Here is a 385,177-nt window from a genome sequence, read left to right as displayed (position 1 = left end):
AGGGGTTCAATCTATATAAGCTCACTGGCTTACATCGGCACACTGTTGAGTTCTCAAAGAACACACGCACACCATCCGCAGAAACCCGGTTTCTCGAGCTCCCCGTCCGGGGCTTTTTCATTTTGTTCTGTTCGAAGCTTATCCGAACCGTGTTTCCGGTGTCAAATCCGCCAATTTCCGGGGATCTGGCCGGTTCCGATTCGGTTTTAGCTGGTGGAACCTTATCCGGGTCGCTTTCCCGGTGTCAAATCGGGGCCTCAGCCTCGCTTTTCCACAGAAAAGACAATTCCGGACATGGCAGACCCACATCGGAACATATTCACTTCAGTACAGGTTGGGAGCACACGCCAGCGACGCACCGCGTTGAAGCGGGTTTAGTCAGGAGTGTGTTGTTCCCGAGGGTCGTACGCTATCTGATCAACGGAGCCGTCTTGAAGTGACCCCCTCAACAGAGGGCCAGCCTGTCAGCTGCGAATCAGAAGCACCGCAGTAACTTACCCGGTTCGTATCGCGGTGTCAACCCGCTCGACCCGGAGTGTCCAGCCGTCCTGCCCGGGTTCTCGCGATCCCGGCCCGTTCGGCTTCCTGTGCGGCGGAGAGAAAGTTACGCAGCGCCGCACGGGAAGTCAAATCGGCTGGTCAGAGGCTTGGAGGCCGATCTTGGGTGATCGCGTTCAGCGACCGCGCGGGCGGAGCCAGAGGCTCAGCGTGTCCGGCGTGCGCCCCGTCTCCGGGTCAGGCACGAGCAGGTCGGCGGGGTCCTTCGGATCGGTGGCGCCGATCGGCACCAGGTCGTAGCCCCACGTTCCGAACTCGCGCAGCACCGCGGCCGGGTCGTCGCCCAGCGCCACGGTCTGCCGTAGTGACAGCGAGCACACCACGTGCGGACGGTCCCGGCGCAGCAACCGGACGAGACCACCGAGCGCACGGTGACTTCCACCCGGTGCGTCGACCTTCACCACGGACAGGCGCATTCCGTTCGCGGCGGGCAACGCGTCGAGTTCGGCCTCCAGGCGGACAGCGCGCACGGTCGGTGCCGGCTGCTCCCCTTCCGCAGGTTCCCCGGCGGGGTGAACCGAGACGCCGCCAGTGAGTGCGGGCCGCATCGCGAGCTCCGTCGACGAGTCCCAGGCCGCAGCGTCCACAACGGACAGTCGCTCGGCCACGGCGGGTGCGACGTTCACTCCAACGTTGTGCCGCAGTAGCGCGCTCGCCTGCGCGTCGGGCTCGACCGCCACCACTGCCCCGCTCGTTCCGAGCATGTTGAGTACCCGGATCGAGTGGTAGCCGACGTGGGCTCCGATGTCGACGAAGACCCCGTCTGGCTCAACGAGGGAATCGATGAGCGCGGACAGCTCGGGCTCCCACACACCGTTGGTGGAGAGCACGGGCAGCATCAGCGAGTCTTCTGAGGGCAGTCGCAGGAGACCCGCGTCAGTCAGGACCACTGAGGTCGCCGTGCCCTCTAAGGAGGGGTCGGAATCACCCGCGCGGTCGTGCTCGCGGACGACGATCCGGCGGAGCGAGTCGGCGGTGCGCAGCGCGTCGTTGGCAGCGCGGACCCCGGTCTCCAGGCGAGCGTCGCGGTCGCGCAGCGTGGCGACCACGCTCGACTCCAGCGAGTCGATGCGGTCGAGCGTGCGGTTGAGCGCGGAGGTCAGCTTGTCGATGCGCTCGGCGAGCGTGTCGATCTGCTTGTCCCGCGCGGCGTCGCGCTCGGCGAGCGAGTCCTCGATGGCCTGGAGACGGCGCCCCTGGCTCGCCATGTCGGCTCGGGCGCGGACAACGCCGTCGTCGACCCCGATGAGCTGGTCGTCGAGTTGGGTCTGCCGTTCGGCGAGCTGGATCACGTCCGCGCGGAGGTCGGCGTCGACGCGGCCGCCGGAGGCTCCGGTGTCTTCGTTCTGCCTGCGGGCCAGTTCGCCCGCGGTGCGCTCGACACCGTCCACCACCGCGGTGAGGACTTCGCGGAGGTGGTTGTCGTAGTGGCTGAGCACGCGGAGGACCGCCTTGCGCAGCGCCGGAGCGCCCGGGGTGCGGCTCTCGGTCTCCACGTTCGGCTTGCGCAGCAGCGCGTGCCTGGCGACGAGGAGCGGGCGAAGCGGGTCCTCGGCCGGGCCGGGCGGCGGGGCGGCGTGTTGCGCGCGCCAGCCTCGATAGGCGTGTTCGACGCGATCGCGGAGCTGTTTCGCGGTCCCGTCGAGCGTGCGCGCGTGGGTCAGGTGCTCGCGGGCGGCCTGGCCGAGGCGGATCGTCGCTTCGGGGTCCTCGGCGACGGAGCGCATCAGCTCGACGGCTGCCTGGACGTCCGGCTCGGTGCCGACACCGTGGCACGGCACCAGCATCGCGACCTCGGGCGTGAACATCTCCGCGACGGCGCCGTGGTGCGAGGCGAGGATCGGGAGGGACATGCTCGCCGCGCGGGCCAGCAACAGCGACGTGCGGTCCGCGCCGTTGCCTTCCGCGCGGTGGAGTGACACCACGCAGTCGGCCATCGCGAGGAGGTCGTCGGTCAGCTCGATGTCGGTGACCCGGCCATCGGAGCTGCGCTCGACGAGCAGGATGCGGTGGTCGGAGGCAGTGGCGAGGCGCAGGCGCTCCGCGGCTTCGGGGTTGCGCGCCGCGCCGCTGACCGCGAGGACCAAGCGGGCGTCCTGGCGGTCGGGGAAGGCGCTGAGGAACGCCGACACCAGGCCGAGCGCGTTGCCCCTGCGCTCCACGGTGTGGTCGACGGCGGAGACGAACACGATGCCGTCGTCGAGGCCGAAGCGCGCGCGGGCGGCCTTGCGCGCCGGGCGGTCCACCTCGCCGCGATCGGGCACGGGCAGGGCGAGCACGCGGACCGGCACGGCGGTGTTCTGCATCGCCTGCCTGGTCGCGTCGGAGAGCACCCACACTTCGTCCACTTCGGACGGTGCGGCGGTGAGGACGCCATCGGGGCTGACCGAGATCACGTAGCGGTCGCCGGGGACCGGGTGCGCACCGGCGCAGCGCAGCACCACCGGGTAGACGGGCTCGTCGGCGGTGGGCAGGCCGGACGCGCGCACGGTCGCGCGCAGCAGGTCGGCTTCGGCGCCGGTGCCGACGACGCTCACGCCGAGTTGGTCGACGAGGGCGAGGCTCGCGCTCGGGTCGAGACGCGGGACGGCGTCCGGGTGAACGCGGCCGGTGGCCACTCCGGTCGTCGCGCACCAGGTGCGGAACTCCTTGGCCTGCGCGCCGAACGGGTCGGGGTACTGCCTGCGCAGCTCGGGGTCGTCCTGCCAGAGCGCCGAGCCCCAGCGGGAACCACCGGACGCGTGCTGGTTCTCGTCAGCGGGCTCGCAGGCCCACCGGAGGAAGTCCGCGACATCGGAGGCCGGGCCGACCGCGGGCTTGGCGGGCGGGACGCCATTGCGCTGCTCGGTGACGCGCCGGTACTCGCGACGCAGCGCGTCAGGGATCGGGGTGCCGTCCGGCAACGCCGCGAAGGCGTAGGGCTCGCGCTCCCGGTTGTGTCCGACCCTTACAAGCTCGTTGCGGTAGATCGCGCACAGCTGTGCCATCGGCGGGTGCTCGGAGAGCAGGACGCGTGGCCGGTCAGCGATGTTGGCGGACAGCAGCCACGGGCGCTGCGGGTCGAAGCCCGACAGGTGCACGGTGCGCAGCGGCTTGTCGCCGACCAACAAACGGCCCTTGGCGTCGCGCCACGGAGGACGCTGGTCGATGTTCCAGATCGAGACGCCGATGCCCGGGTCGCGCAGCACCTCGTGCTCGACGAGCGCGGGAGCGCCGTCCAGGAACGCGCCCGCGGCGTCGGGGGCCTGGCGGACCTGCTCGGCCCACATGTTGAGGAACGGTGCGGAGCCGGGCGCCACCGCGATGAAGCCTGGGTCGAACATGCCCGCGGTCAGCAGCTCCTCCGGTGCGGGGCGCATGCCGTCGCGCGGCAGCGGCTCCAGCACGCGTGGCAGCAGCACCACGGGGCTGCGCGAGATCGCCTTGAGCACCTCGTCGACGACCGAGTCCAGCACCAGGACGTTCGAGTCGAGGTAGAGCACCGGACCGACCTCGGCGAGCAGCCGCATCATCAGGCGCGGTTGCAGGACCGCGCGCAGCTCCTCGGGCGTGCACGCCGTGGCCAGCCAGGACAGCTCGGCCGCGTCGACGCCGATGTCGGCGGGGGTGAGCAGCCCCGGCCCGACCGCCTCCGGCTCGGCGTCCACCAGCAGCGCCAGGAAGCGGCCGCCGGGGTGCTTGGCCAGGAAGGCGCCGCTGAGCAGCCGGACGGCGGGCAGATCCGCTCTCGTGGCCACTGTGCACGCGTTGAGCACGGCCTTCGGCTGCGGCTGCGGTTCGGTCGTCTGCTCGGACATCGCTGGTGCCTCGGTCACGACGCAGAACCTATCCCGCACGGACGGTGTTCGGGGTCGGTCAACCGGAGCACAAGCGCCTCCAAGATCGGTTCGAGCTGGGTCAACGCGGCAGCGTCGGCAGGTAGCGCGGGGTCAGCCGCGCTGGTTGGAGCTTGTCGAGGTCAGCGGCGTAAGCGAGCAGGCGCGCGTCGGTGTCGCGTCCGGCGAACAGCGACACGCCGATGGGCAACGGCCCCGCCGCACCTGCGGGAACGGTGATGTTGGGATAGCCGGCCATCGCCGCCGGGCCGCCCGAGCCCAGGACGAACGCGTCGCCCTGGCCGTACTCCGTCTTCCAGGCCGGGCTGTTGGTGGGCGCGAGGATCGCGTCCAGCCGGTGCTTCGCCACGGTCTCGTCGATCGAGCGCCGGGAGAGATCCGTCACGAGCGCGCGCTTGCGCCGGTATTCGGGGTCCGTTGTCGGCGGAGCGGCAAGGGTCTGGGTGAACAGCTCCTGACCGAACTTCGACAGTTCGACGGGGTCCTTCGTGTTGAAGCGAATGAGTTCTTCAAGCGTCTTCGGGCCACCGACGCGCGTCGCGAGGTATGCGGGGAGATCGTGCTTGAACTCGCTGAGCAGCACGTCGAGTGAGTGCTTCCCCGTCTGGTCCAGGTACGGCAGTTCGACGTCGACGACCGTGACTCCGTTGGCGCGCAAGCGGTCCACGGTGGCGTTGACCACGCGGTCGGTGTCCTTGTCCAGACCTGCTTTGCGCCACACGCCGATTCGGGCGCCTTTAAGAGTCGCCTTCTCCGCTGCGGCGGGCTTGATGCGCAACGCATTCAGCGTGAGCGCCGCATCGACGACGTGGCGCGCCATCGGTCCTGCGGTGTCCTGCTCGTGGGAAATCGGGGCGACGCCTTCACCGCTGACAGTGCCAAGGGTGGGCTTGAGGCCGACAATGCCGTTCGCGCCAGCCGGGCAGACGATGGAGCCGTTGGTTTCCGTGCCGATCGCGACCTGGGCCAATGATGCGGCGACGGCGGCCCCTGATCCAGAAGAAGAACCGCATGGATTGCGGTCGAGCACATGCGGGTTCGCCGTTTGGCCACCTACCCCGGACCAACCGGATGTGGCGTTTGTAGAGCGGAAGTTGGCCCACTCGGAAAGATTCGTCTTCCCCAGGATCACCGCGCCCGCGGCCCTGAGCTTCCGAACGAGCTCGGCGTCCTTTGCGGGGCGGCTGCTCAACAGGGCACGCGAGCCGACAGTGGTGACTCCCGCGTCGATGTTGTCCTTTAAGAGGACGGGAATGCCGTCGAGTGGGCCGCGCAGCGCGTTGGCCTTTCTGCGCGCGTCACTGGCCGCGGCCTGCGCGAGCGCGTCCGGCTCGACGCGGAGGACCGCGCGCACCTTGTGGTCGACAGTGCGAATGCGGTGCAGATAAGCGTTGGTGAGGCGCACGGCGTTGAGCTGGCCTGCCGCCATCCGTTGTTGCAGCGCGGGGATCGTCGCGCTGTCCAGGTTCTCGCTGGCGTTGGCGGCCGGGGTGAACGCGGCGATGGTGACTGCTGCGAGCAAGACCGTGCTGAGGCGGCGGCGCATGGCCCCCACCCCAGCGGCGATCCGGGTCCGGGTCAACCCCCCGTTCAGAGCTTCGGGGTCACAGCCTTTCGGGCTTCAGAGCATCGGGAGGTACGTGCCCAGTTCGTACGGCGTCACCTGGCGGCGGTAGTCGTCCCATTCGGAGCGCTTGTTGCGGAGGAAGTAGTCGAAGACCGCCTCGCCGAGGGTCTCCGCGACCAGCTCCGAGCTCTCCATGACCGCCAGCGCTTCGGCGAGGTTGTACGGCAGCGCGTCGTAGCCCGCTGCACGGCGCTCGGCCTCGGTCAGCGACCACACGTTGTCCTCGGTGGGTGGCGGGAGCTCGTAGCCCTCCTGCACGCCCTTGAGCCCCGCGGCGAGGATCACCGCGTAGGCGAGGTACGGGTTGCACGAGGAGTCAGGGCTACGGATCTCGACGCGACGCGAGGACGCCTTGCCGGGCGAGTACATCGGCACGCGCACGAGCGCGGATCGGTTCGCGTGGCCCCAGCACACCGTCGTAGGAGCTTCACCGCCGACGATGAGGCGCTTATAGGAGTTGACCCACTGGTTGGTGACCGCGCTGATCTCACGGGCGTGCTTGAGAAGGCCCGCCACGAACGCCTTGCCGGTCTGCGACAGCTCGTAGGGGTCCTCGCTGTCGTAGAAGGCGTTGCGGTCGCCCTCGAAGAGGCTGAAGTGGGTGTGCATGCCGGAGCCCGCGTGCTGCGAGAACGGCTTCGGCATGAAGGACGCGCGCACGCCCTGGGTGATCGCGACCTCCTTGACCACGTAGCGGAAGGTCATCACGTTGTCGGCCATGGTGAGCGCGTCGGCGTAGCGCAGGTCGATCTCCTGCTGGCCGGGCGAGGCCTCGTGGTGGCTGAACTCCACCGAGATGCCCATCGCCTCCAGCGTCTCGATCGCGTGGCGGCGGAAGTGCGGCGCGGCGTTGTGGCTGGCCTGGTCGAAGTAGCCGCCGCGGTCGGCGGGCTCGGGCGAGGTGCCGTCGCCGGGCAGGTCGCGGAGCAGGTAGAACTCGATCTCCGGGTGCACGTAGCAGGTGAAGCCCGCCTCGCTGGCCCTGGCCAGGGTGCGCCGCAGCACGTGCCGCGGGTCCGACCAGCACGGGGAGCCGTCCGGCATGGAGATGTCGCAGAACATCCGCGCCGAGTAGTGGCTGCCGTCCCCGGTCTCCCACGGCAGCACCTGGAAGGTGGCCGGGTCGGGCTTGGCGACCATGTCGGACTCGTAGACCCGGGCGAAGCCCTCGATCGCGGAGCCGTCGAAGCCGATGCCCTCGGCGAAGGCCCCTTCGAGCTCGGCGGGCGCGACGGCGACCGACTTCAGGAACCCGAGGACGTCGGTGAACCACAGCCGGACGAACCGGATGTCGCGCTCTTCCAGGGTGCGGAGCACGAACTCCTGCTGGCGATCCATGTGGTCACCCTAGATGTCCGGGGCCGCGCGCGATCAACCCGCGCAGCGCGCACCCTCCGCGGGCACCTTCAGATCCACCAGGTAGGCGACGCCGGAGCTGTCCACGCACGGGTTGCCGGACAGGAAGCCGGTGTGCCGCGTGGCGTCCTGGGTGAGCAGGCGCGCGCGGAGCACCCTGGCGAGCTTGATGCCCGCCTCGTGCGGGGTCGCCGGGTCACCGGTGGTGGACACGACGAGCAGCTGCGGCAGACCGGGCAGGTCCGCGCGGAGCGGCTGCGCGGAGACCGGCGCGGGCCAGAAGGCGCACGCGTCGAGATAGCCGACCACGGGAGATCCGTCGTCCAGGAACGGCGCGGCCTGGCGGTAGCGCCGTTCGACATCTGCGCGGACGGCGCGGTCGTTCGTCCTGTTGTCGTCCACACAGCGCACCGCCGCGAACGCGTCGTTGATGTTGGAGTAGCGCCCGTCGCCCCCGCGGCCGTTGTAGTTGTCCGCCAACGACATCAGCACCTCCCCCGCGCCCTTGCTGAGCTGGTTGAGCCCGCTGTTCAGGCTCTCCCACAGGGTCTCGGCGTAGAGGGTCTGGATGACCGCGGTGACCGAGTCGCCGTAGGAGAGCTTGCGGCCGTCCTTCAAGGCGATCGGGTTCTCCGCCAGTGGACGGACGAGGCGTTGGAAGACCTTCGCGGTCTGCGTCGCGTCCGTGCCGAGCGCGCAGTCGGAACGCTGTGCGCACCAGCGGCTGAACGCGTCGAACGCCTTCTGGAACCCGGCGCCCTGTGCGATGAGCTCGTCGTTCGGGTTCTGGTCGGGGTCCACGGCGCCGTCGAGCACCATGGCGCGCACGTTGCCCGGATACGCCTCCGCGTAGACCGTGCCGAGGCGCGTGCCGTAGGAGTACCCGACGTAGGTCAGCTTCTCGTCGCCGAGGGCTGAGCGCATGACGTCGAGGTCCTTGGCGACCTCGCGGCTGCCGATGTTGGCGAGGACGTCGGCGCCGGTCCGCTCCGCGCACTTGGTGGCGTAGTCCTTCTCCTCAGCCTCGGACTTGGCGACGCCTTCCGGCGAGTAGTCCAGGTCGGTGTCCAGGCGCAGCTCGTCGCGCTCGGCGTCGGTGAGGCAGCGCACCTCCGGCTGGCTGGCCCCGATCCCGCGCGGGTCGAAGCCGACCAGGTCGAAGCGCTTGCCCAGCTCGTTGTCCCGGACCTGGCCGACCATCCCGGCCGCCGCGGCCATGCCGGAGGCCCCGGGCCCGCCGGGGTTGATGATCATGGAGCCGAGGCGTCGGCCCTGCTCGCTGGCCGGACGGCGGAGCAGGCCGAGGGTGATGTCGCGGGAGCCGGGCTTGGCGTAGTCCAGCGGCACGGTCAACCGGGCGCACTCGACGGTGCGGCGCTGGAACGCCTCGCGCTGCTCGGAACTGGTCGCGTAGCCGTCGCAGGACTCCCACGTGAGCTTCTGCGCGTAGTAGCGCTCCAGCCCCGCGGGCACCGGCCCGGCCGGGCCGCGCTGCTCCACGCGGGGTTGCTGGGGCTGCGGCGCCGGGGTCGCGGTGCAGCCGGCGAGCAGCACGGCGGACAGCGCCAGCAGGGCGGTCCAGCGTCGTTCCACAACGGACATGCCGTGATCCTGCCAGGAGCTGTGTTGTGCCAGATGCGGCGAAGTTACCCAGGGGGTCTCAAAGTGCGCGAAAATACCCGCTATGGCACAGCTCCGCCTCGCACTCGCCCAGGTCAACGCATGTGTCGGCGATCTCGTCGGCAATTCCAAACTGATCGTGGAATGGACTCGCAAGGCCGTTGACGAGGGCGCGGCGCTGGTTGCGTTCCCGGAGATGGCGCTCACCGGTTACCCCGTGGAGGACCTCGCGCTGCGGAAGTCCTTCGCGGCCGCGTCCCGGGCCGCGCTCGACGAGGTCGCCGGACAGCTCGCCGCGGCGGGCTGCGGGGACGCGCTCGTCGTGGTCGGTTACCTGGACCACGACGAGAAGGGGCCGCGCAACGCCGCGGCGTTCATCCACAACGGCGCGGTGATCGGCAGGCTCGCCAAGCACCACCTGCCCAACTACGGCGTCTTCGACGAGGCGCGGTACTTCGTGCCCGGGACGACGCTGCCCATCGTGCGGCTGCACGGCCTCGACGTGGGCGTGGTGATCTGCGAGGACATCTGGCAGGACGGTGGCCCGGTCGCCGCGCTCGCCGAGGCCGGGGTCGACCTGGTGGTGTGCATCAACGGCTCGCCTTATGAGCGCAACAAGGACGACTCGCGCGGTCCGCTCGTCGGTCGCCGTGCCGCGGAGGCCGGTGCGCCGATGGCCTACGTGAACCTGGTCGGCGGGCAGGACGAGCTGGTCTTCGACGGCGACTCGCTCGTCGCGGCGCCGAACGGGGAGATCCTGGCGCGGGCGCCGCAGTTCGTGGAGCACCTGCTCGTGCACGACTTCGACCTGACGCCGGGCGGTCACGATCGGACGGGCTCGGTCGGCGGTTTCGAGGTCAGCCGGACGGTGGTCAGCTCGGCCCCGGTCGTGCCCTACGAGGCGGTGCCGGGCACGGTCGCCGTACCGCTCAGCGAACTGGCCGAGGTGTGGAACGCGCTGGTCGTGGGCCTGCGCGACTACGTGCGCAAGAACAACTTCCGGTCGGTGGTGTTCGGTTTCTCCGGCGGCATCGACTCCGCCGTGGTGGCCGCGCTGGCCGCGGACGCGCTCGGCGGCGACGCGGTGCACGGCGTCGGCATGCCGTCCGACTACTCCTCCGAGCACTCCCGCACCGACGCCGCCGAGCTGGCGAGACGGATCGGCGCGCACTTCCAGGAGGTGCCGATCGGCAAGCAGGTGGGGGTGTTCGTCTCGCAGCTGGGCCTCACCGGGCTCGCCGAGGAGAACATCCAGGCCCGATGCCGCGGCATGGCGCTGATGGGGCTGTCCAACCAGTACGGGCACCTGGTGCTGGCCACGGGCAACAAGACCGAGCTGGCGGTCGGCTACTCCACCATCTACGGCGACGCGGTCGGCGGGTTCGCGCCGATCAAGGACGTGCCGAAGACCCTGGTGTGGCGGCTGGCGAAGTGGCGCAACGCCGAGGCGGAGCGCAACGGCGAGGTGCCGCCGATCCCGGAGAACTCGATCACCAAGCCGCCGTCGGCCGAGCTGCGCCCCGGTCAGCAGGACAGCGACAGCCTGCCGGACTACGCGCTGCTGGACGCTGTGCTCGACGACTACATCGAGGGCGACAGCGGCTTCGGTGATCTGGTCGCGGCCGGATTCGCGCCGGAGCTGATCGAGCGGGTCCTGCAGATGGTGGACCGCGCCGAGTACAAGCGGCGGCAGTACCCACCGGGCACGAAAATCACCTTCAAGGCTTTCGGCCGCGATCGGCGTCTGCCCATTACGAACGCTTGGCGCGAGCACCGCGTCTGATTCTTTGGGCCTATCCGAAGCGAACTGGCGCTTTGGTGACGATTCACTACATTTGCCGCTATGTCGTTTTCTGTTCTTGCCACCGCCGCTTCGTTCGCGCTTGCCTCCCTCGCGGGTGGCCCGACCGCGGTCGAGACCCAGCACAAGGTCTCGACCGCCACCGCCCATTTCTCCGGCAGCGCCGTCGCGTTCTCCGAGGGCTCGGAGCTGAAGTACCGGGTGACCGGCAAGCTCAAGCTGGTGTGCGAGACCGGCGACACCAAGGCCACCGCCCGGTTCGAGCACGGTTCACCGTTCGCGCACACCGCCGAGGTGAGCTGTGCGGCGGGCAAGGACGTCCTGGACGTCGACGTGACCGGCAAGCTGCTGGCCAACCGCAAGCTCGCCGTGCGACTGGGCGTGTGGAACTTCAAGACCAGCTGGGGCGGCGACAAGACCTACGTCCTCGGCATGTGAAGCCCGTCGCAGAGGTTCGCGGGAGCGCACGGCGCGTGTCACCCTGATTCGGACATCATCCGCACACCCAGGGACCAGCCTTTCCGGCGGCCTTGAGGGAGGACGGTCAACGATGACCAGCCCGGTTGAGGAAAGCGCCCCGTACGGCGCCGGAAGTACCGCGAAGCCCGCGCGACGGGTTCGTGTCCACCACCTTCGTGAACTCAAGCAGCGCGGTGAGCCGTGGCCGATGCTCACCGCCTACGACATGTTCAGCGCCAAGATCTTCGACGACGCCGGGATTCCGGTGCTGCTCGTCGGGGACTCCGCGGCGAACACGGTGTTCGGCTACTCCAGTTCGCTGCCGGTCAGCGTCGAGGAGCTGATGCCGCTCGTGCGGGCGGTGACCCGGTCGGTGCGCAAGGCGCTCGTGGTCGCCGACCTGCCGTTCGGCTCGTACCAGATCTCGCCGGAACAGGCGCTCACCACGGCCGTGCGGTTCATGAAGGACGGCCAGGCGCACGCGGTGAAACTGGAGGGCGGCAGGCGGTTCGCCCCGCACGTCGAAGCGATCACCGCCGCCGGCGTCCCGGTCATGGGCCACATCGGTTTCACCCCGCAGAGCGAGCACAACCTCGGCGGCTACCGGGTGCAGGGCCGGGGCGACGCCGGTGACGACCTCGTCGCCGACGCGCTCGCGCTGCAGGAGGCCGGGGCCTTCGCGGTGGTGCTGGAGATGGTGCCCGCGGAGGTCGCCAAGCGGATCACCGCCGAGCTCGCCATCCCGACCGTGGGCATCGGCGCCGGATCGGACTGCGACGCGCAGGTGCTGGTGTGGCAGGACATGGCCGGGATGAACCAGGGCAAGGCACCGCGCTTCGTCAAGCGCTACGCCGACCTCGCCGGGGCGCTGTCCCAGGCGGCGGGCCAGTTCGCGGCCGAGGTGCGCGGCGGCGAGTTCCCCGGCCCGGAGCACGCCTTCCACTGACACCCTTCATCACTGACGCGAGGCACTACCTCGGCGGCGTCCCCGCTCCGAAGGGGCTGCCGCCGAGGGCTTCCCTGCCGTGCGGCTCGTACCAGGCTCCGCGGTCCGGGCCCTTGGGCACGATGAGGCTCGGGTTCAGCTGGTGGTGGGTGGCGTAGTAGTGCCGCTTGATGTGGTCGAAGTCGACCGTCTCGCCGAACCCGGGCGTGGTGAACAGGTCCCGCGCGTAGGCCCACAGCACCGGCATCTCGGTGAGCTTGTGCCGATTGGTCTTGAAGTGCCCGTGGTAGACCGCGTCGAAGCGGACGAGCGTGGTGAACAGCCGGATGTCGGCCTCGGTGATCGTGTCGCCGACGAGGTAGCGCTGGTCGGACAGGCGGGCGCTGAGCGCGTCCAGCCGCGCGAACAACGCGGTGTAGGCCAGGTCGTACGCCTGCTGCGAGGTCGCGAACCCGCAGCGGTACACGCCGTTGTTCACGTCGCGGTAGACCTCCGCGTTGATCGCGTCGATCTCCTCGCGCAGCGTCTCCGGGTACAGGTTCGGTGCGCCGTCGCGGTGAAAAGCCCTCCACTGCAAGGAAAAGTCGATGGTGATCTGCGGGTAGTCGTTGGTCACGACCGTGCCGCTCGGCACGTCGACGATGCTCGGCACGGTGAAGCGACCCGCGAACCCGGGATCGGTCGCCAGGTACGCCTCGGACAGGAAACCTATGCCCAGCACGGGATCGCGGTCGTTCTCGTCGAGGGTGAACCGCCAGCCCTTCTCGTCGCGGATCGGATCGACGACGCCGAGGGAGAGGGCGTCTTCAAGACCGAGCAACCGGCGGACGATCACCGCGCGGTGCGCCCACGGACAGGCCAGCGAGACCACCAGCCGGTAGCGACCCGCTTCCGTGGGCCACTCCGGGGAGCCGATGCGGTCGGTGAAGCGGTTCGCCTGGCGAACCCACTCACCGCGTTGGGTCTCAGAACCGAACTGCGCTGTCGCCATGAATTCGACGATAGGTCGGTTCAGGCTTGATCGGTGGGACGCGGACTCAGTGCGGCGGCGAGTTCGGCGTGCGCGGCCACCAACGACGGGCCGTACCAGGTCAGGAACCTGCCGTTGACCAGCACGGATCTGGTTCCGGGAAAGGCTTCCGGGCCATCGTCGGCGGTGAACTCGTACGGCTCGTCGGGCAGCACGACCAGATCCGCGTCCACCGCTTGGAGCTCGTCGAGCTTGGGGCGCGGATAGCGCTCCTCGTGCTCGGCGTAGGCGTTGGCGACGCCGAGCCTGCGGAGCACATCGCCCGCGAACGTGTCCCGGCCGACCACGATCCACGGCTTGCGCCACACCGGCACGACCGCGGTCGCGGTGACGGGCGGCAGCTCGCGGTTCCACAGGCGCTCCGCCTCGCGCAGCCACTCCGGCTCGGCGAGGTCGAACGCCTCCCCCAGCAACCTGCGGATCGAGGCGAGCGCCGCGGGCACGGTCGCGGGGGCCTCAGTCACCCACACCGGCACTCCGGCCTCGCGCAGCGCCGCGACCTCTTCGGGACGGTTCTCCTCGGAGTTCGCCACCACGAGATCCGGGCTCACCGCCAGGACCTCGCTGACCTTCGGGTACTTCGAGCCGCCGATCCTGGGCAGGTCCAGGTCAGCGGGATGCGTGCAGTAGTCCGTGACGCCGACGAGCGCGTCACGGGTGTCCGCGGCCAGCACCTCGGTCAGCGAGGGCACCAGCGACACGACCCGCCGAGGCCGCTCACGCAGCTCGACGAGCGCCCCCAGATCGTCTTTCAACGCAGCCGTCTTTTCGCTGGCATGTCAGACGTCGGTGATCCGGATGCCCGCGTGCGCCTTGTAGCGCTTGTTGATCGCGATCAGGTTCGCGGTGAGCGCCTCGACCTGACCGGCGTTGCGCAGGCGGCCACCGAAGACCCCGCGCATGCCGGGGACCAGGTCGGCGAGGGCCCGGACGGTGCCAGTGGCCTCGCGGTCGTCACCGAGCACCAGCACGTCGATGTCGACCTCCGCCACCTCCGGGTCGGCCAGCAGCACCGCGGAGACGTGGTGGAACGCGGCGGTGACCCTGGACTCCGGCAGCAACGCCGCGGCCTGCTGCGCCGCGCTGCCCTCCTCGACCGCCAGGGCGTAGGGGCCCTGCTTGTCGAAGCCCAGCGGGTTGACGCAGTCGATGACGATCTTCCCGGCCAGCGCCTCGCGGAGCGGCTCCAGGGTCTTCGCGTGGGCGTCCCACGGCACGGCGACCAGCACGATGTCCGCGGTCTCCGCGCAGGAGGCGTTGTCGGCGCCGGTGACGTCGCCGCCGGTGGACCCGGCCAGCTCCGCCGCGGCCGTTTCGGCGCGGGCGGCGTCGCGGGAGCCGATGACGACCTTCACCCCCGCCTTGGCCCAGCGGTAGGCAAGGCCTCTGCCCTGCGCTCCGGTGCCGCCGAACACCCCGACGGTCAGCGAACGCACATCGGCTTCAGTCACTTCGTTGTCCTTCCGAGAAAACTAGGCGGCTTCGAAGACCACCCGGCGGGTGGCCGGGTCGACCTCCAGCAGCCTCGCCATGATCCGCTGGCCCTCGACCAGCCCGTCGCCCCGGCACTTGCCGAGCACGGGCGGGTCGAGCAGGAACACGGTTCCACCGCTGTCCCCATTGGTGCGCAACACCACGGCCGGGAAAAGTCTTCCGACCTGACCGGCCAGCGTCCACGTCTCGGCCTGGTCGATGCAGGCCCGCTCCACCTGGGCGGCCAACCGGTCGGAGCTCTCCATGGCCGCGGGCAGCTCCGGCAGCGCCTCGCGGACCCAGTCCGGGACCTCCCGGCCCGCGGTCACCGCGAGGCAGACCTCCGTGGCGAAGCGGTCGACCAACCGCCGCAGCGGCGCCGTGACGTGCGAGTACGGCGCCCCGATGCCCGCGTGGCCGCGCACGTGCGGGGGTGCTCCGTCGAAGGCGGTGTAGCCCGCCCCGCGCAGCAGCCGGGTGGCGTCGTCGAGCAGCGCCATCGTGGCGGGGCTGGCCGGGTCGAGGCCGATCAGCAGGCTCGCGGCATCGGCGTCCTCGGCCCAGTCGATGCCCAGCGCGGCGGCGGAGCGGCGCAGCTCCACCACGGCCTGCTCCGGCGCGTCCGGCAGCGTCCGCAGCACGCCGATGTTCGCCTCGGTCATGATCTGCGCCGCGCACATTCCGGTGAGCAGCGAGATCTCCGCGTTCCAGGTCTCGACGTCCAGTCTGGGCCGGACCACCACGCGCCAGCCGCCGTTGCCGTCCGAAGCGACCTGCTGCTCGGGCAGTTCGAGTTCGATCGCGCCACGGGCAGCGGCCGCCTTGCGGCGGAGTTTGCCCAGCTCAGGAAGGGCAGCGATGGAAGGGTGCGGGGTTCCCGCCGCGATCGCGGCCTGCACACCCGCGTAGTCGAGCCTGGCCACCGAGCGCACCAGCGCCCTGCGCAGCTCCACGCGGATCGGCTCGGCGTCGGAGTCCAGGTCGATGGTCCAGAGCACCGCCGCCCGCACTTCGGCTGGCAGCAGGCTGGACGCGCCCTCGGAGAGCACTCGCGGGTGCAGCGGGATGGCGCCGTCCGGCAGGTAGAACGTTTGCCCGCGCCTGCGGACCTCCGCGTCCAGCGCGCCGCCGGGACGCACGGTCACGCCCAGGTCGGCGATGGCGTAGTGAACCCGGAACCCGGAGCCGAGGCGCTCGATCAGCACCGCCTGGTCCAGGTCGCGGCTGCCGACCGGGTCGACCGTCACCAGTGGCAGGTCCGTGGCGTCCACGCGGTCGACGCCGTCCGGCACCCCCGCGGCCCGTTCGGCCTCGGCCAGGGCGGCGGCGGGGAAGGGACCGGGCAACGGGAACTCGGCGCGGATGACGGCGAAGGCCGACTCCGGGTGGTCGCCGCTCGCCGCACTCAGCACAGGCAGAGCCTAACCGCGCCCGGCGCGGGTCGGTTGGTCCTAGTCCTCGTCATCGGCCCACGCCCGGTCCTGGTCGTCGGCCCGCTCCGTGCGCTGCCGGGCGATCTCCAGCGCGCGCTCCGCCGTCGCCCTGTCCGGGTACGGTCCCATCCGGTTGGCACCGCGACAGGTCTTGCCCTGCTCGGCCGTGTGGTGCTTCAGGCAGAAGTACCAGGCGTGCTCCGCGTCCACCATGGACCGAGCCTGACATGCGTGATCGGACATGTCACGCGTCCGGCAAGGTGATCAGCGGCCTGCGCTCCACGGGGGCATCGGCTGACCGTGCGGTGGGGTGCCCGGCGGCTGCTGCTGGCTGTTGGGGGGCTGGGCGTGCCGCGGCGGCTGCTGCACCGGGTGCGGACCCGTGTGCATGCCGCCGTTCTGCGGCACCGGCGGCAGCGGGTTCGGCGCGGGTGGCACGTGCCCCGCCTGCTGCCGGGGAATCGGGTCGAGGCAGGAGACCAGCACCCGCTTGTTCTCCGGGTCGGCGATCCGCTCGCCTGTGCGCTCGCGGTACACCAGGTCCCCGGTGACGTCGATCTCCGCGAACACCCCGACCTCGGCGAGCTGTTCCTCGTCCAGGTCGACCAGCCGCTCGTACCGAGAGGGCACCACCTTGTAGACCGGCCAGCGCAGGTGGCCGAACGCCTGGTGGAACTCGGCCATCAGGTGCGCCATCTGCTGTTGCCAGGGCAACGGCATGGACTCGGCGAGCGAACGCGGCAGCACGGCGTAGCCGGAGTCCACCCCGTGCCTGGCGCCGTTGAGGTAGTCCCGCAACGGCGTCGAGGACGCCGGTGGTCCCGCGGGCCGCGGAATCGGCTCGTTGTTGTACATCCCTGCCCCTCCCAAGTCCCCGCGCGCGTCAGGCCGTCGGCCGGACCACGTAGTCCAGCAGTCCCGGATACCGGTCGACGGTGACCCTGCGGACATCCTTGCCGCTGTACGGCGCCTCCACCATCTCACCGTTACCCAGGTACATGGCCACGTGATGGATCGTCGCGGGGTTGCGCGTGTCGTAGGCCCAGAACAACAGATCACCCGGCTGGGCTTGGGACCGGGGGATGTAGGCGCCCGCCTTCCACTGGTCGCGGGACACCCGGGGCAGGTTCACCCCGGCCTTGCGGTAGGCGATCAGCATCAGGCCCGAGCAGTCGTAGGAACCCGGGCCGGTCGCCCCCCACACGTACGGCTTGCCGATCTCGCCGAGCGCGAAGGCGATCGCCGCCTGGGCCACCGTGGACGGCGCGGGCAGCGTCTCGCAGCTGGCGGGCTCGACGTCGCCGGCGAGCTGGCTGATCAGGAAGATCGCCATCGACTCCCAGCGGTGGTAGCGCAGCGGGAACGCCGAGCGCTCGACCCGCTGCGCGGCATCGCCGGGCCGCATGTCCTCCCAGTTCGGGATGCGTTCGAGCGTGTCGTAGAACCAGGTGATCTGCCACGGGATGCTCATCCGGTCCGACAGCGGCCCGTGCATCCCGCGGATCTGGAAGATGCCGACGGAGTCCCGGTCGCCGTAGTTCAGGTTGCGCAGCCCGGACTCCGTGCGGCCCGCCTGGATGGCGATCTGCCACGCCTTGGCCGGCAGGTTCCGCTGCTTGCCCATGGAGATGATCATCGCGACGATCTGCCGCGACTCGTCGCCGAGCTTGGCGGCGTCGGACTCGCCCTGCGCCGCGCCGGAGGCCGACCAGTTGCCGCCGAACTCCGTCGGCGCGCAGTAGGACAGCCCGCTCTGCTGTTTGCCCGCGCCGCCGAGCAGCGCGGAGACCACGGCGATCGCCATGATCGTGCCGATGGCCGTGATCGCCAGAAACACGGGGACGACACGCCTCATGGCTACTCCACCGGTGTGTAGTAGGACACCCGCCAGCCCTGCTCGGGCACGCGGATGACGTAGAGCTTGATCGCGCCCTTGTCGGTCGGCACCGTCACCTCCACCGAGCTCGTCGTCGAGTTCCCCGCAGTCGGCTTACCGGTCACAGCGGTCGCGGGCACGTTGGCGGGATCGACCGTGCCGAGCACGGCCATCTGCTCCTCCGTGCTGTGCGGGCGCAACGCGGCGAGCCACTGCTGCGCCGTGATGCCGTCGGGATGGGTCACGAACGCCTTCGTCCACGCCTCCGCCACCGTCAGCGCCTCCGCGGCGGGCGCGGCGGGCACCGGGGCGGCCAGCGGGTTGGTGGTGATCCTCGGCGCGGTCGACGACGACCCCGGCGTCGATCCACCGCCGTTCGACGGGCGCGAGGTGCTCGTCTGCGCCTGCGGCAGGTCCTGCTCGGGGGGCGGGTCCGGTAACAGCAGACCGACCCCGGTCGCGGCCGCCACCACGATGACGAGGGAGATGACGAAGTGCGTCGGCGAACGCAGGGGCCAGCCCCACAGCCGGCGGTAGACCGCGGTGCGGCCCCGGTTGGTGCGGATCGGCATCGGCGACTACCTCCTCTCAGCTCTCGGGCTCGTTGTTCTCATCGGGACTCACCGTCGCGGAGCTCCAGCCCCCGCGACGGCCGGTAAACCACCCATACCGGACGTCCGGCGACGGTTTCCATGTCGGAGCGGCGTGAACTCGACATCGATCCGGTCGACATCGCGCTGGGCGAGGCGTCCAACCGCGAGGGCACCACCACGGCGTCCTCCCCGGTCCGGTCCCAGCTCCGGTCGAACACCGAGGCCGTGTCCACGATCCGGCTCCGCGCCGCGGGCAGGGCCGCCCGGTTCGCGCCCAGCGCACCGCCCCCCGCCTCGTGCAGCCGCTGCGCCACCGCGGGCAGCACCCGCCCGTCGGCTCCGACGACCGTGCCCTGCACCGTGGCCGCCAATGAACCCCGCGCCCCGCGCCCACCCGCGTAGGCCGCCTCCGGCCGGTCCCGGTACCCCTTGCGGCGCCCCTCGACGTTCTGGTCCGGGTCCATGCCGCGGACCTCGTCCCAGAAGTCGTCCTGCGGCGTCCGCTGCCCGGCGCGCCTGCCCCGGAACCGGGAGAGGAAGCCGGGCGGGGAGGCGGGCAGCGTGCTGCCGACCGCCCCGACGGAGAGCTCCACCATCTGCCACATCCGCCGCAGCGGTTTGCCCACCAGGAACAGCACCAGCGTGACCAAGCCCGCCAGTGCGATCTGGGCCAGCATGGAAAGTCCGCGGCCCGGGTTGAAGATCCAAACCAGGACCATCGTGTGCAGGCCGGCCAGCGCGGCGATGACAATGACGTTGAGCAGGGTCGCGCCCACGGCGCGCCCGATGTTGCGCAGGATGTTGTGGTTGATCATCGCGATCAGGCCGATGAGCGGCCCGGCGAGGATCGCGACGCGCAACAGCACCTGCCCCATCAAGATCGCCAGCTTGGCGAGGAGCTGAAAGAGCGAGAAACAGATCGCCTGGAGCAGCGACAGGAAGCCCGCACCCATCCGGCTGCCGTCAACGCCCTGGAAATATCCGTAGGCGCTGCCGAGCTTCGTCGCAATCTCCTTGAAGGCAGCTTTCTTCGGGTCTGGAGAGCCGCGGTCGAGACCGGCGATCCTGTCCTGCTTGGTCCATGACTGAGCGGCGAGAAGCGGTCGGGCGTACTGCTCTGCCTCGGGTGCGTCGGCAGCGCCGAACTCGCCCCGCTTCCAGTTCTGGAAGACGACCTGGTCGTGCAGGACCGTGGGTACGGCGTTGTTGGCGCCGATACCCACCTCGCGCAGGAAGCCCGCCTGCACCTGCGTCGTGCCCGCGATCAGGATGCCGTCCAACGCCTCCGTGTAGATCAGCGGCGTCAGATAGGTCGCGGCGGCCAACCACACGCCGGCGAGCGCCCACAGTCCGCGCTTTCCGATCGCCGCCAGGTCACCTTTCCAGATGTAGCGGAACAAGAAGACCGCGAGCAGCAGCGCCAGCAAACCGAACAGCGGCGTGTACACGGAGTCGTACAACGCCACCGTGCCGTTCTTGACCAACTCGTCCAGCGGCCACATCGACTCGCCCTTGACGAGCAGGTTGTGCAACCCGTTGGTGGCGGCGACGATGTTCTTGCTGACGTTGAAGAGCTGGTTGCCGACCCAGGTGTCGATCGTGGCGTTGGGGCTGGTGATCCCTTCCGGGCCACAACCCAGGTCATAGGTGTGCCACACGAGGCCGGCGTAACCGAACTCGTCATAAACGGAGCCCGGTTGCCCTGTTCCCGGCAACGCCGGGTCGAGGACGCCGACCATGCCCGCGCCGGGGCGTTCCGGGTTGGGGGCCTGGGCGCAGCTGGAGGTCTGGGCCATCGCCGGGGCGCCGAAGACGGCCTGCATGCCGACGATGGCGAAGACGACCAGCAGCGCCCGCCTGCGCGCGGCCGGGCGCGGGGCGGAGTCGAGCCGCCGGCGTCGGGCACGCCGCCGCGCCACGATGAGCGCGACGGCGAGCGCCAGCACCACCAGGGTGCTCATGCGGCGCTGTCCCGCCCGACACGGCTCCTGCCGCCCCTGTCGTCAGTCCCGTCCGGTCGTGGGTCGAAGTCGTCGGAGTCCAGGCCGACCTCGTCGAGGGCGGCCTCCAGTTCGGCGTCCAAGTAGTCCTCCCCGGCCAGGTCCGGAACGGCCGCGTCGATCCGCGCCTGGGCCGCGTCCTGGGCCCGCACGGCCGCCGCGGACTTCACCGCGTCGCCGCGGACCGCGTCCGGCGTGGTGTCCATCGCCCCGCGCAGGTGCGCGAGGTGCGGGCCGCCGAAGTCGATCCGGATGCGCTCGACCCCGCCCGCGCCGTCGCCGAAGATGAACTGGCGCGGGGACTGGTCGCGTTCGGTGGCGCTGCGCACTCCGCCCGGCCTGCGCCCGAGGCTGGCCACGACCTGCTCGTAGCCCGCGCCGACGGGCACCTTGAGCAGTCGCAACGCGTCGGCCTGGGCGTTCTCGTCGTCGAGGCGGCCGACGAAGACGGAGTCCAGCAGCGAGACGAAACCCTGGATCTTCAGGAAGTCGGCGGGGATCTGGGAGGACAGCAGCACCCGGACGTTCCACTTGCGGGAGTCGCGGGCGAAGCGGTTCATCAGCACCCGGCCTGTCGGCACCTCGGAGAGGAAGAACGCCTCGTCGATCCAGACGCCCTTGCGCATGTCCTTGGGCCGCTCGTAGATCGAGCGCTGGGTGAGCCACGCGGCGAGGTTGAGCATCTCCACGCCGAGGGACTCCGCGTCGGTCCAGTGCTCGCGGCCGACCGCCTCCTTCGGCAGGGTCAGCCCGGCCATGGTGAGCACGGTGAACCGGTCGTCGCGGGTCTCGGAGTAGGGGTCGGCGTCGTGCTCGGGGATGAGCAGCGACATCCGTTCCCGCATCTCGTCGAGGAAGTCCGCGACCACGGTGGCGTGCTCGTGGTGCTCGGAGGCGTCGCGGCGCAGCGCGTCGAAGACCATGCTCGGGTTGGCGTTGGGCCGGCCGCCGACGGTGCGGACCGCGCGCAGCAGCACGATCCTGGTCTGCGGCATCCGCGAGACCTCGTAGGGCAGCAGGCCGGTCAGCACGTCCAGCACGAGGCGGCGGCGGGTGGCGGCGGCGAGCGCCTTCTCCCGGCGCCACGAGCGCTCGGGGTCCTCCTCGTCGAGGAAGTGGTCCAGCTGCGGCTCGGCCACCACCCGGTACGGGTTGAGGATGCCGGGCTGGGCGTTGAGCAGGTTGATCGGCCGCGCGTAGGGCCGCAGCTCCGGCATGTCGCACAGCTTCGCCAGCGGGCCGGAGGGGTCCAGCACCGTCCAGTACGCCCCGGCGCGCAGCGTCTTGTAGACGATGCCGCCGCCGAGGAAGGACTTGCCGCCACCGAGCCCGGCGACCATCGCGGTCAGGCCCGAGGCGTCGCGGATCTCCTGGGCCATCCACGGGTCCCACGCCACCGGGCGGCGGGTCGCGGTGCAGGTCTCGCCGAGCAGGATGCCGCGCCGGTCACCGACCTCCGCGGTCGCGGTGGGCACGGCGGAGGCGGCCCAGATCACCGAGCCCCTGCGCAGGTAGGCGGCCGAGGCCAGCGGTTCGCCCGGGATGAACTCCCTGGCCATCGCGTACTGGGCCTCGGGGTGCTCCACGGCGATCTTCGGCTTGTACAGCTCGACCAGCTGCTGGGCCAGCCGCAGCGCGTCGCGCTCGGTGTTGCCGGACACCGCCAGCCGCCACCACGAGCGGACCCGGGTGGCCAGCGCGGTGAAGCCGGAGGTCATCTCGTCGTCGATCTCCAGCACCCGCGCGGCCTGCCGGGCCAACGACTGCGGCGGCTCCAGCTCGTGCTCGTCGGTGTAGTGCCGGACCTGCGAGCGGACCTTGTTCATCTGCCGTTGCAGCTCGCCAGTGACGTCCTCGGGTTTGCGCACGTAGATGCGGGCCGACCACTCCACGGACGCGGGCAGCCGATCCGAGCGCTGCACCCACGGGTCGTCGATCTCCGGGATCTGCAGGCCGTGCATCATCCCGACGGTGAGCACCACGACGTTCTTCGTGGTGCCCGCGTTGGAGCCGGTGCGGCCGCGCACGGTGACCGTGGGCGCGTAGGGCTCCTGGTGGAAGTCGGCGGCGTCGGTGAAGGAGGCCAGGTCCTCCGGCTCCCACTCGGCGGCGGGCACGGCGGGCAGGTTGCGCGGCGCGGGCAGGCCCAGCGAGCACGAGCGGTGCATCAGCCAGGACATCTCCTCGGCCGTGACCGGGCGGCCCTCCAGGCCCGCGGAGCCGATCACCTGGTCCAGGTGCTCGACCTCGCTGTCCAGCGCGACCAGCTCGGCGTCGACGGCCTCCGGGAAGATCTTGCGCAGCACCGGGGCGGCCCGCTCGACGGCGCGGTCCATCACGTTGCGGGTCTGCACCTGGACGCCGAGGTAGACCTCCTTCTCCGCCATGGAGCGGCCCATCAGCTGCTGCTGCTCGCCGACCATGTAGTCGTCGAAGGACAGCGCGCCCGCCGTGTCCGGCAGCCTGCCGACCGCGTTGTGCACGTGCGCCTCGGCCCACATCCGGATCGGGTACGGCCGGTTGGTCACCCGCAGGTGCAGCCACCGGCCCTGGAGCTCGGCGTACTGCCCGGCGATCGCGTGGATCAGGTCCTGGCGCTGCGAGTCGGAGCGGAACGACCAGCGCTGCGGCGAGAGCCGGTACCAGGCGTAGACGTCCTGGCTGGTGCGCAGCAGGTGGCCGTCGATGCTGCGCGCCGAGATGGACGGCGTGTAGGTCGGCACCGACTGCTCACCGGGCAGTCTGCGACCTCTCTTGCTGTGCGCCCGCTGGTCGGCTTTGCCGCGCGCGCCCTGGCGGTGGTGACGGGTCGACCCGTCCATGCCGGAGCTGCGGTCATGGTTACGCCGGCGACGAAACACCGGGTACCTCCTTGCTGCGGGTTCGGCGCGGCCTCCTGCGGCCCCCCGAGTTCTGCGCTGCCTGTGCTTGCTGTGCCTGCTGCGGGCCCGCGGCGCGGGCCGAGGACCGGGAACCGGCCGACTGGCGCCGGGCGGTGCCGTTCCTGGCGGCAGCCTTCTTGGACTTCTTGGCGGCCTTCTTCGCCGCCCGTTTGCTCTTCGGGCGCGGCCGCTCCGAGCGCACCCGGATCCTCGCGGCGCTGGACGCCCCGCCCCGCCCGGAACCGGTCTGCCGGGGCGCGGTGAGCTCGCGCACCCACATGGCGGCGACCGCGCCGAGCGGCCGCTCCTGGTTGATCCGGGAACAGATCATCCTGGTGAGCAGGATGGTGATCACCACGGCCCACGCGGTGGAGAAGAAGCTGAACCCGAAGCCGATCCGCCGTTCGATGACGGTGACCAGCAAGAACATGCTGATGCCGACGCCCCAGGCCACGTACCGGGCCCGCCACGGGAAGGTGGCGCGCGGCGGCCCGAGCCACACGGCGTCGATGCGGTAGACCTCGTCGTCGGTGCGGATGCGCACTCCCGATCACCCGGTGAACAGCTGGGCGATCCACTTGCCGATGTTCACACCGGCGCCGCTGACCGCAAGACCGACGATGGCCAGCGCCACGATCACGCCGCCGAGGCGGCGCATCACACCCGCGTTGTCCCCCCGGCCACCGCCGAGCCAGAGCAGCAGGATGGCGACGACGAGCAGGAGCAGAGGGAGGAGGTTGCTCTGGATCCAGCCCTGGATCCCGGAGGTCTGGATCTGCTGCGCGCCCTGGGCCAGCAGTTCCATGGTCGTTGTGGTGTTCATTGTCCCTACTCCCGAGTACGAGGAGCTCTGCTCGATCACGAGTCCGGGCCTGGTTCGCGGTCCCGGCGAGTCCTACGAGTACAACATGCCGCCATCACGAGGTGTACTGGCTAGAGTGCCGTGCGTCGAGCACGAAGAGGTTGAAGAGCCCGAAATACGTCCAATCCGACCACACACATCATCGTGTGGAGGCTCCCGGCGGTGAACAACCGACGCGGCTTTGTCCCGCTTGCCGCAACGTTTCACCCGGCTGCGAACACAACGGTGACGGATCGTGCGCGGACCGGACGGGGTAAGGATTTGCTTGCGCACACTTCACGGTGTGCGGAAGTCTGTGGAACGCGTACCCGCAAGCCTGTCCTCGGGGTTGAAGCCCATGGGGCGTCGATCTGGCGTAACCCGGCGCGGAGACCAGCAAGCGAACTCGAAGGAGTCCGCCGATGACCCAGTCCACCGAGCCCTCGGCCGGCGTTGCCGAGCAGGACATCGCTGAGCGCGAAGCCGACCGCGGCGCCACCGGACGTGGTGACGATCAGGTTACCGGCACTGTCCAGGCGGGCCCGCGCAGGGTTCAGCGCACCGTCAACTTCGAACGGACCGTGCTGGAGCGCGCCCGGGCGGCCGCGACCTACCTGGCCGCCTACGAACCGCAGGCCGGTGTGCGCAGCCTGGCCGACATCGTCAACCCCGCGGTCGAGGCGCGGGTGGCGGAGTTAGAAGCGGAGTTCAACGACGGCAAGCCCTTCCGCCCGGTCTACCGGATGCCCGCGGGACGCCCCGCCCGCAACGTCCCCCGTCCGGAGCAACGCGAGCACGACTAGCCCGGCACCGCCGAAAGCCGGATTCCCCCGAACGGCCGTGAGCCACTTCACTGTCGGTGATTGTCCGCCTGGTCCCGCATCCGGCCGATGAGCACCGCGAGGAGCCAGCCGAGCCCGGCGAACAGGGCCGCCGCCACCAGCTGCCCCGGCTGCCCGAACGCGGCGGCGAACTCGTCGACCAGCAGCAGGCCCGCGCCGATGGCCAGCGCGATCGGCAGGAACTGCGCCCTCGGCATCGCCTTGACCAGCGGAAGCAGGAAGGCGATGGTGATCAGCGCCTGCCCGAGCAGGGTCAGCACCCAGTCCACGCCAGCGCCCTTTCATTTTCCTGTTCCCGGTTCACCGGGACGAGGGATGAGTCGGCCTGTAAGCCGGATCCTGTTCCGGGACGCCTCGCGGCGTTCCCTTCGGCGGCCATCCATCTAGGCCCGCCGTCGCCGACGGGCTCGTGCGGCCTACCCGCGAGCTCGGGCGGGCAGCCCTCAAGCACTCGCGCAGACCCCTCGCGGGGTCTTCTTGGCCTTGCTCCAGGTGGGGTTTACCGAGCCATCCCGGTCACCCGGGATGCTGGTGGTCTCTTACACCACCGTTTCACCCTTACCCGGTCCGCTCGCGCGTCCGGGCGGTCTGTTCTCTGTGGCACTGTCCCGTGGGTCGCCCCAGGTTGCCGTTGACAACCACCCTGCCCTGCGGAGTCCGGACTTTCCTCGGCGGCGGGGTCGCCCCCGCCGACGCGGCCGCCCGGCCGACTCATCCGCGCACCAGCCTACGCACCCGCCCTGATCACCCCAGGTGCGAGGTGTCGTTGACCAGCCGCACCGAGGCGTGCCCGTCGGGGTAGAACTCCGCGACCGAGACCGACGCCAGGTCCAGGTGCAGCCGGAACAGCAGCGACGGGCCCACGTCCAGCGCCATCCGCAGCAGCGCCTTGATCGGGGTGACGTGGCTGACCACCACGATCGTCGAGCCGCCGTACCGGGCGATCAGGTCGTCCCGGCAGCGGCGCACGCGGCGGTGCACCGCGTCGAAGCTCTCCCCGCCGCCCGGCGGGGCGATCGAGGTGTCGGCCAGCCAGGAGCGGTGCAGGTCGGGGTCGCGCTCGGCGGCCTCGGCGAAGGTCAGCCCCTCCCAGGAGCCGAAATCGGTCTCGATCAGCCCGTCGAGCGCGACCGGCTCGACGCCGAGGGCGTCCGCGACGCCGCGCGCCGTGTGCGCGGCCCTGGACAGCGGGGAGCTGACCACGGCGGCGACATCGGTGAGCTTGCCCAGCCGTTGCGCGGCCGCGGCGGCTTGGCGCTGGCCCTCCTCGGTCAGCTGGGCGTCACCGCGCCCGGAGTAGCGGCGCTCCACCGACAGCGGGGTCTGGCCGTGCCGGAGCAGGATCAGCCTGGTCGGGACGCCGGTCGCGCCGGTCCACGACGGCGGCGCGGCGGGCTTCTCCCGCGCGGCGGGCTTCTCCTGCGGGGCGGCCTTGCCCGCCTGGGCGTCCATGGCGACGTTGGCCAGTCGGTCGGCGCGCTTGTTCCGCTCGCGCGGGATCCAGGTCCACTGGACCCGGTCGAAGCTCGTGACCAGCTGTTTCGCCTCGGCGGCCAGCGGCTGCATCGACGGGTGCTTGACCTTCCAGCGCCCGGCCATCTGCTCGATGACCAGCTTGGAGTCCATCCGGACCTCGACGGCCTCGGCACCGAGGTCGACCGCGGCGGTGAGCCCGGCGATCAGGCCCTGGTACTCGGCGACGTTGTTGGTGGCGACGCCGATGCCCGCGGAGCGCTCCGCCAGCACCTCGCCCGTCGCGGCGTCGAGGACGACGGCGCCGTAACCGGCGGGGCCGGGATTGCCCCGGGAACCGCCGTCGGCTTCGACGATGACGCGGGTGGTCACAGACCGGACTCCGGGGTCCTGACCAGGATCGCGCCGCACTCCTCGCACCGGGCGATCTCGTCGGCGGCGGCCGTGCGCAGGTCGCTGATCGCGGTCCGGTCGAGTTCGAGGCGGCAGGCCCCGCACCGGCGAGCGCGCAGCAGGGCGGCGCCGGTGCCCTTGTTGGCGCGGATGCGCTCGTAGAGGGTGACGAGTTCGGTCGGCAGCTCGGTGAGCACGGTCTTGCGACGGTCACCGGAGCGCGCCTCGGTGGTCTCCAGGTCGGCGAACGCCTGGTCGCGGCGGCTCTGCGCGTCCGAGAGCTTCTCCTCGGCGGTGGCCAGCTCGCCCTTGGCGAAGATCACGTCCTGCTCGACGGCCTCGCGCCGCTCCATCAGCTCCAGCGACTCGTCCTCCAGCACGCCCTGGCGCCGCTTGAGCGTCTCCAGCTCGTGGTTGAGGTTCTCCGCCTGCTTGGTGGGCACGCCGTCGTCGAGGAGCTTGCGGTCGCGGTCGCTGCGCGCGCGGACCTGGTCGATCTCGGTCTCCAGGCGCTTCACGTCCCGGTTCAGGTCGCCCAGGGTGGTCTCGGCGGCGACCACCGCGTCGCGCTTGGCCCGCAGCACCTGCTCCGCCTCGGCGATCTCGGCGAGCTCCGGCAGGTTCCGCCTGCGGTGGGCGACGCGGTCGAGCTCGGTGTCGACCTCGGCGAGGTCGAGGAGGCGGCGCTGGACGGCGGGTGCTGCTTTCACGAGGTGCTCCCCCAAATGGAGTTGTCAGGACGCTGAGAGGGTCCAGGGATCAGTGCGGCGCGTGGAGACGTGGACTTGGACGTTACCGCCGAAGGCATCGCGGATAACACGCGCCGCCTGCTCGCACCACGGCCACTCGCTCGCCCAGTGCGAGACGTCGACCAGCGCGGGCAGATCCGCGCCCTTTTCCAGGTGTTCACCGGCCGGGTGGTGACGGAGGTCCGCGGTGACATAGGCATCCGCCCCAGACCGCGTCGCCACGCCGAGCATCGAGTCGCCAGCGCCACCGCAGACCGCCACGCGCTTGATCATCCGCTCGGGGTCGCCCGCGGCGCGGACTCCCCACGCGGTGGCGGGCAGCGCCTTGGCAACGCGGCGGACGAACTCCGCGAAGGGCGCCGCCTCGGGCAGCTCGCCGACGCGGCCGAGGCCCGTCGTGGGCGCGTCCGGCTTGGGTTCGAGGGGGATCGTGCCGACCAGGCCGAGCGCGTCGGCCAGCGCGTCGGAGACCCCTGGGTCGGCGGAGTCGGCGTTGGTGTGGGCGCAGTACAGCGCCGAGCCCGCGCGGATCAGGCGGTGGATCAGCTTGCCCTTGGGGTCGTCGGCGGGCACCCCGTGCACCCCGCGCAGCAGCAGGGGGTGGTGGGCCAGCACCAGGTCGGCGCCCAGCTCCAGCGCTTCGTCCACAGTGGACTCGACGGGGTCCACGCAGACGAGCACGGACCGCACCGGCTCGGTCCGGTCGCCGCAGACGAGCCCGACGGCGTCCCAGGATTCGGCGAGCGCGGGCGGGTAGGCCCGCTCCAGGGCGGTGATCACCTCGGCGAGGGTGGCGCTCAAGGGGTGGTCTCCTCTAGTAGTTCGCGCAGCGCGGCGAGCAGTGGGGCGGACTGGTCCGGGGCGCGCACGGCGACGCGCAGGTGGTCCGGGGTGAGACCGGGGAAGGTATCGGCGCGGCGCACCGCGAAACCCTTGGTGCGCAACCGTTCCCGCAGCACGGAAGCTCCGGGGACGTGCAGCAGCAGGAACGGTGCGCGGGCGGGCTCGGCCACGGTCACACCGGGCAGTTCGCCGAGCGCCTTGGCGAACCGGGCCCGGTGCTCTTCAAGTGCGCGCGCAACGGCTTCCGCCTCGGCAACGGCGCCCGGCTCGCAACACGCGCGGACGGCTTCGAGCACGAGCGCGTTGACCGGCCACTGTGGACGGCGCAGGCCCAGCCGCGCGAGCAGTTCCGGTGCGCCGAGGGCGTATCCGGCGCGCAGGCCGGGCAGGGACCACGTCTTGGTCAGGCTGCGCAGGACGAGCAGACCGGGCGTGGTGTCCCCGGCCAGCGATTCGGGCTCGCCGGGGATGGTGTCGGCGAACGCCTCGTCCACCACGAGCACGCGTCCAGGGCGTGCGAGCGCGCGCACCGCGTCGGCTGGGTGCAGCACGGACGTCGGGTTGGTCGGGTTGCCGATCACGACGAGATCGGCTTCGTCGGGAACCTCCGCGGACGCCAGCGTGTGATCGTCCAGCAGCACCCGCACGACCGGCACGTCCGCGTCGGTCAGGGCGACCTCGGGCTCCGTGAAGGACGGGTGGATCACCGCGGCCAGACGAGGCTTCAGCGCGGGGAGCAACGCGAATCCCTCAGCGGCCCCGTTGAGCACCATGACCTCGTCGGGGCGGCGGCTGTGGCGCGCGGCGGCACTGGCCCTCGCGTCGGCGTCGTCCTGAGCGCTCGGGTAGCGGCCGAGCTTGTCAAGAGCGGCGACGAGACGATCGCGGAGCCACCGCGGCGGCCGATCGGCGCGCACGTTGACGGCGAAGTCGGCCAGCCCCGGCTGGGCCTCGACATCGCCGTGGTGGCGCAGCGCCGCCCGGTCCACATCCATGCTCGATCCCGCAAGCGGATCTTCGGTGTTCCCGCTCATCAGCGCGGAAGTCTATGCATCCACCCCGGCGCGGCACGGAGACTGGGCGGTGTGGACTTGCGGGGGACGGTGCGCGAACTCGTCACGCTGGACTGCGCGCACGGGGCGGCCGGGATCGCCGACCTCGCGCTGCGCCGCTTCGCCGAGGCTCGGCGGGCTGTGACATGGGAGCTGCGCGAGGCGACGGCGGAGCTCGGTGAGCTGTGCGGCTGGCTGCTCTTCGATTCGGAGCGGCACCGCGAGGCACGACGGGTCAACCGCGCCGCGTTGGAGTTCGCCGACCTGCCGATGCGGTGGTTCATCCTGTCCAACCAGGCGCAGGCTTCCGTCCACATTGGACTGGATCGCGAAGGGTTGCGGATCGCCGAGGGCATGCTCGCCACCGACCTGCCGCCGCGGGTCGCCGCGCTGTTCCGGGTGCGGCGGGCGAGGGCGCTGGCGGCGCTCGGCGCGCCGGGTGAGGCGGAGCGGGAGTTCGCCCGCGCCCGGAGCGCGTTCCTCGACGGGATCGGCGCGCGCGATCCGTCCTGGACGTGGTGGATCACCGAGCGCGAGCTTTCCTGGCACGAGGGCATGATGCGCGCCGAATGGGGCCGGGGAATCGAGGAGCTGGCCGATTCCTACGAGTCCGGCGACAGCAACCCCCGATCCCGATTCGTGTACGGCGCGCACTTGGCGGAGGCATTGGCGCGCGTTCGGTCACGGGAAGCCGAGCGGATCGCGGGCGAGGTCGTTCCGTTCGTGGGCGTGGTCGGCTCCGTCCGCGCGGAACGAGCACTTGAGCGGTCCGGGTGGTGGAAATGACTTCTCCCCGTCAGGGTCGCGCCCGCTGAATATCCGGGACTTCCCGGATCATGCGGGAGCGCGGCTGCCCGAAGCTGGAAGTCGCCGAAGCCGCCCCCAATTCAAAGGCGAATTCCTCTTCATGTCTCGCGCTTTCACCATCCTCGTCTACGTCGCCGGACTCGCCATGGCGGTCAGGACCATCTCGGGCTTCGCCATCGACCTCGGCGTCTACCGCGCGGGCGGGCAGGCCGTGCTCGACGGCGCGCCGATGTACGAGAACGAGCTGTTCGCGGGACTGCTGTTCACCTACACCCCGTTCGCCGCCCTGATCTTCGTGCCACTCGCGCTGCTGCCGATGATCGCTGCGCAGTCGCTGGTGGCACTGGGGAACTACGCGCTGCTGACGTACTCGCTGACGCGGTCGTGGCAGGCTCTCGACAAGCGGAAGGCCCTCGCGCTCGCGCTGCTGATGGCCGCACCCCTGCTGCTCACCGAAGCGGTGCGGGTGACCCATTCGATCGGCCAGGTGAACCTGGCGCTGCTCGCGCTCGTGCTGTGGGACCTGCTCCGCGACGATTCGCGGCGCACCAAGGGAATCGGGGTCGGCATCGCGGCGGGCATCAAGCTCACGCCGCTGTTCTTCGTCGCCTACCTCGTCATCACCCGGCGATTCCGCGCGGCCGCCACCGCGATGGCCGGATTCGTCGGCACCATCGCGGTCGGATTCCTGTTGCTGCCCAAGGATTCGACGCGGTTCTGGTTCGGCGGGACCTTCGCCGACGCCGCCCGCGTTTTCCCGGACGTCGCGGCCGTGCACAACCAGTCGCTGCGCGGAATGGTGCTGCGTGCTTTCGGTGGCCTCTCGCCCGAGACCCAGGATTTGTGGATCGTGCTGGCGGCCGTGGTCACGATCGGCACGCTCGCCCTGGCCGCGTGGGCCAGCCAGCGCGGTGAAGAACTGCTCGCGGTGACCCTGTGCGGCTTGTGCGCCGCGACCGTGTCGCCGTGGTCGTGGGGGCACCACTGGGTGTGGATCGTCCCGCTCGCCGCGATCGTGGTGCGGAAGTCGTGGTGGGTGCTGGCGCCGCTGCTCGCGCTGACGTTCCCGAAGCTGCACGCGCTCGCCGCGCCCAACCCCGGCGTCACCGAACCGCCCGTGCTCCAGGGCAACCCGCTCGCGTTCCTCCTCGGCAACATCTACGTGATCATCTTTGCCGCGACCGTGGTCGCCGCGATCGTGCACCTGCTACGACGGGACGACATCGGGTCGTCGAGTCGCCCGGAGGGGATGGACGTCGTCCCGTGGAAGGCTCTGGAACCCTCGGTCTGACCGACGGCGTCGTTCTTGAGGTCAGGCGGGCTGCCAGTCGATGCAGGTCGGCCGCCGCGCGGTCCGGTGGTACTCCAGCAGCGCCTGACGCAGCTGAGCCAAGGCGATTTCCGAGTCCGCGGGGAAATCCAGATCGGCGTAGTACACCTCGGTGTCGCCGTCGCGGGCGGGAGCGCCTCGGCTGAACCAGGCTCCGCCCTCGTCCGTGTAATAGATCGCGCCCCGATCCTGCCCGGTCCGCATGCCGAAAATGATCTCCGAGGACAGCGGCGCGCCGGGGGTCGGCTGGTCCTGGATCGTCGCGCCGTACTCGGCCAGCCGCTGCTCCAGCAGTCGATCGACGACCTCGGCGGTGACCGGCTCCCACCGCTCCTCCAGCTCCCCGTCGACCAGCGTGCGGTAGGAGACCTCGACGCTCATTCCTCAGTGACCCCCGTGTACTCGAAGCGGCGCCCGCCTTGCGTGATCACGGTCAATGTTGCACCGGGTGGCAGAAACTCCACCAGCTTCTCCTGAGGGCGCTTCACCCCGCACGGCAACCGGTCGATCACGATCGTCTCGTTGCTCAGGCCGTGCGCGCGCATGCGCATCGCGAACTGGATTTCCACGTGGTGGGTCAGGCCCAGCGTGGCCCGGCCCGGGGCCATTCCCCGGGCAAGGGTGAACTCCTTGGCAGCGGCTGCCCAAGCGGTGTTCCGCCCGCTCTTGAGGGGGTAGGCGATCCCCACCTCGTCCACCCACCATCCCAGGGGCGCCGCGCCTGGCTCCCCGGGAGCCAGGCGTTGCCGATGGTGCTCCAGCAGCCGGGCCCGCTCGGCGACCGACACTTTCACCGGCGGCGCCGCTGACGTTCTATCCGCATCCCCGCCAAGACCCGCGACCCAGGACTCCACCCGCACCGGGAGCTGGCCCAGAACAAGTCGAACGGCGCTCAGATCGTCCTTGGCACTCTCCAGCAACACATGGACTTCCTCGCAGGCGGCATCCCGGCTGCCCGCGGTGGTGTGGTGCCAGACGGTCGCAACCTCGTCGATGGCGTCCTCCGCAGCGTCAACGAGGTTGTCGGGCAGCATCGCGACCGCGGCACGCGCCGCGGCAATCACCCGCTCCCGAATCGATGACACGGCTTCGACCCTGCCGAGATCCGGGCAATCGAGGGCTGGTTCGGCAGCGCTACACCTGATGGGAGGAGAGAGCCACGACAGGTGTAGCGCCGCCCGGTGTGCTCGATGACGTGCAGCACCGCGCGCGGCGGGAGAAACGCAGGCAGACGATCCACCATGATCGTTCCTCGCGCATTCCGCGCTCCCGCATCCGGATGGCGAACTTCACCTGGGCCGCTCCCAGAGCGTGGTCTCCGACGTCGAATCGATGAGCACCGACCCAAGGCTTTCCACGCTGCGGCGCTACGCCATCGCGGTCGGAGCCTCGGTGGAGCACCTCGTGCGGGACACGGTCCGTTCGGTGAACGTCCCAGTGACCGTGGAGCAGGTGCCGTCCGGGAAGGCGCGCGTCAGGAAGCTGCCGATCAAGGAGTGGCCGGTGCGCGGACATCACGGCGCGCTATTGGGAGCACAAGGTGACTAAACCGAAAGCGTGGCCCGAACATGTGCGATGCGTGTCTTTCCAGGCGACCGTAGAACCTTTGGACGCGCCAAAGCCGAAGGATTCCTTCCAGCTGAACTTCCAGTATCGGGTCGACGGCGAAGCAGGGCTGTTCCGCGTCCTTTCCGAGGTTTACGACGATGACCTCCTCGTCCTCATGACGCACATCGCGCGCTTCCCCATCGCTCCGCTGCCGGACGACGCGAACGACCGCGTTGTCGGCAGGTTCATCGACGAGTCGGTCATGCCCGCGGTCTTCCCCTACATCCAGGAAGGCGCCGCGTCCGCAGCTGCGCGTGTACGGCCGAAGCGGCCCCTTCTGATCACCTGGAACTACAACGAGGCACTGGAGTTGGGAAACTGAACGCGTGAGCACTGACGAGACGCGTCTGCACATCTGCTTCGTCTGCACGGGGAACATCTGCCGGTCGCCCATGGCCGCGCTGGTGTTCGCCGAGCACCTGCGGCGGGAGGGGCTCGACGACCGGGTGCGGGTGAGCAGTTCGGGCACGGGGTCCTGGCACGTGGGCGAGAAGATCGACTCGCGGGCGGGGGCGACGTTGCGGGAGCACGGCTACCCGACGAAGCACACGGCGGCGCAGGTCGGCGAAGCGCACCTGGACGCGGACCTGCTGGTGGCGCTGGACGCGGGGCACGCGCGGGATCTGCGGCGGCTGGTGGACGATCCGGAGCGCGTCCGGCTGCTGAGGTCGTTCGCGCCGGAGGGCACGGACCTGGATGTGCCGGACCCGTACTACGGCGGACGCGGCGGGTTCACGGACGTGCTGACGATGATCGAAGCGGCGTCACCGGGGCTGATGCGGTGGGTGAGGGAGCGGCTGTGATCCCGATCGGTTCCGGGGCGAGCGGAACGGTCTACCGGGCAGAGCGCGACGGGCGCACGGTGGCGATCAAGGAACGAAGCACGCCGGAGCGCAACGGGACGTGGGCGGAAGCTGCCTCGCTCACCTGGCTGGGGATAGCAGTGCCGGAGGTCTTCGAGTGGGACGAAGACCGGATCGTCATGCAGTACATCGAGCCCGGCGAGCCCACACGAGAATCCGCCGAAGAGCTGGGCCGGGCGTTGGCGGAGATCCACGCGCAGGGCGCGGCGAAGTACGGGTCTCCGCCGGACGAAGGGCCGCGTGACGCCTGGATCGGGCCGGTGCCGATGCGGAACGAGGAGTGCGACACCTGGGCGGAGTTCTACGAGCGGTTCCGGGTTGAGCCCTACGTGCGCATGGCGGTGGATCGCGGCCACCTGACCGCGAAAGAGGCCGAGGTCTTCGATCGCGATTGGGAGGCGCCGGACGAGCCGCCCGCGCGGGTGCACGGCGACCTGTGGAACGGGAACGTGCACTGGGGCCGCGAGCGGGCCTGGCTGATCGATCCGGCGGCGCACGGAGGGCATCGGGAGAGCGACCTCGCCATGCTTGAGCTGTTCGGTTGCCCACACCTGGAGCGGGTGCGCGGGGCGTACCTGGAGGTGGCCCCGTTCGCCGACGGCTGGCGGGATCGCGTTGGGCTGCACCAGGTGTTTCCGCTGCTCGTGCACGCGGCGGCGTTCGGGCGGTCCTACGTGGAGCGAGCCCTGGCGGCGGCTCGTAGCTGAACTACGCATACCGTGGTGTCCGTGCGTTGGAAGTTTCTGCTGCGGCCGGGTTGGCTGGCGTTGATCGCCGGAGTGCTGATGTTCTCCGCGGCGTGCTTCCTGCTGCTCGGGCCGTGGCAGTTCCGGCAGCACGAACGCAAGCAGCTGCTGATCACCAACGTGAGCAGCTCGGAGACGGCCCCGGTCATCGCCTACGAGCGCCCGGCCTCGAACAACGAGTGGCGCCAGGTGCGGCTCACGGGCACGTACCTGCCCGAGGCGGAGACGGTCGCGCGCCTGCGCACGGTCCTCGGCGAAGCCGCGTTCGAGGTGCTGACGCCGATGCGGCTGAACGACGGCAGAACGGTGCTGATCAACCGCGGCTTCGAGCGGCCGATCAACGGCACGCAGATCCCCGACTACGACGCCCCGCCCACGGGCGAGGTCACGGTCGTCGGTCGGCTGCGGGTCGACGGGGGCGGCGGGGAAACCCGCGAGATGGTCAACGTCGGCAAGCACAAGCAGGTGTACTCGGTGAGCACGGCGGCGGTGACGGCCGCGACCGGAGTCCAGCTGGAGCCGGGCTTCGTGCAGCTCAACCCGAACCAGCCGGGCGTGCGCGGGCCGCTGCCGCTGCCGAACCTGGACGCCGGTCCGCACTTCTCCTACGCGTTGCAGTGGTACGGATTCGGCGTGATGGCACTGCTCGGACTGTGCTACTTCGCTTACCGGGAAGCCAATCCCGATCAGCCGCGCAAGCTGACCGTGCAGGAAATGCTCGCGCAGGAAGAATCAGCGGCGCCGACGAAGCCAGCTGACCGCTACGGAAGCCACCGCTGACACCGCCGCGGTCGCCGTTCCGATCACCCGCGACAGCTCGACGCTGCGCGTGACGTCGCCGGAGTCCGGTGTGCGGCCCTCGCCGAGCACCGGACGCTCCTCCGCGCCGTAGCCGTAGACCGTCCGCCCGCCCAGCCGCACACCGAGCGCACCCGCGAAGGCCGACTCGATCTGCCCGGCGTTGGGACTGGGGTGCGCCGACGCGTCCTGCCGCCAGGTCCGCCACGCCCCGCGAGCCGAGCCGCCGACGACCGGCGCGCACAGCGAGGTCAGCATCGCCGCGACCCGAGCCGGGACCAGGTTGGCCGCGTCGTCGATCCGCGCCGACGCCCAGCCGAAGTTGGTGTAGCGCGGCGAGCGGTGGCCGACCATCGCGTCCAGGGTGTTGATCGCTCGGTAGCCCAGCAGGCCGGGCACTCCGGCGACCGCGCCCCACAGCAGGGGGGCCACGACCGCGTCGGAGGTGTTCTCCGCGACGGACTCCACGGTCGCGCGCGAGAGGCCCTGGTTGTCGAGCAGCCGGGGTTCGCGCCCGCACAGGTTGGGCAGCCGGTCACGGGCCTCGTCGAGCCGTCCGCCGTCGAGGGACTGGGCCATCGCCGTGCCCTCCGCGCCGAGCGAGGTCCCGCCGAGCACCGCCCACGTCGCCGCGGCCGTGCCGAGCGCCTGCACGAGGGGCCGACCCCGGCCGAGCCGCTCCACGCCGACGCCGAGCGCGACGACGCCTCCGGTCAGCACGGCGTTGTAGAGGACACCGGCGCCCCGGCTGTCGCGGTAGACCACGCGCTCCAGGGACTGCGCGGCCCGGCCGAACGCGGCGACGGGGTGCCCCCGGCGGGGATCGCCGAACGCGGCGTCCGCGGCGACTCCGAGCAACAGACCGATCGCGCGAGCCGCGCTCAACTGAGCCTCCCGGTGATGCACTGCTTGGCGAGTGCCGAGCACGTTAGCGCTCGCGCGGGCGCCGCGCGGGATCGGGTTAAGGTGGCGCGGAAGTGAGTGCCGGGCACGAGGGGCAAACGATCGACACCGAGACCAGCTTGCCGGACCGGGCGGGTGAGGCGGCCGGGGCGGACCAGGAGGCCGAGCCCCGCCTCGCCCTGTACGCCTACCTGACGGCCGAGCATCGCCGCAGCTACCTGGCCATCATGCGGCTGTTCACGGCCACCCTGCTGCCGGACCTCTCGCCCAACGAGGTCGCCGCCGCGCTGGCTCCGCTGGAGCGCGAGGGCGCGATCGACCCGGGCGAGTCCGACCCCGAGGTGGTGGCGGACCGGCTCAAGCGGCTCCACGACTGGGGGAATCTGGTCAAAGGGCGGCGGGAGACGATCGCGTCGAGCATCGCCGAGTTCGTCCGGGGCGCGTTCCGCTATCAGGTGAACAAGCTCGCCGTGCGCGTGCAGCGCGACGTGGACGAGCTGCTGCGGGTGCCGGAGGGCGCGCGCGAGGTCTCCCGGGAGCTGCTGCCCGCCATCGAGCGCGGCCTGGTCCAGCTCGGGGGCACGCTGTCCAGGGCGATCACCGCCGAGGGCCAGGGCGGATCGGTGGCCAAGCGGGCCCGCGAGGAGCTGGCCGAGCAGGTCACCACCCTGTTCCTGCAGCACTCCGAGCTGGCCGTGACGGTCCGCGACTTCTACGCCTACCTGGGCCAGGTCGTGACCAGGCACAACCTGGAGCCGGACGAGATCTCCGGCTTCCGCAACCTGCTCGTCGAGTACATCCAGATGGTCGTCGAGGACGTGCTGCGGCACACGCCGACCATCGCGGACGCGTTGAAGGGCCTGGCCAGGGGCCGTATCGAGCTGTTGCGGCTGCTCGGCCCGAACGACCAGCTGGGCACCGCCGTGGAGCGGGCGCGGGGCCGGTCGCGGACGGACTGGCAGGAGCTGACGGACTGGTTCGTGGACCGCCCGGGGCGGCCGAGCCAGGTCACGGCGCTGCGCGAGGCCACGGCGCGCGCGATCGGCTCGCTGCTGGCCAGCGTGAAGCGCGCGACGGCGGGCGGCGGACTGCTCCCCGGCAGGCGCTCGGAGCTGCTGGACCTGGCCACATGGTTCGACAAGGCCGAGCCCGCCGAGGCGCATTCGATCTACGCGGCGGCTTTCGGGCTGTACTCGTCGCGGCACCTGCTGCCCGCGCCGGAGCACGACGGCGACGACGAGCACACGCCCTGGCGCGACGGCCCGGTGGTGGACGTGACGGTCAGCGTCCGCAGTCGCGGTGACCGTGGTGCGCGTGGGCGCGCGTCGCGCATCCTGGACGATCCGTTCACCCAGGAAACCCTTCTGGCAGAAGCGAGAAAGGCCGATCAGCGGCGGGCTGCGGCGGTGTTCGAACTCGCGGCCGCGGCGCCGAAGCTGGAGGAGACGGAGCTGTCCTCCGACGCGCTCGGGGTCTTCTGCGAGCTGCTGACGCTGGCGATGGCGCAGCGGGAGCGCGATACCGACCAGGGCTCGGCCGCCGATCCCGTGCGCGGGCTGCGTCTGACCGTCCGGCCGACCGAGGAAGGGCCGACCCGGATCAAGACGATCGGCGGAGTCCTCACGCTGCACGGCGCGCGGGTCGCCCTGACCACCGAACAGCCCGAGGTGCGCACGTCATGACCACTGCAACCAGACAGCGGGGCGCCGCGGCGGCTGTCGCCGTGCTCGACGGGCTGTCGGACATCGACGCTGCGAACGTGGTGCGCTGCGCGCGAACCCTGCTGCGCCGCCCACTGTTGCGAGTGGACAGTCACGACGGTGATCTCCTGCCGCTGGTGTTCCGGCACCGCGTCGCTTTGCAGGAGCTGTTCTCCTCACTGCTGGGCTATCGCCTTGTGGTGCAACGGAAATTCGCCCGGCTCTACAAGTCCGGGCCCGGCCCGCAGGTCACCCGCGGCGAGCAGTCGCTGACCCCGCGCGGCTATGCCTACCTCGCGTTGAGCATGGCGGCGCTGATCGGCGTCGGCCGCCAGGTGCTGCTGTCGCGGCTGGTCGCCGAAGTCCGTGCGGCAGCGGTGGAAGCGGGGATCGAGGTCTCCGACGGGCTGCCCGACCGGCGCGCGCTGACCGCCGCGCTGCGCCACCTCGTCGCGCTCGGCGTGATCACCGAGACCGAGGGCTCGGTGGCGCCGTGGACGGGCGAGGCGCCGAGCGAGGCGCTGATCACCGTGGACACCGATCTGCTCGGGCACCTGCTCGCCGGGCCGATCGGCGAGGTCGAGACGCCGGAGGAGCTGATCACGGCCTCCGCGTGCACCGGCATGGTCGGCGGGGAACGAGGCATCGAGCACGCGGTGCGGCGCAGGCTCGTCGAAGATCCCGTTGTGCTGCACGCGGATCTGCCGGATGCACAGCGAGTCTGGTTGCAGCGCAACCACAAACGCGAGTCGCTGCTGCTGGAGCGCTGCTTCGGGCTGGTCGCCGAGGTCCGCCTTGAGGGCGTAGCGGTGACCGATCCCGAGGAGTACCTGACCGACCTCGGATTCCCCGGCATGGGCACGGTCGCCAGGGTCGCGCTGCTTTCCCTGCCTGAGTTGCTGGAGCAGGACGAGGAGCCTCGCGCAGACGGCCGCATCGAGGTGAGCAGGTTGCGCGTGCGCGAGGTCTGCGTGAACCTCGTCGAGTCCTATCCCTCCGCGTGGTCCAAGCAGGCCACCGAGGACGTGGACGAACTGGTCGACGGTGTCCTGGAGCTGCTGGCGGCGCTCAGCCTGGCCGTGCAGCGGGACGAGGGCACCTGGTTGATCAGCCCGGCCGCGCACCGCTGGGTACCCGATCCGGACGCTTCCCCCGGCCGTGACAGCGCCGACGAGACCCCGGAACCCGTTGTCCAGACGCCAAGCTGGTCGCTTTTTGATGAGGAGAGCAAGTGAACCGCTGGCGACTCAACCGTGGCGGCATCGTCAACATCTGGCAGTACGCCGAGCAGGAGTTCGACTTCTCCGGCGGCCGGGTGATCTTCCAGGGCACCAACGGTTCCGGCAAGTCGCGGACGCTGGAGCTGCTGCTGCCGCTGTGCCTGGACGGCGAGCTGCGGCAGATGGGCTCGAAGGGCTTCGACACGGTCAGCATCCGGCGCCTGATGCTCGACGACTACACCGGCGGCCCGAACCGGATCGGCTACGCGTGGGTGGAGCTGGAGCGCGGGGAGGGCGAGTACCTCACGTGCGGCATCGGCGTGAAGGCGTCGAAGACCTCGCAGCAGGTGACCGACTCCTGGCGGTTCATCACCAAGGCCCGCGTCGGCCGCAACCTGCAACTCGTTGGGGCGGAACGGGTTCCGCTGGGTCCGGCGCAGCTGCGCGAGGTGATCGGCGCGGACTGCGTGCTGGAGGAGGCGTCCTTCCGCGCGAAGATCGCCGAGACCGTGTACGGCGTGCCCGCCGACCGCTACGCCGACCTGCTGCACCTCCAGCGGACGCTGCGCAACCCCGACGTCGGCCTGAAGGTGTTGGAGGGGCAGCTCGAACAGATCCTCTCCGACGCGTTGCCGCCGTTGGAGACCGCGTTGATCGAGCGGCTGGCCACCTCCTTCGACGACCTGGAGTCGATCAGGGAGAACATCGTCCGGCTCAGCACCGCCGACTCCGCGCTCGGCACGTTCCTCAGCTCCTACTCCGGCTACGCGCTGACCGAGGTGCGCAAGGCCGCCGAGCAGGCCGAGGCGGCGCAGCGCAGGCTCACGTCGCTGCTGTCGGAGCTGAACCGGTTGGAGCGCAGGAAGATCTCCTCAGCCGAGGACCGCGCCGATGCCGAGGCGAAGGTCACCGAACTGGAGGAGACCGAGAGCGAGCTGGAAGTCCGCATCGAGGCGCTGAAGGCGTTGCCCGCCTACCAGGGCCTGCGCGACCTCCAGGACCGCGAGCGCCTGGTCGCGACGTCCCGCAAGGGCGCGGAGAGCGCGCTTGAGGTGGCGAATCGTCAACGCGCGCAAGAGGATCGCGCGGTCGACGCCGTGCTGGGCAGCCTGGAGCGGCTGGAGCGGGACACCGCGGCGGCCGGTGGACTTGCCGAACAGGCAAGCCAGCTGCTGGCCTCGGCCGGCCTGGAGCGGACGCTGTCCGTGCAGGCCCCCGCCGCGCCACCGGCGACCGTCGAGGTGGTCACCGCGCGCGTGCGGGCGAAGCCGGACCCCGACGCCGAGGCGCTGCCGATCGAGCGCAGGGAACTGCCGCCGCTGAGCCCGGACACGTTGCTGACCGGGCTGCGCGAAGCGGGCGAGCGCGCCGAGGAGGCCGCGGGCGTTGTGCGGCAACGAAGTGCGCTCACCCTGACGCTGCACCAGCGGGCCATGGAGTCCGACCGCGCGCGGGACCGGGTCGAACAACTGCACCGCACGGCGCGCGACGCGATGATCGCGGCGACGGAGTCCGCCGGGCGGCGCAACGAGGCCGGGCAGCGCGTCGAGGTGGCCGCGCAGGACTGGTCCGAGGCCGCCCAGCGCTGGGCCCAGGACGGCCCTCTGTCCACTTTGGACATCACCGAGCTGCCGCACCTGCCGCGCCCGGAACTGCTCGTCGCGGAGAGCGCGGCGGGCCGCCGGGCGGCGCAGGAGATCCGCAAGTGGGCGGGGCCGCACCTGCACACGGCGAGCCAGCAGGTGCTCAACGCGGAGCAGCGGCTGACCGAGCTGCGCGCGTCGATCTCCGAGCGCGACACCGAACTGCGCGGCCTGCGCCAGGGCCAGGAGCCGGTGCCACCGCGAAGCACGCTGACCGAGCGCGATCCCGGTGCGGGCGCGGAGTTCTACCGCCTGGTCGACTTCCGCCAGGTCCTCTCCGCCGAAGAGCGCGCGGGCCTCGAAGCCGCTTTGCAGTCCAGCGGACTGCTCGCCGCGTGGGTGCACTCCGATGGCAGCATCGCGACCGCGGGTGAGGCGGATGTCATTGCCAGCCCTGGTGAACAGCTTCCCGGGCGAACCCTCGCCGAGGTACTGAGCCCCGCCCCGGAACCGGGCTGCCCGGTGCCCACGGACATGATCGAACGCCTGCTGGAGTCAGTGTCGATCGAGCCCTCGGACAACTCCCCCACCGCCGTCTCCATGGACGGCACGTGGCGTGCGGGATCGCTGTCCGGCTCCTGGCAGAAGGACGCGGCGGAGTACCTGGGCGCCGGTGCCCGCAAGGCCGCGCAGGAGCGGCGGATCGCGGAGCTGGAAGAGGAGCTCGACCAGCTCCGGGGCCTGCGGGCCGAGGCGCAGCAGACCGTGGAAACCGCGCGTCAGCACGTGAAGGCGTGGGAGCGGCACCTCGCCGCGTTCCCCGACGACGGCGACCTGATCACCGCGCACGCGCGGCTGGCCAGCGCGCAGGAGGCCTCCGCCGAGGCCGAGCAGCGCGCGCGGACGCTGCGCGAGCAGCACCAGGAAGCCGATTTGCGTTGGCAGGCAACGAGAACCGAGCTGACGCAGGCCGCGACCGAGGCGGGGCTCTCCGATGAGACCGCCGCGCTGGAGCAGGCGTACCGGGCGGCCGAGCAGGCACGCGGAACGGTTGAGCAGCTTCGGGAATCGCTGGTCGAGCGGTGCGCGGGCACGGTGAACCAGCTGGCCGACGCGCTGCACAACCACCACGCCGCGCTGAGCGACCGCGAGGAGGCCGAGGCCGAGGCGGAGCTGCGCTGCACCGAGTACGGCGAGCAGGCCAGGGCGCTGGAGGAGCTGACCAGCTCGATCGGCGGGGAGGCGCAGCAGATCGCCGCGCAGCTCGCCGAGGTGGAGCGGGAGCACCGCCAGGCCCGCAAGGACCTGCCCGCCGCGCGCGAGCGGGTGATCGCGGTGCGCGAGGAGGCCACGAAGGTCGAGACGCTGCTGGAGACCAAGCAGCAGCAGCGGGGCGGCACCGAGGCCGAGCGCGAGCGCGCCAACGAGGCGTTCCGCGCGCTGCTCACCGCGCCCGGCGTGTGGTCGGCCGCGCTGCCGGAGGCCGAGGAGCCGCCGCTGGACGACCTGACCGCCGCGATCGAGGCGCTGCGCGACGCCCCGGAGAAGCGGCCGGTCAGCGAAGGCACCGTGATCGGCAAGCTCCAGGCGCTCCAGTCGTCCTTGGCGGGCAGCCACAACATCACCGCCGAGACCGTGGCGGGCGTGCTCACCGTGACGGTGACCTCCGAGGAAGGCCCGCGGCCGGTCGCCGAGGCGGCGGCGCGCGTGGCGTCGAAGCTCGGTGAGCAGCGCGGATACCTCGGCGAGCGCTACCAGGACATCTTCTCCGACTACCTGATGCGCGACCTCGCGGAGCGGCTGCGCACGCAGATCGGGGTCGCCGAGGACCTGTGCAAGCGGATGAACGAGGTGCTCGACCAGGCGCGGTCCAGCCAGGGCGTGCACGTGCAGCTCGAATGGCGTCCGTCCGCGGCGCTGGACCCGGACACCAAGGACGCGCTGGAGCTGGTCCGCACCCCGTTCGCCGACCGCGACGAGGAGCAGGACGCGTTGCTGCGCCGGGCTTTCACCGAGCGCATCGAATCCGAACGGGACGCGCATTCCAGTGGCTACGCGGAGATCCTGGCTCGGGCGCTGGACTACCGGACCTGGTACTCCTTCACCGTCCGGGTCCGCGACAACGGTCCGGACAGCAAGCCGCGCGTGCGGCGGCTGCGCCAGCTGTCCTCGGGCGAAACGCGCCTTGTGTCCTATGTGACCCTTTTCGCCGCCGCCGCTTCGTTCTACGACGCCGTCGGCACGGAGCCCGGTGAGGACACGCTGGCACCGCTGCGTCTGGTGCTGCTGGACGAGGCGTTCGAGCGGCTGGACGATCCGACGATCGCCAGGATGCTCGGGCTGCTGGTGGACCTGGACATGGACTGGATCATCACCTGGCCCAGCGGCTGGGGCGTGTCGCCGAAGATCCCTCGGATGCACATCTTCGACGTGCTGCGGCCGAAGAACGGCGGCGGCGTCGCGTGCACGCACACCACCTGGGACGGCAGCTCGCTCGACCGCGAGGACGGGTGACTCACAAAAACCGTGAAACAGAGGGTTCTTTCGGAGGGTTAGCGGCGGACGCCGTTCGGCTTAACGTCGATAAACGCTGCACACCCTGCGGAAGGACAGAGCATGTCCCGTGTCCCGATCCTGGGCATAGCCGTCGCACTCGCCGTCTCCGGCGCGCTGCTGGCGCAGAACACCGGAACCGTGCCGGTCGCCCAGACCGACACCCCGGTCGCCCAACAGTCTCAGGAACAGTACGTCTACCGCGTGAAGCAGGCGGTGAAGAACTCCGAGCGGCTGCTCGACCTCGGTTCGGACGTCCTTGAGGAGCGCGACGGGGACGACCTGTTCGTCCTCGGCGACAAGACCGAGGGCGACCGCATCCGCGCGGCGGGTTTCGCCACGACGATCGAGTCGGTCATGCCCGCCCCGAAGTGGGCGCCGCCGAAGGCCCAGCGCGACGCGGGCCCGATCACGCGCGCGGACATCAACGAGACCTACTACGGCGGCTACCGCACCGTGCGTGCGCAGCACGCGCACCTGGACAAGGTCGCGGCGGACTTCCCCGCGCTGAGCAGCCTGGTGACCTACGGCCAGTCGTGGCGCAAGTCCACCGGCAAGGGCGGCTACGACCTCCGCGCGGTCTGCCTGACCAAGAAGAACGCGGGCGACTGCGAGCAGAAGCCGAACTCGGCCAAGCCGCGCTTCTTCCTGATGGCGCAGATCCACGCCCGCGAGATCTCCACCGGCGACATGGCGTGGCGCTGGATCGACCACCTGACCACGAACTACGGCAAGGACGCCGAAGTCACCAGGCTGATGGACTCCACCGAGATGTGGGTCGTGCCGATCACGAACCCGGACGGCGTGGAGATCGTGCAGCAGGGCGGCAACTCGCCGAAGCTGCACCGCAAGAACGCCAACGACAGCAACGGCGCCTCGTGCGGGTTCGGGCAGATCGGCATCGACCTGAACCGCAACTCCAACACCCACTACGGCCAGAGCGGCACCTCGACCGACCCGTGCAGTGAGATCTACCGCGGTCCGGGCGCGTCCTCCGAGGTGGAGACGAAGGCGCTGGAGGGTCTGCTCGGCAAGATCTTCCCGGACACCCGCGGCGAAGGTGACAACACGCCCGCGTCCGCGGACACCAAGGGCATGATGATCACGATGCACAGCTACACCAACGGCATCATCTTCCCGTGGAGCCACAAGTCGGGCGCGACGACCGGCAACGACGCCAAGATCCGCGCGATGGCCAAGGACATGGCGGGCATCACCGGCTACACCTACGGCACCGCGCCCGAGGTGGTCGGGTACGCGGCCTCCGGTGGCACCGACGACTGGGTGTACGACAAGCTCGGCGTCCCCGGCTACACCTTCGAGATCGGCGCGCGTTTCGGCGCGTGCAGCGGCTTCCTGCCGCAGTACTCCTGCCAGGACAGCACGCACTGGCCGAAGATGAAGCCCGCTCTGATGTACGCGGCGGGCAAGGCAGCGGCCCCGTACAAGTAGTAAGTCCACTGTGGACTGATTTCTGGTTTACTGTCGGCGCGTCGGGTCCTCCCGGCGCGCCGACGTGTTTTCGCGCTGCGAGAGGACGAGCATGCCCCGGCTCCTGGGAATGATCACCGCCCTGACAGCGTCCGGCGTGCTGCTGGCGCAGAGCACCGGTGTCGCCGCGAACGCGTACGAGACCTACTACGGCGGCTACCACACCGTGAAGGCGCACTACGCACACTTGGACGACGTCACGGCGGCTTATCCCTCGCTGGCGTACCCGGTGATCTACGGGAAGTCCTGGCGCAAGACCGACCTCCGCGCGATCTGCCTCACCAAGAAGAACGCGGGTGACTGCAAGCAGAAGCCGAACTCCGCCAAGCCGCGCTTCCTCCTGATGGCCCAGGTCCACGCGCGCGAGATCACCACGGGCGACATGGCGTGGCGCTGGATCGACCACCTCACCGCGAACTACGGCAAGGACACCGAAGTCACCAAGCTCATGGACTCCACCGAGATGTGGGTCATCCCGATCGCCAACCCCGACGGCGTCGAGATCGTGCAGTCGGGCGGCGCAACGCCGAAGTACCAGCGCAAGAACGCCAACGACAGCAACGGCACCTGCACCCCGAACGGTCAGATCGGCATCGACCTCAACCGAAACTTCAACACCCACCACGGCGTCCCCGGTGCCTCGACGGACCCGTGCGACGAGACCTACCGCGGGCCCAGCGCCGCGTCGGAGCCGGAGACCAAGGCGCTGCAAGGCTTGATGGGCAAGCTCTTCCCGGACACCAGGGGCGAGGGCGACTCCACGCCCGCCTCGGCCGACACGCGCGGCATGATGATCACGCTGCACAGCGCGGGCGACATGATCCTGTTCCCGTGGAACTTCCAGAAGGGCGCCAAGGCGGGCAACGACGCGAGCCTGCGCGCGATGGCCAAGGACATGGGCGCGATCACCGGCTACGTCCACGGCACCGTGCCCGAGGTGCTCGGCATCTCCGCGGGCGGCAGCACCGAGGACTGGATCTACGACCAGCTCGGCGTCCCCGGCTACACCTTCGAGGTCGGCGCGCGCTCCGGCGAGTGCAGCGCGTTCTTCCCGCCGTACTCCTGCCAGGAGGGCACCCACTGGCCGAAGATCAGGCCCGCGCTCATGTACGCGGCCGCCAAGGCCGCTGCCCCGTACCGGCCCTCCTGAAATGATCTTCTGGTAACACCTACACCGGGGGAACCGGCACAGGGAGGCCACGGTGCTCGCGAACCGCGTGCGTCAGTTCGTCGCGCGCCACCCACTCGCGCTGGATCTGCTGGCGCCCGTCCTGCTCACGGCGATCGGCGCGGCGATGATGCCCGCGAAGTACGGCGCGGACGCGCTGCCGTGGATCTTCCAGTTCGTCCTCGTGCTGCCGCTGCTGTGGTGGCGCCGCGCCCCGGTGACGGTCTTCGCGATCACCACCGCGCTGGTCGGCACGCAGTGGGCGCTGGGCTTCAGCGTCGTCGGCGAACTGGCCGTGTACTTCGCCTACTACAGCGTCATGCTGCGCCGCCCCTCCCGAGAGGCGTCCATCGCCACGGCGGTGGTCGTCGTCGGCATCCTCGTGCAGTCGCTGTTCGGCATCGTCGTCCCGCGCTTCCTCGGCATCCCGCCGGTCGGCATGGCCACGATGGCGGGTCTGATCGGCCTGACGCTGCGCAACCAGCGCGCTTACCGGGCCTCCATGCGGGAACGCGAGGCCCGGCAGGCCGAACTGGCCGTGGCGGCGGAGCGGACCCGCATCGCCAGGGAGATCCACGACATCGTCGCGCACAGCCTCGGCGTGATGATCTCCCTCGCTGACGGGGCGACCACCGTGGCGCGCGCGGACCCGCAGAAAGCGCTCGGGGCGATGGAGGCGGTGTCCAGCACGGGCCGCGGCGCGCTCGGCGAACTCCGCCGGGTCCTCGGCGTGCTGCGCGCCGAGCACCAGCAGGACGACCAGTTCCCCCAGCCCGGGATCTCGGCGCTGGGCGAACTGGTGGAGAAGACGCGGGCGGCAGGCCTGCCGGTGACCTACGCGCTGGAGGGCCACCCGGACAACATGCCCGCCAGCGCCCAGGTCGCGGTCTACCGCATCGTCCAGGAGGCGCTGACCAACACGATGAAGCACGCCGACGGCTGCGCGGCGGTGCGCGTGGAGGTCCGGCTCAGCGACTCCGGCGCCGAGATCGTCGTGTCCGACACCGGCGGCGTGGACCTCGCGCCGCGACAGGCGGGCAGCGGGCACGGCCTGGTCGGGATGCGCGAGCGGGTCGCGGTGTTCGGCGGCTCCTTCTCGGCGGGGCCACGCGAGGGCGGCGGCTGGCTCATGAGCGCCCGAGTCCCGGTCTCTCCGGCCTAGACCGCGTCCTGCAAGCGCCCCCCAACGACCGTCCGCCCACCCCTTCGTCCCCTCCCCCACAACATCACCAGCGCAGCCCAAACTCCCGTTTCGTACTCTTGTCGGGTTTTTGGAGCGCTCTTTTTCCCGTTATGAGTACGAAACGGGGTTCTCTAGACGGCGCCCGCGGGGGATGGGGTGGACGGGCGCGTGTGGGGCATGGGACAGAGTTTACTTGGTGTGCGGAGTGCGGGGGCTTGCAGGCGCCAGGGCTCGCTTTTCCCCGTTACAGGAAGCTGGGTGCGATGTTCACCTGGACGCCGTCGAGTTCCCGGATGAAGTCGGCGCCGAACGCGGACGACGGTGTGTGCGCCCCGGGTCGCACGATCCCGGACTCCAGCCGGTGCACCGCGCGCACGACCGCGTCGGCCGTCATCGGGTAGGGGCCAGGCCCGGTCAAGGTGGCCGAGATCGTCTCGCCGTCGACACCGGTGATCCGGCCCCACAGCTCGGAACGACTGCGCTGCAACGTCTTCTCCGAAGGCCCCGGCACGAACCGCTCCACTAGCACCGTCGCGATCTGTTGCGCCGCAGGGAGTTTCAAGAGCGCAGTGCCCAGATCCTGTGCCAGCGAAGGCATCCTGGGCACGCGCAGGTACGTCCCGATCTCCTCGATCCCGGTGGAGCGGTGCGCGGTCACCAGGTCGCCCCACGGGATCGGCATCGCCGACGCGGTCCCGGACGGGAACGGCACCTCGACGTGGTGCCCCGACCGGATCCGCCGCAGCCCCTCGGTGGTGCGCACGAACGTGCCCCGCCCGGCGGAGGCGATCACCGACTTGAGCGTGCCGGGACTGGCCCCGCCGGTGATCGACAGCGCCAGTTCCAACCGCCGCGCTCCGGGGAGCTCCGCGGCCAGCAACGCCGCGAGGCAGTCGGTCGGCACGACGTCGAAGCCGCTGCCCGGCAACAGCACGATCCCCGCCTCGACCGCGTCCTCGTGGTAGGCGAAGACGTCCTCGAAGACCGCGATCTCGCCCGTGACGTCGAGGTAGTTCGTACGCGCGTCCACGCATGCCTCCACCATCGGCACGGCGGTTGCGGAGAACGGGCCCGCGCAGTGCGCCACGGTGTCCACCTGGCTCAACGCGGCGCGCGTCGCTTCTCCGTCGGCGAGGTCGAAGATCCGGTACGGCAGGTCCAGCTCCGCGGCCAACGGCGCGACGCGCTCCCGCGAACGACCCGCCAGCGTCGGTTGTTCACCGCGCTCCACGGCCAGCTTCGCAACGAGACGACCCGTGTAACCGTTGGCGCCGTACAGCATCCACGTCATGACCCCAGAATGCCGCCCGGCCCCGCCAATCGCCAAGAATCCCGATCACGCTCCCGAAGTACGACGGTCTTCAAGTCCCCCCAACCCCTCTCCAGAACGTCGCAAACCGCCCCCAACCCGAGCTACGAGTCCGATCGCGTAGCGCGTCGCAACCGAGCCTTCGCCGGATCGCTGGGCTGCTTCGCCGAGCGGTGCGCCTTGCCCGGCAACACCCCCGCGGGCTCCGCGTGCCGGACGAACAGCGTCACCGTCACCCGATCGCTGAAACCGTTGCGCTGCATGAGGGTCGCCGACGCGACGTTGCTCGCCTCCACGTCCGTGACGATGCGCGTCGCCCCCTCCGCGAACAACGCGCCGCAGCACGCGTCGAGCAACTTCCCCGCCAGGCCCCGCCCCTGGTGCGCCGGGTCGACGGCGATCCACTCCAGGTAGCCCCAGTCCTCGCGCTCGTCGTAGGAAGGACATCGAACCGAGCACGAACCCGACCACCTCGCCGTCGCTCTCCGCGACCCAGCAGGCCGACGGCTGCGCGTCGAGGTGAACGGCCACGCTCGACAGCGACCACGAGGTGTACGGCATCGCCGTGACATCGAAAGCCCGATTGCCCAGGGCCAGGACTCCGGCCAGGTGGTCAAGGCGCATCAGCTCCAGGCCGACCACGTTCTCACTTCCCCTGCCTCAGGTGACACCGGAAAACCTACCCGGCGGCCCTAGACGGCGCAGGTCGCAATTCGACCAACAAAGCATCTCGACATCGCTCCGTCCACCGAAAAGGTGGTCACGGCGAAAACCGGAAACACACGTGGACGCTCCGACGAAGAGGTCAGTAATTCAACGATTCTCCAAGGGGTCACAATGAACAGGTCACCCAAAATCGGCGGAGGCGTGCTCGCCGGACTGCTGCTGATCGGCATGGGATCGGCCATCGGCAAACAGGACCAGGAGCCGGTCGCGGCACCGGTCACCTCGGTCACGACCTACACGCAGACGCAGACCCAGTACGTCACCGTCACCCCGACGACCACGCAGACCCCGGCGCCCGCAACGGAAGAACCGGCACCGCAGAAGACATGGAGTCCGGGCACCTACAAGGTCGGCGAGGACATCGACCCCGGCACCTACGTCTCCGACGGCGGAAGCACGATGTGCTATTGGGCACGGATGCGCAACGATTCCGAAGAACTCGGCTCGATCATCGCGAACGACATCAGCCAGGGGAAATCCCGTTTCACCACCAAAAAGGGCGAGTACGTGAAGATCTCCGGCTGCACGTTCGCCAAACAGTGACCCACCCGGAAAGCGGGCGATGTCAGACCCCTCGGGCACACTGCGGCGCATGCACCAGCACCATGCGATCGACTACATCGAGTTCACCGTCACCGACCTCGCCGAAGCAAAAAGGTTCTACGGCGAGGCCTTCGACTGGCAGTTCACCGACTACGGGCCGGGGTACGCCGGTATCCGGAGCTCACGCGCCGGGTCGCCGCCCGAGGTGGGCGGACTCCGGCAGGACGAACGGGTGCGGGCGGGCGGGCCGCTGGTCCTGCTCTTCTCCGCCGACCTGGAGCGATCGGTGGAGGCCGTGACCAAGGCGGGCGGCACCGTGACCGCGGGCCCGTACGACTTCCCGGGCGGGCGCCGGTTCCACTTCACCGACCCGAGCGGCAACGAGCTGGGAGTCTGGGCCGAGGCCTAGCCGCCGCTGAGACGATCTTCATGTCCAGTACGCTCCGGCATCCGACATGAAGATCATCTCAGCGCCGGGACGGTCCGCCATCACCGAGACAAGAGATCCCAACTGGGTTCCCGACGAAGTCGACATCAACAAGCCGAGCGTGGCCCGGATCTACGACTACTTCCTCGGCGGAGGCCACAGCTTCGCGGTGGACCGGGAGTTCGCCGAGAAGGCCCTCCTGGTGCACCCCCACGCGCCGGAGATGGCGCGGTTGAACCGGGCGTTCCTGCGCCGCGCCGTGGTGTTCATGGTCCACCGCGGAATCCGGCAGTTCCTCGACCTCGGCTCGGGCATCCCCACCGTGGGCAACGTGCACGAGATCGCGCAGAGCAGGGCGCGAGCCAGCCGCGTGGTCTACGTCGACAAGGAGGACGTCGCCGTCGCCCACACGCGGCTCATGCTGGAACACAACTGGCGGGCGACCATGGTCCACTCGGACGCGACGCGGGTCGACGACGTCCTCAACGCTCCGGAGACCAGGCAACTGCTGGACTTCGACCGGCCGATCGGCCTGCTCGCGCTGACCCTGTTCCACTACGTGCCGGACGACCCGTTCGCCGTGGCGGAGCGCTACCGCGACGCTCTCGCCCCGGGCAGCTGCCTGGCGATCAGCCACCTGTGCAGCGACCTCATGAGTGATGCCGAGAACGATCGTCTCGTCGGGTTGGTCGGCAAGACCCGGGACTCCCTCTACCCCCGTGGCAGCGCCGACGTGGCGCGACTGTTCGGCGACTTCGACCTGGTCGCGCCGGGCCTGGTCACCGCGTCGCGGTGGCGGCCCGATCCGGGGTCCGGCCACAGCGAGGTGCTGGAAGGGGATCGGCTGCTCGTCGGGGTCGCCCGCAAACCCGTTGACTAGGGCGGAATCGGTGGGCGCAGTAGGTTTCGAACCTACGACCACTCGCGTGTAAGGCGAGTGCTCTACCACTGAGCTATGCGCCCCGACTCGCGGTGACCGGACCGGCCACCGCGAGCGAGAGTACTAGGCGGTGACAACCGCCTTGACGGCCTGCTTCCAGCCGGACTGGTCGCGCGCCTCGCCGGGCGCGTTGACCTCGGCGAAGCGGACGACGCCCTGCTTGTCGACGAGGAACGTGCCGCGCAGAGCGAACCCGGCGCCGTCGTTGAACACGCCGTAGGCCTTGGCGACCTCACCGTGCGGCCAGAAGTCCGACAGCAGCGGGAAGGCGTAGCCCTCCTGCGCCGCCCAGGCCTTCAGCGAGAACGGGGTGTCCACGGACACGCCGATGACCTGCACGTCGTCGTTCTGGTAGTCCGCGAGCTCGTCGCGCACCTGGCACAGCTCGCCGGTGCAGATCCCGCTGAACGCGAACGGGTAGAAGACGAGCAGGACGTTCTTCTCACCGCGGAACGAGGACAGGGTGACCTGCTCCTTGTTCACGTCGGGGAGCGTGAAGTCCGGGGCCTCGTTACCGACCTCAAGCGACATCTCGGGCACTCTCCTGGGTCTAGGCTGCGCGCTCTCGTGCTGCGTGCAGCCTAGCCCGTCGGGAGATCGGGTCTCAGCGCTTGGACTTGGCCGAGCGCGAGGTGACCAGGCGGGTGCCCAGCCAGTCCTCGGCCGCGCTGATGTTCGAGGTCTGGGAGAGCCCCGCCGTCTGCGCCGCCTCCGCGATGTCGGCCGGCTCCACGTGCCCGCTCCGGCCCTGCTTCGGTGTGAGCAGCCAGATCACACCCTCGTCGGCCAGCGGGGTCATCGCGTCGACCAGATCGTCGGTGAGATCGCCGTCGTCCTCTCGCCACCACATCAGCACGACGTCGACCACCTCCTGCGCGTCCTCGTCGAGCAGCTCGCTCCCGCAACGCTCCTCGACCTCGGCACGGAGGTCGTCGTCGACGTCCTCGTCCCAGCCGAGTTCCTGGACGACAGTGCTCGGTTCGATCCCGAGCTTCTCGGCGACGCCGACCTTGCCGGCGTCTTCCGCGGCGACCACGGCTTCTCACTCCTCCAACTACGCTGAGGCGGCGACCCCTGGTGGACCGCCGCTCCTCGATGTGAATTCAATCGCGGTTAGCGAACACCGGACATGCCCGGTTCCGCAACCGCCCACACCGGGACACGCCGTAACGGTTCCGTTCAGGCATGCCTCGATCGGTTGATTGACAGTTACCGGCGAGTAGCACTCCCACGCGTGCGCGCACACGCGAGCGTGGGGGAGGATAGACGGGTAACCACCAGGATCGAGTGAACACCACGAGCAGCAGGCGAGGAGAACCCTTGGCCCCGCACAACACCGGCTCTTCCGGCGTGGGCGCCCCCGAGCGGGTGCGCGTCATCCGCGACGGACTGGCCGCGCACCTCCCGGACATCGACCCGGAGGAGACCGCCGAATGGCTTGAGTCCTTCGACTCAGTCCTCGAAGGCGCTGGTCAGCAGCGTGCGCGGTACCTGATGCTGCGTCTGCTGGAGCGGGCGCGGGAGAACCACGTCGGCATCCCGTCGCTCACCAGCACCGACTACGTCAACACCATCCCGACCGAGCGCGAGCCGTGGTTCCCCGGCGACGAGGAGACCGAGCGCCGCTACCGGGCGTGGATCCGCTGGAACGCCGCGATCATGGTGCACCGCGCGCAGCGCCCCGGCGTCGGCGTCGGCGGGCACATCTCCACCTACGGCTCCTCGGCCGCGCTCTACGAGGTCGGCTTCAACTGGTTCTTCCGTGGCAAGGATCACCCCGGCGGCGGCGACCAGGTCTTCATCCAGGGCCACGCCTCCCCCGGCATCTACGCCAGGGCGTTCCTGGAGGGCAGGCTCTCCGCCGAGCAGCTCGACGGCTTCCGGCAGGAGTTCTCGCACGGCGGGGCGGGCCACGGGCTGCCGTCCTACCCGCACCCCCGGCTGATGCAGGACTTCTGGGAGTTCCCGACGGTGTCCATGGGCCTCGGCCCGATGAACGCCATCTACCAGGCGCGCTTCAACCGCTACCTGCACAACCGCGGTATCAAGGACACCTCGCAGCAGCGGGTGTGGGCCTTCCTCGGCGACGGCGAGATGGACGAGCCGGAGTCGCGCGGCCTGGTGCACGTGGCCGCGGCCGAGGGCCTGGACAACCTGACCTTCGTGATCAACTGCAACCTGCAGCGGCTCGACGGCCCGGTGCGCGGCAACGGCAAGATCATCCAGGAGCTGGAGTCGTTCTTCCGCGGCGCGGGCTGGAACGTCATCAAGGTGATCTGGGGCCGCGAGTGGGACTCGCTGCTGCACGCCGACAAGCAGGGCGCGCTGGTCAACCTGATGAACAGCACGCCGGACGGCGACTACCAGACGTACAAGGCCAATGACGGCGCCTACGTGCGCGAGCACTTCTTCGGCCGCGACCCGCGCACCAAGGAGCTGGTGCAGCCGCTGACCGACGAGGAGATCTGGAACCTCAAGCGCGGCGGGCACGACTACCGCAAGGTCTACGCGGCGTACAAGGCGGCCACCGAGGGCAACGGCCAGCCCACGGTGATCCTGGCGAAGACGATCAAGGGCTACGGGCTCGGCCCGCAGTTCGAGGCGCGCAACGCCACGCACCAGATGAAGAAGCTCAACGACCTCAAGCTGTTCCGCGACCTCCAGCGCATCCCGATCACCGACGAGGAGCTGGAGCGCGACCCGTACCTGCCGCCGTACTACCACCCCGGCAACGACGCGCCGGAGATCCAGTACCTGCTGGAGCGGCGCCGCCAGCTCGGCGGGTTCTCGCCGGAGCGGCGGGTCAAGGGCACGCCGCTGGTGCTGCCCGGTGACAAGGTCTACGACGTGCTCAAGCGCGGGTCGGGCAAGCAGGAGGTCGCCACCACGATGGCGTTCGTCCGGCTGCTCAAGGACCTGGCCAAGGACCCGGAGATCGGCTCGCGGCTGGTGCCGATCATCCCGGACGAGGCGCGGACCTTCGGCGTGGACTCGATGTTCCCCACGCAGAAGATCTACAACCCGAACGGCCAGCTCTACACCTCGGTCGACGCCAAGCTGATGCTGTCCTACAAGGAGAGCGAGCAGGGCCAGATCCTGCACGAGGGCATCAACGAGGCCGGTTCGGTCGCGTCGTTCACGGCGGCGGGCACCTCCTACGCCACGCACGGCGAGCCGATGATCCCGGTCTACATCTTCTACTCGATGTTCGGGTTCCAGCGGACGGGCGACGCGTTCTGGGCCGCCGCCGACCAGATGGCGCGCGGCTTCGTGCTGGGCGCCACCGCGGGTCGCACCACGCTGACCGGTGAGGGCCTGCAGCACAACGACGGCCACTCGATCCTGTTGGCGCACACCAACCCCGCGGTCATCGCCTACGACCCGGCGTGGTCGTTCGAAGTGGCGCACATCGTCAAGGACGGTCTCCGCCGGATGTACGGCGAGAACGCCGAGTCGGTCATGTACTACCTGACGATCTACAACGACCCCTACGTGCAGCCGGCCGAGCCGGAGAACCTGGACGTGGACGGCCTGCTGAAGGGCCTCTACAAGTTCCGGTCCGCTCCGGAGGGCTCCGGCCCCAAGGCGCAGGTCCTCACCTCCGGTGTGGCGATGCCGTGGGCGCTCAAGGCGCAGGAGCTGCTCGCCGAGGAGTGGGGGGTGCAGGCCGACGTCTGGTCGGCGACCTCCTGGTCGGAGCTGCGCCGCGAGGCCGTGGAGATCGACAAGCAGAACCTGCTGCAGCCCGACGTGCCGCCGCGCGTGCCGTACGTGAGCCGCGTGCTCGCGGACGCGCCCGGCCCCGTGGTGGCGGTGTCGGACTGGATGCGCGCGGTCCCGGACCTGATCCGGCCGTACGTGCCCGGCGAGATGGTCACCCTCGGCACCGACGGTTTCGGGTTCTCCGACACCCGCCCGGCGGCTCGTCGCCACTTCCTGGTGGACGCCGAGTCGATCGTGGTCGCCACGCTGGCCGCGCTGGCGAGGCGCGGAGAGGTCGAGCAGTCCAAGGTCGTCGAGGCGGCGCGCAAGTACCGCATCGACGACGTCCAGGCCGCGGGCCCGCAGACCTCGGACTCCGGCGTCGCCTAGCTCTCCGCCCTACTCGAAGGCGCCCCACCAACCGGTGGGGCGCCTTCGTGCGCTTGCGTACCCAATGTGGCATTTGTTTCGTCAGACGTAACCAATGCCACATTGGGTACGCAACCGGGCTGGGTCAGGGGATGAGGGACTGGGCCGGGATGGTGAGGAAGTCGGCGAAGTCGGAGTCGAGGACCAGGCGGGCGAAGAGTTCTTCGGCCTCGGCGTAGCGCTGCGAGACATATGCCTGGTCGCCCAGTTCGGCGCGCAGGGACGCCCGCTGCTCCGACAGGAACGAGTGGATCAGCTCGGGTGTCACGTGGCGGCCGTCGGTGAGGCGCACGGAGTAGCGCAACCACTGCCACAGCTGCGATCGGGAGATCTCCGCCGTCGCCGCGTCCTCCATCAGGTTGTCGATCGCCGCCGCACCCGTTCCGCGCAGCCAGGAAGCGACGTAGCGCACTCCGACGCTGAGGTTGGTGCGAACGCCCGCCTCGGTGATCTGACCCGGCGTCGCCGCCACGTCCAGCAGCCGCGCGGCGTCGGCGCGCAGCCGGGGGCGCTTCGCGAGCTGGTTGGGCTCCTCGTCGAGCACCGGGTCGAACACCTCGCGGCACACGGGCACGAGGTCGGGGTGCGCGACCCACGAACCGTCGTAGCCCAGGGCGGCCTCGCGCTGCTTGTCCTCGCGGACCTTGGCCAGCGCCCGCGACGTGACCTCGGAGTCCCTGCGGTTCGGGATGAACGCCGCCATGCCGCCGATCGCGTGCGCGCCCCTGCGGTGGCACGTTGCGACCAGCAGTTCGGCGTAGGCGCTCATGAACGGGGCGGTCATGCCGACCGAAGCGCGGTCGGGCAGCACGAACTCCTCCCCCGCGTCGCGGAAGTTCTTGATCACGCTGAACAGGTAGTCCCACCGGCCCGCGTTCAGCCCGGACGCGTGCTCGCGCAGCTCGTAGAGGATCTCCTCCATCTCGAACGCCGCGGTGATCGTCTCGATGAGCACGGTCGCCCGGATGGTCCCGTGCGCGATGCCGAGCGACTCCTGCGCGTGCGCGAAGACCTGGTTCCACAGCCGGGCCTCGTAGTGGTTCTCCATCTTCGGCAGGTAGAAGTACGGCCCGCTGTCCCGCCGCAGCAGCTCGTGCGCGTTGTGGAAGAAGTACAGGCCGAAGTCCACCAGCGCGCCGACCGCGGGCTGCCCGTCGACCAGGACGTGCGGCTCGTCGAGGTGCCAGCCGCGCGGGCGGACCACGATCGCGGGCAGCGGGACGCGGTCGTTGCGCAGCCGGTACTCCTTGCCGCCCGGCGCGGTGTAGCTGATCTTCCTCCGCACCGCGTCGGCCAGGTTGACCTGCCCGGAGACCACGTTCTCCCAGTGCGGGGTGTTCGCGTCCTCCAGGTCGGCCAGCCACACCCGCGCGCCGGAGTTCAGCGCGTTGATGGTCATCTTGCGCTCGGTCGGCCCGGTGATCTCGACCCGGCGGTCGACCAGGTCGGCGGGCGCGGGGGCGACCTTCCACGCCGCGGCGCGCAGGGAGGCCGTCTCGGCCGGGAAGTCGAGCCTGCCGGTCCGGCCGATCTCCGCGCGCCGCTCGGCCCTTTGGGCGAGCAGGCGGTCGCGAATCGGCCGGAACCGGCGGTTCAGGTCCGCGACGAAGGCCAGTGCCCGCGGGGTGAGGATCTCCGCCCCCCGCTCGACCGAAGCGCCTAAAACCTGAGTGTCTGCCATGTCCCCATGATGCCCGCATCCACCGCACCCAGAAACACGGTGCGATGACCGTTGCGGCACAGGAACATCAGCAAGTACCCACGCGCTCCGCGGTGGTGATCCTGTACTGGCCTTTCGCGTCAAGCAGCAAGGGAATGAGCCCGCGCGCCTGTTGCGCCAGTGGCACGAACGGCGCGTCGCCCACCGACCAGCTGTGCACGTCGTGCAGTTCCAGCGTCTGCCGCACCTGCTGGAACTGCGGCGCGGTGAGCCGGTAACCGCACGGCGGCGTGCTCAGCACCTCTTCCGGCTTCGCGGGCTGGTTGTCCGCGCCACCGAAGTAGATCGGCTTGCGCTTGAAGGGTTCCAGGTTGCGGCTGAGCGTGGTGGCCAGCTCGATCTGCGCGCGGCGCTCGCGCGCCATCTTCAGCGTGCCGTTGACGGAGACGAGGTGCGAGTGCACTCGCCGACGCGCGTTGAGCACCGGATCTGCCTTCTCTGCGTCGTTCTTGGGATCAACGGCCGATTCGAGCAGCATGCCCACCGCGTGCTTGAGCCCGGAAGTGTTGCGCAGAATGCGTTCCTGCCCGTCACCGGCGGTCTGCTTGATCGGCTCACCGGTGTTCGGGTCGGTCCAGATGCCGTAGACACCGCTCGTGTGCCCGGCGCTCTCCACCGCGACCTTGGCGTAGTCCCGCGACAGCTTCTCCGACTCGTCGTGCACGCGGTCGGCGACGTTGAGGTTGCGCGGCCACAACCACGTCACATCCTTGTTGTAGTACGGCGGAGTCGTGCCGTACTCGTGCAGATCGTGGACGACGTCGGGTTTGTAGTCCTTGAAGACCTTCGCCATCGCGCGCGCTTCCGGAGTCGCCAGGGCGATGTGGTCGCGGTTGATGTCGACACCGTCGGCGTTGCCCCTGGTGTCCGCCACGCGCCCGTCGGGATTGGCGGTCGGCAGGAAGAGCACCGTGGTACTGCGCAGCATCCGGACGATCTCCGCGTCGCGGGAGAACGCCAGGTCACGGATGCGGCTGAGGCAGCCTTCGCGCCCGGCGGGCTCGTCGCCGTGCTGCGAGCAGATGAACAGCACGACCGAACCAGCGGCAACGGCGGGCGCGGGGCGTGGCCCCGGCTCGGCGATCTGCACGAGCTGGAGCGGGCGGCCCTGCACGGTCGAGCCGATCTGGTCGATCTTGACGCGACGCGAGCCCGCGGCGACCTTCCCGAGGAAGGCGGCTTCTTCGGGCAAGGTCGTCCACGCCTTGCCGTTGGACGCCTCGAACGGCGTCTTCAAGGGTGGCGCACTCGCGGCGGCGGGCACGGCTAGCGAAGCGCCCAGGCCGACGACGAGCGCGGCCAGGACGGTCATCCGGCGAGAAGTCACGAACTGGACTCTCACTCGCCGCTTAGAGCAGGTCAAGAACCGTTCAGCGCAGTGTCGTTTACTCGCTGGCGGTCAGCCGTTCGCACCCAGTCGAGCAGACCGCGCACCACCAGAACCGCGAAGACCACGTAGACCGCTGCCGAGAAGTAGAGCCCAGAAGCGATCTGCAACGGCACTCCGACTGCGTCGACGGCCAGCCACACCACCCAGAACTCCACCAGCCCCCGGCCCTGCGCGGCGAACGCGACCACCGTGCCGACGAAGATCCACGCGTCCGGCCACGGCGCCCACGACGCGTTCAACGCGTCCAGGGTGAGCGCGAACGCCACGGTGCCCAGCACCATCGCGCCGACCAGTGCCAGGCGTTCAATCCCGGTCCCCCTGCGCACCACGACCCCGAACACCGGGTCCTGCCTGCGCGTCCACGCCCACCAGCCGTAGAGCGAGATCGCGAAGATGACCACCTGGCGGGTCGCCAGGCCACCGAGGTTCGCGGAGACGTAGACGGCGTACAGCAGCACGGTCGCGCCGACCTGCACCGGCCAGGTCCAGAGCGTGCGGCGCTGGGCCAGGAAGACCACCGCGAGCGCGCACAGCTGACCAATCAGCTCGGCGTAGGAGACCTTCTGCCCGAACAACGTGAGGCTCTGTGTGACCAGCACGTCCACCGCGTTCTCCTCTCCCCTGCGTTCCCGGGGCGGCACAACGCGGCGGACGGCATGCGGGCAGCGCACACCGTCAACACGCGCGTGCGCTGCCTACCATCCGGACTTTCACCGTCGGCCCTGGACTCTCACCAGGTCAACCGCCAGCTGGCTACTGGCGGGTCGCGGGCTTCGGGGTCTCCCCCGTCACCGCCGGTTCGGACTTCCACCGACCCCGGTAGCGCACGACTTCTTCGTGACTGGTCCAACAGTCTCGCGCACCGGGGCTATTCCTCGGACGTGACTTCCGACGCCCTTATCCGTTTTTCTGCGGCGGCTGCTCGTCGCCGTACGGGGGCGGGGTACCGGGCGGCATCGTGCCACCGCCCGCCGCGCCGGGCATCGGCGTTCCCGCGGCCGGGGTGGGCATGTCCTGCACGGCCGCACTGGTCCGCGGCGTGCTCGCCTCGGTCTGGAGCCGGTCCAGCCAGCCCTCCCACCGCTGCTGCATCGGCCGGACCAGCCCGCCGCCGACGCCGACCACCAGGATTCCGCCGACGGTGGCCAGGATCGTGATCAGCACGGGCAGCGTCACCGTGGTCGCGATGCCCAGCTGGTTGAGCGCCGCGATCACGCCGAGCGCCACCACGAACACGTAGGCGAGCGTGGTCAGCGGGCGGGTGAACGGGCGCGGCCCGAGCGCGGTGGCGAGCAGGTCGCGCAGCACCCTGGCGATCGCCGCGGCCACCAGCACGAGCACGATCGCGACCACGATCCGCGGCAGGTAGGCGATCACGTCGTTGAGCAGCAGGCTCACCGAGTTGCCCGGCCCGAACGCGCCGAAAGCCAGCTGCAGCGCGATCAACAGCACGAAGTAGTAGACCAGTTTGACGATCAGGTCACCGACGTCCAGCCGCGAGCGGGCGAGCAGGTGGCCGAGCCCGGCCTTCTCCACCAGCCTGCCGAACCCGGCCCGGCCGAGCACCAGTCCGACCACTTTGGACAGTCCTTTGGCGATCAGCCAGCCGACCAGCAGCACCAGCAGGAAACCCAGCAGCTTGGGCAGGAAGGTGGCGATCATCGACCACGCGTCGGCGAGACCTTGGCGCAGTTCGGCTCCCATGGTTCCTCCAGGGATCGTTGCGGTTGTCCCCCCGTTCTGGTGGACCCGCGATCGCCCCCGGCAAACCGGCGGCGGCGACATTAGCCCGATCGGGTCAGTGCACTGGCCCCCGCGTCCCGCTCCGTCCAGAGTGGACATACCGGTGGGGACCGGGGACCCCGAGACCGCCTGGCGCACGCGCCGGGCGGTTTCGGCGTTCCCGGGCTCTGTCGGCTCTCCCGGCGACGACGTGCGATTGTGTAAGCCATGACCGCATCCGCCGAGGACGACGTGCCGCAGCACGGGATGTCCGCAGCCACTCTGCGCACCCTCGAACGCGCGTCCGGCGGACTGGCCTCCTCCAGCATCGGCGAGATGGACCAGCTGCTGCCCTGGTTCCGCAGGCTGCCGGCGGACCAGCGGGCCAGCGTGCTGCTGGTGATCCAGACCGGCGCGGCCAACTTCGTGGAGTGGCTGCGCGACCCGACGCAGGCGATCCGGCTCACCGCCGAGGCTTTCCGGGCCGCTCCCAAGGACTTCTCCCGCTGGGTGAGCCTGCGCCAGACCGTGGAACTGGTGCGGATAGCGATCAACATCCTGGAGCGGGAGCTGCCCGCGCTGGCCGCCGACGACGCGGAGCGGGCGGTGCTGACCGAGGCGGTGCTGCGCTACGGCAGGGAGATCGCCTTCGCCGCGGCCACCTCCTACGCCGCCGCGGCCGAGGCGCGGGGCGCGTGGGACGCCCGGCTGGAGGCGCTGATGGTCGACGGCATCGTCCGTGGCGACGCCGAGGAGTCGCTGCTGTCCAGGGCCGCCGCGCTGGGCTGGGACCCGGCCGCCGAGGCCACCGTGCTGGTCGGCGCCTCCCCCTCCGACGACCCGCCCGCCGTGGTCTACGAGGTGCGCAGCCGCGCGGCGCGCATAGGGCGTCCGGTGCTGTTGAGCGTGCAGGGCTCCCGCCTGGTCGTGGTGCTGGCCGGACCGGTGGACAGCCCGGCCGGGCAGGAGGTGCTGACCAGGATGGCCGACGCCTTCGACAAGGGACCGGTCGTCGCGGGCCCCACCGTGGTCGCGCTGGCCGACGCCTACCGCAGCGCCGCGGACGCGCTCTCCGGCCTGCGCGCCGTGGTGGCGTGGCCGGACGCGCCGCGCCCGGTGCGCTCCACCGACCTGCTGCCGGAGCGGGCGCTGGCCGGGGACCCCGAGGCGGAGCGGCAGATGATCGAGAAGGTGGTCCGGCCGCTGGTGGACGTCGGCGGCTCGCTGCTGGAGACGGTCGAGGCCTACCTGGAGGTCGGCGGCGTGCTGGAGAGCTGCGCGAAGCGGCTGTTCGTGCACCCCAACACCGTGCGGTACCGGCTGCGCCGGGTCACCGAGCTGACCGGCTACACCGCCTCCGACCCGCGCGACGGACTGGTGCTGAGGATGTCTCTGGCGGTCGGCAGGCTCGCGCGTGCGCGGGGTCACTGGTGAGAGCACTTTCGTGTGCATTCAACAAAGGACTGTGACGTAGCTAGCACAACCCTTAGGGGTAACCCTGAGGTGGGCACTCCCGCTTCCTGGGCCCCGTGGTGTGGGTAAACCCGGATCTCACACGGGCCTTTGTAGACACCCCACAGAATCGGCTGCGGTACTTCGTCAGCGGCGGCATCCCGGCCGGGGAGGGTGACCGTGTTCAGTGAGCACGTGATCGCGCTGCTTGCCCCAGGACAGGGTTCCCAGTCGCCCGGCATGCTCACTCCCTGGCTGGAGTTGGACGGTGCCCGGGAGCGGCTGGCGCGGTGGTCGGAGACGACCGGCCTGGACCTGCTCCGGCTGGGCACCACCGCGAGCGCGGACGAGATCAAGGACACCTCGGTGACGCAGCCCCTCGTGGTGGCGCTGTCGCTGCTGGTGTTCGAGGAGTTGGCCCGCCGGGTCGAGGTTCCCACCGACGTTCCGGTCGCGGGCCACTCGGTCGGTGAGCTCGCCGCCGCCGCGGTGAGCGGCGTGCTCACCGCCGACGAGGCCGTCGAACTGGCCGCGGTGCGCGGTGCGGAGATGGCCGCCGCCTGCGCGTTGGAGCCCACCGGCATGAGCGCGGTGCTCGGCGGGGACGAGGGCGAAGTGCTGTCGCGGCTGGCGGAGCTGGGCCTGGCCCCGGCCAACCGCAACGCCAAGGGCCAGGTCGTGGCCGCGGGGTCGGTGGCCATGCTGGAGAAGCTGACCGCCGAGCCGCCCACGGACGCCCGCGTCCGGTCACTGGCCGTCGCGGGCGCGTTCCACACCCACTTCATGGCGCCCGCCGAGGAGGCCCTCGGCAAGCGCGTCACCACGATCACCCCGGCGACGCCGGTGCGCCCGCTGCTGTCCAACGCCGAGGGCGCGGTCGTCTCCGACGGCGACGACGCCCTGCGCAGGCTGGTCGCCCAGGTGACCCTGCCGGTGCGCTGGGACTCCTGCATGGCCACCCTCGCCGACCGCGGGGTCACCGCCGTGATCGAGCTGCCCCCGGCGGGCACGCTGGTCAACCTGGTCAAGCGCGAGCTGCCGCACGTGGACCGCCTCCCCCTCAAGAGCCCCGCGGACCTGGACAAGGCCGCCGAACTGATCGTTGGTGCCGTGTGACCGAGTCCCGACCGCTGATCCAGCTGCCCGCCGGCCCCGGCGGCAGCAGGCTGCTGGGCTTCGGCTCCGCGCAGGGCGACCGCGTGGTGACCAACGACGACATGGCCAAGATCGTCGACACCTCCGACGAGTGGATCCGCTCCCGGGTCGGCATCGCCGAGCGCAGGCTGGCGACCGAGGAGCAGTCGCTGCACGTGCTGGCCACCGAGGCGGGCCGGGCGGCACTGGCCGACTCCGGCATCGCACCCTCCGATGTGGACACCGTGATCGTGGCGACCTGCACCATGTCGGTGCCGATCCCCAACGTCGCCGCCCGGGTCGCCGACGCGCTGGGCATCTCCGGCGCCGGCGCCTTCGACCTCAACGCCGCCTGCGCGGGCTTCTGCTACGCGCTGGGCAACGCCTCGGACCTGATCCGCTCCGGCACCGCGCGGTACGTGCTGGTGATCGGCGCGGAGCGGTTCTCCAACTGGGTGGACTGGCAGGACCGGTCGACCTCGATCATCTTCGCCGACGGCGCCGGTGCCGCCGTGGTCGGTCCCTCCGCCGAGCCCGCGATCGGGCCGGTGTCCTGGACCAGCCGCGGTGACCTGTCCGGCACCATCGGCGTGACCGAGCGGAACTTCCTGTTCCAGGAGGGCCAGTCGGTCTTCCGCTGGGCGACCACCGAGGTGTGGCCGACCGCGGAGCGGGCGGTGGAGCGGGCCGGGCTCAAGCTCTCCGACGTCGACGCGCTCATCCCGCACCAGGCCAACCTGCGCATCGTCGAGACGATCGCGCGCAGCCTGCGCGGGCGCGGCGCGCGCGAGGACATGGTGGTGGCGCGGGACATCGTCAACAGCGGCAACACCTCGGCCGCCTCCATCCCGATCGCCATCGACCACATGCGCAGGGCGGGGGAGCTGTCCTCCGGTGCCGTGCTGCTGCTGGTCGGCTTCGGCGCCGGGCTGGTGTCGGCGGGGCAGGTCGTGATCTGTCCCTGAGCGGGAACAAGAACTCCGGGAGCGCGGATCCGCCCTCCCGGTCGGTGGGAAGTCAAGAGAGGAACACCAACGTGGCGAGCAACGAAGAGATCCTGAAGGGCCTTGCCGAGATCGTCGAAGAGGTCGCGGGTGTCGACCAGGAAGACGTCAAGAGCGAGAAGTCCTTCGTGGACGACCTGGACATCGACTCGCTGTCCATGGTCGAGGTCGCGGTCCAGGCCGAGGACAAGTTCGGCGTGAAGATCCCGGACGACGAGCTGGTCAACCTGAAGACCGTCGGCGACGCGGTGACCTACATCGCCTCGAACGCATGAGTTCACCTGACGTGGTCGTCACCGGCATCGGGGCGACGACCCCGCTGGGCGGTGACGCGAAGTCCACATGGGACGGACTGGTCGCCGGCCGCAGCGGCGTGTCCAAGATGCAGGGCGACTGGGCCGAGCGGTTCGAGCTCGACGTGCGCATCGCCGCGCACCTCGCGGTCGAGCCGACCGAGGTCCTGCCCCGCGTCGAGGCACGGCGTCTTGACCGCTGTGAGCAGGTGGCGCTGGTCGCCGCCCGCGAGGCCTGGGCCGACGCCGGTCGTCCCGAGGTCGATCCCGAACGGCTCGCCGTCGTGGTGGGCACCGGGATCGGCGGAGCGCTGACCATCCTGCACCAGGACGACCTCCTGGAGGAGCACGGCAAGCGCAAGGTCTCACCGCTCACGGTGCCGATGCTGATGCCCAACGGCCCGGCCGCCTGGGTCGGTCTCGACCTGGGCTCCCGCGGCGGTGTGCACGCGCCGGTCTCGGCGTGCGCCTCCGGCGCGGAGGCCATGGCCTGGGCGTGGCGCATGCTGCGCTCCGGCGAGGTCGACGTGGTCGTCGCCGGTGGCGCGGAGGCGTGCATCACCAGCCTCCCGGTCGCCGGGTTCAGCCAGATGCGGGCCATGAGCACCCGCAACGACGAGCCCGAGCGCGCGTCCCGGCCCTTCGACGCGCAGCGCGACGGCTTCGTCCTCGGTGAGGGCGCCGGTCTGCTGGTGCTGGAGCGCGAGGACCACGCCAAGGCTCGCGGCGCCCGCGTCTACGCGAAGCTCGCCGGTGTCGGCACCAGTGCCGACGCGCACCACATCACCGCGCCGGACCCCGAGGGCAAGGGCGCGGCCCGGGCGATCACCAAGGCGCTGGCCACGGGTGGGCTCTCCCCCGCCGACATCGGTCACGTCAACGCGCACGCCACGTCCACCCCGGTCGGGGACGTCGCCGAGGCGATCGCCATCCAGAGCTCGGTCGGGTCGCACCCGGTCATCACCGCTCCGAAGTCCGCCCTGGGGCACCTGCTCGGCGGTTCGGGCGCGGTGGAGTCCATGTCGACCGTGCTGTCGCTCTACCACGGCGTGGTCCCGCCCACCCTGAACCTGGAGAACATCGACCCCCGCGTCCAGCTCGACGTCGTGACGGGCGAGGCCCGCGACGTCAAGCTCGAAGCCGCGGTCAACGACTCCTTCGGGTTCGGCGGGCACAACGTCGCCCTGGCGTTCACCAGGGTGTAGCACCGCAGCGCGCGGCCCGGCTGGTTCCTTCACGAACCCGCCGGGCCGTTCTGCTGCACCTCGAAGACGACGGGCAGGGGGTCCGAGGCCCGCTGGAAGATCTGGGAACCCGGGGACCGTTTCGCACTGGGTCAGGTCGATCTCGCCGCCAGGGCCTTCACCTGCGCGAGCCACATCACGCCGGGGGGTTGGGGGTGGTTTGAGACCGGTGGGGTGGGGGTCGGGGGTACTTGAAGACCGGCGAACTCCGGCTAGCAGCGGGCGGTGCGGGCGCTGTTGTAGAGGCCGTGGTTGATCTTCCAGTTGCCGTTCTCCGGCACCAGCGGGTAGACCACGCGCCAGCGGATGCAGTTCAGGCGCATCTCCGGCGGGGCCTTGCTCGGGTCCTGCACGCTCACCAGGGACAGCATCACGCGCAGCGCTCCGCCCGAGGTCGGGTCCACCCGGTGCACGTAGATGCTCCCGTCCTGTGTGGACTCGTACTCGGCCCGCCACTTCGACTGCGGCATCTCCTGCACGCGCGCCTGGACCACCGTGGTCTTCCAGACCTCGTAGTCGCCCCGGTTGATCGCGCTGAAGTGGCGTTGCAGCAGCTCGCGGATCTCCTCGGCGTGCGGGTGGCTCGCGGCGTCCTGGGTGAGCTGGACGGTGTCCGGACCTGGCTGGTTCACCGCCGGGTTGCGCGAGGTGGTCTCCGGCAGCACCACGGCGGGGACCACGGGGGGCTCCACCCGCGCGGACAGCTCACGGACTCCGAGCCCGACACCCACCGCGAACACGGCTGCCACCAACACCACCGGAAGCAACCAGCGTTGCCCGGCGCGCTTCGACGTCCTCACCGGCACCACCGCACCAGCGTGCCACAAGCGCCGGAAAAGCCTGGCTCAGCCCACCCGGTGCAGCCAGGTGACCGGAGCACCGTCGCCCGCCCTGCGGAACGGCTCCAGCGCGTCGTCCCACGCGGAGCCGACCAACTCGGAGACGCGGTGCGCGATCGCCTCCACACCGCGGTTGCCGACGAGGGAGCGCAACTGGTCCTCGTTGACCACGATGTCGCCGTTGGCGCTGGTGCGGGCCCGCCACAGGCCGAGCCCGGGTGCGAAGCAGAAGCGCTCGCCGTCCACTCCGGGACTGGGTTCCTCGGTGACCTCGAAGCGCAGCATCGGCCACGCGCGCAGCGCGGCGGAGAGTTTGCCGCCCGTGCCCGCGTCGCCCGTCCAGGCGCACTCGGCCCGGAGCTGCCCCGGCGCCGCGGGCTGTGCTGTCCATTTGAGGTCAGCGCGGACGCCCAGGGTGCCCGAAATCGCCCACTCGACGTGCGGACAGACCGCGGACGGCGAGGAGTGGACGTACACGACTCCACTGGTGATGCCCCGGTTGCTCACTGCTGACCTCCGCTGCTGACGAGGGACGTCTTCCCCTACGCCCTGTCAGTGCTCCAGCAGGTGACCGCCCGGCGATCACATGGCGTCATTTTGCCCTTAACCGCCGCTGTGCGCCATAAGAACCAATGCGGCGACATCCACCCGAGACCTTTGCTGCGGACGGACTATCGACCGAACGACACTGCGCGCGACGACCGGCCGCCCGACCGCGCACCGTGATCGGATGGCCGCGGTCACCGGTCGGGGTGACCGAGGCTACCGTGTGTGCCGCAAACAGTCTCCCCGAAGTTCGTCGTGGGTAGGAGGTGGGCCGTGCGGCTGGTTCGGCTCGGTGGTGAGCCGACCAAGGTCGGTGCCGACGTTCGCGCCGCCTTGGCCGCATGGGGTGACGGCACCTCGGTGCTCGGCGGGATCGCCCTCCTCGGCGTGACCCCTCCGGGCTGCACCCGGCCGCTGGACGCGCTGATCGTCCTCCCGCGCGTCGTGCTCGTCGTGGTCGGCGTCGACCTGCCGAGCCCGGCGCTGCGCCTGGAAGCCCCGTTGCAGGGCCAGTGGAAGGTCGACGGCTGGCCGCTGACCCGCCATGACGGCGCGAACAGCCCGGCCGAGGAAGCGCTGGCGGCGACGCGCGCGGTCACCGCGCGGCTCCAGGAAGTCCGGGCCGAGCCGCTGCCGGTGTGCACGGTGATCGCGGTGGGCCCGTACGTGGAGCGGGTCATCCAGCCCACTTCGGACATTCACCGCGGCGTGCGCGTGCTGCACCCGAAGCCCTCCTCCTTGCTCAGCGCCGTCCGCGAGCTCGCGATCAGCGACCGCCCGTGCACCGCGGAGCAGGCGTGCCGACTGCTCGCGGGGCTGCACGAAGAGGCGGGCGAACTGCACTCGGGGGAACTGATCTCCGAGGGCTTCCCGGACGCCGTCACCGCGGACCTCGCCAGCGCGCGCACCGCGTTGATCCCCCGCTACCGCGACGTGGCCGCTCCGGAACAACCCGTGCCGCCCAAGCGGAAAGGTCCGCGCTTCGTCCTCGCCGGGCTCGCGCTGCTGGCCGTGGTACTGCTGATCGTGATCGTCAGCTCCGGCGGCGGGGGCGAGCAGCCCGTCGCGCAGAACCCGGCACCGACCAGCACGCGGTCCACTGTGGATGATCTGGACTTCACGCCGAGGGGCAACGAGAAGGCGACCAACTGCGCACGCGAGTCCTACGGGGACGTCCAGACGTGGTTCGACGCGCACCCGTGCGCCGGGTTGATCCGGACCCTGTTCGAGGTCTCCGAGCCGCGCCGGGCGGCCGTCTCCATCGCGGTGGTCAGCTTCTCCGACCCGGCGGACGCGGAGGAGTTCCAGAAGCTCGCCGACACCCCGGGCACCGGAGCGGTCAGCGATCTGGTGGCTTCCGGGAAGGGCTGGACGAACGGGCCGACCTCCTTCGAGGGCGCCGCGTTCGCGTCTTCCCGCGACACCAAGCGGGTCCGCGTCGTCCAGGTCGTGTGGATCGGCGCACCGTCCACTCCGGACGATGTGTCGCTGCGCGGGATCGCGGCGCGGGCGTTGCGGTTGCCGCTACCGGGCTGACCGGCGGCGACGCACCGCGAACACCACGGCGAGGAGCACCGCGGCCGCTCCGATCACCGCGAGGTCCGGCACGGACTCGGCGAGCCCGCGGACCCACAGTTCGATCGAGAACTCCGTGTCCACGTCGATGAGCCCGCTCAGGCCCGCGGTTCCCTCGGTGAAGACGAACAGCAGGCCGATCCCGATGAAGAGCAGGCCGGAGACCAGGGTCGTGCTGTGCACTCGCAGCGGGCCGAGCGTCACCTCGCGCCCGCGCAGCCACGCGCGCTGGCCCAGTTTCAGCCGCTCCCACAGCAATGCCAGCGCGAACAGCGGCAGCACCATGCCGAGCCCGTAGACCGCGAGCAGCACTCCGCCGTACGCCGGATCACCACCCGCCGCGGCGACGGTCAGCACCGCGCCGAGGATCGGGCCGGAACAGAAACCCGCCAGGCCGTACACGGCGCCGAGCGCGAACACCGACGCCGCCGAGCCCACCGTGATGCGGGCGGCGGCTTCCTGTGCTCGCCGTGAACCGAAGCCCTTGCCCAGGATTTGAGCCACACCAAGGACGATCAGCACGATGCCGGAGATCAGCGTGACCGTGGCCCGGTGTTCGGTGAACAGCGCTCCGAGCGCCGCCGAGGCCACGCCGAGCGGGACGAGCGTGGTGATCAGTCCACAGTAGAACACCGCGGTGCGGGCCAGCAGGCGCTTCGGGTTCTCGAAGGCGTACGCGAAGAACGCGGGCAGCAGCAACGCCGAACACGGGCTCGCCAGCGCCAGGACCCCGCCGAGCAGCGCACCGAGGTAGCCGACCTCGACCGTCATCTGCCGGTGTTCTTGAGGCGCTCGATCATCGCGACGAAATCCTCCAGCGGGCGGGCGCCGACCATCGGCCGTCCATTGAGGACGAACGCGGGCGTCCCGCTCACGCCGATCCTGCGGCCGTCCATCATGTCGGCCTTGATCTCCTCGGCGAGCGCCGGATCGGCAAGGTCGGCCTCGAAGCGCTTCAGGTCGGCGACACCGACGCGCTTGGCGATCTCGACGAGGCGTTCGCGCGGGAAGGACGCCCGGCCCTTGCGCGGGGCCTCCTCGAAGGCGAGCTCGTGGTACGGCCAGAACTTGCCCTGGCGCCCGGCGGCGCGGGCGGCGAGCGCGGCGTTCTCCGACTCCTCGCCGAACATCGGGTAGTCGCGCCACTCGATGCGCAGCGTGCCGTTGTCCACGTAGCGGCGGATCAGCTCGGGCTTGGTGTCCGTGGCGAACTTCACGCAGTACGGGCAGCGGTAGTCGGCGAACTCGACGAGCACGACCGGCGCGTCGACCCGGCCCATCGCGTAGGGGTCACCCGCCTTGCGGCGCCCGACCGACTCGTCGATCCGGCCCGTCGTGCCGTCGTCGGCGGGGGTGGTCTGCTGCGCTGTCGACTGCATTGTGGACTTCGGTGCCGCGGCGGGCGTGTCCTCGTTCTCGCCACCCCGGCCGGTGGAGACGTAGACCAGCGCCACGAGCGCGACCACCACCAGTGCCGGAACCAACCAGCGGCTCACCGGAACGCGCTGGTCGGGCTTGGAAGCGGTGAAGTCCTGCTGCTCGTCGCTCTGCGTGCTCACGTGTCCTCATCCGTGCGGGGTCCGACCCGCTCACCGTACCCACGTGCCGCAGGGGGTATGGCAGGCCCCACCCCGGTCGTGGTGCTGGCCGCCGCCCAGGTCGGAGGCTCGCCAGATCTTTTTTCACCTGCCCCGTCGTCAGTCTGGGTGAGAGGGCGATCTCAAGGGGAGAACATGAAGGAACGCAACCCGGTGATCGACGCCGTGCGCGTCGGTTCGGTGGGACTGGTCGTGTTCGCCCACTGGTTCGGCGCTTACGTCGGCGTGGACAACGGCGTGGTGCGGGTGGGGATCGGGGTCAGCGGGCCGGTCATGTGGGCGCTGACCTGGCTGCTCCAGGTGATGCCGTTGGTGTTCTTCGCCGGTGGCTACGCGAACGCGGCCGGGGTCGACGCGGCGCGGGCACGCGGGGAGTCGTTCCTGGCGAAGCGGGCGATGGCCCTGATGATCCCGGCGATCCCCTTGGTGATGCTCTTCACCGCGGCGAGCACGGTGGGCGGCGCGCTCGGCCTCCAGCCAGTCGCGACCGTGGGCCAGCAGGTCATGAAACCCCTGTGGTTCCTGGCGATCTACCTGGTCGTCGTGTGCGTGGCGCCGCTGATGGTGCGGCTGCACGACCGCTTCGGCATGGCCGTCCCGCTCGCCATGACCGCCGTTGTGTCCATTGTGGACTTCGTGCGGTTCTCCACCGTCGGCCTGGTCGCGGACATCGGCGTCGGCGGCGACATCAACTTCCTGCTCGTCTGGCTGACCGCGCACCAGTTCGGAATCGCATACGCCCGAGGCGCTTTCGCCCGCTACACCCGACCGGCGCTGTACGCGCTCATCGTTGTGGCCGTTGCCGCGATGGCGACGATGGTGTTCGCCGGGCCGTATCCACCGAGCATGCTCGGACTGCCGGGCGTTCTCGTCTCCAACCTGTCCCCGCCGACGCTGGCGATGATCATGCTCTCGTTCGCGCAGGTGTGCGTGTTCCTGTTGGTCGCCCCGTGGGCCGAACGCAAGCTCTCCGGCGACCGGGCGCAGAGATTCCTCAAGCGCGCCAACCCTTCCGTGATGCCGGTGTACCTGTGGCACCTGCCCGCCGGGGCGATGCTGCTCGGCATCGCGTTGCTGGCGCCCCAGATCCTGTTGCCGTCGCCCGGTCTCGGATGGTGGCTCTCCCGGCCGTTGTGGCTCGCGGTCAGCACTCTCGCATTGCTCGGCGTGCTGCGCGTCGTGCGCCGAGTGCACCTCGCTTTGCCCACAGTGGACTCACGGTGGCCGCTGGTCGGTTTGTTGATCTGTGCCTATGGCGTGCGCGAGGGCACACGCCACGGCCTCGATCTGACCAACCCTCAAGCGTCGCACGCCGTCCTCGCGATGACGGTCGGCGTCGCGGTGCTACTGGTGGAGTCTCAGGGCAAGCGCCTCGGTGCGGCGTGGGAACGCAGCGCCGGTGCGACCGGACGCCCGTCGAGCAGCCCCTCCACACTCCCCGCGTCCAGCGCCTTGCGGTAGACCTCCAGGGCCGCGCGGACCGCGGTGACCGTGTGCTCGACATCGGCGTCGGTGTGCGCGGCGGAGATCACGAAGGACTGGCCGAGCACGCCGTGCCGCAACAACTCCTGGAGGAACAGCGTGCGGAACGCCTGGGACGGCTTGCCATCAGCGTCAGCGGTGGTGAACACCAGGCACGACGGTCTGCCGATGACGGAGACCGCGGGGAAAGTGCCCAGTTCCTTGGACAGGTCGTTGACGGCGTCGGCGAGCACTACGCCCTGCCGCTCCATCACGCCGACCGGGTCGGTTTCGCGGTAAGCCCTGACCACGGCGCGGAAAGCCGCCAGTGAAGCCGATTCGGGGCCGTGCGTGGTGGAGAGCAGGAAGACCCGCGCCGCGTCCGTGCGCAGCCCGCCCAGCTCCATCAGCTCGCGCTTGCCCGCCAGCGCCGCGATCGGGAACCCGTTGCCCATTGCCTTGCCCCAGCAGGACAAGTCCGGACGCACGCCGTAGACCTGTTGCGCGCCACCGGCCGCCCAGCGGAACCCGGTGATCATCTCGTCGAAGACCAGCACGGCGCCCTCGCGGTCGCAGATCTCGCGCACGCCTTCGAGGAAACCGGGCTCGGGCTCGCGCAGCGCGGTCGCCGCCTCCAGGAAAACCGCGGCGATCTGTCCACTGTGGACTGCGAACAGCTCGCGCAGCGAAGCCAGGTCGTTGTAGCGGAAGGAGACCGTGAGCTCCCGGGTGGACTCCGGGATGCCCGCGTTCATCCCCGCGGTGCCGATGAACCAGTCGTCAACGGAGAAGAACGGCTGGTCGGCGCAGATCGCCACCTTGTCCCGGCCAGTGACGGCGCGGGCCAGCCGGAGCGCGGCGGTGGTGGCGTCGGAGCCGTTCTTGGCGAACTTCACCATGTCCGCCCCGGGCACCCCGGCGAGGAAGTCCTCCGCCGCGGCGAGTTCGAGCGTGGTCGGCCGGGAGAAGTTGATCCCGTTCGCCATGGCTTCGCGGACCGCGGCGAGCACCGGCTCGTACCCGTGTCCGAGGGTCACCGAGCGCAGCCCCATGCCGTACTCGACGAAGCGGTTCCCGTCGGCGTCCCAGACGTGCGCGCCGCTGCCCCGCTCCAGGATCGGCGTCATGTGCTCGGGGTACTGGTCGGAGGCGCGGGCGTAGGTGTGCGCCCCACCGGGGACGAGTTCGTGCAGGCGCGCCTGCATGCTCGCCGAACGGGTGAAATCGTCGTTCACAGCCAGTCCACATCCTCGGGCAGAAGCGACCAGAGCTGGTGATCCCGCAGCTCTCCTCCGACGTCCATGTGCCTGCGTAACAGGCCCTCCTTGCGGAAGCCGTTGCGCGCCAGCACGAACGCCGCGGGACGGTTGCCGACCCCGACCGGGGCGACGATCCGCCGCAGCCCCACCGGGCCGAAGGCGTGCCGCACCATCATCCGCAGGGCCTGCGCGGCCACCCCGCTGCCCCGGTGCTCGGAGGCCACCCAGGCGCCCAGCTCCGCGGTGCCGTGCGAGTGGTCCACCCGGTGCAGGATCATCTCGCCGCCGAAGCGGCCGTCCACCTCGATCACCAGCGGCAGCACCGTGCCCCTGCGGGCGTTGCGGCGCAGGGACCAGCCCTGTTCCCGCCAGCACGCCTCGGTGGTGCGCTCGGCCCACGAGCGGTCGCTGGTCTGCCACCAGGGCTCCAGCTCGGCCTGGTCTGCGCGGACGATCCTGGACCAGTCCGCGGCGTCCTCGGGCAGCGGCGGGCGCAGCCGCAGCCGCCTGCCCTGGTCCAGCTCCGGGCCGAGGACGGCGGGCCAGCCGGGGTGCTCCGGGCGGATCCTGCGGACGACGGCGCCCGCGAGCGAGCGTGCCCTCACCGTGGTCGACCAACTGTGCACATAGGACACCCTCAGACCGGGAACTCATTGCAGTACAACGCGATCGCATACCCCATCGGCGGGGACGGCAAGATAGTTACATGCGAACGGACATCCCGACCGTGCCGATCCTCGGTGTGCGCGTCGCCAAACTGACCGAACAAGCCGCGCTCGACGAAGTCAAGCGGCTGTTCGAGGGACCCTCGGCAGCGGTCGTGGTCTACGCCAATGCCCACTCGATGAACGTGGCCTGCGCGAACACCGCGTACCGGCGGGTTCTGGAGGACGCCGCGCTGGTGCTCAACGACGGTTCGGGTCTGGCGATCGCGGCCCGGCTACAGGGAGATGTCTTTCCGGCCAACCTCAACGGAACCGACTTCACCCCGAAGATCCTGCGCGAGGCGGCCGACCGCGGCGCGGCGGTGTACCTGCTCGGCGGGGAGCCCGGCATCGGCGAGACCGCGGCGGAGAAGCTCACCGCCGCGATCCCGGGGCTGAAGATCGCGGGCACGCAGCACGGCTTCTCACCGGACGTGGAGGCGGTGGTCGGCCGGATTCGGGCCAGTGGCGCGGAAGTGCTGATCGTGGCCATGGGCAACCCGGCGCAGGAACTGTGGCTGGACCGCTACCTCACCGCGACGGGCGCCCGGTTGGGTGTTGCTGTGGGCGCGTTCCTGGACTTCACGGCGGGCAAGGTCGAGCGCGCGCCCACGTGGATGCGCCGCGCGGGCGTCGAGTGGCTGTACCGCCTCGCCCAGGAACCGCGGCGGCTCTTCCAGCGCTACGTCGTCGGGAATCCCTTGTTCCTGGGCAGGGTGCTCGCGGAGCGGTTCGGTTTGCGGAGGAAAGCGTGAAGATCTGTTTCGTCACCACCTACCCGCTCGGCAGGCGCGAGCTGGGCGGCAGCGGTTGGGTGGATCGCCGCCTGCTCGCGATGCTGAGCCGCTCGCACGACGTCGACGTGGTGTGCGTGACCGGCGACGAAGGCAACTGGTCCGACGAGGGCCTGCCGTGCCATTCCGCGGGCTCGGTGCCTCTTGAGGTGCGCGGCGACCGCGCCCGGCTGCTGCGCGTCGCCGCGGGCATGCTCACCAGTCCCGAGCCGTATCTGGCCAGGAAGTTCACCGTGTTCCCGGGCTGGCGTCGCGCCGCGGCCCTGCTCCGGGAGCGCGCGGCCGGTCGCGAGGTGATCACCAGCGGTTGGCCCGGCCTGCTGCTCGCCGAGGCGGCCGGGGTTCCGGTGGCGTCGCACGTCGCGCACAACGTGGAGTCGACGATCGCGGTGGAGCACTCCCCGCGCCCCCTGCGGCTGCTGGGCGAGACGTGGCGCCTGCCCCGCGCGGAGCGCAGGCTGCTCGCACTGCCGGACAAGGTGTTCACGTTGTCCCGCACAGACGCGTATGTGTTGCGCGGCTGGGGAATCGGCGCCGAGCACCTGCCGCTGCCGTTGATCCCGCAGCCCGTCTCCTCGTCGACGGAGGCCCTCGGCTTCATCGGCAAGGCGAGCTGGCCGCCGAACGAGCGCGCCCTCGCGGCCCTGGTCGGCCCCGTGCGCGCGGAGCTGGACCGGCTCGGCCAGGACGTGCCTTATGTGTTGGCGGGCAACGGAACCGAGTCCTACGCGGGTCACCGGGCCGTCACCGCGCTAGGCCGGGTCAAGGAGGAGGCTGACTTCTACCGCAAGGTCGGCCTCGTCGTGGTGCCGCGCTTCGGTGCCTCAACGGGAATCAGCGTGAAGATGCTGGAGGCCGCCGAATACGGCCTCCCTTCCGTCGTGCCCCCTCAGCTAGCCGCCGCCGTGGACCCCCGCGGCCCTTGGCTGATCGCCGACGGCCCCGCCGCCACCGCCTCGGCCATCGCGTCCTGGCGCTCCGGAGAGTCCACAGTGGACGTCGCGTCCTGGCTCGCCCGCCACAACGTCACCACCACGCCAACCCCCCTTCTCCCTCAGTCGTCGTAGGCCTCGATCTGCTTGCGCTTGGGGTGCTTCGTGACGATCTCGATACCGCCCATGAGCGCGTAGCCGTTGATGCGGATCGTCGGCGAGTCCGCGGTCACCGAGTCCTCGTCGACGTTGACGTCCTTGCCGCCCATGAAACTGAAACCGGCCACTTCGACGCGCACGCCGGGCGGGACGGTGATCTGGATCCCACCCATGATGGCCACGGCGGTGATCGTGGTGACCTTGGACGTGAGCACCGCCGTGCGGAAGTCCAGCTCGACGCCGCCCATCAGGGCGAACGCGCTGACGTCCGACTCGACCCGCCAGCGGCCGTTGCGCACGGCACCGCTCATCACCGCGACCGCCCACTGGCGCTTGCCGGTGCCGCCCTCGTCGGTGACGGGCAGGGGCGCCGCGGAGGGGCGGGCCACCGGGAGGTCCGCGACGACCAGGTCCAACTCGCCCCTGGTGCGGGCGGCGTAGGCGAGGCCGACGCGCTCGTTGTACTCGGTCAGGGTCAGGCGGCCCTCGCCGACGGCCTGGTTGAGCAGCTGCGCGATCTGTTCGCGCTCGAGGTCGCCGACCCGCAGCTCGGGCTGGTCATTCATGCCGCCGAGGCTAGCGAATCCGCAGGCCCGCCGGGCACGTTGTTACCGATCAGTCGCCGTTGATGAGCCGCATGGCCAGCTCCGGGTAGAAGGCCCCCGACGAGGTGCCCGCGCCGACCCCGCAGTCGCCGTCCGACTCCCCCGGGCGCTTCACCCACAGCAGCGCGTCCGCCCCGCCCGGCCCGCCGACCTGGGGCGGAGCCCCGAGCGATCGCCCACCGGGGTTGCACCAGCTGCCGTCGGAGCCGTTGCCGTTGCGGCTGATGTCGATCACGAAGCCCGCTTCGATGCCGTAGCGGGTGGACAGCACGCGCTTGAGGTCGTTGCCGTACCGCGCCGCGTCCTCGGTGCTGTTGAAGTTGGAGACGTTGACCGCGAAGCCCCGCGCGCCGGTGCCGAGACCGGACTCGGCGAGGCCGGTGGCGACGCGGTCGGCCGGGTTGTGCGCGCCGTCGCCACCGTCGAGGTAGACCCAGGTGGAGGTGGCGAAGCGGTTCAGCGTCGCCACCGCGGCGGTGAGGATTCGCTTGCGCTCCTGGCGTCCCGCCTCGTCGAGGCACTCGAAGTGGATCACCGCGTCCGGCTCCAGGACGATCAGGGCGGGCCGGTCCCCGATCGCCCGCGCGACGACGTCGACCCACCGCAGGTACTCGTCGGCGGACCGGGCCCCGCCCGCGGAATGGTTGCCGCAGTCGCGGTTGGGGATGTTGTAGCCCACCAGCACCGGCAGCTGACCGAGGGCGTAGGCGGCGTTGACGAAGCCGGAGACGCGGCGGTGGGTGTTGTCGCCGGGGCCGATCCACCGGGCGGTGGCCTGCCGGGCGATGCGTTCCTCGATCACCCCCGCGCGGCCGTCACCCCGGTTGCCGTTGAGCCACGAGACGACGTTGGCCTCGGGGTCGACGTAGAAGAACCGGCTGTCCTGGAAGGGACTGGGGATCGGCGTTCGCGGAGACCCGCGCTCGGACCGGTCGGGCGGGGACGGCGGCTCGGAGCCGGACGTGCACGCGGCCAGGACGAGCAGGACGGCCGCCAGCGCGGCCAGTAACCGAACCTTGGCTCCCCGCATTCCGCCCACCACCTCTCACCAGGGAAAATCGTAAGTCCGGAATGGAGTTCTCACCCGGCGACCGCCAGAGCCTCGTCCAAGGTGTGGCGGTATCGAAACCACCCGATGGCGACGACGGCCGCGGTGAGCGTCCCACCGACCGCGACGCTCAGTAGCGGGGAGGGCGAGAAGGCCCGGACCAGGATCAGCCCACCGCCGGTGACGGCTGCGGACAGCAACGACGGAACCATCCCCCGAACTAGGGAAGAAACGTGCACCCCGGCCCGCCGCAGGCCCCACACGTGCACCGGGACGGCGACGAACAGCGACACCGCCGCCTGGGCCCAGCCGATCCCGGGCAGGCCCCACACCTGGGCCGCGACGATGGTCGCGGGCACGAGCGCGGCCAGCCACGAGAGCTGGATCAGCGCCGAGGACAGCGGCACCCCGACCGCGAGCAGCAGGTGCATCGCCAGGTCCACGAACACCCTGCCGATCGCCGCGACCGCGAGGCCGACGAGCACCGCCGCGGCCGGCTCCCACCTCGCGCCGTAGACCACCTCGACGATCGGGTGCGCCAGCAACGCGAGCGCGATCCCGCCCGGCAGCACGGCGACCCCGACGAGGCCGATCACCCCGCCCGCGGCGCGATCCAGGTCGGCGCCGTGGTCGCGGGAACGGGAGAACATGGCCAGCGCGACCCGCTCCATGGTCCCGGAGACGATCGACACCGGCCAGTTCGCCACGTTGTTGGCCAGGTAGAAGAAACCCAGCGCGGTCACGCCGAGCGCGCTCGCCGTGACCATCTGCGGAACGCTCTGCGCGAGCATCAGCAGCAGCGAGGACGCGATCACCGACAGGCCGTACGCGCCGACTTCGAGGAAGTGCTCCTTCACGAAGCCGAACCGCGGCCACTGCTTGCTGAGCACGAGCAGCAGCACCACGACGAGCGCGGTCCCGCTGACGTGACCGATCACCAACGCCCACGCGCCATAGCCGAGGAACGCCAGCGTCGCGGTGAGCGCCAGGTTGAGCACGCTGCCGGAGAGGTCCGCGACGAGCCTGCGCGCCTGCGCCAGTTCGCGGGTCAGCATTCCCGCTGGCACCGCGGCAAAACCGTCCAGCAGCACGTTGATCGCGAGGAACCGCACGATGTCCGTCGCGTGCGGGCTGCCCAACGCCGAAGCCAGCCACGGCGCGCTCACCGCGCACACGAGGAACGCGATGGTGCTGCCGACCACCGAAACGGTCCACGCCGTCGGCAGCATCGCGCGCACGTCCCCGGGCCGCCGCACCACCGCCGTCGCCGCGCCGAGGTCGCTGAAGGTGAACAGCAGCGTCAGCACGACGAGCGCGGTGGCGTAGAGGCCGAACTCCTCGGGAACGAGCAGCCGGGCGAGGACGATGCCCAGCACGAACGTGCCGAGCCTGGACAGCAACGTGTTGAGCAGGCTCAGCCAGAGGCCGCGTTTGAAGCGTCCGGCGAGCGCCGTCGTCTCGCTCATCAACCCCGCCCGGGATTGGTGGGCTTGCCCGAGAGCAGCGCGCGCCGTCCGGACAACAACGCCCGCAACGCCGCGAGGTGGGTCCCGCGCCGCAGCGGCAGCCGGATGAGCTGAGCCAAAACCAGTGCCCCCCAAACAATTCGCGCGCCGATCGCGCCGTTCCACTTCGCCGCGTGCACGACGCGATTGGTCACCAGCTGCGCCCACAGCTTCGGCGACGTGGCGACCTCACCGCCCTTGTGGACGGCACGAGCGCCCCGCACCTGCTTGGTCGACCAGCCCGCTTCCTGGACTCGGAGGCAGTAGTCGACCTCTTCGGAGTACAGGAAAAGCTCCGCGCGCCAGTCCCCCACGTGCGGCCACACCGCGGGCGCGATGAGCAGTGCGGCGCCGTTCGCCCAGTCCGGCTTCTCGGTGCTACCAGTCGGGATTTCCTCGCTCAGCAAGGGGAATCGCACCGCGCGGCGGCCGAGCAGCGAGTCGCCGATCACCCGCAGCGGGGTCGGTCTGCGCCGCAGAGTCGGCTCGGGCTCACCATTGGGCCGCGTCACCTCCGGCACCGCGATGCCGACTCCGCGATCGTCGAACACCCCCAGCAGGCGCGCCACCGATCCGGGCGCCAACCGCACGTCCGCGTTGAGCACGAAGAGCGCTTCCCCGTCCTTCGCCCGCGCCATGCAGGCGTTCACCCCGGCCGCGTACCCGAGGTTGCCCCCGGTCTCCACGACATCGGCGGACGGCAGCAGTTCCCTTGCCAGGTCGGCACTTCCGTCGCTGGATGCGTTGTCCGCGACCACCACGCGCCACTCCGGGACGCCCTCCAGCGCGTCGGGCAGACCCTCGAACAGCTCCGGCAGCTCGTGCGCGGAGTTGTACGTGACGACGGCGATGACAACCGGTGTGCTCATGCTCGCTCCCACGCTGCGACGGCGCCCGCGCACCCGATCAACAGGAATGTCATGCCCTGGAACTGCGGAAAGGCCAGTGCGTCGAACGTGGCGAAGCACATGATGGCGACCGCGAGCGCGCAGCCCAGCGCCCACGCGGCGTCCCGCAGCTCCGGATCTCCGTTGCGCCCCACGCGAATCCACGCCGCGCGCATCGACACCGCGGGAACCACCAGCAGTGCGACCAGCACGAGCAGGCCCGGCACTCCGGACTCCACGGCGGTCAGCAGGTACTGGTTGTCCAGGAACGGTTGCGGCGGCGCGAGGTACGTGCCGAAGCCCTGCCCGCTGAACGGCCGCTCCGCCAGGCGTTCCCCGACGTACTCGTAGTCGGCGAGGCGGCTCCAGACGCTGTAGTCGTTGGTGGAGCCCGCGACCGTCTGGCTCAGCACGGTGAAGACCTTGGGCGCGGCCACCAGTCCGAGCGACCCGAACACCGCGACCACCGTGCCCCCGAGCAACCACCGCACGATTCCCATACGGGGCAACAGCAAAACCGCGATCATCGCGAGGCCGACCAGCCCGGTGCGCGAGATGCTGACCACGATCCCCGCGATGAGCACGATCACGCACGTCCACCACAGGACGCGATAGCGCGCGAACCTGGTGAGGTACAGGGCGAGCGGCACCGCGCAGGCGCACAGCGCGGCGAGCTCGATCGGGTGGTTGGCGAAGCCCAGAGCGCGCTCAAGACCACCACGCCCGAGGTCCATCGTCGCGAGCCCCTGGGCTTCCATGCCCGGCAGGAGCGTCAACGGCCGCAGGTCGATCTTCGCCGTGAAGTGCGCGCAGGCCGCGAACGCGGAAGCGCTGGCGGCCAGCACCATCGCGCCGAGGAGCGCCCGCATCGCGCCGAGTCCGCTCAACCCGTCGCACGCGAGCAGGGCCGCTCCGACGCACAACGCGTAGAGCATCCAGGCTCGGTCCGCCCCGCCCAGGATCTCGTCCGGCGCACCGAGCCCCAACGCCAACGCGTGCGCGCCCAACAACACCAGCGACCCGATGAGCAACGTGGCGCGCACCGGGTTCAACCCGGTTCGCATCCCCATGCCGCCCGCGACGCGCGCCACGACCCACCAGATCAGGCAGACCGCGGCGGCCAGCCTCCCTGGTGTCAGCGAGCCGCCGACGCCCGCGATCACGTTCGTCTGCGGCAAGGCCAACAGCAGGGCGACCGCGACGAGCAGGTAGTGCGCGGGAATCGTCCGGAAGAGCTCCCCCAGCTTCCGCCTCGGCGGCCGCTGGGGTCTCGGCTGGCGAGCCTCGTGCACCGCGGCGAGCCGCTGCGCCACCCCCGCGATCACACCCCACCCCCGTTATACCCTGAACGAGTCATTGGGGGCGTTGAACTCCCCCAATGACTCATTCGGTGCGTTGAGCGTGCTGAATGAGTCATTGAGGTGCCTGAACGGAACGAACGAGTCATTGAGCCACTTCGCCGCCCCCAACGCCCCGTTGAGCACGTCGAAGGCCCCGAACGACCCGTTCGGGGCGTTGAAGTCCCTGAACGACCCGTTCGGGGCGTTGAGTGCCCTGAACGGGTCGTTGAGGGCGTTGAGTGCCCTGAACGAGTCATTGGGGTACTTGAGGGACCTGAACGAGTCATTGGGGTACTTGGACTCCCCCAATGACTCATTCGGGGCACAACGGGCTCCGGGCGGAAGCCGAGGCGAAGGAGGCGGACGCGCGGGTCATCGGCTGGCCTTGTCGTGGTCGTCCACGCGCGCGGCCTGGTAACGCACGTTGAGGACATCGGTGGGCCGATCGAGCGCGGGACGGGATGCCTGCTTCACCCGCTCCACGGCGGACCGCGCGGCGTGCGCCAGCTCAGCGGCCTGTTGCACGGAAGGCGCGGGGTCGACGGGCTCCGGCTCGGAAGAATCCTTGCGCGCCAAGGCGAACGGTACTTCGGTCCGCCGTTGCTGCGCCCGGTCCACCATCACGACGACGCACAGCAGCAGCGCCAGCCCGACGCCGCCGCCGATCGCCAGGGCGCGCAGCTGGGCGGAGCGGGTCGTGGTGACGGTGTCGGCGGGAACGATGTCGCTCAGCGTCAGGTGGCCTTCCTGCGGCACACCGAGCTGGTCCTGTTTGCGCTTCAGCTCAAAGCGCAGCTCTCGCATCGCGACCTGCGCGGTGGTGCGCGCGGAGTCGGCCGTGGCACCAGTGGCGATGACCGTGATGAACGGGCTGTCGGCCGCCACGCTCCCGGCGCTCTCATTGGTGATCTCCAGCTCGGCGGTCGCGCCCTGCTGGGCCATCCGTTGCTGGACGGCGGGCGTGCCTACGACGCGCAGCAGCATCATCGCCGCCTGGCCCTGCGACGGGTCGACCGCGGCGTAGGGGTTGCGGTCGGCTCCGCCGTAGGCGCGCAGCACGAGCATGCTGGCGTTGACGCGGTACTGCTGCGGCACCATGAAGGCGAGGCTGGTCAGCAGTGCGGCCAGGCCGATCGCGAGCACCATGGCCAGGGCCCACCGCCTGCGCAGCGTCCGCAGCAAGTCCAGAGCGTCCACGTTCTTCTCTCCGATAACTGGTTGTCAGGAGCGGGGGGTCAGCCGCGCGAGCTGGAGGGCCGCCTTCGCCACGTTGCGCGCCATTGGCACGGCGTTCGCGCGCAGCCACGGCGAGAGCGCGAGCATCGCACGCCCGCGGTCGGCCAGTGTCAGCGGTGAGCGGGCGACGGTGCGGAAGTACCACCCCGCCTCCTCCACGTTGGGCAGGATGATGGACTGGCGGCCGAACTCCGTGCGGTACCACTCGCTCTGCGAGGTCCGCTTGGACAGCTGCTCCTCGTGCTTGCGGTGCAGCAACAGGTCTTCGGCGATCTCGACGAACGGCCCGTGCAGCGCCAGTTCGGCGATCAGCACGCGGTCGGAGTTCTTGATCGGCGGCAGCAACCGCGTCTGGCACAGCACATCGCGCCGGATCAGGCCGTACATCAGCGGTGCGGTGTCGTAGAAAGCGCGTCCCTCGATGCACAGCAGGTTGCGCAGCCGCACGGACGGGTCGGGGTCGTCGGTTCGGCGCGGCTTCACCCAGTGCCCGATCCGCTCGCCGGAGCCGTTGATGTGCGCGGTGGTGTTGAACGCCAGCACGGCGTCCGGGCGGTCCTGCAACGCCGTGTAGAGCTTGCTCAGCCGGTCCGGCGCGTAAGCGTCATCGGCCGCGAACCACGTGAAGTACGGGCTGTTGACCTCGTTGACGAGCATGTTGTGGTTCGCGGTCACGCCGACGTTGCGCGACCGCCGGTGGTAGACCACGCGCGGGTCGCGCTGGGCGAGGTCGCGGCACAGCTCCTCGGTGCCGTCGGTCGAGCAGTTGTCGGCGATGTGCACCTCGAAGTCGACGCCGGTCTGGCCGAGCAGCGACTCCAGTGCCACGTGGATGTACGGCTCGCCGTTGTACACCGGCAGGGCGACGGCGACGGGAGCCGCGGCGCGTCCGGTCAGCGAGGCCGCTTGGCGCTGAGAAACCTTGTGTTCCATGGCTTATCCCTGACTCAGGCGACGGACAACGGGGCGAGCGGGTCGGGGCGCGGTTCGGCGATCACCCACCGGCCGCCGCCCGCTTCGATCTGCGGCAGCGCGGTCCTGGCCTCGGTGGCCAGGTCGGGCAGGAAGAGCAGGACCTCGTCGGGTTGGGCCGCGACCAGTTCCGCCGGCGAGATCACCGGGACGCCGCTGCCGGGCATGCGCCGCTTCTGCTTCGCGGGCGCGGCGTCGGCGATGGCGGGCAGCAGCACGCTGTCGATCCCGGCCCGGCACAGCAGGGCCACCGCGCGCGAGGCCGCGCCGTAGCCGTACACGCGCCGACCGGCCTGCCGCTGTTCGGTGAGGTAGCGCCGCAGGGCGTCGGCCGTCGCGGCGGCCTCGTCCTGGAGCGCCCGCAGTCGGTCCGGCTCGGTGATCCGCATGGCCGTCTCCTCGGCGAGCAGCGCGCGGACGATGTCGTCCGGCTCCGCCGTCCTGGAGGCGGCGAGCAGCACCGTGCCGCCGTAGAGGTCGAACGTCCACGCGGTGCGCGCGGTCAGCCCGGCCGCCGACAGCATGGTGATCAGCGCGGTCGTCGAGTAGTACGCGTAGTGCCCGTGCCGCAACGCGTTCCACTGTCCACATCGGATGATCGTGGCCAGCGAGTGGTACTGGACCAGCAGCACGCCGTCCTCGCTGAGCCGCGCGGCCCGTTCGGCGAGCGCGGTCCGCTGGTCGGGGCAGTGCATCATCCCGAAGCAGTCCAGGACGACGTCCGCCTCGCCCTCCTCCACCGGCCGCAGCCCGCGCTCGCGCAGCATGCCGAGCCAGCTCCCACCGTGCGGGCTGCCGTACTCCGCGACCCGCGCGGACTCCGGCAGCAGCCCCGCCCTGGACACCCGGTGCACCGCGTCGCGGGCCTGGGCGACCAGCGCGGCGGGTTCGGCGCCCTTGGGCTCCTCCGGCACGGTCGGGTCGGTGAGCAGCTGCGCCAGTCCGCAGTCGGCGCACAGCCACATCTGCAACGGGTGCCGTGCGTCCGGACCCGGCTCCACCAGGCGGGGAAAATGGTCCGACGCGGGCTGGCGGCCCAGATCGAGCACGATCTGCCCGTTCCGGCCCCTGCACGCGCGACACACCGGCTCGCTCATCACATCGGCCCCATCGCGCAGGTCAGCGGTTTCGCTACAGCTGTGCTGAACCGGGTGAAAGCCGTAACGAAACCGGTAGCGGCGAAGATGTGCGCGTGTTGGTTGAGACGACGTCGCTGCCCGGGGTCCTGGTGTTCACGCCGACCCCGCACCACGACGACCGCGGACTGTTCACCCGGACCTTCGACACCGAGATCGCCCGAGCGCACGGGCTGGACCCGGACGCCTTCACGCAGGACTCGCAGTCGCGGTCCCGGCGGGGCGTGCTGCGCGGCATGCACGGGCGCTCCGGGCGCGGCGAGGCGAAGCTCGTCCGCTGTGCCCGGGGCGCCGTGCACGACGTGCTCGTCGACGCCCGCCCGGATTCCCCGGCCTTCGGCAGGCACGAGGCGTTCCTGTTGGACGACAACGCTTTCCGGCACCTGTACGTGCCGCCGGGACTGCTGCACGGCTTCCAGGTGCTCAGCGACTGGGCCGATGTCTGCTACCGCATCGACCGGCCGCACGACCCCGCTGAGGACGTCGCCGTGCGCTATGACGACCCCGAGCTGGCCATCTCCTGGCCCGCCGAGGTGAGTCTGATCAGCGCACGGGACGGCGCCGCCGGTTCGTGGGCGGCGCTCCGGGGCTAGTGGCTCGTTCACGGAACCGGTGCACCCACCGGTCGCATGTCCTGCGCGAGGCTGCCCGCCGCCTGCCGGTCGGCCAGCCTCGCCAGGCGGGTGAACCGCTTGGTGAAGCCGTGCTCGGTCAACCCGTGCTCGACATAGGCCGCGTGCAGCTCGACCGCGCCCGCCGCCACCGTCCACTGTGGAGAGAACGCGGGCAGGTACTTGGTGATGCGGGCGAAGTCCACCCGGTAGGAGCGCGGATCGGCGCCCGCCTCCCCGGTGATCACCAGCTTCGAGCCGGGAACCGCTTCCACCACGGCCTCGGCGATCTGCGCGACGGTGAGGTTATTCGCCGCCATGCCCACGTTGAAGGCGCGGCAGTGGATGGACTCGCGCGGAGCCACGAGCGCGGCCAGGAACGCGTCGGCGATGTCGGCGGCGTGCACCAGCGGCCGCCACGGCGTGCCATCGGAGAGCACCCGCACCTCGCCGCTGAGCACCGCGTGGCCCACCAGGTTGTTCAGCACGATGTCCGCGCGCAGCCGCGGCGAGAAGCCGAAAGCCGTTGCGTTGCGCAGGAAAACCGGGCTGAAGTCGTCGTCGGCGAGCAGCACGAGGTCGTCCTCGACCCGCACCTTGCTCTCCGCGTACGGCGTCACCGGGCGCAGCGGGGCGTCCTCGCCGACCAGGTCCTCACCCGCCGCGCCGTACACCGAACACGTTGAGGCGTAGAGGAAACGACGCACTCCGGCCGCGCGCGAGAGCTTGGCCAGCCTGGTCGAGGCGAAGTGGTTGATGTCGTAGGTCAGCGACGGCGCGAGGGAACCCAGCGGGTCGTTGGACAACGCGGCGAGGTGGATGACGGCGTCGAAGCCCGCCAACTGCTCGGCGGTGACATCGCGCAGGTCCACCGCGATCGTCGGCGGGTCGTCGGGCGCGGGCCCGAGCACGCAGTCGGCGAACAGCCCCGAGTCCAGCCCGACGACGTCGTGCCCGGCCTCGGCCAGGCGCACCGCCATCACACTGCCCAGGTACCCCTGGTGTCCGGTCAGCAGGACACGCATTCTCATCCCTCTCCCAAGCCGAGCACTACCTTGTCCACGAAGAAAGCCTCGGCGTAGCGGGCGCGGCACTGCACCCCGCGCATCCGGGCCAGGCCGAGGAAGGTCTCGGCGTCGAACCAGTCCCGCCCGCGCTGCGACGGGTAGTGCGCGTCCAGCAGCTCGGCCTTGCGCAGCGCCACGCTCGCCGCCAGCGGCACGAAGGCGACCGGCTGCACCATGTCGCTGTCCCACTTGATGATCTCGTACCCGAGCACCAGCTGGTCCCGGAACGCGGTGGTCACCAGCTGCGCGAGCGTCCGGTGGTCCTGGTGCGCGTCGTGCTTGGCCGGGCCGATCACCACGTCCGGGGAAACCTTGCGCGCCAAGGACTCCAGGGCTTCCTTCGCTTGGCCCCAGTGCGCGGGCAGCCGCCCGTCGGGCAGGTCCAGCACCTCCACGTCCAGGTTCGCACCCGGGCAGAACGCGGCCAGCGCGGCGCGCTCCTCCTCCTCGCGCTTGGTGCCGCCGCCGCTGAGCACGAGCGCGGTGACGCGCAGTCCGGGCGACGCGGCGCAGGCGGCCAGCAACGTGCCACCCGCGCCGATCGCGATGTCGTCGCAGTGCGCGCCGAGCACGACCACGCTGCCGAGTTGGTCAGGCGCGAGGGAGATCACTAGCGCACCCCGCTCAGCCGGAGCACGTCGTCCTGCGCGGGCTCGTCCTCCCACAGCATCCACGGCCGGTCACCCGACGCGTAGCCGCGCTCCAACGCCGCGCGCTCCTTCACCGTGTCCGCGGGCTGCCAGAAACCCTTGTACTGGTAAGCGATCAGCTTGCCCTGCTTCGCCAGCGCGCCGCAGCCGTCCTCGACCAGGTCGCCGTTGCGCGGCAGGTGCTCGAAGACCTCTGGGCGCAGCACGAAGTAGCCGCCGTTCTCCCACAGCGGCAGGCTGCTGACCGCGGTGATGCCCGAGACCTTGCCCTCGTCGCCGACCTCCACGCAGTGGAAGGACTGCTGCGGCGGGACCACCATCATCGAGGCCGCCGCACCGGTCGACCGCACCCGTTCCACCATGTCGTCCAGCGGCGCGTCGGTGAGCACGTCGGCGTAGTTGGCCAGGAACATCTCCTCGTCCTCGACGAGGTGGCGCACCCGGCGCAGCCGCTCACCGATCGGCGAGTCCTGCCCGGTGTTGACGAAGGTGATCGTCCAGTCGCTGATGTCAGAGGACAGCAGTTCCACCTTGCCGTCGCGGAGCACGAAGTCGTTCGACGCCGCTTCGGAGTAGTTCAGGAAGTAGTCCTTGATGTACTGCGCCCCGTAGCCCAGGCACAGCACGAAGTCGGTGTGGCCGAAGTGCGCGTAGTAGCGCATCACGTGCCAGAGCAGCGGGCGCGGGCCCACCGGGTGCATCGGCTTGGGCAGGTCGTCCGCGGAGCCAGTGCGCATCCGCATCCCGTACCCGCCGCAGAACAGAACGACCTTCATCGGCCAACCTCGACGATCTCCAGAGTCGGAACGGGGAAGACGAGCTGTCCGCCCCAGTCACCCACGTAGCTCAGCTGCGCGGTCAGTTCCTCGCGCAGGTTCCACGGCAGGACCAGCACGTAGTCGGGCCGGTCCTCGGCGATCTGCTCGACCGGCAGGACCGGTATCCGGGTGCCCGGCGTGAAGCGGCCGTGCTTGTACGGGTTGCGGTCCACCGTGTAGCGCAACAGGTCCGGCCGGATGCCGCAGTAGTTCAGCAGCGTGTTGCCCTTGCCCGGCGCGCCGTAGCCGACCACGGTCTTGCCCTGCTCGGCCGCCTCGATCAGGAAGCCGAGCAGTTCCCACCGCGACCGCTGCACGGCCTGGCTGAACCGGGCGTAGCCGCTGACGTCGTGCAGCCCGGCCGCGCGCTCCTCCGCCAGCGCCTCCGCGACCGCGGCGGTCGGCGTCGAGCCCGTGCCGAAGGGCCGCGCCCACAACCGGATCGAGCCGCCGTGCGTGGGCACCAGCTCCACGTCGACCAGTTCGAGACCGCCCGCCGCGAGCGCCCGCTGCGCCGAAGCGACGGTGTAGTACTGGAAGTGCTCGTGGTAGATCGTGTCGTACTGGGTGCGCTGGATCAGCGTCAGCAGGTGGTGCACCTCGATCGACACCCAGCCGTCGTCGGCGACCAGCTCGCGCAGCCCCTGGGTGAAGCCGAGCACGTCCGGGATGTGCGCGTAGACGTTGTTCGCCACCACGAGGTTCGCCGCCCCGTGCTGCGCGCGGACACGGCTCGCGGTGTCCGGGCCGAGGAACTCGGTGACGGTCGGGACGCCCTTCTCCCGCGCCGCGTCCCCGACGTTGACCGACGGCTCGATGCCCAGGCAGCGGATGCCCGCCGCGACCACGTGCTGCAACAGGTAGCCGTCGTTGCTGGCCACCTCCACGACGAAGGAGTCGGGGCCGAGCCCGAGCCGGTGCGTCGCGGACTCGACGAACCGGCGCGCGTGCTCCACCCACGAGGTGGAGAAGGAGGAGAAGTAGGCGTACTCGGTGAAGGTCTCCTCGGGCTTGATCAGCGGCGGCAGCTGCGCGAGCAGGCACTGCGCGCAGACCCGCAGGTGCAGCGGGTAGGTCGGTTCCGGCTCGTCGAGCTGGGCCTCGGTGAGGAACAGCTCGCACGGCGGGCTCGCGCCCAGGTCCAGCACGCTGTGCAGCTCCCGCGCCCCGCACAGGCGGCACGACAGGCCGCCACTGACCGGGCTCACCCGGTCGACGGCGCTGGTCAGGCTTGTCGTGCTCATGCTCAGTACGCTCCCTTGCCGCCGACGACCGCCGACACCGTCTTCCACAAGATCACCAGGTCCATCGACAACGACCAGCTCTCCACGTAGCGCAGGTCGATCCGGACCGACTCCTCCCACGAGAGGTCACTGCGGCCGCTCACCTGCCACAGCCCCGTCATGCCCGGCTTCACCAGGAGCTTGCGCCGCGCGTCCTGCCCGTAGCTGGCGACCTCCTCGGCCAGCGGCGGCCGCGGCCCCACCAGCGACATCGAGCCGAACAGCACGTTGAGCACCTGCGGCAGCTCGTCGAGGGAGTAGCGGCGCAGCACCGCGCCGACCCGGGTCACCCTGGGGTCGCGGCGCATCTTGAACAGCGGGCCGGAGCCCTGGTTCACCGCGGCCAGCGAGGCCCGCAGACCGTGCGCGTCGACCACCATCGAGCGGAACTTCAGCATCGGGAACGCCTGCCCGCCCCGGCCGACGCGGTACTGCCGGTAGAACACCGGGCCGCCGTCGTCGAGCTTGATCGCCGCCGCGATCAGCAGCAGCACCGGCGCCGCCAGCATCGTCAGCACCAGCGCGCCCACCCGGTCCATCACCGCCTTGATCAACCGCGGGATGCCGCTGAACGTGGGGGCGCTGACCCACAGCATGGTCAGGCCGAACACCGGGGCGACGTGCAGCCGCGGTCCCGCGACCTCCATCAGCGTCGGCGTGACCACCAGTTCGGCGGTGCCGCCCTCCAGGTCCCAGGCCAGCCGCTGCACCCGATCGGGTGTCCATTCCGGGGCCGGCGCCACGGCCACCACGCGGTAGCCACCCAATCGGGTGCGTTCGACCAGTTCGTCCAGGTCGCCCACCACCGGGACCCCGGCGATCTCCGCGACGCGCCCGACGCCCAGCCCGGTGGGCGTGCACACCGCCTCCACGCGCCAGCCGATGTGCGAGTCGGCCCTGGTCCGCCGGATCAGGTCGTGCACCGCCTCGACGGTGCCCGCGGCGAGCACCGGCAGCAGGCAGCTGCCGTCCCTGCGGCGGGCGTGCAGCACCTTCCGCAGCAGGTAGCGCTGGGTCACCGCGACAACGGCGAGCGTGGGCATGCCCACGAACACCCACGGCCGCAGGTCGTCCAGCCGCAGCGCCAGCGCCACCACGGACAGCGCGAGCATCGCGATCACGGCCGCCCGGCCGACCCTGCGGAACTCCTCGGGGCCCTGGCCGAGCACCCGGACGTCCCACGCCCGGCACAGCGACAGCGTCACAGCGGCGACCACACCGGCTCCCCCGGCGAGCACAGCCGTCCAGCGCGGCGAGTACGCGGCGCTACCGCTGACGATCACGCCTACGGCCACCAGAGTGGTCGTGGCCACGATCGCGCAGAAGTCGCTGACGATCACCGACCGCTGGTAGCGCTGTTCCCAACCGAGCGTATTTTTCGGAAGTTGTAACGCGGGGTTGTCATGAAACGATGTATTCGATTTTGACGTCCCAGACAGAACGGATGTCACTTTTTCACCTCAGTGGTCCACGCCACACACCTTGGGCGCAATGAGGTGTAACTCCCTTAAAAAGCCCAGGTCAGGCTCCTTAAAAGTGCACAGCACAACGCCGTTGGGAAATTACCGGCAAGTCGACCCCGCTTCGACTTTCCCTCCACACCAGCATCGCGCCGGGCATCAATTACACCCCGTCGCCGAGCAAACGTAATCAATTCAAGAAAGTATCTGCCATCGTCCGTTCGGGCGAAGCCAGAAGGACTTAGCGTGACGGTTGACCGTTCTCGCAGGTAGGCGCATCGGGGACGGGTCCGCCGGGATGCTTACGTGCCATGATCGTTGTCACTCGGTCATCGGAGCACGTCCATGACCGTGACGCGGCGGAGATCCGACCGTTGTCTGCCGCCCGCGTCCCTCCTTTCGGGGAGGCGGGATGACACGCGAAGCGGGGACGCCGCGCCGGCTCGGATCGGGCCGCGCGGGCCGCGTCAGGTACGGCCGCAGCAACCGGGTCAGCGCGAGCCCCGGCGCCAGCAGCGGCACCAGCAGGGACAGCGCCGCGGCGACCGCGCCCGCACGCAGGACGTCCTTGGGCAACAACCCGATCCGGCGCACGATCATCCGGCCACGATTGGGTATCGAGATCAGGGTCAGCAGGGTGACGAACCCGGTGAACGCGGCCGCCGCCCGGGTGAACGCGGGCACGTAGCCCAGGCCCTCGCCCGCCACCATCAGCACCAGCCACCCGCCGAGCGCCGGAACCTGCGCCCGCGTGCTCGTCGCCGCCCAGAGCAGTCCCGCGGCCACCGCCAGCCAGCCCACCAGCCCCTGGTGGACCGGGTCCCGCGACCACGTCGTGACCGCGCCGAGCCAACCGGGCTCCGGTGCGCCGAACCGCCCGGTGACCGATCGGAGGACATCCAGCGGCGACCATCGCGCGCCGCCCTCGACGAACTGCCCGCCGACCCACGCCAGCGCCCACAGCGAGACCGGCACCGCCAGGACCAGCTGCGCCTTCGGCCGGTCGACCAGCGCCGTCCACACCTCGCCGAGGCCCCGAACCTTCGCCGCCACCGCATCTCCCCCACCGCCACTCGTGTCCTGATCGTGGTGGCGGCGAAACCGGCGGGCAACCCGGCGAACCCGGCCGCGGCGGGCGGATACCGGCACTACCCGCCGGTATCACCCTTCTGCCCCGCCGGAGCCGGAGAACGGTGTGAAGACAGGGAAACACCGCGCATGGCACCATCGGTGGAGGAAGCGGTCGGTGCGTACGAGTCCCCCGGGCCTCACCCCTTCGGCCGTCGTGGAATACCGGTAGCGCTGGAGCCACGCCGAGCCATTCGCCGAGAGGCGACCTACGCGCCGACCCTTCCTCCTTCTCCGTCGTTGAGATCATCTCAACGTCATACCCGGCGCCCCGCGGGCGATAACGCGACCTTCAGCCCTTGACAGCCCCGCCCAGCTGATTCCGGATGAAATGGCGCTGTGCCACCAGGAAGACCACCGCGACCGGGATGGTCGAGACGAGCGCGATGGTCAGTTTCAGCGGCAGCTGCTGGCCTTCCCCGAGCGCGCCGCTGACCAGTCGGGCCAGCCCGAGCGTCAGCGTCTCGTACTGACTGTCCGAAGTGGACACGAGGAAGTGCGCGAACTCGTTCCAGGAGTTCTGGAACGCCAGCACCGCCAGCGTGGCCAGTGCGGGCCGGACCATCGGCAGGACCACGTTCCACCAGGTGCGCACCACCCCGGCCCCGTCGATCCGCGCCGCCTCCTCGACCTCGCGGGGGATCTGCTCGAACGCCTGCTTGAGCAGGAAGATCCCGATCGCGTCGGTGATCAGCGGCAGGATCATGCCCAGGTAGGAGTTGTACATCGAGAACTGGCGCAGCAGCAGGAACTTCGGGATCAGCAGCACCACCGCGGGAACCGCGGCCAGCGCCAGCACCCCGGAGAACACGAGCTTGCGGCCCGGCCAGCGCAGCCGCGCGAGCGCGTAGCCCGCCATGGCGTCCACCAGCAGCCTGCCGAAGGTCACGCAGAGCGTCACCAGCACCGAGTTGGCCAGCCAGCGCGGCACCTCCACCGCGGGATCGGTGGCGACCCGCTCGTAGGAGGCGGTCGTCGCCGGGTCCGGCACCAGGGACAGCGGGTTGGCCACCGCGTCCGCGTCGGTCTTGAAGGTGGTGACCAGCTGGATCACGAACGGGCCCAGGTAGCAGACCGCGCCGAGCAGCAGAACCGCGTAACCGAACGCGCGCTTCATGACGTCCTCCCGTCGCGCAGCAGGCGCCGCTGCGCCCAGGTCAGCACGACGATGATCGCGAAGAGCAGGAAGGCGATCGCCGCGCCGAGGCCGTAGGAGCCCTCCGCGAAGGACCGTTGGTAGGACAGGAAGGCCGGGGTCAGCGTGGTCTTCGCCGGATTGCCCTGGCCCATCACGTAGATCTGGTCGAAGACCTGCCAGCTGCCGATCAGCCCCATGGTCAGCACCAGGAAGACGGTCGGCATCAGCATCGGCACGGTGACCTTGGTGAAGCGCTGCCAGCGCGTGGTGCCGTCCACGTCCGCCGCCTCCAGCACGTCCTCCGGCAGGTTCTGCAGGGCGGCCAGGAAGATCAACATGAAGTTCCCCGAGGTCGTCCAGATCATCAGCAGCGTCACCGCCGCCATCGCCACGGACGGCCCGGACAGCCACTCCCACAGCGTCAGGCCCCACAACCTGGTGCCGCTCAACCACTCCGGCGGTGCGGCGGGATCGACCAGGCCCAGCGCGCCGAACAGCTCGTGCAGCACCCCGCGCGGATCGGCGAACCACGTCGGCCCGTCGATGCCGAAGAAGCCGAGCACCGCGTTGATCGCGCCGGAACCGGAGAACAGGAACAGGAAGACCACCGAGATGGCCACGGCGCTGGTGACCGACGGGAAGTAGAACGCGGCGCGGAAGAAGCCCCGCCCGCGCAGGGTCCGGTTGTGCACCACCATGGCCAGCCCGAGCGCGAGCAGCGTCTGCACCGGCACGGAGATCGCGACGAAGTAGAAGGTGTTGCGCACGCTCAACGCGAAGTCACGCCGTGCCAACCCGTCCTCGGTCAGCAAGGCCGCGTAGTTGTCCAGCCCCACCACGGGAGCCTTGCCGGACAACGGGCTGTACGTGCCGTCCCAGTCCAGCACGCTGACCCACAGCGCCAACAACATCGGCAGCAACACGAAGGTCGCCAGCAACGCGATCCCCGGCGCCGCGAACATCCACCCGGCAACGGCTTCCCGCCGCTTCGCGCTCAACCCGCTCCCGCCACCCCCACGCCCCCACCCCCACCACCGCGGTTGCGTACCCAATGTGGCATTTGTTTCGTCAGACGTAACCAATGCCACATTGGTTACGTCTTTGCCCGCGGTCACCGGCCGAGCACCTGTTCGGCGTTGCGCTGCGTGGACGCCAGGATCGCCTTCGGGTCGGCGCCGTTGGTGAGGCCGAGCAACTGCGCGTCGAAGTCCTTCAGCACCGACTCGAGGCCCTTCGCGGTCGGCTCGCCCTGCGCGTAGTCCGCCCCGGCCAGGAAAGCCTGCTGCTCCGGGTGCGAGCGCGCGAACAGGGTCGCGGCGAGCCTCCGCGAGGGGATCACGCCGAAGCCCTCGCCGAGCGCGTTCTGCTGCGAGACATCGGTGAGGTGGGCGACCAGGCTCTCCGCCGCCTGCCGGTTCTTGCTGACCGTGGGGATGCCCCAGCAGTTGGTGAACGCCAGCGTGCCCTTGCCCGCCGGGCCCGCGGGCAGTTCCACCGCGCGCCACTTGCGCTGCGGGTAGTCCTTGGCCAGCGCGCCGATCACCCAGTTGCCCTCGATGACCATGGCCGCGCTGCCCTTGCCGAGCGCCTCACCGCTCCACCCTGAGTCGATCTGCTTGGCGAACGCCGTGGTCCCCGACCGCAGCAGCCGCTGAACGTAGTGCAGCGCTTGAAGGTTCTGCGGACTGTCCACAGTGGCCTTTTTGCCGCTCGGGTCGACCAGCCAGCCTCCGGCCTGCCTGAAGAACGCGCCGATGCGGTCCACGTCGTCCATCAGGACCAAGCCCTTGCGCTTCGGCGTCGTCAGCCGCTTCGCCACCGCCTCCAGCTGCGCCCAGTCCTTCGGCAGGTCGGCGTCGGTGAGCCCGACCGCCGCCCACGCCTCGGTGTCGATCACCAGCGCGAGGGTGGAGAAGTCCTTGGGAGCGCAGACGAACTTGCCCTCGTGGGTGAAGATCGACCGCAGGCTGGGGTAGATGTCGTCGGCCCCGGGCAGCCGGTCGGCGTAGGCGTGCAGCGCGCCGGGCTGGGCGTAGCGGGTGAACGCGCCCGGCTCCAGCACGAACAGGTCCGGCGGGGTGCCGCCGGCGAAGCCCTGCCCGAGCTGCTGGGGCAGATCGGCCGACGCGACCACGTTCACCCTGTTGCCGGAGCGCTGCGCCCAGGTCTGCATGATCGCCCTGGTGGCCTCCAGCTCGACGCTGGTCGCCGAGCCGAGCAGCACCTGGAGGGTGGCCGACCCCGTGGCCTGCTGCCGGGGCGAGTCGTCGAAGCCCTCACCGCATCCCGCCAGTACCAGGGCAGCCGCCAGCGCCGCGCCGATGCGACGCCGTCGTCCGTTCATCTCATCTCCTCCCGCTGCTCGCTCGCACCACCAGTTCGGGGCGCAGCAGCGATTCGTTCGTGGATTGGTGGTCCAGCAAGGACAGGACCTGTTCGGCGATCCGCTCGACCGGCTGCCGCACGCTCGTCAGCCCCGGCAGGGTCGCCGCGGCGAGCGGGCTGTCGTCGAAGCCGGTGACCGCGACGCCGGTCCCCGCGGGGATGCCGCGCTCCGCGAGCAGCGCCAGCGCGCCCAGCGCGACCGCGTCGCTCACCGCGACCAGGGCGGTCGGCGGGTCCGCGGAGTCCAGCAGCGCCGCCGCCCCGCTCCGCCCCGCGTCTATCGTGTTGCCTCCCCTGACGACCAGACTGTCCTCTGTGGACAGTGCGAAGCCCTCGGCGGCGATCCGCCAGCCGCGCAACCGGTCGTCGCCGACCCCGTCGCCCTCCCGCCAGCCGAGGAACCCGATCCGCCGGTGCCCGAGGGAGTACAGGTGCTCCACCACCTGGGCCATGCCGTGCGCGCCGTCGACGTCCACCCACGGCCCGGCCTCGCCCCGGCCCCAGGTGCGCCCGAAGGCGGCGAAGGGCACTCCCCGCTCGGCCAGCCAGCCGGGCCGGGGATCACCCACCAGCGTCTCCGCCAGCACGAACGCGTCGACCGCGCGCTGGGCGAGCAGGTCGGCGTACACGCCCAGCCCTTCTTCCCCGGGCGGCGCCGTGAACAGCAGGACGTGCCGGTCCCGCGCCTCGGCCGCCGCGCACAGGGCGTGCAGGAAGTCGTCCATGAGGGGCGTGAGGACTCCCCGGTTGCGCGGGGTCATCCGGTAACCGATCAACCCGCTGCTCCGCGTCCGCAGGCCACGCGCGTTGCGGTTGGGCCGGTAACCCAGCTCGTCGATCGCCGCCAGCGCGCGCTCCAGCGTCTCCGGGTGCAACCGGTGCGGGGCGTTGAGCGCGTTCGAGACGGTCTGCCGCGACACCCCGATGTGCGCGGCCACCTGCTCCAAGGTCGCCCCTGCCCGATTCCCGGTCATTCGACCCTCCCAAGTTCGCCGATGAGGTGTCAGACTGTGTCGCACCGGCCATATGAACGTTCAAATAGCCCCTGCGGAGACGATTTGAACGTTCATATGGCGCGGAAGAGTGAACGCCATCACACGATTTGTCAAGAGGAGCTGCCCAGTGGCTGACCGGGTCTACCTGCAACCGACGCTGCACGAGCTCGTCACGGTGCTGCGCGCCCCGTCCGCGGTCCTCGGCGGGAGCGACGGGCAACTGCGCGCAGATGGCGCGCAGGGCTTCTACCGCGACGACCGCCGGGTGCTGTCCCGGCTGGAGATCGACGTGGACGGGGTCGCCCCGACCCGGGTCGCGCACCGGACCGAGGAGGCCGAGCGAGCACGCTTCCTCGGCGTGCTGCGCGGGCTCGGCGAGCCGTCCGCCGACCCGAAGCTGCATCTCCGCCGCGAGCGGCAGCTCACCGACCACGCGCTGGTCGAGCGGTTCGAGCTGACCAACTCCGGCGCCACCGCCGTGACCGCCACCGTGGGGCTCACCGCCGCGACCGATCTCGCCGCGATCACCGCGGTCAAGTCCGGCGCCGTGCCGCTACCGCTCACCCCCACCGTCTCGAATTGCTTGGCGCAGTGGGAAAGCGACGGCTGCCGCGTGGACCTGCGGCTCGACGGCGACCCGTTCCTGGAGTCCACAGTGGACTCCGTGGTCGTCACGTGGGAGGTGCACATCGCGCCGGGGGCGACCTGGCGGACCGAACTCGTGGTGACCCCGTCGGAGGAGGGCGCGGACGGGTTCCTGCCACGCAGGCCCGCGAACCCGCCGCGGCTCGCCGAGTTCCCCAGTACCGACATTCGCGCCGCACGACTGGCCGAGCGCGGCCTGGCCGATCTCGACGGCCTGCTGCTGGCCGACCCGCAGCAGCCGGGGGCCGCGTTCCTGGCCGCCGGAAGCCCGTGGTTCTTCACCCTGTTCGGCCGGGATTCCCTGTGGGCCGCAAGGCTCTTGCTGCCGAACAACACCGATCTCGCGCTGGGCACGCTGTGGGCGCTCGCCGCGCGCCAGGGCAGGCGCAACGACGCCGTCACCGAGGAACAGCCCGGCAAGATCCTGCACGAGGTGCGCCGCGGTGAGCTCAAGCTGCCCGGACTGACCCTGCCGCCGCTGTACTACGGCAGCGTCGACTCGACGGCGCTGTGGGTCTGCCTGCTGCACGACGTGTGGCGCGCCGAGCGGGACGTCGAACGCATCCGGCCGTTGCTGCCGCACCTGGTCGCCGCGTTGGAGTGGATCGCCGGTCCCGGTGACGCGGACGGCGACGGCTTCTGCGAGTACGCGGGCTCGGACGGCGCGGGCCTGGCCAACCAGGGCTGGAAGGACTCCTCCGACGGCGTCCGCTGGGGCGACGGGCGGATCGCGAGCCGACCGCTCGCGCTGTGCGAGGTCCAGGGCTACGCGCACGCGGCCGCGCTCGGGGGCGCAGAACTGCTCGACGCGCTCGGCGAGCCCGGCGGGCAGCGGTGGCGGGACTGGGCGGCGGCCCTGCGCGAACGGTTCCGCGCGGCGTTCTGGGTATCCGACAAGTTCGGCAGGTACCCGGCGATCGCGCTGGACGGCGAGAAGCGCGCGGTCTGCGGGCCCTCGTCCAACATGGGTCACCTGCTCGGCACCGGCATCCTCTCCCCGGCGGAGGCGGAGCTGGTCGCGGAGATCCTGGTGCGCGAGGACATGAGCTCCGGCTACGGGCTGCGCACGCTCTCCGCCGACACCGCCGGGTACAACCCGCTGAGCTACCACTGCGGCAGCGTCTGGCCGCACGACACGGCGATCGCGGTGTTCGGCCTGCTCGCCGAGGGCCACGAGGAGCGGGCGCGGGTGCTCGCCCGAGGGCTCCTCGCGGCCGGGGAGGCGTTCGAGTACCGCCTGCCCGAGCTCTACGGCGGCGACAGCGCGGCCGAGGGCGACCCGGTCACGGCGTACCCCGCGGCGTGCCGCCCACAAGCGTGGTCTGCCGCTGCCGGGGTCGCGGTGGCCGGTTTCCTTGCCGGGCAACCACATCCGATGGCGCAGCCGTGGGCGCGGAGCGTGCTCGCCTGAGCTTGCCCCAGGGCTTGTAGTAGGAGAGCACGGTCGCGAAGACCAGCAACGTGGTCACCACGATCGCGTTCGCCAGGAGGGAGTACTGGATCGACCCCACCGCCGAGGCGTCGAGCGTCTCGATCCGCGCGCCCAGCACGCGCTGGCCCGCGTCGCGCATGAGCCCGGCGATCGCGAGGTTGCCGCCGAGCAGGGTGGCCAGGTTGATCGCGAGCTTGGCCACCACCCAGTAGTGCCTGACCAGCCCCCAATGGGTGCCCAGCGACAGCACGACGCCGCTGACCAGCGTGAAGAAGCTGAACGGGAAGTACAGCGCGGGCCCGAACTCGCCGAGCACCACGTAGGCGGCGTGCAGCACGCGCGGGTCCTCCGTGGTGACGCCCGCGAGTGCGAGCAGCATCACCACGACTTCGAAGCCGATCCACGCGACGCCGAACAGCACGTGCACGAGCAGCGCGAGCTTGCGCGTCCTGGGCTTGAACTGGCGTTTCACGGTGTCGTCCCTTCGTCCTCCCTGCGACTTCCACTACGAAACCATTCAGGAGCTGAATGATTTCTCAGCGGTAGTGTCGTGGGCATGGACAAACCGAAGGGCGTGGCGTTCCTGCTCTCCCAGCTGGGGGCGTACGGGGCGCAGCGGTTCGCCGAGCGGCTGCGGCCGCTGGACATCGAGCCGAGGCACGTCGGCCTGCTGCGGATGATCTCGGTGAGCGAGGGCGCGTCGCAGCAGGAGCTCGGGGAGCGGATGGGCGTCGTGCCCAGCCGCATGGTGTCCTTTGTGGACGATCTGGAGGACAGGGGGCTGGTCGAGCGCGGCCGCAACCCCAAGGACCGCCGCGCCTACGCCCTCCACCTCACCGAGAAGGGCACGAAGATGCTGCGCCAGGCGATGCTGGTGTCGGTGGAGCACAACGAGGAGATCTGCGCCCCCCTCTCCCAGGACGAACGCGACGTCCTGGCCCAGCTCCTGGACCGCCTAGCGGGCGCCCACAACCTCATCCCCGGCGTCCACCCCGGCTACCGCCACCTCCGCTGACCCGATCCCCCCACGTCTTCAAGACCCCCTAACCCCCCCACTCACCCATCTCCAACCACCCCCAACCTCCACGGCCAACGCCGCATTTGGGGCGTTGGGTTCCCTGAACGGGTCGTTCGGGGCGTTAGATTCCCCGAACGACCCGTTCAGGGCATAAACGCGGGGTCAGCAGGTGTAGAGGGTGCTGGTGTGGACCTTCTCGCAGTAGCGGATGTGCAGGTGGTTGGCGTGGTTGACCAGTGGCGCGGTCAGGCCCTCGTTGATCAGCACCGGGTCGTTGAACCAGATCACCTTCACGTGGCCCGGCGCCGCCGCGCGGATCGCCTTGACCAGCTGGCGGGTCGCGGCGCGGTCGTAGGTCGGGGACTCCCAGGTGATCCGGCCCGCGGTGCACTGGGCGCTGTCGGTGCGGATCGGCCAGATGTCGACGTCCATGCCGACGCGGTGGCTGGAGTGGCCGTTGATCGCGCCGCCGTGCTCGAAGCTGACGTCCCCGAGCGGGATCTTGCCCTGGCCCGTGGCGGCGAAGGTCCGCGCGGCCGCCTCGAACTGGCCGATGGCGGCGCCGGTGCCCCAGTTCGCGGTGCCGTTGTTGTCCGGGTCCTTGTCGCACAGCCCGGCGCCCATGTCCGGGTAGTCGTAGTGCCACAACAGGTTCTCCCAGGTGACCGGGCCCGCGACGCCGTCGGCTCCGATGCCCGCGTGGGACTGGAAGCTGCTCACGGCCTGCTTGGTCGCGGCGTCGAAGGTGCCGGTGACCTTCAGCGAGAGCCTGCGCTTGGCGTTGAGCTGCGCCTGCAACGCGGAGACGGCCTCACCCTTGTCGCCCTCGCGCACCTGCACGACCAGCGCGCTCCACGTCCTCGGCCCGGCGATGCCGTCCGCCGGGAGCGATTTGGCTTGCTGGAACGCTTTGACGGCGGCCGTGGTGCCCGCGCTGAAGATCCCGTCGACCGCGGTGGCGTGCCCGTGCTGGCGCAGCAGGTGCTGCAGCGCGGTGACGTCGGAACCGCGGTTGCCGACGCTCTGGGTGGGGTGGAAGGCCCCGGGGAACGCCGCCGCGGAGGGTGCCGCCAGGCCCAGCGCCAGCACCGCCGCCGCAGCGGTGGCCAGGCCCCTGACCAGGGTTGATGTGCACTTCAACATGAACGGCCTCCGTACCCCGGGAATTTGGTAGGACTTTTTCCCATAGGGCTCCGAGTGCGGCAATCCTCCACCTGGACCACTCGGTGGAGTGAACGGATTCGAGTCCGGGCGGGCCGCGGTGATTACATGGCGGCGCGGTTCGGGGAGCTACACGCGGCGGTGTGCCGCGCCTTGGTTTGGAGTCCCCGGTGCAACAGTCACGAGCGCAGGAAACCCCCGCCCAGAACGCGGAAGCGCCGGAGCGGCGGCGGTCCCGCCTGCCGTTCCCCGTCTGGTCCCTGGCCCTGGCCACCTCGGCCGCCGTCGCGGTCGTCGCCGGTGTCGTGCTGACCGACCGGCTCGCCACCACCGGCGTCCCCGGTCGCGACGGCGGGGCGCTGCACCCCGGCGAAGGCGGGGCGGAGCAGCGGTTCGAGACCGACCCGGACGGCAAGCCGATGGAGTACCAGCCCGGCCGCACGTCGGTGACCCTGGTCCCGACCACCACGGTGATCAACGGGAGCACCGTGGTCACGCCCAGCCCCTCGCCGATCGAGCTGCCCTCCATCGTCGTACCGGACGTCGTGCTGCCCGTGCCGAGCCCGCCCGCTCCGACGACCACCACCACGACCGCGCGGCCCGGCACCACGACCGCGACGACCACGGCCAAGCCGACGAGCACCACCGCGACCAGCCGCTGAACGAGCCGCCACCCACTACTTGCACAAGGGCAACAGTCGCTCGCTAGAATTCTTGCCCTAGGGCAAACATCTTCTGGAGGCTGGCGGCATGTCGAGGCTTCACGGCTCTGGGCACAGCACGGCGCCAGCCGATCCCGGCACGGCGCTAGCCGGTCTCCCCGCTGCGCAGCCCGGACCGCACCGCGGCCACCCGGAACGCGTCCAGCCCGGCCAGCAGCGCCTCCCTGGCCTGCGGGTTCATCGCCCCCAGCACGCTGGCCAGCTCCTCCCGCCTGGTCAGCCGCAGCTCCTCAAGCAGGCGCTGGCCGTCCTTGGTCAGCCGCAGCGACACCTCACGGCGGTCGGTGGACCCCGCGGTGCGCGCGAGCAGACCGGCGGCCTGCAGCCGGTCGCAGAGCCTGCTCGCCGAGGAGGGGATCGCGCCCAGCTCCTCCGCGAGCCCGCCGAGGGTGAGCGCGCCGCTGTGCTCCACCACGAGCAGCGCGCGCAGCTGGGACGGCGAGACCTTGGGGTGCAGGCGCTCCGAACTCCGGCCCCAGACGATCACCAGGGCCTCTGCGGCAGCCTCCACTGCGGCCGCGATATCGGCCGATTGGTGGTTGGGGTGCCGCACCAGCGTCATACTCCGCTCTGACGAGAAGCGTCGACATCACTGCCCCCGTATCGGGGCATCCACTGGAACAACGTCCCCGGGCAGGGCCGTTCGTTCCGCGCCCGGCGCCCCAGGAGGACCTGTTGCACCCGACCCAGCGGCTGACCGATGTCGAGCGTGCCATGCTGCGCACGCCCGCGCACAGCCTCGGCGACGCCTTGGGGGACATTCTCCACACCCACTACGGGGTGGCGGAAGCCGAGGTGTTCCTCGCCGACTACCGGACGGCCTCCCTGGAACCGGTGCTGAACCCCGGCTCGGGCGGGCAACCGATTTCCTCCTCCCCGGCCGGGGCCGCCTACGCCCAGCAGAAACCCGTGGTCGACGGGGAGTTCCGGCACCTGCCGATCAGCGTCCGCGGTGACCGGCTCGGCGTCCTCCGGCTGCGCTGGCCGGGGCCGCCGCCCGAGGACCTCTCGGAGCTGGCCGAACTCGCCGAGCGCGCCGGGCAGGCGCTGATCGCCGCCGAGGTGGTCACCGACCGCTTCCGCAGGGCCCGCCGCACCGAACGCCTCACCCTGGCCGCCGAGATGCAGTGGGACCTGCTGCCCGGCCGCTGCCTCGACCAGGCCGAGTTCAGCCTCGCCGGCCAGCTGGAGCCCGCGTACGCGGTGCGCGGGGACAACTTCGACTGGAGCGCCGACGAGGAGCACCTGACCGTCGCCGTCACCAACGGCATGGGCGAGAGCGTCGACGCGGCGCTGCTGACCAGCCTGGCCATCCACGCGCTGCGCAACGCCCGCCGCGCCGGGGTCGACCTCGCCGACCAGGCGGCACTGGCCGACCAGGCGATCTGGGCGCAGTACGGCGGCAAACAGCACGTGGCCACGCTGCTGCTCCAGGTCGAACTGGCCACCGGGAGGCTCGCGGTGATCGACGCGGGCTCCCCGCAGATCTGGCGGCTGCGCGGGGACGAGGTGCTGGACGTGCGGCTGGAGCCGCAGCTGCCGCTGGGCATGTTCGACAGCACCCACTACCTGGAGCAGCGCTTCGAGCTGCGGCCCGGCGACCGGCTGGTGATCATCAGCGACGGCGTCTACGAGGCGCGGGCCGAGGGGCTCAGCTACGGCGAGGAACTGCTGTCCCGGCTGCTCGCCGCCACCCGAGGGCTCTCGGCGGCGGAGGCGGTCCGGGCGCTCATGGCCGACCTGAGCCGGTTCAGCGGGCACATCGACCTCGACGACGACGCGGTCGCGGTCTGCCTCGACTGGCGGGGCCGCACCGCCTGAGAACGAGCCTCAGGCGCTCATCGTCGCCCAGACGACCTTGCCGTCCGCGCGGTGCTCGGTCCCCCAGCCGGTGCTCAGCGCGCCGACGATCACCAGCCCGCGGTGCCGCTCGTCCCTCGGCCCGGTGCTGCGCAGCCGCGGCAGATCGGCGCCGTTGTCCCCGGTCTCCATCCGGATTCCGGTCCCGGTCCGGCTCAGCCCGAACCACACCGGGCCCGCGCCGTGCTCGACCGCGTTCGCCACCAGCTCGTTCGCCACCAGCACCGCGTCGCGGACCAGGTCCTCCGGCATGCCCCAGCGCCCGAGCACGTTCGTCACCAGCGCTCGGACCGCGGCGCAGGACCCCGGATCGCGCTGCAACGCGACGACGGTCCGCATGGTCTCCGAACTCGCTGCCTCTGGCACGCACTCACTCCGCATCAGGGTTCTCGGGCGCCACTCGCTCGCACAGGAGAAGACACATGTCGTCCTCGTGCCGACTGTCTGTCAACAGATCGGCGAGCATCGCCCGGACCAACGGCTCCCCCTGGATATCGGGGTCGGCAGCAAACGCGTCGACCAAACGTCTCAAACCGGTATCTATGTCGTAATGCCGCCGTTCCACCAGACCGTCGGTGTAGAGCAGCAGTCCGCCACCGGGCTCGATCACGGTCGAGTGCTCCGGTACCTCCAGGGTGGCCAGGGGCAGCCCGAGCAGCGGCGCCTGCCGCTCGGTGAGCAGTTCCGCCGTGCCGTCCGGGGCGCGCAGGGCCATCGGCAGGTGCCCGGCCCCCGCCCAGCGCAGCGCCCCGCTGCCCGGATCGAGCTCGGCGAGCACCGCGGTCGCGAGGAGATCGGTCTCCTGCGTCCGCATCAGCTGGTGCACCAGGCGCAGCGTGGTCCCGGGGCCGTGCCCCTCGATCGCGTAGGCGCGCAACGCCTTCTGCAACTGGCCCATCATCAGCGCGGCGTCGATGCCGTGGCCGGTCACGTCGCCGACCGTGAGCACGAGGCGCCCGTCCGGCCGGATGAACGCGTCGTACCAGTCTCCGCCGACGTTGATGCCGCGCGTGGCCGGGCGGTAGCGCGCGCAGACCCGGATCGCGGGCGACCGCGGCAGCGCGGGCAGCATCGCGCGTTGCAGCGTCTCGGCGAGATCCCGTTCCCGCTCGTACTCGCGGGCGTTGCGCAACGCGATGGCCGCCCGGCCCGCCACGTGGTTGCCGAGCTCGCGCTCGTCCTCGTCGTAGTCCGGCTGTTCCCGCCCCAGTTCGAGCACGCCGAGGCACTGGGTGCCGACCAGGAAGGGCAGCACCAGCAGGCCGCTGCCGGTCTGCGCGCGGTGGGCCCGCGCCGCGGCGACGACCTCCGGGCAGGGCATGCGCGGGATCTCGTCCTCGGTGGTCGCCGTGCAGGACAGCGCCTCCTCGACCGGCACCCAGGCGGTGGCCGTCTCGGCGAAGCCGGCGCGCACCAGGTGCTGCACCAGCCGTTGCAGCACCTCGTCCTCGGCGAGCGAGGTGACCAGCATCCGGCTGATCTCGTCGAGGAAGGTCAGCCTGCGCCGCTGCTGCTCCAGTTCCGCGTGCAGCGCGAGCAACCCCGCGTTGGTCTGCTGGAGCTCCGTCTGGTGCCAGCTGAGCGCCTTGCGCTGCTCGGCGATCACCGCGAGCAGCGGGCCGAGAACCGCGTCATCGCCCACCCGCCCCGGCTCCGTCCCGAGCACCGGCAGCGAGGTCCCCTCCGGCAGGTCCTCCACCACGATCCGCACCGTGCCGCCACCGGCGTCGAGGAGATCGCGCAGCTCACGGGATGCCGCGACGAGCAGTTCGGCGCCGTGCACGTCGTCGACCGGCAGCTGGGCGAGCACCCGCAGCAGCTGTTCCCGCAGCCGCGCCGCCTCGGCCTCGGTGTCGACCCGCTGCTCGACCAGCTCGGTCCTGCGTGGGTTCATCGACCACCGCCCTCACCGGCGAGCACGAGCACCCCGGCGTCGTCCCGCAACCGGTTGGCCTGCCACAGGACCAGCGCGCTGAGCAGCAACGGGTCGGCCGCGCGCACTCCGGGCCAGTCGTCGAGCGACCACCGCTGGCTGATCCCGTCGGTGTTCATGATCACCATGGTCTCCGTCGTCCACTGCCGCGACGTCTCCACCGGGCGATGGCGTTGTGCCCGGTGGCCGACGATGCCCGGGGAGGACACGAGCTGAACGCTGTGCTCCGCCCCGGGTTCGTGCACCCGCACCACGATATTGCCCATCCCGGCGAACCGGAGCAGCCCGGCCCCACGATCGATCCGCACGAGCGCGACGGCGGCCCCCCTGGTCCGCGCGATGCGTTCGCGCATCAGCTCCAGCAGGTCCAGCGGCGGCAGCAACGGGGACTCGTCGACGACCCGCAGGGCGCTCGCCGCGGCGGCCTCCGCGGCCTCGCCGTGCCCGGAACCGTCCACGAGCGCGGCGGTCAGGGTCCGCCCGTCGTCGCGCACCCGCCAGCCGTCCCCGCAGGCCGACTCGCCCGGCGCGGGCAGCACCAGACCGGCGGGCCCCGGCTCGGCGTCCCCTTCGAGCCACCGCGCGAGCACGGCGGTTCCCTTGCCGCGCAACGAATACAGGTCGAAGAAGTCGGCCGCCCGGCGCACCGCGCCCATCCCGGTCCCCATGCTCCCCGCGGTGGAGAACCCGTCGACCAGGCAGCGCTTCGGGTCCCGCATGCCCGGCCCCCGGTCCACGGTGACCAGGTCCAGCCTGCCCGGCGCGTGCCGGGTCAGCAGCATCCCGTCGGCGGCGTGCTTGACCAGGTTCCCCGCGAGCTCACTGGCCGCGAGCGCCACCCGGCCGACCGCGTCCTCGCTGAGCCCGGCGCGCTTGGCCGCCTCGACCGCGAGCGCCCGCGCCCGTCCCACGTGGCTGGGCTCGTGCACCCGCATGTCCAGTCTGCGTTCGCTCACCCGCGGACCCTCGTGTGGAAGCGGACGGTCACCGTCGTGCCCTCGCCGGGCACCGAGTCGATCTCGAACTCGCCTGCCAGCCTGCGCGTGCCGCCGAGGCCGAGCCCCAGCCCGCCCGCGGTGGTGTAGCCGTCGGTCAGCGCCAGCTCCACATCCTCGATACCGGGGCCGGAGTCGATGAAGCTCAGCCGGATGGTCCGCCGCCGGTCCTCCTCGACGGACTCCACCTCCACCTTGCCGCCCCCGCCGTGCAACAGGGTGTTGCGGGCCAGCTCGCTCGCCGCGGTGACCAGCTTGGTCTGCTCCACCAGCGAGAGCTCCGCGGCAGCACCGTGCTGCCGGACCAGTTGCCGGACGCCGACGATGTCGCCCTCGGACCTGATCGGCATGGTGTCAGCCGCCAGGACTCGGCTCATCGAGCCTCCCCGGACACGTCGAGCCTGCGGATGCCGAGCTGACGCAGACCGGCCTCGACGTTGAGCGCGGTGCGCAGCCCGTGCAACGAGAGCCCCAGCTCAACCAGGGTGATCGCGACGGCGGGCCGCATGCCGACCACCACGGTGCGCGCGGCCAGCACGGAGGTGGTCGCCGCGATGTCGTGCAGCACGCGGCCGAGGAAGGAGTCGACGATCTCCAGCGCGGAGATGTCGATGATCACCCCGCGGATGTGCTCGTCGGCGACCTTCTCGGCCAGCTCCCGCTGGAACCGCAGCGCGAGCTCGTCGTGCAGCTCCGTCTGGATGCTGACCAGCAGGACGTCGCCGATCCGCAGCAGTGGCAGCGCGTTCATCGGCCGATCGCCCCGGTGGGCGCGGTGACCTGGTACCCGATCTTGGTCAACGCGAAGGCCAGCGCGTCCGCGAGACCGGCGCGCGTGGTGACCTCCTCCAGGTCGATGCCCAGCTGCACCATGGTCTGCGCGATCTGCGGGCGGATTCCGCTGATGATGCACTCCGCGCCCATCATCCTGGCCGCCATCACCGTCTTGAGCAGGTGCTGGGCCACCATGGTGTCGACCATGGAGACGCCGGTGATGTCCAGGATCGCCACCTCGGCGCGCTGGTCGACGATCGCCTGCAGCAGGCTCTCCATCGCGATCTGGCTGCGCGCGCTGTCCAGGGTGCCGATCAGCGGCACGGCCAGGATGCCCCGCCACAGGCTGATCACCGGCGTGGACAGCTCCAGCAGCTGTTCCTGCTGCTGCTGGATGAGCTCGGCGCTGGTGGACACGGCGATCTCCATGACCGCCACCCGCAGCGTGCCGAGGGCGTCGACCAGCAGCGCGGTCTGCTCGACGCCGCGGTGCCCGCCCGCGGACTTCCACAGCCGCACGACCGGGCCCTTCAGCCTGCCCGCCTCCACCGCGACCTCGCTGGCGGAGTCGCCGAACCGGGTGCGCCTGCCCGCCAGCTCCATGAACAGCCCGCGCAGCGAGTTGAACGGGGCTGCGGCAGGATCGTCCTCGTCCCCGGTGCGCACCGCCTCCGCGAGCGCGCGCACCACGGCGCCGCAGTCCCGCTCGACCTGGGCCTGGTCGCCGTCCCCGGAGTCGAAGAAGGGCAACCGCCGCCACGAGTCGATGATCTCGGCCTCGCGCTCCAGCAGGAAGGAAGCGACCTCGGCTCCGGAATGGCGCTGCTGTTCACCCATGGACTGCCTACCTCACTGCGGACGACGGTATGTTTGCCCCTCGACAAACATATGGGGAATGACTCATCAGGGTTCAACTCGACCCCGGCGGGACACATCTGTAGAAAGCGAACCGGGCATCCTCCCGGGACGCGGCACGGCCGACCGACGACCTCAGCGGGAGTTCAGGATGACGAGCAACAACCCCATGCCGCCGGCGACCGAAGCGGGCGAGGCCGGCCTCGGCAGCTCGGTGCACGGTGAGGTCGAGGGCACCGCGGGCCGGATCAAGCTGGTCGGCGAGATCGACTACGCGGGCGCCCCGCAGCTCGACGCCGAGGTCGCGCGCCTGCTCGGAGCCGGGGCCAAGCAGCTCACCGTGGACTTCTCCGGTGTCTCCTTCTTCGACTCCGCCTGCCTCAGCGCCCTGGTGCGGGCGCGCGAGTCCGCCCAGGAGGCGGGCGGTGAGCTGGTGCTGACCCATCTGAGCAAGTACGCGTTGCGCATCCTGGAGATCGCGGGCGTGACCACGCTGTTCACCGTGACCGACAGCCCCGCCTGAGATCGCCTTCACGGGTCGCGGTTTTCCCCGGCGACGGGTGGTTCCAAACCGCCTGTCGCCGCCCGGGCATACTCCTTGCCGGCGCTGTCGGGGGCGCCAAGCGGGAAGTGTGCGGGGATGTCATGCGGATTCTGGTCACGGGCGCGAGCGGGTACCTGGGTCGCGTCGCGGTGCGGCTGCTCGACGCCGAGGGCCACGAGGTGGTCGGGCTCGTGCACCGGAACCAGCCACGCGGCTTCAGCCGGGTGGAGTGGCGGCGCGGTGACCTGCTGGACTTCCACTCGCTGGTGCTGGCCACCTCCGACGTCGACGCCGTCGTGCACCTGGCCGGGCTGACCAGGGTCCGCGAGGCGTTCGCGCACCCGACCAGGTACTACCGGGTCAACGTGGCGGGCACGCTGAACCTGATGGAGGCGCTGGCGATCTCCGGCGGGGACGCCCCACCGGCGCGGCTGGTCTTCGCCTCGACCGGAAGCGTCTACGGCGTGCCCAAGCGGCAGCCGATCGACGAGGACGTCGCGCCCGACCCGCGCAACCCCTACGCCGCCTCGAAGCTGGCCGCCGAACAGGCCATCGCGTGGCAGTGCGCGACCGGCCAGCTCGGCGCGGTCAGCCTGCGGATCTTCAACATCGCCGGCGCGGTCGGCGAGACCGGCGACCCGGACGGCTCGCGGATCATCCCGAAGGTCGCCGCGGTGGCCGCCGGCAGGGCCCGGCGGGTCGACGTCTACGGCGACGGCTCCGCGATCCGGGACTTCGTGCACGTCAACGACGTGGCGCGGGCGGTGCTGCTGGCGCTGGAGGAGTGCGAGACGGGCACCAACAAGGTGTTCAACGTCGGTGCCACCCCGGCCAGCGTGTCCTCGATCCTGGAGACCGCGCGCAAGCTCACCGGCCGCAAGCTGCCGGTTGCCCACCACCCCGCGCACCCGGGCGAGGCGCCCAAGCTGATGGCCGACAACGGGCGGCTGCGCGGCAAGCTCGGCTGGCAGCCGAGGAGCTCCTCGCTGGAGCAGCTGATCGCGGACCAATGCCGCACCGAGCTGAGATCGGTCTGACCCGCCCTTGCGCGGGTGGCCCGAGTTCGCCACCATCCCTCCTTCGGGTGATCGACTGCGGAGGGCGGAGAGCATGACGGCACCTGCGATCGCGGGTTATCGCAGCGGGTTCTGGTCGATCGACCAGGAGCACTCCAGCGTCCTGTTCACCGCGCGGCACATGGCGGTCGGCAAGGTGCACGGCCGGTTCCGCCGGTTCGTCGGCAAGGTCTTCACCGGTGAGACGGTCGAACAGTGCGCGGTGCGCGCGATCATCGACGCGACCTCGTTGGACACCGGCAGCGCCAAGCGGGACAGGAGCCTGGCCTCCGCGGAGTTCCTGGAGTCCGAGACCTATCCGACGATGGAGTTCCGGTCCTCGGCGGTCCACCCCTACGACACCGACTTCCTGGTCGACGGGGAGCTGGCGATGCACGGCCAGACCCGGCCGGTGCGGCTGAAGCTGACCTTCAACGGGATCATCGACGACCCCTACACCGGCGTCACCCGGGCCGGGTTCAGCGCGCACACCACCATCCGGCGGCGCGAGTTCGGGCTGACCTTCGACGCCCGGCTGCCCGGCGGAGGACAGCTGGTCAGCGACCAGATCACGATCACCCTGGACATCGAGGCCACGCTCGACACGCCCGAGCCCGACTGAAGTTACCCAGACAAATAGTCACCATCCGCTCACGTCACGTCACGGATCGGACTCGGGGCCGTCCCCCCTGCACGGGGCACCCCAGTCGAGATCCGTTTCCAGAGGTGAGCGATGTACGCCACTGATCACGTCGGTACCTGTTCGAAGTGCGATGGCGAGGTGGTCCGGCACAACGGCCGGCTCATCTGCACCCAGTGCGGCGCCCAGTACTGAGAACACCCGTGTTCACCCGGTCCCGGGCGCGGGGCCGGGTGAACGGATCTCTAGCTAGACCGTTCTGCTTATTTTCGGAAGTATTCGGACCCATGCGCGTCCACCACCTGAACTGCGGCAGCCTCGCCCCGCCGTTCCGCAAGCTGGTCAACGGCGATGGCGGCCTGTTCGCCCGTGCCGAGCTGGTCTGCCACTGCCTGCTGGTCGAGACCGGCTCCGGCCTCGTCCTGGTCGACACCGGCGTCGGAATCCACCCGGGCGCCACGACCGGAGAGTTCCGCCGCGGCATGCGGCCGTCGATGCGGGCGTCGGAGACGGCGATCGAGCAGGTCCGCGCCCTCGGCTTCGCCCCGGAGGACGTGCGGCACATCGTGGTCACCCACCTCGACTACGACCACGCGGGCGGGCTCCGCGACTTCCCGTGGGCGAAGGTCCACGTGCACGCCGCCGAACTCGACGCGGCCACCAACGCGCGCTCCCTGCCCGAGCGCCGCCGCTACCTCGCCGCGACCTGGTCGCACGGTCCGGACTGGGCGACCTACCGGGCCGGTGGTGATCAGTGGTTCGGCTTCGACGCGGTGCGCGGCCTCGACGGCCTGAGCGAGGACGTCCTGCTCGTGCCGCTGGCCGGGCACACCCGCGGGCACACCGGGGTCGCGGTGCGCGATGGCTCCCGTTGGCTGCTGCACGCCGGTGACGCGTACTTCTTCCGCGGCGAGGTCGACCCGCGCAGGCCGCACTGCTCACCGGGCCTGAAGGTCTTCCAGTACCTCGTGGGAACCGATCACGCCAAGCGCACCGCCAACCGCGATCGCCTCCAACAGCTGGCGTCGGCCCACGGCTCCGAGATCGAGATCTTCAGCGCACACGACCCCGAGGAACTCCGCCGCTACCGCTAGCCCCTAGCCCCCATGGCCCACTGGCACTCCGCCCCAGGGGTTCCCCCGTCTTCAAGTACCCCCGACCCCCACCCCAGCGATCGCAAACCGCCCCCAACCTCCGGGGTGTCCGGGGGTTGGGGGCGGTTGAAGACGATCGCGGGTGGGGTGCGCTGTACTTGAAGACGCCCCAACCAGCCCAGCTCAGGCGGCGCAGCTCAGGCGCAGGCGTCGTTGAGCGAGGTCGCCGGGGCGGAGCTGGGGTTCACCTGGCTGGACGGCTTGCCGGTGCTGGACTTGCCGCCCGCCTTGCCCGTGGTGGTCGTCGGCGCCGTGGTCGTGGTGCCCGGCACCGGAGCCGCGTGCGGGTTCGGCGGCGGGCTGATCGCGGACTGCACGACCTGGCGCATGAACGCGTAGTCCGGCCGCGCGGTGTCGAACTTGCCGTCCCGCGCCCGCGGGTTGGGCAGGTTCGGGTCGAACGAGATGCTCTCCAGCGGCTGTTCCTTGATCTTCATGGCCAGCTGGAGCAACGCGGGCAGCACGTCCTGCGGGATGTTGGTCGAGACGTTGGCACTGGTCGCCTGGGCCACGCTGCTGAAGTTGTTGAAGATCTTCGACGGCGGGTTCTGCTCGACGACGTACTTGATCAGGCAGCGCTGGCGGCCCATCCGCGTGTAGTCGTCGGTGTTGGTGCGGGACCGGGCGAACCACAGGGCCTGGTCACCGGTGAGGTGCTGGCGGCCCGCCTCGATGTAGCCGAAGGGCTTGACGACCTCGCCGAACGGGCCGATGCCGCCCATCGGCACCCGGTGCGGGCCGACGTTGACGTCCAGTCCGCCGAGCGCGTCGATGATCGCGGCGAAGCCCTCCATGTTGACCTGGACGTAGTAGTCCAGCTCCAGGCCGAGCATGGTGCTCATGGAGGACCACAGCAGGTTCAGCCCGGCGATCTTGCTCGGTCCGCCGGGCGGCACCAGGTCGGGGTGCTCGTTGCCGTACTTGTACATGGCGTTGAGCAGGTACTCGGAGGAGTTGGGGCTGCGCGGGTCGGTGAAGCCGTTCGGGAACTGCTTCGCCAGCTTCGACCCGGGCGGGAACAGCGCGTTCTGCGTGTTGCGGGGCAACGCGAACAGCGTGGTCCGGCCGGTCTTGGTGTCGATGCTCGCGGTCATCATCGTGTCCGTGCGGGTGCCGATCCGGTCGTGACCGGCGTCGCTGCCGAGGAGCAGCACGTTGATCCGCGGCTTGCGGAAGCTCGCCTCCTTGGTCACCTGCTTCCCGGCATCGGCGGAGTCCCCGGAGAACACGCTGTTCAGCAGGAAGCGGTGGGCGTCGAGGTTGTAGGCGGCGTAGCCGAACGGCGTCGCGACCGCGAGGCAGAGCACCGCGACCATGGCCCCGCCCGCCAGGCGCTGCCCCCCGGCGGTGCGGCGCGGCACGGCGGCCAGGTAGGCGCTCACCACGACTGTGATCCACAACACCGCCACCACCGCGAGCCCGCCCATGACGTAGAGCAGGAACTCCGAGGAGGCGACGTACTCCAGCAGGTCGCCGGTGGAGGTGGTGAGCGCGAGGTAGGCACCCGCGCCGATCATCAGCAGGAAGAAGCCGAGGAAGACGTAGCCGACGCGGCGGCGGAGCACGAGGTGCCCAGACCCCGGGAGCACCATGGAGAACAGCGCGAGCATCAGGGCGCCGCCCACCGTGCGCGCGCGCTTGACCTGGGATTTCGTCGGCGGCGTCACGATGGGCTCCGGTTGGTACCGGAACGCACGGTGATGTCGGCCCACTGGGTGCTCCTCGTTCTCCAGTCGGCCGGAAACAGGGCCGCCCCGCTGATCAACGCTACTCCGGGCCGCGTCGCGCCGGGTTGCTTTTCATACAGAAGACGCATGACAAGCAACTCAGGTTGCACCGTCGCGATGCGTATGCAACCAATTACGCTGAGCACAGGGTTTGCGCAGGTCAGCGGCCGTGACCGTCCATACTACGGGGCCCGCTTCGATCTTCGGCGGCGGCCGCGAGACCGGCGACCAGACGGCGGATGAACCGATCCAGCATGGTATGGACCAAACGGCCCAACAGCGGCACCCGGGCGCCGAAGGTGGAGCGCCAGCGGATCACCGTCCCGCCGTCACGGGGCTCCAGGTCGACCTGCGCGAGGTAGTCCCGGATCGGCAGCCCGGACTCCAGCACGTAGGCCAGCCGCCGGTCCCGCACCAGCTCCACGATCCGCTCGCGGCTGCGCAGCGGCCCGGTGCGGAACACCCGGATCGCCCCGACCCCTTCCCGCTCGGTCTCCCCCGGCCGCTCCAGCTCGAACGACCCCAGCGGCGACCAGGTCGGCCAGCCCGCCCCGTCCCGCAGCAACGCGTAGACGACGGAGGGGGCCGCCGCCGCGAGCACTTCGACCTCGATAGTGTGAACCATGTGGTACATGTACCAACTGGTACACCGGTAGGGCAAGGGGATGCGATGAAGGACGCGCGGCAACGGCTGCTCGACGCGGCGGTGCGGCACCTGGCGGAGCACGGGCTGACCGACCTGAGCCTGCGCGGGCTGGCCACCGCGCTCGGCACCAGCCACCGCATGGTGATCTACCACTTCGGCTCCAAGGAGGGGCTGCTCGTGGAGGTCATCCGCGCGGTGGAGCAGCAGCAGCGCGACGCCTTCGCCGACCTCTACTCCGCCGGTTCGCCCCCGGAGGTGATCCGCGAGTTCTGGCGGCGCCTGTCCGACCCCGAGCTGTGGCCACACGAACGCCTGTTCTTCGAGATCTACGGCCAGGCGCTGCAGGGCCGCCCCGGCACCACCGCCCTGCTCGACGGCGTCGTGGAGAACTGCCTGGAGCAGGGCGTCCTGGCCGCGGAGCACTGGGGGCTCGATCCCGCGACCGCCCGCGCGGAAGCCCGGCTCGGCCTCGCCGTGGTGCGCGGGTTGCTGCTCGACCTGCTGGCGACCGGCGACCGCGAGGGCACCACGGCGGCGCTGGAGCGGTTCGCCGCGGGCTTCGAACGCGAATAAAAATCCCTTTGCCGGATGTTCCGGCGCGCGAGCAGGCGGGACGATCACCGCATGGCGCTGACCAGGCTCGTGGTTGCGGGGTTGTTGCTGGCGACGATGGCGGTTCCTGTTCCTGCCGCCGCAGCGGTGCCGTGGACCGCGCCGCTGAGCACCGAGGGGCGCTACGTCGTCGACGCGAAGGGCGACCGCTTCAAGCTGAAGTCCGGGAACTGGCACGGCGCGAGCGGCACCTGGACCGGCTCCGGCGACGTCAACGATCCCGCCAACCACCACGCGGGTGAGAAGAGCGACGGGATTCCGCTCGGCCTCGACCGCGCGCCGATGGCGGCGATGATCGAGAGCTTCCGCGGGATCGGGCTGAACAGCATCCGCCTGCCGTTCTCCAACGAGATGGTGCACGACACCCGCCCCGTCCCCGACGCCGCCGTGCGCGCGAACCCCGTGCTGCGCGGGAAAACCCCGCTCCAGGTCTACGACGCGGTGGTCGCCGCGCTCACCTCCGCCGGGTTCGCGGTGATCCTGAACAACCACACCAACACCACACGATGGTGTTGCGGCGTCGACGGAAACGAGCGGTGGAACACCAGCCAGGCCACCCGGAAGTGGGAAGCCGACTGGCTGCTGATGGTCCAGCGCTACCGGCACAACGCCCGCGTTGTCGGTGCCGATCTGTACAACGAGGTCCGGCGGAACATCCTGGACGACCCGAATTGGGGGTGGGGCAACGAACATGACTGGCACGCGGCGGCGCAGCGGGTAGCGGACCGCATCCTCACCGAGGCCAACCCGGACATCCTGATCGTCATCGAGGGCATCAACTGGTACGGGATCCCGGCCAACGGGTTCCCGCACGGGCGGCCCACGCTCGAACCGGCGCGCACGCTGTCGCACACGTTGGTGCGGTCGCGGAAACTGGTGTACTCGGCGCACTTCTACGGCTACACCGGCCCGAACCACAGCGGTGCCACGGGAGTCGGCGAGACCAGCGACCCCCGCTACCGCGACTTCGGCCGCGAGGAGCTGTCCGCCGTCCTGGACCGGCAGGCGTTCTTCGTGGCGCAGCAGGGCGGTCAGCACTTCACGGCACCGGTGTGGATCAGCGAGTTCGGCTCGGGCGGACGCGAGGAGACCGATCCGAAGTCGCGGGCGTGGTTCGAGAACTTCGTGGACCACCTGGTGCGCAACGACACCGACTTCGCGTACTGGCCACTGGTGGGCTGGCACCAGAACCGGCGCGGAAACGGCTGGGCGATGCTGCACTGGGACGCCGCGGGCAACCGGATGAGCGTGGACGACGGTGACGACTGGCGGGCCCCGGCCTGGCGGCGACTCGTTGGCGCGCAAGGGAAAACCGGCCCGGTGCCGCGGTCCGACGCGTGGAACATGCTCGCGCCGGACCACGGCGACGCGGTGCGGTCGTCGCGGTTGCTCGCCGAACCGGACTGGGACTCCGGCGCGCGCAAGGCGGCGTGCCCGGACGGCCAGCGCCTGATCGGCCTCGCGCACACCGGAGGTCGCGGCCTGTGCACCGAGGCCGGGCTCGACGCGAATCCGCTCGCACACCAAGCTGATGCTCGATCCCGCGAGCGGATCTTCGAAGCAGTTCGCGATGAGCGCCACGTCGTCGGCGACTGGGCGTCCGGGTACACGAAGTTCCAGTGCCCTCCTGGGCATGTCGTGACCGGGTACGCACTGCGCGGCGCCGACGTGTCCTCTGTGCTCTGTCAGCGCGTGCGGCAGCAGGTGGGCGCGAGTGGCCGGACGGTGTGGTTCGACCGCGGCGACAACCGCCCTGCCGGGGCTCGCGGCGGCGACTTCGCGCACGGTCGTTTCAAGGGCCAGTGCGCGGAGACGGAGTACATCGGCGGCGTCGCGTGGACCGGGCGCGTCGTCGGCAGGGCGAAGACGCCGGACGCCGTGCTCTGCGTGGGGATCAACTCTCCACAGTAGACGGAGGTCAAGCAGCAGCCTTGGCGCGCAACGGTTTCAACGCCGCCGACCAGGCGATGAGCTCGTCGAGCATGGCGCTCAGGTTCTCCACCTGGTAGGAGCTGGCCGTCCACGCGTCCGGATCGGTGAACAGCTCGATGTCTCCGGCCATCGAGAAGAACACCTGCGTGCGCACGGTGGCCAGCTTCACCTCGGCGAGCACCGGGCGGAGCTGCTCGACGGCGCGGATGCCACCGTGCGCGCCGTAGCTCACGAAGCCCGCGGCCTTGTCGTTCCACTCGGCGAACAGGTAGTCGATCGCGTTCTTCAACGCGGCGGGGAAGGAGTGGTTGTACTCGGGAGTCACGAAAACGAAGCCGTCGTACGAGCCGATCACCTCGGCCCAGTTCCGGGTGTGCTCGTGGCGGTAGTCGGCGGCGAGCGCGGGCACGGGCTCGTCCAGCAGCGGCAGCGAGTGGTCGGCGAGGTCGATCACGTCGATCTCGACCTCGCCCGCCGCCACCGCGGCGTGCTCGGCGGCGGCCTTGGCCACCCAGTCGGCCACGGTCACGCCGCGACGGCCGGGGCGGGTACTGCCGATGAGGACTGCGATGCGGGTCATCCGGTCTGCTCCTTCGATGCGGGTCGGCACGGAAGGTAAAGTACAACGACCATGGCAATAAATACAACGCTCATTGCACTTCACCGTGCGCCCAACCCGAGGAGAACGCGATGACCAGCAAGAACAGCGCCCGGGGGCGGCCGCGCGGCGGGAGCACCGACAAGCGCGCCGCGATGCTCGACGGGGCGCTCACGGTCTTCGCGCGCGACGGCTACACCCGGGCGAGCATCGACACCATCGCCGAGGCGGCCGGGGTGTCCACGCGGACGATCTACAACCACTTCCGCGGCAAGGCCGAGCTGTTCGAGGCCGTCATCCAGGCGAGTGCGGCCCGCACCGCGCAGCGGCAGATCGAGGTCATCGACCGGCACCTGCGCAAGGTCACCGACCTGGCGGCGGACCTGATCGAGTTCGGCCTGGAGTGGGCGAGCCCGAACGCGGGCCCGAGCGAGCACTTCGCACTGGTCCGGCAGATCAACGCGGAGGCCGCGCACATCCCCGAGGCCGCGATCGAGGCGTGGCAGGAGAACGGACCGCTGCGGGTCCGCCGTGAACTGGCGGGGCACCTGCGGCGGCTCAGCGAACAGGGGTTGTTGCGGGTGACCAACACCGATCGCGCGGCGGTCCACCTGCTCGTGCTGATCGGCGCGTGGAACCCGTCCTACCCGGGCGCCGAACCGTCCGCCGAGGAGATCACCGAGATGGTGACCACCGGGGTGCACGCGTTCCTCCACGGCTACGTGCCCTGAGCGCCCTACAAAGCCCCGGCCACCGGGAACTGCGGCGGTGCCGGCTCCGCTCCGTCCTGCGAGGAGGGTGCGGTGGAGACGAGCGGCGACCGGAACCTCGGCGGGTGGCGCGAAGGACTCGTCCGGCCGGATGCGCGGCGGCTGGGCCGACCACGGCTTGAGGTCCTGCACGACCCCCTCGTAGAACTGGTTGATCGCGGAGAGCACCGAGTCGATGAACGCTCCCCGCCCGGAACCGCGCTTGACCCCCATGGCGAAGTTCTGCGCGATCCGGAACGACCGCAGGTCCCGCTTCGCGTCGACCACCATCAGCTCCGCCCGGAGCCGCACGTCACGCAACAGCTCGGCGGCGCCCTGTCCCCTGGAGTGCATCAGAAAACTCTCCACGCGCACGGTTTCCGGCGCGTTCTTGAGCTGGCGCACCAACCAGTTCACCCGCGTGGTCGGCCGCCCTTCCCGAGGCGCGTCCACGTCGACGTGGCAGACGACCTGCCCGGCACGGAGGTCCGCGGTGACGTGCAGGGTCCCCACGGTGTCCGGAATCCGGATGGCCCCCACGAGGACGCCGTTCGCGGCCAACTGCGCCGCCTGCGTCTGCGTTCGCAGGGCCGGATCGGCGATCTCCTTGCGGGACAAGGAGGGCGTGACCTCGGTGCCGAGCTGCCTGCCGAGCTGAAGGCACGCGAACCGCACCAGCGCGTCGAAGCGCAACGCGACCTCGGACGCGGCGCTGTCGTTCGCCCGCAACGTGCCCGCGGCGAGTGCGTCCCGCGCGGGCACCCACGAAGACCCCATGTCGTCGAACATCATCGCCCCGGAGCGCGGGTGCTCCAGGTAGCGGATCAGCTCACCGAGGATCCACGCCTGCTCGGGATCGGCGACGCCGCGGTGCTCCTTCTGCATCACCGCCTCGCACAGCAGCTGCGACCAGGAGAGGTGGTGCAGGGCGACCTTGCGCAGCCTGCGCTTGTCCACTGTGGTCGGATGCTGACCGGGAACAGCGGGGATCTCGTTGGAGATCGTCAGCAGCGCGTCGAACCCCTGCTCCCGCGCGACGTCGAGGTAGGCGTCGAGCTGCTCGGCCTGCAACGCGTTGTTCCCGGTCTTGACCTCCACGAGCGCGGTCCAGGTCCGAGCGCCGCGCGTGACCCGGACGAGGCCGTCCGGGATGAACTTCTTCTCCCCCAACTGGAACGGGACCTCGATGAAGGTCTCGACCCGTCCGGCGGGCGCGCCGAAGGGCTGGACCACGGCCCGGCCGAACTCCCGCACGACGGACATGACCGCGAGCAGCGCCGAGGTGGCGCGGCGCTCCTGCTCGTCGGCGCCGCTGATGCCCGAGGTCGGGATGAGCCGTGCGGCGTGCCAGGACTCTTCTGCCATGTCGTGACCCTCTTTCTCCGGGAACAGTCGGCGTTTCGGAGCAACGGGAAGATCCGTTAACCGGTCCAGCGGCTTCACCCGAACGGCCACACGAGCATGGGCACACGCCCAGATTTCCCCGTCCGTCCAGGAGCTACCGTTGCGGGGTGAGCGAGCACCTCCAGCTGACCGTCGACGGCGCGGTGGCGACCCTGACCATCGACCGGCCCGCGAAGCGCAACGCGATGAGCCACGCCATGTGGTCCGCGCTGCCCGGCCTGGTGGACCGGGTCGAGCGCGACGACGCGGTCCGGGTCCTGGTGGTCCAGGGCGGCGACCACTTCTCCGCGGGCGCGGACATCAGCGAGTTCGGCACGCTGCGCAGCGGGGCCGAGGGCGCCCGCGCCTACAGCGAGGTCGTGCACGCGGGCGAACGCGCCATCGCCACGCTCAGCAAGCCCGTGATCGCCGCGATCACCGGGTTCTGCGTCGGCGGCGGCTGCGAGATCGCGCTGGCGTGCGACATCCGCGTCGCCGCCGAGGACGCGCGGTTCGGCATCACCCCGGCCAAGCTCGGCATCATCTACCACTTCATGTCGACGAAGCGGCTCGTCGAGGCGGTCGGCCCGGCGTGGGCGAAGCAGATCCTGTTCTCCGCCGACCTGATCGACGCGGCCACCGCGCTGCGCATCGGGCTGGTCAACGAGGTGCACCCGGCCACCGACCTCGCGGCGCGGGCCAAGGAACTGGCGGCCGTGCTGGCCACCCGCGCCCAGGTCAGCGTGCGCGGCGCCAAGACGGTGGTCAACCGGATCACCGACGGCCTGCACGCCGAGGACGACGACCTGCACGCGCTGTTCGAGGCGAGCCACACCAGCCCGGAGTACGCCGAGGGCGTGCGGGCGTTCCTCGACAAGCGCCCGCCGCGGTTCTAGCTACAGCGCTCCCGCGACCGCCTCACCGGACCGCATCCGCGGCACCGCCGCCGACCGGGTCCTGATGTTCTGCACGACGTCCTCGTAGAACGTGGTGATCGCCGTCAGCACCGAGCCGACGAACCCGGCGCGCCCCGTGCCCATCGGGAACTCCTGCGAGATGCGGAACGAGCGCAGCTCCTGCTGCTGCTCGACCCGCACGGTCGACGGCGCGTTCCTGAGCTGTCGCTCCACCCAGTTCGCCTTGGTCGCCGGGCGGCCGTCGCGCGGCGTGTCCATGTCGACGTAGCAGGCGAGCCGGTCCGCGCGCAGGTCGACGGTCACGTGCAGCAGGCCCGCGCTGCCCGGGATGCGGATGGCGCCGGTCAGCGTGCCCTCGTCGACGAGCCGCTCGGCGAGGGCGTGCGTGCGCAGCGCCGGATCGACGCTTTCCTTGCGGGACAGGGCGGGCGTGGCCTCCACGCCGAGCCGGAGGCTGGCGAAGCGCAGCAGCTCGTCGAAGCGGGCCGCGACCTCGGTGGCCGCGTGGTCCTCCGCGCGCAGCGTGCCCGCGGCGAGCGCTTCGCGTGCTGGCTCCCAGGCTTCGCCCATGTCGTCGAAGGCCACCGTGCCGGAGCGGGGGTGCTCCAGGTAGCCGATCAGCTCGCCGAGGATCCAGGCCCGATCCTCGTTGACTGCGCCGCGCGCCGCGACCGCCTTGCACAGCAGCTGGGACCAGGAGATCTGCAGCCGCCGTGCTTCGTCCACTGTGGGCAGACACGGAGCGGGGACGGCGGGCACCTCGTTGGAGATGGTGACCACCGCGTCGAAGCCCTGCTCCCGCGCCAGGCTCAGGCAGGTGCCCAGCCGGTCGGCCGGAATGGCGTCGCAGCCGGTCTTCACCTCCACGAGCGCGGTCCAGCGGCAGGCTCCCCTGGTGACCCGGATCAGGCCGCCCGGCGCGAACACGAGGTCACCGACGCGGAACGGGACGTCCACGAACGTCTCGATCCGCCCGCACGGCGCGCCCAGCGTCGCCGCGACGGCCGCGCCGAACTCCGGGACGGCGGCGAGGACGGCGAGTAAGGCCGAGACCGACCGCCGCTCCCGCTCCTCCGCACCATCGATGCCGGAGGTCGGAACCAGCCGTGCCGCGTGCCAGGACTCCGCCGCCATGACCCCACCTTCGCCTTGATCAGTACCTCGCGTTTCGCCCTGCGCCGAAAATCGTTAGCCCGTGCGCGACTCCTCACCCGATCGGAGAAGCTGGTCACCGGCAGTTCTCGGTCGGACAACGCTTCGGCACTCCCGGCCCGGGGAGATTTCCTGGTCAGGACCCGCATACGCTCGATGGCGTGAGAAAGATCAACAAGGGTCTGGTCGCCGGCGTCCTCGCCGCGACGACCGTGACTGCTTTCCTGACCGTGCCGGTCGCCCAGGCCGCCCCGGCCCCGGCCGGATCGGTCGGAACGGGCGTCGCCGTCTTCTTCCCTGGCGAGCTGCGCGCGCGCATCGCCAAGGCGCAGAAGTACGCCGAGAGCCGCCCCGGTGTCACCGGCATCGTCGTCCGGGACCGCCTGACCGGCGCCGTCTGGCGCAACCCCGCCGCGGGGACGCACGCGTGGGCGTGCTCCACCCCGAAGCTGGCGATGGTGGTCGACCTGTTGCTGCGCAACGACTCCGGCGCGGTCAAGCTGACCGCCGAGGACCGCGAGCTGATGCGCAGGATGCTCAACTCCAGCGATGACGACGCCGCGCACACGCTGTGGAAGCGCTTCGGCGGCGAGGCCGAGTTCGCCAAGCGCTTCCCGCTCTACGGCATGACCGACATGAAGTTCACCGACAAGCACCCGCACCACTGGGGCTGGATCCTCACCACCCCGAACGACCTGGACCGCCTGGTCAACTACGTGCTGGGCAAGCTGCCCGCCAAGCACCGCGACTACATCGTCAAGGAGATGCGCACCGTCGACGCCAACCAGCAGTGGGGCGTCTGGGGTGCGGGCGCGAAGGCCCAGCCCGGCAACAAGAACGGCTGGTCCGACGACAACGACGACGGTTCGTGGATCATGAACTCCGTCGGGTTCGTCGGCCCGCGCGAGCGCTACACCGTCGCGATCATGAGCAACACCATGGTGATCAAGGACGGCTTCGACGTGGGCAAGGAAACCACGACGAAGGTCAGCGAGCTGCTCTTCAACGGCTACTTCGGCTGATCGAGCCCGGGGCGGCGCCGACCGCGCCGCCCCGGCTCAGCGTCGATGTGGTCCAGGTCACTCCGCCCGGCTTTCGATCCGACGCGGAGCCGTTCGTCATGTCCATGTCCCCCGGCAGTGGTGGGATGGAGTCGAACGGAGAGGAACCGATCATGCAGTACCTACTCACCGTCCTCAGCGACGAGCAGCAGTGGGCGTCGATGGCGGACGCCGACCAGAAGCAGAACATCTCCGACAACGGGAAGTTCGCGAAGTCCCTGGTCGAAGCGGGAGTTCTGGTGCACGGCGCCGGGCTCGGGCCGTCGTCCACCGTGACCACCGTGCGCAAGCAGGACGAGCAGGTGCTGGTGACCGACGGCACCTACACCGAGACGACCGAGTGGCTGGGTGGCTTCTACCTCCTGGAGTGCCCGGACCTGGACGCGGCGCTGGCGTGGGCGCGCAAGGCTCCCCTGCTCTCGTTCGAGGCGATCCAGGTGCACCCGGTCGCCGATCACTGACGCCGTGGTCACGCTGTCTCCCGCCGATCGCGCGCGGCTGCTCGCGGTGCTGGTCGCCGACCTGCGCGATTTCGACCTCGCGGAAGACGTGCTGTCCGAGGCCGTGCTTGCCGCGCTGGGTACCTGGCCCGAGCGCGGTGAGCCCGCCAACCCCCACGCGTGGCTGCTCACCACCGCGCGCCGCAAAGCTCTGGATCACTTGCGCCGCAACAAGGTCTTCGCCGAGAAGCTGCGATTGCTCGGTGCCACGCTGACCGAGGACGAGCTGGCGGCCGAACCACCGTCACGCGTCGTCGACGAGCGGCTGCGGCTCATCTTCACGTGCTGTCACCCGGCGTTGGCGATGCCCGCGCGCGTGGCCTTGGCCCTGCGCTACCTCGGCGGGTTGTCGACCGCCGAGGTGGCGAGGATGTTCCTGGTGACCGAGTCGGCCATGGCCGCGCGTCTCACGACCGCGAAGAAGAAGATCGCCCTGGCGCGGATTCCGTATGCCGTCCCGGCCGATTCCGAGCTGCCACACCGGCTTCCCGCGGTGCTCGCCGTGGTGGAGCTGATCTTCACCGAGGGCTACGCGGCGACCGCGGGCAGCCAGCTGGTGCGGGAGGAGCTGTGCGAGCGGGCGCTCGGCTTCGCCAGGCTCCTCGCCGAGCTGATGCCGGAGGAGCCGGAGGCGCGTGCGCTGCTGGCGCTGCTGCTCTTCCAGGATTCGCGGCGCCGGGCCAGGGTCGACGACGAGGGGCGACTCGTTCTCTTCGCCGATCAGGACCGAACTTTGTGGAACCACAAGCAGATCGCCGAAGGCATCGCTCTGGTCGAGAACGCGCCCGCCACGCCCTATGCGATCCGGGCCGCGATCGCCGCGGCCCACGCCCGGGATGAGACCGACTGGCCGCGCGCCGCGGAGCTGTACGCGCTATTGGAAACCGTCGCTCCGTCGCCTGTGGTCACGTTGAACCGCGCTGTCGCGGTCGGTTTCGCGGAAGGCCCGGCGGTGGGCTTGGGCCTGCTCGACCGGCTTGTTGAGGCTCGGGAACTCCCTCGTTCCCATCTGCTCTTCGCGGCTCGCGCGGAGTTCCTCCGTTCTCTGGGCCGCACTTTGGAAGCGATCGCCGCCTATGACACCGCACTGAGCTTGGCGACGAATCCCGTTGAACGCGACCACCTCGCCCGACGACGAGCGCTAGCAGACTCGTAATCTGTCAGGTCATCATTAGCGCTGTGCCGCGTCGATCACTTCGTCGAGCACGTCGCGGGAATTGACCAGGCTGTTGATCATCTGGTCGATCCGCTGCCGCTCGGCGACCAGGTCGGTGACCAGCCGTCCGGTGGCGACCTCGGAAGGCCCGCCGTCCGCGTCCCGCATGCACGGCAGCAGTTGCGCGATCTTCTTGCTGTGCAGACCCGCGGCGAACAGTTCCTGGATGCGGATGACCCTGTCGACGGCCCGGTCGGGGTATTCGCGCTGTCCGCCAGGCGTGCGATCGGCCACGAGCAGGCCCTGCTGCTCGTAGTAGCGCAGTGATCGTTCACTGACCCCGGTACGCCGCGCGAGCTCACCGATCCGCATCTCGCTCCTCGGGGTTGAACCTGACATTGATGTCAGATTTTACCGTGTCCGCATGGAGCTCTTCGACTACAGCCCGATCACCGAACGCCCTCCGCTCAGCTGGCCCGGCGGCGCCCGGGTCGCCGTCTACATCGGCCTCAACATCGAGCACTTCATGGCCGACCGCCCGTCGACCAGCATTTGGCCCGGCACCGCGGACCTCATGCCCGACGCCCTCAACTACGGCTGGCGCGACTACGGGGCCCGCGTCGGCATCTGGCGCACGATCCAGAGCTTGGACCGCCACGGCATCCGGGCGAGCGCGCTGCTGAACTCCGCCGTCGCCGAACACCACCCGCAGATCATCAAGGCCGGGCTCGACCGGAACTGGGCGTGGCTCGCGCACGGGAGAACCAACTCGATTCTGCAGGCCGACATGGCCCTCGACGAAGAGCGCGCTTTTCTCACCGATGTCGTCGACACCATCACCGCCGCCACCGGTCAGCGGCCTCGCGGCTGGATGGGCCCAGGATTGACGGAAACGGTGAACACCCCGGCGCTGCTCGCCGAACTCGGCCTGGATTACGTGCTGGACTGGACGAATGACGACCAGCCCTATGCGTTGAACGTGCCAGGAATGATCAGCGTCCCGTACTCGGTCGAACTCAACGACCTGCTGCTGTTCAGCAAGGGCTTCACCGGGCCGGAATTCGTCCAGATCGTCAGGGACCAGTACGAGCAGCTGCGCGCCGACTCCGAGCACAGCGGCCGGGTCATGGCGCTCGCCCTGCACCCGTTCGTCATCGGCCAGCCGTTCCGGCACGGGTACCTCGACCAGGCACTGGAGTTCCTCGCCGCTCAGCCCGACATCTGGCTCACCACCAGCGACGAGATCGCCGAGCACTACCAACGGAATCGCTGATTCGGTCCACAATGGACTCTTGTGCCCTCGGCTGCAGATCACGCGGCGAGGTTGGTGGGGCGGGTGGGGCTCGAACCCACGACCTGACAGATTATGAGTCTGCTGCTCTGACCGGCTGAGCTACCGCCCCCTGATGGCCCGTCTCCACGAACGGCCGAACACATCACGCGTTGTAGCCTCGCGTGAGGGCTGCGATGTTAGTCCACCCACACCTGCGGAGCCCCTCCGGGGGCGGTACCGGTTTCTGGGCATTTTCCTGTACCGCGCGACTACCGGCCGTAGTACAAGCCGTGCGCCACGCGGGGCAGGAACTCGGACGAGGCGCTGTGCGGTGCCACGCCGTAAGGGCCGTCGGACTCCCCGGGGAGCTTCACCCACAGTTTCGCGTCGAAGCCGTTCGCGCCTACGTACTGGGGCCTGTCTCCCAGCCTCCGACCAGGCGGGTTGCCCCACCACGTGCTCGGGTTGGCGCGGATGTAGGAGTCCGGCGGCGGGCCGTTGCCGTTGCGGGAGGTGTCGATGACGTAGCCGACGTCGGGCAGGCCGAGAAGGTCGCGCAGCTCCGTCGCGAAGTCCTGACACATGCCGTTCGTGTTGTAGTTCGAGACGTTGACCGCGAAGCCCCGCGCGTCCGCGACTCCGGCCTGCAACAACCACGGCGCGAGCGACTCCGGGGAGTTGTAGCGACCGTCTCCGCCGTCGAGGTACACGTAGGTGTTGGGCGCGTACTGCTTGAAGGCCTGCACCGCGTATGCCAGGCACGCCAAGCGATTCTTGCGTTGCTCCGCGTTCAGGCCGGGCATGTGGATCAATGTGTCGGGTTCGAGGATCACCACCGCCGGTGCCACTCCGACCAGCCGCGCGAAGGACTTCGCCCACGCCTGGTACGACCGCACGTCCCGGAAGCCTCCGGAGGAACCCCCTCCCGCGTCCCGGAACGGAATCGCGTAGGCGACGAAGACCGGCAACGTGTTCGTTTCCCCTGCTGCGTCAAGGATTTCGTCGATCTGCGGCTCGATCGGCGCCGGCCCGACCCACCTCGCCTGCGGAACGGCCGCGATCTTGTCCCAGACCACCCACCGCTCACTCGTCGTGCGGCCCGCGTGGAACTCCGTTTTGCACCAACGGTGTGCTTGGGTGTCCGTGAGGACGTAGAAGCCCTCGCGCATCTGGTAGGGGTTCGCCATCGCCGCTCCCCACGTCGGGTTACCTTGGGAGACAACAGATAGCGGCTCCTTCTCCGCAACACCACAACTTCGGCCCACGACGACACTTTAAGGCGACCGAACGGCTTCCCCGTTTCCTGCCCCCTCGCCTCGATAGGGAATCCAGTCGAAGCCGTCCGCAAACGGCTGAAGGCCCGTCGCTGTAGGCAACTTCCGGCGTGCCCAGGGCGACAGCACCAGACCAGGCAACTGCGCGTGGGCCAGCTCGTCCGACCAGTCTTCCCGCAGCTCGGCCAGGTCTACGAAGCCTTCCGGGTCCCACCCGACGATGGCAGCCTGGTAGCCGTCCAGGTGGGAAAGCACGTCGTACAAGGCGTGCCCGAGCGCGGAGAGTTGCGCCCTGTCCAGCACAACCCGCTCGCCGTCGCGATCGAGTGGCAGCCCCCACCCGATACCCGCGGGAATGGCCGAGAACTCGATGTACGGATCGCCCGCGCGCGAGACCGCGTCGCGCAACGCAGGGCGGTGCAATCTGATCAGCGAATCGCCAGCAGGGATGGCCGCCGTCTCCGCAACCACATCCACGGCCCGTTCGGCCGCGGCCCGCTCCTCGCCGAAGTTGATCACGAGTTCGAAGATGACCGCCACGGCTCTCCTGTCCTTCGCTATCCGTGGATATCGGGGAGTTCGTCGGCGGTCACGAGCGCGTGGAACACGCCCAGCATTGTCTTGGATTCAGAGGCCATCTGGTCGACGACGACGGCGCATCCGGCCAGCTTCGCCCCGGCATTCTCGACCAGCTCGCGGACCGCCAGAGCCTGGCTTCCGGTCTCGATCCAGTCGTCAACGAGCAGTACGCGGTCGGTCGGGCTCAGCGATGCCCGTTGAAGCCGCAAAGCGTGCCTGAGCCCCCGATAGTCCGGCTCCGTTTCCCTGACCAGCTTCTCGCCCGGGAAGAGCCCTGCCGCCTTGCGCACAGCGACAAAACCCACGCCCAGCTCCATCGCCGCAGCCCCGCCGAGCAGGAACCCTCGCGACTCGATCCCGCACACCGCGGTCACACCCACGCCGCGGAACGGTTCGACCAGCGCCTGGACGACCGCCTTGAACGCGTCGCCGTCCCGGAACACCGGCCACATGTCCGCGTGGCCGTCGATCCACCGGAACCGCTCCAACAGAAGATCACGTGCGGGAGTCTTCACAACGGTGGATCTTCACGCATTCATCGGGGCGAGGCGACCGACTTACCTTGAAACGACAACATGCCAGGCCGCTGACCTGGGATTCTCGACCGAACTCGAACCGGTGACCCTGCGATTCAAGATTGACTCTGGTCGATGTCAGTCATTACTCGTCTGCACTGGTCACACTCAGCAGAAATCACACATGCAAACAGTCGTTGCATGCCAGCGCTTGCGGGCTACTGGCGCCGATCAGTGGGATTAAGCGGGGCCGCCGCGCCTACCCACTTGAACTCACCCAAGCGGATGTTGACTGACAGGATGCCGAACATTGCCAGCCAACACCCGCTCAGCGCCTACTTGCGCGGCTTTCCGGCGTCACCCCGCTTCTTGCGCCACGAGCCGTCGTTGTTGCGGTCCCGATCTTGAGAACCGCCACCCTTCTTGGGCACCTTAGGTACTGGCATCGACCTCTCCTTCCTGCATGATGACCCCAGATGTTCTTCGCATGATGGATGCGTCATCCGGGTAGGCTCTGAGCTGGAAGCCCCGCAGTCCGAGGTGTTGCGACCACCTCGGAAGGCGGGGTTCCGTTCTTCGAATTCCTCCCTACTCGTCGATGGAGCCCCAGCGCGCCTCGTCGATGATCTTCTGCGCCGTACGGCGCGCACTCGACTTAGCGGTGTAGGTCTCGCTCGTGGCCAGGATGTTGACCCCAGAGCGGATGACGAAGTACCACTGCCCGTTGGCGCTCGGTTTGATCTGGAATCTCATTGCACGCTCCTGAATCGAGGGCTGAAATGGCGTCTGCACCGAAGTCCGTCGCAGCGCTTTCAAAATCGTGAACTATGACACCCCTTTGGCGCAACCTGCCACAACTGGTTCAGACCACAACATGTAGGGGTCGGGCCTTCCTCGCTCTTCTATATATGGCGTCCTCGACAGTCCTTGGCGGCCCTTTGACATCGCTGTCATGCACAGAGGTCAACCCTCTGATCACTGGGAGTATCGAGAACTGCCACAGCAGGACCACCTGAATGGAGTAGTCGGAAGTCAGTCAAAATGTCTAGAGAAGGACCATCGTGGGCTTCCGGAGACCACTTCGTCGTGGCAAGGGGACCCGGAGCGCAAGCCCGCCAGGGCCGAGGACCGAAGCCCACGCAGTCGCGGACCACCGGCCACGTCATCATCACGTTCAGGTCCACATAGGGACCGCACTCATTCCGCGGTTTCTCCGACGGCCGCATATCGGTCTGGTCTGCTCGGTCCTCCGCGTCGTAGCGCGCCAGGGTTCCCTCTGCGGCCAGCGGACTGAATCACTCCTTGTGAATGTGTGCTGTCTTCGCCGACCCGGCGCGGGACCGGCCGCCAGCCCGCAGCCCGCTAGCCGGGGTCGGCAAGATGCGGACCGCGCTCCTGGTTAGCGCATGTCCGCGGTGTGCGTGACCGGCGTTGCTAGCCTGAGCTGGTGAGGGGTGGTGGCGATCAGCTCAGTGTCGGAGAGCGCATTGCCTTCTACCGGCGTCGGCGAGGGCTGTCGCAGACGGTGCTCGCGGACCTGGTGAACCGCTCCGAGGACTGGCTGAGCAAATCGAGCGAGGCGAGCGGGAGACCGTCGGCTGGACGTGCTTGCCGACGTTGCCAAGGCGCTTCGGGTCACCCTCGGCGACCTGCTCGGCGAGCCGGTGTTGATGGAGGATGAAGACGACCACGACGATGTACCGGCGATTCGTGACGCGCTGATGGCGCCTCGTCGGTTGGCGAGGACGTTGTTCTCGTCCGCGAATTCCCTTGAGTACATCGATCCCGCTCCGATTGCAGCGCTGACCGAGGCAGTGTGGTCAGACTGGCAGCGGGGAAACCTCGGCCGAGTGGTGTCGGCCCTGCCGAACCTGATCAAGACGGCTCAGCGCCTCGAAGTGGCCTCGGCCGACGACCCGCCGTACAAGCGGTCGTGTGCTGCGGTGTCGGCTCGAATCCATCACTTGGCCGCGACGGCGATGAGCAAGATCGGTGAAGCGGACCTCGCCTGGATTGCGGCTGAACGCGCGACCCAAGCGGCGGAAGACGCGGATGATCCGCTCGTGTTGGCCTCCGCGGCGCGCTCGGGAACCCATGCGCTGTTTGCAGTTGGGCGTTTCGAAGACGCACTGGAACTGGGCAACGCGGCAGCGCGCTGGCTGGCTCCACGCATGAAGGCTGGAGATCCGGCCGCGCTGAGCCTGTACGGAATGCTCTTCCTGCGTACCGCCGTTGCTGCCGCCCGATATCAGGACAGGGCAATGGCGAACGAGCTGTTGAACCGGGCGGAGCACGCTGCGGAGGAGCTGGGAAGGGATGCCAACTACTGGATGACCAGCTTTGGCCCGGCCAATGTCGCGTTGCACCGTGTGTCAGTCGCTCTCGATCTCGGCGATTTCGTGCAGGTTGCCGATGCTGGGCTGCGCTCCGACACCGAACACCTTCCGCTCGAACGACAGGTAGGGCACATGATCGACGTCGCTCGGGCGCTCAGCCTCGTGGCGAAGGACGATGACGCTGTGCAGATTCTCCTTACGGCAGAACAAAAAGCGCCTGGCATCGTTCGGCACAGCGCGGTAGTCCGTGAGGTTGTGCGGTCGGTCTACCGCCGTGCTCCCGCTTCAGCGGGCAAGAAGTCGTCGGCCCTGCTGGCGTTCGCCGAGCGTTGCCGGGCGGTGCGGTGATGGCAGGGCGGGTGCTCGGTGTGGTCGGCTCTGGCGCTGGTGGGGTTGAGGATCTGCTTCCCGGCTTGATCCGACCGGCGCAAGAAGCGGGTTGGACGGTGGGCGTCACGTTGACCCCGACTGCGGGACGCTGGCTCGCGGAAACCGGTGCGCTCACGGCAATCGAACGAGCGACGGGGCTTCCGGTACGGGTTGAGCCACGGTCTCCAGGGCAACGTAGCCCGCATCCGCCGGTCGACTGTTACGTCGTCGCGCCCGCCTCAGCGAACACGGTTGCCAAGCTCGCGCTGGGCCTGGCGGACAACCAAGCCCTCACTCAGGTCAACGAAGCCATTGGCACGCACGGCCTTCCGGTCGTGATCTTTCCGAGGGTCAACGCCGCACATGCACGGCATCCGGCGTGGAACGACCACTTGGCGGCGCTTCGCGGAGCCGGAGTGCATCTTGTCTACGGCGATGACGTCTGGCCGCTGCACGAACCACGCAGTTCACCGGGAAAGGAACTCCCCTGGACGGCGGTGCTCGATGCGGTGAATCAAGCACACAGGAGGCCGGACAGTTTGTCCGGGTAGTTGCCCGCGCGTCGGTGTCTGCTGTGCCGCATGGGCACCGTTGGGCAGTCGAGGATGCCGGTTCGTCTGGATGACGTGCGGGCGTGGCTGCTTTCCCGCTACCCCAACGAGAAGCGGTCACCGGAGGCGTTGCGTGACTGGTACCGGTTGCAGGCCGAGGTTTTCGAACACGTGGCGGAGACGGACCACGGCCACAAGCACGAAGCCATCGCGTTGGCGGCGATCGCTCGCGAGAAGATGGGACACCCCTGAAACGACAACACCCCAGGCCGCTGACCTGGGGTGGGAGCTCCTCCGACTGGACTCGAACCAGTAACCCTGCGATTAACAGTCGCATGCTCTGCCAATTGAGCTACGGAGGATCGTTTTCTGTTGTCGTCCGGCCTCGGCCTGACAGGTAGTAACTCTAGCGCATCCGGACGACTGGTTTTCACCACCCCCGGGTACCCGCTCCCTGGACACATTTTCGCAGGTCATGGGTGGAGGTAGTGATGATGAAGGCGTTGGTGCTCGGTGCGGCGGTGGGCTATGTGCTGGGAGCGCGGGCAGGGCGGGAGCGGTACGAGCAGATCAACCGGGCCTACCACCAGGTGCTGGACCATCCCGCCGTCCAGGGCGCCGCGGGGTTCCTGCGGGCGAAGATCTCCGAGAAGACGGGGCACCGCAAGAACAACCACACGGCGCCCTTCGAGAAGCGGGATCCGGTGCTGGCGCGCTAACCGGGCTTCTGGCCGACGGCGAAGACCCGCCGGAACGGGAACCAGGTGCTGCCGTCCGCGCTCTGCGGGTAGGCCTCGCGCAGCCGCGGCGCCAGCTCGGCGAGGAACGCGGCCCAGTCGCCATCGGACAGGGCGGCGCGGACGGGGCGGAGCGCGGTGCCGACGACCCAGTCGAGCACGGGGTCGTCGCCGGAGAGCCGCTGCTGGTAGGTGGTCTCCCACACGTCGGCGTGCCAACCGGCGTCGGCGAGCAGGCACGCGTACTCGTGGGCGGTGTGGACGGGCTGTTCGTCGCGCAGCGCGGAGCCGAGGGAGTCGTTCCAGCGCGGCGCGGCGGCCAGCTCGCGCAGGATGACGTGGGACGGCGCGTCGAAGTTGCCGGGCACCTGCCAGGCGAACCACGCGGACGGCGGCAGCTCGTCCAGCCAGCCGCGCACCAGGTCGGCGTGGCCGGGCACCCACTGGAGCACGGCGTTGCAGACCACCACGTCGGTGTCCCGCTTGGGGTGCCAACTGGCCACGTCCATCACCTCGGCGGGGATGCCGCGGCGGCGGGCCTCCTCGACCATCTCGGCCGAGGAGTCCAGCGCCTCCAACCGGGCGCGCGGCCAGCGGTCGGCGAGGACCGTTGTCAGGGTGCCGGGACCACAGCCCAGGTCGACGACCGCTCTCGGCTCAAAAGCGCCGATCCTGGCCACCAGCTCGTGGAACGGGCGAGCGCGGTGGTCGGCGAACGCCAGGTACTGGGCGGGATCCCACATGCACACCTCCATAAAAACCGTACGTACGTACTTTATAGGGAGAGGGTGCGCGGGGGAAGGGGTCAGTGCTCCTCGGCCCTCGCCTGCCGCAGGCGCTCGGCGACCTCGACGGCGATCGGCTCCACGAGGGCCATGTCGGTGCCGGGGTCGGCGCGCACCTGGAGGACGAAGCCGTCGCTGCCGGGGATCTTGCGCTGGACGAACCACGCACCGCCACCGGGGAGGTCCCTGCGATGGGTGGACCTGATCGAGCCGGTGACCCGCTTGTGCACGGCCTCGGGCAGCTTGCCCGCCTCGCTGAGCACGTAGCGCCGCGGCGCGCGGTCGGTCAGCAGTACGGCAGCGCCCGCGGTCCCGGTCTCATCGGCCTCGGTGACGGTGAGCGAGCCGTTGGCCCAGCCCGCCTTGCTGATCAGGTGCCAGCCGACCCGCCGGTGCGCGCCGTCGCCGTCGGGCAGCCACAAACCGTGCGAGGACGCCACCAGGTGACCGCCACCGCGCACGTCGGCGACCGCGACGACGTTCTCCTCGGCGGCCAGGGTCTCGGTGAAGCCCTGGGGCAGCTTCGCTCCCCCGGTCAGCCGCTCGACGGTCCGCCGCCACCATCCGCTCACTGCGCCGCCACCCCTTGGGCACGTAGCCCTCTGTGGTACTCCTCCATCGCGACCAGGTCACCGAACAGCGCGGTGTACTCCTCGCGGTCGGTCACCGGCGAGATGCGCTGCAGCCGGGACTTGATCTCCGCGATCTGCCTGCCGACCAGGTTCGCCTGCAAGGCCGACAGGACGCCGTTGATGTAGCGGCTGTCGTCGTCGGACTTGGGCGGCAGCTGGAGCGGTTCGACGCACAGCTCCGTGACCATCGAGCGCAGCGTCTCCGGGCAGTGCTCCGCGACGGAACTGCTGAGCGCCGCCCCGGCCAGGCCGCAGGAGGTGCCCCCGGCGGCCAGGATCGCCTGGTGCAGCGCGAGGTAGGCGGGGTGGGTGAACGCCTCGTCGGAGAGCGAGTCGTAGACCGGACCGGCCAGCCCGGGGAGCTGGAGCGCGGCCTTGATCGCCTCGCGCTGCAACCGCAGGTGCGGGTCGCGGGGGTCCGGGCGGGACGGGCCGCTCGGCACCTCGACCGCGAGGGCGCCCTGGTTCGGGTCGACCGGCTGCGGCCTGCGCTGGCGCCCGGCGCGCGCGTCCGGGCTCTGGCCCGCCGCCACGCGCACGCGGCGCAGCACCTCGGCCGTGTCGTCCCAGCCGAGCCAGCCGGAGAGCTGCCTGGCGTACTCGTCCCGCAGCGCGGAGTCCTTGATCTGCGCGATCAGCGGGGCGGTGCGGCGCAGCGCCTCCACCCGCCCCTCCGCGCGGTCGAGGTCGTGGTCGGCGAGCATGCGGCGGATGGCGAACTCGAACAGCGGCTGCCGCCGGGCGACGAGGTCGCGGACGGACGTGTCGCCCTTGGCCTGGCGCAGCTCGCACGGGTCCATGCCGTCGGGGGCGATGGCGATGTAGGTCTTGGTGGCGAACTTCTGGTCGTCCTCGAAGGCCTTCATCGCGGCCTTCTGGCCCGCCTCGTCGCCGTCGAAGGTGAAGATCACCTCGCCGCGGAACTCGGCGTCGTCGAGCATCAGCCTGCGCAGCACCGAGATGTGGTCGGAGCCGAACGCGGTGCCGCACGAGGCCACCGCCGTGGGCACGCCGGAGAGGTGCATGGCCATCACGTCGGTGTAGCCCTCGACGACGACGGCCTGGTGGCGGCGGGCGATCTCGCGCTTGGCCAGGTCGATGCCGAAGAGCACCTTGGACTTCTTGAAGATCGGCGATTCGGCCGTGTTGACGTACTTCGCCTGGATCGGGTCGTCCTCGTGCAGCCGCCGCGCGCCGAAGCCGACGACATCGCCCGCGAGCTCCTTGAGCGGCCACAGCAGGCGCTTGTGGAAGCGGTCGATCGGCCCCTGACGGCCTTCCTTGGACAGCCCGGCCTTGTACAGCTCGGTCAGCTCGAACCCGCGGCCCAGCAGGTGCTTGGTGAGCTTGTCCCAGCCCGCGGGCGCGTAGCCGCAACCGAAGTTCGCCGCGGCGTCGGCGTCGAAGCCGCGCTCGCTGAGGAACTCCCGCGCGGCCTGCGCTTCCGGCGAGGCCAGCAGCTCCATGTAGAACTGGTGCGCGATCTTGTGCGCCTCCAGCATCCGCGAGTTCGTGCCGCGGTCCCGCTGGACGCTTCCCGAGCCGCCGCCGGTGTAGACGATCTGGATGCCCACGCGCGAGGCGAGGCGTTCGACGGCCTCGGTGAAGCTCAGGTGCTCGTACTGCTGGATGAAGCTGATGACGTCGCCGCCGACCCCGCAGCCGAAGCAGTGGAACGTGCCGTGACTCGGGCGCACGTTGAACGACGGGGTCTTCTCGTCGTGGAACGGGCACAGCCCTTTGACCGCTCCACCGGTGCGTCGTAGCGCCACGTACTCGCCGATGACGTCGTCGATCCGGTTGCGGTCCCGTACCTGCGCGATGTCGCTTTCCCGGATCCTGCCTGCCACGTCTACGAAGTGTAGGCCCTGTGCCTGGGCCACAATCGGGCGTGTGACTTCAACGGACGATGCGCTCGCCGAACGGTTCACCGAGCACAGGGCTCATCTGCTCGGTGTCGCCTACCGGATCACCGGTTCGCTCGCGGACTCCGAGGACGCTGTTCAGGAAGCGTGGTTCCGCCTGTCCACGGCGGACGCCGCGGAGATCCGGGAGCTGCGCGGGTGGCTGACGACCGTGGTCGGGCGGATCTGCCTCGACCGGTTGAAGTCCGCGACGGCGCGCCGTGAGCGCTATGTCGGCCAGTGGCTTCCGGAGCCGGTCGTGCGGCCCCTCGGCGTGCCGGAGCAGGCGAACCCGCTTGATGTCGTAGTGCAGGACGACGGGCTGCGCATGGCCGCGCTGGTCGTGCTGCACGAGCTGTCCCCTGAGCAGCGCGTGGCCTTCGTGCTGCACGACGCGTGCAGCGTGCCGTTCACGGAGATCGCGGACATGCTGGGCTGCTCGGTGGCTGCGGCGCGCCAGCACGCGTCGCGTGGCCGGAAGGCCGTTGCCCAGGCCGATGCGCCGCCCCGGGTCGACCTCGCGGAGCAGCGCCGCGTGCTGGAGAGCTTCCTGGCGGCCATGGCCACGGGCGACCCCGCGGCGATCGCACAGGTGCTGCACCCGGACGCGGTGCTCATCGGCGACAGCGACGGCAAGGCGCGCACGGCGGCGCAGCGGATGGTCGGTGCGGACAAGATCTCCCGCTTCACCGTGGGCCTCATGCGGATGTACGGCGCCCTGGCCGCGACCGAGAGCATGCGTTTCGTGCTGGTCAACGGCGATCTCGGCCTGCTGTTCACGGAGTCGCCGGGCACGGACGAGTTCCGGCCGCTCGACCGCAGGGTGACCGCGATGGTCGTGCGCGATGGCAAGATCGCCGCGATGTACGACGTGGTCAACCCGGACAAGCTGACCACGGTCGAGTTCTAGCATTCCCAGACAACCGCCCAGGGGCATGCGCCTGGGCGGTTTCTGCTGTTCAGGGGGTCGGACTTGACTCGACCCCGGCGACTTGTCCTATGATCATAGGTAAATAGATCGATGGGGGAACCTCTTGATCGAGTTCCGGGTCGAGGTCGGATCGGGCGTGCCGCCGTACCGGCAGCTGGTCGACCAGGTGGAGCACGCGCTGCGCCTGGGCCACCTGCACGTCGGCGACCGCCTGCCCACCGTCAAAGAGGTGGCCAAACGCCTGGTCATCAACCCGAACACGGTGCTCAAGGCCTACCGCGAACTGGAACACAAGGGCCTGGCCAAGGGTCGCCCCGGCATGGGCACGTTCATCGAACGCGGCCTTGCCGGGCTGCCCGCGGAACAGCAGGCCGAACTGCGTGCCGACCTGGAGAAGTGGCTGGCCACCGCTCACCAGGCAGGCATGGATTCCGACGGCATCGCCGCCCTGGTGGCGACGGTGCTGCACGAGTTCCGTCCTGAGGAGAACTAGGTGACGCAATCCGCGATCACGGCCAGGAACCTGGGCCGCCGCTACGGCCGGGCGTGGGGGCTCCAGCACTGCTCGCTGGAGGTGCCCGCCGGTCGCGTGGTCGGGCTGGTCGGCCCGAACGGCGCGGGCAAGTCCACGCTGATGAACCTGATGGTGGGGCTGCTGCGGCCCACCACCGGCGAGCTGGAGCTGCTCGGCGAACGCGTCGGCCCGAACACGGTGCTGGAACGCGTGGCCTACATCGACCAGGAGCACTCGCTGTACCGCGACTTCACCGTGCGGGAGATGCTGACGGCGGGCCGGGTGCTCAACCGGCGCTGGGACGACAAGATCGCCACCGATCGGCTCGCCGAGCTGGGCATCCCGTTGACCGCCAAGGTCGGGCGGATCTCCGGTGGCCAGCGAGCGCAGGTGGCGCTGGCGGTCGCGCTGGCCAAGCAGCCGGAGCTGCTGATCCTGGACGAGCCGGTCGCGAGCCTCGATCCGTTGGCCCGCCGGGAAATGATGTCCACGCTGATGGCGGCGAAGGCCGATCACGACTGCACGATCGTGCTGTCCTCGCACGTGGTCTCCGAGCTGGAACGGCTCTGCGACTACCTGGTGGTGCTCGACCACGGCCGGGTGCAGCTGCTCGGCGACATCGACGAACTGCTGGAGCAGCACCGGCTGCTGTTCGGCCCGGCGGTCACCGAGGACCTGGTGTCCGCGCACCAGCACGTGCTGCACCGCGAGGACCTCAACGGCCGGGTTTCCTTGCTGGTGCGGGGAATCCGCCCGGTCGGCGATCCCAGCTGGCAGGTCCAGCGGGTGAACCTGGAGGAGCTGGTCATGCGCTACCTGGCCATGCCGTCGCGAGTCGCCGAGGAGGTCTTCGCGTGATCTGGATGACCTGGCGGCAGCACCGCACCACGCTGTTCATCCTCGCGGCCGTGTTCCTCGGCTTGGCCGCGGTGTTCGTCGCCGTGACGGTGTCCGCCGGACCGGTGTCGGAACACCCGACCAACCCCACGGGGATCCACGAGCTGCTGTACCGGCTCGAACTGGTCAACGAGGTTCTCCTGCCGCTGCCCGCGCTGATCGGCATGTTCCTCGGCGCTCCGCTGCTCGCCGCCGAGTACGAGCACCGCACGGTGCGCTACGCCTGGACGCAGAGCGTGTCCCGCTGGCATTGGCTGAGCACCAAGCTGCTCTTGCTCGGCAGCGCGGTCGTGCTGCTCGCGACGGCGTTCTCGACGACGCACATGTGGTGGTACACGACCGCCGGTGCTCCGCACGAAGGCCCGTTCAGGATCTTCAACCAGGGGCCGCTGTCCTTCCCGGCCGCCTGCCTGTTCGCCTTCGTGGTCGGTGTCGCCGCGGGCACGGTGCTCCGCAGGACGGTGGCCGCGATGGGTTTGACGATCGCCGGGACCTGGGCCGCGTCGATCGTGTTCGTCAACTGGCTCCGGCCGAACTACATGACACCGGTCACCGATGCCAACGGCGCCTCCACCAGCGGCGGGTGGTTCCTGAGCCAGACCGCGGTGCGGCCGGAGGACTTCGTCGGCGTGGACTCGGGAGGCCGGATCAACGGACTGATCCCCGTCACCACCTTTCAGCCCGCCGACCGCTTCTGGACCTTCCAGGTGATCGAGGCCGGTCTGTACCTCGGGCTGACGGTCGCCTGCGTGGCGGTCGCCTTCTGGTGGGTTCGGCGCGCGGTGGCCTAGGGCAGGGGCACCTGGCACGCGTCGCCCGAGGTGAAGCCCTGGTCGACGATGCCGAGCGCGTGGAAGCACCGCGCGCGCAGGTTCTCGACGCCGATCACGAAGGTCAGCTCGGCGAGTCCCTTGTGACCGAGTTCGGCGTCGAGTTCCGCAACCTGCTCGTCAGTGACCGTTGGCGGCTGAGCTGTCATAGCGTCCGCGTATGCCAACGCGCGCTTTTCGGTCTCTGTAAAGCGATCCGAAGTGGCGTAGTGGTCGATCTCGCGCAGACGGTCGACATCGAGGCCGTCGAGGCGCTGCTTCATGGTGCCGAAGTCAACACACCACGAGCATCCAACGACCGTGGCGACGCGGAAGACCGCCAAGTCGCGCAGGCTCCCCGGCAGCTCGCGGAGCGTCCGCTCAAGACTGCCTTCCATCAGCGACCACGACACCAACGCGCCGGGGTGGTGCGCGAGAACCGACATGGGCTCAGGAACCGCACCGAACTTGCGCTTGGCGAAGCGGTAGAAGAACCGCGTGAGCCTGCTGGCCTTGGCGTAGGGAACAACGGGAATGCGGGGCACGGCGTCCTCCTCGAATAGGGGTTCACCTAGAGGACGACACCGCCGCGCGAGGTGTGACAGCTCAGCTCTTGCGGGTGAGGCGCGAGTGCCACGCGATCGCTTGTGTGTCCGTGAGCAGGGAAACCTGGTCGATGAGCACACGGAGGTGTTCGGAGTCCGTCGTCGCTGCCTCCCACGCGGGGCGGAACGCCGGATCGAGCCCGTTCGGCGCCAAGGTCCCGAGAACCGCGACAAGCTCGGTGAGCATCTGTCGTTGGCGCAACTGGAGGTCCAGCCGTTCGGGGTCACTCATGACGTAGCGCAGGGCGACGGATTTCAGCAGTGCGACTTCGGCCGCGACCTGGTGCGGGATCTCCAAGTCCGCGTCGTAGCGGCGCAGCGGCCCGTCTCCGTGCACGCGCCGCGTCTCGACCACGGCGGCCGACGCGAAGCGGCCGACCAATTCGCTCGTGAGCTGCTTCAAAGCGACCTGTGTGGAGAGCGAGCCGTCGTACTCGTGCTCAGCCAATGCGCGCACGACGTCGAGTTGGAGCAGTTGGGTCGCGGCGGCTTCAAGGGCTTCGACGGGCTCGTCGGAGAAGTTGTGCGAGGCGAGCTCGGCGAGCGCCGTGACCTCGTCGGGGTGCGTGAGCGCGCGTAGCGAGATGCGGCCGGACAGCACTCCGTCCTCCACGTCGTGCACGGAGTACGCGACGTCGTCCGCCCAGTCCATGACCTGCGCTTCGAGGCATTTGTGCTCGTTGGGCGCGCCCTTGCGGACCCAGTCGAGGACGTGCAGGTCGTCGGCGTAGGCACCGAACTTCACGCGGCCCTCCTTGCGCGCCCACGGGTACTTGGTGGCCGCGTCCAGGCAGGCCCGCGTGAGGTTGAGGCCGTAGCAGCGCCCGTCGGGGCCGAGCACCTTCGGCTCGAGCCGGCTGAGGATGCGCAGCGTCTGCGCGTTGCCCTCGAAACCGCCGCACGACTGGGAGATCTCGTTGAGGGCGCGCTCGCCGTTGTGCCCGAACGGCGGGTGCCCGATGTCGTGCGCCAGCCCGGCGGTGTCGACGACGTCGGGATCGCAGCCCAGCGCGGCGCCGATGCCGCGGCCGATCTGCGCGACCTCCAGCGAGTGGGTCAGCCGCGTGCGCGGAACGTCGCCCTCACCCGGGCCCACGACCTGTGTCTTGGCCGCGAGGCGGCGCAGCGCGGCGGAGTGCAGTACCCGCGCGCGGTCCCTGGCGAAGTCGCTGCGGTCTTCGGCGCCGCTCCACAGACCGGCGGCGAGCTTGGGGGGCTCGTCGTACAGCCGCTCGGCGTCCTCGTGGGTGTAGCTGGCGCTCATCACGCGCGCAAGAGTATGACCAACCGGGGGCTCGCGTGGTGACCACGTCTTCAAGTACGCCCCACCCCTCTTCCAGCGGTCGCGAACGACGTCATACCCGGGAGGAATGGGGCGGTTTGCGATCGCTGGCGGTGGGGTTCGCGGTACTTGAAGACCGGCCAACCCGGCTGGGACGGGAGGCTCAGCCCAGGCCCGTGTGGTCGTTGGCGGGGGCGTGGGTGAGGCGGTAGTAGAGCAGCGCGCCGGTTTCCCGGACGATGTAGTTGAACTGCGTTTCCCTGGTCTGGACGATGGGGCCTCTGCGGGTCGGCGAGGCCCACGCGGCCAGGCCGAAGTCCTGCGCCATGGTCCGCGAGCGCAGCGAGTGCCACGGATCGCTGACGATCACCGCGCTGTTCCAGCCCTGCGCCTTCGCCTCGTCGGCGACCGCGCGGATGCTGCCGAGGGTGTCCGAGCCGGTGGTCAGCGCCACCACGTGGTCCGACGGCAACGGTTCCTTCGCGGTGCCCGTGCGCGTGCTGGTGCCGAGCAGCCATCGTTTGCCCGCCTCGGCTTCGCTGAACGCGTCCCCTTCGCGCGCGCCGCCGACCGTGACGATGGTCTTCGCCACCCCGCGGGCGTAGAGGCGCTGCGCGTGCACGAGACGCGCTTCGAGCACTTCGGAGGGCTTGCCGTTGTACTGGGCGGCACCGAGGACGACGACGACATCGGCGGGGCGCTGGTCGTCCAGCCGCGCCACCTGCCAGATCCTTGCGGCCGTGCCGCCGACGACGAGCCCCGCGATCAGGAAGGCGCCGAACAGGGCCCGCCGCACCCAGCGCGCCCGGCTGGGACGTTTCCTCGTAGCCGGTTCCGTCACGGCCTCCATGGTGACAGAGGAACGCTCTCCGCATCGGCCGGGTCCGGGTGGCAGGATCGGTCCATGCCCGCTGAACAGCCGACGATCCTCGCCACCTCGGGTGGTTACCTCGCAGGTCATCGCACCCGCATCGAGCTCGCGCCGCTGGTGCACCACGCCGTGGAACTGGCCGGGGTGAGCGGGCGCGCGCCGCGGATCTGCCAGATCGGCACCGCCTCGGGTGACCAGCGCACGTGGAACGCCGACTTCTCCGAGGCCGCAGACCTCGCGGGCTATCGGGCCAGCCACCTCAACCTGTTCCCGATGCCGCCGACCGGCGACCTGCGCGAGTTCGTGCTCGGCTGCGACGTGGTGTGGGTGCACGGCGGTTCGGTGGCCAACCTGCTCGCGCTGTGGCGGCTGCACGGCGTGGACGAGGTGCTGCGCGAGGCGTGGCAGCGCGGAGTCGTGCTGGCCGGTGTGTCGGCGGGTTCGATCTGCTGGCACCAGGGCGGGCCGACCGACTCCTTCGGCCCGGAGCTGCGTTTGGTCAACAACGGCCTGGGTTTCCTGCCGTTCCACAACGGGGTCCACTACGACTCCGAGAAGCGGCGGCGGCCACTGGTGCACGCGGGCGTCGCGTCCGGGGAGCTGGGCCTGACCTACTGCACCGACGATGGCGCGGGCCTGCTCTACCGGGGCACGGAACTCGTGGAAGCGTTGGCGGAGCGCAAGAACTCCGGTGCCTACGTCGTCGAGCGCGACGCGGACGGCAAGGTCAGCGAGACCGCGCTGGACGTGCGGCGGCTCTAGTCCAGCCGCATGCCGAAGGCCGCTATGCCCGGCACCGACGTGGTCAGCTCGGTGAAGCCGACCGTGCGGTAGAACGCGACCGCACCCGGGTTGTTCCGGCCGACCAATAGGTGCACACCCGGGGAACCCTTGGCGCGCAAGGCTTCGAAGAGCACGGCCAGCAGCTCGCGGCCGCGTCCGGCTCCCCTCGCCCGCGCCAGCAGGTCGATGTGCAGGTGCGAGGGGTAGTCGGAGAAGTCCGTCGCGGCCGGGGACGACGGGTTGTGCAGGAACTCGCGCAGCCACGCGTCCGCCTCGGGTTCGGCGGAGACCGAGGGCGGCGGGTGGCTCTCGATGAACCTCGGCGACCACTCGGCGCGCCAACGGTTCTCGAAGGCCGTCGTGTCCAACGCCGCGATCACGTAGCCCGCGACACCTTCCCCATCCTCGTAGACGAAGGCCAACTCGGGTTCGAAGGTGACGTAGGGATCGGCGAAGCAGTGGCCGACGATGTCCGGGTCCGGCAGCCCCGTCATCGGCACCCCCGCGTTCGCGGTGGCCAGGCAGATGAGGTGCACGGCGTCGAAATCGCTTGGGCGGTAAGGACGAATGGTCATACCCGCTGCCGTTCGACCAGGGGGAGCGACCGCAACTGCCGTTCCAGGTGCCACTGGAGGTGTGCGGCGATCAGGCCGCTGCTCTCCCGGCGGATCGTGTTGGGCATGCTCTCCGCGACCGGCCAGTCGCCGTGCTGGAGCGCGTCGAGCATCCGGAAGGTGTCCGGGACGGGCTTGGCCGCGCCCGCGGGACGGCAACCGCCGCAGACCGCGCCGCCGACCGGCACGCTGAACGACCGGTGCGGGCCGGGCGTACCGCAGCGCGCGCACTCGGAGACAGCAGGCGCCCAACCCGCGAAAGCCATGGCGCGCAACAGGAAAGCGTCCAGTACGAGGGCGGCGTCGCGCTCCCGTCCGGCCAGCGCCCGCAGCGCGCCGACGACGAGCAGGTACAGCCGGAGCGCAGGTTCACCCTCCTCGGCGCTGAGCCGGTCCGCGGTCTCCAGCACCGCGCAGGCGGCCGTGTAGCGCGGGTAGTCGCCGACGATCCCGGGCCCGAAGGCGTCCACCGTCTCCACCTGAGTGACGACGTCGAGGGTCCGCCCCGTGTAGAACTGCACGTCGACGTGGCAGAACGGCTCCAGCCGCGCGCCGAACCGGGAGCTGGTGCGGCGCACGCCTTTGGCGGCGGCGCGCACCTTGCCGTGCTGGCGGGACAGCAGCGTGATGATGCGGTCGGCCTCACCCAGCTTCTGCACCCGCAGCACCACACCGGTGTCGCGATACAGGCTCACCACCGGATTCTCCCACCTACCCCCGACAAAAGCGCCGTCAGAAACCGAGGCGGCGCAGCTGCTTGGGATCGCGCTGCCAGTCCTTGGCCACTCGCACCCGCAGGTCAAGGTAGACCTTGGTGCCGAGCAGCTTCTCGATCTGCTTGCGGGAGACCATGCCGACCTGCTTCAGGCGCTCGCCGCCGCGGCCGATCACGATGGCCTTCTGGCTCTGCCGCTCCACGTGCAGCGCGGCGTGGATCTCCAGCATGTCGTCACGGCCCTCGCGCGGCAGCATCTCCTCGACGGTGACCGCGATCGAGTGCGGCAGCTCGTCGCGGACCCCGTCCAGCGCGGCCTCGCGGATCAGCTCGGCGATCAGCGTCTGCTCCGGCTCGTCGGTCAGCTCCCCGGCCGGGTAGAGCTGCGGCCCCGTGGGCAGCCGCTTGACCAGCAGGTCCGCCAGCAGCCCGACCTGGTAGCCGTCCACCGCCGAGACCGGGATCAGCTCGGCGAACTCCATCACCTGCTGCAGGGCGAGCAGCTGCTCGGCGACCTGCTTCGGCGGGACCAGGTCGGTCTTGGTGACGATGCCGATCACCGGGGTCTTCTTGGCGATCTTGGCGAGCTCGCTCGCGATGAACTTGTCGCCGGGGCCGACCTTCTGGTCGGCGGGCACGCACAGGCCGATCACGTCCACCTCCGACCAGGTCTCCATGACCAGGTCGTTGAGCCGCTGCCCGAGCAGGGTGCGCGGCCGGTGCAGGCCGGGGGTGTCGACGATGATCAGCTGCGCGTCCTCGCGGTGCACGATGCCGCGGATGGTGTGCCGGGTGGTCTGCGGCTTGTCCGAGGTGATCGCGACCTTGGAGCCGACCAGCGCGTTGGTCAGGGTCGACTTGCCCGCGTTGGGGCGGCCGACGAAGCAGGCGAACCCGGACCGGTGTGCGTCTTTGGGGCTGGTCACGCCCGTCATTCTCGCAGCCGTCCTCAGGACCGCACGGGCGGGGAGATCCGGTGCAGCTCAAGGGTGTCCGGAACGGGCCCGCCGCCCTTGATCCACTCGTGCAGGTCGTCGAGCACTCCGTCGCCCTTCACGAAACCGAACCACTCGGGCCTGCCGCCCCGGCGGTGCACCACGACGACGTTCGCGTGCTCGCACACGTCGAGGCAGTCCGAGACGGTGACGGCGGCCCCGGTCGCCTCGGCTATCTCGCGCAGCCGGGCGAGCTGCGCGTCGTGGTCGACGCCGGGGTGCTTGGTCGCGTTGCCGCAACAGCAGTCCCGGCACACGGTGAGCCGAACGGCCGGAGAGATCACGAGAGGCCACGCTATCCCGCGCTCGGGCACTGCGTAGGATCGACGGCTGAACTCGCAGGGAAAGAAGGCGAACCCATGCTGCGACGGCGTTCCGGCCGCACGCGGACCGACATCCAGGCTCCCGAGGCACACCCCTCCGGCGCGACGTTCCCCACCGTGCTCGCCGATTTCGTGCCCAAGCACATCGCGCTGGTGATGGACGGCAACGGCCGGTGGGCCAAGGAGCGCGGGCTGCCCAGGATCGAGGGTCACAAGCGCGGTGAGGCCGTGCTGATCGAACTCGTCAACGGCGCGGTGAACGCCGGGGTGAAGTGGCTCTCGGCGTACGCCTTCTCCACCGAGAACTGGAAGCGCAGCCCGGACGAGGTCCGGTTCCTGATGGGCTTCAACCGCGACACCATCCACCGCCAGGTGGACTACATGGACTCCATCGGCGTCCGCGTGCGCTGGGCCGGGCGGCGGCCGAAGCTGTGGCGCAGCGTGATCAAGGAGCTGGAGGCCGCCGAGGAGCAGACCAAGGACAACGACGTGCTGACGCTCACCATGTGCGTCAACTACGGCGGGCGCGCGGAGATCGCCGACGCGGCGCGGGAGATCGGCCGCAGGGTGGCCTCCGGGGAGATCAACCCGGAGAAGATCACCGAGAAGCTGCTTGCGCGCTACCTCGACGAGCCGGACATGCCCGACGTCGACCTGTTCCTGCGCACCTCGGGCGAACAGCGGACCTCGAACTTCCTGCTCTGGCAGTCCGCGTACGCCGAGCTGGTCTTCCTGGACAAGCTGTTCCCGGACATGGACCGCCGCGACCTGTGGCACGCCTGCGAGATCTTCGCCAAGCGGGACCGCCGCTACGGTGGCGCCGTGCCGAACCAGGTGAGCGCGAAGTGACCGAGGCGGCGAACACGGCGGCGCTGCTGAGCCACGCGCGCGGCGCCCTGGAGACCTACCACGAGGTCCGCGTCGACGACGGGGGCGCGCTGTTCTTCGAGCACTCCGGCATCCCGTGGCTGGTCCAGGCCGCCCAGCTGGCCGAGGGCCTGGTCGTGCTCAGCCTGATGTGCGTCGTCGCGGTCAACCTCCCCGACGACGCCGAACTGGCGCTCTCGGCGATCGACCGCGCCTCGGAGCTGCCCTTCGGCGGCACCCCGGTGCTCTCGCGCAACGACGGCAAGATGGACCTGACGCTGCGCTACGAGTTCCCGGCGGAGGGGCTGAGCAGGGACGCGCTCGGCACCCTGTTCGGGATCATGATCGGCAACAGCTCGAAGCTGCGGGACTCGCTCTCCGCGCCGAAGGGACCCCGGCACCGCGCATAACCGGCGGTCGTTGGTAACGGTTATCGGATCGGCCTGGCACCATGTCCGGGTGACCACGACCACCGAGGCCGAGCCGGAGGCTCCCGAGGAACGCCGCCGCTGGGTTCCGTCATCGCTGGAAGTGCTGTGCCTGGTGCTGGTGCTGGCGCTGCTCTTCCGGACCCCGTTGACCCAGTTCTTCAACGTGCCCGAGCTGCGCACCGGCTCGACGATCTTCGTCGCCGTGTGCGTGCAGGCGCTGCCGTTCCTGGTGTTCGGTGTCCTGCTCAGCGGCCTCATCGCGGCGTACGTGCCGATGAGCGCGCTGCGCAAGGCGCTGCCGGGCAACTCCGCGCTGGCCGTTCCGGTCGCCGGGGTCGCGGGCATGGCGCTGCCCGGCTGCGAGTGCGCGTCCGTGCCGGTGAGCCGCAGGCTGATGCAGCAGGGCGTCGCTCCGGCCGCCGCGCTGACCTTCCTGCTGGCCGCGCCCGCGGTCAACCCGATCGTGCTGGTCTCCACGGCCGTCGCGTTCCCCGGCGAGCCGCTGATGGTCCTCGCCCGCTTCCTCGGCTCGTTCCTGACCGCAGTGGTCATGGGCTGGCTGTGGCTGCGGCTGGGCAAGGCGGAGTGGATCGCCGAGCGCGCGCTGCGCAGGCCCGAGCCGAAGGCGGGCGACTCGAAGTTCACGATCTTCGCCGAGACCGCGCGGCACGACCTGGTCGAGGCGGGCGGGTTCCTGGTGCTCGGCGGGGTCACCTCAGCGGCGCTGCACGTGCTCGTCCCCGGGTCGTGGATGACCTCGCTCGGCGGTCAGGTCGTGCTCGGCGTGATCGTGATGGCGCTGCTCGCGGTCATCCTGGCGCTGTGCAGCGAGGCCGACGCGTTCGTGGTGGCGTCCCTGTCGATGCTGCCGCTGCTGCCCAGGCTGGTGTTCCTCGTGGTGGGTCCGGCGGTGGACGTGAAGCTGATCGCGATGCAGGCGGGGGCGTTCGGCCGCCCGTTCGCGGCGCGCTTCGCCCCGCTGACGTTCGTGGTGGCGATCCTGTGCGCGGTCGGCGCGGGCCTGGTGGTCTTCGGAGGGGTTCGATGAGGCGTGAAACGCAGAACATCCTGCTCGTGCTGCTCGGCGGGGCACTGCTCAAGATCGGGTTCACCGGCGCGTACCTGAACTACGTCAAGCCCTCGTTCCAGTGGATGGTGCTCGCGACCGGTGCCGTCATGGTGCTGCTCGCGCTCTTCGCGATCGTCCGCGACCTGAAGAAGCACGTCCGCGGCTCAGCCTCCGACGGGCACTCGCACGACTCCGGTTCTCATGATGACGGGCACGCGCACGGCCGCAGCAGCTGGATGCTGATGCTCCCGGTGCTGGCGATCTTCCTGATCGCCCCGCCCGCGCTCGGCTCGGACTCGGTCACCCGCAACGACGGCCGCTCGGTCGCGCAGAGCGAGCGCAAGACCGGCGGCGCCAAGTTCGACCCGCTGCCGCCCGGCGACGTCGTGCCGATCACGATGACCGACTTCGTCACCCGCTCCGCGTGGGACGACGCCAACACCCTCAACGACCGCACGGTCCGGATGAGCGGCTTCATCGTGCGGGACAAGAACTCCACGTTGATGGCGCGCCTGGTGATGGGGTGCTGCGCCGCCGACGCCACCCCGGTGCGGGTGCGCCTGGACGGCGAGCCGAGCGCGTCCGGCTACGCCGTGGACAGCTGGGTCGAGGTGACCGGCCGCATCCAGCCCGGCACCGCGACGGAGGCGAACTCCTACACCCCGTCGCTGACCGTGGCGAGCATCAAACAGATCCCCATCCCCGAGATGCCCTACGAGTAACCCCACCGCTTTCCCGTTTCGTACTCTTAGCAGGAAAAAGAGCGCTCCCAAATCCCGTTATGAGTACGAAACGGGATACCCCCGGGGGGTTAGGAGCGGGTGCAGTCGGCGCAGGTGCCGAAGATCTCGATGGTGTGGCTGACCTCGGAGAAGCCGTGCTCGGCGGCGATCTTCTCGGCCCACCGCTCCACGGCCGGGCCCTCCACCTCGACGGTGCGTTGACAGGTGCGGCACACCAGGTGGTGATGGTGGTGCGCCGAACAGCGCCGGTACATCGCCTCGCCGGAGCCGGTGCGCAGCACGTCGATCTCGCTGGCGTCGGCCAGGCTCTGCAGGGTCCGGTACACGGTGGTCAGGCCGATGCCCTCACCGCGGCGCCGGAGCTCCTCGTGGATCTCCTGGGCGGAACGGAACTCGTCGAGCTGGTCGAGCAGCTTCGACACCGCCGCCCGCTGCTTGGTGGCCCGCAGTCCGGGCACCGCCGGAGTCGGCCGTTCGCTGATGGTCACGCTTCCTCCACGTGCGCGACGGCGTCGATCACGATGTGCGCCAGGTGCTCGTCGGCGAGCCGGTACACGACCTCGCGGCCGTGCCGTTCACCGTGCACCACACCGGCCGACTTCAGCACGCGCAGATGCTGGCTGATCAGGGGCTGGGTCACGCCGAGCGCGTCGACGAGCTCGTGCACGCACCGCTCGGACTCGCGCAGCTGCAACACGATGGCGATCCGCACCGGCGCCGCGAGGGCTCGCAGCAGGTCACCCGCGGCGACCAGCGATTTCGTATCGCGGCGCGGTGCGGGCGGTGGTGGCGTGCGGTCGTGCGAGTGCACGTGCTCGCCCGCGGGAGCGGCCTCGACCGGCGCGAGAACGGGACCGTCCGCAACGCCGTGCGGTGCCGGCGACGTGGAGTCCTGACTCACGGCGGACATGGCTCCTCTCCATCAACGCTCGATCCCGCGAGCGGATCTCGCTGGCAGTGCTCGATCCCGCAAGCGGATCTTCGGCAGTGACCGACCGAATACCGGAAGGCACCCGGGAGCGCAAGGCTACCCGTCATTCTAGGAGACGACGGTAATCGTGTTCGCCCGCGCCGAGCCCGGCACCGGATCAGCCCAACTCCGGATCAGCCCAGCACCGAGAAGGTCACGGCGACCATCGCGGCGAACACCACGAACCGCATCAGCCGGTCGACCGGGGACAGCACCCGCCACGCGGCGACGAGCAACCCCAGCACGCCCAGCGTCAGCAGGCCCAGCAGCACCGCGCCGACCACACCCTTGATCAGCACACCGGCCACGAACAGCACCAGCACTCCGAAGAACGCCGCCGCCGGTGGCACCCGGGAGAGCGGCCCGCTGCCCGGCAGCAGCTGAGCGCGCGGTGACCTGCGCTGGTTCATGGCGCCTCCTCATCCCTTCAGGGCGACATCACAGCCATCATCCACCGCCCCGTGGGACCGGGACGCGCGGCCATCCTGCCAGGATGGGCGGGTGCTGCTGGTATGCCGCTTCGCCGTGACCGAAGCCGAGGCCGGGACGTTCACCGCGCGCGCCCGGCGCGCCCTCGAACTGCTCACCGCCCAACCCCGCTGTCGCTCCGGGCACCTCGCCAGGGCGACCGACGAGGCGGACCGCTGGGTGCTCGTGGTGGAGTTCGAGTCGGTGGTGGCCTACCGCCGCGCCCTCTCCCCCTTCGAAGTCCGGGAGCACGTGATCCCCCTGCTCTCCGAGGCCCTGCCCGACGAGCCCGCGGCCTACGAGGTCCTCGCCGAGGCCACCGGCGGCGCCGTCACCGACCACCCGAGCCTGCTCGCCGAGGACGCCGGAACCGTCCGCCTCGGCGAGGCCGCCCAACCCCGCTCCACCCCCCGCTGACCCGTTTCGTACTCATAGCGGGAAAAAGAGCGCTCCCAAATCCCGTTATGAGTACGAAACGGGGTTGGGGGCTGGGAGGTGAGGGTTAGGCGGCGTGGTTGCAGGTGGGGCAGGTGCAGCTGGCGCACGTGCAGTTCTGGCACGAGTCGGAGCAGCCCGAGCACTGGCAGGTGGCGTGGTTGCACGTCGGGCATGAGCAGTCGGCACAGGAGCAGACCGCGCAGTTGTCCGAGCAGCCGGAGCACGTGCAGGTGTCGCACTCGTCGTAGTGAACCCCCTCTTCGGTGCGGTGTTCGCGGTGCACGTGGCCGTCGTGCAGGTAGTCCACGTGGTCGCCGTGCAGGACTGCGTCGTGGCCGCAGCCGGGGCCGTGCGTGTGCTGGTGGGTCTCCGCGGGGCGGTGGTCGAGTGCCGCGCTCATGTTCGCTCCTCTGGTGCCGGCCACCGGGGCGATGACCGTGAGGAGACAAATACTCATATGCGCACGATTGCATGTCTAATCGAAAACCGGTCTCGGCCCGACCGGGTGAAGTTCGGTGTCGGCGGAACGATTCCGGGTAGTGATTCGCGGCCCCCGGGCGTGCGCGAATCCCGTTTCGGGGCCGGTGAACTGGGCCGCTACGCTTGCGAACTCCTGAAGTAGTGCTCGTACAAACCCGCCTGGAGCGTTCGTGCCCGCCGATCAGATCGAGACCGTCGTCAGCCTCTGCAAGCGCCGTGGCTTCGTCTACCCCTGCGGCGAGATCTACGGCGGGACGAGGTCCGCGTGGGACTACGGTCCGCTCGGCGTCGAGCTGAAGGACAACATCAAGCGCCAGTGGTGGAAGTTCATGGTGCAGAGCCGGGAGGACGTCGTCGGCATCGACTCCTCGGTGATCCTGCCCCGGGAGGTCTGGGAGGCGTCGGGCCACGTCGCCGAGTTCGTCGACCCGCTGGTGGAGTGCCAGTCCTGCCACCGCCGCCACCGCGCCGACCAGCTCGCCGAGGAGTACTCCGAGCGCACCGGCAAGGAGCTGATCGAGGGCGACCTCTCCGACGTGCCGTGCCCGAACTGCGGCAACCGCGGCCAGTTCACCGAGCCGAAGATGTTCAACGGCCTGCTGCGGACCCACCTCGGCCCGGTGGAGACCGAGGAGGGCATGCACTACCTGCGGCCCGAGACCGCCCAGGGCATCTTCATCAACTTCCTCAATGTGCAGACGACCGCCCGACGCAAGCCGCCGTTCGGCATCGGCCAGATCGGCAAGTCCTTCCGCAACGAGATCACCCCGGGCAACTTCATCTTCCGGACCCGCGAGTTCGAGCAGATGGAGATGGAGTTCTTCGTCGAGCCCGGTACCGACGAGGAGTGGCACCAGTACTGGATCGACGAGCGCACCCGCTGGTACACCGAGCTCGGCATCGCCCAGGAGAACCTGCGGCACTACGAGCACCCCAAGGAGAAGCTCTCCCACTACTCCAAGCGCACCGTCGACCTGGAGTACCGCTTCCGCTTCGCCGGGCAGGAGTGGGGCGAGCTGGAGGGCGTCGCCAACCGCACGGACTTCGACCTCACCACGCACTCCAACCACTCCGGCGTCGACCTGATGTACTTCGACCAGGCCACGAACTCGCGGTACCGGCCGTTCGTGATCGAGCCCGCCGCGGGTGTCGGCAGGCCGATGATGGCGTTCCTGCTGGAGGCCTACACCGAGGACGAGGCGCCCAACGCCAAGGGCGGGGTGGACAAGCGCGTGGTGCTGCGCCTTGACCGCCGCCTCGCGCCGGTGAAGGCCGCGGTGCTGCCGCTCTCGCGCAACTCCGACCTCTCGCCCAAGGCCCGCGACCTGGCCGCGCAGCTGCGCAAGCACTGGAACGTGGACTTCGACGACGCGGGCGCCATCGGCAGGCGTTACCGCCGCCAGGACGAGATCGGCACGCCGTTCTGCGTGACCGTGGACTTCGACACCCTCTCCGACCACGCGGTCACCGTGCGGGAGCGGGACTCCATGACCCAGGAGCGGGTGGCCATGGACCAGCTGGAGTCCTACCTGGCCGGGCAGCTGCTCGGCTGCTGACCGGAGTTTCCGGGGCGGGGTGGCCTTCACGGTGTCGGGGGCATCGGTGAAGGCCACCCTCTCTACGCCCGTCACGCCGCGACCACCCGGGGGCGTGGTCTGCGAGCCGCTCGGGCGTAGGCCCTTCGGAGCTCCCCGGCGACGTCCGCCGCGTCGCCGAGGAGGTGGTTTCTTGCCGTGCGCACGACGATCACCCCGGTGCTGGTGAGCTCGGTCCCGGCGAGGCTGTTCTCCACGATCCGCCACGCCATCGCCACCTCGTCCCACCACGCGTCCGCCCAACCGATCACGTCGCCGTCGGCGCCGCGGACCCGCACGTTCCACCTCGGCTTCGGCACGCCGGACAGCTGCACCACCCGGCGCGGGGAGAACTCCACCGCGCGCGGATCGGACAGCTCGGCCAGCAACCGCTTCGGATAGGCCGAACCCCGCGCGCTGCCCAGCGACAGCTCGCAGAGCAGCTCGGCCGGGTCGAGGTGGTAGCGGTACACCGTTTCCCGCAGCAGCGCGCGCATCGTCATCGGATGTCGCATCCCGCGCAGGGTGTCCAGCAGTGCCCTGTTCACCGGAGCGGTCAGGAATCCCTTGCGCAGCACCGGTTTCGGCATGCGCCGCGTGCGCTCCACGAACAGCGTCCGGCAGCTGCGCAGCTGACGCCCGTGCGGCACCAGCAGGTGGACCTGGCCGCCCGCCTCCGTGATGCGCGCGCCGTGCAGCCGGAGCGCGTCGTGGCCGCTGACCATCGCCTCCGGGCCCGCGAAGCACAGCGCGCCCTGGACGAGCTGCGTCCGCGTCGGCGGTTCCGGGCCGAGCAGGAGCACCCCGGGGAACAGGGACCGCCACGGGCCGCCGGGCTGGCAGCGGCGGTAGGCGGACGGGGAGCTGATCCCCAGGCCGACCAGGGCGGTGATCCTGGCGACCCGGTGCGGGAAGACGGTGGCGAGGCCATCGAGGTCGATGACCGTGCGGCTGGTGGGCATGGATCGAGGATGCGGTGGCGGGCGGGCGGCTGGTGGGCGTTGCCCGGGATCTGTGGACAACGGGGTCCGATGTGGACAACTCGCCGGTGGTGCGGGTAGCGAGGGTGGCTTTCGCACGGTCGCCCGTCGCGTGGGCCGGGGCCTCGCGGCGGGTCACCCAGAATGCGGTCGCCCGATCGGCGGGCGCTCACATGGAGTGCTCGACCTTGACCGCTGCGTGACTAAGGTCACTACATGCTCTGGTCCGAGCTCGCGCGCGATGGCACCGGGATCGCGCTGTTCCTCGTGTGGCTGTTGCTGCCACCCGCGTACATGGTGCTGATCGGCTTCCACTTCCAGCGCCGCTGGCGCCGGGAACGGCGGCTGCTGCTGGACTACGTCGACGAGGCGCTCGCCGAACGCGTCATCCCGCAGCAGCTCACCCCGGAGTCAGCGGAGAACTTCCAGCACCGCGCCGGCGGCGTCGGCACGCAGCACGGTGGCGGTGTTCGTTAGATCCCGCACCGCGGCAAGGGAATCGGCGTCGACCGCGTCGGCGCCGGTGACGACCGCGGCCGCCTCCAGCCCCTCGGCCCCGCTGGCCACCGCCGCCGCCACCGCGGCCTGCACCGCGGTCAGCCGCAGCGAGGGCAGCGCGACGGTGCACGCCGAGTAGGTCCGGCCGTCCGTGTCGCGGACCGCCGCGCCCTCGGCCGCTCCCGTGCGGGCCCGCGCGGACCTGGCCAGCGTGACGATCTTGGCGTCCTCGGGGTCCAGCTCCCGCTGCTCAGCCATGGCCGTCGCCTCCCTCCCGCTCCTCGCCGCGATCGGCGGAGCGCCCGTTGCCGTTGTTCGCCCTGTGCACCAGGACGGTGGTGATGCGCATCCGCCCGCGGTGGTCCTTGCCGCCCTCGGCGCGCAGCCGCAGGCCCTCGATCTCCGCCTCGGCGCCCGGCAGCGGGACCCGGCCGAGGCGCTGCGCCATCAGGCCACCGACGGTCTCCACCTCCGAGTCGTCCAGCTCCACGTCGAAGAGCTCGCCGAGGTCCTCGACCGGCAGCCGCGAGGAGACCCGCACCGCCCCGTCGGCCAGCTCCTCCACCGGCGGCCGCTCGTCGGCGTCGTGCTCGTCGGTGATCTCGCCGACGATCTCCTCGATGATGTCCTCGATGGTCAGCAGCCCCGCGGTGCCGCCGTACTCGTCGACCAGGATCGCCATGTGCCTGCGGGAGAGCTGCATCTCCTTGAGCAGCTCGTCCAGCCGCTTGGAGTCCGGGACGAACTCGGCGGGTCCCATCAGCTCGTCCACCGTGGTGCGGCAGGCGGTCTCGTAGTCCACTGTGGACGCTCGCGCCAGGTCCTTGATGTTCACGACGCCGACCACGTCGTCGACGGACTCGTCGATGACCGGGATGCGCGAGAACCCCGTGCGCAGGCTGAGCGCGAGCGCCTGGCGCACCGTCTTCGCGCGCTCGATCCACACGAGTTCGGTGCGCGGCACCATGACCTCGCGCGCGATCGTGTCGCTGAGCTCGAACACCGAGTGGATCATCTCGCGCTCGTCGTCGTCCACGACCCCGCGTTCCTGGGCCATGTCGACGAGCTCGCGCAGCTCCACCTCGGAGGAGAACGGCCCCTCACGGAAGCCCTTGCCCGGTGTGATCGCGTTACCGACGAGGATCAGCAAGCGGCTCAACGGTCCCAGCACGATGCCGAGCACGCGCACCGGCGCCGCGACGACCATGCCCACCGCGTAGGGGTGCTGACGGCCGATGGTGCGCGGCCCGACGCCGACAAGCACGTAGGACACCACGAGCATGCTGACGCCCGCGGTGAGCAACGCGACCCAGTCCGGGTCGATGTGCCGCAGGCAGACCATGGTCACGAGCACCGTCGCGGACAGCTCACAAGCCAGGCGCAGCAACAACAACAGGTTGATGTGCCGTGGTCTGTCCACAATGGCCAGTGACAGTTGGCGCGCACCGAGACGACCCTGGCGCACCAACGCGTCCACGCGCGCCCGGGACACCGTTCCGAAGGCGGCGTCCGCGGCACCGAACGCCCCGGCGGCGAGCACGAGCAGCACCGCCAACACGATCAGCGCGGTGGAGCTGGTCATGGGTTCAGCCGCCGGTCTGGTCCTCGTCGAGGCCGACCGCGCCGAGCACCCGGTCGTCGGCGCTGCGCTGGGCGGCGCGGCGCTGCTCCTCGGCCCGCTGCCCGCGGAAGTCGGCGAGGAGCCTGTTCTGCAGCGAGAACATCTCCTTCTCCTCCTCCGGCTCCGCGTGGTCGTAGCCGAGCAGGTGCAGCACGCCGTGCACGGTGAGCAGGTGCAGCTCGTCGATCAGCGCGTGCCCGGCCTTGCGGGCCTGGTCCTTGGCGAAGGCGGGGCAGAGCACGATGTCGCCGAGCAGCGCGGGACCCACCCCGGCGGCGTCGGGGCGGCGCGCGGAGTCCAGCTCGTCCATCGGGAAGGCCATCACGTCGGTGGGACCGGGCAGGTCCATCCACCGCTCGTGCAGGTCGGACATCACGTCCAGCTCGACCAGCAGCACCGACAGCTCCGCGAGCGGGCTGACGTTCATCCGGTCCAGCGCGAACCGCGCCGCCGCGACGATCGAGGTCTCCTCGACCGCCACTCCGGACTCGTTGGCGATCTCGATGCTCACCGGCGTCCCTTCCGAGCCTTGCCGCCGCGGTCCTGCTGACCGTCGTCCTGGATGACGTTCCACCGCTCGTAGGCGTCCACGATGTCCCCGACGAGCCGGTGCCGGACGACGTCCTGGCTGGTCAGCTGCGAGAAGTGGATATCGTCGACCTTGCCGAGGATCTCCTGCACCACGCGCAGGCCGCTCTTCTGCCCGCCGGGCAGGTCGACCTGGGTGACGTCGCCGGTGACCACGATCTTGGAGCCGAAGCCGAGCCGGGTCAGGAACATCTTCATCTGCTCGGGCGTGGTGTTCTGCGCCTCGTCGAGGATGATGAACGCGTCGTTGAGCGTGTTGTGCGTGAGCAGGAAGTCCTCGGTCACGTACAACGAGTCCGCCGCCCCGACCTGGATGCACACGGCCTCGTCGGTACCCGCGGGCTCGATCCGGTCGATGTAGCGCATCGGGCGCCCGCCACCGCTGCTCTGGTACTTCGCCGCCTTCCGCGCCAACCGGAACGGCTCGACGCCCTCGGGGAGCCGAATCTCGAGAATGTGGGCGTCGTTGCGGTGATGAACGTCGCGCCCCTTGGCAAGCCCCGGCGTCCTCCCCAGCGCAGGACGAGTGCGCTCGTAGACGACACCGCCCAACGAACGAACGAGGAACAGGACGTCCTCTCGAAGGCCGCGCGAGGTGGTCGTGTACTGGATGCGACAGGTACGACCGCTCTGGGTGACCGGGCCGCCGTCGGAGTCCAGCAGCCCTTGGAGAACCGCCAGACGAACGCTCGCGCTGTTGTAGAGGTACGCCTCGGGCACGAACTTGGTGTCCGACCTGGCGCCCCACAGAGCGAGCTGGCGCAGAACCGCCGTCACGGGGTTCTCCACGGTGATCACGTCGCCCGGCGAGGTGACGCGGTTGAGAACGTAGTCGGGTCCACCTCGCGAACGGACCCGAACGCCGGGCAGCGCGGCTTCGAGCATCTCGGCCAGCTCAGAGTCGGCCGTGGCGAAGGAAGGCGTGGTCGAGCCGGTGAGGCACCCGTCGCCCAGCAGCAGTCCCAGGGCATACGGATCCATCGGCACCGGCTCCGGCACGAACTCCACCGGCTTGCTGAGCAACGGCAGTTCGTAGCGGTGGTAGTGCTCGGCGCGCAGTCGGCCGACCATCTCCTTGGTCTCCAGCACCCGAAGCGGCTTGCCCCGGCGCCGGTCGTCACGCGTGGCCACCGCCCACAGGTGGTCCTCCGAGCAGAGGGTCGACGCGCCGTCCTGCGTGCTGACCCGGTAGATGTTCTTGGGCCCCTGGGGGAAGACACCGAGAACCGGCGTCGGGCGGCCGTCCGAGCCGACGACGAGATCGCCGACTTCGAGTTCACCGATGGGCCGGAAACCCCACGGCGTGAGCACCTTGGTGAACACCGGCTGAGCCCGGCCACGCATGTACGCCAGCGGTGCGACCTCGATGGTGCCCGCCGCGGTCAGCCGCGGGATCGACTCCGGGTCGATCATGTCGTGCAGCGCGTCGTAGAGCGGGCGCAGGTACGGGTCGATCTTGTCGTAGAGCGTGCCCGGCAGGAAGCCCAGCCGCTCCCCCGCCTCGACCGCGGGGCGGGTGAGGATGATCCGGGAGACCTGCTTGGCCTGCAACGCCTGCACGGCCTTGGCCATCGCCAGGTAGGTCTTGCCGGTACCGGCCGGGCCGATGCCGAAGACCACGGTGTGCGAGTCGATGGCGTCGACGTAGAGCTTCTGGTTCAGGGTCTTCGGCCGGATGGTGCGGCCGCGCCTGGAGATGATGTTGAGGCCGAGCACCTCGGCTGGCGACTGCTTGCCGCCGGTGGCCAGCATCGCCACGCTGCGCCGGACCGCGTCGGGGCCGACCTGCTGGCCGCCCTTGGCGATGGCGATCAGCTCGGTGAAGACCTTCTCGGCGAAGAGCACGTCCTGGGCGCCGCCGGACAGGGTGATCTCGTTGCCCCGGACGTGCACGTCGGCGGCGAGCAGTTCCTCCGCGAGGCGGAGGTTCTCGTCGCTGGAACCCAGCAGCGCCAGCACGGCGTCGTCGGGGACGGTCAGCTTGGACTGCGTGCCCTCTCGGGTCGCGCCGTCCTGGCCCCCGCCGCTGGGTTCGGTGGAACGGGCTGCCTCGTCCTGTGCGCTACCGGACAAATCCGCTCGGGCCTGCTTCCTGGTGTGTGCGTCTTCTGAACAGGAGGATGCTAGCCGCACCGGCGGAGCCGCCCCCACCGCATTAGCGCAGTTCCCCGCCGACGAGGCCGCCGAGCCACTCCCCGCCGAGCACGTGCAGGTGCGCGTGGAAGACGGTCTGCCCGGCCTGTTCCCCGGTGTTGAACAGCAACCGGTAGCCGGCTTCGGAGATTCCCTCCTGCTCGGCGATGGTCCCGGCGGCCGCGACCAGCTCGGCGGTCACCTCGGGCCGGGCGGCGGCGAGCGCGGCGGCGTGCGGGTAGTGCTCCCTCGGGATCACCAGCACGTGCGTCGGCGCCTGCGGGTTGATGTCCCGGAACGCCAGCACGTTCTCGCTCTCGTGCACGACCTTGGCCGGGATCTCCCCCGCGACGATCCGGCAGAACAGACAGTCCGCAGCACTCATGGCCGAGAGGCTAATGGTGCGGGGTGACGGGATCAGAAGTAGCCCGAAGAGCGCGGAAGGTACGTCGCGGCGGAGCCTGGGGGTTACTCCGCCGCGACGCAGCCGACGCCGGACCGAGGGGGGAGGTGTCCGGCGATCCTTCGGGTGCCCGTCACCCGAGGTCACTCACGGTGGAAACCGCCCGGGGCGGCTCCGCTGCCGTGGCCACCGAGAGTAACGCGAGGCGCGCGGCGTTCGCTACATACTCAGGTAGCTATAGGGGCCGTTCGAGCCCCTAATGCGCCCATTCGGTTATGTATAAGGACTTCGTATCCGATGGCGGCATAGTGCGGTCATGATCGCCATCGCTCCGTGAGCACTCCCAGAGCCCCCAGAGCCACCGCTCCGGCCGTCGACGCGCGGAGCACCGTTGGCCCCAACCGCACCGCGTGCGCGCCCGCTTCGGTGAGCGCGGCGACCTCGTCGTCGGTGATGCCGCCTTCCGGTCCGACCACGATGATCAGGTCGCCTTCGGTGGGCAGCGGGATCTCGGTCAGCGGCACCTCGGCCGACTCGTGCAGGACCAGCGCTCCCGCGCCTGCGCGGACGAGCGCGGCGAGCTGCCTGGTGCTGACCGGCTCGCCCACCTCGGGCAGGCGGGACCTGCGGGCCTGCTTCGCCGCCTCGCGCGCGGTGGAACGCCACTTGGCCAAGGCTTTCGCGCCGCGCGGGCCGTCGTCCCAGCGGGCGATGCAGCGGGAGGCGCGCCACGGCAGGACGGCGTCGACGCCCGCCTCGGTCGCGAGTTCGACTGCGAGCTCACCACGGTCGCCCTTGATCAGTGCCTGCGCCAGGACCACCCGCGGCGCGGGCACCGGCTCCTGCCACGCCCTGCGCACCGACAGCTGGAGAGCGCCGTCGTCGACGTGCTCGATGGAGCAGTCCGCGAGCCCGCCGACGCCGTCGGAGAGCAGCAGCCGCTGGCCGGGGCGGAGCCTGCGCACGGTGGCGGCGTGCCTGCCTTCGGGGCCGTCGAGCACAGCGGTCGGCCCCGGCGGCAGGGTGTCCACCAGGAAGACCGGCAGACCGCTGGTGGAGGTCAACGCCTGCGCAGCCGCGAGAACAGGCCGCCGCCGTTGCCCCGGCCGTTGGTGGCCAGCTCCGGCTGGTCCTCGCCGCGCAGCATGGCCAGCTGCCGCAGCAGGTCGGCCTGCTTGGTGTCGAGCTTGGACGGCACCACGACCTCGACGTGCACGTGCAGGTTGCCGCGGCCGTCGACGCGCCCGGAGGACCGCAGCCGGGGCATGCCGCGCCCGCTGAGCACCAGCTCCGTGTTGGGCTGGGTGCCCGGCTCCAGGGTCAGCTCCTCCTCGCTGTCCAGGGTCTCCAGCGGGATCGAGGTGCCCAGCGCCGCCGCGGTCATCGGGACCCGGATCGTGCAGTGCAGGTTGTGGCCGTCGCGGGTGAAGACCTCGTGCGGCAGCTCCTCGACCTCCACGTAGAGGTCACCGGCGGGTCCGCCGCCGGGGCCGACCTCGCCCTGGCTGGCCAGCCGCACCCGCATGCCGTCGGCCACGCCCGGCGGGATCTTCGCGGTGATGGTGCGCCGCGCGCGGACCCGGCCGTCGCCGCCGCACTGCTGGCACGGGTCGGGGATGACCTCGCCGAAGCCGCGGCAGGCCGGGCAGGGCCGGGCGGTGACGACCTGGCCGAGGAAGGACCGCTGCACGGACTGCACCTCGCCGCGCCCGCCGCAGGTGTCGCAGCCGACCGGGCGGGAGTCGCCCGCGCAGCCGGAACCGGAGCAGGTGGTGCACAGGACCGCGGTCTCCACGCTGATCTCGCGGGTGACGCCGCTGTTGCACTCCTCAAGGGTCAGCTCGGCGCGGATCAGCGCGTCCGAACCGGGCTGGACCCGGCTGCGCGGGCCGCGCCCGCCGCCGCCCCCGCCGCCGAAGAACGCGTCCATGATGTCGCCGAGGCCGAACCCGCCGAACGGGTCGCCACCCATGCCGCCGCCCGCTCCGCGCATGCCGCCGGACGGGTCCAGCGGGTCGGCGCCGAGGTCGACGAGCTTGCGCTTCTCCGGATCGGAGAGCACCTCGTAGATGGCGCTGACCTCGCGGAAGCGCTCCTGGGCCTCCGGGTCAGGGTTGACGTCGGGGTGCAGCTCGCGGGCGAGCTTGCGGTAGGCGCGCTTGAGCTGCTCGGGCGTTGCGTCCCGGCTCACTCCGAGCGTGCCGTAGTAGTCCCTGGCCACTGCGAATCCTCCCGCCGTGGCGCGCGTGCGCGCGTCACGGCCAGTTCGGTCAATCCGGTCCGGCCGGTCAACGACCGGCCAGGATCTCTCCCACGTATGCGGCAACGGCTCGCACCGACGCCATGGTTCCCGCGTAGTCCATCCTCGTCGGCCCGACGACCCCGATACCGCCGAGGATCATGCCGGGCGAGCCGTACCCGATGGACACCACCGAGGTGCTGCGCATCTCCTCGGCCTCGTTCTCCTCGCCGATCCGCACGGTGACGGTCGACGGGTCCCGCGAGGCCGCGAGCAGCTTCAGGACGACGACCTGCTCCTCCAGCGCCTCCATCACCTTCCGCAGGGAACCGGGGAAGTCGGTGACGTTGCGGGTGAGGTTGGCGGTACCGCCCAGCACCAGCCGTTCCTCGGGGTGCTCCACCAGCGACTCGATCAGCACCGTGCAGACCCGCAGCATGGCGTCGCGCAGCTCCGCGGGCGCCTCCTCGGGCAGCTCGGCGACCAGCGCGGACGCCTCGGTGAGCCGGCGGCCGACCAGGGTGGAGTTCAGCACGGTGCGGACCCGGGCGGTCGCGTCCTCGGTGATCACGTCGCCCAGTTCGACCACGCGCTGGTCCACCCGGCCGGTGTCGGTGATCAGCACCAGCATCAGCCGCGCCGGGGTGATCGGGACGACCTCGACGTGCCGCACCGTGGAGCGCGTCAGGGTCGGGTACTGCACGACGGCGACCTGCCTGGTGAGCTGGGCGAGCAGCCGCACGCTGCGGCGCATCACCTCGTCCAGGTCCAGGGTGCCGTCGAGGAAGTGCTGGATCGCCCTGCGCTCGGCCGAGGACAGCGGCTTGACCTCGTGCAGCCGGTCCACGAACAGCCGGTAGCCCTTGTCCGTCGGCACCCGCCCGGCGCTGGTGTGCGGCTGGGCGATGTAGCCCTCCTCCTCCAGCGCGGCCATGTCGTTGCGCACCGTGGCGCTGGACACACCGAGGTTGTGCCGGTCGACGATGGCCTTCGACCCCACCGGTTCGTGTGTGGACACGTAGTCCGCGACGATGGCGCGAAGAACCTGCAGACGTCGCTCGTCCGCGTTCACTGCACGTCACCTCCGAACACGCTGAGCACACACTCGCCCGTGTGAACGCCAATTCTATGCGGTCGCACGAACAGGATCAGGCGAGGAGGCGGTGGACGAGGGCGTCGGCGAGGAGGCGGCCTCGTCGGGTGAGGACGCAGCGGCCTTCCGCGAGCGCCTCGGGGGAGAGGAGTCCGTCGGCGGCGGCACGCGAAGCTTCCGAAGGCGAGGGCAGCGCGGACAGGGGCATGCCCTGGGCGAGGCGGATCTCCAGCAGGACGCGCTCCGACTGCGCCTCGGCGGGCGTCAGGGTCTCCCGGCCCGCCGCCGGTGAAGCCCCTGAAGCCAGGACGGAGGCGTAGCGCGCGGGGTGCTTGACGTTCCACCAGCGGACCCCGCCGACGTGGCTGTGCGCGCCCGGCCCGAAGCCCCACCAGTCGCCACCGAGCCAGTAGCCGAGGTTGTGGCGGCATTCGGCGGCCACGTCACGAGCCCAGTTCGACACCTCGTACCACCGCATGCCCGCGCCGCCGAGCATGTCGTCGATCATCTCGTAGCGGTCGGCGAGGACGTCGTCGTCGGGCGCGGGCAGCTCTCCGCGGGAGATGCGGCGGGCGAGCGCGGTGCCCTCCTCGACGATCAACGCGTAGGCGGACACGTGGTCCACGCCCGCCGACAGCACGGCCTCCAAGGTTGCTTTGAGGTCGGAGTCGGTCTCCCCCGGTGTGCCGTAGATGAGGTCCAGGTTCACGTGCTCGATCCCGGCGGCGCGGGCTTCGCGGGCGGCGGCCACGGCCCGGCCCGCGGTGTGCTTGCGGTCCAAGATCTTCAGCACGTGGCTGGCCGCGGACTGCATGCCGAGCGAGATCCGGTTGTAGCCCGCCTCGCGCAGGCCCGCGAAGAACTCCGGCGAGGTCGACTCCGGGTTGGACTCGGTGGTGACCTCGGCCCCTTCAGCGAGCCCGAACGTGGAGCGGACGCCGTCCAGCACCTCGGAGAGGCCGGAGACACCGAGCAGCGAGGGCGTCCCGCCGCCGATGAACACCGTCTCGACCGGCGGGGCTGAGCCGAGGACCCTCGCTGCGAGGGACAGCTCGTGCTTGAAACCCTCAAGCCAGGACTCGGGCGAGGCCGACGAACCCAGCTCTCCGGGCGTGTAGGTGTTGAAGTCGCAGTAGCCGCAGCGGGCCGCGCAGAACGGCACGTGCACGTACACGCCGAACGGACGGGTACCGAGGCCCTCCAGCGCGGAAGGGGGCAATTCCCCGCTTGACGGGGCCGGATCGCCTTGGGGAAGAGCAGAGGGCATACCCCAGTGTCTCAGTATTCGGATGGCGGTAGACCAAGCCGTGGACCCATGGCATCGTCGAGGCATGACCTCGGATGGCCTGCCGCTCGTGGCTCGACGCCACGTCGATCAGTTGCGCGTGGCCAGTTCCCTGTGTCGGCTCGGTCTGTAGACCGCGCCGAAGTCTGTCTTCATCCAGCCGGCGCCGGTCGCGTCGGCTGAGCTCTCCCACCGGTAGTCCCGGGACTCTGCCTGCGCGCCCAGCGCTCCAGACCCCCGGAGGACTCCGATGGTCCCCCCTACCACCACACCGACCCGGCGCCCGCAACAGCGCCGGGGTGAGGGGCAATGGGCGCTCGGCTACCGCGAACCGCTGAACCCCAACGAGCGCTCCAAGAAGGACGACAACCCGCTCAACGTCCGCGCGCGCATCGAGAACATCTACGCGCACCGCGGCTTCGACTCGATCGACCCGGGTGATCTCCGAGGGCGTTTCCGCTGGTACGGGCTGTACACGCAGCGCAAGCCGGGGATCGACGGCGGGCGCACCGCCGTGCTGGAGCCCGAAGAGCTCGACGACGAGTACTTCATGCTGCGGGTGCGCATCGACGGCGGCGCGCTGACCACGGAGCAGCTGCGCGTCGTCGGCGAGATCTCCCAGACCTACGCGCGCGACACCGCCGACATCACCGACCGGCAGAACATCCAGTACCACTGGATCCGCATCGAGGACGTGCCGACGATCTGGCAGAAGCTGGAGGCGGTCGGCCTGAGCACCACCGAGGCGTGCGGCGACAGCCCGCGCGTCGTGCTGGGCTCGCCGGTGGCCGGGATCTCCTCCGACGAGGTCATCGACGGGACGCCCGCGATCACCGAGATCGTCGAGCGCTACATCGGGGACCCGGCGTACGCGAACCTGCCGCGCAAGTTCAAGTCGGCGATCTCCGGGCAGCAGGACATCGCGCACGAGGTCAACGACGTCTCCTTCGTCGGGGTGGAGCACCCCGAGCACGGGCCGGGCTTCGACCTGTGGGTCGGCGGCGGGCTCTCGACCAACCCGATGATCGCTCAACGACTGGGCGTGTGGATCCCGCTGGACGAGGTCCCGGACGTGTGGGAGGCGGTGATCAGCGTCTTCCGCGACTACGGCTACCGCAGGCTGCGGCACCGGGCGCGGATCAAGTTCCTGCTCAAGGACTGGGGCACGGCGAAGTTCCGCGAGGTGATGGAGACCGAGTACCTCAAGCGCCCCATGCTCGACGGGCCCGCCCCGGAACTGCTCGCGCGGCCGATCGACCACGTCGGCGTGCACCGGCAGAAGGACGGGAAGTTCTACGTCGGAGCCGCTCCGGTGGCCGGGCGCGTCTCGGGTTCCACGTTGGTGGCGCTGGCGAAGACGGCGGAGCGGGCCGGGTCGCGGCGGGTCGCGTTCACCCCGTTGCAGAAGCTCGTGGTGCTCGACGTCGCCGAACGGGAAGTGCCCGCGCTGTCGGAGGAGCTGGCCAAGCTCGGGTTGCAGCCGAACCCCTCGCCGTGGCGGCGCTCCACCATGGCGTGCACCGGCATCGAGTTCTGCAAGCTCGCCATCGTGGAGACCAAGGCCCGCGCGCTGTCCCTTGTGGACACGTTGGAGGAGCGGCTCGCCGATGTTCAGTCCACTTTGGACACTCCGGTGAGCATCCACATCAACGGCTGCCCCAACTCCTGCGCCCGCATCCAGGTCGCCGACATCGGCCTCAAGGGGCAGATCGTCACCGACTCCGATGGCAGGCAGGTCGAGGGTTTCCAGGTGCACCTGGGCGGCGGCCTCGGGCTGGACTCCGGTTTCGGGCGGAAGTTGCGCGGTCACAAGGTGACTTCGGCCGAGCTCGGCGACTACGTGGAGCGCGTGGTGCGCAACTTCGTGAAGCAGCGCACGGACGGCGAGCGCTTCGCTCAGTGGGTCACCCGCGCCGAGGAGGCGGATCTGCAATGAGCGAACGCGCAGCCGCTTTCTATTGCCCGTACTGCGGGGATGAGGACCTTCGTCCCGAGCCGGAGCCGCACGGTGCCTGGTTGTGCGGTGGGTGCCGTCGCGTGTTCGCCGTGAAGTACGTCGGTTTGTCGTCCACGACTGCGGAGGTGAGCAGGTGACCACGCGCGAGTTGGCCGAGAAGGCTTCGGTGGAACTGTCCGAGGCCAGCGCGGGAGAAGCCCTGGCGTGGGTGGCGCGGACCTTCGGGGACCGGTGGATCGTCGCGTCGAACATGCAGGACGCCGTGCTCATCGACCTCGCCACCAAGGTGAAGCCGAACGTGGACGTGCTGTTCCTGGAGACCGGCTACCACTTCGCGGAGACCATCGGCACCCGTGACGCGGTGGAGACGGTCTACGACGTGAACATCGTCAACGCCCAGGCCGAGCAGAGCGTCGCGGAGCAGGACGCCGAGTACGGCAAGGACCTCTTCGCCCGCGATCCCGGCAAGTGTTGCGCGCTGCGCAAAGTCGTTCCGCTGCAACGGACTCTCGCGCGCTACGAGGCGTGGGTGACCGGAGTGCGCCGGGTGGACGCGCCGACGCGGGCGAACACGCCGATCGTGCAGTGGGACGAGCGCAACGGCCTCGTCAAGATCAACCCGATCGCGGCGTGGACCGACGACGAGTTCAACCACTACATCGCCGAGAACGGAATCTTGGAGAACCCCTTGGTGCAGGAGGGATATCCGTCCATCGGGTGCGCACCGTGCACCGCGAAGCCGTTGCCCGGCGCCGACCTGCGCAGCGGCCGTTGGGCCGGACTCGCCAAGACGGAGTGTGGTCTTCATGGGTAAGGGCACTATCGATGTCACGGACAGTGTCTCTGGTTCGATCCTGCAAGCAGATCTCACACTCGACGCGCTTGAGGCCGAGGCGATCCACATCTTCCGCGAGGTGGCGGGCGAGTTCGACAAGCCGGTGATCCTGTTCTCCGGCGGCAAGGACTCCACGCTGCTGGTGCACTTGGCGTACAAGGCTTTCTGGCCCGCGCCGATCCCGTTCCCGTTGCTGCACGTGGACACCGGGCACAACTTCGACGAGGTCATCGAGTTCCGCGACAACCTCGTGGACAAGCTCGGCGCGCGCTTGGTGGTCGCGAAGGTCCAGGACTGGATCGACGACGGCCGCCTCACCGAGCGTCCTGACGGCACCCGTAACCCGCTGCAGACGGTGCCGCTGCTGGACTCGATCACCGAGGGCAAGTTCGACGCGGTGTTCGGCGGCGGTCGGCGCGACGAGGAGCGGGCGCGGGCGAAGGAGCGCATCTTCAGCCTGCGCAACGCTTTCGGCCAGTGGGACCCGCGCCGCCAGCGGCCGGAGCTGTGGAGCCTCTACAACGGCCGCCACCGCCCCGGCGAGCACGTCCGGGTGTTCCCGCTGTCCAACTGGACCGAGCTGGACGTGTGGCGCTACATCGACCGGGAGAACATCGAGCTGCCCTCGATCTACTTCGCCCACCGGCGCGAGGTCTACCAGCGCGACGGCATGTGGCTGACCTCTGGACCGTGGGGCGGGCCGAGGGAGAACGAGCCGGTCACCGAGATGACCGTGCGCTACCGCACCGTCGGCGACGGCTCGTGCACTGGCGCCGTCCAGTCCGAGGCGTCCACTGTGGACGAAGTGATCACCGAGGTGACCGCGAGCAGGCTCACCGAGCGCGGGGCCACCCGCGCCGACGACCGGCTCTCCGAGGCCGCGATGGAAGACCGCAAGCGGGAAGGGTACTTCTGATGAGCGACCTGTTGCGGCTCGCGACCGCGGGCAGCGTGGACGACGGCAAGTCCACTTTGGTCGGACGCCTGCTTTACGACACGAAGTCCGTGCTCGCCGACACCCTTGAAGCCGTGCACCGCGCGAGCGCGGACCGTGGACTGTCCACTCCGGACCTGTCGCTGCTCGTGGACGGGCTGCGGGCGGAGCGTGAGCAGGGCATCACCATCGACGTGGCCTACCGTTACTTCGCCACGCCCAACCGCAGCTACGTGCTCGCCGACACCCCAGGCCACGTGCAGTACACCCGCAACACCGTGACCGGCGCCTCGACCGCGCAGCTCGCGATCCTGTTGGTGGACGCGCGAAAAGGCGTGCTGGAGCAGACCAGAAGGCACGCCGCGGTGCTGGCACTGCTGGGCGTTCCCCGGCTTGTGCTGGCGGTCAACAAGATCGACCTGGTCGGCTTCGACAAGGCGGTGTTCGACACGATCTCGCGGGAGTTCACCGAGTACGTCACCGGTCTCGGCTACACCGCCGACGCACTGGTGATCGTGCCGGTTTCCGCGCTGCACGGGGACAACGTGGTCGAGCGCTCCGAGCAGACGCCCTGGTACACCGGGCCGACCCTGTTGGAGCACTTGGAAACCGTGCCCGTGGCGCCGGACCCGCGCGATGTGCCGCTGCGTTTCCCGGTGCAGTACGTGATCCGCCCACGCACGCCGGAGCACCCCGACTACCGGGGCTACGCCGGGCAGGTCGCGGCGGGTGTCGCGACGCCGGGCGACGAGGTGGTCGTGCTGCCGTCCGGCAGGCGCAGCCGCATCGAGCGCGTGGACACCGCGGACGGCCCGCTCGGCGAGGCGACCGCGGGCCAGTCGGTCACCGTGCTGCTGGCCGACGACATCGACATCTCCCGCGGCGATGTGATCGCGGCGGCCGACGACCAGCCGAAGCTCGTCGACGAGCTGGACGCGACGATCTGCTGGCTGGCCGAGAAACCGCTGCGCGCGGGCGCTCGCGTACTGGTCAAGCACGGCACCAGGACCGTGCAGGCCATCGTCACCGAGCTCTCCGGGCGCTTCGACGAACAGAACCTGTCCCTTGTGGACGGTCCGGAGGCGTTGTCGCTCAATGAGATCGGCCGCGTGGTGATCCGCACCTCGGAGCAGCTGCCGGTTGACGACTACGTGGCGAGCCGCCGCACGGGCTCGTTCCTGGTGATCGACCCGGCGGACGGCGGCACACTCGCCGCTGGGCTTGTCGGCGCACCACTGCCGCTGCGCGGCGGTGTACCGGTCCAGCTCTCCCCCGGCCCCTAATCCCCTTTCAGGAGGGTCACGTGCTCCGCACCATCGCGATCGCAGTCGTCGCCGCCCTGGCGCTCGGCGCGTGCACCCGTGCCGACGGGGGTCCGGCCGAGGACAAGCCGATCGCCGACGCCGGACCGGCCGCGGAACTGCGGCTGGGCTTCTTCCCGAACGTCACGCACGCGGCCGCCCTGGTCGGCATCGACCAGGAAAAGGGCTTCGTGGCCAAGGAACTCGGCGCGACGAAGCTGAGCACCCAGGCGTTCAACGCGGGGCCGTCCGCGATCGAGGCGCTGCTGTCCGGCTCGCTGGACGCCACGTTCGTCGGCCCCAACCCGACGATCAACGCCTTCACCAAGACCAAGGGCGAGGCCGTGCGGCTGATCGCGGGCGCGGCCTCCGGTGGCGCGCAGCTCGTGGTGAAGCCGGAGATCACTTCGGTGGAACAGTTGCGCGGCAAGACGATCGCGACCCCGCAGCTCGGCGGGACGCAGGACGTGGCGCTGCGGGCGTGGCTGGCGCAGCAGGGCCTGAAGGTCGACACGACGGGCGGCAACGACGTCAAGGTGCTCACCACCGACAACCCGCAGACGTTCGACGCGTTCCGAAGTGGACAGTTGGACGGCGGCTGGCTGCCGGAGCCGTGGGCGTCGCGGCTGGTGCTGGAGGCGGGCGCGAAGGTGCTCGTCGACGAGCGGCAGCTGTGGCCGGAAGGCAAGTTCCCCACCACTGTGCTGATCGTGCGGACCGAGTTCGCCAAGAAGCACCCGGAGACCGTGAAAGCGTTGCTGCGCGGGCACGTCGCCGCGGTCCGGTGGATCAACACCGAACCCGCGGCGGCGAAGAAGGTGGTCAACGCGAGCCTGGCCAAGAACGCGGGCAAGCCGCTCGCGGAACTGGTGCTGGACCGCGCTTTCAGTCAGATCGAGTTCTCGTTCGACCCACTCGCCGGGCGCTTCCCCAAGCTGTCGAAGGACGCCGTGGCGGCCGGTGTGACCAAGCAGGAGATCGACCTCAAGGGCCTTGTCGACGTCACGGCGCTCAACGAAGCGCTGAAGGCGGGCGGTCTGGCCACAGTGGACGCTTCCGGACTCGACAAGAAGTGAGGCTGCCATGACCGCGATCCTCGAAAAGGCCACCAGTGTTGACCACGTCGTAAGGCTTTCCGGCGTCGGCAAGTCCTTCGGCACCGTCGCGGCGCTGGACGGTGTCGACCTCGACGTCAAGCCCGGCGAGTTCGTCTGCCTGCTCGGCGCGTCCGGCTGCGGCAAGTCCACGTTGCTGTCACTGGTCGCCGGGCTGGACAAGCCCACGACCGGTGTCGTTGATGTCCACAGTGGACGACCGGCCGTCGTGTTCCAGGAGCCCGCGCTGATGCCGTGGCTGACCGCCGCGCGCAATGTCGAACTTCCCTTGAAGCTGCGCGGGATCGGGCGCGCCGAACGCGAGGAGCGGGCCGCGAAGCTGCTCGACCTGGTGCGCCTCGGCGATGCCGCCCGCAAGCGCCCGCACGAGCTGTCCGGCGGTATGCGGCAGCGGGTCGCACTGGCCCGCGCGCTCGCGACCACCCTCGACGACAGTGACACGGGCGCTCCGCTGCTGCTGATGGACGAGCCCTTCGCCGCGCTGGACGCGATCACCCGCGATGTGCTGCAAGGGGAACTGCGGCGGATTTGGGCGCAGACCGGCACTTCCGTGCTGTTCGTGACGCATGACGTGCGCGAGGCGGTGCGGCTCGGGCAGCGCGTCGTGCTGCTGTCCTCCCGGCCCGGCCGAGTGGTCCGCGAGTGGGAGGTCAGCGACGGCGGGGAGGACCTGGCGCACGAGATCACCGGTGAGCTGCGAGGAGTGATCTCCAGTCATGCCAGAGGTTGACCACAGGGCGCTCGAAGCGGGACTGGACGCGCTGGACACCCCCGCTGCCGAGCAGCGGGGGCCTCGCGGACTGCGCCGCTTCGCCGCGGTCGTGCTGCCGCCGGCCGTCGCCGTTGTGCTGATCATCGTGGTGTGGCAGGCGTTGTGGGCCTCGGCGCTGTGGCCGGAGTGGAAACTGCCGTCGCCCTTGGCGGTGGCGGGTGAGTTCGTGCGGTTGGCCGGGGAAGGCCGGATCACTGAGACGCTGTGGACCTCGACCCACCGCGCGGTGCTCGGCTTTCTCGTGGCGGTGGCGATCGGCACACCGCTGGGGCTGGTCGTGGCGCGGGTACGAGTGGTGCGCGCCGCGATCGGCCCGTTGCTGAGCGGCCTGCAGAGCCTGCCGTCCGTGGCGTGGGTGCCCGCCGCGGTGCTCTGGCTCGGCCTGAACGACTCGATGATCTACGCGGTGGTGCTGCTCGGCGCCGTGCCCTCGATCGCCAACGGCCTGGTGGCCGGGATCGACCAGGTGCCACCGCTGCTGCTGCGGGTCGGTTCGGTGCTCGGCGCCGGACGGCTCCAGTCGGCGCGGCACGTGCTGCTGCCCGCGGCGCTGCCCGGCTACCTGGCCGGGTTGAAGCAGGGCTGGGCGTTCTCCTGGCGCTCGCTGATGGCCGCGGAGATCATCGCGCGCTCCCCCGACCTCGGCATCGGCCTCGGCCAGCTCCTGGAACAGGGCCGGTTGCTCACCGACATGTCCACGGTGATCACCGCGATCCTGCTCATCCTCGCCGTCGGCGTCGGCGTCGACCTGCTCTTCTTCCGTCCACTGGAACGGCGCGTGCTCCGTTCCCGCGGCCTCACCGGAGCCCCCGCATGACGATTCCTTTGGTGGCAGTCGCCCACGGCAGTCGCGATCCCCGTTCCGCGGCAACGGTTTCGGAGCTGCTGGACGTCGTTCGCCGACTCCGGCCGGGGCTGGACGTGCGGGCGGCCTTCCTCGATCTGTCCGCGCCGCGCCTTCCCGAGGTGCTGGGCGGTGTCGAGCGGTCGGCCGTCGTGGTGCCGTTGCTGTTGGGCAGCGCATTCCACGCGCGGGTCGACGTTCCGGGCGCGGTCGCGGAAGCCGTTGCGCGGCAACCACTTCTGGACGTGCGCATCGCCGACGTGCTCGGTCCCGATCCGCGGCTGGAGTCGGCGGCGTGGCGGCGGTTGCTGTCCGCTGGCGTCGACCCCGCTGATCCTGAGCTCGGCGTCGTGTTGGCGGCGGCCGGGTCCTCGCACGCGCCCGCGAACGCCGCTGTGGCCGATGTGGCGCGGCGGTGGCAGCGCGGCTCGCGGTGGGCGGGCGTCGAGGCGGCGTTCGCGGCGTCGGCCCAGCCCGACGTGCCCGCGGCCGTGGAGCGGCTGAAAGCCCGTGGTGCGCGGCGGATCGCCGTGGCTTCGTGGTTCCTCGCGCCGGGCAGGCTGCCGGACCGGATCATCGACCTCGCCGGGCCATCTGCCGTGGTGGCCCCGCCGCTCGGGGACGACGTCGAGGTGGCCGAGCTCGTGCTGCACCGCTTCGACGCGGCGCTGGGCGCGGCTTTCCACGCGGCGCGGTCGGCATGACGACGCGGCGGATCGACACCACGGCCGTGCTGGTCGCGGCGGTGCTGATCGTCGCCGCCTTTCTCGGGCTCATACCGCCCGTACCGTGGTGAGCCAATTCCCGTGACCAGAATTCACTGAAGGCGAGAACCTACTTTCGTCGCATCACTGGAAAGCATTGGCCGTGCGAGGCTCGCTTTCCTCCCGCCGCCGAAGCCGGGAGCGCACCATTCACAAAGCGAGGTTTCGTCGATGAGCCCTGCCCGCATCGCCCTTGGCGGCTCCCTTGTCACTGCACTGGCGCTCGCCCCCGTGCTCGCCCTGGCCACCCCCGCATCCGCCGCGTCGGTGACCTTCGCCTGCCAGGCCAAGACGCCGATCGGCCCGATCAACGCCAGCGTCACCCAGGCCATGGAGGCCAAGGCGCCGGCGACGGTCAAGCCCGGCGCGGAGTTCGAGCTGGTCTTCGACCCGCCCGCGAGCACCATCCCGGGCACGATCAACGGGGTGAAGGTGCGCGAGGTGAAGAACTTCAAGCTGGCCGTGCCGGTCCCGGCGAACTCCACGTTCATCTCGGTCGCGCTCTCCGGCGGCGTCGGCGTCGGCACGCCGACGATCGTGCAGGAGGGCGGGAACATGGTGGTCACGCTCGCCGGGCCGCTCAAGGGCGGCGCCGCGATCGAGATCCCCACGATCACCGTGAAGCTCAAGGCGGGCGCGTCCGGGACCATCGAGAGCAAGCTCGGCGGGACCAGCTTCGACAAGCCGGGCCTGACCTTCACCGGCACCGCCGAGTTCGGCCCGCTCCCGGTGGACGCCCCGGTGGCCTGCTACCCGGACCCCAACCCCGCGCTGACCACCACGAAGATCGCCTGATCCCCCGTGCGGGCGCCGACCCTGCTCCGGCGCCCGCACGGACGCGAACCCCGACCTTCGGCGGGTTACCCGGAGGTAGGCCCCGTGTGATGCTCGCATTCCCGCCGCCGTTGTCGGGAATGTTGAAGAAGCGAGGTCAGCAGATGTCCCCTGCATCTCGAATCGCTCTCGTCGCCGCCATGGCCATCGCACCGGTATTCGCGTTGGCCACTCCTGCCGCCGCAGCCCCCATCGTCTACAAATGCGAGGCGACCACGCCCATCGGCAAGGTCTCCGCCACGCTCAACCAAGAGGTCACAGCCACCGCGCCGGCCACGGTCGCCGCGGGCGGGGATGTGGCCGTCGTCGTCGACCCGGCCCCGAACAAGGTTCCGGCGAAGGTCGGCGACTACACGCTCAAACAGGTCAAGAACTTCGCACTGAAGGTTCCGGTACCGGCGAACTCGACGTATGTCTCGTCGAGTTTGTCCGGCGGTTCCGGAGTCGGCGAAGCCACGGTGACCCACGAAAACGGGACGCTGGTGCTCCGCCTTTCCGCGGCCCTCGCCGGTGGTGCCGACTTCGAACTGCCCACGCTGACGGTGAACCTGAAGGCGGGCAGCTCCGGAACGATCGAGTCCAAGCTCGGCGGAACGAGCTTCGCCGATCCGGGCCTGACCTTCATCGCCACCGCGCAGACGATCCTCGGCGACGTCGACGCGCCGACCGCCTGCTACCCCGACCCCAACCCCGCGCTCACCACCACGACCATCTCCTGACCCCCGCGGACCCGTGGCGGAGCCTCGCACTCCGCCACGGGTCCGCCGGTCTTCAAGTACCCCCGACCCCGCATTCGATCGTCTTTAACCGCACGACCGTGGTGTGCGGTTAAAGACCGCTGGGGCGGGGGTTCGTGGTACTTGAAGACGCCCCGACCACGGCGGCCGGGGAGGATGGGCGCTTAGAGTGCCTTGCATGGCTGACGAGCTGGTGCACTACTCCGTGGAGCGCGGGGTCGCGACGATCACGCTGGACTCCCCGCACAACCGCAACGCGTTGTCCGCTCAGCTGCGCCGGGAACTGCGCGCGCACCTGACGACCGCGATCGAGGCGCCCGAGGTCCGGGTGATCGTGCTCGACCACACCGGCCCGGTGTTCTGCTCGGGCATGGACCTCAAGGAGTCCAAGGGGGCGGGCTCCACCGCCCAGGGCGTCAACGAGTTCCCCGAGCTGCTCCAGCTGATCTGGGAGAGCCCCACCCCCGTGGTCGTGAAGCTGGCGGGCCCGGCGCGCGCGGGCGGGGTCGGCCTGGTCGCCGCGGCGGACATCGCGGTCGCGGCCGAGGACGCCAGCTTCGCCTTCACCGAGGTCCGCATCGGCGTGGTGCCCGCGGTGATCTCGGTGACCGTGCTGCCGCGGCTGCTGCCCAGGGCCGCGCACGAGCTGTTCCTGACCGGGGAGAAGTTCGACGCGGCCAAGGCCGCGCGGATCGGCCTGATCAACTCCGCCGTGCCCGCCGACCGGCTCGACGACGAAGTGCGCCGCTTCACCGGCATGCTCGCCCTCGGCGCCCCGCAGGCCCTCGCGGCCACCAAGCAGATGCTGCGCAGGCACCCGGTGAGCATGGCCGACGACTTCGCCGCGATGCTCGACCTCTCCGCCAAGCACTTCGCGGGCGAGGAGGGCCAGGAGGGCATCGCCTCCTTCCTGCAGAAGCGCCCCGCCTCCTGGGTCCCCCAGGACTGATCACCCGGGCAGGGGCCGACTCGGCCCCTGCCCGCATCCCTTGCCCACACCCGTCGGCAACTTGTTATAGTTGTATGCAAATAAGAGGTGATCCGCCGTGGCGTTGTCCGTCTTCCTCGGGTGCGCCGGAGAAACGAGGTAGGCCCATGCAGTCGCCGAAGTTCGTGCGCAGGTTCCTGCTGACGCTCGCGCCGCCGGTGCTCGTGCTGGGCGCGGCGCTGCTGACCTTCCACTCCCTCGCCGAGCGGTTGCCGGACCCGCTTGCCGCCCACGTCGGACCGTCCGGGCGCACGGACAGCTACCTGTCGGGCCCGCAGTTGCTCTCCGTCTTCTCGTTCCCGCTGAGCGCGATCAGCCTGCTGTGCCTGGGCATGTTCGTGGTCGCCCGGCGCAACCCGCACGCGCAGCGCTTCCTGGTCATGACCAGCTTCGCGGTGGGCGGCCTGCACGCGGCGATCTTCGCGGTGGTCATGACCGCCAACCTCGACGTCGCCGACGCCAGGACCGTGGTCTTCGGGTGGTGGACGCTGCCGCTGCCGCTGCTCGCGGCCGTGCTGTCCGGGGCGCTGGGCTACGCGTTGGCGGGCAAGGTCGTCCTGCCGAAGCGCGACGACCCGCTCCCGGCGGACGCGCCGCGGCTCGAATTGGCCGAGGGGGAACGCGTGAGCTGGAGCCACACCATGACCTCGCGGCTGCCGTTGGTCGGCGCGACCGTCATGGTGGTCGCCGCGCTGGCGCTCGGGTTCACCGTCTCCTGGCACGCGGCGATCATCATCGTGCCCGCGTTGCTGCTGGTGCTCACCGCGTCGGTCCGGATCACCGTCGACGGCAACGGGTTGTCCGTGCGCTCCGCGCTGCTTCGCAGGCCGCGCAAGCAGATCGCGCTGGAGCAGATCAAGCTCGTCCGGGTGCGGACCGTCGATCCCTTCAGGGACTTCGGCGGCTGGGGCTACCGCCACCGCGGCGGCGCCTCCGGTGTCGTCCTGCGGGCGGGCGACGCGCTCGTCGTCGAGTTGGACAATGACATCGACTTCGTCGTCACCGTCGACGACGCGGACACCGCGGCCGCGCTGCTGAACTCGCTCGCCGAGCGGGCGAGAACCAGGGACTGACCATGCTGATCAGAATCGACCCGTCCTCCTCCGTGCCCCTGGGCGACCAGGTCGCCGCCTCCGTGCGCGGCGCCATCGCCGACGGCGCGGTGAAGGCGGGCGACCGGTTGCCGCCCGCGCGGGAGCTGGCGGAGTCGCTGGGGATCAACCTGCACACGGTGCTGCGCGGTTACCAGCAGCTGCGTGACGAGGGGCTGATCGAGCTGCGCCGCGGTCGGGGCGCGGTGGTCGCGGACGGGGCGACCGGCCAGCGGGCGGAGCTGGTGCGGCTCACCCGCGAGCTCGTCGCGACCGCACGACGGCTGGGACTCGCCGAACCGGAGGTGCTGGACCTGGTGCGGGGGGAGCTCAGTTCGCGGTGAGCCGCAGCACCAGCCTCGGGTTGGCCTCCGCGGCGTCCTCCAGCACGTCGCGCACCCGGCCGTAGGCGTCCGGGTCCTCCTCGGCGAGGACGTGGTGGTCGGTCCAGACCAGCACGTGGTTCCCGACGGGCAGCCAGGACAGGTCCACCAGGCAGTCGTAGAGCGCGTCGAGGTTGCGTCCGAAGTAGGACGGGAACGACATGGCCTTGGCGATCGCGTCGATCGCCGCGCTCTTGGAGTTGACGGTCGTGCCGTCGACCACGTGCCTGGTGGTCATTGCCTCACCTCACTGGAAACGGTCATCGGGACGGGTCGACGACGACGAAGCTCTTGTAGTGGTCGGCGGTGTAGTAGACCTCACCGGACTGACCGGTCACCAACCGGCGTGCCCCCCTGTTGCTCTCCCCCGGGGTCGGCACGGTGAACTCGCGGTAGTAGCCCCTGGCCTTGGCGGGCAGGACGCCCTCGCGGTTGAAGAAGTCCACGTTGTCGTTCTTGGGGTACTTGTACGGACCGCCCGCCCGGACGCTCTCCCATGTGGTCCCGGCCTCCTTGGGCAGCCCGCTCAGCGCGCACACCCGCAGCCCGCTGGCCGCGCCGGGGACCTTCGACTGGGCCGAGGCGGACGCGCACCCGCCCGGGGGCTCCGAGCCGGTGAACAGGTCCCGGGCGAACCAGCCGACCACGACGAGCGCGACCAGTCCGACCAGGGCGACGGTGATCCGCCTTCGCGAGGTCACCGGGTGCGTTCCCGTTTGTCGGCGGCGTTGCGGCGGGCGGTGTTCAGCGCGGCCGAGACGCGGTCGACCGCCCGGTCGATGCCGAGCGCGACCCCCCAGCAGACCGGCAGCAGCACGGCCATGACGAGGACGAACTGGAAGGGGAACCAGAGCCCGACCACCCAGAACTCCACGCCGTCCCACCAGGAGACCAGCCAGTCAAACACGTTGTGCACCTTACGCCCCGCGCCCGACGTGACCGGCGTCACGGGCACCATCCGGACGGCGGCGCTAGGTTTCGTTCATGTTCGCCGTGTACGCCGACGCCCCGCACCCCGACGACCCCCTGGCCGGCCTCGTGGTCGGCGAGCGCCCCGAACCACAGGTCCCGGACGACTGGGTGCCGGTGACCGTGCGCGCGGCCAGCCTGAACATGCACGACCTGTGGACGCTGCGCGGGGTCGGCATCAAGGCCGAGCGCTTCCCGATGATCCTCGGCTGCGACGGCGCGGGGGTGCTCGCCGACGGCACCGAGGTGGTGCTGCACTCCGTGGTCACCTCGCCGGGCTGGACCGGGGACGAGACCCTCGATCCCAGGCGCACCCTGCTCACCGAGCTGCACCAGGGCACCTTCGCCGAGACCGTGGTGGTGCCCGCGGCCAACGTGCTGCCCAAGCCCGCCTCGATGACCTTCGCCGACGCCGCCTGCCTGAGCACCGCGTGGCTGACGGCCTACCGGATGCTGTTCGTGAAGTCCGAGCTGCGGCCGGGCCAGACCATGCTCGTGCAGGGCGCCTCCGGCGGCGTCGCCACCGCGCTCGTCCAGCTCGGCCGCGCCGCCGGGCTGCGGGTGTGGGCGACCGGGCGCAGCGAGGCCAAGCGCGCGCTGGCGCAGCAGCTGGGCGCGCACGCGACCTTCGAGTCCGGGGCGCGGCTGCCGGAGCGGGTCGACGGCGTCTTCGAGACGGTCGGCGAGGCCACCTGGAGCCACTCCATGCGCAGCCTCAAGCCGGGCGGCGTGATCGTCTGCTCCGGCTCCACCACCGGCGGCAACCCGCCAGCGGACCTGCAACGGCTGTTCTTCCTCCAGCTGCGCGTCGTGGGCTCCACCATGGGCACCCGCGCGGAGCTCGCCGACCTGATCTCGTTCATGGACGTGGCCGGGCTGCGGCCGAGCATCGGCGCCGAACTGCCGATGGAGCGGGCCGAGGAGGGCTTCCGCGCGATGCTCGACGGCGATACCGCCGGGAAGATCGTTTTCACGCGTTAGCAGCTGCTTGAAACGTCGATGAAGCCCCCGCCGGGTGCGTAGAAACCGCTAGACTCGCCGTGCCCCGCGAGGGGTGCAGGTAATGAGAAAAATGGGTGCCCGTAACAAAACCATTGCTGGACCGCATGGGGGCGGTCCGTAGCGTTCACATGGACACACCCTCGTCCGGTCCGGCGCGCAGCGGTAACCGAGGAAGTGGGGGCTTCCGAATGATGCGAGTCGGCTACATCACCGGAGACAGACCAGCGGCGTCGTGGATCTACACGCTCAACGGCGATCTCTACGGTCTGAACATCGTCGACGTCTGGTACGACGCGGTCACGGCTCTGGCACAGCCGCCCCGGTCGGACATCGACGTGTGGCTCGTGGACCACGACGCGATCGCCGGTCACTGGGAGGTCTTCGACCGGCACCGCGAGCGGGACGGCAGGCTCGTCCCGGTCATCGTGGTCTGTGCCAGTGAGGAACACGTGGCCCGCACCCTGCGCCGCAGGGTCAACGCGGTACTGACCGAGCCCGTCGGGGCCTGGGACGTGCTGTGCGCGGTGTCCGCGGCGGCGAGCGGCGAGCTGTTCATCTCGCCGCGCATGCTGAGGCAGTACAGCCAGGAGATCATCCACCTCCTGTCGCCGAGCGACCGGCGGCCGGAGGAGGAGCTGACCGAGCGGGAGACCGAGGTTCTTCGGTTGCTCGCGGAGGGCATGTCGAACTCCCGGATCGCGGCCTACCTGCACATCTCCAGCGCCACGGTGGGCACGCACGTGCTCAGCATCCGGCGCAAGCTGCAGGCGGCCAACCGCACCGAGGCGGTCGTCCAGGCCTACCGGATGGGCCTGGTCACCAACCGCTCCGTGCTCGAATCGAGCGCGATCTAGCACCACCGCACGACACGGCGAAGGCCCGGCGGCCACCTCGGGGGAGGTCAACCGCCGGGCCTTCGCCCGTTCTCAGGCGCTCTGGTTCTCAGGCGCCGCGCAGCAGGTCGAGCAGGACCTCGGCGGACTGCGCGCCCGCGACGCCGCGGCGGCCGACCACGAACGTCGGCACCGAGCGCACCCCGATCGCGATGCCCTCGGCCAGCTCGGCCCGCAGCGCGTCCACGTCCTCGTCGTCGGAGAGGTCCACGCCGGGCAGGCCCGCCTCGGCGGCCAGCGCCGTGAGCGCCGCCCGGTCACCGAGGTTGACGCCCTCGGCGAAGTAGCCGCGGAACAACCGCTCCTGGACCGCGTCCTGCACGCCCTGGCGCGCGGCGAGGGCCAGCACGCGGTGCGCGTCGAAGGTGTTCGCGCGGACCGCCCGGTCGAGGCGGTACTCCAGGCCGACCTCAGCCGCGGTCGCGGTCACCCCGGCCATCATCCGCGCGGCCTGCTCGGCGCCGCCGAACTTCTCCGCCATCGCCTCGTCGAGCGGGCGTCCGTCGCTGCTGCTGCCCGGGTCTAGCTGGAACGGGCGCCACCGCACCTCGACGTCCTCGCCGCCCTCGGCACGCCAGGTCTCCAGTGCCTGTTCGAGTCGGCGTTTGCCGATGTAGCACCAGGGACAGACGACGTCGGACCAGACCTCTAGTCGCATGCCAGCGGCAACACTCAGGTCTGGCGGACTGTTCCCCGCTGTGCTCCGGCCAACAGCTTCTCGGTGTGCTCGGCCCACGGGTCCGGGAGGTGGGCCAGCACCGGCGGAATCCGGTCGGCAAGCTCTCGGTTGCCGAACAGGAAAGCGAACAGCGTCGCCACCGACACGTCGTGCTCCGGCCGGTCGACCAGTTCCACGGTGTCCCCCGGGCTGACCTCTCCGGCCTCCTCCACCGCGAGGTACGGCCCGGGGCGACCGACCTGGGTGAACTCCTTGACGAGCTTCTGGTGATCCCAAAAGCCCGCGAAGACCACGCAGGGCGAGCGCGGCCCGGTCACCCGCAGCAGCGCTCCGCCGATCCGCCACCGCTCCCCGACGAGCGCGGCGTTGGCGTCGAACCCGGCCAGGGTCAGGTTCTCACCCGCGTTGCCCGGCACCAGGTCCTTGCCGAGTCGCTCCGACCAGTAGCGCAGGTCCTCCAGCTGGAAGGCGTACGCGGCCTGGTACCAGGCGCCGTGCACCGCGCGGTCGACGACGGTGTCCCCCGCTACCCCGTCCGGGGTGAACATCGTCGGCCCGGCCGTCGGGCGCTTGTCCATCCCGGAGCTCTTCTTGCGGCCGGTCCACGCGGCGGTACTGACGACGGCAAGGTTGACTGACTCGACACACCCCAGCTTCATGTGATGAACGTAGCGCTGCTCTTCCTGAGGTGTTCAACTACTTTTCGCGCCTGGATCTGATGCGCACCGTCGCGCGTGGAGGGAGAAGGCATGACTACAGCAGGCCCCCGGGGTGGTCGGAGCGTGTTCCGACGCAAGCCGGTGGAACAGATCGCCTCCGAGCACGAGGGCGAACTGACGCGGTCCCTCGGGCTGTGGCAGCTCACCGCGATCGGCATCGGCGGCATCATCGGCGCGGGGATCTTCTCCCTCGCCGGAGCCGTCGCGAACAAGACCGCGGGCCCGGCGGTGCTGATCTCGTTCCTGATCGCGGGCGTCGCCAGCGCCGCGGCCGCCTTCGCCTACGCGGAGTTCGCCGGGCTGATCCCCAAGGCGGGCTCGGCCTACACCTACGGCTACGCGGTGCTCGGCGAGATCGTCGGCTGGTTCATCGGCTGGGACCTGTTGCTGGAGTACACCGCGATCGTGGCGGTGGTGGCCATCGGCATCTCCGGTTACTTCACGAAACTGCTGGGCTTCCTCGACATCGACCTGCCGCAGTGGATGCTCGGCGCCCCCGGCACCGAGCCGGAGGGCGTCGCGGCGGGCACGTACTCGGTGAACCTGTTCGCCGTGCTGCTGTGCCTGCTGATCGCGTGGGTGCTGAACATGGGCATGAAGAACGCCGCCCGCTTCGAGACCGCGCTGGTGTGGCTCAAGGTCGGCGTGGTGGTCCTGGTGATCGCGGTCGGCTTCTTCTACATCGACACCGGCAACTACACCGACTTCTTCCCGTTCGGCTTCACCGGAGCGGTGACCGGCGCGGCGACGGTGTTCTTCGCGGTCTTCGGCTACGACGCGATGAGCACCGCCGCCGAGGAGTCCAAGGACTCGCAGAAGCACATGCCGAAGGCGATCATCTACTCGCTGGCCATCTCGATGGTGCTCTACGTGCTGGCCTGCCTGGTGCTCACCGGCATGATCCCGTTCGCCAAGATCGACGGGGAGGCCGCGTTCGCCGACGCCTTCGCGCAGGTCGGGCTGCCGCTGATCGGCATCATCATCGCCGTCGGCGCGATCCTGGGCATCCTCACCGTGATGTTCACCTTCATGATGGGCGTGACTAGGGTCGGCTACTCGATGAGCCGCGACGGGTTGCTGCCCAAGTGGTTCGCCAAGACCCACCCGGTGCGCAAGGTGCCGACCAGGATCACCTGGATCGTCGGTGTCGCCTCGGCGTTCATCGCCGGTTTCCTCAACATCAACGAGGCCGCCGAGCTGACCAACATCGGCATCCTGCTGGCGTTCGTGGTGGTCTGCATCGCGGTGATCGTGCTCCGCTACCGCCAGCCCGACCTGCCCAGGAGCTTCCGCTGCCCGTGGATGCCGGTCGTCCCGCTGGTCGGCGTCGCCTTCTCGATCTGGCTGATCACCTTCCTGCAGTGGGAGACCTGGCTGCGCTTCGGGGCCTGGTTCGCGGTCGGCCTGGTGATCTACTTCGCCTACTCCTACCGCAAGTCCGAGCTGAACAAGGCGGATCAGCCCTAGGGCCACCGGCGGCGAGCCCGGGACACCGCGTCCCGGGCCTCGCCGTCCAGCCGGGCGAGCAGCTCCGCGGCGGGCAGGTCCCGGCAGAGCGAGTACGCCTGCCCGGCCCACAGCGACGTGGCTTCCGGGTCTCCGGCGCGATTCGCCGCCGCCCGCAACGGTTTCGTCAGGTGGTGCAGCTGCGGGTACGCCGAGGGCGCGTCCGCGCTGTGCTCGACGAGGAACCGGTTGACCAGCCCGCGCGCGGGGCGTCCGGTGAACGCCCGCGTGAACTCCGTCGGCCTGTCCCCCGCCAGCGCCTCGCGGTGCACCGCCGCGGTCCCCGCCTCAGGACACCGCAGGAAGGCCGTTCCCAGTTGCGCCGCAACGGCTCCAGCGGTCAGCACCGCCGCGATGTCGGCCCCGTGCATCAGTCCGCCGGTGGCGATCACTGGCACGTCCACGGCCTCAAGGACCAAGCGGAGCGCCGTGAGCAGCCCGTAGCTCGGACCGCCCGCGGGTGATCCGTCGTCGACGAACAGGCCGCGATGCGCGCCGGCGTCCGCGCCCTGCACGCACAGCACGTCGGCTCCGGCGTCCACGGCGATCCGCGCCTCGGCGGGCGTGGTCACGGTGACGACGACCTGAATACCGTTGTCCCGCAAGCGACGTACGACCGCGGGCTCCGGACAGCCGAACGTGAACGACACCACCGGCACCCGCTCGCGCACGACCAGGTCGAGCTTGGCCGCGTAGTCGTCGTCCTCCCAGCGGGGATCGCCGAGCGCCACCGCGTACCGATCGGCCTCCGCGCGCAACGACGCCGCATAGCCGCGAAGGTCCGCGGCGCTCTCCGGCCCGGGCACGAAAAGGTTGACACCAAAGGGATGCGGGCCGAGCTCCCGGGTCTTGGCGAGGTGCCCGGCCACCGCCTCCGCCGACAGGTACCCGGCGGCGAGGAACCCGAAGCCGCCCGCCGCGCCGACCGCCGTCACCAGCTCCGGCGTGGACGCGCCACCCGCCATGGGTGCGACGACGACCGGAATGCGCAAGTCCGCCAACATCCTTCGGACCCTAGACCCGGTTCACCGCCCCGCAGACGCGAATGCCGCGCACGCCACAACTACTGCCCGCGCCACCACCGGCCGAGCGCGTGCCTCCAGCCGGTCGGCGGCGGGGGCTGCTCCTGCGGCACCTGGGGCACGGAGCTGGGGGTCAGCCGCGCCCACGACGGGACGGAGACGGTGTCCCCGCTCACCGCCTGCACGGGGGTGAACTTCACCGGAAGTGCCGTCAGCGAACGGAAAAATGGGCTCGGCCGCCACTCCAGCCGCTCCGCGGGCACCGCGAGGCGCAGGTCCGGCAGCCGGTCCAGCAGCTTCTCGATCGCGATCGAGGCGATCAGCCTCGCGGTCCCCTGCACCGGGCACGCGTGCGGTCCCGCGCCCCAGGACAGGTGCGCGCGGTTGCCCGCGCGGTACCCACCGTGGACGGTCGGGTCGGTGTTCGCCGCGGCGTAGCCGATCAGCACCGGCTGGTCGGCGGGCAGCGTCACCCCACCCACGTTCACCGGGTGGGTGGGGAAGGTGACCGAGAGGTTGGTCATCGGCGGATCGGTCCACAGCACCTCGTCGAGCGCGTCCTCGATCTGCATGCTGCCGCCCGCCAGGTCACCGGCGAAGCGGTCGTCGGAGAGCAGCAGCCGCAACGCGTTCGCGGTCAGGTTCGCCTGGTGCTGGGTCACCGCGCCCAGGATGATGAACAGCTGGTGCAGCATCTCGTCGTCGGTCAGCCGCGCGGGGTGCGCCATCATCCACGACGTCACGTCGTGCCCCGGCTCCCGCCGCTTCAGCGCCACCAGCTCGGTCAGCGCCCGGGTCAGGTCGATGTTGGCCTGTTCCGCCTCGACCACGTCCACGACCCGGCTCATGCCGCTGACCAGGCGATCACCCAGCTCGGTCGAGCACCCGTGCAGGTAGTTGAACACCCACAGCGGCAGCGCCAGCGCGTAGCCGGCCAGCAGGTTCACCTCGCCCGTCGCGGCGAAGCGGCCGATCAGCATCTCGGCGGTGGCCTCGACGTGCGCCCGGATCATGTTCGGGTCGACCTTGCCGTAGGCGTCGCTGATCACCCGGCGCAGCCGCGCGTGCGCGTCCCCGTCGGACATCAGGCAGGTCGGCCGGTAGCCCATGACGGGCAGCACCGGGGAGTCCGGCGGCATCGTGGCCTGCCACCGCCTGCCGTCCCGGACGAACGTCCCGGGGCTGCGCAGCACCTCCAGCGCGGCGTCGTAGCCGAGCACGAGCGTGGCGTGCACGCCCGGCGCGAGCTCCACCGGCGCGGTCTGCCCCTGGTCGCGCAGCCGCTCGTACACCGCGGCCGGATCGGCGGTGAACTCCGGGCCGTACAGGGGAACCCGGCCGCCGGAGAACGGACAGCTCGCCGGGGCGCGGTCCTCGTCGGGGGGAAGAGAGCTCACTGTCCGCGCCACCACCGGATGATCGTGTGCACCCAACGCTTCCTGACCGCCGTGGGCAGCGGGGCGACCAGCTTCTGCTCGCCGGGGACCACGGGCAGCGGGGCGGTCGGGGGTGCCGTCTCCACCGGGCGCACCGGGGTGAAGGTGACCGGCAGTCCGGACAGCGCCCGCAGGAACGGCGACTCCCGCCACGGCAGGTCCTCCACCGGGACCGCGAGGCTCAGATCGGGCAGCCGGTCCAGCAGCTTCTCGATCGCGATCGAGGCGACCATCCGCGCCTGCCCCTGCACCGGGCACGCGTGCGGTCCCGCGCCCCAGGCCAGGTGCGCGCGGTTGCCGGAGCGGTGCTCGACGCCGAAGCCCGGGTCGGTGTTGGCCGCCGCGTAGCTGATCACCACCGGCTGGTCGGCCGGCAGCCGGGTCCCGGCGACCATGACGTCCTGCACCGGGTAGCTGGCGGAGAGGTTGGCCACCGGCGGGTCGGTCCAGAGCACCTCGTCGAGCGCGTCCTCGATCCGCATGCTGCCGCCCGCCACGTACCCGGCGAAGCGGTAGTCCGACAGCAGCAGCCGCAGCGCGTTGGCGATCAGGTTCGCCTCCGGCTCGGTTCCCGCGCCCAGCATCAGGAACAGCTGGTGCAGGATCTCCTCGTCGGTCAGCTGCGCCGGGTGCTCGATCATCCAGGACGCCATGTCCTGCGCGGGTTCCCGCCGCTTCAGCGCGATCAGCTCCAGCAGCGCGGTGGTCAGCCGCTCGTTGGCCTGCTCGGGATCGCGCATGTCCACGATGTCGCGCATGCCGGTGACCATCCGCTCGCCCACGTCCCTCGGGCAGCCGTGCAGGAAGGTGAACACCCACAGCGGCAGCGCGACGGCGTACTCGGTGAGCAGGTCCGCCGACCCGCGATGGGCGAACTGGTTGATCAGCATGTCCGCGGTGGCGTCGACGTGGGCGCGGACCTTGTTCGGGTCCACCCTGGCCACGCTCTCGGTGATCACCCCGCGCAGCCGCGCGTGCTCCGCGCCGTCGGTCATCAGGCAGTTCGGCCGGTAGGACATCACCGGCAGCACCGGGCAGTCCTCGGGCACCGTCGCCGCCCAGCGACGGCCGTCCCTGGGGAAGTCACCCGGGTTGCGCAGCACCTCCAGCGCGGCCTCGTAGCCGACCACGAGCGTCGCGGGCACCCCGGGGGCCAGCTCCACCTGCGCGAGCTGGCCCTGTTCGCGCAGCCGCTCGTAGACCCGGGCCGGGTTCTCGTTGAACTCCGGGCCGTACAACGGAACCCGGCCTCCCGAGACGGGGCAGCCGGTGCCGATGTCGATGCCTGCTGGAACTGAATTCACGCGTACTCCCGAACCGGGCGACGGAGGAGGTGTTCCACGAGGGCGATCAGAGCGTGTGTGGAGGACACCCGGTCGCGGGCGTCACAGGTGATCAGCGGGGTCTCCGGGAGCAGGTCCAGCGCCTCGCGCAGCTCCGGCTCCGGGAACCTGGGCGCGCCGTCGAAGTCGTTGACCGCCACCGCGTAGGGCAGCTCCAGCTCCTCCAGCAGCCCCATGATGTCGAAGGACTCCTCGAGCCTGCGGGTGTCGGCGAGCACCAGCGCGCCGAGCGCGCCGGTCGCGATGTCCTTCCACAGCTGCTTGAAGCGGTGCTGCCCGGGCGCGCCGAAGAGGTAGAGCACCAGCTGATCGTTCAGCGTCAGCCTGCCGAAGTCCATCGCCACCGTCGTGGTGCTCTTGCCCTGGATGCCCGCGAGGTCGTCGACGTGCTCGGCCGCCTGCGTCATCGTCTCCTCGGTGCGCAGCGGACGGATCTCCGAGAGCGTGCCGACGAAGGTGGTCTTGCCGACCGCGAAGTGCCCGACGACGAGCAGCTTCACCGCCGTGCGCACGGTGGCCCGGACGTAGATCCCCTCAGACGAGCGCGCGGAGGCCATCGAGCACATCCCTGAGCAGCTTGAGGTCGGGGCCGCCGCGAGCCGGGGACTCGGAGGTGACGGCGAGGTGCCCGCTGTCGACCAGGTCCGACAGCAGCACCTTGGTGACGCTGACCGGCAGGCCCAGGTGCGCGGCGGCCTCGGCCACCGACAGCGCCCCGCCCCGGCACAGCTCCATCGCGCGGCGCTTCTCCGGGCTCAGGCCCGCGACCTGGTCCCGGGCCACCGTCACCAGGGTGACCAGGTCGAAGGTGTTCCGGGTCGGATGGGCCCGGCCGCCGGTCACCACGTGCGGCCGCACCAACGCCCGTTCGCGGCGGTTCGCGGTCATGCCCGGCTACCGATGCCTTGCCGCGGCGGACTGGTCAGCTCCTTGCCGAGCCGCTGCACGAGCTCCTGCAGCCGGAACGACACGGCCTCCATGTCCACCCGGTCGGTCGCCGAGACCGCGAGGTAGGCGCCCGGTCCGGCGGCGACGAGGAAGACGTAGCCGCCCGCGAACTCGTTGACCGTCTGCTGCCAGCCGCTGATCGCGCCGCCGCAGAACTCCGCGGTGCTGCGGGCCAGCGCCTGCAGGCCGGACATGGCCGCGGCGTGCCGGTCGGCGTCGTCCCTGGTGATCGTCTGCGAGTGGGCCATCAGCAGCCCGTCCGCGGAGAGCAGGATCGCGTGCAGTGTCTCGGGCATCTGCAACGCGTTGTCGAGCATCCAGCCCAGCCGGTTGTTCGTGGGTTCGGTCATTCCTGGGGGCTCCCCTCTGCGACGGGCGGGACGGCGCGGCCGGACCGCGTGCCGCGCTGCCACGCGCCCAGTCCGGACGTGGTCCTGGACGCCGGGCGGATCGGCAACGGTGTGGTCTGGGCGCCCAGTTCGGCCGGGGCGTCCCGGCGGCGGCGCTTGGGCAGCCCGCCCGCGGTGCGCTCGGTCGCGCCCGCGGTCACGGGCTCCTCCTGGCGGCCGTGGCGGGGTGAGCTGGGGTGCTGCACGACGGTCGCGTGCGTCTCGGGGACCTCGGGCCGGGTCACCGCGGGCTCCGGCAGGGGAACCCTGGTCAGCAGGGCGGTCGGCAGGAACACCACGGCGCGCACGCCGCCGTAGGGCGAGCGGGTGTCGACGGAGACGGAGAACCCGTAGCGCGCGGCGAGCAGGCCGATCACGGCGAAGCCGACCTGGGGCGGGTCGCCGAGCCGGTTGATGTCCTGGCCCGCGCGCCCGGAGAGCAGTTCGGCGGCGTGCCGCAGCTCGTCGTTGTTCATGCCGACGCCCGCGTCGTCGATGACGATCGCCATCCCGTTGTGCGCGGGCTGGAAGTTGACCTGGACCGAGGCGATCGGCGGCGAGTGCCGCGCGCCGTTGTCCAGCAGCTCGGCGACGGTGAGCACGACGGGCTCGACCGCGCGGCTGACCACCGCGGTGTCGGACTGCGTGGGCACCTGGACGCGGAGGTAGTCCCGGATGCGCGAGGTGGCGCCGCGGACCACGTCGGTCAGCGCCGATGCGGACCGCTGCTGGCCCGGCCACGAACCGCAGAGCACGGCCGTCGCCTGCGCGCGACGGCCGAGCTGGGAGTTCATGTGGTCGATCGTCATCAGGCCGCCGAGCACGGTCGGGTTGTCGTGCTCCTCCTGCATGCCCGAGATGGCCAGCTGCTGCTCGTTGGCGAGGCTCTGCACCGCGCGCATCATCGCCTTGACGGCGGTGCGCGCGGACTGCTCACCGCGGTCCTTGGCCTGCCGCATGGACTCGGCGAACAGTTCGAGCACTACCTGGTGCGCGCCCGCGACCCTGGGGTGCAGCGGCGGCGGGACCTCGTCCTGGCGGTGGTCGGGCGTCGCGGCGAGGGCGGGCAGGCGGGTGGAGACGAGGTGCGCCTCCTCCTCCGTCCGGGCCCGGACCGTGGTCTCGAGTTCGGTGTTGCGCGCGCGCAACCGGTTGGTGATGCCGTGCTGGCGGGCCAGCAGGACGACCACGACGAGCGCGAACGCGACCGCCACCCATAACGCGGCGGCGAGTACTTCTTGCCCCATCAGATCCTCACGGTCGACAGCGACTCCGACAACGACTCAGACAACAGCACTGGCAACAACGGCACCGACAGCGAAGTGACCCCGGTGCCGCCGGGAGGTTTGGGCGATCACCGAGTGGCTTACCCTATCGGGTACATCTCCAAGATCATCAACAGTCGATTCGCCGCACAATGCGGTGAAATCCTTGCTCACCCGGCACTTCCGGCGATTCCCCGCGCTGCACGCGGGGCATCTCCGAAGAGTATTCGCCTTTTTCCCGGCGCGAAACAAGGCCAATTGCGGCGAGTGGACTGCCGGGAAATCACCCGAAGTCATGATGTACCACCCGGTTCAGCTAATCCGCTTGCCCCGGCACGGCTTCGTGTGGCACGGCTCCGGCTTTCCCTCCTTTCGCCGGGGCTGCCGAATCAGCGCGAACCCCCGTCCCACTAGGCCGTTAGCGTGATCGTTTGGGTAATCGCGGGCCGCGAGGCAACGCAACCCCCTTCTCGCTCGTCCCTATCACAGATGTCCTCCAGCCTGTTCGCAGCGTTTGCATGCATCCGCGCGGAGGCGGGGCCGTCTTCTCAACTACGACGGTGGCGACCGGACTGTCGGGGGCCGGCCGCCACCGTCACTCTCCTCTGCCTGTCAGCGTGCCCGGGGGGTCTGACAGAAAATCCCCGGAGGAGACTGGGCGGGCTCCACTTCACCGGATCGTGCGACGACGCCCTCGGAGGCACCATGAGCGAACCCACCTCTTTCACGCTGGACACCGCGATCGCCCTGGCCACGCACGCCCACGAAGGCCAGCTCGACAAGGCGGGGAAGCCCTACATCAAGCACCCGCTGCGGGTGATGGACACCGTCGAAGGCACCGAGCACCAGATGGCCGCCGTGCTGCACGACGTCATCGAGGACACCCCGGTCACCGCCGACGACCTGCGCGCGGCCGGTTGCCCGGAGCGCGTTGTCACCGCCGTGATCGCGCTGAGCCACCGCCCCGGCGAGCCGATGGCCGACTACCTGGCCCGCGCCGCCGCCGACCCGATCGCGCTCGTGGTCAAGCGCGCCGACATCGCCGACAACAGCGGCCCGCTCCGGCTGGACCAGCTCGACGAGCCGACCAGGAAGCGGCTGCGGCTCAAGTACGCGACCGCGCTGCGCCTGCTCGACGAGTACGAGGCCGCGAACTCGTCCTGACCGCTTCGCCGAGTGGACCTGTCCCGCGCGGGCGAGTCCGGCGCATCCTCCCCGCATGTCCATGTGGAGGAGCGTGCGCCCGCGGACCCCGGCGAGGGTCCTCGGCGCCACCGCCTTCGGCGCGATCGCGCTGATCATCGCGTTCCTGTTGTGGGACAACGAAGTCCCGACCGCCTTGGTGCTGCTGCCCGGCGCTGTCCTGGCGCTGCGCCACGCCCGCTCCGGTGTCTACGTCAGCGATCACGGCGTGCGCGTGCGCCGCGTCCTGAGCACCCGGACGCTGCGCTGGGTGGAGCTGTACGCGGTCACCAGCCGCCCCGACGGCCTGCGCGCGCTCCGCACCCGCCGCACCGTCCTGTGGCTGGAACCCTTGCGCGGCAACCCCTTCCCCACGCCCATCCGCTGCCGCCCCACCGCGTCCCCCACCCAACGCACCGCCTACGACAACGCCGTGGCCCTGCTCCACGCCCCAGCCCGGGTATGACGGTCTTCAAGTACCCCCAACCCCACCCCCACACATCGCAAACCGCCCCCAACCCCGGCAGAGCCAGCGGGGTTGGGGGCGGTTTGCGGTCAGCACAGGCGGGGTTCGTAGGACTTGAAGACGCCCCAACCACCCCAGCCGAGGTTGAGGGGTGCGGGACGGCTACTTCTTGGACTTCTTGTCGCCCGCCTCGTCGGTGGACAGCGCGGCTACGAAGGCCTCCTGGGGGACCTCTACGCGGCCGACCATCTTCATCCGCTTCTTGCCTTCCTTCTGCTTCTCCAGCAGCTTGCGCTTACGGGTGATGTCACCGCCGTAGCACTTGGCGAGCACGTCCTTGCGGATGGCGCGGATGTTCTCGCGGGCGATGACCCTGGACCCGATCGCGGCCTGGATCGGCACCTCGAACTGCTGCCGGGGGATCAGCTCGCGCAGCTTGCTGGTCATCCGGGTGCCGTAGCCGTAGGCGGCGTCGCGGTGCACGATCGCGCTGAACGCGTCGACCGGCTCGCCCTGCAACAGGATGTCCACCTTGACCATCTGAGAGGCCTGCTCGCCCGACTCCTCGTAGTCCAGCGACGCGTAGCCCCTGGTCCGCGACTTCAGCGCGTCGAAGAAGTCGTAGATGATCTCCGCGAGCGGCATGGTGTAGCGCAGTTCGGTCCGGTCGGCGGAGAGGTACTCCATGCCGCCGAGCTGACCGCGCCTGCTCTGGCACAGCTCCATGATCGCGCCGACGTACTCCGCCGGCGAGATGATGGTGCACTTGGTGATCGGCTCGTGGATGTCGGCGATCTTGCCCTCCGGCCAGTCGGAGGGGTTGGTGACGATGTGCTCGGTGCCGTCCTCCATCTCCACCCGGAACACCACGTTGGGCGCGGTGGAGATGAGGTCGAGGCCGAACTCGCGCTCCAGCCGGTCGCGGGTGATCTCCAGGTGCAGCAGGCCGAGGAAGCCGCAGCGGAAGCCGAAGCCCAGCGCCGCCGAGGTCTCCGGCTCGTAGGTCAGCGCGGCGTCGTTGAGCTGGAGCTTGTCCAGCGCCTCGCGCAGTTCCGGGTAGTCCGAGCCGTCCATCGGGTACAGGCCCGCGTAGACCATCGGCTGCGGTTCGCGGTAGCCGCGCAGCGCCTCGGTGGCGCCGCGCTTCTCCGAGGTGACGGTGTCGCCGACCTTGGACTGGCGGACGTCCTTCACGCCGGTGATCAGGTAGCCCACCTCGCCGACGCCGAGGCCCACGCTGGCCTTGGGATCCGGCGAGACGATGCCCACCTCCAGCAGCTCGTGCGTGGCGCCGGTGGACATCATCTTGATCCGCTGCCGCGGGGTGATCTTGCCGTCCATCACCCGGATGTAGGTGACCACGCCGCGGTAGGTGTCGTAGACCGAGTCGAAGATCATCGCGCGCGGCGGGGCGTCGCTGTCGCCGGTCGGCGCGGGGATCAGCCGGACCGCCGCGTCGAGCAGCTCGCTGACGCCGAAGCCGGTCTTGGCCGAGACCCGCAGCACCTCCTCCGGCTCGCAGCCGATGATGTGCGCCAGCTCGGCCGCGTACTTGTCCGGCTCCGCGGCGGGCAGGTCGATCTTGTTCAGCACCGGGATGATGGTGAGGTCGTTCTCCAGCGCCAGGTACAGGTTGGCCAGCGTCTGCGCCTCGATCCCCTGCGCGGCGTCGACCAGCAGGATCGCGCCCTCGCACGCCTCCAGTGCGCGGGAGACCTCGTAGGTGAAGTCCACGTGGCCGGGGGTGTCGATCAGGTGCAGCACGTGCTCGGTGTCGCCGACCTTCCACGGCAGCCGCACGTTCTGGGCCTTGATCGTGATGCCGCGTTCCCGCTCGATGTCCATCCGGTCCAGGTACTGGGCCCGCATGGCCCGCTCCTCGACCACGCCGGTGAGCTGCAGCATCCGGTCGGCCAGGGTGGACTTGCCGTGGTCGATGTGCGCGATGATGCAGAAGTTCCGGATCAGCTCCGGGCTGGTGAACGTCTTGTCCGCGAACGAGCTCATGCGGCGACCTCGCAGTGCTCGGCGGTCGTCAAGGCGGCTGCGCTCTGGTAGTTCGTTCGCTTCACTCGGTGTCCTCGCTGGATATGGGTGACACCCCATGTTCCCATGTCGGTGACAATGCCCGGCACACGTCCGGGGCAACCCTGATGTGGTCTCAGTCGCCCCGCGCTTGGCTGGACTCCATGAACGGCGTGGTCATTTCCCCGGCGAGTCCCCTGACCGGCCTGTTCGCGGCCGGGTCCGCGCGGGCGGAGCGGCGCCTGGTCGAGCACGCGCGCCTCGGCCCGGGTGACGCGGTGCTCGTGCTGGGCGCGGGCACCGGGACCGGCGTGCGAGCGGCGGGCGCGCTCGTGCCGAAGGGCGTCGCCATCGCCGTGGACCCGTCGCCGGACGCGCTGCGATCCTGCGCGGCGCGCTGCTCGGGGCTGGTCGGCACCGGCCAGGTCAGGCTGCGGCCCGGCACGGCGGAGCGGACCGGGCTCGGCGACGGCTCGGTCGACGTGGCGATCTCCGTGGACACGGTGCACCTCTGGCCGGACGTCGCGGCGGGGTTCACCGAGCTGCACCGCGTGCTCCGGCCCGGAGGCACCCTGCTGCTGTCCGTGCGGCGATCGCGCTTGCGCTGCAAACCGCTGGATCTGCGGCTGCTCGCACGCGACGCCGGCTTCACCGAAGTGATCATGCGACTCGGGTCGCTGCGGTTGTTCTCCGCGCCACGCTTCGAACTCCTGGCCCGCAAACGCTAAGCGGACGCAAGCATGGCGACTCCGGCGAGCACGACGACGGAGCCGCCGATCCTGCGCACCGGGTCCTTCTCGCCGAACAACTTCCACGCCGCGATACCGCCGATGACGATGCTCAGCTCGCGGGCGGGCGCGATCAGGCTCACCGGAGTGGTCTGCACCGCGATCAGGACCAGGATGTAAGCCAGCGGTGAGAGCACCGCGACCGCCAACACCGCGCGCCGGTGCAGCCGCCACGACAGCCGCACCTGTGAGCGGTGGGTGGCCGCGTACGGCGAGAGCATCAGCACCTCACCCACCGCGCTCCCCCAGTTGAGCACCAGGGGCGGCACGCCGAGCTCCTTCACCGCGTAGGCGTCCCACAGCGTGTACGCGGCGATCATCACGCCGGTCAGCAGCGCGAAGAGCACCGCGGAACCACCGGCTCGGCCACCACCTCCGATCACGAGCACACCGACGACGACCGTTCCCGCACCGAGCAGACCGAGCAGACCGGGCCGCTCTCCGAAGAGCAGTACAGCGGCCAGCACCGACAACATCGGCCCCGTTCCGCGCGCGAGCGGATAGACCACGGACATGTCGCCGATCGAATAACCGTGTTGCAGCAACAGGAAATAGCCGGTGTGCAGCAGAGCGCTGAGCCCCATCCCGAGCACCGCCGTGAAGCCGAGCGGCGGCCCGCCGAAGGCGATCGCGGCGGCGAACGGCAGGTAGATCGTGGCGGTGACGGCCGAGTACAGCCAGACGAAGGCGGGGCCGCCCGCCCCGGCGCTCTTGGCGGCGAGGTTCCACCCGGCGTGGGCGAAGGCGGCGGCGAGGATGAGCAGCAGTGCGGTGAGGCTCACCGGGATTCCCTCCAGACCACGCCCAGGGCAGGCGTGATCGCGGTTCCTCCAGGCTTTTCCCCCGTCAGATGAACGACCGCGCAGGGGCGGCCGACGGTGCCGCTCGGACCAGTCCCCCACGCCCTGGTTGTCGGGTGATGGCGGGCGAGGGGCGGAACCCTAGGCACTGACCACCGCCAACCTATCCCCTGGCGGAGCGCGCGGACACCTGCTATAAATCTGATATCAGTTTGCTAGGCACCACTGGGGAGGCCGCCATGTCCGACCAACTCGTCCACACGCCGTCCGAGATCGCCGCGACCCGGCCGACACCGAAGATCGGTGAGCACGACGGGAACCGGCTGCCCGGCGTGCCGATGTTCCTGCTCGGCTTCGTCCTGCTGGCCGCGGGCGTGCTGCAGATCGTGCTCTCCGCCAAGACGCACACGTCCGCGTTCCTCTTCACCGGCATCGGCTGCACGATCGTCGGCTCCGTCCTGTTCGCCGGGCTGGTCATGGTCGCCCCCGGCCAGGCCCGCGTGCTCCAGGTGCTCGGCCGCTACACCGGGACGATCCGCTCCGACGGCTTCCAGTGGGTGAACCCGATCGCCACGAAGACCCCGGTGTCCACGAGGATTCGCAACCACGAGACCACGGCGCTGAAGGTCAACGACGCCGACGGCAACCCGGTGGAGATCGCCGCGGTGGTGGTGTGGCAGGTCAACGACACCGCGCAGGCCATGTTCGAGGTGGACAACTTCGTCGACTTCGTGCAGGTGCAGACCGAGACCGCGGTGCGGCACATCGCCACCAGCTACCCCTACGACAACCACGGCGAGACCGGGCTGTCGCTGCGGGAGAACGCCGACGAGATCACCGAGCGGCTCTCCGCCGAGGTCGCCGCGCGCGTCACCTCCGCGGGCGTGAACGTGATCGAGTCCCGGATCACCCACCTCGCCTACGCGCCGGAGATCGCGCACTCGATGCTCCAGCGGCAGCAGGCGAGCGCCATGGTCGCCGCGCGCCAGCGCATCGTGGAGGGCGCGGTCGGGATGGTCGAGATGGCGCTGGACCGGCTCGCCGAGCGCGATGTCGTCGACCTGGACGAGGAGCGGAAGGCGGCCATGGTCAGCAACCTGCTCGTCGTGCTCTGCGGCGACCGATCGACCCAACCCGTCGTCAACACCGGGTCGCTCTACCACTAGGAAGTAGTCGTGGCGGAACGCAAGAGCGTCCTGCTCCGCCTGGACCCCGCGGTGCACGACGCACTCACAAAGTGGGCGAACGACGAGCTGCGCAGCGCCAACGCGCAGATCGAGTTCCTGCTCCGGCGAGCTCTGACGGAGGCGGGGCGGATGCCCGGCAACGCGGCGAAACCCGCCCGCCGGGGCCGCCCGCCGAAAGACGCGAAGGATTCTCCTTAGTTGTGCCTCCCTGAGGTCGGGCAGCAAGTTCCGCGCCCGACCTCAGGGAAGTGGACATCGTGGGGTACACGGGTTCCCTCCCGGACTGGCTCATCAAGCGCTGAGCGGCCCCGCGTCAACGCGCCTGCTGAGGCCGTTCAGTGGAGTGACAGGCGAATGTGACCCGCCTTACATTCTGGGTTACTCGCCAGTTCACCGCCGCTGGTCTCAACGGGGAGACGACTATGCGACTGCTGCGCGCCCTGCTCTGCGCCGCTCTGCTCGCCACCGCCGTCACGATCGCCGCCGCCACCACCGCGACCGCCGCGCCTGCCGCGTGCCAATCGGGCAAACGGCCGGTGATCCTGCTGCACGGAACCTTCAAGAAGTCCGGGAACACCTGGGACGTGCTCGCTCCCGAGCTGAGCCGGGGCGGTTGGTGCCACTACGCGCTCGACTACGGCAACGCCGGGCTGAACCCGATCGCCCAGTCCGCGCGCGAGCTGGCGACCTATGTCGACCAAGTGCTCTCGGCAACCGGAGCGTCCAAAGTGGACATCGTGGGGTACAGCCAGGGCGGCATGATGCCCCGGCACTACCTGAAGTTCCTCGGCGGCGCGGCGAAGGTGAACTCGGTGGTCGGCATCGCGCCCTCCAACCACGGCACCACCCAGCCGCTGGCGAAGCTGCTCGGCGTGACGTTCTGCCCGGCCTGCGACGACCAGTCGGCCGGGTCGGCGTTCCTGCGGGCGCTCAACGACGGCGGCGACCTCGCGGGCTCGGTGAAGTACACGACCATCGCCACCCGGTACGAGGCGGTGGTGACGCCCTACCGCGGCCAGGCGCTGTCCGGCTCGGCCGACCGCGTGACCAACGTCGTGCTGCAGGACGCCTGCCCGCTGCACCTCACCGAGCACCTGCTGATCCCGCACTCGCGGCCCGCGGTGAAGTGGGTGGTCAACGCGTTGCAGCGCGGCGGCGTCGCCGATCCCGGCTACCGCCCGCCGTGCTGATCACGTTCCCAGCGCGACCTTCCACCCCAGGCTGAGCACGAGGGCGGCGACAACGGTCAGGAACACCTTGCGGACGAACTCCGATCCCCGGCGCACGGCCATCCGCGCGCCGAGGACGGACCCCGTGAGGTTGCACAGCGCCATCGCCAGGCCGAGCCCCCACAGCACCTGCCCGGCGGGCACGAAGTAGCACAGCCCGCCGAGGTTGGTGGCGGTGTTGATCACCTTCGCCGTCGCCGACGCGCGCACGAACGCGAAGCCCACCAGGCCCACCAACAGGAACACCAGGAACGAGCCGGTGCCCGGACCGGCGAGGCCGTCCCAGAAGCCGATCACCACTCCCCCGGCCAGCATCACCATCAGCTGCCGGGCGCGCGAGAACCGCTCCGCGTCCTCGGCCCCGAACTCCGGCTTGCGCCAGGTGTAGACGCCGACGACGACCAGCGCGCACAGGACGACCACGTTCAGCGCGCCCGGCGGCAGCATGTCCGCGAACGCCGCTCCCCCAACGGAACCGCCGAACGCGAGGACGGCCGTGGGCGCCGTGCTCCGCCAGTCGATCTTCGTGCGCCGGACGTAGGTGCCGACCGCGGCGGCGGTGCCGACGAACGAGGACAGCTTGCTGGTGGCCAGCGAGTAGAGCGGGGCGCCACCCGGCATCACCAACAGCATCGCGGGCAGCTGGACGAGGCCGCCGCCCCCGACGATCGCGTCGATGGCTCCGGCGAGGAAGGCGGCGACGCAGAGGAACACCAGCGCGGCGATCGAGACCCCGGCGAAGCCGGGCAGGTCCAGGGTTGTGAACACGGACGGACGTTAGGCACGCACCCCTGCAACAAAACAACGCTTACCAGCAGGAAAGCGCTCCCACATTGCTCCGAACGCAGCTATTGGTGACCAACCTCACCGTCGAACGTTAAGGGGCTGCTGCCGCACACCCTCTCGTTGGAGGAGCACGTGCTCACCGCTCGAAGAACAACCGCGTTGGCCGTCACGGCCGCGCTCACCCTCCCGCTCACCACCGCGGCGCAACCCGCGGACCACCTCAACGCCGGGCTCCCGCTCGAAGCGCGGGTGCACGCGTTGCTCGGCCGGATGACGCTGGAGGAGAAGATCGGCCAGATGACCCAGATCCGGGTCGGCAAGCTGAGGGGCGACTGCGACGCGGTCCCGGGGCCGCTGCGCGAGGACTGCATGAAGCCGGTGCTCGTCGACGCGAAAGTCGGCTCGATCCTGTCCGGCGGCGGCGACGTCCCCGCCCCGGACCCCAGCCCCAAGGCGTGGGCGGAGATGACCAACGCCATCCAGAAGTACGCGCTGGACAACAGCAGGCTCAAGATCCCCGTGCTCTACGGCGCGGACGGCGTGCACGGGCACAGCAACGTCGTGACCGCGACGATGTTCCCGCACCAGATCGGCCTCGGCGCCACCTGGGACCCGGAGCTGATCGAGCGGGCGGGCGCCGCGACCGGGCAGGCGATGCGCGCGACCGGCGTGTTCTGGAACTTCGCCCCGGTCTCCGACATCGCCAGGGACACCCGGTGGGGGCGCTACTACGAGACCTACAGCGAGGACCCGCACCTGGCAGGAACCCTTGCCGCGTCGGCGGTTCGCGGCATGCAGGCCGATGACGGCAAGACCGCGCGGCTCACCGCGACCGCGAAGCACTTCGCCGGGTACTCCGAGCCCAAGGGCGGCCACGACCGCGCCGCGGCCTTCCTCCCGGTGCGCACGCTCCAGGACCAGGTGCTGCCGCCGTTCACCGCGCAGTTCCGCGCGGGCGTGAAGACCGTCATGATCAACTCTGGGTCGATCAACGGCGTCCCGGTGCACGCGTCGAAGTACATGCTCACCGAGCAGTTGCGACACCGGCTCGGCTTCACCGGTGTCGCGATCACCGACTGGCAGGACATCCGGTCGCTGGTGACCAAGCACAAGGCCGCGGCCGACTACCCGGCGGCGATCGCGATGGCGGTGAACGCGGGTGTGGACATGGCGATGGAGCCTTCCGCCGCCGGGGAGTTCACCGCCGGGCTGCGCCAGGTCGTTCGCGACGGCCGGGTCAGTGAACGCCGCGTCGACGAGGCGGTCCGGCGCATCCTGCGGCTGAAGTTCGAGCTCGGCCTCTTCGAGCGGCCCTACGTCGACCCCGCCGTGGCCAACGAGCGCGTCAACGGCGTCGGCCTCGACCTCGCCCGCAAGGCCGCGACCGAGTCGATGGTGTTGCTGCGCAACGAGAAGTCCACGCTGCCGCTGGCCAAGGACGGCAAGATCGTGGTCACCGGCGACACGGCGGACGACGTGCGGCGGCAGCTCGGCGGCTGGACCGTCGACTGGCAGGGCGTCCCCGAGCAGGGGCCGGTCCCGGAGGCGGTCACCGTGCTGGAGGGCATCCGCGCGGCGGCGCCGGGAGCCACCGTCGCCCACGCGCCCAACCAGGCCGACGCGGTCGCGCAGGCCAAGGACGCCAAGGCGGTCGTCGTGGTGCTCGGCGAGAAACCCGGAGCGGAGGGGCCCGCCGACACGGAGGAACCCGCGCTCACCCCAGCGCAGCAGAGCCTGGTGGACGCCGTGCGCGCGACGGGGAAGCCCGTAGTTGTCGTGCTGCTCACCGGACGGCCGCAGGTGCTCGGTTCCGTCGCGGACGCCGAAGCGCTGCTCGCGGGGTGGCTGCCCGGCACCGAAGGCGGCACGGCGGTCGCGGATGTGTTGTTCGGCACTGCCAACCCGAGCGGCAAGCTCCCGGTGTCCTGGCCGAAGCGCATCGGTGACCAGCCGATGTCCTACGACCAGCTGCCGGGCACGAACGGCGGTGAGAGCTCCAAGTACGACCCGGCCTTCGCGTTCGGCCACGGCCTGTCGTACACGAGCTTCACGGTCGGAGCACCGAGCGTGCCCAGCTCCGTCCGGGCGGACGCCAAGGTCAAGGTCGGCTTCACCGTGCGCAACACCGGCTCGCGGACGGGCACCGCGGTCGTCCCGGTCTACGTGCACCAGCCGGTCGCGCCGCTCCAGGTTCCCGACAAGCGGCTGGTCGGCTGGGCGCGCGTGGAGCTCGCGGCAGGAGCCCAGCAGGCGGTCGAGGTGGAGTTCTCAGTCGAACAGCTCGCCCTGACCAGCGGTGACGTCGACGGTGCCGGCCGCAGGGAAGTACCGAGAACCGGCTACGAGGTGGTCGTGGAGGACAAGCGGGCCCCGTTCACGGTGCGCTGACCCGGCCCGCTCCGGGCCGTTTTGGGTGGCACGGCGCCCGGTTGTTACCATCACCGGCGTCGTGCCGCGCGGCGTTCCGTCGTGGAGGAAGACTCGCCGGAGTTCAGGCGAGTGCCGATCAAGCGCGGTGCACACCCCACTCGAACGAATATGAGGGTCCAGCCATGGCCAACATCAAGTCGCAGGTCAAGCGCATCAAGACCAACGAGAAGGCGCGCCTGCGGAACAAGTCCGTGAAGTCGGCCCTCAAGACGGCCATCCGCAAGTTCCGCGAGGCCGCCGAGGCCGGGGACAAGGACAAGGCCGCCGCGCTGCTCGCCGAGGCCAGCAAGAAGCTGGACAAGGCCGCCAGCAAGGGCGTCATCCACGCGAACCAGGCCGCCAACAAGAAGTCGGCGATGGCCCTGCGCGCCAACAAGATCTGATCTCAGATCCGCCGTACCCGAGAACGCCGCCCCGCTTCGAGCGGGGCGGCGTTCTTCGTGTGCCCGGGGGCCCTGCTCTTCCTGGCAAGCTCTTCCTGACAAGGTTCCTGGCAGGGTTCCTGGCAAAGGAGAAGGGCCTAGGTACGGGGCCCTGCTCCCCGTACCTAGGCCCTTTCAGCAGCCGATCACCCTGTTGAGGGGCGAACGGCGAGCCATCCACTGACGGACCCGGCAGCGCGCGCGGCTGGCGATGCACTCGGTCGCGCGTCGTGTCGTGCCCAGCCTCCGTGAGATCTCGTCGTGCGGGAGACCGTGGGAGAGCCAGAGCAGGACATAACGTTCGCGCCGACTGAGCTTGCCGCAGTGCGCGACGAGCCACTCCGCCTCGGCCTGGTCGCTGATCGACTCGGCCGGATCTGTCACGTCCAACGGTAGCAGCCTGGCGTGCGTGGCAACCTGCCGCGCGGTGGTGCTCCTGCGGGCCTCGTCGACGCACAGCCGCTTCACCACGGCCACCAGAAAGGGCATCACCCGTTGCGGGTCCAGCGCCGGGAACTCCATCGCCCTGATGAAGGCCTCGTGCACCAGGTCCTCGGCCGACTCACCGGCCCCGGCCCGCACCGCGATCCGGATCAGCGCCGGCCGCAGGTCGACGCATTCCCGCCAGAACTCCTCGCTTCGCGGCCGGGCGCAGCCGTCGTGGAACGCACCGGCCTTCTGATTGGTCAACAACACAGCTCCTAGCATCGACAGGAATTATCGGCGGGACCGACAAGCACGTCTGAACGAGTTATCCGGCCAAATTCCCTTCGAAGCACCTAGGTCTTCACGAGGCGCAACCCGAAGCCCCCCTCGACCGCCTTAGATACCACCGCAAGAACGGTCCGTTGGCAAGGCTTCGTTGCACAGGAAAACATGGTTCCCTCGGACAGCAGGGCGCATACCGCCATTGGAGGGATCGCGTCCTGCTTCCCCCGTCTGTGAGGACGCTCACTGAGTGCGACCGGAAGCCGCTCGCGTATTCGGAGTGGGACGCCCACAGGTGGCCCGCGACATATCCGAACATATTTCGACGAAAGGCAAATCATGCTCAGGAACCGACCGCTTCGGTTCGCCCTGATCACGGCGGCCGCGCTGCTCGCGGTGCCGGCGGTGCCTGCCGGGGCGACCCCCCGGACCGCTCCGCCCGCCGCGGCCCTCGTGCTCACCGGCAACCCCGGCGAGGCCGTGACGCCCGCCGCCAAGTGGGTCCTGCTGACCTGCGGGCCGAACGGCGGCACCCATCCCGCGCCCGGTGCCAGCTGTTCCGCGCTGGCCGCGACGGGCGGGAGCATCTCGACGCTGCGCCTGGACCGCGACGCGATCTGCCCGATGATCTACGACCCGGTGACGGTGTCCGCCACCGGCGTGTGGCAGGGCCGCCGGATCCGCGAACAAATCACGTTCCCGAACAGGTGTGTATTGATCGCGGAAACCGGACCGGTATTCGGATTTTGATTAGTTCTCAACAACCCGATATGATCCGGGTCGTTGACGCGACAAACACATATTCGATCACGCCCGGCTCCCGCAACCGTCAAGGACGTCACTCGACGGTTGTATTGACATGAATTTCGCGGAAACCTATTCGGATATCGGAAAGGGCTCGCAATGCTGCGCAACCGTTTGCCCGGCTTGGTCCTCACCGTCGGCGCGGTCGTGTTTTCCCTCACCCCCACCCCGGCAGTTGCCGAAACCGCCACGGGTGCTCCCTCGGTTCTCGCACTGTCCGTGGCCGACGAGCGCGAAGGCACCCCCGCCAGGAGAGTGACGCTGACGTGCGACCCCACGGGCGGTAACCACCCGTTCGCCGGCCCGGCCTGCCTGCAGCTGGCGAAGGTCGAGGGAAACTTCACCCGATTGAATGTCGGTCTCGATCCACACTGCACAAAGGAATATGCACCTCGCACAGTGACCGCGCACGGTTTCTGGCGCGGAACGCGGATCACCCATCGGGCCACCTACGCCAACGGCTGCCTGGCCGAGGCGCGCACGGACGCGGTCTTCCGCTTCTGAGCTGGGGTTTCCCGGCAGGCGCCGACCAGGCGGGGGGCTCCTCGGCATGCCGCTGGCCGAGGAGCCCTCGCGGTCGCCTGCCCGATCTGTCTGTTGCGTCCTGTATGTACCGCTCTCAGCGGCGGTTGCGCGCGGCGGCGACCTTCAGCACGGCGCGCTCCACGGCGTAGTCCGCGCTGGCGGCCATGCCCTTGACCTCCGCGTTGAGGGTGGCCACCAGGCCCATCGCCTCGGCGAGGCCCTCCGGTGACCAGCCCTGGGCCTGGCCGAGCGCCTTCTTGACCTTCCACGGCGGCATGCCGAGCTGGCCGGCGAGCTGGAACGGGTCGGCCCGGCCCACCCCGGCCACCCTGGCGATGGTGCGCACCGCGTCGGCCAGCGCGTCGGCGAGCAGCACGTGCGGGACACCGAGTTGCAGTGCCCAGCGCAGCGATTCCAGCGCGGCGGTCCGGTCTCCGGTGACGGCCTTCTCCGCGACCACGAAGCCGGTCACTTCGGCGCGGCCGCGGTGGTAACGGCGCACCGCCTGCTCGTCGATCTTGCCGCCCGTGTCCGCGACGAGCTGCGACGCGGCCGCCGACAACTCGCGCAGGTCGTTGCCCACCGTCTCCATCAGCGCCGCGAGGGCCGGTCCGTCGATCTTGCCGCCCGCACGACGAACCTCGTTGCGCACAAAGGATTCCCGGTCTGCGGCCTTGGTCAGCTTGGCGCACTCCGCGACCTCGGCCCCGGCTTTGCGCAACGCGGTGGGCAGCTCCTTGGCGAGCTTGCCTCGCCCGCCGCCGGTGTGCGTCACCACCAGGGTCACGCCCTCGGCGGGGTCGCGGATGTAGGACAGCACCGCCTCGGCGATCTCCTTGCCCGCGTCCTGGGCCGCCTCCAGCACGATCACCCGGCCCTCCGCGAACAGCGAGGGGCTGAGCAGCTCGGCCAGCTCAGGCGGGGTGAGATCGGTCACCCGGACCCGGCGCAGCTCGGCCTCCGGATCGGCCTGTCGCGCGGCGTCCAGCGCGGCCCGCACGGACCGTTCGACGAGGAGCTCTTCCTCTCCGATGACCAGGTGCAACGGGGCAGGCGCCGTGGCGGGAGCACTCACGGCGCCATCCTCGCACGACCGACCGACGCCGGACCGCCGCGGCGCTCCCCTGGCCACGTCCCGCATCCTGGACAACGGTGGCTGCCGGGTGGGACGTTGCCGTAGCGTTGCCGCCGGACGGCCGCCGAAGAGCGCCGCCGCACAACTGAATAGCTCATCCAGAGGGGTAGAGGGATCGGCCCTACGACACCCCGGCAACCGACGCCGACAGCAGCGGACTTCCGCGAGGCCATCAGCGATCACGGTGCCAAATCCGGCCCGCACGAGCGGGAAAGATGAGGAGAGACCTCGCGATGACGACCATCGAGGCGCGCCGCAGCGCCCACCAGTTCGACCTCGGCCCGGCCCGCGCCCTGGTGTGCCGCGAATGCGGCAACGAGGTGCCGCTCGCCGCGGAGTTCGCGTGTTCGGAGTGTTTCGGCCCCCTTGAGGTCGGCTACGACTTCGGCAAGATCACCCGCGCGGAGATCGAGGCGGGCCCCCGTTCCATCTGGCGCTACCGCAACCTCCTTCCGGTGCCCTCGGACGTCCAGGAGCACCCCAACACCGACCCGGGACTGACCCGGCTGGTCAAGGCCGACCGCCTGGCCGCGGCCCTCGGCGTGCGCGAGCTGTGGGTGAAGGACGACACCGGCAACCCCACGCACTCCTTCAAGGACCGCGTGGTCGCGGTGGCGCTGGCCGCCGCCCGCCAGCTCGGGTTCACCGTGCTGGCCTGCCCGTCCACCGGCAACCTGGCCAACGCCGTCGCCGCGGCCGCGGCGCGGGCGGGCTGGGAGTCGGTCGTGCTGATCCCCTCCTCTCTTGAGCGGGCGAAGGTGCTCACCACCGCCGTGTACGACGGGGCGCTGATCGCCGTGGACGGCAACTACGACGACGTGAACCGGCTGGCCACCGAGCTGGCCGCGGACCACGAGGACTGGGCGTTCGTCAACGTCAACGTCCGCCCTTACTACGCGGAGGGCTCGAAGACCCTCGGCTACGAGGTCGCCGAGCAGCTCGGCTGGCGCCTGCCGCAGCAGATCGTGGTGCCGGTCGCCTCCGGCTCGCAGCTGACCAAGGTGGACAAGGCCTTCCGCGAGCTCGGTGAGCTGGACCTGGTGGAGCCGACCCCGTACCGGGTCTTCGGCGCCCAGGCCACCGGCTGCTCCCCGGTCGCCGCCGCGTTCCAGGCGGGCATCGACGTGATCCAGCCGGTGAAGCCGGACACGATCGCCCGCTCGCTCGCGATCGGCGCGCCCGCCGACGGCCCCTACGTGCTGGACACCGTGCGCCGCACCAACGGCTCGGTCGAGCACGTCAGCGACGAGGAGGTCGTCGACGCGATCCGCCTGCTGGCCCGCACCGAGGGCATCTTCGCCGAGACCGCGGGCGGCGTGACCGTCGCGACGGCGAAGAAGCTGATCGAGACCGGCCAGCTGGACCCGGACGCGGAGACCGTGCTGCTGATCACCGGCGACGGACTGAAGACCCTCGACGCGGTGGAGGACAAGATCGGCCCGCGCGCCACCGTGCCGCCGTCGAGCGCCGCCGTCCGCGAGGCCCTCGGGCTCTGACGAGCGCTCACCGCCTGGGCGGTGGCCGTGGTTCTCCTCTCCGTGCGGTCGCCAGACCATCGCGGGTGGCCAGAACGGCGACGTCACCGTCCAGGTCGGTGCGCAGGACGCGCACCCCGGCGAGTGCTTGCAGTACCAGTGGGCTCGGGTGGCCGTAGTCGTTGCCCGCGCCCACGCAGATCACCGCGACACGGGGCCGCACCGCGCCGAGGAACCGGGGCAGGCTGTACCGGGAGCCGTGGTGCGGCACCTTGAGCACCTCCGCGCTGATGTCCACTGTGGACGCCAGGAGCTCGGCCTGGGTGGCCAGTTCGATGTCGCCGGTCAGCAACATCCGCCCGGCCCGCGTGTGTGCCCGCAGCACCAGTGACGCGTCGTTGACCACGGTTCCTGGCAACGGGGTCTCCGTGGTCCGAGGTGCCGGGGAACGCAGCGGTGCCAGCACGTCCAGCACCAGTCCCGGCCACTCCAGCCGTTGACCACGGCCCAGTTCGATCAGCGGAACTCCGGCTGCCGCAACGGTTTCACGCACCTCCTTCATCGCCCACGCGGGCTCTCGCAGCGGCCCGACCGCGACCGCTCCCACCGATCTCTCCGCCAGGACGGCGGCGAGGCCACCGATGTGGTCGGCGTGCAGGTGGCTCAGCACCACCAACGGCACCCGGTCCACGTCCAGCCGGTCGAGGCAGGCGTTGACCGCCAACGGTTCCGGCCCCGTGTCGACCAGGACCGCGCGTCCCGGTTCGGCAACGGCCAAGACCACGGCGTCGCCCTGCCCGACGTCACAGGCCACCGCTGCCCAGCCGTCGACCGGCCACTGGGGGTTGAGCAGCTTCGCCGGAACCGTGGTGAGCAGCACCGCGACTACGCCGAGCACCAGCACGATCCGGAACCGAGGGCTGCGCAACAGCACCACGACCGTGACCAGCAGCGCGGCGAGCAACAGTCCGCCGAGCACACCGGAAGGCCAGGGAATGCCGCTGTCCGGCACGGCCGCGGCATGCCTGCCCACGGTGATCAGCCACCACACCTCCGGCCCGGCCAGGTGGACCAGCAGCTCCGCTGCGCCTTCGTGCACCGTTGACACCAGCGCGGCGAGCACACCGAACACCGTCGCGGGCGCGACCACCGGGGCAGCGAGCAGGTTGGCCGGAATGGCCACCAGGCTGATCTGCCCGGACAGTGCCGCGATCACCGGAGCGGTGGCCAGCTGCGCTGCCGCGGGCACCGCGATGGCCTCGGCGAGCCCCACCGGTACTCCGCGATCGCGCAGCGCTGCCGCCCACCTGGGCGCGAGGATCACCAGTGCCGAGGTCGCCAACACCGACAACGCGAAGCCCGCAGTACCGGCCAAACTCGGATCGAACAGCAGCAACGCGATCACGGCTCCGGCGAGCGCGGGTAACGCGGATCCTTTGCGCCCCAACACCAACGCCAGCAGCGTGACACCGCCCATCACCGCGGCGCGCAATACGCTCGGTTCTGGTCTCGCGAGCACCACGAAGCCGATCAGGGCCAGTACCGCCGCGAAACCCGCCAGCCGTGGTCCTGCCGTCAGCAGACGGAAAAGCAGCAGCACAGCACCGCAGACGATGGCCAGGTTCGCCCCGCTCACCGCCAGCAGATGGGCCAGCCCGGATACCCGGAACTCCTCCACAACTCGTGGCGACAGCCCACTGGTGTCACCGACCACCAACGCCGGGAGCAGTCCCGCGAGTTCCGGGGAGAGCACCTTCGCCGCATCGCGGAGACCGGTGCGCACACCGTCGGCGGCGGTCTGCCAACTCGGCGCGGGGCCGACAGCGATCGGTGGGCCGCGGACGCGCAGCACTGCCACCGTGAAGTCCCCACCGCGTGGCACGATCAGTGCTCCGGTTGCCGTGATCTCCTGTTCTGGCAACAACTTCGACCATGCTGCCGCTGGAGCCAACAGCAGCACCGCACCACCTGGCTCGTCGCGCAACCGCGCCCGCACCGCCACCTGGTCCGCACCGGCGGGACGACCGGCATATCCCTTGGTGCGCAAGGGTTGTGGGTCCTCGGACAGCTTCGCCTTGATCGTCGCGATGGCTCCCTTGCTCGCGAGTTCACGCAACGGGTGTGTCGCGGCCGGGAGGGCGTGGCTGGTGACGACAACGGCCGCCGCACCCGCCAGGACGCTCGTCGCGAGCAGTCCGTTCGCCCACGGGCCCGACCCCCGCCACACCGCCAGGAACGCGAAGGCCATCGCGAGCACGCCGCACAGCACGGTGGCGACCCAGCCGAGGTGCAGCCCGACCAGTGCGACCGCCCACACCGCCACCGCGGCGGGAACGAGCCGGAAATCCAGCGGAGCCGAGGTCACAGCGTCACCAGCTCGCGCAGCTTGGCCAAGCGCGAGCTGCCGATGCCGTCCACCTCGCGGAGCTGGTCGACCGAGGAGAACCGGCCGTGCTTGGTGCGCCACTGGACGATCCGCTGCGCGGTCACCTGGCCCACACCTGGCAGGCCGTCGAGCTGCTGGACCGTGGCCGTGTTGAGGCTGATCTTCGCGCCCTCCACCTGCCCCGGTTCCGCGGCCGGGGCGGGCAGGCCGACGACGATCTGCTCGCCGTCGCCGACCTTCCTGGCGAGGTTGACCGTGACCGGATCCGCGTCGGGCAACAGCCCACCTGCCGCCTGCACGGCATCGGCGATCCGCGCACCCTCCGGCAGCGACACCAGGCCGGGCCTGCCGACGCGGCCGACCACGCTGACCACGAGCTGCGTCGGTTTCTGTTGTGGCACAGCCGGAACGGAGACCGCCGGTGCCGGTTCGGCCGCGACGCCACCCGGCCACAGCAGGAGCGCCACCAGAGCGACCAGGGCAGCCACCGCCACGAGCGCGAGCGTCCCGGAGCGGCCGGGGTTCAGCCTCGCGCGGCGCAGCCACTCCGGCACCAGCCGGTCGAGCAACGAGACGCGGGCGTCGGGACCGATGTGGATCTCCACCGGTCCCGTTGGTGGGACGGGGTCCTCCGGTCCGGGACCGGACAGGGCCGCCAGGCGCTTCTTCGCCAGCAGTTCCTGCCTGACCCTGGCCGTGCCCGCCGGGTGGTCGAGGTGGGGGTTCGTCACCGCTCCGACGTTAGGGAGCGGGTGGGGGTGGTGGCGGGTGGTGTTGCCGAGCTGTGGACAAGTGGTGGTGATGTGGACAGATCAGCCGTTCCTGGTCCGCTTTTCCGTTGGAGTGTCAGGGGTTCGTGCTATGTATCAGCCATGCCCCAACTCCCCTCCCAGCCCTCCTCCTTCCCCTCCTCCCCACCTCGATCCACCTAGAGATCTCCCGTTTCGTACTCATAACGGGAAAAAGAGCGCTCCCATTGGCCGCCATGAGTACGAAACGGGAAAACGACGGGGCGGGTGGGGATGGGGGTGGGGTTAGGAGAGGCCGCCGGGGAGGACGACGACGCCGAGCACGCCGAGGCCGGTGTGCGCGCCGATCACCGCGCCGACCTCGGAGATGAGGCAGCCCTCGCCGTCGGTGAGGCGCTCGTCGAGCTTGCTGGCGAGCTCGGCGGCGCGCTGCGGGGCGCAGAGGTGGTGCACGGCGAGGCCCGCCGGTCCGTCGCCCGCGGCCTCCGCGGCGAGGTCGACGAGCCTGGCCATGGCGCGGCTGGTGGTGCGGACCTTCTCCAGCGGCACGATGCGCCCGTCCTGAACGTGCAGGAGGGGGCGCACCGCGAGCGCGGTGCCCAGCAACGCGGCGGCGGGGCCGATGCGACCGCCGCGGCGAAGGTGTTCGAGGGTCTCCAAGCAGAAGAACGTGCGGGTGCGCGCCGCGGTGCGCACCGCGGCGGCCTCGACGTCGGAGGCGGACGCGCCGGAGCGGGCCGCTTTCACCGCCGCGAGCACGGCGAAACCCAACCCCATCGCCGTGGACCTGGAGTCGACCACGCGCACTCCGCCGACCTCCCCGGCGGCGATCCTGGCCGCGTCCCACGTGCCGGAGAGCTCGCGGGAGAGGTGAACCGAGACGATCGAGTCCGCACCGCTGTCGAGCACGCGGCGGTAGACCGCGGCGATGTCCTCCGGAGAGGGCCGGGAGGTGCTGACGGCGCGGCGTTCGGACAGCGCGTTGGCGAGGCTGGCCGGGGTGATGTCGACGCCGTCGAGACCGGTGCTGTCGTCGACGGTGACGTGTAGCGGGACCACGGAGATGCCGCGCCGGTCCGCGAAGCCTTCCGGCAGGTACGCGGTGGAATCGGTCACGACGGCTACGGCCACGAGCGAGCAGCCTACGTGGCCCGCCGCAGCAGATCCGCCAGCGCCGCGCCGACCACCTCGTGGGTCTCCCAGCCCCAGTGCATCCCGTCGGGATTGCCCCGACCGGCGGCCACGTGCTCGCGCGCCAAGGCCGCGAGGTCAAGTAGCGGAACGTCCACAGTGGACGCCCAGGCGGTGATCGCCGAGGCCGCGGGTGCCCGGCCGGTGTGCACGTGCCCGTAGGCCGGGGCGCGGTGCACCGAGGGCAGCGTCGCGATCACCGGCAGCTCCGGGCGCAACGAGCGCACTCCGCGCAGGCACCGGTCCAGGTAGGCGACGCTGAGCCGGGGCGGGAGGGCCACCGGGCGCCCGCCGAGCAACCGCGCGAGGTGCGGCTGCGCGGTGAGGTAGGTCTCGCGCACCCGGCGCCGCAGCTGTTCGGGACGCAGGTAGCGCAGCCCTTCGCGGAGGTAGGTGGGCAGCGGCGACGGCAGCGTGTCCATGCTGCCGACACCGAGCACCAGCGCGTCGATCCGCGGCATCAGCGCCCAGACCCTGGGATCACGCGTGATCGCCCACCACGCGTCGCGGGCGGTCCAGCCGAACCCGGCGACGATCTCCGCCGAACCGCCGACCCGCCGTGCTGCCACGTTCGGCCAGAGCCGGGGGTCGTCGGCGGGCATCGCCTCGCGCGGTCCGTGGAAGGCCAGCGAGTCGGCCAGCACCAGCAGCCGCACGGTCTCAGCCGGTCACACCGGCGTTGTACGCGACGAGCCGCCAGTCCAGGCTCTCCGGACGCCGTGCGAGCACCGCCCAATGGCAATTGAACAGCCCGCCGAGCGACGGCCAGCACGCGATGGGCAGGCCCACCAGCGAACCGGTCAGGCCGAGGATCAGCCCACCGTGCGCGCACAGCAGCGCGGTCCCGTCGTGCGCCGCGTCCAGCTCGGCGACCACCTCGGCGGCCCGCGCGGCCACCTCGATCCGGCTCTCGCCGCCCGGCGGGGCCCATTCGGGGTCCCTGCGCCACTGGGCGAGCGCACCCGGCCAGTCCTGCTCGACCTCGGCGTGGGCCAGGCCCTGCCACTCGCCGACGTGGGTCTCGCGGAGCCGCTTGTCGATGCGCACCGCACTGCCGGTCACCTTGGTGAACTCGGCCGCGGTGTCCATCGCCCTGCGCAGGTCGGAGCTGAGCACGACGTCGGGCTCGAAGCGCGCGACCACGGGGGCGGCGGCGCGGGCCTGCTCGACGCCGGTGTCGGTGAGCAGCGCGTCCAGGTGGCCCTGGATGCGCCCGGTGGCGTTGTGGCCGGTCTCGCCGTGCCGCCACAGCACGAGCCGCTGGAGCGTCACTCGGCGGGTTCCTCGGCCGCGGGGCGGTCTTCGAACGCGATCCGCGGGCAGTCCTTCCAGAGCTTCTCCAGCGCGTAGAAGGTCCGCTCCTCGGCGTGCTGCACGTGCACGACGACGTCGACGAAGTCGAGCAGGACCCAGCGGCCCTCCCGCGCGCCCTCGCGGCGCACCGGCTTGCTGCCGGCCTCGCGCATCTTCTCCTCGACGTTCTCCACGATCGCGTCGACCTGGCGCTCGTTGGGCGCGGAGGCGATCACGAAGCAGTCGGTGATCACCAACTGGTCGGACACGTCGAGCACGACCACGTCGTGCGCCTTCTTGTCAGCCGCTGCGTGCGCGGCGACCAGCGCGAGGTCGCGTGCCTGGTCGGTGGCTGCCACCTGTGTAGTTCCTTTCCTACGCCCGTTCCGGCGCGGTGTAGAGCTCGCGTTTGCTGATGTACTGCACCACACCGTCGGGCACGAGGTACCAGACCGGGAGCCCGTCGCGGACCCGGTCGCGGCAGTTCGTGGAGGAGATCGCCATGGCGGGCACCTCCACCAGGCTGACCGCGCCCTGGGGCAGGTGGTCGCCGTCGAGCCGGTAGCCCGGCCTGGTCACCCCGATGAAGTGGGCCAGCCGGAACAGCTCGTCTGCGCGGTGCCAGGACAGGATCTGTTCCAGCGCGTCCGCCCCCGTGATGAAGAACAGTTCGTCATCAGGGTACTGGGTTCGCAGGTCACTGAGCGTGTCGATGGTGTAGGTCGTGCCGGTGCGGTCGATGTCCACCCTGCTCACCGAGAACCCGGGGTTCGACGCGGTGGCGACGACGGTCATCAGGTAGCGGTCCTCCGCCGGGCTGACCACGCTGTGGCACTTCTGCCACGGGTTGCCGGTCGGCACGAAGATGACCTCGTCCAGTTCGAAGCGCGCCTGCACCTCGCTCGCCGCGACGAGGTGCCCGTTGTGCACCGGGTCGAACGTGCCGCCCATTACCCCAATTCGGCGCTTGGCCATGGCAGGACAGAGTACGGGGCGACCTGCGGCGGCGGTGATGAGCACGGTCACTCGTTCGGGCCTGCGTTTGATCTTCGGAGCGTGGTGATACTCGCGGCCATGAGGACTTGGGAACCGATGCACGGTCGCCCCTACCGACCGACCGCCTATCACCCGTCCCGCATCCCCGCCGACGAAGCGACCGGAATCGCCGAACGGTTCCGCGAGCGCATGAACGAGCGCCGCACCGTTCGCGCCTTCTCCGCCGAACCAGTCCCGGAACAGCTCGTGCTGGACGCGATCGCCGTGGCGAACACCGCGCCGTCCGGGGCACACCAGCAGCCGTGGACCTTCGTGCTCGTGCAGAACCCCGTAGTGCGCAGGCAGATCCGCGAAGCCGCGGAGTACGAGGAGCAGATCTCCTACGACGGCAGGCTCGGCGAAGAGTGGCTGTCCGCACTAAGCCCGCTCGGCACCGACGAGCACAAACCTCACCTCACGGACGCTCCGCACCTGCTCGTGGTTTTCGAGCAGCGATACGGCATCCGCGCTGACGGCAGCACTTATAAGCACTACTACGTCGGCGAGTCCGTGGGAATCGCCGTAGGCATGCTGCTGACCGCGTTGCACCTCTCGGGGCTCAGCGCGCTCACGCACACGCCGAGCCCCATGGGCTTCCTACGAGATGTGCTCAACCGTCCGCGCAACGAGAAGGCGTTCGCCGTCATACCGATCGGGTACGCGGCGGAGGACGCCGTAGTGCCCGATCTGGTCCGCAAGACACTGGACCAGGTCGTCGTCCGCGTCTGACTATTCGGCCGGTGCGACCACTTCGCCGGTGGAGGCGAGCTTGACCAGGATCGCCTCCACCGGGCAGGACTCGGCGGCGTCGATCACGGCCTCGTCCGAGTCCACCTCGTCCTTGATGGCGCGCGCGTAGCCGTCCATCAGCTCGAAGTGCTCCGGGGCAGCGCCCGCGCACATGCCGGAGCCGATGCAGTTCTGGTCGACACTGACCAACCAACGATCACTCATGGGACATTTCTACCTTCACCACGCCACCGGGAGGGCCTCCAGGCCCCGAACAAGCATCCCCGTCCGCCACGGCAGCTCGTCCACGGGCACGGCGAAGCGCAGGTTCGGGAAGCGCGCGATCATCCCCTCCAGGGCGACCTGGAGCTCCAGCCGGGCGAGCTGCGCGCCGAGGCAGTGGTGCAGGCCGTGACCGAAGGCGATGTGCGGGTTGTGCGGCCGGTTGAAGTCGATCTCGTTCGGCAGGTCGAAGACCGCGTCGTCCCGGTTCGCCGAGGCGTTCTGGGCGAAGACGGACTCGCCCTTGCGCACGGTGACCCCGGCCAGCTCGACGTCCTCCAGCGCGACCCGGACGAAGCCACCCGAGGCGCCGAGCGGAGTGAAGCGCAACAGCTCCTCCACCGCGGCGGGCACCAGCGAGGGGTCGGCGACCAGCGCCTGGTAGCGCTCTGGCTGGCTGAGCAACAGGTACGTGAAGTTCGTCAGCTGGTTGGCCGTGGTCTCGTGGCCCGCGACGAGCAGCGTGATGCCGAGCCGCACCAGCTCCATCTCGGAGAGCCGGTCGTCGTTGTCCCTGGCCAGCACGAGCGCGCCCAGCAGGTCGTCAGTGGGGTCGGCACGGCGCCGCGCGACCAGGCCGCCCATATAAGCGAGGAACTTCTCCCGCGCGTCCTCGATCTGTGCCTGGGTGAACTTCGTGGTCGACAGGACCGCGTCGGAGAAGGACCGGAACAGGTGCCGGTCCTCGTAGGGCACTCCGAGCATGTCGCAGATGACCGTCACCGGTAGCGGCAGCGCCAGGTGGTGCACCAGGTCCGCGGGCGCGCCGTGCTTCTCCATCTCCGTGAGCGAGCTGTCGACCAGCTCGCGCAGGCGGGGCCGCATCTGCTCGACGCGCCGCGCGGTGAACGCCTTGGCGACCAGGCGGCGCAGCCGCGTGTGCTCGGGCGCGTCCATGCCCAGGATGCTGTCGCGGTCCAGCGGGAACGGGGTGCTGCGCGGGGTCTCCGGGGTGGTGCCCGCGGCCATGCTGAACCTCGGGTCGCCGAGCACGGTCCTGGCGTCGGCGTGGCGGGTGACCAGCCACGCCGTGCCCTCGCCGAAGGGCATGCGGACCCGGGTGATCGGCTCGTCGCGGCGCAGGCGTTCGTAGACCGGGTCCAGGTCGAGTGCCCTCGGCGGGCTGAACGGGTAGGACGGCGCCGAGGTGGTGGGATCGACGGCGGTCACCGTGATCTCCCTTCGCCAAAGATGTAAGCAGTCGCTTACTTTCCACGCTACGAAGGAGTCACGGGCGCGTCAAGATCCAGCAGCGCGGAGATCCCCCGCCGCACCTCGGCCTCCACCCGATCGGCGGGAGCCGCCCGCAGGTTGTCCGAGCCCAGCACCGAACGGCAGAAACCGATCCCGACCAGCCACGCCAGCACCAGCTCGGCACGCAGCTCCGCCTCCGGCCCCTCGGCCAGCTCCGCCAGCGACCGCACGTAGGCGCGGCCCATCTCCTTGCGCAGCTCCATCGACTCCTTGCCGACGACGGCCGAGCGCAGCATCGCCAGGATCGGGTGGTCGGAGCCCTCGGGCGCGTCGGCGAGGAACAGCTCCAGGATGCGGTGCGGCAGCTGCTCGGCGGGCCCCGCGTGCAACAGGTCCATCCCCCGGTGCGCCACCACCGCGTTGAACAGGTCTTCCTTCGTGCCGAAGTACCGGAACAGCAGGGCCTGGTTGGCTCCCGCGCGCGCGGCGATGTCGCGCACCGTCGTGCGGTCGTAGCCCCGTTCGGCGAAGAGCTCACCAGCCGCTTTCAGCAGTGCGGCACGGGTGGCCTGGGAGTCCCGACGACGCGGCGGTGGGTTCTGCGGCATCCGGACATTCTGCGGGAAACCTTCTCAGGAAGACGGGCGGACGTGCCCGTCTCCCCACACCACCCACTTGGTCGAGGTCAGCTCCGGCAGCGCCATCGGCCCGCGCGCGTGCAGCTTCTGCGTGGAAATGCCGATCTCCGCGCCCATGCCGAACTCACCGCCGTCGGTGAAGGAGGTGGCCGCGTTGACCATGACCGCGGCCGCGTCCACCCGCGCGGTGAACTCGCGGGCCGTGCGCACGTCGGCGGTCACGATCGCCTCGGTGTGCCCGGAGCCGTGCTCGGCGATGTGCGCGACCGCGTCGGCGAAGGAGTCCACGACCTTGGCGGCGATGTCCAACGACAGGTACTCGGTGTCCCAGTCCTCGTCCTGCGCGGGCACCGTCGCGGTCTCCGCCAAGGCGGCGAAGCTGTCATCGGCGTGCAGCGTGACCCCGGCCGCGGCCAGCTCGCGCGCGACCGCGGGCACGAAGCGCTCCGCGATGTCCTTGTGCACCAACAGGTTCTCAGCCGCGTTGCACACACTGGGGCGACGCGCCTTGGAGTTGAGGACGATGCGCACGGCCATGTCCAGGTCGGCCGCGGAGTCCACGTAGACGTGGCAGTTGCCGACGCCGGTCTCCACCGTGGGCACGGTCGCGCCCTCGACGACGGCGTTGATCAGCCCGGCGCCACCACGCGGGATGACCAGGTCCACCAGGCCGCGCGCGGTGATCAGGTGCCGGACCGAAGCACGGTCGTGGCACGGCAGCAGCTGCACCGCGTCGGCGGGCAGACCGGCTTCGACGACGGCATCGCGGAGCACGGCCACGAGCGCGGTGTTCGAGCTCTCCGCCGACGAAGATCCGCGCAACAGCACGGCATTGCCCGCCTTCAGGGTCAGCCCGGCCGCGTCCACGGTCACGTTCGGACGGCCCTCGTAGACCATGCCCACCACGCCCATCGGCACGCGGACCTGACGCGTCTCCAGCCCGTTCGGCAGAACGCCGCCACGCAGCACCTCACCGACCGGGTCGGGCAGCCCGGCGACCGTGCGCTGCGCCTCCGCGATCGCGGCGATCCGCGACTCGGTCAGCGAGAGCCGGTCGATCATCGCCTCGTCCAGCCCGGACTCGCGGCCCCGGCGCACGTCCTCGGCGTTGGCGGCCAGCACCTCCGGCGCCCTGCGGACGAGCGCGTCGGCGATGGCGTGCAGCGCCGCGTCCTTGACCTGGCGGGTGGCCAGCGCCAGGTCGGAGGCCGCCACGCGGGCGCGGCGGGCGGCGTCGTGCACCTGCGCACGGAGATCTTCGTCCACAGTGGACTTCATTGCGGTCACACGTCCCAGGGTAGTCCGCATGCGGCCCCACCCGATCCGGTTATCCCACAGCCCGGACGCCGGACTGTCCGACCCATGGGGCACCCTGGACGACGTGGATGAACTGGCCCAGGAGGATCAAGCACTGCGGGACCTGGCCGAGGAGAAGCTGCGCTCTCTCGCGGGAGAGCACGCGAAGCTGCGTGAAGACCAGTGGACGGCGATCCGCGCGCTCGTCGTCGACCGGTCCCGCGCGCTGGTCGTGCAGCGCACCGGATGGGGCAAGTCGGCCGTGTACTTCATCGCGACCGCGCTGCTGCGCGAGCTGGGCGAGGGGCCGACGGTCATCGTCTCCCCGCTGCTGGCGCTGATGCGCAACCAGGTGGTCGCCGCCGAGCGGGCCGGGGTGCGCGCCGCGACGATCAACTCCGCCAACCAGGAGGAGTGGGAGAACGTCCAGGAGCAGGTCGCCACGGGCGAGCTGGACGTGCTCCTGGTCAGCCCGGAACGGCTGAACAACCCGGACTTCCGGGACAACGTGCTGCCCGAGCTGTCCGCCGACGCCGGCCTGATCGTGGTGGACGAGGCGCACTGCATCTCCGACTGGGGCCACGACTTCCGGCCGGACTACCGCCGCCTGCGCACGCTGATCGCGGAGCTGCCGGAGGAGATCCCGGTGCTCGCGACCACCGCGACGGCGAACGACCGCGTGGTGCACGACGTGGCCGAACAACTGGAGTTGGGCGAACGCGAAGCGTTGGTGCTGCGCGGACAACTCGACCGGGAGAGCCTGCGGTTGAGCGCGGTCCGGCTGCCCACGGCGCAGGCGCGGCTGGCCTGGCTGGCGAACAAGCTCAACGAGCTGCCGGGCTCCGGGATCATCTACACGCTGACCGTCGCCGCGGCCGACGACGTGGCCTCCTTCCTCCGCGACCGCGGCTTCGAGGTGGCCTCCTACTCCGGCAAGACCGAGACCTCGGAACGCCAGCAGGCCGAGGAGGACCTGCTCGCCAACAAGGTGAAGGCCCTCGTGGCGACCTCGGCGCTGGGTATGGGCTTCGACAAGCCGGACCTCGGGTTCGTCGTGCACCTGGGCGCCCCGTCCTCGCCGATCGCGTACTACCAGCAGATCGGTCGTGCCGGTCGTGGCGTGCAGCGCGCGGAGGTGCTGCTGCTGCCCGGTCCTGAGGACAAGGACATCTGGGCATACTTCGACTCGCTGGCCTTCCCGTCGGAGCACATCGTGCGGCGGCTGCTGTCCGTGCTCGGCGAGGCGGACGGCCCGATGTCCACGGCCGCACTGGAACCACGGGTGGAGCTCAGCCGCAGTCGCCTCGAAGCAGTGCTGAAGGTGCTCGACGTGGACGGCGCGGTGCACCGTGTGCGCGGCGGCTGGACGGCCACCGGCGAGGAGTGGACCTACGACGCCGACCGCTACGCGCGCGTGGCGAAGGCGCGGCAGGCGGAGCAGCAGGCGATGGTGGACTACCTCGCCACCACGGGCTGCCGCATGGAGTTCCTGTTGCGCCAGCTCGACGATCCGCACGCGGCCCCGTGCGGGCGCTGCGACAACTGCACCGGCGAGCGCCTGTCCACGGAGGTGCCGGGCGAGGCGGTGGCGGAGGTCGAGCAGCGGCTCATGCGCCCCGGCATCGACCTGTCCGCGCGCAAGCAGTGGCCGAGCGGGATGAGCGCGCTCGGCATCGACCTCAGCGGCCGCATCCCGGCGACGGAGGCCGCGTCGGTGGGCCGCGCGCTGGGCAGGCTGACCGACATCGGCTGGGGCAACCGGCTGCGCCCGCTGTTCGCGCCGGACGCCCTCGACGCCGAGATCACCGACGAGCTCTTCCAGGCGTGCGTGCAGGTCCTGGCCGGGTGGGGCTGGGAGCGGCGGCCGGTCGGCGTCGCCGCGATCGACTCGCGGAAGCGCCCACGCCTGGTGGCGAGCTTCGCGACCCGCATCGCCACCATCGGCAGGCTGCCGTTCCTCGGCCGCGTGCTCTCCACCGGCGAGGCCCCGACGGCGGTGAACAGCGCGCAGCGGCTGGCCGGGCTGACCACGTCGCTGAGCCTGTCCCCGGAGCTGGAACAGAACCTGTCCACAGCGGACGGCCCGGTGCTGCTGATCGACGACCGGGTGGACACCGGCTGGACGCTCACCGTCGCGGCCCGGATGCTGCGCCGCGCCGGAGCCCGGGAGGTGCTGCCCTTCGTCCTGGCCGCGACGGCCTAGCGACAACACCAGCTTGACCATTAGATTGAACTCATGGGTTCAATCTACGTCATCACGGGTGGCACCGACGGCATCGGCGGGGCGCTCGCGCGCGCCTACCTCAAGCGCGGCCACGAGGTGGTCGTGATCGGCCGTGACCAGGCGAAAGCGCCGGAGGGCGCGCATTTCGTCCGGGCCGACCTGAGCCTGGTCGGCGAGACCAGGGCGGCGATCGCCGAGCTGCGCTCCCGGTACCCCAAGATCGACGCGTTGGTGCTGTGCGCCCGGCACCTCCAGTCCGAACGCCGGGTCACCGCCGAGGGCTTCGAGCACAACTTCGCGCTTTACTACCTGAGCCGCTTCCTGCTGAGCTACGAACTGGCCGACCTGCTGCACGCCGCCGACGACCCGGTGATCCTCAACGTGGCCGGCCCTGGCCCGAACCCCGAGCGCGTGCGCTGGGACGACCTCGGCCTGGAGTCCGGCTACGACGGGATCGCCGCGATGTTCCAGGGCGGCCTGCTCAACGACCTGCTCGGCGAGGGCTTCGCGCTGAACCGGCCCTCGGAGAAGATCCGCTACGTCCTGGTCAACCCGGGGACGGTGAACACGAGCTTCTCCGGCTCCTACGACGAGGGGGTCGCGCGGCAGATCGAGGCCATCCGCGCGTCGGCGACGCCGGTCGACGTGGCCATCCAGCCGCTCATGGCGCTGTTGGACGCACCGCCTGCCAGCCCGCTGAGCGTGTTCATCCAGGGCACTCCGCACACGCCCGCCCCGGACCCCGGCGCGGCCCGGCGGCTGGACACGTTGACACGCAAGCTCTTGGGCATGCCCGTACTGCGTGGAGTCTCAGCGATGAACCTGCGCGAGTTGCTGGACTCACCGGTCTTCGGCGTGATCGGGACCGTCCAGCCCGGCGGCGAGCCGCACCAGTCGGTGGTGTGGGTGAAACGCGACGGCGACGACGTGCTGTTCATGATCGCGGAAGGCAGCCGCAAGGAACGCAACCTCCGGCGCGACCCCCGGATCAACGTCCTGGTGACCCCTGCGGACGCGCCGCACACCTACGCGTCGATCCAAGGCACCGCAACCATGTCGCGCGAAGGCACTCACGCACTCCGCGAGGAACTGACGATGAAGTACATCGGCACGTCCTACGCCGAGCACATCCGCCGCACCCCGGAGGCGGACCACAGCCACGCCACCGTCACCACCGTCCGCGTGACCCCCGAGCGCATCACCGGCCGCCTCTAACCCCTCCCAAGATCAACGCCGCTTTTAGGGCGCTCAACGCCCTGAACGACTCGTTCGGGGACCTCAACGCCCCCAATGACTCGTTCAGGGAATCCAACGCCCCAAACACGACATTGGCGGGCAGCACCACCGCCCTGAACGAGTCATTCAGGACCCCCAACACCCATGCGCTGAACGAGTCGTTCGGGGACCCCAATGCCCTGAACGACTCGTTCAGGGAATCTAACGCCCCGAACGACTCGTTCAGGGCGTTCAAGTACCCCAATGACTCGTTCAGGGTGAACGTGGGGGGAGGAGGGGGTTAGGGGCGGAGAGGGACTAGGTCGTCGGCGTGGACGACTTCGCGGCGTTGCTCCGGTGGCAGTTCGTGGCTGGAGTGACCGATCAGCGCGGGTAGCTCCGCCGCGTCGAAGGCCACCGCGCCCCGGGCCACCACCACTCCGGCGGCGTTCAGCAGCTCCACCACGTCGCCGGCCTCGAAGTCGCCGTCGACGGCGGTGATGCCCGCGGCGAGCAGCGAACGACGCCGACCCACCACCGCGGCGACAGCGCCGTCGTCGAGGTGCAGGTGGCCGACCGCGTCGGCGGCGTGGGCCAGCCAGAAGCGGCGCGCGGACATCCTGGGGCCGGTCGCAGCGAACACAGTGCCCACCGCACCGGAGGCCAACGCGGGTCCCGCAGCGGCGGCGGCGGTCAGCAGCACCGGAATCCCCGCCGCGGCGGCAAGACGAGCCGCGGCGAGTTTCGAAGCCATACCACCGGTTCCGAGGCCGGAGCCCACCGCCGCGACGTCCACACCGTCCACATCGGACTGACCGAGGACTTCGGGGATCAGCGAGGAGCCTGGCAGGCGAGGATCTCCGTCGTACAGACCGTCCACATCGGACAGCAGAACCAACGCGTCCGCGCCGACCAAGTGCGCCACCAGGGCGGCGAGCCGGTCATTGTCGCCGAAGCGGATCTCGTCCGTGGCAACGGTGTCGTTCTCGTTCACCACCGGCACCACGCCGAGAGCCAGCAACCGAGAGAACGTCCGCTGCGCGTTGCGGTAGTGCGCGCGCCGCACCACGTCGTCGGCGGTCAGCAGGACTTGGCCGACCGTAAGCGAGTGCCGCGCGAAGGACGCGGCGTAGGCGTGCGCGAGCTGGAGCTGCCCGACGCTCGCCGCGGCCTGCTGCGTGGCCAGGTCGCGCGGGCGCTTCGCCAGCCCCAACGGGGCGAGCCCCGCCGCAATCGCACCGGAGGACACCAGGACGACCTGGCTGCCCGCCCCGCACCGCGCGGCGAGCGCGTCGACCAACCCGTCCAGCCTGCTCGTGTCGAGGCCGCCCTCGGCCGTGGTCAGCGAGGACGACCCCACCTTGACCACGACCCTGCGGGCCCCCGCGATTGTGGCGCGGGCCGGAGAGACAGTGGTTGAGGGGTTCACTCCTCCCCCTCTTCCTCCTCGCCGACGAGCCCGCGGCGCACCCGGCGGGCCTGCTTCCGGTCGGCGGCCGAGATCCGGTCGCTGCGGTCCAGCCGCGGGTCCTCTCCGCGCACCTCCATGGCGAGCGCGATGCCCGCGGGCGTCGTCGGCTCCCAGTCGAAGGTCATCTCGCCGATGGTGACCGCGCAGCCGGGCTCCGCGCCCCGCCGCGCCAGCTCCTCCTCGACCCCGAGCCGGGCGAGCCGGTCGGCCAGGTAGCCGACGGCCTCGCTGTTGCCGAAGTAGGTCTGGAGCACCCAGCGCTCCGGCCGCTCGCCGCGGACGATGAAGCCCCCGGGGTTCTCCGGGTCCGGCTCGACGCTGAAGCCGGTCTCGTTGACCGCCTTCGGCCGCAGCACGACGCGGGTGTTCTCCTCGACCGGCTTGTTGGCGCGGTAGTCCTCGACCACCTTGCCCATGGCGAAGGTCAGCTCGCGCAGGCCCTCGCGGCTGGCCGTGGAGATCTTGAACACGGGCAGGCCGCGCTCCTTCAACTCGGCCTCGACGAGCTCGGCCATGTCCCGGCCCTCGGGGATGTCGATCTTGTTGAGCACGACCATCCTGGGCCGCTCGGCCAGGTCACCGCCGAGCGAGGGCGTGTAGAGCGCCAGCTCCCGCTCCAGGGCGTCGATATCGGAGATCGGGTCGCGGTCCGGCTCGTAGGTCGCGCAGTCGATGACGTGCACCAGCACCGCGCACCGCTCGATGTGCCGGAGGAAGTCCAGCCCGAGTCCCTTGCCCTGGCTCGCCCCGGGGATCAGCCCCGGCACGTCGGCCACGGTGAACACCGTCTCGCCCGCGGTCACCACGCCGAGGTTGGGCACCAGGGTGGTGAACGGGTAGTCGGCGATCTTGGGCCGGGCCGCGGAGAGCACCGCGATCAGCGAGGACTTGCCCGCGGAGGGGAAGCCGAGCAGGCCGACGTCGGCGACCGACTTCAGCTCCAGGACCAGGTCCCTGCGCTCGCCGGGCTCGCCGAGCAGCGCGAAGCCGGGGGCCTTGCGCGCCTTGGAGGACAGCGCGGCGTTGCCGAGGCCACCGCGGCCGCCCTGCGCCGCGATCAACCGGGTGCCCTCACCGACGAGGTCGGCGATGACCTCGCCGTCCTCGCTCATCACCACGGTGCCGTTGGGCACCCGCAGTTCCAGGCTGGCGCCCATCGCGCCGTTGCGCATGCCTCCCTGGCCTTGCTTGCCGTTGCCCCCGGTGTGGTGCGGGCGGAAGTGGAAGTCGAGCAGCGTGTGCACGCTGGAGTCCACGACGAGCACGACGTCGCCGCCGTTGCCCCCGTTGCCCCCGTCCGGCCCGCCGAGCGGCTTGAACTTCTCCTTGTGCACCGAGGCGCACCCGTTGCCGCCCTCACCGCCCGCCGCGTGCAGGACCACGCGATCGACGAACCGCGACACGACTTCCTCCTAGAAACGCACTTCAGGGGCGGTCCGGTGACCCGGCCCCGCCCCTGAAGTAATTCGGTGAGGCTTTAGGCCTCGACCGGAACGATGTTCACGGTCTTGCGACCGCGCTTGATGCCGAACTTGACCGCACCGGCGGCCAGCGCGAACAGGGTGTCGTCGCTGCCGCGGCCGACGTCGACACCCGGGTGGAACTTGGTACCGCGCTGACGGACGAGGATCTCGCCCGCGCTGACGACCTGACCACCAAAGCGCTTCACGCCGAGCCGCTGGGCGTTGGAGTCGCGGCCGTTACGAGAGCTGGATGCACCCTTTTTGTGTGCCATGGCTGGTCAGACCCTCACTTGTTGATGCCGGTGACCTCGACACGGGTCAGCCGCTGACGGTGACCCTGCCGCTTGTGGTAGCCGGTCTTGTTCTTGAACTTGTGGATGACAATCTTGGGACCCTTGGTCTGCTCGACGACCTTGCCGGTCACGGCGACCTTGCCGAGGGTGTCGGTGTCAGCGATCACATCGCCGCCGTCGACGACGAGCAGCGCCGGGAAGTTGACCTCGGTGCCCGGCTCGCCTTCGAGCTTCTCGACCTCGACGACGTCCCCGACAGCCACCTTGTACTGCTTGCCGCCGGTCTTGACGATCGCGTACATGGTTCGGAAGTCTCCTGCTGCTCGGTGTCGGTATCGCGCTCTGGTTCTTCCGCGATGGGACGACGCGTGCGTTGCCACAGCACATTGGCGGGCTTTCGCACAACAGAACCCGCCTGATGGCGGGCCGTACGACAGAGTACGGGGCGGCTGGGAACAGGGTCAAACCGGGTGGTCCACGACCCAGTCACACCCGCCCTGAACAGCACTGGGTTCACGAGAACGCCCGCCGATGCTGACATCGGCGGGCGTTCTCACGCGGTGCGTGGGCTCAGGCTTCCTTGGCCGCGCCCTGCGGCGGGCCCGCGGGCCGCGACGCGGCGCGACGGGAGGTGCGGCGACGCGTGGTCACCGACACCGCCGCCACGGGGTCCTGAGACGGCGCTGAGGACGCTGAGGGCTCCTCGGGCGCCGGTTCCTCGGCCTTGGCCGCGGGGGCCGTCGCCGCGTTCTCCTCGCGCGGAGTGGCGATCAGCACCTCCGGCTCGGCCGCCTGCTCCTTGGGCGGGCCGGACGGGCGCTCGCTGCTGCGGCGCCTGCGCTGGCGGCGGCGCTCGGTCGCGGGCGGGGCCGCCTCGGCGACCTCGGCGACGACCTCGGGCTCGCTCACCGGCTCGGCGGTGGGCTCCTGAACGGGCTCGGGAGCCCGCTCCGGCGCCTCGGCCGCGACCGGCTCGGGCTGGGCGGGCGGCTCTTCGGCCTTCTTCTCCGCGGCCTCCGCCTCGGCCTGGGCCGCTTCGGCGTTGGCGCGGTTGCGCTGGCGCTGCCGCTTGCTCTCGCCCTTGCCGCTACCGCTGTTCCCGTTGCCACTGCCGTTGCCGTGGTTGTGCGAGCCGTTGCCACCGCCGTTGGTGATGTCGGTGGTGACCACGAGGCCGCGTCCCCGGCAGTGCTCGCAGGTGCTGCTGAAAGCCTCCAGCAGACCGGTGCCCACCCGCTTGCGGGTCATCTGCACCAGGCCCAGCGAGGTCACCTCGGCGACCTGGTGCCGGGTCCGGTCGCGGCCCAGGCACTCGGTCAGCCTGCGCAGCACCAGGTCCCGGTTGGACTCCAGCACCATGTCGATGAAGTCGATGACGATGATGCCGCCGATGTCGCGCAGCCGGAGCTGGCGGACGATCTCCTCGGCCGACTCCAGGTTGTTGCGGGTGACCGTCTCCTCCAGGTTGCCCCCGGAGCCGGTGAACTTGCCGGTGTTGACGTCGATCACGGTCATCGCCTCGGTGCGGTCGATGACCAGGTAGCCGCCGGAGGGCAGCCACACCTTGCGGTCCAGCGCCTTGGTGATCTGCTCGTTCACCCGGTACTCGGTGAACACGTCGTTGGCGCCCGCGTGCCTGCGCAGCCGCGACGCCAGGTCCGGGGCCACGTGCTGGACGTAGGGCTCGATCGTCTCCCAGGCGTGCGTGCCCTGGACCACCAGCGCCGAGAAGTCCTCCGTGAACATGTCCCGGATGACCTTGATCAGCAGGTCAGGCTCCTCGTAGAGCAGCGAGGGCGCGCCCGCCTTGGACACCCCGGGGGCGCCGTGGGCCTTGCCCTTGACGACCTCCCACTGCGCCTGCAGCCGGGTCACGTCGCGGGCGAGAGCCTCCTCGCTGACGCCCTCCGCCGCGGTGCGGATGATCACGCCCGCGTCGTCGGGGACGATCCGCTTGAGGATCTCCTTGAGCCTGCGCCGCTCCACGTCGGGCAGCTTGCGGCTGATGCCGGTGGCACCGCCGGCGGGCACGTAGACCAGGAAGCGGCCGGGCAGGCTGATCTGCGTGGTCAGCCGGGCGCCCTTGTGCCCGACCGGGTCCTTGGTGACCTGCACCAGCACGCTGTCGCCGGTGGACAGCGCCTGCTCGATCTTGCGGGACTTGCCCTCGAGACCGGCGGCGTCCCAGTCCACCTCGCCCGCGTAGAGCACCGCGTTGCGGCCGCGGCCGATGTCGACGAAGGCCGCCTCCATGCTGGGCAGCACGTTCTGCACGCGGCCCAGGTAGACGTTGCCGACCAGCGAACCCGAGCCCGCCGAGGTGACGAAGTGCTCGACCAGCACCCCGTCCTCCAGCACGGCGATCTGGATCCGCTCGCCCTGCTCGCGGACGACCATCTTGCGGTCGACGGCCTCGCGGCGGGCCAGGAACTCCGACTCGCTCAGGATCGGCGCGCGGCGGCGGCCCGCCTCGCGGCCGTCCCGGCGGCGCTGGCGCTTGGCCTCCAGCCGCGTCGAGCCCTTGACGCTGCGCACCTCGTCGTCGGAGGAGGTGGTCTCGCGCTCCGGCCGGCTCTCCCGGACGTGCACGACCGTGTTGGGCGGGTCGTCCTCGCGGGTCGTCGAGTCGTCCTCGGCGTTGCCCTTGCGGCGGCGGCGCCGCCTGCGGCGCTTGGTGCCACCCTCGTCCGAGTCGTCGGCGGAGTCCTCGGCCTCGGCGTCGTCCTGCTGCTCGGCCTCGGCGGAGACCGCGACGTGCGCGGGCAGCTCCTGGTCGGAGACGTCCTCGTCGTCGATGTCGTCGCCGAACTCGGACGGGCCCTTGCCCCGGCCACGGCCGCGGCGGCCGCGGCGACGACGGCGGCGGGTGCCCGCGTCGTCATCGCCGTCCTCGCCGCCCAGGTCCACATCGCCGGGCAGGTCGTCGACCTCGGTGGCGTCCGGGTCCAGGTCCGCCTCGGTCAGCGAGACCCGCTTGCGGCTGGGCCGCGCGGCCTTGCCGGACCGGCTCGCCTTCGCCGGGGCCTCCGGCTCGGCGGGCGCGGCCTCGGCGGGCTGCGGCGGCAGGAACAGGGCCTGCGGGGCGGCGAACAGCGGCGTCAGCGCGGCGGGCGCGGCGACCGGCTCGTCGTCGATGTCGTCGTCGATGTCGTCAACGTCGTCGACGTCCTCGACCACCTCGTCGGCGTCCTCGTCCGCGTCGCCCGCCAGGTGGTCGACGACCTGCGTCGCGACGTCCCTGGTGATGCTCGACTGCGCGCTGCTGACCGCGAAGCCCAGGTCGACCAGCGTGGCCATCACCTCGCGGCTGCTGGCACCCAGCAGCTTGGCGAGCGCGTGCACCCTCAGCTTGGCCGGAAGGTCAAGTCCGGGTGCGGTGCTGTCCCCGCCGGCGCCGCCGGCAGGGGTGTCAGTTTTCGGCATGTAGCTCCCTCGCCCCCGGGCGCGTCGATGGTTCCGACGCGGCCGCGCAGGGGCTCCTCTCTCGTCCAGTCGCCGCCGCGTGGGGCGGCGGAAATCCTGCCTACGTCACCCGTGGTTCCCGAATCGGTGGACACGGGCGCACAGGCAACAGGTCATCGCGCGATGACGCGCGGGCCCGACCCCTACTCCCCGACTGCAGGTATGCCGCTCGTGGCCCGAGTCGGCTCCCGGTCGTTGGTGAACGGGTCCGTGAGAGCTCCACCATCGTCGAGCCGCCCCTGAGCCATCCGGATCGCCTTCGCGGGTACCGGCGGTTGCAGGTCGGCGACGACGCGAAGCGCACTCAACACGTCATCCGGCCGGACAACAGGCTGTGTCTGCCGTACGACCGTGCTGAGTATCCCACACCTCCGGGTGCCCTCGGCTCCATCGCCCAGCCGAGTGGTAGTCACTTCAACTTCCCTGACGACCTCGGCGGAGACAATCGCAGCTCGCGCGTCGATGTCCTTCCGGCCGTCCTTGGTCAACTTCTGCACGACCACCTCGGGCGCGGCGAGCAGCAGCTCGACGGCCCGTCCCAGCTCATCGGGGTCGACGCCGGGCAACTCGATCCGCCACAGGCAGCCGTCGATGCGGTCGGCCAGCGAACCGCCCGCCGCTTCGACGGCCTCGATGACGTCCAGGCCCGGTGGCAGCGCCGTGTCCAGCTCCCTGGCCAACGCCGCCGCGTCGACCCGGTCCACCACCGACACCTCGACGTACTCCGCCTCGCTGGCCGTCCCGGTCGGCGCGGCGCCGATCCAGGACACCTTGGGGCGCGGGTTGAAGCCCTGCGAGTACGCCATCGGCACGCCCGCCCGCCGCAGCGCGCGCTCGAAGGTGCGCGCCACGTCACGGTGTGACGTGAAACGCAGGCGGCCCCGTTTGGCGTATTTGATGCGCAGCTTCTGCACGGGAGCGGCGGACGGGTTGGGTTGGTGCTGGGCGCTCAGGGCTGCTCCTCGGCGGAGGTCGTCTATCCAGGTACGTCGTCTAACCAGGCACGCCATTGTGCCCCGTTGCCCCTCGGGGACGCATTCAGGCCATCGCCCGCTTGTCTGCTCAGTGCATGGGTGGCTACCTTCCGGTTTCATCGAAGGAACCCGTACTCCCACCGATGGAGGTCTGCGTGCCGCTGACCCGCGGTAACGGAGCGCGCCGCGTCGCGGTCGGCTCCTTGCTGCTCGTGGCGGGACTGGTGGCGGCCCCGGGACCGGCGGGCGCGGCTCCTGAGCAGCAGTGCGGGATCGGGAAGACGCTGCGCTACATCGTGGTCTTCGACCAGGGCACCCGCGCCGAGGAGGCCCAGCGCCGGATCGGCGCGGCCTGCGGCGAGACCGTGACCTACTACGCGCAGATCGGCGTCGCCGTCGCCGGTTCGCGGGACCGCTCGTTCACCGACCGGCTGAACGACGCCCGCGCCTTCAGCACCCAGCAGGAGCTGGGCGGACAGGGTTCGGCGAGCCGGAAGAAGAACCGCACCCGGCTCACCGCGGCGATCAAGGCCAGCCCCTCGGTGGCCACCACCGACCGCTCCGGCGAGCAGTGGGACATGGCCATGATCAAGGCCGACGAGGCGCACCGGTACTCCACCGGCAGCCGCTCGGTGGTGGTCGGCGTGCTGGACTCCGGCATCGACGCGGGGCACCCGGACCTCGCCGCGGCGGTGGACGCCTCGGTCTCGGCGGGCTGCGTCACCGGCGCCCCGGACACCAAACGCGAGGCGTGGCAGCCCTCGGCCTTCGAGCACGGCACCCACGTCGCGGGCACCATCGCCGCGGCCAACGACGGCAAGGGCACCACGGGGGTCGCCCCTGGCGTGCGACTGGCGTCGGTCAAGGTGGTCGACGACGACGGCTACGTCTCCCCGGAGTCGGCCGTGTGCGGCTTCATGTGGGCGGCGACCAAGGGCATGCGCCTGGTCAACAGCAGCTTCACCGCCGGCCCGTGGACGTTGACCTGCAAGGACAGGGCCAGCGACCAGTGGGTGGTGCACGAGGCGATGCGCCGTGCGGTCACCTACGCCACCAACCGCGGCGTGCTGACCGTCGCGGCGATCGGCAACGAGGGCACCAACCTGGCCAGCACGAAGTGCGACGCGCTGCCGGGCGAACTGCGCGGCGTGATCGGCGTGTCCTCGATCGGCGCGGACGGCACGAAGGCCAGTTACAGCTCCTACGGCCTCGGCACCGCCGACCTCACGGCACCGGGCGGCGACCACCGGCAGAAGCCGCAGTCGTCCAACCAGGGCTGCGTGCTGTCCACGGTGCCCGCGGGCTACGGCTACTACTGCGGCACCTCGATGGCGACGCCGCACGTTGTGGGTGTCGCGGCGCTGCTGGCGTCACGCTTCCCGTCCGCTGGTCCTACGGCGCTGACGAAGATGTTGAGCAACCAGGCGGAAACGCTGCCCTGCCCGACTGACTACGACCTGAACGACGACGGTGTTCAAGACGCCGCGTGCTCCGGCTACGCGGACTACAACGGCTTCTACGGGCACGGTCTGGTCAACGCCCTGAACGCGGTGCGCTGATGGCGACGATCCCCGTCCTGATCGAGGACTGGCAGTACGAGTGCTGCGGTGACCCGTTCAAGATCGGTGACCGGGTGACCTGGCAGCTCTGCTACTTCAACGAGCTCGGCGAGTTGCTGAGCGAGGCCGAGCGCGCGCAGCTTTCCCTTGGTGTGGAAGCGATTCCGGACAGCGAGGACGCGCATCTGAACTCCGGGGAACTGCACGCGTTCTGGCGCAACCCGTCCACGAAGGACGGTCTGGTGGAGATCAGCGGGGTGCTGTACGAGGAGCACCACGACACCCACCCCGTGCCGAAGACGACCGGAACCATCAAGCGCATCCGGCGCCTGGCGATGCGGCACCGCCGCGAGGACGGCAACGTCTGGTACCGCGAACCGGGCACCGAGACGTTCACGGAGATGTGGGAGAGCGACCTCGAGCCCGATGCCCCAGCGGAGGCCGAGGAGGCGCGCTGGGGCATCGGGATGCTCGTCGATCTCGAGGTCAGCCTCCGCTGAACGCGGGGTTGCTGACCGGGGAACCCTTGCCGACCGGGGAGATCGGCAACAGCTTGCGTCCGGTCGGGCCGACCTGGATGTCGGTGTTCATCGCCGGGCACACCCCGCAGTCGAAGCACGGGGTCCAGCGGCAGTCGTCCTGCTCGTGCTCGTCCAGGGCGTCCTGCCAGTCCGACCAGAGCCACTCCTTGTCCAGGCCCGAGTCGAGGTGGTCCCAGGGCAGCACCTCGTTCTCGTCGCGCTCCCTGGTGGTGAACCAGTCCAGGTCCACGCCGAGCGGCTCCAGCTCCGAGGCGGCGGCGGAGACCCAGCGCTCGTAGGAGAAGTGCTCGCTCCAGCCGTCGAAGCGCCCGCCCTCGCGCCACACCCGCTCGATGACCCGGCCGATCCGGCGGTCACCGCGGGAGAGCAGTCCCTCGATCAGGCTGGGCTTGCCGTCGTGGTAGCGCATGCCGATGTTGCGGCCGAGCTTGCGGTCGGAGTTGACCGCCTCGCGCAGCTTGCGCAGCCGCGAGTCCACGGTGTCCGGATCGCACTGCGCGGCCCACTGGAACGGGGTGTGCGGCTTCGGCACGAACCCGCCGATGGAGATCGTGCAGCGGATGTCCTTGCGGCCCGAGGCTTCCCGGCCCGCGCGGATGACGTTCTTGGCCATCTCGGCGATCTGCAGGACGTCGTCGTCGGTCTCGGTCGGCAGGCCGCACATGAAGTACAGCTTCACCTGGCGCCAGCCGTTGGAGAAGGCGGCGCTGACCGTGCGGATCAGGTCCTCCTCGGAGACCATCTTGTTGATCACCCGGCGCAGCCGCTCGCTGCCGCCCTCCGGCGCGAAGGTCAGCCCGGACCGGCGGCCGTTGCGGGAGAGCTCGTTGGCCAGGTCGATGTTGAACGCGTCGACCCGGGTGCTCGGCAGGCTCAGCCCGGTGTTGGTGCCCTCGTAGCGGTCGGCGAGCCCCTTGGTCACCTCGGCGATCTCGGAGTGGTCGGCGCTGGAGAGCGAGAGCAGGCCGACCTCCTCGAAACCGGTCGCGGCCAGGCCCCGCTCGACCATCGCGCCGATGCCCTCGATGGAGCGCTCGCGCACCGGCCGCGTGATCATCCCGGCCTGGCAGAACCGGCAGCCGCGGGTGCAGCCGCGGAAGATCTCCACGCTCATCCGCTCGTGCACGCTCTCCGCGAGCGGGACCAGCGGCTGCTTCGGGTACGGCCACTCGTCGAGGTCCATGGTGGTGCGCTTGAAGACCCGGTACGGCACGCGGTCGGAGTTCGGCACGACCCGCTGGATGCGCCCGTCCGGCAGGTACTCCACGTCGTAGAGCTGCGGCACGTACACGCCGCCGGTCTCGGCGAGGCGGAGCAGGATCTCGCGGCGGCCGCCGGGGCTGCCCTCGTTCTTCCACCGCCGGACGATGTCGGTGATCTCCAGCACGGCTTCCTCGCCGTCGCCGAGCACCGCGCAGTCGACGAAGTCGGAGATCGGCTCCGGGTTGAACGCCGCGTGCCCGCCGGAGACGACGATCGGGTGCTCGTCGGTGCGGTCCACCGCGTGCAGCGGGATCTTCGCCAGGTCCAGGGCGTTGAGCAGGTTGGTGTAGCCCAGCTCCGTGGAGAAGCTGACCCCGAACAGGTCGAAGGCGCCGACCGGGCGGTGCGCGTCCACGGTGAACTGCGGGACGTCGTGCTCGCGCATCAGCGCTTCCATGTCCGGCCACACCGCGTAGGTGCGCTCGGCGAGCACGTCCTGCTGCTCGTTGAGGATCTCGTAGAGGATCATGACGCCCTGGTTGGGCAGGCCGACCTCGTAGGCGTCGGGGTACATCAGGCACCACCGCACGCACGTGTCTTCCCAGTCCTTGGAGGTGGCGTTCAGCTCGCCACCGACGTATTGGACCGGCTTCGACACCTGCGGCAGCAACGGCTCCAACTGGGCGAACACGGACTGCACACTCACACGACCAGGGTAGTTCCTCCGTCTTCAAGTACCACATACGCCGCCTAGAAGTGTCCGTAACCGCCCCCTACCTCCCCAGATGAACCCCCGTCCCACGACGCGCGCCCACCGTCCTCGACACGGACTCGACGAACCCCTTCGGCTGGTCGACCACGTCCCACCACGTGAAGCGGAGCAGGACCCACCCCAGCTCCACGAGGTCGTTCTGCCGAGTCCGATCGCGGAAGAGCGCTTCCGGCGCCGAGTGGACCGACCGGCCGTCGAACTCCAGCCCCACGCGTTCCTCCGGGAAGGCACCGTCCAGCCGGGCGATGAGGCGCCCGTCCGCTCCGAACACCTCGAACTGGGTCCGCGGCAGCGGCAGCCCGGCGTCGGCGAGGGTGAGCCTGGCCGCGGTCTCCAGGATCGACTCCGCGCGACCGTCCGAGCAGGCGAAGACCGCTTTGGCTCGGACGCATCCGGTACCGCCACGCCAGCGGGCAATGGCCTGCTCGACCCGATGGGGTGGGCACAGCCCGCGGCGAAAGGCGTCGTCGAGTGCCCACACCGCGGACAGCCTCTCCCGGTCGGCGGCAAGATCGGCGAGCGTGCGCGGCACCGTCGTCACGGGAATCCCTTGGCGTACCTCGACATCGCCCAACTCCAGGGCTCGGTTGTGGAACACCAGCTCCCGGCGGTCGCGCTTGCGGACATCGCCCGGCACGGTCACGTGCTCCCGCCTGCCGGTCTCCGGCACGGCGATCCCGTGGATGCGGGCCGCCGTGTCGTGGCTGGCCACGGCGCGCGGCACAGCGGAGCTCAGGATCGCGGCTCGCGCGATCGTCAGCGGTGGTGCGTCGATGTTCCTCGGCATGTAGATGCCGCGCTGCACTCGCCGAAGCCGACAGGACCGCAACGCGACGAGCAACGCGTCGGGGTCGACTTCGGCCAGCACGCGCTCGCGGATCAGCAGCCCGTCCGGCTCCAGCAGGGGTTTCCACCATTCGTCCATGTCCGTGAGGGTGACTCGTTCGGACCTGGGCCGGGGCACGGTGGCGGAGATCTGTGGATGGCCGGGGTGGTTGTGGACAACTCGGCGTACCTGGGTGGGGGGTGGGGGCGGTTAAAGACTGCTGGGGAGGGGGTCGGGGGTACTTGAAGACCGCCCTACGTCAGGTGAGGAGGAGTTTTCCGAGGCGGCGGGAGGCGTAGTAGAGGCCGATGGTGGCCATCACCGCGAAGTAGGCGACGTGGATCAGGGCGGACCAGCCGACAGCGCCAGTGGTGAGCGCGCGCATCAGTTCCACCGCGTGGTAGAGCGGCAGGCACTGCACCACGGCCTGGAGACCCTCGGGGTAGACCGAAAGCGGGTAGAACGTGGTGCAGAACAGGAACATCGGCAGGATCACCAGCTGGACCAGGTCGAAGTCCTGCCAGGAGCGCATGAACGTGGTCGCGGCCATGCCCACGGCGGCGAAGGCCAGCGCCACGAGCAGCGCGGCGGGCAGCGCGAGCAGGCCCCACGGCGAGGTGATCAGCCCCATCCCGAGCATCACCGCGAGGAAGCCCGCCGCGTAGACGCCGCCGCGCAGCAACGCCCACGCGATCTCGCCGATCGCCACGTCCACCGGGCCGAGCGGGGTGGCCAGCATGGCGTCGTAGAGCTTGGCGTACTTGAACTTGAAGAAGATGTTGAAGGTGGCGTCGTAGACCGCGCCGTTCATCGCGGAGGAGGCGAGCAGCGCCGGGGCCACGAAGGCCGCGTAGCTGATCACCTCACCGCCGGGGCCGATCACGTCGCCGACCAGGCTGCCGAACCCGACGCCCAGCGCGAGCAGGTAGAACAGCGGCTCGAAGAAGCCGGAGAAGATCACCAACCAGGCGCGGCGGTGCACCAGGAAGGAGCGCTCCACCAGCACGCTGGCCCTGCCCGCGTACAGGGAGCTGGGCAGGACGCGCAGCAGCAGGCCGGTGCGCGGCGGGGTCATCACATCACCAGTCATGTCGTCCCCTCACACCGTCAGCCGGACGCGGAAGTACTTGCGGGCCAGCACGAGGCCGACGACGACCCACACCAGCAGGTAGGCGAGGTGCCCGAGCGCGGGCAGGACTTCGAGCGTGCCGAAGGCCGCGCCCCTGGACAGCTCCGTGCCGTGCCAGAGCGGGGTGATCCACGCCAGCGGCTGGACGAACACGGGCAGCTGGGACACCGGGAAGAACGTGCCCGCGAACAGCGTCATCGGCATCACGACGAACCGGAACAGCAGGTTGAACTGCTGCCCCTCGTTCTCGATGGTCGCGGCGAAGGCGACGATGGGCGCCGCGAAGGCCAGCCCGGCGAGCACCGACACGAGCAGCGAGACGATCACGCTCGGGCCCTGGACCCCGCCGAAGAACGCCGCGACCACCATGAAGGCGACGCCGGAGAACAGCAGCCGGGCCGCCAGCCAGAGGAACCGGCCACCGAGGATCTGACCTGGGGTGACAGGCGTGGAAACAATTCCCCAGAACGTTTTTTGCCACTTGAAGGCGGACAGGATCGGGTAGGTCGAGTCCATCGCCGCGTTCTGCACCGCCGCCGACACCAGCAGGGCCGGGGCGAGGAACGCGATGTAGGTCGAGCCGCCCGGCACCGCGCCCGCGCGGATCTGCGTGCCCAGCCCGAGGCCGAGCGAGAGCAGGAACAGGATCGGCGTCACCACGCTGGAGAACACCGTGGCGCGCCAGTTGCGGCGGTACCACATCCACAGCCCCTCGACCACGAGCAGCGAGGCCCGCACCGAGCCGACGACGCGCCCGGTGGACCGGGCCGCCACAGGGTTCACGGTCACAGTCATCCCGGCCTCCTCAGTCCACCAGCGTGCGGCCGGTGAGCCGGAGGAACACGTCCTCCAGGCTGGACCTGCGGACCAGGCTGGCCACCGGCATCACCCCGCGCTGGTGCGCCGCGGCCAGGGCCGCCTCACCGTCGGCGGTGTAGAGCAGCAGCCGGTCGGGCAGCTCCTCGATGCGGTCGGCCAGGCCCTGCACGCTGGGCAGCGCCGCGTGCTGCTGGCCCGGGGCGAAGCGCAGCTCCAGCACCTCGCGGGTGGAGTACTTCGCGATCAGCTCAGCGGGCGAGCCCTCGGCGGCGATCTTGCCGCCGTCCATCACCACGAGCCGGTCGCAGAGCTGCTCGGCCTCGTCCATGTAGTGGGTGGTGACGATCAGCGTGACGCCCTGCTGCTTGAGCCGGAACAGCCGGTCCCACAACAGGTGCCGGGCCTGCGGGTCGAGGCCGGTGGTCGGCTCGTCGAGCAGCAGCAGCTCCGGGTCGTTGACCAGCGACCTGGCGATGGTGAGCCGCCGCTTCATCCCGCCGGAGAGCGGTTCGACCTGGTGGTCGGCGCGGTCGGTGAGCTGCGCGAAGTCCAGCAGCTCCTCGGCCTTCTCGCGCACGTGCCGCTTGGACAGGCCGAAGTAGCGGCCGTAGACGAAGAGGTTCTCCCGCACCGTCAGCTCGGTGTCGAGGTTGTCCTGCTGCGGCACCACACCCAGGCGGGCGCGCACGCGCGGACCGTTCACGTCGGGGTCGTCGCCGAGCACACTCAGCTCCCCGCCCGACCGCGGCGAGACGCACGCGATCATGCGCATCGTCGAGGACTTGCCCGCCCCGTTGGGCCCGAGGAAGCCGAACGCCTCCCCCGGCCGCACCTCGACATCGATCCCGTCCACGGCGGTGAAGTCGCCGAAGCGCTTCACCAGGCCGCGAGCTCGCACCAGCGAATCAACCCCAGTCACGCCACGGAGGCTAGCCGGAGGGTCTGACAGCGCCGAACGGTTTCCTGGATCGGTACGGACTGGTCAGTGTGCTTGCCAGATTGTACGGTCATCTGAAAAGAACTCTTACCAGCACTTGAGCTGCACTTTCCTTTCTTGTCGGCCTCACGAAAGGCTCAGACAAATGTTGCGAAGAAGCGCGATTCTCGCTGCCCTGATCGTCCTGCTCACCACCCTCACGACCGCCCCTGCGGCCACCGCGCTGACGGTCCCCAGCCCGACAGTGGACGCCTTCTACAAGCCACCCACTCCCCTCCCCGACGTCGTGCCCGGCACCGTGCTGCGCTCCCGCCAGGTAACGGTGAAAGCCCTGGTAGTCCCCGTTCCCACCAAGGCGCAACAAGTCCTCTACCGCTCCACTGACACCCACGGCCGCGCCAACGCCGTAGTGGCCACTGTGCTGACCCCGATCACACCGTGGCTTAGTGGCGGACCGCGGCCCGTAGTGGCCTACAACGTGGGCTCGCACGGCCTTAGCGCGAACTGCGCACCGTCGTACTGGCTACGACAAGGCATCGAGTACGAATTCGCCCTCCAGTCGCTCGCACTCGCCAAGGGCTGGGCCGTCGTGGTCACTGATTACGAAGGCTCCGCGACACCGAATCCGCACACCTACACCGCCGGACCCGCCACGGGCCACGCGGTCCTGGATGGAATCCGTGCCGCACAAGGGATTGTCGGCAAGGACGGCCCGGTCGGCATCTGGGGGTACTCGGAAGGCGGCCTCGCGTCCTCGTGGGCCGCGGAGCTGCAACCGACCTACGCGCCCGAGCTGAAGCTCAAAGGCGTTGCGGCAGGCGGAGTTCCGCCCAACATCGGCAACGTCGGCTACAAGATCGACGGCGGACCGTTCTTCGGCTTCTTCATCGCCGCGGCCACGGGGCTGAGCCAGGCGCACCCGGAGATGGGCCTCGAAGGCTTCCTCAACGACAAGGGGCGCAAGGCTTTTCAGCAGGTGAAGGACATGTGCCAGGTGCAGTGGACGCCTACGTACGCCTTCCACCGCATCTCGGAGTACACGACGGTCAGGGACCCGATCCAGCTCCCGCAGTTCCAAAAAGTGCTGGCGGCCAACGAACTCGGCAAGCGGAAGCCCGCAACGCCGATGTTCGTCTACCAGTCGGTGAACGACGAGATCATCCCGGTCACCGACGCCCGCGCACTCGTCGGGAAGTACTGCGCCGCGGGCACAACGGTGAGGTACACCGAGAGCTTCGTCAGTGAGCACATCTCGCTCGCGGTCACCGGCGCGCCCGGCGCCGTGGCCTGGCTCGCCGACCGCTTCGCGGGCAAGCCCGCCCCGAGCACCTGCTGAGGAGCTGAGATGGTCGCACTCCGTTTCAAGAGGGACGGCCGATGGCGCGAGCTGTCATACGAGGAACTCCACGACGAAGTGGCCCAAGTAGCCGGAGGTCTTGTCGCACAAGGAGTTCGCCCGGGAGACCGGGTCGCGGTCCTCGGCCAGACGAGTCCTGAGTGGACGATCTGCGACCTGGCCATCGACCGGATCGGCGCGGTGTGCGTCCCCATCTACCCGACGAGCTCGCCCCAGGAACGCGATTGGGTGCTCAGCGATTCGGGCGCGCGCCTGCTGGTCGAGCCGCCTGACCTCCCGCGCGGGGAACCGGTCGCCCCGGTTCCCCGCGGGGAGGACGACCCGAGCACGATCATCTACACGTCCGGGACGACGGGGCCTGCCAAGGGGTGCCTGTTGACGCCCGGAAATCTCCGTGCCGCAAGGGAATCCCTGGACAGCCTGATCACCGTGGGCGTGGGCGACGTCGTGTACCTCTACCTGCCGCTGGCACACCTGTTCGCGCGGATGACGCAGGCGATGACCCTGGCACGAGGGGCGACGCTGGCGTACTTCGGCGGCGACATCAAGGAGATCGTCACGGAGCTGACCGAGGTCAGGCCGACGCATCTTCCTTCGGTGCCAAGGCTTTTCGAGAAGGTCTACGCAAGGGTCACCGCGCTCACCGAGGGAATGGACCGCGCGCGCGTGCACGCCTTGGTGCGCGGTGCTTTCGGCGGGCGCTTGCGTGAGGCGTTAACGGGGGCCGCGCCGATCTCCCCGGAGATCCTCGAGTTCTTCGCCGCGTGCGGGGTCCCGGTCTACGAGGCGTACGGCATGACCGAGTCCACCGCGGTGATCAGCGCGAACGCGCCCGGGGCGGTGCGGTTCGGCAGCGTCGGCAAGCCGCTTCCCGGTGTCGAGGTGCGCATAGCCGAGGACGGAGAAGTGCTTGCCAAGGGCCGCAACGTGTTCGCCGGGTACCACCGCGACGAGGCGGCGAGCGGCGAGGCGCTGCGGGACGGCTGGCTGCACACCGGGGACCTCGGCGCCCTGGACGACGACGGCTACCTGCACATCACCGGCCGCAAGAAGGACCTGATCATCACCGCCGGCGGGAAGAACATTTCACCTTCCAACCTGGAAAACGACCTGCGCCGCAGCCCGTGGATCTCGCACGCGGTGATGTTCGGCGACCGCATGCCCTACGCCGTCGCGCTGATCACCTTGGACGCGGAGGAGATCCTGCCGTGGGCCAGGGAGAACGGGCTGCCGGAGGACATCGCCGAGCTGGCGCGCCACCCCAGGGTGCTCGCCGTGGTCGACGAGGTGGTCGCCGAGGCCAACTCCGGGTACTCGCCGCCGGAGCGGATTCGCCGGTTCACCGTGCTGGGCCACGACTTCAGCCAGGAGTCCGGGGAGCTGACGCCGACCATGAAACTGCGCAGGAAGGTGGTCCACGATCGGTACTCGGACCTGTTCTCCGAGCTGTACGGCGGTAATCTGCGATCATGACGGAGGCACAGCAACGGCACTACGGCGGGCGGTCGGCCGAGGACCGCCGCGCCGAGCGGCGCGAACGACTGATGACCGCTGGGCTGGAGCTGTTCGGCACCGAGGGCTACTCGGCGATCTCGATCGAGCGCCTGTGCTCCGCCGCTTCGGTGTCCACCAGGAACTTCTACGAGGAGTTCCCCAGCCGGGAAGCCCTGCTGATCGCGCTGCACGACCGCGTGCTGGACAACGCGCTGAGCGCGGTGGTGGCCGCGGCCGAGGAGGCCGGGCGGGAGGCGACCACGCTGACCAGGATCACCGCCCTGATCAACGCCTACGTGGCCACGACGGCCAGCGATCCCCGCTGGGCGCGGTTGTCCTATGTGGAGATCATCGGGGTGAGCCCGGCCGTCGAGCAGCACCGGATGGCCTGGCGGCGGCGCTGGTGGGCGTTGATCGAGGCGGAGGCGAAGCGGGCGGTGGACCGCGGCGAGGCCAAACCGAGGGACTTCCACCTGACCGCCGTCGCGTTCATCGGCGCGGTGAACGAACTGGTGCACTACTGGTCGGTCTGCGGGGCGCAGCGGCCGCTGTCCGAGGTGACCGACGAGCTGCTGCACCTGGCGATCACCAGCCTGACCGCCGACCGGGGCTAGGCCCCGGCCGGGCGGAACGGCTCAGAGACCAGCGAACCAGAGGTCGATCTCGCGCTTGGCGGACTCGGCCGAGTCGGAGCCGTGCACCAGGTTGTACTGGGTCTCCAGGCCGAAGTCGCCGCGCAGGGTGCCCGGGGTGGCCTTCTCGACCGGGTCGGTGCCGCCGGCCAGCTGGCGGAAGGCGGCCACGGCGCGCGGGCCCTCGACGACGAGCGCGACGACCGGGCCGGAGGTGATGAACTCCAGCAGGTCGCCGAAGAACGGGCGCTCGGAGTGCTCGGCGTAGTGCTGCTCGGCCAGCTCGCGGGTGACGTCGCGCAGCTCAAGGGCGACCAGCTTCAGGCCCTTGCGCTCGATGCGGGAAATGACCTCGCCGACCAGGCCGCGGGCCACACCGTCGGGCTTGACCAGGACAAGGGTGCGCTCGCTCACGGCGTTCCTACTCTTTCGTGCAAGTGGACGTTTCGGTGTGCGCAGGGTATCCGGTCAACTCCGCCACCTGATCGGCAGCCGTTTCAGGCCGTTCTGGAAGTTCGACCGCAGCCGCACCGGCTCGCCCGCGGGCTCCACCTCGCCGAGCAGGTCCAGCACGGCGCTGAAGATCGCGCGCATCTGCACCCTTGCCAGGTGCGCGCCGAGGCAGAAGTGCGGCCCGTGACCGAAGACCAGGTGGTCGTTGGGGCGGCGGCGGATGTCGAAGCGGTCCGGCTCGGCGAAGACCGCGGGATCGCGGTTGGCCGAGGAGAACCACACCACGACCTTGTCCCCGCGCCTGAGGCCCATGTCCGCGACGTCTTCCGTCGCGGTGCGCCGGAAATGCATCACCGGGGTCCACCAGCGCAGCATCTCCTCCACCGCGTCCGGCAGCAGCGACCGGTCGGCGAGCAGCGCGCGGTACTGCTCGGGATGGCTCATCAGCGCGACGAGCCCGCCGGGGATGCCGTTGCGCAGCGTCTCGTTGCCCGCCACGGAGAACAGCCAGAACAGGTTCTCGAACTCCTCGATGCCCACGTCCTGGCGCATCAGGTTGCTCATCACGTCAGGGCCGGGGTTGGCGCGCTTGTACTCGCCCAGCGCGTGCGCGTAGGCGTAGAGGTCCGGCATCCCGGCGCGCGTGCGCGGATCGGGCATCACGCCGTCACGTGGTCGCGGCGCGAGGGCCAACGCGGCTCGTGCCATGTCCGAAACGCGCGCGGGGTCGACCGTCGAGCTGACCGCGTACTCGGGGTCCTGGTAGCCGATGACGCGGTTGCTCCAATCGAACATCAGGCCCCTGTCCTGCTCGGGCACGCCGAAGACCTCCGCGAGGGTCAGCAACGGGAGATCGGCGGCGACCTTGGCGAAGTCGCACTCGCCGTTCCGGGCCACCGCACCCACGAGCTCATAGGCCCATGCCTGAATTCGGTCGGCGATCGCGGCGACGGCGCGCGGGGTGAACGCCTTGGTCAACAGGCCCCGCAGCCGGGTGTGCTCGGGTGGATCGAGGTTCAGCAGCATCCGCCGCACGTAGCGGAGGTCCTCCGGGGTCGCCGGATCACGGATCTGCGTGGCGCCGAGCTGCGAGGAGAACACCTTGGGGTCACGCAGAACCCGGCGCACCTCGGCGTGCCCGAACACCGCGAGGAACCCTTCGTCGGCCCACCGCACGGGCCCGTTCTCGCGGAGTTCCCGCAACCTGTCGTACGGGACTCCCCGCACGTACGTCTCCGGATCAAGCACGCTTCGCACGAATTCCATTGGAGCAGAAACGCAACGATCAGTGCGGCATCCGCGACAGAGAGCTACGAGAGGTGGATGATCATGGATGTGACGTTGCGCGTGCGAAGAGGCGGAGAAGGCGGCCCGACCCTGTTGCTGCTGCACGGGATGGGTGCGACCAGCGAGGCGTGGAACGGGGTGATCTCCCGGCTGGAGCAGCACTGGGACGGCTCGTGGGCGGTGCCGGACCTGCCGGGGCACGGCGACTCCGACCCGGTGGAGCACTACTCGTTCGGCACGATGGCCGCCGCGGTGGCGCAGAGCGTCCGGGGAGCCGAGCGGCTGGTGGTGCTCGGGCACTCCCTCGGCGGCGTCGTCGGGCTCGCGCTGGCCAGCGGCTGGTTCGGCGTGCGGGTGGACGCGGTGTGCGGCCTGGGCATCAAGGCCAGCTGGTCCGACGAGGAGCTGGCGGGCGCCACTGCCGCGGCCCGGAGACCGGCTCGCAGCTTCGAGAACCGGGCCCAGGCCGCGGAGCGCTACCTCAAGGTCTCCGGCCTGCTCGGGCTGGTCGAGGCGGACTCCTCCGAGGTGGAGGGCGGTCTGGTGCTCGCGGACGGCGGCTGGCGGCTGGCGATGGACCAGCGCGCCTTCGGCATCGGCGCGCCGGACCTGCCCGGCCTGCTCGCGGCGGCGCGGGCGCGGGTGACCCTGGCGGCGGGTGAGCACGACCCGATGAGCTCCGCCGCCGACCTGCGCGCCCTGGTCCCCGACCCGGTCATCCTGCCGGGGCTCGGCCACAACGCCCAGGTCGAGGACCCCGACGCGATCCTGGCCCTCATCCGCTCGCTGTGACGGCCTCCAGGGTGGGGCGCTTCGGCGTGACGCCCTCCCCGGAGGAGACACCCTTGGCGTGACGCATGAGCCACGGCACGAAGTGGTTGCGCAGCCAGGCCACCTCGGCCGCGACAACGTTCTGCCACTTCGGCGTCGGCAGCGCGGGCAGCGGGTCCCGCCACGAGCTGTCGGCGCCGGGCAGGCCGAGGCTCTCCGCCAGCGCCCCGGCGATGCGCTCGTGGCCGAGGGAGTTGGCGTGCAGGCGGTCGTCGCTCCACAGCCGGGCATCGGCGCAGATCGGCTCGCGGTCGATCTCCACCAGCGTGGCGCCGGTGCGGCGGCACAGCACGCGCAGCGCGTCGTTGTAGGTCAGCAGCCGCCTGCGGACGATCTTGGTGACCGGGGCGATCGGGGTCAGGTCGGGCATGGTGAAGGTCAGCACCTCGGCGCCCGCGGAGCTCAGCGCGGTGTGCATGACCTGGAGGTTCGTCATGGTCTCGTGCAGCGAGTACCCCGGCCGGAGCAGGTCGTTGAGCCCCGCGACCAGGGTCACCAGGTCGGGCTCCATCGCCAGCGCCGGTTCGAGCTGGTCGGCGCGCACCTGGTCGCTGGTCCGGCCCCGGATCGCCAGGTTGGCGTAGAGCAGGCCCGGATTCACCTCGGTCAGCTTCTCGGCGAGCCGGTTGGCCCAGCCGCGGTAACCGCCGTTGCCGTCCGGATCGTCGAGCCCCTCGACCGTGCTGTCCCCGATGGCGACGTAACGCTGAACCACGAACACACCCCTCCAACCAGCTGGGTTCACTAGAACAACCCTAGTATGACCCGGATGAAGCGCACCGCACTCGGACGGTTCCCCTGCTCGGTCGCCCGCACGATGGACCTGCTCGGTGACTGGTGGACACCGCTGGTGCTGCGCGAGGTGTTCTACGGCGTGCACCGCTTCGACGAGATCCAGCGCGCGCTGGGCATCGCCCGCAACACGCTGGCCGACCGGCTCACCCGGCTGACGGCGGAGGGCCTGCTGGACCGCGTGCCCTATCAGGACAAGCCCGCGCGCCACGAGTACGTGCTGACCGAGAAGGGCCGGGACTTCTTCCCCGTGCTTGCGGCGATGGTGCGTTGGGGCGACAAGTGGCTGACCGCCGAGGAAGGCGTGCCGGTCGATCTCGTGCACTCGTGCGGACAGCGCGCGCACGCGAAGACCGTGTGCTCGGAGTGCGGCGAGTTGTTCACGGCCGACACGGTGCGCTCGCGGATGGGGCCGGGCTTCCCGGCCGAACTGGCCGGGAAACCCGAAGTTCAGGCCCGCTTCACCTGACGAAGACCGCGACAGTGCGAGCCGGGATCTGCCCGACTCCGCGCTCCGTCGTGGCTTCCTTGACCGTCCGGTCGGTTCCGCCCGCCTGGATCTCGTGCAGCTTCCACGGCAGGCCGGGCGGCAGCAGAACGGACTGCGCGGTGGGCCTCGGGTTGATCACCACGAGCACGCCCTCGCGGTTCGGGTCCACGTTCGCGCCGACCAGGTCGTCGAGGTAGGCGAGGACGACGCCCGCTTCCGCCTGCGGCCCGGGATCGGGGAAGGACAGCTTCTGCTGCACGACCGCCTGGTCCTTCAAGGTGAACAGCGGCGAGGACTTCCGGATGCGCAGCAGGTCCACCGTGCGGTCCAACGAAGCCTGCATGTCCGAAGTGGACGGTCGCAGCGCGGGATCGGCCAGCAACGGCTTGGAGTACGGCCACTTGTCCTGGTTGTCCCGCGCGGGCGGAAGCCCTCCGCCGAAGCCCGAAACGCGCAGCGACGGGTCATAGCGGTTGAACCAGTCACCGGAGTCGTAACTGTTGCGGTCCATGGATTTCGACCGCAGGAACTCCGAGCCCGCGAGCACGAACGGCTGCCCTTGGCCGAGCAGGGTCGGAGCGAGCGAGACGACCTGCATCCGGACTCGATCCGCCATCGCCGTCGACTGCGGCAGCTTGAACGCGAGTGTGTCATACAGGGCCTCGTTGTCGTGCGCGTCGGAGTACGTGACCGCTTCAACGGGAGACGCCGTGTACCCCGCGGGGCTGCCGTTGTAGGACACGTCGCGGCCGTTGACGTCGTGCCCTGCCGTGGAACGGAAGCGGAAGTTCGCGCCGTTGCCCGCCATTCCGAGCTTCACGATGTCGGTGTAGTTCGTCAGCCGCGCGGCCTGCTGCTCCGGAGATCCGTTGGCGGGTGAGCCGTTCAGCGCCCCGGCCAACCCGGAACCGAGCCCCTGCACACGCGGGTCGCCGTCGAAGGGGCCGCCTCCGCGCACCGCGTCCCGGAGTCGATCGGTGAAGGTGCCGATCCCGGTTCCCGCCATGTTGAACTGGCTGGCCTGTTCGAAGCGCGCGTTGCCCGCGACCTCGCCGAAGTCCCATCCCTCGCCGTAGATGTGGACGCGCTTGCCGTCAACGCCGTCCTTCGCCACGGTGAGCGCGTTCAGCGCCGACCGCACGGCGAGGATGTTCGCCTTGGGGTGGTGGGCCATCAGGTCGAACCGGAAACCGTCCACTTTGTACAGTCGAGCCCACCGCACGACGGAGTCCACGACGAGCTTGCCCATCATGGCGTTCTCCGACGCGGTGTTCGCGCAGCACGTCGAGTTCGCCACCGACCCGTCGTCCAGCAACCGTTGGTAGTAGCCGGGAACAACGCGGTCCAGCACGGAGTGCGCGGCGTTGCCGGACGCGGGGGTGTGGTTGTAGACGACGTCCACCACAACGCGATTCCCGTTGTCGTGCAACGCCTTCACCATCTCGCGGTACTGCTTCGACCGTGCCCAGCCGGACTGCGCGTCAGGCGTCGCGTAGGAGCCCTCCGGCACGTCGTAGTGCAGCGGGTCATAACCCCAGTTGAAGCCGTCCTTCGCCGCGACAGCACCGATACACGCCTGCTGCCGGTCGGAGTCGGCGGGCAGCGAGGGCAGGTCGCACGCGGGCTTCGCCTGGTCGGCGCGGCGCTCCGGGATCGTGGCGATGTCGAAGGTGGGTTGGAAGTGCACGACGTCCATGCCCGCCTGCGCCAACCGCCGCAGGTGCTTCATGCCGGTGGAGTCGCGGTGCGTGAAAGCCCGGTAGGTGCCGCGATCGTTCTCCGGCACGGAGGAATCGGCGACCGAGAAGTCCCGCACGTGCAGCTCGGTGATCGCGTGTTCGGTCGGATCGTCGCCGAGCCCCTTGGCGACATCGGCCTGCCAACCGCTCGGCATCGTCCGCGTGTCGGCGAGGTCCGCGACCTGGGAGTGCGTGGAATCCACGCTGAGCGCCAAGGAGTACGGGTCGGTGACCACGGCCGTCTCCACCCGCTGCGTCGCGGGCTGCCAGGCGGCGATCTCGAACTGGTAGTACTTGTCGCGCCACGCGCCCGTGCCGGACCACGATCCCGAAGCCGCATCCCGCGCGAGGTCGAGCACTTGCGGCTGACCGCTCGGAGCGTCGAACAACCGCAGCTTCACCGATCGCGCCGTGGGCGCCCACACTCGCAGAGTTGCTTGCGCACCAGCGAATGTCGGCCCATAACCGCGTTGAGTCGCTTGCGCCGCATACAGATCGTCGAGCACACCCGCGATCTGCACTCCGGTGGCGTCCTGTAGCGCTCCGCCTTCGCGGTGCGCCGCAACGACCTGACCGCGCAGGGCTTCGGCCGCGGTCGCCGAACTCGCGAGCTTGTAGACGGGTTTTCCGCGCAGGTGCGGGAACTTGGCCGCGATCCCGGAGGGCAGGCCACCCGGCTCCGGCCGCAGCGCGATCGGTGTTCCGCCTTGGAGCTGGCCGTTGACGACCTTGATCGAGCCCTGCGGATCGTGCCGCAGCTCGTGTTCTCCGGTGGTCGCCGGGCCGTTCCACACCACGTGGTCGCGGCCGACCCAGATCGCCTTCGCCTTGGTCAGATCCGTCTCCGCGGGAGCCGCCACCGCGGGCGCCGCGAAGACCGCGGTCGCCAGCGTCGAAGACAGCAAAACAGACAGCAGGACGGACAGCGGGCGTCGCAGAGTCATGCGACCTCCTTGTCGCAAACTTTTGCAGCCTAAAGGCAGGGAATCCGGAGCGTTCCACGCCCGCCAAGCCGGATCAAGGCTTGATGGCGTGCAAAAGCTTGCTTACCCGATCGGCCTTATCGCAGCGATGCGCACTGACCGAGCGCGAGGCCCACCCCGGTGACCGGGGCGTTCAGGTTGACAGGCGGCGATGCGTTGCCGGAGCACTGAATGACGCCGTTCACCTGCACTCCCGCCATCACGGGCGCCCCGTTGTCCGCCAATCGCACCAACCCGTTGATCCGGCCGCCCACCACCGTCACGTCACCGGTGGTGCCGGTGATCGCGACCGAGCCGGTGACGGTGCTGTCCACCAGGTGCACGCTCGCCGCACCAGACGTCGAGACGGGCCCGGTGATCGAAGACCCGGTGGAGACCAACGAAGCACCAGGCGCCACGGTGATCGGCCCGACCACGTCCGCGCGGTCCAGGCACGTGACACCGGAGGTGATGTTCAGCGGTCCCACGCGACGGCCGGTGACGGTAGCCGTGCACGCCGGAGGCTCGCGCAGGAGCGTCACCCCGAACTGCCCAGGGCTGCCGATGTTGCCCGCCGGGTCGATCGCGCGGTATTCGATGGTGTGCTTGCCATATCCGGGCGGCACATCGTCCCAAGGGGACAGTCGCGGCTTGCCGAGCTTGCCGTAGACGAGGTCGTCGATCACGGTTCCGTTGGGAGTGAACAGAAACGGCTTCGAGGCGTCGGTCGGCCAGCCGAAGTAGTTGAACCACCCGTCGCCGTTGGTGCGGAACTCCGGCACGACGAAACCCTTGGCGTTGTCGGTTGCCGTGAGGCGCATGGTGAACGGGCCGTTGAACACGTACTCGGTGGGCTTGCCGGGTTTGTTGATGGTGAGCAACGCCTTGGACAGCTCTGGCCGCACGGTCGGCCCGGTGGCGTCGATCGTCCATGTCCGGGTGCGCTCCCCCACCATCGCCGTGAGCGTGTGCTGTCCCTTGGCGGTCTTCAACGCACCGAGGTCCAGATCGCGACCATCAACGGAAGTGCTGACCAGCTTGCCGTCGAGCTTCCACGTCACCTCAGGCTGCTGCGCCACCGGACGCGAAGTCTGCACGTACACAACATCTTCGCCGCCCACCGGACGATCAGTCGGCGTCGACGCGAGGAAATCGACCGCGACAGGCTCACGCGGAGTGGTGATCGACGTGTCCACGGTCCAGGTGCGGCTCTTGGTCAGCACGGCGCGGATCGCCGGATCGCGGACGAACTCAGTCGGGTCGGACACGGTCGCGGTGAGCGTGTACTTGCCCGGCGCCAGCTTCAGCGCGGCGAGGTCGACCGCTCGACTTCCCTTGGTGGGCAAGGGTTTCTCATCGAGCTTCCAGGTAACGTCAAGGCGGTGGCTCACCGGGTGTTGCGGCTCCACCCACACCACGCGATCCGCCCCGATCGGCTTCGCGTCGGGCGTGCCGTCCTGGATGAGCGTGGTTTTCGCGGACAGCTTCTCGGTCATCCGCTCGCGGCCCGGTTGGTCGAAGTAGTAGCCGAGCGTCTTCATCATCGAGTGCGCGCTCGGCCGCCAAACCCCTTTGCTGGAGTACAGACCGGCTTCGTAGCGGCCGATCACACCGCCCGACTCGCTCGGTTCGCCCAGCCAGCGCCACCATTTCTTCTTCTGGTCCTTCATCTGCTGCTCGGTCAGCAGCGTGTGGTGCACCGAGCCCGGCTCGCCACCCGAGTACGTCCCGCCACGGACTCCGCGTTGGTAGTAGTCGTACTCGTCGTCGAGCTTGCCCAGCGAATGCCCGAGTTCGTGTGGCGTGATGAGCGCCGACAGCGCGTTCCCGCCGGAGGCCGTGGCATAAGTCCCGCCCGCGCCGCCGTAGGTGTCGCTGTTGGCGATGGCCAGCAGTTGGCGGTTGGCCCCCGAAGTGCCCGTGACCAGGTCCGCGTAGCGGTTCACCGCCGCACTGTCCACTGTGAGCAGTCGCTGCACGCTCGACGCGTTGCAACCACCCCAGAAACCCATGCGCAGCGGGGTCTTCTTCTGCGGCGAGGTGAGGTTCGGATCGCAGCTCACGCCGGACTCCGGCGACGCGATCTCCACCGTGTAGACGTTGACGTAGCTGCGGTAGGACTTGAACGGCTCAAGCGTCCACATCACGTTGAGGTGCTTGTCCACGTGCTCGCGGAACTTCGGCAGCTCCGCCGCGGTGTAGCCGTCCGGCACGATCACCAGGTTGAAGCGCTTCGCGGGATCGCCGGTGACCTGCACGGGCACCACGGTCCCCGGCGGATCGGCGGTCTGGGCCTGCGCGGGAACCCCGCTCAGCGCGATGGTCAACGCTCCGACAAGGCTCGCGATTCGGCTCAGCACGACAGCGAGCCTAGGTACGCGAGGCCGCCTCGCCTATCCCCCTCATGGCCCCTTCCATGACAGAGCCCTACCGATCGGATCTGGACTTGGGCAGCACGGGAGGGGTCCCGCGAAACCCGTGGTACCAAGCCGAAATGAGGACCCGTGCCAGTGTCACCTTGCTCGCCCTGGCGTTGTTAGCCACGGGCTGCTCGATCGCCAACCCCACCTCCAGCGAGGTGTCGTTGCAGTACGGCAACGGCCCCTTCGACTCCCGCAACTTCGTCGAATGCCAGAGCGACCTCGACTTCAGCGACATCAACGACGACCACTACTACTACCCCGCCGGACAGCGCGACTTCACCTTCGGCGAGGGCGACGGCATTGACTCCGCCCCGCTGACCTCCACGACGCAGGACTCGCAGGAGATCAAGGTGACGGGCACGGTGAAGTTCACCCTGAACACCGACTGCGCCGAGTTCACCGACCCCTCGGGCAAGAAGTGGCCCGGCGGCAAGCTCCAGATGTTCCACGAGCTGATCGCCTACAAGTACGACGCGGCACCGAGCGACGGCGGCGAGCAGATGAAGGCGGGCTGGACCTCCCTGCTGCGCAACTACGTCGGCGCCGCGCTGGACCGCGCGACCGACAACGAGGCGCTGAAGTACCCGTGGCAGAAGCTCTACACCGATGCCGCGTCCAAGGCGCAGTGGGAGAAGGACGTGCTCACCCAGCTGCCCGCCACGCTCAAGACGCTCACCCTCGGCGTGGACCTGATCACGATCAACTCGGTGCTGCTGCAGAAGCCGAGCATCCAGCCCGCCCTGGTGCAGGGCCTCACCGACAAGCAGGCCGCCGAGCTGCGCAGCCAGGCCGCCGAGGTGGACAAGCAGGCCGCGGCCAACTTCCCCGGTGGCATCGCGGGCTACCAGCAGTACCAGCAGCAGCAGGCGGTGAACGAGGCGATCAAGTCGGGCAAGGTGCAGGTCCTCCCGGTCCCCCAGGGCTCGCCCATCATCGTCCAGCCGAAGTGACCGGAGTGGGCAAACGCCCAGCCAGGACCGATGAGAGCGCTTCCACGAAATCCTTGACACGGCCGTGACGGGACGGTCAGGATCGGCGCCGCCGCCTCCTGACCGTGTCCCGCTCGAGATCGGATCGTCATGGCCAGATCACGTCTGCTCGCCGCGGGGCTCGCCGCCCTGCTCGGGCTGAGCACGGCACCGGGGCTGGCGCAGGCCGCTCCGGAGCCCGCGACCGCGCGGCAGCCCGTCGTCTCCCAACCCGACCTCGGCTGGAACGGCTGCGCCCGGATCGACCAGAAGCTGCCGACCTACTCCGACTGGCCCAGGGTGCGCAGCAACATCACCGACAACGCCGCGGTGGAGCGCCGCGTCGCCGGGCTGCTCAAGGACATGACCCTGGCCGAGAAGGTCGGGCAGATGACCCAGCCGGAGATCGCCGCGATCACGCCGGAGGAGGTCAAGCAGTACTCCATCGGCACCGTCCTCAACGGCGGCGGTTCCTGGCCCGACAAGAACAAGCGCGCCACGCCCAAGCAGTGGCTGGACCTGGCCGACGCGTACTGGCAGGCGTCGGTGAGCAGCCGCACCAAGATCCCGGCCATCTGGGGCATCGACGCGGTGCACGGCAACAACAACGTCTTCGGCACGACCGTCTTCCCGCACAACGTCGGCCTCGGCGCCGCGCAGGACCCGTGCCTGATCCGCGACATCGGCGAGGCCACCGCCGAGCAGGTCCGCGCGACCGGTCAGGACTGGGCCTTCGCGCCGACCCTGGCCGTGGTGAAGGACGACCGCTGGGGCCGCACCTACGAGGGCTTCTCCGAGGACCCGCGGATCACCCGCGCCTACGGCTACGAGGCCGTGCGGGGCTTGCAGGGCAACAACCCCAGGGGTATCGGCCCCGACGGCGTGATCGCCACCGCCAAGCACTTCATCGGCGACGGCGGCACCCAGGGCGGCAAGGACCAGGGCGTGAACCCCTCGTCCAAGGCAGACATGATCAACACGCACGGGCAGGGCTACTACGGCGCGCTCGCCGCGGGCGCGCAGACCGTGATGGCCTCCTTCAACAGCTGGACCAACCCCGAGCTGGGCATCAAGGAAGGCAAGATCCACGGCAGCAAGCTGCTGCTCAACGACATCCTGAAGAACAAGATCGGCTTCGACGGCGTCGTGGTCTCCGACTGGAACGGCCACGGCCAGGTCGAGGGCTGCACCAACGCCAGCTGCGCCGGCGCGGTCAACGCGGGCATCGACGTCTTCATGGTCCCGCACGACTGGAAGGCGTTCATCACCAACACCGTCGCCCAGGTCGAGAGCGGCCAGATCCCCTTGTCGCGCATCGACGACGCCGTCACCCGCATCCTCCGGGTCAAGGCGCGGGCCGGTGTGCTGGACGCGCCCAAGCCCTCCGCTCGCGCCCACGCGGGCAAGCCGGACGCCAAGGACGCGCGCAAGATCGCCCGCGAGGCCGTGCGCAAGTCCCAGGTGCTGCTGAAGAACAACAACCGCCTCCTGCCACTGGCGCCGCGTTCCAAGGTGCTCGTAGTCGGCAAGAGCGCGGACAGCATGCAGAACCAGACCGGTGGCTGGACGCTCACCTGGCAGGGCACCGGCAACACCAACGCGGACTTCCCCAACGGCACCACCGTCCTCGGCGGGCTGAAGGAAGCGCTCGGCCAGGCCAACGTGACCTTCAGCGAGAACGGCGACGTCGACCCCAAGGGCTTCGACGCGGTGATCGCGGTGATCGGTGAGACCCCGTACGCGGAGGGCAACGGCGACATCGGCAAGCGCACGCTGGAGGCCGCCAAGCTCTACCCGAACGACCTCGCCGTGCTGGACAAGGTCAGCGGCAAGGGCACTCCGGTGGTCACCGTCTTCGTCTCCGGGCGCCCCATGTACGTCAACAAGGAGCTCAACCGCTCCGACGCGTTCGTCGCCGCGTGGCTGCCCGGCACCGAAGGCGGCGGCGTCGCGGACATGCTGGTGCGCGGGTGGAACACCGGGCTCGGCTACACCGGCAAGCTGCCGTACTCCTGGCCGAAGGCGGCCTGCCAGACCCCGCTGAACCCGGAGACCGCCGGCTACGACCCGCTGTTCCGGCTGGGCCACGGCCTGCACAACTGGGAGACCGGCCGCGTCGGCAAGCTCCCCGAGGAGTCACCGGCCAACTGCGGCGGTGGAGGCGGCGGCGAGGCGGACGAGGACCTGGAAGTCTTCGTGCGCCAGGACATCGCGCCGTACAAGAGCTTCATCGGCTCCCCGGAGAACTGGGGCGGCACCGAGATCGGCCCGGACGGCGAGGCCGCGCACGCCTCGATCACCACCGTCCCGACCGACGTGAACGTCCAGGGCGACGGCCTCAAGGTCACCTGGAACGGCACCGCGCCCGGTCAGGTGTTCCTGCAGAACCCCGCTGGCGGCATCGACCTCCGCGGCTACCTCAACGCCAACGCCGCGCTGACCTTCGACGTGATCGTCGGCCAGAAACCCGCGGGCCGCACGGTCATCAGCTCGCACTGCGTGTACCCGTGCCAGGGCGAGGTCGCCGCGACGAAGCTGTTCACCGATCTCCCCGTCGGCACCAAGTCCACGGTGAAGATCCCGATCGCCTGCTTCGCCGAGAAGGGCCTCGACCCGGAGAGCGTCAACACCCCGTTCCTCGTCTACACCGACGGCGCGTTCCAAGCGTCCTTAGCCAACGTCCGCTGGGTCCCCAAGGCCGGCGCGCACCCCGACGCCAAGAAGTGCTCCGACCTGACCTAGCGCCTTTGCCATGACCGCAAAGGGCCCTGTCCGCGTGCCGCGGGCAGGGCCCTCACCTGTCCAGCGGCTTGACCCCGGTCCGCGTCAACCGCCACAACCGGGGGCTCTTCTTCACCGTGAGCACGCAGATGTCGGCCAGGTTGATCGCGACGAGCTCACACAACTCGTCCCGCTTCGCTTCTCCCGGCAGGTAGAACATGTGCACTTTCGCCCGCCGATAAGCGGCGAACTCACTGGGTCTCCGAGTGATGGCGACATCTCTGTTGAGCACCGCCCACCCACTTCCCGCGATCCTGGCCAGCCACACCTCGTCCGGCGCACCACAGGCGTCAGCCCTGGTGCCGAACAGCTCAGCCGGCGTGTGCACGACATAACCCAGATCGAGAAGCAGTTTCCGAACGCTGCGAATGCCCGCGTTCTCGTCGAGATAAAACTCAGGCGGCGCGGCCCAGGAGGACGCGTGCGGCGGCTCGGACATCTTCGATGCTTATTCCATGCTCTTCGGCGACGATGTCGGGTTCCTCGCCCGCCTTCAGCATCGCGGCGACGTTGGCGACGTGCACGCCGTTCCCCGCGAACATCGGCTGGCCGAACCCGCGATACGGGTCGACAGTGACCTTGGACGGCTGGTATGTCCTCAGCTCCAGCTTGTGCGGGTGCCCGTCATCGGCCCACCCGACGTAATGCATGTAGTCGGCCACGATCTCGCGAATGATGAGCTGATCGGTTCTGCCCTCGATCAGGCCCTCACCCTCGTTGGTCCGAGAGAAGTCCCAGAGCACCGCGATGCCGTCAGTGGCGAGTTCCCGTGATGTCAGCACATATTCGCGGCCGAATTCCTGTTGCAGCCGCTGGAGCGCGGGACGAATGCGCTGGGGGACCACCCCGGCTTTGCGCAGTCCCGCCAGCACCCATGCCTCGACCAGCGAGATGAACGTGACGCTGGCGTCGTACTTGCGTTCCGTGGGCACGAGGTGCAGCAGTGGTCCGCCCCGCTCATAGCCGCGGGCCCAGCGCTGGAAGGTCCGTCGCGGGATACCCAGGTGCCGGGCCGCGTCGCTCATGCCCATCAGCCCAGCCGAAAACCGGATATCGGCCACCTCACACCTCCCTCGCTGTCGACCTCGTGCAGGTTAGGCACCGAGATCGGCTTGACACTAGCGAAACCTGTCACCGAATCGGGTGCGGTTGCCACCTTGATCACCACAAGAACTCAACGGCAGGTTTCCGCTTCACCGGGGTCAGAAAAGGATGCCGGTGAGCATCCACGTGGTGCCGAGGCCGAGTGAGCCGAGGGTGACGACGAAGAACACCAGCACCCAGGTGATCGCGGGCGTGCTGGTGAGCCGCGCCAGCTGGTCGGCGTCGGAGTCGCGCGCCCGGCCCCGGCTGCGCTTGCGCTGCAGCTCGCTCACCGGGCGCACCCCGCCGACCAGCAGGAACCAGGTGATCAGGTAGGCGAAGGCGGCCTGCACGCCACTGGTGGTCAGCAGCGACACCGATACCAGCACGGCACCGGTGACCAGCAGCAACAGCGCGCCGTAGACGTTGCGCACCATGATCAGCATGGCCAGCAGCACCGCCGTGCACACCCACAGCAGCAGGGTGATCCGGTCGGTGCCGAGCAGGGCCGCGAACCCCAGCCCGACCAGGGACGGGGCGATGTAGCCCGCCAGCGAGGTGAACACCATGCCGGGCCCGGTCGGCCGGCCGCGGGAGACCGTCACACCCGAGGTGTCCGAGTGCAGCCGGATCCCGCTCAGCCGCCGACCGGCCAGGACCGCGATGACCGCGTGCCCGGCCTCGTGCACGATGGTGATGATGTTGCGGGCCAGCCGCCACGGCGTGTGCGAGAGCACGACGACCAGGGCGAGCGCACCCGTCACCAGGACGACCGGCGGCGGTGGCGCGGTCTGGGTCCCGATGAGTTCTGACCAGAAGTCCACCCCACACTGTTAGCAGAAGCGGGGGTGGCGAGCGTCAGGAGGCCGCGACCTGCGCGGCCTCTCGACGTCGAAGATCCTTGCGCAGCCACAGCAGCGCGCCCCAGACCAGGGCGAACACCACTCCGACCGCGCCAAGGGCGAAAACGATGACACCGGAGGCGATCATCAGGACCTGCAGGGCCACCGCGAGGCCGACGCCCCACGGCTTGCCCTGAACCCCGCTGGCCACGACCATCGCCACCGCGAGCGCGCCGACCAGAATGCCGCCCAGACTGGTGATGCCCTGGAACTTGGCGATGACCAGCAGCGACAGCGCCACCACGATCGCCTCCATCACCAGTGTTCCCGCCTGGATGCCGCGGAGCCCCTTCCAGGGGTCCTTCCGCCGCACCTGGGGGCCGGGCCGCGTCGGCGCCTCGGTCATCGCGAGCGCCGCCGGTTGGCGGGACCACCCGCGACGAGGGAACGCATACCCCGCTCCTGGGCGACCTTGACCACGGAGAACCCGCGGACGACGCGCCAGGGACGATCATCGAACTCGGCGTCCCGGTTGGCCGTGTTTGCCGGCGGTTTGGGACGGGAACAGGACTTCATGACGGCTCCTTGCCAAAAAGTGCGCGGGTATCCCCAGCTGTGATCACGGAACCGGTGATCAGCACACCGCCGCCGGACAGGACTTCATCCGGGGAGTCGGTCTCCTCGGCCAGCTGCACGCCGACCTCGATAGCGTCCTCGAGCCTGGGCTCGACGACGATGCGGTCCTCGCCAAACACCGAGCGGGCGATGCCGGCGAGTTCGTCGGCGTCCATCGCGCGCGGGGACGAGTTCTGGGTGAGCACCACTTCGGAGACCACCGGTTCCAGCTCTGACAGGATGCCGGAAGCATCCTTGTCGCGCATCACCCCGACTACAGCGATCAGTCGACGGAACGCGAACTCACTAGAGATGGTGGCCGCGAGGGCGCGGGCACCATGTGGATTGTGCGCCGCGTCGACCAGAACCGCAGGTGCAGCCCGCATCCGCTCCAGCCGCCCAGGCGTGGAGACCCCTCCGAAAGCCACCCGAATGGCTTCCACGTCGAGCTGCCGGTCGGGTCCGGCGCCGAAGAAAGCCTCCGCGGCGGCCAGCGCCAGCGAGGCGTTCTTCGCCTGATGTTCACCGTGCAGCGGCAGGAAGATCTCGTCGTAGACACCGCTCAGACCTTGCAGTCTGAGCATCTGGCCGCCCACCGCGATCTCGCGCTCCAGCACGCCGAACTCCATGCCCTGCCTGGCCACCGTGGCGTCCACCTCGACGCAGCGCTTCAGCAGGACGGCGGCCACCTCGGCGTCCTGTTCGGCGAGCACCGCGACCGAGCCGGGCTTGATGATCCCGGCCTTCTCCTCGGCGATCTTGAGCACGTCGTCGCCGAGGAAATCGACGTGGTCCACGCCGATCGGTGTGATGAGGGACACCTGCCCGTCGGCCACGTTCGTCGCGTCCCACGAGCCGCCGAGGCCCACCTCGACCACGGCCGCGTCGACCGGGGCGTCGGCGAAGGCGGCGAAGGCCATCGCGGTCAGCACCTCGAACTTGCTCAGCACCGGTTGCCCGGCGTCCTGGGAGGCCTTGTCGACCATCCCGAGGTAGGGCTCGATGTCCCGGTAGACCTCGACGTAGCGCTCGGCGCTGATCGGCGCCCCGTCCACGCTGATCCGCTCGGTAGCCAGCTGCAGGTGCGGGCTGGTGTAGCGACCCGTGCGCAGCCCCAGGCCGGTCAGCAGCGCGTCGAGCATCCGCGAGGTCGAGGTCTTGCCGTTGGTGCCGGTGAGGTGCAGCACCGGGTAGGAGCGCTGCGGCTCACCGAGCAGATCCACCAGCGCGCGGATGCGGTCCAGGGACGGTTCGAGCTTCGTCTCCGGCCAGCGCTGGTTCAGCTCGGCCTCGACCGCGGCGAAGGCGGCCAGGGCGGCGGGATCGGTTCGAGGCACTTCTCACTCCCCCGACGGGGTTCGGTGCACGGGGGTCCGGTTCACGTCCACCAAGTCTACGACCGGCGCTTATACGCCCCGCCCCCGGCACCCGGAAATATCTAGAGAGTAACTTTCAAGTACTCTCTAACCATACTGGAGAGTCGTTGGAGAGTTGGCCCCCGGATGGACACGAAGACGCTGACCACCCTCGTCGCCCGCGTGCGGGAGCTGGGCGGCGAACCCAGCGAAGTCGAGGTGAAGTCGGCCGCGGGCGGCCTGCCGAAGAGCGTCGTAGAGACCCTGTGCGCCTTCGCCAACACCAACGGTGGCCTGCTGGTACTCGGTCTGGACGAGTCGCGGGGCTTCGCGCCCGTCTACCTCGACGACCCGTGCAAGCTCAGGGACGACCTGGCCTCGCTGGCGAGTTCCTCCCTGCACCCCGCGTTGCGGATCTCCGTCGACGTTGTGCGAGTCGAGGATTTCGACCTGGTCGTGGCGGAGGTCGATCCACTGCCGTCCGCGGAACGCCCCTGCTACGTCGTGAACAAGGGCATGAAGGACGGTTCCTACGTCAGGGTCGGTGACGGTGACCGCCGGATGACCCAGGCGGAGATCGGTCTGACCATCGCCAACCAGGGACAACCCCGCTACGACATAGAGCCGGTCAGCGATGCGACCGTCGAGGACCTCGACCGCACAGCGTTGCTCCGCACGCTGGACCGGGTCCGCCAGACGTCACGAGCCTTCCGGGACGTGGACGAGACGACGGCGCTGACCCGACTGCGAGTTCTGGTCCGCGACAGCCAGGGCAGCCTCGTTCCCTCGCTGGGCGGGATGCTCACGTTCGGCGTCTACCCGCAGCAGTTCTTCCCCCAGCTCACCGTGTCCATCGTCGTGCACCCCGGCGATGACAGCGGACAGGACACCCCTCGGTTCGAGGACAATCCCACCGTCCGCGGCGCGATTCCCGATCTCATCGCCGAGACGCTCTCGGTGCTGCGGCGGAGGATGAGCGTCCGCAGCTTCGTCGACGCCTCGGGGCGGCGGGAGCAGCTCGACTACCCAATGGAAGCCGTTCGCGAGGCCGTGGTGAACGCGGTCCTGCACCGCGACTACAGCCCCTCGACGCGAGGGACGCAGATCCAGGTGAACCTCTGGCCGGACCGCTTGGAAGTTCGCAGCCCCGGCGGCCTCTACGGCCCGGTCGTGCTGGAGGACCTGGGCGAGGAAGGGGTTTCCTCGTCGCGCAATGCCTTTCTCGCCTCCTTGCTGGCGGACACCCATCTCCCTGGCAGCGACCGGCTCGTGGCGGAGAACCGGGCGTCGGGAATCCCGGCGATGATCCGGGAGCTGCGGCGCTCGGGAATGATCCGGCCCGCCTTCCGGAACTACGTGAACCGGTTCGAGGTCGAGTTCCAGCGATCGGAGTTGCTCGATCCGCGCACGCGCCGGTGGCTCAGCGAACTCGGCGAGGTCGGGCTCACGCCACTGCACGAGCTGGCACTGGCCACCATGTTCCACGGACAACCGGTCAGCAATGCCACTCTGCGTGAGTTCGGCGCCGACAAGACCGTGGCCACCTCGGTCATGCGCGATCTGGTGGAACGGGGACTGGCGCTTCGCAGCGGAGGTCGGCGCTACGCGACGTACGGCCTCAACGCCGCGCCCAGGGTCCCGAATCTGTTCAGCGGCAACGAATCCACCGACGAGAGTATCGAGTCCGCACTTCGTCGCCGGGGCATCGCCCGGACCAGTGAGCTGATCGAGCTGACCGGGTTCTCCCGCCAGACCGTGCTCACCCGGCTGGACGAGTTGATCTCCGAGGGAAAGGTCGCCACCGAGGGCAAACCGCGCAGCCCCCGCCGGACCTATCGGTGGGTCGGCGGGGGCTGACTGGGAAAGCGGCTACGCCTCCGGGAGGGTGGCGAGGCGGGCGGTGATGCGGTCGATGTCGGCAAGCGCGGCCTCGCGGCGGGCGCGGATCTTCTCCACCACCTCGGCCGGGGCCTTGTCGGTGAACTTGGGGTTGTTGAGCTTCGCGTCGGTGCCCGCGTGCTCCTTCTCCGCCACGGCGAGGTCCTTGGCCAGGCGCTTGCGCTCGGCCGCGACGTCGATCGCGCCGGAGAGGTCCAGCTCCACCGTGACGGTGCCCGAGTGCAGGCCCAGCTCGAAGGAGGCGGACGCGGTGAAGGACTCCGCGGGCTCGGTCAGCCGGACCAGCGAGCGCAGCGCCTTCTCCAGGCCGCCCAGCCCGGCCGCGTCGATGCCGACCAGGCGGGCCGCCACCTTCTGACCCGGCTTGAGGCCCTGGTCGGAGCGGAACCGGCGGATCTCGGTGACCAGCTTCTGCACCGAGGCCACCCGCTCGGCGGAGCCCGCGTCGGACTGCCTGCCGGTCGCCGTGGGCCATGGCGCGATCACCAGCGACTCGTTGCCGGTGAGGGTGGTCCAGAGCTGCTCGGAGATGAACGGCGCGACCGGGTGCAGCAGCCGCAGCACGGTGTCGAGCACGTGGCCGAGCACCGCGCGGGTCTGCTCCACCCGGTCCGGGTCGGCCAGCTGGACCTTGGCCAGCTCGACGTACCAGTCGCAGAACTCGTCCCACACGAAGTGGTAGAGCGCCTCGGTGGACTTGGCGAACTGGAAGTCCTCCATGAGGGCGTTCATGTCCGCGGTGAGCTCGTCGAGGCGGCCCAGGATCCACCGGTCGGCGTCGGTCAGCTCCGCGACGGTCGGCGGGTTCGCGACCACCTTGGCGCCGTTGAGCAACGCGAAGCGGGTGGCGTTCCACAGCTTCGTGCAGAAGTTGCGCGCGCCGCCGACCCATTCCTCGCTCATCGGCACGTCGGTGCCCGGGTTGGCGCCGCGGACCATGGCGAAGCGCACGGCGTCGGTGCCGTAGCGGTCCATCCACTCGATGGGGTCGACGCCGTTGCCGAGGGTCTTGGACATCTTGCGCCCGAGGCCGTCGCGGACCATGCCGTGCAGCGCGATGGTGCGGAACGGGGGGACGCCGTCCATGGCGTACAGGCCGAACATCATCATCCGGACGACCCAGAAGAAGATGATGTCGTAGCCGGTGACCAGAACGCTGGTGGGGTAGTACTTCGCCAGGTCCTCGGTCTTGTCCGGCCAGCCCATCGTGGAGAACGGCCACAGCCCGGAGGAGAACCAGGTGTCGAGGACGTCCTCGTCCTGGCGCCAGCCGGGTCCCGTCGGCGGCTGCTCGTCCGGGCCGACGCAGACCATCTCGCCGTTCGGCCCGTGCCACACCGGGATGCGGTGGCCCCACCACAGCTGCCGCGAGATGCACCAGTCGTGCAGGTTGTCGGTCCAGTCCAGGTAGCGCTTGGTCAGCTCCGGCGGGTGGACGTTGACCTTGCCCTCGCGGACGGCGTCGCCGGCGGCCTTGGCCAGCGGTCCGACGTTGACGAACCACTGCATCGACAGGCGCGGCTCGATCGGCTCCTTGCCGCGCTCGCTGTGCCCGACGCTGTGCAGGTACGGCCGCTTCTCCGCGACGATGCGGCCCTCTTCGCGCAGCGCCTCGCGGACGGCCACCCGCGCCTCGAAGCGGTCCATGCCGTCGAAGCGGGTGCCGGAGTTCGCGATCCGGCCCTGCTCGTCCATGATCGTCGGCATCGGCAGGCCGTGCCGCTTGCCCAGCTCGAAGTCGTTCGGGTCGTGCGCCGGGGTGATCTTGACGGCGCCGGAGCCGAACTCTGGGTCGACGTAGTCGTCGGCGACGACCGGGATCTGCCGTCCGGTCAGCGGCTGGGTGATCAGTGTGCCGACGAGGTGCTTGTAGCGCTCGTCGTCGGGGTGCACCGCGACGGCGGTGTCACCGAGCATCGTCTCCACGCGCGTGGTGGCGACGACGATCGAGGCGTCCCCGTCGCCGTAGCGCATGGAGACCAGCTCGCCCTCGACCTCCTTGTGGTCGACCTCGGCGTCGGAGAGCACGGACTGCGCGGCGGGCGACCAGTTCACCAGTCGCTCGGCGCGATAGATCAGGCCGTCGTCGTAGAGCCGCTTGAACATCGTCTGGACGGCGCGGCTGCGCGCCTCGTCCATGGTGAACGCCTCGCGCGTCCAGTCGACGCTCTCGCCGAGGCGGCGCATCTGGTCGAGGATCTTGCCGCCGTACTCGTTCTTCCACTGCCAGGTGCGCTCGATGAACGCCTCGCGGCCGAGCTCGCGCCGTGAGGTGCCCTCGGCGACGAGCTGCTTCTCCACCAGCGTGTGCACCGCGATGCTCGCGTGGTCCATGCCGGGCAGGTACAGGGCGTCGTAGCCCTGCATGCGGCGCCAGCGGACCAGCGTGTCGATCAGCGAGTGGTCCAGCGCGTGGCCGATGTGCAGGCTGCCGGTGACGTTGGGCGGCGGGATGACGATGGAGAACGGCGGCCGGTCGCTCTCCGGCCGCGCCGTGAAGTAGTCCCGGTCTACCCACCGCTGGTACAGCTCGCCCTCGACCCGCGCGTGGTCCCACTGCGCGGGAAGTTCGGTGCTGGCCTGGTGCGGAAGGGTCTCGGTCACACCTGCAGAGTTTACGGAGCGCCGAGAAGCGGTTTCATCCGACATCGCCCGCACAGGCCGCTCGCACTGTTAGCGTTCCGCCGCTACTCACTCGGCAGGGGGACCGGTATGAGCGACCGCAAGCGCGGCAACCTGATCGTCTCGGTACTGGCCGTCATCGGCATCGTCGGCGTCGGCGTGCTGATGTACCAGGACGGCCGGCTCGACGGACTGCTCGGCCGGGAGGACACCGCGACGGAGGCGCCCGCCCCGGTGAACGCCTTCCTCGGCACCACGATGGCCAACTGGCCCGAGGGCGCGGCCGGTTTCGTCGCTCCGCCGCCCGCCCAGGTCGGCAAGTACGGCCCGGACAAGGTCGCCGCGTTCACCGACAAGGTCCGCGCGATGCTCGTCGCGGCCCGGCTCAATCCCGACGTGCTGGCCGGGAAGACGATGCAGCCGGTGCTCGACCTCTACGACCCGGAGTCGCACAAGGACATCAAGGGCACGCCGGAGGAGCTGGGCTGGGCGCGCACGCTCATCTCGCCGAAGGTCCGCCTGGCCGCCGATCCGCCCAGGGTCCCGGATCGATGACGATCGGGATCGGGGATCGCGGCGCGCTGGTGGCCAAGACGAACTTCATCGTGGCGTACGCCTTCCACCACGACACGCCGCAGCGCCTGGCCGATCCGACCGACCGCATCGCGACCGCGCGGCGGGAGGTGGAGTACCTGCTCTACGAGGACTCCGACGGCAAGCTGTGGCCAGGCGCCGCCAACGGCTTCACGTACCTGATGGACTGCGCCGCCGCGAAGGAAGGCTTGCTGGCCCCCACATTCGGCCGCCATCGCGTCTCCTCCACCACAGGCCCCACCGCGAAACACGACGAGTCCTACTACCTCGACCCCAAGAACCCCATCACCGACGAATCCTGCACGTGACCACCGCGGGTCAGGCGCGCCACATGCCGCGGAGCACGGGTCCGCCGTCGGGGATCTGGATATCGCTGATGACCTTGAAGCCGAAGCGTTCGTAGATCGGCACGTTCGCGTCGACGCACTCGAGGTAGGCGGGCAGCCCGTCGCGGTCGCACTCGGCCAGCCGCGAGCGCAGCAGGGCCCCGCCGACCCCCGTCCCCTGCGCGCTCGGCTCAGTCCCGAGCACGGACAGGTACCAGTGCGGCTCCGCCGGATGCGCGAGCTTGAGCACCGAATCGAGCTGCGCACCACGGCGGCTGATCCGGACGAACCGCACCGGCCCGGCGTTGGCGATCATGGTGGGCGCCGCGAAGAGCTGGCGCCACAGCGGGACCTTGGCCCGGCCCGGCGGGATCCACAGCGCCACGCCGAGCAGCTCGCCGTCCCCGCCCGCGACCTGGCACCCGCCCTTGTACAGGTAGGTGTGCTTGATCAGCGCGGTCATCATCCGCGGGTAGATCCGCCTGCGCCGCTCGGCGTCGGCGAACATCCACGTCATCACCGGGTCCTCGTCGAACGCCCTGACCAGGACCCCACCCATCGCCCGCGCGTCCGCCCGCGCCGCGTCCCGGACCTGCACGATCACCTCCGTGTATGTCGTACACGGTTTAGTGTAGGCCATACACAGTTCTACGATGAGGCCCGATGACCGAGTACAGCGGCGGCGATCCGCACCGCACCCTGGAGCTGCTCTGGGGCGATCGAGCGCGGCCCAGCCGAGGCCCCAGACCCGCGCTGACCCTGGACCGCGTCGCCCGCGCCGCGATCGAGATCGCCGACGCCGACGGCCTGGGCGCGCTGTCCATGCGGGCGGTCGCCGAGCGGCTCGGCTTCACCACGATGTCGATCTACCGCTACGTACCGGGCAAGGCCGAGCTGCTGGACGTCATGGTGGACACCGTCAACGCCGAGTCCCCGGTGCTGGAGCGGGTCGAGGGCGGCTGGCGGGCGAAGATGGAGGTCTGCGCGCGCGAGGAGTGGGAGCTGTTCCACCGCCACCCCTGGGTGCTGCACCTCGCCTGGCACCGCCCGGTCCTCGGCCCCAACGGCACCGCGGCCTACGAGTCCGCGCTGACCGCGCTGACCGGAATCGGCTTGTCCGACAAGGAGATCGTGGCCGTCTTCAACACCCTCTACGGCTATGTGCGCGGAACCGCGAGGGTCTCGGTGGACACGAAACTGGCCGAGCGGCACACCGGGCAGTCGGAGGACGAGTGGTGGTCGGGCCGCGAACGGTTCTGGCGGGAGTTGGCCGATCCGGAGCGGTTCCCGACGCTGAACCGCATCCGCGACTCCGGCGGCTTCGACGTGGTCGAGATGAACTTCGAGTTCGGACTGGAACGCGTCCTCGACGGCCTGGAGGCGCTGATAGCCAGTCGACCGCTTGGTGGGACGGCGAACGACGGCGCAGTATGAGTGCATGAGCCGCAAGCCTCCGGAGCACGACGTCGACGAGTCCCAGCTGGTTGTCGGAAAGCCCAAGGACTGGGCGGCGGGCCTGCCCGGCGTCGCCGTCTCGCTCAAGCGCAGCGTCGAGCAGATGGGCGTCGGCCGCACGGTGCGCTCGCTGAAAGTGCTCAACCAGCACGACGGCGTCGACTGCCCCGGCTGCGCCTGGCCGGAGGCGCAGGGCCACCGCAAGCTCGCGGAGTTCTGCGAGAACGGCGCGAAGGCGATCGCCGAGGAGGCCACGCGGCGGCGGGCGGACCGCGAGTTCTTCGCCAGGCACAGCATCGCCGAGCTGGCCGATCGCACCGACTACTGGCTGGGGCAGCAGGGCAGGCTGACCGAGCCGATGGTGTTGCGGCGCGGGGAAACCCACTACTCGCCGATCTCCTGGGAAGGCGCGTTCGCGCTCATCGCGGAGAAGCTGAACGGCCTGGCGAGCCCGGACGAGGCGATCTTCTACACCTCCGGTCGCACGAGCAACGAGGCCGCTTTCCTCTACCAGCTGTTCTGCCGGAGCTACGGCACGAACAACCTGCCCGACTGCTCGAACATGTGCCACGAGTCCTCCGGCGCCGCGCTGAAGGAGACCATCGGCATCGGCAAGGGCTCGGTCTCGCTGCAGGACGTGGAGTCGGCCGACCTGCTCATCGTGGTCGGCCAGAACCCCGGGACGAACCACCCGCGCATGCTCTCCTCGCTGGAGGTCGCGAAGAAGCGCGGTGCGCGGATCGTCGCGGTGAACCCCTTGCCGGAGGCGGGTTTGCTGCGCTTCAAGAACCCGCAGAACGTCAGCGGCCTCGTGGGCAGGGGAACTCCGCTGTCGGACGAGTTCTGCCAGATCAAGCTCGGCGGCGACCTCGCTTTCTTCCAGGCGTTGGGCCACTTGGTGATCGCGGCGGAGGACGCGGCGCCCGGCACCGTGCTGGACCGCGCGTTCATCGACGCGCACACCCACGACTTCGACGCCTACGCGAAGCAGGTCCGCGACCTCGACTGGGACGCCGTGGACGCCGCGACCGGCCTGCCGAGGGAGCAGATCGCCAAGGTCTCGCGGATGATGATCGAGTCGAAGCGGACGATCATCTGCTGGGCGATGGGGCTCACCCAGCACAAGCACTCCGTGCCGACCATCCGCGAGATCGTGAACGTGTTGCTGCTGCGCGGAATGATCGGCAAGCCTGGCGCGGGGGTCTGCCCGGTGCGCGGCCACTCCAACGTGCAGGGCGACCGCACGATGGGCATCTGGGAGAAGATGCCGGAGGAGTTCATGTCCGCACTGGAGAAGGAGTTCTCCATCTCCGTGCCGCGCAAGCACGGCTACGACACCGTGGACTCGCTGCGCGCGATGCGCGACGGGAAGGCTTCGGTGTTCTTCGCGATGGGTGGCAACTTCGTCTCCGCGACGCCGGACACCAAGCTGACCGAGCGCGCGCTGGCCTCGTGCGCGTTGACGGTGAACGTCTCCACGAAGCTCAACCGCTCGCACGTCGTTCCCGGCGAGATTTCCCTTGTCCTGCCGACACTCGGGCGCACTGAACGCGATGTGCGACAAGGCGGCGAGCAGTTCGTCAGCGTCGAGGATTCGATGTCGGTGGTGCACAGCTCCCGCGGTCGCAACGCTCCGGCCAGCGAGCACCTGCTCTCCGAGGTCGCGATCGTCGCGCGGATGGCCCGCAAGGTCCTCGGCACCGCGCACTCGATCCCTTGGGAGGACTTCGAATCCGACTACGACCGGATTCGCGACCGCATCGCGCGCGTGGTGCCGGGCTTCGCCAAGTACAACGAGCGCGTGCGCGACAAGGACGGCTTCGTCCTGCCGCATCCGCCCCGGGACAGCCGCGAATTCCGCACTACGACAGGGAAAGCGAACTTCACCGCGAACACTTTCGAGGCGCCCCAGATCCCGGAAGGCCGTCTGCTGCTGCAAACCCTGCGCAGCCACGACCAGTTCAACACCACGATCTACGGTCTGGACGACCGTTACCGAGGCGTGAAGGACGCGCGGCGCGTGGTGTTCGTCAACCCGGACGACCTGACCGAACTGGGCGTCGCCGATGGCGCGCTGGTCGACCTGGTCAGCGAGTGGGCAGGCGACGCGGACCGCACCGCGGAGCGCTTCCGGGTGGTGGCCTACCCCACGGCGCGGGGCTGCGCGGCGGCCTACTTCCCGGAGGCGAACGCGTTGGTACCGCTGGACTCCACGGCGGAGATCTCCAACACGCCGACGTCGAAGTCCATCGTGGTCCGCCTGGTCAGCCGGTGAAGAGCTGGGTGACCTTGGTGATCAGCTGGTAGAGGCCGTAGGCGAACGGTACGCCCACCCAGACCCACGCCAGCACCATCAGCGGGATTCGCCTGTCACGCACTGGCGGCCTCCTTCTGGGGAGCGGGCTCGTGGTGGCGCGGGTGCACCGGCCGCACGAGCTCGTTCGCGATGAACCCGATCACCAGCAGGGCGATCACGATGTAGAGCGAGGCGGTGTAGAGCTCGGGCCCCGACCGGCCCGCCGCCTTCTGGGAGTCGGCGACCGCGTTGATGATCAGCGGCCCGAGCACCCCGGCCAGCGACCACGCGGTGAGCAGCCGCCCGTGGATCGCGCCGACCTGGTAGGTGCCGAAGAGGTCCTTGAGGTAGGCCGGGATCGTGGCGAACCCGCCGCCGTAGAAGGACAGGATCACCATCGCGCAGATGATGAACAGGGGCTTGGAGGTGTTGCCCAGCAAGGCGATCGCCAGGTACAGCAGGGCTCCCGCGCCGAGGTACAGGCGGTAGATGTTCTTGCGCCCCACGATGTCCGAAGTGGACGACCACACGAACCGACCGAGCATGTTCACCAGCGACAGCAACGCGACGAAGCCCGCCGCCGCACCGACGCTGACCGCCGCGGAACTGTCCGCGAAGAAATCGCGGATCATCGGCGCGGCCTTCTCCAGGATGCCGATGCCCGCGGTCACGTTGAAGCACAGGACGACCCACAGGCACCAGAACTGCGGCGTCCGGATCGCGTTGCGCGCCGACACGTTCACCGTGGCGACCGGCTTCGCCGAGGCGACGGAGCCCGGCGGCGTCCAGTCGTCGGCGGGCACGCGCACCAGCAGCACGCCCATCGTCATGAACACCGCGTAAACCAGGCCGTGCACCAGGAAGGTGGTGGCGATACCCGAGGTGTCCTTGCCGAAGCCCTCCAGCATCGCGGCCGACCACGGCGAGGCGATCAGCGCGCCACCGCCGAAGCCCATGATCGCGATGCCGGTGGCCATGCCCGGCCGGTCCGGGAACCACTTGATCAGCGTGGACACCGGGGAGATGTAGCCGATGCCGAGCCCGATCCCGCCGATGACGCCGTAACCGAGCACCACCAGCCAGTACTGCGAGACGGCGACGCCGAGCGCGGACACCAGGAAGCCGGAGCAGAAGCACACGGCGGAGACGAACATCGCCCACCGCGGGCCGTTCCGCTCGACCAGCGTGCCACCGAAGGCGGCGGACAGGCCGAGCATCACGATGCCGAGCTGGAACGGCAGCGCGCTCTGCGTCCCGCTGAGCCCGAGCGCGCCCTCCAGCGGCGGTTTGAAGACGCTCCACGCGTACGCCTGGCCGATCGCGAGGTGCACCGACAGCGCGGCCGGTGGGACCAGCCACCGGCTCCACCCGGGAGGCGCGACAATGCGCGCACGGCTCAAGAACTCCACCCGCCACCTCCCGGTAGTTGAGAACGCAACATAAGCTCACGATCGGGGGCTTGTCACTCCCCAGCCGCCGAAGGAGGCCCACATGGGCAGGGTCACGGTCCGCCGTCAGGTGCTGCGGATCTCCGACGGCCGCGAGGTGCGGCGCCCGGACGCGCTCGCCGCGGAGGAACCGTTGGAACTGCGCGTGAACGGCCGCGCGCTCACGGTCACGATGCGCACGCCCGGTCACGATGTCGAGCTCGCACACGGATTCCTGCTCACCGAGGGCGTGATCGCCGACGTCGAGGACGTGCGGACCGCGCGCTACTGCGACGGCACGGACGAGGACGGCAAGAACACCTACAACGTCCTCGACCTCGCCCTCGCCGAGCACGTCCCGCCCGTCCAGGTCGGCGTCGAACGGAACTTCCACACCACGTCGTCCTGCGGCGTCTGTGGCAAGGCCGCGCTGGAGTCGGTTCGCGTGCGCAGCCACCACGACCTCACGCAGGACGAGGCGAAGGTCAGCGTCGACACGCTGATCTCCTTGCCCGGCAAGCTCCGTGCGGCTCAGCGCGTCTTCGACAGCACCGGCGGCCTGCACGCGGCCGGGCTGTTCACCTCCACCGGGGAGCTGCTCGTCGCGCGTGAGGACGTCGGCAGGCACAACGCGGTGGACAAGGTCATCGGCTGGGCGGTGATGTCCCGACGGGTTCCGCTCAGCGGCTGCGTGCTGATGGTGTCGGGGCGGGCGTCGTTCGAACTCGTGCAGAAGGCCACGATGGCCGGGATTCCCTTTCTGGCAGCGGTTTCGGCACCGTCTTCGCTGGCCGTCGACCTCGCGGCGGAGCAGGGCATGACCCTGGTGGGCTTCCTCAGGGGCACGTCGATGAACGTCTACTCCGGACAGTCCAGAGTGGACCGATGACGGGCCCGCTGAGCGGCGTCGTCGTGGTGAGCCTCGAACAGGCCGTCGCGGTCCCCTACGCCTCCCGGCTGCTCGCCGACCTCGGTGCCCGCGTGATCAAGGTGGAGCGCGTCGGCGGCGGAGACTTCGCGCGCCACTACGACAACGCCTGCGGCGAGGTCTCCTCGTACTTCGCCTGGACCAACGTGGGCAAGGAGTCGATCACCCTCGACTTCAAGCAGCCGGAGGGGCGCGAGGTCCTGGCCAAGCTCATCGAACGCGCCGACGTCGTGCTGTGCAACCTCTCCCCCGCCGTGGGCCGTCGCATAGGTGTGGACGCGGAAACGCTGTGCGCTTCCCGCCCGGACCTGATCGTCGGCGAGCTGTCCGGATACGGCGACGGCGGTCCGTACTCGGAGCGCAAGGCATACGACGCGCTCGTCCAGTCCGAGGCCGGGCTGATCGAGCTGACCGGCGAGGGCGAGGTGACCGCCCGCACGGGGATCTCCGTCGCCGACATCTCCGGCGGAGTGCACCTGCACGCGGCGGTCCTGGCAGCGCTCTACCACCGTCAGCGCACCGGAGAAGGGACGGCACTGCGCCTGTCGCTGCTGGAGTCGCTGGCGGAGTGGGTCCAGCAGCCGCTTCTCTACGCGACCGGCACCGGCCGCATCCCGCCGCGCGCGGGCGCGCACCACGCCAGCATCGCGCCGTACGGGCCGTTCCGGTGCGGCGACGGCGGAACAGTGCACCTCGCCGTGCAGAACGAGCCGCAGTGGACCCGCCTGTGCGAGCGCGTGCTCAACCGCGCAGATCTCGCGATCGACCCGCGGTTCACAACGGTGGCGTCGCGGGTGGAGCACCGGCAGGCGCTGCACGCGGAACTCCACACGGTCTTCGACGGGATGACGGCGGAGGGCTTGCTGGCCGCGCTCGACGCCGCCGACGTGCCCGCCGCGCGCACCAGGGACGTGCTGGGCCTGGCCGAGCACCCGCAGCTCGCCGCGCGCGACCGCTGGCGCGAAGTGCCCGTGCCCGGCGGCGCAAGCCCCCGAATGCTGCGACCACCGGTGGACGCCACGCATTGGAGCTGGTCACCGGCACCTGTCCCCCGGTTGGGGCAGCACACCGGGGCGATCTTGAGCTGGCTGGGCTACGACGAAGGGCGGGCCCGTAAACTCCGCGAAAAGGGAGCCGTCTGACAACCCTCTTTCGAGTGTGAGGCGGATCACCCAGGAAGAATTCCGGGTGATCGGTAACGAGAATGGCCTGAGTTGCGTCAAGTGAGTGCGGGGACGATTCGGTCGCCGCGCTCGCAGGGGAGGTTCAGCGTGGCCCAGGGGGGCAACAGTCAGCGCCGCGTCGTCCGACGCACGGTGCTGATGGGCGCGGCCGCGGGGGCGGCCGCCACGGTCACGCTCGGGGTGAGCGCGGGCAGCGGGGCGCTGCGCCAGCCGGAGAAGGGGCTCAGCAAGCCCGTTCCCACCCCGAGCAGCACACCCGCGCTGGCTTCGGCCCCCTCGCGCGGCGTGGTGCGGGTGGAGCGGGTCCGCTCCGCCTACCGCAGGCAGAGCGTGGAGATCGCCACCTTCCTGCCCAGCAACACCAGCAAGGACCTGCCCGTCTGCCTGCTGCTGCACGGTCGCTTCAGCAACGCCCGCACCGCGCCCGGCGGCGACCTGGCCGGCGCGCTGGCTTCCGCGGTCAACAAGGGCCACGTCCGCCCGTTCGCCTTCGTCGCGGTGGACGGCGGCGCCAACACCTACTGGCACCAGCAGCAGAACGACAACCCGATGGCGATGCTGCTCGAGGAGATCCCGGCCTGGCTGGCCGAGCGCGGCCTCGGCGGCCCGGAGGGCAAGCCCTTCGCCGTCTCCGGCATCTCCATGGGCGGCTTCGGCGCGTTCCTCTACGCCCGCCGCAGGCAGGAGCGCCGCGACCCGGTGCGCGCGATCGCGGCGATCTCGCCCGCGCTGATCACCTCGTGGTCGGAGATGAGCAAGCGCAAGGCGTTCCGCGACCAGGCCGAGTGGGCCTCGATGGACCCGCTGCGCAACATCGACAAGCACGGCGTGGCCAAGGTCGGCATGTGGTGCGGCACCGAGGACAGCTTCATCGGTGGCGTCCGCCAGTTCATCCAGCGCGCCAAGCCCGTCGTCGCCGCCACCGGCCCCGGCGGCCACAACCACACCTTCTACAACCGAGTCCTGCCCGATGTGGTCCGCTTCGTCGGCCGCCACCTCCCCTGAGGCAGTTCTCCCGTCTTCAAGTACAACGAACCCCCCTCCTGATCACCGTCAACCGCCACTAACCCCTGAGCGCGCCTTGGGGGTTAGTAGCGGTTAACGGTGTCCGGGGAGGGGGGTTCGGCGTACTTGAAGACTGCGGAACCCCGGTCAGGTGGGAGCGGGGACGCATCAGGTGGCCGGGAGAGATAGCCCGATCAGGCGGACTTCTCGCGGCGCTCGCGGCGCGTGGGCTGGCGGGCGACGATGGTCGGGTTCACGTTCTCCCGGACCGTCTGCTCGGTGATCACGACCTTGGCGACGTCGGTGCGGCTGGGGATGTCGTACATCACCGGCTGCAGCACCTCCTCCATGATCGCGCGCAGGCCACGAGCACCGGTACCGCGCAGGATCGCCTGGTCGGCGACGGCCTCCAGGGCCGACTTGGTGAACTCCAGCTCGACGCCGTCCATCTCGAACAACCGCTGGTACTGCTTGGACAGCGCGTTGCGCGGCTCGGTGAGGATCTTCACCAGCGAGGGCTTGTCCAGGTTCTCCACGGTCGCCACGATCGGCAGCCTGCCGATGAACTCCGGGATCAGGCCGAACTTGATCAGGTCCTCCGGCATGACGTCGCCGAAGACGTCGGCCGCGTCGACCTCGGCCTTGGACCGGATCTCCGCGCCGAAGCCCAGGCCGCGCTTGCCGACCCGGTCCTGCACGATCCGCTCCAGGCCCGCGAAGGCCCCGGCCACGATGAACAGCACGTTCGTCGTGTCGATCTGGATGAACTCCTGGTGCGGGTGCTTGCGGCCACCCTGCGGCGGCACGCTCGCGGTGGTGCCCTCCAGGATCTTCAGCAGCGCCTGCTGCACGCCCTCGCCGGAGACGTCACGGGTGATCGAGGGGTTCTCGCTCTTGCGAGCGATCTTGTCGACCTCGTCGATGTAGATGATGCCGGTCTCGGCGCGCTTGACGTCGTAGTCGGCCGCCTGGATCAGCTTGAGCAGGATGTTCTCCACATCCTCGCCCACGTAGCCCGCCTCGGTCAGCGCCGTGGCGTCGGCGATGGCGAACGGGACGTTGAGCAGCTTCGCCAGGGTCTGGGCGAGGTAGGTCTTGCCGCAGCCGGTCGGGCCGAGCAGCAGGATGTTGGACTTGCCCAGCTCGATGTCGTTCTGGCCGTCCTTGATCCGGTCGCCCGCCTGGATGCGCTTGTAGTGGTTGTAGACCGCCACCGACAGCGTGCGCTTGGCATCGCCCTGCCCGATCACGTACTGATCGAGGAAGTCGTGGATCTCCGCGGGCTTCGGGAGCTCGTCGAGTTTGACGTCGCCGGCCTCGGCCAGCTCCTCCTCGATGATCTCGTTGCAGAGGTCGATGCACTCGTCGCAGATGTACACGCCGGGGCCGGCGATGAGCTTTTTCACCTGCTTCTGACTCTTCCCGCAGAAAGAGCATTTCAGCAGGTCGCCGCCGTCACCGATACGTGCCATGGCCGTTGACCTCTGTCCCCTCCGGCGCACCCGCACGCGCGCCTGGCCGTCTACGTCCTCGACGGTACCCGTCCCACCCGGAAAAGCGAGAGTGGTAGGACACGTCTGCCGAACTGTCGTGCTCCGAACGTGTCCTCGGTAAGTGAGTCACAAGCCTCTCTCGAACACGCCGAGCACGCAACGGAAACCGTGCTGCTCGGCGTGTCGAGGCAGGACCACTTGTTTACTACACATCCGCCCCGCGCGCGCTGCTAGTTCGCGGAGAGCTTCCGGTACGGCATGACCTCGTCGATGATGCCGTACTCCTTGGCCTCCTCGGCCGTGAGGATCTTGTCACGGTCGATGTCGGCGCGGACCTGCGCGGGGGTGCGCTTGGTGTGCCTGGCCAGCGTGGTCTCCAGCAGCTTGCGGACCCGCTGGATCTCGTTGGCCTGGATCTCCAGGTCGGACACCTGGCCGTACACGCCCTCGGTGGCGGGCTGGTGGATGAGCACCCGGGTGTTGGGCAGCGCGGAGCGCTTGCCGGGGGTGCCCGCGGCCAGCAGCACCGCGGCCGCGGAGGCGGCCTGGCCGAGGCAGACCGTGCGGATGTCCGGGCGGACGTACTGCATGGTGTCGTAGACGGCCATCAGCGAGGTGAACGAGCCACCGGGCGAGTTGATGTACATCTCGATGTCGCGGTCCGGGTCGGCGGACTCCAGGTACAGCAGCTGCGCCATGACGTCGTTGGCTGAGACGTCGTCGAGCTGGCTGCCGACGAAGATGATCCGCTCCTCGAACAGCTTGTTGTAGGGGTTGGACTCCTTGACCCCGTAGTTCGTCCGCTCGACGAAGGACGGGAGGATGTACCTGGACTGCGGGGAGCGTGACTCGCTCATCATGTTCCTGCTCTCCTATCCGGTTCGGCGGTTCAGCGGGTCTGGGCGGCGCGGCTGATCACGGAGTCGATGAAGCCGTAGTCCTTGGCTTCCTCGGCGGTGAACCAGCGGTCGCGGTCGGAGTCGGCCACGATCTTCTCGACCGGCTGACCGGTCTGGGCGGCGATGAGCTCTGCCATCTCCCGCTTGTGCCTGACCAGCATCTGGGCCTGGATCTCGATGTCGGCCGCGGTGCCGCCGACGCCGGCGGAGGGCTGGTGCATCATGATCCGCGCGTGCGGCAGGGCGTAGCGCTTGCCCCTGGTGCCCGCGGAGAGCAGGAACTGGCCCATGGAGGCGGCCAGGCCCATGCCGTAGGTCGCCACGTCCGGCTCGATGAACTCCATCGTGTCGTAGATGGCCATGCCGGCGGTGACGGAGCCGCCGGGCGAGTTGATGTAGAGCTTGATGTCCTCGTCGGGGTTCTCGGCGGCCAGCAGCAGCATCTGCGCGCAGATCTGGTTGGCGATGTTGTCGTCGACCTGCGAGCCCAGGACGATGATGCGCTCACGGAGCAGGCGCTCGTACACCGAGTCGTTGAGGTTCAGCCCGCTGCTGTTCGCCCGCATCAGGGGCGTCGGGACGGTCTCGTGCTGCGTCACGTCTGCCTGCCTTTTCCACGATGGTCGGTGGCCTTGGATGATCTCGTGTCGCCACCGGGGCCCCACGGCGGGATCCGCCGGCTGGGAAGATCTTGTTGCAATCGACCCTAACGAAAGCGGGCGGCGTCGTAGTCCCGACACCGCCCGCGTTCGCTCAGAGCGTGTCCTGGGGGTGAGCCCCGGCACCCCTGGAGGGTTCAGTCGTCACTCCGCGGCCGCGGCCACGGGTTCTTCGGCGCCGAAGAGCTCGTCCATGTCGACCGCGGTGCCCGAGGCGTCGGTCACCGTGGCCTTGCGGACGATCCCGGCGAGCGCCTTGCCGCGGCGCACGTCGGCGTAGATCGCGCCGAGCTGGCCGGACTGCTGGGCCCGCTGGACGTACTCGTCCGGGCTGATGCCGAAGCGCTGCGCCTGGTAGACGATGCGCTCGGTGAGCTCGTTGTCGCTGACCTCGACCTGCTCGGCGTCGGCGACCGCGTCCAGCACCAGCTGGGTCTTCACCGTCTGCTCGGCGGCTTCGCGCAGTTCGGTGTCGAACTGCTCGCGGGTCTTGTCCTGACCCTCCAGCCACTGCTCCAGCTTGGCGTCGTCCTGGCCGAAGTTGTAGAGCGCGTCGTACTTGCGGACGTCGACCTCGGCCTCGACCGCGGTCTCCGGCAGCGGCACGTCGACGACGGCCAGCAGCGCCTCCAGGACCTTGTCCCTGGCCTGCATGCCCTGCTGCATGTTCTTGACCCGGCCGAGCCGGGTGCGCAGGTCGGCCTTGAGCTCGTCGAGGGTGTCGAACTCGCTGGCCATCTGGGCGAACTCGTCGTCGGCGTCGGGGAGCTGGCGCTCCTTGATGCCCTGGACCACGGCGGTGACCTCGGCGTCCTTGCCGATGTGCTCGCCGGCAACCAGCTTGGTGGTGAAGGAGCGGGCCTCGCCCTGGGCGGCACCGATCAGCGCGTCGTCGATACCGTCGATGAGCTGGCCGGAGCCGATCTCGTAGGACAGGCCGGAGGTCTTGGCGTCCTCCACGTCCTCGCCGTCGACGGTGGCGGAGAGGTCGAGGACGACGAAGTCGCCCTTCTCGGCCGGGCGCTCGACGCCGACGAGGCTGCCGAAGCGGGCGCGCAGCTCGTCGAGCTGGGTGTCGACCTCCTCGTCGGCCAGCTCCACGTCGTCGACGGTGACGGCGAGCTCACCGAAGGCGGGGACGGTGATCTCGGGGCGGACGTCGACCTCGGCGGTGAAGGCGAGCAGGTCGCCGTCCTCCAGCTTGGTCAGCTCGATGTCCGGGCGGCCGAGGGTGCGCACCTCGCCGGTGTTCACCGCTTCCAGGTACTTGGCCGGGATCGCCTCGTTGACCACCTCGTCGAGGACGACGCCCCGACCAAGGCGGTTCTCCAGGACGCGCGCGGGGGCCTTGCCGGGGCGGAAGCCCGGGATGCGGACCTGCTTGGCGAGCTTCCGGTACGCCCGGTCGAAGTTCGCCTTCAGCTCGTCGAACGGCACCTCGACGTTGATCCGGACGCGCGTCGGGCTCAGCTGCTCGACGGTGCTCTTCACGTATTTCTCCTCGTGCGGACAACAAGCGTGCGCAAACCCCGGCAAACCGGATCCGGCCCCGGGTAACAGCCAGCGAGTCTATGTCAGCCCCCGCAACCACCTTCCGGTGGCACCCACGAAGCCCAGAACACGACAACGCCTCAACCGAACGCAGCCGCACACAACCGGAACGCAGCCCCGAACCGAACGCAACCCGGCTGGATCGGAACCAACCGCAACGTGGGGGGTCTCGGGGGGCTCGGCCCCCCGGTGATACGAAGACGACCCGGCCTGCGCTCTCCGCAGGCACAGGTCGCCCATCGTCGGGGTGACAGGATTTGAACCTGCGACCCCCCGCTCCCAAAGCGGGTGCGCTACCAAACTGCGCCACACCCCGGTACTGCCTCGCACGAGCCTAGCCGGAGCCTGTACGCTTCCCAGCGTCGCGGTCGCCTTTGGCGTCGTGCGGGTGTAGCTCAATGGTAGAGCCCCAGCCTTCCAAGCTGGCCACGCGGGTTCGATTCCCGTCACCCGCTCTCGACGAGGAGGCTGGTCGGTTGCGTCGCAACCTCCCAGCCTCCTTTGTCATGTTGGGGGACCGAGTCCCCCACTCCCCCCGCGGTGCGAGTTCCTGCCGAACCTGCGTTGTCCGGCTGGGCGTGGACCACCATCGGGCCGACAGCTCCGCGCGCCGGGCACTGTCCTTTGTAGACAGTCTTTGTCCTTTCCGGCTCGTTTACAGTCGATGGCATGAGCGAGCCGCCCTGGTTGTCCCCGCCGGAGATGCGTGCCTGGCTCGGTTACCTGGAGGCCACGAACCTGCTGGAGCGCCAGCTGGAGCGGCAGTTGCAGGACGAGGCGGGGATCTCACACGCGCAGTACGACATCCTCTCGACGCTCTCGGCGTGCCCGGAGCGGCGGATGCGGATGACGGAGTTGGCGGCGGCGGTGATCGTCTCCAAGAGCGGCCTGACCTACCAGGTCGGCAAGCTGGAGAAGGCGGGGCTGGTGCGCAGGGAGGCGCATCCGCTGGACGAGCGCGGGGTGCTGGCGGTGCTCACCGACGAGGGTGTGGAGCTGCTGCGCCGGATCGCGCCGGGGCACGTGCGGACCGTGCGGTCGTACCTGATCGACGTGCTCTCGCCGAAGCAGCTCAGCCAGCTCACCGAGATCACCAGGGCGATGCGGGAGCGGCTCCGGTCGAGCTAGTCCTGGCCGAACTGGGCTTCCATGACGGCGATGCGCTGTTCGATGGTGACCGCGTCGGCGGCCAGTTCCCTGGTGCGCTGCGCGGCGAGGGCGAGGCGCCAGCCGTCGTCGACGAGGAGTTCGCCCGCTTCGGCGGGGAGGTCCCAGTCGCGCACGGCGCGAGCCAGTTCGTCGGCGATCCGGTCAGCTCGGTCGGCCAGATCGAGGAGGGACTGCCTGCCCGCTTCGGACATCAACGTTGATGACTCCGGCAGATTCATGTCGAGCAATTTAAGGGGAACCGCGCCGTCGATTGCGCAATGTTGACCACCGTCACACAGGGCGTGTTCCCGCGTGGATGAAAAAACCAGTGGCCGAGTGTCCTCGGCCTGAGTAACACAGTGACCATGACCACAGCGCCCCCGCGTGTCCGGTTGCTCGGCGACTCCGATTTCGAGACCTTCCAGCGCACCGTGAACTCGGCCTTCCTGACTGCGCCGACCGATGAGGCAGTGGCGCTGGACCGGGTGCTGTTCGGGAACGGCCACTTCCACGGCGCCTTTGACGGCAACGAGATGATCGGCGGAGCGGGAATCGTTCCGAAAAGCATGACAATGCCCGGAACCGGCTCGCGCGCGGTAGCGGCGGTAGTCGCGGTCGCGACCGCGCCGGGAAACCGCCGCCGGGGTGTCCTGACAAGCTTGATGCGCGCTCAGCTCGAAGGGTTGCACAACGAAGCGGCGGAGCCGATCACCGCGCTGTGGTGTTCCGAGGCGAGCATTTACGGGCGTTTCGGCTATGGCTCGGCGTCGATGCGGTTGTTCACCTCGGTTCCCAGGGGCAGCGCATTTGTGTCCACTGTGGACTGTGGGGGCGAGCGCGTGCGCGAACTGCCACGCCAGGACGCTTTCGTTGCCATGAAAGAGATCTACGCGCGGGTCGCTCCGAAGCGCATCGGCTGGATCGGCCGCACCGACTATGAGTGGGAACGCTGGTACCTCGACGACGGCACCACGACCCCGTTGCGGTTCGCCGTGCATCCCGGGGCCTATGCGGCGTATCGGGTGCAGGCGAACGTGACGCTCCGCGGGCCGCGGCACCGGGTGGACGCGCACGAGATCGTCTCAGTGGACCCGGTGGCGCACGCCGCGATCTGGCGCCACCTGCTCGACATCGACCTGACGGGCGAGGTCACGTACAACAACATGGCGGTGGACGATCCGCTGCCGCACATGCTCGTCGACCGCCGCGCGGCGGAGCGCAGGGTCGGGGACGGGTTGTGGATTCGCCTTGTCGACGTGGACCGCGCGTTGGTGGGGCGTCGCTACAGCGTGCCCGCCGATCTCGTCCTGGAGCTGACCGACACCTTCTGTCCCTGGAACGCGGGGCGCTGGCGGTTCACCGTGGACGGCGACGGCGTGGCCCGGGTCCGGCGCACCGACGACGACGCGGACCTCGCGATGGGTGTCGAGGAGCTGGGCGCGCTGTTCCTCGGCGGCACCGCCCCGTCCGAGCTGGCCGGGGCCGGGCGGATCAGCGAGCTGCGGCCGGGCGCGCTGGTCACGCTCGCGCTGACCTTCTCCACCGAGCGGCTCCCGCACTGCGCCGAAATGTTCTGAACGGGAACCTGTGCGGTGGGCTCGACCGTTGACCAGGCGAGTCAGGTCCCGCGATCGAAAGGCTCGTGATGGAGTTCCTCTTGGTGGTGCTGGTCATCGCGGTGATCGGCGGGATGGTGGTGATGTCCCGGCAGCGCGCGGCCGCGCAGCGCCGGGAGCTGGACGACGCCAAGGCCGAGGCCCGCCGCTGGGTGGAGCGCCTCGGCGGCCAGGTGGTGAACCTGATCGGCACCAACGAGGCCGCCAAGCAGGCGCTGGCCGACGCCTCGGAGCGCTACACCGCGGCGGGCTCGCAGATGGAGCAGGCGAACTCCGCGGCGCAGTGCCGCCTCGCCACGCAGACCGCGATGGAGGGCCTCTACTACGTCCGAGCCGCGCGCGTCGCCATGGACATGGACCCGGGCCCCGAACTGCCGGACCTGAACGGGCAACGGCACGCGGGCTCGGTGACCGAGGAGCGCGACGTCGAGGTGCAGGGCCACGGCTACATGGCCTCGCCGCGCCCCGGCAGCCGCACCCCGCACTACTACCCCGGCGGCATGGTGGCCGGACGGCCGGTGCCGCAGGGCTGGTACAGCGAGCCGTGGTGGAAGCCCGCCCTGGTCGCCGGTGCCTGGGGCGTCGGGAGCGCGCTGCTGTTCGGCGCGATGTTCTCCGGGATGGCCGGGGTCGCCGCGGCGGCCGCCGTCACCGACTTCGGGGACATGGGCGGCGTCGGCGACCTCGCCGGAGCGAGCGATGTGGACAGCATCGGAGACATCGGCACGGACTTCGGCGGGGAGATGGGCGGGTTCGACTTCGGCGGCAGCGACTTCGACTTCTGAGAGGTTTTCGGAAAGAGTGCTCGATCCCGGCTAGTTCCGCGCGTCCGGCGGTGGTGTAGTTGCCCGCCTCCACCCTTGGACCGCGGGAGAGGTCATGGACTTCCGGATGTTCGGGCCCGTCGAGCTGTGGACCGGCGGGCGGCTGGTCGAGCTGGGCCCGGCGAAGCAGCGGTGCGTGGTCGCGGCCCTGCTCTGGACGCCTGGCCAGGTCGTTCCGCTGGAGACGCTGACCGACCGGCTCTGGGGCGCGCACCCGCCGCGCGAGGCCAGGAGCACCATCTACGCGCACCTGACCAGGTTGCGAGGCGTGCTCCGGCCGCATTTCGGCGAACACGCGCCGATCGAGCGGCGCTCCGGCGGGTACGCGCTGAACGTCGCCCCTGAAGCCGTGGACTGGTGCCGGTTCCGCTCCGCGCTCGCTACCGCGCGCACGACCACCTCGGGCCGGAAAGAGCTGTTGCGGGATGCCTTGGCGCAGTGGCGGGGCACGCCGCTGGCCGGAGTGCCCGGAGCTTGGGCGACCGATGTGCGCAGCGGCTTGGAACAGCAAAGGATCGGTGCCGCGGTGCAGTGGGCCGATCTGGAGCTGGCCGACAACGCGTGGGAGCCGGTCGTCGGCGAGCTGCGGCACCTGCTCGACGAACACCCGCTGGCCGAGGCCGTCGCCGAGCGGCTGATCCGGGCGCTGGTCTCGGCGGGCCGCAGCGCGGAAGCCGTTGCCTGCTATGCCGAAGTGCGTCGTCGCATCGTCGATGAGCTCGGCGTGGAGCCGGACAGCCGATTGCGCGCACTACACCAGGAGATTCTCGCCGCGGAGTCCGTGGTGGTGGTCGCCCCTCCGAGGTGGCGCGGGCCGCAGGCGCACTTGGACCGGCTGATCGGGCGCCAGGCGGAACTGGACGCGGTGTCCGAGGCGCTCGCGCGGAGCAGGCTCGTCACGATCACCGGCGCGGGCGGCTCCGGCAAGACCACGCTGGCCTTGCACGCGGCGGCCGAGATCTCCCGCGCCCGGTGGCTGGACGTGCTCGCGGTGACCCTGGCGCCGTTGCGCACCGCCACACAGGCCGCGGATGCGTTGCTGGAACTGCTCGAAGCCCGTGCGCCGAGCGACGCCGATCATTGGGCCGCAGTGGAGGAGTCGATTCCCGACTGCCCGCAACTGCTCGTGCTGGACAACTGCGAACACCTCGCGACGGACCTCGCCGGGCCGGTGCGGCGGCTGCTCGCCGCACGGCCGCGGCTGGTGGTGCTGACCACCTCGCGGCAGCCCCTGGGCATCGCGGGAGAAACCCTGTTCCCGCTCGCCCCGCTGGCCGTGCCGAAGGCGGGCGAGCCGATAGACCCGGACAACCCGGCGATCGCGCTGTTCGTCGAGCGCGCTTCCCAGGCCGATCCCGAGCTGCGGGTGGACGCGGCTTTCCTCGACGTGGCAGGGGAAATCTGCCGCAGGCTGGACGGCCTGCCGCTCGCGCTGGAGTTGGCGGCGAGCCGGGTGCGCACGTTCCCGGTCATCGAGCTGGCCGCGCGGCTGGGCACGGACATGGACCTGTTGCTGCGCACCACCGGCTCCGACGACGACCGGCACGCGACCCTCACCGCCGCGGTGGACTGGTCCTACCGCGATCTCGACGAGGCCGAGAAGGTGTTGCTGGCCAGGCTGTCCACCTTCCCCGGGGGCTTCCGGCCCGCCGACGCGGAGGCCGTGTGCGCCTTCCCTCCGTTGTGCCGCATGGAGATCGCCGGGATGCTCGGCACGCTGGTCGACCGCTCCCTCGTGCAGCCGTACCAGGTGGTGCGAGACCGGCGCCTCCGGCTGCTGGAGATGATCAGGGTGTTCGCGCACCGCAGGCTGCTGGCGTTCGGCGACGCGGAGGCGACCGGGCACCGGCACGTCGACCACTGGCTGGCCGTCGCCGCCCGGATCGACGCGTTGAAGGTCTACCTGGACCGCGCGAACGCACTGCGCGAACTGGCCCCGGACATCGAGAACCTGTTCCGCTGCTGGGAATTCGGCCACGCGAACGGGCGGGCGGTGGACGTCGCCGAGATCATCGCGCGGACCTTCGAGCTCTGGTACGCGCTGCCCGCCCACCTCACCAGGGGGCAGCGGTGGCTCGACCGAGCGCTCCGGACGCCGGACACGCGGCCGGAGACGCGGGCGTTGCTGCGGTTCCACCACGCGCTGCGGCTGGGCTACGACGGCGACAACCAGGCGAACGTGGTGGTGATGTCGGAGATCGTCGCGGACCTGCGGCGGTACCGGCCACGCGAGCACTGGGAGGCGCGGGCGAACCTGATCACCGCGCGGAACCTGCTGATGGACCCCGGAGTGCTGGAGGAGATCCCGCCCGCGGTGGCCGAGGCACTGGAGTCCGATCTGGAGGACGCGCTGATCGTGCTCAGCGCCGCGAGCAGCGCGCTGGTCGCCTGGGGCCACTACGCCGAGGCGAGCGAGCTGTGCGACGCCTACCTGAGCCGCGCGGAGGTCATCGGCCGACCGGAATCCCCCATACAGCAAGCGATCCGGATCGAAGCGTTGCTGGGCCAGGGTGAGCGGGAGACGGCTCGGTCGCTCGCCGCGCGGCTGCACAGCGAACTGGGCGACGTGCGGCACGCCGCGGAGCACCAAGGACCGCGGCGGGCGCTGGCGTTCGCGTACCTGGCCGTCGGGGAGATCGATCGGGCGACGCGGCTGGTGGCCGAGACGATGGCGTGGCTGAGCACGGTGCCGCGCTCGGTGGCCACCCGCTACGCGGTACTGGAGATCCTGCACGCGGACCTGCTGCGCAGGCGGGGCGAGCCGGAGGCCGCCCTGGCCGCGCTGCGCTCGGTCCTTGACCGCCCTGACCAGCAGGACCAGCTTCGGCTTACCGCGGTGCTGGTGGCGGCCATGATCGCGCGCGACCTGGGCGACACCGACGCCGCCGACCGGCTCGCGCGACGGTGGGACGGACTGCGGCGGGAGCGGGGGTTGCCGGTGCCGCTCGGCTTCACCGACCAGCTCGACGGGCTCGACCTGACCAGGCCGCTCCCGGCGCCCGCCGACGTGCGCGCGGGCGTCGCCGAAGCGGCGGAGTACTGCGCGCAAGGTTCTCGCAAGGATTCTGCTCACTGAGCCTGCGAGGCTTTCCTTTCCCCCTCCCTGCGGGAAAGGAAAGCCATGAACAAACGCATCAGGCACGTCGTCGCCGGGATTGCACTGGCGTTGACAGCGGGCCTGCTCGGTTCCCCGGCCGCATCGGCGGAGAACCCTTCGTCATCGGCCGCACCGAATTTCCAGTTGCCCTTCCCCTGCGGACAGACCTGGTCGCTGACGACTTATCGCGGACATTCCCCGGATGACAAGAAAGTCGACTTCTTCCGGGTCGGCGGGGTCACCAACGGCTCGGCTGTCGTGGCGGCGGCCGCGGGCGTGGTGAACGAGGTGCACCCGGGCGTCGGCGGTGTCGAGATCAACCACGGCGGCGGCTACTTCACCCTTTACCTGCACATGAGCGGCCGGAACGTCAACGTCGGCACCCGCGTGGCCGCCGGGCAGCGGATCGGCACGGTCGGCCGTGTCGCCACCGGGGTCCCGCACCTGCACTACGAGCTGCTCTACGACTTCAACGGCAACAACAACGGCGAGAACGGCGAATGGGTGCGCCCCATCTTCAATGGCGTGACCTACCAGCTCATCCCCGGCCGACCGTTCAGCCTGGTGAGCCGAAACAGGTGCTGATTATCCTTCCCCCGCAAAGGAAACAGCCATGAAAGCACGCGTAATCACATTATTGTTCGGCCTACTGGCCGCTTTGGTCGTCGCCCCGGGCGCGCAAGCGTCACCCGATGCGCGGCCGGTGTTCCAGATGCCGTTCGGCTGCACTGAGATCTGGCGGGCGTACACGCACACCGGGCACACGTTCCCGCAAGCCCAGATCGACATGGGACAGCCGCCGTCCCAGGGCAAGGCCGTGATCGCCAGCTACGCGGGCCGGGTCACCGGCAGCGGCATCTACAACGACGGCGTCTCGTTCGTGCTCATCGACCACGGCGGCGGTTGGTCCACCCGCTACCTGCACATGCAGCGCGGATCGCTGATCGCGGCGGGCACCACGGTCGCCAGGGGCACGCGGGTCGGCCTGGTCGGTGACGTCGGCAGCCCCGGCGCCTTCCACCTGCACTACGAGCAGCGGCTCAACGACAGGCCGGTGCCGATCCTGTGGAACAACAGCGCGATCGGCTACGTGAACTACCCGAACTTCCTCACTTACCAGAGCCGCAACTGCTGATCACCTGAACTGGAAGCCGGGCCCTCCCCCCATCCCTCAAGGGCCCGGCTTCCTCCTACGCCTGGCAGGTGGGGCACCAGTAGAGGTTGCGGGCGACGAGCTTGGCGGTCGCGACCGGAGTGCCGCAGACCAGACAGGGCTGGGAATCCCTGCGGTAGACGTAAACCTCGCCGCCGTGCCGGTCCTCGCGCGGAGCCCGCCCCATCGCCTCCGGCTCGTGCTCGGGCCGGACGGTGTCGATGCGACCGACCCGGACGCCGTACTCCATCAGCTCTTTCAGGTCCTCCCAGATCGCCTTCCACGTGGCCTCGTCCAGGTCGCGGCCGGGTGTCAGCGGCGGGATGCCCAGCCGGTAGAGGACTTCGGCGCGGAAGATGTTGCCCGCGCCCGCGACGATCCGCTGGTCCATCAGCAACGCCGCGATCGACGTGCGCGAGTTCTCGATGCGACGCCACGCCTTGCCGGGATCGGCGTCCGCGCGCAGCGGATCGGGTCCGAGGCGATCGCGGAGCACGTCGACCTCTTCCTCGGTGAGCACGTCGCAGGCGGTGGGGCCGCGAAGATCGGTCCAGTGCGTCGGCCCGATGACGCGCATCCGCACGAGCCCTTGGGGCGGCGTCACCGGCCGCGGCTGCTCGGCGAACTTCCCGTAGAGGCCGAGGTGGACGTGCACGGTGCGGTCCGGGCCGTAGTGGTGCAGCAGGTGCTTGCCGATCGCTTCGGCGCTCTCGAACACGCGTCCGTTGACGAGTGAGGCACCAATCGCGAACCGGCCCTGCGGGCTGTCGACGGCCACCTCGTGGCCCGCGTAGCGCTTGTGGTGCAGCCGGGCCAGCCGGTGCAGCGTGTGACCTTCAGGCATCTGCGCTCATTCGGTTCAGCTGGGCCACCACGCGGGGCCCCATGCGATCACGGAGAGGCCAACGTAGCCGAGCAGGCACCACGCGGCGATCACCAGCCCAGAGCGGACGGCGCTGCCGACGACGAGCTGCGCACGACGGCGGCGGGCGTGGATCACCCCCGCGACAAGTGCGACGAAGGGCATCACGAAAGCGCTGACGATCAGCCACACCCCGATGCCCAGCCCGCAGTCCGGCGGGCCGCACGGGGGCTGGCCGTCGAAGGCGTTGATGATGATCGTGCTCTGCGCGAAGTACAGCGCCAGCACGCCGACCACGGTCACCCCGAAGGCGACCGCGGCGGACACCACCCACGTCGCCGTCCCGAACTCACGCAAGCGAACCATGCGCTCCCGGGTACCCATCGGGAGCGCACGGCAACCGGCGTCACGGCAGGACGGGCGCTTCCCTGGTCTTCTCGTACTCCGAGATCAGGCCGATGCGCCGGATGTGCCGCTCGTCGTCGGAGAACGGGGTCCCGACGAAGGCGTCCACGATCGCCGCGGCCTCCTCGGCGGTGTGCTGCCGGGCGCCGACGCCGATCACCTGGGCGTTGTTGTGCTCCCGGGCGAGCTGGGCGATCTCGGTGCTCCAGGCGAGCGCGGCCCGGCAGCCCTCGACCTTGTTCGCGGCGATCTGCTCGCCGTTGCCGGAGCCGCCGATGACCACGCCGAGGCTGCCGGAGTCGGCGACGACGCGGCGGGCGGTCTCGATGCAGAACGGCGGGTAGTCGTCCAGGGCGTCGTAGGCGTGCGGGCCGACGTCGACGACGTCGTGACCGCGGCCGGTGAGGTGCTCGACGAGGAAGGACTTCAGCTCGAAGCCCGCGTGGTCGGATCCAAGGTAAACGCGCACGGAAACGGAGTCTGTCATCCGCCGTCCGGTTATTCGCTGGCCGCCCCCTGTCAGGATGCTCGGGTGGACGCGTGGTTCAGACAGGACGGCTACCAGGTCAGACTCGAATGGGGCCTCGATGGGGTGACCGCGCTCGGTGCCGACTGCGCCGTGCTCGTCATCGTGGATGTGTTGTCCTTCACCACTTCCGTGGACATCGCGGTGGGCAGGGGCGCCCGGATCATGCCGCTGCGGTGGAAGGACGAGGCCGCCGCAGCGAACGCACGCCGGGCCGGGCTGCCCGTGGGTGAGGCGTTCGGCGACAAGCTGTCCTTGCGGCCGTCCTCGCTGGTCTCCATCGAGCCGGGCACGACTTTGGCACTGCCGTCCGCGAACGGCGCGACCCTGTGTGACCTGGCCTCGAAGACCTCGGCCCAGGTGTTGACGGGCTGCCTCCGCAACGCCGACGCCGTCGCCGCACGAGCGCGTGAACTCGCCGGTGACCGCCCGATCGGGCTCATCGCGGGCGGCGAGCGCTGGCGGCTGCCCGGTGACCCGCTGCGGCCGTGCTGGGAGGACCTGCTCGGCGCGGGCGCGATCATCTCCGCGTTGCCTTCCGAGTCGCGGTCCCCCGAAGCGGAGATGGCCGCGCGGACCTATCGGGCGACCGGCGCGTCGCTGCTGCGTGAATGCGTCGGCGCCAAGGAGCTGATCGCGGCGGGCTACCCCGATGATGTCCGTCTGGCCACCGAGGTCAACGTCAGCACCGCGACCCCGCTTCTCACCGATGGAGTTCTCTCGTGACTGTTTCCTGGACCGAGGTCGCCGACCGCGTGTACGTGCGGCGCTACGAGGAGTTGGACCTCACCGTCGGGCTCGTGGTCGGTGACGACGGCTGCCTGGTGATCGACACCCGCGGCGACGAGGACCAGGGCGCTGAGCTGGCGGCGGCTGTCCGCGAGATCACTCCGCATCCGTGGACCGTCGTCTACACCCACGCCCACTTCGACCACTGCTTCGGCACTTCGGCGTTCCCCGGCGCGCCGGTGTGGGCGCATCGGTTGTGCCACAAGGACATGGTCGAGCACGGCGACGCCGATCGGCGGAACTGGAGCGCCCGCTACCGCGCTCAGGGCAAGCCCGCGATCGCCGACGCCCTCGACCGCACTTCGCTCGTGCTGCCCACCCATCTCGTGGATGACCGCGCTTCACTTTCCCTTGGTGGGCGGGAGGTTTCGCTCGTGTACGTGGGGCTGGCGCACTCCAGCAACGATCTGCTCGTACACGTTCCGGACGCGCGGGTCCTGTTCGTCGGCGACCTCGTCGAAAACGGCGCTCCGCCCCAGTTCGGCGACTCGCACCCGCTGAGCTGGCCCACCGCATTGACCACGATCCTCGACTTCGACGCCGACGTTGTCGTTGCGGGGCACGGAGATCCCGTGGACAACGACTTCGTCGCTTCCCAACGCGAGGAACTGCGCCAGGTAGCTCAGCTCTGCCGATCGGTCGCCGCGAACGAACTGTCCACAGAGGACGCGATCACCCGCTGCCCCTTCGGCGGAGACACCACCCGCACCGCGTTGGCCCGCATGACGTGACCGCTCGGTGGTTGGACAGTCTTCAAGTACCCCCAACCACCCCGCTGAGCGTCTTTAACCGCACCCAACCCCCGCCTGGCTGCCCCGGGAGTGGGGGGCGGTTAAAGACGGCTGGGAGGGGGGTGCGGTGTACTTGAAGACGGGAGAACCCCTGCGCTCAGCACTCGATGACGTTCACGGCGAGGCCGCCGCGCGCGGTCTCCTTGTACTTCACCTTCATGTCCGCGCCGGTCTCGCGCATCGTCTTGATGGCCTTGTCCAGCGACACGAAGTGCGTGCCGTCGCCCCGCTTCGCCATGCGCGACGCGGTGATCGCCTTGATCGACGCCACCGCGTTGCGCTCGATGCACGGGATCTGCACGAGGCCGCCGATCGGGTCGCAGGTCAGGCCGAGGTTGTGCTCCAGTGCGATCTCGGCGGCGTTCTCGACCTGCTCCGGGGTACCGCCGAGGACCTCGGTCAGCCCGGCCGCGGCCATGGAGCACGCGGAGCCGACCTCGCCCTGACAACCCACCTCGGCGCCGGAGATCGACGCGTTTTCCTTGTACAGCACGCCAATCGCGGCAGCGGTGAGCAAGAAGCGCACGATCGCGTCGTCGTTGGCGCCGGGCACGAAGCGCGCGTAGTAGTGCAACACCGCGGGAATGATCCCGGCGGCCCCATTGGTCGGCGCGGTGACGACGCGGCCCCCGGAGGCGTTCTGCTCGTTGACCGCGAGGGCGAACAGGGTCACCCAGTCCATGACGCGCAACGGATCGGTCGTGTAGTGCTCGTTGGACAGCGTCTGGAACAACGTCGCGGCGCGGCGCTGCACCTTCAAGCCGCCGGGCAGCACGCCCTCGGTCTCGCAGCCCTCGCGCACGCAGTCCTGCATGACCTGCCAGATGCGCAGCAGCCCCGCGCGGATCTCGGCCTCGGAACGCCAAACCTGCTCGTTGGCCAGCATGATGTCGCTGATCGACATGCCCATGCGCTTGGTCTGCTCCAGCAGCTCGACACCGTTGCGGAACGGGTACGGCAGCTCGGTGTCGTCTTCCTTGATCCGATCGGCGCCCGCCGCGTTCTCGTCCACGACGAAGCCACCGCCGACGGAGTAGTAGGTCCGCGCGCGTAGCTCGTTCCCCTTGGCGTCGAACGCCGCGAAGGTCATGCCGTTGGGGTGGTACGGGAGCGACTTGCGACGGTGCAGCGTGAGGTCCTCGCGCTCGGCGAAGGCGATCTCGTGCGTGCCGAGCAGGCTCAGCCGCCCGGACGCGCGGATGCCCGCCACCCGCGGCTCCACCGAGGCGGTGTCCACCGACTCCGGGTCCTCGCCTTCGAGGCCGAGCAGCACCGCCTTGTCGCTGCCGTGGCCGTGCCCGGTGGCGCCGAGCGAGCCGAACAGCTCCGAGCGCACGCGGGTGACCTCGGCGAGCAGGCCGTCAGCCTTCAGACCCGCGACGAACGTGTGCGCCGCGCGCATCGGGCCGACCGTGTGCGAGCTGGACGGACCGATGCCGATCTTGAAGAGCTCGAACACGCTGATCGCCATCTGCGCCTACCACTTCCCTGCCGATCAAGGCCGCCCCGTCGCGGCCATGCCCGAGTCTGACACAGCCGGGTGAACACCGGCCCCACGCAGTGAAAACGGCGCCACCGGGAAGGTGGCGCCGCACACAGTCGAACAGCCTCAGGAGAAGTCGGGGTCCTCGGTCCGCGTCCGCTTCAGCTCGAAGAAGTGCGGGTAGCCCGCCAGCAGCCGGGCGCCGTCGAAGACCTTGCCCGCGTCCTCGCCGCGCGGGATGCGCGAGAGCACCGGGCCGAAGAAGGCCACACCGTCGACGTGGATCACCGGGGTGCCGACGTCCATGCCCACCGGGTCCATGCCGCGGTGGTGGCTGGCCTTCAGCTCCTCGTCGTGCTCGGTGGAGGTCGCGGCCTCGGCCAGCTCCGCGGGCAGGCCCAGCTCCGCAAGCGACTCCGCGATCACGGCGTCCCAGTCCTGCCTGCCGTCGTTGTGGATGCGCGTGCCCATCGCGGTGTAGAGCGGGCGCAGCACCTTCTGGCCGCCGTGCTTGGCGGCGGCGATGGCCACCCGCACCGGACCCCAACCCTTCGTCAGCAGCTCCTTGTACTGCTCCGGCAGGTCACGGCCGGTGTTGAGCACCGAGAGGCTCATCACGTGGAAGTCGAGCTCGATGTCACGGACCTGTTCGACCTCCAGCATCCAGCGGGAGGTGATCCAGGCCCACGGGCACAGCGGGTCGAACCAGAAGTCGACGCGGGTCTTACCAGGCTCAACAGCGGTCATGTTGGTGCCAACCGTGCCGCGTCCGCGACCATTCCCCGCACAGGTAGTAAAAAGTTCTTTGGGGGTCCGTGATTGGATGCCCAGCAGTCGACGTCTACGAACCAGGACAGGGGTGAACACGTGGCAGCACCGAACCTCACGTGGGAGCAGGCGCGGCAGCGCGCCGCGTTGCTGAAGGTGGAGTCCTACGACATCTCCTTGGACCTCACCGACGGTGCCGCCGGGCCCGGTGAGACCACGTTCCGCTCCACCACGACGGCCCGCTTCACCTGCGCGGAGCCGGGCGCCTCCACGTGGATCGACATCGTCGCGGCCGGGGTGCGGCGCGCGGTGCTCAACGGCGTGGAGCTGGACGTCACGGGCTACCGCGAGGAGGACGGCATCGCGCTGCCGGACCTCGCCGCGTCCAACGAGCTGGTCGTCGAGGCCGACTGCCGCTACATGAACACCGGCGAGGGCGTGCACCGCTTCGTCGACCCGGTGGACAAGTCGGTCTACCTCTACACCCAGTTCGAGACGGCGGACGCGAAGCGGATGTTCGCCTGCTTCGACCAGCCGGACCTGAAGTCGGTCTACACCCTCACGGTGACCGCGGCCAACGACTGGAAGGTCATCTCCAACGCGGCGGCCAAGCGCACCGACGCCACCGAGCTGGGCGCGGTGACCCACCACTTCCCCACCACCAAGCCGATGTCGACCTACCTCGTCGCACTGGTGGCCGGTCCCTACGCGGAGTGGCGCGACGTCTACACCGACGACGAGGGCGAGATCCCGCTCGGCCTGTACGTGCGCGCGTCGCTGGCCGAGCACATGGACCACGAGCGCCTGTTCGCCGAGACCAAGCAGGGCTTCGAGTTCTTCAACAAGGCGTTCGGGGTGCGCTACCCGTTCGGCAAGTACGACCAGTGCTTCGTGCCGGAGTTCAACGCGGGCGCGATGGAGAACGCGGGCTGCGTGACCTTCCGCGACGAGTACATCTTCCGCTCGCGCGTCACCCGCTACGTCTACGAGCGCCGCGCCGAGACCGTGCTGCACGAGATGGCGCACATGTGGTTCGGCGACCTCGTCACCATGCGCTGGTGGGACGACCTGTGGCTGAACGAGTCCTTCGCGACCTGGGCGAGCGTCTACGCGCAGTCCGAGGCCACCGAGTACAAGAGCGCCTGGACCACCTTCGCCAACGTGGAGAAGTCGTGGGCCTACCGGCAGGACATGCTGCCGTCCACGCACCCCATCGCGTGCGAGATCACCGACGTCGAGGCCGTCGAGGTGAACTTCGACGGCATCACCTACGCGAAGGGCGCCAGCGTCCTCAAGCAGCTCGTCGCGTACGTGGGCATCGAGAACTTCCTGTCCGGCCTGCGGATGTACTTCGACAAGCACGCGTGGGGCAACGCCACCCTCGCCGACCTGCTCGGCGCGTTGGAGCAGGCGTCCGGCCGCGACCTGTCGGGGTGGAGCGCGCAGTGGCTGCAGACCACGGGCATGAACACGCTGCGCCCGCGGTTCGAGGTCGACGCGAGCGACCGCTTCACCTCGTTCTCCGTGCTGCAGAGCGGCGCCAAGCCGGGTGCCGGTGAGCTGCGCGCGCACCGCACCGCGATCGGCGTCTACGACCGCGACGCGGCCACCGGCAAGCTCGTGCGGATCAACCGCATCGAGCTGGACGTCACCGCCGACGTCACCGATGTGCCCGAGCTGGTCGGCACCCCGCGCGGCAAGCTTGTGCTGGTCAACGACGACGACCTGACCTACTGCGCGATGCGGCTCGACCCGGGGTCGCTGGCCACGCTGATCGACAGCATCGGCGACGTCGAGCAGTCCCTGCCGCGCACGCTGTGCTGGTCCGCGGCGTGGGAGATGACCCGCGAGGCCGAGCTGAAGGCGCGCGACTTCATCACCCTCGTGCTCAACGGCATCGGCTCGGAGTCCGAGATCGGCGTGGTGATGCGGCTGCTGCTCCAGGCCCAGGCCGCGCTGACCTCCTACGTCGAGGAGTCGTGGCGGTCCGAGGGCTGGTTCCGCTTCACCACCAAGCTCTTCGAGCTGGTCGAGTCCGCCGAGGAGGGTTCGGACGAGCAGCTGACCTACGTCAACACGCTGTGCGGCTCGGTGCTGCGGCCCGAGCAGGTGGACGTGCTGCGCGGGTGGCTGGACGGCTCCCGCGAGCTGCGCGGGCTCACCGTGGACACCGACCTGCGCTGGCGGTTGCTGGTCGCGCTGGTCGCGCACGGCGCGGCGGGCGAGGACGAGATCGAGGCGGAGCTGGCCGCAGACCAGACCGCGACCGGTCAGCGCGCCGCCGAGCGCTGCCGCGCCATCCGCCCGCTGGCCGAGGCCAAGGCGGAGGCGTGGGAGCGGGCCATGCGCGATGACGAGCTGCCCAACGCGATCAACGAGGCGATCGTCAGCGGCTTCTACCACCCGACGCAGACCGAGCTGCTGACCTCGTACGTGCCGCGGTACTTCGCCGAGGTCGCCGAGATGTGGTCGCGCCGCTCCACCGAGCAGGCTCAGCCGTGCGTCGAGGGCCTGTTCCCGAGCTGGGCGATCGAGCAGTCCACGGTCGAGGCGGCCGACAAGTGGTTGGAGGGCGAGGCGTCCCCCGCGCTGCGCCGCCTGATCACCGAGGGCCGGGCGGGCGTGGTCCGCGCACTCCGCGCCCGCGACTTCGACCGCTCCTGACCACCCTTTCCGCCACGGCGACCCTCAACCCGGCTCGCCGTGGCGGAAATCCCGTTTCGTACTCTTAACGGCCTTTGGGAGCGCTCTCTTCGCGGCTTTGAGTACGAAACGGGCACAGCGAGGCCCGCCCACGTGGAGATCGTGGGCGGGCCTCGCTGTGCGTGAGGTGGATTCTAGTGCTTGGGGGCGGGGCCGGCCTGGTCGGAGAGCATGCGCAGGCCGCTGACGAGGCCGCCGGAGAGATCGCCCTCCTTGAACGAGGCGACCATGCTCATCACCGCGAGCTTGCAGCTGCGGTCGGAGATGCGGCGGGAGGACTCCTCGCCGGTCACCACCTCCAGCACCCGCGCGCCCGGGGACACCGCGATCAGCACGGCGTCGGAGGCGCCCGCGCCGATCTGCGCGTGCAGCGACTCCGCGCTGGCCCGGCTGTCCTCGCCGAGGTCACCGAGGTAGACGCTGAAGTCCAGCCCGGTCAGCCTGCTCGCCAGCGTCAGCGCCTCGTCAAGGGACGCGAGCTGCGACGGCGTGAAGGGGACGGCGGGCGGCTGCGGCTCCACCATCTTCGCCGCCGAGATCCGGCCGCTGATGGTCAGCGCCTCACCGACGCCGAGCTCCCGGTCGAGTTCCTTCTTGACGACCTCACCAGCTACCACGGGCACCTCCCCGAGCGGTCCGGACGGGCTGCGCGTCCACGGCGGTGGCGGCGGAGGCGGGACGCGCACCCACCCCGGCGGGGTTGGCCGTCCACCACACCGGCTCGTAGTCCCAGTCCTGCCCCGGGCGGTACCTCGGGGTACGGGCGAACTTGGGCCACAGCGTCAGGAGCGCGATCACGCCGTAGATGGCCAGCGGGATCAGCGCAAAGACGAGGAGGGTCTCCGCGACGTTCACGGCTCGTACTCTAGATGCCCGATCCCCGCGAGGCGTGGCCAGGTCCACCGGTCCGCACCAGCGGCCCGCCGAGCACCACCGCGGTCGTGGCGACGATCACCGCGGCGCCCAGCAGCACCGTCCCGAGCGAGGTCACGCCCGCGATCGGGCCCGCCAGCGCGGCGCCGACCGGCATCAGCCCCCACGCCAGCACGCGGTAGCCGCTGGAGACCCGGCCCATCAGGTGCCCGGGGGTCAGCCGCTGCCGCCGGGTCGCCGAAAGGACGTTCCAGCACCCGCTGCCCAGGCCCGTGACGAAGTACGCGACCCAGGCCAGCTCCGGCACGGCCGCCGTGGCCAGCAAGGCGAAGCCCGCGGCGACGAGCAGCAGGGAAGCGATCATCAGCGGCCCCTCGCCGACGCGCGCGCCCAGGGCCGGGGTCAGCCGCGCCGCGACCAGGATGCCCAGCGCCATCGTGATCATCAGAGTGGGCACCAGCGCGGGTGCGAAGCCCAGGACCTGGATGGCGAACAACGCGCTCACCACGTTCACCGCCGCCGCGGCCAGCGCGCTCATGACGACGGCCAGCACGAGCACCCGCAACGAGCGTTCGGTCAGCAGGTAGCGCACGCCCTCGACGACCTGGAGCCGCAACGATTCGCCGTCCCGCTTCTCGCGGTGCGGAACCACGTCCGGCACGTGCGCGACGTACCAGGCGGCGATGGCGAACGACAGCGCGTCGAGCGCGAAGCACGCGGCGGGCTCCCACGCGAAGAGCAGGCTCGCCGCGAGCGGTCCGGCGAGGTCCACGCCGATCGTCTCGGCCGTGACGAAGCGGCTGTTGGCGCGGTCCAGGTCGGCGGGCCCGGCGATCTCCACGAGGAGCAGCTGCGACGCCGAGTCGGCGAAGGTCTCCGCGGTGGTCAGCAGAAAAGCGAGAACGGCGAGGATCAGCACGGTGTCCTGGCCGGTGAACACCACGACGGCCAGCACGGCGGTCAAGACGGCACGGACGATGTGAGCCGTCAGGACGACAACCCTCGGCCGCCAGCGGTCCACCAGCGCACCGGCCGGGAGCGCGACCAACAGCCACGGCAGCAGTTCGGCCGCGACGACCGCGGAGGCGGCCAGCGGGTCCCCCGTGCTGACCGCGACGTAGAGCGGCAGCGCCGCGGCCCGGACACCGTCACCGACGAGGGAAACCGACCAGGCGAAAAAAAGTCGCCGGAACGCGGGTCCGCGCACGCCGGAGCCCTCGGCCACCTGCTCGTCGGAGCGACTCACCGTGATCGTGTCCTCCCTGGGCGCCGCGGCCGGAGCAACCCCCGCGAACACCGGCGGACCTGCGGTGATACCGCATTGTCCGAGACCGTCAACCCGCTTGTGACCGCGTCCTGGGAGCGGTTGCCGAAGATCACTCGACGAGACCACGCCGTGCGGCCGAATGGCCCCGGTCCGGACGGCGGCGAATGGCGGTCAGCTTGGCGGCTTGTTCTCCGAGCGCCGTGGCTCTACTTTTTCACCTATCCGGGTCTTGCGTACGTTTCTGATCTCCCCTTATCCGAACAATGATCGCTGGAGGGCAATCATGTCCACTTCGACCATCCCCGCTCAGAGCAACAACGTCACCCGTCCGGGTAAGGGCCTTTTTAGCTCCGCGTGCACTTCGTACCAGGGCGTGCGCATCAGCGCACGCGAAGGCGTGCGGATCAGCAACCGGGGCGGCGTGCGCATCAGCGCGTGCTCGGGTGTGCGGATCAGCTCCCGCGAAGGCGTTCGGATCAGCCGGGAGGGCGTGCGGATCAGCAGCCGGGAAGGCGTCCGGATCAGCCGCGGCGGCGTGCGGATCTCCGCGCTGGCGGCCTGAGGCGACCCCTCAGGCGGCTTCGTCCAGGTAGGGCAGCCAGAGCGGATCCGTCTCGGAGATGCTCGCGAGCAGCCGCCAGTACCGCCCGCGCGGAGCGCGCGGGACCACCCGCAGCCGCCAGCCCAGCTCGGAGAGCTGCTTGTCCGCCTTGCGGTGGTTGCACTTGGCGCAGCAGGCCACGCAGTTCTCCCAGGTGTGCGGCCCACCCCTGCTGCGCGGAACGACGTGGTCGATCGTCTCGGCCCGGCCGCCGCAGTAGGCGCAGCGGTAGCGGTCGCGGTACATCAGTGCCGCCCGCGTCATGGGAACGCGCCCCCGGTAGGGGACGCGCACGAAGGTACTCAGCCTGATCACCGATGGGACGAGTATGACCTCGCTCGCGGAGTGCAGCTCCAGGCCGGCGGGGTCGCCGTGCACGATCTCGGCCTTGCCGCAGATGAGCAGCACGATCGCCCGGCGCAGCGGGAGCGCGGTGAGCGGCTCGTAGGTGGCGTTGAGCAGGAGGACCCTGCGTCTGCTCCAGATCGGCTTACCGTCCGCAGTGGCCTTGTCGACCCCTCGCGGATCACCGGATTCGGCATGGGATGATCTTGTCGCCACCCCTGTCGGACACGGCTTTACCCTGGGCGCCACCCGCAGGGGGGCGCCCTTGGTAGTCGGTTGTCGGTCTGGCACGCGACCACCTCCACCGGTTCAGTTCTTAGTCGACCACACAACCCGCCTCGAACGCACGTGTGATTCATGACGTGTCGATGAAGAATCGGTTATTGGGCGTCAGACACGGTCGCTGAGCAGGCCAGGGGCGATGTGCGCACGGTGTGAGCCTCTATCGTCGGGACCGTGACCCACTCGCGACCCTCCGCACCGCAGAACTCCTACCCCGCGGCCGAGCGCCTCGATCTCGTCGAGGACCTGCACGGCCACCTCGTCGCCGACCCCTACCGCTGGCTTGAGGACGTCACCGACGAGCGCACGACCGCCTGGGCCGCCGCGCAGGACGAGCTGGCCAAGGCGCAGCTCGCCGCGCTGCCGGGCCGGGACCGGATCGCGAGCAGACTCGACCGGCTGATGCGCACCGGTTCGGTGGGCGCGCCGCGCTGGCGCGCGGGCCGGGCCTTCTTCACCCGGCGGCAGCCCGACCAGGAGCACCCGGTGCTCTACCTGCGCGAGGCCGACGGCAGCGAGCGAGTGCTCCTCGACGTCACCGCGATGGACCCGACGGGGCTGACCACGCTGGACGGCTGGTCGCCGAGCATGGAGGGCACGCGGCTGGCGTACAAGGTCTCCTCCAGCGGCGACGAGGAGTCGCGGCTGAGCATCATCGACGTGGACTCCGGCGAGCTGCTGGACGGCCCGATCGACCGGATGCGGTTCAGCTCGATGACCTGGCTGCCCGGCGGCGAGGAGATGATCTACGTGCGCCGCCTGCCGCCCGAGGCGGTACCGGAGGGCGAGGAGGTGTTCCACCGCCGGGTGTGGCGGCACCGCGTCGGCGCGGACACCTCGACCGACACGATGCTGCACGGCGACGGCCTGGACATGACCCTCTACTACGGCACCCGGGTGTCCGAGGACGGCCGTTGGCTGATCGTCGACGCCACCCCGGGCACGGCACCGAGGCAGACGGTGTGGCTGGCCGACCTGCACGGCGACGGCGAGCTGCGGCGGATCGTGGACGGCGAGGACGAGGGCGGCTACTGCTCGGCCTGGTTCGAGGACGACGGCCGCCTCTACCTGATGACCACGCTGGGCGCGCCGCGCTGGCGGCTGTGCGTCGCCGATCCGGAGCGCCCCGAGCGGGAGAACTGGACCGAGCTGATCGCCGAGGACGCGGGCTCGGTGCTGGAGGCCGTGCACCGGGTGCCCGCGACGGCGGACCGGCCCGCGCGCCTGCTGGTGCTGCGGACCAGGCACGCCGTCTCCGAGCTGTACCTGCACGACGACGTCACCGGCGCGCTGGTCGACCAGGTCCGGCTGCCGGGAATGGGCTCGGTGCACGCTCTGTCCACTGTGGACAAGCTGACCGACGGGCGCTCCGACGACGTGTGGCTGGGCTGGGCGGACTTCGTCACGCCGCCGTGCGTCTACCGATTCTCGTTGGCCACCGGCGCGTTCGAGCTGGAGTCCGCGGCACCCGGCGCCGCCGCCACCCCCGAGGTGCACGCCAGCCAGGTCACCTACACCTCCAAGGACGGCACCGCCGTTCGCATGTTCGTCATCTCCCCGGTCGAACGCCCGGAGCGGCCGCTGCCCACGCTGCTCAACGGCTACGGCGGGTTCTCCAACAGCTCCAGCCCCGGTTACCGCGCGGCCGCGCTGGCCTGGGCCGAGGCGGGCGGTGTCTTCGCGATCGCCTCGCTGCGCGGCGGCGGAGAGGAGGGCGAGGAGTGGCACCAGGCGGGCATGCGGGCGAACAAGCAGAACACCTTCGACGACCTGCACGCCGCCGCCGAGCACCTGATCGCCACCGGCTGGACCACCTCCGAGCAGCTGTCGATCATGGGCGGCTCCAACGGCGGGCTGCTCGTCGGCGCGGCCCTCACCCAGCGGCCGGAGCTCTACCGCGCGGTCGTCTGCTCGGCCCCGCTGCTGGACATGGTCCGCTACGAGAAGTTCCTCATCGGGCGCACCTGGAACGACGAGTACGGCACCGCGGACTCCCCGGAGGAGCTGGCCTGGCTGCTGTCCTACTCGCCGTACCACCACGTGCGCGAGGGCGTGGCGTACCCGGCGACGCTGTTCACCGTCTTCGAGTCGGACAGCCGCGTCGACCCTTGCCACGCAAGGAAAATGTGCGCCGCGCTCCAGCACGCCACCTCGGGGTCCGATGGTGATCACCCGATAGTGTTCCGCCGCGAAACCGAGGTCGGCCACTCCGCGCGGTCGGTGTCCAGGATGGTCGACCTCCTCACGGACGAGTTGGCGTTCCTGGCCTCGGCCATCGGACTGGACCTGGAGAGTCGGTAAGTGGAGTCGCTCCCGATAAGCGTGAACGCGCTGGACACGCCGGTGCTGGACCCGGAGGCCCTGGTGAAGCAGCTGGGCGAGGTGAAGTGGCCGGAGCTGCTCATGGGCGGCGGCCAGGTCGTGCTGATCATCGTGCTGGCGTTCGTGGCGCGGTTCCTGGCGCACCGGACGATCCGCAAGCTCACCAGCGGCGGCGAGGGCCACGTGCCGAAGCTGCTGCGGCCGTTGAAGGAGCGGGCACCGGAGTCGCTCGGGCCGCTGCTGTCCGAGCGCCGCAAGCAGCGCGCCCAGACCATGGGCTCGGTGCTGCGCTCGGCGTTCTCCATCCTGATCTTCAGTGTGGCGTTCCTGATGGTGCTGCGCGTCCTCGGGCTCGACCTCACCCCGATCCTCGCCTCGGCGAGCGTGCTCGGGGTCGCGATCGGCTTCGGCGCGCAGAACCTGGTCAAGGACTTCCTGTCCGGCATGTTCATGCTGATGGAGGACCAGTACGGGGTCGGTGACGTCGTCGACCTCGGCGATGCCAGCGGCACCGTGGAGGCGGTCGGCCTGCGCATCACCACGCTGCGGGACGGCAACGGCACGGTCTGGTACGTCCGCAACGGGATCGTGCAGCGGGTGGGCAACTCCACCCAGGGCTTCGCGGTGGCCGTCGTCGACGTGCCGCTGGCCTACACGGTGGACATCAACAAGGCCATCGAGCTGATCGGGATCACCACGGCGGAGGCCACGAAGGTCGCCCCGCTGGCCGACGACGTGATGGAGGCCCCCGAGGTCCTCGGCGTGGAGCAGGTGACCTCGGAGACGGTCACCGTCCGGGTCACCGTGAAGGTGCGGCCGAGCAGGCAGTGGGCCGTGCAGCGCGCGCTGCGGGCCAAGGTCAAGGCGGCGGTGGACGAGGCGGGCATCGAGGCCCCTCCCGTCACGACCGCCGACTCCTGATCCAGCCCTGGCCGGGCGCTCGTCGAAGCGCCCGGCCGCGGCGTGTCAGGATGGAGTCGTGGGCACTCCCGAGACTTTCTACGAGGCCGTTGGCGGCGAAGACACCTTCCGGCGGATCGTCGCCCGCTTCTACGCCGAGGTGGCCACCGACCCGCTGCTGCGCCCGATGTACCCGGAGGAGGACCTCGGTCCGGCCGAGGACCGCTTCCGGATGTTCCTGATGCAGTACTGGGGTGGCCCGCACGACTACTCCGACCAGCGCGGGCACCCGCGGCTGCGGATGCGGCACATGCCGTTCAAGGTCGGCCCGCTCGAACGGGACGCGTGGCTGCGCTGCATGCGGATCGCGGTGGACGAGGCCGGGCTGGACGACGCGCACCGCAAACAGCTCTGGGAGTACCTGGAGATGGCGGCGAACAGCCTGATGAACTCCGCCATCTGACCCCTGTTCGGCCTTCGCCCGCCCCTGAACCGGGGGTGGTTGTCGGTGCCGGATGGCAGGATGGACCCTCGTGCGACCTTCCCCCGGCCCTGAGTCCGCAGCCCTGTCCACGGCCCCCTCGACGCCTTGGTGGAACGACTCGGTCTTCTACCAGGTCTATGTCCGCTCCTTCGCCGACTCCAACGGTGACGGCGTCGGCGACCTGGACGGCATCCGCGCCCGGCTCGGCTACCTGGAACTGCTCGGCGTCGACGCCCTGTGGCTGACCCCGTTCTTCCGCTCCCCGATGGCCGACCACGGCTACGACGTGGCCGACCCGAGGGACGTCGACCCGCTCTTCGGCGACCTGGCCGCGTTCGACCGGCTGGTCGCCGACGCGCACGCGCGGGGCATCAAGGTCACCATCGACCTGGTGCCCAACCACAGCAGCGACCAGCGCGACTGGTTCCAGGAGGCGTTGCGCGCCGGTCCCGGCAGCCCGGAGCGGGAGCGCTACATCTTCCGCGAGGGGCGGGGCGATGACGGCTCCGAGCCGCCGAACAACTGGCCGAGCATCTTCGGCGGGCCCGCGTGGACCCGGGTCGCCGACGGCCAGTGGTACCTGCACCTGTTCGCCCCGGAGCAGCCGGACCTGAACTGGGCCAACCCCGAGGTGGCCGAGGACCTGGACGACACGCTGCGGTTCTGGCTGGACCGCGGCGTCGACGGGTTCCGGATCGACGTGGCGCACGGCATGGCCAAGCCCGCCGACCTGCCCGACGTCTCCGAGGGCTTCGTCGACGGCAGCGGGGTGCTGCACGACAACGCCAACGACCCGCGCTTCGACAACGAGGAGGTGCACGAGATCCACCGCCGCATCCGCAAGGTGCTCGACGAGTACCAGGACCGGATGGCTGTCGGCGAGATCTGGGTGAAGGGCGACGACCGCTTCGCCGCCTACGTCCGCCCCGACGAACTGCACCTCGGCTTCAACTTCCGCCTGGTGGAGACCGGCTTCGAGGCCGCCGAGGTGCGGTCGGCGATCGAGCACTCCGTCGCGGCGGTGCGCGCCGTCGGCGCGTTGCCGACCTGGACGCTGTCCAACCACGACGTGGACCGGCACACCACCCGCTACGGCGGCGGCGAGCTGGGCCAGGCGCGGGCGCGCGCGATGGCGCTGGTCGAACTGGCGCTGCCCGGCGTGGTCTACCTGTACAACGGCGAGGAACTGGGTCTGCCCAACGTGGACCTGCCGGACTGGGCGTTGCAGGACCCCGTGTGGGAGCGCTCCGGGCACACCCGGCGCGGGCGCGACGGCTGCCGCATCCCGATGCCGTGGGAGGGCTCCGGCCCCACGTTCGGCTTCACCACCGCCGAGACGACCTGGCTGCCGATGCCCGGCGACTGGGGTCCGCTGACGGTGGAGGCCCAGCTGGAGGACCCGGCCTCGATGCTCTCGCTCTACCGCCAGGCCGTCGAGCTGCGCCGGACGCATCCGGGCTTCGCGGGCGAGGAGATCGAGTGGTATGGCGCACCGGAGGGCTGCTTCGCCTTCCGGCGCAAGACGGGCGGCCTCATCTGCGCCCTGAACACCTCCGACTCCCCCGTCCCACTCCCGCCCGGCGAGGTCGTCCTCTCCAGCGCCCCCCTCACCTCCGACGGAGAACTCCCCCCCAACTCCGCCGCCTGGCTCGCCTGAGCCTTTGCCCGTTTCGTACTCATAGCGGGATTTGGGAGCGCTCTTTTTCCCGCTATGAGTACGAAACGGAGCTTCTCTAGACGAGGAGGGGGAGGAGGGCGTGGCGGCGGCGGACCACGGCGCCGAAGCGGGCGTCGAGGCGCAGCCACGAGTCGGTGGCGGTGACGCGGACCTTGTCGCCCTCCTGGCGGCTGGTCAGGAAACCCATGCCGGAGAGCGCGAACAGGCAGCGCAGCGGGATCTTCACGTCCAGCCCCGATCCGCTGACCGTCAGCACCGACTGGTCCAGCAGCGACGCGGGCGGGGTGCCGCGCGGGCCCGGGTTCTCCTTGGCCACCGCGACGCCCTGATCCGCCAGGTCGGAGACCATCTCCGCGGGCAGCTCGTCGACCGCGAGCCAGCCGGTGGCGGGCGGCAGCGCCGAGCGCCACATGATGTCCTGCGGCGGGCCGGGATCGATCCGTTCGCCGCCGACCACGGCGAGCGAGGCCAGCAGCTCGTTGCCGTTGACCGTCAGGTCGCCCGGCTCCACCCGGCCGCGGACGGTGCGGGTGACGAGGGTGTCGAACGGCGTGGACGCCCACGCCTCCAGCAACTGTTCGCCGTCGGCGCTCGGCCGCGTCCGCAGGCGGACCAGGACAGCGGTGTCCAGCCGGACCGCGCGCGCCACGAAGGCGCCGAGGTCGTCGCGCTCGTCCCGGTCGGCGATGAGCAACTCAGGCATTGACGTCCTCCACCACGTACTTCGCCAGGAACTCCCGCTCGTCGTCGCGGAGCCTGCGCGGGCGGGTGGTGGCCACGTGGAACCCGGCCACCAGCACCTCTCCGACGGCCGCGATCCTGTCCTCCTCGGACGGTCCACAGTGGACGGTGTGGCGCATGACGAACGTCGCCGGGCGCAGATCGCTGATGTCCACCCGGACGCGCACCGGCTTGCCGGTCCAGTCCAGCGGGGCGCGGAAGTCCACGGTCAGCTTGGCGACCACCAGGCCCCGGGCCGGATCGGTGAACCCGGCCCAGGGCGAGGAGTCGGTGAACAGCATGTGCCCGCGCGCTTCCTCCATCAGCGTCACGATCACCGCGTGGTTGACGTGGCGGTTGAGGTCGATGTCCGCCCACCGGGGGTGGACATGGGTGACGAACGGGCTCACGAAACCACCTCGCAAGCTCGGCGGCCCGTGAACCGGGGCACTGTGTTCAATGGCTCGCTCGCACGCTCGCTCACTGCCGGGATTTCCCCTTATCTCACGATGCTGCGGACCTGCCGGGCCGCCACCGACAGCGTAGGCAGGTCGAGCCGGCCGGCTTCCTTGATCTCCTGCATCGCCGCCCGCATCCGGGCCAGGCGGGAGGAGTTGGCCTCCTCCCACTTCGCGATCTTCGCGTCCGCGGAGTCGTCCGGATCGCTGGTGCGCAGCACGTCCAGGGTGATCGCCCGCATCGTCGAGTACAGGTCGTCCCGCAACGCCAGCCGGGCCAGCGCGTGCCAGCGGTTGCCCCGCTCCAGCGCGCTCACCGAGACCAGCATCCGGTCCACGTCCAGGTGCTCCGACAGCGCGTAGTACAGCTCCGCCGTCTGGCGCGGGCTGTGCTCGCCGCCGTGCACCAGTCCGCCCTCGCGCTCGGCCAGCTCGGCCACCTCGGTGACGTCGAGCAGGCAGTACGTGTAGAGCAGCGAGGCCACCCGGCACGCCAGCTGCTCCGGGACGCCCGAGGACATCAGCCGGTCGGCGTGCGCCTGGACCGTCTCCAGCTCCCGGCCGCGCAGCATGTCCATCGCCCGCGGCGCGAGGTCGGAGACCACCGGCTGGAAGCGGGTGATGTCCGCGCCCACCGCGAGCGGCTGCGGGCGGTTGGACAGCAGCCACCGCGACGCGCGGTCCAGCAGCCGCCGCGACTCCAGCACCATGTCGTCGGCGACGTCGGTCGGGATGACGTTGTCGAGGGACTCGATCTCCCGCCACAGCGACGGCAGGTCGTAGACCTTGGTCACGACCGCGAAGGCGCGCACCGCGTCCGTCGGCGACGCCGTCATCTCCTCGGCCAGCCGGAAGGCGTAGGAGATGCCACCGCCGTCGACGACCTCGTTGACCAGCAGCGTAGAGATGATCTCCCGGCGCAGCGGGTGCGAGGGGATGGCCTCGCCGAAGCGCTCGCGCAGCGGCGTCGGGAAGTACTCCGGCAGCCGCGCCGCGAACGTGCCCAGCTCGGGCAGGTCGCTGGCCAGCACGTCGTCCTTGAGCGAGAGCTTGACGTGGGCCAGCAGCGTCGCCAGCTCCGGCGAGGTCAGGCCCTCGTTCGCCTGCTCCATGGACTTGAACTGGCCGCGGGTGGGCAGCGCCTCCAGCGCCCGGTCCAGCCCGCGCCGCTTCTCCAGCTCGCTGACCAGGCGCGAGTGCACCGACAGCATCGGCGCGGCGTGCGCCCGGCTGACGCCGAGCACCCCGTTCTGCCGGTAGTTGTCGGTCAGCACCAGCTGCGCGACCTCGTCGGTCATCTCGACCAGCAGCTCATCGCGCTGGGTTCCGTCCAGCCTGCCGTCCGCGACCAGCCGGTCCAGCAGGATCTTGATGTTGACCTCGTGGTCGGAGCAGTCCACGCCCGCCGAGTTGTCCAGGGCGTCGGTGTTGACCTTGCCGCCCGCCTTGGCGAACTCGATCCGGCCGCGCTGGGTCAGGCCCAGGTTGCCGCCCTCGCCGACCACCTTCACCCGCAGGTCGGCGCCGTCCACCCGGACCGCGTCGTTGGCCTTGTCGCCGACCTCGGCGTGGCTCTCGGTGGTGGCCTTGACGTAGGTGCCGATGCCGCCGTTCCACAGCAGGTCGACCGGGGAGAGCAGGATCGCCTTGATCAGCTCGGCCGGGGAGAGCTTCTCCACGCCCTCGTCGATGCCCAGCGCCGCCCGCACCTGCCGCGAGAGCGGGATGGACTTCGCGGTGCGCGGCCAGATCCCGCCGCCCTCGCTGATCAGGCTCCGGTCGTAGTCGTCCCACGAGGAGCGGGGCAGCGCGAAGAGCCGGGTGCGCTCGGCGAAGCCGCGCGCCGCGTCCGGCTCCGGGTCGATGAAGACGTGCCGGTGGTCGAAGGCCGCGACCAGGCGGATGTGCTCGGAGAGCAGCATGCCGTTGCCGAAGACGTCCCCGGACATGTCGCCGACGCCGACGACGGTGAACTCCTCGGTCTGGGTGTCGGTACCCAGCTCGCGGAAGGCGCGCTTGACCGCCTCCCACGCGCCGCGGGCGGTGATGCCCATGGCCTTGTGGTCGTAGCCGACGGAGCCACCGGAGGCGAAGGCGTCGCCCAGCCAGAAGCCGTAGCTGGCCGCGACCTCGTTGGCGATGTCGGAGAAGGTCGCCGTGCCCTTGTCCGCCGCGACGACCAGGTAGGTGTCGTCGCCGTCGTGCCGCACCACCTGCCGCGCCGGGACGACGACGTTGCCGTCCGCGGTGGCCCGCAGGTTGTCGGTGAGGTCGAGCAGGCCCGAGATGAACATCCGGTAGCAGGCGATGCCCTCGGTCAGGTTCGCCTCGCGGTCCAGGCCGGGGTCCCCGGTCGGCGTCGGCGGGCGCTTCACCACGAACCCGCCCTTGGAGCCGACGGGCACGATCACCGCGTTCTTCACCGCCTGCGCCTTGACCAGGCCCAGGATCTCGGTGCGGAAGTCCTCGCGCCGGTCGGACCAACGCAGGCCGCCGCGCGCCACCGGGCCGAAGCGCAGGTGCACGCCCTCGATCCGCGGCGAGTACACGAAGATCTCGAACGCCGGGCGCGGCTGCGGCAGGTCCGGGATGGCCTTCGGCTCCAGCTTGAAAGACAGGTACGGCTTGGTCTCGCCGCTCTCCTCGTCGCGCACGAAGTAGTTCGTCCGCAGCGTGGCGTTGATCAGAGTGAGGTAGGAACGCAGGATGCGGTCCGCGTCCAGGCTGGTGACCTCGTCGATCATCCTGGTGATCTCGGCGACCAGGGTCTCGGTCTGCGCCAGGCGGCCCTCGTCGGCCAGCTTCGGGTCGAAACGGACCTCGAACAACCGCACCAGCGCCGCTATCACGTCGGTGTGCGCCAGGACGGCGTCCTCGATGTAGTCCTGGCTGTACGGGGTGCGGGCCTGCCGCAGGTACTTGGCGTAGGCGCGCAGCAGCGCGGCCTGCTGCCAGTCCAGCCCGGCGCGCAGCACCAGCGAGTTGAACCGGTCGACCTCGGCCTCACCCCGCCACGCGGCGGCGAAGGCGTCCTGGAAGCGCTTGCGCACCAGGTCCAGGTTCTCGGTGCCGATCTGCTCCAGCACCGACTGCTCCAGGCGCAGCCCGAAGTCGAAGATCCAGCACTGGATGCCGTCGTCGCGCACCACCTCGTAGGGGTGCTCGTCGACGACCTCGACGCCCATGCCCTGCAACACCGGGAGCACCTGCGACAGCGTGATCCGGCGACCGGCCAGGTAGAGCTTGAAGCGGCGCTCCCCCGGCTCGGCCTGCTCGGGCACGTAGAAGCACATGTCCGCGTCGCCGGGGCCGGACAGCCGCTGCAACCTGCGCAGGTCGGCGAGGCCCTCGGTGGCCGGGAAGTCCTCCTTGTAGGACTCCGGGAACATCGTGGCGTAGCGCTGGCCGAGCTCGGTCGCGGACTCGGCGCCCGCGGTCGCCGCGGTCTGCTCGGCGAGCACCGCGTCCACCATCAGGTCGTCCCAGCTGCGGGCCGCCTCGGACAGGCGCTGCTGGATGCTCGCGGTGTCCGGCTCGATATCGCTCTGCGGGTCGGTGTGCACCATGAAGTGCACGCGGGCCAGCGCCGACTCGCCGATGCGCGCGCTGTACTCCAGGCCGGTGCCGTTCAGCTCCGCCAGCAGCACCTCCTGCATGGCCAGCCGCGAGGTCGTCGTGTAGCGGTCGCGCGGCAGGTAGACCAGGCAGGAGAAGAAGCGGCGGTACGGGTCGCGGCGCAGGAACAGCCGCAGCTTGCGGCGCTCCGCCAGCGCCAGCACCTTCGTGGTGGTGTGGAACAGGAAGTCGGCGTCCTGGGAGAACAGCTCGGTGCGCGGGTAGTTCTGGATCACCTCGAGCATCCGCTGTCCCGAGTAGGACTCCAGCGGGAAGCCCGCGCGGTGGATCACCTGGCGGACGCGGCGCTCCATCACCGGGATGTCGAGCACGTTCTCGTGCAGCGCGGTGGTGGTGAAGACACCGAGGAAGCGGTGCTCGCCGCTGACGTTCCCGTTGGCGTCGAAGGTCTTCACGCCCACGTAGTACGGGTAGACCGAGCGGTGCACCGTGGACGGCGCGCTGGCCTGGGTCAGGACCAGCAGCTCCTTCTTCATCGCCTGCGCGGCCGCGTCGGGGCCCGCGGTGAAGCTGCGCGCGGCCAGGCTGTCCTGGCGCAGCACGCCGAGTCCGGAGGCGAGCACGGCGCGCAGCGCGGGCTCGTTGTCCGTGCTCTCGTCCTGGACCAGCTCGTAGTGCCGGTAGCCGAGGAAGGTGAAGTGGCCGTCGGCCAGCCAGCGCAGCAGGCCGGCGCCGTCGACGACCTCCTCCTCCGGCAGCGGCGGCGGCGCGGTCTCCAGCTGTCCGGCCAGCTCCAGGGCGGTGCCCGCCATCTTCTCGCTGTCCTCGACGACCTCGCGGACGTCGTTGAGCACCGAGAGCAGGCGCTGCTCCAGGTCACGAGCGCGCTCGGCGTCGGTGATGTAGTCGACTTCGAGGTGCATCCACGACTCGGCGAGCGCGTCGGCGGGCGGGGCGCTGGGGTCCGCGTCGTCGAGGACCTCCAGCAGCGTGCCCGTGACGTCCCTGCGCACCACCAGGATCGGGTGCACCACGCGCTGGACCTGGACACCGCTGCGGGTCAGCTCCGCGACCACGGAGTCGACCAGGTACGGCATGTCGTCGGTGACCAGCTGGACCACGGTGGCGGGACAGGCCCAGCCGTCGTGGGCGCGTTCGGGGTTCAGCGCGCGGACCGCGGGGCGGCCGGGAACCCGGTTCTCGGCGAGCTGGTAGTGCGAGCGGACCGCCCCGACCAGGTCGACGGGCTCGTCCTCGACGACCTCCTCGGCCGGCACGTGCCGGAAGTAGAGGCGGAGCAGCTCGGCGAGATCGGGAGCGGCTTGCACCGCTCGGTCAAGCAGCTCGTCGCGCACCGACTCCGGACTACCCGGAATGTCGTCGACGGGGTTGCGGGTGGACTCGGGACGGGACGTTGCGGTACCCAACGGATCTCCGGTCGAAGTCATGGTCAGCAGGCTCCACGCGCTCTCCGGCACGCCGCTGTGCCGGGACCTCGCGAGGGTAACTCCCCGAATGCGCTAACCGGGAAGCGGGCGTACCCCCGTTCCGGCGCGTCGAGCGGTGCGACGTCAGTCGTTCGAGTGACCCCGATCCAGCGAAGACCACTGCTGTTCAGGCGCGCCGTAGCTCACCCAGGGTCGCGATCCCTCGGGCCCGTCCTCCCTGTACGGGGGAAGGTCGGCGTGCCCGAATTCGGCGTGATCCGATGCGACGGCTGGTGGTCGCGGTGCGGCGGCCGGTGGCGGCTCCACCGGCCCCCGGTGCCGGGCAGATGGATCTTGCTGGCCGGGCGCGCCCGCGGCCGCGCCGAACGGCGTCCAGGGCTCGCCCGTGCCGTACTCGCCCGGGGCCGGGGGCAGGCCCATCGGCGCGGATGGCAGCCCCATCGGCACCGAAGGCATCGACGGCATCGACAGCGGCGCCCGCTGGGTGCGCGCCAGCCAGCCGCTGTCGTAGGTGGGCGCGGGGTGCTCGCCGCTCGGCGCCATCTCGTTGCGGTGCCGCGGTTCCGCGGTCGGGGTGGGCAGGTGACCGGAGGAGACGTAGGGCGCCGTCCTCGGCATGTCCTGGGGCTCGCCCCAGTACTCCGTGCGCTGGTCCGGCCCTTGCTGGTCGGGGTTGGGGGGTTCCGGACGCCGGTGGCCCGCCGACCGGTGCTCCGGCGCGCGGTGCGCGAATTCCTGCGGCCGCAGGAACGTCGTCTCCTGGACGGGCGCGGGAACCACCCTCGTGTGCTGGCCGGAGTTGCCGGTGGGAAGCGCGGTGGTGTGGTGGTCGGGCCGGGGAACGACCGTGGTGGGCTGTCCGGGCAGCGGCAGCGCGCCGGAGTGGCCCGGCGCGGGCATCAGCGTCGTGGCCGAGTCCGGTGCCTGCACGACCTTGGTCGGCGGCGCGGGCGGCGTGCCGTTCGCCGGGCGCTGGTGCTGCTGTTCGAGCATGCTGTCCAGGGCGACCGCGTCGGGAATCACGGTGGTGTTCTGCGCCTCGTACTTGCTGCTCTCGTAGGCGACCATGGCCTCAGCCAGCAGTTCGGCCAGTCCGATCCCCGCCTTGCTGCGGCGTCGGGACGACGGCCCGCCCGCCAGGCGCTTGCGCTCCCCGGGCTGCTGCTCCGGCTGCTCCGCCGGTGATGGCTCTTCTTGCGGTGAGTCCCCTTGTGTTGACTCCACCGCGGCGGCGGGAGCCGTTCCGGACTCCGCGACCGCGGCCGGGGGCGTTTCGGCGGCCTCGTCGAGGGTCCGGCGCTGCACGACGCGGTGGATGGCCAGCGAGGGGTTGGTCCCGGGACCGTTCGCGGCTGCCGAACGGTCGGCTGGGCTCGCCTGGTCGCCGGTGTTGGGTTGATCGCCGGTGTTGGCACGATCACTGTCGCGTTCGTCACCGCGTCCTTCGGGCTCGCCCGTTGCCTCGGGGCTGTTGGCCCAGCTGGCGAATTCGGCGGCGAGGGACCTGCGGCGGATCACCCGCGTCGGTGGGGCGGCGGGCGCGGGCTCCTGCGCTTCCGGTTCCGCGGCGGCAGCTTCGGCGACGGGCACAGCGGGTGCGGCGGCCGCGGCTTCGGTCATCGCGCGTTCAGCTGTCATGCGTTCGGACGTCGCTTGTTCAGCGGGTGCGGCGCTAGCGGGTTCGACGACGGGGGGTTCGGTGACCGGGTCCGGCTTGCGCTGGACATCCGCGTGTTCGACGGCCTTCGGCGCGATGTCATCGGGTTCGGCGTTGGCGCGTGCCGCGGGCCTCGGCGCACCGTTGCGCTGTTCGACGGCGTCGGGTTCAGCGGTCCTCTGCTCGGCGCCTCCACTCGGGACGCGTTCGGTGGCCCTGTGCTCGATCTCGGCGGGTGTCTGCTCGATGTCGGGCTGCTGACGGGCGATCGGCCTCTGGTCGCTGTGGCGGTGCTGGACATCAACGTGACCAGCGGCCCTCTGCACGATGTCGCGATGCTCGGCATGGTCGACGGACCTCGGCGCGGAGTCACGAGGCTCAACGGCAGCGTCGTCGATGTCTGGTTCGGTGACTGTTGGTTCGGCGACGGCGTGGTCGTCAGCTTTCGCCGCGGCGGCGCGACGTCGGATGCCCGGTTGGTCGGCGTTTCGCGCGTGGTCGCGGTGCGCGACGGCGTCGTGCCCAACGGGACTCTGGTCGGCGTCGGCGTACCTGGACTGGCCGTGCTCGGAGTCGAGGGTGGTCGGCTCGCGGTGCCCGCCTCGGCCGATGGACAGCGCCGCCTCGGGGTGCGGGGGCGGCACGGGGCGCGGGGGCTCGGGGATGGCGTCGGGGCCCGGCTCGTCCGGAATGGGCTGCGGCTCCGGCACGTCCGGGATCGGGCTGGGCTCCGGGCGCTCCGGGTCCTCGCTGGGCTCCGGCAACTTCGGCGCGGGCGGCGGCTCGGGGATGGAGTCCACCGGGGTCTCGGCAGTCGGCGCGGGCCATGCCGGGAACCCGTTCGCCCAGCCGTTCCGCGGCGACTCGGCGGTGTCGGGCTGCGGTTCGAAGGACTGCGTTTCGAAGGACCGGGGCTCGAAAGACCGGGGTTCGAACAGCTGGGGCTCGGCGGGTTCCTCGGCCGCGGGCGGCACCGAGCCGGGCAGCCGGAGATCGCGCGAGGTCAACACCGGCGGCCAGTCGGCGCGCGCTTCCGGGATCTCGTACTCGTCACCCTCGACGGTCTGCGGGGCGCTGACCGGGAGCCCGACCGAGAAGCTCAGGCCGTCGAAGGCCGAGTCCTCTTCCAGCTCGTCCGGTTCGGGCTCCGGCGTCGCTTCCGCGGTCGCTTCCACGTCGGCCCGGCGCATCTCGGCGAGGAAGTCGTGCGCCATCACGCGGTCGTACGCCGAGGAGTCGTCTTCCCGGGCGGGCTCGGCGGAGCGGGTCTCGGCCGGGTCGGTCCAGCCGTTGTTGCGCACCGGGACCGGCTCGGACAGTTCCGGTTCGTCCTCGGCGGGGTCGACCGGCAGGCTCTCGGCTCCGCCCTTGGACATGGCCATCACCTGCGCGAGCAGTTCGGCCACCGAGTCCCGGCGCACCTGGTCCTCGGTCTGGTCCTCGGTGTCGTACTCCGCGTCGTGCTCCGGTGCGGGCTCGGACTCGCCGAAGCGGGGCAGGACGGCCGGGGACAGTTCCAGCTCGTCCGGTTCCGACCAGCCGTCGTGGTGGTAGGACTCGACCACCGGCTCGGGCTCCAGCCGGACTTCGGTGATCTCCACCAGCTCGTCGTCGAGGTCGGCGGTGCCGGTCTCCCTGGTGTCGGGGTCCGGCATCGCGGCGAAGCTGACCACCGAGGGCAGCAGGCCGCTCGGCAGTTCGAACGTCCCGCTGGCCTGCGGCTCCGCTTCGCGCACCGAACGGGTTTCCAGCTCCTCTGCGGAGAACGAGGTCTCCTGCTCGGGGTAGTCAGGATCGTCGGAGTAGTCGTCCTCGGAGTGCTCGTCCACGGTTAGGTCAGCGGGGGCGTAGCGCTCCGCGGCGTCGCTGATCACCGGTAGCGGTGTCGTCGGTGCCTCGAAGAACGCGGGCTCCGGCGACTCGCCGAGCGCGGGGTGGTCCTCGTCCGGAACGGCCTCGTCCTCGAACTCCTCGGTGACCTCGCGATGCGGCTCCGGGGCCCGATCGAGGACCGGCCAGGAGGTGTCCTCGTCCTCCTCGGCTTCGGGTGCGTCGTCGAGCCGGTGACCGAAGTCGTCCGGTACCGCGCTGCTGGGCAGCGGGGTGATCGCGGCGGGCTCGCTGCTCGGCTCGTCCTCGACCGACTCGTCCTCGACGGGCGTGTCATCGGCCAATGTGTCGTGGACTGGTTCGTCGTGGACCGGTTCGTCGAGGCGCGGGTCGCCCAGGAACGGGGCGTCGAGCAGCTGGTCCGCCCCGAACGGCTCGGCGCCGGTGCTGAATGCGGAGTCGGTGCTGTAGTCGGTGTCGCTGTAGTCCGTATCGCCGTGGCCGGTGTCGTCGCTGTAGCCGTTGTCGCGGAAACCAGCGTCACGGAAACCAGCGTCGCGGAAATCGGTGTCGCGGAAATCGGTGTCGGTTCTGAAGCCGTTGCCGGGCAACGGGATCGGGGCGGGGCGCTTGGCCTCGGCGAGTGCCCGGTCGGCCTGGGTGAACAGGTCCTCGGTGCGGGCACCGGGCCAGTGCTCGGCGACGCCCGCGTTGACGGTGACCGGGAGGCCGATGGCCGAACGCAGCTCCGCCACCCAGCGCTGCGCCTCGTCCCGGGTGGTGCCGGGCAGCAGCACGGCCAACTCGTCGCCGTCGACCCTGGCCAGGGTGGCCTCACTGGGCACGCTGCTGCGCACGCGCTCGACCAGCGAGTTGAGCATTTCCTCCGGCTGGGGCTCGGCATCGGCCGGATCGGACCCGCCGAGGTCGAGCAGCACCAGCGCGAGGGTGTCGGTGGTCCCGCCGTCGTTGACCACCGCGTCCAGCCTGCGGAGGAACCCGGTCTGGCTGAGCAGGCCGGGCATGTCGATCGGGGCGGACCCCCGGCCGACGTCGCGGCGGATCCGGCCCCGGCGCAGCGTCGCCGCGACCTGGTCGCGCAGTGAGGTCCCGGCGTCGGCGGTCTCGTGGCCGGGCGGCTGGATGCTGCTGAGCCGCTCGATCAGCATCATGCGCACCCCGTGCACCGCGCGCTGGCGACGGCGTTCGGCGGCGTGCGCGTCCCGCAGGCAGCCGAGGGCGTCGGTCAGCTCGCCGGTCAGCTCGTAGACGTGCGCCAGCGATTGCAGGCTCTGCGTGAGCAGTGCCTCCGAACGGTGCCTGCGGGCCAGGTGGGCGGTGCCGCGCAACAGGTCAGCGGCCGTTTCCGCGCTGCCCCTCGGCAGGTGCAACCGGGTGGCCAGCGCGAACTTGAGCCAGCCGACGCTGGTCGCGAGCGGGGAGCGCACGGGGCGCTCCATGAACTCCAGCGCGACCCGCTCCGCCTCGCGACCCCGGTCGAGGTCGAAGAGCGCGCACACCCGTTGCAGGACAAGCCTTCCGCTGGCGTAGCCGCTGTCGGCCGCCGGATCGGAGAGGTCGGAGAGCATCGCCATGCCCTCCTCCGCCGCGTGCACCGCCGCGGGCAGGTCGCCCCACCGCCGGTTGTTGCCCGCGGCCGCCGCGCGCAGCAGCGCCCGCAGGATGACCACGGTGTCCGCTTCGAGCTGCCGGTCCTGCTGGTAGAGCTGGTCCGCCTCGGTGAGGGCGTCGGTCAGCTCGGGCACGCTGCCGAGCCGGGCGAGGCAGTCCACCAGCTGCACCATGGCCGCGCCGCGCAGGCCCGCCGGTGCGTCGCCCGCCTCCAGCAGCGGGCGCAGCAGCGCGAAGCCGGTGAGCGGCGTGCCGACCACCCTGGCGGAGTTGGCCAGCTCGATCCGCAGCCGCCAGCCCAGTTCGACCTCGCCGACCGCCTCCGCCGCAGACATCGCGACGATGGCGCGCTCGGCGACGGAGACGCCCTGCCCGAGCCGGTTGAGCGCGAACAGCGCCAGCATCTCGCCGCGCAGCCGGGCCCACTCGTCGGAGTGGGCGAGCGCGATCTCGGCCGCGCGCTCGCCCAGTACCAGGGTCAGCTCGGGCGCGCGCCAGCGAAGCCGCCAGGCGGAGGTGACAAGTAACCCCGCCTCGCTGCTTCCCTGGCCCGCGCCACCAGCCGCCATGGTCGTCAGTCCCCGCTCAGCCTCTGGTGAGCTTGCGGTAGGTGACGCGGTGCGGGCGCGCCGCCTCCGCGCCGAGCCGCTGGATCTTGTTCTTCTCGTAGCCCTCGAAGTTGCCCTCGAACCAGAACCACTGGGACGGGTTCTCCTCGGTGCCCTCCCACGCCAGGATGTGCGTGGCGACGCGGTCCAGGAACCAGCGGTCGTGCGAGATGACCACCGCGCAGCCCGGGAACTGCTCAAGGGCGTTCTCCAGCGAGCCGAGCGTCTCCACGTCCAGGTCGTTGGTGGGCTCGTCGAGCAGGATCAGGTTTCCGCCCTGCTTGAGGGTGAGCGCGAGGTTGAGGCGGTTGCGCTCACCACCGGAGAGCACTCCGGCGGCCTTCTGCTGGTCGGTGCCCTTGAAGCCGAACGCGCCGACGTAGGCGCGCGAGGGCATCTCGACGTTGCCGACCTGGATGTAGTCCAGCCCGCCGGAGACCGTCTGCCAGACGCTCTTCTTCGGGTCGATGCCGGCGCGGTTCTGGTCGACGTAGGACAGCTTGACCGTCTCGCCGATCTTGACGTTGCCGTCGTCCGCCTTCTCCAGGCCCACGATGGTCTTGAACAGCGTGGTCTTGCCGACGCCGTTGGGCCCGATCACGCCGACGATGCCGTTGCGCGGCAGGTCGAAGCTGAGCCCGTCGATCAGGACCCGGTCCTCGAAACCCTTACGCAGCTTGTCGACCTCGACCACGACGTTGCCCAGGCGCGGGCCCGGCGGGATCTGGATCTCCTCGAAGTCCAGCTTCCTGGTCTTCTCGGCCTCCGCCGCCATCTCCTCGTAGCGGTCGAGGCGGGCGCGGGACTTGGTCTGCTTGGCCTTGGCGTTGGAGCGGACCCAGGCCAGCTCCTCCTTGAGGCGCTTCTGCAGCTTGGCGTCCTTCTTGCCCTCGACGGCCAGCCGCTCGGCCTTCTTCTCCAGGTAGGTGGAGTAGTTGCCCTCGTAGGGGTGGGTGCGGCCGCGGTCGATCTCCAGGATCCACTGGGCCACGTTGTCCAGGAAGTACCGGTCGTGCGTGACGGCCAGGACGGCGCCCGCGTAGCCCGCGAGGTGCTGTTCGAGCCAGAGCACGCTCTCGGCGTCCAGGTGGTTGGTGGGCTCGTCGAGCAGCAGCAGGTCCGGCTTGGACAGCAGCAGCTTGCACAGCGCCACGCGGCGGCGCTCACCACCGGAGAGGATGTCCACCGGCGAGTCCGGCGGCGGGCAGCGCAGCGCGTCCATCGCCTGCTCCAGCTGGGAGTCCAGGTCCCACGCGTCGGCGTGGTCCAGCTCCTCCTGGAGCTTGCCCATCTCCTCCATCAGCTCGTCGGAGTAGTCGGTGGCCATCTGCTCGGCGATCGCGTTGAAGCGGTCGAGCTTGACCTTGATCTCGCCGACGCCCTCCTCGACGTTGCCGAGGACCGTCTTCTCCTCGTTCAGCGGCGGCTCCTGCTGGAGGATGCCGACCGTGTAGCCCGGGGCGAGGTAGGCCTCGCCGTTGTTGGGCTGATCGAGGCCGGCCATGATCTTGAGCACGCTCGACTTGCCGGCGCCGTTCGGGCCGACGACGCCGATCTTGGCACCAGGCAGGAACTGGATGTAGACGTCATCGAGGATGACCTTGTCCCCGTGTGCCTTGCGCACCTTTTTCATGGTGTAGATGTACTCGGCCATAACCGCGATCGTATCCGTCCTGTCGGTGCCTGATTGACTCGCGACCCCGCCATGGTGACGCCATCGCCGGGTGGTGCGCGAATAACAAGTGTGGATCACACGGGATACAGCGATCCCGCGGCCTCAGGGACAACGCTGTCATCGCTGCCCGCGTCGTCCCGGGGCCCGCGCGGCTCCGGCGCCGCGCCCGCGTCGCCGTTCCCGGCCCGGTGCACGCGCTGCACCCGGGCCAGGCTGCGCGCGAGGTCGGGACCGACCGCCTCGGCGTCCAGTTCGACCACGGAGCGGCGTTGCCCCTCGGCCTCCCACTCCCTGGTGCGCAGGCGACCGGTGACGATGACAGGATCGCCCTTGCGCAGCGAGTAGGCCACCCCCGCGCCCAGCTCTCCCCAGCATTGCACGGACAGGAACAGCGGGTCGCTGTCCACCCACTCGCCGCTGGCCCGGTCCAGGCGCCGCCGGTTGCTGGCGACGCGGAACGACACCACGCACGCGCCGGACTTCACCGTCCGGCTCTGCGGGTCGTTGACCACGTTGCCGATCACCGTTGCCTTCGAGTCGTGCATCTCCACCTCCGGGTCGGACTGGGCTGACGGGTTCCACTCTGCGGTCCCCGCCGACGCCGAGGACCGTCCCGCCGCGGATCTGTGGACAACCACCAAGGATGTGGACAACTACCCGCACCTGGTGCGAAAAGGTTGAGGTCGGGTTGACTGAGTGAGGACTCACTCAGATAGGTTGGCCCGCATGACAGTGGCCAGCCCGCGGCGCAGGCGCGCCCCCGCGATGAGCCCGGAGGACCGCAGGGACTCGATCGTGCGCGCGACGCTGCCGCTGCTGGCCGAGCACGGCGGCAACGTCACGACCAGCCAGATCGCCAAGGCCGCCGGCATCGCCGAGGGCACCGTCTTCCGGGTCTTCGCCGACAAGAAGGAACTGATCGGCGCCTGCCTGGAGGCCGCGTTCCGCCCGGACGGCCTGGCCGCCGAACTGACAGCCATACCCGCGACCGAGGGCCTGCACAAGAGCCTGGTGCGCGCGGTCGGGGCGATCGGCGCGCACGTGGACCGGCTGGGTTCGCTGATGCAGGGGCTGGCCGCCTCCGGCTACCGCCAGGACGACCGGGAGAATGCCGACGGCGGGGACGGCCCGATGCGCCACCTGGGGCCGATCAGCGAGGCGCTGTCCGCCCTGCTCGCCCCGCACGACGGGGAGCTGCGGCTGGGCGCGGAGCGCTCGACCGGCTACCTGATCGGCCTGGTCTTCGTCGACCGCCTGGCGGGCCGGTTCGGCGGCAGCACCGCAGACCCCGAGGAACTCGTGGACCTCTTCCTGCGCGGAGCAGGCAGCAGCACCGAGGAAGGACCGCAGGCATGACCGAGCTGATGATCGACGCCGTCCGGATCACCAAGAAGTTCGGCAAGATGACCGCCCTGGACGGCGTGGACCTGAGCGTCCCCAAGGGCACGGTGATGGGACTGCTCGGGCACAACGGCGCGGGCAAGACCACCCTGGTCAACATCCTGTCGACGCTGACGACGGCGACCTCCGGCACCGCGCGGGTCGCGGGCTACGACGTGCTCACCCACGGCCACGACGTGCGCGGCCGGATCGGGCTGACCGGGCAGTTCGCCTCGGTGGACGAGCAGATCACCGGGCTGGACAACCTGGTGCTGATCGCCCGGCTGCTCGGCGCCAGCCCGAAGCAGGCGCGGCGCAGGGCCGAGGAGCTGCTGACGGTCTTCGACCTGACCGCGGCGGGCGGGCGCAAGGCGCAGACCTACTCCGGCGGCATGCGGCGGCGGCTGGACCTGGCCGCGAGCCTGGTCGGCCACCCGGACGTGATCTTCCTGGACGAGCCGACGACGGGCCTGGACCCGTCCAGCCGCAACAGCCTGTGGGAGATCGTCGAGCGGCTGGTCCGCGAGGGGACGACGGTGCTGCTGACCACGCAGTACCTGGAGGAGGCCGACCGGCTGGCCGACCGGATCACGGTGCTGGCCTCCGGCCGGATCGTCGCCGCGGGCACCGCCGACCAGCTCAAGGGCGATATCGGCACGCGGACGATCATGCTGACGCTGGCCCACCCCGGGGACGTCACGGTGGCGATGGACGCCTTGAAGCGGGCCGGGCTGCACCCCTCGCACGACGTGACCCGGCGCAAGATCTCCTCCCCCGCGGTGGCCTCGACCGACCTGATCCTGGCGGTCCGGGCGCTGGACCGGGCCGGGGTGATGGTCACCGAACTGGGCATCTCCGAGCCGTCGCTCGACGACGTCTACCTGGCGCTCAACCACGACCCGAAGACCGACGCGGACAACGCCAACGCGGTCACCCAGATCATCAAAGCCATCTCCGCGGCGTGAGTAGGAGTTCCCAGATGAGTTCGTCACTCGCTCCCGCCACCCAGGGCGCCACCTGGCGGGGCAGCAGCCTGTACACCCAGATCATGGTGCTCACCGGGCGGTCGCTGCGCAGCGTGCTGCTGGACCCGAAGAACCTGCTGTTCACCCTGCTGACCCCGCTGATGATGCTGTTGCTGTTCAGCCAGGTCTTCTCCAACGTGGCCAACACCCCCGGCTTCCCCAAGGGCGTCAGCTACATCAACTTCCTGATGCCCGCGACGCTGGTCACCACGGCCCTCTCGGCGGCGATGACCGCGGGCGTCGGCTTCGTCAACGACCTGCGCAACGGCGTGCTGGCGCGGTTCCGGGCGCTGCCGATCAACGGCGGCTCGATCCTGGCCGCGCGCAGCCTCGCCGACCTGGTGCGCAGCGCGGTGCAGCTGATCATCATGATCGTCGCGGCGGTGGCGGTGTTCGGCTTCACCCCCAAGGGGTTCGGCGTCGCGGGCGCGCTGCTGCTGGCGCTGATCGTCGGCTGGGGCCTCGGCTGGCTGTTCCTGGCCGTGGCGACCTGGATGCGCAATCCGGAGACCCTGCAGATGTTCACCTTCCTGGCGATGTTCCCGCTGATGTTCGGCTCCAGCGCGTACATGCCGCTGGACGGGCTGCCGGGCTGGATGCAGTTCGTGGCCACGGTCAACCCGCTGACCTACGCGATCGACGCCTCCAGGGAGCTGACGTTGCAGGGCACGATCAGCTCCACCGCGTTCACCTCGATCGGCATCAGCCTGGTGATCGCGGCGGGCGGGATGGTCTTCGCGGCCAAGGGCTTCCGCAGGCAGTAACCGCTACCGGTCGCGGTCGGCCAGACGGGCGAGCATCTCGTTGTAGGCGTTGAGGTCGGCGTCGCCGTCGACCTCGGCCCTGCGGTCACCGCGCCTGGCCTCGCGCTCGTCGTCGCGGGCCCACTGCACGACCAGCGCGATCACCACGACGAGCAGCGGGATCTCGCCAGAGGCCCAGGTGAGGCCGCCGCCGAGGCGCTGGTCGAGCAGCAGGTCGGTGACCCACGGCAGTGCGAGCTGCGAGTAGAACTCCTGGCCGATCACGTACTGCGCGCTCATCAAGGCGATGCCGAAGAACGCGTGGAACGGGATCGCGGCGAAGAGCAACCCGAGGCGCCCCAACGGCGGGAGCCTGCGCGGAGCCGGGTCGATGCCGACGACGGGCCAGTAGAAGACGTACCCCGCGACGATGAAGTGCAGGTTCATCGCGATGTGCGCCCAGTGCTCCGGCAGGGCCGCGTCGAACAGACCGGAGAAGTACAGGCCGTAAAAGGAGCCCACGAACAGCACGAGCGCGACGATCGGGTGCGTGAGGAACCTGCTGACCGGTGAGTTGACGAAGGCCAGCAGCCACTCGCGCGGTCCGGGCGGCGCGTCCTTGCCCGCGGGCGCGATCGCGCGCAGTGCCAACGTCATCGGGCCACCGAGCACGAGCAGGATCGGCACGAGCATGGACAGCAACATGTGACTGCCCATGTGCACGCTGAACATCGCGGGCGCGTATCGGCCAATCCCGGTCGAGGTCGCGATGAGAAGAGTGGCGCAGCCGCACAGCCACGACACAGTGCGTCCTACGGGCCACTTGTCGCCGCGTAGGCGCAACCGGCGCACACCGGCCACGTAGAGCGCCGCGAGCACCAAGGCCGCCGTGCCGAAGATGAGGTCGAACCGCCAGTCCAGCACAAGGTTGAGCACCGTGGGCGGACCGTCGAGCGTGTAACCGATCATGACTTCGGTGGTGCCGAGGACCGGCTTGTCGTTGGGCGGAGGAGTGCTGCCGAGCGCCACACCGATCGCGATGGTCGCCAGCATCAACAGCACTTCGAGGCCGCCGATGCGCAGCAGCACGCCACGCGCCGCGCCTTCGGAGACCGCTTTGACGCCACGCCGGCGTTGGAGCTGACCGAAGACGCCGAGCGCGCCGAGCGCCACGACCTTCGCGACGAGGAGCAAGCCGTACGTGCTCGTGAACAGATCCGCCAAGGGCAGTCGCACGAGGCCGTTGATCACGCCCGAGACCGCCATGACGAGCCAGCAGACCAGCGCCACCTTGGAGAAGCGCGAGTACGCCAACCCGAGGTTGCCGCCGCCGCGACGCGCGTGGGCCACGAGCGCGATGAGCCCGCCGACCCACAGCGACATTGCTACAAGGTGGTAGATGAGGCTGTTGGTACCCACGTCGTGCGAGCCGCCGGTAGCGGAGTGACCGGTAACCGCGACGGGCAGCAGCGACACGAGCGCGAGCGCGAGACAGCCGACGGTCCAGCCCCACGACAACACCACGCGGCTCACGATCGCAACGACCCCGGCCAGCAACGCGGTGAAAACCCAAGCCCTCGCCTGCTCCAGCTGTCCTATGAGCGCGAACAGCGATCCCGACGAGATCAGATCCGCCACCGGCTTGCCCGCGGCGTTGGCCGTGAAGAACGGCACGGTCAGCACCGCGCCCACGAACCAGGTGATCGCTCCCCAGGCACCGAGCCGCAGCGCGGCCCACCCGTCCGCAGTGAGCCTTCCGGTCGACTGCTGCGGCACCATGAACGCCGCGAACATCAGCGAACCGACGCAGAGCACCGCGCCCGCCTCGGCGAGCGTCCGGACCATGGGCAGCCCGAGGCGGGTGAGGTCACCGGGATCGGACAGACCGAACCGGATCAGCACCTCGACGGGCGAGAGCGCGGTGAGCGCCCCGGCCACGACCAGCGCCAGCAGGACGGCAGGCAGTACCAGAGCGGCGATACCGGCGGCGCGGCCACGGCTCGGGGCGGGGGCTTCAGGCACCCGTCGAGCCTAAGCCGTGACCTGGATCGCCCCACTTCGCGTGTTCGTGTTTGCCGATCATGCGCGAACCACCCGGAAACAACAGTTACTCTTCTTCCGGCGCGCGAGCGCCCGGCCTCCATAGCTCAGCTGGATAGAGCAACAGACTTCTAATCTGTCGGTCGCAGGTTCGAGTCCTGCTGGGGGCACCTGATGAGCGCCGGGTCGGCGCGGGACACGGTGTGGGCTCCCGCGTCGGCATGGCGGACGGCGGGCAGCCGGTCGGCTGAGCGTGTCCGGTGCCGGGCGGTGCTCGGTGAAGCAGGTGCGGCAGGTGCCTTTCGCGGCGGCGAGTTAGCCGTCGGCGTACACGGCGAAGATGCGTCGCACAACCTGTATTTCATTTTCGACGATGACGATTTTTGTCGCCACTCGTGTTCGACTCCGTTGATGAAGCGGTCGACCCTGGTGGCGCACTTGAACTCGGCGAACGCAGTTGAGCGCTCCGTCGAACAGACCCGTCCGCCACGGCGTAAAGATCATGGTCCACGGGCCTTGACGATTACTCGGACCGGCTCATTCGAGAACAGAACACCGGTCGAACACGCCGCCGAACAGGCCAAACCGTGGCATCCAAAGGATTGTTGATCCATGTCTTGACAGTCGCTCAGACCAGCTCAAATACTGGAAACAGCAGGACGCGCGCCAGTGGCGCGGAGGAGAAGATGTTAAATCGACTTAAGGCGAGGATCGCGAGCCGAACATAAGCCCCCCGGACCGGAGACGATTCGGGTACGATGGTGTCAACTCGCTCGCCTGTGCGGACTCCGGCTCACCGGAACGTACGGCAGGGAGTGTACTGGGGTGACTACCGCCAGCCACAAGGGGAATGGCAAGCGCGGCCTGCGTAGATCAACTGGAACCGCCGCTCCACCCTTTGCTGCGCTCACTGGCAGCGAAAACCGGCATTCCACACTCGGGTGCAGTGTGCCCATATGGCGCAAGATTCAACACTAAGGGAACACATGACTGCGGAAGATACACGGGCGGAACTGCGCAAGCAAATCTTCGAAGCCCTGTACGAGGTTGCCGGCAGCCTACTGGAAAGCCAGGACATCGGGCCGGACACGGAGTTCCCCGAGACGGGGATGAGCTCGATCGAGTTCCTGGCGTTCATCGAGAAGATCGAGACGAAGCTCGACGTCTTCATCGACCTCGAAGAAAACCAGGACCTGACCACCGTCAACAAGTTCTGTGATCTCCTGCTGGAAGAGGCGCAGGCAGTCTGAGGCAACAGCACACTCCTCCTCCGACACAAGATTACGGGGTTTTCGCATCATGCACGCAAAGGCTTTCGGCTGCTTCCTGCCTCCGTTCCACGACCCTTCGGTCAGCCCGTACGCCGCCCTGAAGCGCGATATCGAACTGAGCGGGCTGGCCGACGATCTGGGCTTTGACGAGATCTGGCTCGGCGAGCACCACTCCAGCGGGTGGAGCACGCTCAGCGCTCCCGAGATGCTCATCGCGGCGCTGGCCCGGGAAACGCACCGCATTCGACTCGCCACCGGCGTGATCCCCCTTCCCTACCACCACCCCCTGCACGTCGCGGAACGGATGGTGCTGCTCGACCACCTCACCGACGGCCGGGCGATCCTGGGCGTCGGCACGGGCACGTACGTGCACGACATGGAAATGATCGGGGTGGACCCGAGCACGCTCCGGGCGAACTTCCGAGCGTCCTTGGACGTCGTGCAGGCGCTGCTCCGCGGCGAGACCGTCGACACCACGACCCCGTGGTTCACCGCGAAGAAGGCCGTGTTGCAGCTCCGGCCGCTGCGGGGCTCCATCGAGACCGTCGTCGCGTCGTCGCTGAGCGACCCCGCGATCGAGATGCTGGCGGACACCGCGACCACGCCGACCGTGCACGTGGTGCCGCCGTGGGGTGCCATCCGGCCGGGCATGGACAAGGACCCGGTCGGCGCGATGGTCGAGCGCGTCGACGCTTACCGGAACAAGTCCGGCGGCGACACGCGGGTCCGGTGCAACGTTTTCGTCCACGTCGCCGACTCGGCGGCCGCGGGTATCGACGAACTTCTGCCTGGTTTCTCCGATCTGCGCCGCGGTTTGTACAAGAACATTCTGGGCATGCCCATTCCGGACTCCCCGGTCGCGCACCGCAAGACGATGGAGAGCCTGGTCGACTCGGGCGCGTTCATTGTCGGGGACACCGCGACCTGCACCCGCATGATCAGCGATCTGCTGGCTCGGCTGGGCGACCCGGTGTCGCTGAACTTCTTCGTTCCCCGTTGGGTGTCGCACCAGGCGACCCTCGACCAGTTGACGGCGCTTTCCCACGAGGTTCTGCCCGGACTCTACGGCGCGCTCGACGGTACCGCCGAGTCCATGAAGCTCACCGCGGAAGAGGCCGCCCGTCAGATGAAGCGTCGGACCGAAATCGGGTAAGGGTGGCAATCGATGAGCTCCGCTAAACTGAGTTTGGACTTCAGCTCCGACGAGTTTCTCGCCGACCCCTGGCCCATCTACAAGGAGCTCCGGGCAGCTGACCCGGTGCACTGGTCGGAAGCCTTCCAGGCTTTTCTGGTCACGCGGTACGAAGACGTCGTCGAGCTGCTGACGGACCGACAGGTCATCAGTGGATTCCCGATGCGCAGCAGTCGCCGGTTGTTCGGCCCGACGCTGCTGGACGCCGACGGCCCGCGCCACCGCGAATTGCGAAAGTTGTTCACGCCGTTGTTCGTGGGCGCCTCGGTTCGGCGGCTGCGCGAGGAGATTCTCATTCCGGCGGTGGACCAGGTTCTCGACTCGATCGAGGCCGAGATGGGGTCCGCGGACAACGTCGAGATCGAGTTCATGGAACGCGTCGCGGTCGGCGTGCCCTATGCGATGGTCACCCGGCTCTTCGGGGTGCCGCCGGAGGAAGCGGCCTGGCTGCGGCCCCGGGTTCTTCCGCTGGCGGGCGCGATCGAGTTTCCGGCGACCTCGCTGGAGACGGCGCTCAGGACCAAGGCGGAGCTGGTCGACTATCTGAAGGACAAGCTCGCGAATCGCCGTGAGGGCGACCGGATGCCGTTCCTCGATCTCGTCTTCCCGCCGGGCGAACCGGTCGACGAGTCGCTGCTGGGATCGGCCACGCTGTTCCTGCTCGCCGGGACCGAGACGAGTGTCGCCACCATCGGCAAGATCATGTACGCCTTGTTGGCGCACAACGTCGAATTGTCCGCATTGGCGGACCCCGAATACCGGGACCAGGTGGTTCGCGAGACGCTGCGGTGGGAACCGCCGAGTCACACCGTCCTCAGGTACGCCTCCAGGGACCTGGACCTCCACGGCGTGCACGTCAAGCGCCGGTCCGCGCTCCTGCTGTCGCTGGGCAGCGCCAGTCGCGACGAGCGGACGTTCGAGGACCCGGACACCTGGCGGCCGGGGCGGCCGGACCAGCGGATGCTGGCCTTCTCCTCCGGCCCGCACACCTGCCTGGGCATCCAGCTGGCCCTCGCGGAGTTCGACACGCTGTTCGAGCGGTTGTCGCTGCGGTTCGGCGGCGTCCGGCGCAGCGGCTCGCTCGACGGCATCCGGCCGGGTTTCTGGCGGCTGCGCGAGCGCGGCCACATCTTCCGCAGGCCCGACCACCTCCATGTGCGACTGGATCGCCGACGTGCGGGGAGCAGCTAGGCCGATGCTTGACGCCGCTCCTTACGATCTGACGGCCGAACTCCCGGCCGGGTCCGCCGACCGCGACCGCGCGGCGCTGGTGGTGGCCGCGTTCGCGGTGACCCTGTGCCGGTGGACCGCGGTGGGCGAAGCCGCGATCGCGGTCGGCGGGAGGGTGATCCGGCTCCAGGTCGACGACCACGCGCTCATCGACGACTTCCTGCGGGCGGATCACCCGACCCGCGGCGCCGACGACGGACCCGTGGACCTCGTGATCGCTTCCGAGCACGCTGATCTTCGGTCCGGCGAGGTGCGCTTCACCACCGAGGTGCCTGACGCCGCGCACGGGTTCATCGCCGACGTCGCCGCCGCGGTGGACGAGATGACCTCCCTCGACGGTCCGCTTGAGGACGTGCGCTGCATCGCGCCGGAACGCCGCCGAATCCTCGATGCGCTGGTGGGCGCCGACGTTCCCGCGGTCGACATCGAAACCCTGTTCCTGGAACAGGTTCGGCGGCGGCCGCGGGAGGTCGCGGTCCGTGACGCGAGCGTTGAGCTGACCTACGAGCAGCTCGCGCACGCCGCCGACCAGTACGCCGGTGTTCTGCGGAGCGCCGGGGTCCGGCCCGGTGACACGGTGCTCGTCGCGACCCGGAGGTCGGTCGGCGAGGTGGTGGCGCTGCTGGGGATCATCCGCCTCGGCGCCGCGTACGCGGGGTTCGACGATGACGCGCCGGAAGCGCGGCTGAGCAGGATCATCGGCAAACTGGCGCCCGCGGTCGCGGTGACCGACGCCAGCACGGCGGACCACCCGGCCCTGCACGAGCTCACCTGCGTCGACTCCTGGCAGCCCGGACAGCACGACGACAGGCCGCTCGACTGGACGCCTGGCTCTCCGGACCCGCACCGCACGGCGTACATCGCGTTCACCTCCGGATCGACCGGCGAACCGAAGGGTGTGGTCGTCCCGCACCACGCGGTCACGCGGCTCGCGCTCACGACCGAGCTCCAGGTGCGCCCCGGTGATCGCGTCCTGCGCATGGCGCCGCTGGCTTTCGACGCCTCGACGTACGAGATCTGGGTTGCCTTGCTCAACGGCGCGACCCTGGAAGCCTTCCCCGCCAAGCTCCCGACGGTCGGCAAGCTCGAAAAGTTCTTCAAGGACAACAAGATCTCGGTCGCCTGGCTGACTGCCAGCCTCTTCCGGCTGGTCGCCCAGTCCCGGCCGCGGGCGCTCGCCGGACTCCGCTGGCTGGTGAGCGGCGGCGAGGTCGTGCCGCACGAGGCCGTGGCGCGCGTGCTCGACCTGCACCCCGGGTTGGTGATCACGAACGGGTACGGCCCCACCGAGAACACCACCTTCACGACCACGCACACCGTGCGGGACAGCGCGGAGATCGACGGGCCCCTCCCCATCGGCAGGCCGATCGCCGGTACCAAGGTTTTCGTCCTCGACCACAACGCCCGCCTCCTCCCTCCCGGCGCGGTCGGTGAGCTGTACGCGGCCGGATCGGGTCTGGCTGACGGGTACCTCGACGACGAGACCGAGACGAAGGGCCGGTTCGGCCACTTCTCGCCGGATGTCGGCGAACGCCTGTACCGCACGGGCGACCTGGTCCGGCTCGACCCCTCCGGAAACGTGGTTTTCCTTGGCCGCGTGGACAAACAGGTCAAACTCGACGGGCACCGCATCGAGCCCGAGGAGATCAGCACCGCCCTCGTTCGCCACCCCGACGTCCGCGACGCCGTGATCGTCGTTTCCCGGCAGGCGAACCGGAGCGCCCAGCTCGTCGCGGCCGTCGTCCTGCGCCCCGGCACCGACGCGGACCCGCGGTCGTTGCGCACGTACCTGTCAGATCTGCTGCCCAGCTACGCGATTCCCGCACAGTGGGTCGTGGTCGACGAGATTCCCCTCACCCGCAACGGAAAAGTCGACGAACAAGCTCTGCTCGAATCCGCGACGCGGCCGGTGAGCGCCTGATGAAGGAGAACTCGATGAGGTTGTCGCTCGGGCAGGAGCGCCTGTGGCTGGTGCAGCAGCTCGACCGGACCAGCGCCGCGTACAACATCCCGATCGTGCTGCGGTTCCGCGACGGCATCGACTTCGAGCAGCTGGACCGGGCGCTCGACGCGCTCGTGGCGCGCCACCCGGTGCTCAGCTGGACCTTCGACGTGGACGAGTCGGGCCTGCCCGCCGCGATCCCGGTGACGGGCTTCCGCATTCCGGTGGTGCGACGGACCGCGGGCACCGGTGACGAATGGCAGAAGCACGCGGGAGAGCTGGCCGCCGAGCCGTTCGACCTCGCCGCGGCGCCACCCGCGCGTGCCGTCGTGGTCGAGTGCTCCGACGGATCGGCCGTGCTGTGCCTGGTGTTCCACCACATCGTCATCGACGGCCGTTCCCTCCAGATCATCGTCGAGGACGTGACCACCCTCTACCCGTCGCCGACGCCCGTGCCGATCGAGGCGAAGTACGAGGACTACGTCACGGCGCAGCGCGCGAGCACCGATGACGAGGCCGCCGCGAAACACCTCGACTACTGGCGGAAAGAGCTCGACGGGTTCGAACCGCTGCGGCTGCCGACGGACCGGCCGCGATCGGCTGTTCCCGAGTTCGCCAGCGACCACGTCTACTTCGAACTGCCCGCCGAGCTCACAGCGAGGCTCAACTCCTTCTCCCTGCGGAACCGGTGCGCGCTCTCCAGCGTCATGGCGGCGGTGTTCCAGGGGCTGATGTCCCTCCAGACCGGCCAAGACGACGTGACGATCGGAACGGTGCTGGCGGGCCGCGACGACCGCCGCTTCGCCGACGTCCTCGGCTTCTTCGTGAACACCGTGGTGTTGCGCACCCGCATCACCCCGACGACGACGTTCCGCGAACTGCTCAAAATGGCGCACGCCAAGGTGTTCGAGGCGTACGCGCACCAGCGGGCGCCGTTCGACCAGGTGGTCGCGGAGGTCCAGCCGGAGCGGGAACCGGGGCGCAACGCGATCTTCGACGCCGTGGTCGTGCACAACGGCGAGCTCCCCGTGCTCGGCGAAGGCGAGATCACCTTGTTGCCGTGGGCGGGCGTGAACACCCGGTTCGACCTGGAGCTGGTCACCCACCTCCAGGGCGGCAAGCTCTACGGCACAATGACGTTCCGCTCCAGCCTCTTCCACCGCTCCACGATCAAGCGGCTCGCGAGCCGGTTCGTCAGGCTCATCGAACAGGGGCTGGAGAACCCCATCGAGCCGATCTTCGGAGCACTCCGCGAACCGCTCGACTACTGGCGGAAGCAACTCGCCGATGTCCCTGCGGCGCTGGAACTTCCGACAGATCGCGCGCGCCCGCCGGTGTCGTCGTCCCGCAGCGGCTCGACCTCCTTCGTCGTGGATGCCGGTGTCGCGGAAAAGCTCCGTGAGCTGAGCAGTCGCCACAGCGTCCCCCTCTTCACGACGCTGCTGGCGTCCTTCAACCTCGCGCTGTCCCGCTACGCGCGCACGACCGATGTGACGGTCGGAGCACCCACGTCCGGCTCGATTGGGTTCGACACCAACATGTTGGTGCTGCGCACTGACTTGTCCGGCGATCCCACTTTCCCGGAACTGCTCGGCCGTGTGCGGGAAACCACGCTCGGCGCGTACGAGCACGACGACGTTCCCTTCGAACGCCTCGTGGAAGAACTGGTGCCTGAACAGGACTTCAGCCGCCACCCCCTCACCCAGGTCGCTTTCCAGCTGGTGGATGCGCCGTTGTCGGAGGTGTCGCCCGCGAGCACCGAGGCGAAGCCGTTCGATCTCGAATGCCATGTGGCAGAACGGAACGGCGTGCTGGAGGTGCGGATCGACTACGGCGCCGATCTCTTCGACCGCGTCACGATCGAACGGTTCACCCAACACTTCCAGCAGCTGCTCGCCTCTGTCGGGGCTGACCCGGAGCGACCGCTGTCCGCCTTGTCGATGATGAGCGACGCCGAAGTCCGGCAGCTGGTGGAAACCTGGAACAACACCAGCACGACGTTGCCGACTCCGGCGACCGTGCCCGCGCTGTTCGCCGAGCAGGTCCACCACCGACCTGACGCGAAAGCCTTGGTGTGCAACGAAGAGTCGCTGACCTACGCCGAGCTCGACACCAGGTCCAACCAACTCGCGCACCGCTTGCGGGCCCTCGGCGCTGAGCCCGGGACCCTCGTCGGAGTGTGCCTGCCGCGTTCCCTCGGGCAGATCACCGCTTTGCTGGCCATTCTCAAGACCGGCGCCGCGTACCTGCCGATCGACCCGGACTACCCCGAGGAACGCCAACGGCTCCTGCTCGCCGATGGTGGGGCCGAGCTGGTGATCACCACCGACCTGATCGGCGATCCCACCCTCGACGAGGAACCGCGGACCGCGCCCGAGTCCGGAGCGGGGCCACGAGACCTGGCCTACGTCATCTACACATCCGGCTCGACCGGACGCCCCAAGGGTGTCGAAATCGAGCACCAGGCGATCATCCGGCTCGTCACCGGGCTGCCGGACGGCATTCTCGGCCCCGGCGAAGTGCTGCTGCACGCGTCGGCGATCTCCTTCGACGCGGCCACTTTCGAGATCTGGGGAGCCCTGCTCAGCGGCGCCACCTGCGTCATCTCCACCGAGCGGGTGCTCACCGCCCGGCCGCTCGCCGACGCGATCACCCGCCACCGGATCAGCACGCTCTGGCTGACCTCGTCGTTGTTCAACCACATCGTCGACGAGGACACCACCGCGCTGTCCGGGCTGCGCCACCTGCTCGTCGGCGGCGAAGCGCTGTCCGCGAACCATGTTCGCCGCGCCGTCACCGCACTGCCCGGCACGCAGATCGTCAACGGCTACGGCCCCACCGAGTGCACCACGTTCGCCACGTGCCACCTCGTCACCGCGCCGCTTCCCGCTGACACCAACGGTATTCCCATCGGTCGACCGATCGGCAACACGCGCGTGTACGTCCTCGATGAGCACGGTCGACTCGCGCCCACCGGGGTGCCGGGCGAACTCCACGTGGCCGGACCTGGTGTCGCACGGGGCTATCGCGGACAACCGGAACTCACCGCGGAGCAGTTCGTCCCCAACCCCTTCGACACCACCAGCGACCGGCTCTACCGGACCGGGGACATCGTCCGCCACAACGCAAACGGCGACATCGAGTACCTCGGGCGCGTCGACGACCAGGTCAAGATCCGCGGCTTCCGTATTGAACCCCGCGAGGTCGAAGCCGCCCTGCTGACCCACCCGGACATCTCGCAGGCCGCCGTCATCGCGCGCGAGGACAGCCCCGGACAGAAGAGGCTCGTCGCCTACCTCGGGGTCTCCGGGGTTCTCGACGACCTCGATCTGCGTGCCCACCTGCGACGTGAACTGCCGGAGTACATGGTGCCCTCGGTGTTCGTGTCGCTCCCCGAGCTTCCGTTGACCATCAACGGAAAGCTGGATTCCAGGGCGCTTCCCGAGCCCGACAGCGCTACCCGGTCGGACACCGCCGCGACGTCTGCCGCACCGCAGAACCCGACTGAGGAAGCGTTGGCGGCGATCTGGGCGGGGGTTCTCGACCTCCACACCGTTGGCAGGGACGAGAACTTCTTCGACCTCGGCGGGCACTCGCTGAAGGCCGCGCAGCTCGTCGTCCGGATTCAGGAGACGTTCCAGCTGAATCTGCCGTTGCGGACGCTGTTCGAACGGCCCACGGTCGCGAAGCTGGCCGAAGTGGTCAGTGGTGGGACAAGCACAACCCATGTCCGCTCGTTCGACGCCCAGTCCGTGCTGCGCGATGTCCTCCCGGATTCGTTGCCAGCGCGCAAATCCGGCGGGATCTCGGACGTCCTGCTCACCGGAGCGACCGGCTTCGTCGGGGCGTACCTGGTCCGCGAGCTGCTGACGCGGACCAGCGGACGCGTGCACTGCCTCGTCCGGGCAGCGGACGAACAGGCGGCCTGGCAGCGGTTGCGCGACAACCTCGACCGCTACGGCCTGTGGCAGGAGATCGACCACGAGCGGATCACGGTCGTGGTCGGCGATCTCACGGCACCCGGGCTCGGCCTCACCGCCGAGACCTTCGGCAGGCTGGCGGAGGAGATCGACCTGATCTGCCACAACGGTGCCCGGGTCGATGCGCTCGCCAGCTACGAACAGCTCGAAGCGGCCAATGTGGACGGCACCCGCGAACTGATCCGGCTGGCGGTCACCACGCGGCTCAAGCAAATGCAGTTCGTGTCAACCATTTCCGCCGCCGACGAAGGTGGTGACAGCGGCGGGTACGCGCGGACCAAGTCGGACGCCGAGCAGCTGATCACCACCGCGCACGAGCGCGGACTGCCGTCAGCGGTCTACCGACTGCCCCGGATCGTCGGAGATTCGCGCACTGGGCAGGGAAACACGCGCGACATCATGTTGCGGGTGCTGCGGCTCATCCTCGAACTCGGCGCCGCACCCGACACCGAGCTGGAAGAACCGTGGATCGCGGTGGACGAGACAGCCGGTCTGCTCGCCCAGCTCGGTGCGGAGGAGCAGCGCGACGGCAGCCGGTTCGTGCTGACGAGCCAGCGACCGGTGCGCCTCACGCACCTGCTGCACCTCCTGCGGGGCACCGGAAAGCCGATCGACACGTTGCCGGTGGCCGACTGGCTCTCGAAGCTGGAGACCCACTCCCCCGAGGAGCACGCCATCCTGAAACTGCTCTTCGACTCCACTCTCGAGGCCGCCGACAACGGTCAGCGAGGGCCTAAATTCACTCCGATCGTCGCATCGGGCCCCGACGACAGCGCACTACTTCGTTACGTCGACACGATGCTCGTCCGGGAAAGCGAAGGGCTGTTGCACAAATGACTCGTGAACACCAGATGGCCCTGTACCGGTCCATGAAACTGATCCGGGAGTTCGAAGAGCGCTGCCTGGACATGGCGATCGCCGGTGAGATCATCGGCGGTATCCACCCGTACATCGGGCAGGAGGCCGTTGCCGTTGGCGTCTGTTCGCAGCTGACGGAACGGGACTTCATCACCAGTACCCACCGCGGACACGGACACGTGCTGGCGAAGGGTGCCGACCCCCGCCGACTGCTCGCCGAACTCCTTGGCACCCTTGAAGGTTTCAACAAGGGTCGTGGCGGCTCGATGCACGCCGCGGACATGAAACTGGGCATCCTGGGCGCCAACGGAATCGTCGGAGCCGGTGGAGCGATCGGCTCCGGCGCCGCCTGGGTCGCCAAGGCCCGGGGGAACTCCGAGGTCGTCGTCAGCTTCTTCGGCGACGGGGCGATGAGCCAGGGCGTGCTGCTGGAAGCGTTCAACCTGGCCGCGATCTGGTCCCTGCCGATCCTGTTCGTCTGCGAGAACAACATGTACGCGACGAGCCTGAAGCTCGAATCGGGACTCGCGGGCAGCGCGGCACGGCGCGCCGAAGGCTTCGGAATGGTCGCGCGCACGGTCGACGGCATGGACGTCGAGGCTGTGGCCGACGTGACCGGGGAACTGATCCAACGGTGCCGCGAAGGCAAAGGCCCGGCGTTCCTGGAATGTTCGACTTACCGGTTCTTCGGACACCATTCCGTCCTGGAACTGCTGGGCGTCGAGTTCCGCGATCCCGACGAGGTGGTCAGGTGGCGCGAACGGGACCCGATCGTCGCGCTGGGCGCGAAGTTGGGCGACGACGTCGTCGCCGAGATCGATGAAGCTGTCAAGGGCACGATCGACGAGGCGGTCGAGTTCGCGAAGAACGCCCCGTCACCTGATCCGAAGGACGCGCTGATGTATCTGTACTCGGGAACGGCCGCGGTCCGGCCGGGGGTGATCCTGTGAGCGACCTGCCTTCTCCGTCGCCTGCCGTCGGATACATGCACGCGATGAACCGCGCCCTGCACGCCGAGATGGCGGCCGACGAGGACGTGCTCCTGCTCGGCGAGGACGTGGGGGTCGGCGCCAGCGGGGTCACCTCGGGGCTGCTGCCCAGGTTCGGCCGGGAACGGGTGCTGGACACGCCGTTGTCCGAACAGGCTTTCACCAGTTTCGGGACCGGCGCCGCGATGATGGGCAAGAAGCCCGTGATCGAGTTCCAGATCTCCACGCTGATCTACCTGGTTTTCGAGCAGATCGTGAACCAGGCCCACAAGTTCTCGTTGATGACCGGCGGACAGGTCAGCGTGCCCGTCACGTATCTCGTCGCGGGGTCGGGTTCGAGGTCCGGGTGGGCGGGCCAGCATTCGGACAGCCCCTACAGCCTGCTCGCGCAGGCGGGGATCAAGACCGTGGTTCCGGGCACGCCCGCGGACGCGTACGGACTGTTCCGGTCGGCGATTCGCGATCCCGACCCGGTGGCCGTGTTCGCGCCTTCCGCGTTGTTGGAGTCGACGGCCGTGCCCGACTCGGGGGCGGAGGAGATCGTGCCCCTGGGAGAAGCGAACGTCCTGCGGGAGGGCGGCGACCTGACCGTGGTGGCGGTGGGCCAGCACGTGGGTACGGCGCTTGAGGTCGCGGACAGCCTCAGCGACCGGGTCGACATCGAAATCGTCGACCCGAGGACGGTTTATCCGTTCGACTGGGACTGCCTCCGCAAATCGGTCAACAAGACCGGGCGCCTCGTCGTGATCGACGACTCGAACCGCATGTGCGGGTTGGGCGCGGAGATCGTCGCGACGGCGGCCGAGGAGTTCGACCTGGTGGCACCGCCGAGGCGGGTTTGCCGACCGGATGGCACGGTCATCCCGTACGCCCTCGCGCTCGACAAGGCTTTGGTGCCGGGCCCCGAACAGCTGATGCAGGCCATCAGCGCGACGTTGAAGCTGTAACTCGGACACCGCGGCACCAGGGGAGAGCATTGGAAACCAACGACATCGTGGATCGCTACCGGCGCGCACAGGACGCTTTCGACGCTGTACTCGCCAAAGTCCCGCAGCACGGGTGGGACTCGGCATCGGCGTGCGAGCTGTGGACGGTGCGTGACGTGGTGGGTCACGTCGTCTGGGGCCTGGAGGTTCTGCGCCATCACGCGACGGGCCAGGAGTACACGGAACGAACCGGCCCACCGGGGTCGGAGAATCCCGGCGAGCTCGCCGGTGACGACGCGCTGGCGGGGTGGCGCGCGGCCCGCGAGGCAACCGCCGCCGTCCTCACCGATGAACTGATCGACGGGCCTGCCCCACAACGGTTCCTGGCCAACCGCCCGGACGCGAAGGTCACGGACGTCCTGGAACTGATGACCTTCGACACCGTGGTCCACACCTGGGACATCGGCTCCGCGCTCGGCATGGACGTGCAGCTGGAGCCCGATCTCGTCGCGCGGTCGTTCTCCCTCGCCCGCCTGGTCATCACCCGCACGCCGACCACCTTCGGTCCCAGGGTGCCACCGCCGCCGGGCGCCGACGCGCAGGCCAAGCTGCTGACCTTCGTCGGCCGGAAGGTCTGACAGCCGGTCATGGCATCGTCGTGCATGGCGGCCGGAACTCCTCGCCGCCGTGCACGACGGGAACACGACATGACGACTTTCATGGAAGAGCAGATCGCGCGGCTGGCCGGTTCCGGTTGGGCTCGCAGCCGGTCTGTTGCCGCGGCCGGGCTGCCCGCGATCACCGAGGACTACCTGCTGACGGCCTTCCCCGCCGCGAGGTGGGATGCCGCCGAGGAAGCTGTTTCCGCGCTGCGGTCGCACTTCTCGGGGGCCAGGTTCGCCGATGAGGTGACCTACGGCGTCCTTCTCGTCCCCGATCCGGCGAAGCTCGACACCCGCGTGGTTCCCGCCGACTTCGTCGACGACCGCCTCCCGCCGGGCGAGTTGGGAGTTCGCGCGGCCCCGTGGTCGATGATCGCGACGGTGACCGGCGCGTACGGCCCCGCGATGGGGAGCTACCAGGACGTGCTCGACGCCCACGCGACGAGGTTCACGGTGCTCGGTGTGGACACGCGGAAACTGATGATCCGGCAGCTCTGGGGCGCCCGGGTGTTGCAGTGCGGCGAGCAGCCTCCGGACTGCGAGCACAACGCGCGGTGGACCTTCACCCTGTTCCCCGGTGAGCCGCTGACCGAAGGGTGCGCGGTGTCAGGCACGGTCTTGAAGGACAAAGTCCGGTTCCGGTTGGGAAAGCCCTCCCGTGGGATCGGATCGGCGCGTATCGCTCCGGCGGTGGAGGTGTAGATGGGTGACCAGACACGCCACAGCTATGACCTTGTGGCAAACCGCTATGCGGTCGAGCTCCGCGACGAACTGCGGCGCAAGCCGTTGGACCGCGCGATGTTGGACGCGTTCGCCGAGATCACCGAGGGTGGGCTCGTCGCGGATCTGGGCTGCGGTCCCGGTCATGTCGCGGCATATCTGGCCGACCGTGGACTTCGCACTGTCGGCATGGACCTCTCCCCTGCCATGTGTGCGAACGCGTCAGTGCCGACGTGCGCGGCGGACCTGACTGCGCTGCCCATTCGGCCGGGCGCGCTCGCGGGCTTGGTGTGCCTCTACGCGGTCATTCACCTTGGTCCAGCGCAGCGTGCCGCGGCTTATGAGGAGTTCGCGCGAGTGCTGCGTCCCGGTGGGCACGCGTTGATCTCTTTCCACACAAGCGATGCCGAAGTTCCCGTGGGCGGGACAAGGCAGCTCAGCGACTGGTGGGGCCACGACGTCGATCTGACGTTCCGGTTCCTCGATCCCGCTGAGGAGAGCCGGATGCTGACCGCGGCCGGGCTGGAGGTCATCGCCCGCCTCGACCGCAGTCCGCACCCCGGCGTCGAACACGCCAGCCAGCGCTGCACGCTGCTCGCCCTACGCCCCTAGCTTCTCCAAGTCCGTCACCGCCTCGTCGAGGTCCGGCAACGCGAGCACCGCGCGCTTCGCCTGCCTCGCACGCGCCACAAAACCCGGCTCCGACAGCACACGCGTGCACGCCGACCGAACGTGCTCGGGGCCATCGATCCGCAACCCGAGCCCGAGTTCCTCCACCCGCACCGCATTCGACGGCTGGTCGGCGACGCCCGGCCACACCACCATCGGCACTCCCGAGCGGAGTGCCTCGCGGATGCCGTTATAACCGCCGTGGGTAAGGAAAAGGTCTGCGACTTCGAGGACCAGCGGCTGCGGCACGCTCGGCGTTACGTGCACATTGGACGGCAGCGGCACACCTGCCACATCAAGACCCGCGGTGACGACCACCGCCGAACAGTCCACTTCGGACAGTTCTTCGGCCATGGCGCGAAGGCGGGCGGTGGCGTCGATCGTGCGCGGAGCTCCGGGCAACGGCATCGTCAGTGCGGTGCCCATCGCCACGAGCACCAGCGGCCCCTCCGGCAACCACCCCGGCAGCTGCTCCCCCGGCCGGGTCAGCACGGGTTGCCGGTAGGCGCGCGCGGGCGGGGCGGGCGCCACCGTGAAGGAGAACTCCCCTGGCACGTAGTCGATCCGCCCGTCCGGGAACAGGGTGGGAAGATCGATCTGGACGTGGTCGCTCAGCGCGGAGCGCATCATCTCCGGGTCCACCACGTTGACCAGGCCGCCGGGCAGCGTCACGCAGGGAACGCCGAGGCGTTCGGCGACCAGGATCGCGCCCAGCTCCGCGTCGTCGCGAAGCACGAGGTCCGGGCGGAACTCCCGCGCGATCGGCAGGACGCGCTCGGCCTCGTCCGCCGGGATGGACGTGACCGACAGGCGCAGCAACGTCGCCATGGGGTCGAGGGAAGGGGCATCGGTGAGCGCCTTGCGCAGCCCGGCCTCGAACCCGCCGAGCACGCCCTCCGCGCGCACGGGTTCGTCGGCGAAGAGAGCGGCCAGGTTCGGCGGCGCGGCGACCAGGACCTCATGCCCACGCGCGGCGAGCGCCCTGGCGATGGGGACGACGGAGCGGGTGTGCGACGGCGATCCGGAGACGGTGCAGAGCACGCGCAAAGGAGGCTCCTCAGGAAGAAGGCGACTCTCCAGTCTCACCGGAATCCTTGGGCCACAACGAGGAACTCGCACCAAGGTGCAGAGTGACCCACGTCACAGCATGCCGCCGATGAGTTCTTCGGGGAGCTGGCGTCTACCTGAGTGACACCACCTCGGGAGGCATGCCATGACCAGGATCGTCCACTTCGTGCACCAGTCCGCGGACGGGTTCATCCACGGGCCGAACGGCGAGTTCGACTGGCCGATGATGGGCCCCGAGCTGTCGGCGTACTCGCAGAGCCTGACCAATTCCGCGGACGCGTTTCTCTACGGACGCGTCGTGTGGGAGCTGATGTCGAGTTACTGGCCGAAGGCGGAGGAATATTCCACCCACGAGCACGACCTGGCATTCGCGCCCGTCTGGCGGGAAACGCCGAAAGTGGTCGTGTCGAGAACGCTCACCGAGGCGGGCTGGAACACCCGGATCGTCGGCGATGTCGCCGAACTCGCGGACCTCGGGCAGAAGCTCGTGCTGTTCGGCGGCTCCGACCTGGCGGCGAGCCTGACCGAACGGGACATGATCGACGAGTACCAGGTGTTCGTGCACCCGGTCGTGCTCGGTGGCGGAAAGCCGGTGTTCCGCGATCCCGGCAAGCGGTTCTCGCTGAAGCTCGCGGAGTCCCGCGTGTTCGACGCCGGAGTGGTACTGCTGCGTTACCAGCGATAGGCGTTACACCCCTGCGTCGATCGTGACTTCCCCGCCGGGGGTTTCACTCTTTCCACTTAGCCTTTCAGGAAAAGCGAAACGCGCATTCAACGGGCCTCGACTTCCTTGACGACACCACCGCGTCGAGGGAGAGAACATGACCGTCATCCAGCTCCGGCCGACCCCCACCAGGTTCGGCGGTCTCGCCATCGCCTCGCTCGTGCTCGGGATCGTCGGGGTCTGCGGTTCCCCGATCCTGTTGCTGAACAACGCGACCGCCGTCGCGGCCGCGGTCGGGTTAGTGCTCGGCGCGGTGGCGCTGTTCGGTTCGAAGAAGGTCATGGCCGGGTTCGGCGTGGGGCTCTCGGTGCTCGGCGTCGCCCTCACGCTCGTCGCGCAGAACGCCGCGGTGCGCGAACTGGAAGGGAGCGATCAGCGGGTCGAGCAGTTGACCTGGGGGAAGCGGCACACCTGGCGGGACGGGCTCGCGGTGGAGGTCTCCGCCCCCGCCGCGTGCACGCCGGGCCCTTACGCCGCCCCCGCGAAGATCGCGCGAGCGGTGAAGTTCACCGTCACCGTCACCAACGGAACGGACAAGCCGTTCGAGACCGCCGTGCTGAGCGTGGGCAGCGACGCTCAGTTCGACGGCCGGACGGCGGAGGCGGTCTTCGACCACAGCGGCGGCTGCGGCGGCAACGGCGGTTTCGGCTCGGCGACGGTGCTGCCGGGCAGGACCTACACCTACGACGTCTCCTACTCGATCGGGGCCGAACCGGGGGAGATGCAGCTGACGCTGCGCCCCTCCTTCGTCGCGGACAAGGCGGTGTTCACCGGACGGACGTGAGGCTCGTCCGGCCGGCACGGGCAGTCCTTCGGGCAACCGTCGGCCCGCAGCTCGGTGATCAGTACGCTGGGCAGTGCGACGCCGACGGCGACAGCTGTCGCCACCAGCAGGATGTCGAAGGCCATCGGGGAGCTCCCTTCGTCACCCCTACCGGCGTGCCACCCGACTGAACAATGTTCACCCCGCCCCGGGCCCGGCCGGTCCGGGCGGGAGATCATAAGGTGGGAGCGGCCCAGAAAACTTGATCAACTTCTCGCGCAACGACCCGGTGTCCGCAACGTCCTCTTTGTGTGGTCCGCGAGTTTCACCAGCAAGGGGGGCACGGCATGACCAGTGAGCTGACGGGGCAGGACCGGGTCGAGCTCGACCTCGGCGCCGTCGCCGGGGTCAGCGACCGGGGCCTGCGCCACCACCGCAACGAGGACGCGATGGCCGTGCGCCGCGTCACCCGCTCGGCCGAGGTGATCGCCGTGGTCTGCGACGGCGTGTCCACTTCGGACAACCCGGACCTCGCCTCGCGCACCGCGTCCACCATCGCCGCGGACACCCTCCTGGAGGGGCGGGAGACCGGTGCCGACCCGATCACCGCGACCCACGCGGCGATCACCGCGGCCGCCGAGGCGGTGGCGGCGCTGGAGCGCCCCAAGGAGGAGAGCGACACCGGGCGCCCGCCCGCGTGCACCTTCGTCTCCGCCGTGGTCACCGACGAGACGATCACCGTCGGCTGGGTGGGCGACAGCCGGGCCTACTGGCTGACCGCCCCGGCGGAGAAGTCCGCGTGCATGACCCTCGACGACGCGTGGGCGGCGCAGATGGTCGCCGCGGGCCACCTCACCGAGGAGGAGGCGCACAACCACCGGATGGCGCACGTGCTGATGGCGTGGCTCGGCGCGAACGCGGGCGAGATCCGGCCGCACGTGGTCACCTTCCGCCCGGAGGGACCCGGCGTGGTGGTGGTGTGCAGCGACGGGCTGTGGAACTACGTGCCGTCCGCGGAGGAACTGGCCGAGATCACGCTCTCCAGCAGCCTGGAGTCCCCGATGGACGCCGCGCGGGTGCTGACGCAGCGCGCGCTGGACGACGGCGGGCGGGACAACATCACCGTCGTGATCGTCCCCTTCCCGCAGGGGCACGCGGGCCAACGTCCTTGATCAACACGCCAAACTAAAGTTTTCTTTTAGTTTCGCGCGGACCGGCTACGCCAAACTAAAACTGGATCAAGGCCGTGCGGGGTGTCTACCGGTTCAGGGAGTATCTGGACCTGCCGGACGAAGAGAACGACCACCTCGTCAAGTGGGCACTCTGGAGTCGGCACCGAGCCGTCGTGTCGCACACGACCGCACTGGCCGTCCACGATCTGAGTATCGCCAACCCCGACCGGGTCCACCTCAGCGTTCCACTGAAATTCCGGCAGTCGAGCCAGGAGGTCGCGCCGCACGCGGCACAACGCACGAGCCTCGAGCCGAACTCGCCATCGAGCGAGCACTTCAGACCGGCAACGGTGACGCCGGGGTTGGAGTGTCTTCAAGACCACCCACCCCCCTTTCGATCATCGTTAACCACCCCCAACCCCTCAGTCGAGTGCGGTTAAAGACCGTGGAGACGGGGGTTCAGGGGTCTTGAAGACCGGCGAACCCGATGGCTTACCAACAGCCGCGGCGCATTCGAACGGCTCGCGGCGCGCCTCGCTGAGGCCGGTTCGGGCGAGAGGGGGCTGAAGGGCTGATCGCGTCGCCCGCTTGACCTTAACTATTGTTGAGGTTGCACGGTGGGCGCATGACGACGACGGAAGCCGCGAGCCCGCTGAGCCACCGGCAGCTCAGACTGGTGGTCTTCGGCCTGCTCAGCGGCACCTTCCTCGGCGCACTGGACACCATGATCATGGTGACCGCGATGCGCACCATCGCCGACGAGTTGCACGGCCTCACCCTTCAGGCCTCGGTGACCACCGCCTACCTGATCGCGTCGATGATCGCGATGCCGTTGTACGGCAAGCTCTCCGACATCTACGGCCGGAAACGGCTCTACCTGGCCGCCATCGCGGTCTTCCTGCTCGGCTCGCTGCTCTGCGCACTGGCCCAGAGCATGGGGCAGCTCGCGGTTTTCCGTGCCGTGCAAGGACTTGGCGGCGGCGGGCTGATGGCGTTGGCGCTCGCGGCGATCGCGGACATGGTGCCGCCGGAGCAGCGCACGCGGTGGCAGGCGCTGTTCGGCTTCTCCTTCGCGGGCGCCAGCATCAGCGGTCCCGTTCTGGGCGGACTGCTGGCCGGGCTGGACAGCCTCCTGGGCATCGACGGGTGGCGCTGGCTGTTCCTGGTCAACCTGCCGATCGGCCTGGTCGCGATGGTGGTGGTCGGGAAGTACTTCACCGTGCGGACACCGCGAACCCGGCAGCCGGTTGACTTCCGGGGTGCGATCGCGCTGGCCGCGGGGCTGGTTCCCTTGCTGCTCCTGGCCGAACAGGCTCGCGAGCTGTCCTCGGTGGTCGCGCTGCTGCTGGCCACCGCCGGGGTGCTGGGGCTGGCGGTCTTCGTCCGCGTCCAGGTGCGCAGGCAGGACTCCGCACTGCTGCCGCCGAAGTTGTTCCGCGACAAGGCTTTCACGCTGATCAACGTGGTGAACTTCCTCGGCGGGGTCGGTGTCTTCACCGCGCTGGCGTTCGTGCCGCTGTACCTCCAGCTCGTGCAGGGCCTCAGCCCGACCGGCGCCGGGCTGCTGATGCTCCCGCAGTCGCTGGCGACGATCACCGGTTCCCGGATCGTAGGACCCTTGCTGGCCAAGGGAATCCGCTACAAGCACGTGCTGGCCACCGGCCTGGGGCTCACCGGTGTCGCGTACCTGGCGCTCGCGTTCGCCGGGCCGACGACGCCGATGACGCTGATCACCGTGCTGGTACTGGCCAACGGGATCGGCGGCGGCATGTTCTTCCAGATCGTGCTGGTGATCCTGCAGGACGCCGTCGAGCCGCAGGACCTCGGCGTGGCCACCAGTCTGTCCGGCTTCTCCCGTCAGCTCGGCGGAGTAGCGGGGACCGCGGTGTTCCTGTCGCTGGTGTTCAGCCTTGCCGGTGAACGGATCGGCGGCGGTATCGACCTGAACGACACCTCGTTCCTCGCCCAGCTCGACCCGCGCGCCGCTGCCCCGATCGTCGAGGGGCTGGCGCGCGCGATGAACACGGTCTTCCTCAGCATCGGCGTCGTGGTGGCACTCGCCGCGGCGCTCGCCCTGTCCATCAAACCGTCCAGAAAGGACACTCCATGAGCACGATCAAGCTGGCCGTCATCATCGGTAGCACCCGGGAAGGCAGGCGCGCGGACGTGATCGCGAACTGGTTCACCAAGCGTGTCGAGCAGAGCGCGGACTTCGACATCGACATGATCGACCTCGCGGACCCCCTGCTCGGCGAGCGCCACCCGATGAAGTCCACCCCCGAACTCGACCGGTTCAACGAGCGCGTCGCGGACGCGGACGCGTTCGTGGTGCTGACGCCGGAGTACAACCACGGGTACCCGGCTTCGCTGAAGTTCGCGATCGACTCCTGCTACTACGGCTGGCAGGCCAAGCCGGTCGGGTTCGTCTCCTACGGCGGGATCTCCGGCGGGCTGCGGGCCGTCGAGCAGCTGCGCCAGGTCTTCGCGGAGCTGCACGCGGTCTCGGTGCGCGACACGGTGAGCTTCCACAACGTGTTCGGCGCCTTCGACGGCAAGGGCGAGCCGCACAGCCCTGACGAGGTCAACGCGGCGGCGAAGACGATGCTGGACCAGATCAGATGGTGGGCCGAAACCCTGCGCGAGGGGCGCGCGAAGCGGGCCTACACCACCTGATCCGGCGCGGGGGTCACGCGGCGTTGAACTCGTCCGGGTCGAAGCCGGTCCGCTCGTTCTTGTTCAGCGTCGCGATCCGGTCGAGGTCGGTCTGGTCCAGCTCGAAGCCGAACACGTCGAAGTTCTCGGCGATCCGCTTGGGCGTCACCGACTTCGGGATCACCACGTTGCCCAGCTGGAGGTGCCAGCGCAGGATCACCTGCGCGGCCGACCGGCCGTGCTTGGCGGCGATCTCGGCCAGCACGGGGTCCTTCAGCAGTTCACCGCCCTGGGCGAGCGGGCTCCACGCCTCGGTGTGGATGCCCAGCTCCGCGTGCACGGAACGCAGCTTTTCCTGTTGCAGCAACGGGTGCAGCTCGATCTGGTTGACCGAGGGCACGACACCGACCTCGTCGATCACCCGGCGCAGGTGCGCCTCCTGGAAGTTCGACACGCCGATCGCGCGGACCCGGCCGTCACCGAGCAGCTTGTTGAACGCCTTCCAGGTGTCGACGTAGAGATCGCGCGCCGGCGTCGGCCAGTGGACGAGGTACAGGTCGATCCGGTCCAGCCGCAGCTTCTCCAGGCTGGCGTCGAAGGCGGCGAGGGTCCTGTCGTAGCCCTGGTCGGCGTTCCACACCTTGGTGGTGACGAACAGCTCGTCCCTGGGGATGCCGGACTTCTCCAGCGCGGTGCCGACGCCTGCCTCGTTGCCGTAGATGGCCGCGGTGTCGATGCTGCGGTAGCCGGTCTCCAGCGCCGAGGTGACCGCCGCGGCGGTCTCGTCGTCGGGCACCTGGAATACGCCGAAACCCAGCTGCGGCATGGCCACTCCGTTGTTCAGGGTGACCGTGGGAACGCCGCTCATGATGTGTCCTTTCCTGTGGATCAGGGGATGATGGCGGTGGCGACGCCGCCGTCGACGCGCAGTGCGCCGCCGGTGGTGGCCGACGCCAGGTCGGAGGCGACGTAGGTGATCATGTTCGCCACCTCCTGCGGACGGATCAGCCTGCGCAGCAACGAGGTCGGGCGGTCCTTCGCCATGAACCGCCGCTCCGCCTCCTCGAACGGCACGTCAGAACCGTTGAGGCCGCTGATGAACTCCTCGACGCCGGGGGTGAGCGTCGGTCCGGGCAGCACGCTGTTCACCGTGACACCGGTTCCCGCCACGGACTGCGCCATGCCACGGGCGACTGCGAGCTGCGCGGTCTTGGTCATGCCGTAGTGCACCATCTCGGTCGGGGTCTGCACGGCGGACTCGCTGCTGACGAAGATCACCCGGCCCCAGCCGCGCTCGACCATGCGCGGGGTGTGGTGCCTGGCGAGGCGGACGCCGGAGAGCACGTTGACCTCGAAGAAGCGCAGCCACTCCGAGTCGGGGATCTCGAAGACGTCCTGCGGGGCGAAGATCCCGGCGTTGTTCACCAGGATGTCGACCTCGGGTTCAGCCGTGAGCAACGCGTTCGCGCCCTCCTCGGTGCCGACGTCCGCGGCGACACCCCGGACCCGGGCGCCACCGGCTGCCAGTTTGTCCACAGTGGACTTCACGCGTCCCTCGTCACGACCGTTGACGATGACCGTCGCGCCCGCGCGGGCCAGCGTCTCCGCCGTGGTGAGGCCGATCCCCGCGGTGGACCCGGTGACGAGCGCGGTGCGGCCGGTGAGGTCGATGTTCATCAGACGAGGGCTCCTTGCTTGGTCTCGTGCGCGGGGCGCCGGTCCAGCGCTCCGGAGTAGAGGGCGACGGCCAGTCCGGACGCGGCGAGCAGCGCTCCGATCCAGCTCGGCGCGGTGAGCCCGAGCCCGCCCTCGATCGCGGCACCGCCCAGCCAGGCGCCGAGGGCGTTGCCCAGGTTGAAGGCGGCGATGTTGGCGGCCGAGGCGAGCGCGGGCGCGCCCTCGGCCTTGCGCATCACCCGCATCTGCAACGGCGGCACCGTGGCGAAGCCGACCGCGCCGAACGCGGCGATGGTGACCGCGGCGAGCACCTGTGAGTGCGCGGTGAACACGAAGACCACCAGCACCACGGCGAGCGCGGTGAGGAACGCGTACAGGCTGGGCATCAAGGATCGGTCGGCGGCGCGGCCTCCGAGGAGGTTGCCCGCGAACAACCCGGCGCCAAACAACACCAGCAGCCAGGTCACCGCTCCGGGCGAGAACCCGGCGACCTCGGTCATCATCGGCGCGATGTAGGTGAAGGAGGCGAACACGCCCGCGAACCCGAGCGCGGTCGTGACCAGCGCGAGCCACACCTGCCGGTCGCGGAAGACCGCCAGCTCGCCGCGCAGGCCGCCGTTGTCCACCACCGGCTGGCGGGGCACGAGGGTGATGATGCCGACGAGGCCGATCACGCCGAGCACCGTGACCGCCCAGAACGTGGAGCGCCACCCGAGTTGTTGCCCGAGCGCGGTGCCCATCGGCACGCCGAGCACGTTGGCGACGGTGAGGCCGGTGAACATCATCGCGATGGCGCTGGCCTTGCGCTCGGGCGCGACGAGTCCGGCGGCGACGACCGAGCCGACGCCGAAGAACGCGCCGTGCGAGAGGGCTGCGACGATCCGGCCCGTCATCAGCAGGCCGTAGCTGCCCGCGACGGCCGACACCAGGTTGCCGACGATGAACAGGCCCATCAGCGCGACCAGGATGGTCTTGCGGGGCAAGCGCGAGCCGAGGGCGGTGAGCAGGGGCGCGCCGACGACGACGCCGAGCGCGTACCCGGAGATCAGCAGGCCTGCGGCCGGGATGGTGACCCCGAAATCGGTCGCGACCTCGGGCAACAGGCCCATGATGACGAACTCGGTGGTTCCGATGCCGAAGGCGCTGATCGCCAGGGCGAGCAGGGCAGCGGGCATGTCAGTCTTCTTCCTGCGTAGTCTGTTACCTAGCGCACTCAACAACCCGCGTCCGAGATAGTTGCACACGCTTTCTATTGACGACGCCTGATAGTGCCGTATGCAATGACGACGCGCAAGTCGTACGCTCGGCCTACACAGCCGGTACCGGAGAGGTGAACCGTGGGACTGTCCGACGACGCGGTCGAGGCGCGCGCCCAGGGCTGGCGCGCGTTGGCGGCGCTGCACGCGCGCATCGAGGACGGCCTGGAGCGCGCCCTCCAGCAGGAGCACCGGCTCTCGGTCAGCGAGTACAGCGTGCTGGACGTGCTGGCCAGGCAGGACGGCTGGCACATGCGGATGAACCAGCTCTCCCGCGCGGTCGTGCTCAGCCAGTCGGCGACGACGCGCCTGGTCAGCAGGCTGGAGGACCGCGGGCTGCTCCAGCGGTACCTGTGCGCCGACGACCGGCGCGGCATCTACACCGAGGTGACCGCCGAAGGCCACGAGCTGCTCGACGCCGCCCGGCCGACCCACGACCGCGTGCTGGACGAAGCGCTCACCGAGGCGGCGAAACTGCCCGAGCAGGCCCCGCTGGTGCGCGCACTGGAATCCCTCACCACGCCCTGAACCCGACCCAGCTCGGGTTCCCCGGTCTTCAAGTACCCCGAACCCCCGCCCCCGCGATCGCTAACGACGACAAACCCCCCTCGCCGACCAGGTTTGCCGTGGTTGAAGACGCTCGAAGCGGGGGTGCGCCGTACTTGAAGACGCCCCAACCACCGGGCGGCGCGGGTTGAGGTCTCCGACGATTCGGTTGCTCGGGGGCCGCTGCGCGCGGTGAGATCGGGGGCAGCGCGGTCGCACGGGAGGCCGCCCCGGGCCTGGTCGCGTCTCGGGAAGAGATTTCCGCGGAAGTGGATGCGGCGGAAGTGGATGCGGTCGCGCATTCGGTACGCATGAGCGAGCCCGAGGTTGCTTCGCGATGGGAAATTTTCGTTCCCCACCCACATCTGCTCGGTAAATGGTTCGCGGAACGGCGTGATGCACCGGCCAGAAAGACTTTGTGGACCGTAACGTCCCAGATAGGGGTAGCGATAGTGCCCCCCACCACGGTGGCCACCCGGAAAGGTCAGCCGTGGCGAAGGTGATCTTCACATCAGCACCAGCCGTTACAGTCAGTTCGAACATCACACGTTCAGGTGATACCCCTAGGGGTCGGGTTACCTGGGGAAATGCCCTAATGCCGCTGGTTGCGTGTCTCGGCCGCGATGGCGTGGGGCATTGACCGCGCCTTTTCTCTGAAGTAGGAAGTTGCCGCACAGTCTTGGTTTTCCGACTAGCGGTTGTCGCCCCCGGACAACGCACAGTCACCGCATTCCGGCTCGCCCGCCTCCTGGCTCCGCCACCGACCGGCCTACCCGGCCCTCGTGATCGGTTACCGCGTGGACGCCTTCGGGCAGGACCGAAACGCCCTCGCATTCGGCGTACGCGAGGGCGACGGCCCCCGGTGCGGCACAACCGCCTCCCCCACCCACACCTGAATTCCCGGAGTCAAGGTTTTCCGATGGCAACAACCGCGTCCGTCCCCCGCACGGTGCTGACCGCTCTGATCGGCGTCGTGAGCGTCGCGCTGCTCAGCTCGGGCTGTTCCTCCGAGGCCCCGGCCCAGGCCGCCCCGGCCGAGCTGGGCACGGCCGACCTGGCCGTGCTGCCCGACCTGAACACCTTCGGCAAGATCGACAACGCCCCGCTCGACCCGGCTCCGACCGCGAAGGCGACCGACAAGGTCTTCAAGGTCACCAAGGAGCTGCCCGTCTACGACAAGCCCGGCGGCAAGCCGTTCGGCAAGCTCCCGACGGTCCAGGTCGGCTCGCCCACCTGGGTTCCGGCCATCGCCGAGCAGGGTGACTGGGTCCAGGTGCTGCTGCCCGCGCGGCCCAACGGCCTGGCCGGTTGGATCCACGCGCCGGGCTCCACCGAGTCCGCGCGCAACCCCTACACGGTCACGGTGAACCTGGCGAACTACTCGCTGGAGATCTTCAAGGACGGCGCGTCGCAGGGCACGCACAAGGTTGGCATCGGCAAGGCGGAGTTCCCCACGCCGAAGGGCAGGCACTACCTGATGGCCTCCATCGAGGAGACCAAGAACACCTACAGCAAGTACGTGCTGCCGCTGTCCGCGCACTCCGACTCGCACGAGACCTTCGGCGGCGGGCCCGGCACGGTCGCGCTGCACACCTGGCCGACCAACGAGCACATCGGCAAGAGCACCAGCGACGGCTGCATCCGGGTCACCCCGGAAACGCTGACCAAGCTGATGGACCTGCCCCTGGGTACGGTCATCTCCATCACCTGATCTCCCTTCCCCCCGGTCAGCGGCCGGGTCGCGTCGGGGAAGCACCGCCAGCACCCGGCCCTGGCCTCCGCCCCATTCACCCCTGAAAGGTCCTCTCCTTGTCCAGCAAGAAGATCCTGGGCGCGCTCGCCGCGCTCGCCGCAGCAGGACTCGTCGCGGCGCCCGCCGCGTCCGCGACGCCTTCCGCCGCCAGCGAGGCTTTCGCTCTGTCGGCCAAGGGCCTGCTCAACATCGACCCGCTGCCGTACGTGAACGGCAAGAACGGCTACGACCACAAGAAGGTCGCCGAGGTCCCGGCCAAGTCCGTGCAGGTGCGGGCGCTGGAGGCGGAGGCGGGCAAGCACAACGCCAAGGCCACCGTCGTCAACGTGTCCGTCGACCTGGGCCTCGACCTGCTCAAGGAGCTCAAGCTCGGCGGCGGCCAGCTGCTCAGCGCGCAGGTCATCACCTCCAAGTGCGACAAGTCCGGCGTGTCCTCCTCGCTGGTCGGCGCCAAGCTCCTCGGCAAGCCGCTCGACGTCGCGGTCCCGGCCAACACCGGCATCGAGGTGCCCGGCCTGGCCAAGGTCATGCTCAACGAGCAGGTGAAGAACAAGAACGGGACCACCACGGTCAACGCGATCTCGATCAAGGTCTCGGAGCTGCAGAAGATCACCGTCGCCTCGGCGACCTGCACCCCCGGCAAGGACGGCAACACCGGCGGCGAGACCGGTACCTCGCCCACCGGCAAGCCCTCCCCGACCAGCAAGCCGTCCAGCGCCACCAGCAAGCCGTCCAGCTCCTCCTCGGCTGCCACCGGTGACAACGGCGTCGCGCCGAAGCCGGTTCCGGCTCCGGCCCAGCTCGACGTGACGGGCTGAGCGAACTCCGCTGCATGACCAGTGCCCCGGCCGGATCTCCCGGCCGGGGCACTGCGCTGTTCCCCGCCCGTGAGCCGTAGGGCGCCGAAGCCACCCCAACGACTCATTCAGTCCGTTGAACGTGCTGAACGAGTCATTGAGGCGCATCGCCGAGCCCGTGAACAGGGTCGTGGTGCGGGCGAGGGTGGCTTCCGCACGGTCCGGGGGACCCCCCCACTTTCAAGTGTGGCGCGGCGGGGGTGGGGCGCCAAGTCCTGGGGCGCGGTGGGCGGAGTTCGACTCACCGCGGGCTCGACTCGCGCGGGTTCGCCTCAATGACTCATTCAGCACGTTGAGTGTGCCGAATGACTCATTTGGTCAGTTGAACGTGCTGAACGAGTCATTGGGTGCACCGCCGCGCCGAGCGATCAGAGGGCGGCGGAGACGCGAAGGGGCCGGGCGGGGACCGACTGGAACGGTCCCCGCCCGGCTGTTAGGGGTCCGGCGACGCAGGGCGTCGTCGCCGGACCGGCCGGTCCACCCGCGCTGGGGGTTCGGGGTGCACCGGCGTGCCGAGGTCAGCTCTTGCTGTTGACCATCGGCAGGCTGACGGCGATGCCGATCACGACACCGATCGGGATGAGGATGCCCGGGTTGAGCACGAACAGACCGCAGAGGCCGCCGATCACGCCACCGATGATCGCGGCGACGGACATGACCAGAATCTGCTTGTTCTTGTCCGGCTTCGTCATTGTTCCTCCTCGGTGCTGGTGCTCGAAAATCCGTAAACGGACGAATCGAGTTCTTTACCCATTGACCGGGGTGGCCTTCGGGCAATTCGGGTGATGACCGTTCCCCGCCGGGGCGGGGGCTGCCGTGGTCATGGCACCAGACTGCCCCTGAGCCGGGCGGACCGCCTAGGTCTCCTGTCACGAGCTGCCCGTGACAACTGTCAGGCGCGCAACTCCGGCATCCGGGGCGAGTACGGACAAAAGAACTGGGTACGCACGCACCGTCACGGATCGTTCCTGCCCGTATTTAGGGGTTGCGGCTTATTCAGTGAATAGTAGCTTCGGGGTGCCTCGGCTTCTCCGCACGCTAGAAGGGTCGCCCGCCACAATGGCTCACATCGCCTTCTTCCCGCCGTCCGCCGCGGGCCACATCAACCCCACCCTGGGCATGGTCGCCGAGCTGACGGCCCGGGGGCACCGGGTCACCTACGCCACGACCGCGACCTACGCGGACCGGGTGGCGGAGGCGGGCGCGGAGGTCGTGCTGTTCGAGACCACGGTGGCGCCGCCGCCGGACAAACCGTTCCGGCTGACCGGGGTGGACCTCTCCCGCGGCCTGATGGCGAACCTGACCGAGACGAAGACGCAGGTCCCGGAGCTGCTGCCGTTCTACCGGGAGAACCGGCCGGACCTGGTGATCTTCGACGGGATCGCCGGGTGGTGGGGCAGGTTGATCGCGCGGGAGCTGGACGTGCCGTGCATGCCGGACTGGACCACGTTCGTCTCCAACGACACGTGGGCGCTGACCCACAACTACATCAAGCCGAACCCGCTGGACCTGCGGTTGTGGCGGTTCGCGCTGGGCATGCACCGGATGGCGAAGAAGGCCGGGCTGACCATGGCCGAGCTGGCCGACGGCACGGGCAAGGGGGTGGCCGGGCACCTGGTGTTCATGCCGCGCTCGTTCCAGTTCGCGCAGGAGAGCTTCGGCGAGGAGTTCCACTTCATCGGGCCGTGCCTGGCGGAGCGCTCGAGCCAGGGCGAGTGGCAGCCGCCTGCTTCCGGGAAGCGGCTGTGCCTGGTCTCGTTGGGCACGATCTACACGGCGCGGCCGGAGTTCTTCGTGGACGTGATCAAGGCGTTCACCGGGACCGACTGGCACGTGGTGCTCGTGGTGAGCGAGCGGGTGGACCGCGCGCTGCTCGGCGAGATCCCGGAGAACTTCGAGGTGCACAACGCGGTGCCGCAGATGGCGATCCTGCCGCACACCGATCTGTTCATCAATCACGCGGGCATCACCAGCGTCATGGAGGCCGTGCACTTCGGTGTGCCGATGATCGCGGTCCCGCAGATGGTGGAGCAGAGCGCGACGGCGGACCGGATGGAGGCGGTGAACATCGGCCGCCACCTGCCGTCGGACAAGGTCACCGTGGACGCGCTGAAGAAGCTGATCGCCGAGGTCCCCGACGACCAGGGCATGAAGGACAGCCTGGTGAGCTTCAAGCGGGAGCTGGACGAGGCGGGCGGCACCACCGCGGCCGTGAAGGTCATCGAGGAGATCGTCGGCACCCCCTGACCCAGCCGGGTTGGACGGTCTTCAAGTACCGCGAACCCCACCCCCAGCAGTCTCTAACCGCAGCGGACCCCGGTCACGAGTCCGGGGTTCGCTGCGGTTAGAGACGGTGGGGACGGGGGTGGGGGGGTACTTGAAGACCGCCGGACCCGAGCGGTCACACAGGTTGGAGGAGGCGGGTGCGGATCTCGGCGGCCAGGGGGCCAGGGGTTTCGCCGAAGTAGAAGTGGCCGCCGGGGAACGTCTTCGACGTGTAGGGGGCGGTGGTGTGCGCGGCCCAGCCGTCGAGGTCGGCGGGGAACACGCGTGGGTCGGAGTCACCGCAGAAACCGGTCACCGGGGAGCTGAGCGGCTCGCCGGGGTGGTAGGCGTAGGTCTCGGCCGCCTTGTAGTCGTTGCGGATCGACGGGAGCACCATCCGGATCAGCTCCTCATCGCCGAGCAGGGTCGACTCGGTGCCGCTGAGCCGGGCGATCTCGGCGATGATGCCGTCGTCGTCGCGCTTGTGGATGTCGGCGCTGCGGTGCAACGACGGCGCGCAGCGGGCGGAGACCAGGAAGCGCTCGATCGGCTTCCCATGCGAGTGCTCCAGCCGCCGCGCGACCTCGAAGCCAACCGTCGCGCCCATGCTGTGGCCGAAGAAGGTCAACGGCCGCGAGGTCAGCGGCAGGATCGCCTCGACCACGCGCTCCGCGAGCGCCACCACGTTGTCCACGCAGCGTTCCGCACGGCGGTCCTGGCGACCGGGGTACTGCACCGCCAGCACGTCGACATCGGGCGAAAGCGCCTCGGAGAGCTTGAAGAAGTAGCTCGCCGAGCCGCCCGCGTGCGGGAAGCACACCAGCACCGGCGCGTCGGCGGCGGGCTGGTGGAACCTGCGGAACCACAGGGACAACTCCGGGGAGAGCTCCAGCATCTGGTCGTCCCTTCCAGGGCTAGTCAAGGCCGTCGATCCAGTCGTTGATCGCGGTCGCGGTCTGGCTGGAGTACTCCTCCAGCATGGAGAAGTGGTTGCCCGGCACGTCGACCACGTCGTGCGGGTACTCCCAGAAGGAGCGCCAGTCCTCGCCGAGCGCGCGCATCGACCCCTGCGAGAGCGGCTCGGTCGCCCGCACCAGCAGCGTACGCGTGTCGATCTCGTCGGGACCCCACTTCCCAAAAAGTGTGAGGTACCAACCCATCGCCGACAGCCGGGCGTCGTCCATGGTGACGAACACGCCCTCGCGCTCGACCATCCCGTCCATCAGGGAGAGGCCGAACTGGTTGATGAGGTTGCTCTTCGGGGTGTAAGTGTCGACGAGCACGACGCCCGCGGGCCGCTCCCCCACGCTTTCCAGGTAGCCGGCCGCGGCGTGCGCGAACCAGCCGCCCGCCGACGAGCCGAGCAGCACGATCGGGGCGCCGTCGGCGTCGCGGCGGACCGCCTCGGCCTGCGCCTGGATCACCGCGGCGATATCGGTCGGCAGGCTCTCACCGCGGTTGAAGCCGGGCACGGCGAGCGCGGAAACGTTGCGCTTGCCCCGGAAACTCGCCGCGAAGCGCGCGTACTGGTGGATACCGGCGACGGCGAGGCAGGAGGAGAAGCAGTAGATCTTCTTCTCCGCCTCACCGCGTGAGAGCAGCACCGGCTTCGGCATCTGCTGGAGCTTGTCCAGGTCGTCGGAGCCGGTGAAGCTCGGGCGCAGTGCGGCGGCGGCGCGGAGCAACTCGAAGATCTCCGCCCACTTGCCAGTCTGGAAAGCCTCCAGGTAGAGCGACATCAGCGTCGTGCCGCCAGTGTCCTTAGTGGACGGTGTGGCGGCAGCCTCGGTCGGGGCCGCGTTCCCCAGCTCTCCCACCAGGTGCGCGGCGAGTGCCGCGGGGTCGGCGTGGTCGAAGACCAGCGTCGCGGGTAGCCGCAGACCAGTCGCGGTCGCCAGGCGGTTGCGCAGTTCCACGGCGGTCAGCGAGTCGAAGCCGGAGTCGACGAACGCGTGGTCAGCGCTGATCGACGAGGCATCGGCGTGGCCGAGCACCGTGGCGACGTGTTCGCGGACCAGGTCGAGGACCGTGCCCAGCCGCTGCTCCTCCGGCATGGAAGCCAGCTTCTGCGCGAACCCGCCACCGGAAGCAGCACGAGCCTTCGCCGCGCGTCGCGTCGGGACCTTCACCAAGCCGCGCAGCAACACCGGGGCTGAGCCCGAAGCGGCGTTGGCGCGCAACGAGTTCATGTCCAGGCGCATCGGGATGACCGCGCCCTCGCCCAGGCGGAGCGCCGTGTCGAACAGCGAGAGCCCCTGCGTGGTGGACAGCGGCGCGATGCCAGAACGGTTGCCGCGCCCAGTGTCCGCCATGCTGCCTTCGCTCGCCCACACGCCCCACGCCAGCGAGATCACGGGGCGGCCCTGCTTGCGGAGGCTCTGCGCGAAGGTGTCGAGGAAGGTGTTCGCCGCCGCGTAGTTTCCCTGGCCCGCACCGCCGAGCACACCGGCGGCGGAGGAGAACAGCACGAACGCGGCGAGGTCCATGTCCTTGGTGAGCTCGTGCAGGTTGACCACGGCGTCGACCTTCGGCCGCAGCACGGTGTCGATGCGCTCCGGGGTCAGCGAGGCCATCGTGCCGTCGTCGAGCACTCCGGCGGTGTGCACGACAGCCGACAGCGGGCGGTCCAAGCCGTTGATCAGCGCGGCGAGAGCGTCCCGGTCGGCCGCGTCGCAGGCCATGACGGACACCGAAACCCCTTCAGCGGCGAGGGAATCCCGGAACTGCTCGGCGCCTTCGGCGGCAAGGCCCCTGCGGCTGGTCAGCACCAGGTTCCGCACGCCGTGCTCGGTGACGAGGTGCTTCGCGAGCGCCTTGCCCAGCGAGCCGGTGGCGCCGGTGATCAGCACCGTTCCGTCGGCGGGGAACTCCACCGCGTCGAGGTTGTCCGGCACCGCGACGCGCGCCAGGCGCGGCGTGTGCGGCACCGCGGCTCGAACGGCCAGCTGCGGCTCAGTGCTGGTGAGGATGGTCGCGAGCGCGTTGTAGCTCGTGGGATCGTCGTCGATGTCCACGAGGCCGACGCGGTCCGGCATCTCGGTCTGCGCGGAACGCAGGAGGCCCCACAGAGTGGAGTTCGCCAGGTCGGTGATCTCGTCGGACTCGGTTGCCTGGACGGCACCTTGGGTGACGAAGACCAGCCGCGAGTCGCCGTAGCGATCGTCGGCGAACCACTGTTGCACCAGGTCCAATGCCGCGGCGGTCGCCGTGCGCGCGGCGGTGGGAACACTGCCGGAGATCTGTCCACAAGGGACAAGAACCACGCTGGGCGCAGACGTTCCGGTCGACAGCGCACCGGCGAGTGCTTCGAGGTCCGCGTAGGACTCGACGTGCACGCCCGCGCTGTCCAGGGCTTCGGTGATCTTCAGCTCGTCGAGCCCGACCAGACCCGCGCGGCGAAGCGGGGTTCCGGGGGCGGCGATCGCGTTCCAGTCCAAGCGGAACAGCGACTCGTGAAGATCGGCAGTCGGAGCAGCCGTTGCAGCCGCCATTTGCCGAAGCACCAAGGCTTCCACGTCGGCGACAGGGTTGCCCTCGGCGTCGGCAATGGTCAGCGTGACAGAGTCACCGCTGGCGCGGGCGAGGCGCACGCGGACTTCCTCCGCGCCGGACGCGTGCAGGCTGACTCCGGTCCACGAGAACGGCAACCGTCCACGAGTCGGGTCCTCACCCGGGTCGAGCAGCGAAGCCCCCAAAGCGATCGGGTGCAGGGCCGCGTCGAGCAGCGCGGGGTGCAGGCCGAAGGACGCGGCGTCCTCGCGTTGCTTGGTCGGCAGGGCCACCTCGGCATAGACCTCGTCACCCTTGGCCCAGGCCGCGCGCACGCCCTGGAAGGCCGGGCCGTAGGCGAAACCGTTGCTGGCAAAGCGTTCGTAGAGATCCTCGACCTCAAGTTCTTCGGCATCGGCGGGCGGCCACGTCGTCAGCGAAGGAGTGGGCTCGGTGGCACCGACCGCGAGCAGACCGGTGGCGTGGCAGACCCAGTCTTCACCGTTGTGGGAGTAGATGTTCAGCTCGCGCGCGCCGGACTCATCCGGAGCGCCGACGCTGACCTGGAAGGACACAGCGCTCTTCGCGGACAGCGTGAGCGGGGCCTGCAACGTCAGGTCCTCGACGCGATCGCAGCCGACCTCGTCACCGGCGCGGATCGCGAGCTCCAGGAAACCCGTGCCGGGGAACAGGATGGTGCCACCGACCGCGTGGTCGACGAGCCAGGGGTGAGTCTGCGCGGAGAGCCGTCCGGTGAACACCACGCCATCGGTGTCCGGGAGATCGACGACCGCGCCGAGCAGCGGGTGTTCCGCGCCGCGCTGACCGGCGCTCTCCACGTCACCGGCCTCGGCGACCGCGTCCAGCCAGTACTTCTCGCGCTGGAAAGCGTAGGTCGGCAGGTCGATCCGCGAACCGCCGGTGCCCGCCAGGTATTCCGTCCACTTCGCCTGGCCGCCGGAGACGTAGATCCCGGCGACGGCGGCGAGGAGGGTGTCGACCTCGTCGCGCTCGCGGCGCTGCGCGGCGACCAGGGTCGTGGAGTCCGCAAGCGACTCGGCAGCGGCGGCGGTCAGTACTCCGTCCGGACCGAGTTCCAGGAACCGCGTCACACCAAGGCTTTCCAGGGTGCGAATGCCGTCCTTGAAACGCACCGCCTTGCGGATGTGGTCCACCCAGTAGTCGGCGGTGTAGGCGCTCACGCGCTGGCCGTCGAGGTTGGAGATCACCGGGATCTTCGGCGCGGAGTAGGTCACCGACGCGGCGACCTTGCGGAACTCCTCCAAGATCCCGGCCATGTGCGGCGAGTGGAAAGCGTGGCTGACCTTGAGCTGCTTGGTCTTGACACCCTCGGCTTCCAGAGCCGCCGCGATCTTCAGGACTTCCTCGGCGTCACCGGCGATGACCGTGGCCTCGGGACCGTTGACGGCTGCGATGTCGACGCGCTCGGTGAGGTGCGGAGTGACGACGTCTTCGGCAGCGCGGACGGAGACCATCGCACCCCCCTCGGGCGCGGACTGCATCAGCCTGGCGCGAGCGGTGACCAGCGCGGCGGCGTCCTCAAGGGACAGTGCGCCCGCGACGTGGGCGGCGGCCAGTTCGCCGATCGAGTGGCCGATGAGGAAGTCCGGCTTCACGCCCCAGCTCGTGACCAGGCGGAACAGAGCGACCTCGACCGCGAACAGGGCGGGCTGCGTGTACTCGGTGCGGTCCAGGCCGTCGCCATCGGCGATCACGTCGGTGATGGGCCGGGCGAGGTGCTTGTCCAGCTTTGCCGCGACCTCGTCGAAAGCCTTGGCGTAGGCGGGGAAAGCCTTGTAGAGCTGCTGGCCCATGCCGATGCGCTGGGCACCTTGGCCGGTGAACTGGAACGCGGTCTTGCCGCTCGTCGCACGCCCGGTGACGCGGTTTGCGCCGAGGATGACGGTCCGGTACTCGAAGGCGGAGCGCGTGGTCACCAGGGAGTGCGCGATGTCCACTGTGGACGCCTCGACCGACTCCAGCCGGGCGACCTGGGCTTCCAACGCCTCGGGAGTCTTGCCGGAGAGCACCAGCGGGATAACCGGGACGGAGGCGGTGACCTCGACTGGAACCGGCTCCACCGGAGGGGCTTCCTCAAGGATCACGTGCGCGTTGGTGCCGGAGAACCCGAAGGACGAGATCCCACCACGACGGGGGTTCTCGCCGCGCGGCCAGTCACGGGCCTCGGTGAGGAGCGAGACCGCACCGACCGACCAGTCCACTTTGGACGAAGCGGCGTCGGCGTGCAGGGTCTTCGGCATCAACCCGTTGCGCAGTGCCATGACCATCTTGATCACACCGCCGACGCCCGCGGCCGCCTGGGTGTGGCCGATGTTGGACTTCAGCGATCCCAGCCAGAGCGGTGTGGTCCGCTCCTGGCCGTAGGTGTTCAGCAGCGCCTGGGCTTCAATCGGGTCGCCGAGCGAGGTGCCGGTGCCGTGTCCTTCCACCAGGTCGACTTCGTCGGCCTGGAGACGCGCATTGGCAAGGGCGGCGCGGATGACGCGCTCCTGCGAGGGGCCGTTGGGCGCGGTGAGACCGCTGGACGCGCCGTCCTGGTTCATCGCCGAACCCTTGACGATCGCGAGGACCGTGTGCCCGTTGCGCTGCGCGTCGGACAGGCGCTCCACGGCGATCATGCCGACGCCTTCACCCCAGCCCGTGCCATCGGCCGAGTCCGCATACGCCTTGCAGCGGCCATCGGGCGCGAGGCCGCGCTGTCGGGCGAAGTCCACGAACGCGACCGGGGTCGACATCACCATCGAACCGCCGACCAGCGCGAGGTCGCACTCGTTGTGCCGCAACGAACGCGCGGCCAGGTGCAGAGCGACCAAAGAGGACGAACAGGCTGTGTCCACGGTGACCGCAGGGCCTTCGAGGCCGAGGATGTAGGCGATCCGGCCGGACGCGATGCTCCCGGAGTTGCCCGCGCCGAGGTAGCCCTCGACGTCGTCGGGCACGGTTGTCAGGCGACGGCTGTAGTCCTGGTACATCACGCCTGCGAAGACGCCGGTGCGGCTTCCCTTGAGCGAGTTCGGGTCGATTCCCGTGCGCTCCAACGCTTCCCACGCGGTCTCCAGCAACAGGCGCTGCTGCGGGTCCATCGCGACGGCCTCACGCGGGGAGATCCCGAAGAACGCCGCGTCGAAGTGGTCGGCGTCCTCGACGAAACCGCCTTCGCGGGCGTAGGAGGTGCCAGGAACGTCGGGATCGGGGTTGTACAGGGCTTCCAGGTCCCAGCCCCGGTCCTCGGGGAAGTCGCTGATCGCGTCCGTTCCCGAGGCGACCAGCTCCCAGAGCTGTTCCGGCGTGCTGACCCCGCCGGGGTAACGGCACGCCATGCCCACGATCGCGACCGGCTCCTCGAAGGACTGGAGCCGTTGCCGAGTGCGGTGCAGATCAGCCGTCACCCGCTTCAAGTAATCCCGAAGCTTGTCCTCACTCACCGCGCTACCGCCTCACAGACCCAGCTCGTTGTCGATGAAGTCAAAGATGTCGTCGTCGCTGGCCTCGGAGAGCCGGGCCGAGACCGCGTCGGTCTCCACGCCGAGCACACCGAGCAGTTCCTGCAATCGGGCCGCCACCTTGGCCTTGGCCTTGTCGTCCGAGGCGATCCGGCCGAGTCCGCGCGCGACCTTGTCCAGTTCGGCAAGGCTTTGCTGCGCCGGGTCGACCTCGGTGGTCTTGATCTGCGTACCGAGGAAGCCCGCGATGGCCGTGGACGTCGGGTAGTCGAAGAGCAGCGTCACCGGCAGGCGCAGCGAAGTGGCCTTGCTGAGCCGGTTGCGCAGCTCGACGGCGGTCAGCGAGTCGAAGCCCAGCTCCAGCAGGCCGCGTTCGGCGTCGATGCCTCCGGCGTCGGAGTAGCCGAGCACCGCCGCCGCCGTGGACTGCACCAGGTCCAGCAGCACCTGGGCCTTCTCGTCAGTGTCCAAACCGGACAGTCGCTCGGCGAGCCCGGTCGAGGTGGCGGCGGTGGACGCGGTGGCCCGCTTCGCCGGGGTCCGGACCAGGCCGCGGAACACGGGCTGGATGCTGCCGCTGGCGGCTTCGGCCTTGAGCGCGGTCGGGTCGAGCCGGGCCGGGATCACCGCTCCGTGCCCGGAGCACAGTGCGGCGTCGAACAACCCGAGCGCCTCCTCCGTGGTCATCGGCGCGATGCCGGACCGCGCTGCCCGCTGCATGTCGGCCGAGTCGAGCTTGCCGGTCATGCCGCTGCGCTCGGCCCACAAGCCCCACGCGTGCGACTGCGCCGGGAAACCCTTGGTGCGCAAGCTCTGCGCGTACGCGTCGAGGAATCCGTTGGCGGCCGCGTAGTTCGCCTGACCAGCTCCACCGACCACACCGGCGATCGACGAGAACAGCACGAACGCGGCCAGATCGGTGTCTTTGACCAGCTCGTAGAGGTTCACCGCCGCGTCGACCTTCGCGCGGAACACCGTGTTGATCCGCTCCGGGGTCAGCGAGTCGAACACACCGTCGTCCAGGACACCGGCGGTGTGGATGACCGCGGTCAGCGGGTGGTCTTCCGGAACTTCCTTCAGCACAACGGTGATGGCTTCGGGGTCGGAGACATCGCAGGCCACGACGGAGACTTCGGCGCCGAGATCGGTCAGCTCGTCCCGGAGTTCGACCGCGCCAGGAGCACTGAGGCCACGGCGGCCGACCAGGATGAGGTGCTTGACCTGCTGCACGGTGACCAGGTTCCGCGCGACCAGCTGGCCGAGCATGCCCGTCGCACCAGTGACGAGAACGGTTCCGTTGGGGTCGATCTCCTTGGTAGCTGGGACTTCGACGGCCCGGCCGACCCGTGCCGCGAAGACCTTGCCGTCGCGTACGCGCAGCTGCGGCTCGTCGGCGGCCAGCGCAATGGGCAGCGCGGCGTGTGATGCGTCCGTCCCGTCCGTGTCGACAAGAGCGAAACGGTCGGGGTTCTCGTTGCTCGCTGAGCGGATCAGGCCCCACACGGCGGCCTGCGCCAGATTGTCGGCGTCCTCGGTGAGAAACACCAGCTTCGAGCCGCCGAACCGGTCCTCGCGCAGCCATTCCTGCGCCAGCGCGAGCACCGCGTGCACCTCACTGCGCACCCGTCCTGGCAGCTCGCCGGATGCCGTCGCGCGGCGCGGGACCAGCACCACCTCGGGGATCGTGGTGAGGGCGGAGATGCTGGGGCTCGCGGTGATCTTGACACCGCTGGTCCGGAGCGCCTGGATGGCCGGGTGGGCCTCGTCACCGAGGAAGACCCACTCTCCCGTGCTCACATCGTCCGAAGTGGACAGTTCCGTCCAGCCGACCGTGTAGAGCGCCGAACCGTCACCGGCCGAGGCGGCCTTGATGCTGTCCTTGGAGACCGGGCGCAGCACGAGCGACTCGACCGAGGCGACCGGCTGACCGGTCTGGTCGGTGACCTCGACGCGCACGGACTCCTTGCCATTGGGCGTGACCCGGACCCGCAGTTCGCGGGCACCGATGGCGTGCAACGACACCCCGGTCCACGAGAACGGCATCAGGCCGCCCTCCAGCCCTTCTAGGCCACCGAACGCCAGGGTGTGCAGCGCCGCGTCGAGCAGTGCCGGGTGCAGGCCGAACTTGGCGGCAGCCGACCGCTGATCCTCCGGCAGCGCGACCTCGCCGACGATGTCGGAGCCGTCGCGCCACGCTGACTTGAGGCCCTGGAAAGTCGGGCCGTATCCGAAGCCGCCCTCCAGCATGCGGTCGTAGAGGCTGTCCGTGTCCAGCTTCTCCGCACCGGCGGGCGGCCACGCACCCGTCATGCGCTCAGCGGGTTCCGAGGAGCCGGTCAAGGTTCCGGTGCCATGACGGAGCCAGGTGTCGCCGGACTGCGAGTGCACGGCCAGCGAGCGGTTGCCGTTCTCGTCCGGCCCGCTCACGGAGAGCTGAAGGGTCACAGAACCCTTCTCCGGCAGCACGAGCGGGGCTTCGAGGGTCAGCTCGTCGACGACCGGCGTGCCGACCTCGGCCGCCACGTGCAGGGCCAGCTCCAGGAAACCCGTGCCGGGGAAGAGAACCGAGCCCGCCACGGCGTGGTCCAGCAGCCAAGGATGCGTCTTCGCCGAGATCGTTCCGGTGAAGAGGTAGCCCTCACTGTCAGCCAGTTCGGTCACCGCACCGAGCAACGGGTGCCCGGTGGTCTTGAGGCCGACGCTGGCCACATCGGCGTTCTGCTGCGAGGCGTCGAGCCAGTAGCGCTGGCGCTGGAACGCGTAGGTCGGCAGGTCCACGCGGCGCGCACCGTCGAAGAGCGAGGTCCAGTCGATCGCGGCGCCGCGCACGTGAAGCTCGGCGATCACGGTCAGGAAGGACTCCGCCTCCGGCCGGTCCTTGCGCAGCGACGGGGCCAGAACCGCTTCGCGCTCAAGGCAATCCCGCGCCATCGACGTGAGGACACCACCGGGGCCCAGCTCGACGAAGGTGCCGACGCCGTTGCTCTCCAGCCAGCGGATGCCGTCCTGGAACCGCACGGCCTCGCGAACGTGGCGGACCCAGTAGTCGGCGTCGATCTCCTCAACCGGCCCGCCCGTCAAGTTGGACACAATGGACAGACGCGGCTTCTCGTACGTGATCGACTCGGCGATCGTCCGGAACTCCGCGAGCATCGGCTCCATCAGCGGCGAGTGGAAGGCGTGCGAGACCGTGAGGCGCTTCGTCTTCACGCCGCTGGCCTCGGCGACCTTGAGGACCGCGTCCTCGGCTCCGGCGATCACTGTCGACATTGGGCCGTTCAGCGCCGCGATGCTGACCTCGTCGTTCAGCAACGGCAACACATCGGCTTCGGCGGCCTGGAGCGACACCATCGCGCCGCCGGTGGGCAGGGCCTGCATGAGGCGGCCCCGCGCGGCGACGAGCTTCGCGGCATCGGCGAGCGACAGCACTCCGGCCACGTGGGCCGCGGCGAGCTCGCCGATCGAGTGGCCGACCAGGTAGTCCGGGCGAACGCCGAAGCTCTCCGCGAGCCGGTACAGCGCGACCTCGACCGCGAACAGCGCGGGCTGCGTGTAGCCGGTCTCGTCGAGCCCGTCGCCGTCGAAGATCACGTCCCGGATCGGGCGGTCCAGATGGGCTTCGAGGTGCGCGCACACCGCGTCGAACGCCGAGGCGTAGACGGGGAACGCGTCGTACAGCTCGCGCCCCATGCCCGCGCGCTGTGAGCCCTGGCCTGTGAACATCACCGCCGTGCTGCCGTTGCCAGCGATACCGGTAACAACTCCGCGCGCTTCGCTGCCCTCAGCGAGGGATGCCAGTCCAGCACGCATCGCCGCGAGGTCCTGGCCGACGATCACCGCGCGATAGTCCGAAGTGGACCGACTGGTCACCAGGGAGTACGCGGTGTCCACCAGGGGTGCGTCGACGTGGGCCAGGAGCTGTTCCGCCTGACCGCGCAGACCTGCGCTGCTCCGAGCGGAGAGAACCCAAGGCGTGGCGGGGAGTTCGGGCGCGACCCGGTCCTCTTCGACCACCACAGGAGCTTCCTGGATGATCACGTGGGCGTTGGTACCGCTGACACCGAACGCGGAGACACCGGCGGCGCGTGGGTGGCCGTTGCGCTCCCACTCCACCGGCTCGGTCAGCAACGCGACCTCACCGGCAGACCAGTCGATGTGCGGCGACGGCGTCTCCGCGTGCAGCGTGCGGGGCAGCAGGCCGTTTTGCAGCGACAGCACCATCTTGATGACGCCCGCGATGCCGGACGCCGCCTGGGTGTGGCCGATGTTGGACTTCAAAGCGCCGAGCCACAACGGCTTCTCGCGGTTCTGACCGTAGGTGGCGAACAGTGCCTGGGCCTCGATGGGGTCGCCGAGCGAGGTGCCGGTGCCGTGCGCCTCGACCGCGTCGACCTCCTGCGGAGTCATGCCCGCGTCGGCGAGCGCCGCCCGGATGACCCGCTGCTGGGCGGGGCCGTTCGGCGCGGTGAGGCCGTTGGAGGCGCCGTCCTGGTTGATCGCGGTGCCCTTGAGCACGGCGAGGACCGGGTGGCCGTCGCGCTGCGCGTCGGAGAGCCGCATCAGCAGCAGCATGCCGACGCCCTCGGCCCACCCCGCGCCATCGGCCTTATCGGAGAACGCCTTGCAACGACCGTCCGGGGACATCGCGCGCTGGCGGGAGAACTCGATGAAACTGTCCATTGTGGACATCACGACGACGCCACCGGCAAGCGCGGAGTCGCACTCGTTGTTGCGCAGTGCCTTCGCCGCGAGGTGCAGCGCGACCAGCGAGGACGAGCACGCGGTGTCCACGGTGACCGCCGGGCCTTCGAGCCCGAAGGTGTAGGACAGGCGGCCGGAGGCGACGCTGCTGGAGCTGCCGAGCGCGAGGTAACCCTCGAACTCCGGCGGCGCCGTGTCGAAGCGCGAGCCGTAGTCGTTGTAGCTGGCGCCGATGAACACGCCGCCCCGGCTGCCCTTGACCGACGTCGGGTCGATGCCCGCGCGTTCGTAGCTCTCCCAAGCGGTTTCGAGGAGCAGCCGTTGCTGCGGGTCGATCGCGAGGGCTTCGCGGGGGCTGATGCCGAAGAAGGCGGGGTCGAAGTCGGCCGCGTCGTGGAGGAAGCCGCCGCCGGTGGCGTAGAAGGTGCCGGGCTTGTCGGCGTCCGGGTCGTAACGGCCTTCGAGGTCCCAACCACGGTCGGTCGGGAACTCGCCCACTGCGTCACGGCCCTCGACCAGCAGCTCCCAGAACTTCTCGGGAGTGCTTGCGCCACCAGGGTAACGGCAGCTGAGCGCGACGATCGCGATCGGCTCGTCCGTATTTCCGACAGCAACAGGCGCGGCGGTCTCGGTGGTGGTCCCGCCGAGTTGCGCAGCCAGGTGCCCGGCGAGCGCGGTCACGGTCGGGTAGTCGAAGACGAGCGTGACCGGCAGTCGCAGCCCCGTGGCCTCAGCGATCCGGTTGCGCAGGTCCACTGCGGTGAGGGAATCGAAACCGAGGTCGCGGAACGCTTTGGCGGGCTCGATCTGGTCCCCACCGGAGTAGCCGAGGACCGCGGCGACCTGACCGGCCACCACGTCGATCAGCGCTTTGCGACGGTCCTCTTCGGACAGTCCACCCCAACCGTCAGCGCTCGGCGCGTCGGAGGTCTGCGGTGCCGCCTTGAGCGCCTTGATCTCCGCCAGGTCACCGAAGACCGGGTTGGTCTTCACGGCCGGGGAGTTCTGCGCGAGCGTCGGCCAGTCGATGTCGACGACCGCGACGCAGGTGCCTTCCTCGTCCAGGGTGCGCTGCATGGCCGCGATGGCGATCTCCGGCTGCATGGCGGGGATTCCGCCGCGCCGCAACCGTTCCGCGGTGGCCGCGTCAACGAGACCACCGCCAGCCCAGGCACCCCATGCGACGGAGGTCGCGGGGAGCCCGTCCGCTCGGCGCTGAAGTGCGAGCGCGTCGAGGTAGGCGTTCGCGGCGGCGTAGCTGCCCTGGCCAGAACCGCCTGCGGTACCGGCGAAGGAGGAGAACAGCACGAAGGCGTCGAGGTCCGAGGTCAGCTCGTGCAGGTTCTGCGCAGCGGCGACCTTGGGCGCGAACACGATGTCCGTGCGGTCCGGCGTGAGCGTGTCGATCAGCCCGTCGTCCAGCACACCGGCGGTGTGCACCACGGCGCGAAGATCGCTGATCCCGTCGATGAGGTTCTTCAGCGCGTCACGGTCCGAGACGTCGCACGCGGCGATCGTGACCTCGACGCCGAGTTCGCGCAGTTCCTCGGCCAGCTCAGCGGCTCCGGGCGCGTCCGGCCCCCTTCGGCTGGTCAGCACCAGGTGCTCGGCGCCGTTGCCCGCCAGCCACCGACCGACGTGCTTCGCGAGCCCACCAGTGCCACCGGTGACCAGCACAGTTCCACGCGCGGTCCACTTCTCCCCGCCAGTGCCCACGTGGCGGACCAGGCGACGCGCGAAGGTGCCGGACGTGCGAACCGCGCACTCCGGCTCGGCGCCAGCGGTGAGGAGCGCCGTGACGCGGCGAAGTGCCCGTGCATCAAGGTTCTCGGGGAGGTCGACGACGCCACCCCAGCGGTGCGGGTACTCCAGCGCGGCGATGCGGCCGAGGCCCCAGATCGCGGCCTGGATCGGGTTAGCGACACGGTCGGCGCGGGAGACCGAGACAGCTCCGCGCGTCGCCAGCCACAGCGGTACGTCCAGCCCGGCGTCACCGAGAGCCTGCGTCAGGATCACGTTCAGCGCCATGCCGACCGTCTGCCCCGAGGCGGAGTGCGCTCGCTCGTCCAGCGCCAGCAGGGAGATCACACCGTCCACTTCGGACAGCTCGGCCAGCTCCGTGATGCGGGCGGTCAAGCGCGCACGGTCGATGTCCGCGGTGTCGAGTTCGAGGCTTATCACCGTGGCGTCGAGCACCGCGCTTCGATGCCCCGCCGGAACAACGGCCAGCCAGGTGCCGGTGGACACGGGTGCTGCGTCGGCTACCGGCTCCCACGTGACCTTGTAGCGCAGTGAGTCCACAGCGGAGGTTTCTTGCTTCGCCTTGCGCCACTTCGCGAGCACGGGCAGCAGTGCGCCCAATGAATCCTCGGCCTCAATACCCAGGGTCGAGGCCAGCGCGTGCAGATCCTCGGTCTCGACGGCGGACCAGAAGTCGTCGTCGGGAGCAGCGGCCGTCACGGCGGAGACGGTCGCGGAGGACTCCATCCAGTAGTTCTGCCGCTGGAAGGCGTAGGTGGGCAGCTCGACCTTGCGGGCCTTGGACTCCGCGAAGACCGGGTCGAAGTCCACCGCGCCGCCGCGCACGTACAGCTCGCTCAGCGAGGTGAGGAACCGGTCGAACCCGCCCTCGTCACGGCGCAGCGAACCCACCGTGACATAAGAGGAAACCCTTGCTGTGCTCATGCTCGACCCCGCAAGCGGGTCTTCGGCGGTGAACAAGGTCTCCTGGATCGCCGGAAGGAGCACGGGGTGCGCGCTGGTCTCGACGAAAGCCTCGTGACCGTGCTCGATGAGCAGGCGGGTGATGTCCTCCAGCTCGACGGTCTGCCGGAGGCTGCGGTACCAGTAGTCCGCGCCCATCTCCGGCCCGGCGATCACCTCGCGCGTCACCGTGGAGTACACCGGGATCTCCGGGGTGCGCGGAGACACCGGCGCGAGGACTTCGAGGATCTGGTCGCGGATCTCCTCGACGTGCGCGGAGTGCGAGGCGTAGTCCACGTTCACCCGGCGGACGCGGATGTCCTCGGCCTCCAGGGCTGCCTGAAGCTCGTCGAGGGCGGAGGTTTCGCCCGACACCACAACGGAGTTCGCACCGTTGACCGCAGCAAGGGAGATGCCCGGACGGTCCAACCAGGGCTGCACGTCCGTGCGTGACAGGGCAACCGACATCATACCGCCGCGACCGGCGATCGCACTGATCGTCTTGCTGCGCAAGGCCACCACGCGCGCACCGTCCTCAATGGACAGCGCACCGGCGACGACGGCCGCCGCGATCTCACCCTGAGAGTGACCGACAACGGCAGAGGGGTGAACGCCGTGCGACTGCCACAGAGCGGCAAGGGAGATCATGACCGCCCAGAGAACGGGCTGGACGATGTCGACCCGCTCCATCCAGGAGGCGTCGTCGCCGTCCAAGATGTCCAGCAGCCGCCAGTCGGCGAAGGGAGCGAGCGCGTCGTGACACTCCCGCATCCGCGCGGCGAAGACCGGTGAGGTGCGCAGCAAGGAGTTGGCCATGCCCGCCCACTGCGAGCCCTGGCCGGGGAAGACGAAAACCGTGCGGTTGATGTCGGTGACCGCGCCGCGCACCACAGACCCGGCGGGCTCGCCCTTGGCCAGAGCGTCCAAAGAGGACAGAAGATCCGCACGGGTCTTGCCGAGCACCACGGCGCGGTTCTCGAAGCGGGCCCGAGTCGTCGCCAGCGAGAACGCCACGTCCAACGGCTTGAGGCCGGGGTTGTTCTCCATGTGGTCGCGGAGGCGCTGAGCCTGCTCGCGCAGGGCCGACTCGCTTCGAGCCGAGAGCAGCCACGGGGTGTGCGAAGGCTCGTTGCGCTCGTCCGATTCCTCCGGAGCCTTGGGCGCCTGCTCCAAGATCACGTGGGCGTTGGTGCCGCTGAGGCCGAAAGAGGAGACGGCGGCGCGGCGCGGCGACCCGGTCGTGGGCCAGGCGCGCTGCTCGCGCAGGACCTCGACGTTGCCGGTGTCCCAGTCGATGAAGGGGGACAGTTCCTCGGCGTGCAGCGACTTCGGCAGAACTCCGTGTCGCAAGGCCATCACGGTCTTGATCACGCCCGCCACGCCGGAGGCGGCCTGCGCGTGCGCGATGTTGGTCTTCACCGATCCGATCCACAGTGGACGGTCGTCGGTGCGGGCCTGGCCGTAGGTCTCCAGCAGCGCGTGCGCTTCGATCGGGTCGCCCAGCTTGGTGCCGGTGCCGTGCGTCTCGACCATGTCGATCTGCTCGTGCTTCAGCTGTGCGTTGGCCAGCGCCGCGTTGATCACCTTGCGCTGCGCGGGACCGCTCGGCGCGGCGATGCCGTTGGAGGCGCCGTCCTGGTTGAGCGCGCTGCCCTTGATGACCGCGAGCACCTTGTGCCCGTTGCGCTCCGCGTCGGACAGGCGCTCCAGCAGGATGACCGCGGCACCCTCGCCGAGGCCCATGCCGTCCGCGCCCGCGCCGAAAGCCTTGCCGCGCCCGTCTTCCGCGAGCCCGCGCTGCCGCGCGAAACCGACCAGTGAGATCGGCGCGGAGATGATCGCCGCGCCACCCGCGACCGCGAGCGAGCAATCCCCTTGGCGCAGCGCCTGGATCGCCATGTGGATCGCGACGAGCGAGGACGAGCAGGCGGTGTCGATGGTGACCGCCGGGCCCTCAAGTCCCAGTGTGTAAGCGATCCTGCCGGAGATGATGCTCGTCGACATGCCGGTGACGAGGTGCCCCTGGAGGCCGTCCGGCGCGTCCCGCCAGCTCTCGCCGTAGCCCTGGTAGGCCGCGCCGACGAACACCCCGGTCGGGGTTCCCTTGAGCGCCTGGGGAGTCAGGCCCGCGCGCTCGAAGACCTCCCACGAGGTCTCCAGCAGCAGCCGCTGCTGCGGGTCCATGGTCGCGGCCTCGCGCGGGGAGATCCCGAAGAACGCCGGGTCGAACCGATCGGCCTCGTAGATGAAGCCGCCCTGCGTGGTGTAGCAGGTGCCCTGCACATCCGGATCCGGGTCGTACATGGCGTCCAGGTCCCAGCCGCGGTTGGCCGGGAAGGAGCCGACGACGTCGCGGCCCTCGGCGACGACGTCCCACAGGTCCTCGGGCGAGGCGACCCCGCCCGGGTACCGGCAGCTCATCGCCACGATCGCGATGGGCTCGCGGGAAGCGGCGGTGAGCTGCTGGTTGGCCTTGCGCAGCCGCTCGGTCTCCTTCAGAGACGCGCGCAGCGCGTTGACGACCTGCTGGTTCGAGTCCGACATCATCCGCTCCGAACTAGTTGTCGGTTTCGAGGGCCATGGCGACCAGGGCGCTGACGTCCATGTCGTCGATGTCGCTGCTCTCGGGCTCGTCCTCGCCGCCGTTGGCCAAGCGCAGCAACGTGTCCAGCAACCCGGCCTCGCGCAGCTTGTCCAGCGAGATGGTGGACAGCAGCGCCAACGTCTCGTTGTTGACTGCTGAGGACACACTCACTGAGCCGATGCTCGACCCCGCAAGCGGGTCTTCGGTAGCAGGGACGAGCTGCTTCTCCACGTGCTTCGCCAGCTCCACCACATTGGGGTGGTCGAAGACGATCGTCACCGGAAGCCGCAAACCCGTTGCCTCACCGAGCCTGTTGCGCAGATCGACCGCGGTGAGCGAGTCGAAGCCGAGCTCGCGGAACGCCCGCGTGGTCTCCACCGACTCCGGCCCCGGGTACTTCAGCGAGGCCGCGACCTGCGTCCGCACAACGGATGCGATGGTCAACGAGCGCTCGGCCGGACTGAGCGTGGCGAGCCGGTCCTTCAGCGAAGCCTCACCGTTGCTGACCTTCGCCGCGGCGGCCTGCTCCTTCTGGAGCGCGGCGCGAACCTCGGGAACGGTCCCCAGCAAGGGACTCGGCCGCGCAGCGGTGAACACGGGCACGAACTTCGACCAGTCCACCTCGGCGACGACCTCGACGGCACGGTTGGAATCGCTGAGCACGCGGTGGAAACCGTCGATCGCCAGGCGCGGGTTCATGAACGGGATTCCTCGGTCGCGCAACGCCTGCTCGACGAGGTTGGCCGCCATGCCGCCGCCCTCCTCGGGGTCCCAGATGCCCCACACCAAGGAGAGCGCGGGACGACCGCGGCCGCGCCGCGACTCGGCGAGACCGTCGAGGTAGGCGTTGGCCGCCGCGTAGGCGCCGTGGTCACCGGAGCCCCACACCGCGGAGATCGAGGAGAACAGGATGAACTCGGCGACCTCGTCTGTGTCGAACACCGCGTCGAGCACGGCCGCGCCGGCGATCTTCGCGTAGGCGGTGTCGGCGAACTCGTCGAGATTCGTCGCGGACAGTCCATTGAGGACACCCGCTCCGGCGATGTGCATGACCGAGGTGATCGGCCAACCATCTGCCTCCATGCGGCGCTTCAGCTTGATCAGCGCCTTCTCGTCGCCGACGTCGCACGCCACGACGACGGCTTCGGTGCCGTACTCCGCGAGCTCCGCGACGAGTTCGCGGGCGCCAGGAGCGTCGATGCCGCGCCTGCTGGTCAGGATGAGGCGGCGAGCGCGGTGCTTCGCCAGCCAGCGGGCGATCTGTGCGCCGACACCGCCGGTGCCGCCGGTCAGCAGCACGCAGCTCTGCGGCTTCCACGTCGCCTGAACGTTGTCGCTCGTGACCCGGACGAGGCGGCGCGCGAAAAGGCCACTCGGGCGGACCGCGACCTGGTCCTCATCCCCATGTCCTGCAAGGACTCCGGCGAGGCGGTTGACCGCGTTCTCGCCGAGGTTCTGCGGCACGTCGACCATGCCGCCCCACCGCTGCGAGAACTCCAGCGCGGCGACGCGGCCGAGGCCCCACACCGCCGACTGCGCGGGGCTCTGCTCAACGCCGTTCGTGACCAGCCACAGTGGAGCGTCGATCTCCGCGTCGCCCAGCGCCTGGATCAGCGCGAGAGTCGCGGCGAGCCCGTTGGGCAGGCCCCTGTGCTCCACGTGCCACCGCTGGTCGAGCGCCAGCAACGAAAGCACTCCGCGGAACGGCCCGTTCGCGTCGCGTAGCCGCTTGGCCAGCAACTCCCGGTCGGTGTCACCTTCGGCCAACTCCAGCACGACCGGCTTGCCACCGTGCTGCTCGACCGTGGCGCGAACCCGGGCCCGCAGCGCGTCGTAGCCCGCGTCGACCGGGGCGAGCACGAGCCAGGTGCCGTCCAGCTTCGCCGGGGCGGGCTCGTCGATCGGCGCCCAGTCCACCCGGTAGCGCCAGGAGTCCACGATGGACTGCTCGCGGCGCTTCGCCCGCCAGTCGGCGAGGTCCGGGAGCAGCGCGCTCAACGGCCGGTCGGTGTCCAGGCCGACCGTGCTGGCCAGCGCTGCCACGTCGCCCTGCTCGATCGCCTGCCAGAAGTCGTTGTCCAGCCCGGAATCCACGGTGACGGCCTGCTCGACCGGTTTCTCCGGTGCTTCGAGCCAGTAGCGGCGCCGCTGGAAGGCGTAGGTCGGCAGGTCGATCACCGACGCGTCCAGCCCGGCGAAGACCGAGGTCCAGGCAACGTTTCCGCCGCGGGCGTGCAGCTCGGCGACCGAAGCGAGGAAGCGGTCCAGGCCGCCCTGGTCGCGGCGCAGCGAGCCGACCGTCGCGCCGTCGCGGCCGAACGCGTCCAGGGTCTCCCCCAGCGCGGGCAACAGCACCGAGTGCGGGCTGACCTCGATGAACACGTCGTGGCCGTGCTCGATGAGCAGGCGCGTGGTCTTCTCCAGCTCGACGGTCTGCCGCAGGTTCCGGTACCAGTACTCGGCATCGACGGTCGTTGTGTCGATCTGCTCGCCGAGAACCGTGGAGTAGAACGGGATCTCGCTGGCCTTCGGCACGATCGGACCGAGCACGTCCAGCAGCTCGGCGTGGATCTTCTCCACGTGCGCGGAGTGCGAGGCGTAGTCCACGGGCACCCGGCGGACCCGGACCTCCTCGCCTTCGAGCTTCGCCTGAAGTGCGTCGAGGGCTTCGTTGTCGCCGGAGATCACCACTGAGCCGGAGCCGTTGACCGCCGCGAGGGACAGCCCGTCGGTCACGTACACCAGGGCCTGCGCACGGGGCAGCTGGACGGACATCATGCCGCCCAGACCGGCGATGGCGCGGATCGCCTTGCTGCGCAGCGCGACCGCCCGCGCACCGTCCTCAATGGACAGTGCACCGGCGACGACCGCGGCGGCGATCTCACCCTGCGAGTGGCCGATCACCGCAGACGGCTCGACGCCGGAGGCCCGCCACAGCGAGGCGAGCGAGACCATGACCGCCCACAACGCGGGCTGGACCATGTCCACCCGCTCCAACCAACTCGTGTCAGTGCCCTGAAGAACGTCGAGCAGCGACCAGTCGGTGAACGGGGCAAGCGCGTCGTGGCACTCCTGGATTCGCGCGGCGAACACCGGCGAGGTCTCCAGCAGTTCCACCGCCATGCCCGCCCACTGCGCGCCCTGGCCGGGGAAGACGAACACGGACTTGCCGAGGTCGGTGGAGACCGCGCGGACGACACCGTCCCGCTCCTCGCCGAGCGCCACCGCGTCGAGCCCGGCCAACATGGATTCGCGGTCCGACCCGATGATCACGGCGCGGTGCTCGAAGGTGGAGCGCGTCTTCGCGAGCGAGTAGCCGATGTCCGGAACCGATCCGTCCACAGTGGATCGAAGACGACGGGCCTGGGCGCGGAGGGCGTCAGCGGTGCGCGCGGAGATCACCCACGGCAGCGCACCGGTGCTGACCTTCGTGGCTTCCTGGACTTCCGGCTCTTCCTCGAACTCCGGGGTCTCTTCGAGGATCACGTGCGCGTTGGTGCCACTGGCACCGAACGCGGAGACACCGGCGCGGCGCGGGTGGCCGTTGCGGGTCCACTCGCGGGCTTCGGTCAGCAGCGACACCGCGCCCGCCGACCAATCGATCTTCGGCGAGGGCTCGTCGACGTGCAAAGTCTTCGGCAGCAAGCCGTTCTGCAACGCCAGCACCATCTTGATCACACCGGCGACCCCGGCCGCCGCGGCTGCGTGCCCGAGGTTGGACTTCAGGGAACCCAGCCACAGCGGGGTTTCGCGCTTCTGGCCGTAGGTGGCGAGCAGCGCGTGCGCCTCGATCGGGTCGCCGAGCGTGGTGCCGGTTCCGTGCGCCTCAACGGTGTCGACCTCATCGGCGGAGACCCGCGCGTTGGCCAGCGCCTGCTGGATCACCTTGCGCTGCGCGGTTCCGTTGGGGGCGGTCAAGCCGTTGGACGCGCCGTCCTGGTTGATCGCCGAGCCCCGCACGACCGCGAGGACGTTGTGCCCGTTGCGGCGCGCGTCGGACAGGCGCTCGACGATGAGCACGCCGACGCCCTCCGCCCAGCCGGTTCCGTCGGCGGCGGCGGAGAACGCCTTGCAGCGCCCGTCCTTGGCCAGCGCGCCCTGACGGCTGAACTCGGTGTACCCCTCTGGGGTTGACAAGACGGTGGTGCCGCCCGTAACGGCCATCGAGCAGTCGCCCCGGCGCAGCCCCTCGCAGGCCAGGTGCAGCGCGACCAGCGAGGACGAGCACATCGTGTCGATCGTGACGGCAGGCCCGTGCAGGCCGAGGAAGTAGGCGATGCGGCCGGAGGAGATCGCGCCGGAGCGGCCGATCATCACGTTGCCTTCGAGCTCTTCGGGCAGCTCGGTCATGCCGCGGCCGTAGTCGTGGTCGGTGGCGCCGAGGTAGACCCCGGTCTGGCTGCCGCGGAGAGAAGCGGGGTCGATGCCCGCGCGCTCGAAGCCCTCCCACGCGGTCTCCAGCAACAGCCGCTGCTGCGGGTCCATCGCGAGCGCTTCACGCGGGGAGATGCCGAAGAACCCGGCGTCGAAGAGCGCGACGTCGTCCAGGAACGCGCCTTCGTTGACGTAGCTGCTGTTGCGGCGCTCGCCGGTCGGGTCGTAGAGGGCGTCCAGGTCCCAACCGCGGTCGCCCGGGAACGGGCCCATCAGGTCGCGGCCCTCGGCGACGGCGGCCCACAGGTCCTCGGGACCACGCACACCGCCGGGGAACCGGCAGGCCATGCCCACGATGGCGATGGGCTCGGTGGCCTGGTCCTCGACCTCCCGCAGCCGGCGCTTCACCGCGCGCAGGTCCGTGGTGGCCCGCTTGAGGTAGTCGCGGAGCTTCGCCTCGTTGTTGTCCACAGCCCGCAGCTCCTTCCGTCCGGCCTCTCGACCGCCCCCTTATCCGACCCGTTCGCCCCCGCGCACCGCTATAGACACGGACCAAGTGAGGGGTGGACTCAGGGGTGGCCTGGGGTCCGCCACGTTCATGAACCCAATGCGGCTTTGGTTACGTCTGACGAAACAAATGCCACATTGGGTACACTCCCGCGCCCTGTCGTGGCGGGCGCTCCACCTGGGCAAACGCGATTGGAGGGGTCCCGTTTCGTACTCATAACGGGGTCTGGGGCCGCTATGAGTACGAAACGGGGTAAACCGATCCGATTCAGGCGAATCCGAGTTCTTTATCCAGGAGGTCGAACACCTCGTCGTCGGTGGCGGCGTCGAGGTCTTCGGAATCGGTCGAGGCGGCGCCTTCCCACTTCCACATCAGGGTGCGGAGGCGGGCGGTGATGGCGTCCCTGGCCGCGGCGTCGTCGGCGGGCACGGAGGTCAGGGTCGCCTCCAGCCTGTCCAGCTCCTCGCCCACCAGGTCGGCGACACCGGCCGCGCTCGGGGCCAGCTCCTCGTAGAGGTGCTCGGCGAGCGCCGCGGCGTTGGGGTGGTCGAAGGCCAGGGTCACCGGCAGGCGCAGCCCGGTGGCCTCGGAGAGCCGGTTGCGCAGCTGCACCGCGGTCAGCGAGTCCACACCCAGCTCCTTGAACGAGCGCTGGGCGGGCAGCGTTCCGCCGTAGTAGCCGAGGACCGATCCGGCCTGCGCGATCACCACGTCCTGGAGCAGCCGGAGCCCGGCCACCTTGTCCACAGTGGACAGCTTGGCCTGCAACTCGCCGGTGTCCTCAGCGGAATCCGAGACAGCAGGCATCACTTCGGTGAGCAGCGGAGTGGCCGAAACCGCGCCGCTGTCGAGGAACTTCTCCCACGTGATGTCCGCGACGACGAGGAAGGTCTCGTCGACGTCCAACGCGCGCTGCAACGCGGTCGTGGCCAGCTCGCGCGACATCGCGGGAATACCACGGCCTTTGAGCACTTCGGCTGTGGCCGCGTCGACCATGCCCGAGTCCTCCCAAGCACTCCACGCCACGGTCGTCGCGGGGAGCCCCTGCGAGCGCCGGTGCTGCGCGAGAGCGTCCAGGTAGGCGTTGGCTGCGGCGTAGTTTCCTTGTCCCGCAACACCAATCGTGCCCGCGACGGCAGAGAACATGACGAACGCGTCGAGGTCCGAAGTCAGCTCGTGCAGGTTCCGCGCGGCCGTGGCCTTGTTGCGGATAACCGCGTCAAGCTGCTCCGTGGTGAGCGTGTCCAACGGAGAGTCGTCGAGCACTCCGGCCGCGTGGAACACCGCCGTGATCGGCGTCGGCGCCTGCGCGAGGGCAGCCTCCAACTGACCACGATCGGCGACATCGCACGCCACGACCGTCGCCCCCAGTTCATCACGCAACACAGATGCGCCAGGCGTTTCCAGGCCACGGCGACCGAGGAGCAGCACGTGCTCGGCACCATTCTCGGACGCCCAGCGCGCCAGGTGGCTTCCAAGAGCGCCGAGGCCGCCAGTGATGACAACGGTTCCGCTCGGCTTCCAGTCGCGGCGAGTACGACGGGCGACCGCAGGAGCCAGGCGCCGGGCGAAGACGCCGGACTGACGGACCGCGTACTGCTCGCCCGGCTCGGAGTTGCTGAGCGCCGCGACGAGCTGGCTCAGCGACCGCTCGTCGGCCTGCTCCGGCAGGTCCACCAAGCCACCCCAGCGCTGCGGGCGCTCAGCACCGTAGGAGCCGGCGAGGCCCCACACCATGGCCTGGTCGGGATTGGCGAGGGTTTCCGCGGCGTTCAAAGCGATCGCGCTCTGCGTGACGCACCACAGTGGAGCGTCGATGCCCGCATCCCCCAACGCCTGGGTCAGCGTCAGCGTTCCGGTCAAACCGGCGGTCCGCGCTGAATCGTCCAGGGCCAACAAGGACAGCACTCCGTCGTAGTACCCCTCGATGCGCGAGGCGAGGTCGGCGCGCTCCGCCACATCGGTGGCGTCCACGTCGACGCGGGTGATCTCCGCGCCAGCCGCGGTCATGAGGCTCAGCACGTCCTTCACCGCCTCCGCACCGCTGGCGGGCGTGACGACGAGCCAGTTTCCGCTGAGCGCCTTCTCCGAGAGGGTGACGGAACGCCAAGCGATCTCGTAGCACCAACCGTCCACAGCGGACACTTCGAGGCTGCGGCGACGCCAGCTGGACAAGCTGGTCACGACCGCGCTGAGCGGAGCATCAGAGCCCAGGCCGAGTGTGGCCGCGACCGAAGGAAGGTCCTCGGAGTCGACCGCGTCCCAGAACCGCGTCTCCGCCGGGCTGGCCGTGGACGGGGCGGGCGGGGTGTACCAGAACCGCTGCTTCTGGAAGGCGTAGGTCGGCAGTGCGATCTTGCGCGCGGGCAGCTCCGCGAACGCGGCTTCCCACTTCACCGGAGCACCGTTGACGTACGCCTCGGCGACCGAGCGCAGGAACCGCTCCACACCACCTTCGTTGCGGCGCAAGGAAGCAATCACAGCGACTTGCGCGACAGTGTTGATGCTCGACCCCGCAAGCGGGTCTTCGGTGGACTCGGCGGTGGACTGAAGGGCAATGCCCAGCACGGGATGCGGGCTGGACTCGATGAACAGGCGGTGCCGCCGCTGAAGAGCAGCGCGGGTCGCGGCCTCCAACTGGACGGTCTGGCGGAGGTTGGTGACCCAGTACTCCGCGTCGAGCTTCACCGTGTCGATCGGCTCACCGGTCACCGTGGAGATGAACGAGATCTCCGACGAGCGCGGCTTGATCGGCGCGAGCACTTCGAGCAGCTCCGCGCGCAGTTCCTCCACCTGGGCGGAGTGCGACGCGTAGTTCACGTCGATCATCCGGGCACGGACGTCCTGTGCCTCGGCGGCCTGCTGGACCTCAAGCAGTGCCTGCGGTTCACCGGAGACGACCACGGAGGACGGCCCGTTCACCGCGGCGACGGAGACCTTCGCACCCCATGCCTCGATGAGCTGCGACGCGTCCGCCAACGGCATCGTGAGCGACAACATCCCGCCACGATCGGAAAGCGCGATGATCGACCGGCTCCGCAGAGCACACACCCTTGCCGCATCGGAAAGCGACAGTGCGCCGGACACCGCGGCGGCGGCGATCTCGCCCTGCGAGTGGCCGATCACCGCGGCGGGCTCGACGCCGAAGGACCGCCACAGCTCGGCCAGCGACACCATGACCGCCCACAGCAACGGCTGGATCACGTCGACCCGCTCGGTGGACGGAGTGCCGGGCTTGCCGCGCAGCACATCCACGACCGAGAAGTCCACGAACTCCGACAGCGCCTCGTCGCACTCCTTGATGCGCTTGGCGAAGACCGAAGAGGAGTCGATCAGCTCGACCGCCATGCCCGCCCACTGCGAGCCCTGACCGGGGAAGACGAAGACCGGGCGCGGATCGCCGATCGCCTCGCCCACAACGACGTTCTCACCGGTGAGACCAAGAGATGCCTTGAACTCCGAGTTGGAGCCCGCGAGCACGACGGCACGGTTCTCGAAGGCTGACCGCGTGGTGGCCAGCGAGTACGCGAGGTCCACCGACTCCTGATCGTCCACAAAGGACGCCAGTCGAGCGGCCTGAGCCTTCAGCGCGTCGGCACCGCGGCCGGAGAGCACCCACGGCATGACCGCCGGAGCCTCAACGACCCGCTCCGAAGCCTCCAGGACAGGAGCCTCTTCGAGGATCAGGTGCGCGTTGGTCCCACTGACACCGAACGCGGAAACACCGGCGCGACGAACACGGTCACCCGAGTGCCACGGAACAGCCTCGGTCAGCAGTGACACCGCGCCCGCCGACCAGTTGATCTCCGAGGACGGAGCGTCCACGTGCAGCGTCTTCGGCAGGAGGCCGTGCTGCAACGCCATGACCATCTTGATGACCGAGCCAGAACCCGCGGCGGCCTGCGTGTGCGCGATGTTGGACTTCAGCGAACCAAGCCACAGTGGACGATCGGCCGGGCGCTCCTTGCCGTAAGTGTTGATGAGCGCGTTGGCCTCGATCGGGTCGCCGAGCGTGGTGCCGGTGCCGTGCGCCTCGACGACGTCGACATCCTCGGACTTGAGGCCCGCGTTGGCCAGTGCCTGCTTGATAACCCGCTGCTGCGCGCGACCGTTGGGCGCGGTGAGGCCGTTGGACGCACCGTCCTGGTTCCACGCGGAGCCACGCAGCACCGCGAGCACCGGGTGACCGTTGCGGCGCGCGTCGGAGAGCTTTTCGAGCAGGATCAGGCCGACGCCCTCACCCCAGCCGGTGCCGTCAGCGGCCTCGGCGAAGGACTTGCAGCGCCCATCGGCGGCCAGTCCGCGCTGACGGCTGAACTCCACGAACACACCCGCCGTGGACATGACCGCCGCGCCACCCGCCAAGGCGAGGGAGCACTCACCACGCCGAAGTGCTTGTGCGGCAAGGTGCATCGCGACGAGCGAGGACGAGCACGCGGTGTCGAAGGTCATCGACGGGCCTTCGAGGCCGAGCGTGTAGTTGACCCGGCCGGAGAGCACGCTGGTCACGTTGCCCGTGATCAGGTGGCCGCCCAGCTCCTCCGGCGCGCCGAGGTAGTCACCGCCGTAGTTGAACGAGGTCGCGCCGACGAACATGCCAGCCTTGGTGCCGCGCAAGGAAAGCGGATCGATGCGGGCGCGCTCGATGGCCTCCCACGCGACCTCAAGGACGAGGCGCTGTTGCGGGTCCATGGCCAGCGCCTCGCGCGGGCTGATGCCGAAGAACGCCGGGTCGAAGTCGCCCGCGTCGTAGATGAACGCGCCCTGCTGCGTGCTTGAGCCCTTGACGTCGCTGTCTCCGGCGTCGAGCAGTGCCGGGTCCCAACCTCGGTCGGTCGGGAATCCGCCGACCGCGTCACGGCCTTCGACGACGAGGTCCCACAGGTCTTCCGGAGAACGGACGCCACCGGCGAACCGGCAGCCCATCGAGACGATCGCGATCGGCTCGCTTTCGGCGGCTTCCTTCTCCTTCAGCTGTTCGCGCGCCGTGGCGAGATCACCGGCGACCTTTTTGAGGTATGCGAGAAGCTTCTCGTCGTCACTCATAGCGGCTCCCTATGACCCCAGCTCATCGATGAACCTGAACACGTCTTCCGCACTCGCGTCGTCGCCCAAACGATCGTCCACCTTGGACGCTGCACCAAGACGGCTGGCCAGATCCGCGAACCTGGCCGCGAGTTCGGCACGCAGCGCCGGGTCGGCCTCGATACCGGGCAACGCGGACTCGATGCGGTCGAGTTCGACGAAGACCGAAGCGGGTGTCCCGCAAGGCAGAGTCTCGGGCTGCTCCGGCAGCAGCTCGCCCCGGATGTACTCCGAGAGCGCCTGCGGATCCGGGTAATCGAAGATCATCATCGCGCTGAGCCGGAGTCCGACCGCCTTGTGCAGCCGGTCCCGCAGCTCGACCGCCATCAACGAGTCGAAGCCGACTTCCTTGAACGCGCGGTCGGCGGCGACGGCGTCGGCCGAGGCGTGCCCCAGCACCGCGGCGGCCTGCGCGCGCACCATGTCCAGCAGTTCCCGCGCCTGCTCGGACTTGGGCAGCCCGGCCAGGTGCTTGGCGAAGTCGAACGCGTCCGGAGCCGGTTCCGGCTGTGCGGCTTCGGCCTGCATCGCCTTCACCGCGGGGAGTTCGTCGAGCATCGGCCGCGCCCGGCCCGCGGTGAACCCGGGAACGAACCGCTCCCAGTTCATGTCCGCGACCGCGAGGCACGTGTCGTCATTGTCCAGAGCCAACTTCAGCGACGTCACCGCCAGCTCCGGCGCCATGGGCACCAGACCGCGCCGGGCCAGGTGCTCTTCAACGCCCTCGCCGCGGATCATGCCGTCGTCGGCCCACGGTCCCCACGCGATCGACATGGCCTTCTGGCCGCGCGCCCGCCGCCGCTCCGCGAGGGAGTCGAGGAAGGCGTTGGCCGCCGCGTAGCCGCCCTGCCCACCGCTGCCCCACACCGCGGCGACGGAGGAGAACAGCACGAAAGCGTCCAGATCGCGGTCGGCGAACAGCTCGTCGAGGTGCGCGGCGCCGATCACCTTGCCCACAGCCACTTCCGCGACCTCGTCGAGCGAGGTCTCGGCGAGCGGCGCGAACCGCACCACCCCGGCGGTGTGGAAGACCGAGCGGATCGGTCCGTCCTTCTCCACCTCGGTGATCAGCGAGGCGAGCTGGTCGCGGTCCGCGGTGTCGCAGGCGGCCACGGTCACCCAAGCGCCGAGCGCTTCGAGTTCGGCGACCAGCTCGGCGGCTCCAGGGGCATCGGGGCCACGACGACTGGTAAGCACAAGCCTTTCCACACCATTGCGGGCCAGCCACCGCGCGACGTGTCCGGCGAGCCCGCCGGTGCCGCCGGTGATAAGAACCGTGCCCCAGGGGAGGAATTCCGCTCCCGTCGGGTTGTCCCCGTCCGCGTGCACCAGGCGCTGTGCGAAGGTGCCCGACGACCGGATCGCCAGCTGGTCGTCGTCGGTCGGCGCGGACAGGGCGCACGCGAAGCGGTAGAGCGCCCGCTCGTCCAAGTCCTGCGGCAGGTCGATCAGCGCACCGAGACGCTGCGGCTGCTCAAGGCCGAGAACCCGGCCAAGGCCCCAGAGACTCGTTTGCGCGGGGTTGATCGCTCCGTCCTCGTCGCCGGTGACGACCGCGCCGGAGGTAGCCAGCCAGAGCCGGGCCTTGGCGTCCATGTCGTGCATCGCCTGCACCACACCGATCGTCGCCGCAAGCCCGACCGACAGCGCCGGGTGCTCCGGGTGCGGTCGTTCGTCCAGGCCCAGCAACGACAACACGCCGCTGATGGGCTCGCTCGCGGTGGCCTCCTTGAGCTTCACGGCGGCCAGCTCGCGGTCGGCCTCCGCCGCACCGAACTCCACAGTGGACACTCGGGCACCGAAGGTCTCCAGCGCCTTCACCGCGGCCGAGACCGCGTGGCCCCCGATGCCGGGTTCCGGGGTCAGCACGACCCATGCGCCGGGCAGGGCGGGCTCGTGCACCTCCGGCTGGGGGCGCCACACCGCGCGGTACCGCCAGGAGTCCACAGTGGACCGTTCCTGGTTGCGGCGACGCCACTCCGACAACGCCGGCAGCAGCTCGGACAGCGGCCGGTCGGCGTCGACGTCCAGGAAGGACCGCAGCGCGTCGGGATCGCCGTTCTGCACGATCTCCCAGAACTCCGCGTCGGTCGATCCGGTGGCGAGGGAGACCTCCTCCTTCGGCGGCTGGTACCAGAACCGCTCGTGCTGGAAGGCGTAGGTCGGCAGCTCCGTCCACCGCGCGCCGGTGCCCGCGAAGAACTTCTGCCAGTCCAGCTCGGCGCCGCGCCCGTACAGCTCGGTCACACCGATGAGCAGGGTCTGCTCTTCGGACCGGTTGCGGCGCATCGCAGCGGCGACAACGGCCTTCTCGGTGGTCAGGCAGTCCCGGGCCGCGGCGGTGAGGATCGCGTCGGGGCCCAGCTCCAGGAAACGGGTGACCCCGCGCTTCTCCAGGAACCGCACCGCGTCAAGGAAACGCACCTCGTTGCGGACGTGCGTGACCCAGTACTCAGGATCGTCCAGCTGCGCGATCTCCCCGGTCACCGTGGAGACGATCGGGATCGTCGACTCCCCGAGCTCCAGCCCCGCGACCAGATCGCGGAACTCCGCGATCATCGGCTCCATCAGCGGCGAGTGGAACGCGTGGGAAACGTTGAGCCGCTTGGACTTCACACCACTGGCCTCGGCGACGGCCAGTACCGGCTCCTCGGCTCCGGCGATGACCGTCGAGAGCGGGCCGTTGATCGCGGCCACGCCCACGTCGTCCCGGCCCTCAAGCAGCGGCAGGACATCGGCCTCGGCGGCCTGGAGCGAGACCATCGCCCCGCCCGCTGGCAGCGCCTGCATCAGCCTGCCCCGCGCGGTGACCAGCTTCGCCGCGTCCGCCAGGGACAGCACCCCGGCGACGTGCGCCGCGGCGATCTCGCCGATGGAGTGCCCGGCGAGGAAGTCCGGCGTCAGCCCCCACTCGGACACCAGGCGGAACAGGGCGACCTCGACCGCGAACAGCGCGGGCTGGGTGAACTCGGTCCGGCTCAGCTCGTCGGAGTCGAGAACGTCGACGAGCGGCTTCGACATGTGTTTGTCCAGCTCCGCCGCGACCTCGTCGAACGCCTTGGCGTAGACCGGGAAAGCGTCGCACAGCGCGCGTCCCATACCGGCTCGCTGCGCGCCCTGGCCGGTGAACAGGAAGGCCGTCTTGCCCTCGTTCACCACGCCGAACGCCCCGTCGCCCTCGGCCAGTGCGGCGAGCGAGTTCAGCAGCTCGTCCCGCTCGGAACCGACGATCGTGGCCCGGTACTCGAAGGCCGTCCGCGTGGTGGCCAGCGAGTAGGCCAGGTCCAGCAGCGAACCCTCTTCCGCCCGCTCGCGGAGCAAGGATGCCTGTGCCCGCAACGCCTTCTCGGACCGAGCCGAGAGGGTCCATGGCAGCATGGAGATCTCGCGGTCGGCAACCACGGCTCCGTCAGCTTCTACGGGCGCCTGCTCGATAATCGCGTGCGCGTTGGTTCCGCTGATGCCGAAGGCGGAGATGCCCGCGAGGCGCGGACCTTCGCGCTCCGGCCACTCCATCGCCTCGGTCAGCAGCGTCACATCGCCCGCCGACCAGTCCACGTGCGTCGACGGCACCTCGGCGTTGAGCGTCTTCGGCATGATGCCGTGCTGCATCGCCAGCACGAGCTTGATCACGCCCGCGACACCGGACGCGGCCTGTGTGTGGCCGATGTTGGACTTCAACGCGCCCAGCTGTACGGGGCGGTCGCGGTCCTGGCCGTAGGTGGCGAGCAGGGCCTGCGCCTCGATCGGGTCACCCAGCACGGTTCCGGTTCCGTGGGCCTCGACCAAGTCCACTTCGGACGGTGCAACGCCCGCGTTGGCCAGTGCCTGCCGGATGACCCGCTGCTGCGAAGGGCCGTTCGGCGCCGCGAGCCCGTTGGACGCGCCGTCCTGGTTGACCGCCGAGCCCCGCACCACCGCGAGCACCTTGTGCCCACGGGCGCGTGCGTCGGAAAGCCGTTCCAGCAACAGCATTCCCGCGCCCTCGGACCAGCTCGTGCCGTCCGCGCCGTCGGAGAACGCCTTCACGCGGCCGTCCTTGGCCAGGCCGCGCTGGCGGGAGAACTCGACGAACAGGCTGGGCATGGACATCACGGTGACGCCACCGGCGAGCGCGAGGTCGCACTCGCCCTGCCGGAGTGCCTGGCACGCCAGGTGAATCGCGACCAGCGAGGACGAGCACGCGGTGTCCAGGGTGATCGACGGGCCCTCGGTGCCGAGGATGTAGGAGATCCGGCCGGACACCACGCTCGCGGCCTTGCCGGTGAGCAGGTAACCCTCCAGGTCGGCGGGCATCTTCGTCAGGTGCCCGGCGTAGTCCTGGCCGTTGGTGCCGACGTAGACGCCGACCTGCTCGCCGCTGACCGAGGACGGGGCGACCCCGCCGCGCTCAAGGGCTTCCCACGCGGTCTCCAGCAGAACCCGCTGCTGCGGGTCCATCGCCAGTGCCTCACGCGGGCTGATCCCGAAGAACGCCGGGTCGAACTCGCCCGCGTCGTAAAGGAATCCGCCCACCCGGGAGTAGGTCTTGCCGTGGCTGTCCGGGTTCGGGTCGTACAGGTCCTCGTCCCAGCCACGATCGGTGGGCAGCAGCCCCATGGCGTCGCGGCCATCGGTCAGCATCTCCCACAGCTGCTCCGGCGAGCGCACCCCGCCGGGGAGGCGGCAGCTCATCGACACGATCGCGATCGGGTCGTCGTCCTGGACCACCCTGGTGACCGTCGCCGGTGCGGCGCCCGCCTTCCGCTCACCCAAAGCCTGGCTGCGCAAGAACTCCGCGAGCACGGCGGGCGTCGGGTAGTCGAACAGCAGCGTGGTCGGCAGCTTCAGACCGGATGCCTCGCTGAGCCGGTTGCGCAGTTCCACGGCGGTCAGCGAGTCGAAGCCGACCTCCTTGAAAGCGCGCTTGGGCTCCAGGGCATCCGGGTCCGGGTGCGCGATGACCGCGGCGGCCTGCGTGCGCACCAGGTCGAGCACGGCGCGGTCCTGGTCCGCGGGCGAAAGACCGGCGAGGCGGTCGGCCAACGCGGAAGCGCCCTCGGCGGGCTTGTTGATCGCCGTCGCGGCGTTGCGCCGCTGCGGCACCTTGACCAGGCCCCGCATCAACGGTGACAGCGCCGGGTCGCTGATCCGGTTGCGCAGGGTCGCGGTGTCCAGGCGGACCGGCAGCAGCGCCGCGTCCTCGGCCCCGGCCGCCGCGTCGAAGAGCGACAGACCCTCTTCGGAGGCAAGGGGAACGACACCGGAGCGGGCCATCCGCTGCACGTCGGCGTCGGTCAGGTGGTCGCTCATCCCGCTGCGCTGAGCCCAGAAACCCCAGCCGAGCGAGACACCGGAGAGCCCGTTGGCCCGGCGGTGGGTTGCCAGAGCGTCAAGGAAGGCGTTGGCCGCCGCGTAGTTCGCCTGCCCGGGGTTGCCGAAGGAGGCGACCATCGAGGAGTACAGCGCGAACAGCGGCAGATCAAGGTCCTTGGTCAGCTCGTGCAGGTTCATCACCGCGTCGACCTTGGGCCGCAGCACTGTGTCCACCCGCTGCGGGGTGAGCGCGGCCAGGATGCCGTCGTCCAGGACACCGGCCGTGTGCACGACACCGGTCAGCGGGTGCTCCGGGTAGATCGAGTCCAGCAACACCTTGACCGCGTCGCGGTCCGCCGCGTCACACGCTGCGAACCGCACAGTGGCACCGAATTCGGCCAGTTCCAGGGCGAGTTCGACAGCACCTTCGGCGTGCAAACCACTGCGGCTGGCCATGAGCAGGTGTTTCACGCCGTGCTCGGTGACGAGGTGGCTCGCCAGCAAGCCCGCCAGCACACCGGTCGCGCCAGTGATGAGGACGGTGCCCTCGGGGTCGAGGTCCAGCTTCTGCGGCTTCGCCTCGACACGGGAAAGCCTCGGTGCCAGAAGCTTTCCGCCGCGCAGAGCGAGCTGCGGCTCGTGCACCGCCATGACCCGGCGCAGAGCCTGCCTGGACTCCGCGGTGCTCGTCGTGCTGTCCAGGTCAACGATGACAACGCGGCCCGGGTTCTCCGACTGCGCGGACCGCACGAGGCCCCAGAGAGCGCCCGCGGCGAGGTCGGTGACATCAGCGCCGACCTCGGTTGCCATGGCGCCCTTGGTGACCAGCAACAGGCCCGAGTTCTCGAAGCGCTCGTCCGCCAACCAGTGCTGCAACAACTCCAGCGCGCGGTAGGTCACCGTGCGCACGGCAGTCGGCAGATCGCCATCGTCGAGCGGGTCCGGTCCGAACTGGACGACGACCACGTCCGGAACGTCGCCGCCCGCGTCGATCAGGAGCTGCAAGTCGTCCAAAGTGGACGGACGACCGCTCGTGCCGAGCACGGCGTCCAGGCCGAAGCAGTCCGCCCCGAGCCGCGTCCAGCGACCACCGGCGGGCTCGGACGGCAGCGGGACCGGCTGCCACGCGGTGCGGAACAGCGCGTCGTCGGCGGGCGAACCGGCCGTGCGCAGGAGGTCGATGTCCAGCGCGTCGAAGCTGACCGTGCGCGCGGTGATCACCGGCATGCCGGTCGGGTTCGCCACGGTCATCGCGTAGCTTCGCCCGCCGCCCGAAGATCCGCTTGCGGGATCGAGCATTGTGGTCGGCACGAGCCGCACGCGCAGCGCGGTCGCGGCGTTGGCGTGCACCACGACGCCCTGCCAGCCCATCGCGATCATCGGCTCACCCGGATCGGCGGGCATGTTCACCCCGGCCGCGTGCAGAGCCGCGCCCAGCAGCGCCGGGTGGAGCACGAACTCCGCCGCGTCGGCGTGGTGCTCGGCGTCGATGGCGACCTCGGCGAAGACCTCCTCGCCGCGCCGCCACACCTTCCGCAGGCCCTGGAGCGCCGGGCCGCAGCCGAGTCCGCGCGAGGTCAGGTCCGCGTAAACCCCAGTGACGTCAACAGGGTTCGCGTCCGTGGGCGGCCACTCGGAGAGGTCGAAGTCGGCCTGCTCGGCGCCCGTCGCGACAATACCCGTCGCGTGCTGGGTCCACTGCTGGTCATCGACCTCGACCTCGGTGTCCGGCCGGGAGAAGATGCTGATCCGGCGGCGACCGGAGTCGTCGGGGCCGCCGAGCACGACCTGCACCATGCGCGCGCAGGACGGCTGGACGACCAGCGGGTGGTCCAGCGTCAGCTCTTCGACCTCGTCGCAGCCGAGCAGATCTCCCGCTGCGACAGCGAATTCCACCAGCAACGACGGCGGAGCGACCACGAGGCCCGCGACCTGGTGATCGGCCAGCCACGGCTCCTCGCGGAGGGAGAGGCGCCCGGTGAAGAGGTACCCGTCGCTGGCGGGCAGCGCGGTTCCGGTGCCCAGCAACGGATGCGCGGTGCCGCTGAGGCCCGCCGCGCCGAGATCCCCTGCTGTCTGCGCGACCTCAAGCCAGTAGCGCTGCCGTTGGAAGGGGTAGGTCGGCAGGTCCATCGTCGGCCCGGCACCGAAGATCTCGCCCCACGACACGGTCACACCGCGCGAGTAGGCGTCAGCGAGCGAGAGCATCAACCGCGCGCGGCCACCCTCGTCGCGCCGCATCGTGCCGACCGTGACCGCGTCGGTTCCGGAGTCCTCAATGGTTTCCTGCATCGCCATGGCCAGCATGGGATGCGGGCTGACCTCGATGAAAGCGGTGTGCCCCGCGGCCAGCAGCGCGCGCGTGGTCCGCTCGAAGTCCACCGACTCGCGGATGTTGCGGTACCAGTAGTCGGTGTCCAGCTCCTGGCCCGCCAGCACGTCGCCGGTGACCGTGGAGTAGAAGGGAATGCTGTTCTTGAGCGGCTCGATGCCTTCCAGGTCCGCGTAAAGCTGCTCGCGCAGCACATCGACCTGCGGCGAGTGGCCCGCGGTGTCCAGGCCGGGCACCCTGCGGCACTTCACGCCGAGCTCGGTCAGCTCCGCGGACAGCGCCTCAAGGGCTTCGACGGAACCGGAGATCGTCGCCGAGCTGTGGCTGTTCACCGCGGCGATGCCCAGGGAATCGCTCCACTGCTCCAGGTGCGGGCGGATCTCGTCGGCGGGCAGCAGCACGGAGAGCATGCCGCCCTTGCCGCTGAGCCGGGACCACGCCTGGCTGCGGCGGGCGATGATGCGGCACGCCTCGTCCAGGGTGAGCGCGCCCGCGATGAACGCGGCGGCGACCTCGCCCTGCGAGTGCCCGACCACGGCGCTGGGCTGGACGCCGTGCGACCGCCACAGCTGGGCGAGGCCGGTCATCATCGCGAAGAGCACCGGCTGGATCACGTCGATCCGCTCGAGCGACGGGGCGCCGTCCTTCTTCAGCAGAACGTCCACAATGGACCAGTCGGTGTAGGACCGCAGTGCCTCGTCGCACGCGAGCACCTGGTCCCGGAAGATCGGGTAGTGCTTCCACAGCTCCAGCGCCATGTCCGGCCACTGCGAGCCCTGACCGGGGAACACGAAGACGACCTTGCGGCCGTCCGCGCCGTTGCCCCGGCTGACGTTGGCCGCGGGCTCGCCGTTGACCAGCGCGTCCAGGCCGCACAGCAGCTCGACGCGGTCCTTGGCGACCACCGCCGCGCGCTGGTCGAACGAGCTGCGGGTCGTCGCGAGCGACCGGGCGAAGCCGTGCAGGCCCAGCTCCGGCTGAGCGTCCACAAAGGACCAGAGCTGGTCGGCCTGTGCCTTGAGCGCCGCTTCCGACTTGCCGGAGAGCACGAACGGCACGGGGCCTTCGACCTCTTCAGCGCTGTGTACCGTGGCCTGCGGTGCTTCCTCGATGATCGCGTGGGCGTTGGTTCCGCTGATGCCAAAGGAGGAAATGGCCGCGCGGCGCGGGCGGTCGCTGTGCCACGGCTGAGCCTCGGTCAACAGCTTCACCGCGCCGGAGGACCAGTCCACATGCGTTGTCGGCTCGGTCACGTGCAGCGTCTTCGGCAACGTGTTGTGCCGCAACGCCATGACCATCTTGATGATGCCGCCGACACCGGCCGCGGCCTGCGTGTGACCGGTGTTGGACTTCAGCGAGCCCAGCCACACCGGCTTCTCCCGGTCGCGGCCATAGGTGGAGAGCAGCGCGTTGGCCTCGATCGGGTCACCGAGCTTGGTGCCCGTGCCGTGCGCCTCGACCGCGTCGACGTCCTCGGCGTTGAGGCCCGCGTTGGCCAGTGCCTGCCGGATGACCCGCACCTGCGCGAGGCCGTTCGGCGCGGTGAGCCCGTTGGAGGCGCCGTCCTGGTTCATCGCGCTGCCTCGGATGACCGCGAGCACCTGGTGCCCGTTGCGCTGCGCGTCGGAAAGCTTCTCCAGCACCAGCATGCCCGCGCCCTCGGCCCAGCCCGTGCCGTCCGCGTCGGCGGAGAACGCCCGGCAGCGGCCACTCGGCGACAGCGCGCGCTGTCGGGTCAGCTCGATGAAGATGCCGGGGTTCGGCATGACCGTGACACCACCGGCCAACGCCAGCGTGCACTCGCCGGTGCGCAGCGACTGCACCGCCATGTGCACTGCCACCAAGGAAGACGAGCACGCAGTGTCCACAGTGACCGCTGGGCCTTCGAGGCCGAGCGTGTACGCGATGCGGCCGGACGCGACGCTCGTGGTCGTCCCGGTCAGCAGGTAGCCCTCGACGCCTTCGCCCGCCTCGTACATCCGGGGGCCGTAGTCCTGCGGCATCGCGCCGACGAACACACCCGCCCGGCTGCCGCGCAGTTCCTTCGGCGTCAGGCCCGCGCGCTCAAGGGACTCCCACGCGGTCTCCATGAGCACCCGCTGCTGCGGGTCCATCGCCATGGCCTCGCGGGCGGAGATCCCGAAGAACGTCGGGTCGAACTCGTGGGCCTGCCTGAGGAATCCGCCCTCGCGGACGTAGCTCTTGCCGGTCTTGTCGGGGTCCGGGTCGTAGATCGCGTCGATGTCCCACCCGCGCTCGGCAGGGAACTCCCCGACCAGATCGCGGCCGTTGGCCAGGACCTCCCACAGCTGCTCCGGCGAGTTCACGTTGCCCGGGAAGCGACAGCCCATCGCCACGATGGCGATCGGCTCGTTGAGGTCCTTGCTCCCAGCTTCGAGAGCGGCCTCTTCGGTGCGCCCCAGGAACTGGTCCAAGGTGTGCTCGGAGAGCCGCCGCGGCGTGGGGTAGTTGAACAGCAACGAACTCGGCAGGTTCAACCCGGTCCCGGTGGACAGTCGATCGCGCAACTCGACGGCGGTCAGCGAGTCGAACCCGAGGTCCTTGAACGGCAGGTCCGGATCGACCGCCGTGAGATCGGCATAGCCGAGCACGGACGCCACCAGCGCCCGCACCATGTCCAGTGAGATCCGCTGCTGCTCCTCTTCTTCCAGGACATCGGCGAGCTTCTGCCACAGGATCGGCAGATCCTCGGTCTCCGGCTCGGGCACCTCGTTCGCGACCACCGCCGTGCCAGTGGCAACAGCGGCATCGAGCCAGTAACGCTGCCGCTGGAAGGCGTAGGTCGGCAGCGCGACGCGACGGGCTCCGGTGGCGGCGAAGAACGACTTCCAGTCGACCGCAACACCGCTGGTGTGCAAGGAAACCAAGGCGCTCAGCGCAGATTCGTCCTCAGCGCGGTCCTTGCGCAGCAACGGAACGAGCGTGATCCCGTCCGTGCTGCTCAAGGACTCCTTGGCCGCCGCGGTCAGCACTCCGTGCGGGCCGAGTTCCAGGTAGCGCGTGACGCCGTTCTCTTCGAGGAAACGGACGCTGTCGTAGAAGCGCACGGTGCCGCGCACGTGCTCGACCCAGTAGTCGGCGGAGTACTGCTCGACCTCGTTCCCCGAAACGATCGGGATCGTCGGCGGCGAGTACGTCAGCGAGGCGGCGACCTCGCGGAACTCGTCGAGCATCGGTTCCATCAGCGGCGAGTGGAACGCGTGGGACACCGTGAGCCGCTTGGACTTCACACCGCTCGCGGCGGCGATCGCGAGCACGGCCTCTTCGTCACCGGCGATGACCGTCGACTGTGGACCGTTGAGCGCCGCGATGCTCACCTTGTCGTTGAGCAGCGGCAGGATGTCGGCTTCGCTCGCCTGGAGCGACACCATCGCGCCGCCGGTCGGCAGCGCCTGCATCAACCGGCCGCGCGCGGTGACCAGCTTGACGGCGTCCGTCAAGGAAAGGACTCCGGCGACGTGGGCCGCCGCGATCTCGCCGATGGAGTGCCCGGACAGGTAGTCCGGACGCAGTCCCCAGCTCTCCGCGAGCCGGAACAGCGCGACCTCGATCGCGAACAGCGCGGGCTGCGTGTACTGCGTCTGGTCAAGTTCGTTGCCGTTGGCGATGATCTCGTCGAGCGACATGTCGAACGCGGCGACGATCTCGTCGAAAGCCTTTGCGAAGACCGGGAAAGCGGCGTGCAGCTCGCGCCCCATGCCGACGCGCTGAGCGCCCTGGCCGGTGAACAGGAACGCCGTCTTGCCCTCGCCGACGCGTCCTTCGACGACCGCCGCGTGCGGCATGCCGTCCGCGTACGCACGCAGCCCGCTGATCAGCTCGTCCCGGTCGCGGCCGACGACTCCGATGCGGTGGGTCAGCGCCGCGCGCGTGGTGGCGAGGGAGTTCGCGACGTCCAGCACATCCTCCTCGTCCACAGTGGACAAGAGGCGGGAAGCCTGTGCGCGCAACGCCTTCGGCGACCTCGCTGAGAGCACCCAGGGCAGGATGCTCGGCGCGGCCCCAGGCTGCTCCGCTTCGCGCTGCGGCGCCTCGGTCAGCACGAGGTGGCAGTTGGTGCCGCCCATGCCGAACGAGGAGACACCCGCGATGATCTCGCCCGACCACTGCCCCAGCTCGGTCTGCACGCGGAGGTTCAGGGCGTCCATGTCGATGTCGGGGTTGGGCGTCTCGAAGTTCAGGCTCGGCGGCAGTTCCCGGTTGCGCACGGCGAGCGCGGCCTTGATGAGGCCCGTGATGCCCGCGGCGCCTTCGAGGTGACCGACGTTGGTCTTGGCGGAGCCGACCAGCAGCGGAGCGTCCGACGGCCGCGCCGCGCCGAGCACCGCGCCAAGGGCTCCGGCCTCCACCGGGTCGCCGACCCGGGTTCCGGTGCCGTGCAGCTCGACGTACTTGACGGTGGCCGGGTCGATGCCCGCGCGCCGATATGCGGCTCGCAGAAGGTCTTCCTGGCCCGCGCGGTCCGGAGTGGTCAGCGTGTCGCCGCCACCGTCGTTGTTGACCGCGCCGCCCGCGACGACGCAGTAGATCGGGTCGCCGTCCGCGAGTGCCTTGTGCAAAGGCTTCAGGACAACGACACCGCCGCCCTCACCACGGACATAGCCGTTGGCGCGGGCGTCGAAGGTGTAGCAACGGCCGTCCGGGGAGAGCGCGCCGAACGCGGCCGCGCCGAGCGTGCTCTCCGGCGCCAGGTTCAGGGTCACACCACCGGCGAGGGCGATGTCGGCGTCCCCATTGCGAATGCTCTCGCACGCCATGTGCACGGCGACCAGCGAGGACGACTGTCCACTGTCGACAACCATGCTCGGCCCGCGCAGGCCCAGCAGGTAGGACACGCGGTTGGCGATCATGCCGCGGTTGAGCCCGGTCAGCGTGTGCTGCCCGACCCCGGCACCCGCGCGGTGCAGCAGCGTCGCGTAGTCGTCCCCGATCGCGCCGACGAAGACACCGGCGCGCTGCCCGGCGAGGGAGTCAGCGGGCAGCCCGGCGTCCTCCAGGGCCTCCCAGCTCAGCTCCAGCGCCAGCCGCTGCTGCGGGTCCATGGCCGCGGCCTCGCGCGGGGAGATGCCGAAGAAAGCGGGGTCGAACCCGTCCACCTCGGCGAGGCGCCCGGCCCGCCCGGCGGAGGTCTGCGAGATCGCGTCGGTACCCGAGCGCAACAGCTCCCAGAAGGCGACCGGATCACCCGCTTCCGGCAACCGGCAGGCAATGCCGACGATGGCGATGCTCGATCCCGCAAGCGAATCTTCGTTAGCTACATCGCGTCCGGTCCGGTTCTGGTCCTTCTCGCCTTCAGCCACCATCGCCCCTAGTCCCCACATACTCGGTTGATCGAGAAGGAGAACAACCTCGGTGTTGTCCCGCCCTACGCCCTAAAGCGAGACCCGTATCAAGAAAACTGATCGCCCTGTCGTTCTTGTGCACGGTTGTGCGTCCACGCGCGGTTGAGTTCGAAACTAACTGCCGCCCCACCCCTAGCAACAACCCCTAACGTTCCGCCTGGGGAGCGATCGACATGGCCCCCGACGAGGGAAAAGGTTCTGAGGGCGATCGACCGGACGGTGGACGCCCACGGGTCTGGCAAGCCGCCGTTCGGAGTAATCCGAACCCCCCTTTGAAATGCTCCGGGATACGACGATTCAGACCCTCCGAAACAGGTGTTTTGCGACTTCACAGGGGCGGAAAAATGCGCCACCACACCCGTCCCGAGCTGAAAAATCAGGTCAAGTACCCACCCCTGACCCTTCCGGAGGCGGCCCCTTAATTCCTGGATGGCCCTGGCTCGGGCGCACGGGGGCGACATAGCTTGGCGACCGGGGCCGCACTGACGGGCAGCCGGTCCCGGGAGGAGCCAGGCGTGAAGGGAATCGTGCTGGCAGGCGGGTCGGGAACCCGGTTGCACCCGGTGACGCTGTCGGTGTCCAAACAGCTGTTGCCGGTCTACGACAAGCCGATGGTCTACTACCCGCTGTCGGTGCTGATGCTTTCCGGTATCCGGGACATCCTGCTGATCTCCACGCCGCAGGACCTGCCGCTGTTCCAGCGGCTGCTCGGCGACGGCGGGCAGCTCGGGCTGAACATCACCTACGCCGAGCAGGCCGAGCCGCGCGGGCTGGCCGACGCGTTCGTCATCGGCGCCGACCACGTCGGCGACGACACGGCCGCGCTGATCCTCGGCGACAACATCTTCCACGGCCAGCGGTTCTCCGAGATCCTCGAAGTCACCGCGCAGGACGTGAAGGGCTGCGTGCTCTTCGGCTACCCGGTGCACGACCCGCACCGCTACGGCGTCGGCGAGACCGACTCCGAGGGCAGGCTGATCTCCATCGAGGAGAAGCCGGAGAACCCGCGCTCCAACCGCGCGATCACCGGGTTGTACTTCTACGACAACGACGTGGTGGACATCGCCAAGAACATCCGGCCCTCCGCGCGCGGCGAGCTGGAGATCACCGACGTGAACCGGGTCTACCTGGAGCGCGGCGACGCCCGGCTGATCGACCTCGGCCGCGGGTTCGCGTGGCTGGACACCGGCACCCACGACTCGCTGCTCCAGGCGGGCCAGTACCTGGCCACGCTGGAGAACCGGCAGGGCGTGCGCATCGCGTGCCTGGAGGAGATCGCGCTGCGCATGGGGTTCATCGACGCCGACGCGTGCCACGCGCTGGGCGAGAAGCTCGCCAAGACCGGCTACGGCCGCTACATCATGGACGTGGCAAGAGAATTCCGTTCCTAGGAAGGTTCGCAGCGTGCGCATCCTGGTCACCGGTGGGGCGGGTTTCATCGGCTCGCACTTCGTCCGAGAACTGCTCACCGGCCGCTACACCGCGCTCTCCGGCGCCGAGGTCGTCGTGCTGGACAAGCTGACCTACGCGGGGAACCTGGCCAACCTCGGGCCGATCGCCGACCGGTCCGAACTGCGCTTCGTGCGCGGCGACATCTGCGACGCCGAGCTGGTGCGCTCGCTGATGGCCGGGGTGGACCTGGTCGTGCACTTCGCCGCCGAGTCCCATGTGGACAGATCCATCACCGGCTCGGCGGAGTTCATCCGCACCAACGTCCTCGGCACGCAGACCCTGTTGCAGAGCGCACTGGAGGCGGCGGTCGGCAAGTTCGTGCACGTGTCCACCGACGAGGTCTACGGCTCGATCGCGAGCGGCTCGTGGCCGGAGGAGCACCCGCTGCTGCCGAACTCGCCGTACTCCGCGTCGAAGGCGTCCTCGGACCTGCTCGTCCGGTCCTACCACCGCACGCACGGCATGCACACGTGCATCACGCGCTGCTCCAACAACTACGGGCCGTACCAGTTCCCGGAGAAGGTCATCCCGCTGTTCGTCACGAACCTGTTGGAGGGCATCAAGGTTCCGCTCTACGGGGACGGCCGCAACGTCCGCGACTGGCTGCACGTCGACGACCACTGCCGGGGCATCGCCCTGGTCGCCGAGCGCGGGCGCCCCGGCGAGGTCTACAACCTCGGCGGCGGAACGGAACTGAGCAACCGCGAGCTGACCGGGACGTTGCTGGAGCTGATGGGCGCGGACTGGTCGATGGTGCGCCACGTCCCCGACCGCAAGGGCCACGACCTGCGGTACTCCGTGGACATCGGCAAAGCCGCGCGTGAACTGGGCTACGCGCCGCTGAAGGACTTCGCCACCGGCATCGCCGAGACGGCCGCCTGGTACCGGGACAACCGCGCCTGGTGGGCCCCGCTC

The 385,177-nt window shown here is 69.9% G+C and carries 331 protein-coding genes, 6 tRNA genes, 1 other RNA gene, 6 pseudogenes and 2 riboswitches (1 of these 346 cut by a window edge); of the genes and pseudogenes, 154 read left to right on the top strand and 190 right to left on the bottom strand.

The genetic code is table 11. The features are described 5' to 3' along the window. Positions 1–674 precede the first annotated feature (674 nt). From NLX83_RS41890 to NLX83_RS18110, 4 genes are all read right to left on the bottom strand, one after another. The gene (locus NLX83_RS41890) at positions 675–4,373 is read right to left on the bottom strand and encodes an FkbM family methyltransferase (protein ID WP_254236021.1); all 3,699 of its coding nucleotides are present in this window, start codon (positions 4,371–4,373) and stop codon (positions 675–677) included. A gap of 82 nt (positions 4,374–4,455) precedes the next feature. Continuing rightward, positions 4,456–5,940, bottom strand: coding sequence for an amidase family protein (locus tag NLX83_RS18120; protein WP_254236020.1), 1,485 nt, complete (start codon positions 5,938–5,940; stop codon positions 4,456–4,458). Between the two features lie 75 nt (positions 5,941–6,015). Next, entirely contained in the window at positions 6,016–7,359 is a 1,344-nt protein-coding gene (gene glnA, locus NLX83_RS18115) for a type I glutamate--ammonia ligase (protein WP_254236019.1), read from the bottom strand. A 33-nt stretch (positions 7,360–7,392) separates the two neighbouring features. After that, the gene (locus tag NLX83_RS18110) at positions 7,393–8,979 is read right to left on the bottom strand and encodes an alpha/beta hydrolase (protein WP_254236018.1); all 1,587 of its coding nucleotides are present in this window, start codon (positions 8,977–8,979) and stop codon (positions 7,393–7,395) included. Between the two features lie 82 nt (positions 8,980–9,061). On the opposite strand from NLX83_RS18110, the gene NLX83_RS18105 reads away from it, so the two are divergent. The 3 genes from NLX83_RS18105 (at position 9,062) to panB (ending at position 12,203) form a co-directional block, all read left to right on the top strand. Then, positions 9,062–10,780 carry an NAD+ synthase gene (locus tag NLX83_RS18105; protein ID WP_254236017.1) on the top strand — a complete coding sequence of 573 codons (1,719 nt, stop codon included), beginning with the start codon at positions 9,062–9,064 and terminating at the stop codon, positions 10,778–10,780. 60 nt (positions 10,781–10,840) lie between these two features. Next, complete coding sequence (locus NLX83_RS18100; RefSeq protein ID WP_254236016.1) at positions 10,841–11,236, top strand: hypothetical protein; 396 nt, start codon at positions 10,841–10,843, stop codon at positions 11,234–11,236. 112 nt (positions 11,237–11,348) lie between these two features. Then, the gene (panB, locus tag NLX83_RS18095) at positions 11,349–12,203 is read left to right on the top strand and encodes a 3-methyl-2-oxobutanoate hydroxymethyltransferase (protein ID WP_254236015.1); all 855 of its coding nucleotides are present in this window, start codon (positions 11,349–11,351) and stop codon (positions 12,201–12,203) included. A gap of 25 nt (positions 12,204–12,228) precedes the next feature. On the opposite strand, the gene NLX83_RS18090 is transcribed toward panB, so the two are convergent. The 12 genes from NLX83_RS18090 to NLX83_RS18035 are packed head-to-tail and all read right to left on the bottom strand — an operon-like array spanning position 12,229 to position 24,313. Continuing rightward, a complete protein-coding gene (locus NLX83_RS18090) occupies positions 12,229–13,194 on the bottom strand; it encodes a glutathione S-transferase family protein (RefSeq protein WP_254236014.1) in 966 nt (321 codons plus the stop codon). Between the two features lie 20 nt (positions 13,195–13,214). Further along, entirely contained in the window at positions 13,215–13,988 is a 774-nt protein-coding gene (locus tag NLX83_RS18085; protein ID WP_254236013.1) for a helical backbone metal receptor, read from the bottom strand. A 24-nt stretch (positions 13,989–14,012) separates the two neighbouring features. Beyond that, the gene (gene npdG / locus NLX83_RS18080) at positions 14,013–14,684 is read right to left on the bottom strand and encodes an NADPH-dependent F420 reductase (protein ID WP_254236012.1); all 672 of its coding nucleotides are present in this window, start codon (positions 14,682–14,684) and stop codon (positions 14,013–14,015) included. 21 nt (positions 14,685–14,705) lie between these two features. Next, a complete protein-coding gene (locus tag NLX83_RS18075; RefSeq protein WP_254236011.1) occupies positions 14,706–16,118 on the bottom strand; it encodes an RNB domain-containing ribonuclease in 1,413 nt (470 codons plus the stop codon). A gap of 39 nt (positions 16,119–16,157) precedes the next feature. Further along, positions 16,158–16,352, bottom strand: coding sequence for a hypothetical protein (locus NLX83_RS18070; RefSeq protein ID WP_254236010.1), 195 nt, complete (start codon positions 16,350–16,352; stop codon positions 16,158–16,160). A gap of 51 nt (positions 16,353–16,403) precedes the next feature. After that, positions 16,404–16,994: a hypothetical protein gene (locus NLX83_RS18065; protein ID WP_308209318.1), complete on the bottom strand. Its 591-nt coding sequence runs from the start codon at positions 16,992–16,994 to the stop codon at positions 16,404–16,406. Between the two features lie 28 nt (positions 16,995–17,022). Continuing rightward, the gene (locus NLX83_RS18060; protein ID WP_254236009.1) at positions 17,023–17,994 is read right to left on the bottom strand and encodes a C40 family peptidase; all 972 of its coding nucleotides are present in this window, start codon (positions 17,992–17,994) and stop codon (positions 17,023–17,025) included. A gap of 2 nt (positions 17,995–17,996) precedes the next feature. Next, entirely contained in the window at positions 17,997–18,587 is a 591-nt protein-coding gene (locus NLX83_RS18055; protein WP_254236008.1) for a hypothetical protein, read from the bottom strand. Between the two features lie 38 nt (positions 18,588–18,625). Further along, complete coding sequence (locus NLX83_RS18050; protein WP_254236007.1) at positions 18,626–20,569, bottom strand: hypothetical protein; 1,944 nt, start codon at positions 20,567–20,569, stop codon at positions 18,626–18,628. Beyond that, on the bottom strand, positions 20,566–23,430 hold the full coding sequence (locus NLX83_RS18045; protein ID WP_254236006.1) for an ATP-binding protein: 2,865 nt from the start codon (positions 23,428–23,430) through the stop codon (positions 20,566–20,568). Before NLX83_RS18045 ends, NLX83_RS18050 begins: the two co-directional genes overlap by 4 nt. 19 nt (positions 23,431–23,449) lie before the next feature. After that, positions 23,450–24,034, bottom strand: coding sequence for a hypothetical protein (locus NLX83_RS42265; protein WP_254236005.1), 585 nt, complete (start codon positions 24,032–24,034; stop codon positions 23,450–23,452). Between the two features lie 6 nt (positions 24,035–24,040). Then, positions 24,041–24,313: a hypothetical protein gene (locus NLX83_RS18035; RefSeq protein WP_254236004.1), complete on the bottom strand. Its 273-nt coding sequence runs from the start codon at positions 24,311–24,313 to the stop codon at positions 24,041–24,043. A gap of 440 nt (positions 24,314–24,753) precedes the next feature. Between NLX83_RS18035 and NLX83_RS18030 the strand changes: the two genes are divergently transcribed. Continuing rightward, positions 24,754–25,134, top strand: a complete 381-nt coding sequence (locus NLX83_RS18030) for a hypothetical protein (RefSeq protein WP_254236003.1) — start codon at positions 24,754–24,756, stop codon at positions 25,132–25,134. Positions 25,135–25,181: 47 nt separating this feature from the next. Here NLX83_RS18030 and NLX83_RS18025 read toward each other — a convergent pair whose 3' ends face one another. The 6 genes from NLX83_RS18025 to cobC form a co-directional block, all read right to left on the bottom strand. After that, positions 25,182–25,442 carry a hypothetical protein gene (locus tag NLX83_RS18025; protein ID WP_254236002.1) on the bottom strand — a complete coding sequence of 87 codons (261 nt, stop codon included), beginning with the start codon at positions 25,440–25,442 and terminating at the stop codon, positions 25,182–25,184. A 43-nt stretch (positions 25,443–25,485) separates the two neighbouring features. After that, an RNA gene (gene rnpB, locus NLX83_RS18020) (RNase P RNA component class A) lies at positions 25,486–25,887 on the bottom strand. A gap of 30 nt (positions 25,888–25,917) precedes the next feature. After that, entirely contained in the window at positions 25,918–27,018 is a 1,101-nt protein-coding gene (locus NLX83_RS18015; protein ID WP_254236001.1) for a bifunctional RNase H/acid phosphatase, read from the bottom strand. Next, a complete protein-coding gene (locus NLX83_RS18010) occupies positions 27,015–27,749 on the bottom strand; it encodes a zinc ribbon domain-containing protein (RefSeq protein ID WP_254236000.1) in 735 nt (244 codons plus the stop codon). Before NLX83_RS18010 ends, NLX83_RS18015 begins: the two co-directional genes overlap by 4 nt. 24 nt (positions 27,750–27,773) lie before the next feature. Next, positions 27,774–28,589: a Nif3-like dinuclear metal center hexameric protein gene (locus tag NLX83_RS18005; protein WP_254235999.1), complete on the bottom strand. Its 816-nt coding sequence runs from the start codon at positions 28,587–28,589 to the stop codon at positions 27,774–27,776. Beyond that, a complete protein-coding gene (gene cobC / locus NLX83_RS18000) occupies positions 28,586–29,665 on the bottom strand; it encodes an Rv2231c family pyridoxal phosphate-dependent protein CobC (RefSeq protein ID WP_254235998.1) in 1,080 nt (359 codons plus the stop codon). Before cobC ends, NLX83_RS18005 begins: the two co-directional genes overlap by 4 nt. Positions 29,666–29,716: 51 nt before the next feature. Between cobC and NLX83_RS17995 the strand changes: the two genes are divergently transcribed. Together NLX83_RS17995 and NLX83_RS17990 are read left to right on the top strand one after the other, a co-directional pair. Continuing rightward, positions 29,717–30,469: a hypothetical protein gene (locus NLX83_RS17995; protein ID WP_254235997.1), complete on the top strand. Its 753-nt coding sequence runs from the start codon at positions 29,717–29,719 to the stop codon at positions 30,467–30,469. Positions 30,470–30,590: 121 nt separating this feature from the next. Continuing rightward, on the top strand, positions 30,591–31,781 hold the full coding sequence (locus NLX83_RS17990) for a glycosyltransferase 87 family protein (protein WP_254235996.1): 1,191 nt from the start codon (positions 30,591–30,593) through the stop codon (positions 31,779–31,781). A 21-nt stretch (positions 31,782–31,802) separates the two neighbouring features. On the opposite strand, the gene NLX83_RS17985 is transcribed toward NLX83_RS17990, so the two are convergent. Then, positions 31,803–32,201 (bottom strand): Imm1 family immunity protein, encoded by a 399-nt coding sequence (locus tag NLX83_RS17985; protein ID WP_254235995.1) that lies wholly within the window; start codon positions 32,199–32,201, stop codon positions 31,803–31,805. After that, complete coding sequence (locus NLX83_RS17980) at positions 32,198–32,905, bottom strand: DddA-like double-stranded DNA deaminase toxin (RefSeq protein WP_254235994.1); 708 nt, start codon at positions 32,903–32,905, stop codon at positions 32,198–32,200. Before NLX83_RS17980 ends, NLX83_RS17985 begins: the two co-directional genes overlap by 4 nt. A gap of 247 nt (positions 32,906–33,152) precedes the next feature. Between NLX83_RS17980 and NLX83_RS17975 the strand changes: the two genes are divergently transcribed. From NLX83_RS17975 to NLX83_RS17955, 5 genes are all read left to right on the top strand, one after another. Next, positions 33,153–33,368 (top strand): hypothetical protein, encoded by a 216-nt coding sequence (locus NLX83_RS17975; protein WP_254235993.1) that lies wholly within the window; start codon positions 33,153–33,155, stop codon positions 33,366–33,368. Between the two features lie 31 nt (positions 33,369–33,399). Beyond that, on the top strand, positions 33,400–33,750 hold the full coding sequence (locus NLX83_RS17970; protein ID WP_254235992.1) for a hypothetical protein: 351 nt from the start codon (positions 33,400–33,402) through the stop codon (positions 33,748–33,750). A 70-nt stretch (positions 33,751–33,820) separates the two neighbouring features. Beyond that, complete coding sequence (locus NLX83_RS17965) at positions 33,821–34,231, top strand: low molecular weight protein-tyrosine-phosphatase (RefSeq protein WP_254236255.1); 411 nt, start codon at positions 33,821–33,823, stop codon at positions 34,229–34,231. Next, on the top strand, positions 34,228–34,998 hold the full coding sequence (locus NLX83_RS17960) for a fructosamine kinase family protein (protein WP_254235991.1): 771 nt from the start codon (positions 34,228–34,230) through the stop codon (positions 34,996–34,998). The genes NLX83_RS17965 and NLX83_RS17960 overlap by 4 nt, the downstream gene beginning before the upstream one ends. A 21-nt stretch (positions 34,999–35,019) precedes the next feature. Further along, positions 35,020–35,817 carry an SURF1 family cytochrome oxidase biogenesis protein gene (locus NLX83_RS17955; RefSeq protein ID WP_254235990.1) on the top strand — a complete coding sequence of 266 codons (798 nt, stop codon included), beginning with the start codon at positions 35,020–35,022 and terminating at the stop codon, positions 35,815–35,817. On the opposite strand, the gene NLX83_RS17950 is transcribed toward NLX83_RS17955, so the two are convergent. Further along, positions 35,770–36,720, bottom strand: a complete 951-nt coding sequence (locus tag NLX83_RS17950; protein WP_254235989.1) for a cobalamin biosynthesis protein — start codon at positions 36,718–36,720, stop codon at positions 35,770–35,772. The genes NLX83_RS17955 and NLX83_RS17950 overlap by 48 nt on opposite strands. 92 nt (positions 36,721–36,812) lie before the next feature. Between NLX83_RS17950 and NLX83_RS17945 the strand changes: the two genes are divergently transcribed. From NLX83_RS17945 to NLX83_RS41885, 6 genes are all read left to right on the top strand, one after another. After that, positions 36,813–38,420, top strand: a complete 1,608-nt coding sequence (locus tag NLX83_RS17945) for a DUF2397 domain-containing protein (protein WP_254235988.1) — start codon at positions 36,813–36,815, stop codon at positions 38,418–38,420. Continuing rightward, a complete protein-coding gene (locus NLX83_RS17940) occupies positions 38,417–39,673 on the top strand; it encodes a TIGR02678 family protein (protein WP_254235987.1) in 1,257 nt (418 codons plus the stop codon). Before NLX83_RS17945 ends, NLX83_RS17940 begins: the two co-directional genes overlap by 4 nt. After that, positions 39,670–43,755 carry a TIGR02680 family protein gene (locus tag NLX83_RS17935; protein WP_254235986.1) on the top strand — a complete coding sequence of 1,362 codons (4,086 nt, stop codon included), beginning with the start codon at positions 39,670–39,672 and terminating at the stop codon, positions 43,753–43,755. Before NLX83_RS17940 ends, NLX83_RS17935 begins: the two co-directional genes overlap by 4 nt. A 102-nt stretch (positions 43,756–43,857) precedes the next feature. Continuing rightward, positions 43,858–45,246, top strand: a complete 1,389-nt coding sequence (locus tag NLX83_RS17930) for a M14 family zinc carboxypeptidase (RefSeq protein WP_254235985.1) — start codon at positions 43,858–43,860, stop codon at positions 45,244–45,246. Positions 45,247–45,337: 91 nt separating this feature from the next. Then, on the top strand, positions 45,338–46,435 hold the full coding sequence (locus NLX83_RS17925; RefSeq protein ID WP_254235984.1) for a M14 family zinc carboxypeptidase: 1,098 nt from the start codon (positions 45,338–45,340) through the stop codon (positions 46,433–46,435). Between the two features lie 52 nt (positions 46,436–46,487). Then, on the top strand, positions 46,488–47,615 hold the full coding sequence (locus NLX83_RS41885) for a sensor histidine kinase (protein WP_254235983.1): 1,128 nt from the start codon (positions 46,488–46,490) through the stop codon (positions 47,613–47,615). Between the two features lie 265 nt (positions 47,616–47,880). Here NLX83_RS41885 and NLX83_RS17915 read toward each other — a convergent pair whose 3' ends face one another. Together NLX83_RS17915 and NLX83_RS17910 are read right to left on the bottom strand one after the other, a co-directional pair. Beyond that, a complete protein-coding gene (locus NLX83_RS17915) occupies positions 47,881–48,927 on the bottom strand; it encodes a saccharopine dehydrogenase family protein (protein WP_254235982.1) in 1,047 nt (348 codons plus the stop codon). A 122-nt stretch (positions 48,928–49,049) separates the two neighbouring features. Further along, positions 49,050–49,517, bottom strand: a complete 468-nt coding sequence (locus NLX83_RS17910) for a GNAT family N-acetyltransferase (RefSeq protein WP_254235981.1) — start codon at positions 49,515–49,517, stop codon at positions 49,050–49,052. A gap of 265 nt (positions 49,518–49,782) precedes the next feature. Here NLX83_RS17910 and NLX83_RS17905 point away from each other — a divergent pair, with 265 nt between their 5' ends. From NLX83_RS17905 to NLX83_RS17895, 3 genes are read left to right on the top strand one after another with little or no spacing between them, the layout of a single operon-like run. After that, positions 49,783–50,214, top strand: a complete 432-nt coding sequence (locus tag NLX83_RS17905; RefSeq protein WP_254235980.1) for a hypothetical protein — start codon at positions 49,783–49,785, stop codon at positions 50,212–50,214. Positions 50,215–50,263: 49 nt separating this feature from the next. Next, positions 50,264–50,623 (top strand): VOC family protein, encoded by a 360-nt coding sequence (locus NLX83_RS17900; RefSeq protein ID WP_254235979.1) that lies wholly within the window; start codon positions 50,264–50,266, stop codon positions 50,621–50,623. 46 nt (positions 50,624–50,669) lie between these two features. Beyond that, the gene (locus NLX83_RS17895) at positions 50,670–51,521 is read left to right on the top strand and encodes an SAM-dependent methyltransferase (RefSeq protein WP_254235978.1); all 852 of its coding nucleotides are present in this window, start codon (positions 50,670–50,672) and stop codon (positions 51,519–51,521) included. Positions 51,522–51,532: 11 nt separating this feature from the next. Here the strand turns inward: NLX83_RS17895 and NLX83_RS17890 are convergent. From NLX83_RS17890 to NLX83_RS17880, 3 genes are all read right to left on the bottom strand, one after another. Beyond that, a tRNA-Val gene (locus tag NLX83_RS17890) sits at positions 51,533–51,604 on the bottom strand. Positions 51,605–51,644: 40 nt separating this feature from the next. Further along, a complete protein-coding gene (locus NLX83_RS17885; protein ID WP_254235977.1) occupies positions 51,645–52,112 on the bottom strand; it encodes a peroxiredoxin in 468 nt (155 codons plus the stop codon). A gap of 73 nt (positions 52,113–52,185) precedes the next feature. After that, the gene (locus NLX83_RS17880; RefSeq protein WP_254235976.1) at positions 52,186–52,617 is read right to left on the bottom strand and encodes a DUF3052 domain-containing protein; all 432 of its coding nucleotides are present in this window, start codon (positions 52,615–52,617) and stop codon (positions 52,186–52,188) included. A gap of 284 nt (positions 52,618–52,901) precedes the next feature. Here NLX83_RS17880 and aceE point away from each other — a divergent pair, with 284 nt between their 5' ends. Further along, complete coding sequence (aceE, locus tag NLX83_RS17875; RefSeq protein WP_254235975.1) at positions 52,902–55,673, top strand: pyruvate dehydrogenase (acetyl-transferring), homodimeric type; 2,772 nt, start codon at positions 52,902–52,904, stop codon at positions 55,671–55,673. A 124-nt stretch (positions 55,674–55,797) separates the two neighbouring features. Here the strand turns inward: aceE and aceB are convergent, their stop codons facing one another. The 4 genes from aceB to NLX83_RS17855 form a co-directional block, all read right to left on the bottom strand. Further along, positions 55,798–57,393 (bottom strand): malate synthase A, encoded by a 1,596-nt coding sequence (gene aceB / locus NLX83_RS17870; protein ID WP_254235974.1) that lies wholly within the window; start codon positions 57,391–57,393, stop codon positions 55,798–55,800. A 67-nt stretch (positions 57,394–57,460) separates the two neighbouring features. Further along, on the bottom strand, positions 57,461–58,759 hold the full coding sequence (locus NLX83_RS17865) for a M14 family metallopeptidase (RefSeq protein ID WP_254235973.1): 1,299 nt from the start codon (positions 58,757–58,759) through the stop codon (positions 57,461–57,463). A gap of 32 nt (positions 58,760–58,791) precedes the next feature. Beyond that, on the bottom strand, positions 58,792–59,427 hold the full coding sequence (pnuC, locus tag NLX83_RS17860; RefSeq protein ID WP_254235972.1) for a nicotinamide riboside transporter PnuC: 636 nt from the start codon (positions 59,425–59,427) through the stop codon (positions 58,792–58,794). Between the two features lie 81 nt (positions 59,428–59,508). Beyond that, a riboswitch (FMN riboswitch) is annotated at positions 59,509–59,650 on the bottom strand. 69 nt (positions 59,651–59,719) lie between these two features. After that, complete coding sequence (locus NLX83_RS17855; RefSeq protein ID WP_254235971.1) at positions 59,720–60,526, bottom strand: mechanosensitive ion channel family protein; 807 nt, start codon at positions 60,524–60,526, stop codon at positions 59,720–59,722. A gap of 246 nt (positions 60,527–60,772) precedes the next feature. Here NLX83_RS17855 and NLX83_RS17850 point away from each other — a divergent pair, with 246 nt between their 5' ends. The 5 genes from NLX83_RS17850 (at position 60,773) to NLX83_RS17830 (ending at position 65,632) form a co-directional block, all read left to right on the top strand. After that, entirely contained in the window at positions 60,773–61,978 is a 1,206-nt protein-coding gene (locus NLX83_RS17850) for a PucR family transcriptional regulator (protein ID WP_254235970.1), read from the top strand. 198 nt (positions 61,979–62,176) lie between these two features. Further along, positions 62,177–63,112, top strand: coding sequence for an ACP S-malonyltransferase (locus NLX83_RS17845; protein WP_308209317.1), 936 nt, complete (start codon positions 62,177–62,179; stop codon positions 63,110–63,112). Then, the gene (locus tag NLX83_RS17840) at positions 63,109–64,095 is read left to right on the top strand and encodes a beta-ketoacyl-ACP synthase III (RefSeq protein WP_254235969.1); all 987 of its coding nucleotides are present in this window, start codon (positions 63,109–63,111) and stop codon (positions 64,093–64,095) included. The genes NLX83_RS17845 and NLX83_RS17840 overlap by 4 nt, the downstream gene beginning before the upstream one ends. 71 nt (positions 64,096–64,166) lie before the next feature. Then, positions 64,167–64,409, top strand: coding sequence for an acyl carrier protein (locus NLX83_RS17835; protein ID WP_254235968.1), 243 nt, complete (start codon positions 64,167–64,169; stop codon positions 64,407–64,409). Further along, positions 64,406–65,632 carry a beta-ketoacyl-[acyl-carrier-protein] synthase family protein gene (locus tag NLX83_RS17830; RefSeq protein WP_254235967.1) on the top strand — a complete coding sequence of 409 codons (1,227 nt, stop codon included), beginning with the start codon at positions 64,406–64,408 and terminating at the stop codon, positions 65,630–65,632. Before NLX83_RS17835 ends, NLX83_RS17830 begins: the two co-directional genes overlap by 4 nt. A gap of 251 nt (positions 65,633–65,883) precedes the next feature. Here the strand turns inward: NLX83_RS17830 and NLX83_RS17825 are convergent, their stop codons facing one another. Together NLX83_RS17825 and NLX83_RS17820 are read right to left on the bottom strand one after the other, a co-directional pair. After that, the gene (locus NLX83_RS17825; protein WP_254235966.1) at positions 65,884–66,471 is read right to left on the bottom strand and encodes a hypothetical protein; all 588 of its coding nucleotides are present in this window, start codon (positions 66,469–66,471) and stop codon (positions 65,884–65,886) included. Positions 66,472–66,516: 45 nt separating this feature from the next. Next, the gene (locus NLX83_RS17820) at positions 66,517–67,017 is read right to left on the bottom strand and encodes a DUF3145 domain-containing protein (RefSeq protein ID WP_254235965.1); all 501 of its coding nucleotides are present in this window, start codon (positions 67,015–67,017) and stop codon (positions 66,517–66,519) included. A gap of 312 nt (positions 67,018–67,329) precedes the next feature. Between NLX83_RS17820 and NLX83_RS17815 the strand changes: the two genes are divergently transcribed. Next, positions 67,330–68,592, top strand: coding sequence for a hypothetical protein (locus tag NLX83_RS17815; RefSeq protein ID WP_254235964.1), 1,263 nt, complete (start codon positions 67,330–67,332; stop codon positions 68,590–68,592). On the opposite strand, the gene NLX83_RS17810 is transcribed toward NLX83_RS17815, so the two are convergent. Then, positions 68,581–69,402 carry a cytochrome c biogenesis CcdA family protein gene (locus tag NLX83_RS17810; protein WP_254235963.1) on the bottom strand — a complete coding sequence of 274 codons (822 nt, stop codon included), beginning with the start codon at positions 69,400–69,402 and terminating at the stop codon, positions 68,581–68,583. The genes NLX83_RS17815 and NLX83_RS17810 overlap by 12 nt on opposite strands. Then, positions 69,399–70,190, bottom strand: a complete 792-nt coding sequence (locus tag NLX83_RS41880) for a DsbA family protein (RefSeq protein ID WP_254235962.1) — start codon at positions 70,188–70,190, stop codon at positions 69,399–69,401. The genes NLX83_RS17810 and NLX83_RS41880 overlap by 4 nt, the downstream gene beginning before the upstream one ends. Before the next feature lie 174 nt (positions 70,191–70,364). On the opposite strand from NLX83_RS41880, the gene NLX83_RS17800 reads away from it, so the two are divergent. Then, complete coding sequence (locus NLX83_RS17800; protein WP_254235961.1) at positions 70,365–71,690, top strand: acyltransferase family protein; 1,326 nt, start codon at positions 70,365–70,367, stop codon at positions 71,688–71,690. Here the strand turns inward: NLX83_RS17800 and NLX83_RS17795 are convergent. Together NLX83_RS17795 and NLX83_RS17790 are read right to left on the bottom strand one after the other, a co-directional pair. Beyond that, complete coding sequence (locus NLX83_RS17795) at positions 71,588–72,925, bottom strand: glutamate-1-semialdehyde 2,1-aminomutase (protein ID WP_374118750.1); 1,338 nt, start codon at positions 72,923–72,925, stop codon at positions 71,588–71,590. The two genes, NLX83_RS17800 and NLX83_RS17795, sit on opposite strands and share 103 nt — an antisense overlap. Further along, positions 72,922–73,554, bottom strand: a complete 633-nt coding sequence (locus NLX83_RS17790; RefSeq protein ID WP_254235960.1) for a GNAT family N-acetyltransferase — start codon at positions 73,552–73,554, stop codon at positions 72,922–72,924. The genes NLX83_RS17795 and NLX83_RS17790 overlap by 4 nt, the downstream gene beginning before the upstream one ends. Positions 73,555–73,655: 101 nt before the next feature. On the opposite strand from NLX83_RS17790, the gene NLX83_RS17785 reads away from it, so the two are divergent. Continuing rightward, the gene (locus NLX83_RS17785; RefSeq protein ID WP_254235959.1) at positions 73,656–74,408 is read left to right on the top strand and encodes a WecB/TagA/CpsF family glycosyltransferase; all 753 of its coding nucleotides are present in this window, start codon (positions 73,656–73,658) and stop codon (positions 74,406–74,408) included. Continuing rightward, entirely contained in the window at positions 74,405–75,514 is a 1,110-nt protein-coding gene (locus NLX83_RS17780) for a glycosyltransferase (protein ID WP_254235958.1), read from the top strand. The genes NLX83_RS17785 and NLX83_RS17780 overlap by 4 nt, the downstream gene beginning before the upstream one ends. On the opposite strand, the gene NLX83_RS17775 is transcribed toward NLX83_RS17780, so the two are convergent. The 9 genes from NLX83_RS17775 to NLX83_RS17735 all read right to left on the bottom strand — a co-directional run bounded on the left by NLX83_RS17775 (position 75,502) and on the right by NLX83_RS17735 (position 84,228). Next, on the bottom strand, positions 75,502–76,104 hold the full coding sequence (locus NLX83_RS17775) for a DUF1707 SHOCT-like domain-containing protein (RefSeq protein WP_254235957.1): 603 nt from the start codon (positions 76,102–76,104) through the stop codon (positions 75,502–75,504). The genes NLX83_RS17780 and NLX83_RS17775 overlap by 13 nt on opposite strands. A 49-nt stretch (positions 76,105–76,153) precedes the next feature. After that, complete coding sequence (locus tag NLX83_RS17770) at positions 76,154–77,173, bottom strand: glycoside hydrolase family 6 protein (protein ID WP_254235956.1); 1,020 nt, start codon at positions 77,171–77,173, stop codon at positions 76,154–76,156. Positions 77,174–77,223: 50 nt separating this feature from the next. Then, entirely contained in the window at positions 77,224–78,657 is a 1,434-nt protein-coding gene (locus NLX83_RS17765) for an oligosaccharide flippase family protein (protein ID WP_254235955.1), read from the bottom strand. Next, a complete protein-coding gene (locus NLX83_RS17760; RefSeq protein WP_254235954.1) occupies positions 78,657–79,565 on the bottom strand; it encodes a glycosyltransferase family 2 protein in 909 nt (302 codons plus the stop codon). The genes NLX83_RS17765 and NLX83_RS17760 overlap by 1 nt, the downstream gene beginning before the upstream one ends. Continuing rightward, on the bottom strand, positions 79,562–80,908 hold the full coding sequence (locus tag NLX83_RS17755; RefSeq protein ID WP_254235953.1) for an O-antigen ligase family protein: 1,347 nt from the start codon (positions 80,906–80,908) through the stop codon (positions 79,562–79,564). The genes NLX83_RS17760 and NLX83_RS17755 overlap by 4 nt, the downstream gene beginning before the upstream one ends. Positions 80,909–80,920: 12 nt before the next feature. After that, a complete protein-coding gene (locus tag NLX83_RS17750) occupies positions 80,921–81,232 on the bottom strand; it encodes a hypothetical protein (protein ID WP_254235952.1) in 312 nt (103 codons plus the stop codon). A 63-nt stretch (positions 81,233–81,295) separates the two neighbouring features. Then, on the bottom strand, positions 81,296–82,120 hold the full coding sequence (locus tag NLX83_RS17745) for a hypothetical protein (protein ID WP_254235951.1): 825 nt from the start codon (positions 82,118–82,120) through the stop codon (positions 81,296–81,298). Positions 82,121–82,144: 24 nt separating this feature from the next. Then, positions 82,145–83,092 carry a glycosyltransferase family 2 protein gene (locus NLX83_RS17740; protein ID WP_254235950.1) on the bottom strand — a complete coding sequence of 316 codons (948 nt, stop codon included), beginning with the start codon at positions 83,090–83,092 and terminating at the stop codon, positions 82,145–82,147. Between the two features lie 14 nt (positions 83,093–83,106). Then, the gene (locus NLX83_RS17735) at positions 83,107–84,228 is read right to left on the bottom strand and encodes a class I SAM-dependent methyltransferase (protein WP_254235949.1); all 1,122 of its coding nucleotides are present in this window, start codon (positions 84,226–84,228) and stop codon (positions 83,107–83,109) included. A gap of 95 nt (positions 84,229–84,323) precedes the next feature. Here NLX83_RS17735 and NLX83_RS17730 point away from each other — a divergent pair, with 95 nt between their 5' ends. Next, positions 84,324–84,860: a dTDP-4-dehydrorhamnose 3,5-epimerase family protein gene (locus tag NLX83_RS17730; RefSeq protein ID WP_254235948.1), complete on the top strand. Its 537-nt coding sequence runs from the start codon at positions 84,324–84,326 to the stop codon at positions 84,858–84,860. An 8-nt stretch (positions 84,861–84,868) separates the two neighbouring features. Here NLX83_RS17730 and NLX83_RS17725 read toward each other — a convergent pair whose 3' ends face one another. From NLX83_RS17725 to NLX83_RS17680, 10 genes are all read right to left on the bottom strand, one after another. Continuing rightward, positions 84,869–85,903, bottom strand: coding sequence for an NAD-dependent epimerase/dehydratase family protein (locus NLX83_RS17725; protein WP_254236252.1), 1,035 nt, complete (start codon positions 85,901–85,903; stop codon positions 84,869–84,871). Between the two features lie 2 nt (positions 85,904–85,905). After that, a complete protein-coding gene (locus NLX83_RS17720; RefSeq protein ID WP_254235947.1) occupies positions 85,906–86,556 on the bottom strand; it encodes a PIG-L deacetylase family protein in 651 nt (216 codons plus the stop codon). Further along, complete coding sequence (locus NLX83_RS17715; protein WP_254235946.1) at positions 86,556–87,371, bottom strand: sugar phosphate nucleotidyltransferase; 816 nt, start codon at positions 87,369–87,371, stop codon at positions 86,556–86,558. The genes NLX83_RS17720 and NLX83_RS17715 overlap by 1 nt, the downstream gene beginning before the upstream one ends. Next, positions 87,368–88,657, bottom strand: coding sequence for a class I SAM-dependent methyltransferase (locus NLX83_RS17710; protein ID WP_254235945.1), 1,290 nt, complete (start codon positions 88,655–88,657; stop codon positions 87,368–87,370). Before NLX83_RS17710 ends, NLX83_RS17715 begins: the two co-directional genes overlap by 4 nt. A 2-nt stretch (positions 88,658–88,659) precedes the next feature. Further along, positions 88,660–90,036 carry a sugar transferase gene (locus tag NLX83_RS17705; protein WP_254235944.1) on the bottom strand — a complete coding sequence of 459 codons (1,377 nt, stop codon included), beginning with the start codon at positions 90,034–90,036 and terminating at the stop codon, positions 88,660–88,662. Between the two features lie 441 nt (positions 90,037–90,477). After that, entirely contained in the window at positions 90,478–91,209 is a 732-nt protein-coding gene (locus tag NLX83_RS17700) for a hypothetical protein (RefSeq protein WP_254235943.1), read from the bottom strand. 367 nt (positions 91,210–91,576) lie between these two features. Then, on the bottom strand, positions 91,577–92,401 hold the full coding sequence (locus NLX83_RS17695) for a carbohydrate ABC transporter permease (RefSeq protein WP_254235942.1): 825 nt from the start codon (positions 92,399–92,401) through the stop codon (positions 91,577–91,579). Next, entirely contained in the window at positions 92,398–93,420 is a 1,023-nt protein-coding gene (locus NLX83_RS17690) for a carbohydrate ABC transporter permease (protein WP_254235941.1), read from the bottom strand. The genes NLX83_RS17695 and NLX83_RS17690 overlap by 4 nt, the downstream gene beginning before the upstream one ends. 113 nt (positions 93,421–93,533) lie before the next feature. Continuing rightward, positions 93,534–94,766: a sugar ABC transporter substrate-binding protein gene (locus tag NLX83_RS17685; protein WP_254235940.1), complete on the bottom strand. Its 1,233-nt coding sequence runs from the start codon at positions 94,764–94,766 to the stop codon at positions 93,534–93,536. 1 nt (position 94,767) lies between these two features. After that, entirely contained in the window at positions 94,768–95,781 is a 1,014-nt protein-coding gene (locus tag NLX83_RS17680) for a LacI family DNA-binding transcriptional regulator (RefSeq protein WP_254235939.1), read from the bottom strand. A gap of 148 nt (positions 95,782–95,929) precedes the next feature. Between NLX83_RS17680 and NLX83_RS17675 the strand changes: the two genes are divergently transcribed. Together NLX83_RS17675 and NLX83_RS17670 are read left to right on the top strand one after the other, a co-directional pair. Beyond that, the gene (locus tag NLX83_RS17675; protein ID WP_254235938.1) at positions 95,930–97,858 is read left to right on the top strand and encodes a glycogen debranching N-terminal domain-containing protein; all 1,929 of its coding nucleotides are present in this window, start codon (positions 95,930–95,932) and stop codon (positions 97,856–97,858) included. A gap of 577 nt (positions 97,859–98,435) precedes the next feature. Continuing rightward, positions 98,436–98,894 (top strand): MarR family winged helix-turn-helix transcriptional regulator, encoded by a 459-nt coding sequence (locus tag NLX83_RS17670; RefSeq protein WP_254235937.1) that lies wholly within the window; start codon positions 98,436–98,438, stop codon positions 98,892–98,894. A 165-nt stretch (positions 98,895–99,059) separates the two neighbouring features. On the opposite strand, the gene NLX83_RS17665 is transcribed toward NLX83_RS17670, so the two are convergent. Then, a complete protein-coding gene (locus NLX83_RS17665) occupies positions 99,060–100,040 on the bottom strand; it encodes a penicillin-insensitive murein endopeptidase (RefSeq protein WP_254235936.1) in 981 nt (326 codons plus the stop codon). Between the two features lie 188 nt (positions 100,041–100,228). On the opposite strand from NLX83_RS17665, the gene NLX83_RS17660 reads away from it, so the two are divergent. Further along, positions 100,229–100,720 carry a hypothetical protein gene (locus tag NLX83_RS17660; RefSeq protein ID WP_254235935.1) on the top strand — a complete coding sequence of 164 codons (492 nt, stop codon included), beginning with the start codon at positions 100,229–100,231 and terminating at the stop codon, positions 100,718–100,720. Between the two features lie 145 nt (positions 100,721–100,865). On the opposite strand, the gene NLX83_RS17655 is transcribed toward NLX83_RS17660, so the two are convergent. Beyond that, positions 100,866–101,342: a MarR family winged helix-turn-helix transcriptional regulator gene (locus NLX83_RS17655; protein WP_254235934.1), complete on the bottom strand. Its 477-nt coding sequence runs from the start codon at positions 101,340–101,342 to the stop codon at positions 100,866–100,868. 113 nt (positions 101,343–101,455) lie between these two features. On the opposite strand from NLX83_RS17655, the gene NLX83_RS17650 reads away from it, so the two are divergent. Further along, positions 101,456–102,601, top strand: a complete 1,146-nt coding sequence (locus NLX83_RS17650) for a PP2C family protein-serine/threonine phosphatase (RefSeq protein WP_254235933.1) — start codon at positions 101,456–101,458, stop codon at positions 102,599–102,601. Positions 102,602–102,610: 9 nt separating this feature from the next. Here the strand turns inward: NLX83_RS17650 and NLX83_RS17645 are convergent, their stop codons facing one another. Genes NLX83_RS17645 through NLX83_RS17620 form a run of 6 tightly spaced genes read right to left on the bottom strand, consistent with a single transcriptional unit; the run spans position 102,611 to position 107,179 of the window. Then, complete coding sequence (locus tag NLX83_RS17645) at positions 102,611–103,006, bottom strand: ATP-binding protein (RefSeq protein ID WP_254235932.1); 396 nt, start codon at positions 103,004–103,006, stop codon at positions 102,611–102,613. A 4-nt stretch (positions 103,007–103,010) separates the two neighbouring features. Then, on the bottom strand, positions 103,011–104,534 hold the full coding sequence (locus NLX83_RS17640) for a PP2C family protein-serine/threonine phosphatase (RefSeq protein WP_254235931.1): 1,524 nt from the start codon (positions 104,532–104,534) through the stop codon (positions 103,011–103,013). Further along, the gene (locus NLX83_RS17635) at positions 104,531–105,529 is read right to left on the bottom strand and encodes an ATP-binding protein (protein WP_254235930.1); all 999 of its coding nucleotides are present in this window, start codon (positions 105,527–105,529) and stop codon (positions 104,531–104,533) included. Before NLX83_RS17635 ends, NLX83_RS17640 begins: the two co-directional genes overlap by 4 nt. Continuing rightward, positions 105,526–105,945 (bottom strand): anti-sigma regulatory factor, encoded by a 420-nt coding sequence (locus NLX83_RS17630; protein ID WP_254235929.1) that lies wholly within the window; start codon positions 105,943–105,945, stop codon positions 105,526–105,528. Before NLX83_RS17630 ends, NLX83_RS17635 begins: the two co-directional genes overlap by 4 nt. Beyond that, complete coding sequence (locus NLX83_RS17625) at positions 105,942–106,319, bottom strand: STAS domain-containing protein (RefSeq protein ID WP_254235928.1); 378 nt, start codon at positions 106,317–106,319, stop codon at positions 105,942–105,944. The genes NLX83_RS17630 and NLX83_RS17625 overlap by 4 nt, the downstream gene beginning before the upstream one ends. Then, complete coding sequence (locus NLX83_RS17620; protein WP_254235927.1) at positions 106,316–107,179, bottom strand: STAS domain-containing protein; 864 nt, start codon at positions 107,177–107,179, stop codon at positions 106,316–106,318. Before NLX83_RS17620 ends, NLX83_RS17625 begins: the two co-directional genes overlap by 4 nt. A gap of 169 nt (positions 107,180–107,348) precedes the next feature. On the opposite strand from NLX83_RS17620, the gene NLX83_RS17615 reads away from it, so the two are divergent. The 4 genes from NLX83_RS17615 to NLX83_RS17600 all read left to right on the top strand — a co-directional run bounded on the left by NLX83_RS17615 (position 107,349) and on the right by NLX83_RS17600 (position 110,530). Continuing rightward, positions 107,349–107,720: an STAS domain-containing protein gene (locus NLX83_RS17615; RefSeq protein ID WP_254235926.1), complete on the top strand. Its 372-nt coding sequence runs from the start codon at positions 107,349–107,351 to the stop codon at positions 107,718–107,720. 122 nt (positions 107,721–107,842) lie between these two features. Then, positions 107,843–108,778, top strand: a complete 936-nt coding sequence (locus NLX83_RS17610; protein ID WP_254235925.1) for an NAD-dependent epimerase/dehydratase family protein — start codon at positions 107,843–107,845, stop codon at positions 108,776–108,778. Between the two features lie 73 nt (positions 108,779–108,851). Continuing rightward, a complete protein-coding gene (locus tag NLX83_RS17605) occupies positions 108,852–109,418 on the top strand; it encodes a YceI family protein (RefSeq protein WP_254235924.1) in 567 nt (188 codons plus the stop codon). A 305-nt stretch (positions 109,419–109,723) separates the two neighbouring features. Continuing rightward, entirely contained in the window at positions 109,724–110,530 is an 807-nt protein-coding gene (locus NLX83_RS17600; RefSeq protein ID WP_254235923.1) for an MBL fold metallo-hydrolase, read from the top strand. 197 nt (positions 110,531–110,727) lie between these two features. Here NLX83_RS17600 and NLX83_RS41875 read toward each other — a convergent pair whose 3' ends face one another. Together NLX83_RS41875 and NLX83_RS17590 are read right to left on the bottom strand one after the other, a co-directional pair. Continuing rightward, positions 110,728–112,257 (bottom strand): LCP family protein, encoded by a 1,530-nt coding sequence (locus tag NLX83_RS41875; protein ID WP_254235922.1) that lies wholly within the window; start codon positions 112,255–112,257, stop codon positions 110,728–110,730. A gap of 220 nt (positions 112,258–112,477) precedes the next feature. Continuing rightward, complete coding sequence (locus tag NLX83_RS17590) at positions 112,478–112,942, bottom strand: SRPBCC family protein (RefSeq protein ID WP_254235921.1); 465 nt, start codon at positions 112,940–112,942, stop codon at positions 112,478–112,480. A 45-nt stretch (positions 112,943–112,987) separates the two neighbouring features. On the opposite strand from NLX83_RS17590, the gene NLX83_RS17585 reads away from it, so the two are divergent. After that, on the top strand, positions 112,988–113,536 hold the full coding sequence (locus NLX83_RS17585; RefSeq protein WP_254235920.1) for a TetR/AcrR family transcriptional regulator: 549 nt from the start codon (positions 112,988–112,990) through the stop codon (positions 113,534–113,536). A gap of 15 nt (positions 113,537–113,551) precedes the next feature. Next, complete coding sequence (locus NLX83_RS17580) at positions 113,552–115,486, top strand: glycoside hydrolase family 5 protein (protein WP_308209316.1); 1,935 nt, start codon at positions 113,552–113,554, stop codon at positions 115,484–115,486. A 7-nt stretch (positions 115,487–115,493) separates the two neighbouring features. On the opposite strand, the gene NLX83_RS17575 is transcribed toward NLX83_RS17580, so the two are convergent. Further along, entirely contained in the window at positions 115,494–116,087 is a 594-nt protein-coding gene (locus tag NLX83_RS17575) for an NADPH-dependent FMN reductase (protein ID WP_254235919.1), read from the bottom strand. Positions 116,088–116,197: 110 nt separating this feature from the next. Between NLX83_RS17575 and NLX83_RS17570 the strand changes: the two genes are divergently transcribed. From NLX83_RS17570 to NLX83_RS17555, 4 genes are all read left to right on the top strand, one after another. Continuing rightward, positions 116,198–116,836: a TetR/AcrR family transcriptional regulator gene (locus NLX83_RS17570; RefSeq protein ID WP_308209315.1), complete on the top strand. Its 639-nt coding sequence runs from the start codon at positions 116,198–116,200 to the stop codon at positions 116,834–116,836. A gap of 511 nt (positions 116,837–117,347) precedes the next feature. Further along, positions 117,348–117,512: a hypothetical protein gene (locus tag NLX83_RS17565; protein WP_254235918.1), complete on the top strand. Its 165-nt coding sequence runs from the start codon at positions 117,348–117,350 to the stop codon at positions 117,510–117,512. A gap of 149 nt (positions 117,513–117,661) precedes the next feature. After that, complete coding sequence (locus tag NLX83_RS17560; protein ID WP_254235917.1) at positions 117,662–118,279, top strand: hypothetical protein; 618 nt, start codon at positions 117,662–117,664, stop codon at positions 118,277–118,279. Positions 118,280–118,365: 86 nt separating this feature from the next. Continuing rightward, on the top strand, positions 118,366–119,133 hold the full coding sequence (locus NLX83_RS17555; RefSeq protein ID WP_254235916.1) for an enoyl-CoA hydratase/isomerase family protein: 768 nt from the start codon (positions 118,366–118,368) through the stop codon (positions 119,131–119,133). Here the strand turns inward: NLX83_RS17555 and NLX83_RS17550 are convergent, their stop codons facing one another. Further along, positions 119,134–120,288 (bottom strand): hypothetical protein, encoded by a 1,155-nt coding sequence (locus NLX83_RS17550; RefSeq protein WP_254235915.1) that lies wholly within the window; start codon positions 120,286–120,288, stop codon positions 119,134–119,136. It lies immediately after the preceding gene. Between the two features lie 323 nt (positions 120,289–120,611). Between NLX83_RS17550 and NLX83_RS17545 the strand changes: the two genes are divergently transcribed. From NLX83_RS17545 to NLX83_RS17535, 3 genes are all read left to right on the top strand, one after another. Next, positions 120,612–121,328, top strand: coding sequence for a serine hydrolase (locus tag NLX83_RS17545; protein WP_308209327.1), 717 nt, complete (start codon positions 120,612–120,614; stop codon positions 121,326–121,328). 152 nt (positions 121,329–121,480) lie between these two features. Beyond that, positions 121,481–121,828, top strand: coding sequence for a YciI family protein (locus NLX83_RS17540; protein ID WP_254235913.1), 348 nt, complete (start codon positions 121,481–121,483; stop codon positions 121,826–121,828). Between the two features lie 4 nt (positions 121,829–121,832). Next, entirely contained in the window at positions 121,833–123,023 is a 1,191-nt protein-coding gene (locus NLX83_RS17535) for an RNA polymerase sigma factor (protein WP_254235912.1), read from the top strand. A gap of 15 nt (positions 123,024–123,038) precedes the next feature. On the opposite strand, the gene NLX83_RS17530 is transcribed toward NLX83_RS17535, so the two are convergent. Further along, on the bottom strand, positions 123,039–123,395 hold the full coding sequence (locus NLX83_RS17530) for a MerR family transcriptional regulator (protein ID WP_254235911.1): 357 nt from the start codon (positions 123,393–123,395) through the stop codon (positions 123,039–123,041). Positions 123,396–123,447: 52 nt separating this feature from the next. Between NLX83_RS17530 and NLX83_RS17525 the strand changes: the two genes are divergently transcribed. Then, the gene (locus NLX83_RS17525; protein WP_254235910.1) at positions 123,448–124,296 is read left to right on the top strand and encodes a polysaccharide deacetylase family protein; all 849 of its coding nucleotides are present in this window, start codon (positions 123,448–123,450) and stop codon (positions 124,294–124,296) included. Between the two features lie 52 nt (positions 124,297–124,348). Here the strand turns inward: NLX83_RS17525 and NLX83_RS17520 are convergent. The 5 genes from NLX83_RS17520 to NLX83_RS17500 all read right to left on the bottom strand — a co-directional run bounded on the left by NLX83_RS17520 (position 124,349) and on the right by NLX83_RS17500 (position 127,417). Further along, positions 124,349–124,426, bottom strand: a tRNA-Ile gene (locus NLX83_RS17520). Positions 124,427–124,565: 139 nt separating this feature from the next. Beyond that, the gene (locus tag NLX83_RS17515) at positions 124,566–125,483 is read right to left on the bottom strand and encodes a glycoside hydrolase family 6 protein (RefSeq protein WP_254235909.1); all 918 of its coding nucleotides are present in this window, start codon (positions 125,481–125,483) and stop codon (positions 124,566–124,568) included. An 87-nt stretch (positions 125,484–125,570) separates the two neighbouring features. Beyond that, positions 125,571–126,110, bottom strand: coding sequence for a hypothetical protein (locus NLX83_RS17510; protein ID WP_254235908.1), 540 nt, complete (start codon positions 126,108–126,110; stop codon positions 125,571–125,573). Positions 126,111–126,127: 17 nt separating this feature from the next. Continuing rightward, positions 126,128–126,664, bottom strand: coding sequence for a phosphoribosyltransferase family protein (locus NLX83_RS17505; RefSeq protein ID WP_254235907.1), 537 nt, complete (start codon positions 126,662–126,664; stop codon positions 126,128–126,130). Between the two features lie 588 nt (positions 126,665–127,252). Then, a complete protein-coding gene (locus tag NLX83_RS17500) occupies positions 127,253–127,417 on the bottom strand; it encodes a DUF1508 domain-containing protein (RefSeq protein WP_254235906.1) in 165 nt (54 codons plus the stop codon). Positions 127,418–128,111: 694 nt separating this feature from the next. On the opposite strand from NLX83_RS17500, the pseudogene NLX83_RS17495 reads away from it, so the two are divergent. The 3 genes and pseudogenes from NLX83_RS17495 to NLX83_RS17485 all read left to right on the top strand — a co-directional run bounded on the left by NLX83_RS17495 (position 128,112) and on the right by NLX83_RS17485 (position 130,172). Then, positions 128,112–129,348 (top strand): annotated as a pseudogene (locus tag NLX83_RS17495) (helix-turn-helix domain-containing protein). Continuing rightward, on the top strand, positions 129,348–129,920 hold the full coding sequence (locus NLX83_RS17490; RefSeq protein ID WP_254235905.1) for a flavoprotein: 573 nt from the start codon (positions 129,348–129,350) through the stop codon (positions 129,918–129,920). The pseudogene NLX83_RS17495 and the gene NLX83_RS17490 overlap by 1 nt, the downstream one beginning before the upstream one ends. Before the next feature lie 54 nt (positions 129,921–129,974). Then, positions 129,975–130,172 (top strand): AMED_5909 family protein, encoded by a 198-nt coding sequence (locus tag NLX83_RS17485; RefSeq protein ID WP_254235904.1) that lies wholly within the window; start codon positions 129,975–129,977, stop codon positions 130,170–130,172. Positions 130,173–130,209: 37 nt separating this feature from the next. Here the strand turns inward: NLX83_RS17485 and NLX83_RS17480 are convergent. Further along, positions 130,210–130,282 (bottom strand) — tRNA-Asn (locus tag NLX83_RS17480). 132 nt (positions 130,283–130,414) lie between these two features. On the opposite strand from NLX83_RS17480, the gene NLX83_RS17475 reads away from it, so the two are divergent. Next, positions 130,415–130,639, top strand: a complete 225-nt coding sequence (locus NLX83_RS17475; RefSeq protein WP_254236249.1) for a hypothetical protein — start codon at positions 130,415–130,417, stop codon at positions 130,637–130,639. Here NLX83_RS17475 and NLX83_RS17470 read toward each other — a convergent pair. The 3 genes from NLX83_RS17470 to dnaG form a co-directional block, all read right to left on the bottom strand. Continuing rightward, on the bottom strand, positions 130,636–131,400 hold the full coding sequence (locus NLX83_RS17470; protein ID WP_254235903.1) for a trans-aconitate 2-methyltransferase: 765 nt from the start codon (positions 131,398–131,400) through the stop codon (positions 130,636–130,638). The two genes, NLX83_RS17475 and NLX83_RS17470, sit on opposite strands and share 4 nt — an antisense overlap. 62 nt (positions 131,401–131,462) lie before the next feature. Further along, complete coding sequence (locus NLX83_RS17465; RefSeq protein ID WP_254235902.1) at positions 131,463–132,014, bottom strand: hypothetical protein; 552 nt, start codon at positions 132,012–132,014, stop codon at positions 131,463–131,465. Next, the gene (gene dnaG, locus NLX83_RS17460) at positions 132,011–133,924 is read right to left on the bottom strand and encodes a DNA primase (protein ID WP_254235901.1); all 1,914 of its coding nucleotides are present in this window, start codon (positions 133,922–133,924) and stop codon (positions 132,011–132,013) included. The genes NLX83_RS17465 and dnaG overlap by 4 nt, the downstream gene beginning before the upstream one ends. 34 nt (positions 133,925–133,958) lie before the next feature. Between dnaG and NLX83_RS17455 the strand changes: the two genes are divergently transcribed. The 4 genes from NLX83_RS17455 (at position 133,959) to NLX83_RS17440 (ending at position 137,111) form a co-directional block, all read left to right on the top strand. Then, on the top strand, positions 133,959–134,888 hold the full coding sequence (locus NLX83_RS17455) for a sigma-70 family RNA polymerase sigma factor (RefSeq protein ID WP_374118767.1): 930 nt from the start codon (positions 133,959–133,961) through the stop codon (positions 134,886–134,888). 124 nt (positions 134,889–135,012) lie between these two features. After that, on the top strand, positions 135,013–135,402 hold the full coding sequence (locus tag NLX83_RS17450) for a GntR family transcriptional regulator (RefSeq protein ID WP_254235899.1): 390 nt from the start codon (positions 135,013–135,015) through the stop codon (positions 135,400–135,402). Then, positions 135,403–136,281, top strand: coding sequence for an ABC transporter ATP-binding protein (locus tag NLX83_RS17445; protein WP_254235898.1), 879 nt, complete (start codon positions 135,403–135,405; stop codon positions 136,279–136,281). It begins immediately after the preceding gene. Further along, entirely contained in the window at positions 136,278–137,111 is an 834-nt protein-coding gene (locus NLX83_RS17440; RefSeq protein WP_374118749.1) for an ABC transporter permease, read from the top strand. The genes NLX83_RS17445 and NLX83_RS17440 overlap by 4 nt, the downstream gene beginning before the upstream one ends. On the opposite strand, the gene NLX83_RS17435 is transcribed toward NLX83_RS17440, so the two are convergent. The 3 genes from NLX83_RS17435 to NLX83_RS17425 form a co-directional block, all read right to left on the bottom strand. Further along, positions 137,108–137,674: a carboxymuconolactone decarboxylase family protein gene (locus NLX83_RS17435; protein ID WP_254235897.1), complete on the bottom strand. Its 567-nt coding sequence runs from the start codon at positions 137,672–137,674 to the stop codon at positions 137,108–137,110. The two genes, NLX83_RS17440 and NLX83_RS17435, sit on opposite strands and share 4 nt — an antisense overlap. Before the next feature lie 61 nt (positions 137,675–137,735). Continuing rightward, positions 137,736–138,998 (bottom strand): deoxyguanosinetriphosphate triphosphohydrolase, encoded by a 1,263-nt coding sequence (locus NLX83_RS17430; RefSeq protein ID WP_254236247.1) that lies wholly within the window; start codon positions 138,996–138,998, stop codon positions 137,736–137,738. A 181-nt stretch (positions 138,999–139,179) separates the two neighbouring features. Beyond that, on the bottom strand, positions 139,180–139,866 hold the full coding sequence (locus NLX83_RS17425; RefSeq protein WP_374118748.1) for a YdcF family protein: 687 nt from the start codon (positions 139,864–139,866) through the stop codon (positions 139,180–139,182). A gap of 54 nt (positions 139,867–139,920) precedes the next feature. Between NLX83_RS17425 and NLX83_RS17420 the strand changes: the two genes are divergently transcribed. Continuing rightward, positions 139,921–140,649, top strand: coding sequence for a peptidase E (locus tag NLX83_RS17420; RefSeq protein ID WP_254235895.1), 729 nt, complete (start codon positions 139,921–139,923; stop codon positions 140,647–140,649). Here NLX83_RS17420 and NLX83_RS17415 read toward each other — a convergent pair. The 4 genes from NLX83_RS17415 to NLX83_RS17400 are packed head-to-tail and all read right to left on the bottom strand — an operon-like array spanning position 140,646 to position 143,278. Further along, positions 140,646–141,245 (bottom strand): GNAT family N-acetyltransferase, encoded by a 600-nt coding sequence (locus NLX83_RS17415; protein ID WP_254235894.1) that lies wholly within the window; start codon positions 141,243–141,245, stop codon positions 140,646–140,648. The genes NLX83_RS17420 and NLX83_RS17415 overlap by 4 nt on opposite strands. Further along, positions 141,242–141,979 carry a DNA repair protein RecO gene (gene recO / locus NLX83_RS17410; RefSeq protein WP_254235893.1) on the bottom strand — a complete coding sequence of 246 codons (738 nt, stop codon included), beginning with the start codon at positions 141,977–141,979 and terminating at the stop codon, positions 141,242–141,244. Before recO ends, NLX83_RS17415 begins: the two co-directional genes overlap by 4 nt. Before the next feature lie 37 nt (positions 141,980–142,016). Further along, the gene (gene era, locus NLX83_RS17405; RefSeq protein WP_254235892.1) at positions 142,017–142,934 is read right to left on the bottom strand and encodes a GTPase Era; all 918 of its coding nucleotides are present in this window, start codon (positions 142,932–142,934) and stop codon (positions 142,017–142,019) included. A 14-nt stretch (positions 142,935–142,948) separates the two neighbouring features. Next, positions 142,949–143,278 carry a (2Fe-2S) ferredoxin domain-containing protein gene (locus NLX83_RS17400; RefSeq protein WP_254235891.1) on the bottom strand — a complete coding sequence of 110 codons (330 nt, stop codon included), beginning with the start codon at positions 143,276–143,278 and terminating at the stop codon, positions 142,949–142,951. Between the two features lie 75 nt (positions 143,279–143,353). Here NLX83_RS17400 and NLX83_RS17395 point away from each other — a divergent pair, with 75 nt between their 5' ends. From NLX83_RS17395 to NLX83_RS17380, 4 genes are read left to right on the top strand one after another with little or no spacing between them, the layout of a single operon-like run. Next, positions 143,354–144,166, top strand: coding sequence for an isoprenyl transferase (locus NLX83_RS17395; RefSeq protein ID WP_254235890.1), 813 nt, complete (start codon positions 143,354–143,356; stop codon positions 144,164–144,166). Further along, a complete protein-coding gene (locus NLX83_RS17390; RefSeq protein WP_254235889.1) occupies positions 144,163–144,594 on the top strand; it encodes a hypothetical protein in 432 nt (143 codons plus the stop codon). Before NLX83_RS17395 ends, NLX83_RS17390 begins: the two co-directional genes overlap by 4 nt. Before the next feature lie 49 nt (positions 144,595–144,643). Further along, entirely contained in the window at positions 144,644–145,663 is a 1,020-nt protein-coding gene (locus NLX83_RS17385; RefSeq protein ID WP_254235888.1) for a permease, read from the top strand. Continuing rightward, positions 145,660–146,406 (top strand): TIGR03943 family putative permease subunit, encoded by a 747-nt coding sequence (locus tag NLX83_RS17380; RefSeq protein ID WP_254235887.1) that lies wholly within the window; start codon positions 145,660–145,662, stop codon positions 146,404–146,406. The genes NLX83_RS17385 and NLX83_RS17380 overlap by 4 nt, the downstream gene beginning before the upstream one ends. An 89-nt stretch (positions 146,407–146,495) precedes the next feature. On the opposite strand, the gene NLX83_RS17375 is transcribed toward NLX83_RS17380, so the two are convergent. The 3 genes from NLX83_RS17375 to NLX83_RS17365 all read right to left on the bottom strand — a co-directional run bounded on the left by NLX83_RS17375 (position 146,496) and on the right by NLX83_RS17365 (position 147,807). Continuing rightward, positions 146,496–146,915, bottom strand: a complete 420-nt coding sequence (locus NLX83_RS17375; protein WP_254235886.1) for a Fur family transcriptional regulator — start codon at positions 146,913–146,915, stop codon at positions 146,496–146,498. Beyond that, positions 146,912–147,337, bottom strand: coding sequence for an ArsR/SmtB family transcription factor (locus tag NLX83_RS17370; protein WP_254235885.1), 426 nt, complete (start codon positions 147,335–147,337; stop codon positions 146,912–146,914). The genes NLX83_RS17375 and NLX83_RS17370 overlap by 4 nt, the downstream gene beginning before the upstream one ends. A gap of 194 nt (positions 147,338–147,531) precedes the next feature. Then, on the bottom strand, positions 147,532–147,807 hold the full coding sequence (locus NLX83_RS17365) for a hypothetical protein (RefSeq protein WP_254235884.1): 276 nt from the start codon (positions 147,805–147,807) through the stop codon (positions 147,532–147,534). A 91-nt stretch (positions 147,808–147,898) separates the two neighbouring features. Between NLX83_RS17365 and NLX83_RS17360 the strand changes: the two genes are divergently transcribed. Beyond that, positions 147,899–148,282, top strand: coding sequence for an antibiotic biosynthesis monooxygenase (locus tag NLX83_RS17360; RefSeq protein ID WP_254235883.1), 384 nt, complete (start codon positions 147,899–147,901; stop codon positions 148,280–148,282). 85 nt (positions 148,283–148,367) lie between these two features. Here NLX83_RS17360 and NLX83_RS17355 read toward each other — a convergent pair whose 3' ends face one another. After that, entirely contained in the window at positions 148,368–148,703 is a 336-nt protein-coding gene (locus NLX83_RS17355) for a solute carrier organic anion transporter (protein WP_254235882.1), read from the bottom strand. 250 nt (positions 148,704–148,953) lie between these two features. Between NLX83_RS17355 and NLX83_RS17350 the strand changes: the two genes are divergently transcribed. After that, positions 148,954–150,339 (top strand): glycine--tRNA ligase, encoded by a 1,386-nt coding sequence (locus tag NLX83_RS17350; protein WP_254235881.1) that lies wholly within the window; start codon positions 148,954–148,956, stop codon positions 150,337–150,339. Positions 150,340–150,410: 71 nt separating this feature from the next. Here NLX83_RS17350 and NLX83_RS17345 read toward each other — a convergent pair whose 3' ends face one another. Further along, a complete protein-coding gene (locus NLX83_RS17345) occupies positions 150,411–151,319 on the bottom strand; it encodes a hypothetical protein (protein ID WP_254235880.1) in 909 nt (302 codons plus the stop codon). A gap of 234 nt (positions 151,320–151,553) precedes the next feature. On the opposite strand from NLX83_RS17345, the gene NLX83_RS17340 reads away from it, so the two are divergent. Further along, positions 151,554–151,814 (top strand): hypothetical protein, encoded by a 261-nt coding sequence (locus tag NLX83_RS17340; RefSeq protein WP_254235879.1) that lies wholly within the window; start codon positions 151,554–151,556, stop codon positions 151,812–151,814. Here NLX83_RS17340 and NLX83_RS17335 read toward each other — a convergent pair. The 11 genes and pseudogenes from NLX83_RS17335 to hemW form a co-directional block, all read right to left on the bottom strand. Next, entirely contained in the window at positions 151,749–152,093 is a 345-nt protein-coding gene (locus NLX83_RS17335) for a cytidine deaminase (protein ID WP_254235878.1), read from the bottom strand. The two genes, NLX83_RS17340 and NLX83_RS17335, sit on opposite strands and share 66 nt — an antisense overlap. Next, positions 152,086–153,417, bottom strand: coding sequence for a hemolysin family protein (locus tag NLX83_RS17330; RefSeq protein WP_254235877.1), 1,332 nt, complete (start codon positions 153,415–153,417; stop codon positions 152,086–152,088). Before NLX83_RS17330 ends, NLX83_RS17335 begins: the two co-directional genes overlap by 8 nt. A gap of 4 nt (positions 153,418–153,421) precedes the next feature. Further along, positions 153,422–153,967 carry an rRNA maturation RNase YbeY gene (gene ybeY / locus NLX83_RS17325; protein ID WP_254235876.1) on the bottom strand — a complete coding sequence of 182 codons (546 nt, stop codon included), beginning with the start codon at positions 153,965–153,967 and terminating at the stop codon, positions 153,422–153,424. Beyond that, positions 153,964–154,299: pseudogene (locus NLX83_RS17320) on the bottom strand (PhoH family protein); the annotation flags it as partial. The pseudogene NLX83_RS17320 and the gene ybeY, both read right to left, overlap by 4 nt. A 279-nt stretch (positions 154,300–154,578) precedes the next feature. Beyond that, positions 154,579–154,929: pseudogene (locus NLX83_RS17315) on the bottom strand (LAGLIDADG family homing endonuclease); the annotation flags it as partial. A gap of 447 nt (positions 154,930–155,376) precedes the next feature. After that, positions 155,377–156,117, bottom strand: a pseudogene (locus tag NLX83_RS17310) (PhoH family protein); the annotation flags it as partial. Positions 156,118–156,199: 82 nt separating this feature from the next. Further along, positions 156,200–156,562 (bottom strand): histidine triad nucleotide-binding protein, encoded by a 363-nt coding sequence (locus tag NLX83_RS17305; protein WP_254235875.1) that lies wholly within the window; start codon positions 156,560–156,562, stop codon positions 156,200–156,202. A gap of 332 nt (positions 156,563–156,894) precedes the next feature. Continuing rightward, positions 156,895–157,644 carry a 16S rRNA (uracil(1498)-N(3))-methyltransferase gene (locus tag NLX83_RS17300; protein WP_374118746.1) on the bottom strand — a complete coding sequence of 250 codons (750 nt, stop codon included), beginning with the start codon at positions 157,642–157,644 and terminating at the stop codon, positions 156,895–156,897. Beyond that, entirely contained in the window at positions 157,641–158,801 is a 1,161-nt protein-coding gene (gene dnaJ / locus NLX83_RS17295; protein WP_254235874.1) for a molecular chaperone DnaJ, read from the bottom strand. Before dnaJ ends, NLX83_RS17300 begins: the two co-directional genes overlap by 4 nt. A 67-nt stretch (positions 158,802–158,868) precedes the next feature. Next, a complete protein-coding gene (gene hrcA / locus NLX83_RS17290; protein ID WP_254235873.1) occupies positions 158,869–159,891 on the bottom strand; it encodes a heat-inducible transcriptional repressor HrcA in 1,023 nt (340 codons plus the stop codon). Positions 159,892–159,967: 76 nt separating this feature from the next. Next, entirely contained in the window at positions 159,968–161,179 is a 1,212-nt protein-coding gene (gene hemW / locus NLX83_RS17285) for a radical SAM family heme chaperone HemW (RefSeq protein ID WP_254235872.1), read from the bottom strand. 268 nt (positions 161,180–161,447) lie between these two features. Here hemW and NLX83_RS17280 point away from each other — a divergent pair, with 268 nt between their 5' ends. From NLX83_RS17280 to NLX83_RS17215, 14 genes are all read left to right on the top strand, one after another. Next, the gene (locus tag NLX83_RS17280) at positions 161,448–163,133 is read left to right on the top strand and encodes a nitrite/sulfite reductase (protein WP_254235871.1); all 1,686 of its coding nucleotides are present in this window, start codon (positions 161,448–161,450) and stop codon (positions 163,131–163,133) included. Beyond that, positions 163,130–163,291, top strand: a complete 162-nt coding sequence (locus NLX83_RS17275; protein WP_086827869.1) for an Insertion element protein — start codon at positions 163,130–163,132, stop codon at positions 163,289–163,291. Before NLX83_RS17280 ends, NLX83_RS17275 begins: the two co-directional genes overlap by 4 nt. After that, on the top strand, positions 163,288–163,968 hold the full coding sequence (locus tag NLX83_RS17270) for a phosphoadenylyl-sulfate reductase (RefSeq protein ID WP_254235870.1): 681 nt from the start codon (positions 163,288–163,290) through the stop codon (positions 163,966–163,968). Before NLX83_RS17275 ends, NLX83_RS17270 begins: the two co-directional genes overlap by 4 nt. Continuing rightward, positions 163,961–164,905 carry a sulfate adenylyltransferase subunit CysD gene (cysD, locus tag NLX83_RS17265; protein ID WP_254235869.1) on the top strand — a complete coding sequence of 315 codons (945 nt, stop codon included), beginning with the start codon at positions 163,961–163,963 and terminating at the stop codon, positions 164,903–164,905. Before NLX83_RS17270 ends, cysD begins: the two co-directional genes overlap by 8 nt. Further along, entirely contained in the window at positions 164,905–166,206 is a 1,302-nt protein-coding gene (locus NLX83_RS17260; RefSeq protein ID WP_254235868.1) for a sulfate adenylyltransferase subunit 1, read from the top strand. The genes cysD and NLX83_RS17260 overlap by 1 nt, the downstream gene beginning before the upstream one ends. A 20-nt stretch (positions 166,207–166,226) precedes the next feature. Continuing rightward, on the top strand, positions 166,227–167,300 hold the full coding sequence (locus NLX83_RS17255) for an ABC transporter substrate-binding protein (protein ID WP_254235867.1): 1,074 nt from the start codon (positions 166,227–166,229) through the stop codon (positions 167,298–167,300). Positions 167,301–167,307: 7 nt separating this feature from the next. Continuing rightward, positions 167,308–168,069, top strand: a complete 762-nt coding sequence (locus tag NLX83_RS17250; RefSeq protein ID WP_254235866.1) for an ABC transporter ATP-binding protein — start codon at positions 167,308–167,310, stop codon at positions 168,067–168,069. Beyond that, positions 168,056–168,928: an ABC transporter permease gene (locus tag NLX83_RS17245; protein ID WP_254235865.1), complete on the top strand. Its 873-nt coding sequence runs from the start codon at positions 168,056–168,058 to the stop codon at positions 168,926–168,928. The genes NLX83_RS17250 and NLX83_RS17245 overlap by 14 nt, the downstream gene beginning before the upstream one ends. Next, complete coding sequence (locus NLX83_RS17240; protein ID WP_254235864.1) at positions 168,925–169,659, top strand: sirohydrochlorin chelatase; 735 nt, start codon at positions 168,925–168,927, stop codon at positions 169,657–169,659. Before NLX83_RS17245 ends, NLX83_RS17240 begins: the two co-directional genes overlap by 4 nt. Before the next feature lie 231 nt (positions 169,660–169,890). Continuing rightward, positions 169,891–170,514, top strand: a complete 624-nt coding sequence (locus NLX83_RS17235; protein WP_254235863.1) for a cyclase — start codon at positions 169,891–169,893, stop codon at positions 170,512–170,514. Positions 170,515–170,657: 143 nt separating this feature from the next. Then, positions 170,658–171,272: a cyclase gene (locus NLX83_RS17230; protein WP_254235862.1), complete on the top strand. Its 615-nt coding sequence runs from the start codon at positions 170,658–170,660 to the stop codon at positions 171,270–171,272. Positions 171,273–171,468: 196 nt separating this feature from the next. Next, positions 171,469–172,239 (top strand): enoyl-CoA hydratase-related protein, encoded by a 771-nt coding sequence (locus tag NLX83_RS17225; RefSeq protein WP_254235861.1) that lies wholly within the window; start codon positions 171,469–171,471, stop codon positions 172,237–172,239. A gap of 146 nt (positions 172,240–172,385) precedes the next feature. Continuing rightward, entirely contained in the window at positions 172,386–173,351 is a 966-nt protein-coding gene (locus NLX83_RS17220) for a hypothetical protein (RefSeq protein WP_254235860.1), read from the top strand. Positions 173,352–173,353: 2 nt separating this feature from the next. Next, positions 173,354–173,713 carry a GntR family transcriptional regulator gene (locus NLX83_RS17215; RefSeq protein ID WP_254235859.1) on the top strand — a complete coding sequence of 120 codons (360 nt, stop codon included), beginning with the start codon at positions 173,354–173,356 and terminating at the stop codon, positions 173,711–173,713. Here the strand turns inward: NLX83_RS17215 and NLX83_RS17210 are convergent. The 3 genes from NLX83_RS17210 to NLX83_RS17200 are packed head-to-tail and all read right to left on the bottom strand — an operon-like array spanning position 173,700 to position 174,659. Beyond that, a complete protein-coding gene (locus NLX83_RS17210; RefSeq protein ID WP_254235858.1) occupies positions 173,700–173,990 on the bottom strand; it encodes a barstar family protein in 291 nt (96 codons plus the stop codon). The two genes, NLX83_RS17215 and NLX83_RS17210, sit on opposite strands and share 14 nt — an antisense overlap. A 22-nt stretch (positions 173,991–174,012) precedes the next feature. Continuing rightward, the gene (locus NLX83_RS17205) at positions 174,013–174,453 is read right to left on the bottom strand and encodes a ribonuclease domain-containing protein (RefSeq protein WP_254235857.1); all 441 of its coding nucleotides are present in this window, start codon (positions 174,451–174,453) and stop codon (positions 174,013–174,015) included. Beyond that, positions 174,450–174,659: a hypothetical protein gene (locus NLX83_RS17200; protein WP_254235856.1), complete on the bottom strand. Its 210-nt coding sequence runs from the start codon at positions 174,657–174,659 to the stop codon at positions 174,450–174,452. The genes NLX83_RS17205 and NLX83_RS17200 overlap by 4 nt, the downstream gene beginning before the upstream one ends. A 77-nt stretch (positions 174,660–174,736) precedes the next feature. Between NLX83_RS17200 and NLX83_RS17195 the strand changes: the two genes are divergently transcribed. Next, the gene (locus tag NLX83_RS17195) at positions 174,737–175,702 is read left to right on the top strand and encodes a zinc-binding dehydrogenase (RefSeq protein ID WP_254235855.1); all 966 of its coding nucleotides are present in this window, start codon (positions 174,737–174,739) and stop codon (positions 175,700–175,702) included. Positions 175,703–175,911: 209 nt separating this feature from the next. Then, on the top strand, positions 175,912–176,577 hold the full coding sequence (locus NLX83_RS17190) for a response regulator transcription factor (RefSeq protein ID WP_254235854.1): 666 nt from the start codon (positions 175,912–175,914) through the stop codon (positions 176,575–176,577). Positions 176,578–176,665: 88 nt separating this feature from the next. Here NLX83_RS17190 and NLX83_RS17185 read toward each other — a convergent pair whose 3' ends face one another. Next, positions 176,666–177,274 (bottom strand): DsbA family oxidoreductase, encoded by a 609-nt coding sequence (locus tag NLX83_RS17185; protein ID WP_254235853.1) that lies wholly within the window; start codon positions 177,272–177,274, stop codon positions 176,666–176,668. A 14-nt stretch (positions 177,275–177,288) separates the two neighbouring features. Next, complete coding sequence (locus NLX83_RS17180) at positions 177,289–177,954, bottom strand: MOSC domain-containing protein (RefSeq protein ID WP_254235852.1); 666 nt, start codon at positions 177,952–177,954, stop codon at positions 177,289–177,291. 90 nt (positions 177,955–178,044) lie between these two features. On the opposite strand from NLX83_RS17180, the gene NLX83_RS17175 reads away from it, so the two are divergent. Then, on the top strand, positions 178,045–179,481 hold the full coding sequence (locus NLX83_RS17175) for an amino acid permease (RefSeq protein ID WP_254235851.1): 1,437 nt from the start codon (positions 178,045–178,047) through the stop codon (positions 179,479–179,481). Here the strand turns inward: NLX83_RS17175 and NLX83_RS17170 are convergent. The 7 genes from NLX83_RS17170 to NLX83_RS17140 are packed head-to-tail and all read right to left on the bottom strand — an operon-like array spanning position 179,478 to position 185,905. Beyond that, complete coding sequence (locus NLX83_RS17170; protein WP_254235850.1) at positions 179,478–180,524, bottom strand: NAD(P)H-dependent flavin oxidoreductase; 1,047 nt, start codon at positions 180,522–180,524, stop codon at positions 179,478–179,480. The two genes, NLX83_RS17175 and NLX83_RS17170, sit on opposite strands and share 4 nt — an antisense overlap. A gap of 59 nt (positions 180,525–180,583) precedes the next feature. Continuing rightward, positions 180,584–181,939, bottom strand: coding sequence for a cytochrome P450 (locus NLX83_RS17165; RefSeq protein WP_254235849.1), 1,356 nt, complete (start codon positions 181,937–181,939; stop codon positions 180,584–180,586). Beyond that, on the bottom strand, positions 181,936–183,282 hold the full coding sequence (locus tag NLX83_RS17160) for a cytochrome P450 (protein ID WP_254235848.1): 1,347 nt from the start codon (positions 183,280–183,282) through the stop codon (positions 181,936–181,938). Before NLX83_RS17160 ends, NLX83_RS17165 begins: the two co-directional genes overlap by 4 nt. Next, the gene (locus tag NLX83_RS17155) at positions 183,279–183,878 is read right to left on the bottom strand and encodes a GTP-binding protein (RefSeq protein WP_254235847.1); all 600 of its coding nucleotides are present in this window, start codon (positions 183,876–183,878) and stop codon (positions 183,279–183,281) included. Before NLX83_RS17155 ends, NLX83_RS17160 begins: the two co-directional genes overlap by 4 nt. Then, positions 183,856–184,209 (bottom strand): DUF742 domain-containing protein, encoded by a 354-nt coding sequence (locus tag NLX83_RS17150; RefSeq protein ID WP_254235846.1) that lies wholly within the window; start codon positions 184,207–184,209, stop codon positions 183,856–183,858. Before NLX83_RS17150 ends, NLX83_RS17155 begins: the two co-directional genes overlap by 23 nt. Further along, positions 184,206–184,619 (bottom strand): roadblock/LC7 domain-containing protein, encoded by a 414-nt coding sequence (locus tag NLX83_RS17145; protein WP_254235845.1) that lies wholly within the window; start codon positions 184,617–184,619, stop codon positions 184,206–184,208. Before NLX83_RS17145 ends, NLX83_RS17150 begins: the two co-directional genes overlap by 4 nt. Further along, the gene (locus tag NLX83_RS17140; RefSeq protein ID WP_254235844.1) at positions 184,616–185,905 is read right to left on the bottom strand and encodes an ATP-binding protein; all 1,290 of its coding nucleotides are present in this window, start codon (positions 185,903–185,905) and stop codon (positions 184,616–184,618) included. Before NLX83_RS17140 ends, NLX83_RS17145 begins: the two co-directional genes overlap by 4 nt. Positions 185,906–186,628: 723 nt before the next feature. Here NLX83_RS17140 and NLX83_RS17135 point away from each other — a divergent pair. Next, positions 186,629–187,087: an HD domain-containing protein gene (locus NLX83_RS17135; protein ID WP_254235843.1), complete on the top strand. Its 459-nt coding sequence runs from the start codon at positions 186,629–186,631 to the stop codon at positions 187,085–187,087. 55 nt (positions 187,088–187,142) lie between these two features. Continuing rightward, positions 187,143–187,571: a hypothetical protein gene (locus NLX83_RS17130; RefSeq protein WP_254235842.1), complete on the top strand. Its 429-nt coding sequence runs from the start codon at positions 187,143–187,145 to the stop codon at positions 187,569–187,571. Positions 187,572–187,733: 162 nt separating this feature from the next. Here the strand turns inward: NLX83_RS17130 and lepA are convergent, their stop codons facing one another. Continuing rightward, entirely contained in the window at positions 187,734–189,578 is a 1,845-nt protein-coding gene (gene lepA, locus NLX83_RS17125; RefSeq protein ID WP_254235841.1) for a translation elongation factor 4, read from the bottom strand. 182 nt (positions 189,579–189,760) lie between these two features. Here lepA and NLX83_RS17120 point away from each other — a divergent pair, with 182 nt between their 5' ends. Further along, positions 189,761–190,324 (top strand): class I SAM-dependent methyltransferase, encoded by a 564-nt coding sequence (locus NLX83_RS17120; RefSeq protein WP_254235840.1) that lies wholly within the window; start codon positions 189,761–189,763, stop codon positions 190,322–190,324. On the opposite strand, the gene NLX83_RS17115 is transcribed toward NLX83_RS17120, so the two are convergent. Further along, positions 190,321–191,166 carry an EamA family transporter gene (locus tag NLX83_RS17115; protein ID WP_254235839.1) on the bottom strand — a complete coding sequence of 282 codons (846 nt, stop codon included), beginning with the start codon at positions 191,164–191,166 and terminating at the stop codon, positions 190,321–190,323. The two genes, NLX83_RS17120 and NLX83_RS17115, sit on opposite strands and share 4 nt — an antisense overlap. A 257-nt stretch (positions 191,167–191,423) precedes the next feature. Between NLX83_RS17115 and NLX83_RS17110 the strand changes: the two genes are divergently transcribed. The 3 genes from NLX83_RS17110 (at position 191,424) to NLX83_RS17100 (ending at position 193,561) form a co-directional block, all read left to right on the top strand. Then, entirely contained in the window at positions 191,424–192,350 is a 927-nt protein-coding gene (locus NLX83_RS17110) for an SPFH domain-containing protein (RefSeq protein WP_254235838.1), read from the top strand. A gap of 9 nt (positions 192,351–192,359) precedes the next feature. Then, positions 192,360–192,569, top strand: coding sequence for a hypothetical protein (locus tag NLX83_RS17105; RefSeq protein WP_254235837.1), 210 nt, complete (start codon positions 192,360–192,362; stop codon positions 192,567–192,569). Positions 192,570–192,793: 224 nt separating this feature from the next. Beyond that, positions 192,794–193,561, top strand: coding sequence for an esterase/lipase family protein (locus NLX83_RS17100; protein WP_254235836.1), 768 nt, complete (start codon positions 192,794–192,796; stop codon positions 193,559–193,561). Here the strand turns inward: NLX83_RS17100 and NLX83_RS17095 are convergent, their stop codons facing one another. Next, the gene (locus tag NLX83_RS17095) at positions 193,562–194,368 is read right to left on the bottom strand and encodes a TSUP family transporter (protein WP_254235835.1); all 807 of its coding nucleotides are present in this window, start codon (positions 194,366–194,368) and stop codon (positions 193,562–193,564) included. A 150-nt stretch (positions 194,369–194,518) separates the two neighbouring features. On the opposite strand from NLX83_RS17095, the gene NLX83_RS17090 reads away from it, so the two are divergent. Beyond that, on the top strand, positions 194,519–196,774 hold the full coding sequence (locus NLX83_RS17090) for a glycoside hydrolase family 3 N-terminal domain-containing protein (RefSeq protein WP_254235834.1): 2,256 nt from the start codon (positions 194,519–194,521) through the stop codon (positions 196,772–196,774). Positions 196,775–196,938: 164 nt separating this feature from the next. Continuing rightward, positions 196,939–197,199, top strand: a complete 261-nt coding sequence (rpsT, locus tag NLX83_RS17085) for a 30S ribosomal protein S20 (RefSeq protein ID WP_254235833.1) — start codon at positions 196,939–196,941, stop codon at positions 197,197–197,199. 174 nt (positions 197,200–197,373) lie between these two features. Here rpsT and NLX83_RS17080 read toward each other — a convergent pair whose 3' ends face one another. Further along, positions 197,374–197,928, bottom strand: coding sequence for an RNA polymerase sigma factor (locus NLX83_RS17080; RefSeq protein ID WP_254235832.1), 555 nt, complete (start codon positions 197,926–197,928; stop codon positions 197,374–197,376). A 357-nt stretch (positions 197,929–198,285) separates the two neighbouring features. Here NLX83_RS17080 and NLX83_RS17075 point away from each other — a divergent pair, with 357 nt between their 5' ends. Further along, positions 198,286–198,696, top strand: a complete 411-nt coding sequence (locus NLX83_RS17075) for an SSI family serine proteinase inhibitor (protein ID WP_254235831.1) — start codon at positions 198,286–198,288, stop codon at positions 198,694–198,696. Positions 198,697–198,849: 153 nt separating this feature from the next. Then, entirely contained in the window at positions 198,850–199,254 is a 405-nt protein-coding gene (locus NLX83_RS17070) for an SSI family serine proteinase inhibitor (RefSeq protein WP_254235830.1), read from the top strand. Positions 199,255–199,369: 115 nt separating this feature from the next. Here NLX83_RS17070 and holA read toward each other — a convergent pair whose 3' ends face one another. Then, positions 199,370–200,350 carry a DNA polymerase III subunit delta gene (gene holA / locus NLX83_RS17065; RefSeq protein WP_254235829.1) on the bottom strand — a complete coding sequence of 327 codons (981 nt, stop codon included), beginning with the start codon at positions 200,348–200,350 and terminating at the stop codon, positions 199,370–199,372. 151 nt (positions 200,351–200,501) lie between these two features. Then, positions 200,502–200,632: riboswitch (SAM riboswitch) on the top strand. Between the two features lie 11 nt (positions 200,633–200,643). Here holA and thrC point away from each other — a divergent pair. Next, positions 200,644–201,906, top strand: a complete 1,263-nt coding sequence (thrC, locus tag NLX83_RS17060; protein WP_254235828.1) for a threonine synthase — start codon at positions 200,644–200,646, stop codon at positions 201,904–201,906. A 7-nt stretch (positions 201,907–201,913) separates the two neighbouring features. Here the strand turns inward: thrC and NLX83_RS17055 are convergent, their stop codons facing one another. From NLX83_RS17055 to nadD, 7 genes are all read right to left on the bottom strand, one after another. After that, positions 201,914–204,250, bottom strand: coding sequence for a ComEC/Rec2 family competence protein (locus NLX83_RS17055; RefSeq protein ID WP_254235827.1), 2,337 nt, complete (start codon positions 204,248–204,250; stop codon positions 201,914–201,916). Then, the gene (locus NLX83_RS17050) at positions 204,247–205,002 is read right to left on the bottom strand and encodes a ComEA family DNA-binding protein (RefSeq protein WP_254235826.1); all 756 of its coding nucleotides are present in this window, start codon (positions 205,000–205,002) and stop codon (positions 204,247–204,249) included. Before NLX83_RS17050 ends, NLX83_RS17055 begins: the two co-directional genes overlap by 4 nt. Before the next feature lie 303 nt (positions 205,003–205,305). Then, a complete protein-coding gene (locus NLX83_RS17045; RefSeq protein ID WP_254235825.1) occupies positions 205,306–206,151 on the bottom strand; it encodes a DegV family protein in 846 nt (281 codons plus the stop codon). Positions 206,152–206,162: 11 nt separating this feature from the next. Beyond that, the gene (gene octT / locus NLX83_RS17040; RefSeq protein ID WP_374118745.1) at positions 206,163–206,867 is read right to left on the bottom strand and encodes a diglucosylglycerate octanoyltransferase; all 705 of its coding nucleotides are present in this window, start codon (positions 206,865–206,867) and stop codon (positions 206,163–206,165) included. Positions 206,868–206,871: 4 nt separating this feature from the next. Beyond that, positions 206,872–207,483: a histidine phosphatase family protein gene (locus tag NLX83_RS17035; protein ID WP_254235824.1), complete on the bottom strand. Its 612-nt coding sequence runs from the start codon at positions 207,481–207,483 to the stop codon at positions 206,872–206,874. Further along, entirely contained in the window at positions 207,480–207,863 is a 384-nt protein-coding gene (gene rsfS / locus NLX83_RS17030) for a ribosome silencing factor (RefSeq protein WP_254235823.1), read from the bottom strand. The genes NLX83_RS17035 and rsfS overlap by 4 nt, the downstream gene beginning before the upstream one ends. 16 nt (positions 207,864–207,879) lie before the next feature. Then, on the bottom strand, positions 207,880–208,479 hold the full coding sequence (nadD, locus tag NLX83_RS17025) for a nicotinate-nucleotide adenylyltransferase (RefSeq protein ID WP_254235822.1): 600 nt from the start codon (positions 208,477–208,479) through the stop codon (positions 207,880–207,882). Positions 208,480–208,578: 99 nt separating this feature from the next. Here nadD and NLX83_RS17020 point away from each other — a divergent pair, with 99 nt between their 5' ends. Beyond that, entirely contained in the window at positions 208,579–209,268 is a 690-nt protein-coding gene (locus tag NLX83_RS17020) for a nitroreductase family protein (RefSeq protein ID WP_254235821.1), read from the top strand. On the opposite strand, the gene NLX83_RS17015 is transcribed toward NLX83_RS17020, so the two are convergent. From NLX83_RS17015 to NLX83_RS17000, 4 genes are read right to left on the bottom strand one after another with little or no spacing between them, the layout of a single operon-like run. Continuing rightward, positions 209,269–209,493 carry a ferredoxin gene (locus tag NLX83_RS17015; protein WP_254235820.1) on the bottom strand — a complete coding sequence of 75 codons (225 nt, stop codon included), beginning with the start codon at positions 209,491–209,493 and terminating at the stop codon, positions 209,269–209,271. A gap of 15 nt (positions 209,494–209,508) precedes the next feature. Further along, a complete protein-coding gene (locus NLX83_RS17010) occupies positions 209,509–210,720 on the bottom strand; it encodes a cytochrome P450 (protein ID WP_254235819.1) in 1,212 nt (403 codons plus the stop codon). A gap of 47 nt (positions 210,721–210,767) precedes the next feature. Continuing rightward, entirely contained in the window at positions 210,768–211,352 is a 585-nt protein-coding gene (locus NLX83_RS17005) for a TetR/AcrR family transcriptional regulator (protein WP_254235818.1), read from the bottom strand. 24 nt (positions 211,353–211,376) lie between these two features. After that, entirely contained in the window at positions 211,377–212,660 is a 1,284-nt protein-coding gene (locus NLX83_RS17000; RefSeq protein WP_254236244.1) for a glutamate-5-semialdehyde dehydrogenase, read from the bottom strand. Between the two features lie 28 nt (positions 212,661–212,688). On the opposite strand from NLX83_RS17000, the gene NLX83_RS16995 reads away from it, so the two are divergent. Together NLX83_RS16995 and NLX83_RS16990 are read left to right on the top strand one after the other, a co-directional pair. Next, positions 212,689–214,881 carry a RecQ family ATP-dependent DNA helicase gene (locus NLX83_RS16995; RefSeq protein WP_254235817.1) on the top strand — a complete coding sequence of 731 codons (2,193 nt, stop codon included), beginning with the start codon at positions 212,689–212,691 and terminating at the stop codon, positions 214,879–214,881. Positions 214,882–214,914: 33 nt separating this feature from the next. After that, complete coding sequence (locus NLX83_RS16990) at positions 214,915–216,117, top strand: TIGR03618 family F420-dependent PPOX class oxidoreductase (protein WP_254235816.1); 1,203 nt, start codon at positions 214,915–214,917, stop codon at positions 216,115–216,117. A gap of 301 nt (positions 216,118–216,418) precedes the next feature. Here NLX83_RS16990 and proB read toward each other — a convergent pair whose 3' ends face one another. The 6 genes from proB to NLX83_RS16960 form a co-directional block, all read right to left on the bottom strand. After that, on the bottom strand, positions 216,419–217,546 hold the full coding sequence (gene proB / locus NLX83_RS16985; protein WP_254235815.1) for a glutamate 5-kinase: 1,128 nt from the start codon (positions 217,544–217,546) through the stop codon (positions 216,419–216,421). Further along, complete coding sequence (gene obgE, locus NLX83_RS16980; RefSeq protein WP_254235814.1) at positions 217,543–218,991, bottom strand: GTPase ObgE; 1,449 nt, start codon at positions 218,989–218,991, stop codon at positions 217,543–217,545. Before obgE ends, proB begins: the two co-directional genes overlap by 4 nt. Before the next feature lie 74 nt (positions 218,992–219,065). Then, positions 219,066–219,323: a 50S ribosomal protein L27 gene (gene rpmA, locus NLX83_RS16975; RefSeq protein ID WP_030426457.1), complete on the bottom strand. Its 258-nt coding sequence runs from the start codon at positions 219,321–219,323 to the stop codon at positions 219,066–219,068. A 14-nt stretch (positions 219,324–219,337) separates the two neighbouring features. Next, complete coding sequence (rplU, locus tag NLX83_RS16970; RefSeq protein ID WP_086825198.1) at positions 219,338–219,646, bottom strand: 50S ribosomal protein L21; 309 nt, start codon at positions 219,644–219,646, stop codon at positions 219,338–219,340. Positions 219,647–219,914: 268 nt separating this feature from the next. Next, complete coding sequence (locus tag NLX83_RS16965) at positions 219,915–222,767, bottom strand: translation initiation factor IF-2 N-terminal domain-containing protein (protein ID WP_254235813.1); 2,853 nt, start codon at positions 222,765–222,767, stop codon at positions 219,915–219,917. A 182-nt stretch (positions 222,768–222,949) separates the two neighbouring features. Then, the gene (locus NLX83_RS16960) at positions 222,950–223,720 is read right to left on the bottom strand and encodes a TIGR03936 family radical SAM-associated protein (protein ID WP_254235812.1); all 771 of its coding nucleotides are present in this window, start codon (positions 223,718–223,720) and stop codon (positions 222,950–222,952) included. Between the two features lie 215 nt (positions 223,721–223,935). Between NLX83_RS16960 and NLX83_RS16955 the strand changes: the two genes are divergently transcribed. Then, on the top strand, positions 223,936–225,339 hold the full coding sequence (locus tag NLX83_RS16955) for a S8 family peptidase (RefSeq protein ID WP_254235811.1): 1,404 nt from the start codon (positions 223,936–223,938) through the stop codon (positions 225,337–225,339). Beyond that, the gene (locus NLX83_RS16950; RefSeq protein ID WP_254235810.1) at positions 225,339–225,839 is read left to right on the top strand and encodes a DUF6578 domain-containing protein; all 501 of its coding nucleotides are present in this window, start codon (positions 225,339–225,341) and stop codon (positions 225,837–225,839) included. The genes NLX83_RS16955 and NLX83_RS16950 overlap by 1 nt, the downstream gene beginning before the upstream one ends. Here NLX83_RS16950 and NLX83_RS16945 read toward each other — a convergent pair. From NLX83_RS16945 to NLX83_RS16925, 5 genes are all read right to left on the bottom strand, one after another. Then, positions 225,826–227,790: a TIGR03960 family B12-binding radical SAM protein gene (locus tag NLX83_RS16945; RefSeq protein WP_254235809.1), complete on the bottom strand. Its 1,965-nt coding sequence runs from the start codon at positions 227,788–227,790 to the stop codon at positions 225,826–225,828. The genes NLX83_RS16950 and NLX83_RS16945 overlap by 14 nt on opposite strands. Positions 227,791–227,857: 67 nt before the next feature. Beyond that, positions 227,858–228,781: a hypothetical protein gene (locus NLX83_RS16940; protein WP_254235808.1), complete on the bottom strand. Its 924-nt coding sequence runs from the start codon at positions 228,779–228,781 to the stop codon at positions 227,858–227,860. 160 nt (positions 228,782–228,941) lie between these two features. Next, positions 228,942–229,772 (bottom strand): ABC transporter permease, encoded by an 831-nt coding sequence (locus NLX83_RS16935; RefSeq protein WP_254235807.1) that lies wholly within the window; start codon positions 229,770–229,772, stop codon positions 228,942–228,944. A 9-nt stretch (positions 229,773–229,781) separates the two neighbouring features. Beyond that, positions 229,782–230,606, bottom strand: a complete 825-nt coding sequence (locus NLX83_RS16930) for an ABC transporter permease (RefSeq protein WP_254235806.1) — start codon at positions 230,604–230,606, stop codon at positions 229,782–229,784. A gap of 10 nt (positions 230,607–230,616) precedes the next feature. Then, positions 230,617–231,549, bottom strand: coding sequence for an ABC transporter ATP-binding protein (locus NLX83_RS16925; protein ID WP_254235805.1), 933 nt, complete (start codon positions 231,547–231,549; stop codon positions 230,617–230,619). Between the two features lie 163 nt (positions 231,550–231,712). On the opposite strand from NLX83_RS16925, the gene NLX83_RS16920 reads away from it, so the two are divergent. Genes NLX83_RS16920 through NLX83_RS16910 form a run of 3 tightly spaced genes read left to right on the top strand, consistent with a single transcriptional unit; the run spans position 231,713 to position 235,032 of the window. Next, positions 231,713–232,903 carry a lipase family protein gene (locus NLX83_RS16920; RefSeq protein WP_254235804.1) on the top strand — a complete coding sequence of 397 codons (1,191 nt, stop codon included), beginning with the start codon at positions 231,713–231,715 and terminating at the stop codon, positions 232,901–232,903. A gap of 9 nt (positions 232,904–232,912) precedes the next feature. Beyond that, positions 232,913–234,397: an AMP-dependent synthetase/ligase gene (locus NLX83_RS16915; protein ID WP_254235803.1), complete on the top strand. Its 1,485-nt coding sequence runs from the start codon at positions 232,913–232,915 to the stop codon at positions 234,395–234,397. Next, the gene (locus tag NLX83_RS16910; RefSeq protein ID WP_254235802.1) at positions 234,394–235,032 is read left to right on the top strand and encodes a TetR/AcrR family transcriptional regulator; all 639 of its coding nucleotides are present in this window, start codon (positions 234,394–234,396) and stop codon (positions 235,030–235,032) included. Before NLX83_RS16915 ends, NLX83_RS16910 begins: the two co-directional genes overlap by 4 nt. Positions 235,033–235,053: 21 nt before the next feature. Here the strand turns inward: NLX83_RS16910 and ndk are convergent, their stop codons facing one another. Further along, on the bottom strand, positions 235,054–235,464 hold the full coding sequence (gene ndk, locus NLX83_RS16905) for a nucleoside-diphosphate kinase (RefSeq protein WP_254235801.1): 411 nt from the start codon (positions 235,462–235,464) through the stop codon (positions 235,054–235,056). 54 nt (positions 235,465–235,518) lie between these two features. Continuing rightward, positions 235,519–236,769: a cytochrome P450 gene (locus NLX83_RS16900; RefSeq protein ID WP_254235800.1), complete on the bottom strand. Its 1,251-nt coding sequence runs from the start codon at positions 236,767–236,769 to the stop codon at positions 235,519–235,521. Between the two features lie 63 nt (positions 236,770–236,832). Between NLX83_RS16900 and NLX83_RS16895 the strand changes: the two genes are divergently transcribed. Further along, positions 236,833–237,582, top strand: a complete 750-nt coding sequence (locus NLX83_RS16895) for an alpha/beta fold hydrolase (protein WP_254235799.1) — start codon at positions 236,833–236,835, stop codon at positions 237,580–237,582. On the opposite strand, the gene NLX83_RS16890 is transcribed toward NLX83_RS16895, so the two are convergent. Continuing rightward, on the bottom strand, positions 237,566–238,336 hold the full coding sequence (locus tag NLX83_RS16890) for an SGNH/GDSL hydrolase family protein (RefSeq protein WP_254235798.1): 771 nt from the start codon (positions 238,334–238,336) through the stop codon (positions 237,566–237,568). The genes NLX83_RS16895 and NLX83_RS16890 overlap by 17 nt on opposite strands. Before the next feature lie 54 nt (positions 238,337–238,390). Between NLX83_RS16890 and NLX83_RS16885 the strand changes: the two genes are divergently transcribed. Beyond that, positions 238,391–238,882, top strand: coding sequence for a winged helix-turn-helix transcriptional regulator (locus NLX83_RS16885; RefSeq protein ID WP_254235797.1), 492 nt, complete (start codon positions 238,391–238,393; stop codon positions 238,880–238,882). Here NLX83_RS16885 and pulA read toward each other — a convergent pair. Then, positions 238,875–241,586 carry a pullulanase-type alpha-1,6-glucosidase gene (gene pulA, locus NLX83_RS16880; protein ID WP_254235796.1) on the bottom strand — a complete coding sequence of 904 codons (2,712 nt, stop codon included), beginning with the start codon at positions 241,584–241,586 and terminating at the stop codon, positions 238,875–238,877. The genes NLX83_RS16885 and pulA overlap by 8 nt on opposite strands. A gap of 116 nt (positions 241,587–241,702) precedes the next feature. Further along, positions 241,703–243,964, bottom strand: coding sequence for a M64 family metallopeptidase (locus tag NLX83_RS16875; RefSeq protein WP_254235795.1), 2,262 nt, complete (start codon positions 243,962–243,964; stop codon positions 241,703–241,705). 134 nt (positions 243,965–244,098) lie between these two features. Between NLX83_RS16875 and NLX83_RS16870 the strand changes: the two genes are divergently transcribed. Then, entirely contained in the window at positions 244,099–244,977 is an 879-nt protein-coding gene (locus tag NLX83_RS16870; RefSeq protein WP_254235794.1) for an SPFH domain-containing protein, read from the top strand. Between the two features lie 129 nt (positions 244,978–245,106). After that, positions 245,107–247,737, top strand: coding sequence for a glycoside hydrolase family 3 protein (locus NLX83_RS16865; protein WP_254235793.1), 2,631 nt, complete (start codon positions 245,107–245,109; stop codon positions 247,735–247,737). A 52-nt stretch (positions 247,738–247,789) separates the two neighbouring features. Here NLX83_RS16865 and NLX83_RS16860 read toward each other — a convergent pair whose 3' ends face one another. The 5 genes from NLX83_RS16860 to folC all read right to left on the bottom strand — a co-directional run bounded on the left by NLX83_RS16860 (position 247,790) and on the right by folC (position 251,653). Then, the gene (locus tag NLX83_RS16860) at positions 247,790–248,215 is read right to left on the bottom strand and encodes a hypothetical protein (RefSeq protein WP_254235792.1); all 426 of its coding nucleotides are present in this window, start codon (positions 248,213–248,215) and stop codon (positions 247,790–247,792) included. Then, on the bottom strand, positions 248,172–248,837 hold the full coding sequence (locus NLX83_RS16855; RefSeq protein ID WP_254235791.1) for a DUF433 domain-containing protein: 666 nt from the start codon (positions 248,835–248,837) through the stop codon (positions 248,172–248,174). The genes NLX83_RS16860 and NLX83_RS16855 overlap by 44 nt, the downstream gene beginning before the upstream one ends. A gap of 141 nt (positions 248,838–248,978) precedes the next feature. Beyond that, positions 248,979–249,683 carry a M50 family metallopeptidase gene (locus NLX83_RS16850; RefSeq protein ID WP_254235790.1) on the bottom strand — a complete coding sequence of 235 codons (705 nt, stop codon included), beginning with the start codon at positions 249,681–249,683 and terminating at the stop codon, positions 248,979–248,981. Between the two features lie 34 nt (positions 249,684–249,717). Then, positions 249,718–250,107: a DUF4233 domain-containing protein gene (locus NLX83_RS16845; RefSeq protein ID WP_254235789.1), complete on the bottom strand. Its 390-nt coding sequence runs from the start codon at positions 250,105–250,107 to the stop codon at positions 249,718–249,720. 166 nt (positions 250,108–250,273) lie between these two features. Beyond that, entirely contained in the window at positions 250,274–251,653 is a 1,380-nt protein-coding gene (gene folC / locus NLX83_RS16840) for a bifunctional tetrahydrofolate synthase/dihydrofolate synthase (RefSeq protein ID WP_254235788.1), read from the bottom strand. Positions 251,654–251,818: 165 nt separating this feature from the next. Between folC and NLX83_RS16835 the strand changes: the two genes are divergently transcribed. Then, a complete protein-coding gene (locus NLX83_RS16835; protein WP_254235787.1) occupies positions 251,819–253,528 on the top strand; it encodes an ATP-binding protein in 1,710 nt (569 codons plus the stop codon). Between the two features lie 12 nt (positions 253,529–253,540). Here the strand turns inward: NLX83_RS16835 and NLX83_RS16830 are convergent, their stop codons facing one another. After that, complete coding sequence (locus NLX83_RS16830) at positions 253,541–256,174, bottom strand: valine--tRNA ligase (protein WP_254235786.1); 2,634 nt, start codon at positions 256,172–256,174, stop codon at positions 253,541–253,543. A gap of 108 nt (positions 256,175–256,282) precedes the next feature. Here NLX83_RS16830 and NLX83_RS16825 point away from each other — a divergent pair, with 108 nt between their 5' ends. Then, complete coding sequence (locus NLX83_RS16825; protein WP_254235785.1) at positions 256,283–256,747, top strand: hypothetical protein; 465 nt, start codon at positions 256,283–256,285, stop codon at positions 256,745–256,747. Further along, entirely contained in the window at positions 256,744–257,094 is a 351-nt protein-coding gene (locus tag NLX83_RS16820; protein ID WP_254235784.1) for a hypothetical protein, read from the top strand. The genes NLX83_RS16825 and NLX83_RS16820 overlap by 4 nt, the downstream gene beginning before the upstream one ends. Positions 257,095–257,104: 10 nt before the next feature. Here the strand turns inward: NLX83_RS16820 and NLX83_RS16815 are convergent, their stop codons facing one another. After that, a complete protein-coding gene (locus NLX83_RS16815) occupies positions 257,105–257,710 on the bottom strand; it encodes a GNAT family N-acetyltransferase (protein ID WP_254235783.1) in 606 nt (201 codons plus the stop codon). Between the two features lie 65 nt (positions 257,711–257,775). Between NLX83_RS16815 and NLX83_RS16810 the strand changes: the two genes are divergently transcribed. Both NLX83_RS16810 and NLX83_RS16805 read left to right on the top strand, forming a co-directional pair. Further along, a complete protein-coding gene (locus NLX83_RS16810) occupies positions 257,776–258,546 on the top strand; it encodes a TetR/AcrR family transcriptional regulator (RefSeq protein WP_254235782.1) in 771 nt (256 codons plus the stop codon). 4 nt (positions 258,547–258,550) lie between these two features. Then, positions 258,551–260,842: an FdhF/YdeP family oxidoreductase gene (locus NLX83_RS16805; protein ID WP_254235781.1), complete on the top strand. Its 2,292-nt coding sequence runs from the start codon at positions 258,551–258,553 to the stop codon at positions 260,840–260,842. Here the strand turns inward: NLX83_RS16805 and NLX83_RS42400 are convergent. After that, positions 260,832–260,945: an MFS transporter small subunit gene (locus NLX83_RS42400; RefSeq protein WP_441296806.1), complete on the bottom strand. Its 114-nt coding sequence runs from the start codon at positions 260,943–260,945 to the stop codon at positions 260,832–260,834. The two genes, NLX83_RS16805 and NLX83_RS42400, sit on opposite strands and share 11 nt — an antisense overlap. Further along, positions 260,938–262,272 carry an L-lactate MFS transporter gene (locus NLX83_RS16800; RefSeq protein WP_254235780.1) on the bottom strand — a complete coding sequence of 445 codons (1,335 nt, stop codon included), beginning with the start codon at positions 262,270–262,272 and terminating at the stop codon, positions 260,938–260,940. Before NLX83_RS16800 ends, NLX83_RS42400 begins: the two co-directional genes overlap by 8 nt. Before the next feature lie 82 nt (positions 262,273–262,354). Here NLX83_RS16800 and fdhD point away from each other — a divergent pair, with 82 nt between their 5' ends. From fdhD to NLX83_RS16785, 3 genes are all read left to right on the top strand, one after another. Further along, on the top strand, positions 262,355–263,179 hold the full coding sequence (fdhD, locus tag NLX83_RS16795; protein WP_254235779.1) for a formate dehydrogenase accessory sulfurtransferase FdhD: 825 nt from the start codon (positions 262,355–262,357) through the stop codon (positions 263,177–263,179). Beyond that, positions 263,176–264,360 carry a CaiB/BaiF CoA transferase family protein gene (locus tag NLX83_RS16790; RefSeq protein ID WP_254235778.1) on the top strand — a complete coding sequence of 395 codons (1,185 nt, stop codon included), beginning with the start codon at positions 263,176–263,178 and terminating at the stop codon, positions 264,358–264,360. Before fdhD ends, NLX83_RS16790 begins: the two co-directional genes overlap by 4 nt. Before the next feature lie 129 nt (positions 264,361–264,489). Then, positions 264,490–265,407, top strand: coding sequence for an alpha/beta hydrolase (locus tag NLX83_RS16785; protein WP_254235777.1), 918 nt, complete (start codon positions 264,490–264,492; stop codon positions 265,405–265,407). 194 nt (positions 265,408–265,601) lie between these two features. On the opposite strand, the gene clpX is transcribed toward NLX83_RS16785, so the two are convergent. The 5 genes from clpX to NLX83_RS16760 form a co-directional block, all read right to left on the bottom strand. Further along, positions 265,602–266,879 (bottom strand): ATP-dependent Clp protease ATP-binding subunit ClpX, encoded by a 1,278-nt coding sequence (gene clpX, locus NLX83_RS16780; RefSeq protein ID WP_254235776.1) that lies wholly within the window; start codon positions 266,877–266,879, stop codon positions 265,602–265,604. A gap of 251 nt (positions 266,880–267,130) precedes the next feature. Beyond that, complete coding sequence (locus NLX83_RS16775; protein ID WP_254235775.1) at positions 267,131–267,757, bottom strand: ATP-dependent Clp protease proteolytic subunit; 627 nt, start codon at positions 267,755–267,757, stop codon at positions 267,131–267,133. Between the two features lie 32 nt (positions 267,758–267,789). Then, positions 267,790–268,365, bottom strand: coding sequence for an ATP-dependent Clp protease proteolytic subunit (locus NLX83_RS16770; protein WP_254236243.1), 576 nt, complete (start codon positions 268,363–268,365; stop codon positions 267,790–267,792). Between the two features lie 237 nt (positions 268,366–268,602). Then, positions 268,603–269,949: a trigger factor gene (gene tig / locus NLX83_RS16765; protein WP_254235774.1), complete on the bottom strand. Its 1,347-nt coding sequence runs from the start codon at positions 269,947–269,949 to the stop codon at positions 268,603–268,605. Positions 269,950–270,251: 302 nt separating this feature from the next. Next, positions 270,252–270,325 (bottom strand) — tRNA-Pro (locus NLX83_RS16760). 68 nt (positions 270,326–270,393) lie between these two features. Between NLX83_RS16760 and NLX83_RS16755 the strand changes: the two genes are divergently transcribed. Together NLX83_RS16755 and NLX83_RS16750 are read left to right on the top strand one after the other, a co-directional pair. Beyond that, positions 270,394–270,464 (top strand) — tRNA-Gly (locus tag NLX83_RS16755). Positions 270,465–270,678: 214 nt separating this feature from the next. Continuing rightward, positions 270,679–271,137: a MarR family winged helix-turn-helix transcriptional regulator gene (locus NLX83_RS16750; RefSeq protein ID WP_254235773.1), complete on the top strand. Its 459-nt coding sequence runs from the start codon at positions 270,679–270,681 to the stop codon at positions 271,135–271,137. On the opposite strand, the gene NLX83_RS16745 is transcribed toward NLX83_RS16750, so the two are convergent. Then, positions 271,134–271,397: a hypothetical protein gene (locus NLX83_RS16745; protein WP_254235772.1), complete on the bottom strand. Its 264-nt coding sequence runs from the start codon at positions 271,395–271,397 to the stop codon at positions 271,134–271,136. The two genes, NLX83_RS16750 and NLX83_RS16745, sit on opposite strands and share 4 nt — an antisense overlap. Before the next feature lie 126 nt (positions 271,398–271,523). Between NLX83_RS16745 and NLX83_RS16740 the strand changes: the two genes are divergently transcribed. The 5 genes from NLX83_RS16740 (at position 271,524) to NLX83_RS16720 (ending at position 277,830) form a co-directional block, all read left to right on the top strand. Further along, positions 271,524–272,735 carry a GNAT family N-acetyltransferase gene (locus NLX83_RS16740; RefSeq protein ID WP_254235771.1) on the top strand — a complete coding sequence of 404 codons (1,212 nt, stop codon included), beginning with the start codon at positions 271,524–271,526 and terminating at the stop codon, positions 272,733–272,735. Positions 272,736–272,803: 68 nt separating this feature from the next. After that, positions 272,804–273,559 carry a hypothetical protein gene (locus NLX83_RS16735; RefSeq protein ID WP_254235770.1) on the top strand — a complete coding sequence of 252 codons (756 nt, stop codon included), beginning with the start codon at positions 272,804–272,806 and terminating at the stop codon, positions 273,557–273,559. Positions 273,560–273,653: 94 nt separating this feature from the next. Next, positions 273,654–276,674, top strand: coding sequence for a BTAD domain-containing putative transcriptional regulator (locus NLX83_RS16730; RefSeq protein WP_254235769.1), 3,021 nt, complete (start codon positions 273,654–273,656; stop codon positions 276,672–276,674). 45 nt (positions 276,675–276,719) lie between these two features. Beyond that, positions 276,720–277,280, top strand: a complete 561-nt coding sequence (locus NLX83_RS16725) for a M23 family metallopeptidase (RefSeq protein ID WP_254235768.1) — start codon at positions 276,720–276,722, stop codon at positions 277,278–277,280. A 28-nt stretch (positions 277,281–277,308) separates the two neighbouring features. Next, positions 277,309–277,830, top strand: a complete 522-nt coding sequence (locus NLX83_RS16720) for a M23 family metallopeptidase (RefSeq protein ID WP_254235767.1) — start codon at positions 277,309–277,311, stop codon at positions 277,828–277,830. A gap of 55 nt (positions 277,831–277,885) precedes the next feature. Here NLX83_RS16720 and NLX83_RS16715 read toward each other — a convergent pair whose 3' ends face one another. Genes NLX83_RS16715 through NLX83_RS16705 form a run of 3 tightly spaced genes read right to left on the bottom strand, consistent with a single transcriptional unit; the run spans position 277,886 to position 279,584 of the window. After that, on the bottom strand, positions 277,886–278,692 hold the full coding sequence (locus NLX83_RS16715) for an Fpg/Nei family DNA glycosylase (RefSeq protein WP_254235766.1): 807 nt from the start codon (positions 278,690–278,692) through the stop codon (positions 277,886–277,888). A 15-nt stretch (positions 278,693–278,707) separates the two neighbouring features. After that, entirely contained in the window at positions 278,708–279,076 is a 369-nt protein-coding gene (locus NLX83_RS16710) for a hypothetical protein (protein WP_254235765.1), read from the bottom strand. A gap of 40 nt (positions 279,077–279,116) precedes the next feature. Continuing rightward, on the bottom strand, positions 279,117–279,584 hold the full coding sequence (locus tag NLX83_RS16705; protein ID WP_254235764.1) for a ribose-5-phosphate isomerase: 468 nt from the start codon (positions 279,582–279,584) through the stop codon (positions 279,117–279,119). 63 nt (positions 279,585–279,647) lie between these two features. Here NLX83_RS16705 and NLX83_RS16700 point away from each other — a divergent pair, with 63 nt between their 5' ends. Then, positions 279,648–280,367 carry a 2-phosphosulfolactate phosphatase gene (locus NLX83_RS16700; protein ID WP_254235763.1) on the top strand — a complete coding sequence of 240 codons (720 nt, stop codon included), beginning with the start codon at positions 279,648–279,650 and terminating at the stop codon, positions 280,365–280,367. Beyond that, the gene (locus NLX83_RS16695) at positions 280,364–281,161 is read left to right on the top strand and encodes an MBL fold metallo-hydrolase (protein ID WP_254235762.1); all 798 of its coding nucleotides are present in this window, start codon (positions 280,364–280,366) and stop codon (positions 281,159–281,161) included. Before NLX83_RS16700 ends, NLX83_RS16695 begins: the two co-directional genes overlap by 4 nt. 157 nt (positions 281,162–281,318) lie before the next feature. On the opposite strand, the gene NLX83_RS16690 is transcribed toward NLX83_RS16695, so the two are convergent. Continuing rightward, positions 281,319–282,692 carry an L-serine ammonia-lyase gene (locus NLX83_RS16690; RefSeq protein WP_254235761.1) on the bottom strand — a complete coding sequence of 458 codons (1,374 nt, stop codon included), beginning with the start codon at positions 282,690–282,692 and terminating at the stop codon, positions 281,319–281,321. A gap of 138 nt (positions 282,693–282,830) precedes the next feature. Continuing rightward, the gene (locus tag NLX83_RS16685) at positions 282,831–283,451 is read right to left on the bottom strand and encodes a mycothiol-dependent nitroreductase Rv2466c family protein (RefSeq protein ID WP_254235760.1); all 621 of its coding nucleotides are present in this window, start codon (positions 283,449–283,451) and stop codon (positions 282,831–282,833) included. Positions 283,452–283,571: 120 nt separating this feature from the next. On the opposite strand from NLX83_RS16685, the gene pepN reads away from it, so the two are divergent. After that, positions 283,572–286,136 (top strand): aminopeptidase N, encoded by a 2,565-nt coding sequence (pepN, locus tag NLX83_RS16680; RefSeq protein WP_254235759.1) that lies wholly within the window; start codon positions 283,572–283,574, stop codon positions 286,134–286,136. Between the two features lie 173 nt (positions 286,137–286,309). Here pepN and NLX83_RS16675 read toward each other — a convergent pair whose 3' ends face one another. From NLX83_RS16675 to NLX83_RS16665, 3 genes are read right to left on the bottom strand one after another with little or no spacing between them, the layout of a single operon-like run. Then, positions 286,310–286,792 (bottom strand): DUF5130 family protein, encoded by a 483-nt coding sequence (locus tag NLX83_RS16675; protein ID WP_254235758.1) that lies wholly within the window; start codon positions 286,790–286,792, stop codon positions 286,310–286,312. Next, on the bottom strand, positions 286,779–287,030 hold the full coding sequence (gene ctaJ, locus NLX83_RS16670) for an aa3-type cytochrome oxidase subunit CtaJ (protein WP_254235757.1): 252 nt from the start codon (positions 287,028–287,030) through the stop codon (positions 286,779–286,781). Before ctaJ ends, NLX83_RS16675 begins: the two co-directional genes overlap by 14 nt. Before the next feature lie 10 nt (positions 287,031–287,040). Further along, on the bottom strand, positions 287,041–288,345 hold the full coding sequence (locus NLX83_RS16665; protein ID WP_254235756.1) for an MFS transporter: 1,305 nt from the start codon (positions 288,343–288,345) through the stop codon (positions 287,041–287,043). Positions 288,346–288,598: 253 nt separating this feature from the next. Between NLX83_RS16665 and NLX83_RS16660 the strand changes: the two genes are divergently transcribed. Further along, positions 288,599–288,877 carry a hypothetical protein gene (locus tag NLX83_RS16660; RefSeq protein ID WP_254235755.1) on the top strand — a complete coding sequence of 93 codons (279 nt, stop codon included), beginning with the start codon at positions 288,599–288,601 and terminating at the stop codon, positions 288,875–288,877. Positions 288,878–288,886: 9 nt separating this feature from the next. On the opposite strand, the gene NLX83_RS16655 is transcribed toward NLX83_RS16660, so the two are convergent. Next, positions 288,887–289,552, bottom strand: a complete 666-nt coding sequence (locus NLX83_RS16655) for an HNH endonuclease (RefSeq protein WP_374118743.1) — start codon at positions 289,550–289,552, stop codon at positions 288,887–288,889. Between the two features lie 165 nt (positions 289,553–289,717). Here NLX83_RS16655 and NLX83_RS16650 point away from each other — a divergent pair, with 165 nt between their 5' ends. The 4 genes from NLX83_RS16650 (at position 289,718) to NLX83_RS16635 (ending at position 294,906) form a co-directional block, all read left to right on the top strand. Further along, positions 289,718–291,844 carry a prolyl oligopeptidase family serine peptidase gene (locus NLX83_RS16650; protein ID WP_254235753.1) on the top strand — a complete coding sequence of 709 codons (2,127 nt, stop codon included), beginning with the start codon at positions 289,718–289,720 and terminating at the stop codon, positions 291,842–291,844. 102 nt (positions 291,845–291,946) lie between these two features. After that, positions 291,947–292,786, top strand: coding sequence for a mechanosensitive ion channel family protein (locus tag NLX83_RS16645; RefSeq protein ID WP_254236242.1), 840 nt, complete (start codon positions 291,947–291,949; stop codon positions 292,784–292,786). Between the two features lie 58 nt (positions 292,787–292,844). Continuing rightward, entirely contained in the window at positions 292,845–293,228 is a 384-nt protein-coding gene (locus NLX83_RS16640) for a globin (protein ID WP_254235752.1), read from the top strand. A 70-nt stretch (positions 293,229–293,298) separates the two neighbouring features. Further along, positions 293,299–294,906, top strand: a complete 1,608-nt coding sequence (locus tag NLX83_RS16635) for a glycoside hydrolase family 13 protein (protein ID WP_254235751.1) — start codon at positions 293,299–293,301, stop codon at positions 294,904–294,906. Between the two features lie 76 nt (positions 294,907–294,982). Here NLX83_RS16635 and NLX83_RS16630 read toward each other — a convergent pair whose 3' ends face one another. The 6 genes from NLX83_RS16630 to ssb all read right to left on the bottom strand — a co-directional run bounded on the left by NLX83_RS16630 (position 294,983) and on the right by ssb (position 309,076). Continuing rightward, positions 294,983–295,630 (bottom strand): hypothetical protein, encoded by a 648-nt coding sequence (locus NLX83_RS16630; RefSeq protein ID WP_254235750.1) that lies wholly within the window; start codon positions 295,628–295,630, stop codon positions 294,983–294,985. After that, positions 295,623–296,057: an acyl-CoA thioesterase gene (locus NLX83_RS16625; RefSeq protein WP_254235749.1), complete on the bottom strand. Its 435-nt coding sequence runs from the start codon at positions 296,055–296,057 to the stop codon at positions 295,623–295,625. The genes NLX83_RS16630 and NLX83_RS16625 overlap by 8 nt, the downstream gene beginning before the upstream one ends. 89 nt (positions 296,058–296,146) lie before the next feature. Further along, complete coding sequence (locus NLX83_RS16620; protein WP_254235748.1) at positions 296,147–301,129, bottom strand: NAD-glutamate dehydrogenase; 4,983 nt, start codon at positions 301,127–301,129, stop codon at positions 296,147–296,149. Between the two features lie 123 nt (positions 301,130–301,252). Beyond that, on the bottom strand, positions 301,253–306,817 hold the full coding sequence (locus tag NLX83_RS16615; protein WP_254235747.1) for a diguanylate cyclase domain-containing protein: 5,565 nt from the start codon (positions 306,815–306,817) through the stop codon (positions 301,253–301,255). 16 nt (positions 306,818–306,833) lie between these two features. Next, entirely contained in the window at positions 306,834–308,510 is a 1,677-nt protein-coding gene (gene ettA / locus NLX83_RS16610) for an energy-dependent translational throttle protein EttA (RefSeq protein WP_254235746.1), read from the bottom strand. Between the two features lie 95 nt (positions 308,511–308,605). After that, positions 308,606–309,076, bottom strand: coding sequence for a single-stranded DNA-binding protein (gene ssb, locus NLX83_RS16605; protein ID WP_254235745.1), 471 nt, complete (start codon positions 309,074–309,076; stop codon positions 308,606–308,608). Positions 309,077–309,257: 181 nt separating this feature from the next. On the opposite strand from ssb, the gene NLX83_RS16600 reads away from it, so the two are divergent. From NLX83_RS16600 to NLX83_RS16590, 3 genes are read left to right on the top strand one after another with little or no spacing between them, the layout of a single operon-like run. Then, positions 309,258–309,887, top strand: coding sequence for a TetR/AcrR family transcriptional regulator (locus NLX83_RS16600; RefSeq protein ID WP_254235744.1), 630 nt, complete (start codon positions 309,258–309,260; stop codon positions 309,885–309,887). After that, entirely contained in the window at positions 309,884–310,876 is a 993-nt protein-coding gene (locus NLX83_RS16595) for an ATP-binding cassette domain-containing protein (protein ID WP_254235743.1), read from the top strand. The genes NLX83_RS16600 and NLX83_RS16595 overlap by 4 nt, the downstream gene beginning before the upstream one ends. Positions 310,877–310,890: 14 nt before the next feature. Further along, positions 310,891–311,700, top strand: a complete 810-nt coding sequence (locus tag NLX83_RS16590) for an ABC transporter permease (protein ID WP_254235742.1) — start codon at positions 310,891–310,893, stop codon at positions 311,698–311,700. 3 nt (positions 311,701–311,703) lie between these two features. Here NLX83_RS16590 and NLX83_RS16585 read toward each other — a convergent pair whose 3' ends face one another. Continuing rightward, positions 311,704–313,701: a cytochrome c oxidase assembly protein gene (locus NLX83_RS16585; protein WP_254235741.1), complete on the bottom strand. Its 1,998-nt coding sequence runs from the start codon at positions 313,699–313,701 to the stop codon at positions 311,704–311,706. Between the two features lie 114 nt (positions 313,702–313,815). Between NLX83_RS16585 and NLX83_RS16580 the strand changes: the two genes are divergently transcribed. The 12 genes from NLX83_RS16580 to NLX83_RS16525 all read left to right on the top strand — a co-directional run bounded on the left by NLX83_RS16580 (position 313,816) and on the right by NLX83_RS16525 (position 328,101). Continuing rightward, positions 313,816–313,889, top strand: a tRNA-Arg gene (locus tag NLX83_RS16580). Positions 313,890–313,989: 100 nt separating this feature from the next. Then, positions 313,990–314,328, top strand: a complete 339-nt coding sequence (locus tag NLX83_RS16575) for a hypothetical protein (protein ID WP_254235740.1) — start codon at positions 313,990–313,992, stop codon at positions 314,326–314,328. A 377-nt stretch (positions 314,329–314,705) separates the two neighbouring features. Further along, on the top strand, positions 314,706–314,969 hold the full coding sequence (locus tag NLX83_RS16570; RefSeq protein ID WP_254235739.1) for an acyl carrier protein: 264 nt from the start codon (positions 314,706–314,708) through the stop codon (positions 314,967–314,969). Between the two features lie 49 nt (positions 314,970–315,018). Next, on the top strand, positions 315,019–316,143 hold the full coding sequence (locus NLX83_RS16565; protein ID WP_254235738.1) for an LLM class flavin-dependent oxidoreductase: 1,125 nt from the start codon (positions 315,019–315,021) through the stop codon (positions 316,141–316,143). 12 nt (positions 316,144–316,155) lie between these two features. Further along, on the top strand, positions 316,156–317,373 hold the full coding sequence (locus tag NLX83_RS16560; RefSeq protein ID WP_254235737.1) for a cytochrome P450: 1,218 nt from the start codon (positions 316,156–316,158) through the stop codon (positions 317,371–317,373). Between the two features lie 4 nt (positions 317,374–317,377). Next, on the top strand, positions 317,378–319,333 hold the full coding sequence (locus NLX83_RS16555) for an amino acid adenylation domain-containing protein (protein WP_254235736.1): 1,956 nt from the start codon (positions 317,378–317,380) through the stop codon (positions 319,331–319,333). Between the two features lie 14 nt (positions 319,334–319,347). Next, positions 319,348–324,171, top strand: coding sequence for a non-ribosomal peptide synthetase (locus NLX83_RS16550; RefSeq protein ID WP_254235735.1), 4,824 nt, complete (start codon positions 319,348–319,350; stop codon positions 324,169–324,171). Positions 324,172–324,203: 32 nt separating this feature from the next. Continuing rightward, positions 324,204–325,142, top strand: coding sequence for a thiamine pyrophosphate-dependent dehydrogenase E1 component subunit alpha (locus NLX83_RS16545; protein WP_254235734.1), 939 nt, complete (start codon positions 324,204–324,206; stop codon positions 325,140–325,142). Positions 325,143–325,177: 35 nt separating this feature from the next. After that, the gene (locus NLX83_RS16540) at positions 325,178–326,128 is read left to right on the top strand and encodes an alpha-ketoacid dehydrogenase subunit beta (RefSeq protein ID WP_254235733.1); all 951 of its coding nucleotides are present in this window, start codon (positions 325,178–325,180) and stop codon (positions 326,126–326,128) included. 29 nt (positions 326,129–326,157) lie between these two features. After that, positions 326,158–326,745, top strand: a complete 588-nt coding sequence (locus NLX83_RS16535) for a TIGR03086 family metal-binding protein (RefSeq protein WP_254235732.1) — start codon at positions 326,158–326,160, stop codon at positions 326,743–326,745. A gap of 69 nt (positions 326,746–326,814) precedes the next feature. Beyond that, on the top strand, positions 326,815–327,471 hold the full coding sequence (locus NLX83_RS16530; protein WP_254235731.1) for a hypothetical protein: 657 nt from the start codon (positions 326,815–326,817) through the stop codon (positions 327,469–327,471). Next, a complete protein-coding gene (locus tag NLX83_RS16525; RefSeq protein ID WP_254235730.1) occupies positions 327,472–328,101 on the top strand; it encodes a class I SAM-dependent methyltransferase in 630 nt (209 codons plus the stop codon). Here NLX83_RS16525 and NLX83_RS16520 read toward each other — a convergent pair. Next, positions 328,090–329,199 carry a glycosyltransferase gene (locus NLX83_RS16520; RefSeq protein WP_254236241.1) on the bottom strand — a complete coding sequence of 370 codons (1,110 nt, stop codon included), beginning with the start codon at positions 329,197–329,199 and terminating at the stop codon, positions 328,090–328,092. The two genes, NLX83_RS16525 and NLX83_RS16520, sit on opposite strands and share 12 nt — an antisense overlap. A 172-nt stretch (positions 329,200–329,371) precedes the next feature. Here NLX83_RS16520 and NLX83_RS16515 point away from each other — a divergent pair, with 172 nt between their 5' ends. From NLX83_RS16515 to NLX83_RS16495, 5 genes are all read left to right on the top strand, one after another. Next, a complete protein-coding gene (locus NLX83_RS16515; RefSeq protein WP_254235729.1) occupies positions 329,372–329,911 on the top strand; it encodes a dihydrofolate reductase family protein in 540 nt (179 codons plus the stop codon). A 136-nt stretch (positions 329,912–330,047) separates the two neighbouring features. Beyond that, positions 330,048–330,734 (top strand): hypothetical protein, encoded by a 687-nt coding sequence (locus NLX83_RS16510; RefSeq protein ID WP_254235728.1) that lies wholly within the window; start codon positions 330,048–330,050, stop codon positions 330,732–330,734. Positions 330,735–331,060: 326 nt separating this feature from the next. Next, positions 331,061–331,885, top strand: a complete 825-nt coding sequence (locus NLX83_RS16505) for a PP2C family protein-serine/threonine phosphatase (RefSeq protein ID WP_254235727.1) — start codon at positions 331,061–331,063, stop codon at positions 331,883–331,885. Between the two features lie 625 nt (positions 331,886–332,510). After that, on the top strand, positions 332,511–333,995 hold the full coding sequence (locus tag NLX83_RS16500; RefSeq protein WP_254235726.1) for an MFS transporter: 1,485 nt from the start codon (positions 332,511–332,513) through the stop codon (positions 333,993–333,995). Further along, positions 333,992–334,558, top strand: coding sequence for an NADPH-dependent FMN reductase (locus NLX83_RS16495; RefSeq protein ID WP_254235725.1), 567 nt, complete (start codon positions 333,992–333,994; stop codon positions 334,556–334,558). The genes NLX83_RS16500 and NLX83_RS16495 overlap by 4 nt, the downstream gene beginning before the upstream one ends. A gap of 13 nt (positions 334,559–334,571) precedes the next feature. Here the strand turns inward: NLX83_RS16495 and NLX83_RS16490 are convergent, their stop codons facing one another. The 3 genes from NLX83_RS16490 to NLX83_RS16480 are packed head-to-tail and all read right to left on the bottom strand — an operon-like array spanning position 334,572 to position 337,389. Beyond that, on the bottom strand, positions 334,572–335,405 hold the full coding sequence (locus tag NLX83_RS16490; protein ID WP_254235724.1) for an aldo/keto reductase: 834 nt from the start codon (positions 335,403–335,405) through the stop codon (positions 334,572–334,574). Positions 335,406–335,425: 20 nt separating this feature from the next. Further along, the gene (locus NLX83_RS16485; protein ID WP_254235723.1) at positions 335,426–336,214 is read right to left on the bottom strand and encodes an SDR family NAD(P)-dependent oxidoreductase; all 789 of its coding nucleotides are present in this window, start codon (positions 336,212–336,214) and stop codon (positions 335,426–335,428) included. Beyond that, a complete protein-coding gene (locus NLX83_RS16480; protein ID WP_254235722.1) occupies positions 336,214–337,389 on the bottom strand; it encodes an MFS transporter in 1,176 nt (391 codons plus the stop codon). The genes NLX83_RS16485 and NLX83_RS16480 overlap by 1 nt, the downstream gene beginning before the upstream one ends. Before the next feature lie 162 nt (positions 337,390–337,551). Between NLX83_RS16480 and NLX83_RS16475 the strand changes: the two genes are divergently transcribed. The 3 genes from NLX83_RS16475 to NLX83_RS16465 all read left to right on the top strand — a co-directional run bounded on the left by NLX83_RS16475 (position 337,552) and on the right by NLX83_RS16465 (position 340,587). After that, positions 337,552–337,998 (top strand): MarR family winged helix-turn-helix transcriptional regulator, encoded by a 447-nt coding sequence (locus NLX83_RS16475; protein ID WP_254235721.1) that lies wholly within the window; start codon positions 337,552–337,554, stop codon positions 337,996–337,998. A gap of 937 nt (positions 337,999–338,935) precedes the next feature. Continuing rightward, complete coding sequence (locus NLX83_RS16470; RefSeq protein WP_254235720.1) at positions 338,936–339,727, top strand: L,D-transpeptidase family protein; 792 nt, start codon at positions 338,936–338,938, stop codon at positions 339,725–339,727. 98 nt (positions 339,728–339,825) lie between these two features. Continuing rightward, positions 339,826–340,587, top strand: coding sequence for a choice-of-anchor P family protein (locus NLX83_RS16465; protein ID WP_254235719.1), 762 nt, complete (start codon positions 339,826–339,828; stop codon positions 340,585–340,587). Between the two features lie 557 nt (positions 340,588–341,144). Here the strand turns inward: NLX83_RS16465 and NLX83_RS16460 are convergent. Then, a complete protein-coding gene (locus tag NLX83_RS16460) occupies positions 341,145–341,318 on the bottom strand; it encodes a hypothetical protein (protein WP_254235718.1) in 174 nt (57 codons plus the stop codon). Between the two features lie 367 nt (positions 341,319–341,685). Between NLX83_RS16460 and NLX83_RS16455 the strand changes: the two genes are divergently transcribed. Beyond that, on the top strand, positions 341,686–342,873 hold the full coding sequence (locus tag NLX83_RS16455; RefSeq protein WP_254235717.1) for a macrolide family glycosyltransferase: 1,188 nt from the start codon (positions 341,686–341,688) through the stop codon (positions 342,871–342,873). Between the two features lie 154 nt (positions 342,874–343,027). Here NLX83_RS16455 and NLX83_RS16450 read toward each other — a convergent pair whose 3' ends face one another. From NLX83_RS16450 to NLX83_RS16425, 6 genes and pseudogenes are all read right to left on the bottom strand, one after another. After that, a complete protein-coding gene (locus tag NLX83_RS16450; RefSeq protein WP_254235716.1) occupies positions 343,028–343,786 on the bottom strand; it encodes a thioesterase II family protein in 759 nt (252 codons plus the stop codon). A 19-nt stretch (positions 343,787–343,805) separates the two neighbouring features. Then, positions 343,806–349,832: pseudogene (locus tag NLX83_RS16445) on the bottom strand (type I polyketide synthase); the annotation flags it as partial. Between the two features lie 27 nt (positions 349,833–349,859). Further along, a pseudogene (locus NLX83_RS16440) lies at positions 349,860–359,795 on the bottom strand (type I polyketide synthase); the annotation flags it as partial. Between the two features lie 31 nt (positions 359,796–359,826). Next, a complete protein-coding gene (locus NLX83_RS16435) occupies positions 359,827–364,707 on the bottom strand; it encodes a type I polyketide synthase (RefSeq protein WP_256563934.1) in 4,881 nt (1,626 codons plus the stop codon). Positions 364,708–365,002: 295 nt separating this feature from the next. Further along, positions 365,003–369,781 carry a type I polyketide synthase gene (locus NLX83_RS16430; RefSeq protein WP_254235712.1) on the bottom strand — a complete coding sequence of 1,593 codons (4,779 nt, stop codon included), beginning with the start codon at positions 369,779–369,781 and terminating at the stop codon, positions 365,003–365,005. Positions 369,782–369,790: 9 nt separating this feature from the next. Then, the gene (locus NLX83_RS16425) at positions 369,791–382,771 is read right to left on the bottom strand and encodes a type I polyketide synthase (protein ID WP_254235711.1); all 12,981 of its coding nucleotides are present in this window, start codon (positions 382,769–382,771) and stop codon (positions 369,791–369,793) included. A 554-nt stretch (positions 382,772–383,325) separates the two neighbouring features. Here NLX83_RS16425 and rfbA point away from each other — a divergent pair. Both rfbA and rfbB read left to right on the top strand, forming a co-directional pair. Continuing rightward, positions 383,326–384,201, top strand: coding sequence for a glucose-1-phosphate thymidylyltransferase RfbA (rfbA, locus tag NLX83_RS16420; protein ID WP_254235710.1), 876 nt, complete (start codon positions 383,326–383,328; stop codon positions 384,199–384,201). Positions 384,202–384,214: 13 nt separating this feature from the next. Next, a protein-coding gene (gene rfbB / locus NLX83_RS16415; protein ID WP_254235709.1) for a dTDP-glucose 4,6-dehydratase crosses the window boundary here: on the top strand, positions 384,215–385,177 show its 5' portion. It continues 30 nt past the right edge of the window; the window shows 963 of its 993 coding nt (coding positions 1–963); the start codon lies at positions 384,215–384,217; its stop codon lies off the right edge, out of view.

The sequence above is a fragment of the Allokutzneria sp. A3M-2-11 16 genome, from assembly GCF_024213555.1.
Taxonomy (GTDB): Bacteria; Actinomycetota; Actinomycetes; order Mycobacteriales; family Pseudonocardiaceae; genus Allokutzneria.
The sequence above is the reverse complement of the archived record's forward strand: the minus strand, read 5'-3'. Positions and strand labels throughout refer to the sequence as shown.

Excerpts from the sequence above, each read along its gene's own strand:
- NLX83_RS17155 (WP_254235847.1), bottom strand. The coding sequence starts at position 183,878 with ATGGCCTCCGCGCGCTCGTCTGAGGGGATCTACGTCCGGGCCACCGTG.
- NLX83_RS17540 (WP_254235913.1), top strand. The coding sequence starts at position 121,481 with ATGCAGTACCTACTCACCGTCCTCAGCGACGAGCAGCAGTGGGCGTCG.
- NLX83_RS18100 (WP_254236016.1), top strand. The coding sequence starts at position 10,841 with ATGTCGTTTTCTGTTCTTGCCACCGCCGCTTCGTTCGCGCTTGCCTCC.
- glnA (WP_254236019.1), bottom strand. The coding sequence starts at position 7,359 with ATGGATCGCCAGCAGGAGTTCGTGCTCCGCACCCTGGAAGAGCGCGAC.
- NLX83_RS17395 (WP_254235890.1), top strand. The coding sequence starts at position 143,354 with ATGCTGCGACGGCGTTCCGGCCGCACGCGGACCGACATCCAGGCTCCC.
- NLX83_RS17180 (WP_254235852.1), bottom strand. The coding sequence starts at position 177,954 with ATGAAGCTGGGGTGTGTCGAGTCAGTCAACCTTGCCGTCGTCAGTACC.
- NLX83_RS16775 (WP_254235775.1), bottom strand. The coding sequence starts at position 267,757 with ATGAGCGAGTCACGCTCCCCGCAGTCCAGGTACATCCTCCCGTCCTTC.
- NLX83_RS17610 (WP_254235925.1), top strand. The coding sequence starts at position 107,843 with ATGCGGATTCTGGTCACGGGCGCGAGCGGGTACCTGGGTCGCGTCGCG.
- NLX83_RS16495 (WP_254235725.1), top strand. The coding sequence starts at position 333,992 with ATGAGCACGATCAAGCTGGCCGTCATCATCGGTAGCACCCGGGAAGGC.
- NLX83_RS17990 (WP_254235996.1), top strand. The coding sequence starts at position 30,591 with ATGTCTCGCGCTTTCACCATCCTCGTCTACGTCGCCGGACTCGCCATG.
- NLX83_RS17020 (WP_254235821.1), top strand. The coding sequence starts at position 208,579 with ATGAGGACTTGGGAACCGATGCACGGTCGCCCCTACCGACCGACCGCC.
- NLX83_RS16510 (WP_254235728.1), top strand. The coding sequence starts at position 330,048 with ATGACCGTCATCCAGCTCCGGCCGACCCCCACCAGGTTCGGCGGTCTC.
- NLX83_RS18090 (WP_254236014.1), bottom strand. The coding sequence starts at position 13,194 with ATGGCGACAGCGCAGTTCGGTTCTGAGACCCAACGCGGTGAGTGGGTT.
- NLX83_RS16770 (WP_254236243.1), bottom strand. The coding sequence starts at position 268,365 with ATGCGGGCGAACAGCAGCGGGCTGAACCTCAACGACTCGGTGTACGAG.
- NLX83_RS16950 (WP_254235810.1), top strand. The coding sequence starts at position 225,339 with ATGGCGACGATCCCCGTCCTGATCGAGGACTGGCAGTACGAGTGCTGC.
- NLX83_RS16515 (WP_254235729.1), top strand. The coding sequence starts at position 329,372 with ATGACCAGGATCGTCCACTTCGTGCACCAGTCCGCGGACGGGTTCATC.
- NLX83_RS17975 (WP_254235993.1), top strand. The coding sequence starts at position 33,153 with ATGAGCACCGACCCAAGGCTTTCCACGCTGCGGCGCTACGCCATCGCG.
- NLX83_RS16620 (WP_254235748.1), bottom strand. The coding sequence starts at position 301,129 with ATGACTTCGACCGGAGATCCGTTGGGTACCGCAACGTCCCGTCCCGAG.
- NLX83_RS16595 (WP_254235743.1), top strand. The coding sequence starts at position 309,884 with ATGACCGAGCTGATGATCGACGCCGTCCGGATCACCAAGAAGTTCGGC.
- NLX83_RS17220 (WP_254235860.1), top strand. The coding sequence starts at position 172,386 with ATGCAGTCGCCGAAGTTCGTGCGCAGGTTCCTGCTGACGCTCGCGCCG.
- ssb (WP_254235745.1), bottom strand. The coding sequence starts at position 309,076 with ATGCACGACTCGAAGGCAACGGTGATCGGCAACGTGGTCAACGACCCG.
- NLX83_RS16690 (WP_254235761.1), bottom strand. The coding sequence starts at position 282,692 with ATGGCGATCAGCGTGTTCGAGCTCTTCAAGATCGGCATCGGTCCGTCC.
- NLX83_RS16720 (WP_254235767.1), top strand. The coding sequence starts at position 277,309 with ATGAAAGCACGCGTAATCACATTATTGTTCGGCCTACTGGCCGCTTTG.
- NLX83_RS16470 (WP_254235720.1), top strand. The coding sequence starts at position 338,936 with ATGGCAACAACCGCGTCCGTCCCCCGCACGGTGCTGACCGCTCTGATC.
- NLX83_RS16540 (WP_254235733.1), top strand. The coding sequence starts at position 325,178 with ATGCACGCGATGAACCGCGCCCTGCACGCCGAGATGGCGGCCGACGAG.
- thrC (WP_254235828.1), top strand. The coding sequence starts at position 200,644 with ATGACGACCATCGAGGCGCGCCGCAGCGCCCACCAGTTCGACCTCGGC.
- NLX83_RS17760 (WP_254235954.1), bottom strand. The coding sequence starts at position 79,565 with ATGAGCACACCGGTTGTCATCGCCGTCGTCACGTACAACTCCGCGCAC.
- NLX83_RS17550 (WP_254235915.1), bottom strand. The coding sequence starts at position 120,288 with ATGGCGGCGGAGTCCTGGCACGCGGCACGGCTGGTTCCGACCTCCGGC.
- NLX83_RS16885 (WP_254235797.1), top strand. The coding sequence starts at position 238,391 with ATGAAGCGCACCGCACTCGGACGGTTCCCCTGCTCGGTCGCCCGCACG.
- era (WP_254235892.1), bottom strand. The coding sequence starts at position 142,934 with ATGACGGGCGTGACCAGCCCCAAAGACGCACACCGGTCCGGGTTCGCC.
- NLX83_RS17225 (WP_254235861.1), top strand. The coding sequence starts at position 171,469 with ATGGCTGACGAGCTGGTGCACTACTCCGTGGAGCGCGGGGTCGCGACG.
- NLX83_RS16935 (WP_254235807.1), bottom strand. The coding sequence starts at position 229,772 with ATGACTGGTGATGTGATGACCCCGCCGCGCACCGGCCTGCTGCTGCGC.
- NLX83_RS16590 (WP_254235742.1), top strand. The coding sequence starts at position 310,891 with ATGAGTTCGTCACTCGCTCCCGCCACCCAGGGCGCCACCTGGCGGGGC.
- NLX83_RS17905 (WP_254235980.1), top strand. The coding sequence starts at position 49,783 with ATGAACAGGTCACCCAAAATCGGCGGAGGCGTGCTCGCCGGACTGCTG.
- NLX83_RS17575 (WP_254235919.1), bottom strand. The coding sequence starts at position 116,087 with ATGACCCGCATCGCAGTCCTCATCGGCAGTACCCGCCCCGGCCGTCGC.
- NLX83_RS17145 (WP_254235845.1), bottom strand. The coding sequence starts at position 184,619 with ATGACCGAACCCACGAACAACCGGCTGGGCTGGATGCTCGACAACGCG.
- NLX83_RS16600 (WP_254235744.1), top strand. The coding sequence starts at position 309,258 with ATGACAGTGGCCAGCCCGCGGCGCAGGCGCGCCCCCGCGATGAGCCCG.
- NLX83_RS17640 (WP_254235931.1), bottom strand. The coding sequence starts at position 104,534 with ATGAACCCACGCAGGACCGAGCTGGTCGAGCAGCGGGTCGACACCGAG.
- NLX83_RS17680 (WP_254235939.1), bottom strand. The coding sequence starts at position 95,781 with ATGACCGGGAATCGGGCAGGGGCGACCTTGGAGCAGGTGGCCGCGCAC.
- NLX83_RS16525 (WP_254235730.1), top strand. The coding sequence starts at position 327,472 with ATGGGTGACCAGACACGCCACAGCTATGACCTTGTGGCAAACCGCTAT.
- NLX83_RS17600 (WP_254235923.1), top strand. The coding sequence starts at position 109,724 with ATGCGCGTCCACCACCTGAACTGCGGCAGCCTCGCCCCGCCGTTCCGC.
- panB (WP_254236015.1), top strand. The coding sequence starts at position 11,349 with ATGACCAGCCCGGTTGAGGAAAGCGCCCCGTACGGCGCCGGAAGTACC.
- NLX83_RS17850 (WP_254235970.1), top strand. The coding sequence starts at position 60,773 with ATGACCGCATCCGCCGAGGACGACGTGCCGCAGCACGGGATGTCCGCA.
- NLX83_RS17570 (WP_308209315.1), top strand. The coding sequence starts at position 116,198 with ATGACCAGCAAGAACAGCGCCCGGGGGCGGCCGCGCGGCGGGAGCACC.
- rpmA (WP_030426457.1), bottom strand. The coding sequence starts at position 219,323 with ATGGCACACAAAAAGGGTGCATCCAGCTCTCGTAACGGCCGCGACTCC.
- NLX83_RS16895 (WP_254235799.1), top strand. The coding sequence starts at position 236,833 with ATGGATGTGACGTTGCGCGTGCGAAGAGGCGGAGAAGGCGGCCCGACC.
- NLX83_RS16930 (WP_254235806.1), bottom strand. The coding sequence starts at position 230,606 with ATGACTGTGACCGTGAACCCTGTGGCGGCCCGGTCCACCGGGCGCGTC.
- aceB (WP_254235974.1), bottom strand. The coding sequence starts at position 57,393 with ATGGCAGACACTCAGGTTTTAGGCGCTTCGGTCGAGCGGGGGGCGGAG.
- NLX83_RS16450 (WP_254235716.1), bottom strand. The coding sequence starts at position 343,786 with ATGCTGGAGCTCTCCCCGGAGTTGTCCCTGTGGTTCCGCAGGTTCCAC.
- NLX83_RS17175 (WP_254235851.1), top strand. The coding sequence starts at position 178,045 with ATGACTACAGCAGGCCCCCGGGGTGGTCGGAGCGTGTTCCGACGCAAG.
- NLX83_RS17070 (WP_254235830.1), top strand. The coding sequence starts at position 198,850 with ATGCTGCGCAACCGTTTGCCCGGCTTGGTCCTCACCGTCGGCGCGGTC.
- NLX83_RS16870 (WP_254235794.1), top strand. The coding sequence starts at position 244,099 with ATGAGGACCCGTGCCAGTGTCACCTTGCTCGCCCTGGCGTTGTTAGCC.
- NLX83_RS16565 (WP_254235738.1), top strand. The coding sequence starts at position 315,019 with ATGCACGCAAAGGCTTTCGGCTGCTTCCTGCCTCCGTTCCACGACCCT.
- NLX83_RS17910 (WP_254235981.1), bottom strand. The coding sequence starts at position 49,517 with ATGTCACGGCGATGCCGTACACCTCGTGGTCGCTGTCGAGCGTGGCCG.
- NLX83_RS17380 (WP_254235887.1), top strand. The coding sequence starts at position 145,660 with ATGAGGCGTGAAACGCAGAACATCCTGCTCGTGCTGCTCGGCGGGGCA.
- NLX83_RS17925 (WP_254235984.1), top strand. The coding sequence starts at position 45,338 with ATGCCCCGGCTCCTGGGAATGATCACCGCCCTGACAGCGTCCGGCGTG.
- NLX83_RS16940 (WP_254235808.1), bottom strand. The coding sequence starts at position 228,781 with ATGGACGAATGGTGGAAACCCCTGCTGGAGCCGGACGGGCTGCTGATC.
- NLX83_RS17930 (WP_254235985.1), top strand. The coding sequence starts at position 43,858 with ATGTCCCGTGTCCCGATCCTGGGCATAGCCGTCGCACTCGCCGTCTCC.
- NLX83_RS16860 (WP_254235792.1), bottom strand. The coding sequence starts at position 248,215 with ATGTCCGAGCCGCCGCACGCGTCCTCCTGGGCCGCGCCGCCTGAGTTT.
- NLX83_RS16810 (WP_254235782.1), top strand. The coding sequence starts at position 257,776 with ATGACCGAGTACAGCGGCGGCGATCCGCACCGCACCCTGGAGCTGCTC.
- clpX (WP_254235776.1), bottom strand. The coding sequence starts at position 266,879 with ATGGCACGTATCGGTGACGGCGGCGACCTGCTGAAATGCTCTTTCTGC.
- NLX83_RS16820 (WP_254235784.1), top strand. The coding sequence starts at position 256,744 with ATGACGATCGGGATCGGGGATCGCGGCGCGCTGGTGGCCAAGACGAAC.
- NLX83_RS18120 (WP_254236020.1), bottom strand. The coding sequence starts at position 5,940 with ATGCGCCGCCGCCTCAGCACGGTCTTGCTCGCAGCAGTCACCATCGCC.
- NLX83_RS16615 (WP_254235747.1), bottom strand. The coding sequence starts at position 306,817 with ATGGCGGCTGGTGGCGCGGGCCAGGGAAGCAGCGAGGCGGGGTTACTT.
- NLX83_RS17900 (WP_254235979.1), top strand. The coding sequence starts at position 50,264 with ATGCACCAGCACCATGCGATCGACTACATCGAGTTCACCGTCACCGAC.
- NLX83_RS17855 (WP_254235971.1), bottom strand. The coding sequence starts at position 60,526 with ATGGGAGCCGAACTGCGCCAAGGTCTCGCCGACGCGTGGTCGATGATC.
- NLX83_RS16490 (WP_254235724.1), bottom strand. The coding sequence starts at position 335,405 with ATGAGCGGCGTTCCCACGGTCACCCTGAACAACGGAGTGGCCATGCCG.
- NLX83_RS16825 (WP_254235785.1), top strand. The coding sequence starts at position 256,283 with ATGAGCGACCGCAAGCGCGGCAACCTGATCGTCTCGGTACTGGCCGTC.
- NLX83_RS17185 (WP_254235853.1), bottom strand. The coding sequence starts at position 177,274 with ATGCGACTAGAGGTCTGGTCCGACGTCGTCTGTCCCTGGTGCTACATC.
- NLX83_RS17615 (WP_254235926.1), top strand. The coding sequence starts at position 107,349 with ATGACGAGCAACAACCCCATGCCGCCGGCGACCGAAGCGGGCGAGGCC.
- NLX83_RS17625 (WP_254235928.1), bottom strand. The coding sequence starts at position 106,319 with ATGAACGCGCTGCCACTGCTGCGGATCGGCGACGTCCTGCTGGTCAGC.
- NLX83_RS16915 (WP_254235803.1), top strand. The coding sequence starts at position 232,913 with ATGGTCGCACTCCGTTTCAAGAGGGACGGCCGATGGCGCGAGCTGTCA.
- NLX83_RS16430 (WP_254235712.1), bottom strand. The coding sequence starts at position 369,781 with ATGAGTGACGACGAGAAGCTTCTCGCATACCTCAAAAAGGTCGCCGGT.
- NLX83_RS17210 (WP_254235858.1), bottom strand. The coding sequence starts at position 173,990 with ATGACCACCAGGCACGTGGTCGACGGCACGACCGTCAACTCCAAGAGC.
- NLX83_RS17005 (WP_254235818.1), bottom strand. The coding sequence starts at position 211,352 with ATGCCGCAGAACCCACCGCCGCGTCGTCGGGACTCCCAGGCCACCCGT.
- NLX83_RS16505 (WP_254235727.1), top strand. The coding sequence starts at position 331,061 with ATGACCAGTGAGCTGACGGGGCAGGACCGGGTCGAGCTCGACCTCGGC.
- rplU (WP_086825198.1), bottom strand. The coding sequence starts at position 219,646 with ATGTACGCGATCGTCAAGACCGGCGGCAAGCAGTACAAGGTGGCTGTC.
- NLX83_RS17100 (WP_254235836.1), top strand. The coding sequence starts at position 192,794 with ATGCGACTGCTGCGCGCCCTGCTCTGCGCCGCTCTGCTCGCCACCGCC.
- nadD (WP_254235822.1), bottom strand. The coding sequence starts at position 208,479 with ATGGCCAAGCGCCGAATTGGGGTAATGGGCGGCACGTTCGACCCGGTG.
- NLX83_RS16835 (WP_254235787.1), top strand. The coding sequence starts at position 251,819 with ATGGACACGAAGACGCTGACCACCCTCGTCGCCCGCGTGCGGGAGCTG.
- NLX83_RS16805 (WP_254235781.1), top strand. The coding sequence starts at position 258,551 with ATGAGCCGCAAGCCTCCGGAGCACGACGTCGACGAGTCCCAGCTGGTT.
- NLX83_RS18065 (WP_308209318.1), bottom strand. The coding sequence starts at position 16,994 with ATGTACAACAACGAGCCGATTCCGCGGCCCGCGGGACCACCGGCGTCC.
- NLX83_RS16750 (WP_254235773.1), top strand. The coding sequence starts at position 270,679 with ATGAGCGAGCCGCCCTGGTTGTCCCCGCCGGAGATGCGTGCCTGGCTC.
- NLX83_RS16630 (WP_254235750.1), bottom strand. The coding sequence starts at position 295,630 with ATGCCTGAGTTGCTCATCGCCGACCGGGACGAGCGCGACGACCTCGGC.
- NLX83_RS17765 (WP_254235955.1), bottom strand. The coding sequence starts at position 78,657 with ATGAGCGAGACGACGGCGCTCGCCGGACGCTTCAAACGCGGCCTCTGG.
- NLX83_RS16480 (WP_254235722.1), bottom strand. The coding sequence starts at position 337,389 with ATGCCCGCTGCCCTGCTCGCCCTGGCGATCAGCGCCTTCGGCATCGGA.
- NLX83_RS16560 (WP_254235737.1), top strand. The coding sequence starts at position 316,156 with ATGAGCTCCGCTAAACTGAGTTTGGACTTCAGCTCCGACGAGTTTCTC.
- NLX83_RS17695 (WP_254235942.1), bottom strand. The coding sequence starts at position 92,401 with ATGAAGCGCGCGTTCGGTTACGCGGTTCTGCTGCTCGGCGCGGTCTGC.
- NLX83_RS17735 (WP_254235949.1), bottom strand. The coding sequence starts at position 84,228 with ATGAGCGAGCCGGTGTGTCGCGCGTGCAGGGGCCGGAACGGGCAGATC.
- NLX83_RS17630 (WP_254235929.1), bottom strand. The coding sequence starts at position 105,945 with ATGAGCCGAGTCCTGGCGGCTGACACCATGCCGATCAGGTCCGAGGGC.
- NLX83_RS16845 (WP_254235789.1), bottom strand. The coding sequence starts at position 250,107 with ATGACCGAGGCGCCGACGCGGCCCGGCCCCCAGGTGCGGCGGAAGGAC.
- NLX83_RS17245 (WP_254235865.1), top strand. The coding sequence starts at position 168,056 with ATGCCAGAGGTTGACCACAGGGCGCTCGAAGCGGGACTGGACGCGCTG.
- NLX83_RS16965 (WP_254235813.1), bottom strand. The coding sequence starts at position 222,767 with ATGCCGAAAACTGACACCCCTGCCGGCGGCGCCGGCGGGGACAGCACC.
- NLX83_RS16425 (WP_254235711.1), bottom strand. The coding sequence starts at position 382,771 with ATGGTGGCTGAAGGCGAGAAGGACCAGAACCGGACCGGACGCGATGTA.
- NLX83_RS17725 (WP_254236252.1), bottom strand. The coding sequence starts at position 85,903 with ATGCGTGTCCTGCTGACCGGACACCAGGGGTACCTGGGCAGTGTGATG.
- NLX83_RS17340 (WP_254235879.1), top strand. The coding sequence starts at position 151,554 with ATGCTCTGGTCCGAGCTCGCGCGCGATGGCACCGGGATCGCGCTGTTC.
- hemW (WP_254235872.1), bottom strand. The coding sequence starts at position 161,179 with ATGCCCTCTGCTCTTCCCCAAGGCGATCCGGCCCCGTCAAGCGGGGAA.
- NLX83_RS17280 (WP_254235871.1), top strand. The coding sequence starts at position 161,448 with ATGGTCCCCCCTACCACCACACCGACCCGGCGCCCGCAACAGCGCCGG.
- NLX83_RS16710 (WP_254235765.1), bottom strand. The coding sequence starts at position 279,076 with ATGGTTCGCTTGCGTGAGTTCGGGACGGCGACGTGGGTGGTGTCCGCC.
- NLX83_RS17330 (WP_254235877.1), bottom strand. The coding sequence starts at position 153,417 with ATGACCAGCTCCACCGCGCTGATCGTGTTGGCGGTGCTGCTCGTGCTC.
- NLX83_RS16460 (WP_254235718.1), bottom strand. The coding sequence starts at position 341,318 with ATGACGAAGCCGGACAAGAACAAGCAGATTCTGGTCATGTCCGTCGCC.
- NLX83_RS17830 (WP_254235967.1), top strand. The coding sequence starts at position 64,406 with ATGAGTTCACCTGACGTGGTCGTCACCGGCATCGGGGCGACGACCCCG.
- NLX83_RS17215 (WP_254235859.1), top strand. The coding sequence starts at position 173,354 with ATGCTGATCAGAATCGACCCGTCCTCCTCCGTGCCCCTGGGCGACCAG.
- NLX83_RS17140 (WP_254235844.1), bottom strand. The coding sequence starts at position 185,905 with ATGGGGCAAGAAGTACTCGCCGCCGCGTTATGGGTGGCGGTCGCGTTC.
- NLX83_RS17915 (WP_254235982.1), bottom strand. The coding sequence starts at position 48,927 with ATGACGTGGATGCTGTACGGCGCCAACGGTTACACGGGTCGTCTCGTT.
- NLX83_RS17135 (WP_254235843.1), top strand. The coding sequence starts at position 186,629 with ATGAGCGAACCCACCTCTTTCACGCTGGACACCGCGATCGCCCTGGCC.
- NLX83_RS17230 (WP_254235862.1), top strand. The coding sequence starts at position 170,658 with ATGTCCCCTGCATCTCGAATCGCTCTCGTCGCCGCCATGGCCATCGCA.
- NLX83_RS17590 (WP_254235921.1), bottom strand. The coding sequence starts at position 112,942 with ATGGTTCACACTATCGAGGTCGAAGTGCTCGCGGCGGCGGCCCCCTCC.
- NLX83_RS17800 (WP_254235961.1), top strand. The coding sequence starts at position 70,365 with ATGAAGGAACGCAACCCGGTGATCGACGCCGTGCGCGTCGGTTCGGTG.
- NLX83_RS17345 (WP_254235880.1), bottom strand. The coding sequence starts at position 151,319 with ATGCCCACCAGCCGCACGGTCATCGACCTCGATGGCCTCGCCACCGTC.
- NLX83_RS16920 (WP_254235804.1), top strand. The coding sequence starts at position 231,713 with ATGTTGCGAAGAAGCGCGATTCTCGCTGCCCTGATCGTCCTGCTCACC.
- NLX83_RS17415 (WP_254235894.1), bottom strand. The coding sequence starts at position 141,245 with ATGACCATTCGTCCTTACCGCCCAAGCGATTTCGACGCCGTGCACCTC.
- NLX83_RS16715 (WP_254235766.1), bottom strand. The coding sequence starts at position 278,692 with ATGCCTGAAGGTCACACGCTGCACCGGCTGGCCCGGCTGCACCACAAG.
- NLX83_RS18110 (WP_254236018.1), bottom strand. The coding sequence starts at position 8,979 with ATGTCCGTTGTGGAACGACGCTGGACCGCCCTGCTGGCGCTGTCCGCC.
- NLX83_RS17425 (WP_374118748.1), bottom strand. The coding sequence starts at position 139,866 with ATGGAGGCCGTGACGGAACCGGCTACGAGGAAACGTCCCAGCCGGGCG.
- NLX83_RS17190 (WP_254235854.1), top strand. The coding sequence starts at position 175,912 with ATGATGCGAGTCGGCTACATCACCGGAGACAGACCAGCGGCGTCGTGG.
- NLX83_RS16865 (WP_254235793.1), top strand. The coding sequence starts at position 245,107 with ATGGCCAGATCACGTCTGCTCGCCGCGGGGCTCGCCGCCCTGCTCGGG.
- NLX83_RS16910 (WP_254235802.1), top strand. The coding sequence starts at position 234,394 with ATGACGGAGGCACAGCAACGGCACTACGGCGGGCGGTCGGCCGAGGAC.
- NLX83_RS17260 (WP_254235868.1), top strand. The coding sequence starts at position 164,905 with ATGAGCGACCTGTTGCGGCTCGCGACCGCGGGCAGCGTGGACGACGGC.
- NLX83_RS16745 (WP_254235772.1), bottom strand. The coding sequence starts at position 271,397 with ATGAATCTGCCGGAGTCATCAACGTTGATGTCCGAAGCGGGCAGGCAG.
- NLX83_RS17305 (WP_254235875.1), bottom strand. The coding sequence starts at position 156,562 with ATGAGTGCTGCGGACTGTCTGTTCTGCCGGATCGTCGCGGGGGAGATC.
- NLX83_RS17785 (WP_254235959.1), top strand. The coding sequence starts at position 73,656 with ATGCGAACGGACATCCCGACCGTGCCGATCCTCGGTGTGCGCGTCGCC.
- NLX83_RS17940 (WP_254235987.1), top strand. The coding sequence starts at position 38,417 with ATGACCACTGCAACCAGACAGCGGGGCGCCGCGGCGGCTGTCGCCGTG.
- NLX83_RS16550 (WP_254235735.1), top strand. The coding sequence starts at position 319,348 with ATGAGGTTGTCGCTCGGGCAGGAGCGCCTGTGGCTGGTGCAGCAGCTC.
- NLX83_RS18070 (WP_254236010.1), bottom strand. The coding sequence starts at position 16,352 with ATGGTGGACGCGGAGCACGCCTGGTACTTCTGCCTGAAGCACCACACG.
- NLX83_RS17665 (WP_254235936.1), bottom strand. The coding sequence starts at position 100,040 with ATGTTGAAGTGCACATCAACCCTGGTCAGGGGCCTGGCCACCGCTGCG.
- NLX83_RS18035 (WP_254236004.1), bottom strand. The coding sequence starts at position 24,313 with ATGAACACCACAACGACCATGGAACTGCTGGCCCAGGGCGCGCAGCAG.
- NLX83_RS17335 (WP_254235878.1), bottom strand. The coding sequence starts at position 152,093 with ATGGCTGAGCAGCGGGAGCTGGACCCCGAGGACGCCAAGATCGTCACG.
- NLX83_RS17130 (WP_254235842.1), top strand. The coding sequence starts at position 187,143 with ATGTCCATGTGGAGGAGCGTGCGCCCGCGGACCCCGGCGAGGGTCCTC.
- NLX83_RS17195 (WP_254235855.1), top strand. The coding sequence starts at position 174,737 with ATGTTCGCCGTGTACGCCGACGCCCCGCACCCCGACGACCCCCTGGCC.
- NLX83_RS17655 (WP_254235934.1), bottom strand. The coding sequence starts at position 101,342 with ATGACGCTGGTGCGGCACCCCAACCACCAATCGGCCGATATCGCGGCC.
- NLX83_RS16660 (WP_254235755.1), top strand. The coding sequence starts at position 288,599 with ATGTCCACTTCGACCATCCCCGCTCAGAGCAACAACGTCACCCGTCCG.
- NLX83_RS17710 (WP_254235945.1), bottom strand. The coding sequence starts at position 88,657 with ATGAGCACGACAAGCCTGACCAGCGCCGTCGACCGGGTGAGCCCGGTC.
- NLX83_RS17740 (WP_254235950.1), bottom strand. The coding sequence starts at position 83,092 with ATGGAACACAAGGTTTCTCAGCGCCAAGCGGCCTCGCTGACCGGACGC.
- NLX83_RS17170 (WP_254235850.1), bottom strand. The coding sequence starts at position 180,524 with ATGTTGGCGGACTTGCGCATTCCGGTCGTCGTCGCACCCATGGCGGGT.
- NLX83_RS17770 (WP_254235956.1), bottom strand. The coding sequence starts at position 77,173 with ATGCGGGGAGCCAAGGTTCGGTTACTGGCCGCGCTGGCGGCCGTCCTG.
- NLX83_RS17275 (WP_086827869.1), top strand. The coding sequence starts at position 163,130 with ATGAGCGAACGCGCAGCCGCTTTCTATTGCCCGTACTGCGGGGATGAG.
- NLX83_RS17620 (WP_254235927.1), bottom strand. The coding sequence starts at position 107,179 with ATGGGTGAACAGCAGCGCCATTCCGGAGCCGAGGTCGCTTCCTTCCTG.
- NLX83_RS17485 (WP_254235904.1), top strand. The coding sequence starts at position 129,975 with ATGCCGGTTCGTCTGGATGACGTGCGGGCGTGGCTGCTTTCCCGCTAC.
- NLX83_RS17475 (WP_254236249.1), top strand. The coding sequence starts at position 130,415 with ATGAAGGCGTTGGTGCTCGGTGCGGCGGTGGGCTATGTGCTGGGAGCG.
- NLX83_RS16725 (WP_254235768.1), top strand. The coding sequence starts at position 276,720 with ATGAACAAACGCATCAGGCACGTCGTCGCCGGGATTGCACTGGCGTTG.
- NLX83_RS16500 (WP_254235726.1), top strand. The coding sequence starts at position 332,511 with ATGACGACGACGGAAGCCGCGAGCCCGCTGAGCCACCGGCAGCTCAGA.
- NLX83_RS17150 (WP_254235846.1), bottom strand. The coding sequence starts at position 184,209 with ATGACCGCGAACCGCCGCGAACGGGCGTTGGTGCGGCCGCACGTGGTG.
- NLX83_RS16735 (WP_254235770.1), top strand. The coding sequence starts at position 272,804 with ATGGAGTTCCTCTTGGTGGTGCTGGTCATCGCGGTGATCGGCGGGATG.
- NLX83_RS17015 (WP_254235820.1), bottom strand. The coding sequence starts at position 209,493 with ATGAGTGATCGTTGGTTGGTCAGTGTCGACCAGAACTGCATCGGCTCC.
- NLX83_RS17075 (WP_254235831.1), top strand. The coding sequence starts at position 198,286 with ATGCTCAGGAACCGACCGCTTCGGTTCGCCCTGATCACGGCGGCCGCG.
- NLX83_RS17685 (WP_254235940.1), bottom strand. The coding sequence starts at position 94,766 with ATGAACGGACGACGGCGTCGCATCGGCGCGGCGCTGGCGGCTGCCCTG.
- NLX83_RS17715 (WP_254235946.1), bottom strand. The coding sequence starts at position 87,371 with ATGAAGGTCGTTCTGTTCTGCGGCGGGTACGGGATGCGGATGCGCACT.
- NLX83_RS16570 (WP_254235739.1), top strand. The coding sequence starts at position 314,706 with ATGACTGCGGAAGATACACGGGCGGAACTGCGCAAGCAAATCTTCGAA.
- NLX83_RS17120 (WP_254235840.1), top strand. The coding sequence starts at position 189,761 with ATGAACGGCGTGGTCATTTCCCCGGCGAGTCCCCTGACCGGCCTGTTC.
- NLX83_RS17985 (WP_254235995.1), bottom strand. The coding sequence starts at position 32,201 with ATGAGCGTCGAGGTCTCCTACCGCACGCTGGTCGACGGGGAGCTGGAG.
- NLX83_RS17775 (WP_254235957.1), bottom strand. The coding sequence starts at position 76,104 with ATGAATGACCAGCCCGAGCTGCGGGTCGGCGACCTCGAGCGCGAACAG.
- NLX83_RS17605 (WP_254235924.1), top strand. The coding sequence starts at position 108,852 with ATGACGGCACCTGCGATCGCGGGTTATCGCAGCGGGTTCTGGTCGATC.
- NLX83_RS17000 (WP_254236244.1), bottom strand. The coding sequence starts at position 212,660 with ATGAAGTCCACTGTGGACGAAGATCTCCGTGCGCAGGTGCACGACGCC.
- NLX83_RS16530 (WP_254235731.1), top strand. The coding sequence starts at position 326,815 with ATGACGACTTTCATGGAAGAGCAGATCGCGCGGCTGGCCGGTTCCGGT.
- NLX83_RS17110 (WP_254235838.1), top strand. The coding sequence starts at position 191,424 with ATGTCCGACCAACTCGTCCACACGCCGTCCGAGATCGCCGCGACCCGG.
- rpsT (WP_254235833.1), top strand. The coding sequence starts at position 196,939 with ATGGCCAACATCAAGTCGCAGGTCAAGCGCATCAAGACCAACGAGAAG.
- NLX83_RS17525 (WP_254235910.1), top strand. The coding sequence starts at position 123,448 with ATGGAGCTCTTCGACTACAGCCCGATCACCGAACGCCCTCCGCTCAGC.
- NLX83_RS17235 (WP_254235863.1), top strand. The coding sequence starts at position 169,891 with ATGAGCCCTGCCCGCATCGCCCTTGGCGGCTCCCTTGTCACTGCACTG.
- cobC (WP_254235998.1), bottom strand. The coding sequence starts at position 29,665 with ATGAGCGGGAACACCGAAGATCCGCTTGCGGGATCGAGCATGGATGTG.
- NLX83_RS16555 (WP_254235736.1), top strand. The coding sequence starts at position 317,378 with ATGCTTGACGCCGCTCCTTACGATCTGACGGCCGAACTCCCGGCCGGG.
- NLX83_RS17490 (WP_254235905.1), top strand. The coding sequence starts at position 129,348 with ATGGCAGGGCGGGTGCTCGGTGTGGTCGGCTCTGGCGCTGGTGGGGTT.
- NLX83_RS16740 (WP_254235771.1), top strand. The coding sequence starts at position 271,524 with ATGACCACAGCGCCCCCGCGTGTCCGGTTGCTCGGCGACTCCGATTTC.
- NLX83_RS17530 (WP_254235911.1), bottom strand. The coding sequence starts at position 123,395 with ATGCGGATCGGTGAGCTCGCGCGGCGTACCGGGGTCAGTGAACGATCA.
- NLX83_RS16730 (WP_254235769.1), top strand. The coding sequence starts at position 273,654 with ATGGACTTCCGGATGTTCGGGCCCGTCGAGCTGTGGACCGGCGGGCGG.
- NLX83_RS18045 (WP_254236006.1), bottom strand. The coding sequence starts at position 23,430 with ATGGACGGGTCGACCCGTCACCACCGCCAGGGCGCGCGCGGCAAAGCC.
- NLX83_RS17580 (WP_308209316.1), top strand. The coding sequence starts at position 113,552 with ATGTTCCGGCGCGCGAGCAGGCGGGACGATCACCGCATGGCGCTGACC.
- NLX83_RS17240 (WP_254235864.1), top strand. The coding sequence starts at position 168,925 with ATGACGATTCCTTTGGTGGCAGTCGCCCACGGCAGTCGCGATCCCCGT.
- lepA (WP_254235841.1), bottom strand. The coding sequence starts at position 189,578 with ATGAGCTCGTTCGCGGACAAGACGTTCACCAGCCCGGAGCTGATCCGG.
- pulA (WP_254235796.1), bottom strand. The coding sequence starts at position 241,586 with ATGACTCTGCGACGCCCGCTGTCCGTCCTGCTGTCTGTTTTGCTGTCT.
- NLX83_RS18055 (WP_254236008.1), bottom strand. The coding sequence starts at position 18,587 with ATGCCGATCCGCACCAACCGGGGCCGCACCGCGGTCTACCGCCGGCTG.
- NLX83_RS16790 (WP_254235778.1), top strand. The coding sequence starts at position 263,176 with ATGACGGGCCCGCTGAGCGGCGTCGTCGTGGTGAGCCTCGAACAGGCC.
- NLX83_RS17515 (WP_254235909.1), bottom strand. The coding sequence starts at position 125,483 with ATGGCGAACCCCTACCAGATGCGCGAGGGCTTCTACGTCCTCACGGAC.
- NLX83_RS18050 (WP_254236007.1), bottom strand. The coding sequence starts at position 20,569 with ATGAGCACCCTGGTGGTGCTGGCGCTCGCCGTCGCGCTCATCGTGGCG.
- NLX83_RS16485 (WP_254235723.1), bottom strand. The coding sequence starts at position 336,214 with ATGAACATCGACCTCACCGGCCGCACCGCGCTCGTCACCGGGTCCACC.
- NLX83_RS17965 (WP_254236255.1), top strand. The coding sequence starts at position 33,821 with ATGGCCGCGCTGGTGTTCGCCGAGCACCTGCGGCGGGAGGGGCTCGAC.
- NLX83_RS16900 (WP_254235800.1), bottom strand. The coding sequence starts at position 236,769 with ATGGAATTCGTGCGAAGCGTGCTTGATCCGGAGACGTACGTGCGGGGA.
- NLX83_RS16990 (WP_254235816.1), top strand. The coding sequence starts at position 214,915 with ATGGGTTCAATCTACGTCATCACGGGTGGCACCGACGGCATCGGCGGG.
- NLX83_RS17895 (WP_254235978.1), top strand. The coding sequence starts at position 50,670 with ATGAAGATCATCTCAGCGCCGGGACGGTCCGCCATCACCGAGACAAGA.
- NLX83_RS16545 (WP_254235734.1), top strand. The coding sequence starts at position 324,204 with ATGAAACTGATCCGGGAGTTCGAAGAGCGCTGCCTGGACATGGCGATC.
- NLX83_RS16995 (WP_254235817.1), top strand. The coding sequence starts at position 212,689 with ATGCGGCCCCACCCGATCCGGTTATCCCACAGCCCGGACGCCGGACTG.
- ettA (WP_254235746.1), bottom strand. The coding sequence starts at position 308,510 with ATGGCCGAGTACATCTACACCATGAAAAAGGTGCGCAAGGCACACGGG.
- NLX83_RS17810 (WP_254235963.1), bottom strand. The coding sequence starts at position 69,402 with ATGACGGTCGAGGTCGGCTACCTCGGTGCGCTGCTCGGCGGGGTCCTG.
- NLX83_RS17430 (WP_254236247.1), bottom strand. The coding sequence starts at position 138,998 with ATGAGCGCCAGCTACACCCACGAGGACGCCGAGCGGCTGTACGACGAG.
- NLX83_RS17500 (WP_254235906.1), bottom strand. The coding sequence starts at position 127,417 with ATGAGATTCCAGATCAAACCGAGCGCCAACGGGCAGTGGTACTTCGTC.
- NLX83_RS17585 (WP_254235920.1), top strand. The coding sequence starts at position 112,988 with ATGAAGGACGCGCGGCAACGGCTGCTCGACGCGGCGGTGCGGCACCTG.
- NLX83_RS18060 (WP_254236009.1), bottom strand. The coding sequence starts at position 17,994 with ATGAGGCGTGTCGTCCCCGTGTTTCTGGCGATCACGGCCATCGGCACG.
- NLX83_RS18030 (WP_254236003.1), top strand. The coding sequence starts at position 24,754 with ATGACCCAGTCCACCGAGCCCTCGGCCGGCGTTGCCGAGCAGGACATC.
- NLX83_RS17670 (WP_254235937.1), top strand. The coding sequence starts at position 98,436 with ATGGACAAACCGAAGGGCGTGGCGTTCCTGCTCTCCCAGCTGGGGGCG.
- NLX83_RS18105 (WP_254236017.1), top strand. The coding sequence starts at position 9,062 with ATGGCACAGCTCCGCCTCGCACTCGCCCAGGTCAACGCATGTGTCGGC.
- NLX83_RS17250 (WP_254235866.1), top strand. The coding sequence starts at position 167,308 with ATGACCGCGATCCTCGAAAAGGCCACCAGTGTTGACCACGTCGTAAGG.
- NLX83_RS17370 (WP_254235885.1), bottom strand. The coding sequence starts at position 147,337 with ATGTCCGCCGTGAGTCAGGACTCCACGTCGCCGGCACCGCACGGCGTT.
- NLX83_RS17365 (WP_254235884.1), bottom strand. The coding sequence starts at position 147,807 with ATGAACCAGCGCAGGTCACCGCGCGCTCAGCTGCTGCCGGGCAGCGGG.
- NLX83_RS17355 (WP_254235882.1), bottom strand. The coding sequence starts at position 148,703 with ATGAGCGCGGCACTCGACCACCGCCCCGCGGAGACCCACCAGCACACG.
- fdhD (WP_254235779.1), top strand. The coding sequence starts at position 262,355 with ATGGGCAGGGTCACGGTCCGCCGTCAGGTGCTGCGGATCTCCGACGGC.
- cysD (WP_254235869.1), top strand. The coding sequence starts at position 163,961 with ATGGGTAAGGGCACTATCGATGTCACGGACAGTGTCTCTGGTTCGATC.
- NLX83_RS17420 (WP_254235895.1), top strand. The coding sequence starts at position 139,921 with ATGCCCGCTGAACAGCCGACGATCCTCGCCACCTCGGGTGGTTACCTC.
- NLX83_RS16455 (WP_254235717.1), top strand. The coding sequence starts at position 341,686 with ATGGCTCACATCGCCTTCTTCCCGCCGTCCGCCGCGGGCCACATCAAC.
- NLX83_RS16645 (WP_254236242.1), top strand. The coding sequence starts at position 291,947 with ATGGGCGGCGGCCAGGTCGTGCTGATCATCGTGCTGGCGTTCGTGGCG.
- NLX83_RS17885 (WP_254235977.1), bottom strand. The coding sequence starts at position 52,112 with ATGTCGCTTGAGGTCGGTAACGAGGCCCCGGACTTCACGCTCCCCGAC.
- NLX83_RS16685 (WP_254235760.1), bottom strand. The coding sequence starts at position 283,451 with ATGACCGCTGTTGAGCCTGGTAAGACCCGCGTCGACTTCTGGTTCGAC.
- NLX83_RS17470 (WP_254235903.1), bottom strand. The coding sequence starts at position 131,400 with ATGTGGGATCCCGCCCAGTACCTGGCGTTCGCCGACCACCGCGCTCGC.